This window comes from Gymnodinialimonas phycosphaerae, assembly GCF_019195455.1.
Classification (GTDB): Bacteria; Pseudomonadota; Alphaproteobacteria; order Rhodobacterales; family Rhodobacteraceae; genus Gymnodinialimonas; species Gymnodinialimonas phycosphaerae.
The window spans coordinates 2880001-3327190 of the sequence record NZ_JAIMBW010000001.1 but is presented as its reverse complement, the minus strand read 5'-3'; the positions used below and the strand labels follow the sequence as shown (position 1 = coordinate 3327190).

447 protein-coding genes, 4 tRNA genes and 4 pseudogenes (2 of these 455 running past the window's edge) are annotated in these 447190 nt (G+C 62.7%); 223 read left to right on the top strand and 232 right to left on the bottom strand.

From position 1 onward, the window contains the following. On the top strand, positions 1 to 167 hold the 3' end of the coding sequence (locus KUL25_RS16470) for a class II aldolase/adducin family protein (protein ID WP_257893913.1). It extends 574 nt beyond the left edge of the window; 167 of the gene's 741 nt are visible here — the last part of the coding sequence; its start codon lies off the left edge, out of view; the stop codon is at positions 165 to 167. A 23-nt stretch (positions 168 to 190) separates the two neighbouring features. On the opposite strand, the gene speB is transcribed toward KUL25_RS16470, so the two are convergent. Continuing rightward, positions 191 to 1141, bottom strand: a complete 951-nt coding sequence (gene speB / locus KUL25_RS16465; protein ID WP_257893912.1) for an agmatinase — start codon at positions 1139 to 1141, stop codon at positions 191 to 193. 116 nt (positions 1142 to 1257) lie between these two features. Here speB and mtgA point away from each other — a divergent pair, with 116 nt between their 5' ends. The 7 genes from mtgA to KUL25_RS16430 all read left to right on the top strand — a co-directional run bounded on the left by mtgA (position 1258) and on the right by KUL25_RS16430 (position 5982). Continuing rightward, positions 1258 to 1977, top strand: coding sequence for a monofunctional biosynthetic peptidoglycan transglycosylase (mtgA, locus tag KUL25_RS16460; protein WP_257894884.1), 720 nt, complete (start codon positions 1258 to 1260; stop codon positions 1975 to 1977). 52 nt (positions 1978 to 2029) lie between these two features. Next, positions 2030 to 2695 carry an FtsZ-binding protein FzlA gene (gene fzlA / locus KUL25_RS16455; protein WP_068355778.1) on the top strand — a complete coding sequence of 222 codons (666 nt, stop codon included), beginning with the start codon at positions 2030 to 2032 and terminating at the stop codon, positions 2693 to 2695. Positions 2696 to 2748: 53 nt separating this feature from the next. Then, positions 2749 to 3723, top strand: coding sequence for a tRNA epoxyqueuosine(34) reductase QueG (gene queG / locus KUL25_RS16450; RefSeq protein ID WP_427854487.1), 975 nt, complete (start codon positions 2749 to 2751; stop codon positions 3721 to 3723). After that, positions 3720 to 4598, top strand: coding sequence for an SDR family oxidoreductase (locus tag KUL25_RS16445; protein WP_257893910.1), 879 nt, complete (start codon positions 3720 to 3722; stop codon positions 4596 to 4598). The genes queG and KUL25_RS16445 overlap by 4 nt, the downstream gene beginning before the upstream one ends. Positions 4599 to 4628: 30 nt before the next feature. After that, positions 4629 to 5111, top strand: a complete 483-nt coding sequence (locus KUL25_RS16440; RefSeq protein WP_257893909.1) for a L,D-transpeptidase family protein — start codon at positions 4629 to 4631, stop codon at positions 5109 to 5111. A gap of 296 nt (positions 5112 to 5407) precedes the next feature. After that, positions 5408 to 5593, top strand: a complete 186-nt coding sequence (locus KUL25_RS16435) for a hypothetical protein (RefSeq protein WP_068355784.1) — start codon at positions 5408 to 5410, stop codon at positions 5591 to 5593. Positions 5594 to 5796: 203 nt separating this feature from the next. Continuing rightward, entirely contained in the window at positions 5797 to 5982 is a 186-nt protein-coding gene (locus KUL25_RS16430; protein ID WP_068355784.1) for a hypothetical protein, read from the top strand. 75 nt (positions 5983 to 6057) lie between these two features. Here the strand turns inward: KUL25_RS16430 and rlmN are convergent, their stop codons facing one another. The 3 genes from rlmN to KUL25_RS16415 form a co-directional block, all read right to left on the bottom strand. Continuing rightward, positions 6058 to 7236: a dual-specificity RNA methyltransferase RlmN gene (rlmN, locus tag KUL25_RS16425; RefSeq protein WP_257893908.1), complete on the bottom strand. Its 1179-nt coding sequence runs from the start codon at positions 7234 to 7236 to the stop codon at positions 6058 to 6060. Between the two features lie 61 nt (positions 7237 to 7297). Beyond that, the gene (locus KUL25_RS16420; protein WP_257893907.1) at positions 7298 to 7813 is read right to left on the bottom strand and encodes an invasion associated locus B family protein; all 516 of its coding nucleotides are present in this window, start codon (positions 7811 to 7813) and stop codon (positions 7298 to 7300) included. A 5-nt stretch (positions 7814 to 7818) separates the two neighbouring features. Continuing rightward, positions 7819 to 8346, bottom strand: a complete 528-nt coding sequence (locus tag KUL25_RS16415) for an invasion associated locus B family protein (RefSeq protein WP_068355792.1) — start codon at positions 8344 to 8346, stop codon at positions 7819 to 7821. A 167-nt stretch (positions 8347 to 8513) separates the two neighbouring features. Here KUL25_RS16415 and KUL25_RS16410 point away from each other — a divergent pair, with 167 nt between their 5' ends. Continuing rightward, on the top strand, positions 8514 to 9521 hold the full coding sequence (locus KUL25_RS16410) for an asparaginase (RefSeq protein WP_257893906.1): 1008 nt from the start codon (positions 8514 to 8516) through the stop codon (positions 9519 to 9521). Here the strand turns inward: KUL25_RS16410 and KUL25_RS16405 are convergent. Then, positions 9516 to 11645, bottom strand: a complete 2130-nt coding sequence (locus KUL25_RS16405) for an ATP-binding protein (protein WP_257893905.1) — start codon at positions 11643 to 11645, stop codon at positions 9516 to 9518. The genes KUL25_RS16410 and KUL25_RS16405 overlap by 6 nt on opposite strands. A 166-nt stretch (positions 11646 to 11811) precedes the next feature. Between KUL25_RS16405 and KUL25_RS16400 the strand changes: the two genes are divergently transcribed. Next, the gene (locus tag KUL25_RS16400) at positions 11812 to 17241 is read left to right on the top strand and encodes an alpha-2-macroglobulin family protein (RefSeq protein ID WP_257893904.1); all 5430 of its coding nucleotides are present in this window, start codon (positions 11812 to 11814) and stop codon (positions 17239 to 17241) included. After that, entirely contained in the window at positions 17238 to 19274 is a 2037-nt protein-coding gene (gene pbpC, locus KUL25_RS16395; protein ID WP_257893903.1) for a penicillin-binding protein 1C, read from the top strand. The genes KUL25_RS16400 and pbpC overlap by 4 nt, the downstream gene beginning before the upstream one ends. An 88-nt stretch (positions 19275 to 19362) precedes the next feature. Here pbpC and KUL25_RS16390 read toward each other — a convergent pair whose 3' ends face one another. From KUL25_RS16390 to KUL25_RS16380, 3 genes are all read right to left on the bottom strand, one after another. Then, positions 19363 to 20538: an acetyl-CoA C-acyltransferase family protein gene (locus tag KUL25_RS16390; RefSeq protein WP_257893902.1), complete on the bottom strand. Its 1176-nt coding sequence runs from the start codon at positions 20536 to 20538 to the stop codon at positions 19363 to 19365. A 62-nt stretch (positions 20539 to 20600) separates the two neighbouring features. Next, positions 20601 to 22196: a phosphoglycerate dehydrogenase gene (gene serA, locus KUL25_RS16385; RefSeq protein WP_257893901.1), complete on the bottom strand. Its 1596-nt coding sequence runs from the start codon at positions 22194 to 22196 to the stop codon at positions 20601 to 20603. Between the two features lie 89 nt (positions 22197 to 22285). Next, complete coding sequence (locus KUL25_RS16380; RefSeq protein ID WP_257893900.1) at positions 22286 to 23431, bottom strand: phosphoserine transaminase; 1146 nt, start codon at positions 23429 to 23431, stop codon at positions 22286 to 22288. A gap of 334 nt (positions 23432 to 23765) precedes the next feature. Here KUL25_RS16380 and KUL25_RS16375 point away from each other — a divergent pair, with 334 nt between their 5' ends. After that, positions 23766 to 24200: a MarR family winged helix-turn-helix transcriptional regulator gene (locus tag KUL25_RS16375; protein WP_257893899.1), complete on the top strand. Its 435-nt coding sequence runs from the start codon at positions 23766 to 23768 to the stop codon at positions 24198 to 24200. Here KUL25_RS16375 and KUL25_RS16370 read toward each other — a convergent pair. Further along, a complete protein-coding gene (locus KUL25_RS16370) occupies positions 24197 to 24967 on the bottom strand; it encodes an alpha/beta hydrolase (protein WP_257893898.1) in 771 nt (256 codons plus the stop codon). The genes KUL25_RS16375 and KUL25_RS16370 overlap by 4 nt on opposite strands. Before the next feature lie 75 nt (positions 24968 to 25042). Here KUL25_RS16370 and KUL25_RS16365 point away from each other — a divergent pair, with 75 nt between their 5' ends. The 3 genes from KUL25_RS16365 to KUL25_RS16355 are packed head-to-tail and all read left to right on the top strand — an operon-like array spanning position 25043 to position 29145. After that, the gene (locus KUL25_RS16365; protein ID WP_257893897.1) at positions 25043 to 25711 is read left to right on the top strand and encodes an ABC transporter ATP-binding protein; all 669 of its coding nucleotides are present in this window, start codon (positions 25043 to 25045) and stop codon (positions 25709 to 25711) included. Positions 25712 to 25714: 3 nt separating this feature from the next. Next, positions 25715 to 28096, top strand: a complete 2382-nt coding sequence (locus KUL25_RS16360) for an FtsX-like permease family protein (protein ID WP_257893896.1) — start codon at positions 25715 to 25717, stop codon at positions 28094 to 28096. Then, positions 28096 to 29145, top strand: a complete 1050-nt coding sequence (locus KUL25_RS16355) for a lipocalin-like domain-containing protein (RefSeq protein WP_257893895.1) — start codon at positions 28096 to 28098, stop codon at positions 29143 to 29145. Before KUL25_RS16360 ends, KUL25_RS16355 begins: the two co-directional genes overlap by 1 nt. Positions 29146 to 29218: 73 nt before the next feature. On the opposite strand, the gene KUL25_RS16350 is transcribed toward KUL25_RS16355, so the two are convergent. Continuing rightward, on the bottom strand, positions 29219 to 30688 hold the full coding sequence (locus KUL25_RS16350; protein ID WP_257893894.1) for an alpha/beta hydrolase: 1470 nt from the start codon (positions 30686 to 30688) through the stop codon (positions 29219 to 29221). A gap of 85 nt (positions 30689 to 30773) precedes the next feature. Between KUL25_RS16350 and serB the strand changes: the two genes are divergently transcribed. Next, entirely contained in the window at positions 30774 to 31649 is an 876-nt protein-coding gene (gene serB / locus KUL25_RS16345) for a phosphoserine phosphatase SerB (protein ID WP_257893893.1), read from the top strand. Between the two features lie 293 nt (positions 31650 to 31942). Here the strand turns inward: serB and gltB are convergent, their stop codons facing one another. From gltB to KUL25_RS16325, 4 genes are all read right to left on the bottom strand, one after another. Then, positions 31943 to 36481 (bottom strand): glutamate synthase large subunit, encoded by a 4539-nt coding sequence (gene gltB, locus KUL25_RS16340; RefSeq protein ID WP_257893892.1) that lies wholly within the window; start codon positions 36479 to 36481, stop codon positions 31943 to 31945. Then, complete coding sequence (locus tag KUL25_RS16335; RefSeq protein ID WP_257893891.1) at positions 36481 to 36939, bottom strand: GFA family protein; 459 nt, start codon at positions 36937 to 36939, stop codon at positions 36481 to 36483. Before KUL25_RS16335 ends, gltB begins: the two co-directional genes overlap by 1 nt. Next, positions 36936 to 37679 carry a hypothetical protein gene (locus KUL25_RS16330; protein ID WP_257893890.1) on the bottom strand — a complete coding sequence of 248 codons (744 nt, stop codon included), beginning with the start codon at positions 37677 to 37679 and terminating at the stop codon, positions 36936 to 36938. The genes KUL25_RS16335 and KUL25_RS16330 overlap by 4 nt, the downstream gene beginning before the upstream one ends. A gap of 149 nt (positions 37680 to 37828) precedes the next feature. Beyond that, complete coding sequence (locus tag KUL25_RS16325) at positions 37829 to 39265, bottom strand: NAD(P)-dependent oxidoreductase (protein ID WP_257893889.1); 1437 nt, start codon at positions 39263 to 39265, stop codon at positions 37829 to 37831. Positions 39266 to 39468: 203 nt separating this feature from the next. On the opposite strand from KUL25_RS16325, the gene KUL25_RS16320 reads away from it, so the two are divergent. Further along, positions 39469 to 40272: an undecaprenyl-diphosphate phosphatase gene (locus KUL25_RS16320; RefSeq protein ID WP_257893888.1), complete on the top strand. Its 804-nt coding sequence runs from the start codon at positions 39469 to 39471 to the stop codon at positions 40270 to 40272. Between the two features lie 6 nt (positions 40273 to 40278). Here KUL25_RS16320 and KUL25_RS16315 read toward each other — a convergent pair whose 3' ends face one another. Next, a complete protein-coding gene (locus KUL25_RS16315; RefSeq protein WP_257893887.1) occupies positions 40279 to 41262 on the bottom strand; it encodes a complex I NDUFA9 subunit family protein in 984 nt (327 codons plus the stop codon). A 149-nt stretch (positions 41263 to 41411) separates the two neighbouring features. Between KUL25_RS16315 and KUL25_RS16310 the strand changes: the two genes are divergently transcribed. The 9 genes from KUL25_RS16310 (at position 41412) to KUL25_RS16270 (ending at position 50913) form a co-directional block, all read left to right on the top strand. After that, on the top strand, positions 41412 to 43208 hold the full coding sequence (locus tag KUL25_RS16310; RefSeq protein WP_257893886.1) for an autotransporter assembly complex protein TamA: 1797 nt from the start codon (positions 41412 to 41414) through the stop codon (positions 43206 to 43208). Then, entirely contained in the window at positions 43205 to 46825 is a 3621-nt protein-coding gene (locus KUL25_RS16305; protein WP_257893885.1) for a translocation/assembly module TamB domain-containing protein, read from the top strand. The genes KUL25_RS16310 and KUL25_RS16305 overlap by 4 nt, the downstream gene beginning before the upstream one ends. Positions 46826 to 46866: 41 nt before the next feature. Continuing rightward, a tRNA-Leu gene (locus KUL25_RS16300) sits at positions 46867 to 46953 on the top strand. Positions 46954 to 47040: 87 nt separating this feature from the next. Continuing rightward, positions 47041 to 47652, top strand: a complete 612-nt coding sequence (locus KUL25_RS16295; RefSeq protein ID WP_068355851.1) for a ribonuclease D — start codon at positions 47041 to 47043, stop codon at positions 47650 to 47652. Positions 47653 to 47764: 112 nt separating this feature from the next. Then, positions 47765 to 48361 carry an LPS export ABC transporter periplasmic protein LptC gene (lptC, locus tag KUL25_RS16290; protein WP_257893884.1) on the top strand — a complete coding sequence of 199 codons (597 nt, stop codon included), beginning with the start codon at positions 47765 to 47767 and terminating at the stop codon, positions 48359 to 48361. Positions 48362 to 48371: 10 nt separating this feature from the next. Continuing rightward, on the top strand, positions 48372 to 48854 hold the full coding sequence (locus tag KUL25_RS16285; protein ID WP_257893883.1) for an LptA/OstA family protein: 483 nt from the start codon (positions 48372 to 48374) through the stop codon (positions 48852 to 48854). Beyond that, a complete protein-coding gene (lptB, locus tag KUL25_RS16280; protein ID WP_257893882.1) occupies positions 48854 to 49603 on the top strand; it encodes an LPS export ABC transporter ATP-binding protein in 750 nt (249 codons plus the stop codon). Before KUL25_RS16285 ends, lptB begins: the two co-directional genes overlap by 1 nt. A 195-nt stretch (positions 49604 to 49798) precedes the next feature. Beyond that, positions 49799 to 50374 (top strand): ribosome hibernation-promoting factor, HPF/YfiA family, encoded by a 576-nt coding sequence (hpf, locus tag KUL25_RS16275; RefSeq protein WP_257894883.1) that lies wholly within the window; start codon positions 49799 to 49801, stop codon positions 50372 to 50374. Between the two features lie 74 nt (positions 50375 to 50448). Further along, positions 50449 to 50913: a PTS sugar transporter subunit IIA gene (locus tag KUL25_RS16270; protein WP_257893881.1), complete on the top strand. Its 465-nt coding sequence runs from the start codon at positions 50449 to 50451 to the stop codon at positions 50911 to 50913. 10 nt (positions 50914 to 50923) lie between these two features. Here the strand turns inward: KUL25_RS16270 and KUL25_RS16265 are convergent, their stop codons facing one another. The 8 genes from KUL25_RS16265 to cysQ form a co-directional block, all read right to left on the bottom strand. Further along, positions 50924 to 52360, bottom strand: a complete 1437-nt coding sequence (locus KUL25_RS16265) for a sulfotransferase family 2 domain-containing protein (protein ID WP_257893880.1) — start codon at positions 52358 to 52360, stop codon at positions 50924 to 50926. A 3-nt stretch (positions 52361 to 52363) separates the two neighbouring features. Then, positions 52364 to 54064 carry a DUF5927 domain-containing protein gene (locus KUL25_RS16260; RefSeq protein ID WP_257893879.1) on the bottom strand — a complete coding sequence of 567 codons (1701 nt, stop codon included), beginning with the start codon at positions 54062 to 54064 and terminating at the stop codon, positions 52364 to 52366. Positions 54065 to 54071: 7 nt separating this feature from the next. Continuing rightward, on the bottom strand, positions 54072 to 55082 hold the full coding sequence (locus KUL25_RS16255) for a glycosyltransferase family 2 protein (protein ID WP_257893878.1): 1011 nt from the start codon (positions 55080 to 55082) through the stop codon (positions 54072 to 54074). Then, a complete protein-coding gene (locus KUL25_RS16250) occupies positions 55079 to 56311 on the bottom strand; it encodes a glycosyltransferase (RefSeq protein ID WP_257893877.1) in 1233 nt (410 codons plus the stop codon). The genes KUL25_RS16255 and KUL25_RS16250 overlap by 4 nt, the downstream gene beginning before the upstream one ends. A gap of 10 nt (positions 56312 to 56321) precedes the next feature. Next, positions 56322 to 57215: a UTP--glucose-1-phosphate uridylyltransferase GalU gene (galU, locus tag KUL25_RS16245; protein WP_257893876.1), complete on the bottom strand. Its 894-nt coding sequence runs from the start codon at positions 57213 to 57215 to the stop codon at positions 56322 to 56324. Between the two features lie 94 nt (positions 57216 to 57309). After that, positions 57310 to 58539, bottom strand: a complete 1230-nt coding sequence (locus KUL25_RS16240; protein WP_257893875.1) for a glycosyltransferase family 2 protein — start codon at positions 58537 to 58539, stop codon at positions 57310 to 57312. After that, the gene (locus tag KUL25_RS16235) at positions 58536 to 59348 is read right to left on the bottom strand and encodes a 3-deoxy-manno-octulosonate cytidylyltransferase (protein ID WP_257893874.1); all 813 of its coding nucleotides are present in this window, start codon (positions 59346 to 59348) and stop codon (positions 58536 to 58538) included. The genes KUL25_RS16240 and KUL25_RS16235 overlap by 4 nt, the downstream gene beginning before the upstream one ends. Beyond that, positions 59345 to 60142 carry a 3'(2'),5'-bisphosphate nucleotidase CysQ gene (gene cysQ, locus KUL25_RS16230; protein WP_257893873.1) on the bottom strand — a complete coding sequence of 266 codons (798 nt, stop codon included), beginning with the start codon at positions 60140 to 60142 and terminating at the stop codon, positions 59345 to 59347. The genes KUL25_RS16235 and cysQ overlap by 4 nt, the downstream gene beginning before the upstream one ends. Before the next feature lie 138 nt (positions 60143 to 60280). Here cysQ and KUL25_RS16225 point away from each other — a divergent pair, with 138 nt between their 5' ends. After that, positions 60281 to 61102, top strand: a complete 822-nt coding sequence (locus tag KUL25_RS16225; RefSeq protein WP_257893872.1) for an ABC transporter permease — start codon at positions 60281 to 60283, stop codon at positions 61100 to 61102. Between the two features lie 56 nt (positions 61103 to 61158). Here the strand turns inward: KUL25_RS16225 and KUL25_RS16220 are convergent, their stop codons facing one another. Continuing rightward, positions 61159 to 61758 carry an alpha-ketoglutarate-dependent dioxygenase AlkB family protein gene (locus KUL25_RS16220; protein ID WP_257893871.1) on the bottom strand — a complete coding sequence of 200 codons (600 nt, stop codon included), beginning with the start codon at positions 61756 to 61758 and terminating at the stop codon, positions 61159 to 61161. Positions 61759 to 61935: 177 nt separating this feature from the next. On the opposite strand from KUL25_RS16220, the gene dnaK reads away from it, so the two are divergent. Then, positions 61936 to 63858 (top strand): molecular chaperone DnaK, encoded by a 1923-nt coding sequence (gene dnaK, locus KUL25_RS16215; RefSeq protein WP_257893870.1) that lies wholly within the window; start codon positions 61936 to 61938, stop codon positions 63856 to 63858. 71 nt (positions 63859 to 63929) lie between these two features. Continuing rightward, on the top strand, positions 63930 to 65084 hold the full coding sequence (gene dnaJ / locus KUL25_RS16210) for a molecular chaperone DnaJ (protein WP_257893869.1): 1155 nt from the start codon (positions 63930 to 63932) through the stop codon (positions 65082 to 65084). Between the two features lie 133 nt (positions 65085 to 65217). Here the strand turns inward: dnaJ and KUL25_RS16205 are convergent, their stop codons facing one another. Further along, on the bottom strand, positions 65218 to 67482 hold the full coding sequence (locus KUL25_RS16205) for an NADP-dependent malic enzyme (RefSeq protein WP_257893868.1): 2265 nt from the start codon (positions 67480 to 67482) through the stop codon (positions 65218 to 65220). A 123-nt stretch (positions 67483 to 67605) separates the two neighbouring features. On the opposite strand from KUL25_RS16205, the gene mutS reads away from it, so the two are divergent. Next, on the top strand, positions 67606 to 70239 hold the full coding sequence (mutS, locus tag KUL25_RS16200) for a DNA mismatch repair protein MutS (protein ID WP_257894882.1): 2634 nt from the start codon (positions 67606 to 67608) through the stop codon (positions 70237 to 70239). An 18-nt stretch (positions 70240 to 70257) separates the two neighbouring features. Here the strand turns inward: mutS and KUL25_RS16195 are convergent, their stop codons facing one another. Together KUL25_RS16195 and hrcA are read right to left on the bottom strand one after the other, a co-directional pair. Then, positions 70258 to 70821 (bottom strand): nucleotide exchange factor GrpE, encoded by a 564-nt coding sequence (locus KUL25_RS16195; protein WP_257893867.1) that lies wholly within the window; start codon positions 70819 to 70821, stop codon positions 70258 to 70260. Positions 70822 to 70839: 18 nt separating this feature from the next. Next, the gene (hrcA, locus tag KUL25_RS16190) at positions 70840 to 71904 is read right to left on the bottom strand and encodes a heat-inducible transcriptional repressor HrcA (RefSeq protein WP_257893866.1); all 1065 of its coding nucleotides are present in this window, start codon (positions 71902 to 71904) and stop codon (positions 70840 to 70842) included. Between the two features lie 106 nt (positions 71905 to 72010). Between hrcA and rph the strand changes: the two genes are divergently transcribed. Genes rph through hemW form a run of 3 tightly spaced genes read left to right on the top strand, consistent with a single transcriptional unit; the run spans position 72011 to position 74494 of the window. Then, complete coding sequence (rph, locus tag KUL25_RS16185) at positions 72011 to 72724, top strand: ribonuclease PH (RefSeq protein WP_068355915.1); 714 nt, start codon at positions 72011 to 72013, stop codon at positions 72722 to 72724. Continuing rightward, on the top strand, positions 72721 to 73335 hold the full coding sequence (gene rdgB / locus KUL25_RS16180; protein ID WP_257893865.1) for an RdgB/HAM1 family non-canonical purine NTP pyrophosphatase: 615 nt from the start codon (positions 72721 to 72723) through the stop codon (positions 73333 to 73335). Before rph ends, rdgB begins: the two co-directional genes overlap by 4 nt. Next, complete coding sequence (gene hemW, locus KUL25_RS16175; protein ID WP_257893864.1) at positions 73322 to 74494, top strand: radical SAM family heme chaperone HemW; 1173 nt, start codon at positions 73322 to 73324, stop codon at positions 74492 to 74494. Before rdgB ends, hemW begins: the two co-directional genes overlap by 14 nt. Before the next feature lie 3 nt (positions 74495 to 74497). Here the strand turns inward: hemW and KUL25_RS16170 are convergent, their stop codons facing one another. The 6 genes from KUL25_RS16170 to rho are packed head-to-tail and all read right to left on the bottom strand — an operon-like array spanning position 74498 to position 81249. Then, on the bottom strand, positions 74498 to 75403 hold the full coding sequence (locus KUL25_RS16170) for a ParB/RepB/Spo0J family partition protein (protein ID WP_257893863.1): 906 nt from the start codon (positions 75401 to 75403) through the stop codon (positions 74498 to 74500). Further along, on the bottom strand, positions 75403 to 76182 hold the full coding sequence (locus tag KUL25_RS16165; RefSeq protein ID WP_068355930.1) for a ParA family protein: 780 nt from the start codon (positions 76180 to 76182) through the stop codon (positions 75403 to 75405). The genes KUL25_RS16170 and KUL25_RS16165 overlap by 1 nt, the downstream gene beginning before the upstream one ends. Before the next feature lies 1 nt (position 76183). Next, the gene (gene rsmG / locus KUL25_RS16160; protein ID WP_257893862.1) at positions 76184 to 76819 is read right to left on the bottom strand and encodes a 16S rRNA (guanine(527)-N(7))-methyltransferase RsmG; all 636 of its coding nucleotides are present in this window, start codon (positions 76817 to 76819) and stop codon (positions 76184 to 76186) included. Further along, a complete protein-coding gene (gene mnmG / locus KUL25_RS16155; protein WP_257893861.1) occupies positions 76816 to 78690 on the bottom strand; it encodes a tRNA uridine-5-carboxymethylaminomethyl(34) synthesis enzyme MnmG in 1875 nt (624 codons plus the stop codon). Before mnmG ends, rsmG begins: the two co-directional genes overlap by 4 nt. Positions 78691 to 78692: 2 nt before the next feature. Next, a complete protein-coding gene (mnmE, locus tag KUL25_RS16150) occupies positions 78693 to 79967 on the bottom strand; it encodes a tRNA uridine-5-carboxymethylaminomethyl(34) synthesis GTPase MnmE (protein ID WP_257893860.1) in 1275 nt (424 codons plus the stop codon). 10 nt (positions 79968 to 79977) lie between these two features. Continuing rightward, entirely contained in the window at positions 79978 to 81249 is a 1272-nt protein-coding gene (rho, locus tag KUL25_RS16145; RefSeq protein WP_257893859.1) for a transcription termination factor Rho, read from the bottom strand. Between the two features lie 539 nt (positions 81250 to 81788). Here rho and KUL25_RS16140 point away from each other — a divergent pair. From KUL25_RS16140 to dnaQ, 4 genes are read left to right on the top strand one after another with little or no spacing between them, the layout of a single operon-like run. Continuing rightward, on the top strand, positions 81789 to 82385 hold the full coding sequence (locus KUL25_RS16140; protein WP_257893858.1) for a Maf family protein: 597 nt from the start codon (positions 81789 to 81791) through the stop codon (positions 82383 to 82385). Continuing rightward, the gene (locus KUL25_RS16135) at positions 82382 to 83218 is read left to right on the top strand and encodes a shikimate dehydrogenase (RefSeq protein ID WP_257893857.1); all 837 of its coding nucleotides are present in this window, start codon (positions 82382 to 82384) and stop codon (positions 83216 to 83218) included. The genes KUL25_RS16140 and KUL25_RS16135 overlap by 4 nt, the downstream gene beginning before the upstream one ends. Beyond that, positions 83215 to 83799 (top strand): dephospho-CoA kinase, encoded by a 585-nt coding sequence (coaE, locus tag KUL25_RS16130; RefSeq protein WP_257893856.1) that lies wholly within the window; start codon positions 83215 to 83217, stop codon positions 83797 to 83799. The genes KUL25_RS16135 and coaE overlap by 4 nt, the downstream gene beginning before the upstream one ends. A 3-nt stretch (positions 83800 to 83802) precedes the next feature. Beyond that, a complete protein-coding gene (gene dnaQ, locus KUL25_RS16125; RefSeq protein WP_257893855.1) occupies positions 83803 to 84498 on the top strand; it encodes a DNA polymerase III subunit epsilon in 696 nt (231 codons plus the stop codon). A gap of 1 nt (position 84499) precedes the next feature. Here the strand turns inward: dnaQ and secB are convergent, their stop codons facing one another. Together secB and KUL25_RS16115 are read right to left on the bottom strand one after the other, a co-directional pair. Beyond that, complete coding sequence (secB, locus tag KUL25_RS16120; RefSeq protein ID WP_068355956.1) at positions 84500 to 85015, bottom strand: protein-export chaperone SecB; 516 nt, start codon at positions 85013 to 85015, stop codon at positions 84500 to 84502. A gap of 56 nt (positions 85016 to 85071) precedes the next feature. Next, a complete protein-coding gene (locus KUL25_RS16115; RefSeq protein WP_257893854.1) occupies positions 85072 to 85536 on the bottom strand; it encodes an FxsA family protein in 465 nt (154 codons plus the stop codon). A 153-nt stretch (positions 85537 to 85689) separates the two neighbouring features. Here KUL25_RS16115 and KUL25_RS16110 point away from each other — a divergent pair, with 153 nt between their 5' ends. Genes KUL25_RS16110 through KUL25_RS16100 form a run of 3 tightly spaced genes read left to right on the top strand, consistent with a single transcriptional unit; the run spans position 85690 to position 87981 of the window. Next, positions 85690 to 86349 (top strand): Tim44/TimA family putative adaptor protein, encoded by a 660-nt coding sequence (locus KUL25_RS16110; RefSeq protein WP_257893853.1) that lies wholly within the window; start codon positions 85690 to 85692, stop codon positions 86347 to 86349. A gap of 54 nt (positions 86350 to 86403) precedes the next feature. Continuing rightward, complete coding sequence (mltA, locus tag KUL25_RS16105; RefSeq protein ID WP_257893852.1) at positions 86404 to 87369, top strand: murein transglycosylase A; 966 nt, start codon at positions 86404 to 86406, stop codon at positions 87367 to 87369. 3 nt (positions 87370 to 87372) lie between these two features. Continuing rightward, positions 87373 to 87981, top strand: a complete 609-nt coding sequence (locus KUL25_RS16100; protein WP_257893851.1) for a Smr/MutS family protein — start codon at positions 87373 to 87375, stop codon at positions 87979 to 87981. Here KUL25_RS16100 and KUL25_RS16095 read toward each other — a convergent pair. From KUL25_RS16095 to crtD, 6 genes are read right to left on the bottom strand one after another with little or no spacing between them, the layout of a single operon-like run. Then, complete coding sequence (locus tag KUL25_RS16095; RefSeq protein ID WP_257893850.1) at positions 87978 to 89099, bottom strand: alpha/beta hydrolase; 1122 nt, start codon at positions 89097 to 89099, stop codon at positions 87978 to 87980. The genes KUL25_RS16100 and KUL25_RS16095 overlap by 4 nt on opposite strands. 22 nt (positions 89100 to 89121) lie before the next feature. Next, complete coding sequence (hslU, locus tag KUL25_RS16090) at positions 89122 to 90438, bottom strand: ATP-dependent protease ATPase subunit HslU (RefSeq protein WP_257893849.1); 1317 nt, start codon at positions 90436 to 90438, stop codon at positions 89122 to 89124. Continuing rightward, on the bottom strand, positions 90435 to 91511 hold the full coding sequence (locus KUL25_RS16085) for a hypothetical protein (protein ID WP_257893848.1): 1077 nt from the start codon (positions 91509 to 91511) through the stop codon (positions 90435 to 90437). The genes hslU and KUL25_RS16085 overlap by 4 nt, the downstream gene beginning before the upstream one ends. Beyond that, positions 91508 to 92077, bottom strand: coding sequence for an ATP-dependent protease subunit HslV (gene hslV / locus KUL25_RS16080; RefSeq protein ID WP_257893847.1), 570 nt, complete (start codon positions 92075 to 92077; stop codon positions 91508 to 91510). Before hslV ends, KUL25_RS16085 begins: the two co-directional genes overlap by 4 nt. Positions 92078 to 92131: 54 nt before the next feature. After that, positions 92132 to 93001 (bottom strand): carotenoid 1,2-hydratase, encoded by an 870-nt coding sequence (crtC, locus tag KUL25_RS16075; RefSeq protein WP_345791024.1) that lies wholly within the window; start codon positions 92999 to 93001, stop codon positions 92132 to 92134. Next, positions 92956 to 94536 (bottom strand): 1-hydroxycarotenoid 3,4-desaturase CrtD, encoded by a 1581-nt coding sequence (gene crtD / locus KUL25_RS16070; RefSeq protein ID WP_257893846.1) that lies wholly within the window; start codon positions 94534 to 94536, stop codon positions 92956 to 92958. Before crtD ends, crtC begins: the two co-directional genes overlap by 46 nt. Positions 94537 to 94635: 99 nt before the next feature. Here crtD and KUL25_RS16065 point away from each other — a divergent pair, with 99 nt between their 5' ends. From KUL25_RS16065 to dxs (KUL25_RS16005), 13 genes are all read left to right on the top strand, one after another. Next, entirely contained in the window at positions 94636 to 95508 is an 873-nt protein-coding gene (locus KUL25_RS16065) for a polyprenyl synthetase family protein (RefSeq protein WP_257893845.1), read from the top strand. Further along, positions 95509 to 96645 carry a methyltransferase gene (locus tag KUL25_RS16060; protein WP_257893844.1) on the top strand — a complete coding sequence of 379 codons (1137 nt, stop codon included), beginning with the start codon at positions 95509 to 95511 and terminating at the stop codon, positions 96643 to 96645. Positions 96646 to 96794: 149 nt separating this feature from the next. Then, on the top strand, positions 96795 to 97736 hold the full coding sequence (bchC, locus tag KUL25_RS16055; RefSeq protein WP_257893843.1) for a chlorophyll synthesis pathway protein BchC: 942 nt from the start codon (positions 96795 to 96797) through the stop codon (positions 97734 to 97736). Beyond that, positions 97733 to 98731: a chlorophyllide a reductase iron protein subunit X gene (locus KUL25_RS16050; protein WP_257893842.1), complete on the top strand. Its 999-nt coding sequence runs from the start codon at positions 97733 to 97735 to the stop codon at positions 98729 to 98731. The genes bchC and KUL25_RS16050 overlap by 4 nt, the downstream gene beginning before the upstream one ends. Continuing rightward, complete coding sequence (gene bchY / locus KUL25_RS16045; RefSeq protein ID WP_257893841.1) at positions 98731 to 100296, top strand: chlorophyllide a reductase subunit Y; 1566 nt, start codon at positions 98731 to 98733, stop codon at positions 100294 to 100296. The genes KUL25_RS16050 and bchY overlap by 1 nt, the downstream gene beginning before the upstream one ends. After that, on the top strand, positions 100297 to 101781 hold the full coding sequence (bchZ, locus tag KUL25_RS16040) for a chlorophyllide a reductase subunit Z (protein WP_257893840.1): 1485 nt from the start codon (positions 100297 to 100299) through the stop codon (positions 101779 to 101781). Beyond that, positions 101774 to 101995, top strand: coding sequence for a cytochrome PufQ (gene pufQ / locus KUL25_RS16035; protein WP_257893839.1), 222 nt, complete (start codon positions 101774 to 101776; stop codon positions 101993 to 101995). The genes bchZ and pufQ overlap by 8 nt, the downstream gene beginning before the upstream one ends. A 214-nt stretch (positions 101996 to 102209) precedes the next feature. Further along, positions 102210 to 102359: a light-harvesting antenna LH1, beta subunit gene (gene pufB, locus KUL25_RS16030; RefSeq protein WP_044006188.1), complete on the top strand. Its 150-nt coding sequence runs from the start codon at positions 102210 to 102212 to the stop codon at positions 102357 to 102359. Between the two features lie 14 nt (positions 102360 to 102373). After that, complete coding sequence (pufA, locus tag KUL25_RS16025; RefSeq protein WP_257893838.1) at positions 102374 to 102541, top strand: light-harvesting antenna LH1, alpha subunit; 168 nt, start codon at positions 102374 to 102376, stop codon at positions 102539 to 102541. A gap of 155 nt (positions 102542 to 102696) precedes the next feature. After that, positions 102697 to 103605, top strand: a complete 909-nt coding sequence (gene pufL, locus KUL25_RS16020; protein ID WP_068361693.1) for a photosynthetic reaction center subunit L — start codon at positions 102697 to 102699, stop codon at positions 103603 to 103605. Next, positions 103605 to 104603, top strand: a complete 999-nt coding sequence (pufM, locus tag KUL25_RS16015) for a photosynthetic reaction center subunit M (RefSeq protein WP_257893837.1) — start codon at positions 103605 to 103607, stop codon at positions 104601 to 104603. The genes pufL and pufM overlap by 1 nt, the downstream gene beginning before the upstream one ends. 3 nt (positions 104604 to 104606) lie before the next feature. Further along, a complete protein-coding gene (gene pufC / locus KUL25_RS16010; protein WP_257893836.1) occupies positions 104607 to 105752 on the top strand; it encodes a photosynthetic reaction center cytochrome PufC in 1146 nt (381 codons plus the stop codon). A gap of 130 nt (positions 105753 to 105882) precedes the next feature. Further along, complete coding sequence (gene dxs / locus KUL25_RS16005; protein ID WP_257893835.1) at positions 105883 to 107793, top strand: 1-deoxy-D-xylulose-5-phosphate synthase; 1911 nt, start codon at positions 105883 to 105885, stop codon at positions 107791 to 107793. Here the strand turns inward: dxs (KUL25_RS16005) and KUL25_RS16000 are convergent. From KUL25_RS16000 to KUL25_RS15970, 7 genes are all read right to left on the bottom strand, one after another. After that, positions 107790 to 108179 carry a hypothetical protein gene (locus KUL25_RS16000; RefSeq protein WP_068361705.1) on the bottom strand — a complete coding sequence of 130 codons (390 nt, stop codon included), beginning with the start codon at positions 108177 to 108179 and terminating at the stop codon, positions 107790 to 107792. The genes dxs (KUL25_RS16005) and KUL25_RS16000 overlap by 4 nt on opposite strands. Positions 108180 to 108246: 67 nt before the next feature. Further along, positions 108247 to 108768, bottom strand: coding sequence for an isopentenyl-diphosphate Delta-isomerase (idi, locus tag KUL25_RS15995; protein ID WP_257893834.1), 522 nt, complete (start codon positions 108766 to 108768; stop codon positions 108247 to 108249). A gap of 12 nt (positions 108769 to 108780) precedes the next feature. Further along, positions 108781 to 109962: a geranylgeranyl diphosphate reductase gene (locus KUL25_RS15990; RefSeq protein ID WP_257893833.1), complete on the bottom strand. Its 1182-nt coding sequence runs from the start codon at positions 109960 to 109962 to the stop codon at positions 108781 to 108783. 2 nt (positions 109963 to 109964) lie between these two features. Further along, complete coding sequence (locus tag KUL25_RS15985) at positions 109965 to 111230, bottom strand: BCD family MFS transporter (RefSeq protein ID WP_257893832.1); 1266 nt, start codon at positions 111228 to 111230, stop codon at positions 109965 to 109967. Continuing rightward, positions 111227 to 112156, bottom strand: a complete 930-nt coding sequence (gene chlG / locus KUL25_RS15980) for a chlorophyll synthase ChlG (protein WP_257893831.1) — start codon at positions 112154 to 112156, stop codon at positions 111227 to 111229. The genes KUL25_RS15985 and chlG overlap by 4 nt, the downstream gene beginning before the upstream one ends. A gap of 57 nt (positions 112157 to 112213) precedes the next feature. Beyond that, positions 112214 to 113656, bottom strand: a complete 1443-nt coding sequence (gene ppsR, locus KUL25_RS15975; RefSeq protein ID WP_257893830.1) for a transcriptional regulator PpsR — start codon at positions 113654 to 113656, stop codon at positions 112214 to 112216. Positions 113657 to 113692: 36 nt separating this feature from the next. Then, positions 113693 to 114541 (bottom strand): cobalamin B12-binding domain-containing protein, encoded by an 849-nt coding sequence (locus tag KUL25_RS15970; protein WP_257893829.1) that lies wholly within the window; start codon positions 114539 to 114541, stop codon positions 113693 to 113695. 311 nt (positions 114542 to 114852) lie between these two features. Here KUL25_RS15970 and bchF point away from each other — a divergent pair, with 311 nt between their 5' ends. The 15 genes and pseudogenes from bchF to KUL25_RS15895 all read left to right on the top strand — a co-directional run bounded on the left by bchF (position 114853) and on the right by KUL25_RS15895 (position 131040). Beyond that, a complete protein-coding gene (bchF, locus tag KUL25_RS15965; RefSeq protein ID WP_257893828.1) occupies positions 114853 to 115332 on the top strand; it encodes a 2-vinyl bacteriochlorophyllide hydratase in 480 nt (159 codons plus the stop codon). Beyond that, positions 115329 to 116612 carry a ferredoxin:protochlorophyllide reductase (ATP-dependent) subunit N gene (locus KUL25_RS15960; RefSeq protein WP_257893827.1) on the top strand — a complete coding sequence of 428 codons (1284 nt, stop codon included), beginning with the start codon at positions 115329 to 115331 and terminating at the stop codon, positions 116610 to 116612. The genes bchF and KUL25_RS15960 overlap by 4 nt, the downstream gene beginning before the upstream one ends. 91 nt (positions 116613 to 116703) lie before the next feature. Next, on the top strand, positions 116704 to 118326 hold the full coding sequence (gene bchB / locus KUL25_RS15955; RefSeq protein ID WP_257893826.1) for a ferredoxin:protochlorophyllide reductase (ATP-dependent) subunit B: 1623 nt from the start codon (positions 116704 to 116706) through the stop codon (positions 118324 to 118326). Beyond that, complete coding sequence (locus KUL25_RS15950; protein WP_257893825.1) at positions 118316 to 121879, top strand: magnesium chelatase subunit H; 3564 nt, start codon at positions 118316 to 118318, stop codon at positions 121877 to 121879. The genes bchB and KUL25_RS15950 overlap by 11 nt, the downstream gene beginning before the upstream one ends. 49 nt (positions 121880 to 121928) lie before the next feature. Beyond that, positions 121929 to 122849 carry a ferredoxin:protochlorophyllide reductase (ATP-dependent) iron-sulfur ATP-binding protein gene (gene bchL, locus KUL25_RS15945; RefSeq protein WP_257894880.1) on the top strand — a complete coding sequence of 307 codons (921 nt, stop codon included), beginning with the start codon at positions 121929 to 121931 and terminating at the stop codon, positions 122847 to 122849. Continuing rightward, complete coding sequence (gene bchM, locus KUL25_RS15940; RefSeq protein ID WP_257893824.1) at positions 122850 to 123539, top strand: magnesium protoporphyrin IX methyltransferase; 690 nt, start codon at positions 122850 to 122852, stop codon at positions 123537 to 123539. Beyond that, positions 123536 to 124975 (top strand): PucC family protein, encoded by a 1440-nt coding sequence (locus KUL25_RS15935; RefSeq protein ID WP_257893823.1) that lies wholly within the window; start codon positions 123536 to 123538, stop codon positions 124973 to 124975. Before bchM ends, KUL25_RS15935 begins: the two co-directional genes overlap by 4 nt. A gap of 13 nt (positions 124976 to 124988) precedes the next feature. Next, entirely contained in the window at positions 124989 to 125771 is a 783-nt protein-coding gene (puhA, locus tag KUL25_RS15930) for a photosynthetic reaction center subunit H (protein ID WP_257893822.1), read from the top strand. 58 nt (positions 125772 to 125829) lie between these two features. Continuing rightward, positions 125830 to 126480: a photosynthetic complex putative assembly protein PuhB gene (gene puhB / locus KUL25_RS15925; RefSeq protein ID WP_068361743.1), complete on the top strand. Its 651-nt coding sequence runs from the start codon at positions 125830 to 125832 to the stop codon at positions 126478 to 126480. 16 nt (positions 126481 to 126496) lie between these two features. Next, on the top strand, positions 126497 to 127003 hold the full coding sequence (gene puhC / locus KUL25_RS15920; protein WP_082916693.1) for a photosynthetic complex assembly protein PuhC: 507 nt from the start codon (positions 126497 to 126499) through the stop codon (positions 127001 to 127003). Positions 127004 to 127006: 3 nt separating this feature from the next. After that, positions 127007 to 127300: pseudogene (locus KUL25_RS15915) on the top strand (hypothetical protein); the annotation flags it as partial. A gap of 68 nt (positions 127301 to 127368) precedes the next feature. After that, positions 127369 to 128487, top strand: coding sequence for a magnesium-protoporphyrin IX monomethyl ester (oxidative) cyclase (acsF, locus tag KUL25_RS15910; protein WP_257893821.1), 1119 nt, complete (start codon positions 127369 to 127371; stop codon positions 128485 to 128487). Further along, complete coding sequence (puhE, locus tag KUL25_RS15905; protein WP_257893820.1) at positions 128487 to 129299, top strand: putative photosynthetic complex assembly protein PuhE; 813 nt, start codon at positions 128487 to 128489, stop codon at positions 129297 to 129299. The genes acsF and puhE overlap by 1 nt, the downstream gene beginning before the upstream one ends. Further along, entirely contained in the window at positions 129296 to 130510 is a 1215-nt protein-coding gene (gene hemA / locus KUL25_RS15900) for a 5-aminolevulinate synthase (protein ID WP_257893819.1), read from the top strand. Before puhE ends, hemA begins: the two co-directional genes overlap by 4 nt. Positions 130511 to 130593: 83 nt before the next feature. Further along, positions 130594 to 131040 carry a c-type cytochrome gene (locus tag KUL25_RS15895; RefSeq protein WP_257893818.1) on the top strand — a complete coding sequence of 149 codons (447 nt, stop codon included), beginning with the start codon at positions 130594 to 130596 and terminating at the stop codon, positions 131038 to 131040. A gap of 53 nt (positions 131041 to 131093) precedes the next feature. On the opposite strand, the gene bchO is transcribed toward KUL25_RS15895, so the two are convergent. The 4 genes from bchO to crtA are packed head-to-tail and all read right to left on the bottom strand — an operon-like array spanning position 131094 to position 135386. Next, positions 131094 to 131942 (bottom strand): alpha/beta fold hydrolase BchO, encoded by an 849-nt coding sequence (bchO, locus tag KUL25_RS15890; protein ID WP_257893817.1) that lies wholly within the window; start codon positions 131940 to 131942, stop codon positions 131094 to 131096. Continuing rightward, positions 131939 to 133630, bottom strand: coding sequence for a magnesium chelatase subunit D (locus tag KUL25_RS15885; protein ID WP_257893816.1), 1692 nt, complete (start codon positions 133628 to 133630; stop codon positions 131939 to 131941). Before KUL25_RS15885 ends, bchO begins: the two co-directional genes overlap by 4 nt. Next, positions 133627 to 134646 (bottom strand): magnesium chelatase ATPase subunit I, encoded by a 1020-nt coding sequence (gene bchI / locus KUL25_RS15880; protein WP_257893815.1) that lies wholly within the window; start codon positions 134644 to 134646, stop codon positions 133627 to 133629. Before bchI ends, KUL25_RS15885 begins: the two co-directional genes overlap by 4 nt. Beyond that, a complete protein-coding gene (gene crtA / locus KUL25_RS15875) occupies positions 134643 to 135386 on the bottom strand; it encodes a spheroidene monooxygenase (protein WP_257893814.1) in 744 nt (247 codons plus the stop codon). The genes bchI and crtA overlap by 4 nt, the downstream gene beginning before the upstream one ends. 136 nt (positions 135387 to 135522) lie before the next feature. On the opposite strand from crtA, the gene KUL25_RS15870 reads away from it, so the two are divergent. Further along, positions 135523 to 137061: a phytoene desaturase gene (locus tag KUL25_RS15870; RefSeq protein WP_257893813.1), complete on the top strand. Its 1539-nt coding sequence runs from the start codon at positions 135523 to 135525 to the stop codon at positions 137059 to 137061. Between the two features lie 2 nt (positions 137062 to 137063). Next, the gene (crtB, locus tag KUL25_RS15865; protein ID WP_257893812.1) at positions 137064 to 138077 is read left to right on the top strand and encodes a 15-cis-phytoene synthase; all 1014 of its coding nucleotides are present in this window, start codon (positions 137064 to 137066) and stop codon (positions 138075 to 138077) included. Here the strand turns inward: crtB and KUL25_RS15860 are convergent, their stop codons facing one another. Both KUL25_RS15860 and mnmC2 read right to left on the bottom strand, forming a co-directional pair. Further along, positions 138078 to 138947, bottom strand: coding sequence for a DMT family transporter (locus KUL25_RS15860; protein WP_255359628.1), 870 nt, complete (start codon positions 138945 to 138947; stop codon positions 138078 to 138080). After that, on the bottom strand, positions 138944 to 139600 hold the full coding sequence (gene mnmC2 / locus KUL25_RS15855; protein WP_257893811.1) for a tRNA (5-methylaminomethyl-2-thiouridine)(34)-methyltransferase MnmC2: 657 nt from the start codon (positions 139598 to 139600) through the stop codon (positions 138944 to 138946). Before mnmC2 ends, KUL25_RS15860 begins: the two co-directional genes overlap by 4 nt. A gap of 54 nt (positions 139601 to 139654) precedes the next feature. On the opposite strand from mnmC2, the gene KUL25_RS15850 reads away from it, so the two are divergent. After that, complete coding sequence (locus KUL25_RS15850) at positions 139655 to 140674, top strand: NAD(P)/FAD-dependent oxidoreductase (RefSeq protein WP_257893810.1); 1020 nt, start codon at positions 139655 to 139657, stop codon at positions 140672 to 140674. On the opposite strand, the gene KUL25_RS15845 is transcribed toward KUL25_RS15850, so the two are convergent. Then, positions 140671 to 141210 carry an NADPH-dependent FMN reductase gene (locus KUL25_RS15845; protein WP_257893809.1) on the bottom strand — a complete coding sequence of 180 codons (540 nt, stop codon included), beginning with the start codon at positions 141208 to 141210 and terminating at the stop codon, positions 140671 to 140673. The genes KUL25_RS15850 and KUL25_RS15845 overlap by 4 nt on opposite strands. A 52-nt stretch (positions 141211 to 141262) precedes the next feature. On the opposite strand from KUL25_RS15845, the gene KUL25_RS15840 reads away from it, so the two are divergent. Next, positions 141263 to 142879, top strand: coding sequence for a thiamine pyrophosphate-binding protein (locus KUL25_RS15840; RefSeq protein WP_257893808.1), 1617 nt, complete (start codon positions 141263 to 141265; stop codon positions 142877 to 142879). Here the strand turns inward: KUL25_RS15840 and KUL25_RS15835 are convergent. Next, positions 142876 to 144219, bottom strand: coding sequence for a mechanosensitive ion channel family protein (locus tag KUL25_RS15835; protein ID WP_257893807.1), 1344 nt, complete (start codon positions 144217 to 144219; stop codon positions 142876 to 142878). The genes KUL25_RS15840 and KUL25_RS15835 overlap by 4 nt on opposite strands. 243 nt (positions 144220 to 144462) lie before the next feature. Here KUL25_RS15835 and leuC point away from each other — a divergent pair, with 243 nt between their 5' ends. Next, positions 144463 to 145866 carry a 3-isopropylmalate dehydratase large subunit gene (leuC, locus tag KUL25_RS15830; protein WP_257893806.1) on the top strand — a complete coding sequence of 468 codons (1404 nt, stop codon included), beginning with the start codon at positions 144463 to 144465 and terminating at the stop codon, positions 145864 to 145866. A gap of 137 nt (positions 145867 to 146003) precedes the next feature. Here the strand turns inward: leuC and KUL25_RS15825 are convergent, their stop codons facing one another. Both KUL25_RS15825 and KUL25_RS15820 read right to left on the bottom strand, forming a co-directional pair. Next, the gene (locus KUL25_RS15825) at positions 146004 to 147680 is read right to left on the bottom strand and encodes an ABC transporter permease (RefSeq protein ID WP_257893805.1); all 1677 of its coding nucleotides are present in this window, start codon (positions 147678 to 147680) and stop codon (positions 146004 to 146006) included. Positions 147681 to 147772: 92 nt separating this feature from the next. Continuing rightward, the gene (locus tag KUL25_RS15820; protein WP_257893804.1) at positions 147773 to 148570 is read right to left on the bottom strand and encodes a phytanoyl-CoA dioxygenase family protein; all 798 of its coding nucleotides are present in this window, start codon (positions 148568 to 148570) and stop codon (positions 147773 to 147775) included. A 231-nt stretch (positions 148571 to 148801) separates the two neighbouring features. Here KUL25_RS15820 and KUL25_RS15815 point away from each other — a divergent pair, with 231 nt between their 5' ends. Beyond that, the gene (locus tag KUL25_RS15815; protein ID WP_257893803.1) at positions 148802 to 149698 is read left to right on the top strand and encodes a hypothetical protein; all 897 of its coding nucleotides are present in this window, start codon (positions 148802 to 148804) and stop codon (positions 149696 to 149698) included. An 11-nt stretch (positions 149699 to 149709) separates the two neighbouring features. Here KUL25_RS15815 and KUL25_RS15810 read toward each other — a convergent pair. From KUL25_RS15810 to KUL25_RS15790, 5 genes are all read right to left on the bottom strand, one after another. Next, a tRNA-Pro gene (locus KUL25_RS15810) sits at positions 149710 to 149786 on the bottom strand. A 46-nt stretch (positions 149787 to 149832) separates the two neighbouring features. Continuing rightward, positions 149833 to 150798, bottom strand: coding sequence for a DMT family transporter (locus KUL25_RS15805; protein ID WP_257893802.1), 966 nt, complete (start codon positions 150796 to 150798; stop codon positions 149833 to 149835). 22 nt (positions 150799 to 150820) lie between these two features. Next, positions 150821 to 151180: a hypothetical protein gene (locus KUL25_RS15800; protein WP_068361802.1), complete on the bottom strand. Its 360-nt coding sequence runs from the start codon at positions 151178 to 151180 to the stop codon at positions 150821 to 150823. 126 nt (positions 151181 to 151306) lie between these two features. After that, complete coding sequence (gene leuB, locus KUL25_RS15795; protein ID WP_257893801.1) at positions 151307 to 152407, bottom strand: 3-isopropylmalate dehydrogenase; 1101 nt, start codon at positions 152405 to 152407, stop codon at positions 151307 to 151309. 57 nt (positions 152408 to 152464) lie between these two features. Beyond that, entirely contained in the window at positions 152465 to 153346 is an 882-nt protein-coding gene (locus tag KUL25_RS15790) for a LysR family transcriptional regulator (protein WP_257893800.1), read from the bottom strand. Positions 153347 to 153439: 93 nt separating this feature from the next. Between KUL25_RS15790 and KUL25_RS15785 the strand changes: the two genes are divergently transcribed. Continuing rightward, positions 153440 to 154375, top strand: a complete 936-nt coding sequence (locus KUL25_RS15785; protein WP_257893799.1) for a Rossmann-fold NAD(P)-binding domain-containing protein — start codon at positions 153440 to 153442, stop codon at positions 154373 to 154375. On the opposite strand, the gene KUL25_RS15780 is transcribed toward KUL25_RS15785, so the two are convergent. From KUL25_RS15780 to KUL25_RS15765, 4 genes are all read right to left on the bottom strand, one after another. Then, on the bottom strand, positions 154300 to 155184 hold the full coding sequence (locus tag KUL25_RS15780; RefSeq protein WP_427854486.1) for an endonuclease/exonuclease/phosphatase family protein: 885 nt from the start codon (positions 155182 to 155184) through the stop codon (positions 154300 to 154302). The two genes, KUL25_RS15785 and KUL25_RS15780, sit on opposite strands and share 76 nt — an antisense overlap. 53 nt (positions 155185 to 155237) lie before the next feature. Then, positions 155238 to 156095 (bottom strand): hypothetical protein, encoded by an 858-nt coding sequence (locus KUL25_RS15775; protein WP_257893798.1) that lies wholly within the window; start codon positions 156093 to 156095, stop codon positions 155238 to 155240. 254 nt (positions 156096 to 156349) lie between these two features. After that, a complete protein-coding gene (leuD, locus tag KUL25_RS15770; protein WP_257893797.1) occupies positions 156350 to 156955 on the bottom strand; it encodes a 3-isopropylmalate dehydratase small subunit in 606 nt (201 codons plus the stop codon). Between the two features lie 115 nt (positions 156956 to 157070). Next, positions 157071 to 157877 (bottom strand): DUF4198 domain-containing protein, encoded by an 807-nt coding sequence (locus KUL25_RS15765; RefSeq protein ID WP_257893796.1) that lies wholly within the window; start codon positions 157875 to 157877, stop codon positions 157071 to 157073. A gap of 17 nt (positions 157878 to 157894) precedes the next feature. On the opposite strand from KUL25_RS15765, the gene KUL25_RS15760 reads away from it, so the two are divergent. Further along, positions 157895 to 158503 carry a hypothetical protein gene (locus KUL25_RS15760; RefSeq protein WP_257893795.1) on the top strand — a complete coding sequence of 203 codons (609 nt, stop codon included), beginning with the start codon at positions 157895 to 157897 and terminating at the stop codon, positions 158501 to 158503. Positions 158504 to 158579: 76 nt separating this feature from the next. Further along, on the top strand, positions 158580 to 159812 hold the full coding sequence (locus tag KUL25_RS15755; RefSeq protein ID WP_257893794.1) for an MFS transporter: 1233 nt from the start codon (positions 158580 to 158582) through the stop codon (positions 159810 to 159812). Positions 159813 to 159882: 70 nt separating this feature from the next. Here the strand turns inward: KUL25_RS15755 and KUL25_RS15750 are convergent, their stop codons facing one another. After that, a complete protein-coding gene (locus KUL25_RS15750) occupies positions 159883 to 160902 on the bottom strand; it encodes an extracellular solute-binding protein (RefSeq protein ID WP_257893793.1) in 1020 nt (339 codons plus the stop codon). Between the two features lie 212 nt (positions 160903 to 161114). On the opposite strand from KUL25_RS15750, the gene KUL25_RS15745 reads away from it, so the two are divergent. Then, the gene (locus tag KUL25_RS15745) at positions 161115 to 162287 is read left to right on the top strand and encodes an MFS transporter (RefSeq protein ID WP_257893792.1); all 1173 of its coding nucleotides are present in this window, start codon (positions 161115 to 161117) and stop codon (positions 162285 to 162287) included. Between the two features lie 25 nt (positions 162288 to 162312). On the opposite strand, the gene KUL25_RS15740 is transcribed toward KUL25_RS15745, so the two are convergent. Then, positions 162313 to 163620 (bottom strand): DEAD/DEAH box helicase, encoded by a 1308-nt coding sequence (locus tag KUL25_RS15740; RefSeq protein WP_257893791.1) that lies wholly within the window; start codon positions 163618 to 163620, stop codon positions 162313 to 162315. A 350-nt stretch (positions 163621 to 163970) separates the two neighbouring features. On the opposite strand from KUL25_RS15740, the gene KUL25_RS15735 reads away from it, so the two are divergent. Beyond that, positions 163971 to 164993, top strand: coding sequence for an aspartate-semialdehyde dehydrogenase (locus tag KUL25_RS15735; RefSeq protein WP_257893790.1), 1023 nt, complete (start codon positions 163971 to 163973; stop codon positions 164991 to 164993). Between the two features lie 299 nt (positions 164994 to 165292). After that, positions 165293 to 166990 (top strand): DUF4139 domain-containing protein, encoded by a 1698-nt coding sequence (locus tag KUL25_RS15730; RefSeq protein WP_257893789.1) that lies wholly within the window; start codon positions 165293 to 165295, stop codon positions 166988 to 166990. Here KUL25_RS15730 and KUL25_RS15725 read toward each other — a convergent pair whose 3' ends face one another. The 5 genes from KUL25_RS15725 to KUL25_RS15705 form a co-directional block, all read right to left on the bottom strand. Continuing rightward, entirely contained in the window at positions 166991 to 167467 is a 477-nt protein-coding gene (locus tag KUL25_RS15725; protein WP_257893788.1) for a hypothetical protein, read from the bottom strand. It abuts the gene before it with no gap. 80 nt (positions 167468 to 167547) lie between these two features. Further along, positions 167548 to 168078, bottom strand: a complete 531-nt coding sequence (locus KUL25_RS15720) for an SRPBCC family protein (protein WP_257893787.1) — start codon at positions 168076 to 168078, stop codon at positions 167548 to 167550. 72 nt (positions 168079 to 168150) lie between these two features. Then, on the bottom strand, positions 168151 to 168462 hold the full coding sequence (locus tag KUL25_RS15715) for a P-II family nitrogen regulator (protein WP_068364849.1): 312 nt from the start codon (positions 168460 to 168462) through the stop codon (positions 168151 to 168153). Between the two features lie 4 nt (positions 168463 to 168466). Further along, positions 168467 to 169447: a sodium-dependent bicarbonate transport family permease gene (locus tag KUL25_RS15710; protein WP_257893786.1), complete on the bottom strand. Its 981-nt coding sequence runs from the start codon at positions 169445 to 169447 to the stop codon at positions 168467 to 168469. A 63-nt stretch (positions 169448 to 169510) separates the two neighbouring features. Continuing rightward, entirely contained in the window at positions 169511 to 170161 is a 651-nt protein-coding gene (locus tag KUL25_RS15705; protein WP_257893785.1) for a carbonic anhydrase, read from the bottom strand. A gap of 170 nt (positions 170162 to 170331) precedes the next feature. On the opposite strand from KUL25_RS15705, the gene KUL25_RS15700 reads away from it, so the two are divergent. The 3 genes from KUL25_RS15700 to KUL25_RS15690 all read left to right on the top strand — a co-directional run bounded on the left by KUL25_RS15700 (position 170332) and on the right by KUL25_RS15690 (position 173027). Next, the gene (locus KUL25_RS15700; protein ID WP_257893784.1) at positions 170332 to 170736 is read left to right on the top strand and encodes a hypothetical protein; all 405 of its coding nucleotides are present in this window, start codon (positions 170332 to 170334) and stop codon (positions 170734 to 170736) included. Between the two features lie 75 nt (positions 170737 to 170811). Further along, a complete protein-coding gene (locus tag KUL25_RS15695) occupies positions 170812 to 172194 on the top strand; it encodes a leucyl aminopeptidase family protein (protein ID WP_257893783.1) in 1383 nt (460 codons plus the stop codon). Next, positions 172191 to 173027 carry a C40 family peptidase gene (locus KUL25_RS15690; protein ID WP_257893782.1) on the top strand — a complete coding sequence of 279 codons (837 nt, stop codon included), beginning with the start codon at positions 172191 to 172193 and terminating at the stop codon, positions 173025 to 173027. Before KUL25_RS15695 ends, KUL25_RS15690 begins: the two co-directional genes overlap by 4 nt. Before the next feature lie 80 nt (positions 173028 to 173107). On the opposite strand, the gene KUL25_RS15685 is transcribed toward KUL25_RS15690, so the two are convergent. The 3 genes from KUL25_RS15685 to KUL25_RS15675 all read right to left on the bottom strand — a co-directional run bounded on the left by KUL25_RS15685 (position 173108) and on the right by KUL25_RS15675 (position 174994). After that, positions 173108 to 173449 (bottom strand): DUF2794 domain-containing protein, encoded by a 342-nt coding sequence (locus KUL25_RS15685; RefSeq protein ID WP_257893781.1) that lies wholly within the window; start codon positions 173447 to 173449, stop codon positions 173108 to 173110. Positions 173450 to 173521: 72 nt separating this feature from the next. Beyond that, complete coding sequence (locus KUL25_RS15680; RefSeq protein ID WP_257893780.1) at positions 173522 to 173965, bottom strand: cupin domain-containing protein; 444 nt, start codon at positions 173963 to 173965, stop codon at positions 173522 to 173524. A 162-nt stretch (positions 173966 to 174127) separates the two neighbouring features. After that, positions 174128 to 174994 (bottom strand): branched-chain amino acid aminotransferase, encoded by an 867-nt coding sequence (locus KUL25_RS15675; RefSeq protein WP_257893779.1) that lies wholly within the window; start codon positions 174992 to 174994, stop codon positions 174128 to 174130. A 175-nt stretch (positions 174995 to 175169) separates the two neighbouring features. Here KUL25_RS15675 and KUL25_RS15670 point away from each other — a divergent pair, with 175 nt between their 5' ends. From KUL25_RS15670 to dxs (KUL25_RS15645), 6 genes are all read left to right on the top strand, one after another. After that, positions 175170 to 175679 carry a MarR family winged helix-turn-helix transcriptional regulator gene (locus KUL25_RS15670; protein ID WP_068364821.1) on the top strand — a complete coding sequence of 170 codons (510 nt, stop codon included), beginning with the start codon at positions 175170 to 175172 and terminating at the stop codon, positions 175677 to 175679. A 31-nt stretch (positions 175680 to 175710) separates the two neighbouring features. Continuing rightward, the gene (locus tag KUL25_RS15665) at positions 175711 to 176418 is read left to right on the top strand and encodes a response regulator (protein WP_427854442.1); all 708 of its coding nucleotides are present in this window, start codon (positions 175711 to 175713) and stop codon (positions 176416 to 176418) included. Between the two features lie 126 nt (positions 176419 to 176544). Next, positions 176545 to 177465: a histone deacetylase family protein gene (locus KUL25_RS15660; RefSeq protein ID WP_257893777.1), complete on the top strand. Its 921-nt coding sequence runs from the start codon at positions 176545 to 176547 to the stop codon at positions 177463 to 177465. Further along, complete coding sequence (locus tag KUL25_RS15655) at positions 177458 to 177712, top strand: exodeoxyribonuclease VII small subunit (protein ID WP_257893776.1); 255 nt, start codon at positions 177458 to 177460, stop codon at positions 177710 to 177712. The genes KUL25_RS15660 and KUL25_RS15655 overlap by 8 nt, the downstream gene beginning before the upstream one ends. A gap of 18 nt (positions 177713 to 177730) precedes the next feature. Continuing rightward, a complete protein-coding gene (locus tag KUL25_RS15650; protein WP_345791000.1) occupies positions 177731 to 178582 on the top strand; it encodes a polyprenyl synthetase family protein in 852 nt (283 codons plus the stop codon). 18 nt (positions 178583 to 178600) lie between these two features. Beyond that, a complete protein-coding gene (dxs, locus tag KUL25_RS15645; protein ID WP_257893775.1) occupies positions 178601 to 180520 on the top strand; it encodes a 1-deoxy-D-xylulose-5-phosphate synthase in 1920 nt (639 codons plus the stop codon). Between the two features lie 16 nt (positions 180521 to 180536). Here dxs (KUL25_RS15645) and KUL25_RS15640 read toward each other — a convergent pair whose 3' ends face one another. The 7 genes from KUL25_RS15640 to hslO are packed head-to-tail and all read right to left on the bottom strand — an operon-like array spanning position 180537 to position 189105. After that, entirely contained in the window at positions 180537 to 181313 is a 777-nt protein-coding gene (locus KUL25_RS15640; RefSeq protein ID WP_257893774.1) for an ion transporter, read from the bottom strand. Between the two features lie 16 nt (positions 181314 to 181329). Next, positions 181330 to 182577 carry a class I SAM-dependent RNA methyltransferase gene (locus KUL25_RS15635; RefSeq protein WP_257893773.1) on the bottom strand — a complete coding sequence of 416 codons (1248 nt, stop codon included), beginning with the start codon at positions 182575 to 182577 and terminating at the stop codon, positions 181330 to 181332. Positions 182578 to 182627: 50 nt separating this feature from the next. Beyond that, positions 182628 to 184487: an ABC transporter ATP-binding protein gene (locus KUL25_RS15630; RefSeq protein ID WP_427854441.1), complete on the bottom strand. Its 1860-nt coding sequence runs from the start codon at positions 184485 to 184487 to the stop codon at positions 182628 to 182630. Next, on the bottom strand, positions 184484 to 186328 hold the full coding sequence (locus KUL25_RS15625) for an ABC transporter ATP-binding protein (RefSeq protein WP_257893772.1): 1845 nt from the start codon (positions 186326 to 186328) through the stop codon (positions 184484 to 184486). Before KUL25_RS15625 ends, KUL25_RS15630 begins: the two co-directional genes overlap by 4 nt. Before the next feature lie 53 nt (positions 186329 to 186381). Beyond that, positions 186382 to 187521 (bottom strand): CCA tRNA nucleotidyltransferase, encoded by a 1140-nt coding sequence (locus KUL25_RS15620; RefSeq protein WP_257894876.1) that lies wholly within the window; start codon positions 187519 to 187521, stop codon positions 186382 to 186384. Positions 187522 to 187529: 8 nt separating this feature from the next. Further along, complete coding sequence (locus KUL25_RS15615) at positions 187530 to 188120, bottom strand: NUDIX hydrolase (RefSeq protein ID WP_257893771.1); 591 nt, start codon at positions 188118 to 188120, stop codon at positions 187530 to 187532. After that, the gene (gene hslO, locus KUL25_RS15610) at positions 188104 to 189105 is read right to left on the bottom strand and encodes an Hsp33 family molecular chaperone HslO (protein WP_257893770.1); all 1002 of its coding nucleotides are present in this window, start codon (positions 189103 to 189105) and stop codon (positions 188104 to 188106) included. The genes KUL25_RS15615 and hslO overlap by 17 nt, the downstream gene beginning before the upstream one ends. A 157-nt stretch (positions 189106 to 189262) precedes the next feature. On the opposite strand from hslO, the gene KUL25_RS15605 reads away from it, so the two are divergent. Next, entirely contained in the window at positions 189263 to 190519 is a 1257-nt protein-coding gene (locus KUL25_RS15605) for a glycosyltransferase family 4 protein (RefSeq protein WP_257893769.1), read from the top strand. Positions 190520 to 190653: 134 nt separating this feature from the next. On the opposite strand, the gene KUL25_RS15600 is transcribed toward KUL25_RS15605, so the two are convergent. Continuing rightward, positions 190654 to 191742: a polysaccharide biosynthesis/export family protein gene (locus tag KUL25_RS15600; RefSeq protein ID WP_257893768.1), complete on the bottom strand. Its 1089-nt coding sequence runs from the start codon at positions 191740 to 191742 to the stop codon at positions 190654 to 190656. Positions 191743 to 191989: 247 nt separating this feature from the next. Here KUL25_RS15600 and galE point away from each other — a divergent pair, with 247 nt between their 5' ends. The 4 genes from galE (at position 191990) to KUL25_RS15580 (ending at position 195856) form a co-directional block, all read left to right on the top strand. Next, positions 191990 to 193015, top strand: a complete 1026-nt coding sequence (galE, locus tag KUL25_RS15595; RefSeq protein WP_257893767.1) for a UDP-glucose 4-epimerase GalE — start codon at positions 191990 to 191992, stop codon at positions 193013 to 193015. Beyond that, positions 193012 to 194010 carry an SDR family NAD(P)-dependent oxidoreductase gene (locus tag KUL25_RS15590; RefSeq protein WP_257893766.1) on the top strand — a complete coding sequence of 333 codons (999 nt, stop codon included), beginning with the start codon at positions 193012 to 193014 and terminating at the stop codon, positions 194008 to 194010. Before galE ends, KUL25_RS15590 begins: the two co-directional genes overlap by 4 nt. Before the next feature lie 52 nt (positions 194011 to 194062). Further along, on the top strand, positions 194063 to 195367 hold the full coding sequence (locus tag KUL25_RS15585; RefSeq protein WP_257893765.1) for a UDP-glucose dehydrogenase family protein: 1305 nt from the start codon (positions 194063 to 194065) through the stop codon (positions 195365 to 195367). 174 nt (positions 195368 to 195541) lie between these two features. Next, positions 195542 to 195856, top strand: coding sequence for a hypothetical protein (locus KUL25_RS15580; protein WP_257893764.1), 315 nt, complete (start codon positions 195542 to 195544; stop codon positions 195854 to 195856). A gap of 176 nt (positions 195857 to 196032) precedes the next feature. Here KUL25_RS15580 and KUL25_RS15575 read toward each other — a convergent pair whose 3' ends face one another. Further along, positions 196033 to 196998 carry a KpsF/GutQ family sugar-phosphate isomerase gene (locus KUL25_RS15575; protein WP_257893763.1) on the bottom strand — a complete coding sequence of 322 codons (966 nt, stop codon included), beginning with the start codon at positions 196996 to 196998 and terminating at the stop codon, positions 196033 to 196035. A gap of 95 nt (positions 196999 to 197093) precedes the next feature. On the opposite strand from KUL25_RS15575, the gene KUL25_RS15570 reads away from it, so the two are divergent. After that, a complete protein-coding gene (locus KUL25_RS15570) occupies positions 197094 to 197537 on the top strand; it encodes an NUDIX hydrolase (protein WP_257893762.1) in 444 nt (147 codons plus the stop codon). Here the strand turns inward: KUL25_RS15570 and KUL25_RS15565 are convergent. Next, positions 197519 to 198796, bottom strand: a complete 1278-nt coding sequence (locus KUL25_RS15565) for a PP2C family protein-serine/threonine phosphatase (protein ID WP_257893761.1) — start codon at positions 198794 to 198796, stop codon at positions 197519 to 197521. The two genes, KUL25_RS15570 and KUL25_RS15565, sit on opposite strands and share 19 nt — an antisense overlap. 151 nt (positions 198797 to 198947) lie before the next feature. Between KUL25_RS15565 and KUL25_RS15560 the strand changes: the two genes are divergently transcribed. Beyond that, complete coding sequence (locus tag KUL25_RS15560) at positions 198948 to 199268, top strand: Hpt domain-containing protein (RefSeq protein WP_257893760.1); 321 nt, start codon at positions 198948 to 198950, stop codon at positions 199266 to 199268. Here KUL25_RS15560 and ilvA read toward each other — a convergent pair. Beyond that, positions 199265 to 200512 (bottom strand): threonine ammonia-lyase IlvA, encoded by a 1248-nt coding sequence (gene ilvA / locus KUL25_RS15555; RefSeq protein WP_257893759.1) that lies wholly within the window; start codon positions 200510 to 200512, stop codon positions 199265 to 199267. The two genes, KUL25_RS15560 and ilvA, sit on opposite strands and share 4 nt — an antisense overlap. Before the next feature lie 38 nt (positions 200513 to 200550). Continuing rightward, positions 200551 to 201366, bottom strand: coding sequence for a hypothetical protein (locus KUL25_RS15550; RefSeq protein WP_257893758.1), 816 nt, complete (start codon positions 201364 to 201366; stop codon positions 200551 to 200553). Positions 201367 to 201446: 80 nt separating this feature from the next. Between KUL25_RS15550 and KUL25_RS15545 the strand changes: the two genes are divergently transcribed. Further along, positions 201447 to 202667, top strand: coding sequence for an argininosuccinate synthase (locus KUL25_RS15545; protein WP_068364748.1), 1221 nt, complete (start codon positions 201447 to 201449; stop codon positions 202665 to 202667). 439 nt (positions 202668 to 203106) lie between these two features. Here KUL25_RS15545 and KUL25_RS15540 read toward each other — a convergent pair whose 3' ends face one another. The 4 genes from KUL25_RS15540 to ilvD all read right to left on the bottom strand — a co-directional run bounded on the left by KUL25_RS15540 (position 203107) and on the right by ilvD (position 206780). After that, positions 203107 to 203481, bottom strand: a complete 375-nt coding sequence (locus tag KUL25_RS15540) for a hypothetical protein (RefSeq protein WP_068364746.1) — start codon at positions 203479 to 203481, stop codon at positions 203107 to 203109. 7 nt (positions 203482 to 203488) lie between these two features. After that, positions 203489 to 204262, bottom strand: coding sequence for a DUF6478 family protein (locus KUL25_RS15535; RefSeq protein ID WP_257893757.1), 774 nt, complete (start codon positions 204260 to 204262; stop codon positions 203489 to 203491). 66 nt (positions 204263 to 204328) lie between these two features. Further along, the gene (locus KUL25_RS15530) at positions 204329 to 205030 is read right to left on the bottom strand and encodes a hypothetical protein (RefSeq protein WP_257893756.1); all 702 of its coding nucleotides are present in this window, start codon (positions 205028 to 205030) and stop codon (positions 204329 to 204331) included. After that, entirely contained in the window at positions 205017 to 206780 is a 1764-nt protein-coding gene (gene ilvD, locus KUL25_RS15525) for a dihydroxy-acid dehydratase (protein WP_257893755.1), read from the bottom strand. Before ilvD ends, KUL25_RS15530 begins: the two co-directional genes overlap by 14 nt. A 285-nt stretch (positions 206781 to 207065) precedes the next feature. Here ilvD and KUL25_RS15520 point away from each other — a divergent pair, with 285 nt between their 5' ends. From KUL25_RS15520 to KUL25_RS15500, 5 genes are all read left to right on the top strand, one after another. Continuing rightward, complete coding sequence (locus tag KUL25_RS15520; RefSeq protein ID WP_257893754.1) at positions 207066 to 207947, top strand: CPBP family intramembrane glutamic endopeptidase; 882 nt, start codon at positions 207066 to 207068, stop codon at positions 207945 to 207947. A gap of 72 nt (positions 207948 to 208019) precedes the next feature. Beyond that, positions 208020 to 208985 (top strand): acetyl-CoA carboxylase, carboxyltransferase subunit beta, encoded by a 966-nt coding sequence (gene accD, locus KUL25_RS15515; protein ID WP_257893753.1) that lies wholly within the window; start codon positions 208020 to 208022, stop codon positions 208983 to 208985. A gap of 129 nt (positions 208986 to 209114) precedes the next feature. Beyond that, positions 209115 to 210347, top strand: coding sequence for a bifunctional folylpolyglutamate synthase/dihydrofolate synthase (locus KUL25_RS15510; protein ID WP_257894875.1), 1233 nt, complete (start codon positions 209115 to 209117; stop codon positions 210345 to 210347). Between the two features lie 54 nt (positions 210348 to 210401). After that, positions 210402 to 210908, top strand: coding sequence for a hypothetical protein (locus KUL25_RS15505; protein WP_257893752.1), 507 nt, complete (start codon positions 210402 to 210404; stop codon positions 210906 to 210908). Continuing rightward, positions 210908 to 211531 carry a chloramphenicol acetyltransferase gene (locus KUL25_RS15500; protein WP_257893751.1) on the top strand — a complete coding sequence of 208 codons (624 nt, stop codon included), beginning with the start codon at positions 210908 to 210910 and terminating at the stop codon, positions 211529 to 211531. The genes KUL25_RS15505 and KUL25_RS15500 overlap by 1 nt, the downstream gene beginning before the upstream one ends. A gap of 76 nt (positions 211532 to 211607) precedes the next feature. Here KUL25_RS15500 and zapE read toward each other — a convergent pair whose 3' ends face one another. Next, complete coding sequence (gene zapE, locus KUL25_RS15495; RefSeq protein WP_257893750.1) at positions 211608 to 212684, bottom strand: cell division protein ZapE; 1077 nt, start codon at positions 212682 to 212684, stop codon at positions 211608 to 211610. 145 nt (positions 212685 to 212829) lie between these two features. Here zapE and KUL25_RS15490 point away from each other — a divergent pair, with 145 nt between their 5' ends. Continuing rightward, positions 212830 to 214077 (top strand): MFS transporter, encoded by a 1248-nt coding sequence (locus KUL25_RS15490; protein WP_257893749.1) that lies wholly within the window; start codon positions 212830 to 212832, stop codon positions 214075 to 214077. Between the two features lie 81 nt (positions 214078 to 214158). Here the strand turns inward: KUL25_RS15490 and KUL25_RS15485 are convergent, their stop codons facing one another. The 4 genes from KUL25_RS15485 to KUL25_RS15470 form a co-directional block, all read right to left on the bottom strand. Next, positions 214159 to 215067 (bottom strand): ornithine cyclodeaminase family protein, encoded by a 909-nt coding sequence (locus KUL25_RS15485; protein WP_257893748.1) that lies wholly within the window; start codon positions 215065 to 215067, stop codon positions 214159 to 214161. Continuing rightward, positions 215064 to 215687: an HAD family hydrolase gene (locus tag KUL25_RS15480; protein WP_257893747.1), complete on the bottom strand. Its 624-nt coding sequence runs from the start codon at positions 215685 to 215687 to the stop codon at positions 215064 to 215066. Before KUL25_RS15480 ends, KUL25_RS15485 begins: the two co-directional genes overlap by 4 nt. Beyond that, positions 215687 to 216520: an S-formylglutathione hydrolase gene (fghA, locus tag KUL25_RS15475; RefSeq protein WP_257893746.1), complete on the bottom strand. Its 834-nt coding sequence runs from the start codon at positions 216518 to 216520 to the stop codon at positions 215687 to 215689. Before fghA ends, KUL25_RS15480 begins: the two co-directional genes overlap by 1 nt. A gap of 86 nt (positions 216521 to 216606) precedes the next feature. Next, positions 216607 to 217545, bottom strand: coding sequence for an AEC family transporter (locus tag KUL25_RS15470; protein ID WP_257893745.1), 939 nt, complete (start codon positions 217543 to 217545; stop codon positions 216607 to 216609). A gap of 117 nt (positions 217546 to 217662) precedes the next feature. Here KUL25_RS15470 and KUL25_RS15465 point away from each other — a divergent pair, with 117 nt between their 5' ends. Further along, positions 217663 to 218283 carry a TetR/AcrR family transcriptional regulator gene (locus KUL25_RS15465; protein WP_257893744.1) on the top strand — a complete coding sequence of 207 codons (621 nt, stop codon included), beginning with the start codon at positions 217663 to 217665 and terminating at the stop codon, positions 218281 to 218283. A gap of 3 nt (positions 218284 to 218286) precedes the next feature. Here KUL25_RS15465 and KUL25_RS15460 read toward each other — a convergent pair whose 3' ends face one another. The 5 genes from KUL25_RS15460 to KUL25_RS15440 all read right to left on the bottom strand — a co-directional run bounded on the left by KUL25_RS15460 (position 218287) and on the right by KUL25_RS15440 (position 222323). After that, positions 218287 to 218733 carry a hypothetical protein gene (locus KUL25_RS15460; protein ID WP_257893743.1) on the bottom strand — a complete coding sequence of 149 codons (447 nt, stop codon included), beginning with the start codon at positions 218731 to 218733 and terminating at the stop codon, positions 218287 to 218289. Beyond that, positions 218733 to 219452, bottom strand: a complete 720-nt coding sequence (locus tag KUL25_RS15455; protein WP_068364901.1) for an NYN domain-containing protein — start codon at positions 219450 to 219452, stop codon at positions 218733 to 218735. The genes KUL25_RS15460 and KUL25_RS15455 overlap by 1 nt, the downstream gene beginning before the upstream one ends. Before the next feature lie 54 nt (positions 219453 to 219506). Further along, the gene (locus KUL25_RS15450) at positions 219507 to 220499 is read right to left on the bottom strand and encodes a SecDF P1 head subdomain-containing protein (protein ID WP_257893742.1); all 993 of its coding nucleotides are present in this window, start codon (positions 220497 to 220499) and stop codon (positions 219507 to 219509) included. A 242-nt stretch (positions 220500 to 220741) separates the two neighbouring features. Next, complete coding sequence (locus KUL25_RS15445; RefSeq protein WP_257893741.1) at positions 220742 to 221170, bottom strand: hypothetical protein; 429 nt, start codon at positions 221168 to 221170, stop codon at positions 220742 to 220744. Positions 221171 to 221210: 40 nt separating this feature from the next. Continuing rightward, the gene (locus KUL25_RS15440) at positions 221211 to 222323 is read right to left on the bottom strand and encodes an S-(hydroxymethyl)glutathione dehydrogenase/class III alcohol dehydrogenase (protein ID WP_257893740.1); all 1113 of its coding nucleotides are present in this window, start codon (positions 222321 to 222323) and stop codon (positions 221211 to 221213) included. A gap of 75 nt (positions 222324 to 222398) precedes the next feature. Between KUL25_RS15440 and KUL25_RS15435 the strand changes: the two genes are divergently transcribed. The 6 genes from KUL25_RS15435 (at position 222399) to infB (ending at position 228771) form a co-directional block, all read left to right on the top strand. Continuing rightward, the gene (locus KUL25_RS15435; protein ID WP_257893739.1) at positions 222399 to 222659 is read left to right on the top strand and encodes an I78 family peptidase inhibitor; all 261 of its coding nucleotides are present in this window, start codon (positions 222399 to 222401) and stop codon (positions 222657 to 222659) included. A 91-nt stretch (positions 222660 to 222750) separates the two neighbouring features. Continuing rightward, positions 222751 to 223125 (top strand): I78 family peptidase inhibitor, encoded by a 375-nt coding sequence (locus KUL25_RS15430; RefSeq protein WP_257893738.1) that lies wholly within the window; start codon positions 222751 to 222753, stop codon positions 223123 to 223125. Between the two features lie 145 nt (positions 223126 to 223270). Continuing rightward, on the top strand, positions 223271 to 223855 hold the full coding sequence (gene rimP, locus KUL25_RS15425; protein WP_068364689.1) for a ribosome maturation factor RimP: 585 nt from the start codon (positions 223271 to 223273) through the stop codon (positions 223853 to 223855). Positions 223856 to 223860: 5 nt separating this feature from the next. Then, on the top strand, positions 223861 to 225633 hold the full coding sequence (nusA, locus tag KUL25_RS15420) for a transcription termination factor NusA (RefSeq protein WP_257893737.1): 1773 nt from the start codon (positions 223861 to 223863) through the stop codon (positions 225631 to 225633). Positions 225634 to 225655: 22 nt separating this feature from the next. Beyond that, positions 225656 to 226288: an RNA-binding protein gene (locus tag KUL25_RS15415; protein WP_257893736.1), complete on the top strand. Its 633-nt coding sequence runs from the start codon at positions 225656 to 225658 to the stop codon at positions 226286 to 226288. After that, positions 226285 to 228771, top strand: a complete 2487-nt coding sequence (gene infB / locus KUL25_RS15410; protein ID WP_257893735.1) for a translation initiation factor IF-2 — start codon at positions 226285 to 226287, stop codon at positions 228769 to 228771. Before KUL25_RS15415 ends, infB begins: the two co-directional genes overlap by 4 nt. A gap of 130 nt (positions 228772 to 228901) precedes the next feature. On the opposite strand, the gene KUL25_RS15405 is transcribed toward infB, so the two are convergent. The 3 genes from KUL25_RS15405 to KUL25_RS15395 form a co-directional block, all read right to left on the bottom strand. Further along, positions 228902 to 229246, bottom strand: a complete 345-nt coding sequence (locus KUL25_RS15405) for a hypothetical protein (RefSeq protein WP_257893734.1) — start codon at positions 229244 to 229246, stop codon at positions 228902 to 228904. Between the two features lie 299 nt (positions 229247 to 229545). Further along, on the bottom strand, positions 229546 to 230013 hold the full coding sequence (gene tspO / locus KUL25_RS15400; protein ID WP_257893733.1) for a tryptophan-rich sensory protein TspO: 468 nt from the start codon (positions 230011 to 230013) through the stop codon (positions 229546 to 229548). A 106-nt stretch (positions 230014 to 230119) separates the two neighbouring features. After that, positions 230120 to 232063 carry a lytic transglycosylase domain-containing protein gene (locus tag KUL25_RS15395; protein WP_257894874.1) on the bottom strand — a complete coding sequence of 648 codons (1944 nt, stop codon included), beginning with the start codon at positions 232061 to 232063 and terminating at the stop codon, positions 230120 to 230122. A gap of 157 nt (positions 232064 to 232220) precedes the next feature. Here KUL25_RS15395 and dapA point away from each other — a divergent pair, with 157 nt between their 5' ends. The 11 genes from dapA to KUL25_RS15340 all read left to right on the top strand — a co-directional run bounded on the left by dapA (position 232221) and on the right by KUL25_RS15340 (position 240914). Beyond that, on the top strand, positions 232221 to 233093 hold the full coding sequence (gene dapA, locus KUL25_RS15390) for a 4-hydroxy-tetrahydrodipicolinate synthase (protein ID WP_257893732.1): 873 nt from the start codon (positions 232221 to 232223) through the stop codon (positions 233091 to 233093). Beyond that, positions 233090 to 234262 (top strand): MFS transporter, encoded by a 1173-nt coding sequence (locus KUL25_RS15385; RefSeq protein ID WP_257893731.1) that lies wholly within the window; start codon positions 233090 to 233092, stop codon positions 234260 to 234262. Before dapA ends, KUL25_RS15385 begins: the two co-directional genes overlap by 4 nt. 44 nt (positions 234263 to 234306) lie before the next feature. Then, on the top strand, positions 234307 to 234783 hold the full coding sequence (gene smpB, locus KUL25_RS15380; protein ID WP_068364666.1) for an SsrA-binding protein SmpB: 477 nt from the start codon (positions 234307 to 234309) through the stop codon (positions 234781 to 234783). 135 nt (positions 234784 to 234918) lie between these two features. Continuing rightward, positions 234919 to 235782, top strand: a complete 864-nt coding sequence (gene sseA, locus KUL25_RS15375; protein WP_257893730.1) for a 3-mercaptopyruvate sulfurtransferase — start codon at positions 234919 to 234921, stop codon at positions 235780 to 235782. Beyond that, positions 235779 to 236345: a GNAT family N-acetyltransferase gene (locus tag KUL25_RS15370; RefSeq protein ID WP_257893729.1), complete on the top strand. Its 567-nt coding sequence runs from the start codon at positions 235779 to 235781 to the stop codon at positions 236343 to 236345. Before sseA ends, KUL25_RS15370 begins: the two co-directional genes overlap by 4 nt. Before the next feature lie 17 nt (positions 236346 to 236362). Then, positions 236363 to 237544 (top strand): amino acid aminotransferase, encoded by a 1182-nt coding sequence (locus KUL25_RS15365; RefSeq protein ID WP_257893728.1) that lies wholly within the window; start codon positions 236363 to 236365, stop codon positions 237542 to 237544. A gap of 83 nt (positions 237545 to 237627) precedes the next feature. Continuing rightward, complete coding sequence (locus KUL25_RS15360) at positions 237628 to 238245, top strand: queuosine precursor transporter (RefSeq protein WP_068364893.1); 618 nt, start codon at positions 237628 to 237630, stop codon at positions 238243 to 238245. Positions 238246 to 238534: 289 nt separating this feature from the next. Further along, positions 238535 to 238957, top strand: coding sequence for an alternative ribosome rescue aminoacyl-tRNA hydrolase ArfB (gene arfB, locus KUL25_RS15355; RefSeq protein ID WP_257893727.1), 423 nt, complete (start codon positions 238535 to 238537; stop codon positions 238955 to 238957). A gap of 248 nt (positions 238958 to 239205) precedes the next feature. Beyond that, entirely contained in the window at positions 239206 to 239469 is a 264-nt protein-coding gene (locus tag KUL25_RS15350; RefSeq protein ID WP_257893726.1) for a type II toxin-antitoxin system ParD family antitoxin, read from the top strand. Beyond that, on the top strand, positions 239466 to 239753 hold the full coding sequence (locus tag KUL25_RS15345; RefSeq protein WP_257893725.1) for a type II toxin-antitoxin system RelE/ParE family toxin: 288 nt from the start codon (positions 239466 to 239468) through the stop codon (positions 239751 to 239753). Before KUL25_RS15350 ends, KUL25_RS15345 begins: the two co-directional genes overlap by 4 nt. Before the next feature lie 108 nt (positions 239754 to 239861). Continuing rightward, positions 239862 to 240914, top strand: coding sequence for a hypothetical protein (locus KUL25_RS15340; RefSeq protein ID WP_257893724.1), 1053 nt, complete (start codon positions 239862 to 239864; stop codon positions 240912 to 240914). Positions 240915 to 240925: 11 nt separating this feature from the next. Here the strand turns inward: KUL25_RS15340 and pncB are convergent, their stop codons facing one another. Beyond that, entirely contained in the window at positions 240926 to 242218 is a 1293-nt protein-coding gene (pncB, locus tag KUL25_RS15335; RefSeq protein WP_257893723.1) for a nicotinate phosphoribosyltransferase, read from the bottom strand. Between the two features lie 333 nt (positions 242219 to 242551). On the opposite strand from pncB, the gene KUL25_RS15330 reads away from it, so the two are divergent. Then, a complete protein-coding gene (locus KUL25_RS15330; RefSeq protein ID WP_257893722.1) occupies positions 242552 to 243376 on the top strand; it encodes a cobalamin B12-binding domain-containing protein in 825 nt (274 codons plus the stop codon). 67 nt (positions 243377 to 243443) lie between these two features. On the opposite strand, the gene arsH is transcribed toward KUL25_RS15330, so the two are convergent. Beyond that, positions 243444 to 244157 carry an arsenical resistance protein ArsH gene (gene arsH, locus KUL25_RS15325; RefSeq protein WP_257893721.1) on the bottom strand — a complete coding sequence of 238 codons (714 nt, stop codon included), beginning with the start codon at positions 244155 to 244157 and terminating at the stop codon, positions 243444 to 243446. Positions 244158 to 244261: 104 nt separating this feature from the next. On the opposite strand from arsH, the gene KUL25_RS15320 reads away from it, so the two are divergent. Continuing rightward, on the top strand, positions 244262 to 245365 hold the full coding sequence (locus KUL25_RS15320; protein ID WP_257893720.1) for a THUMP domain-containing class I SAM-dependent RNA methyltransferase: 1104 nt from the start codon (positions 244262 to 244264) through the stop codon (positions 245363 to 245365). Beyond that, a complete protein-coding gene (locus tag KUL25_RS15315) occupies positions 245365 to 246330 on the top strand; it encodes a zinc transporter ZntB (protein ID WP_257893719.1) in 966 nt (321 codons plus the stop codon). The genes KUL25_RS15320 and KUL25_RS15315 overlap by 1 nt, the downstream gene beginning before the upstream one ends. 4 nt (positions 246331 to 246334) lie before the next feature. On the opposite strand, the pseudogene KUL25_RS15310 reads toward KUL25_RS15315, so the two are convergent. From KUL25_RS15310 to KUL25_RS15270, 9 genes and pseudogenes are all read right to left on the bottom strand, one after another. Beyond that, positions 246335 to 246823, bottom strand: a pseudogene (locus tag KUL25_RS15310) (DUF2585 family protein). Between the two features lie 192 nt (positions 246824 to 247015). Next, positions 247016 to 247504, bottom strand: coding sequence for a DUF421 domain-containing protein (locus tag KUL25_RS15305; protein ID WP_257893718.1), 489 nt, complete (start codon positions 247502 to 247504; stop codon positions 247016 to 247018). Between the two features lie 44 nt (positions 247505 to 247548). Further along, positions 247549 to 247743, bottom strand: a pseudogene (locus tag KUL25_RS15300) (hypothetical protein); the annotation flags it as partial. Between the two features lie 17 nt (positions 247744 to 247760). Then, the gene (locus KUL25_RS15295) at positions 247761 to 248420 is read right to left on the bottom strand and encodes a hypothetical protein (RefSeq protein WP_257893717.1); all 660 of its coding nucleotides are present in this window, start codon (positions 248418 to 248420) and stop codon (positions 247761 to 247763) included. Between the two features lie 7 nt (positions 248421 to 248427). After that, on the bottom strand, positions 248428 to 248847 hold the full coding sequence (locus KUL25_RS15290; RefSeq protein WP_257893716.1) for a hypothetical protein: 420 nt from the start codon (positions 248845 to 248847) through the stop codon (positions 248428 to 248430). A gap of 156 nt (positions 248848 to 249003) precedes the next feature. After that, positions 249004 to 250113: a serine/threonine protein kinase gene (locus tag KUL25_RS15285; protein WP_257893715.1), complete on the bottom strand. Its 1110-nt coding sequence runs from the start codon at positions 250111 to 250113 to the stop codon at positions 249004 to 249006. A gap of 66 nt (positions 250114 to 250179) precedes the next feature. After that, positions 250180 to 250386, bottom strand: a complete 207-nt coding sequence (locus KUL25_RS15280; protein WP_257893714.1) for a globin family protein — start codon at positions 250384 to 250386, stop codon at positions 250180 to 250182. 75 nt (positions 250387 to 250461) lie between these two features. Then, complete coding sequence (locus KUL25_RS15275) at positions 250462 to 250602, bottom strand: globin family protein (RefSeq protein ID WP_257893713.1); 141 nt, start codon at positions 250600 to 250602, stop codon at positions 250462 to 250464. After that, entirely contained in the window at positions 250599 to 250751 is a 153-nt protein-coding gene (locus KUL25_RS15270) for a hypothetical protein (protein WP_257893712.1), read from the bottom strand. Before KUL25_RS15270 ends, KUL25_RS15275 begins: the two co-directional genes overlap by 4 nt. A gap of 80 nt (positions 250752 to 250831) precedes the next feature. Here KUL25_RS15270 and KUL25_RS15265 point away from each other — a divergent pair, with 80 nt between their 5' ends. Continuing rightward, positions 250832 to 251263 carry an RrF2 family transcriptional regulator gene (locus KUL25_RS15265; RefSeq protein WP_068364619.1) on the top strand — a complete coding sequence of 144 codons (432 nt, stop codon included), beginning with the start codon at positions 250832 to 250834 and terminating at the stop codon, positions 251261 to 251263. Here the strand turns inward: KUL25_RS15265 and pncA are convergent. Further along, positions 251260 to 251856 (bottom strand): bifunctional nicotinamidase/pyrazinamidase, encoded by a 597-nt coding sequence (pncA, locus tag KUL25_RS15260; protein ID WP_257893711.1) that lies wholly within the window; start codon positions 251854 to 251856, stop codon positions 251260 to 251262. The two genes, KUL25_RS15265 and pncA, sit on opposite strands and share 4 nt — an antisense overlap. Positions 251857 to 252032: 176 nt before the next feature. Between pncA and KUL25_RS15255 the strand changes: the two genes are divergently transcribed. Further along, on the top strand, positions 252033 to 252560 hold the full coding sequence (locus KUL25_RS15255; protein ID WP_257893710.1) for a flavodoxin domain-containing protein: 528 nt from the start codon (positions 252033 to 252035) through the stop codon (positions 252558 to 252560). A 19-nt stretch (positions 252561 to 252579) separates the two neighbouring features. Here the strand turns inward: KUL25_RS15255 and KUL25_RS15250 are convergent, their stop codons facing one another. After that, positions 252580 to 253224 (bottom strand): hypothetical protein, encoded by a 645-nt coding sequence (locus KUL25_RS15250; protein ID WP_257893709.1) that lies wholly within the window; start codon positions 253222 to 253224, stop codon positions 252580 to 252582. Positions 253225 to 253374: 150 nt separating this feature from the next. Between KUL25_RS15250 and trhO the strand changes: the two genes are divergently transcribed. Beyond that, positions 253375 to 254274: an oxygen-dependent tRNA uridine(34) hydroxylase TrhO gene (gene trhO, locus KUL25_RS15245; RefSeq protein WP_257893708.1), complete on the top strand. Its 900-nt coding sequence runs from the start codon at positions 253375 to 253377 to the stop codon at positions 254272 to 254274. 270 nt (positions 254275 to 254544) lie between these two features. Here trhO and KUL25_RS15240 read toward each other — a convergent pair whose 3' ends face one another. From KUL25_RS15240 to mutM, 12 genes are all read right to left on the bottom strand, one after another. Then, positions 254545 to 254910 carry a hypothetical protein gene (locus KUL25_RS15240; protein ID WP_257893707.1) on the bottom strand — a complete coding sequence of 122 codons (366 nt, stop codon included), beginning with the start codon at positions 254908 to 254910 and terminating at the stop codon, positions 254545 to 254547. A gap of 83 nt (positions 254911 to 254993) precedes the next feature. Next, complete coding sequence (csgH, locus tag KUL25_RS15235; protein WP_257893706.1) at positions 254994 to 255392, bottom strand: curli-like amyloid fiber formation chaperone CsgH; 399 nt, start codon at positions 255390 to 255392, stop codon at positions 254994 to 254996. A 164-nt stretch (positions 255393 to 255556) separates the two neighbouring features. Then, positions 255557 to 255991: a hypothetical protein gene (locus KUL25_RS15230; protein WP_257893705.1), complete on the bottom strand. Its 435-nt coding sequence runs from the start codon at positions 255989 to 255991 to the stop codon at positions 255557 to 255559. Between the two features lie 428 nt (positions 255992 to 256419). Then, positions 256420 to 257070 (bottom strand): DUF2461 domain-containing protein, encoded by a 651-nt coding sequence (locus tag KUL25_RS15225; RefSeq protein ID WP_257893704.1) that lies wholly within the window; start codon positions 257068 to 257070, stop codon positions 256420 to 256422. Between the two features lie 63 nt (positions 257071 to 257133). Next, positions 257134 to 259551, bottom strand: coding sequence for a DNA topoisomerase (ATP-hydrolyzing) subunit B (gene gyrB / locus KUL25_RS15220; RefSeq protein WP_257893703.1), 2418 nt, complete (start codon positions 259549 to 259551; stop codon positions 257134 to 257136). A 73-nt stretch (positions 259552 to 259624) separates the two neighbouring features. Continuing rightward, positions 259625 to 260140 carry a DUF1697 domain-containing protein gene (locus KUL25_RS15215; RefSeq protein WP_257893702.1) on the bottom strand — a complete coding sequence of 172 codons (516 nt, stop codon included), beginning with the start codon at positions 260138 to 260140 and terminating at the stop codon, positions 259625 to 259627. Continuing rightward, complete coding sequence (gene recF / locus KUL25_RS15210) at positions 260137 to 261225, bottom strand: DNA replication/repair protein RecF (RefSeq protein ID WP_257893701.1); 1089 nt, start codon at positions 261223 to 261225, stop codon at positions 260137 to 260139. Before recF ends, KUL25_RS15215 begins: the two co-directional genes overlap by 4 nt. Positions 261226 to 261289: 64 nt before the next feature. Continuing rightward, on the bottom strand, positions 261290 to 262408 hold the full coding sequence (dnaN, locus tag KUL25_RS15205) for a DNA polymerase III subunit beta (RefSeq protein ID WP_068364590.1): 1119 nt from the start codon (positions 262406 to 262408) through the stop codon (positions 261290 to 261292). 126 nt (positions 262409 to 262534) lie between these two features. Continuing rightward, positions 262535 to 263968, bottom strand: coding sequence for a chromosomal replication initiator protein DnaA (gene dnaA / locus KUL25_RS15200; RefSeq protein ID WP_257893700.1), 1434 nt, complete (start codon positions 263966 to 263968; stop codon positions 262535 to 262537). Between the two features lie 550 nt (positions 263969 to 264518). Continuing rightward, positions 264519 to 264785 (bottom strand): 30S ribosomal protein S20, encoded by a 267-nt coding sequence (gene rpsT / locus KUL25_RS15195; RefSeq protein ID WP_068364586.1) that lies wholly within the window; start codon positions 264783 to 264785, stop codon positions 264519 to 264521. Positions 264786 to 264943: 158 nt separating this feature from the next. Further along, complete coding sequence (locus KUL25_RS15190) at positions 264944 to 265720, bottom strand: enoyl-CoA hydratase (RefSeq protein WP_068364585.1); 777 nt, start codon at positions 265718 to 265720, stop codon at positions 264944 to 264946. Between the two features lie 63 nt (positions 265721 to 265783). Further along, on the bottom strand, positions 265784 to 266635 hold the full coding sequence (gene mutM, locus KUL25_RS15185) for a bifunctional DNA-formamidopyrimidine glycosylase/DNA-(apurinic or apyrimidinic site) lyase (RefSeq protein ID WP_257893699.1): 852 nt from the start codon (positions 266633 to 266635) through the stop codon (positions 265784 to 265786). A gap of 87 nt (positions 266636 to 266722) precedes the next feature. Between mutM and ubiE the strand changes: the two genes are divergently transcribed. Then, on the top strand, positions 266723 to 267499 hold the full coding sequence (gene ubiE, locus KUL25_RS15180) for a bifunctional demethylmenaquinone methyltransferase/2-methoxy-6-polyprenyl-1,4-benzoquinol methylase UbiE (protein WP_257893698.1): 777 nt from the start codon (positions 266723 to 266725) through the stop codon (positions 267497 to 267499). Next, positions 267500 to 269029: a 2-polyprenylphenol 6-hydroxylase gene (gene ubiB, locus KUL25_RS15175; RefSeq protein WP_257893697.1), complete on the top strand. Its 1530-nt coding sequence runs from the start codon at positions 267500 to 267502 to the stop codon at positions 269027 to 269029. A gap of 6 nt (positions 269030 to 269035) precedes the next feature. Here the strand turns inward: ubiB and KUL25_RS15170 are convergent, their stop codons facing one another. Continuing rightward, positions 269036 to 269701: a flagellar hook capping FlgD N-terminal domain-containing protein gene (locus KUL25_RS15170; protein WP_257893696.1), complete on the bottom strand. Its 666-nt coding sequence runs from the start codon at positions 269699 to 269701 to the stop codon at positions 269036 to 269038. A 10-nt stretch (positions 269702 to 269711) separates the two neighbouring features. Then, positions 269712 to 270590: a flagellar hook-length control protein FliK gene (locus tag KUL25_RS15165; protein ID WP_257893695.1), complete on the bottom strand. Its 879-nt coding sequence runs from the start codon at positions 270588 to 270590 to the stop codon at positions 269712 to 269714. Between the two features lie 1067 nt (positions 270591 to 271657). Here KUL25_RS15165 and KUL25_RS15160 point away from each other — a divergent pair. The 6 genes from KUL25_RS15160 to KUL25_RS15135 all read left to right on the top strand — a co-directional run bounded on the left by KUL25_RS15160 (position 271658) and on the right by KUL25_RS15135 (position 275884). After that, on the top strand, positions 271658 to 271960 hold the full coding sequence (locus KUL25_RS15160) for a rod-binding protein (protein WP_068364880.1): 303 nt from the start codon (positions 271658 to 271660) through the stop codon (positions 271958 to 271960). After that, entirely contained in the window at positions 271957 to 272301 is a 345-nt protein-coding gene (locus KUL25_RS15155; RefSeq protein ID WP_257893694.1) for a hypothetical protein, read from the top strand. Before KUL25_RS15160 ends, KUL25_RS15155 begins: the two co-directional genes overlap by 4 nt. Before the next feature lie 325 nt (positions 272302 to 272626). Then, a complete protein-coding gene (locus tag KUL25_RS15150) occupies positions 272627 to 274195 on the top strand; it encodes a flagellin N-terminal helical domain-containing protein (RefSeq protein ID WP_257893693.1) in 1569 nt (522 codons plus the stop codon). 77 nt (positions 274196 to 274272) lie between these two features. Then, entirely contained in the window at positions 274273 to 274689 is a 417-nt protein-coding gene (gene flaF / locus KUL25_RS15145) for a flagellar biosynthesis regulator FlaF (RefSeq protein ID WP_257893692.1), read from the top strand. Then, a complete protein-coding gene (flbT, locus tag KUL25_RS15140; protein ID WP_068364564.1) occupies positions 274686 to 275090 on the top strand; it encodes a flagellar biosynthesis repressor FlbT in 405 nt (134 codons plus the stop codon). The genes flaF and flbT overlap by 4 nt, the downstream gene beginning before the upstream one ends. Beyond that, positions 275087 to 275884, top strand: a complete 798-nt coding sequence (locus tag KUL25_RS15135; RefSeq protein WP_257893691.1) for a DUF1217 domain-containing protein — start codon at positions 275087 to 275089, stop codon at positions 275882 to 275884. Before flbT ends, KUL25_RS15135 begins: the two co-directional genes overlap by 4 nt. 36 nt (positions 275885 to 275920) lie before the next feature. Here the strand turns inward: KUL25_RS15135 and KUL25_RS15130 are convergent, their stop codons facing one another. Further along, positions 275921 to 277243 (bottom strand): FliI/YscN family ATPase, encoded by a 1323-nt coding sequence (locus tag KUL25_RS15130; protein ID WP_257893690.1) that lies wholly within the window; start codon positions 277241 to 277243, stop codon positions 275921 to 275923. Positions 277244 to 277347: 104 nt separating this feature from the next. Here KUL25_RS15130 and KUL25_RS15125 point away from each other — a divergent pair, with 104 nt between their 5' ends. Genes KUL25_RS15125 through KUL25_RS15085 form a run of 9 tightly spaced genes read left to right on the top strand, consistent with a single transcriptional unit; the run spans position 277348 to position 281958 of the window. Continuing rightward, positions 277348 to 277701 (top strand): FlgB family protein, encoded by a 354-nt coding sequence (locus KUL25_RS15125; protein WP_257893689.1) that lies wholly within the window; start codon positions 277348 to 277350, stop codon positions 277699 to 277701. A 2-nt stretch (positions 277702 to 277703) separates the two neighbouring features. Then, positions 277704 to 278096 (top strand): flagellar basal body rod protein FlgC, encoded by a 393-nt coding sequence (flgC, locus tag KUL25_RS15120; RefSeq protein ID WP_257893688.1) that lies wholly within the window; start codon positions 277704 to 277706, stop codon positions 278094 to 278096. 29 nt (positions 278097 to 278125) lie between these two features. Next, entirely contained in the window at positions 278126 to 278410 is a 285-nt protein-coding gene (gene fliE, locus KUL25_RS15115) for a flagellar hook-basal body complex protein FliE (protein ID WP_068364556.1), read from the top strand. 4 nt (positions 278411 to 278414) lie between these two features. After that, on the top strand, positions 278415 to 278681 hold the full coding sequence (locus tag KUL25_RS15110) for a flagellar biosynthetic protein FliQ (protein WP_068364554.1): 267 nt from the start codon (positions 278415 to 278417) through the stop codon (positions 278679 to 278681). A gap of 3 nt (positions 278682 to 278684) precedes the next feature. Next, positions 278685 to 279407: a flagellar hook-basal body complex protein gene (locus KUL25_RS15105; protein WP_257893687.1), complete on the top strand. Its 723-nt coding sequence runs from the start codon at positions 278685 to 278687 to the stop codon at positions 279405 to 279407. An 18-nt stretch (positions 279408 to 279425) separates the two neighbouring features. After that, entirely contained in the window at positions 279426 to 280211 is a 786-nt protein-coding gene (gene flgG / locus KUL25_RS15100; RefSeq protein ID WP_257893686.1) for a flagellar basal-body rod protein FlgG, read from the top strand. Continuing rightward, positions 280211 to 280633, top strand: coding sequence for a flagellar basal body P-ring formation chaperone FlgA (flgA, locus tag KUL25_RS15095; protein ID WP_257893685.1), 423 nt, complete (start codon positions 280211 to 280213; stop codon positions 280631 to 280633). Before flgG ends, flgA begins: the two co-directional genes overlap by 1 nt. After that, the gene (gene flgH, locus KUL25_RS15090) at positions 280630 to 281364 is read left to right on the top strand and encodes a flagellar basal body L-ring protein FlgH (RefSeq protein ID WP_257893684.1); all 735 of its coding nucleotides are present in this window, start codon (positions 280630 to 280632) and stop codon (positions 281362 to 281364) included. The genes flgA and flgH overlap by 4 nt, the downstream gene beginning before the upstream one ends. Before the next feature lie 18 nt (positions 281365 to 281382). After that, the gene (locus tag KUL25_RS15085) at positions 281383 to 281958 is read left to right on the top strand and encodes a flagellar basal body-associated FliL family protein (protein ID WP_257893683.1); all 576 of its coding nucleotides are present in this window, start codon (positions 281383 to 281385) and stop codon (positions 281956 to 281958) included. A 13-nt stretch (positions 281959 to 281971) separates the two neighbouring features. On the opposite strand, the gene KUL25_RS15080 is transcribed toward KUL25_RS15085, so the two are convergent. The 9 genes from KUL25_RS15080 to KUL25_RS15040 form a co-directional block, all read right to left on the bottom strand. Further along, positions 281972 to 282352 carry a hypothetical protein gene (locus tag KUL25_RS15080; protein WP_257893682.1) on the bottom strand — a complete coding sequence of 127 codons (381 nt, stop codon included), beginning with the start codon at positions 282350 to 282352 and terminating at the stop codon, positions 281972 to 281974. Then, positions 282349 to 283437 (bottom strand): flagellar type III secretion system protein FlhB, encoded by a 1089-nt coding sequence (gene flhB / locus KUL25_RS15075; protein ID WP_257893681.1) that lies wholly within the window; start codon positions 283435 to 283437, stop codon positions 282349 to 282351. Before flhB ends, KUL25_RS15080 begins: the two co-directional genes overlap by 4 nt. Continuing rightward, the gene (locus tag KUL25_RS15070) at positions 283437 to 284207 is read right to left on the bottom strand and encodes a flagellar biosynthetic protein FliR (protein WP_257893680.1); all 771 of its coding nucleotides are present in this window, start codon (positions 284205 to 284207) and stop codon (positions 283437 to 283439) included. The genes flhB and KUL25_RS15070 overlap by 1 nt, the downstream gene beginning before the upstream one ends. Next, entirely contained in the window at positions 284204 to 286285 is a 2082-nt protein-coding gene (gene flhA / locus KUL25_RS15065; RefSeq protein ID WP_257893679.1) for a flagellar biosynthesis protein FlhA, read from the bottom strand. Before flhA ends, KUL25_RS15070 begins: the two co-directional genes overlap by 4 nt. Positions 286286 to 286434: 149 nt before the next feature. Next, entirely contained in the window at positions 286435 to 288546 is a 2112-nt protein-coding gene (locus tag KUL25_RS15060; RefSeq protein WP_257893678.1) for a hypothetical protein, read from the bottom strand. 47 nt (positions 288547 to 288593) lie between these two features. Continuing rightward, positions 288594 to 289460, bottom strand: a complete 867-nt coding sequence (gene motA, locus KUL25_RS15055; RefSeq protein WP_068364515.1) for a flagellar motor stator protein MotA — start codon at positions 289458 to 289460, stop codon at positions 288594 to 288596. A gap of 42 nt (positions 289461 to 289502) precedes the next feature. Further along, on the bottom strand, positions 289503 to 290066 hold the full coding sequence (locus KUL25_RS15050) for a MotE family protein (protein WP_257893677.1): 564 nt from the start codon (positions 290064 to 290066) through the stop codon (positions 289503 to 289505). Positions 290067 to 290123: 57 nt separating this feature from the next. Beyond that, positions 290124 to 290627, bottom strand: a complete 504-nt coding sequence (locus KUL25_RS15045) for a DUF6468 domain-containing protein (protein ID WP_257893676.1) — start codon at positions 290625 to 290627, stop codon at positions 290124 to 290126. Continuing rightward, positions 290628 to 291146 carry a flagellar basal body-associated FliL family protein gene (locus KUL25_RS15040; RefSeq protein WP_257893675.1) on the bottom strand — a complete coding sequence of 173 codons (519 nt, stop codon included), beginning with the start codon at positions 291144 to 291146 and terminating at the stop codon, positions 290628 to 290630. It abuts the gene before it with no gap. A gap of 75 nt (positions 291147 to 291221) precedes the next feature. On the opposite strand from KUL25_RS15040, the gene fliF reads away from it, so the two are divergent. The 5 genes from fliF to KUL25_RS15015 all read left to right on the top strand — a co-directional run bounded on the left by fliF (position 291222) and on the right by KUL25_RS15015 (position 295121). Then, positions 291222 to 292973 carry a flagellar basal-body MS-ring/collar protein FliF gene (gene fliF, locus KUL25_RS15035; RefSeq protein ID WP_257893674.1) on the top strand — a complete coding sequence of 584 codons (1752 nt, stop codon included), beginning with the start codon at positions 291222 to 291224 and terminating at the stop codon, positions 292971 to 292973. Next, positions 292970 to 293605: a hypothetical protein gene (locus tag KUL25_RS15030; RefSeq protein ID WP_257893673.1), complete on the top strand. Its 636-nt coding sequence runs from the start codon at positions 292970 to 292972 to the stop codon at positions 293603 to 293605. Before fliF ends, KUL25_RS15030 begins: the two co-directional genes overlap by 4 nt. Beyond that, positions 293605 to 293889 (top strand): FliM/FliN family flagellar motor switch protein, encoded by a 285-nt coding sequence (locus KUL25_RS15025; protein WP_068364495.1) that lies wholly within the window; start codon positions 293605 to 293607, stop codon positions 293887 to 293889. The genes KUL25_RS15030 and KUL25_RS15025 overlap by 1 nt, the downstream gene beginning before the upstream one ends. After that, a complete protein-coding gene (gene fliP / locus KUL25_RS15020; RefSeq protein WP_257894873.1) occupies positions 293876 to 294604 on the top strand; it encodes a flagellar type III secretion system pore protein FliP in 729 nt (242 codons plus the stop codon). Before KUL25_RS15025 ends, fliP begins: the two co-directional genes overlap by 14 nt. 61 nt (positions 294605 to 294665) lie before the next feature. Continuing rightward, the gene (locus tag KUL25_RS15015) at positions 294666 to 295121 is read left to right on the top strand and encodes a hypothetical protein (protein ID WP_257893672.1); all 456 of its coding nucleotides are present in this window, start codon (positions 294666 to 294668) and stop codon (positions 295119 to 295121) included. Between the two features lie 84 nt (positions 295122 to 295205). On the opposite strand, the gene KUL25_RS15010 is transcribed toward KUL25_RS15015, so the two are convergent. From KUL25_RS15010 to pobA, 15 genes are all read right to left on the bottom strand, one after another. After that, positions 295206 to 296309, bottom strand: a complete 1104-nt coding sequence (locus KUL25_RS15010) for a flagellar basal body P-ring protein FlgI (RefSeq protein ID WP_257893671.1) — start codon at positions 296307 to 296309, stop codon at positions 295206 to 295208. Continuing rightward, positions 296306 to 297316, bottom strand: a complete 1011-nt coding sequence (locus tag KUL25_RS15005) for a flagellin (RefSeq protein ID WP_257893670.1) — start codon at positions 297314 to 297316, stop codon at positions 296306 to 296308. The genes KUL25_RS15010 and KUL25_RS15005 overlap by 4 nt, the downstream gene beginning before the upstream one ends. Beyond that, a complete protein-coding gene (gene flgK, locus KUL25_RS15000; RefSeq protein WP_257893669.1) occupies positions 297313 to 298776 on the bottom strand; it encodes a flagellar hook-associated protein FlgK in 1464 nt (487 codons plus the stop codon). The genes KUL25_RS15005 and flgK overlap by 4 nt, the downstream gene beginning before the upstream one ends. A gap of 30 nt (positions 298777 to 298806) precedes the next feature. After that, positions 298807 to 300126, bottom strand: a complete 1320-nt coding sequence (locus KUL25_RS14995) for a flagellar hook protein FlgE (RefSeq protein WP_068364482.1) — start codon at positions 300124 to 300126, stop codon at positions 298807 to 298809. Between the two features lie 118 nt (positions 300127 to 300244). Then, on the bottom strand, positions 300245 to 301078 hold the full coding sequence (locus tag KUL25_RS14990) for a flagellar motor protein MotB (protein WP_257893668.1): 834 nt from the start codon (positions 301076 to 301078) through the stop codon (positions 300245 to 300247). Positions 301079 to 301145: 67 nt separating this feature from the next. Next, a complete protein-coding gene (locus tag KUL25_RS14985) occupies positions 301146 to 302120 on the bottom strand; it encodes an N-acyl amino acid synthase FeeM domain-containing protein (RefSeq protein WP_257893667.1) in 975 nt (324 codons plus the stop codon). Then, entirely contained in the window at positions 302117 to 302887 is a 771-nt protein-coding gene (locus KUL25_RS14980; RefSeq protein WP_257893666.1) for a sterol desaturase family protein, read from the bottom strand. The genes KUL25_RS14985 and KUL25_RS14980 overlap by 4 nt, the downstream gene beginning before the upstream one ends. Positions 302888 to 302974: 87 nt before the next feature. After that, complete coding sequence (locus KUL25_RS14975; RefSeq protein ID WP_257893665.1) at positions 302975 to 305215, bottom strand: xanthine dehydrogenase family protein molybdopterin-binding subunit; 2241 nt, start codon at positions 305213 to 305215, stop codon at positions 302975 to 302977. 4 nt (positions 305216 to 305219) lie between these two features. Further along, positions 305220 to 305678 (bottom strand): (2Fe-2S)-binding protein, encoded by a 459-nt coding sequence (locus KUL25_RS14970; protein WP_257893664.1) that lies wholly within the window; start codon positions 305676 to 305678, stop codon positions 305220 to 305222. Between the two features lie 72 nt (positions 305679 to 305750). Further along, positions 305751 to 306320 carry a TetR/AcrR family transcriptional regulator gene (locus KUL25_RS14965; protein WP_257893663.1) on the bottom strand — a complete coding sequence of 190 codons (570 nt, stop codon included), beginning with the start codon at positions 306318 to 306320 and terminating at the stop codon, positions 305751 to 305753. Between the two features lie 36 nt (positions 306321 to 306356). Further along, on the bottom strand, positions 306357 to 307190 hold the full coding sequence (locus tag KUL25_RS14960; protein ID WP_257893662.1) for a 3-oxoadipate:acetyl-CoA acetyltransferase: 834 nt from the start codon (positions 307188 to 307190) through the stop codon (positions 306357 to 306359). After that, positions 307183 to 307755, bottom strand: coding sequence for a protocatechuate 3,4-dioxygenase subunit alpha (gene pcaG / locus KUL25_RS14955; RefSeq protein ID WP_257893661.1), 573 nt, complete (start codon positions 307753 to 307755; stop codon positions 307183 to 307185). Before pcaG ends, KUL25_RS14960 begins: the two co-directional genes overlap by 8 nt. After that, positions 307755 to 308471, bottom strand: a complete 717-nt coding sequence (pcaH, locus tag KUL25_RS14950) for a protocatechuate 3,4-dioxygenase subunit beta (RefSeq protein WP_257893660.1) — start codon at positions 308469 to 308471, stop codon at positions 307755 to 307757. Before pcaH ends, pcaG begins: the two co-directional genes overlap by 1 nt. Next, positions 308468 to 308848, bottom strand: a complete 381-nt coding sequence (gene pcaC, locus KUL25_RS14945) for a 4-carboxymuconolactone decarboxylase (RefSeq protein ID WP_257893659.1) — start codon at positions 308846 to 308848, stop codon at positions 308468 to 308470. The genes pcaH and pcaC overlap by 4 nt, the downstream gene beginning before the upstream one ends. 25 nt (positions 308849 to 308873) lie before the next feature. Further along, positions 308874 to 310043 (bottom strand): 4-hydroxybenzoate 3-monooxygenase, encoded by a 1170-nt coding sequence (pobA, locus tag KUL25_RS14940; protein ID WP_257893658.1) that lies wholly within the window; start codon positions 310041 to 310043, stop codon positions 308874 to 308876. Positions 310044 to 310131: 88 nt separating this feature from the next. Here pobA and pcaQ point away from each other — a divergent pair, with 88 nt between their 5' ends. Continuing rightward, entirely contained in the window at positions 310132 to 311025 is an 894-nt protein-coding gene (gene pcaQ, locus KUL25_RS14935) for a pca operon transcription factor PcaQ (protein WP_257893657.1), read from the top strand. On the opposite strand, the gene KUL25_RS14930 is transcribed toward pcaQ, so the two are convergent. Both KUL25_RS14930 and KUL25_RS14925 read right to left on the bottom strand, forming a co-directional pair. Beyond that, positions 311022 to 311369 carry a Lin0512 family protein gene (locus KUL25_RS14930; protein ID WP_257893656.1) on the bottom strand — a complete coding sequence of 116 codons (348 nt, stop codon included), beginning with the start codon at positions 311367 to 311369 and terminating at the stop codon, positions 311022 to 311024. The two genes, pcaQ and KUL25_RS14930, sit on opposite strands and share 4 nt — an antisense overlap. Next, the gene (locus tag KUL25_RS14925; RefSeq protein ID WP_257893655.1) at positions 311366 to 311746 is read right to left on the bottom strand and encodes a Lin0512 family protein; all 381 of its coding nucleotides are present in this window, start codon (positions 311744 to 311746) and stop codon (positions 311366 to 311368) included. Before KUL25_RS14925 ends, KUL25_RS14930 begins: the two co-directional genes overlap by 4 nt. A 120-nt stretch (positions 311747 to 311866) precedes the next feature. Here KUL25_RS14925 and KUL25_RS14920 point away from each other — a divergent pair, with 120 nt between their 5' ends. Both KUL25_RS14920 and KUL25_RS14915 read left to right on the top strand, forming a co-directional pair. Further along, the gene (locus tag KUL25_RS14920) at positions 311867 to 312514 is read left to right on the top strand and encodes a cupin domain-containing protein (RefSeq protein ID WP_257893654.1); all 648 of its coding nucleotides are present in this window, start codon (positions 311867 to 311869) and stop codon (positions 312512 to 312514) included. Further along, entirely contained in the window at positions 312511 to 313569 is a 1059-nt protein-coding gene (locus tag KUL25_RS14915) for a flavin monoamine oxidase family protein (RefSeq protein ID WP_257893653.1), read from the top strand. The genes KUL25_RS14920 and KUL25_RS14915 overlap by 4 nt, the downstream gene beginning before the upstream one ends. A gap of 177 nt (positions 313570 to 313746) precedes the next feature. Here KUL25_RS14915 and KUL25_RS14910 read toward each other — a convergent pair whose 3' ends face one another. From KUL25_RS14910 to KUL25_RS14900, 3 genes are all read right to left on the bottom strand, one after another. After that, positions 313747 to 314892: an amidohydrolase gene (locus KUL25_RS14910; protein ID WP_257893652.1), complete on the bottom strand. Its 1146-nt coding sequence runs from the start codon at positions 314890 to 314892 to the stop codon at positions 313747 to 313749. 152 nt (positions 314893 to 315044) lie between these two features. Continuing rightward, entirely contained in the window at positions 315045 to 315470 is a 426-nt protein-coding gene (locus KUL25_RS14905) for a hypothetical protein (RefSeq protein WP_257893651.1), read from the bottom strand. A 147-nt stretch (positions 315471 to 315617) separates the two neighbouring features. Then, a complete protein-coding gene (locus tag KUL25_RS14900) occupies positions 315618 to 316157 on the bottom strand; it encodes a response regulator transcription factor (protein WP_257893650.1) in 540 nt (179 codons plus the stop codon). 62 nt (positions 316158 to 316219) lie between these two features. Here KUL25_RS14900 and KUL25_RS14895 point away from each other — a divergent pair, with 62 nt between their 5' ends. The 8 genes from KUL25_RS14895 to KUL25_RS14860 all read left to right on the top strand — a co-directional run bounded on the left by KUL25_RS14895 (position 316220) and on the right by KUL25_RS14860 (position 322172). Beyond that, on the top strand, positions 316220 to 316534 hold the full coding sequence (locus KUL25_RS14895; RefSeq protein ID WP_257893649.1) for a hypothetical protein: 315 nt from the start codon (positions 316220 to 316222) through the stop codon (positions 316532 to 316534). A 24-nt stretch (positions 316535 to 316558) separates the two neighbouring features. Beyond that, positions 316559 to 317464: an ATP-binding protein gene (locus tag KUL25_RS14890; protein ID WP_257893648.1), complete on the top strand. Its 906-nt coding sequence runs from the start codon at positions 316559 to 316561 to the stop codon at positions 317462 to 317464. Between the two features lie 4 nt (positions 317465 to 317468). Continuing rightward, positions 317469 to 317750 carry an ATP-binding protein gene (locus KUL25_RS14885; RefSeq protein ID WP_257893647.1) on the top strand — a complete coding sequence of 94 codons (282 nt, stop codon included), beginning with the start codon at positions 317469 to 317471 and terminating at the stop codon, positions 317748 to 317750. Beyond that, positions 317747 to 318148 (top strand): DUF2147 domain-containing protein, encoded by a 402-nt coding sequence (locus tag KUL25_RS14880; protein WP_257893646.1) that lies wholly within the window; start codon positions 317747 to 317749, stop codon positions 318146 to 318148. Before KUL25_RS14885 ends, KUL25_RS14880 begins: the two co-directional genes overlap by 4 nt. A gap of 180 nt (positions 318149 to 318328) precedes the next feature. After that, positions 318329 to 318937 carry a paraquat-inducible protein A gene (locus tag KUL25_RS14875; RefSeq protein ID WP_257893645.1) on the top strand — a complete coding sequence of 203 codons (609 nt, stop codon included), beginning with the start codon at positions 318329 to 318331 and terminating at the stop codon, positions 318935 to 318937. Next, positions 318925 to 319548 (top strand): paraquat-inducible protein A, encoded by a 624-nt coding sequence (locus KUL25_RS14870; protein WP_257893644.1) that lies wholly within the window; start codon positions 318925 to 318927, stop codon positions 319546 to 319548. Before KUL25_RS14875 ends, KUL25_RS14870 begins: the two co-directional genes overlap by 13 nt. Continuing rightward, positions 319541 to 321616, top strand: coding sequence for a PqiB family protein (locus KUL25_RS14865; protein ID WP_257893643.1), 2076 nt, complete (start codon positions 319541 to 319543; stop codon positions 321614 to 321616). The genes KUL25_RS14870 and KUL25_RS14865 overlap by 8 nt, the downstream gene beginning before the upstream one ends. A 1-nt stretch (position 321617) precedes the next feature. Beyond that, entirely contained in the window at positions 321618 to 322172 is a 555-nt protein-coding gene (locus KUL25_RS14860) for a PqiC family protein (RefSeq protein WP_257893642.1), read from the top strand. 30 nt (positions 322173 to 322202) lie between these two features. Here KUL25_RS14860 and KUL25_RS14855 read toward each other — a convergent pair whose 3' ends face one another. From KUL25_RS14855 to KUL25_RS14845, 3 genes are read right to left on the bottom strand one after another with little or no spacing between them, the layout of a single operon-like run. Further along, positions 322203 to 322964: an enoyl-CoA hydratase/isomerase family protein gene (locus KUL25_RS14855; protein WP_257893641.1), complete on the bottom strand. Its 762-nt coding sequence runs from the start codon at positions 322962 to 322964 to the stop codon at positions 322203 to 322205. Beyond that, entirely contained in the window at positions 322961 to 324253 is a 1293-nt protein-coding gene (locus KUL25_RS14850; RefSeq protein WP_257893640.1) for a phenylacetate--CoA ligase family protein, read from the bottom strand. Before KUL25_RS14850 ends, KUL25_RS14855 begins: the two co-directional genes overlap by 4 nt. A gap of 52 nt (positions 324254 to 324305) precedes the next feature. Beyond that, on the bottom strand, positions 324306 to 324974 hold the full coding sequence (locus KUL25_RS14845; RefSeq protein WP_257893639.1) for a GntR family transcriptional regulator: 669 nt from the start codon (positions 324972 to 324974) through the stop codon (positions 324306 to 324308). A 123-nt stretch (positions 324975 to 325097) separates the two neighbouring features. On the opposite strand from KUL25_RS14845, the gene KUL25_RS14840 reads away from it, so the two are divergent. The 8 genes from KUL25_RS14840 (at position 325098) to KUL25_RS14805 (ending at position 332544) form a co-directional block, all read left to right on the top strand. Beyond that, on the top strand, positions 325098 to 326378 hold the full coding sequence (locus tag KUL25_RS14840; protein ID WP_257893638.1) for an ABC transporter substrate-binding protein: 1281 nt from the start codon (positions 325098 to 325100) through the stop codon (positions 326376 to 326378). 67 nt (positions 326379 to 326445) lie between these two features. Beyond that, the gene (locus KUL25_RS14835) at positions 326446 to 327330 is read left to right on the top strand and encodes a carbohydrate ABC transporter permease (protein WP_257893637.1); all 885 of its coding nucleotides are present in this window, start codon (positions 326446 to 326448) and stop codon (positions 327328 to 327330) included. Further along, a complete protein-coding gene (locus tag KUL25_RS14830; RefSeq protein ID WP_257893636.1) occupies positions 327327 to 328142 on the top strand; it encodes a carbohydrate ABC transporter permease in 816 nt (271 codons plus the stop codon). Before KUL25_RS14835 ends, KUL25_RS14830 begins: the two co-directional genes overlap by 4 nt. A gap of 11 nt (positions 328143 to 328153) precedes the next feature. After that, a complete protein-coding gene (locus KUL25_RS14825) occupies positions 328154 to 329209 on the top strand; it encodes an ABC transporter ATP-binding protein (protein WP_257893635.1) in 1056 nt (351 codons plus the stop codon). Positions 329210 to 329233: 24 nt separating this feature from the next. Then, on the top strand, positions 329234 to 330361 hold the full coding sequence (locus tag KUL25_RS14820; protein ID WP_257893634.1) for a cupin domain-containing protein: 1128 nt from the start codon (positions 329234 to 329236) through the stop codon (positions 330359 to 330361). Then, positions 330361 to 331158, top strand: coding sequence for an HpcH/HpaI aldolase family protein (locus tag KUL25_RS14815; protein ID WP_257893633.1), 798 nt, complete (start codon positions 330361 to 330363; stop codon positions 331156 to 331158). Before KUL25_RS14820 ends, KUL25_RS14815 begins: the two co-directional genes overlap by 1 nt. Then, positions 331148 to 331843, top strand: coding sequence for an alpha/beta fold hydrolase (locus tag KUL25_RS14810; RefSeq protein WP_257893632.1), 696 nt, complete (start codon positions 331148 to 331150; stop codon positions 331841 to 331843). Before KUL25_RS14815 ends, KUL25_RS14810 begins: the two co-directional genes overlap by 11 nt. Continuing rightward, on the top strand, positions 331840 to 332544 hold the full coding sequence (locus tag KUL25_RS14805; protein ID WP_257893631.1) for an RraA family protein: 705 nt from the start codon (positions 331840 to 331842) through the stop codon (positions 332542 to 332544). The genes KUL25_RS14810 and KUL25_RS14805 overlap by 4 nt, the downstream gene beginning before the upstream one ends. A 3-nt stretch (positions 332545 to 332547) precedes the next feature. Here KUL25_RS14805 and KUL25_RS14800 read toward each other — a convergent pair whose 3' ends face one another. From KUL25_RS14800 to KUL25_RS14770, 7 genes are all read right to left on the bottom strand, one after another. After that, the gene (locus tag KUL25_RS14800; RefSeq protein ID WP_257894872.1) at positions 332548 to 333312 is read right to left on the bottom strand and encodes a hydroxypyruvate isomerase family protein; all 765 of its coding nucleotides are present in this window, start codon (positions 333310 to 333312) and stop codon (positions 332548 to 332550) included. Continuing rightward, complete coding sequence (otnC, locus tag KUL25_RS14795; protein ID WP_257893630.1) at positions 333309 to 333956, bottom strand: 3-oxo-tetronate 4-phosphate decarboxylase; 648 nt, start codon at positions 333954 to 333956, stop codon at positions 333309 to 333311. The genes KUL25_RS14800 and otnC overlap by 4 nt, the downstream gene beginning before the upstream one ends. Further along, positions 333949 to 335190, bottom strand: a complete 1242-nt coding sequence (gene otnK / locus KUL25_RS14790; protein WP_257893629.1) for a 3-oxo-tetronate kinase — start codon at positions 335188 to 335190, stop codon at positions 333949 to 333951. The genes otnC and otnK overlap by 8 nt, the downstream gene beginning before the upstream one ends. A 355-nt stretch (positions 335191 to 335545) precedes the next feature. Beyond that, positions 335546 to 335621 (bottom strand) — tRNA-Thr (locus KUL25_RS14785). A 44-nt stretch (positions 335622 to 335665) separates the two neighbouring features. Continuing rightward, the gene (locus KUL25_RS14780) at positions 335666 to 337183 is read right to left on the bottom strand and encodes a heme biosynthesis protein HemY (protein ID WP_257893628.1); all 1518 of its coding nucleotides are present in this window, start codon (positions 337181 to 337183) and stop codon (positions 335666 to 335668) included. 34 nt (positions 337184 to 337217) lie between these two features. Further along, a complete protein-coding gene (locus KUL25_RS14775) occupies positions 337218 to 338609 on the bottom strand; it encodes a COG4223 family protein (protein WP_257893627.1) in 1392 nt (463 codons plus the stop codon). 102 nt (positions 338610 to 338711) lie between these two features. Further along, complete coding sequence (locus tag KUL25_RS14770; RefSeq protein ID WP_257893626.1) at positions 338712 to 339407, bottom strand: uroporphyrinogen-III synthase; 696 nt, start codon at positions 339405 to 339407, stop codon at positions 338712 to 338714. A gap of 130 nt (positions 339408 to 339537) precedes the next feature. Here KUL25_RS14770 and tsaD point away from each other — a divergent pair, with 130 nt between their 5' ends. From tsaD to KUL25_RS14750, 4 genes are read left to right on the top strand one after another with little or no spacing between them, the layout of a single operon-like run. After that, positions 339538 to 340602: a tRNA (adenosine(37)-N6)-threonylcarbamoyltransferase complex transferase subunit TsaD gene (tsaD, locus tag KUL25_RS14765; RefSeq protein WP_257893625.1), complete on the top strand. Its 1065-nt coding sequence runs from the start codon at positions 339538 to 339540 to the stop codon at positions 340600 to 340602. Then, positions 340599 to 341522: an NAD(P)H-dependent glycerol-3-phosphate dehydrogenase gene (locus KUL25_RS14760; protein ID WP_257893624.1), complete on the top strand. Its 924-nt coding sequence runs from the start codon at positions 340599 to 340601 to the stop codon at positions 341520 to 341522. Before tsaD ends, KUL25_RS14760 begins: the two co-directional genes overlap by 4 nt. A 4-nt stretch (positions 341523 to 341526) precedes the next feature. Next, positions 341527 to 341799 carry a YciI family protein gene (locus KUL25_RS14755; RefSeq protein ID WP_068356903.1) on the top strand — a complete coding sequence of 91 codons (273 nt, stop codon included), beginning with the start codon at positions 341527 to 341529 and terminating at the stop codon, positions 341797 to 341799. Continuing rightward, a complete protein-coding gene (locus KUL25_RS14750) occupies positions 341799 to 342212 on the top strand; it encodes an EVE domain-containing protein (protein WP_257893623.1) in 414 nt (137 codons plus the stop codon). Before KUL25_RS14755 ends, KUL25_RS14750 begins: the two co-directional genes overlap by 1 nt. A gap of 392 nt (positions 342213 to 342604) precedes the next feature. On the opposite strand, the gene KUL25_RS14745 is transcribed toward KUL25_RS14750, so the two are convergent. From KUL25_RS14745 to ahcY, 4 genes are all read right to left on the bottom strand, one after another. Further along, entirely contained in the window at positions 342605 to 342946 is a 342-nt protein-coding gene (locus tag KUL25_RS14745) for a DUF2853 family protein (protein WP_257893622.1), read from the bottom strand. Positions 342947 to 343084: 138 nt separating this feature from the next. Beyond that, on the bottom strand, positions 343085 to 343684 hold the full coding sequence (locus tag KUL25_RS14740; RefSeq protein WP_257893621.1) for an HD domain-containing protein: 600 nt from the start codon (positions 343682 to 343684) through the stop codon (positions 343085 to 343087). Between the two features lie 407 nt (positions 343685 to 344091). Next, on the bottom strand, positions 344092 to 344694 hold the full coding sequence (locus KUL25_RS14735) for a VPLPA-CTERM sorting domain-containing protein (RefSeq protein WP_257893620.1): 603 nt from the start codon (positions 344692 to 344694) through the stop codon (positions 344092 to 344094). A 180-nt stretch (positions 344695 to 344874) separates the two neighbouring features. Beyond that, a complete protein-coding gene (gene ahcY / locus KUL25_RS14730) occupies positions 344875 to 346263 on the bottom strand; it encodes an adenosylhomocysteinase (RefSeq protein WP_257893619.1) in 1389 nt (462 codons plus the stop codon). Between the two features lie 247 nt (positions 346264 to 346510). Here ahcY and KUL25_RS14725 point away from each other — a divergent pair, with 247 nt between their 5' ends. The 3 genes from KUL25_RS14725 (at position 346511) to KUL25_RS14715 (ending at position 348497) form a co-directional block, all read left to right on the top strand. Beyond that, the gene (locus KUL25_RS14725) at positions 346511 to 347158 is read left to right on the top strand and encodes a VPLPA-CTERM sorting domain-containing protein (RefSeq protein WP_257893618.1); all 648 of its coding nucleotides are present in this window, start codon (positions 346511 to 346513) and stop codon (positions 347156 to 347158) included. Positions 347159 to 347421: 263 nt separating this feature from the next. Then, positions 347422 to 348018, top strand: coding sequence for an HD domain-containing protein (locus KUL25_RS14720; RefSeq protein ID WP_068360804.1), 597 nt, complete (start codon positions 347422 to 347424; stop codon positions 348016 to 348018). Continuing rightward, entirely contained in the window at positions 348015 to 348497 is a 483-nt protein-coding gene (locus KUL25_RS14715) for a GNAT family N-acetyltransferase (RefSeq protein WP_257893617.1), read from the top strand. Before KUL25_RS14720 ends, KUL25_RS14715 begins: the two co-directional genes overlap by 4 nt. Positions 348498 to 348550: 53 nt before the next feature. Here the strand turns inward: KUL25_RS14715 and KUL25_RS14710 are convergent, their stop codons facing one another. Next, positions 348551 to 348712, bottom strand: a complete 162-nt coding sequence (locus tag KUL25_RS14710; RefSeq protein ID WP_257893616.1) for a hypothetical protein — start codon at positions 348710 to 348712, stop codon at positions 348551 to 348553. Between the two features lie 94 nt (positions 348713 to 348806). On the opposite strand from KUL25_RS14710, the gene KUL25_RS14705 reads away from it, so the two are divergent. Next, positions 348807 to 349709 carry a LysR family transcriptional regulator gene (locus tag KUL25_RS14705; RefSeq protein ID WP_257893615.1) on the top strand — a complete coding sequence of 301 codons (903 nt, stop codon included), beginning with the start codon at positions 348807 to 348809 and terminating at the stop codon, positions 349707 to 349709. An 11-nt stretch (positions 349710 to 349720) separates the two neighbouring features. Next, positions 349721 to 350107, top strand: a complete 387-nt coding sequence (locus KUL25_RS14700; protein WP_257893614.1) for a hypothetical protein — start codon at positions 349721 to 349723, stop codon at positions 350105 to 350107. On the opposite strand, the gene KUL25_RS14695 is transcribed toward KUL25_RS14700, so the two are convergent. The 10 genes from KUL25_RS14695 to regB form a co-directional block, all read right to left on the bottom strand. Next, positions 350104 to 350466: a hypothetical protein gene (locus KUL25_RS14695; RefSeq protein WP_257893613.1), complete on the bottom strand. Its 363-nt coding sequence runs from the start codon at positions 350464 to 350466 to the stop codon at positions 350104 to 350106. The two genes, KUL25_RS14700 and KUL25_RS14695, sit on opposite strands and share 4 nt — an antisense overlap. Next, a complete protein-coding gene (locus KUL25_RS14690; protein ID WP_257893612.1) occupies positions 350463 to 351023 on the bottom strand; it encodes an ActR/PrrA/RegA family redox response regulator transcription factor in 561 nt (186 codons plus the stop codon). Before KUL25_RS14690 ends, KUL25_RS14695 begins: the two co-directional genes overlap by 4 nt. 142 nt (positions 351024 to 351165) lie before the next feature. Further along, positions 351166 to 351486, bottom strand: a complete 321-nt coding sequence (trxA, locus tag KUL25_RS14685) for a thioredoxin (RefSeq protein ID WP_068360828.1) — start codon at positions 351484 to 351486, stop codon at positions 351166 to 351168. A gap of 63 nt (positions 351487 to 351549) precedes the next feature. Beyond that, on the bottom strand, positions 351550 to 354918 hold the full coding sequence (gene addA / locus KUL25_RS14680) for a double-strand break repair helicase AddA (RefSeq protein WP_257893611.1): 3369 nt from the start codon (positions 354916 to 354918) through the stop codon (positions 351550 to 351552). Further along, positions 354911 to 357889: a double-strand break repair protein AddB gene (addB, locus tag KUL25_RS14675; RefSeq protein WP_257893610.1), complete on the bottom strand. Its 2979-nt coding sequence runs from the start codon at positions 357887 to 357889 to the stop codon at positions 354911 to 354913. The genes addA and addB overlap by 8 nt, the downstream gene beginning before the upstream one ends. Further along, the gene (locus KUL25_RS14670; protein ID WP_257893609.1) at positions 357879 to 358559 is read right to left on the bottom strand and encodes a nucleotidyltransferase family protein; all 681 of its coding nucleotides are present in this window, start codon (positions 358557 to 358559) and stop codon (positions 357879 to 357881) included. Before KUL25_RS14670 ends, addB begins: the two co-directional genes overlap by 11 nt. Then, positions 358556 to 359482 carry an aminoglycoside phosphotransferase family protein gene (locus KUL25_RS14665; protein WP_257893608.1) on the bottom strand — a complete coding sequence of 309 codons (927 nt, stop codon included), beginning with the start codon at positions 359480 to 359482 and terminating at the stop codon, positions 358556 to 358558. Before KUL25_RS14665 ends, KUL25_RS14670 begins: the two co-directional genes overlap by 4 nt. Next, positions 359479 to 360021 carry a tRNA (adenosine(37)-N6)-threonylcarbamoyltransferase complex ATPase subunit type 1 TsaE gene (gene tsaE / locus KUL25_RS14660; RefSeq protein WP_257893607.1) on the bottom strand — a complete coding sequence of 181 codons (543 nt, stop codon included), beginning with the start codon at positions 360019 to 360021 and terminating at the stop codon, positions 359479 to 359481. Before tsaE ends, KUL25_RS14665 begins: the two co-directional genes overlap by 4 nt. A gap of 67 nt (positions 360022 to 360088) precedes the next feature. Continuing rightward, a complete protein-coding gene (locus KUL25_RS14655; RefSeq protein WP_257893606.1) occupies positions 360089 to 361768 on the bottom strand; it encodes a PAS domain-containing protein in 1680 nt (559 codons plus the stop codon). Between the two features lie 94 nt (positions 361769 to 361862). Then, on the bottom strand, positions 361863 to 363287 hold the full coding sequence (regB, locus tag KUL25_RS14650) for a sensor histidine kinase RegB (RefSeq protein ID WP_257893605.1): 1425 nt from the start codon (positions 363285 to 363287) through the stop codon (positions 361863 to 361865). Between the two features lie 102 nt (positions 363288 to 363389). Between regB and KUL25_RS14645 the strand changes: the two genes are divergently transcribed. Further along, the gene (locus tag KUL25_RS14645) at positions 363390 to 364022 is read left to right on the top strand and encodes an SCO family protein (RefSeq protein WP_257893604.1); all 633 of its coding nucleotides are present in this window, start codon (positions 363390 to 363392) and stop codon (positions 364020 to 364022) included. A gap of 92 nt (positions 364023 to 364114) precedes the next feature. Here KUL25_RS14645 and KUL25_RS14640 read toward each other — a convergent pair whose 3' ends face one another. The 3 genes from KUL25_RS14640 to KUL25_RS14630 all read right to left on the bottom strand — a co-directional run bounded on the left by KUL25_RS14640 (position 364115) and on the right by KUL25_RS14630 (position 366430). Beyond that, the gene (locus KUL25_RS14640) at positions 364115 to 364531 is read right to left on the bottom strand and encodes a hypothetical protein (RefSeq protein ID WP_257893603.1); all 417 of its coding nucleotides are present in this window, start codon (positions 364529 to 364531) and stop codon (positions 364115 to 364117) included. Between the two features lie 213 nt (positions 364532 to 364744). Then, entirely contained in the window at positions 364745 to 366064 is a 1320-nt protein-coding gene (locus KUL25_RS14635) for an ammonium transporter (protein WP_257893602.1), read from the bottom strand. A 27-nt stretch (positions 366065 to 366091) separates the two neighbouring features. Beyond that, positions 366092 to 366430: a P-II family nitrogen regulator gene (locus tag KUL25_RS14630; RefSeq protein WP_068360859.1), complete on the bottom strand. Its 339-nt coding sequence runs from the start codon at positions 366428 to 366430 to the stop codon at positions 366092 to 366094. A 308-nt stretch (positions 366431 to 366738) separates the two neighbouring features. Here KUL25_RS14630 and KUL25_RS14625 point away from each other — a divergent pair, with 308 nt between their 5' ends. Then, the gene (locus KUL25_RS14625) at positions 366739 to 369024 is read left to right on the top strand and encodes a transglycosylase domain-containing protein (RefSeq protein WP_257893601.1); all 2286 of its coding nucleotides are present in this window, start codon (positions 366739 to 366741) and stop codon (positions 369022 to 369024) included. A 40-nt stretch (positions 369025 to 369064) separates the two neighbouring features. Here KUL25_RS14625 and KUL25_RS14620 read toward each other — a convergent pair whose 3' ends face one another. From KUL25_RS14620 to KUL25_RS14610, 3 genes are all read right to left on the bottom strand, one after another. Further along, a complete protein-coding gene (locus tag KUL25_RS14620; protein WP_257893600.1) occupies positions 369065 to 370633 on the bottom strand; it encodes a gamma-glutamyltransferase family protein in 1569 nt (522 codons plus the stop codon). Positions 370634 to 371069: 436 nt separating this feature from the next. Further along, the gene (locus tag KUL25_RS14615; protein ID WP_257893599.1) at positions 371070 to 371516 is read right to left on the bottom strand and encodes an ATP-binding protein; all 447 of its coding nucleotides are present in this window, start codon (positions 371514 to 371516) and stop codon (positions 371070 to 371072) included. Positions 371517 to 371583: 67 nt separating this feature from the next. Further along, positions 371584 to 371931, bottom strand: coding sequence for an STAS domain-containing protein (locus tag KUL25_RS14610; protein WP_257893598.1), 348 nt, complete (start codon positions 371929 to 371931; stop codon positions 371584 to 371586). Between the two features lie 88 nt (positions 371932 to 372019). Between KUL25_RS14610 and KUL25_RS14605 the strand changes: the two genes are divergently transcribed. Together KUL25_RS14605 and KUL25_RS14600 are read left to right on the top strand one after the other, a co-directional pair. Continuing rightward, positions 372020 to 373183 (top strand): thiolase family protein, encoded by a 1164-nt coding sequence (locus KUL25_RS14605; protein WP_257893597.1) that lies wholly within the window; start codon positions 372020 to 372022, stop codon positions 373181 to 373183. 35 nt (positions 373184 to 373218) lie between these two features. Next, on the top strand, positions 373219 to 373671 hold the full coding sequence (locus KUL25_RS14600) for a GAF domain-containing protein (protein ID WP_257893596.1): 453 nt from the start codon (positions 373219 to 373221) through the stop codon (positions 373669 to 373671). 80 nt (positions 373672 to 373751) lie between these two features. Here the strand turns inward: KUL25_RS14600 and KUL25_RS14595 are convergent, their stop codons facing one another. The 9 genes from KUL25_RS14595 to KUL25_RS14555 all read right to left on the bottom strand — a co-directional run bounded on the left by KUL25_RS14595 (position 373752) and on the right by KUL25_RS14555 (position 385465). Beyond that, complete coding sequence (locus KUL25_RS14595; protein WP_257893595.1) at positions 373752 to 374915, bottom strand: DNA recombination protein RmuC; 1164 nt, start codon at positions 374913 to 374915, stop codon at positions 373752 to 373754. Continuing rightward, positions 374912 to 376744, bottom strand: a complete 1833-nt coding sequence (gene mutL / locus KUL25_RS14590) for a DNA mismatch repair endonuclease MutL (RefSeq protein ID WP_257893594.1) — start codon at positions 376742 to 376744, stop codon at positions 374912 to 374914. Before mutL ends, KUL25_RS14595 begins: the two co-directional genes overlap by 4 nt. A 119-nt stretch (positions 376745 to 376863) precedes the next feature. Beyond that, entirely contained in the window at positions 376864 to 378198 is a 1335-nt protein-coding gene (locus tag KUL25_RS14585; protein ID WP_257893593.1) for a M16 family metallopeptidase, read from the bottom strand. Beyond that, positions 378195 to 379568: a M16 family metallopeptidase gene (locus KUL25_RS14580; RefSeq protein ID WP_257893592.1), complete on the bottom strand. Its 1374-nt coding sequence runs from the start codon at positions 379566 to 379568 to the stop codon at positions 378195 to 378197. The genes KUL25_RS14585 and KUL25_RS14580 overlap by 4 nt, the downstream gene beginning before the upstream one ends. Positions 379569 to 379739: 171 nt before the next feature. Further along, the gene (locus KUL25_RS14575; RefSeq protein WP_257893591.1) at positions 379740 to 380246 is read right to left on the bottom strand and encodes a DUF3035 domain-containing protein; all 507 of its coding nucleotides are present in this window, start codon (positions 380244 to 380246) and stop codon (positions 379740 to 379742) included. 59 nt (positions 380247 to 380305) lie between these two features. Then, positions 380306 to 380779 carry a signal peptidase II gene (lspA, locus tag KUL25_RS14570; protein ID WP_257893590.1) on the bottom strand — a complete coding sequence of 158 codons (474 nt, stop codon included), beginning with the start codon at positions 380777 to 380779 and terminating at the stop codon, positions 380306 to 380308. A 15-nt stretch (positions 380780 to 380794) separates the two neighbouring features. Next, positions 380795 to 382396: a bifunctional phosphoribosylaminoimidazolecarboxamide formyltransferase/IMP cyclohydrolase gene (gene purH, locus KUL25_RS14565; protein ID WP_257893589.1), complete on the bottom strand. Its 1602-nt coding sequence runs from the start codon at positions 382394 to 382396 to the stop codon at positions 380795 to 380797. Between the two features lie 30 nt (positions 382397 to 382426). After that, positions 382427 to 384070 carry a heparinase II/III family protein gene (locus KUL25_RS14560; RefSeq protein WP_257893588.1) on the bottom strand — a complete coding sequence of 548 codons (1644 nt, stop codon included), beginning with the start codon at positions 384068 to 384070 and terminating at the stop codon, positions 382427 to 382429. 147 nt (positions 384071 to 384217) lie between these two features. Further along, positions 384218 to 385465: an RsmB/NOP family class I SAM-dependent RNA methyltransferase gene (locus tag KUL25_RS14555; RefSeq protein WP_257893587.1), complete on the bottom strand. Its 1248-nt coding sequence runs from the start codon at positions 385463 to 385465 to the stop codon at positions 384218 to 384220. Positions 385466 to 385539: 74 nt separating this feature from the next. Here KUL25_RS14555 and KUL25_RS14550 point away from each other — a divergent pair, with 74 nt between their 5' ends. Beyond that, a complete protein-coding gene (locus tag KUL25_RS14550; protein ID WP_257893586.1) occupies positions 385540 to 385713 on the top strand; it encodes a DUF1674 domain-containing protein in 174 nt (57 codons plus the stop codon). Positions 385714 to 385825: 112 nt separating this feature from the next. Here KUL25_RS14550 and KUL25_RS14545 read toward each other — a convergent pair whose 3' ends face one another. Beyond that, entirely contained in the window at positions 385826 to 386191 is a 366-nt protein-coding gene (locus tag KUL25_RS14545) for a dihydrodipicolinate reductase (RefSeq protein WP_257893585.1), read from the bottom strand. Positions 386192 to 386244: 53 nt separating this feature from the next. Next, positions 386245 to 387054 carry a 4-hydroxy-tetrahydrodipicolinate reductase gene (gene dapB / locus KUL25_RS14540; protein WP_257893584.1) on the bottom strand — a complete coding sequence of 270 codons (810 nt, stop codon included), beginning with the start codon at positions 387052 to 387054 and terminating at the stop codon, positions 386245 to 386247. A 114-nt stretch (positions 387055 to 387168) separates the two neighbouring features. Here dapB and rbfA point away from each other — a divergent pair, with 114 nt between their 5' ends. The 5 genes from rbfA (at position 387169) to KUL25_RS14515 (ending at position 390849) form a co-directional block, all read left to right on the top strand. Continuing rightward, positions 387169 to 387606: a 30S ribosome-binding factor RbfA gene (gene rbfA / locus KUL25_RS14535; RefSeq protein WP_257893583.1), complete on the top strand. Its 438-nt coding sequence runs from the start codon at positions 387169 to 387171 to the stop codon at positions 387604 to 387606. Further along, a complete protein-coding gene (locus tag KUL25_RS14530; RefSeq protein ID WP_257893582.1) occupies positions 387603 to 388382 on the top strand; it encodes a phosphodiester glycosidase family protein in 780 nt (259 codons plus the stop codon). The genes rbfA and KUL25_RS14530 overlap by 4 nt, the downstream gene beginning before the upstream one ends. Positions 388383 to 388416: 34 nt before the next feature. Continuing rightward, positions 388417 to 389322 (top strand): tRNA pseudouridine(55) synthase TruB, encoded by a 906-nt coding sequence (gene truB, locus KUL25_RS14525; protein WP_257893581.1) that lies wholly within the window; start codon positions 388417 to 388419, stop codon positions 389320 to 389322. Positions 389323 to 389454: 132 nt separating this feature from the next. Continuing rightward, positions 389455 to 389964, top strand: a complete 510-nt coding sequence (locus tag KUL25_RS14520; RefSeq protein ID WP_257893580.1) for a DUF1643 domain-containing protein — start codon at positions 389455 to 389457, stop codon at positions 389962 to 389964. Positions 389965 to 389967: 3 nt separating this feature from the next. Next, positions 389968 to 390849, top strand: coding sequence for an alpha/beta fold hydrolase (locus KUL25_RS14515; RefSeq protein WP_257893579.1), 882 nt, complete (start codon positions 389968 to 389970; stop codon positions 390847 to 390849). Positions 390850 to 390861: 12 nt separating this feature from the next. Here the strand turns inward: KUL25_RS14515 and KUL25_RS14510 are convergent, their stop codons facing one another. Continuing rightward, on the bottom strand, positions 390862 to 392478 hold the full coding sequence (locus KUL25_RS14510; RefSeq protein ID WP_257893578.1) for a calcium-binding protein: 1617 nt from the start codon (positions 392476 to 392478) through the stop codon (positions 390862 to 390864). Positions 392479 to 392965: 487 nt separating this feature from the next. Between KUL25_RS14510 and rpsO the strand changes: the two genes are divergently transcribed. Further along, positions 392966 to 393235: a 30S ribosomal protein S15 gene (gene rpsO, locus KUL25_RS14505; RefSeq protein WP_068360923.1), complete on the top strand. Its 270-nt coding sequence runs from the start codon at positions 392966 to 392968 to the stop codon at positions 393233 to 393235. Positions 393236 to 393320: 85 nt separating this feature from the next. On the opposite strand, the gene KUL25_RS14500 is transcribed toward rpsO, so the two are convergent. Both KUL25_RS14500 and KUL25_RS14495 read right to left on the bottom strand, forming a co-directional pair. Continuing rightward, a complete protein-coding gene (locus tag KUL25_RS14500; RefSeq protein WP_257893577.1) occupies positions 393321 to 393638 on the bottom strand; it encodes a DUF3240 family protein in 318 nt (105 codons plus the stop codon). A gap of 13 nt (positions 393639 to 393651) precedes the next feature. Next, positions 393652 to 394761: a sodium-dependent bicarbonate transport family permease gene (locus KUL25_RS14495; RefSeq protein WP_257893576.1), complete on the bottom strand. Its 1110-nt coding sequence runs from the start codon at positions 394759 to 394761 to the stop codon at positions 393652 to 393654. Positions 394762 to 394803: 42 nt separating this feature from the next. On the opposite strand from KUL25_RS14495, the gene KUL25_RS14490 reads away from it, so the two are divergent. From KUL25_RS14490 to KUL25_RS14475, 4 genes are all read left to right on the top strand, one after another. Continuing rightward, on the top strand, positions 394804 to 395664 hold the full coding sequence (locus tag KUL25_RS14490; protein WP_257893575.1) for a LysR family transcriptional regulator: 861 nt from the start codon (positions 394804 to 394806) through the stop codon (positions 395662 to 395664). 438 nt (positions 395665 to 396102) lie between these two features. Further along, on the top strand, positions 396103 to 396651 hold the full coding sequence (locus KUL25_RS14485; RefSeq protein ID WP_257893574.1) for a VPLPA-CTERM sorting domain-containing protein: 549 nt from the start codon (positions 396103 to 396105) through the stop codon (positions 396649 to 396651). A 358-nt stretch (positions 396652 to 397009) separates the two neighbouring features. Next, positions 397010 to 399133, top strand: a complete 2124-nt coding sequence (pnp, locus tag KUL25_RS14480) for a polyribonucleotide nucleotidyltransferase (protein ID WP_257893573.1) — start codon at positions 397010 to 397012, stop codon at positions 399131 to 399133. Positions 399134 to 399195: 62 nt separating this feature from the next. Further along, positions 399196 to 399906 (top strand): hypothetical protein, encoded by a 711-nt coding sequence (locus KUL25_RS14475; RefSeq protein WP_257893572.1) that lies wholly within the window; start codon positions 399196 to 399198, stop codon positions 399904 to 399906. Positions 399907 to 399914: 8 nt separating this feature from the next. On the opposite strand, the gene KUL25_RS14470 is transcribed toward KUL25_RS14475, so the two are convergent. Continuing rightward, positions 399915 to 401132: a cation:proton antiporter gene (locus tag KUL25_RS14470; protein ID WP_257893571.1), complete on the bottom strand. Its 1218-nt coding sequence runs from the start codon at positions 401130 to 401132 to the stop codon at positions 399915 to 399917. Between the two features lie 260 nt (positions 401133 to 401392). Between KUL25_RS14470 and KUL25_RS14465 the strand changes: the two genes are divergently transcribed. Next, positions 401393 to 402010 (top strand): L,D-transpeptidase, encoded by a 618-nt coding sequence (locus KUL25_RS14465; protein ID WP_257893570.1) that lies wholly within the window; start codon positions 401393 to 401395, stop codon positions 402008 to 402010. Positions 402011 to 402082: 72 nt separating this feature from the next. Here the strand turns inward: KUL25_RS14465 and KUL25_RS14460 are convergent, their stop codons facing one another. Then, positions 402083 to 402736 (bottom strand): peroxiredoxin, encoded by a 654-nt coding sequence (locus tag KUL25_RS14460; protein WP_068360981.1) that lies wholly within the window; start codon positions 402734 to 402736, stop codon positions 402083 to 402085. Positions 402737 to 402953: 217 nt separating this feature from the next. Between KUL25_RS14460 and KUL25_RS14455 the strand changes: the two genes are divergently transcribed. Beyond that, positions 402954 to 404387 (top strand): aldehyde dehydrogenase family protein, encoded by a 1434-nt coding sequence (locus tag KUL25_RS14455; protein ID WP_257893569.1) that lies wholly within the window; start codon positions 402954 to 402956, stop codon positions 404385 to 404387. Positions 404388 to 404930: 543 nt separating this feature from the next. Continuing rightward, positions 404931 to 405062, top strand: coding sequence for a hypothetical protein (locus tag KUL25_RS14450; RefSeq protein WP_257893568.1), 132 nt, complete (start codon positions 404931 to 404933; stop codon positions 405060 to 405062). A 127-nt stretch (positions 405063 to 405189) separates the two neighbouring features. Here KUL25_RS14450 and KUL25_RS14445 read toward each other — a convergent pair whose 3' ends face one another. The 6 genes from KUL25_RS14445 to KUL25_RS14420 all read right to left on the bottom strand — a co-directional run bounded on the left by KUL25_RS14445 (position 405190) and on the right by KUL25_RS14420 (position 408337). Continuing rightward, the gene (locus tag KUL25_RS14445; RefSeq protein ID WP_257893567.1) at positions 405190 to 405852 is read right to left on the bottom strand and encodes an RluA family pseudouridine synthase; all 663 of its coding nucleotides are present in this window, start codon (positions 405850 to 405852) and stop codon (positions 405190 to 405192) included. A gap of 26 nt (positions 405853 to 405878) precedes the next feature. Further along, complete coding sequence (locus tag KUL25_RS14440; protein WP_257893566.1) at positions 405879 to 406121, bottom strand: hypothetical protein; 243 nt, start codon at positions 406119 to 406121, stop codon at positions 405879 to 405881. Further along, positions 406118 to 406321 (bottom strand): hypothetical protein, encoded by a 204-nt coding sequence (locus tag KUL25_RS14435; protein ID WP_257893565.1) that lies wholly within the window; start codon positions 406319 to 406321, stop codon positions 406118 to 406120. The genes KUL25_RS14440 and KUL25_RS14435 overlap by 4 nt, the downstream gene beginning before the upstream one ends. Continuing rightward, positions 406318 to 407034 carry a class I SAM-dependent methyltransferase gene (locus KUL25_RS14430; RefSeq protein ID WP_257893564.1) on the bottom strand — a complete coding sequence of 239 codons (717 nt, stop codon included), beginning with the start codon at positions 407032 to 407034 and terminating at the stop codon, positions 406318 to 406320. The genes KUL25_RS14435 and KUL25_RS14430 overlap by 4 nt, the downstream gene beginning before the upstream one ends. 129 nt (positions 407035 to 407163) lie before the next feature. Then, a complete protein-coding gene (locus KUL25_RS14425; RefSeq protein WP_257893563.1) occupies positions 407164 to 407805 on the bottom strand; it encodes a ChrR family anti-sigma-E factor in 642 nt (213 codons plus the stop codon). Positions 407806 to 407830: 25 nt separating this feature from the next. Further along, positions 407831 to 408337, bottom strand: coding sequence for a sigma-70 family RNA polymerase sigma factor (locus tag KUL25_RS14420; RefSeq protein ID WP_257893562.1), 507 nt, complete (start codon positions 408335 to 408337; stop codon positions 407831 to 407833). Between the two features lie 300 nt (positions 408338 to 408637). On the opposite strand from KUL25_RS14420, the gene KUL25_RS14415 reads away from it, so the two are divergent. The 5 genes from KUL25_RS14415 (at position 408638) to KUL25_RS14395 (ending at position 413038) form a co-directional block, all read left to right on the top strand. After that, the gene (locus KUL25_RS14415; RefSeq protein WP_257893561.1) at positions 408638 to 409930 is read left to right on the top strand and encodes an NAD(P)/FAD-dependent oxidoreductase; all 1293 of its coding nucleotides are present in this window, start codon (positions 408638 to 408640) and stop codon (positions 409928 to 409930) included. Further along, positions 409927 to 410691 carry a DUF1365 domain-containing protein gene (locus KUL25_RS14410; RefSeq protein ID WP_257893560.1) on the top strand — a complete coding sequence of 255 codons (765 nt, stop codon included), beginning with the start codon at positions 409927 to 409929 and terminating at the stop codon, positions 410689 to 410691. The genes KUL25_RS14415 and KUL25_RS14410 overlap by 4 nt, the downstream gene beginning before the upstream one ends. Then, positions 410688 to 411914, top strand: coding sequence for an MFS transporter (locus tag KUL25_RS14405; RefSeq protein ID WP_257893559.1), 1227 nt, complete (start codon positions 410688 to 410690; stop codon positions 411912 to 411914). Before KUL25_RS14410 ends, KUL25_RS14405 begins: the two co-directional genes overlap by 4 nt. After that, positions 411914 to 412651, top strand: a complete 738-nt coding sequence (locus tag KUL25_RS14400) for an SDR family NAD(P)-dependent oxidoreductase (RefSeq protein ID WP_257893558.1) — start codon at positions 411914 to 411916, stop codon at positions 412649 to 412651. Before KUL25_RS14405 ends, KUL25_RS14400 begins: the two co-directional genes overlap by 1 nt. Positions 412652 to 412723: 72 nt before the next feature. After that, on the top strand, positions 412724 to 413038 hold the full coding sequence (locus KUL25_RS14395) for a DUF3775 domain-containing protein (RefSeq protein ID WP_068358664.1): 315 nt from the start codon (positions 412724 to 412726) through the stop codon (positions 413036 to 413038). Between the two features lie 64 nt (positions 413039 to 413102). Here KUL25_RS14395 and KUL25_RS14390 read toward each other — a convergent pair whose 3' ends face one another. From KUL25_RS14390 to KUL25_RS14380, 3 genes are read right to left on the bottom strand one after another with little or no spacing between them, the layout of a single operon-like run. Then, positions 413103 to 414155, bottom strand: a complete 1053-nt coding sequence (locus KUL25_RS14390; protein WP_257893557.1) for a saccharopine dehydrogenase — start codon at positions 414153 to 414155, stop codon at positions 413103 to 413105. Between the two features lie 58 nt (positions 414156 to 414213). Then, positions 414214 to 414915, bottom strand: coding sequence for a response regulator transcription factor (locus tag KUL25_RS14385; RefSeq protein ID WP_257894871.1), 702 nt, complete (start codon positions 414913 to 414915; stop codon positions 414214 to 414216). Beyond that, complete coding sequence (locus KUL25_RS14380; protein WP_257893556.1) at positions 414915 to 416822, bottom strand: PAS-domain containing protein; 1908 nt, start codon at positions 416820 to 416822, stop codon at positions 414915 to 414917. The genes KUL25_RS14385 and KUL25_RS14380 overlap by 1 nt, the downstream gene beginning before the upstream one ends. A gap of 198 nt (positions 416823 to 417020) precedes the next feature. On the opposite strand from KUL25_RS14380, the gene KUL25_RS14375 reads away from it, so the two are divergent. From KUL25_RS14375 to KUL25_RS14330, 10 genes are all read left to right on the top strand, one after another. After that, the gene (locus KUL25_RS14375; protein WP_257893555.1) at positions 417021 to 418994 is read left to right on the top strand and encodes an AMP-binding protein; all 1974 of its coding nucleotides are present in this window, start codon (positions 417021 to 417023) and stop codon (positions 418992 to 418994) included. Between the two features lie 78 nt (positions 418995 to 419072). Next, positions 419073 to 419891 (top strand): ABC transporter ATP-binding protein, encoded by an 819-nt coding sequence (locus KUL25_RS14370; RefSeq protein WP_257893554.1) that lies wholly within the window; start codon positions 419073 to 419075, stop codon positions 419889 to 419891. Further along, positions 419884 to 420384, top strand: coding sequence for a hypothetical protein (locus KUL25_RS14365; RefSeq protein WP_257893553.1), 501 nt, complete (start codon positions 419884 to 419886; stop codon positions 420382 to 420384). Before KUL25_RS14370 ends, KUL25_RS14365 begins: the two co-directional genes overlap by 8 nt. A gap of 3 nt (positions 420385 to 420387) precedes the next feature. Beyond that, positions 420388 to 421374 (top strand): branched-chain amino acid ABC transporter permease, encoded by a 987-nt coding sequence (locus KUL25_RS14360; protein WP_068358644.1) that lies wholly within the window; start codon positions 420388 to 420390, stop codon positions 421372 to 421374. A 3-nt stretch (positions 421375 to 421377) separates the two neighbouring features. Further along, positions 421378 to 421644 (top strand): hypothetical protein, encoded by a 267-nt coding sequence (locus tag KUL25_RS14355; protein ID WP_257893552.1) that lies wholly within the window; start codon positions 421378 to 421380, stop codon positions 421642 to 421644. Continuing rightward, positions 421644 to 422729, top strand: coding sequence for a branched-chain amino acid ABC transporter permease (locus KUL25_RS14350; RefSeq protein ID WP_257893551.1), 1086 nt, complete (start codon positions 421644 to 421646; stop codon positions 422727 to 422729). The genes KUL25_RS14355 and KUL25_RS14350 overlap by 1 nt, the downstream gene beginning before the upstream one ends. A 110-nt stretch (positions 422730 to 422839) precedes the next feature. Further along, a complete protein-coding gene (locus tag KUL25_RS14345) occupies positions 422840 to 424117 on the top strand; it encodes an ABC transporter substrate-binding protein (RefSeq protein ID WP_257893550.1) in 1278 nt (425 codons plus the stop codon). A 152-nt stretch (positions 424118 to 424269) separates the two neighbouring features. Further along, a complete protein-coding gene (locus KUL25_RS14340; protein WP_257893549.1) occupies positions 424270 to 425106 on the top strand; it encodes an ABC transporter ATP-binding protein in 837 nt (278 codons plus the stop codon). Further along, positions 425103 to 425708 (top strand): hypothetical protein, encoded by a 606-nt coding sequence (locus KUL25_RS14335; protein ID WP_257893548.1) that lies wholly within the window; start codon positions 425103 to 425105, stop codon positions 425706 to 425708. Before KUL25_RS14340 ends, KUL25_RS14335 begins: the two co-directional genes overlap by 4 nt. Before the next feature lie 11 nt (positions 425709 to 425719). Beyond that, positions 425720 to 426928, top strand: a complete 1209-nt coding sequence (locus tag KUL25_RS14330; protein ID WP_257893547.1) for a phenylacetate--CoA ligase family protein — start codon at positions 425720 to 425722, stop codon at positions 426926 to 426928. A gap of 10 nt (positions 426929 to 426938) precedes the next feature. Here KUL25_RS14330 and KUL25_RS14325 read toward each other — a convergent pair whose 3' ends face one another. Further along, complete coding sequence (locus KUL25_RS14325; protein ID WP_257893546.1) at positions 426939 to 427247, bottom strand: EF-hand domain-containing protein; 309 nt, start codon at positions 427245 to 427247, stop codon at positions 426939 to 426941. 247 nt (positions 427248 to 427494) lie between these two features. Between KUL25_RS14325 and KUL25_RS14320 the strand changes: the two genes are divergently transcribed. Together KUL25_RS14320 and KUL25_RS14315 are read left to right on the top strand one after the other, a co-directional pair. Beyond that, on the top strand, positions 427495 to 429183 hold the full coding sequence (locus KUL25_RS14320) for a peptidoglycan-binding domain-containing protein (protein ID WP_257893545.1): 1689 nt from the start codon (positions 427495 to 427497) through the stop codon (positions 429181 to 429183). A gap of 32 nt (positions 429184 to 429215) precedes the next feature. Further along, complete coding sequence (locus KUL25_RS14315; RefSeq protein WP_257894870.1) at positions 429216 to 429752, top strand: DUF4329 domain-containing protein; 537 nt, start codon at positions 429216 to 429218, stop codon at positions 429750 to 429752. A gap of 82 nt (positions 429753 to 429834) precedes the next feature. Here KUL25_RS14315 and ykgO read toward each other — a convergent pair whose 3' ends face one another. After that, on the bottom strand, positions 429835 to 429960 hold the full coding sequence (ykgO, locus tag KUL25_RS14310; protein ID WP_008562923.1) for a type B 50S ribosomal protein L36: 126 nt from the start codon (positions 429958 to 429960) through the stop codon (positions 429835 to 429837). Positions 429961 to 430123: 163 nt separating this feature from the next. Continuing rightward, positions 430124 to 430198: transfer RNA gene (locus KUL25_RS14305), tRNA-Val, on the bottom strand. 170 nt (positions 430199 to 430368) lie between these two features. Between KUL25_RS14305 and KUL25_RS14300 the strand changes: the two genes are divergently transcribed. Beyond that, positions 430369 to 431226 carry an N-formylglutamate amidohydrolase gene (locus KUL25_RS14300; RefSeq protein ID WP_257893544.1) on the top strand — a complete coding sequence of 286 codons (858 nt, stop codon included), beginning with the start codon at positions 430369 to 430371 and terminating at the stop codon, positions 431224 to 431226. 125 nt (positions 431227 to 431351) lie between these two features. Here the strand turns inward: KUL25_RS14300 and KUL25_RS14295 are convergent, their stop codons facing one another. Then, on the bottom strand, positions 431352 to 432656 hold the full coding sequence (locus KUL25_RS14295; RefSeq protein ID WP_257893543.1) for a DNA polymerase IV: 1305 nt from the start codon (positions 432654 to 432656) through the stop codon (positions 431352 to 431354). Positions 432657 to 432705: 49 nt separating this feature from the next. On the opposite strand from KUL25_RS14295, the gene KUL25_RS14290 reads away from it, so the two are divergent. Continuing rightward, positions 432706 to 433014 carry a DUF6958 family protein gene (locus KUL25_RS14290; protein ID WP_257893542.1) on the top strand — a complete coding sequence of 103 codons (309 nt, stop codon included), beginning with the start codon at positions 432706 to 432708 and terminating at the stop codon, positions 433012 to 433014. Here KUL25_RS14290 and KUL25_RS14285 read toward each other — a convergent pair. Then, positions 433011 to 433496, bottom strand: a complete 486-nt coding sequence (locus tag KUL25_RS14285) for a GNAT family N-acetyltransferase (RefSeq protein ID WP_257893541.1) — start codon at positions 433494 to 433496, stop codon at positions 433011 to 433013. The two genes, KUL25_RS14290 and KUL25_RS14285, sit on opposite strands and share 4 nt — an antisense overlap. 123 nt (positions 433497 to 433619) lie before the next feature. On the opposite strand from KUL25_RS14285, the gene KUL25_RS14280 reads away from it, so the two are divergent. From KUL25_RS14280 to KUL25_RS14270, 3 genes are read left to right on the top strand one after another with little or no spacing between them, the layout of a single operon-like run. Continuing rightward, complete coding sequence (locus KUL25_RS14280; RefSeq protein ID WP_257893540.1) at positions 433620 to 434510, top strand: SPFH domain-containing protein; 891 nt, start codon at positions 433620 to 433622, stop codon at positions 434508 to 434510. Then, positions 434510 to 434788 (top strand): hypothetical protein, encoded by a 279-nt coding sequence (locus KUL25_RS14275; protein WP_068358600.1) that lies wholly within the window; start codon positions 434510 to 434512, stop codon positions 434786 to 434788. Before KUL25_RS14280 ends, KUL25_RS14275 begins: the two co-directional genes overlap by 1 nt. Next, positions 434772 to 435569, top strand: a complete 798-nt coding sequence (locus KUL25_RS14270) for a hypothetical protein (protein ID WP_257893539.1) — start codon at positions 434772 to 434774, stop codon at positions 435567 to 435569. The genes KUL25_RS14275 and KUL25_RS14270 overlap by 17 nt, the downstream gene beginning before the upstream one ends. On the opposite strand, the gene pyrF is transcribed toward KUL25_RS14270, so the two are convergent. The 3 genes from pyrF to KUL25_RS14255 all read right to left on the bottom strand — a co-directional run bounded on the left by pyrF (position 435566) and on the right by KUL25_RS14255 (position 436941). Continuing rightward, positions 435566 to 436255, bottom strand: coding sequence for an orotidine-5'-phosphate decarboxylase (pyrF, locus tag KUL25_RS14265; protein ID WP_068358595.1), 690 nt, complete (start codon positions 436253 to 436255; stop codon positions 435566 to 435568). The two genes, KUL25_RS14270 and pyrF, sit on opposite strands and share 4 nt — an antisense overlap. Before the next feature lie 52 nt (positions 436256 to 436307). Continuing rightward, positions 436308 to 436664 carry a hypothetical protein gene (locus KUL25_RS14260; RefSeq protein ID WP_257893538.1) on the bottom strand — a complete coding sequence of 119 codons (357 nt, stop codon included), beginning with the start codon at positions 436662 to 436664 and terminating at the stop codon, positions 436308 to 436310. A 79-nt stretch (positions 436665 to 436743) separates the two neighbouring features. Next, positions 436744 to 436941 (bottom strand): hypothetical protein, encoded by a 198-nt coding sequence (locus KUL25_RS14255; RefSeq protein WP_257893537.1) that lies wholly within the window; start codon positions 436939 to 436941, stop codon positions 436744 to 436746. 393 nt (positions 436942 to 437334) lie between these two features. Between KUL25_RS14255 and KUL25_RS14250 the strand changes: the two genes are divergently transcribed. Together KUL25_RS14250 and clpB are read left to right on the top strand one after the other, a co-directional pair. Further along, positions 437335 to 437838: a hypothetical protein gene (locus KUL25_RS14250; RefSeq protein ID WP_257893536.1), complete on the top strand. Its 504-nt coding sequence runs from the start codon at positions 437335 to 437337 to the stop codon at positions 437836 to 437838. A 106-nt stretch (positions 437839 to 437944) separates the two neighbouring features. After that, positions 437945 to 440560 carry an ATP-dependent chaperone ClpB gene (gene clpB, locus KUL25_RS14245; protein ID WP_257893535.1) on the top strand — a complete coding sequence of 872 codons (2616 nt, stop codon included), beginning with the start codon at positions 437945 to 437947 and terminating at the stop codon, positions 440558 to 440560. Between the two features lie 81 nt (positions 440561 to 440641). On the opposite strand, the gene KUL25_RS14240 is transcribed toward clpB, so the two are convergent. The 3 genes from KUL25_RS14240 to KUL25_RS14230 all read right to left on the bottom strand — a co-directional run bounded on the left by KUL25_RS14240 (position 440642) and on the right by KUL25_RS14230 (position 442276). Then, positions 440642 to 440836, bottom strand: a complete 195-nt coding sequence (locus tag KUL25_RS14240) for a VOC family protein (protein WP_257893534.1) — start codon at positions 440834 to 440836, stop codon at positions 440642 to 440644. A 376-nt stretch (positions 440837 to 441212) separates the two neighbouring features. Next, positions 441213 to 441731 (bottom strand): fasciclin domain-containing protein, encoded by a 519-nt coding sequence (locus tag KUL25_RS14235; RefSeq protein WP_257893533.1) that lies wholly within the window; start codon positions 441729 to 441731, stop codon positions 441213 to 441215. 71 nt (positions 441732 to 441802) lie between these two features. After that, on the bottom strand, positions 441803 to 442276 hold the full coding sequence (locus KUL25_RS14230; protein ID WP_257893532.1) for a fasciclin domain-containing protein: 474 nt from the start codon (positions 442274 to 442276) through the stop codon (positions 441803 to 441805). 316 nt (positions 442277 to 442592) lie between these two features. Here KUL25_RS14230 and KUL25_RS14225 point away from each other — a divergent pair. Beyond that, a pseudogene (locus tag KUL25_RS14225) lies at positions 442593 to 444067 on the top strand (FMN-binding glutamate synthase family protein). Here the strand turns inward: KUL25_RS14225 and KUL25_RS14220 are convergent. Together KUL25_RS14220 and KUL25_RS14215 are read right to left on the bottom strand one after the other, a co-directional pair. Next, the gene (locus tag KUL25_RS14220; RefSeq protein WP_257893531.1) at positions 444064 to 444642 is read right to left on the bottom strand and encodes a hypothetical protein; all 579 of its coding nucleotides are present in this window, start codon (positions 444640 to 444642) and stop codon (positions 444064 to 444066) included. The pseudogene KUL25_RS14225 and the gene KUL25_RS14220 sit on opposite strands and share 4 nt — an antisense overlap. 17 nt (positions 444643 to 444659) lie before the next feature. After that, on the bottom strand, positions 444660 to 445277 hold the full coding sequence (locus tag KUL25_RS14215; RefSeq protein ID WP_257893530.1) for a 2OG-Fe(II) oxygenase: 618 nt from the start codon (positions 445275 to 445277) through the stop codon (positions 444660 to 444662). Between the two features lie 169 nt (positions 445278 to 445446). On the opposite strand from KUL25_RS14215, the gene msrP reads away from it, so the two are divergent. The 3 genes in view from msrP to msrQ are tightly spaced (at most 10 nt apart) and all read left to right on the top strand, a layout consistent with a single transcriptional unit that may run on beyond the window. Then, entirely contained in the window at positions 445447 to 446364 is a 918-nt protein-coding gene (gene msrP / locus KUL25_RS14210; protein WP_257894869.1) for a protein-methionine-sulfoxide reductase catalytic subunit MsrP, read from the top strand. Then, positions 446364 to 446768, top strand: a complete 405-nt coding sequence (locus tag KUL25_RS14205) for a hypothetical protein (protein ID WP_257893529.1) — start codon at positions 446364 to 446366, stop codon at positions 446766 to 446768. Before msrP ends, KUL25_RS14205 begins: the two co-directional genes overlap by 1 nt. A gap of 10 nt (positions 446769 to 446778) precedes the next feature. After that, on the top strand, positions 446779 to 447190 hold the 5' portion of the coding sequence (msrQ, locus tag KUL25_RS14200; RefSeq protein ID WP_257894868.1) for a protein-methionine-sulfoxide reductase heme-binding subunit MsrQ. Its footprint extends 191 nt past the window's final position; only the first 412 of its 603 coding nucleotides appear in the window; it begins with the start codon at positions 446779 to 446781; its stop codon lies beyond the right edge, outside the window.

Here is a 447190-nt window from a genome sequence, read left to right as displayed (position 1 = left end):
GGAACTACATTATTGCGCTGTCCACGGGGCGCACCTTGCGAGAGCTGCCCGAGGAGGTGGCCGAACTGACCGCGCGCCAGATGGAGGCCGATGTGGGCGCGGATCAAGACGTGCTGGACGGCATGCGCGCCGTGCTGGACGCCGAGGGACTGGACTACGCCGCATAAGGGGACCCGGGCCAAGGCCCGGTCTACGATTTGGCGTGGAGGATGCGCCCGATGAGGTTCAGGAGGATCTGTGCGGCCAGGATCGCCGTGGTGCCGTCACGGTCATAATCCGGGGCGACCTCCACCAGATCGACGCCGACAATACAGTTGCGCTTGGCCAGAATGGCGAGGAACTCCAACACTTCATAGTAAAGGAACCCGCCGTGGGACGGTGTCCCGGTGCCCGGCGCAATCGACGGGTCGAAGCCGTCGATGTCGATGGTGATGTAGAGGTTCACACCTTTGGGCACGCGGGCGGCGGCGGCCTCGGCGCCCATGGCGCGAATCTGGCGGACAGACTGGATGTCTGACCCGAAGCTGCGCGCGTCATCATAGCCTTCCTTGGCGGTACTGCTGACGTTGCGGATACCGAACTGGCTGAGGCCGGTCACATGATCCCGCTCTGCCGCGCGGCGCATCGGGTTTCCATGACCATGGCGGACGCCGTGGCGTTCATCGACGAAATCCAGATGCGCATCGATCTGCACGATGTGGATCGGCGCTTGATCGCTGAAGGCGCGAATGCAGGGGATGTTGATGGAATGATCGCCCCCAAGCGTGACCGGGATGGCACCAGCAGCCAGCGCGGCGCGGACGCCCTTTTCGATATTGGCGTGGGACGCTTCGGTTTGGGTATGGATGATGTCGGCGTCGCCCATGTCGATGATCTTTGTGCCCGGCCCAAGGTAGGTCACATCATCCTCATGGTCATAGGCACCCGCGTGCCCGAAAGCGAACAGCGTCGAGGCCTCACGGATCGCGCGGGGACCAAAGCGCGCGCCGGGGCGCCATTGGGTGCCCCCGTCGAATGGCGCGCCAAGCACGGCGACATCCGCGTCGATCCCGCTCCAATCCTGAACGTACGCATATTTCCCAAAGGTGGAGATCCCGACGAAGGGCAGGTTCAAGCGGCCACTGTCATATGTATTGGTCATGGGAAGAGGGTGCGGCGGATGGGCGGCACCTTCAAGGGGATGTTGTCGGTGGGGCTGGTGTTGGAGCCTCCGGCGGGCATATTCATGGAACAAAGTTGAGCAGGGAGCGCGCCGAATTGGCGAAGCGCACACGGAAATCGACCTCGAGCAAGTCGCGCGCACGGCGGTGGGCGCAGACGTTCCGGCGCTGGCTGTTGCGTGGCGCCTTTGGCATGGTTGCGCTGATGCTTCTTTGGATCGTGGCCTATGCGTTCGTGCCGGTGCCCACCACCGTCTACATCCAACAAGAGCGCGCGCGTCTGGGCGGGGTAGAGCGCGACTGGGTGCCGATGGAAGAGATCGCGCCGGTGCTGGCTCGGTCCGTGGTGGCCGCCGAAGACGCGAATTTCTGTCTGCACTGGGGGTTCGATATGTCCGCGATCCGCGATGCGATCGCCGATGGCGCGGCGCGGGGCGGCTCTACCATCAGCCAGCAGACTGTGAAGAACGCGTTTTTGTGGCATGGACGATCCTGGGTCCGCAAAGCGTTGGAGGCCGCGATCACCCCGGTGATGGAGCTGATCTGGCCCAAACGCCGCGTGCTGGAGGTCTACCTGAATGTGGCCGAGTTCGCGCCCGGCGTCTTCGGTGCCGAAGCAGGCGCGCAACATCACTTTGGCGTCTCGGCTGCCGATCTGACGGCCCAGCAGGCGTCCCTTATGGCCGCCGTTCTGCCTAACCCGCAACAGCGCAACGCCAGCGCGCCGTCAGACTTCGTCACCCGCCGCGCCCGCGCGATCCGGGACGGGGCGGCTACAATCCGCGCCGATGGGCGGGCTGATTGCTTTGCGAATTGATTTTTCCCTGGCCAGCTTGCAAAGACGTCCCAGCACATAACCGAGCAGCTCCATGAACCGCCTCTACCATTTCCCTCTGTCGCCGTACTGCCGAAAGGTCCGGCTGATCCTTGCCGAGAAGAAGATCGAGGTGGAGCTGGTGGAAGAGAAGTATTGGGAGCCTTCCACCGAATTCCTGCGCCGCAATCCAGCGGGCAAGGTGCCAGTCCTAAAGATCGACGGCATGCTGCTGAGCGATAGCACGGCCATTTGCGAGTACATCGAAGAGACGGTGCCCGAGCCGCCGTTGATGCCACGCGACCCGGCCGCGCGTGCCGAAGTACGCCGCCTGATGGCGTGGTTTGATGACAAGTTCTACAGCGACGTCACCTGCAATCTGGTCCACGAACGGGTGCACAAGAAGCTGATGCGGGGCGGCTACCCGGACGGGCGCGCCGTGAAGACGGGCGCGCAGAACATCAAGTTCCACATCCACTACATGGATTGGCTGCTGGATCATCGGCGCTGGCTGGCGGGCGACAAGATGACGATGGCAGATTTCACTGCCGCCGCGCACCTCAGCTGCCTTGATTACATCTCGGATGTGGATTGGTCGCTGAGTGCGCCGGTCAAGGACTGGTACGCCACGATCAAGTCGCGGCCCGCGTTCCGGTCCGTGCTGGCGGACCAGATCTTCGGCTTCCCGCAACCGCCCCACTACGCGAACCTGGACTTTTGACGGCGTTGAAGGACGCCCTTCTGGCAGAGGCCCGCGCGGCGGGCTTCGCCAAGATGGGTGTCTGCAGACCCGATGCCGTGCCCGAGACAGCGGCGCGCCTGAAAGCCTTTGTCGACGCTGGACATCATGGGCAGATGGGCTGGATGGCCGAGCGGATGCACTGGCGCGGCGATGCCTCGGCGCTGTGGCCGGAGGCCCGATCGGTGGTGATGCTGGCCGAGCCCTATACCCCCACCGTTGACCCGTTGGACGCCTTGGAGGCGCGCGATCGCGCCACGATCAGCGTCTACGCGCAGGGGCGCGATTACCATGATCTGGTGAAAAAGCGCCTGAAACGCGTCGGGCGGTGGTTGCTAGAGCAAGCGCCCGAAGAACAGATCAAGGTCTTCGTGGACACTGCCCCGGTGATGGAAAAGCCCTTGGCGCAGGCGGCGGGGCTGGGATGGCAGGGAAAGCATACAAATCTGCTGGCGCGGGATCTGGGGAATTGGTTTTTTCTGGGCGCGATCTTCACGACGGTTGAATTGCCGGCGGATGAAGCAGGAAAGGAGAATTGCGGGTCTTGCACCGCCTGCCTCGACATCTGCCCGACCGATGCCTTTCCGGCGCCGTTCCAGCTCGATGCCCGCAAGTGCATTTCCTACCTGACGATCGAGCATAAGGGGCCGGTGGACGTGGCCCTGCGCGCCAAGATGGGCAACCGGATCTATGGCTGCGATGATTGCCTTGCCGTCTGCCCATGGAACAAGTTCGCGCAGGCGGCACGCGACATCCGCTACGCCCCTCGCGAAGAGTTGCAATCGCCGCAGCTTGCGGATTTGGTGAGACTGGATGATGCCGGGTTTCGGGCGCTGTTCTCGGGCTCACCGATCAAGCGAATCGGGCGGGATCGCTTTGTGCGTAACGTGTTGTACGCGATCGGGAATTCCGGCGAACCCGCGCTGGCAGAGGCCGCAAAGCCCCTGACCGATGATCCGGATCCAGCCATCGCCGATGCCGCGCGGTGGGCAGTGGAGAGGTTACAATGAAGCTTCTGATTTTCGGGTATGGGTTTACGTCCAAGGCGTTGGCGCACGCCCTGCCTGACACTTGGCAGATCACCGCCACGACCCGCACGCCTGAAAAGGCGGCCCTTATGCAAGGTGCCAAGCCGCGACTCTTTCCCGGTGATGACCTGAGCCGCGATATCGCAGAGGCCACGCATATCCTGATCTCTGCCGGGCCGGACGCCGCCGGTGACCCGGTGCTGGCCGCCTATCGCGATGCTTTCGTGTCGGCCAAGCCCGATTGGGTTGGCTACCTGTCGACGACGGGCGTCTACGGTGACCATCAAGGGGGATGGGTGACGGAAGAGACGCCGCTGGTCCCATCCACCAAACGCGGCGAAGCGCGGGTCGCGGCCGAGGGCGCTTGGATGGACCTGCACCGCAATCACGGGCTGCCGGTGCATATTTTTCGCCTCGCGGGGATCTATGGGCCGGGGCGCGGGCCCTTCTCCAAGGTGCGCAACGGCACAGCGCGGCGGATCATCAAGGAGGGGCAGGTTTTCAGCCGCACCCATGTCGATGATATCGCGCAGGTATTGATGGCCTCCATCGCCCGGCCCAACCCCGGCGCCGCCTACAACGTCTGCGATGATGACCCCGCACCGCCACAGGACGTCATCGCCCATGCAGCCAAGCTTCTTGACCTACCGATCCCCGAGGCGATCCCCTTCAAGGACGCCGACATGACCCCCATGGGGCGCAGTTTCTACGCCGAATCCAAACGCGTGGATAATACCCGCATCAAGGAGGAGTTGGGGGTGAACCTGCTCTACCCTGATTACCGCTCCGGACTTGCGGCGCTTCTTTCCGCCGAGCACGACGTGTATCGCTCGCGTTGCCCAGACACTTCGGTATAACAGGGATAATACATGATGTACGGACGGGCCATGCGGTTCCTTTTCATTGCGCTTCTTACCCTTGCTGCCCTTACCGGGTGTTCTCGGTTCATCGATTACGATGGGCCCGAGGTGACGCGGGTCGTTGTTCACAAGAACGACCGGATCATGCTGCTGATGCACAATGATGAAGTGCTGGAAAGCTACGAGGTCGAGCTTGGCTTCGCCCCCGAAGGCCACAAGCTGGAAGAAGGCGATGGTCGCACGCCCGAAGGCGAGTACATCATCGATCGGCGCAACCCCAACAGCCAATGGTATCTGTCCATTGGCATCAGCTACCCCAATGCAGAAGACGTCGCCCAAGCCCGCGCGCGAGGCGTCAGTCCGGGTGGCGATATTTTCATCCACGGCACCCCTCGCCCACTCCGGCGGGGCGACGACTGGACGGTGGGCTGCATCGCCGTGTCCAACGCCGAGATGCGTCAGATCTATGCGATGGTCAACAACGGCACACCGATCACGATCTATCCGTAATCCTTCCCGAGAATCACAGCGCAACGCCTTGATTCGCAGGTATTCTAAAGGTTCCCATCAGCACCAAAAAGAAACACGCATCGGGCGAATCATACCAATTCGCGCCTGTGAACAAAGGCCTCCCGGAAGAAGTGTTGCTTATTTGACGACACCCGTGGTTTCCTATGCCAGAGGCAATTTCCACGCCATTGCAATCGTTGGGGGTTGCTGGTTAAAGAAACGCACGAGGTACAGTCTTGGGTGCCCCAACCTGCGCATAGTGCGTAAAAGGGGCGTATCTTATAAGGATATTTACTATGAAGAAACTCGCTCTCGCTGCCGCTCTGTCTGTTGTCGCCACTGGCGCATTTGCAGGCGGTTATGTTGCCCCCACGCACATCGAGCCCGTTGTCATCGTTGAAGACACCGGTTCCTCCGCTGGCGGCATCCTGGTGCCCGCAATCGCAGTTCTGCTGCTGGTTCTGGCTCTGCACCACAACTGATCCTCGGATCAGATTGCGCGACATTGGATTGGCGCTGCCTTTGGGCGGCGCCTTTTCTTTTGTGCAACACCTTTGATTTCAGTTATTGAGAATTCACATCTGCCCATTGCGCCCTTGGAGGGTCTGCGGCTAGGACTTTAGGCAAGGTAAGTTAAATAAGCCCAACCGACGCGCTGTGCGTAAACCGGGCTAAGGAGAACACTATGAAGAAACTCGCTCTCGCAGCTGCACTTTCCGTTGTCGCAACCGGTGCATTCGCTGGCGGCTACGTTGCCCCCACCCACATCGAGCCAGTCGTCATCGTTGAAGACACCGGTTCCTCCGCTGGCGGCATCCTGGTCCCCGCGATCGCAGTTCTGCTGCTGGTGCTGGCTCTGCACCACAACTAAGCCGTCAGGCTTCAGTTACACGAATTTGGAATGGCGCTATCCCAACGGGTGGCGCCTTTTCTTTTGCGCACAGGCCTACAGCCCCGCGTCGGCCTCGATCTGCTTGCGGGATTTGCGCGCGCGCTCGGTCGCGGATTTCAGCTGACCACAAGCAGCCATGATGTCCTCGCCCCGCGGGGTACGGATCGGCGAGGCATAGCCCGCCTTGTAGACGATATCGGCAAACGCCTCGATCCGGGCCCAATCGCTACGCTCGTAGGGCGTGCCGGGCCATTCGTTGAACGGAATCAGGTTGATCTTGGCGGGAATGCCTTTGATCAACTGCACCAGACGTCGTGCGTCTTCATCCGTATCGTTCACGCCTTTCAGCATCACATATTCAAACGTGATCCGTTCCGAGTTGCTGGCCTTGGGATAGGCGCGCAGGGCATCCAACAGGTCTGCGATCGGCCACTTCTTGTTGATCGGCACCAGCTTGTCGCGCACCTCATCGGTGGTGGCGTGAAAACTGACCGCCAGCATGCAGCCGATTTCCTCGGCCGTTTTGGCGATCTCGGGCACAACGCCCGAGGTGGAAAGCGTGATGCGACGGCGCGACAGGCTGATCCCCTCGGGGTCCATCGCGATCTTCATCGCGTCGCGCACGTTGTCGAAATTGTACAGCGGTTCACCCATACCCATCAGCACGATGTTGGACACCAGGCGCGGCTTGGCATCGCTGCCCTCGCCCGCGGCGGTCCATTCATCCAGATCGTCGCGGGCCAGCATGACCTGGCCGATGATCTCTCCGGCGGTCAGGTTGCGCACCAGCTTCTGCGTACCGGTATGGCAGAACGAGCATGTGAGCGTGCACCCGACCTGAGAGGAAATGCACAGCGTTCCGCGATCCACCTCGGGGATGTAGACAACCTCGACCTCATGGCCACCGGCGATGCGGACAAGGTACTTGCGCGTGCCATCGGCGCTGACCTGTTTGGATACGACCTCGGGCACATCGGCCACGAACGTCTCGGCCAGCATGGCGCGATAATCCTTGGACAGGTTCGTCATCGCCGCGAAATCGCGCACACCCTTCTGATACAGCCACTGCCAAATCTGCCCGGTCCGCATCTTTGCCTGTTTCTCAGGGGTACCCGCCTCGATCAAGGCGGCGCGCAGACCGTCACGGGTCAGCCCGATCAGGTTGATCGGCCCGTCGGGCAGTTTGCGTGGGAACGTAAGGACGTCCTGCGTGATTGGCGCGGTGGCGGTCATGGAACTACTCATCCTAGGATTTGCTTCCCATATAGGAGGCATCGCCCCCACGCAAACCCCGTCACTCGGCGCAGCGCACCTGCGCGTCATTCATCGCCAGCGCGAAACCCTGCAAGTTGAACGTGTCGATCACCTCGGTTCCCCGGGTCGAGGTCGCGGTCACGACCGCCTCTACCCCGTCCCGCATCGCGGCGATGATGCCTGCATCGTCCTGGGGCGAGCCGGCCCAGGACATCGGACCTTCGGTGAACATCTCGTAAGTGGCGTCGCCCACTTCGATCGTCACCGTACTACCGGCCGCAAACTGGTATCCGCCAGTATAGCTGACCTCCCCTGCGCGACCGTCTTCGGGCCAGAACGACACGAACAGCAGCGCGACATCACGGCTGATGTTGCCCGTCACGTCCTGCCCATTGCGCGAGGCGGTGGTGCCGGACGGCTCTGCCGTGATCCAGCAGCGCGTGGGGTTGTCCTGCACGTAGACCGGCCATGGCGCCGGAAGCGTCTGTGCCACTGCGGGCGTTGCCACGCACATGCACAGCGCCAGCGCGTGCAGGCTACGGGATACGGGGACCATGATGATCAGTTCCCGCAGCGGGTCTCTGCGTCTTCAACGGCAGCGGTGAAGCCCAGCAGGCTGAAGGTGTCCTGCGTCTGGGTGCCGCGCGACGACCGTGCCGTCAGCACCGCCTCAGCGCCGCGCTTCATCGCGGTGATGATGCGATCATCGTCCTGCGGCGAGGCGGCCCAAGCCATTTCGCCATCGGTAAACAGCTCGAACGACGTGGTGCCGATCTGCATTGTCACGGTAGAGCCATCGGCGAAGGGATAGCCGCCGGTGAAGCTGACCTCTCCCAAGCGTTCCTGGCCGGGCCAGAAGGACACGAACATCAGGATTTCGCCCCGGCGCACCGATACGACACGCCCGTCACGGGTGTTGACCGTTTCAGACGGAGTGGAAACCACCCAGCACTGCGTCGGATCGTCTTCGACGAACACGGACCAATCGGTCTCGGCGTTCACTCGGTTGGTCGATTCGTCCTGTGCAAGCGCCATCGTGGCCGAAAAAGCCAACGCGCCCGCCAGAATACCAGCAAGATATGTCTTCATAAATAAGAGCCTCCAGCCCCTTCGCTGCCTCTGGTCGGCGACCGTTTTTTGGATCATCGTAAAGATGGAGCGTCCAACCATAATTGGGCCGTAACGTAGACGAAAGAAAGCGTTGAAAAAAGCCCCGTGTGCGGAATTTCGCCGGGTTGTGAAGGGATTGGGACGGAATGAACACGACTGAGGTCTTGGTAGAGGTCCATCGCGGGCCGATTCTGGAGTGTACGCATCGCGGCAGTGTCGCGGTCTGGCGCCATGGAGAGGGGCTGATCGGCGGCATCGGCGACACCGAAGCGCGGATCTTGCCGCGCTCGTCGTCGAAAATGATCCAGGCGCTGCCATTGGTGGAATCGGGCGCGGCGGATGCCTTTGGCCTGACGCCCGAACATCTGGCGCTGTCCTGCGCGTCCCATCAGGGGGCGGCAATCCATACGGATCGCGTGACAGCGTGGCTGGACACACTGGGGCTAAGCGAACCTGATTTCCGCTGTGGCGTCCAATGGCCCAATGACGTGCCCGCCCGCGACGCGCTGATCTGTGCGCACTGCGGCCCCGATCAACGTCACAACAATTGCTCGGGCAAGCACACCGGGTTTCTGACCTATGGCAAGCATACGGGCGCGGGGCCGGAATACATCGACCCGGCCCACCCGCTTCAGGCCGCTATCAGCGAAGCATGGGATGATGTGACCGACGAGCCGAACCCCGACTTCGCCATCGACGGCTGTTCCGCTCCCAACTTCGCCACCCGCCTCTCGGGCCTCGCCCGCGCCATGGCTGCCTATGCGGCGGCGACGCCCGAAGGCGGCACGCGCCAGGCCGCCATGGTGCGTCTGCGGGAAGCGATGATGCTGCACCCCGATCTGGTCGCCGGAGAAGGAAAGGCCTGCACCCGCCTGATGCGCGCCATGGGCCAACGCGCCGCGATCAAGACCGGGGCCGAAGGCGTCTTCATCGCCATCATCCCGGACCTGAAGATCGGCGTTGCCCTGAAAATCGCCGACGGTGCCACGCGGGGGGCCGAGGCCGCAATCGCCCATCTTCTGGGGCGGCTGGGCGTGTTGGACCCGATGCACCCCGAGGCACGGGCCTTCGCCCACGGCCCGATCCGCAACTGGAACGGCATCGAAACCGGGCATTACCGCATCGCGGATGCGCTGTCCGGCCTGTCGCTATAGATCAAGTGCGCCCGCGATCTTTTCGTGGATCAGGGCCTTTTTCAGCGGTTTCGTGACGTAATCGTCAAGGCCGGCGGCAAGAATACGCTCTCGGTCGCCCTCCACCGCGTGGGCGGTCATGGCGATAATCGTGACCGGGGTCAGACCCTGTTCCGCCTCATAGGCTCTGATTGCGGCGGCGGCCTCCAGCCCGTCCATCTCGGGCATGGAGATATCGGTCATGACCAGATCCGGCTGTTCCCTCTTGTAGGCCTCCACCAACTCAAGGCCGTTGTTGGCAAGCTCAAGGTTCAGATCGATCCCTTTGATCATCGCTTTAAACACCAGTTGATTGGTCTTGTTGTCCTCCGCCGCCAAAAGGCGCGGCTTTGTTTCGGGAACGGCATCAGGCTCAATCGGCGGCGGTGGGACGAGCGCCTCCGATGGCGCAGACAGAAGTTGGGCGCGCAACGCCACAAGGCCTTGGTCAAAGGCGCAAACCGCGAAGCCCCCCGGCAGTTCCTCCGGGCCAAGACTGCTGAGCCGCGCACCGGTGAAGCCCGCAGTATCCAGCACCGCCGCGATCTGGGCGACATCCATAGAAAGATCGCACAAGACGACGGCCGTTACCTCTTCCAGGTCGCGGGCTTTTGGGACGCGACGGATCTGCGTGGTATCCGCATGCAGCCGCCCGAGCGCGTCAAACAACTGCTCTTCCCGGCCAGCCCCATGGCCGATCACCAACACCCGCGACTTGTCCGCAGGCAGTCCAGCCACCGGGATGGAGCCCACCTCCGGATCAAGCTTCATGGGGATCTTGAACCCAAAGGCGGAGCCCCGGCCCACCTTTGATTCAAGCCACATCTCGCCTTTCATCATACCGATCAGCCGCTTGGTGATCGCCAGCCCCAGCCCGGTCCCGTCGTGGTGGCGGTTGGCTTCGTCCTCCACCTGGTTGAATTCCCCGAAGACGTGATCGTGCTTTTCCGGCGCGATGCCGACACCGGTGTCTTCGACAATGATCGAGACGGCAACATCTTCGCTGCCATCCTGGGTGGGGCTTGCCAGCACGTGAACCGTCACATGGCCCGCTTCGGTGAACTTCACGGCGTTACCGATCAGGTTCGTCAGGATCTGCCTGATCCGCCCGCGATCCCCGATCACACGCGGGGGCAGGAAGATGTCGTAATCCAACCGAAGCTCCAGATCCTTGGACGCGATGCCGGGCTGCAACAGGCGGAAGATCTCTCGGACCGTCGCATTCAGGTCGAAGGATTCCTCGTGCAGCTCCAACTTGCCGGCCTCGATCTTCGAGAAGTCGAGCACGTCGTTGATGATCACCAACAGCGCCTCACCCGAATTGCGGATCGTATCGGCGTACATCTGTTGTTCTTCGTCCAGGACCGTGTCGCGCAACAACTCGGCCATGGAAACGACGCCGTTCATCGGTGTCCTGATCTCATGGCTCATGTTGGCAAGGAAGGCGGACTTCGCGCGGCTGGCGGACAGGGCTTCATCGCGCGCCTCCGAAAGCTCTCTCTCGCGGCGGATGTTGGGGGTGATATCGACCCCAAGAGAGACAAAATCGCCCTGCGGGGTCTGTTTGTCATTCAGCCGGATATAGGCGCCGTTCCACAACTTGATATCGACGTTGGGGATTGGGTCCAACTCCCAGCGGGCGATCATCTGATCGACCCAATCCTCCGGGTCCTGGCCTTGCAGGTCCACGATACCTTCCTCGACACAGACGCGCAGAATCGACTCGTAGGTCGCGCCTTCGGTCACGTCGGCTACCCCGTCGAAAATACGGAAATATGCGGGATTCGCGGCGACCAGCCGCCAATCGCGGTCGAAGATGGAGAAGCCGTCTTCCGTGGCAGTCAGCGCGTCCCAAAGCCGCCGCTGCGCCGTGACCGCGCGTTCTGTTGCGACTTCCAACTGCGCTTCCGTCTTGTCGGTGCGCCCTTTGAGAAGTTCATTTTCCTCCCTTTGTTCAATGACTTGGGTGGAAAGCGCCGTCGCATGTTCTGCCAATTTCCGGTTGGCGGAATACAAATCCTCGGACCGCAGGGCAAGCAGCTGCTCCGCCTGAAGGCGGGCCCGCCGCTCCTGCGCCAACCGGTCGTTGATGTTTATCGCTGCCATGGGGCGCGGCCTTGAAGAATTGATCGGGGTCAACATGGCCTCAACTCGCTGAATATAGCGTTAATCCTCCATTGCATGGCCGTTCATGCGGAGGAATCATCGACAGCCCAAACGGCACATGGCACGTTTCGGGCAATGATTTTTTGAAGAGATTTATGAGGGTCCCATGACGCGCACGTTGGCGGTTGCTGTCTGCTTTTTCGTTTTCCTCGGGCTGCCCCTGCACGCGCAGGATCTGCTGCCCGAACGGACGACCCTCATCATCCGCGACACCGATCTTCCCGGCAACGATCTGCGTCCGATCTTCGATACCACGCTGGCCGATTGCAACGCCGCCTGCCGCGTCGATCCCGACTGTACGGCTTTTACCTTCAACAGCGTCAACAACAGCTGTTTCCCCAAGACCGCCGCCGCAGATGGCATCGCCTACAGCGGCGCGCTATCGGGGATCTTGCGTGACACGCCGGACGCCGCCCATGCGCTGGCAGCCCGGCGTTACGGGGACCTGGGGTTCTTGCAGGCGTCCGATTTCTCCAGCGCCCTGGCCCAGGCCAACACCTTGGGCCTTACCCACTACGCGGGCCTCTTTGACCCCGATGATTGGCGCCGCAGCGCCCGCAGCGCGTTTGCGGACGGCAATATCCTTGGCGCCATGCGTCGGATGGGCGCCGCCATCACGGTCGAGGATCGGGGCACCGATTGGACCGCCTACGCGACCTATCTTCTGGCGATCGAGCCCGAGAACCGCTCGGAGGGACAACGTTTCGAAAGCCGCGCCTTGCTCGCCGCCGTGAACGCCACCCTGCGAACCGAGGGGGAAGAGCTGGCCAATGCGCTGGATGTTCTGGCTGAAGCGTTGGAGAGGCGCGGGCGCGGACGGGACACGATCCCCGCGTTGCGTCTTGCCTTGACCCAGGCCGCCACCCCAGACCGGGAAGAGGCGCTTGACCGGGTCCTTGGCCTTTACGGATTCCGCGTCACCGACACCCGTGTAGATGTGGAAGCCGATTTTCCGCGCATCTGCGCCATTTTCTCGGAACCTCTCGCGGCAGGTGGCGTGATCTATGACGACTTCCTGCAAACGACCTTGTCCGATGTGGCGGTGGAGGCCGATGGCCGCCAGCTTTGCCTTTCCGGGGTCCGCCATGGTCAACGCTATGAATTCACCCTGCGCGCTGGCCTTCCCGCTGCCTCGGGCGAGGTGCTGCACGCCCCCGTGACCTTGCGCCAATACGTCCGCGACCGCGCGCCCTCGGTCCGGTTTGCCGGGCGCGCTTATATCCTTCCGGCGTCCGCAGGCGGCACTATTCCGCTGGTTGGGGTCAATACGGACCTTGTGGATCTTCGCCTCTTCCATGTTGCCGACCGCAACATCCTGCGCACCTTGCAAGAGCAATACTTCGGCAGGCCCTTGGCCGAATGGCAGGTGGATCAATTCGCCGAGGAAATCGGCGAAGCCGTCTGGCAAGGAGAGGCCGAGGTCGCGTCCGAGGTCAACCGGGGCATCACCACCCGTGTCCCGATTGGCGAGGTTCTGCAAGACCGCGCGCCCGGTCTTTATGCGCTGGAGGCCCGCGTTGGCGGCGCTGGCACGTCTGAAGGCGGCGCAACGCAGTGGTTCCTTGTCAGTGATCTGGGCCTCACGTCGATCAGCGGTGCAGATGGCGTCCATGTGCTGGTGCGGTCCTTGGCCACGACAGAGGCACACGCAGGCGTCACCGTTGACCTGATCTCTGAATCCAATCACGTTCTGGCCACGTCAGAGACGGACTCCGATGGCTACGCATATTTCCCCGCCGCGATCGCGGCGGGCGAACAGGGGGCCGCCCCCGCCCTTCTGACCGCGCGCAGGGGCGACACGGATCTGGCCTTTCTGTCCCTGCGCGATGCGGAATTCGACCTGTCTGACAGGGGGGTCGAGGGCCGCGCGCCAGCCGGCCCCATCGACGTCTTCCTTACCACCGACCGGGGCATCTACCGCGCGGGCGACACGATCCACATGACGGCGCTGGCCCGTGATCCCCAAGTGCAAGCGATCTCTGATCTGCCCCTGACCGCCATCCTGACCCGCCCCGATGGCGTCGAATTCACCCGGCATTTGCTGGACGAAGCAGGCGCAGGCGGCTTCGTCGCGTCCCTCCCCCTGACCGCCGATGTCCCGCGTGGCACATGGCGGCTGGCGATCCACGCCGACCCGGACGCCCGCCCCCTGCGCGAGGTGCGATTGCTGGTCGAGGACTTCCTGCCGGAGCGTCTGGACCTTACCATCGATCTGCCCGCCGACACCTTCGGCAGCGGCGCCAGCCCCATCACCGATTTCCGCGCCGATTACCTCTTCGGTGCCCCCGCATCCGGCTTGAACATCACCGGTCGCATGGCGCTTACCCCGATCCGCACGTTGCCGGATCATCCCGGCTACCAATTCGGTCGCTACGATGCCCTGCCCGACCCCCAATTCGCCAGCTTCGGTCCGATTGAGACCGATGCGCAGGGCCATGCCGCGCTGACGCTGGAGTTTCCCCAATTCGAGGGCGTCGATCATCCCGGCCAACTTGCCCTCACCGCCGAGATCACCGAAGGCTCGGGCCGCCCGGTGGAGCGACGTGAAACCGTCACCATTGTTCCCTTCAGCGCCGTCATCGGTATCCGTCCGCTGTTCGATAGCACCCTGCCTGAGGGCGTCGAAGCACCCTTCCACCTGATCACCACAGGCGCGGAGCCGATGCCCGTGCGCTGGACCCTGAACCGGGTTGAGCAGCGCTACCAATGGTATCGCCAGAACGGCAACTGGACGTGGGAACCGGTAACAACCCGCCAGCAGATCGCGCTTGGCGAGACTGTCCTGACGACTGACCCGACCGAATTGGACCTGCCCGTCGAATGGGGCAGCTTTGAGCTACGCGTCGAAAGCGACTCGGGCGGCTTTGCGGTCTCTTCCGTTGGCTTCAGCGCTGGCTGGTATGGCGCGGAAGACGGAACCGATACGCCAGATGCGTTGGAGGTCTCTCTCGATGCAGAGGCCTACCGCCCCGGCGACACAGCCACCCTGCGGATCGTACCCCGCACCGGCGGCCTTGCGCTGGTGCAGGTCGTCACCGACCGGCTGATCGATCAGCAGATCGTGCAGCTTGGCGACGACCCCACCGATATCACCCTGCCCGTCACCGGCGAATGGGGCGCGGGCGCTTACGTCACCGCGACCCTGATCCGCCCGTTAGACACTGAGTCCAGCCCCGTGCCGACCCGCGCCATCGGCATAGCCCATGCCGCTGTCGATCCCGGTGACCGTGCCCTGCAAGCCACCCTTGAGGTGGCCGAGACGATGCGTCCCCGTGGCCCGATGGACGTCGCCCTGCGCGTTGACGGCGCGCTTCCCGGCGAGGTGGTCCATGCCACCATCGCCGCCGTTGACCTCGGCATCCTCAACCTCACCAGTTTCGACAGCCCTGACCCGCAAGGCCACTACTTCGGTCAGCGCAGACTCGGCATGGCGTTCCGCGATATCTATGGCCGCCTGATCGACAGCCGAGACGGTGCCGAAGGCCGCATCCGCCAGGGCGGCGACGCGGGCGCGGGGCTGCGAATGCAGGCAGATCCCACGTCCGAGGATCTTGTCGCGCTCTTCTCTGGGCCGCTGACGGTGGGCGACGATGGCACGGCCCGCGCTACCTTCGACATGCCCGCGTTCAACGGCACGATCCGTGTCATGGCCACCGCCTGGTCTGATACCGGTGTCGGCCAGGCCGAGGCCGATGTGATCGTCCGCGACCCGGTCGTCATCACTGCCAGCGCGCCCCGTTTCCTTGCCCCCAGCGATGCGGCCTCCCTGCTGCTGGAGATCACGCACACCGAAGGCCCCACCGGAGAGATGCCCCTGGCGATCTCTGCCACGCCAGAAATCCAGATCTTTGGTCAGATCATCCCTGCAATCACTCTGGCAGAGGGAGAGGCCACCCGTGTCACGATCCCCTTCATTGCGGCAGATCGCACGGGCACGGCGGAACTTTCTGTCACCCTGACAACGCCCGACGGCACCGACATCCTCCAGACCCTCACCGTGCCTGTTCAAGCCAATGACCCCGAGGTGACAGAGACCACGCGCCTCACCCTCGCGCCTGGCGAAAGCTTCACCGTCGACAGCGCGGTTTTCACCGGCTTCCACCCGGAAGGTGTGCGCGCGATCCTGTCTGCCGGGCCATTGGCGCGCTACGATGTGGCGGGGCTGCTACAGCGGCTGGACCGCTACCCCTATGGCTGTTCCGAGCAGACGGCGAGCCGTGCGATGCCGCTGCTGTACCTTTCCTCCGTCGCGCAAGCGCTGGACCTCGGCACCGCCGATGACCTCAATACCCGTATCGAAGGGGCCATCGCCTCGGTCCTGACAAATCAGGCCGCGAATGGGGGCTTTGGCCTCTGGCAGGCGTCGTCAGGCGACCTGTGGCTCGATGCTTACGTGACCGATTTCCTCTCCCGCGCGCGGGCAGAGGGGCATTCCGTGCCCGACATCCCGTTCCAGAGCGCGCTGGACAACCTCGCCAATGCCGTCGCGTCCCATCCCGATTTCGAGAACGGCGGCGAAGGCCTCGCCTATGCGCTGATGGTTCTGGCCCGCGAAGGGCAGGCCAGCATGGGCGATTTGCGCTACTACGCCGACGTCAAGGTGACGGATTTCGCAACACCCTTGGCGCTTGGGCAATTGGGCGCTGCCTTGGCGATGTATGGCGACCAGCCCCGCGCCGACGCGATGTTCATCGCGGGCTTCGCGCGCCTGACCCTGCCGGGCCTGTCCGAGGATACCCGCAGCTGGCGCGTCGACTACGGTAGCCGACAGCGCGACGCGGCGGGGTTGATCGCCTTGGCGACCAATGCCGGGTCCCTTGCGGTCAACATGCCCGCCTCCGTCGTGGACATAGCGCCCTCGGTCGCGGATGCCTCTACCCAAGAAGCCGTCTGGGCGCTGCTCGCGGCCCACGCCCTTATCGACAACCCATCGGCCGAGGGGTTGTTGCTGGATGGCGCGCCGATTGTCGGGCCGATGGTTCAGGTGCTCGACGATGCGCCGACCCAGACCCGCGTGATCGAGAATACCGGCACGCGCGATGAGGTTGTCACCCTCACCCGTTTTGGCCGCCCCGATGGTCCGACAGAAGCCTACGGCAACGGCTACCGGATCGAGCGGGAATACCTGACGCTGGACGGCGCGCCCGTCGATCCGGCGCAGGTCACCCAGGGCACTCGGCTGGTCACGATCCTCACGGTCATCAACACCGGCGCGCCGGACGGACGGCTGATGGTGAACGACCCGCTTCCTGCGGGCTTCGAGATCGACAACCCCAACCTGCTGCAATCGGGCGATGTCCGTGCCTTCGACGGGGTGGACGTGGGCGCCTCCCCCGTGATGTCCGAGTTCCGGGCCGAACGGTTCCTTTCTGCCGTCGACATGCGCTACGGCGTGGATCGTGTCCGTCTAGGCTACATCGTGCGGGCCGTATCACCGGGTGAATTCCACCACCCCGCCGCGTCGGTCGAAGATATGTACCGCCCCACCTATCGCGCGCAGACTGCCTCTGGCCGGATAAGCGTTTTGGAAGAATGAAGGCGATTGCGACAACGCTCGGCCTCCTTCTCGCGGCGCTTCTCGTTGGGGCGCTTCTGTGGCTGGACCAATGGATCAACGAGACAGAGATCCCGCCCCTCACGCTGGAAACCGGCGTTGAAGTGCTGGACCGTGACGGCGACCTGCTGCGCGCCTACACGGTCGAGAACGGACGCTGGCGTTTACCCGTATCCTACGACGCCGTTGATCCCGGCTATGTCGAGATGCTTATCGCCTATGAGGATCGCCGTTTCTGGACCCACCCGGGTGTGGACCTGCGGGCTTTTGCCCGCGCCGCCTGGCAGAGGGTGACAACCGGGCGGGTCGTCTCGGGCGGGTCGACCCTGACGATGCAGGTGGCGCGGCTGCTGGAGGAATCCGGCACGGGGGCCTGGGGCGGCAAGATCCGGCAGATCCGGCTGGCGCTGGCGTTGGAAAGGCAACTGTCGAAGCAGGAAATTCTGACGCTCTACCTCCACCTTGCGCCCTTTGGCGGCAATATCGAGGGCGTGCGCGCCGCGACGCTCACATGGTTCGGCACAGAACCGCGCCGCCTCACCGCCGCGCAGTCCGCCCTGCTTGTGGCCCTGCCACAGGCCCCCAACTCGCGCCGTCCCGACCGCTTTCCAGAGGCCGCCGAGATCGCCCGCAACCGCGTGCTGTCGCGCGCCGTCACCTTTACCGACCTAACCGAGGCGCAGATCGCCTGGGCCCGTGACGAACCGATCCCGACCGTCCGCCGCAACTTCCCTACCCTCGCCGCCCACCTCGCCGATCGCGCCGTGGCCGACCGCCCCACCCAAGGCACCCATCACCTGACCGTCGACGCCGATCTGCAAAGGCAAATGGAACGCCTTGCCACCCGCGCAATCACTGACCTCGGCCCGCAAATGTCCGCGGCGATCATGGTGATGGACCATGAAACAGGCGCGCTTCTGGCCGCCGTCGGGTCGCCCGACTACACCGATCTGACGCGTGAGGGCTTCGTAGATATGACCCAGGCCATCCGCTCGCCCGGATCAACCTTGAAACCACTGATCTACGGTCTCGCCTTCGACAGCGGTCTGCTGCATCCGCAGACCTTGATCCAGGATCGCCCGATTTCCATCGCAGGCTACGCGCCGCTGAATTTCGACTCGGTCTTTCGAGGGGAAGTCTCGGCGGCGCAGGCGCTGCAAATGTCACTGAACATCCCCGCCGTGACGCTTCTCCATGAGATCGGCCCGCACCACATGCTTGCGGCCATGGGCCGCGCCGGGATGGATGTGAGCCTGCCGGAAGGTGAAGAGCCCGGCCTTGCGATTGCGCTGGGGGGACTGGGGACGACGATGGAGGACCTGATGGCGCTCTATGCGGGAATTGCACGCGGTGGCATCGCCGCACCGCTGCACTGGCGCGACGGCGACGGGCAGGAGGGGCAGCGCATCCTGTCGAACACCGCCGCGTGGTATCTGGGGGACATCCTGGGGGACGTCGTGCCCCCACCCAATGCCCCCCGCATCGGGCTCAGCTACAAGACCGGCACCAGCTACGGGCACCGCGACGCGTGGGCATTCGGGTTTGACGGGCAGCATGTCGTCGGCATCTGGATGGGCCGTGCCGATGGCGCGGCGGTACCGGGTGCCTTCGGGGCAGCGCTTTCGGCCCCGCTGCTGTTCGAGGCGTTCTCTCGCATCGATGAGCACACCACACCCCGCCGCCCGCCGCCGCCCGGCGCGCTGACCCTGTCGAACACGCAGCTGCCCGACACTCTACGCCGGTTCGATCCGGGCGCGGATATCGCCGAGGCAAATGGCCCTGTGATCACCTTCCCGCCGGAAGGGGCCGTGCTGGCCTATCAACCGGGCTTGCCGCTGCTGGCCCGCATAGCGGAGGGAACGCCGCCCTTCACGTGGCTCTGGAACGAAGCGCCCGTCGCGACCGGATGGCACGACCGCGAAATCGCGCTGGAGACCGAGGTGGGATTCGGAGAGCTGACAGTGATCGACGCGACGGGCCTGGCCCAACGCCGCACCGTCGAGGTTGCGGACTGACGCCGGCCCAAGCGCCCCAGTCTTTTGCAAAAGACTGGTCAGAGCCTTGCAAGGCTCTGGTAAGATTTTTGCAAAAATCTTCTTCCGCCTAGATCCGCTCGATCGCCAAGGCGATGCCTTGGCCTCCGCCAATACACATGGTGATCAGCGCCCGTTTTCCGCCAATGCGCTCCAACTCGTACAGCGCCTTCACGGTGATGATCGCGCCAGTGGCGCCCACCGGATGCCCCAGGGCAATCGCGCCGCCGTTGGGGTTCACCTTTTCGGCGTCGAGCCCAAGGCCCTTGTTCACCGCCAACGCCTGGGACGCGAACGCCTCATTCGATTCGATCACGTCAAAATATCTGATGGATAGGCCCGTTTTCGACAGCAAATTTTCTACAGCCGGAATGGGTCCGATCCCCATCACCTCGGGCCGCACCCCGGCATGGGCATAGCCCAACACACGGGCCCGTGGCGTCAGGCCGGCCGCCTCGGCCGCGTCCGCACGCGCCAGCACCAGCGCTGCCGCGCCGTCATTGATGCCCGACGCGTTGCCCGCCGTCACGCGGCCATCCTTTCGAAACACCGCGCGCAACCCGCCCAGCGCTTCCAGCGAGGTTGCCTTGGGATGCTCATCCACCTCGAACGGCACCATGTCGCGCTTCACACGCACCTCGACGGGCACGATCTGGTCCTTGAAATAGCCCTTCGCGATCGCATTCGCCGCCCGCTCTTGCGAAGCCATAGCGAAAGCGTCCATGTCGGCGCGGGTCACGTCATGTTCATCGGCCACATTCTCAGCCGTGACGCCCATATGCCCAGTGCCAAACGGGCAGTTCAGCGCCCCCAGCATCATATCGAGCGCTGGCGCGTCCCCCATCTTCTGGCCAAAGCGGGCGGCAGGCATGATGTAGGGCGCGCGCGACATGCTTTCGGCCCCGCCCGCAAGACCGAACGTCGCGTCCCCCATGGCAAGGGATTGGATCACCGACACGATGGCTTGTGCCCCGGACCCACACAGCCGGTTCACATTCATCGCGGGCACCGTCTCGGGCACGCCCGCCTGCATCGCCGCCACGCGGGACAAGTACATATCGCGCGGCTCTGTATTGATGACGTTACCGAAGACCACGTGGCCGACCTGGCCCGCTTCGACGCCAGCGCGCGCTAGTGCGGCTTTTGCGACAACCGTGGCCGTGTCGATCGGCGTCGTGCCCGCGAGGCTCCCGCCAAATGTACCGATTGCCGTACGTGCGCCCGACAGAATGACGATATCGTCCATGAAAAAACCCTCCGCGATGTGTCACGGAGGGTTAGAGCATTTTTCAGGCGTCCTCGCCAACCTTACACGGCGTCAAACCGCAACGGCATCACCGATTGGAACAGGCCCGTGTCCATCAACTTCTTGAGCACCGACGCAGGCGGCTGCTCGTCCAGGTACAAAAGCGCAATCGCTTCGCCGTCGCGGGCCGAGCGGCCAAGGGTGAAATTGGCGATGTTGACGCCGTTTTCACCCATCGTCTGCCCCAGCGCGCCGATAATGCCCGGCACGTCGTTGTTGGTGGTGTAAAGCATATGCGCCCCGATCTCGGCATCGATGTTGATGCCCTTGATCTGGATGAAACGCGGCTTGCCGTCGCTGAACACCGTGCCCGCAATCGAGCGGGTGCGCTTGTCGGTCTTCACCACCATGCGAATATAGCCATCAAACACGCCGGTCTTGTCCTGCGTGGTCTGGGACAATTCAATGCCACGTTCCTTGGCGATCACCGGGGCAGAAACCATGTTCACGTCGGGGTTCGACGCCTTCATGACGCCCGCAATCGCCGCGCAATCGAGCGCCTTGAGGTTCATGCCCGTAACGACACCGTTATAGACAACCTCGATGCTATTGATCGGCTCATCGGTCAGCTGGCCGACAAAGGCGCCCAGATGCTCGGCCAGTTTCACCCATGGACCCATGATCGCGGCTTCCTCGGCGGTAACGGACGGCATGTTGAGCGCGTTGGAAACAGCACCCGACAGCAGGTAATCCGACATCTGCTCGGCCACTTGCAGGGCGACGTTTTCCTGGGCCTCGGTGGTCGCGGCACCCAGGTGCGGCGTGACGACGACGTTGGGCAGGTGGAACAGCGGGTTTTCCGTGGCCGGTTCCTGCGCGAAGACATCAAACGCCGCGCCTGCGACGTGGCCGGATTTCAGCAATTCCGCCAGCGCCGCTTCATCCACCAGACCGCCACGGGCGCAGTTGATGATCCGCACGCCCTTCTTGGTCTTGGCGAGATTCTCAGCCGACAGGATATTCGCCGTCTTCTCGGTAAAGGGGACGTGCATGGTGATGAAATCGGCGCGCGCCAAAAGCTCGTCCAGTTCAACCTTCTGGCAGCCGATCTCGCGGGCGCGTTCCTCGGACAGGAAGGGGTCATAGGCGATGACCTTCATCTTCAGGCCCAAGGCGCGTGAAATGACGATGGACCCGATGTTGCCCGCGCCGATGACGCCAAGGGTCTTGGCCGTCAGCTCCACGCCCATGAACTTGGACTTCTCCCACTTGCCGTCATGGGTAGAGGCAGAGGCCTCAGGGATTTGACGGGCCACGGCAAACATCATCGCGATAGCGTGCTCGGCCGTCGTGATGGAGTTTCCGAAGGGCGTGTTCATCACGATGATGCCCTTCTTGGAGGCGGCGGGGATATCCACGTTGTCTACACCGATACCGGCACGCCCGATGACCTTGAGGTTGGTGGCGGCGGCGATGATCTTCTCCGTCGCCTTGGTGGCAGAGCGGATGGCGAGACCGTCGTATTGATCGATCACGGACAGGAGCTTGTCCTTATCCTTGCCGATGGAGGGATCGAATGTGACGTCGATGCCGCGATCACGGAAGATCTGGACGGCGGTTTCCGAGAGTTTGTCAGAGACGAGAACTTTGGGGGCCATGATGTGGCGCTCCTGTAGCTGACGGCGGCGCTTGGGGCCGGCCGTGGGATTGAGTTGTATTTGGCAAGATGAAGGGGGGAGCCTTTGACCTAGGCCTGCGCGTCGATTTCCGTATTGAACGCCCAGTCGAGCCAGGGGAGCATCGCCTCGATATCCGAGGTCTCGACCGTGGCGCCGCACCAGATGCGAAGGCCAGCGGGCGCATCGCGGTAGGCGCCGATATCCAACGCGATGCCCTCATCGGCGAGGCGCTTGGCGACGGCTTTCGCAAAGGCCGCGCCGTCGGTGATGCGCGCATCGGTGAACTTCAGACAGACGGAAGTGTTGGAGCGCGTCGCCGGGTCCTTGGCAAGGTTGGCAATCCAGTCACGCGTGTCGCAGAAGGCGTGGATGGCGTTTGCATTGGCGTCCGCGCGGGCGTGCAGTGCGGGCAAGCCGCCAAGGCTGTCGGCCCAGTTCAACGCAAAGAGGTAATCTTCGACGCAGAGCATGGAGGGCGTGTTGATCGTGGCACCGGTGAAAATGCCGTCGATCAACTTGCCGCCCTTGGTGAGGCGGAAGATCTTCGGCAGGGGCCAAGCGGGGGTGTAAGATTCGAGCCGTTCCACCGCGCGGGGCGACAATACGATCATCCCGTGGGCCGCTTCGCCGCCCATGACCTTCTGCCAGGAGAAGGTGGTGACATCGAGTTTGTCCCACGGCAGGTCCTGCGCAAAGGCGGCGGAGGTGGCATCGCAGATTGTAAGGCCTTCACGATCCGCCGGGATCACGTCGCCGTTCGGCACGCGCACGCCGGAGGTGGTGCCGTTCCACGTGAAGACCACATCGGTGTTCCAATCGACAGCGGCCAGATCGGGCAGATCGCCATAGTCGGCGGTCGTCACGGTCGCGTCCAACTTCAGCTGTTTCACCGCATCGGTCACCCAACCGGCACCGAAACTTTCCCACGCCAGCATGGTGCAGGGCCGCGCGCCCAACAGGGACCACATCGCCATTTCCACGGCGCCGGTGTCCGATGCGGGGACGATGCCAACCTTATAGCCTTCGGGCACGCCGAGGATCTCGGCGGTCTTGTCGATGGCAAGCTTCAGCTTCGCCTTGCCTTCCGCCGCGCGGTGCGAGCGGCCAAGCGGGGCATCGGCCAAGGCCTCAGGTGTCCATGTGGGGGGTTTGGCACAGGGGCCGGACGAAAAACGCGGATTAGTCGGGCGCGTGCCCGGTATTTCAGTAACCATCACTGGTATCCTCACAGATATGCGCCCCTCGTTGGGGAGGGGTGTCCCACCGGCGGGAATACGGGCGTGCCCGCGCCATCACAAGACGGAAAAGTGCTTCAATGGGTCGGAATCATGCGATTTCTGAAAGCCCTGTTCCCTATCGGAAACTTCCTAGCCCTCCGCTGGCCCCTCCAATACCTGTGGGTCAATGGGGGTGGCATTTTCGATAGGAAAGACCCCTGACATGCACATAAATGTAAACCTAGCCTTACATTTATTCTTGGCGAATTCCGGCCAGGTCGCTATTCCTTAGGTTGTATTTGACTCCGACTGCATGAAAGCGAGGTCCCCCGTGAAAGACCAAGCACACTCTTTTACCTTCGACCTGTCTGAGTATCTGCCCTTCCAGATGTCGGTCATCTCGGCCCAGATGTTCACAAATGTGATCGAGGACGCCGGCCTCCAGATGCCTGAATGGCGCATCATGATGGCGCTGCCGTCAAATCAGCCATGCTCAAGCCATGATCTTTGCATCTTGACGGCCATGGATGCCGCACGGGTCAGCCGGGCGCAGCGGCGGCTGGAAGACCTCGACATGATCTCGGTCATTCGGGACAAGGCAGACCGGCGCAGGCTTGTTGTGCGCCTGTCTGAAAAGGGCGCGGTGGAACTGTCGCGTCTGAAATCCGCAGCGCAGGCAGCGGAAAGCAAAATGCTGGACGCCCTTGGCCCCGAGGATCGAGCACAGCTGAAAACGGCTATCGGCTGCCTGTTTGAACGGCTCTAACCCAGCAGTAGTTTCGTAAGCGCGCCGTCGGGGGCCTCCAACCCCGCGATGATGGTGAAATGATTCACTCCTGGAAGTTCCACGGCCGTGGTCTCTGCCCCCAGCCCATGCCAGATGTTTGCCAGCAGCGCGTTCTGACGCCGGAATTCGGGCCGTTCTTGCGCGCCGACCACACAGGTCAAACGTGTATCTGGCCGGGGCGTCTGCAAAGCCGGGCTTTCCAGAACGGCCTCTGATCGCGTCAGTCGCAGCGTCTCGTTCATCGTTGTGCGCAGCAAGGGCCGCAGGTCGTGCACACCCGAGATCGAGACGACATGGACGATCCGGGCGGCGACATCCTCGGGCAGAACCCCCTCGCAGACCATCCGCGTGACAAGATGCCCTCCGGCGGAATGGCCCGTCAGGCGGATCGGACCGTCGACGCTCTGGGCAGCAAGACAAACAGCGCGGGCGACCTCTTTGGTGATCTCGGCTATGCGCGCGTGGGGGGCCAGCGTGTAGCTCACCATCGCCACCGCTTGGCCCGCGGCGCGCGGGCCCGCCGCCAGATGCGCGAACTCCCGGCCCGAGAAGGCCATCCAATAGCCGCCATGGACCACCACCGTCAGTCCCTGCAACGCCCCGTCGGGAAGATACAGATCCACGCCGGGCAGCACCTTATCGGGCACCATTCCAGCGGCCCGTTCCGTCCATCCCGCCAAGATGACATCCGCGCCGTCGATATAGGCGCCGTTAGAATAGGCGTCGTCCCAATCCGTGATCCGCATGCGGTTCTCCTCTCTCGACACTCTATTCTCACGGTCGGGGGTGTTCCAAGTCCTGCCTCCTGCTACATCCCCCCTATGACAACGCCACTCCTCGACCTTCGCGATATCCGCAAAACTTATCCATCTGAAAGCGGGCCACTGGCCGTGCTCGACGGCGTATCCGTCACGCTGCAAGCGGGCGAGACCTTGGCTCTGACCGGTGAAAGCGGCTCCGGCAAGTCGACGCTGCTGCATCTGTCCGGCGGGCTGGACCGGCCCGATAGCGGAGAGGTCGTGTTGGAAGGCCAAGACATTGGCCAATTGGACGACGCCGCGCGCGCGCGCGTCCGGCGGATGCGAATCGGGCTGATCTTCCAGCAGTTCAACCTTGTGCCGTCACTTTCAGTAGCGGCAAACATCGCGCTTCAGGCGCGGTTGGCAGGGAAGCATGACCCGGCGTTTGCAGCCGATCTGGCCGCGCGGTTGGGGTTGGGCGACCTGTTGGCGCGCTACCCCGAGCAGCTTTCCGGCGGTCAGCAACAGCGTGTGGCCATCGCCCGCGCGCTGGCGTCGCGGCCCGCGTTGATCCTTGCCGATGAACCGACGGGCAACCTTGATGAAGAGACAGGCGATAGCGTGCTGACCCTGCTGCTTGACCTGGTGGCCGAGACCGGCGCGGGCCTTCTGATGGTCACCCACTCCCCCCGTCTGGCAGAGCGTCTGGGGCGGCGGGTGCATCTGTCTCGTGGGCGGCTGGGGGGCTAGATCATGCTCTATACGGCCTTTTTGAGCCTATTTTCCTATTGGAAACGCCATCCTGGCCAATTCGCGATGCTGGCCCTTGGGCTTGCCTTGGCGACGGCTCTCTGGTCCGGCGTTCAAGCTATCAACGCCGAGGCGCGCGCCGCCTATGACCGTGCCGCCGCGACCCTTGGGCAGGATCAACTGGCGCGGCTGGAGCGGGCCGATGGACGGCCCATGGAGATCGCGGAATACCTAGCCCTACGCGCGGCGGGCTACCTGGTGTCGCCGGTCATCTCCGGCGAAGTACGGGACGCGAATGGCCGGCTTCGGATCCTTGGAATCGACCCGCTGACCACCCCTGCCGAGGCTCAGGGCCCAGCGTTGGACGGCGCGGTTGACCTCGCGGCTTTCTTTACCGCGCCCGGCCTGTTGTTGATGTCCGAGGCCACGGCAAACGGCGCGCTTCCTGCCGATTTGCCGCCGATTTCAGTGTCCGAAAACGTGCCGCCCGCCGCCGCAATCACCGATATCTCCACCGCCGCGCGGCTCTTGGGGCAGAACGAACCGTCCTACCTTCTGGTTGCCACGGCGCAGCCTATGGGACTGCCCCCGATTACCGACGTGACAGAGCTTTCACTCCGCGCGCCCGACAACGCCGGGGACATCGCGCGGCTGACCGATAGTTTTCACCTCAACCTTACGGCTTTCGGCCTGCTGTCGTTCGGCGTCGGTCTGTTTATCGTCCACGCTGCGATCGGCCTAGCGTTCGAACAGCGTCGCGCCATCGTGCGGACCCTGCGCGCCCTTGGTACGCCGTTGCGCACGATCCTTCTGGCCCTCTCGCTAGAGCTGGCCGCCGTGGCCCTGCTCGCCGGGGCGATCGGGGTTGGGATGGGCTATGTCATTGCCGCAAGCCTGATGCCCGGCGTCGCGGGCACCCTGCGGGGGCTTTATGGGGCAGAGATCGAAGGTGTGCTCCAGTTCAGTCCCTATTGGGCTGTTTCGGGTCTGTTGATTACCTTCGTCGGCACCGCAGCCGCCGCAATTCAGGCGATGATCCGTACCGCACGCATGCCGCTTCTTGCGCCGGCGATGCCGCGGGCCTGGGCGCAGGCCTCGGGCCGGATGATCCGCCTGCAAGCCCTCGCGGCGCTCGGGCTGTTCACGGCCTCCGGCCTGCTAGCCCTGTTGGGTCAGGGACTCATCGCAGCCTTCGGCTGTTTGGCGTGCTTGCTGATTGGCGCGGCGCTTGCCTTGCCAGTGGTGATGAGCGGCGCGTTATCGCTGGTGCGACCCAAAAGCGCCTTTGCCGAGTGGGTCGTAGCCGACACCCGCCAGCAGATCCCCGGTCTGTCGCTGGCACTCATGGCGCTGTTGTTGGCTCTGTCCGCGAACATCGGCGTCTCCACGATGGTCGGGTCTTTCCGCACGACTTTCCTTGGATGGCTCGACCAACGGCTCGCGTCTGAACTCTACGTCACCGCCGCCACGCCCGACGAGGCCGCGCTTTTGATGGAGGCGCTGGCCCCCGACGTCGACGCGATCCTGCCCATCGTCTCGACCGAAATCCGCCTGTTCGGCCAGCCTGCCGACTTGTTCGGCGTGGTCGACCACGCGACCTATCGCGATGCGTGGCCCTTCCTGTCCGAGGCCCCGGACCCGTGGGGCCAGATCGCAACCGGAGACGCGATCCTGATCAACGAGCAATTGGCCCGGCGCGAGAATCTGACCATCGGAGACCTCGCCAACGGCCTGCCGATCGTCGGGATCTACTCAGACTACGGCAACCCTCAGGGCCAAGCGATTGTGTCCCTATCTCACCTGTCAGAGACGTATCCAGACCTCCGCCCGCGCCGCTTTGCGATCCGCATCGCGCCTTCGGACGCGCCTGCCCTGGCCACCCGCCTGCGCGACGATTTTGGTCTGCCGGCAGATGCCGTCACCAATCAGGCGCAGGTCAAAGCCTTCTCCATCGAGGTTTTCGATCAGACCTTCCGCGTCACCGGTGCGCTCAACGTTCTTACCCTCGGCGTTGCGGGCATCGCGCTGCTGACCAGCCTGTTGACCCTTGCCAACCTGCGCTTGCCGCAGCTGGCCCCGATCTGGGCGATCGGCGCCTCACGGGCACGGCTGGCGTGGGTGGAAATGGCGCGCAGCCTTATCCTCGCGGCGATCACCTTCCTCGCGGCGCTGCCTGTCGGCCTTTTGCTGGCGTGGATCCTGCTCGCCCTCGTCAATGTGGAGGCCTTCGGCTGGCGTCTGCCAATGCAGCTTTTCCCTGGCGATTGGCTGCGCCTCGGCCTCCTCGCGCTCCTCGCGGCGGGCCTCGCAGCCCTCGGCCCAACCCTACGCCTCGCCCGCATGCCCCCGGCACGCCTCACCCAAGTCTTTGCACAGGAACGCTGATGATCCGCTTCCTCCTTGCCCTCCTTCTCGCGACACCGCTCCACGCGCAGGGTTTCGCAGGCCTCGGCACTACCGCCGACGGGTTCGCCGTGCCCGAGCCTGACCCGATCTTCGCCTTCCCCCAGGACCACGGCCCGCACCCCGACTACCGCATCGAATGGTGGTATCTGACCGCCACCCTGCAAAGCGCCGACGGCACCGACTATGGGATCCAGTGGACACTATTCCGCAGCGCGCTGGCGCCGCAAACCTCCGCAGATTGGACATCCCCGCAGATCTTCATGGGTCACGCGGGCCTCACCACGGCGGATGCCCATTTCAGCGCCGAGCGTCTGGGACGCGGCGGTATCGGACAGGCTGGCGTGACGGCAGACCCGTTCCGCGCCTACATCGATGATTGGGAAATGGTCTCGACCGCGCAGGATGGTAACGCATATGACGCCCTCAGCCTCACGGCGCGCGGCGCTGCATTCGCCTACGACTTGGCGTTGCAAGCGACAGGTCCGCTGATTTTTCACGGCGACGCAGGCTACTCGGTAAAAAGCGCGCAGGGGCAGGCCAGCTACTACTACTCGCAACCGTTCTACAGTGTCAGCGGCACGCTCACCCTGCCATCAGGCCCGGTCGAGGTCACCGGCAACGCATGGCTCGACCGAGAGTGGTCGTCGCAACCCCTGTCCGAAACGCAGAACGGCTGGGATTGGTTCTCACTCCAACTACCCGACGGCGCGCGCCTCATGGCCTTCGCGCTGCGCGATACCACCGATATGCCCTTCACCTCCGCCACCTACATCGCCCCCGACGGCACGACACAAGCCTATGGGGATGGCGCGATTACCCTGACGCCTCTCTCCACCACCGATGTGGGCGGGCGCGAAATTCCTACCGAGTGGCGCGTCGAATTCCCCGATCGGGGCATCGACATCACCACCAGCCCCCTGAACCCGCAAAGCTGGATGGACACGTCTTTCCCCTATTGGGAGGGCCCGATCACTTTCACCGGAACCCACGCAGGGCGCGGCTACCTCGAAATGACCGGGTACGAATAAAGCGCCCTCTTCCTCATTCCCCGTTCCTCAAATATCCCGGGGAGTGTGAGGGGCTGGCCCCTCACTCCATCCCTCAGCCTCCCGCCACATACATCGGAAACGACACGCCCAGCGCCCAGCCCAACAGCACACCCAACCCGATCCCAACCGCCAAGGACGACCCCGTTCGCCGCCCGACCCAGCGGCCCATCATGCCGAAGGTGCCATAGAACAGCAGGATGACCGGGAAGATCAGCAACAGGAAGAACAACCGTTCAAAATCCAGCGCCACCGCAATACCAAGCGAGCCCATGAATCCTCCCCGCACGATAGCCCTCTGCCACAGAGTCGCTCGCGTCGCCTGCGTCAGCGCCGCGTCTGCCCACATCGCCAGGACCGCGCCAGGCACGATTGCCGCGATGATTAGCAGGCGGCCCGCGTGAGGCACGAAGGAGGCCGCATAGCGATCCAGCAACATCCCGAACACCCCAATCCCGAACGCGGCCAACGCCAGCCCCCACATCCAGCCCCGCGCCTGAGGCCGCCACCCGGCCACCAGCGCGCCGCCCAACACCAGCAGCCCGTACAAGCCCAGATGTACCGCCAGGTAATCCGCCACCAGCACCGGCAACGCGCCCGCCTCGATCCTGACCGCAACAAGCGGCACCACCAGCGCAGGGAGCAGCGCCAACACCCAGAACACCCGCTGCGGTAACGCCTCTGGCGCATCGCCTTGGGGCAAAAGTCCCGCCAGGGGCCGCGCCAACATCACCGCACCGGCCAACAGCAGCATCAGCGCCCAGCCAAGCCTCGGCACCTCGCCCGAGCCGCGGCCAAACGTTGCCCCCAGCCAGTCTACCGCTTCCCGCAACCCGCCAACGGCAAACAGAATGCTCACGTGTTCCGCGAAAGGCACCGCCACGGCGCGGCGTGCGAAACCCTCTACGGGGGTGCCGACCGTCTCGCCCTCGACCGCGTCCACCTCCGCCATCACGCGCTGCGCTTCCGCGCGCAACGCGCCCTCCCAGGCGCCATTCAGGATCAACAGGTTCGTGGGCACGTCCGCCGTCACTGCGCCCGAGAATACCGACAGTCCCACAATGGCCTCCACCCGCGGGTCCGCGATCCCCGCGCGCACCACCAGATCCGACGACATGGAATGCCCCACCAGCGCCACGCGCCCATCCACGCCGGGCAAGGCCACCGCCCAATCGACGACCCGCGCGATCTCTTCCAGCAAGATCCGCGTGGTCCCTTCCAGCGATGTCACGTCCCCTGACATCGGCACCGGGTTGCGCCCGTGCCCCTCCAGGTCCATCGCCACGGCGACGTAGCCGGCCCGCGCAAAGGTAAGCGACCATGCGCTCATCATCTGACGGGAGCCCGCAAAGCCGTGGACGATCACCACCACCGGGCCCTCCGCGCCCGCCTGCTGCGTCACAGTCACCGGTGTTGTGCCCACCCTGTCGTACCGCACCTCCACGCCCGCCCGCGCGCGCTCTTGCAACGCGATACCGACCCCAAGGGCCAGCACGGCAACGACTGCGAAAATCCACTTTCCCATGCAGCGGCACATAGCCCGCGTGAACCCACTGGTCCAGCGCCAGCACCCCGCCTATGTTCCTCGAATCACGCCGGAGGCCTCGCCCATGTTCACGATCACCCTGATGACCAATCACGCCATGTATCTGGACAGCAGCCTGGTGACGAACCTGCGCAACGCCATGGGCGGCGGGGAGGCGGTCTGGCTCGATCCCAACCACTGCGCCGAATTCGACGCCCCCAAGATCCCGCGCAACATCCAGACGGTCTGGGAAAGCCTCAGCGCCGAGGGCGTGGACCTGGTCTGGCAGAAGGCTGGCGATCGAAAGCGGCGGATGCTGCTGGCCGACATGGACAGCACGATGATCCAGCAGGAATGCATCGATGAATTGGCGGCCGAGGCTGGCGTGGGCGACCGCGTGGCCAAGATCACCGCGCGTGCCATGAATGGTGAGCTGGATTTCGAAGGGGCCCTGCTTGAGCGCGTCGGCCTTCTCAAAGGCCTGCCGGAGGCGACGATTGCCACCGTTCTGGAAAACCGCATCACGTGCATGCCCGGCGGCGCGACGCTCCTTGCCACGATGAAAGCCAACGGCGCCCATTGCGCCCTCGTCTCCGGCGGCTTCACCGCGTTTACGCAGGCCATCGCCGACCGTCTGGGGTTTGATGAGCATCACGCCAACACGCTGCTGGCCAAGGACGGCGCGCTAACGGGCGACGTCACCCGCCCGATCCTCGGCCGTGAGGCCAAGGTCGATGCGCTCAATCGGATCACCAAAACCCTGGGTATCACGCCCGCCGACGTGCTGGCCGTGGGTGACGGGGCCAATGATCTCAGCATGCTGCAACTGGCAGGCACCGGTGTGGCGCTTCACGCCAAACCGATGGTGCAGGAACAGGCGAAACATCGGGTGAACCACGGCGATCTCACGGCACTTTTGTTCATCCAGGGCTACGCGAAAGCCGATTTCGTCACCGCGTGAGTCGGGGGTCGGGCCAAGGATCGGCGCAGCCGACGGCCCTTGGGCCGCGCGTCCTTGACGCGGCGCGCGACTCGCACCCCACCCTTGCAAAGGCCTGTTTGTGGCAAATCTGCCCGCAAACGGCCTCTCAGCAAATGGCCAACCTCCAAAACAGGCCCGAACCTGCGGATTAGAGCGCGTCCGCGCGGACGTGCGAGCCGTCAGGCTCGCGCCCCGCGCGCCACGCCCAACCCTGTCTATGTGCCCAAGGGCACATAGACTTGGGCGGGAGAGCCACCGTTGCGCGGCCGAGTTTACTCCGCCGGAACCGCCTGATCCTCCATCCCCAAACCAACGGGGATCTTGTTGAGCATCTCTTTCGGACAGACCTGCACGAAGTTCCCACGCTCGATCTCCCAATGTTGCAGGATATCGCGTGCTTTCATGCTGCCCGTCTCTTCCGCATGACGCTCGATCAGGCCGCGCAGTTGCGTTTCCCAATGATTGACCGTCACCGGGCAGGTCACCAACGTTTCCATGTTCATGTTCGGCTGCGCCTCACCGTCCGGGTCGTAGAGATACGCCATCCCTCCGGTCATGCCCGCGCCGAAGTTGGCGCCGATGCTACCCAGGATCACCGAAATGCCGCCCGTCATGTATTCACATCCGTTGGATCCGCAGCCCTCGACCACCACTTTCGCGCCCGAGTTACGCACCGCGAACCGCTCTCCGGCACGACCAGCGGCAAAGAGGTAGCCATCGGTCGCCCCGTACAAAACGGTATTGCCGATGATCACGTTCTCCGACGCTTTCAGCGGCGACGCCATAGGCGGACGCACCACGATGGTGCCCCCCGACAATCCCTTGCCGACGTAGTCGTTGCTATCGCCGGACACCTCCAGCTTCAGCCCCGGCGCCGCGAAAGCCCCAAGTGACTGCCCGGCGCTGCCCTTCAGCTTCACCGTCAGGTGATCGGGTTGCAGGTCGTTGCTCATCCCGAACCGCTTCACGATGTGGCTCGAGGTTCGCGTCCCGATGGTCCGCAGCGTGTTCTGCACTGCATAGGACAGCTGCATCTTCTCGCCGTCCTCCAGGAAGCGGCGCGCATCCTGGACGATCTGGGCGTCCAGCGTATCAGGCACCTCGTTCCGGGGCTTGTTCCGGTCATAGGTGATCCGATCCGCGCCATCGACGGTGATCAGCATCGGGTTCAGGTCCAGGTCATCCAGATGCGCCGCCCCCCGGCTGACCTGCGTCAGCAGATCGGCCCGGCCAATCACCTCATCCAGGGACCGTGCGCCCAGTTCGGCAAGGATTTCCCGCACCTCTTCCGCATAGAAGGTGATCAGGTTCACTACCTTGTCGGCATTGCCGGTGAATTTGGCGCGAAGCTCTTCATCCTGCGTACACACGCCCACGGGGCAGGTGTTGGACTGGCACTGGCGCACCATGATGCAGCCCATCGCGATCAGGGCTGCGGTGCCGATGCCGTATTCCTCGGCCCCCATCATTGCGGCCATGACGATGTCACGGCCCGTGCGCAGGCCCCCGTCGGTGCGCAACGTCACGCGCTCGCGCAGGTTGTTCATCGCCAAAACCTGATGCGCTTCCGTTAGGCCCATTTCCCACGGCAGACCCGCGTATTTGATCGACGTCGCGGGCGAAGCACCAGTGCCGCCGTTATGACCCGAGATCAGGATCACATCCGCCTTGGCCTTGGCCACGCCCGCCGCAATCGTGCCAACGCCGGACGACGCCACAAGCTTCACCGTCACCTTGCAGCGCGGGTTGATCTGCTTGAGGTCATAGATCAGCTGCGCCAGATCCTCGATCGAATAGATATCGTGGTGCGGCGGTGGGCTGATCAACATCACGCCGGGTGTGGAATGCCGCAGCCGCGCGATCAGGTCCGTCACCTTCATGCCGGGCAACTGCCCGCCTTCGCCGGGCTTGGCACCTTGGGCGACCTTGATCTCCAGCTCTTCACATTGGTTCAGGTATTCCGCCGTGACGCCGAAACGCCCCGATGCCACCTGTTTGATCTTCGCGCTGGGGTTGTCGCCATTGGGCTCTGGCGTGAAATGCGCCGGATCTTCGCCGCCCTCGCCCGAGTCACTGCGCGCCCCGATCCGGTTCATCGCCACGTTCAACGTCTTATGCGCCTCGGGCGACAGCGCGCCCAGCGACATGCCCGGCGTCACGAACCGCTTGCGGATCGCCGTGACGCTTTCCACCTCATCGATCGGCACAGGATTACCCATGGGCTTGATGTCCATCAGGTCGCGAATATGAATCGGCGGATTCTGCCGCATTTTCGCGGAATATTGCTTCCACAACCCATAGCTGGCGCGATTGCAGGCCTCTTGCATCATGTGCATCGTCGTGGCCTGCCAGGCGTGGGTCTCGCCGGACCGGCGCGCCTTGTAGAAGCCGCCGATGGGCAGCACAGACTCGCCGCGCAGCCAGCCCTTGGCGTGGACCTCTTCCACCTTCACCTGCAAGCCGCTGACCCCGATGCCGCTGATCCGCGACAGCATGCCGGGGAAATATTCCGCCACCATGGCGCGCGATAGGCCCACGGCCTCGAAGTTCAGACCCCCGCGATAGGACGAGATCACCGAAATCCCCATCTTCGCCATGATCTTCAGCAGGCCGGCATCGATAGCAGCCCGATAGCGCGCCATTGCCTCTGTCAGGGTGCCCTCGATCAGGCCCCGGTCGATCCGGTCGGCAATGGAATCCTGCGCAAGGTACGCGTTCACCGTGGTCGCGCCGCAGCCCACCAGAACCGCGAAATAATGCGGGTCGATACACTCGGCCGAGCGCACGTTAAGCGAGCAGAACGTCCGCAGCCCTTTCTTCGTCAGGCCCGAATGCACCGCGCTGGTGGCCAGGATCATCGGCATCGGAACCCGACCCTCACCCTGGCCTTGATCGGTCAGCACCAAATGCCCCGCGCCCGAGCGCACGGCATCCTCGGCTTCCGCGCGAATACGCTCTAACCCGCGGCGCAGAGACCCACTTTCGCCCCCCGCCTCAAATGTGCAGTCGATCTGCACGACGGAATCCTCGAAGTACGACACCATTTTGTCGAACTGCGCATTGGCAATGAACGGGCTGTCGAGCACGAGGATTTCGGTCTGCGACGAATCCTCATCCAGCACGTTCTTCAAGTTCCCGAAGCGCGTCTTCAGGGACATCACCCGGTATTCGCGCAAGCTGTCGATCGGCGGGTTCGTCACCTGGCTGAAGTTCTGCCGGAAGTAATGCGACAGGGGCCGATATTGCGATGACAAAACAGCGCTTGGCGTGTCGTCGCCCATGCTTGCCAGGGCCTCTTTCGCGTCCTCGGCCATGGGGGCCAGGATCTGCTCCAGCTCTTCAATGGAATAGCCCGCCGCGACCTGCCGCTTGCGCAAATCTGCGCCGCTGAACAAAGCCTGTTCCGTCATCCCACGCGTCTCGACCTCAAGATCGGTGATCTTGCCGACCCACGCGCCGAAATCGCGCGACGCGGCCAGCGCGTCCTTGATCTCTGCGTCGTGGAACAGAGCCTGTTCCTTCATATCCACAGCAATCATCTGGCCGGGGCCCAGCGCGCCCTTCTCGACAACGCTCGCCTCATCCACGGGCACCATCCCGGTTTCCGAGCCTGCAATCAGCAAGCCTTCACCGGTCACGACATAGCGCATCGGCCGCAGACCCGAGCGGTCAAGGCCCGCGCAGACCCAGCGCCCATCGGTCATCGCCAAAGCGGCGGGGCCGTCCCAAGGCTCCATGACCGAGTTGCAGTAGGAATACATATCAAGCCACGGCTTCGGCAATTCCGTCGCGGTCTGCGACCACGCCTCGGGCACCAGCATGGTCTTGGCCATCGGCGCGGACCGTCCGGCGCGAACCAGCACCTCGAACACGGAATCCAGCGCGGCACTGTCCGATGACCCCTGCGCTACGATCGGCTTGATATCCTCCGCCATGTCGCCGAAGAACCCGCTCGCCATGCGGATTTCATGCGACTTCATCCAGTTCAGGTTGCCCTTCAGCGTGTTGATTTCCCCGTTGTGGGCCAACATGCGGAACGGCTGCGCCAACCACCACTGCGGGAAGGTGTTGGTGGAATAGCGCTGGTGGTAAATGGCAAAGGCGCTCTCGAACCGCTCATCCTGGAGGTCCGGGTAGAACTCCGCCACCTGCTCGGCCAGCATCATGCCCTTGTAGATGATCGACCGGCACGACAGCGAACACAGGTACAACTCCCGCACGCCGGCGGCGGCCGCGGCCTTCTCGATCCGGCGACGGATCACGTACAACTCGCGCTCGAATGTTTCCTCATCGACGCCCTTGGCGTTCGAGATGATAATCTGCTCGATCTCGGGCCGGGTCGCGTTGGCCTTTTCGCCCAGACACGTCACATCCACCGGCACATGGCGCCATCCGTAGATGTAGTAGCCCATGCGCAGAACCTCCGACTCTACGATGGTCCGGCAGGTTTCCTGGGCGGCAAAGTTGTTGCGCGGCAGAAAAACCTGCCCCACGGCCATCAACTCATCCATGCGCGGCTCGTGGCCCGTGCGCCGCACCTGGTCATAGAAGAACATCCCCGGGATCTGCACGTGAATACCCGCGCCATCGCCGGTCTTGCCATCGGCATCCACGGCCCCTCGGTGCCAGATCGCCTTGAGCGCGGTAATCCCCGCCTCCACCACCGAGCGCTGAGGTTTCCCGTCCACAGCCACCACAAGCCCAACGCCACAGGACGAATGCTCGTCCTCTTCGCGGAACATGCCGTTGGCTTCCATCCACTCGCGCTTCGCCTGCTCGGCGGCGGCCCAGGCTTGGTCATATTGGGTCATCAGATATCTCCCTCGATATGGGGGTTCTTGGATTCGTATTCAGAGCGGGTCGCGCGCCGATGGTCGCCGGATAGCGTCACATAGGCCGGCGCGCGGTCGGTGTAGATTTCCGAGATCAGCGGGAACGTGGCGGCCTCGGGGAACAACGCGGGCATCAATTCAAAGACAGCGTTCTTGTCGCCGGTATCGCGCAGCCACAGGTTGCTGCCGCACGTCGGGCAGAAGGTGCGCTCCGCGAACGGGGTCGAGGCAAAAGTCGCCACATCGCCTGTCCATGTCACGGCATCGGCATTGGCCTGAAACGCCGCCCAGAACACACCGTTTGACTTCTGGCAAATGCCGCAATGGCACCCACCCACGGCGGCGATATAGTCACCATTCACTGTGATAGAGACGTTTTTGCACAGGCATTGGCCGTGCAACACGCCCGTGGTGCGATAGGGGTCCGCAATGCTCATCCGCGTGCCTCCGGCCGAGGTAGAAGCCCGCTCATTATGTCGCCGCAATCGTATTGCGGCTCGGTGGACAGGAACCCCGGTTCGCCGGGTTCTGCGAATTCCATCGGGCTGTAGTTGCCTTCAAGCACGTCGCCCGATGGGGTCGTGATGGTTTCCAGCCCGCCGAAGAACAGGCCCAGGCGCGGTGATATGAACTGGCTGCCCTCGGTCACACGGGGGCCTGCTTCCGTCTGCCATTGATAGGCGAATTCCGTCACCAACAGCTCTTCCCCGTCGACCATGACAGAGGCCCCGGTCAGCGCATCAAAGCCCGTGTAGTCGCGCCGAAACACGCCTTCCGCGCGGTCTTCGCGGATCGAGAACACCATCGTGTCCCGGCCCGTTTCCAACAGCTCAGACATCGAGGCCGGGTCCTCTTCCGGCTCGATCAGCGTATCCTGCGATCCATTGCGCAGGTTGAACGACCGCAGCCAGCGGAATTCCGCATCGGTGAAATTAAGATAGAACGCCCCCTCATCATCCAACGTCGCCCGCCAATGAGTCCCCTCCGGGTCGGCATCGCAGCGCCAGAGGTGCGAGATCAGGCAGGACCGGGATTGCACCGTCAGAAACGCCGTGCAGCCCTCGGGCACCGGGAAAACCGAGTTACCGCCCTGGGCCATCGCCGGACCCGTCAATACCGTTGCGCAGATCGCGAAGATGCGCGCGGCGGTAAAGGGTTGGTAACGAATGGACGGCATCAGGTCAGTCTTCCTGTCTTTTAACGTTTGAGCCTGCCATGTCGTTCAGGCCATATCGGGCATGTGTAGTTACAGAAAACTACAGGATAATTACGGATTCTTGCTGTCCCCGCTTCGGGCAAAGAGGGGACAGTGGGCGTGTTAACCCTTCATTCGGCGGCCACGGTATTCGTCGCCAAAGCCCGCTCCAGGATCGCCTCCGCCGCCTCACGGCCATCGCGGATCGCCCAGACTACAAGGCTCGCGCCGCGCACGATATCGCCGACCGCGAAGACGTTTTCCAACGCGGTCTCGTGGGTCCGGTTGGCCTTCACAGTGCCCCAACGCGTCACCTCCAACTCGGGCGTGTCCCACAGTGTCGGCAGATCCTCGGGCGAGAACCCAAGCGCCTTGATCACCATATCCGCGTCTTCGACGTAGTCCGCGTTTTCAATGACTTCCGGGCTTTGACGTCCCGTCGCATCGGGTGCACCCAATCGCATTTTCTGCACCATGACGCCCCCAACGGCACCCTTGTGATCGCTGAAGCCCTTGGGCGCCGAAAGCCAAACGAAATCAACGCCTTCTTCCTTGGCGTTCTGCACTTCGCGCATCGAACCGGGCATGTTCACCTCGTCCCGACGGTAAAGACATTTGACGCTGGTCGCGCCCTGCCGCGTGGCCGTGCGCACGCAGTCCATCGCCGTATCGCCGCCGCCGATCACCACAACGCGCTTGCCTTCGGCGCTGAGTTCTCCGCTATCGAATTCAGGCACGTCATCGCCAAAAGACTTGCGATTTGAAGCGGTTAGGTAGTCGATCGCACGGATGATCCCGTTCGCGCCCGAGCCGGGGCCGTCCAATTCGCGGGACTTGTAGACACCTGTCGCGATAACGACAAAGTCGTGCTTCTCGCGGATTTCCGCGAAGCTGATGTCTTCTCCGACATTGCAGTTCAGCACGAATTTCACGCCGCCGTCTTCCAGCTGCTTGTTGCGCCGCACCACGACGTCTTTCTCCAGCTTGAAGCCGGGGATGCCGTACATCATCAACCCGCCCGACCGGTCGTAACGATCATAAACGGTCACCTGCAATCCCGCGCGCCGCAGCATGTCCGCCGCGGCCAAGCCGCCGGGCCCTGCGCCGATAATTCCAACCGATTCAGGACGTTCGACGGCGGGTGCAATGGGCATGACCCACCCGTTATCCCACGCCGTGTCGGTGATATACTTCTCGACCGAGCCGATGGTGACCGTCCCGTGACCCGATTGCTCGATCACGCAATTGCCTTCGCACAGCCGATCCTGGGGGCAGATCCGCCCACAGATCTCGGGGAAGGTATTGGTCGCCTGCGACAGGTCATAGGCTTCACGCAGCCGGCCTTCTGCGGTAAGTTTTAGCCAATCGGGGATATTGTTGTGCAACGGGCAATGGCTCTGGCAATAGGGCACGCCACACTGGCTGCACCGCCCGGCCTGCTCCGCCGCTTTTTCCGCCGCATACTCGCCGTAGATCTCGGCGAAATCTTCTTTACGCTGGTCCGCTTCCCGCTTTTCAGGCATCTCTTTGCCAACGGTCACGAACTTCAACATGGGTTGCTTAGCCACACCACATCTCCCATCCATTTGCGGCCCGTATAACGGGCCTGTGAAAGGATAAAAAGACAGTAATACTGACCTATAATCAAGTATTGCGCGTTTGAAGGCTTCACAGAACGCCTTCGGGGCCGCCAATAGGGCAGAATAGGTTACCTATAGGAATTTATAGTGTTTTTAATCAGCCCATTACAAACACCACACGGAGAGGTTGCATGAGCCTGTTCACCCTCTTCCTGCTTGCCCTGATCCAGGGCATCACCGAATTCTTGCCAATTTCCTCCTCCGGTCACCTGATTCTCCTTCCGAATCTTATGGGAGGTGAAGACCAGGGACAGGCCATCGATGTAGCGGTTCATGTCGGCACTTTAGGGGCGGTAATCCTGTATTTCTGGCGCGATGTCCGCGCCGCCGTCGCCGGCACCCCGCGCCTTCTGACAGGGCGCATCGACACACCCGGCGCGAAGCTTGCGTTCCTTCTGGTGATCGCGACCATTCCCGTGATCCTCTTCGGCCTGTTTCTGGAGATCACCGGCATCTACGATCACTTGCGGTCCATTGCGGTGATCGGTTGGACGATGTTGATCTTTGGTCTTGTCCTTTATTGGGCGGATCAGACCGGGAAACACGAAAAACGAAGCAAAAACTGGGACTTCCGAGATGCCGTGATCATGGGGATCTGGCAGGCCATCGCGCTGATTCCCGGCACCTCGCGGTCCGGCATCACCATCACGGCAGCGCGGTATCTGGGATATGACCGCGAAAGCGCGGCGCGGGTGGCAATGCTCATGTCGATCCCCACGATCATCGCATCCGGCGTCTTCGCAGGGGCCGAGGTGATCGCCACAGCCGACGCGCAAACCGCCCGCGACGGCGCCATCGCGGCGGCGCTGTCTTTTATCGCCGCACTCGGCGCGCTTGTCCTGATGTTCAAGCTGCTGCAAAGCGTCAGCTTCACGCCCTACGTGATTTACCGCGTGATATTGGGCGTGGTGCTGCTGGTTATCGCCTATACCTGAAAAGGCTTAGCTTTCCCGCAGGTTCTTGGCGCTTTCCGTGATGTTGGAGAACTGGCCCGAGGGGCGATAGGGCCAAAGGTAATCCTCCAGCACCGCGTCCATCGCCGTGGCCTGAATGCCCAGATCGCTCAGGGTTTTCGCGTCGTCAGCCACGACATTATCGACCCGTAGGCTGCGCACCTGATCCCGCGTCAGGATCGCGTTTCGGAACAATCCACCCGTCAACGTGGACAGCAGATCAAAGCTTGCGCCCATGATGTTCGCCACGAAAAACGGGATGTTGGCGATCAGCCTGCGGCGGCGAACGACATCCAACATGCGCTGCATCAGTTCGCGGAACGTAGCGACATCGGGGCCGCCAAGCTCATAGGTGCCGTGGGCCTCGCCCTTGACCCCCAGAACGGCGGCGGCGGCGACGTCATCAACATAGACGGGCTGAAATCGCGTTTCCGCCCCGGCCACCGGCAGCACAGGCGTGTTGCGGGACATCCCGGCGAAGCGGTTGAAGAAGTTGTCCTCAGGCCCGAAAATGACCGAGGGGCGCAGGATCATGGCATTGGGGAACGCTTCCAGCACGGCGGCCTCTCCCTGGCCTTTGGACTGCGCGTAAAGGCTGGGACCATCGACATCAGCACCAATGGCCGAGATATGCACGAACGAGGTCACGCCCTCTTCCGCGGCGATCCGGGCGATCCGGGCCGCGCCCTCATTCTGCACCGCCTGGAAATTGTTCTTGCCGCCCGCGTCAAAGGTCCCCACGCAGTTCACCACCGCGTCCGAGGCATGGATCGCCGCACGCACGCTGGCGTCGTCGCGGATATTCGCGAGGATCGGCTCGACCTGGCCGACAACCCCGTAAGGCTTGACGAACAGCGCTTCATTCGGTCGGCGCACCGCAACCCGCACGCGCCAACCATCCTTGGCCATGCGGCGGGCGATATACCGACCCACAAAACCGGATCCACCGAAGATTGTGACGAGTTTGGCCATGGTGAGGCTCCTTTAGGCGCGACTTGGGTGCGGTGATACGTGCCCGCCCAAGGTGCGGCAAGGCGCAAAAGGTCTCAACTTTCCGCGAACGGCAGGGAACAAAGGGGATACCGCTGGCGTTTGCTATCGAAGGGATTTACCAGATTCGCATGGGCAGATACGTTTCAACAGCACTAGCACTTGTGGTTTGCGCCTTCGCAGGCACAGCACAGGCGCAAGACATCCAGTTAAACGCCCCCGGCGTGGACGAGGATTTGACCGATCGCCTGCGGGCGTCATCCCTGCTTTTGCAGGAAACGGAAGACGTGCGTACTGCCCAGGATCTCGTCGCTGCCGCGCGAGCGGATTACGGGCGTTTGGTGGCTGCGCTCTATGATGCGGGTCATTTCTCTCCGGTTGTGCGGATCGATGTGGATGGGCGCGAGGCCGCGCGCATCTCACCCTTCGGCGCGCCAAGTGCCATCAACCAGATCATCATTCGCGTCGATCCCGGCCCGGTGTTCCAGCTTGGCACCGCCGAGATTTCGCCCCTCGCGCGCGACACTGAATTACCCGGAGAGTTCCGCCCCGGCGGCGCTGTCACCACAGGCCTGTTGCGCGATACTGCCGGTGCCGCGATCACCGCGTGGCGTGAGTTCGGCTATGCTACCGCCGCTGTGAGCGATCAGCAGATCACCGCGCGGGGCCAAGAGGCGGTACTTGATGTCCGTGTGCGGATCGAGCCCGGGCAGATTGTTCAATTTGGCACGCTTGTGCCACGCGGCCAGGAACGGATGCGCGTTGACCGCATCCTCGCCATCGCGGGCCTGCCGGAGGGGGATACCTTCTCGCCCGAAACGCTCAGCCGCGTGGAAGGCCGTCTTCAGGATACCGGGGTCTTTTCGGCCATCGCCTTGCAAGAAGGCGAGGTCGGCCCCGACGGCGTAATGAATATTGAGGCGACCTTGGTCGAGAATGAGCCGCGCCGTTTCGGCTTCGGGGCCGAGCTGTCCACCGATGACGGTGCCGCGCTGAGCGCCTATTGGCTGCACCGCAACCTTTTCGGCGGCGCCGAGAGGCTTCGAATCGAGGGTGAGATCAGCGGCATCGGGTCGGAGGGAATTTCGACCGAGGATGTGGAGGGCATCGATGCCTCCGTTGGCCTGCGCTACTCGCGCCCCGCGACCTTCACGCCAGACACCACAGCATACGTGGCGTTGGGCGCCGAATATCTGGACGAGCCCGCCTATGCGTTGACCACGATCGGGGCCGAGATCGGGGCCGAGCATCACTTCAATCGCCGCCTGATCGGATCGCTGGGTTTTGCCCTGGATTACTACGATATCGAGGATGAATTCGGTGACCGTCAGGTCACGGTCCTGTCCGCGCCCGTCGGGCTGACATGGGACCGCCGCGATGACCCTCTGGACGCGCGCGATCTGTTCTACCTGGACGGCAGCGCGACCCCCTTCATCATCAATGAAGGCTCCGGTGGCGCGCGGGTCTATCTGGATGGTCGTGTCTACCTGGGCTTCGGCGACAACGATGCCAGTCGTATCGCGGTTCGGGCACAACTGGGCAGTGTCCTGGGCGGCGACATTACCGATATCCCACCGAATTTTCTGTTCTACTCTGGCGGTGCCGGCACCGTGCGCGGGCAAGAATTTCAATCGCTTGGCGCGCTCCAGAATGGGGTCGAGTCCGGCGGACGCAGTTTTGCGGGCCTCTCTACAGAGTTCCGCCAAGACCTCGGCGAGACCGACTTCGGCCTCGTCGCCTTTGCCGACGCGGGTTTCATCGGGGCCGATGCCATGGGCGGTGACGGTGATTGGCATGCGGGGGCGGGCGTCGGCGTGCGGTATGACACGCCCTTCGGGCCGATCCGCGTCGATCTGGCCACCCCGGTACGCGGGTCGGGCGTCGGGGAAGATCTGTTCATCTACATCGGCATTGGGCACGCGTTTTGATCCGCTTTCTCCTGATCATGATGTTGGCGCTATGCCCGCTTGCAGCCGCTGCCCAGGACGACGGCACCGTCCTGTCGCGGTTTCTTGAGGACCAATTGTCCGACGGTGATGACCGTCAGGTCACGATCACCGGGTTCCGGGGTGCGCTGTCCTCGGAAGCGACGTTGGAGCGGATGGAGATTTCAGACGCCGACGGCGTTTGGCTGGTTCTGGAAGACGCGGTGCTGGATTGGACCCGCTCCGCGCTTTTGACCGGAGAGCTTCAGATCAACGCCCTGACGGCGGCCCGGCTAGAGGTCCTTCGCCCCCCGCTTCCCGCCGATGGCGTCGATCTTTCAGATACCGAAGCGCAGCCGTTTTCCTTGCCTGACCTGCCTGTCAGGGTCGATATCGGCACCATCTCGGTCGCCGAGGTCGTTTTGGGCGCGCCCCTCATCGGCCTGCCTGCAACGCTGTCTGTCGATGGCAGGCTCTTGCTGGCAAATGGCACTGGTGAGGCGGACATCACGCTTGACCGTCTAGATGGGCCGACCGGGCAATTCACGTTGGATGCCGCCTACGACAATGCCACCCGCCAGCTGGACCTTGCGCTTCTGCTGCAAGAGGCCGAGGGCGGGCTTGCTGCCGAATTGCTTGGCCTGCCCGGACGGCCGGACGTACGGCTGGCAATTGAAGGCAGTGGCCCGATTGACGGCTTCACAGCCGACATTGCGTTGGCGACCGGGGGTCAGGACCGCATTCTGGGACAGGTCATCTCTTCGGTGGGCGATACCGGCGACCAATTGGTGACCGTGGACATCGGTGGCGATGTCTCTCCGTTGCTGCTCCCCGATTACCGCGCGTTCTTTGGCGACGATGTGCAGCTGCAAGCGCAGGTCCGGCAATCCGCGGAAGGCGGCACCGAGTTGGAAGCGCTTCGCCTGACCTCTACCGCGCTGACGTTGGAGGGCAATCTTGCCCTCGCCCCGAATGGACTGCCAAGCCAGGTCTCGCTCGTCGGGCAGATCACGCCGCCTGAAGGTGACACGGTGCGTCTGCCAGCGGGCGGCGTGAACGCGCAGATCGCGCGGGCCGGTCTGGCGATCATCTATGACCGCGACGAGGGCGATGCCTACCGCCTGCGGCTGGATCTGGACCAGCTGTCAGTGGACGACTTGACCATCACCGACACCGCCCTTGACCTGCAAGGCGCGCTGGCGATCACCGACACCGGGATCGAGGCTGCGACGGCTGACCTGACCGGCGCCTTGACGGGCGTCAGCCACCGCGATCCGGCGTTTGCGCAGGCCCTTGGCACACAGATCGACCTCAGCGCGATGATGTCTTGGGTCAACGGCGCGCCGATGATCCTGTCGGATCTGACCCTGGCGACTGGCGAAGTCGCCCTGACCGGCGGCGCCTCGGCCCAGACCGGAGAGGGGCGTTTGGACGTCGTTCTGGAACTCGCCGCGCAGGCTGGGGACCTTGGCCGCTTCGGCCTCCTTGCGGGCCAACCTCTCGATGGTGCCGTTGATCTGTCCCTGACAGGCACCGCAGAGCCGCTTTCAGGCGCTTTTGATCTGGCCATCAGCGGCCAGGGTCGTGACCTTCGACTGGCCGACGCCGTGCCCGCAGAACTTTTCGCCGGGGAAACGCTTCTTTCAGCGCAGGTGACCCGCGACGAGACGGGCCTGACCTTGCAAGATCTCAGCCTTGAAAACGCGGAACTGAGCCTTGCCGCCGACGCATCGCTCAGTTCCGGCGATACCTCTGCGACCACCCGGTTTCAGCTCCAGAATGTGGGCCTGTTCACCGACCTGCTGTCCGGCCCCGTTACCATCGCAGCCGATGTCACGCGTACCGGCACCGCGCCGTCCGACGTCGTCGCGAACCTTACCGGCCCCAATGCCATTCGCGCGGATATCGACGGCGTTTTCGACGCCGAGACCACTGATTTCACCCTTGCGCTGGACGCTTCGGCCCAGGGACTGAACCTTGGCAACGGTATTCCGCCGCAGCTTCTGGCCGGGCGCACGACGCTTTCGGCCATCGCTGTGCGTGAGGGAGAGGTTCTGACCCTCTCGGACCTGTCGGTCGCCAATCCAGAGCTGACCGTGACGGGCGATGTCAGCATCGGACCCCAGGCCAGCCGCGCCGACATCGCCGCGCGCCTGACGAATGTCGGCCTGTTCACCGATGCTCTCACCGGGCCTGTGCGCGCCGACGGGACGATCACCCGCAACGGGGACGATCCCTGGCAGATCAGTGCTGACCTTGGTGGACCGGGCGGCATGGGCGCCGCTGTCAATGGCCGCGTCGGCCTGCCCGACGGCAGTGTCGATCTGACGGCCACAGGCAGCGCGCCCCTTGCACTGGCAAATCGCTACATCGCCCCCCGGTCGATCCGTGGGACGGCGAATTTCAATCTTGCGATGCAGGGGCAGCCCGGGCTTGCGGCGCTGTCGGGCACGCTCAATACCACGAATACCCGCGTTTCGGTGCCGACCTATGCCTTGGCGGTGGAGAATGTCGGCGTGAATGGCCAGCTTTCAGGCGGGCGCCTGTCGATCAATGCGAATGGCCGTATCTCCAGTGGCGGTGGCATCAGCGCTAATGGGTCGATCAACCTCGCCAATCCGGGCCTCGATGCGCAACTCGCCATCGGCCTGCGGGATGCACGCCTTGTGGATCCCACGCTTTACGAGGCGCGGATCAGCAGCGCGGATCTGACGATTTCCGGCCCCCTCGCACGCGGTCCCCAAGTCAGTGGTACCGTCAACCTTGGCGAATCCGAGATCCGGGTCCCCGAGGCCAGCCTATATGGCAGCGCCGCCATCCCCGAGATCCGCTACGTCGGAGAAACCCGAGAGCAGCGCCTGACGCGGCAGTTCGCGGGGCTTCTGGCCACCGGGTCCAACGGGGGTGCCAGCGGCAGTGCGACCACCGGCCTCGACATCACGATCAATGCGCCGGGGCGGATTTTCCTGCGCGGGCGTGGGATTGATGCGGAATTCGGCGGCACCCTCCGCCTGTTCGGCACTACCGCCAACATGATCCCCACGGGACAGTTCAACCTGTTGCGCGGCAGGCTGTCGATCCTTGGCACCCGGCTGGACTTCACCGAAGGGTCCGCGACCCTGCAAGGCAGTTTCGACCCTTTCCTGCGCCTTGCCGCCACCTCCCGCGCCAGCGGGTACGAGATTACGATCGGTGTCGTCGGCGCGGCCTCCAGCCCGGAAATCACCTTCTCCTCAAGCCCCGCCCTGCCCGAGGATGAGGTTCTGGCGCAGCTTCTGTTCGGTCGCTCTGTCTCGGGGCTGTCGCCATTGCAGCTTTTGCAAATGGCCGATGCAGCCACGTCGCTGGCGGGCGGTTCTACCAATTCCGGCTTCATCGCGGGGCTGCGCGATGGCCTTGGCCTCGACGATCTGGACCTGTCCACCGACGACGAAGGCAACGCCGCCGTGACCGCCGGACGCTACCTGTCCGACAACATCTACACTGACGTCACCATCAACGCCGAGGGCGACGCGGACCTGTCCCTGAACATCGATCTGACTCCGAATATCACTGCGCGTGGGTCCGTTGGATCAGACGGAGGCAGCTCTATCGGAATCTTCTTCGAGCAGGACTATTGACGGCGCGCGGGCGCGGTTATATCAGCCCCCTCACGACACCTGCCCAGGTGGCGGAATTGGTAGACGCGCTAGCTTCAGGTGCTAGTATTGGCAACGATGTGGAGGTTCGAGTCCTCTCCTGGGCACCAAGTCTTTCCTTGCGCTACCGGCCTGTGGCCTACCTGAGCGCGAGGGGCATTCCCCCGCAAATCTGAACTGAACGTGCGGAACGCCCGATGACCAACACCTTGTACCAAAATGACCTTCCCGATGGGCTGCACCTCGGACCCATCGTCGCGATCGATTGCGAAACCATGGGCCTGCATCCGCACCGCGACCGCCTGTGTGTAATCCAACTGTCCGACGGGGACGGCAACGCGCATCTGGTGCAAGTGGCCAAGGGTCAGACAGAGGCGCCGAATCTCTGCGCACTTCTGGAAGACCCCGATACACTCAAGCTGTTCCATTTCGGGCGTTTCGATATCGCCGCCATGTATAACGCCTTCGGCGCGCTGACCGCGCCGGTCTATTGCACCAAGATCGCGTCGAAACTGGTGCGCACCTATACGGACCGCCACGGCCTCAAGAACCTGTTGCAGGAACTGCTTGGCACCGACATCTCCAAGCAGCAGCAAAGCTCGGACTGGGGGGCTGATACGCTAACGCCGGCGCAGATCGAATACGCTGCCTCTGATGTGCTTTATCTGCACGACGTGAAAGACAAACTGGACGCGATGCTGGCCCGCGAAGGCCGGACCGAGATGGCGCAGGCCTGTTTCGATTTCTTGCCGATGCGCGCGAAGCTTGACTTGGCCGGTTGGCCCGAGATGGATATTTTCAGCCACTAAGGCACTTCTCGGACGACCTGGGGCACCCTATATTCAAGGCGTTGAAATCTTGGATTTCAGGCCGCGTTCGTTGGTTCATGGCTTTTCGATAGTGTAATGAGGACGCCCCACCGTGGCACGCGACAACCTCTATTCCAAAGCCGTGGTCTGGGTGAAAATTACCCTGCCCCTCGTGGCGATTGGCCTGTTGTCGTCCCTTTTCCTGCTGTCCGGCGCCCCGGATCCAGACGCCGCTTTGCCCTATGCCGAGGTCAATATTGACCAGATCGCCCGCGAACAGCGCGTGACAGAGCCGCGCTTTGCCGGCGTATTGGGCGACGGTCAGGAAATCATCCTGACCGCCAACGCCGTTTCAGCCGAAGCGTCTCGAACGGAACGGATCCAGGCGCAATCCATCAATGGCCGCATGGACCTGAGCCGGACGGACTTCCTGACCATTCAGGCGGATTTCGGTGATATCGACATGGCCGCCCAGATGGCGACCTTGACCGAGGATGTCGTGCTGCAATCCTCCATGGGATATCGCGTTGAAAGCGAAACGATGGTGATGGCGCTGGACGTGATCAACATGCGGTCGCCCACGCCGATCCATGTCACCGGCCCCGGTTTGGACGTCACCGCCGATACGATGGAAATCACCGGTCCGGACGGAGAGGCAATCCTTCGTTTCAACGGCTCCGTTCGGGTGCTATACGAGCCACAAAGCTGAAGGGCCTTCCATGCACCGTATTCTTGCCCTCTTGGGGTTTGTCCTCCTCCTCACCCAGCCCGCAGCGGCGCAGGTAGATATCGGCTTCGGCGGCGTTGCCTTCGATGACCGCCAACCTGTCGAGGTGACAGCCGATGGCCTGACCCTGGATCAAACCACCGGAGAAGCCATTTTCACCGGCAACGTTATCGTCGTCCAGGGCGACCTTCGCATGGCCGCCGGTGCCGTGCGGATCGTCTACGGCACACAAGGCAACCAGGACGTGAGCGAGGTCATCGCCACCGGCGGCGTCCTCGTGACCCGGGGCGCGGACGCGGCGGAAGGCGGCAGCGCGCGCTACGATGTGGCCTCGGCGCTGCTGACCCTGTCGGGCAACGTGCTTGTGACGCAGGGACCTACCGCGATTTCGGGCGACAGCATGGTCGTGAACATGCGCGCCGGGAACGGATCCGTCGATGGACGTGTGCGCACGGTGCTTGGCGGCACAGACTGATGGCGCTTGAGGTCACAGAAGGCTCTGCCGGGCTTCGGGTTCACAAGCTCCGCAAAAGCTACCGCAAGCGTCCGGTGATCCGCGATGTCACGCTGGAGCTGAACCGGGGCGAGGTTGTCGCGCTTCTGGGCCCCAACGGATCTGGCAAGACGACCAGCTTCTATTGCATCGCGGGGCTGATCACCCCCGATGGCGGACGCGTCACCATCGATGGCCAAGACGTGACGCTGTTTCCGATGTACCGCCGCGCCCGTGCGGGCGTGGGCTATCTGCCGCAAGAGATGTCGATCTTCCGGGGCCTGTCTGTCGAAGACAACATCATGGCGATCCTCGAAATCGTGGAACCCAAGCGCAAGAAGCGCCGTGATCGGCTGGAAGAGTTGCTATCGGAATTCTCGATTGAACATCTGCGCCGCGCCCCCGCGCTTTCGTTGTCCGGCGGTGAGCGACGTCGCGCCGAAATTGCGCGGTGTCTGGCCTCCAACCCGCGCTACGTTTTGCTGGACGAGCCGTTTGCAGGTGTCGATCCCATCGCCGTGGGCGACATTCGCGCGCTGGTGGCCGAGTTGAAGACCCGTGGTATTGGCGTGCTGATCACCGACCACAACGCGCAGGAAACCCTCGCCATCGTGGACCGCGCCTACATCCTTCATGACGGGGTGATCATCATGTCCGGCACCGCCGATGAGGTCGTGAAGGATGAGAACGTGCGCCGTGTTTACCTGGGCCAATCCTTTAAGATCACTTGAACCAATTCCATTGACAGACGGGGCCGTTTGGCCGTCTGATAGACGTGATGGTTGCACTGGCTTCATCTCTTTCCAAGCCCGACGCCTTTTGGCGCGCTCAGAACTTTAACTTTTTGAAAAGTGTTAATATTCAATGGTTTGAAAGGATGCTCAAACTTGAGCAGCCTCAAGATTCCCACCAAAACCGGAGGTTACATGCGGTATCAGATCAGCGGAAAACAGATCGAAATCGGCCAGGCGCTGCAAACACACGTGCAAGACAACCTGGGCGCAATAGCCCAGAAATACGCCGAGCGTCCGACCGATGCGAATGTGATCTTTTCCAAGTCCGGGCCAGAATTTGCCTGTGAAACCACCGTTCATCTGTCCACTGGCTTGACCGCCTCTGCCAAGGCCCACGCCCATGAGATCTACGCCGCGTTCGAAGCGACGGCCGACAAGCTGGAAAAGCAACTCAGACGCTACAAGCGACGCCTGAAAGATCACCACAAAGACCGGACGACGCCCATTGATGTCTTCGGCGGCGCCTCTTATATCCTCGCATCATCGGACGACGCGTCTGAGGACGCCGAGCCCGACACGTTGCAGCCGATCATCGTGGCCGAGATGGAAACCAGTATCCCATCGCTTTCGGTCGGAGAGGCCGTGATGCAAATGGAGATCGCGGGCGCGCCGCTTTTGGTGTTCCGCGAGCAAGGGAACGACCGGGTCAATGTGGTCTATCGCCGGGATGACGGCAACGTGGGCTGGATCGATCCCAAGACCAGTTAATGGATCTGGCCCGGGCTTGGCGTACAGCCCCCGGGCCTACACGTTGCGGCCAAGACCGCACGAGGGGCATGGGAATGGATCTTTCGACTCTTTTGACGCCGGACGCGGTCAAGGTGATGACCGATGTCAGCAGCAAAAAGCGGCTGATACAGTCTATCGCCGAGATTGCCGAAACGCTGATCGATGTGCCCGCCGCGCGCATCTTCGAGGCCCTGCAAGTGCGCGAAGGCCTTGGGCCAACGTCCGTAGGCAATGGCATTGCCCTTCCCCATGCGCGGCTTTCTGAAATCGACCGCGTCGTTGGCGCGTTCATCCGGCTGGAGCGTCCTATCGATTTCGGCGCCGCCGACCGTCAGCCGGTGGACTTGGTCTTTGTTCTGCTAGCCCCTGAGGACTCTGGCGTGGACCACCTCAAGGCCTTGGCCCTGGTGTCCCGGACCCTGCGCGACACGGCGCTTTGCGCGAAGCTGCGGGCCAATAACGACCCCGCAACGCTTTATACCCTGCTGACCGAAGTCGAGGTGACACAGGCCGCCTAGTCCGATCCGTCTAGCGCTTGTTCCACCGCGGAAATCCGAACCCGATGTAATCGCGTCGATAGGTGTCGATCAGCGCCTGCTCGATCTTGCCGTCATAAACGGATTTCAACGGGTAAAGCCCCGGCATCGCCTCTCCGACAACCTCGGGGATGTCTTCAGCCCCGACCGCCTGAGCCAACGCAGGCAGCGCCTCTTTCATCTGTTCTTCATGGATCACCGCTTGCGGCACCATCACCGTGGAAATCCCTTGAAGGATCGCGGTTTGCGTCGCCCATGCCTGATCGACCCGAACGCTGGTTTGCCCCGCGAGATTGCCCTTGAGGAACCCGATAAACCCCTGGAACGCGGCTTTCTGCTCTTCCTCAGTCCAACCGTCGCCCGGTGTTTTTCCCGGCAGGGGCACCTTGTAGCGCTGCCGCAGCGTCTTGCGGGCGGTCTCGTAGGCGGGGCGGTCATCGGGTAGGATAAAGCGATTGAAGACGGTGTAGGCGCGGGCGACGGGATGGCGAAGCACCGTGAAGCTGCGGAACCCGGGATTGTCCTTCATCCACTGGCGCAGCTGCTTCTGGCTCATCTTGCGGATCAGGGCATCCTTGCCGACATCGCCCAACGCCGCCATCCAGGTCAGCACCGAGTTTTCGGGCGCACCCTTGATCGGGCAGAACAGCAACCCAAGCGTCGGATGGGCCACGAAATTCGGCACCTGGGCGGCGCGTTCGGGCTCTAACTCAGGCGATTTCTCTAGGCCGAAACGGTCAAGGTCACTCAGTGCGGCGACCATCTCGTCATAATTCTCGACCTTGTCGCGCAGCGGCGCGGGGTTCTGCTTCTTCAGCTTCTTCGACGTCGCCTCCACCCGCTCGTCCGAGCCGAGGAACGCGGCGAGGCCGTTCAGCATTTCGGGATCGTTGATATCCTCATAGCGGACCTGAAATGCCACCTGGCCCGTCTTCTGTAACCCTTGCCGCAGGTGTTCCTGGAACGGCAGCAGCTTGTCCAACAGCTCTCCGAATTCCGCCGTGTCGAACCGGATTTTCGCCGTTTTTGCATGCTTCATATCGGTCAAACGCCACTGCCCCGTGGCGCTGGCAATCTTGCGGCTGACGTAGCTATCCAGCGGATTGCGCGTCAGGATCACCTTGGCGATGCGTGGATCGGGCAACACGCGGTCCACCACGCGGTCGTCGTGGTCATGGAACAGACGGAACCCCGGCAGGCCGTCGCCGCCATTCTCGATGATCGACTCCAGCAGACCGAGGGGGTCCTGCTCGCGTCGGTCCATGTCATAGCCATACATCTCGAACGTGTTGTGATGGCCAAGGAACGTGGGGTTATAAACCTCCCCCAGACAGTTGATGTCCGGGAAATTGTTGAGGCTGTCTTCCAGATAATTGGAACCCGTCCGCATCTCGGCAAACAATACGAAAGCATCAAAGCGACGGGTCATGGATCACCTCACCAAATAGGGGCGGTTGTCAGCACCGGACGGCGGCAAGGCCACGCCTTCTTGCGGGAAATCACCCACAGCAAAAGGGTTCATGCCCTGGTTCTTCAGATTCTGGAGGAACTTCGGCAAGCCGTCCAGATTGGCCATCTTCGGCGCTTCCGTCAGACGGCTGGCTTGCGCCCCCTCCATGGAATCGAGGATGCGTTGCAGGTTTTCCATCGGCTCTTCCAAAAACTCGGCCAGCGACCAGATGCGGATTTCGGCGCGCGATCGCACGTGCCGCAGCGTGTTCACGAAATCCACCTCGCGCCGTTGCAGACGCGCGGCCTCGGTGCGGATATCGCCGAAATTGCGGTTCGCGGTGAACAGGCGCACCGCCCAACCACCGGTGATCACGCTGATCTGCGCGTTGCTATCGGCGGCCATGAACGCGCCGGGGCGTTGGTTGTCCTGGGGGCCGAACATGAACACCTGCCGTTCGCCGCGCGTGTTCCAGATCAGGTTCGTCAGGAAGCGTTCGGGATTGTAGTCCCGCAGATCGGGCGCGGACGAAAGACAGCCTGCGTATGTTTCCGCATCGCCCGCAAAGCGGACGCGCTTTGGGTCGAAGATATTACCATGGACCGAGGTGCCAAGCCGCCGCGATAACCACGGCTCGAAATCAAGGAACAGGTCGTTGAACCCGTGCAACACCGAATACGGGGCGGCGGATTTGCCATTTTCCCAATCGTTGTTGGGATAGCGCGACTGCATGTAGAGGCCGGGACGCCCCCGCGTCCGACGCTCCAACGCCTTGGCGAATACGCGGTCGATCTTGCCGGGTGTCGGCTCGGCCCGCCGGGCGTTTGCGGCCTCATCGTTCAGGAAGGTGCGGTAGAGCCTTTCGGCCCGGGGCCAGATCTTACGCGCCACGAAGCAGTCCGAGCGGCGCAGCAGATGCAGGTGATCGTCATAGAAGACGTGCGGTTTGCCCTGGAAGTCGAACTTCGACAGGGTCAGCGACCGGCTTTCGATGTTGCGCGAATAGTTGCGCACCAGCGTCTGGTAATAGCTTTCGTCCGGAATCCAGACGAGCTTGAAGTAGCGATCAAACTCACGCCGTTTCGGGTCCTGGATGATCGCCGACAAGGTTTGCCGCGACAGGCACCACCATTGGCTTCCCAAATGCGGCAACAGCCCCCCGGGCATCTTGCGCTTGAAGCCGACTTTGCGTTGCAATTCCACGTAGCGGTCAAACAGGAAACGGTGACGTTTCCACGAAAACGGAAATCGGAGTTGGAATCGTTCGGTGTTGAGGCCATCGATGGTCCAATCAACATCGCGGATCGTGACGGATTCGATGAAATCCGTCATCGGTCGTGCAGCCAGATAGGCGCGCAATTCATCCACCGGGCGCAGAGGCAGGCAGGACCCTGAGGCCAGGTACACGTGTCGGACGCCGGGAAACTCTTCCAGCATCATCTCGGCGCCGGTCTGGCTTGCCTGCACCAGGCTCCACGTGCCCCATTCGCACTTGCGACGCTTGCAGAACTTGACGTTGTCCAGGTCGGAAAGCTCTCGCTTCAGCCACGCGTTCTTGTCCTTCGCCACCCGTTTGTCGAGGTGGATGACAACGGGGCAATCCCGCTCGGCCCAGTGGCGTGCAACCTCAGCCGCGCGGTTCAGCGCAGTATGACACATCATCACGAAGCCCAGTGTACTCATGGCGTATTCATGCCCAGTTGCCTTTGGACATAAGACCCAAGATCTCTAGCTGGCGCCAATTGATGTATTTCTCGGACCATTTGCTCCAGAAATCTGGGTTTTCCTTCAACCCGTCCGCATAAGCCTTATACTCGGCGGAGGCGGCATAATGCTCTCGCCGGTCCAACTCTTCCTTGGCCTTGGCGCTGAACGTGTCGAGAAACTTCGCGTGCAGCAGCACGCCCGAGGCCTTCTCTCCCCCCCATTCGTCGTAGACGCGATTAAGCCCCCTCGGCAGCAACATGTGTGTCGAGGACGCATAGGCATGGTGCTTTTGCCAATTCACCAAAGGCGTTTTGTTCAACGCCGGCGCGCGTTCGGGGTTGTCGCTAAAAAAGGCACGCGCTCGCGGGCCGCCCTGAATCCAGAGGTTCCCATACTCCCAATTCCGGGTGACGGAATAGTTCCCGGCATCGAACCAACAGGCAATGTCGAAAGGGTTTTGCCCCTCATGGTAGGGCTGCGCATCGATGGGGCCCTTTGGGTACATATCCAGCAGCATCGCGCCAAACGACTTGATCGAAGACGCATCCAGCCAATCCGTCAAAGCCGGAATTGGGCGGGTATCACTGAACGGGTAGACCAGGAATTCATCGGGATCGACCGTAAGGCACCAATGCTTGTGCCCATAAAGGCGCAACAGGCGATTCATCCAATCTATCCCGAACCGAGACCGCTTGTACGATTCGTCCGTCCACCAAACGCTGCAATCGGGCTGCTCGGCCAGGTATTCGCGGGTGCCATCGCCGCTATCATTGTCCACGAACAGGAAATGGTTCACGCCGCGGTCACGATAGTAATTCAGGAAGTACTTGAGGCGCACCCGCTCATTGCGGAGCGTGCAGAAAAGAAGAACGTCACCGTCTCGGATCGCGTCCGTCCGCTGCGCCACGACCTCCAGCCCGCGGGATTTGCGCCACGCGCGCACAAGGAACCGCTTGCGTTCAAGGCGCAAACCGTAACGCTTGATCGCTTTCATGGGCGGCCTTTCTCGGCTGACGGTTGGATGGCTTCTGCCACCTTAATAAAGTGCTCTGCCCAAGTGGCGACCTTCAACGTGGTCAACTCCGGCTTAACGGCAATACCGCAAAAGTGTTGTCTAATCGTTTCCGCCCAAGAGTACGCGTCGTTACTGTCCACGTAAACGGCACAATCGCCCAGAGTTTCCCGGAAAACCGGTAAGTTAGAACAGATTGGCGTGGCGCCTGCCAATGCGGCCTCCAGAGGCGGGTAGCCGTAGCCCTCAGCGAGAGAGGGGAACAGCAGCGCATTCGCGCGCGCAAGGTGCCCTTGAACCTCCGTATCAGACAGCGGCCCATGCATGAAAATGGACTGCCCCAAAAGGGGGTGCGCTTTGATCCGGGCAATCAGATCGTCGACCTTCCAACCGGTCGCCCCGATGATGTGAAGCTCTGGCATCTGCGGCAAGGACATGACCGCAAGGGCTTCCCAAGCGTCGATCATCAGCGCGTGGTTCTTGCGGACCTCTACCGTGCCAAGCATCACGAAATGGCCCGGCTCTCGATCCTGAGGGTCGGGCATCTGCCACGGCGTGACGCCCAGATGCGCCACGATCTGACGCATCGGCACACTTTGCCCTGCCCAATGGGCTTCCAGATCTGCCTGCGTTGCAGCCGAATTGCTGATGACCAGATCCGCGTACTGGCGGACCCGGTCGATCCGGCCAGCAAAGGGTTCTGGCAAGCCGTCGGCCACGTAATTTGGGTGGGTCAGCGGGATAAGGTCGTGGATCATCACGGCGCAGGTGCCGGGATGGGCGGACATGGCCGACAAGGTCGCCTCGGACAGATTGGAATGGCCCACGTTCAGATAGATGCAGCCGCGCGGGGCGTGATCCCGCAGCAGTTTCGGCAGACCGGGCGGACGGCACCGGGCGACGGCAAGCCGCCGCAAAGCCGCCTCCGCCCTGTGGCGCGGTTTGTTTCCCCGTCCCGTCAGGCGCGAGATCCAATCGGCGCGACCCAGATCAATCCCATTGATCATGTCCAGAAGGGCCTGCGCGCCGCGACGATCCAGAAGCAGATACCCCCGCGTGGTGCGGCACAGGTAACTGGCATCACCCGTAAGCGCCTCAACCAGATAGGCCATTTCGACACGATCGATCCCGGTCAACGCGCCGCGCCCGACACGGGTCAGAAGCCGTGTGACATCCAGCCAGAGACACGGAATATCACGCAACCCTGGCATGGCAGCGCCGCTACTGCGCGGCGTTGCGAACCGACATCATGTCGGCAAGGTAATCCTGGAATTCATCGCGCAGATCATCCCGCGCAAGGCCAAAGGCGACGGTGGCTTGAAGGAAACCTGCCTTGGAGCCACAGTCGAACCGCTGCCCCTTGAAGCGATAGCCATAGACGTTGTCGGCGCTGGAAATTTCCTGCGCGATGGCGTCGGTCAACTGGATCTCGCCCCCCGCGCCGGATTTGATCTTGTTAAGATGGCCCATGACGTCAGGCGACAGAATGTAGCGCCCGATCACGGCAAGATTTGACGGCGCCTTGCCCTGATCCGGCTTCTCGACCATGCCCTTCACCGACACGACTGAGCCCATGTCTTCCTTGATATCCAGGATGCCATAGGACGAGGTCTTGTTATCCGGCACTTCCATCGCAGCGACCATGTTGCCGCCGATATCTGCGTGGGCCTCGACCATTTGCTGCAAGCAGGGCGTCTCTGCTGCGATCACGTCATCGGGCAGGATCACGGCAAACGGCTCATTGCCCAACAGACGGCGGGCGCACCAGACGGCGTGACCCAGACCCAACGCCTTGTGCTGACGCATGTAGGCAATCGCGCCACTGTCCATGTTGGTGCTTTTCAGCATCTCCAACATCTCGGTTTTACCCTTTTTGCGCAGGGTGCTTTCAAGTTCCGGACAATGGTCGAAGTAGTCTTCCAACGCGGACTTCCCGCGGCTGGTCACAAAAATGAATTCCTTGATGCCAGCAGCACGGGCCTCATCGATCGCGTATTGGATAAGCGGACGGTCGACCAACGTCATGATCTCTTTCGGGATCGATTTGGTAGCCGGAAGGAAACGGGTGCCGAGACCCGCGACTGGAAAGATCGCCTTGGTAACTCTTTTTTTCATGCCTTGCCCCTAGAACGCAGTGCCGCTTTTGCGCGGTATTCTGCTGTATTATTTTAACTGGCACGTTAACAAAGCAAAGCGAACGTGGAAACGATCAATTTGAATCCCTGTCAGGAGCAATGCCGCGCGTGGCAGAAATACGACGGGTTTCGGCAGCAATCCGCGCGCGAAATGACGTGAATTGAAACCTTGAACCAGCGCGATCCGAGGGACCAAAAAGACCGCCCGTCTGTTCCCACCAACCACCATCCGTGAAGCGCACCCGGTGCTTGCGCGGCGTCGGCTCGAACGCGAAAAGGCTGACGGGGTGCCCCTTGATGACCAGCTCGGCCGCCTCCGCGCGCAGTCGGTTAAGCTGGAACGACCGCCCCGACAAGACGCGATGCGGTGGTGGGTTGGTCGATTGGAACGGGTCGAAATCGCCTGTGTCAGAGCCGATCTTCGGCTCATGGCTCACGCGCGCTTGGCCCGCCTTAAAACCCTCGCGAAGGGTCTCCATCAACTCTCGCATCTTGGCCGCATTCAGCTTTCGGGCTCTGGCCAGACGCAACAGCCGCGTGCTTTGCGCGGCCTCCAATGCGCGCAGCGCGTTCTCTCGCTGATCCTCGGGCGCGTGCTTGCGCAGATAGACAGCCGTCGATGCGCCGATATCGAACAGACTAAGGGGCACGCGCGCCTGGGTCCGGCGGGTGCTCGCCTCAAACCCATGATGGACAACCGCGCGCGGCGCCCAAGCCGTGGCCAGCCCCGCACGACCAACCCGGAACGAGATATCCGTGTCATCAAGGTAGAAATGCAGCGCTTTGTCGAAGCCGCCCATCTGCACCAGCGCTTCGCGCCGAAACGCCATGTTGGTGCCTTGCAGTTTACGCGCGAAACCGTCTCTGATCGGCGTATCAGGCTCTACCTGGATGTCGTGAGCGACCCCGTTCACCGCAAGGGGCCCCCATTGGAGAGAGATCCCGTTGCGCCCCAGGACCGGGCCGGTGATCGCGGCAAGATCGGGCACGGCGAAGGCGTCGAGGACGGCCTGAGACCAGGTAGGCTCGGCCACGGCATCGTCATCGATGAAGGCAATGATATCGCCTGCGGCGGCACCGATCCCGGCATTGCGCGCGGCAGAGATATTGGGCTGGCGTTGCGGCAGCAGCTTCAAGGCACCAACTACGGGCAACGTCCGCACGGCGGCTTGCCCCCCTGCATCCGCGACAACGATCACCTCGCACCCGGCGGTGGCCTGTTGTGACAGGCTGAGAAGACAGCGCCGAAGGGCATCGGGTCGTCCGGCGCTGACGACAACAACGCTCAGGCGCGATTGGGTCAAGGGGCGCCCATCTCTTGCAACATCGCCTCGATCCTCGGGATATCCTCGGGGTTGTTCAATTCCCAGAACTTGGCGCCTCTGGCTTCCACTTCGACGCATAAAACCGGGTGGCCAGCCTCAAGGAAACGCAGCTGTTCAAGGCCTTCAAGGGTCTCTAACGGGCCGACAGACCAATGCGGATAGGCCCGCAGCGCCCAAGGGCGGTAGGCGTAAACGCCGACGTGGTGGAACACCGGCGTGGCGGCGTCGGGGGCGTAGGCCTCGGACGTGAACGGCACGACTTCCTTGGAAAAGTAGAGCGCCCGCATCTTGCTATCGGCCACCGCTGTCGTGCCTCCCACGCGCCCCGCCGCGCGATCTGCCTTCAGCGCCGCCAGCGTTTCGCCATCACAGCGCAGGATCGGCGTGGCGATCGCGGCTTGCGCATCGCCGCGCAAGCCCGCCACTAGTTTTTCCAGGAACCATGGCGGCGTCAGGGGTGCGTCGCCTTGCAGGTTCACGATAATCTCGACGTCGCCCCCCTCTTGAGATGAAAGAATCTCCAGCGCCTCGGCACAGCGTTCCGTCCCGTTGCGCGCCTCCGATGAGGTCATCAGAACCTCTGCCCCGAACGCCCGCGCGGCATCGGCGATGCGGTCATCGTCGGTGGCGACGTAGACACTATCAAGGCCAGAAACCCCCTGCGCCGCGCGCCAGGATCTCTCGATCAACGACACCGATTCCCCCGTGGCCCCGGTGAGCATCGCCAAGGGTTTGCCCGGATAGCGGGTCGAGGCGTAGCGGGCCGGTATTACACAGGCAACCGTCATGGCTGCTTCAACTCCACGCCCGGCGCGTAGGCGATGAAGAACCCGTTGGCGAAGCCGTCCTTGCCGTAGTCGAAGGCTGCGTGATCTTCAAACCGGACCATCTTGCCGCCAGCCCCGCGCAGGACCGCGTCGCCCGCCGCCGTGTCCCATTCCATGGTGCGGCCCAGGCGGGGGTAAATGTCGGCCTCTCCCGTCGCGACAAGGCAGAACTTCAAAGACGAGCCCGCGCTTTTCATGTCCGTATGGGCGTATTTGTTGATGTAATCATCCGTTGCCTGATCGCGGTGCGATTTGCTTGCCACGACGCGCAGCGCGGCGTTATCAGGCTTCGACACGCCAATCTGATCAAGCCTACCGGGCGCATCAGGGTCAAACGGGCCCGCTTCCTCAACACTCACACCATCAGCCGTCGTGTAGAACAACCGCCCCTTGGCGGGCGCATAGACGATGCCGCGCACGGGCACGCCACCCTCGACCAGCGCGATGTTAACGGTGAAATCTCCGCGGCGCTTGATGAATTCTTTCGTGCCATCCAGCGGGTCGACGATCAGGAACTGATCGGCGCTCAACCCGTGGCTATCGGCCTGCTCTTCGGTCACCAGCGTCACCTCGGGGAAGGCTGCGCGCAGATGCCGCGAGATGATCGCATCCGCGGCCTCATCGGCCTCTGTCACGGGGCTGTCGTCGGATTTGACCTTCACGTCGAAATCCTCTGCGCCGTAAACCTCCATGATCGCATCGCCCGCTTCCAAGGCAGCAGCGCGCATGACGGCAACAAGTTTTTCGTGATCCATACGTTCACCTGACGTTGAATTGAAAATTAATACCTAAGGCGTTATCAACTGCGCGTGTAGGAACGGCAAGCAAAGCCTATGGGCGTTGCGCGAACAACAAGCTGAACCACACGGGGCGGCAGGCAAGGATTAGGCGATATGTTTGAAACCCGGACGTCCACGTCCACGCTGGGGCTGATCTTCAATTTCATGGAGGTCACGTTCCACGCGGCTGCGCGTAAGGTCCGCAAAAACCACGGCAATGCGATCCTGGCCATTGCCCTGTCGATCATACAAAGCGTCATGTTCATTGCCGCCTTCTACTTCATGTTCAGCTTCCTCGGGGGCCGTACCGCCGCCCTGCGCGGGAACTTCATGGTCTACCTGATGTCGGGGATCTTCCTGTACCTGACCCACATTCAGACCGTTCGCGCCGTGATGGGCGCCGACGGGCCGACCAGTGCGATGATGCAGCACGCGCCGATGAACACGCTTGTTTCCATCTGTTCCGAGGCGTTGGCCGTGCTTTACACGCAGACCATTGCCGTCATGTGCATTCTGCTGCTGATCCATACCGTGGTTGCGCCAGTGCACATCAATGATTGGCCCGGCGCCATGCGGATGTTCCTTCTGGCGTGGGGTGTGGGCGTGGCCTTGGGGATCATTCTGATGGCCTGGAAGCCGTGGATGCCGGATCTCGTGCAGATCCTGTCCATGGTCTACATCCGCGCGAATATGATCTTTTCGGGCAAGATGTTCCTTGCCAACATGATGCCCGCGATGATGCTGCCCGCGTTCCAGTGGAACCCCCTGTTCCACATCATCGATCAGACGCGAGGCTATGTGTTCGTGAATTACTTCCCGCACAACACCAACGTCGCCTATCCCTTCTACTTCATGCTGGGGGCGCTTCTGTTCGGGATGATGCTAGAGGCGTATACCCGCAAACATGCCTCCTCCAGTTGGGAAGCAAAACGCTAGGCGCAATCCACAAAGTGAAAACCGGTTTTCGGATCAAATTGCGCGAGAACTGAGCCCTATTCCACGACCCGCATCGTCAGGTTGATCCGCCCCCCTTTCGGCAGGAGGGCGGACGAGCCCGCTCTGATCCGGTCAATCCCGTGGAAGTTCAGCCGGGCAGTCCCGCCCATCACCGCCACATCCCCTGATTTCAGCCAGATCGATTGCGTCTTGCCGCCGCGTTCCGGGCCGCCGACCCGAAACAGTGCCTCATCCCCCAACGACACAGAGACGACAGGCATGTCGAAATCCCCTTCATCCCGGTCCTGATGCATCCCCATTCTGGCGTCGGCGTCATAATAGTTGATCAGGCAGCTCTGCGGATCACGGGCCACGCCGGACACGGCGCGCCAGATGTCCAGGGCCCCCGGCGGGATCGGCGGCCATTCCATGCCGTCCGGGTGCTTGCGGTCATAGCGATAGCCCCTGCGATCACTGATCCACCCGAATGTCCCGGCCGAGGTCATCCGAACCGACATCGCCCTGCCCGTCCGCGTCTCGGGCCGATACAGCGGCGCGGACCGCACCACCCGGCGCACCTGTTCCACCAAATCGGCCTGATCCGCCGCATTCAGGTGTTCCTGATGCACAACAATTCCACCGACTTGGACATTCATCGCAGATTCCTCGGATTCCGTGGGACGCGGACGCTTGCAGCCCTAAATCACGGTTCTTATATACCGTCCGAACTCGGGTGGGCACTTCTGGTGCCGCCTAAAGTCAATGGTAAGGCGGCGCGGGGGCTGCAGCATCAAGCCCCGTTCCCGCCTGTTCGCTTAAGAAAGGGACAACACATGGCTAAAGTCATTGGTATCGACCTCGGTACAACCAACTCCTGCGTGGCTATCATGGATGGCTCGCAACCCCGCGTGATCGAAAACGCAGAAGGCGCGCGCACGACGCCGTCCATCGTCGCCTTCACGGACGACGAACGCCTCGCTGGCCAATCCGCCAAGCGTCAGGCGGTTACGAACCCGGAAAACACGATCTTCGGCGTCAAACGCCTGATCGGCCGTCGCATCAACGACGAGCATCTGGAGAAGGACAAGAAGAACCTTCCGTTCAAGATCGTCGACGGCGGCAACGGCGACGCTTGGGTCGAAGCAAAGGGCGAGAAGTATTCCCCCTCGCAGATCTCGGCGTTCATCCTGCAAAAGATGAAAGAAACGGCTGAGTCGTATCTCGGCGAAGACGTGACGCAGGCGGTCATCACCGTGCCTGCCTATTTCAACGACGCACAGCGCCAAGCCACGAAGGACGCGGGCAAGATCGCGGGCCTCGAAGTGTTGCGCATCATCAACGAGCCGACGGCAGCCGCCCTCGCCTATGGCCTCGACAAGAAAGAGACGCGCACCATCGCCGTCTATGACCTTGGCGGCGGTACGTTTGACGTAACCATTCTGGAAATCGACGACGGCCTGTTCGAAGTGAAATCCACCAACGGCGACACGTTCCTGGGTGGTGAAGACTTCGACATGCGGATCGTGAACTACCTCGCGGAGGAGTTCAAAAAGGAAAACCAGGTCGACCTGACCGCTGACAAGATGGCGCTTCAGCGTCTGAAAGAAGCGGCCGAGAAGGCGAAGATCGAACTTTCCTCTGCCTCGCAGACCGAGATCAACCAACCGTTCATCTCCATGGGCTCCAACGGCCAGCCGCTGCACATGGTCATGAAACTGACCCGTGCGAAGCTGGAAAGCCTCGTGAGCGATCTGATCAAGGCCTCCATCAAGCCCTGTGCCGCTGCGTTGAAAGACGCGGGCCTCAGCAAGTCCGAGATCGACGAAGTCGTTCTGGTCGGCGGTATGACCCGGATGCCCAAGGTGATCGAGGAAGTGACCAAGTTCTTCGGGAAAGAGCCCCACAAAGGCGTGAACCCTGATGAGGTCGTGGCCCTTGGTGCCGCCATTCAAGCCGGTGTTCTGCAAGGCGACGTGAAAGACGTGGTCCTGCTGGACGTGACGCCTCTGTCGATGGGTATTGAAACCCTCGGCGGTGTGTTCACGCGCCTGATCGACCGCAACACCACGATCCCGACGAAGAAATCGCAGATCTTCTCGACGGCGGACGACAACCAAAGCGCCGTGACCCTGCGTGTGTTCCAGGGCGAACGTGAGATGGCCGCTGACAACAAGATCCTTGGCCAGTTCAACCTTGAAGGCATCCCACCCGCTCCGCGCGGCGTGCCGCAGATCGAAGTGACCTTCGACATCGATGCCAACGGCATCGTGTCCGTGGGCGCCAAGGACAAGGGCACCGGCAAGGAACAGCAGATCACGATTCAGGCGTCGGGCGGTCTGTCCGACGAGGACATCGAAAAGATGGTCCGCGAAGCCGAAGAGAATGCGGAAGCCGACAAGGACAAGAAGGACCTTGTCGAAACCCGCAACCAGGCCGAAAGCCTTGTGCATTCGACCGAGAAGTCGCTGGAAGAGCATGGCGAAAAGGTCGACGCCTCTACCGTCGAGGCGATCGAGCTGGCCTTGAACGCGCTGAAGGAAACGCTGGAAACCGACGACACCGCCAAGATCAAGGGCGGCATCCAGAACGTGACCGAAGCAGCGATGCGTCTGGGTGAAGCGATCTACAAGGCCGAGGCTGAGAAAGCCGAAGCCGCAGAAGGTGGCGACGCCCCCGAGGAAGAAGAACGCGGTGTGGACGAAGACATCGTCGATGCCGATTTCGAAGACCTCGACGACGACCGCAAGCGCGGCTGATCTCCTGTAACCCCGTTCGCCCGGCCGGATAGATTTCCGGCCGGGCGTTCGCGTTACCGAAAGAAAAAACCATGGCAAAACGCGATTATTACGAGGTGCTTGGCGTCTCTAAAGGCGCGAGCGCTGATGAGATCAAGAAGGGCTATCGCAAGAAGGCGAAAGAACTTCACCCCGACCGCAACTCCGACAATCCGGAAGCCGAATCTCAGTTCAAAGAAGCGAATGAGGCCTACGACGTCCTGAAAGACGCCGACAAGAAGGCGGCTTACGATCGGTTCGGTCATTCGGCCTTTGATGGCGGCATGGCGGGCGGCCCCCGGGGCGGCGGCCAGGGTCAGGGCGATTTCGCAAGCGCTTTCTCTGACGTCTTCGAAGACCTCTTTGGTGATTTCATGGGCGGCCAGCGCGGGCGGCCCGGCGGCGCGCGCACGCAAGCCACTCGCGGCTCGGACCTGCGCTATAATCTCTCGATCACCTTGGAAGATGCCTATAACGGCCTCACCAAGCAGATCACCGTGCCGTCGTCAGTGGCGTGTAGCGCCTGTGATGGCACAGGGTCCGAAGCGGGCGCAGAACCGACCGGCTGTCCCACCTGTTCCGGCATGGGCAAGGTCCGTGCCCAGCAGGGCTTTTTCACCGTTGAACGCACCTGCCCGACTTGTTCCGGCATGGGTCAGATCGTCAAAAACCCCTGCCGCTCCTGTGGCGGTGCCGGGCGTCAGGAAAAAGATCGCGCGCTTAGCGTGAATATCCCCGCCGGTGTCGAAACCGGAACCCGCATTCGCCTGTCCGGCGAGGGCGAGGCAGGATTGCGCGGCGGGCCGACCGGCGATCTTTACATTTTCGTCGATGTTCAGGACCACCCGCTGTTCCAGCGCGATGGCATGGACCTGTTCTGCCGCGTTCCAGTCTCGATGGTGTCCGCCGCATTGGGCGGTGAAATCGAGGTTCCGACGATCGATGGTGGCCGGTCCCGTGTGCGCGTGCCCGAGGGCTCTCAATCCGGGCGGCAAATGCGCCTGCGCGGCAAAGGCATGCCCGCCCTACGGGGGCCCGGTATGGGCGAGATGTATATCGAACTGATGGTCGAAACCCCGGTGAACCTGACCGGTGATCAAGAAGACCTGCTGCGTCAGTTCGAGGAGCTGTGCAAGAAGAACAACAACCCGAACGCCTCGGGGTTCTTCGACAAGGTCAAAAGCTTTTGGGACAAGGTCCGCGACTGACCACGTTCCACATCTTGGACCCCTCAGCAAAGGCCCGCGGTTTTCCCCCGCGGGCCTTTTCTTCGCAGCGGTTCTGGCAAGATCGATGTAGTTACGAAAAGACTACAAGTTCTTTACACCGTCTTTTGGCCCCTCAGGTCCGCCCAATTTCACAGGCCGCCATCACCGCCATGTTCAGAATGTCGTTCGAGGTACTGACCGTAGAGGCGATCTGAACCGGGCGATCCAGACCCGTCAGGATCGGACCGATCACGGTCGCGCCGGCCATCTCCTGCATCAGCTTCACGCTGATCGAAGCGGAATGTCGGGCCGGCACGACCAGCACATTCGCGGGTCCGCTTAGGCGCTGAAACGGATACTGCGCCATGACTGCGGGGTTCAGGGCAACATCGACGGTCATCTCTCCCTCATACTCGAAATCAACACCCTTCGCGTCCAGCAATTCCGGCGCGCGGTGCATCTTTTCTGCCCTCTCCGACACCGGGTAACCAAACGTCGAGAAGCTGACAAACGCGACCCGAGGCTCCAGCCCCAAACCGCGCGCGACCTGGGCACCACGCTCTGCAATCAAAGCCATATCGGTGTCCGAGGGCCACTCGTGCACCAGCGTGTCCCCGATCAGAACGATCTTGCCCTTATGCAGCAACGCCGTCACGCCCACGGCCCCGTCTTCCGCGCGCGCGTCAAAGACTTTTCCTACCATTTCAAGAACTTGCGCTGACTTGCGCGTTGCCCCTGTCAGCATCCCGTCACCATGACCATGGGCCAGCATAAGCGAGGCGAACACATGCCGGTCGCGCGCGGCAAGGCGGTGTATATCGGTTCTGTCAAAACCTTTCCGTTGCAAACGATTATAGAGGAAGTCTTTGTACATCTCTAAGTGCCGGGTGTTGGCGGCATTCACGATCTCCAACTCTCGGGCGGCATCGCCAAGACCCACGGCCTCCAGCTTCTCCTTCACGTCACTGTCACGTCCCACCACAAGCGCACGCCCCAGTCCCTGCCGCTGATACGCCACGGCGGCACGCAGCACGCGCGGGTCATCGCCTTCGGCAAATATCATCCGCGCCTGTGCGTTCCGCGCCCGCGCATATACCCCTTGCAGGATCGAAGAGGTCGGATCCATCCGCGCCTTCAAATCGGTCGCATACCCCTCCAGATCGATGATCGGCCGACGAGCAGCGCCCGTATCCATGCCCGCTTGCGCAACAGCCGGTGGGATCATGTAAATTAGCCGCGGATCGAAGGGCGTCGGGATTATGTAATCACGCCCAAAGCTGAGCTTGCGCCCATAGGCCATCGCGACTTCATCGGGCACATCTTCGCGCGCCAGGTCGGCGAGGGCGTTGGCGCATGCGATCTTCATCTCGTCGTTGATCGCGCGGGCATGGACATCCAGCGCCCCTCGGAAGAGGTAGGGGAAACCGAGTACGTTGTTGACTTGATTGGGATAATCCGACCGCCCCGTCGCGACGATCGCATCGGCTCGCACGGCGTGGGCTTCTTCCGGGGTGATCTCGGGATCGGGGTTGGCCATGGCGAAAATCACCGGGTTGTCGTTCATCGCCTTCAACATCTCGGGCGTCACGGCACCTTTGACAGAGACGCCAAGGAAAACATCCGCGCCCTCCATCGCCTCTTCCAGCGTGCGCAGCTTGGTGGTGACGGCATGGGCCGACTTCCACTGGTTCATCCCCTCGGTACGGCCTTGATAAATAACACCTTTTGTGTCGCAAACGATGCAGTTCTCATGCCGTGCGCCCATGCTTTTGAGCAGTTCGATACAGGCGATTCCAGCCGCCCCGGCACCGTTCAGGACGATGCGGCAGTCCTCGATCTTCTTGCCGCTGATATGCAGCGCGTTAATCAATCCGGCGGCACAAATCACGGCGGTGCCATGCTGGTCGTCGTGGAATACGGGGATATCCATCAACTCCTTCAGGCGACTCTCGATCATGAAGCATTCAGGCGCCTTGATATCCTCAAGGTTGATGCCGCCAAACGACGGTCCCATCAGCTTCACGGCGTTCACGAACTCGTCGACGTCCTCGGTATCCAGCTCGATATCGATGGAGTTCACGTCGGCGAAGCGTTTGAACAGAACCGCCTTCCCCTCCATCACCGGCTTGGAGGCCAGCGCGCCCAGGTTCCCCAACCCCAAAACCGCCGTCCCGTTGGAGATCACGGCAACCATGTTGCCCTTGGTCGTGTAATCATAGGCCGTTTCTGGGTTTTCGGCGATCACCTCACAGGGGACCGCCACACCGGGCGAATAGGCCAGCGACAGGTCGCGCTGCGTCGCCATCGCCGTCGACGCGTTGATGTCAATCTTTCCCGGGCGTGGTTCCAGATGGTAGGCCAGCGCCTCTTCTCGGGTGACTTTCTGTTTGTCGGCCATGCGTTCCTCCCTAAGTCCGCCGACTTAACCGCGCCGTGCGCGTGGGGGCAACCGCCCGAGCTACCGATTGCGCTTCAAACCGGGGCTTTGGTTCGTATAGATTCAGCCGTGGGGGAATTGGATATGAACGCGCAAGTGACGCCGATGATGGCGCAATATCTGGAGATCAAGGCACAGCATCCCGATGCGTTGCTGTTCTACCGGATGGGCGACTTCTACGAGATGTTCTTTGACGACGCCGTCGCCGCCGCCGAGGCGCTGGACATCGCCCTGACCAAACGCGGCAAGCACAATGGCGAAGATATCGCCATGTGCGGTGTGCCGGCGCATTCGTCCGAATCGTACCTGCTGACCCTGATCCGCAAAGGTTTTCGCGTCGGTATTTGCGAGCAGATGGAAGACCCCGCGACCGCCAAAAAGCGCGGCGGCTCAAAAGCTGTCGTGCGGCGCGAGGTCGTGCGCCTGGTCACGCCTGGCACGTTGACCGAGGATACGTTGCTGGAAGCGCGGCGGCACAATTATCTTGCCGCCTACGCCGACGTGCGTGGCGAGGGGGCATTGGCGTGGTGCGATATCTCGACCGGTGATTTCCGCGTGATGCGCTGCCCCGCCGTTCGGTTGGGGCCAGAATTGGCCCGGCTTTCGCCGAAAGAGGTGTTGGTGTCCGACGGGTTGGACATCGCCCGTCAGGATTCTATCGCAGAACTGGGGGCTGCGGTGACACCTTTGTCGCCGGGCTCTTTCGATAGCGCCTCGGCCACGAAGCGGCTGACGGAGTTGTTCGGCGTTTCAACGTTGGAGGGATTCGGCAGCTTTGCACGGGCCGAAATCTCGGCCATGGGCGCGTTGATCGACTATCTGGAGCTGACCCAGAAAGGCGCGTTGCCCCTGTTGCGCGCCCCGCGTCAGCAATCGGCAGAACGGCTGTTGCAGTTGGATACCGCCACTCGCCGCAACCTGGAGCTGACCCATGCCCTGTCCGGTGGACGGGCCAATTCGCTGCTGTCGGTACTGGATCGCACTCAAACCGCAGGCGGTGCGCGGCTACTGGAACGGCGGCTGACGGGTCCCTCCACCGACTTGGAGGTCATTCGCGCGCGGCATGAAGCCGTTGGGTTTTTTGTCTCTGACACGCAGATTAGAGACGATCTTGAAAGTGAGTTGCGGCGCATACCCGACCTTGACCGCGCGCTGTCACGCCTTGCGTTGGATCGCGGCGCTCCTCGGGATCTGACGGCAATTCGCGACGGGCTGTCCGGTGCTGCTCGGCTCTCCGACCGGTTGCAAGACGTGGACCTGCCGCCACTGCTGCGGGATGCCGTCGCGCATCTTGAAGGGCATGACCAGCTTTCGGAACTGCTGGACGCCGCCCTGGTTGCTGAACCTCCCGTACAGCTGCGCGATGGCGGGTTGATCGCGGCGGGCTATCACGAAGAACTGGATGAGGCGCGGACACTGCGGGACGAAGGACGCGGCGTAATTGCCTCGATGCAGGCGGAATACGTGCAGGCAACGGGCGTGAACGCCCTGAAGATCAAACACAACAACGTTCTGGGATACTTCATCGAGACCACGGCAACCCACGCCGAAAAGATGCTGAACCCACCGCTGTCGGAACGGTTCATTCATCGCCAGACCACGGCCAACCAAGTTCGCTTCACCACTGTAGAACTGTCCGAGTTGGAGACCAAGATCCTCAACGCTGGCAATCGGGCGCTGGAGATTGAGAAGACCCTTTTCCAGTCTCTGCAAGTTGCCATTCTGGAACAACAGGATCAGATCGGACAGACCGCGCGGGGATTGGCGGAGTTGGACCTTGCAGCCGCCCTCGCCCGCAGGGCGCGGGAAGGCGATTGGACACAGCCGGAAATGACAGAAGATCGAACCTTCGTCATCGAAGGCGGTCGCCACCCTGTGGTGGAGGCTGCTTTGGCAAAGGAAGGCGCGCCGTTTGTGGCGAACGATTGCGACCTTTCCGCCGAGGACGGCGCCGCGATCACCTTGCTGACCGGTCCCAACATGGCAGGTAAATCAACGTACCTGCGCCAGAATGCATTACTGGCAATTATGGCACAAATCGGCAGTTTCGTGCCTGCCCGGCATGCGAGGATCGGCCTGGTAAGTCAGGTTTTCAGCCGGGTCGGTGCCTCGGACGATTTGGCGCGCGGGCGCTCGACTTTCATGGTCGAGATGGTGGAAACCGCGACGATTCTGAACCAGGCGGACGACCGCGCCTTGGTGATCCTGGACGAGATCGGGCGCGGCACGGCCACCTATGATGGATTGTCGATCGCTTGGGCCACGCTGGAACACCTGCATGAAACCAACCAATGCCGGGCGCTTTTCGCAACCCACTACCACGAGATGACATCGCTTGCGTCGAAACTGGACGGGCTGACCAACGCCACGGTAGCCGTGAAGGAATGGGAGGGAGAGGTGATCTTCCTTCACGAGGTCAAGGAAGGCGCGGCGGACAGATCCTACGGGGTGCAGGTCGCCAAGCTGGCGGGTCTGCCAGACGCGGTGATCACGCGGGCGCAGATCGTATTGGATGCTTTGGAGAAAGGCGAACGCGAGGGCGGGCAGCGCAAAGCGGTCATCGATGATTTGCCGCTATTTGCCATGACCCCTGCCCCTGCACCAAAGCTCACCAAGCCAAGCCAGGTGGAAGAAAAACTACGCGCCGTGCATCCCGATGAGATGACGGCGCGTGAGGCGTTGAATTTGCTCTATGAGCTGAAGGCCGAGCTTGGCTAGCTCCACCACCTCCAGGTGTCAGCTAGCGGGCGTCGAAGACACGCCAACCTGCGCAGGGCGCAACAGACGGTCGTGCAGCAGGAATCCTTCAGACATCACTTGGATAATGTCGCCGGCCTTGGTGCCGGGAACGGGTGCTTCAAACATCGCCTCGTGTTCCTGCGCATTGAAACGGTCGCCGATTTCCGGGACGATGGGCACGATGCCATGCTTGCCGAAAATGCTGATCAACTCACGCATCGTCAGCTCGACGCCTTCCACAAGACCACCAGCGGCTTCGCGGGTGCTGTCGTCAGCCGCGTCCAGCGCGCGGCGCATGTTATCGTAAACCGGCAGGAGGTCGCGCGACAGCTTGGAGCCGCCATATTGCTCGGCCTCTCGGCGATCCCGATCGGCGCGCTTGCGCATGTTCTCAGCCTCGGCCATGGCACGCAACATACGGTCGCGCAGCTCGTCCCGCTCAGCCTCAAGCGCCGCAATCACCGCGTCCGTGCCCGAGGTATCCTCTTGCGCCAGTGACACTTCGGGGGCCTCGTCTTCCGCGTGCTGATCTTCAAAAAAATCTTCGTCTCTCTCGCCCATAGTACCCTCTTTGGCCTCTCAGGACCGGTCGGAAATCAGCCGTCCAACCAGCTGTGCCGTGTAATCCACAATCGGAACGATGCGCCCGTAATTCAAACGGGTGGGGCCGATGACCCCGACTGCTCCGACGATCTTTCGATCAGAGTTCATATAGGGAGACACCACCAGAGAGGAACCCGAAAGTGAGAACAACTTGTTCTCTGAGCCGATGAAAATGCGCACACCGTCGCCATCCTCGGTCAATTCAAGGAATTCGGTGATGTCACGCTTGCGCTCAAGGTCATCAAAAAGCTGGCGAATACGGTCCAGGTTTTCTGATTCCTGCGTATCAGACAAGAGATTCGAGCGGCCCCTAACGATCAACCGCGCGGAATTGTCACCCGCCCCATCCCACACCGCGAGGCCAGAATCGATGAGGCCAGAGGCAAGGACATCGATCTCGCGCCGCCGCGTCTCGATATCTGCTTCGATCTGCGCACGGATGGAGCTGACGGTTTGCCCTTCGATGCGGGCATTCAGGAAATTCGCCGCCTCGCGCATCGCGCTTTGAGTCATACCTGCGGGCGGCGTGAACAGGCGATTTTCAACGTGCCCATCCGAGAACACAAGAACCACAAGCGACTGGGTGGCAGAGAGCGTCACGAATTCAATGTGTTGAATGGGCGCTTCGCGCTTGGGCGTCAGTACAAGGCTGGCCCCATGGGTGGCAGACGACAGCGCGGAACCGACCCTATCCAGCAGGCCAGAGACGTCCGAGGCATTGGTGCCAAGTGTATCGTCGAGCGCTTGCTTGTCGTCATGCGAAAGATCACCGACCTCCAGAAATCCATCTACGAACATGCGCAATCCAAGCTGCGTTGGCATGCGCCCCGCCGACGAATGGGGGCTGTCCAGAAGCCCCAGATACTCCAGATCCTGCATCGTATTGCGTACTGTGGCGGCGGAAACCTTCTCGGACAGTGTCCGCGTCAAGGTACGAGAGCCAACGGGCGTGCCCGTTTCCAGATACCCTTCAACCACGCGGCGAAAGACTTCGCGCGAACGGTCGTTCAGGTCTTCGAGGATTTTTCCTTGATCCGTCATGTCGTTCAGCATTCCGGTTTGTGAGGCCTTCGGGGTTGCAGGATGACACTGCACCGGACTATCCCGACTGCAACATCACCCGTCCCGTGTGTAACAGGAGATATCTATGCGTCCTTCCGGCCGAAACCTAGACGAAATGCGCGCCATTTCCATTGAGACAGACGTGACACGCCATGCGGAAGGGTCCTGCATGATCCGTTGCGGCGATACGCATGTGCTGTGTACCGCAACTTTGGAAGCGCGGGTGCCGCCGTTTCTGAAGAATTCGGGTCTGGGTTGGGTGACGGCGGAATACGGCATGCTGCCCCGCGCGACCCACACACGGATGCGGCGCGAAGCGGCGGCGGGCAAGCAATCCGGTCGGACGCAAGAAATCCAGCGGCTTATCGGGCGGTCCTTGCGCGCTGGCATCGACCGCTCGGCCTTGGGTGAACGTCAGATCACCGTGGATTGCGATGTGATCCAAGCCGACGGCGGGACTCGATGCGCCGCGATCACGGGCGGATGGGTTGCCTTGCGGTTGGCGGTGAACAAGCTTCTGAAATCCGGCGAGATTGTCACCGATCCGATCGTCGATCACATTGCCGCCGTGTCCTGCGGGATCTATGCGGGACAGCCGATTTTGGACCTCGATTACCCGGAAGATTCTGAAGCTGGAACCGACGGCAACTTCATCATGACCGGCGCAGGCCAGGTGGTTGAATTGCAAGCCAGCGCAGAGGGCGCCACGTTCTCGCGGGATGAATTCAACGAGCTTTATGGTCTGGCGGAAAAGGGCATCGCAGAACTTGTGAAAGCCCAGGCTGCGGCGACCTCGTGACACGGCGTTTCACCGGCGATCAGCTGCTGATCGCGACTCATAACCAAGGCAAGCTCGACGAGATGCGGCACCTGTTGGAGCCGTTTGGCATCAGCGTCAGTGGGGCCGCCGACCACGATCTGCCGGAACCCGACGAGACTGAGACAACCTTTGTCGGAAACGCCCGGATCAAGGCTCATGCGGCAGCGCAGGCGACTGGCCTGCCTGCCCTGAGCGATGACAGCGGGATCGAGATCGACGCTCTGAACGGCGCGCCCGGTGTGTATACCGCCGATTGGGCGGAAACAGCCAGCGGGCGTGATTTCGTCATGGCGATGGAGCGGACACATCGAGAGTTGGAGGCCATTGGCGCCGCGCACCCCAGAACCGCTCGGTTCTGTTGTACGCTTGTGCTGGCTTGGCCCGATGGTCATGACGAGGTGTTCCCCGGCGTGATGGAAGGCCAGGTCGTCTGGCCAATGCGCGGGGCGGAGGGTCACGGCTATGATCCGATCTTTCAACCCGATGGATACACGATCACCTTCGGTGAGATGGATCGCTGGGAGAAGAACAAGATCAGCCACCGCGCGAAAGCCGTGGCGCAGCTGGTGAAAATCTTTGGCGACGAGTGAGCCCACGGCAGATTGGCAGGCGGGGGGCTTCGGCCTCTACATCCATTGGCCGTTTTGTGAGGCCAAGTGCCCCTACTGCGACTTCAATAGCCACGTCTCGGCCCAGATCGATCAAGGTGCCTGGTTGCGGGCCTATTTGAGCGAGATCGACAGGATTGCCGCAGAACTTCCTGGGCGCACGTTGGGGAGTGTGTTCTTCGGCGGCGGCACACCCTCGCTCATGGAACCGTCCAGTGTTGCTGCCATTCTAGAGGCTATTCGGCGGCTTTGGCCCGTTTCCAACGATTTGGAGGTCACGCTTGAAGCGAATCCCTCATCGGTCGAGGCGGGCAGGTTCGCCGGGTATCGTGATGCGGGGGTGAACCGCGTCTCCATGGGTGTGCAGGCATTGAATGATGCTGATTTGAAGCGTTTGGGCCGTCTACATTCGGTGCGGGAAGCTTACGCGGCGATTGATGTTGCAAAGGCCGCGTTTGAACGGGTGAGTTTCGACCTGATCTATGCGCGGCAAGATCAAGGCCTTGCAGATTGGCGGGCTGAATTGACCCAGGCGCTGGATTTGGCCGCAGATCACCTGTCGCTCTATCAGTTGACGATCGAGCCGGGCACAGCCTTCGGAGCACGCCACGCGCGCGGTGGGTTGAAGGGGCTTCCGGGCGAAGATCTGAGCGCTGACATGTATGACCTGACTCAGGATTTATGCGGCGCTGCGGGTTTGCCAGCCTACGAGATTTCGAACCACGCGTCGGACTTCGGGCAATCCCGGCACAATTTGGTGTACTGGCGTTCCGGGGATTACGCAGGTGTCGGGCCCGGTGCCCATGGGCGGGTCTCATTGAACGGCCGCAGGTTTGCGACGGAGACGTTCTTGCAACCCCAGACGTGGCTTGATGCGGTGTCCAACACAGGGTCTGGAGCGAGCCAGCGAACGGAAATCACCCCGAGCGAACAAGCGGAAGAATACCTGATGATGTCCCTGCGCCTTGCAGAAGGGTCTGATTTGAATAGGTTTTCTCTCCTTCGCGGAGAGTCTGTGGATGCAAGCAAAGTCGCAGAACTATCGGATCTTGGGCTGATCGAACAACATGGCTCCCACTTGAGGGCCACAGCCAAAGGGCGGCCCGTGCTGAACGGCATATTGCGAGAGCTGCTGGCCTAGCGGCTACCTGGTATTCAACAGCCTAAGCAGATCGTCCAGCTGTGATAAGTCTTTGTATTTAATAGATAGTTTTCCACCGCCGGCGTTTGCGTCGTGATCGATCACGACACCCATCCCTAGTATGCGAGACAAGTCACTTTCAAGGATGCGGGTATCTGCGTCCTTTTCTGATGCCGCGTGGCGTGGTTTCTTCTTGCGGAGCTCACCAAGAGATTTCGCAGCCTTCTCGACCTCACGAACGGACATGCCATCCTTGACGGCGCGGCGCGCCAGGGCGATTGGATCGTCTGCCGTGATCAACGCACGGGCGTGGCCAGCGGACAGATGGCCTTCCTGCAGAAGTGTCTGAATCTCTTCTGGCAGTTGCAACAGGCGCATAGTGTTTGCCAGATGGCTGCGGCTCTTCCCCATGGCCGTCGCGAGTTGATCCTGTGTATGGCCAAACTTTTCCATCAACTGGCGATAACCCTGCGCTTCTTCGACGGCATTGAGGTCTGCGCGCTGAATGTTCTCGATGATGGCGACTTCAAGAACCTCGGTATCATCGAAGTCCCGCACAATGGCGGGCAATTCATGCAGCTGCGCGATTTGAGCGGCTCGCCAGCGGCGTTCACCGGCGACAATCTGATATCGCGTTTGATCCGCAGGGTCGGGGCGCAAGATAAGCGGCTGAATGATGCCTTTCTCGCGGACCGATGCCGCAAGCTCTTCCATAGCAGCTTGAGAGAAATACCGGCGCGGCTGATCTGGATTCGGACTGATCTGTTCAACTGGAACCAGTCGACCGCCCTTGGAGGGCGCGGCAGCGGAACCACCTGCGACGTCCACGGACGATGCAGTGGGTTCGATATCCGCCATCAGGGCGGACAAGCCTCGACCGAGACCTCGTTTCTCTGTGCCTCTGGCCATTATGACATCTCCATGGTCTGAACTTCGCGATCAATCAGCTCTTGCGCTAGATCCAGATAGGCCTGGCTGCCTTTTGACATGGGATCATATGCAATAGCAGGCATGGCAAAAGATGGTGCCTCGCTCAGGCGCACGTTGCGGGGAATCATCGTTTTGAACACGAGGTCCCCAAGGTTGGCGCGGGCGTCATCCTCGACCTGTCGGCTAAGACGATTTCGCGCGTCATGCATCGTTAGAACGACACCCTCAATACGGAGCGAAGGGTTCGCGGTTTCGCGGACTTCCCTGACGGTCAGCATAAGCTGTGACAGGCCTTCAAGCGCAAAGAATTCTGCCTGAAGCGGCACTAGAATGGAGTCCGAGGCAACCAAGGCGTTGAGCGTTAGAAGGCTGAGCGACGGCGGGCAATCGATAAGTACGTAGTCATAGGTCTTGCTCGACTGTTTGAGGGCATCTTTCAGCAAAAAAACGCGATTGTCGCGTTGTCCAAGCTCTACATCCGTAGAGCTGAGGTCCGTTGTTGCAGGTGCGATCGAAAGATTCTCCACCTCGGTTGCAATCGCGACATCTTCCAGCGCGGCGCCGTCAATCAGAAGATCATAGGTTGTACGTCCACGTGCGCCTGCATCAATGCCTAAGCCAGTGGATGCATTTCCCTGTGGATCAAGGTCGGCAATAAGCACCGATTTTCCCCGGGCCGCCAGAGCAGCCCCGAGATTGATTGCCGTGGTCGTTTTGCCCACGCCGCCTTTTTGATTAGTGATCGACACAACCCGCATTTTAGCACTCTTTCCGAGTATTTACGCCTTGAAAGCGGAGTACGACTGCATCCGGATCCGTCAAGCTGGCAATGGTTTCACCCTTGATTTGCCAGTCATCGGACAAGGTTTCAAGCTCTGCCTTGTAGGAGCTTCCCTTTGGAAACAGAAGACAGGTGTTTTGCGTCATATGCGGCTTTGCGTGATCGATAAGGTTTGAAAGACTGCTCAGCGCTCGGGCAGAAATCACGTCGGCTGCTTGAGGTGGAATGTCTGCAATACGCCGTGTCAGAATCTTGACGGGAACATCCATCTTTCTTGCGGCTTCTCGCATGAAGCCGCATTTTCGAATGTCGCTTTCCACCAAAGTGACCGAGAGGTCTGGCCGTGTTTCCCGTGCGAGGGTTGCCACGACAAGCCCCGGGAATCCGCCGCCGGATCCGAGATCCAACCATCGAGTCGCGTCCTGCGGAGCAAGATCATAAATTTGTGCTGAATCAAGAAAATGGCGACTCCACGCTGCATCAAGCGTTGATGGTGCGACAAGATTGATTGTCTTCTGCCAATGATGGAGAAGCGTGAGGAAAAGCTCCAATCGCTCCATTGTTTCACGTGAAACACGTGCAGCGATCCAAGCTTTTGCGTGGTCGGCATTCATGCCGAAAGCCGTTGAAGCTGCCGCAGTTTCGTAAGGATCAAAGCGAGAGCCGCCGGCGTCATGCCGTCAATACGCCCCGCCTGCCCGAGAGAAGTCGGGCGAACCCGAGAAAGCTTGGACCGGAGTTCATTGGACAGGCCGACAACCGAATCATACGGGAAATCAGCTGGAATTGGCTTCGCCTCATCTCTTTTCAACGCGACTGCATCTCTATTCTGGCGTTCAATGTACACGGCATAAGTTGCCTCAATCTTCAGCTGTTTCGCCGTTGCGTCATCAATGTCTCCAAGCGACGGCTCTAGCGAAACCAGATCACTCAGCGCAACCGATGGAAACGCGAGCAGCTCTGACCCTGAGCGCTTCTTTCCGTCCGGATTGACCCCCATACCAGCGGATGTCGCTTGCTTCGGCGTGACACGCATTTCGTCTAGAATAGCCTGACCAGATGCCAGCCGTGCCATTTTTTCGTCGAAAGCTGCCAATCGCTCGTCTGAAAGAAGATCAAGATTCGCCGCCAAGGGTGAGAGCCTTTGGTCCGCGTTATCTGCGCGAAGGGACAAGCGATACTCAGCGCGGGATGTGAACATGCGGTACGGCTCTGACACACCGCGGGTGACAAGATCATCAATCAAAACACCAATGTAGGAATCCCGCCGACTGAAGGTGATACCCTCCTTGTCGAGCGCCCTGAACGCCGCGTTGAGGCCCGCCACCAGACCTTGCGCCGCGGCTTCTTCATATCCGGTCGTCCCATTGATCTGCCCGGCGAGAAAGAGGCCAGGGTAATCCTGTAGCCCCAGACGATCATTCAAGCACGTTGGGTCGATATAGTCATACTCAATCGCGTAACCGGGCTGAAGGATCTCTGCGTGCTCCAAGCCCTTGATGGAATGCACATAATCCAGCTGCACATCCATTGGTAGAGACGTCGAAATACCATTCGGATAAATCACGTCCGACGATAGCCCTTCCGGCTCAAGAAAGATTTGATGCGAAGATTTATCAGCGAATCTGACGATCTTGTCTTCAATTGAAGGACAGTAGCGCGGACCAACGCCCTCGATATGACCACCGTACATCGCCGAGCGAGCCAGGTTTTTCTCAATGATATCATGGGTCACCGGGTTCGTGTGCGTAATCCCGCACGCGACTTGCCGAGCCTGCGTGCGCGTTGTCAAAAAGGAAAAGAATACCGGGTCTGCATCGGCAGGTTGCGTCTCCAGGCAATCCCAATTGATCGTTCTTCCCGCTAACCTCGGCGGGGTGCCGGTCTTTAGACGCCCAAGTGGCAGATCCAACTCTCCCAGACGCTCTGCCAGCTTTACCGCGGGATTGGCACCGAAGCGCCCGCCGGATAGGGACTTGTCGCCAATGTGGATGACGCCACGCAAGAACGTGCCGGTTGTCAAGACAACAGCCCGCGCAGCTATCTCTTGTCCGTCTGACAACACCACTCCTGCCACCGCGCCTGATGTCATGACAAGATCAGAAACCTCACCCCCAACAACGCTTAAAGATTCAATTCTACCTACGTGGCTTTGGATGGCGGCTTTGTACAACTCTCTGTCAGATTGCGTTCGCGGCCCCTGGACGGCGGCGCCCTTCTTGCGGTTCAACAGCCGATATTGAATACCCGACGCATCCGCTGCCAAACCCATGACGCCGCCAAGCGCGTCGATCTCGCGCACCAAGTGGCCTTTACCAAGCCCGCCAATCGCGGGGTTGCACGACATTACACCCAGATCGTCCTTGCGCAGTGTGACCAAAGCAGTCCGTGCCCCAGCACGACACGCAGCATCCGCAGCCTCAACGCCCGCATGTCCGCCGCCAACTATGATCACATCGTAATCTGGATGTTTCACGTGAAACACTCCTACTTCCCGATACAGAAACGGGAGAAGATTTCGCCCAAGACGTTTTCTACATCCACGCGCCCGATCACCGAGTCAAGCGAGCGCTGCGCATCACGGACATGTTCCGCCGCCAATTCCAACTCTCCGCTAGAACACAAAACCCCTAGCGCCATTTCAAGAGCGTGTCGCGCGCGCTCCATCCCCTCCCGCTGACGTTCCGTAACTGTCGAGCGCACCATCGCCATCCGCTCTACAAGACTTTGCTCGACGTCGGTAATCAAAACATCAATGCCGACGCCCGTAAGGCCGGAGACACCGCCTCCCTGATCAGATTTCGCCCGATATCGAAAATCGATCTTCCCTGCTAACGCAGCTGGTTCCAGCCAATCGTCTGTCTCCAAAAGGATTCTCAGATCCGCACCCAAAGCCCGCCCGACAGCACGATCCACACCTATCTTCTCCACAACGTCATCGGTGTCGCGCAAGCCGGCCGTATCAAGGAAAGTCACTGGCAAACCAGAAACATCCAACCGGGCTTCGATCACATCCCGCGTTGTTCCTGCGATCTCAGACGTTATGGCGATATCGCGGCCGGCCAAGGCATTCAGCAACGTCGATTTTCCAGCATTTGGCGCGCCAATAATGGCAACTTCGAACCCAGCACCCAGACGTTCAGCCACGACCGCTCCCAAGGCCTCTTGCTGGAACTGTGATCGCAACCCTTCCAGAAGTGCCAGAACCTCCGGTATCACATCGACCGGAACATCCTCATCCACAAAATCGATCGAGGCCTCCAACAACGCCGCAGCGCGGATCAAAGACGCCCGCCATGCTTCCGCTTCTTTGGACAAGCCTCCGTCAAAACTCGCCTGAGCCAACTTGCGTTGCGCTTCTGTTTCGGCGTCAATGAGCCTTCCCAAGCCTTCTACCTGGGTCAGATCCAGCATGTCGTTGAGAAGGGCGCGCTGCGTAAACTCTCCCGGTTCGGCCATGCGCGCCAAACCCGTCGCGCGGATCGCATCCTCTACGGCACGAACAACTGCGACACTCCCATGCAATTGCAGTTCGACCACATCCTCTCCGGTAAAACTTCCAGGCGCCCTAAAGGCCAACACCAAGCCGCGGTCCACCACTTCACCGGTGGCCGATAAGACATCGCGTAGCCGAAACTGGCCTGGCCTCGGCAAGGACACCACAAGACGGCGCCCCACGTCGAAGGCGTCAGGCCCCGATATCCGAATTACCGCAACACCCGCTTTCCCCCGGGCCGTTGCCAGAGCGAAAATCGTCTGCACGGCGCACCCCTCAGGTGTTCATGGAATCGAAGAATTCCGCGTTCGTCTTGGTCTGTTTCAACTTCGAAATCAGAAATTCGATCGCATCCGTCGTCCCCATCGGGTTCAGGATCCGCCGCAACACAAATGTCTTCTGCAAATCACCCTTGTCGACCAACAGATCTTCTTTCCGAGTACCAGACTTAAGGATATCCATCGCCGGATACACGCGCTTGTCTGCAATCTTGCGATCAAGAACGATCTCGCTGTTGCCGGTGCCCTTGAATTCTTCGAAGATCACTTCGTCCATCCGGCTACCGGTATCAATCAAAGCCGTCGCGATGATCGTGAGCGAGCCACCTTCTTCGATATTCCGCGCCGCACCAAAGAAACGCTTCGGCCGTTGCAGGGCGTTCGCATCCACACCACCGGTCAAAACCTTGCCGGACGACGGCACCACGGTGTTGAACGCGCGGCCTAAACGCGTGATCGAATCAAGCAAGATCACAACATCCCGCTTATGTTCCACCAATCGCTTGGCTTTCTCGATCACCATTTCAGACACCGCCACGTGACGCGTCGCAGGCTCGTCAAACGTCGAGGAAATCACCTCGCCCTTAACGGATCTCTGCATGTCCGTCACCTCTTCCGGGCGCTCGTCGATCAGAAGAACGATCAGGAAACACTCGGGGTGATTGGTCTCGATAGAATGGGCGATATTTTGCAGCAGCACTGTCTTACCTGTGCGCGGCGGCGCCACAATCAAGCTCCGCTGGCCCTTGCCGATCGGAGACACCAGGTCAATGATCCGTGCCGAGCGATCCTTGATCGTCGGATCTTCGATCTCCATGGTCATCCGCTCATCGGGATAGAGCGGCGTCAGGTTTTCAAACGCTACCTTGTGCTTTGCCTGCGCCGGATCGCCAAAGTTGATCTGCGTGACATTGACCAGGCAAAAATACCGCTCATTCTCTTTGGGCGCTGACATCACGCCCTCGACCGTATCGCCTGTACGCAAGGAATGCTGGCGGATCATTTCAGGCGATACGTAAATATCATCTGGACCCGCCAGGTAGTTCGCTTCCGGGCTTCTCAGAAAACCGAAGCCATCCTGCAAAACCTCCAACACGCCATCGCCGGAAATCTCCCAACCTTCCTCGGCCCGCTCTCGGAGGATCTCGAACATCATGTCTCCCTTCCGCATGGTGGAGGCGTTCTCGATCTCAAGCTCTTCTGCCATCGGCAAAAGGTCTTTGGCGGTTTTCGCTTTCAAGTCTGCAAGACGAAGCGTTTCTACTGTCATGGAAATATCCAACGTGCACGTCCGCTTAGCGCCATGGCGCAAGCTTCATGTGTCTTCTATGTATGATGCCGTAGCTCCGAATGGAGTACAAGAATGCAGATATGACCTGGGCTGCGTCCTGTCAACTCGGCCCGTTCGGGTCCTCTATCTATATTAAAATAAGAAAAGGAAGTTTTCTTGTTGTTGGTAGTAGGACCTTGGATTTCTCGTCAAAGTCAGTTTCTGACGAGTTACCCCCAACATTTGGGCGTCGCCTTGGTAACTCAGACCAATCCTGTTAACAACTGGAGTACCATATTAAATGTTTAAAAACAAAAACTTACTAATATTCATGGACAGAAGAACCAGCTGAAAACCTGTGGACAAAAGTGAGTAACTCCACTTTCCAACGCAGTCGCACAGACAAAACTTCCCCGGGCAAAACCCTTTGGCCATCTCCAGAGAACTCTGGCAGATTGGTCAAAACCGTCAAAACTCGGCGGCTTGTGAACACGCCTCCCCTGCTCCGTCCAGAACAATCCCACAGACTTATCCCAAACATGTCTCACCTCATTCTTGCCTCATCCTCGCCAATACGGCGCGTCATGCTCCAAAATGCGGGCATTCGGTTCGAATCATCGCCCGTTCGAATCGATGAGGATGCCATCCGCCAATCTCTTGTGGCAGATCAGGCCTCGCCCCGTGACATCGCCGATGCCTTGGCTGAGTTCAAAGCCCGAAAAGCCGCCGAGAAGTGGCCGACGTCTCTTACGCTTGGCTCGGACCAGATCCTTGCGTTGAGAGGTGAAGTCTTCGCCAAGCCCAACGATAGAGAGGACGCGGCAAAGCATCTTCGTCGCCTCTCTGGTCAGACCCATCACCTCTATTCAGCAGCCGTGATCTATGAGGATGCCAAACCCGTTTGGCGCACTGTGGGCTCAGCACGGCTGTCCATGCATACGCTGACCGATAGCGAAATCGACGTCTACCTTGACCAGGCCTGGCCCGAGGTTTCGGGCTGTGTCGGCGCGTATCAAGCCGAAGCCCTTGGTGCGCAGCTCTTCTCTCGTATCGATGGGGATTGGTTTTCCGTTCTTGGCCTGCCTTTGTTACAGGTCTTGTCCTATCTTCGAATGCGCGGGATGCTGGTACCATGACCAAAGACACGATCCCCCTCGCTGGCGTTATCGGTGATCCGATTTCCCACTCTCTGTCGCCGCGCCTCCATGGCCACTGGCTGAAGCGCTATGGATTGCGGGGCCATTACGTCCCGCTCCACATCAATCACGCGGACCTGCCGGAAGCGCTTCGGGTGCTGCCACGCATCGGTTTCGTGGGCGTCAATGTGACCCTTCCCCATAAAGAGCTGGTCCTTTCCCTAGCGGATTCCGTGACGGACCGCGCAGCCCTGATCGGGGCGGCGAATACGCTGACATTTACCGCAAAGGGGCAGATCCAAGCCGACAATACCGATGGCATGGGGTTCCTTTCAAACATTCGCCAAACGCTGCCGGGCTGGTCCGCAACAGCGGGGCCCGCGCTCGTCCTGGGCTCGGGCGGGGCGGCCAAGGCAATTGTCTCGGCGCTGGTCTCTGATGGGGCACCTGTTGTGTATGTGGCCAATCGTACCCGCGCCCGTGCAGATGGCCTGAAGGATCAGTTCGGTGCCCGCGTTTCCCCAACAGATTGGACCCATATCCCTGATCTTATCGCCGATGCAGCTTTGATCGTGAATACGACGTCGCTTGGTATGACGGGCCAAAGCCCCCTCTCCATCGACCTTTCACGCCTGTCGCCACCCACGGTTGTCACCGATATCGTTTATTCCCCGCTGGAGACGGACCTTTTGAAAGAGGCCGCGGCCCGAGGGTGCGAGACGGTCGACGGCCTCGGCATGTTGCTCCACCAAGCCGTTCCGGGGTTCGAGCGTTGGTTCAACTATACGCCGATGGTTGATGATGACCTGCGCACGGCTGTTTTATCGGGATGAGCGTCGTTCTTGGCCTGACCGGCTCCATCGGCATGGGAAAAAGCACGACGGCGGCAATGTTTCGGGATCTGGGCGTCCCGGTATGGGACGCCGACGCCACGGTGCACAAGCTCTATGCTGCGGGTGGCGCCGCGGTCGCACCGATTGCCGCCCTGATCCCGGATGCCATCCGGAATGGTGCCGTCGATCGTACCGTTTTGCGCGCCGCCATTGCCCAGGATCCAAGCCTTTTGAAGCAGATCGAAGCCCGTGTGCACCCGCTTGTCGCCGATGACCGTGCCGCGTTCCGCGCCGCCCATGCAAACGCCCCGCTTATCGCCCTTGATATCCCTCTTCTGTTTGAGACGGGCGGTGATGCCGCCTGCGATGCGACGCTGGTCGTAACCACTTCGCCCGAGGAGCAACGCCGTCGCGTCCTTGTGCGCGGCACGTCGGCAGATACCCTTGATGATCTTCTCTCGCGCCAAATGCCCGACGCCGAAAAACGCGCCCGCGCCACCTATGTTATCAAGACGGACACACTGGACGGCACCCGTAAAGCCGTGGCACATCTGGTGTCTGAACTGACCAGGAACACATGATAGATGCGTGAAATCGTCCTCGACACGGAAACCACGGGCCTTAACCCCTATGACAATCCGCGCCACCGAATTGTCGAGATCGGTGCTGTTGAGGTGTTCAACCAGGTCCCGACCGGCAAGACCTATCATCAATATATCCAACCCGAGCGGAACATGCCGACAGAAGCATTCGAGGTGCACGGTATCGGCGAGGATTTTCTTGCCGACAAACCGGTTTTCGCAGCAATCGCCGAGGACTTCCTGGCTTTCGTAGGGGACGCCAAACTGGTGATCCACAACGCCGAATTCGACATGCGCTTTTTGAACGCAGAGCTTGAATGGGCCGGAAAGTGCACTCTGCCCCTTGAGCAGGCGCTTGATACCCTCAAGATCGCACGCCGCAAATTCCCCGGATCTCCTGCATCCCTCGATGCCCTATGCCGCCGCTTCGGGATCGATAACTCCGCCCGCGAAAAGCACGGTGCATTGCTTGATTCCGAGATCCTTGCCGAAGTTTACCTTGAGCTGACGGGTGGCAAGCAGCCGGATTTCGCCCTGTCGCAGAACAAATCCAGCGTCACCCAACAGCAGGATGACAATTGGCGTCCCCGTCCCCGCCCCAATCCGCTTCCATCCCGTCTGACGGACATGGAAAAGGCCGCTCACGCGGCCTTTGTCGATGCTTTGGGGGATGAAACCGTCTGGTCCAAACTGCGCTAGGTCACGCAGTGCCTTGCGGCTGCTGCGCCTGACGCGCGGCGATCTGTTGACGATACAGCGCCACGAAATCGATCTGATCGAGGTTCAGCGGCGGATAACCGCCATCCCGCGTCACGTCCGAGATGATGCGGCGCACATAGGGAAACAGCATCCGGGGGCATTCGATCATCAGGAACGGATGCAGCTGCTGCTCCTGAATATTCTCGATCAGGAAGACGCCGCCATATTCAAGCTCGATCAGGAAGATGGATTTCGGCTCTTCATCCTTGGTCTTGCTGTCAACCTTCAGCTTCATGATCACGTCGTACTGGTTTTCCGTCGTGCGCTTGCGCGCATCGAGTGCGACCTGAACCTGAATGTCGGGCTGGCCTTGAGCCACGACACCGTTTTGCACGGCGGCGTTTTCAAACGACATATCGCGAATGAATTGGCCCAGGATCTGCATCTTGGGAAGTTGCGGCGCAGCTTCCGGTGCGGCGCCTTGTGGTGCGTCGCCGTTTGCAGAGGCGTCGGACATGGGGTGTTCTCCTTAAATCGAGGTCGGAGGTGCTTTAACAGGCCCTTGATCCAGCCTCAATCCCTGCGCCAGCCTGAGGGGCCGGATGGCTGGTCATTCTCGTCAGATACGTAGGTGCCCTCGATGATTGTCTCATCTTGCGGCTGCCATCCGCGATCCGTGCGGACGGTCTGCACGGTGACCCGCTCCTTGATCTTTTTCAGAACAAACCGACGCACTGCCGGCACCAGAAGCGCAAAACCGACGAAATCAGTGAAAAACCCGGGCGTTAGCAGAAGCGCGCCGGAAAAAAGGATCATCGCGCCGTGGGCCAAAGGCTCGGTCGGGTCACGCAAATCGTCGAAACTGTTCTTCAGTTGCGCCAAGGCTTGCGCGCCCTGGCTTTTTACCAGGGCCGTTCCTGCAATCGCGGTTACAACCACAATCAACAACGTCGGCCAAAGGCCCAACCAGCCGCCCACCTGAATGAACAAGCCAATCTCGATCAGCGGGATCGCGATGAACACAAAGAACAGCCACATGATTTAACGCCTTTTCATCCCTTGGGCGGCCCCTTCACCGCATTTCACGTATTCCAGCCCTTCGCGCGCAGGCGCAATGGACTTGATACCACCCCTGCCCTACATATGTGCCTGACACACGGAATTTTAACCCATACGCCCAATCGAGGTGCCATGAACTCCTCCCTTTTGTCCTTGCTGGTGCTGGCTGGCATCGCGATCTTCCTGATTTTGCGCCTGCGCTCAGTGCTCGGTACACGGGATGGCTTTGAAAAGCCCCCTGTTACCTCCGGCAGTGGGCGCTCTGATGTGCGCCGAGATTTCGAGGTGATCGAAGGCGGTCCCGACGATGATATCATCGACCATGTCGATGATGGCTCGGACAGCGCCAAGGCGCTTGCTGCCATGAAGATGGCGGAACCCGGCTTTCGCGTTGGCGAATTCCTGGGCGGTGCCCGTCAAGCCTATGAAATGATCCTGATGGCGTTCGAGCGCGGGGATAAAGAGGGCCTTCGCCCGTTCCTGGCCCCTGATGTGCTTGAAACCTTCGAGACGGTCATCGACCAACGACACGAGCAAGGCCTTACGATTGAGGCCGAGTTCATTGGCGTGCGAGAGATTTCGCTGCAAGAGGCCACGTTTGACCGCGCCACTGGCGTTGGGGAAGTCACCGTCCGCTTCGTGGGTGAGTTGACCAGTGTCGTGCGTAACGCTGACGGTGAGATCATCGAAGGTGATAGGACCGAGATCAAGCGCCAGCGCGATGTCTGGACCTTTGCGCGCACCATGGGTTCCGACGATCCGAACTGGGCCTTGGTGGCCACCGACGGATGATCCATGCGGCGGCTCGCGGTTGCCCTTGCCTTGGTCCTTACGACCACCTTGGCCATGGCGGATGAACCCGTGCAGCTTCTGGACTTTGACGATCTGGATGGATGGGCCGTGGATGATCATTCCGCGGCCCTCTCCGTATTTCGCAACACGTGCAGGGACTTGGACGGCTCTGATTGGCAGGCGCTGTGTCGCGTTGCCGAAACCGCCCCCGATGCGCGCACCTTTTTTGAATTGTTTTTCCGACCCGTTCTGATCGGCGGCGAAGACCCCGCGCTGTTCACCGGCTATTTTGAACCCGAACTCAGCGGATCGCGCACCCGCACCAGCCGCTACCGTTTCCCAGTCTATCGCATGCCGCCCGAAGCCTCGGGCCGCTGGTTGTCGCGTGAACAAATCGAAGAGTCCCGCGTCTTGGAAGGCCGGGGCTTGGAAATCGCTTGGGTCGACGATGCGGTAGAATTGTTTTTCCTGCAAATTCAAGGATCTGGCCGCATCAGCCTTGCGGGCGGTGGGGTGATCCGCGTGGGCTATGCCGGGCGAAATGGCCACGAATACCGCTCTGTCGGGCAGGAACTCGTGCGCCGGGGCGTTTACCAGGCGCACCAGGTCTCGGCTCAAATCATTCAGGCTTGGGTGCGTCGTAATCCTACCGCCGGGCGGGATCTGCTGCATCATAACCCCAGCTATGTGTTCTTTCGGGAGGTCGATATCACCGACCCTGCGCTTGGCCCCCTTGGCGCGATGAACCGTAACATCACCCCGCACCGCACGATTGCAGTGGATCCGGACTACACCCCCCTGGGCGCACCTGTCTGGATCGAGAAGGGCGGCGATGGCCCGATCCATCGCCTGATGATTGCCCAAGACACCGGCGGCGCGATTCAGGGTCCGCAGCGGGCGGATATCTTCTTTGGATACGGGGACGAGGCGGGTGAAGCCGCCGGCGTGATCCGCGACCCGGGTCGGATGGTCGTGCTTCTGCCGATCGAGCGCGCCTACCAGTTGATCCCGGACGCCTGACCGATGGCGCGGCGCGGAAAACGTGGCCTGTCGGATGACGACAAGGCCCTGTGGAACCGAGTTGCCGCGACGGCGACCCCGATGGACCGCAGCGGCGCGCCAAAGATTACCGAAGACACCCCATCAAAGAAGCCAACGCTAGGTCCCAAACCCACCACGACCGCAAACCGCCTGCCCGCGTTTCGCGTCGGTGAGAAGGCTTCCTTCAACCAAGGCCCCGTCAACCACGCCCCAAGTCTTTCCGTACAGCTTGCCCACGCCCCCGTGCGCATGGATCATGGCACCCACAAACGGATGACGCGGGGCAAGTTGAAGCCCGAGGGGCGCATCGACCTTCACGGCATGACCTTGTCCGAGGCCCATCCCGCCCTGATCAGTTTCATCTTCCATTCCCATGAAATGGAGCGCCGTCTGGTGCTGGTCATTACCGGCAAGGGCAAGGATCGCGATAGCGGCGGTCCGATCCCGATCCGTCGGGGGATCCTGAAACATCAGATTCCGAACTGGCTGACGTCCCCTCCTTTGGGCGCGATGATCCTCGATATCCGCGAGGCGCATCAGCGCCATGGGGGCGCCGGGGCCTATTACGTCTACCTCAAGCGGAAGCGCTAGCGCAGGTTCACGGGGCTCAACAGAATTTGCGTCGCGTTCTGGATCGTCAGGATCGTGCCCGGCAACAGGCCCGTTTGCTGTGTTATATCCCGCTCAAAGGCGTTGTTGACCTGCGCGACCTCTCGCAAAATCTGGACGACTGCGGGTGACGTGGCCCCAGCGAAATGGTTCAGCGGGTCACGAACGCCGCCCTCGAAGGCGGATACGTCAATTAACGTCACCTCGAAATCGGCCACCTGATCGGGGACCGACAAGTTGCCGACCCTTTCTCGCAACCCGGTGATGCGCGCCGAAATTCTCAGCGCGCGGTCCCGTTGGGACGTGAAGATCACGAAGGGTTGCGGCAGGTGCCCGACCCGTGCGGCCTGGGCCCGAAACACATCCACATCGATATCCGGCGAGAACAGGATGACCCCATTGATCCGGTTCATGACGGCATCGCGCCCGCCGATCCGCAGTTGGCGCAGCACCTCCATGACAACCCCGGATCCAAGGGAATGTGCCATCAACACGATATCTAGGCCTGCGGCGACGACTTCGGTCAACAAAGCCTCCAACCCGTCCCGTGCAAACAGAGCCGAATCGCGGTCGTAGGCATATCCCAAGGGGTGTCCGGCGCTGGGCCAGGCATAGTGCAAAGCGACGCCGGGGATCTCGAAATCATGGCGGATCTGCGCGGTTCGATATAGGCCGGTCCCCACGGTGCTGTTGAACCCGTGGACGAAAACCATGACCTCCCGCGTGCCTTTACGCTGGGCTTCTGCCCTCAATGCCGCGCGAAAGGTCGTGGCATTGCCAAGGTGATCGCCTGAACTGGCCACGAAATCGGTGCGAAGATCAGGCCCGCCGCGCCGAACGCGGCCGGGCTCGACCGCGCCCGAGTCACGATCCGGCGGCACGGAGATCGCGAATTGAGTGAAGGATAGGCTCTCTTGCCGCTCATCCTGAAACCGCCCACCGGCAAAGATCCGGTTGGTGGCCATGAAAACGGTCTCATTTGTGCCGACGCTGGCCGCTTCGGGCACAATCAGGACGTCCGGTACCGTCAGGCACCCCGCCAAAGGTAGGGCGGCGACGCCACAAAGAAGCGACCGGCGGGTGAGGGGCGCATGTGTCATGGCCCCTTTTACCAGCACCGGCTCACAAAACGTAGCGGCTAAGATCTGCGCTGCGCGTCAATTCGCCGAGGTTCTCTTCAACGAACGCCGCGTCAACCTGAACGGCATCGCCCGCACGGTCAGGCGCGGTGAAGCTCAGTTCTTCGAAGACCCTTTCCAACACGGTGTATAGCCTGCGCGCGCCGATATTCTCGATGCTCTCGTTCACCTCAGCCGCGATATGCGCAAGGGCCTTGATCCCGTCGTCGGTGAATTCAACCGTGACCTCTTCGGTCGCCATCAGGGCGGTGTATTGTCGGGTCAGGGCGTTATCGGTTTCGGTCAGGATGCGGACGAAATCATCCTCTGTCAGGGGTCGCAGGTTCACACGGATCGGAAGGCGACCCTGCAATTCCGGTAACAAGTCAGACGGCTTGGCGATGTGAAACGCGCCGCTGGCAATGAACAGGATATGGTCGGTCTTCACCGGCCCATGCTTGGTCGAGACCGTCGTCCCTTCGATCAGTGGAAGCAGATCACGCTGGACTCCCTCGCGAGAGACATCGCCACCGCGCGCGTCTGACCGTGCGCAGACCTTGTCGATCTCATCCAGGAACACGATGCCGCTCTGCTCTACAGCGCGCAGGGCTTCTTTGGTCAAGGTTTCTGCATCCAGTAGTTTGTCGGCCTCTTCCTCGATCAGCAGATCATAGCTGGCGGCAACGCTCAGGCGCTTTTTCACCGTGCGCCCGCCCATGCCTTTGAACAGATCGCCGAGGTTCATCATGCCTGCACCCATGCCCCCCATGCCGCCGGGCTGACCGGGGATTTCGAACCCGCCAAGGGGGTTCGAGGTGTCAGCGACCTCCAGTTCGATCACCGTGTCGTCCAACTCTCCGGCGCGGAGCTTCTTGCGGAACATCTCGCGGGTCTGCTCGCGGGCGTCCTTCCCGGCCAGCGCTTCAATCACCCGCTCCTCCGCCATGTCGTGGGCTTTGGCCTTCACTTCTTCGCGCATATTCTCGCGGATCATCACCTGCGCGGCGTCCACCAGATCGCGAATGATCTGCTCCACATCGCGGCCAACATAGCCGACCTCTGTAAATTTCGTGGCCTCCACCTTGATGAAGGGCGCTTTCGCCAGTTTTGCCAGGCGGCGGGAAATCTCGGTCTTGCCGACACCCGTGGGCCCGATCATCAGGATGTTTTTTGGATAAACCTCATCGCGCAGGTCATCGCCCAACTGCTTGCGCCGCCAGCGGTTGCGCAGGGCCACGGCGACGGCCCGCTTGGCGTCCTTTTGACCGATGATGAAGCGGTCCAGTTCGGACACGATTTCGCGGGGGGTAAGATCGCTCATGCGAGGGCCTCCTTTGTTGCCCAGGGGGGCAAGCGGTTTTTTCCGGGAAAGGGGGGAAGCACGCACATGATCGCGCTGCGCATCCGTTCCCACTGGGCACCAAGCAAGACCATGCCCGCGCCCAAAAGAAGGATGCCGAAGAACGCGCCTTCGCCCTCCACGACCGAGATTGACAGCGCCACGACGTAGCCGACGCCGGATACAAGGAATGAGCGGCGATCAATGATGATCGCAAACAACGCCATGACGGCGATGAACGCGACCAGCGCCAGCTGTGCCCCGGCATCGGGGTTCTGGAACAGGGTCAACGCCACGGTATTCACGATGGCGGGCGCGGCCATGACGTGCAGCCAAAAGCCCGACGCCGCGCGGCGCGTTACCCGGTGCGGGTCGCTCATGTCGAAGGCCATCGCAATAGCAAGACCAATGAAGCCGAGAACAATGGTGATGATCGCGAAAGGCCCATCGGCGGACAGCAGGAAGATGTCCTGCACTTCCTCTGGGACCGTTCCGCCCATCGTTACAAGGCCGAAGGTGAGTACCACGACCGAGGCGGCGATCAAGGCGACTGTGAACGGCACGCGGAACAATAGGTAGTATAGGCATAGCAGAACGCCGGAAAACCCGGCGGCCACGGTCCAGCTTGCCAGGAATAGCTGATCCATCATGGCCGCGAACGAAAGGCCGAATTGCAGCGCGGACAGCCCGAACATCACCGCCAGCGCGATGGACGGCGCGACCATGCGGCGGGTGATCGTGAAGTACCGCGCCAGCAGGATCACCACCCCCATCGCCACCAGTGAGAATAGCATTCCAAGGATGTAGCCGCTGGTCGCCGTAAAGACTGACAGCCCCGTCGCCCCCATCCATCCGGCGAACAGGATCGACAGGCCGACGACGATGAACACCTCGTTGAAGCCCTTGAACAGCTCAAACGGCTCGTCAAGGCCCGAGCGTCTGGCCCGCACGCCCTCACGTTCCTCCGCCAGCGCAATGAGAGAGGCCGCTTGCGCCTCGGTCATCGCCCCTGCGCCGACGGCCGCGCGTAGATCATCGCGGGTGATGTCGGTCATGCGCTGCCTTTTGCATCGATCGTTTCAACGGTGAGGTTGCCATTGGTGTAGACGCAAATATCCGAGGCAATCGCCATGGCATCGCGGGCAATCGCCTCGGCGTCCTTGTCGCTATCCAGCATCCCGCGGGCGGCGGCGAGCGCGTAGTTTCCACCGGATCCAATCGCCGCAATGCCGTGTTCCGGCTCCAGCACGTCACCGGCGCCGGTGATGATGTAAAGCTCGGCGCCATCGGTGACGATCAGCATCGCCTCCAGCTTTTGCAGGTATTTGTCCGTGCGCCAGTCCTTGGCCAGCTCAACCGACGCGCGCTGCAATTGCCCTGGCGTTGCTTCCAGCTTGGTCTCCAGGCGTTCCAGTAGGGTGAAGGCATCGGCGGTGGAGCCTGCGAAACCGCAGACCACGTCGTAGCCGCCGGGTGACAAACGCCGCACTTTTCGGGCGCTGCCCTTGATCACGGTCTGCCCAAGGCTGACCTGTCCGTCACCGGCCACCACGACCTTGCCGCCCTTGCGGACACCAATGATCGTCGTGCCGTGCCAACCGGGGAATTCATCTTTCGCCATAGGGGCCTCCATCCATTGAGGCTCTATATGGACAGCACAGGCGGTGACGACAAGTTACGAGCGGGGCCAACCCTTGCGACGGGGCACGCGAACCGCAAGCATCGGCATCAGCCAGGGCCCGCGAAACCGGTCAAGATCCAGCGCTTCATAGACGCCTGTCGTCTCTTCGCCATTGATCTTCGTCCGAATGGCCGAGCGGTTGTAGAACGGCGCATCCAGCATCGGTTTCACCTGGTGTGGCCTGAAGTCCGCGTCTGACCGCGTATCGCGCCTTACCATCCAAAGTGGGCGCTTTAGTCTCTGTTTTGGGGGCAGGGGGATCGCATGGGGTGTTCCATCGGCAGCGAATCCGACACCGGCTGCAAGGCTGGTCCCATCGCGCCGGTCCAGATCATAGAAACAGGCGGACCCGTCCCGCAAAGGGAACCGCCCCCACGTCCAATAGTTGAAATCCGCCTCCAACGCCCGTGTCCCGAAATTCGCGTCGAAATAGCCATGGCCGGACCACGTCCAGCCGGGGCGGTTCAGCGCCACTTCGATTCGGGCCGTCGGGGCGAACGGGCGCCAAACATGTGCCCCGTCATCGCTCAACAGCATCTCGCGGTCTGTCACGGCACTGGGGTGGATCGTCACCGTTCCCTTCACCCGCTGGGCGTGGGGCGTGCTGACTTCGTTGATCTGCACCTCAAGGCGGTCACCCTTCCAGACCATGGCGCTTGGCCCGATCTGAAGCGCATCGCGCGACAGGCCCAACGCTTCTTCCCCCCGGTCCGTCATCGTCCACCTTCCACCGCGCCCATAGGTCGCCACGTTCAAGCAGCAGTGGTTTGCAGGGTTCTCACGCCCGCTCCAGCGATACCAAGGGGAGAAGACCGATCCTATGAAGCCGATGATGGAGATGGCTTGGTCGCCATCGTCGCTGATCCCGTCGACATACCACCAGGCGTAGCCATCTTTTGGGACGTCGACGTCAAAGCAAGGTCGCTCCAGATCGCCTCGGCCGCGTGCTTCCCTGAGAGGCAGGCCATCGGCACTCCCGCCCCCGGATGTGCCCCGCCCCCCGCCAGGTAGAGGCCCTTCAGCGCCGTCCGTGCCGTGGGCCGTTGGAACGTCGCCATCATCCCGTGCGGGCTCCGCCCGTAAAGGGAACCGTCCGACCCGGGAAACGCTTGATTGAAGTCGCGCGGTGTCGTCAAGGCGCTGGTCTGGGGACGCGGGCTGAACGCCAATCCCATTTGCGCCAAAGTCTCGAACGTGCGTGTTAGGCATGTTTTTCTTGCCTCCTCGGTCGTGTTGTGGCCGGGGGGGCCGTTCATGATGATCTCAAAACGCTCGGGTCGCTCGGGGGTCACGATGCCCCGATCCTGAGCGCAGACATAAAGCGTCGCGTCGCGGGGCATGTCACCCTTGGCGATATCGCCGAATTCAACCTTCGGGTCAGCGCAGAAGAAAACGTTGTGATGCGCCAGTTCAACGCCTTGGGGCTCTGCGGCGAAACCCCAGACAAACGCCGACAGGCTGCGCGGTTCGGTCCCCGTTTTCGGTACGGCAGCGCGGGCGGGCGGCCCAAGCAGTCCGTTGGACAAAGCGCGTGGGTCACCGTTGAACACCACCGTGTCCGCCGCGATCGCTGTGCCGTCGGCAAGATGTACCGCCGACACCGCACGACCCTGTTGCGCGATCCGCTCAGCGACCTGGCCGAACACGAACGTCACGCCTCTTGCCACCGCCAGATCATGCAGCGCGCGGGCCAGCACATGCATGCCACCCTCCACAGACCACACACCCTGCGCTTCGGAATGCCAAATCAACCCAAGAACCGCAGGGCTTTGGTAGGGTGAGCCGCCCACATAGGTCGCATACCGTCCGAACAATTGTTGCAATCGCGGGTCGTCGAAAGACATCTGCAACCGCCGCGCAAGGCTCAGGCCCGGCATCATTGCCGGGATCAGACGGGGGTTGCGCAAGACATGGGCGGTTAGCGGCCCAAGGGCGGGGGCGGCGGATTGCATGATTGGTCCGTCGAAGGCGTCATAGAGCGTCTTGGCAGAGGCCGCGAACCGCGCGAATTGCGATGCGGCCCTGTTGCCGGCGAAGACCCGCACGGCCTCGACGCTCGCGTCGGGGTCATCGAACAGGTCCAACGTCGATCCGTCGCGCCAAAAATGACGCGCCAGCAAGGGGTCACGGTGGAGGGTCACATGATCCTCCAGACGCTCCCCTACATCGGCAAACAGGCTTTCGAACACGGGCCGCATGGTCAGCACTGTGGGCCCGATGTCCACCGGGCCTGCATGTGACGGCACCGTGCGCATCTTGCCGCCCGGGCCGTCGGCGGCTTCCACCACCGTCACGCGCAGGCCTTTCGCGGCCAGCCGCAAGGCAGCCGAAAGCCCGCCGATCCCGGCGCCAATCACGACAGCGCTGTGCGCAGACTCGGTCAGCCGTTCATCCTCCAAGTGTAAGCCTATGTTGACACCTATCCATAATATGTCCAGTCTGATTTACATATCGGGTCCAAGATCCGTCACCGAATCCCCCTTGAGGAGGCGCGAACCATGCCCTTGAAACCCCGGATCGAGCGCGCGATCTCTGCTGCTATCACCCACGCTCAAGGCAATATCGCGCCGCCGAAACTCGCTTCGGCTCTGGCCTATTCCGTCACCCCAGGCGGCGCGCGCATTCGCCCAACGATTTGCCTTTCCGTCGCGATGGCCTGTGGCGATCCGCAGCCCGAGATGTCTGACGCAGCCGCCACGGCGATCGAGTTGATCCACTGTGCCAGCCTTGTCCACGACGACATGCCCTGTTTTGACGACGCCGACATCCGGCGCGGCAAGCCGTCCGTCCACAAAGCCTATTCCGAGCCGTTGGCGCTTCTGGCCGGTGACAGCCTCATCATCGCCTCGTTCGAGGTGCTTACCCGCGTGGCCCACCATGATCCCATGCGTGCGATCGAGTTGATGAAAATTCTCGGCGAATCCACCGGCATGCCCGGCGGCATTTGCGCAGGGCAGGGGTGGGAGAGTGAAGAGAAGATCGACCTTTCCGCCTATCACCGCGCCAAAACCGGGGCGCTTTTCACTGCCGCGACCCGCATGGGTGCCGCAAGCGCTGGTGAAGATCCGGAACCATGGACCGAGCTTGGCGCGCGTATCGGTGAGGCCTTCCAGGTCGCCGATGATCTGCGTGATGCGCTTTATGACGAGTCGACCCTGGGCAAGCCCGCCCATCAGGATGAAATACACGACCGTCCCAATGCCGTTACCGAATATGGCGTGCGCGGTGCGATCAAGCGGTTAGAGGATATCCTGTCTGGTGCGATCTCTTCGATCCCGTCCTGCCCCGGTGAGGCGATGCTGGCCGAGATGGTCCGCAAGACGGCCGAGCGGCTGACGCCCGTGATGCCCCCGGTTCAGGCTGCTGAATAAATGGCGTTGGCGGACCCGCAGGGCACGCGCAAGTCGCTGAAAGACCGCTTTTATGCGTGGCGCACCGCGTTGGTCGGCTCCCGCGCGTTCCAGCAGAAGGCCGCGCGGCTTCCGATCGCCGCAAGCATCGCCCGCAAGGACGGTGAGGCGCTGTTCGATCTGGTCGCGGGGTTCGCCCATAGCCAGATCCTCATGGCGTTCGTTGAGTTCGACTTGCCAGATCATCTGCGCGTGCAGCCGCGCACACTGGCGGATCTTGCGTCCCGCACCGGCGTGCCGGAACCGCGGATGAAAGTCCTTGCCCAAGGCGCTGCAGCACTTGGGTTGATGACCCGGCAAAGCGATGGACGCTATGCGCTGGGTCGCCTTGGCGCTGCGCTTCCGGGCATTCCCGGCCTCTCGCAGATGATTCGTCACCACGATGTTCTGTACCGCGACCTTTCGGACCCCGTCGCCTTCTTCCGTGACGGCTCCGATACTGAACTTGCGGGTTTTTGGCCCTATGTCTTCGGCGCCTCCGGTGACGTCGATCAGGATGTCGCCGCCACCTATTCCGAGCTGATGGCCGACAGTCAAACCCTTGTGGCGGAAGAGGCGCTTGCGCACCTTGACCTGTCCGACACCCGCACCTTGCTGGATGTCGGCGGCGGCACCGGCGTGTTCCTGGCCGCCGCAGGCCAGGCCTATCCGCACCTGAACCTCCACCTCTTCGACCTGCCTGCCGTCATAGCGCCCGCCGCCGCGCGGTTCGAGCGGGAGGGGCTGTCAGACCGAGCTGACACTACGGGCGGGTCTTTCCGTACCGACGCACTGCCGATTTGTGCAGACACGATCAGTTTGGTGCGGGTGCTCTATGACCACGCCGATGAAACGGTAGCCATGCTGCTGACCAAGGCCCATGCCGCGCTGCCGTCTGGTGGGCGGATCATCGTGGCCGAGCCGATGTCGGGCGGTGGCACCCCCACACGACCCGGTGATGCCTACTTTGGCCCTTATTGTATGGCGATGCGCACCGGAAAGGCCCGTAGCGCCAATGAGATTTCCGGGCTTCTGGCTCAGGCCGGGTTCCGCGATGTGAAAACCGTCAAAACCGGTCGCCCCTTTGTCACCGGAATGGTCTGCGCTTGCAAAGCGTAAACTCTGGCGAACACTTTCAAACGATATGTCTATTCGCGTTGACATAAAAAAGTGTCAGGTTAAACTGACACCACAGAATGTCGCACCAAGAGGATTCTCATCCCCGCTGATGCGCGCCGAAAAACCGCCACCGACCTGAGGACGCCCACTTGCATACCACCGCCGTCATTTTGGAAGGACCCAAGGCCCTCGGCCTGGGACAGGTGAACCTCACCGCCCCTTCCGCTGGCGATCTGGTGATCGACGTGGCGCATTCCGGCATCTCTACAGGGACCGAGAAACTGTTCTGGTCCGGGCAGATGCCGCCTTTCCCTGGCATGGGCTACCCACTGGTGCCCGGTTATGAGGCTGCCGGAGAGGTCGTGGAAGCCGCCCCCGGCACCGGCTTCAAGCCCGGTGATCGCGTGTTTGTGCCCGGGGCCAATTGTTATGGCGATGTGAAGGGCCTTTTCGGCGGCGCGTCGTCTCGTCTTGTTTCCGCCGCCGACCGTGTCGTGCGCATCGATCCTGCCCTGAAAGCCGAAGGTGCGCTTCTGGCGCTTGCCGCAACGGCCCGCCACGCGATGGCCGGGATGGACAAGACGCTGCCTGAACTTATCGTCGGTCACGGCGTTTTTGGCCGCCTCCTGGCGCGCCTGACGATTGCCGCTGGCGGAAAGCCGCCCACCGTGTGGGAAATCGACACCGACCGCGCCAAGGGGGCCACCGGATACCAGGTGCTGCACCCCGATGCCGATGAGCGTCGTGATTACAAGTGCATCTACGACGCTTCCGGCCAGTCCGACCTGCTCAACACCTTGATCGGCCGTCTCGCCAAGCAAGGCGAAATTGTTCTCGCGGGCTTCTACCCCAAGCCGCTTTCCTTCGCCTTCCCCCCGGCCTTCATGCGCGAGGCGCGCCTGCGCATCGCCGCCGAATGGACCCGCGATGATCTGACCGCCACGCGCGATTTGATCGACCACGGCGCGCTTAGCCTCGATGGGCTCATCACACACACACGACCTTCCAGCCAGGCAGCCGAAGCGTATCAGATCGCCTTCGAAGACGCCGCTTGTCTGAAGATGATTTTGAATTGGGAGAACGCCGCATGAAGGATATTCCGAACCTCAAGGACTACGACGCGAACTTGCGCGACGAAGCCAACGAACCCTCGCTGGAAGTTCCCCAAGGGGAGCCGACCAAAAAGACGCAGATCATTGCGATCTACGGCAAGGGCGGCATCGGCAAGTCCTTCACCCTCGCCAACCTCAGCCACATGATGGCCGAGCAGGGCAAGCGCGTGCTTCTCATTGGCTGTGACCCGAAATCCGACACGACGTCGCTTTTGTTCGGCGGCAAAGCCTGCCCCACGATCATCGAGACGTCTTCGGCCAAGAAATTGGCCGGTGAGGAAGTGAAGATCGGTGACGTTTGTTTCAAGCGCGGCGGCGTGTTCGCGATGGAGCTTGGCGGGCCAGAGGTCGGTCGCGGTTGCGGCGGGCGCGGCATCATCCACGGGTTTGAGCTGCTGGAAAAACTCGGCTTCCACGATTGGGATTTCGACTACGTCCTGCTCGACTTCCTGGGCGACGTGGTGTGCGGTGGCTTCGGCCTGCCGATCGCCCGTGACATGGCGCAGAAGGTGATCCTGGTTGCCTCCAACGACCTCCAGTCGCTCTACGTGGCCAATAACGTCTGCTCCGCCGTGGAATACTTCCGCAAGATGGGCGGAAATGTCGGCGTCGCGGGCCTTGTGATCAACAAGGACGACGGCAGCGGAGAGGCGCAGGCCTTTGCCGAAGCGGTTGATATCCCGGTCCTCGCGTCGATCCCGCAGAACGATGACCTGCGCAAGAAATCCGCGAATTATCAGATCGTCGGCACCGCAGAATCCGAGTGGGGCGACCTGTTCGCAGCCCTTGGTGACAACGTCGCCGTTGCCCCGCCAATGCGCCCCACGGCGCTGAACCAGGATGGCCTTCTGGCCTTGTTCGACGGGTCCGACACGGGTGCTGGCGTAGTGCTGGAACCGGCCACGGATCAAGACATGCGCGGCAAGAATGCCATCGTCAAAGAGTCTCTCGAAGTTGTGTACGACGACGCATGATGGACCAGGAAATCACATACGACACCACCGCACAGGTTGACGTGATCGAGGGCGAAGCGGTCGAAGGCCGCGATGCTCCCATGATGACCGATGGCATGGGCTGTCACGCCGGTGCCGCCACGATGGAGGATGCTGCACGCAAGGCGGGCAAGTCCGACATCCTCGATCAGTTCAAGAAAGATTACCCCACAGGCCCTCACGACAAACCACAGTCCATGTGCCCCGCCTTCGGATCGCTCCGCGTGGGTCTTCGGATGCGCCGTGTGGCGACCGTTCTTTCCGGCTCGGCATGCTGCGTTTACGGGCTGACTTTCGTGTCCCACTTCTATGGCGCGCGCCGGTCCGTGGGATACGTCCCGTTCAATTCTGAGTCGCTTGTCACCGGCAAGCTGTTCGAAGACATCCGGGAGGCCGTCCATGATATGGCGGACCCGGAAAGATACGATGCCATCGTGGTTACGAACCTCTGTGTTCCCACGGCATCTGGCGTTCCGTTGCGGCTTTTGCCCGACGAAATCAATGGGGTCCGGATCGTCGGTATAGACGTTCCTGGCTTCGGAGTCCCGACCCACGCCGAGGCAAAAGACGTCCTCGCAGGGTCGATGCTCAACTATGCCCGTCAGGAAGTGGAGGCCGGCCCAGTTCAGGCTCCTGTCTCGGGTATTTCAGACCGTCCGACAGTGACCCTGTTGGGCGAAATGTTCCCTGCGGACCCCTTGGGGATCGCCGGGATGCTCGCGCCACTCGGTCTGGCGGCAGGTCCGGTCGTTCCCTGTCGTGAGTGGCGTGAGCTCTATTCCGCGTTGGACAGCAGCGTCGTCGCTGCGATCCATCCGTTCTACACCGCCGCCATTCGTGAGTTTCAGGCCGCGGGCCGCACCATCGTGGGCTCTGCCCCCGTGGGTCACGACGGCACCGCCGCGTGGCTGGAGGCGATCGGCAAGGCGTACAACGTCGATGCCGACAAGATCGCAGCGGCGCAAAACGCCTTCCTTCCCGCGATCAAGTCCGCCCTAGCCGCGACGCCGATTGACGGCACGATCACCCTTTCGGGCTATGAGGGCAGCGAATTGCTTGTCGCCCGCCTGTTGATCGAATCCGGCGCCAACATCCCCTACGTCGGCACCGCTTGCGGCAAGTCGCAGTGGTCCGCGCCGGACGTCGAATGGCTGGAAGCGCGCGGCGTGAAGGTCAAGTTCCGCGCGTCGCTGGAAGACGATTGCGCCGCCATGGAAGCAGTGCGGCCCGACCTTGCGATTGGGACGACCCCGGTCGTCCAAAAGGGCAAGGAACTGGGCATTCCGTCGCTTTACTTCACTAACCTCATTTCCGCCCGGCCCCTGATGGGTCCGATGGGCGCAGGCAGCCTGCAACAGGTCGTCAACGCCGCCATGGGCAACAAGGATCGCATGTCCCACATGAAGGCGTTCTTCGCCGGAGTGGGGGAGGGCGATAACGCTGGCATCTGGGAAAAATCCCCGAACCTTCGCCCTGATTTCCGGGCCGCGCACCAGAAGAAGTTGGACAAACAGGCTCGTGCCGCAAAAGCGCAGGAGATGATCTAGATGCTTATCCAAGATCATGATCGTGCGGGCGGTTACTGGGGAAGCGTTTACGCGTTCACTGCCGTCAAAGGCCTGCAAGTCATTATCGATGGTCCGGTGGGTTGTGAAAACCTGCCCGTGACCTCCGTGCTCCATTACACCGACGGCCTTCCCCCCCACGAATTGCCCATTGTCACGACGGGTCTGGGTGAGGAAGAGCTTGGCCGCGACGGCACCGAGGGCGCGATGAAGCGCGCTTGGGAAACGCTTGATCCGGCGCTGCCCTCCGTTGTTGTGACGGGTTCGATTGCCGAGATGATCGGCGGCGGCGTCACGCCCATGGGCACCAACATCCAGCGGTTCCTGCCGCGCACGATTGACGAAGACCAATGGGAAAGCGCCGACCGGGCGATGACCTGGATCTTCACCGAATTCGGCATGACCAAGGGCCGTATGCCGCGCGAGAAGAAGCGTGAGGAGGGGGCCGCCCCCCGCGTCAATATCCTCGGGCCGATGTATGGCACGTTCAACATGCCATCTGACCTGGCCGAAATTCGCCGTCTGGTGGAAGGCATTGGCTGCGAAGTGAACATGGTGATGCCGCTGGGCTCCCACGTCGCGGAAATGCGCGATCTGGTGAATGCCGATGTGAACATCTGCATGTATCGGGAGTTCGGCCGTGGCCTCTGTGAGGTCCTTGCCAAGCCCTACTTGCAAGCGCCTATCGGGGTGGAATCCACCACCAAGTTCCTGCGTAAGCTGGCAGAGTTGACCGGCCTCGATGCCGAGCCGTTCATCGAGCAGGAAAAGCATTCCACCATCAAACCGGTCTGGGACCTCTGGCGCTCGGTCACGCAGGACTTCTTCGCCACCGCCTCCTTCGGGATTGTCGCGAATGAGACCTACGCGCGTGGCGTCCGCAAGTATCTTGAGGATGACCTTGGCCTGCCTTGTGCCTTCGCCGTTGCCCGTGTGGCCGGCAAGAAGACCGACAATGACGCCGTCCGCGCGATGGTGTCCGAGAAACGCCCGTTGGTCCTGATGGGCTCGATCAACGAAAAGATGTACCTGGCCGAAATGGCCGCCGGTTTTGGGCCAAAGCCCACTTTCATTGCCGCCAGTTTCCCCGGCGCCGCGATCCGTCGCGCCACGGGCACGCCCTTCATGGGTTACGCCGGTGCCACCTACATGCTGCAAGAGGTCTGCAATGGCCTTTTCGACGCGCTTTTCCACATCCTGCCTTTGGGCAGTGAGATGGACAGCGCTGAAGCAACCCCCACGACACTCCGCCGCGATTTCCCTTGGGAGCCAGAGGCCCAACGCCTTCTGGACCGCATCGTGGCCGAGCACCCGATCCTTACCCGCATTTCCGCCGCCAAGACACTTCGTGACGCCGCCGAAAAGGCAGCCCTCGAAGATGGTGCGGAAAGGGTGATGGAAGACACCGTCAAGGGCCTTGCCCCTGCCGGTTTTGATTTCGATGAGGAGGAGAAATCAAATGAGTGACATGACCACGAACAGCCAGGTCCAGCACGCGCGCAAGCCGGAAAAGACCGAGTTCATTATCTACTTTGCGATCATCTTTCTGGCGACTCTGCCTTTGGCCACGATCACGTGGGCCATCGCGGCAGTCCGCTCGGGCAGCATGACAGACAAAGGCCCGATCCGTCGGGCCTACCGCCAGGCGGGCATCATTACACCGATGATCTTCGCGGCCTAAAATACGGCCCTAACCTGCATGTCAGAGCCTGACTAGACCCGGGCGAGTGCAGACGAAGGCCACGACATTCTCGGCGTGACGACCGGAGCCGAACACTGGGTTCATCCCTGCATCACCTTGGTGGTGCGCGGGTGGAATGCCGGCAGGGTAATGACGCCTTGTCGGGGCCTGGCCGCAGGGTTTGCGGCGTCAGTCTGACGTTCCGGAGGAAAATATGGCTGATAATTCCGATCTGTCTTTTACAGGTCTCACCGACGAGCAGGCGCAAGAATTGCACGCGGTGTATATGAGCGGGCTCTGGCTGTTTTCGGCCGTCGCCCTCGTTGCTCATATCGCCACGTACTTTTGGGCGCCTTGGTTCTGAAGAGGGAATAGAGAATGGCTAAGTTCTACAAAGTCTGGCTTATTTTTGACCCCCGCCGCGTGTTCGTGGCGCAGGGTGTCTTCCTCTTCTTGCTGGCAGCGATGATCCACCTGGTGGTTTTGTCGTCCGGCATGAACTGGTTCGAGTCCGCCGCAATGAACATGGGGTTTGGTGGCGAGTAAGCCCCTGAACACCGTGTCTTGACGGCACCGATAACAGCTGCGGGCGGGGGGCTTCCCCTCTCGCCCGCAGCAAACACCAAGACGATTTGCCAAGACGAAATAAACGACGGCTGACCACCAACCAAGGGGCACGCCGCCAAACGCGGAGAGAGCGCATGGCTTTGCTAAGCTTCGAGAAAAAGTATCGCGTCCGTGGGGGGACGTTGGTCGGCGGTGATCTGTTCGACTTCTGGGTTGGCCCGTTCTACGTGGGCTTTTTCGGGGTCACGACTGCATTTTTCGCCTTGTTAGGGACGATCCTCATTTTCTGGGGCGCGGCCATGGAAGGCAACTTCAACCCCTGGACGATCAACATCGCCCCGCCGGACCTGTCCTACGGTCTTGGCTTTGCGCCGCTCCTGGAGGGCGGCCTTTGGCAAATCATCACATTCTGTGCGACTGGCGCGTTCATCTCGTGGGCGCTGCGCGAGGTCGAGATCTGCCGCAAGTTGGGCATGGGCTATCACGTGCCTTTCGCCTTCAGCTTCGCGATCCTTGCCTATGTCACACTGGTCATCATCCGCCCGCTTCTGATGGGCGCATGGGGCCATGGCTTCCCCTACGGGATCTTCAGCCACCTCGATTGGGTGTCGAACGTCGGGTATTCGTACCTGCACTTCCACTACAATCCGGCGCACATGATCGCCGTGTCGCTGTTCTTCGCCACGACCTTCGCCTTGGCGCTGCACGGCGGCCTGATCCTGTCGGCGGCGAACCCTGAAAAGGGCACGCTGATGAAGACACCGGATCACGAAGACAGCTTCTTTCGCGATTTCATCGGCTATTCCATCGGCACGTTGGGCATCCACCGCGTCGGCATGTTGCTGGCCATCGCCGCCGTGTTCTGGAGCGCGGTCTGCATCGTGATCTCTGGCCCCGTCTGGACCTCGGGTTGGCCCGAGTGGTGGAACTGGTGGCTCGACCTGCCGATCTGGCCGGATCAAGGCGTGGCGTATGACACCACGGGAATGGCCACGTACGGGACCGAGGCAGGCTATGCCGACGTCACGGGAGGGACTGAATAATGGCCTACTTCGAATATCAAAACATCTTCACGCAGGTCCAGGTCCAAGGTGAGCCCGAGATGGGCATGGACGATCAAGGCACCTTGATGAAGGAACGGACAGGGGCACGTTTCTCGACCCTGATCGGCTGGTTAGGTAACGCACAACTTGGCCCAATCTACCTTGGCTATGCCGGACTGATCAGCCTTGCCACCGGCGCGGCGTGGTTCATGATCGTGGGCTTCAACATGCTGTCCCACGTCGACTGGTCGATCCCCGAGTTCATCCGTCAGCTGTTCTGGCTGTCGTTGGAGCCGCCCGGCCCGGAATGGGGCCTGCGGATGCCGCCGCTGAATGATGGCGGCTGGTACATCATCTCCAGCTTCTTCCTGCTGATCTCGGTGATGTTCTGGTGGCTGCGGACCTACATGCTGGCCGTGGAACACCAGATGGGCAAACACATCGCTTGGGCGTTCCTTGCCGCGATCTGGTTGTTCCTTGTGCTTGGCCTGTTCCGCCCGATCCTGATGGGCTCGTGGAGTGAAGCCGTTCCCTACGGCATCTTCCCGCACCTGGATTGGACCACGGCGTTCTCCATCCGCTACGGAAACCTCTACTACAACCCGTTCCACTGCCTGAGCATCGTGTTCCTCTATGGCTCTGTGCTGCTGTTCGCGATGCACGGCGCGACGATCCTGGCCGTGTCCCGTTACGGCGGCGACCGAGAGTTGGAGCAGATCATCGACCGCGGCACGGCTTCCGAGCGCGCGGGCCTGTTCTGGCGCTGGACCATGGGCTTCAACGCCACGATGGAAGGCATTCACAGGTGGGCCTGGTGGTTCGCCGTGCTCACGCCCATCACCGGAGGTATCGGTATCCTTCTGACCGGCACGGTCGTGGATAACTGGTTCATCTGGGCCCAGGAACACAACTTCGCCCCCGACTATCTGGGCGCCTATGGCTACGAGGCCTACGGCACCTACGAGGACTTCGGCGGCGTAACCCGAGGGGAGGAGTGATCAATGTTTCCCAAGTGGTTTGACAAGTGGAATAACGACAACCCCACCAACATCTTCGGCCCGGCGATTGCCGTCGGTGCCGTGGGCGGGGCGGTCTTTGTTGCCGCGATGATCGTGGGCTTCGGCCAACCCTATGCAACGGCCTCGCAGCAGACGGGCCCGCGCGGCACCGGCATGCATGTGCCCGAGTTCGAGCGTAGCCTTGCAGCGGGCGATCCCACGGTCGCGGATTTCTACACCGATGAGCCGTGGGTCCCGGAAGAGGGCGAAGAGCTTGCCGGTGACATCTACGAGAACGTCCAGGTTCTGGGCGATCTGACCGACCTCAACTTCAACCGCCTGATGAACGCGATGACCCAATGGGTCGCGCCGGAAGAAGGGTGTGCCTATTGCCATGCGGGCGCGGATGAGGGTGATTATGCCTCTGACGATCTTTATACCAAGGTCGTCGCGCGCTCGATGTTGGTGATGACGCGGACGATCAACGTGGAATGGGATGCGCATGTGAATGCCAACTACGAAGTTGGTGTCACCTGCTACACCTGCCACCGAGGCCAGCCGGTGCCGAACAACGTGTGGTTCCGCATCAGCCCGGTGAACGCGAATGCCGAGGGGTGGAGCGCGAACCAGAACCGCGCGACAATGGCGTCCAACTTCACCTCCCTGCCCTCGGATTATCTGGAGCACTACCTGATCGAGAATGACGAAGGGTTCTACAACCAGATCGCCGTTCACGACCTTGCTTCCCGTGTGCAGCAACAGCCCGGCGATCCGCTGATCCAGCAGACCGAGCGGACCTATGCGTTCATGAACTACATCTCGAACTCGCTGGGGGTGAACTGTGTGTTCTGCCACAACTCTCGTGCGTTCTACGATGGCGGGCAGAACACGCCGCAATGGGGCACGGCTTCCCTCGGTATCCTGATGGTGCAGGAGATGATCGCCAACCACCTGCAACCCTTGCAGGACGTGTATCCCGAAAACCGGCTTGGCCCGGTCTATGGCGACGCGCCCCTGGCGGCCTGCCGCACCTGTCACCAGGGCTATCAGCAGCCAATGCAGGGCCTGAACGTGATCGCCAATTGGCCCGAGCTGAACGTGCTGGAGGGTCCGCCGGACTACTCTGCATGGGAAGCAGCAGCCGAATAACACCGCTGGCGGCGAGGGGCACCCCTTCGCCGCCGCTTTCTTTTTCCGGGGGCTTCAGACCCCTCCGGCACTGCCATGAACACCGCTTTCATAGTCTATCGTGCGTGTTCGAGCCAAAAGGAACGCCCCAATGGACCGCCCGCACACCCCCATTCTCGATCAAGTGACCTATCCCTCCGACCTGCGCCGCATGTCCGACGCGGATCTGGCGCAATGCGCCGATGAGCTGCGCGCCGAGGTGATTTCCGCCGTGTCGGAAACCGGCGGCCACCTTGGATCCTCGCTGGGGGTGGTAGAGCTGTCCGTCGCGATCCACGCGGTCTTCAACACGCCCTATGACAAGCTGGTCTGGGATGTCGGCCACCAGTGTTACCCCCACAAGGTCCTGACCGGGCGCCGCGATCGCATCCGGACCCTGCGCCAGAAAGACGGCCTAAGCGGGTTCACCAAACGCGCCGAGTCCGAGTACGATCCCTTCGGCGCGGCGCATTCCTCTACCTCCATCTCGGCCGCCCTCGGCTTTGCCGCCGCCCGTGATCTGGGCGAGGCGACGGGGGATGGCATCGCGGTGATCGGTGACGGCTCCATCAGCGCTGGCATGGCCTATGAGGCGCTCAACAACGCGGGTGATTTAGGCGCGCGGCTTTTTGTGATCCTCAACGATAACGAGATGTCCATCGCGCCCCCGGTCGGTGCCATGTCGACGTATCTGTCGAACCTGTCGTCCAAATCCCCCCTCGCGACCCTCAAGGAGATCGCCGATGGTGTCGCCTCTCACCTGCCCGAACCGCTTCGCCACGGGGCCGATCGTGCGCGGGAACTTGTGACAGGCCACCAACCCTCTGCCACCTTGTTCGAGCATTTGGGCTTCACCTATATCGGCCCGATCGACGGCCATAACATGGACGAGCTGCTGACCACCCTGCGCGCGGCCAAGGCCCGCGCGACGGGTCCCGTTCTGATCCACGCCGTGACCGTGAAGGGGAAGGGCTACAGCCCGGCGGAACTGTCGGATGATTGCTATCACGGCGTCGCCAAGTTTGACGTCGCAACCGGCGTCCAAGCCAAGTCCGCCCCCAACGCGCCAAGCTATACGGGTGTGTTTGGAAAGACCCTACTTAGCATGGCAGAGCAGGATAACCGCATCGTCGGCGTCACCGCTGCGATGCCCGGCGGCACCGGCATTGCGACGCTGCAAAAGGCCATGCCCAAGCGCGTCTTCGACGTCGGCATCGCCGAACAGCACGCCGTGACGTTCAGCGCCGGGATGGCGGCGGGGGGTCTGAAACCGTTCTGCGCGATCTACTCCAGCTTCCTGCAACGGGGCTATGATCAGATCGTCCACGATGTCGCCCTGCAAAATCTGCCCGTCCGCTTCATGATCGATCGCGCGGGCCTTGTGGGGGCTGATGGCCCGACCCACGCGGGCGCGTTTGACGTCAGCTATCTTTGCGGGCTGCCGAACATGACCGTCATGGCCTGCGCTGATGAGGCCGAGCTTGTGCACATGATGGCCACCGCCGCCGCCCATGACAGCGGCCCAATCGCCCTGCGCTATCCGCGCGGCGAAGGCACGGGCGTGGAGATGCCTGAAAGCGGGGAGGTGCTGGAGATCGGCAAAGGCCGGATCATTCAAGAGGGGCGCGAAGTGGCCCTTCTGTCCTTCGGCGCGCATCTGGAAGAAGCGAAAGACGCCGCGACCGCGTTGGAGGCCCGCGGCCTTTCTGTCACCGTGGCCGACGCTCGCTTTGCCAAACCGCTGGATACCGCGCTGATTGATCGGTTGATAAACGATCACTCCGTCCTGATTACGGTAGAACAAGGCGCGATGCTTGGCTTCGGGGGCATGGTTCTGCACCACCTGGCGGCTTCGGGCCAGTTGGATGGCCGCTGCGCCGTGCGGTGCCTTCATCTGCCGGATCGGTTCATCGACCAGGCAAGCCCCGCCGACATGTACGCCGATGCGGGCCTGACCGCCCAGGACATCGCGCATCAGGCGCTGGAGGCCCTGGGCGTTGAGGTTCTGACTGCGCGGGCCTAACCCGCGCCTTCGGAAACGAAAATCCGTGTGGGGATGCCGCCCGTGCCGAAGACCTCGACCCGCAGGTATTGCTCGTGCCCGGACAAGACGCGGTTGACCACGTATTCTGACCCCGGGCGCACCTGCCAGATCGTCGGAATGCGCGACCGCGCCGACAGGGTGCCGAAGAAAGGGTCGGCGGAGTCAAACTGATCCCTGATCCCGAACCGGTGAAAATTGGCCCGATCCTGCTGCAGGATGGCCCCGAAATCCCCAAGCCTCACGCCCTGGCTATTCCAGTGATCCGATGGCCCGATATAGGCATAGTATTCACCCATATAGTTTTGCGCCTGTGCGACCGGGGTGAACAGGCCGAGCATCAACAACACGGCGGCAAGAATGCGCATGACTAGCTTCCTCCTCCAAAGACCAACTTCATTCTAGGTGATGGGAGGTTGCAGCAATTGACCGAGATCAGACGCTTTCGAAAATCGCTGCGGCGTGGTCGTGAAGGTAGATCTGAAGCCATGGCGTGAAGGTGTTGGGCGCGCGCAGAACCTCTTCCGCCAGCCCCTCAAGAGGCCGCCAGATTGTGTCCATGACCTCCTCCGGGTTCAGCACCGGCTCAACCCCGGCGGGCATTTCGCCCACAAAGATATCCACAACTTCATGTTCGATCAGGCCGCCGCCCACATCGGCGCGGTATTCCACGGTATCGCGATACGTCAGGGGCACGTCCGTGATCCCCAGTTCCTCATCCAGCCTGCGCACGGCGCAATCGATGCCCGCTTCATTCCATTGAGGATGCGTGCAGCAAGTGTTCGCCCACAAACCGGGGGTATGATATTTTTCCAAGGCCCGCCGTTGCAGCAGCACATCGCCGTCGCGCAGGATGAACACAGAGATCGCCTTGTGGCGAAGGCCGCGCTGATGCGCCTCCAGCTTCTCCACAGGTTGCAGGGTCCCGTCGACCCAGGTGGGAATGTGAATGATCATACGCCAAATTCTCTATACGCGTGTCGGTTGCACCAGGCCCAGAAGGTGCGAGACGTTCTTGATTCCGATCTTGATGTGCGCCATCGGGCGCGCCTTGACCAGTGACTTGTTCATATAAGCCTCGAACGTCAACTTTTGCACGTCGATGTCGTGGCACAAGCTGACAAACCGCTCGCGTCGCTCGTCGCTGCGATAATAAGCGTTCTGCATCGCGCCCAGGACCTTGAAGACCGATTTGTGCTCTTTCATGAACAGTTTGCGGGCCAGTTGCAGGTCCTTGATCATGCCCGATTGCAGCTTCGCCGCCGCCGCCGTGGCGGCCACGCGGCCGCCGACCATGGCGTAGTAAATCCCCTCACCGGAAGACGGCGCAACCACGCCAGCGGCATCACCGGCCAGCACCACATCGCGGCCGTTATCCCACTGATCCAAAGGCTTGAGCGGAATGGGCGCGCCTTCCTTGCGGATCGTCTTGCAGTCAGTCAGACCAGAGGCCGCGCGCAGGGCGGCGGTTGCCTCTTTCAGGTCCACATCCTTGATCATGCTGCCCATGCCGACACTGGCAGATTTCCCATGGGGGAAGACCCAGCCATAGAAATCGGGGCTGATCTTGCCGTCATAGATCACGTCGCAGCGCATGGGGTCGTAGGTTTCCGTCGCGGCAGGGCTCTCGATGATCTCATGGTAGGCGATCACATAGGGCACCTTGTCGCCGTTCTTGATCTCTTGCTTGGCGACGTTGGACCGCGCGCCATCGGCGCCGATCACCATCTTGGTGTCCAGCACGACAGCGTCCCCAGTGGTCTTGTCGCGGTAGTGGACATGGGTGCCGTCGCGGTCGCGGGTGATTTTCGTGTAGGTCCCGGTATGCCGCTCGGCCCCGGCCTCACAGGCGCGCACACGCAGGAACTCATCGAAATGCTCGCGGTCGACCATGCCGACGAAGCCGTTCTCGATCGGGATATCCACCTTGCGCTGGGTGGGGGAAATCATCCGCGCTGTAGTAATCTTGGCGACGATCTGACTATCGGGGATGTTGAAATCCGCAATCAGGCGCGGCGGGATCGCGCCGCCGCAGGGCTTGATACGGCCCGCCCGGTCGATCAGCGCGACTTTGTGGCCGGATCGCGCCAGATCCTCGGCAGCGGTGGCGCCAGAGGGGCCGCCGCCCACAACAACAACATCATATTTCATGGTCATTCTCCCGGTTGCAGTGTGGGTTGGCTAGCCCGCGTGTGAAGAAGCCGCCCGGCGACAAGCGCGGCGGCGACGAACAGGATCGCCTCAAGCCCGAAGACGGTGCCGTAAGCGGCCTCCATCGGCAGGGCGAGGCGGGCGATATCAAGGATGCCGGTGGCGATCAGGCCGGCAAGGCCCGCAGCGATGGCCTGTGCCGCGCCGAAGACGCCCATCCGGGTGCCGGCAGCGCCTTTGTCAGCGGCAGCAAGGCGCATCATCGATCCGATGGCGCCCACGACGAACAATCCGTTGCCGACGCCAAGCACGACGGTGAAGGGGATCAGGGCAAGCCCCATGCCAAGGCCCACAAGGCCCGCAGCAGAGATCAGGCAGCCGATCACGGCCCAGGCGCGCAGCGATCCGATGCGCAGGGTCGACAGCGCACCAGCGGCAAGCATGCCAACCAACGAGGCGCCGTCCTTGGCGCCGGAAAGCTTGGTGGAATCCTCGGGGGGCAGGCCGTGGACGTGGCCCGCGAAGGGCTCCAACACCAATTCAGACAGGTAGAACGCAAGGATGGAGAGGAACACGAAGCCGGTAAACGCCCGCGCGGCGGGGTCGGCCCAGGTCGCGGCAAGCGCGGGGCCAAGGGCGTGTTGCGACGGGGCAGGGACCGCGCCAAGGCGCGCTTCGACGCGCCAGGTGCCGAGGGCCGCGATCAGGAAGGTGATGATGGCGACGGCGGCCACAACCGGCAGCAGACGGCCCGGTGAATAGGGCTCCAGCGCGATGCCGGTCCCGACGGAGGCGGCGATGGCCCCGATGATCAGCGCCAACCACGCGATGGTGGCCGCAGCGCCCTTACGCTCATCCGATGCGGCGGTCGCCAGAAGCGCAAGGAACGACGTGCCCGCCGCGCCTATCCCAAGGCCGATCGCGGCATAGGACACGATCCAGATCGCCAGCGCGGCAGTGCTGTTGTCCACATAGGCGATCCCGTAAGCCACACCGATCAGCCCGGCGCCCACAACGGCAACTCCGCCTAGAATGAACGGCGTGCGCCCGCCTTTCGCATCCGAGCGGTGGCCCCAGTAAGGCCGCGTCATCTGCACCCCATAATGCAGCGCGACCAGCAGGCCGGGCAGGATAGCGGGCCAGGCAAGTTCCACGGTCATGAGGCGGTTGAACAGGTTCACAGGCAGCGCGGCGAGGCCGCCGATGGCCATGTTGGCGAGGCAAAGCCGAACGATGCCGCCCCATCCAAGGTGCGTTGCGGGGGTCATGTCAGCCCCCGGATGGCGACGGCCGTGACCATCATGCCAAGCACATACAGCATGACGCCTGTGCCGTTATACCAAGGCGCTTTCGCCTTGGGGTCGCGCAGCATCACGCGCATCGCGGCCAGTTGCAGCGCAAGGCTGACCCCGATGGCCAGAGCGTAGAAGGGGACGTTCCAGTAGACTAGAAGGCCAATGACAACGATCTGCGGTACAACCATGACAATGCAGGCCAGCTTCGCCGCACGTTCAGGACCGAGCGTAACGGGGAGGGAGTTAACGCCCATCTGGCGATCTCCCTCCAATGCTTTAAAATCATTGAGCGTCATGATCCCATGGGCACCGATGCCATAAAGCAGCGCGACGATGACCACGGGCCAGGACGGCGCGCCTGCCGTGAGGACGGCGGCACCGGTGAACCAAGGCAGGCTTTCATACGACAGCCCCACCAGACCCGGCCCCCACCAGCCCGAGCGTTTCATGCGGATCGGCTCAACCGAATAGGCCCAGGCCGCTGCAATCGCGACCAGCGTTGCGCCAAAGCCCCAGGGGCCAAGCGCCAGGCCAACCATCGCGGCGAAGACCGACATCGCAAGGGCGATCCACAGGCCCCAACGGCCCGGAATGCGGCCCGAGGGAATGGGGCGGTCGGGCTCGTTGATCGCGTCCACGTGGCGGTCGCACCAATCGTTGGCCGCCTGGCTCATGCCGCAGACGATGGGACCCGCAAGGATCACACCCAAAACCAGCAAGACCCAATTGCCCGACAAGGACACGCCAGCCGAGACGACGCCGCAGGCATAGGCCCACATCGGCGGAAACCAGGTGATCGGCTTCAGCAGCGTCAGGACGGCACGCGGCTCCGGCAACCGGCGCAGGGGGCTTGCCCGAGACTCAGGTTCAGAATGTGTGAGGTCGGTCGTTACACTCATGGTGTCAGCTTAGGCTGACACTTCGCGAGTCGGCAAGTGTAAACTCAAGTTGACGCTTTAGTTGGGTGTCGTGGGGTCGTTCTTCGCCAGCAATCCGTATTTGCGCAACTTCACGTACAGCGACTGGCGCGAAAGGCCCAGCATCTCGGCGGCGGCGACACGGTTGTTGTCTGTCAGCTCCACGGCGGTCTCGATGCACATCTTCTCCACCACATCCGTTGTGGCCGAAACGATGTCCTTCAGTGGCGCCGAGCCGACAAGATCCATCACATCGCGCATCGCATCATCGGACATGGCCGAAGGCGTGGCAGTTGTTGGCTCGCGCACCACCTCGATGCGGCTGGTGTCGCGCACGATAAAGGCGAACCCCGTCGTGTCGCCGGTGCTAAGGTGCGTTGCCGACATCTCGACCGAAAGCTCTGACCCAAACGCGCCTTCAAGGCGGGTCGAATAAAGGCGCATCTTCTTATTGCGCGTGGCGCTATCGATCATGACCTTCAAGTCTACCGAGCCGCGCGACAGGAATTCGCCAAGCGACTTGCCCCGAATATCCGTCAACTGCCCCGCATCACAAAGGCTGAGAAACGCATCATTGGCGGAACGGATGACACCGGCCATGTCGGTGAACACAATCGCGTCGGCCCCGTCGCGGTAGAGGGCGGACAGAACCTGGGTCAGCTCGACCGCGACGGTTTCTGTGGTTCCGGCGGTCTCGATCCGGCACAAGAGCGTGCGATCTCCGGCGGCGCGGAACACCACCGGATACAGCACGACGTCCGTTTTCGTGCGGCGCGACGTGACGGACACGACCCGCGAGGCGCCATCGGCGGCAGCGGCCACAAGACCTTCGATGAACTCGCCCCGGCGGCGGCTTTCGAATTCCTGCGTGAACGCCGAGCCGGTCAGCGCATCGGCGCTGGCCCCCAGGATCTTTGCGCCAAGCCCGTTGATATCGACGATCCGCCCCGAGGCCACGTCCACCAGCACAAAGGCATCGCGGGCGGCCTCCATGATGACGCGATAACGCGTCTCATAATCTCGGTGGGATTCGTAGTCTTTCTCCAGCGCCAGCTGCGCCTTCACAAGGCGATGCTGCAATTCCGCAATCGGGCGCAGATCGCGGCCAAGCATCAGGATGATGTTGTCGTCGCCCGTCTTGTGCAGCGTGTAGCGGATCGGGAATTCCCAATCGGAATTGTCCGAATGATTGACCTCGATCGCGTCTGCCTTTGTTTGCTGCCCATCGCGATAAGCCGACAACTGCGCATCAATCTTGGGCTGACTTTCGACCGTCAGAAATTCGCGAATGTCGTGGTCTTTCCAATGGTCAAGCTGCCCCAGGGTGGGGTTGAGTGGGTTGGTTACCACTGAATGCACCGTGCCGGACGTATCCAGCACAATCGCCAGATCCGCAGCCGTGGTCACAATCTCGTTGAAGTGCTCGGGCCCAATCGGGGAGGCCGAGGGCGTATCCCAAAAACCTGTTCCGCGCGTGTTCATAAGAACATGTTCTCCGTCACAGATCGTTCAATAATTTCATAAGTGGTCTGCCACCGACTTTGAAGGAGGGTCTAACTCCACAATGCTCAAACCACATATCTCTAACGCGTCCCGTACCGTTCTTGCCACGTGATCGACGCCCGTTGCCATTTTCAAGTCCTGGTCTGTGTCCAACAAGGAACCGCCAAGAACGATTGGCGTGACGCGGGTCACGGTAGCGCGAATTATGTCCACCAATTCTCTTGATGATGCAAGTGTTCTCCGGCCTGCAATCGATATTCCAATCATGCTGTATCGCCGATCCCGCAGGGTCACCGCGACTTCTTTCGGGTGCTGGTCCACGGCGATGTCGACCGCATAGCCGAAGCGCCGAAACTGATCTGCGGCCACGAAAGCACCCAACGTGTGATGCTCGGGCCGCGGGATCACCAGTAGTACCCGTGGCGTATGGACCCGATCAGGGCCCGCAGAGTTCTTAACGTTATCTAAGTACGTTCCCGTCGAAGACAACCCGTGGGCGATCAGGGCGCGTACCGCTTCCTGCAAGCGCGCCGTGCCAATCGTGACATCGACGAAGCTTATTGCGTTGTCCGTCCAGCGCTGGCCCAACACCGCGGCAGCGGCGGGGATGACGTGATCGATGATCTCGACTGTGCTGATCCCATCCGCACGCATCTGGTGGATGATCTGGTGCCGATCTTCATTGCGATCCGACAAGTAGGCATCGCACAGGTCATCCAACCGTTCGGCAAGCCCCTTTGACTTAACCGGTCGTGCCCCGCCGGGACGCGCCAAGCGCTGAAGCGCCAGCTTGGCAAGCTCAGTCACGTCGTGATCGGCCAAAATGGTCCGATCTTGCGCGAAAGTTCTGCTGTCGTCGGCCATCGTGCTGCCAATACCCTTACCTTTGCTTGCGGTGCGCGGCGTCTACGCAATGAAAGCTGTGGTGATGTCTATATCTCGCTGAGTCTCACTGCAAATGTCAAAGAAATTAGACACTTTCGACAATCTCAACCTCTGCTAGTACCTGTTGCATATCATTAGATAAGCAAAAACCCAAGTAAACAAAGAGAAAAGTGATGTCCGAAGGGTTAAGCGTCGATGCGGGTTCACCTGGAAGAATGTGTAAGTTTAGATTGACACTCTGACCAAAGGAGACCTAATTTCGAGGGAGGGCCTGGAGGAATCGATATCCCATGACGACCGACACCATGACCGTGCTGGACAGCTCGCAGCTCTATACACCAGAAGAACGCGCTCGGCGTGATGCGACGGTCTGGACCTTGGTTCAAGGCGTCCTTGCCCCGGTTCAGTTCCTGGTATTTCTGGTCTCTCTGGCGCTGGTGATCCGCTATCTTGTGTCGGGCCTGGGGTATGAGGCCGCGACGGTTTCGATCATCCTGAAGACCGCCATTCTGCTGACGATCATGGTGACCGGGGCGATCTGGGAAAAGGTTGTGTTCGGCCAATGGCTGTTCGCCCCTGCCTTCTTCTGGGAAGATGTCGTGTCCTTCCTCGTGATCGCTCTGCATCTCACCTACGTCTGGGCGCTGCTCAACGGTTGGCCCACGGCGACACAAATGTCGATCGCCCTGGCGGCCTATGCCGCCTACGTCATCAACGCAGCGCAGTTCCTGTGGAAGCTGCGCCAGGCAAGACTGGGGGCCACGGCATGAACACCCCCGCCGGCATCCCCTCGGGCACCTGCCGCGACACCCCCGTTCTGAAAGAGCGTGGCCAGCGAGAGGTTTTCTGCGGCCTCACCGGCATCATCTGGTTGCATCGTAAGATGCAGGACGCCTTCTTCCTTGTGATTGGCTCGCGCACCTGCGCCCACCTTCTGCAATCGGCCGCCGGCGTGATGATCTTTGCCGAACCGCGCTTCGGCACTGCGATCCTTGAGGAAACCGATCTTGCCGGCATGGCTGACGCCCATGAAGAGCTGGACCGCGAAGTCGCCCGTCTTCTGTCGCGTCGACCCGACATCAAGCAGCTGTTTCTCGTCGGGTCCTGCCCGTCCGAGGTTATCAAGCTGGATCTCACCCGCGCCGCCGAACGCCTCACCGTTGAACATGCCCCCCACGTCCGGGTGCTGAACTACTCCGGCTCCGGCATCGAGACGACGTTCACCCAAGGCGAAGACGCATGCCTGGCCTCCATGGTCCCCGTCCTGCCTTCCATCGATCAGCGCGAGTTGATGCTTGTAGGTGCACTGCCGGATGTGGTGGAGGATCAGGCCGTTTCCCTGTTGACGCAAATGGGCATCGGCCCGATCCGCGTCCTGCCTGCGCCGCGCGCGTCGGACACCCCCGGCGTCGGCCCCAACACCGTCTTTGCCTGCCTCCAGCCGTTCCTTGGTGACACCGCCGCCGCCCTGACGCGGCGCGGCGCCACGATGATCAGCGCGCCTTTCCCCTTTGGCGAAGAAGGCACGACCCTTTGGCTGCGCGCCATCGCTGATGAATTTGGCGTCGATGATGAGACGTTTGACCGCGTCACCGCAGCCCCCCGCGCCCGGGCCCGCAAGGCCATCGCCAATGCCTCCGCCGCGCTGCAAGGCAAGACGATCTTCTTCATGCCCGACAGTCAGCTGGAAATTCCCCTGGCTCGCTTCCTCACCCGTGAATGTGGCATGGAAGCGATCGAGGTGGGCCAGCCCTTCATCCACAAGGGCCTCGTCGGTCCCGACCTCGACCTTATGCCTGCAGGCCCCACGATCTCCGAAGGCCAGGACGTCGACAAGCAACTCGACCGCGTCCGTGCCGCGCGCCCGGACCTCACCGTTTGCGGCCTCGGCCTCGCTAACCCGCTGGAGGCAGAAGGCCTCACCACGAAATGGGCCATCGAACTGGTCTTCACGCCGGTGCATTTCTACGAGCAGGCAGGCGACCTCGCAGGTCTCTTCTCCCGCCCCATCCGCCGCCGTGCCCTCCTGAAGCTGGAGGCCGCCGAATGAAGTTGCACCCGGAATGGCCAATGGGCGCGAACGCGCGTTTCTGCGAAACACGCTGCCTCGCGCGCGGCATCTTCCTTCGGAAGAGCCGTTCATGAAGCTCACCGTCTGGACATATGAGGGCCCGCCCCACGTCGGCGCCATGCGCGTCGCGACCGCTATGCGCGGCCTGCACTACGTCCTGCACGCCCCCCAGGGCGACACCTATGCGGACCTGCTGTTCACCATGATCGAGCGGCGCGACCACCGCCCCCCCGTCACCTACACGACCTTCGAAGGCCGTGACCTGGGTGAGGATACCGCCGGCATCTTCAAGCAAACCTGCCAGGACGCCTATGACCGCTTCAAGCCGCAAGCGATCATCGTCGGCGCGTCCTGCACCGCCGAGCTGATCCAGGACGACCCCGGGGGCCTGGCCGAGACGATGGACATCCCCGTCCCGGTCATCCCGCTGGAACTGCCCTCTTACCAGCGTAAGGAAAACTTCGGCTCGGACGAGACGTTCTACCAGATAGTAAAAGCCCTCGCCCGCCCGATGGACCGTACGCCCGAGGTCACGGTCAATATCCTCGGCCCCCTCGCCCTGGGCTTCCGCCACCGCGACGACATCGAAGAAATCAAAGGCCTCCTCTACGAGATGGGGATCGGCGTGAACGTCGTGGCGCCCTTCGACGCCACACCCATGGACATCACGCAGCTGGGCGCCGCCCACGCCAATATCCTGATGTACCCCGAACATGCAGAAACCGCCGCCCGCCACCTGGAACGCACCTGTGGCCAGCCCTACACCAAGACCGTACCCATCGGCGTCGCCGCCACGCACGAATTCATCGCGGAAGTGGCTCAAATCTGTGGTGTAGAGCCTCGCAAAGACCTCTCCCGCCTGCGCCAGCCTTGGTGGTCCAAGTCCGTCGATAGCACCTATTTGACCGGCAAGCGCGTGTTCCTGTTTGGTGACGCGACGCACGTGAAGGCCGCCGCCCGCATCGCCCGCGATGAGATGGGGTTCGAGGTCGTGGGGCTGGGTTGCTACAATCGCGAATTCGCCCGCTCCATCCGGGATCTTGCGAAAGATTTTGGCGTCACCCCTCTGATCACCGACGACTATCTGGAGGTCGAAAAGGCCATCGAGGATGCCTCGCCCGAGATGATCCTCGGCACCCAGATGGAACGTCACATCGGCAAGCGCCTTGGCATCCCCTGCGCCGTGATCTCTGCGCCGGTCCACGTGCAGGATTTTCCGGCGCGCTACTCCCCCCAGATGGGCTGGGAAGGCGCGAACGTCATTTTCGATACCTGGATCCACCCGCTGGTGATGGGACTTGAAGAGCACCTGCTGGCGATGTTTCGGGAGGATTTCGAGTTTCATGATGAGGCCGGGCCAAGCCACCACGGCGGGCACGCGCCGAAACCCTCGGAAAATGGGGGGCCAGCCCCCCAGACCGCGGTTACACATGGGGGGCCAGCCCCCCAGACCCCCCGGGATATTTCCGGAACGGGGAACGAGGAGGTCGCGTCTCAGGCTCAGACGGAGGCTCAATCCTCAGGCTCGGATGTCATGGTCTGGCTCGCCGATGCAGAGCGGGAGTTGAAGAAGATTCCGTTCTTCGTGCGCGGCAAGGCGCGGCGGAATACCGAGAAGTTCGCGACGGAGCAGGGCCTGCAAGAGATCTCGCTTGATACCCTTTATGAGGCCAAGGCCCATTATGCGCGGTGATGGTGATCATATCCCGGGCTACCGGTTCGTCATCATCACGATGGACAACCACGTCGCGGGCCCCGCTGCCCGTGTGTCTGAACGACTGACGAGGGAATTCCCCGGCCTCAACATCTCCATCCACGCCGCCGCCGAATGGGGCGAGAACGCGCAAGCGCTGGAAGAGGCGAAGCTGGCCGTAAAGCACGGCGATATCATCGTCTCGAACCTGTTGTTTATTGACGAGCACATCACCGCTATCCGCCCCGCGCTGGAGGCCCGCCGCGAGGGCTGTGACGCGATGGTCAACATTATCTCGGCCAAGGAGGTCGTCGCCCTTACCAAGATGGGTGACCTGGATATGTCCAAGCCCACCTCGGGCGCGATGAAGCTGATGAAGAAGCTGCGCGGCTCCAAGGAGCCGTCGGTCAATTCCGGCGAAAAGCAGATGAAGATGCTGCGCCGCTTGCCGAAGATCCTGAAGTTCCTTCCCGGCAAGGCCCAGGACCTGCGCGCCTGGTTCCTGACGATGCAATACTGGCTGGGTGGCTCCGACGATAACGTGGAGCAGATGATCCGTTTCCTCATCGGCACCTACGCCCACGATGCCGCCCTCAAGGGCGCCAAAGCCGCCGCACCCATCGATTACCCGGAAGTCGGTCTTTATCACCCCGATCTACCCGGACACCACATCACCACCGATGTCGCGGATCTGCCAAACCCAACCAATCCGGTTGCGACGGTCGGCCTTTTGATGATGCGCTCTTACGTGCTGGCCTCTGACGCCGCGCATTATGATGGCGTCATCCGCGCCATGCAGGCGCGTAACATCGCCGTCATTCCCGCCTTTGCCGGCGGCCTCGATGGCCGTCCTGCGATAAGTGCCTACTTCACCGACGACCGCATCGACGCGCTGGTCTCTCTGACCGGTTTCAGCCTGGTCGGCGGCCCCGCCTATAACGATAGTGAGGCGGCGGTGACGACGCTGATGGACCTCGACGTGCCCTATATCGCGGCCCACCCGATCGAGTTTCAGACCCTCGGCCAATGGGCCGAAAGTGCCGGAGGGCTCGGCCCGGTCGAAACCACGATCCTTGTGGCCCTGCCCGAGATCGACGGTGCCACCAACCCCACCGTTTTTGGCGGTCGTCACGGCCCCGACGGGTGCCACGGCTGTTCGCTGAATTGCCGCCGCTCCTCGGACACAAAGGCCATGGCACCTTGCCTTGAGCGGATCGAAAGCCTGACCGAGAAGACGCTGCGCATGGCCACCCTGCGGCGCAAGGCCAATGCGGACAAGAAGGTATCGGTGGTGCTTTTCGGCTTCCCGCCCAATGCGGGCGCCGTCGGCACGGCAGCTTACCTCAGTGTCTTCGAGAGCCTGCACAACACGCTGCACAAGATGAAAGAGGACGGCTACGATATCACGCCGCCCGCCACCGTCGACGACCTGCGCCACGCGATCCTGCACGGCAACGCCAAGCAATACGGTCAGCAAGCCAACGTCGCGGCCCACGTCGATGCCGACACCATCGTGCGCAACACGCCCCAGTTGGCCGCGATCGAGGCCGTCTGGGGCCCCGCGCCCGGAAAGATCCAATCCGACGGCAACGGCGTCTTCATCTTGGGCGCGCAGTTCGGCAACGTCTTCGTCGGCGTGCAGCCCACCTTCGGCTATGAAGGCGACCCGATGCGCCTTCTCTTCGAGCATGGCTTCGCCCCGACCCATGCCTTCGTGCAGTTCTACATGTGGCTGCGCAACACGTTCCAATCCGATGTCATCCTGCATTTCGGCATGCATGGCGCGTTGGAGTTCATGCCCGGCAAGCAAAGCGGCATGGGCGCACACGACTGGCCCGACCGCCTGATCGGTGAGGTGCCGAACGTCTACCTCTATGCCTCCAACAACCCGTCCGAGGCGACGCTGGCCAAACGCCGCTCTGGCGCCGTGACGATCACCCACCTGACCCCGCCGCTGGCGGCAAGCGGCCTCTACAAAGGCCTGTCGGACCTGAAGGACAGCCTCACCCGCTGGCGCGCCATGGCCCCCGATGCCCATGAGCGGGCCGAGATGGCCGCGCTGATCACCACCCAGGCCGAGGCCGTGGATCTCACCGATACGGACCCAGACACCCTTTGGTTGACGCTTCTTGAAACCGAAGATGCGCTGATCCCCGATGGCCTCCACGTCGTCGGGCGCGGCATGTCCGAATCCGAACTCCAGGAACACATGCGCGTCATCGACGTGACAGACACCGAGAAGCGCGCCGAGATCGAATACCTCCTGCGTCAGCAGACCGAACTGACCGGCTTGATGCGCGCGCTTTCCGCCCATTACATCGAACCCGTGCCCGGTGGCGACCTTATCCGGTCCCCCGAAGTCCTGCCGACGGGCCGCAATATCCATGCCTTTGACCCCTACCGCATGCCCACTGCCTTTGCCCTGCAAGACGGCGCGCGCCAGGCCGACAAGCTGATCGAGGCGGCCGAGGGCTTCCCCCACTCCATAGCCCTGGTGCTTTGGGGCTCGGACAACATCAAATCCGACGGCGGGCCGATTTCCCAAGCCCTCGCGCTGATGGGCGCAAAACCCCGGTTTGACAGCTATGGCCGCCTCTGCGGTGCGGAACTGATCCCGCTGGAAACGCTGGGGCGGCCGCGCATCGACGTGGTGATGACGCTCTCGGGTATCTTCCGCGATCTCCTGCCGCTGCAAACCCGGATGCTGGCCGAGGCCGCGTATAAGGCCGCCACTGCCGACGAGCCGTCCGAGCATAACTTCGTCCGGGCCCACGCCCTCGATTATGCCGAGAAGATGGGCGTTCCGATGGAAGAAGCTGCCCTGCGCGTCTTCTCCAATGCCGAAGGGGCCTATGGGTCCAACGTCAACGCGCTGGTCGATAGCGGCGCCTGGGATGATGAGGATGAGCTGGCAGACGCCTACCAGGCGCGCAAATCCTTCGCCTATGGGGTGGACGGTAAGGCGCACAAGAACGCGGGCATGCTGCAAAGCGCCCTGAAGGACGTGGATCTGGCCTACCAGAACCTTGAATCGGTCGAACTGGGCGTCACGACTGTCGACCACTACTTCGACACGTTGGGCGGTATTTCCCGCGCCGTGAAGCGCGCCAAGGGCGGCGTTGAGACGCCCGTGTTCATCGGCGACCAGACCCGTGGCGATGGCAAGGTGCGCACCCTGCAAGATCAGGTCGCGCTGGAAACACGCTCCCGCTCGCTCAATCCCAAGTGGTTCGAAGGGCTGCTCAAGCACGGCCACGAGGGCGTGCGTCAGATCGAGGCGCAAGTGACCAACACGCTGGGGTGGTCCGCCACCACGGGCCAGGTCGACCCTTGGGTCTATCAGCGCCTGTCTGAAACTTTCGTGCTTGATGACGACATGCGCCGCCGCTTGGCGGAACTGAACCCCCAAGCTTCTGCACGGATGGCGAACCGTCTGCTGGAAGCGCACGAACGGAATTACTGGCACCCCGATGAGGCTACGCTCGCCGCACTTCAGGCCGGTGCAGATGAACTCGAGGATACCCTCGAGGGCCTCAACGTGGCTGCGGAATAGGAGAACGACGATGCTGGATGACAAGAACCCCCCCGCCGCGCGCGCCGCGATGCGCGAAGCCGCAGGGCTGGAGGCGCGCGGCCTCAAATCCCCGCCGATCCTGCGCGGTCAGGACGGCGAAGGATCGTTGCAGGTGCATCAGTCCGACGACATGAAGATTGAAGGCGCGAAGGTGTTCGCCGTCTACGGCAAGGGCGGGATCGGCAAATCGACGACCTCGTCGAACCTCTCCGCCGCGTTCTCCAAGCTTGGCAAGAAGGTCCTGCAAATCGGCTGTGATCCCAAGCACGACAGCACCTTCACGCTGACGGGCATGCTCCAGCCCACGGTGATCGACATCCTCAAGAGCGTTGATTTCCACGCCGAGGAACTGCGGCCCGAGGATTTCGTCACACAAGGCTACAACGGCGTGCAGTGCATCGAGGCCGGTGGCCCGCCCGCTGGCACCGGCTGCGGCGGCTATGTGGTCGGCCAAACGGTCAAACTGCTGAAACAGCACCACCTTCTGGAAGACACAGATGTCGTTCTCTTCGACGTGCTGGGCGATGTCGTCTGCGGTGGCTTTGCCGCGCCGCTGCAACACGCCGACCGCGCGCTGATCGTAACGGCCAATGACTTCGACAGCATCTACGCGATGAACCGCATCATCGCCGCCGTGCAAGCCAAGTCCAAGAACTACAACGTGCGCCTCGCCGGTTGCGTCGCCAACCGCTCCAAGGACACGGACGAGGTGGACCGCTACTGCGACGTGGTGGGCTTCAAGCGCATCGGCCATATGCCCGACGTGGACGCCATCCGCCGCTCGCGCCTCAAGAAGAAGACGCTCTTCGAAATGCCCGATGAAGAAGACATCGTGCAGTGCCGCGCCGAATATATCCGCCTGGCCGAAACGCTCTATGCGGGCACCGACCCGCTGGCCCCCGCGCCGCTCGAAGACCGCGATATCTTTGAATTGCTGGGGTTCGATTGAATGGTGGGCACCCCCACATATGACGCCACCCGCAACCGGGTAGAGGCCTATTTCGACCGCACCGCGACCAAGACGTGGGAGCGGTTGACCTCCGACGCGCCGGTATCAAGCGTGCGCGCGACCGTGCGCGCGGGCCGCGACCGGATGCGCGACGTGATGTTGGGGGCCCTGCCCGATGATCTGACGGGTCGCCGCGTGCTGGATGCCGGCTGCGGCACCGGAGCGATGAGTGAGATCCTCGCCGCACGGGGCGCAGAGGTCGTGGCCATCGACATCTCGCCTCAGTTGATCGACATCGCGCGCAAGCGGATGCCCGAGGATTTGGCGCACCGTGTGACGTTCCTGTCGGGCGATATGCTGGCCGATGATCTGGGCCAATTCGATCACGTCATGGCGATGGATTCGATGATCTACTACACCGCGCCCGATCTGGGCCGCGCGCTGGCGGGCCTGTCGGGGCGTTGCCCCCACATCGTCTTCACCGTCGCCCCCCGCACGCCCTTCCTGATGGCGTTCTTTACCTTGGGCAAATTGTTCCCCCGCAGCGACCGCTCGCCGGTGATGATCCCCCATGCGCAAAAACGTATTTCTGAGGAAATAAATAAAAATCAATGTCTTAGTACCCTGCTCAAGCTTGAGCAGGTCACATCGGGCTTCTATATCTCCGCTTGTATGGAGGTGCGCGCGTGAGCCTTCTCAAGCGCATATCCATCCGCTATCTGCCCTTCGCAGATGCAGCCAGCCCGGATCTCCCCCTCGGCCAACTGCTGCGCCTGTCCCTCTTCCAGGTCTCCGTCGGCATGGCCGCCGTCCTGCTTCTGGGCACCCTGAACCGCGTGATGATCGTGGAGCTTCAGGTCCCCGCGTTTCTCGTGGCCTGCATGGTCGCGCTGCCCGTCCTGATCGCGCCGTTCCGGGCGCTTCTGGGCTTCAAGTCCGACACCTACAAATCCGCAATCGGCTGGAAGCGTATCCCCTACCTGTGGTTCGGCACCCTCTGGCAATTCGGCGGCCTCGCCATCATGCCCGCCTGCCTTCTGGTCCTGGGCGGGGAAGTCACGCAGGTCCGCTACGACATTCCTTTCGCCGGTGAGATCCTGGCCGCGCTGGCCTTCGTGATGACCGGTGTCGGCATGCACATGACCCAGACCGCAGGCCTCGCGCTGGCCGCCGACCGCGCCACCGATGAAACACGCCCCCGCGTCGTGGCGCTTCTTTACGTCATGTTCCTTGTCGGCATGGGCGTCAGCGCCGTTGTGATTGGCTGGTTCCTGTACGAGTTCACCCCGCTGGAGCTGATCCAGGTCATCCAGACCTGCGCCGTGCTGACCGTTGTGCTGAACGTGACCGCGCTTTGGAAGCAGGAACGCATCAAGCCAATGACCAAGCAACAGCGCGCGGAAGCCAGCCCGACCTTCAAAGAGGCCTGGGTCGACTACGCAAGCGGTGGCACCGCGGGCCGCCTGCTGGTTGTCGTCTTCCTGGGCACCATGGCGTTCAACATGCAAGACGTCCTGCTAGAGCCCTATGGCGGCGAAATCCTCGGGCTGTCCGTTTCTGCCACCACGCTGCTGACGGCGACGTGGGCGGCAGGCGCGCTGGTGGGGTTTGCGATGGCCGCCAAGTGGCTGGCGGGCGGGATGGACCCGATGCGCATGGGCGCGCGGGGCCTTCTGGCGGGCGTCATCGCATTTTGCGCCGTGATCTTCTCGAACCCGCTTGGATCAAGCGAGCTGTTCTTCGTCGGCGCTTGCCTGATCGGTTTCGGTGGCGGGCTTTTCTCGATCTCGACCCTCACGGCAGCCATGACCATGCCGACCAGCAACAAGGCAGGCCGCGGGCTTGCCCTGGGCGCTTGGGGTGCCGCGCAAGCGACGGCGGCCGGCCTTTCCATCGCGATCGGCGGTGCTGTCCGCGATGGCGTCAATCACCTCGCCACGTCTGGACAACTTGGCGATGCTTTGGGGAACGCGGCGACGGGGTATTCCGTCGTCTATCACCTCGAAGTCTTTCTGATCTTCGCGACGCTTGTGGCCCTTGGGCCGCTGGTGCGCACACCAACACGGATGACCACCACCACTTCGGATGGGGGGGCGAAGCTCGGCCTCGCCGACCTCCCTACCTAAAAGGACCCAAAAGATGGAAAATGCATTCTTCGGGAATTTCGACCTCGCCAGCTTGTCGATCTGGCTGTTCTGGATCTTCTTCGCGCTGCTGATCTATTATCTGCAAACCGAGAACATGCGCGAAGGCTATCCGCTGGAGAACGACGACGGCACCGCCGCGCCGAACCAGGGCCCGTTCCCGGTGCCTGATCCCAAGACCTTCCTGATGCCCCATGGTCGCGCCGATGTGACCGTGCCCTCCGCCGAAAACGAAGAGGCGCACTATCGCCACGATCTGGATGACGTGATGGAGGCGGGTGCCGTCTCTCATGGCTTTCCCTACGATCCCAAGGGTGACCCGATGCTGGCTGGCATCGGCTCTGGTGCCTGGACCCCGCGCCGGGATGAGCCCGAGCTTGATGGCCACGGCCACGTGAAGATCGAGCCGATGAAGAAGCGCGAAGACATGCACGTCAGCGCGGGCAAGAACCCCCTTGGCATGACCGTGGTGGCGGGCGATGGCGAGGAAGTCGGCACCATTTCCGACATGTGGATCGACGTGCCCGAGCAGCTGGTCCGCTACCTTGAGATCACGCTCGACGCAGACCACGGCGGCGGCACGCGGCTGGTGCCGATCCACTTCTGCCAGATCTGGCGGCGCGTCACGATCAACGCGATCCACGGCAAGCATTTTGCGGGCGTTCCCACGACCAAGTCCGACGCGCAGATCACCAAGCTCGAGGAAGAGAAGATCTCGGCCTACTACGGCGCAGGCATTCTTTATGCCGACGACAAGCGCGCCGAGCCGCTGCTTTAAGACCAAACACCTGCCCCTAGACCAGGCAGGCGACGCACTTTGAGAGGAGAAACGACCGATGTCGCATGACCACGACGACTTCCAGACCGAGCCGGTCCGTGGGCTGCCCGCGCACCTGCCGGAGGGTGAAGAAATCCTTTGGCAGGGGCAGCCTTCCTGGTGGGCCCTGGCGCAGGAATCCCTCTCGCTGTGGTGGGTCGCGGGGTACTTCGTGTTCCTCTTCGCCTGGCGCACCATCGGCGGCGCCGCCACGGAAACGTGGCTGGCCTCGGCCACAACGGCGTCGTTCTTCCTCGTCCTTGGCCTGATCGTCTGCGCCTTGCTGGTTTTGGTATCCCTGATCCAGGCAAAGGCGACGGTCTACACGATCACCAACAGGCGTGTCGCCATGCGCATTGGCGCCGCGCTGACCATGACCCTGAACCTGCCCTTCAAGCAGGTTCTCAACGCAGAGCTTTCCCTGCGCAAGTCCGGCCACGGAAACATCTCGCTAGAGATGAACCCCGAGGGCGGCATGGGCTTCAGCTATGTCCTGACCTGGCCCCATGTGCGCCCGTGGAAGCTGAAGCACCCGCAACCTGCCCTGCGCTGCATCCCCGATGCCAAGGCGGTTGCAGCAATCCTGGCCGACGCAGCCCAGACCGCTGTGTCCCAGCCTGACATCCAGATCACCCGCGCGCCTGGAATGGCCGCACAACCCGCGGAATGAAGGAGGAGAACGACCAATGACCCTCACCCCCGCCAAGGCTCGCATCTACAACCGCACCCCTGCGGAAGAGAAGCTGGTTGAACGAGACAAGGAGATGGTGCCCGTCGTCCTGGTGCGCGCCATGTTCATCCTGTGCGTTTGCGTGCTGATCATCGTCAGCTACGCGCGCCTCACAGACCGTCCCCTCAGCGCGACGGCCCCTACCGTTGAAGAGGTGCCAATCGTCACCGAACGCCTCGTGCGCATCTACGGAGAGCTCAACGGCTCTGCCCGCGTGCTGGATGTTGATGGCAACGTCATCGCCACCTTCGCCCAGGATGAGGGCGGCTTTATCGCCGGCGTCTCCCGTGTGTTGGAGCGCGAGCGTGGCGCCGTCGGTGCGATGGCCTCAGACCCCATCCGCGTCGTCCGATTTGCCGATGGCCGCATCGGCCTGCGCGATGATCTTACCGATTTCCGGGCCGAACTTGTGGGCTTTGGCGCAGACAATGAAGCGGCGTTCGCACGCCTGCTGGAGGAATAAACCATGGGACTTTTGACACGCGATTTCGAAATGGCGCCTTGCGAGGTTGAGGTCAGCCACTGCTTCGACAGCCTGCACGCCCACGTAAAGTTTTTGAACGGTGCAACCATCAACCCCGGCGACGAGGTGCAAGTGCAGGGCGAGCCGGTGATGGCCCCCTACGGTGAGGTCGTGCGCGAAGAACGCATGGCCCGCATCACTCGTGCGTCGAAGCTGGAGCAACTCTGGACCCGGATGACGGGTGATTTCGAGTTCATGGAGCTGTGCGAATTCTCGTTCTCGGACGAGGTGGCAGTGACCGAGGAAACAGCGCTGGGAACGCCTCAAGTAGCTCCCCTCGCGGTAGGCAATAAGGAGATTTCGGCATGAAAGATACGAACCTGAGCCATTCCGCCGATGCCTCCACCGTGGAAGAGGCGCTGGCCGCCGACAACCAGGGTGTCGTTGACAGTGAATCCGCAACCGCCGTGGCCCTTCAGAACACGCTTCTGACACCGCGTTTTTACACCACCGATTTCGACGCGATGGACTCGATCAACGTCGATGGAATCCGCGAGGAATGGGATACGCTCATCAACCAGATGAAGGCCGACCCCAACAAGGGTCACTTCAAGAAGAACGAGGATTGGGACCACGTCGATTGGGACGGAATGGAGCCCAAGCTGCGGGCCGAATTCATCGATTTCCTGATCTCGTCGTGCACCGCCGAATTCTCGGGCTGCGTGCTCTACAAGGAGATGAAGCGCCGCGGCAACAACAAGGACATCGTGGAGCTGTTCCAGCTGATGGCCCGCGATGAGGCGCGTCATGCGGGGTTCATCAATGATGCCCTGCGCGAGGCAGGCATTGCCGTGAACCTTGGTTTCCTGACCCAGAACAAGAAGTACACCTACTTCCGGCCCAAGTTCATCTACTATGCGACGTATCTGAGTGAGAAGATCGGCTACGCCCGCTACATCACCATCTATCGCCATCTTGAAGCGAACCCGGAATACCGCTTCCACCCGATCTTCAAGTGGTTCCGGGAATGGTGCAACGATGAGTTCAGCCACGGCGAAGCCTTCGCGCTTCTGATGAAGACCGATCCGAAGCTGACCAGCACGTGGTACAACAAGCTGTGGATCAAGTTCTTCCTCACGGCCTTCTGCGCCACGATGTACATTCGTGACCACCAGCGGCCCGCCTTCCACGCGGCCTTGGGCATTGATCCCGATGAATACGCCCATGAGGTGTTCCGCAAGACGTTCGAGATCTCCAAGCAGGTCTACCCGCTGATGCTCGATATCGATCATCCGCGCTGGCAGCACACGCTTGAGGCCTTGCAGCGCGCCAATCTGGACCTGGCGGAGGCGGAAGCCAACGGCAAGTTCTTCAAGAAGATCGGCGCGAAAGCGCGGGCGGGCATGGCGTTCGCCAGCCTCTACCTGATCCCGGCCAAAACGCATGAAGTGAACCGCGTCACCCGTCTGGAGCCCGCCTACTGATGCTCAGTTCACCCTGGATCGCGGCCCTTGTGGCCCTGTTTGTCTGGTGGTCCTCCACCGGGGCGATCCTGTTTGCTGTGCGCCGGGCGGATCAAGGCGGCGCACATGCCCGCCTTTGGGCCTGCCTCATGACCCTGCCGTTCCTTGTTTTGGGCGCGGCGGGGTTTGTCGATACCCTTGGTACGTCGACAATCGCAGGCATCTACGTCGCGTTTCTTTCGGCCCTTGCCCTTTGGGGGTGGATCGAGCTGACGTTCCTGACCGGCACCATCACCGGGCCCGTTACCTCGCATTCCGTTCCCAACGTTTCGGAAGGGGAGCGCTTTATTCGCGCCTGGGGCACTGTCGCCTACCACGAGATGCTTTTGGCCGCCGTCATGGTCGCCATGGTGATCCTATCGTGGGGCGCGGCCAACCAATTCGGAATGTGGACCTTTGCGATCCTTCTGGTCGCCCGCGTCAGTGCCAAGCTGAACCTCTACCTCGGTGTGCGAAAGGTGAATGTCGAATTCATCCCCGAACCGCTGTCCCATCTTCCCAGCCACTTCCGCACCGCGCGGATGAATTGGCTGTTTCCGTTGTCGATCACCGGTCTTTCGTTCGCCAGTGCCTGCTGGCTGGAACGTCTTTGGACCGCTGACACCCAAGCCGACATGGTCGGCTTTGCCCTGCTTAGCGCCTTTACGGCGCTCGCCCTGTTGGAGCACTGGTTCATGGTGCTCCCTCTGCCCGATGAAAAACTATGGCGTTGGATGCTGCCAGAGCGGCCCCAACCGACCCAAGCGACAAGACTAAGCGAGGAAGTCCAATGAACTTTGACCAGATGTTCCAAACCCAGCTCGATGCACTGAAGGAAGAGGGCAACTACCGTGTCTTCGCAGAGCTGGAGCGCGCCTGCGGTGACTTCCCCCGCGTGAAAAGCCATAGCAACGGCAGCCCCGATGAAGTGACGGTCTGGTGTTCCAACGACTACCTTGGCATGGGCAACAACCCTACCGTTATGAAGGCGATGATGGACACGGTCGCGGCCTGCGGCACCGGCGCGGGGGGCACGCGCAACATCTCGGGCAATGCGCATCATCACAAGCTATTAGAGGCGGAACTCGCTGACCTTCACGGCAAGGATGCGGCGCTTTTGTTCACCTCGGGCTATGTGTCGAACTGGGCGTCGCTGTCCACGCTTGGATCCCGTCTGCCCAATGCGGTTATCCTGTCCGACAGCCTGAACCACGCGTCGATGATCGAAGGCATTCGCCACGCGAAGTGCGCCAAGGTGATCTGGAAGCACAACGATCCCGACGACCTCGACCGCAAACTGGCCGCCCTACCCGCCAATGCGACCCCCATCGTGGCGTTTGAATCCGTCTATTCGATGGATGGTGACATCGCCCCTATCGCCGAAATCCTCGACGTCTGCGAAAAGCACGGCGCCATGAGCTACATCGACGAGGTCCACGCCGTTGGCATGTACGGCCCGCGCGGCGGTGGCGTGGCCGAGCGCGAAGGCCTGATGGACCGCATCACGTTGATCGAAGGCACGCTTGGCAAGGCCTATGGCTGCGTCGGCGGCTATATCACCGGTTCCCACGCGCTGATCGACTTCATCCGGTCCTTCGCGTCTGGCTTCATCTTCACCACGGCATTGCCGCCTGCTGTTGCCGCTGCGGCCACCGCCTCGGTCAAGCATCTGAAAGAATCGCAGTGGGAGCGCGCGATGCAAAAGCGCCAGGTTGCCCGCCTGCGTGCCCGCCTCGATGCCGAGGGCATCCCCCACGAACACAATGCGTCCCACATCATCCCCGTGATGGTGAAAGACCCGGTGAAGTGCAAAATGCTGTCGGATATCCTGATGGATCAGTTCGGCATCTACGTGCAGCCGATCAATTACCCCACCGTGCCGAAGGGAACCGAGCGTCTGCGCTTCACCCCCGGCCCACTGCATAGTGATGAGGATATCGAATATCTCGTCATGGCTCTGAAAACCCTATGGAAGCAGTGCGCAATTGCGCATGCTGTCGCCTAAGGCCTGAAAAACTCGCAAAAAGGTGTGGACGAACCCACTGAAATATTAGGTATACATGGGTGAGCAATTTTGAGGAGACTACTATGCAGCGACTAACTGTTCTCGCCACGGCGGCAACACTCCTTGCGACCCCGGTTCTGGCTGACGGCCATATCACCGGCGACGCAGAAGCCGGCGAGCGTGCGTTTCGCCAGTGTATTTCCTGCCACGTGGTTGTGGACGCCGAGGGTGAGACCCTTGCCGGTCGTAACGCGCGCACGGGCCCCAACCTTTGGGGTATTGACGGGCGCATGATCGGTTCCGTCGAGGATTTCCGTTACTCTCCCGGCCTGACGGCCTTGATGGAAGCTGAAATGGTCTGGGACGAAGCGTCCTTCGCCGACTATGTCCAGGACCCAACCGGCTATATTCGGGAAGCAGCTGAAGACGACAGCCTGCGCGGCGCGATGAGTTTCCGCGTGCGCTCGGAAGAGGATGCGCTGAACCTTTATGCCTACCTTGCGTCCCTGGGCGGCCCCGAAGCAGAGTAATCGGCGGCTTCACGGCAAGAATTTGCGGGCGGTCCTTCGCGAGGCCGCCCGTTTTACGTCTGCGTGAAGGCCTTGATGTGGTCGGCCACTGTTTCGGGCGCTTCTTCGTGGGCCAAATGCCCAACATCGTCCATGACGACCAGTCGCGCATTCGGCATCGCGCGTGCGGCACGTTCCGCAACCGAGACATCCACGGCGCTGTCCTTTGCCCCGTGGACGAACAACGTCGGCGTCGCGATTTCAGGCAAGGCGCGGGTCAGATCGGCCAGGGACCACTGTGCCATCATCCCCAGCGTCCCATCGACGTGGGGCTTCCGGCCGATCAATTGCGCATAGGGGGTCAGCAACGTTTCTGGCAGCTCACTTCCCGTGGATTTGATGACGGCGCGGGCCTGCGATAGCGACTGTGGTCCAGACGACAGGAACATCCCCGTTAGCGGGTTGAGTACGAGGATCTTGGCGATCACCGGAAAGATCACGCCCGCCGCGCCTTTGAAGTCCTCCAACGCACCGTTGAGGATCACGATCCGATCCGGCGTGATCAAGCCGCGCCGGGTCATTTCCAAGGCAATCGCGCCGCCTGCGGAATGGGCGATTACGACCTTTGGAGAGATACCTTGATCGTTCAGAAGGGCAGAGAGGTCCTGTGCCATATCCGGCAACCGCGCCCGGCCCTTGGGGCTTTGAGTGAACCCAAGGCCGGGAAGATCAGGGACAAACAGGCGATACAGAGACTGTAATTGCGGCGCAATCGGCGCCCATGAATGTGCAGATGCCCCCGCCCCGTGAAGGAGCAAGACGTCAGGCCCCTCGCCCATCTGCTGCACATGCCACCGGTGCGGCATGACCTGCACCACGCGGCTTGCGTCGCGGTTCGGCCAGTCTTTCGGCGGCAGGCTCACGGTGTCAACGCCGCGTCCACGGCGCGTGAGAGGTTGCGGCTGTCGGCGCGGGGCAAGGGCAGATACGGCGCCCCCATCTCACGCGCCAGCGCATCAAGGCCCCGTGTCGGGCGTTGGCCTGTGTCGATGACGAGGGCGGGATACCCCTCGGCCCGGATCGCACGGGCCATCAAAGTCGAATCTGCCGCCGCCGTTGTGCGGTTCGCCGCGCCAGAAAGGTCTACATTCGCGCGCCCGTCGGTCAGCAAGGCGACAGAGGGCGTCATGCCTTTGCCCTTGGCGATTTCTGCCAGATGCAACGCTGCTTTCAGGCCCGCTGCCAACGGTGATCCGCCGCCGCCGGGCAAGCTTGAAAGCCGCCGTTTTGTCTGCACCAAGGATCGTGTCGGCGGCAATAGAACGTCCGCGCCGTCGCCCCGAAACGCCACCAACGCAACGTGGTCGCGCCGGGCGTAGGCTTCGGCCAATAGCAATTCCACCGCGCCCTTCGCCTCGGCCAAGCGCGCCATCGCGCTGGAGCCAGAGGCATCCACGACGAAGATGATCGCCCTGTCCGAGGTTTCCTTGAAGCGGCGAATGCGGATGTCGGACATTCGCACATGCACGCGATCCGTGACGCCGGTGATATCGCGGCGGATCTTCTGCCAGGGCGCGGCGGCGCGCAGCGTAGCGACCAGATCGACACGCGCATTGCCGCCCATCCGGCCCGCACGCGGAGGCAGCGGCCGCCCCCGCCGATTGCCGGTCTTCGTCGCACCCGAGCCGCTTGCCTGCGCAGACCGCGCGGCCTTGCCAGCGGCCAATCGTGCCAGAAGATCCGGCGGCAGCATCGCGCGCGCGGCCTCCAACAGGATCTCGGCGGGGGGCAGGTCCAGCTGTTCTTCAGTGTCACCTTCGGGCGCATCCAGGGTGTCGTCGTCAGGCGGGGGTGGGGGGTCGTCCTGCATATCCTCTGGCGTTTCCGGCATGCGCGTTGCTCGAGGGGCGAGGACGAGTTCCACGGCGGTCAAAAGATCGGGCTCTTCGATCGTGTCAGCACCAGAGAGTGCGGCGGAAGCGCGGGCAACGGCCAGCGCCTGCAACGGCGCGCGCAGTGACAGGATACCCAGACGCGCGGCCACCTCGGCCAGTTCACGGATGGCGCTGTCGGGCGTCTCGATCAGAGGCAGGCGCTGCCTCGCTTCGTCCAAAGCGTCTAGGTCAATGGCCAGGTCTGGCGCATCGGACAGGGCGTGGCAGGTCAGGTCGACATGGATAGCAAGGCGGTCCAGAAGTGCGTCGGGCGCCCGTTCGCCTGGCTCTGCGCCCTCATCAAGCGCGATGATCGACAGGCCCCGCCCGGTATCCAGCGCGCCGGCCAAACGACCAGCAAGGCCGGACTCCACCCGTTCCGCCATTGGCAGAAACAGCACGCCGGCATCGGTCAAGAGCCCCTTGGTTTGGGTCAATACGCCCGTATCAAGGGTTGCAGCCAGATCAATGCCGCCAAAAAGCGCCTCATCGGGCATCGTTGGCGCGATGCGCCGCACCGAAAGACCCTGTAAAGCGGTTTTGAGACCCTTTTCCAGCCGATCGCGCACCGGCCCCACTCGGGCTCGAATCCAGAAGCCACCCATGGCAGCAGGGTCTAGCGCCAGACACGCGACCGCAAGGTTGATCCCTTGCCAGCGTGCCTCTGCGTCGCTCATCCCAGAACTTCTTCCACGACCCGCTCCACCCGTGTGGTGGAACCCGCGTCGTCCAGCGGATCACGCCGCAGTCGGTGGCGCAACGCGCTTGGCGCGACGGCTTTCAGATGCGCGCGCATGACGGAGGGCTCACTCTCGAACGCGGCCAAAGCGCGGGCGGCGCGCAGCAGCGTTAACTCACCGCGCAATCCGTCAGAACCCAAGGCGACGCACAACGCAGCGCAATCGCGCAGGATCTCGTCGCTGGCCTCAACCGTTGCCAGACGCGCCCGCGCATCCACGATCTGCGCGCGCAGATCAGCGTCGGAACTGGCCCAAGACGCGCCGAAGGCCACCGGGTCGCGGTCATAGGCGTCGCGACGGCGGATCACATCGATGCGCACGTCGATATCCGTAGGGCTGGAAACCTCGACCGACAGGCCGAAACGATCCAGCAACTGCGGCCGCAATTCCCCCTCTTCGGGATTGCCAGAGCCGACCAGAACGAACTTCGCCGAATGTCGGATCGACAGCCCCTCTCGTTCCACCACGTTCTTGCCCGATTGCGCTACGTCCAACAAAAGGTCCACCAGGTGATCGTCCAGCAGGTTCACCTCGTCGATATAAAGATATCCCCGGTTGGCGCGCGCCAGTAGCCCCGGTTCAAACGCCTTTTCGCCCTTGGTCAGGGCCTTCTCGATATCCAATGCGCCGACAACGCGATCCTCGGTTGCGCCAAGCGGCAAGTCGATCACTGGCGTGGGCTTCATCGCCAACACATCGTCCTTCAAAACGACCCAATCCGGCACATCAGATACGTATCTGGAATTCACCGGGCAGCCAGAGACAGCCTCGATTGGGGGTAACAATGCCGCCAACCCGCGCACGGCGGTCGACTTGCCGGTGCCACGGTCGCCAAAGACCAGAACACCGCCGATGCCCCCATCGATCGCGGTCATGATCATGGCGCGCTTCATCTCTTCCTGGCCGACAATGGCTGAAAACGGGAAAGGGCCTGGTTCCATGACATCTTTCATTCTGCTGCTATCCCTATTTTTTCTTGGGGCCTTTTGTCGTCAGCGGGCGGCGCGGCGAAATCCGGTGTCGCGCCCTCCCACCTGCCTTCAACCGCATCAACGTTGAAGCGGGCGTAAAGCTCTTCCCGGAACCACCCTTCCTCCCGCACAGCGCGAATCGCCTGTGCGTGGGGGCCATTCTTGCGCGCGAAATGCGCCATGGAGGCCGCATCGGGCCAGATCGAAAAGGTGACCTGATGCAAAAGCGGAACCTCACCGATGCCGATCTTGAACATCACGTTGGGATCTTCACCGACCACGGCGGAAATTCCCGGAACCCGGCCCCAGAACCGCGCTGCGACGCGCGGCTTCACGGTTGCGCGTGTGAGCGCCGCAATCGGACCGTGACCTTCGCTGCCCACCTCAAATGGTTGCTCTCCGGCCCACGTGCCACGGGCTGTCGTGGGCGTGAGGAACAGCGTCATACGCTCGGATGATATCGCGGCATAGCGCCGGAAAACGCCTGCGCCAAACAGGGCGCGGCGCGCGGTGTCGTGGTCTGGCCAAGTCGCGAGGATCGCATAGACGGCCGTGTTGGGTAGGGGGGTAAACCCTTCTCCGGTGCCAGATCCGCACAGCTTCCAGGTGCCGATGTCACGGACATCGTGCATCGCCCACCGGGCCAGGCCCATCTGTGCGAACGCCCAAAGGCGCGCAGGTATGGAGCCGAAACGATAAAGGCTCAAAGTCGTCGATTGCATGGTGTGGTCGCTCCATGTGTCAACTTATTCTGACACAATGGTCGCACTTAGGGAAGTCAAATCACCTTTGCAAAAATAAGCAATTCGCCATACTGTCAACTTTAATAGACAGATCTAGCCCGGAGTGGCGATTGATATGAAGAATTCCAACCCCTCAAGGGCGATTGTGATTGGGGCAGGCCTTGGCGGTCTTTCTGCGGCCATGCGCCTTGGGGCGAAGGGCTATCGTGTGACGGTGCTGGACCGTCTTGACCGTGCCGGGGGGCGGGGCTCTTCGATCACGCAAAACGGCCACCGATTCGATTTGGGGCCGACGATTGTCACCGTTCCGCAGGTGTTCGAACAGCTTTGGGCCGATTGCGGCCGCGATTTCCGCGCCGAGGTCGATCTGTGGCCTGTCGACCCGTATTATGAGATCAGGTGGCGCGACGGATCCACCTTCCGGGTGAACGGTGACGATACCGCGATGGAGGCAGAGGTGGCCAGGCTGTCGCCTGCCGACGTGCCCGGTTACCGCAAGTTTCTTCGCGATAGTGAAACCCGCTATCAGTTCGGGTTCGAGGGCCTTGGCCGGCGCCCGATGAACAAGCTGATGGATCTGGTGAAGGAGCTTCCGGGCTTCGTGAAACTGCGCGCGGACAAGTCCGTCTACGCCCACGCGGCATCGCGGGTGAAGGACGAACGCCTGCGCATGGCTCTTTCGTTTCATCCGCTGTTCATCGGTGGTGATCCGACACGTGTGACGTCGATGTATATCCTTGTCTCGCACCTCGAAAAAGAATTCGGCGTCCATTATGCGATGGGCGGTGTGCAGGCGATGGCCGACGCCATGGTCCGCGTGATCGAAGATCAGGGTGGGGAGGTTCGACTGAACGAAGATGTGGCCGAAATCACCGTTAAACAGGGTCGAACTACCGGTGTTGTAACTGAAGAAGGCGAGGCGTTGACCTCGGATATCGTCGTCTCCAACGCCGATCCGGGCACGACCTACGAGCACCTTCTGTCGAAACAGACCAAGAAGCGGTGGACCCCGAAGCGGCTGAACAAGTCGCGTTGGTCCATGGGGCTTTTTGTTTGGTACTTCGGCACCAAGGGCACGCGGGATCAATGGGCCGATGTGGGTCACCACACGATCCTGAACGGCCCGCGCTACAACGGCCTGCTGGATGATATCTTCATTCGCCGCAAGTTAGCGGACGATATGTCGATCTACCTGCACCGTCCCTCTGTCACCGATCCCACCGCAGCGCCCGAGGGCGACGACACCTTTTATGCCCTGTCGCCTGTGCCCAACCTTCACGGAAAAAGCGTGGACTGGGCCGAAATGACAGAGACATATCGCGCCAACATGGCGAAGGTCTTGAATGATCAGATGTTGCCGGGGTTCGAAGATCACCTCTCTGCCTCCCACATTTTCACGCCGCAGACCTTCGTGGATCGCTACCGCTCTCCATTCGGGGCCGGTTTCTCGTTGGAGCCGAGGATTTTTCAATCCGCCTGGTTCCGCCCCCACAATGTCTCGGAGGAAATCGCAGGCCTCTATCTGGTTGGCGCGGGCACCCATCCGGGCGCGGGCATCCCCTCGGTCGTGACCTCGTCGGAGGTGCTTAACAAGCTGGTGCCTGAAGCCAGAAACCCGGTGATACCCCCGGTTCAACGGCTTGCGGCGGAATGACCATGATCGACCCGAAAGATCTGGAACACTGTCGTGACGCGATCCGCGAGGGGTCTTATTCCTTCCATGCGGCGTCCAAGCTGCTGCCGTCGAAGGTCCGCGACCCCGCCCTTGCGCTTTATGCGTTCTGTCGCCTGGCCGATGATGAGGTGGATTTCGGGCACGACAAGCCTGCTGCCGTTCTGGCACTATCTGAACGGCTCGAACATGCCTATCAGGGTCGTCCCAGAAATCATCCGACAGACCGTGCGTTCACCGCGATGATCGAAGAATTCGACATGCCGCGCGCCTTGCCCGAAGCCCTTCTTGAAGGTCTTGCCTGGGACGGGATGGAACGGCGTTATGCAACCCTTTCGGATCTGCGCGGCTATTCCGCCCGTGTCGCTTCTGCCGTTGGTGCGATGATGTGCGTCTTGATGCGGGTGCGGGATGAGCAGGCCTTGGCCCGCGCCTGTGACCTTGGCGTTGCCATGCAGCTGACCAATATCGCCCGAGATGTCGGCGAGGATGCACGCGAGCGACGCCTCTATCTGCCAACTGATTGGTTGGAGGAAGAGGGGATCGATATCGACCGCCTTTTTGCCGCCCCCACAGCCTCTCCGCGCCTCAAGAAATTGACCAAGCGACTGCTGGCCGAGGCCAACAAGCTGTATCTGAAGTCCGAGCCCGGCATCAGTCGGCTTCCCGTGTCAGCGCGCCCCGGCATCTTCGCCGCGCGGCATTGCTACGACGCTATCGGCCGAAACCTTGCACGCAATGGTTTCGACAATATCAATCACCGTGCGACCACGACGGGCGGCCATAAGATGCGAATTCTGGGCCTGTCGATAGTCCGTGCGGGCCTTGCCAGCGTGCTGCCCGAAAGCCCGGTGATCTTTGCGCGTCCCCTGCCTGAAACGGCGTTTCTGGTGAAGGCCGCCGCCCATCCCGCGCCCAACAAGGACGCCTGGAGTGACCCTTTGCTTTCCGTCCTCAGCCAGTTGAAGGCGCAAGATCATCCGCAACCGGCAGAGTAATCAACTCTCTGCCACCACACGGGCCCGCCACAGCGTGAACAACCCCGCGCAAATCACGATGCCCGCGCCGATGATGACGTTTGGTGCCAGTGTTTCGCCAAACACCACCAACCCCAGAGACGACGCGAAGACCAGTTGCAGGTAGGCGAAGGGCTGCACCGCCGAGGCTTCGGCCACCTCGTAGGTCTTGATCAGCAGGTAATGCCCCGTCGCGCCGGTCACGCAAAGCGTGGCCATCCACGCCCAATCGGTGCTGCTCATCGGCTCCCAGAACCAGATGCCAATGCAGGTGGTCACGACCGCGCCCACCGTGCCGGTCCAAAAGAAGCTGGTTGCGGCGCGGTCTTTTGCGGCGACGTAGCGGGTCAGCAGATTGTAAAGCGCGAACATGAAGGCCGAGGCCAGCGGTACAAGCGCGTAGACCGAAAAGACGCCGATCCCAGGTTGCAGGATTACCAGCACGCCGACGAAGCCGATGCCGATCGCCGTCCATCGCCGCCAGCCGACTTTTTCGCCCAGGACCGGCCCGGAAAGGGCGGCGACCAGAAGAGGGTAACAGGTGAAGATTGCATGCGCCTCGACCAGCCCCAAAAGGACGAATGCGCCGACCATGACGCATATTTCGGCGGCCAGAAGTGCGCCTCGGAAGGCTTGCACGACGGGCTGCTCCGTTTTCGCTGCCGCCCGGATGCCGCCAGCCTGGCGCGCGGCGATGGTGATGACGAAGGCCGCGAAGAACCAGTAGCGGATCATTACGACCATGAAGACGTTGTATTCCCCGGCCAGATGGCGGCTGATCCCGTCCTGCATGGCAAAGACGAATGTGGTGGCGATCATCAGGTAAATGCCAAGGCGGGGATTGCTGTTCATGGCATCCGCCCCCGCGTCATATGGGGTTTGGCGTTGAAGCCCTTCGTGCGCTCCACATCGAAGCCGGCGGCGGCCAAGGTTCGCCTGATCCTTCCCACGGCGGTGTAGGTGGCAAAGGTGCCGCCGGGCGCGGTGTGAAGGGCGACGGCGTGAAGCAGGTCATCTTCCCAAAGCTCGGGATTAAGGGCCGGCGCGAAGCCATCAAGAAACCAGGCATCGGCTCTAACGCGCAAGTTAGGCACTGTTGCTCGGGCATCGCCGTATATGACTTCAAGCGTGAAATCAGATCCGCTGACAGGTTGGCTCAGGTCGTGATCCAACAAAGCTTCCACCGGCAAATCGGGGAAGGAAGCCAAAGCGCGGGCGCGATCTTTTGGTGTCATCGGGTGCTCTTCGAATGAAGTGAAGTGCAGCTTGCCAACCACGCCCGCCGCGCGAAACGCCTGAAGGGTAGCAAGGAAATTAAGCCCCGTCCCGAACCCCAGTTCGACCACGTGAAACCCGTCCCGAAATCGCGCAGGCAGGTCGTTTCCATCCAGAAACACGTACCGCGTTTCCGCCAGACCATCCTTGAGAGAGTAAAACGGGTCGCCAAACTGCACCGAAATCGGGACATCGCCGCGCCATTCGATCTTATGCTGGTCCTTGCCCATCTTGCGCCCTATCCCATGATGCGCGGACGTTCTGCCAAGACCTGTGGAGTTGCAATGACTGATATCACGATCCGAGGCGCCGGGATTATCGGCCTGATGTGCGCCTGGATGCTGGTGACGCGCGGCGCGAAGGTGCGGGTGATCGACCCGAAGGGTGTGGGCGCAGGGGCGTCTGGTGGGATCGTTGGCGCCTTGGCACCCCATGTGCCAGAGAATTGGAATGCGAAGAAAGCGATGCAGTTCAAGGCCCTGCACGAGGCGGAGGCGCTTTGGATGGACGTGGCGAAGATCGGCGGCAAAAACCCCGGCTACGCCCGCACCGGACGCGTTCAACCCCTCACCGATGAGGCCGCCGTGGCTTTGGCCCATCAGCGTTCTGAGACGGCCAAAGACCTTTGGGAGGGGCGCTATACGTGGCAGGTAATATCAAAGACGGACATCCCGTCGCCCACGGGCATTGTGATCCATGATACTCTCACAGCGCGCATTCATCCGCGCCAAGCCTGCGTTGCCTTGGCTGCGGCGTTGGTTTCATCAGGGGTGCAGATCCTTCCGACGGGCGCGAAAAGCGGGATTGAGGTTTGGGCGACAGGCGCCGACGACCTGATGCGCATTTCCGATGCACGAGGCAAGTTGGTGGGGGCGCCGATCAAGGGGCAGGCGGCGCTGTTGCGGGCGGACCTGCGCGATGCGTCGCAAGTGTTTGTCGATGGCCTCCACATTGTGCCGCATGGTGATGGAACGGTGGCGATTGGCTCCACCACAGAGCGGGAATTCGACGATCCGACCGCCACCGACGGACAACTTGATCTGCTGATCGAGAAGGCGCGCGCTGCGGTGCCGTTCCTGCGGGACGCGCCGGTGATCGAACGGTGGGCGGGGCTGCGGCCGCGGGCGAAAAGCCGCGCGCCGATGGTCGGGCCGCATCCGCTGCACCAAGGGGCCTATATCGCCAATGGGGGCTTCAAGATCGGCCTCGCCATGGCACCGGTGATGGCGCAGATGTTGGCGGATCTGATCGTTGATGGGACCGACACGATTCCCGATGATTTCCGCCCGGAGGCAAGCTTCTAGAGGCCTGCCGCCGACCGAAGCTCGGCCATCAGCCCTTCAATCGCCTTGCGGTTGATCTCGTTCGACACCTTGCCATCCTCAAACGACTGGCTTGCGCTGCCGACCAGGACGGCGGGACCCAGAACCATGTGCGGGCGGAAGCCTGCCATGCACTCTCGCATGCTTGATTGCGTCCGCTCCCCGCCGGACCGACCGGCTGTTGCAGACAGGATCGCTGTGGGTTTGTGCAGCCACGGGTTGCCCTCTGTGCGGCTGATCCAATCCAAAGCGTTCTTCAACACGCCGGAAATGGCCTTGTTGTATTCTGGCCCCACGATCAACACGGCGTCTGCCGCGTCGATTTGATCCGCCAGTGTTTGGACGGCGGCGGGAATACCCTCGGCCTCTTCCAGGTCCCCGTCATAGAGGGGGAAGCGGATATCCCCTTCAATGAACGTCTGGGCGTCAAAGGTCGTTGCCGCCTCACGCATCAACATCGCGTTGAACGACGCCGCCCTGAGCGAGCCGCATATTCCCAATAGTCTTCCGCTGGACATCGCAGCCACTCCTGTTCACACATTCTTCAAGACGATAACTCCGGAGCGCTCCATGACAAACCAACACGGCGGAAAAATTCTTGCGGATCGGTTGGCGATGCATGGCGTGGGGCGGGTGTTCTCGGTCCCCGGAGAGAGTTTTCTGGCCGCGCTGGACGGACTTTACGACCACGACATTCCCAACATCGTCTGCCGTCAGGAAGGCGGCGCAGCCATGATGGCGGAAGCCCATGGCAAGATGACCGGCACGCCGGGGGTGCTGTTTGTGACGCGTGGGCCGGGGGCGACAAATGCCTCCGCCGGGCTGCATATCGCGATGCATGACGCGACGCCCCTGGTGTGTTTCGTGGGGCAGGTGCCCCTGAAGCACCGGGATCGCGGTGTGTTTCAAGAGGTTGATTACAGGGCATTCTTCGGGCCGTTGGTAAAGTGGGTGGCCGAGGTGGAGCGCACCGACCGTTTGGCCGAATATATCGATCGCGCCTTTGCCGTGGCGATGGCCGGACGCCCCGGTCCGGTTGTTCTGGCGCTGCCCGAAGATATCCTTTCCGCCATGGCGGAGCCGCCGAAACAGCGCCCCGGCGCGCGGGCGATGGCCAGCGTTCACGGCGATGACATCACGCCGATGGTGGAAGCGTTGAAGCTGGCGGAGCGGCCCTTGATCCTGTGTGGTGGCCCGCATTGGAGCGAGACCGACAAGAAAAGTGCCCAAGCGCTGGCTGAAAAGACAGGCGCACCGATTGCCGTCACCTTCCGACGGCAAGACTACATCGACAACGACCACCCGAATTACGCCGGAGACCTTGGGGTCGGCGCGAACCCCGCGCTGCAAAAGCGCCTGAGCGCGGCGGATTGCATCTTGCTGCTGGGGGCCGAGCTGAACGACATCACGACCGCTGATTTCACCCTGATCGATCCCGCCGATCCGCCGCCGATCCTTCAGGTCAACGCGGCGCCGGAGGCCGCAAGCAGGACCTACCCCGCGACCTTCGCTGTGACGGGCACACCTATATCAATGGTATATCAATTGCTCGAGCAGGTCCGGCAAAGCCCGGACCGAGGGGCGGCGCAGGCCCGCGCCGAATACGAGGCGTGGCAAATCCCGCAGCCCACCCCCGGCAAAGTGCAGATGGAGCAGGTGATCTGCTGGCTGCGTGACAACGCGAGCCCGGACACGATCATCACCAACGGCGCGGGAAACTACGCGGCGTTCCTGCATCGCTACTACCGGTTCCGGAAGTTCGGGACGCAGATCGCGCCGACCTCGGGCTCCATGGGGTATGGCTTGCCTGCCGCCGTCTCGGCCAAGCTGCAAAACCCCGGTCAGCCCGTGATCTGCCTCGCCGGGGACGGCTGCCTGCAGATGACGATCCAAGAGCTGTCCACCGCGCGGCAGCATGGCGCGGATATCATCGTGATCGTCGCCAACAACGGGCGGTATGGTACCATTCGGATGCATCAGGAAAAGAATTATCCGGGGCGGGTGTCCGGCACGGATTTGTTCAATCCCGACTACGCGGCCTTGGCGGGGGCCTATGGTGGAACCGGGCATCTGGTGACCGAGAATGCGCAATTCGCACAGGCTTACACCGAGGCGCTGAAAGGCGGCTTGCACATCATCGAACTGGCGTTGGACCCCAGAATGCTGGCCACCACGAAAAGTCTCTAACCCGCCTTGTCGTCCAGCATTCTGACTTCGCGCTGCGGGAAAGGTATCGAGATATTGTGGTCGTGAAACGTGTCCCATAGGGCCAGGTAGACGTTGCCACGGATATTGGTCAGGCCGCCCGTCGGGTCCTTGATCCAGAAGCGCAGGATGTAATCTACAGAGGAATCCCCGAACCCCACGATATGGCAGACGGGTGCGCGGTGGGTCAGGACACGCTCCACGCCTTTTGCGGCCTCAGTCGCCAGTTTTCGCACGATGTGGGGATCGTCGCCGTAAGAAGTGCCGAAATAGATATCCAGGCGGACGAACTCGTTGGAATGAGACCAGTTGACCACTTGGTTGGTGATCAGGTCCTCGTTCGGAATCAGGTATTCCTTGCCGTCCCGCGTGACCACGCTGACGTACCGCGCGCCAAGCGAATTGATCCAGCCGAAGGTTTCCCCCAGTGAAATCACGTCACCGGGTTTGATCGACTTGTCTAGCAGGATGATGATGCCGGAAACGAGGTTCGACACCACTTTTTGAAGGCCGAAGCCAAGGCCCACACCGATGGCACCGGACAGCACCGCCAGGCCGGTCAGGTCGATCCCAGTCAGGCGTAGGCCCATGTAGATGGCGACGCCGTAGAAGACCACTTGCAGAAACTTCACCGCCAGCACCTGCATGGAGGGCGAGATTTCCTCGTTCTTCTGAATGCGGCCGGTGGCGGTACTGGTCAGGAAACGCGCAATCACAACGAGGGTGGTGACGACCAGGATCCCCTGGACCAGCGTCAACAGCGACAGGCGGGCATCGCCCAGGTTGAAGCCCACGGAATCCAGAAGCGTTGCGGCCTCATCCGTCAGATTCAGGATCGCCAGCGTCACGAAGGTCCATGCGCCATAGCGCACGATGCCGCGCAGAAAGGCCGAGCGGATCAGGCGGGTGGCGAAGACCACAAACAGCCAGGCTGAGGAAAGCTCGGCCACGATGGTGAGAAGAAAGGACCGTGAAGGCCACGTGACCTCGCGCATCAAAAGGACGGTGATCCAGATCAGGATCACGAAAAAGATGATGAACAAGCGTCGATGAACGATGGCAAGGATGCGCATCCGCCACGTGGGCCAGCCCTCGCGGGAGGCCATCCAGGACCGGATGCGCGGGCCCAAGACCCGTTTCATCAGCCACGCGACAGCCAGAAGGGCGATGATTATGCCGACCTGATAGGCATTCCAGGGACGCAGGAGCGAGGTCAAGAATGTCTCTACTTGGCCGATCAGACCCGATATCTCACCAATAGCCGCGTCCAACGCCTCGGCTTCGGTGTCGGGAATCTCTGCTGGGATGTCTTCAGGGTCCATTCGGGTCCTCGGCTGCCTATTGTCAGCCTAGCCGCGCAGACGGGAGGGGAGCAAGCGCTGCCACTTGGCAAGACCTGCGCACGCGTGTAATTCCAGCGCAATGATCCGCTTTTTCGATATCGGCGACTGTGCGCGCCTGCCTTGGCGCTTTTTCGGCGCGCAGACGCTTTGCCTTGGTGGGCTATGAGCGCGCGCCTGACGATATCGACCAGAACTATTCCCATTTGCTGACAGGACACAGCCATGACTGGCAAAACACTCTACGATAAAATCTGGGACGCACATTTGGCCCACGAGGCCGAGGACGGCACCTGCCTTCTGTATATCGACCGCCACCTGGTCCACGAAGTGACCAGCCCGCAGGCGTTCGAGGGGCTGCGCATGGCGGGCCGCAAGGTCCACGCGCCCGACAAGACCATCGCCGTGCCGGACCACAACGTTCCCACCACGGAAGGCCGCGACGATCCCAAGAACATGACCGAGGACAGCGCCATTCAGGTCGCGGCATTGGACAAGAACGCCAAGGATTTCGGGATTCACTACTACCCTGTGTCCGACGTGCGCCAAGGCATCGTGCACATCGTCGGGCCCGAGCAGGGCTGGACCCTGCCCGGCATGACCGTGGTCTGTGGCGACAGCCACACCGCCACCCATGGCGCGTTCGGGGCCCTGGCCCACGGGATTGGCACCAGTGAGGTGGAACACGTTCTGGCGACGCAGACGCTGATCCAGAAGAAGTCCAAGAACATGAAGGTGGAGATCACGGGCAAGCTTGCCCCCGGTGTGACCGCCAAGGACATCACCCTTACCGTCATTGGTGAGACCGGGACGGCGGGCGGCACTGGCTACGTCATCGAATACTGCGGTGAGGCGATCCGCGATCTGTCCATGGAAGGGCGCATGACCGTCTGCAACATGGCGATCGAAGGTGGCGCGCGCGCAGGCATCATCGCGCCGGACGAGAAGACGTTCGAGTATTGCATGGGCCGCCCCCACGCGCCCAAGGGCGCCCAGTGGGAGGCCGCGCTGGCGTGGTGGAAGACGCTCTACAGCGATGATGACGCCCATTGGGACAAGGTCATCACGATCCGGGGCGAGGATATCGCGCCGGTGGTGACGTGGGGGACGTCGCCCGAGGATGTGCTGCCGATTACGGCTGTGGTCCCCGCAGCCGACAGCTTCGAGGGCGGAAAAGTCGGGGCGGCGCAGCGGTCGTTGGACTACATGGGCCTGACCGCTGGCACGCCGCTGAATGAGATCGAGATCGACACGGTCTTCATCGGCTCCTGCACCAACGGGCGGATCGAGGACCTGCGTGCCGCCGCAGAGATCCTGAAGGGCAAGAAAGTTGCCGTGAAGCGCGCGATGATCGTGCCGGGCTCGGGCCTCGTGCGGGCGCAGGCGGAAGAGGAAGGCCTGGCCGATATCTTCAAGGAGGCGGGCTTTGAATGGCGCCTTGCGGGGTGTTCCATGTGCCTGGCGATGAACCCGGACCAATTGGCACCGGGTGAGCGCTGCGCGGCGACGTCCAACCGTAACTTCGAGGGCCGCCAAGGCCGCGGCGGTCGCACCCACTTGATGTCGCCTGCCATGGCGGCGGCAGCGGCAATCACGGGCCGTCTGACCGACGTGCGAGACCTGATGTAGAACCGCGCGGCCGCCACGCGCAGCCAAACTCTTGCAAGAGTTTGTGCAGAGCCTTGCAAGGCTCTGTCTGCGGAGTGTGGGGTCGGGCGGGACGCAATCCCTTGCAAGGGATTGCACAGAGCCTTGCAAGGCTCTGGTTACGCCTCGAGCGGTTCGGGCACGAACCGGCGGGCGGTGCGGTCTCGGCCGAGGCTGAGGCAGAGAAGCACGACGGGCAAAAGCCCGACGCCCGCGATCAGGAGGGAGGGGCCGGCGGCTTCTCCCAGTCTTTCGTCCGCCGCAAGGCGGTGGGCTTGCACGGCCAGCGTGTCGAAGTTGAACGGGCGCATGATCAGCGTCGCGGGAAGCTCTTTCATCACATCGACGAAGACAATCAGAAGACCTGTCAGGATCGACGGCCGCAGGATCGGCAGATGCACGCCGGACAACATCCGGCGCGGATTGCGGCCAAGGGTGCGGGCGACGGCGTCGACGTTGGGGTTGATCGTGCTGAGGCCCGCATCATAGGCACTCAGGGCGGCGGCCATGAAGCGGACGCCGTAAGCGGCGATCAGCAGCCATATGGAACCGGTGATCAGAAGGCCGGTATCGAGGCCGAAGCGCGCCTCCATGAAGGCATCCAGCGCATTGTCGAACGCCGCGAACGGCACGATGAGACCAACGGCAATGACGCCGCCCGGAACCGCGTAGCCAAGGCCCGCAACGCGGATCGCGGCTTTCGCGGCACGGGTCGGATGCAGGCGTGCATTGAAGCCAAGCACCACGGCTGCGGCGACGGTGACAACGGCGGCGATTGAGGCGAGGATCAGCGAGTTGCGCAGGAAACGCAGGTAGCGGTCGGTGAGCATGTTGTCGAAGCTGTCCCAGCCAAGGGAAAGCAAAAGACCAACCGGAAGGGCGAATCCTAGAACGACGGGCAGCGCGCAGAAGGCAACCGCCCCGGTCGCGCGCCAGCCTTTGAGGGTGATCGCTTGCATCGCCTCGAACCGTCGACCCGCGCCGTGTTGGCGCTGATCGCGGCGCTGGCGACGCTCCAGCGCTGCGATGACAAGGGCGACGATCAGAAGGCAAAGGGCGAGTTGCGCCGCGCCGCCCCGGTCGAAGAAGGAATACCAGGCCTGGTAGATGCCCGTCGCAAAGGTCTGCACGCCGAAATACGACACGGTGCCGAAATCCGCGAGTGTCTCCATCAGGGCAAGAAGCACACCGCCCGCGATGGCGGGCCGCGCGATGGGGAGGGACACGCGAAAAAACGCGGCTGTCGGGCCCGCGCCGAGTGTGCGGGCCGCGATATAGGCGGTGGCGCTTTGTTGCAGGAACGCGGCGCGGGTCAGCAGGTAGACGTAGGGATATAGCACCAGCGTCAGCATGAGGGCCGCGCCGCCAATCGACCGGATCTCGGGGAACCAATAGTCGCGCGGGCCCCAGCCTGTGAAGTCGCGCAGGCTGGTTTGCACCCAGCCCGGGTGATCGAGGAAATCGGTATAGGCATAGGCAAGGACGTATGCCGGGAAGGCCAGCGGCAGGGCGAGGGCGATCTCGAGGATACGGCGGCCCGGGAAGCGAGTGGCGGTGACCAGCCATGCGCTTCCCGTGCCGATGATCGCTGTACCGGTGCCCACAAGAACGATGAGGAGGGCAGTGGTGCCGGCGTAGCGCGGCAAGACGGTGGCGGCGAGGCGCGAGAACGTCTCGGTGCCGCCGGTCAGCGCCGCGATGGCGACGGCGGCCATGGGCAGGAGGCATGTCGCGGCGGCCAGCCACGCGAGCGTGCCAAGCCGAATGGGAGAGGGGATGCGAAAACGCTGCGCCATAGTCTGGGTGTTTTTGTCGGGATTGGCGCGGATTGCAAGCGCCGCATGCACGGGGGGGTCCTTCCGCGCCCTCCCGTGCGCTGCCAACAGCTTTACGGACGGGTGAAGATCGTGGGGAACCAGTCTTCGCGGAGCTTGTCGCCTGCGGTCATCCCGTGGCCGGGGAATGGGGGTGACGTGGGGCCGGGCCGCGTGACGTAACGGGCGTCATCTCCGAGGAAACGGACGGAAAACGCCCGCCTGCGTTCTGCGGCCTCGTTGCCGCGCGCGCCGTGCAGGATCCAGTAGTTGAAGGCAACGGCATCGCCCGGCTCCAGCGGCCATTCGACCACTTCCATGCCCTCTGCGTCTGGGTCGGGAACCGGGATGTAGGCGTCACTGTCGGGGTAGAAATTATCCTCGTTCAGCCAGCGGGTCGGCACGACGGGCTTCTCCCACAAATGAGACCCTGCAACGCAGCGTAGCGACGCATTTGTGACTGGATCAACGGGCGCCCAGAAGCTGACGTTCTGCTGGCCGCCGACGAAGTAATACGGGCCGTCCTGATGCCATGGCGTGGGCTTGGAGGTGCCGGGTTCCTTGACCAGCACGTGGTCATGGAACAACTGTGTGGTACGCGACCCCATGAGGTCGGCGGCAACCTCGGCGGCGGGTGAATGGCGAATGACATCCTCGAATTCCGGGATGCGCTGCCAATTGCAGTAATCATCGAAAAAGCGGCCGGTGTCGCCTTCCTTCAGGTTCTCGGCGGCATAGGGGCCGGGGTGTTCCATGTTGTGCGCGATGCCCGCGCGGAGTGCGTCGACGTGGCCTGCGAAGAGGCCACGGATCACAGTGACGCCTTTGGTCTGGAACTCGGTGATGGTGTCGGCAGTCAAGAGGGGATGCATGGTTAACTCCGGTTGCGCAGAATGTGAACGTCGAGCGCATCGTCCCCATCGTCAAGGCCCCAGCGCCCAAAGACCAGGCGCAATTCGGGGAGGCAGAGCATCAGCGTCCTTCACGCGGTGATCTGCCCTGACTAGACAGAGACGCCGCCGATGAGACGCCGCAGGACGCTTGATCGGTCAGAGGATCGCGGCCACGGTAGAGGCCATCTATTTCAACGAAAGAGATTTGCCATGTCCACGACCGCCCCGACGCCGCAACCCGGCGCGCAGCAGAACCCGATGTTGAGCCTTAGCATGTTGGACCGTGACGTAACGGTCACCGGATGGCCGCTTCTTCCCGCAAAGGAGGCGCAGAACTTCATCGCGAATGCGCAAGCCTACGTCCTGCCCAAGGGTGAAACGCTTTACCGGGTCTATGGCGGCACGGCGGGGGACAAGGGGGCCTATTGGTCGCCAGCGCCCCCGGCCCCCGGTTCGACCGAGGCAGAGTGGCGCCGCACCAACGCCATCGAATACAGCTGGAACACCGGCGAATTCGTCGTGTCCTATACGGCGGAAGCGGACATTCCCTTGTGGAAGGGCGGTGTCGAATCGAAGCCTGCCCAGGACATGCAAAAACAGATGCTGCCGGATTACTGGCTTGTGGGCGGGGGGACGCAGTTCTTCTTTGCCAATTGGCTGATCCCCGGTTTCAAGCCTGTGCCCGAAGGCAAGACGCCCTGGGCAGGTACGACGCAAGCGGGGGCCGTCGCACCCGAGCCGCTGGCCGCCACACCCACCGATTTCGATCCGTCCGATGCGCTTGCCGCGCAGGCGTTCCGGCTCTCGGCGCTGGCCGACGCGTTGCGCGCATCCGCCGAGGCCTTGCGTGCCACTCCGACAGGGTCCGAGGCCGACGCGGCGGCATTGGAGGGGGCGTCGGCGAACTTGATCAGTTCAGCCAATACGATCCTCAACAACATCGGCAAAGACCCGAAGATGGTCAGCGCGGCGGTGCAGTCGCAACTGGGATTGGCACGGAATGTCGGCCTTGGTGCGGGCATCGGCGCCAGTGAGACGGTCGATCGGCAAGTCACCGAGATCGTCCGGGGCGCCGCCGTGCTGAGCGGGCGGGCCAAAGGCTCGTGATCAGGAAAAACTGGTCGGGCTGAGAGGATTCGAACCTCCGACCCCCTGCTCCCGAAGCAGGTGCGCTACCAGGCTGCGCCACAGCCCGACCGTGAGGGCGGGATAGCTGGGGCGGGCAGGCTTGGCAAGTGGGATCAGCCCGGAGGCTTCGGGCCACGGCGGTCGGACGACAGGAACGGAGCGATCCGCAGGCCGCTGGGGGTGCCGACACGGGTGCGGGTGCGCAGGACCGGCGTGGTGGAGGACCGGCCGCCGCGATCTTCGCGCAGGACGATGTAGATGCCCGACGCGATGATGATGGCCGAGCCGATGATGGTCGGCATCTCCAGCCCCTCATCGAACAGCAGGACACCGTAGACCGTGGCCCACAGGATCTGGCTGTATTGCATCGGTGCGACCATGATCGCGGGCGCGGTCCGGTAGGCGACGATCAGAAGCGCGCTGGCGGCCAGTGCCATGGCCGCGACGACGGCCAGCGCGCCAAGGTCCTGGCCCGGCATCGGCACATAGACGAAGGGCATCGCCAGCCCCATGACGATGAAATTGGCCACCATTGGATAGAGCAGCATCACCACCGAGCGTTCCGCGCGCCCGACCTTTCGCACGATCAGGGACGCCAACGCCCCGCTGAACGCGGCCGTCAGGGCCGCGGCGTGGCCCAACGACAGGTCGGTTCGGCCCGGTTGCAGCACGAACAGCACACCGCAGAGGCCCACGACGACCGCCAGCCCCCGGCGCCAGCCCACGGTTTCTCCCAGCATCGGAATCGCCAGAACGGTGATCAGAAGCGGGGCGGCGAAGAGGATCGCGTATGTCTGCGCCAAGGGCAGCACGGTGAAGGCGTAGAAGGCACAAAAGCCGGTGATGACCGAGGCCGCCGTGCGCGCCGCGATCCACCAGGGGTGGTTGGGCCGCAGGTTCGCCTCCTTCGCATCGCGCAGCAGCAGGAACGACACGATGGGAAAGCCGAACAGGACCGAGAAGAACACGATCTGGAACGGCGCATAGGTGCCGCCGAGGTATTTGACGATCACATCGTGGGTGGCGAAGATCCCGAAGGCCAGGAGGCCTGCGAGCGCGCCGCGCAGGTTCGAGGTCACGAGGGGCGTTCCTTCCTGTCACTCAGGGGCAGAGGTTCGTTTGCCAGGTGACGGTGTTATTGCCGCGCCGACACCGGTAATCCGTACGCTGGTAGATCAGCACCCAGACGCCGTCCTGCTGTTCCAGCACATATTGATTGCGCTCCCCTGCCACGGAATCGTCTGGCAGGCCAGAGTTGGCGACAAGGATGGTGAGTTTTCCGAAGAAATCCAGACTGACGTCGACTTCGATCCGGGGGCGGCCCTCTTCGTCCATGGGAAAGAAGGCGACGGCTTCCTGGGCGATCTGCATGGGGTCTTCGAACGTGTCGCCGACTGCGTAGCCGTTGGCATGGGCGGTGCCGGTCAGAAGGGCGAGAATAAGGGTCAAACGGGCGAGCATGGCAATCTCCTTTGGGGCAATGGAAAGGAAGATGCCACGGGTTTCGCGGAAAGGCGAGGACCCGAGCCTTGGCCCGGGTCCCCGATGTTGCCGTCCCGGACCAAGGCCCGGTTTGCGACGTGTTTCTCAGGCCGCCAGTTTGGCCACGATGGCGTCGCCCATTTCCGTCGTGCTCATCGGCGTGCCGCCCTCGGGGCCCATCAGGTCGGCGGTGCGGGCACCGTCCGCCAGCACGCTTTCGACGGCGCGCTCCAGAAGCGTCGCCTCGTCGCCCAGATCGAAGGAATAGCGCAACGCCATGGCGAAGCTGAGGATACAGGCGATGGGGTTGGCGAGGCCTTTGCCCGTGATGTCGGGGGCCGAGCCGTGGACGGGCTCGTACATCGCCTTGGGGCGGCCATTTTCCATCGGCGCACCGAGGGAGGCAGAGGGCAGCATCCCGAGGGACCCGGTCAGCATCGCAGCGCAATCGGACAGGATATCGCCAAAGAGGTTATCGGTCAGGATCACGTCAAACTGCTTGGGCGCGCGGACCAGCTGCATCGCGCCGTTGTCGGCATACATGTGGGACAGTTCCACATCGCCGTATTCCGCGGCGTGGATTTCGTTGACGACATCGCGCCAGAGGATGCCGGACTCCATCACGTTGGCCTTCTCCATCGAGCAGACCTTGTTGTTGCGGCGGCGGGCCAGTTCAAAGGCCGACCGCGCGGCGCGGGCGATCTCGCCTTCGGTGTAGCGCTGGGTGTTGATGCCGACGCGCTCGTTACCTTCCATGTGGATCCCGCGCGGCTCGCCAAAATAGACGCCAGACGTCAGCTCCCGCAGGATCATGATGTCGAGGCCCGAGACGATCTCGCGCTTGAGGGACGAGAAATCCGCCAGCGCGTCAAAGCACTGCGCCGGGCGCAGGTTGGCGTAAAGGTCCATCTCCTTGCGCAGGCGCAAAAGGCCGCGTTCGGGCTTCACGGAGAAATCCAGATCGTCATAGGCGGGGCCGCCGACGGCGCCCAGAAGAACGGCATCGACGCTTTGCGCCTTTTCCATCGTTTCATCGGTCAGCGGTGTACCATGGGCGTCGTATGCCGCGCCGCCCACTAGATCCTCGGACACTTCAAAGGTGATGCCCCGCGCCGTGCCGAACCAATTGATGACCTTACGCACCTCGGCCATCACCTCGGGGCCGATCCCGTCGCCGGGAAGGATAAGCAAAGAGCGGTCGGTCATGGGTCTGTTCCTTGTGAGAATTTGTTGTGCCTGCGGTAGCGCGGCCTTTTGGGGCCGTCAAGAAAGCAGCGGAGAAATTGCCTGATCCAGCGCGGTCCAGACGGCGGCCACGCGCGGTTGATGGCGCAGGGACGGATGCGCCGTCAGCCAGACGGGCAGCGGGGGGATCGTAAGGTCGGACAGGATGCGCCGCACGCCGGGGGTCCGTTCGGCGACCACCGTTTGCCCGATGCCGATGCCACAGCCCGCCGCGACGAATTTCCAATAGGCGACCTGATCGTCGGTGCAGACGGTGAACCAATCGCGCGTCACCTCCATCCCCATCGCGCGCATCCCGCGCAGGATCAAATCGCTGCGGTCATAGCCGACCATCTGGTGCGCGTGCAGGTCGTCCATGTCCCGTAGCAGGCCATGGCGCGCGATATAGCGCTCGGACGCATAGAGCCCCAGCGACAAGTCGCCCAGATGCTTGGTGATCATGTCGAGTTGCGTGGGCCGATACATGCGCAGGGCGATGTCGGCCTCGTGAAACAGCAGGTTCTCGGTCGCATCAGACGCCACAACATCGAGGGCGATGTTCGGATGATCCTCACGGATGGTGGCAAGGATGTCGGGCAGGACGTGGCTGGTCACGAAGACCGAGGCTGTCAGCCGCACCCGCCCGGAGGTGTCCGGCGATTGCCCGGCGGCAAGGACCGAAACGGCCTGCGCCGCGTCGCGCATCCGTCTGGCAGCGGGAAGCAGGCTGTCGCAGAACGGCGTGGGCGTCAGGCCGCGGGCGTGGCGGGTGAACAGTGGCTGCCCCAACGCCTGCTCTGCTGCCTTGATCTGTCGCCCAAGCGTGGGTTGCGTCAGCGACAGCTCTGTCGCCGCGCCCGAGAGCGATCCCGTTTCCGCCACGGCAAGCACGGCACGCAGAAGGGTCCAATCAAGATCCATGCGTTTTTGTATGTCACAGGTACGAACTTTGGCAATATGAATACGCTGACGCATGGGTGAAGCTTTGGGCAGGATAACAAAGGAGACTCCGCCATGACCCGCACTGCCCTGATCCTCGGCGCTAATGGCCGCTTTGGCCGCAACATTGCCGAGGCGCTTGCCCGCCACGGCTGGAACATCCGCCGCTTTGACCGTAGCAAGGACCGCCTGACCGAGGCGGCGATGGGCGCGGAGGTGATCGTGAACGCGTGGAACCCCGCCTATCCCGATTGGGCGGCGCAGGTGCCCGTCCTGACACGGCAGGTCATCGCCGCTGCCAAAGCCTCAAGCGCCGCAGTGCTGATCCCCGGCAACATCTATGTTTATGGAGAGGACCTGCCGCCGGTTCTGTCCCCTGACACGCCCCACAAGGCCACGCATCCCCTGGGGTTGATCCGCCGCCGGATGGAGGCCGCGTACCGGGATGCGGGCGTGAAGACGATCATTCTGCGCTCTGGCGACTATCTGGATACCGAGGCCTCTGGCAATTGGTTCGACAAGATCATCGCGGCCAAGATCGGGAAAGGGCGGCTCAGCTATCCCGGACCGCTGGATCACGAGCACGCCTGGGCGTTCCTGCCGGACGTGGCAGAGGCCGGAGCGCAGCTGTTGGACGATCTCGTGGATCTGCCTCCGTTTTCCGAGTTCACGTTCGAGGGCTACACTCTGACCGGCGCAGAGATGGGTCAGGCGTTGGAGGCTGCCTTGGGCAGGCCTGTGCGCGCGGCAGAGATGAGCTGGCTGCCCCTCTACCTTGCGCGGCCTTTATGGAAACTGGCGAAGCCGCTGATCGAAATGCGGTATCTTTGGCAACGGCCCCACCGTGTTGACGGCAAGGCGCTGGCGGCGCGCGTGCCGGGGTTTACGGCGACGCCCTTGCATGACGCATTGCGTCAAGCGACGGGCCCGCTGTGTCAGAACCGGACGTCGACCCAAACCAGCCGATGGTCGGAGGCTTCCTCGACCGCGTCCAGCAGCGGGCCGTCCTGAGGCCATAAAACGCCTGCATCCTCTACGGTCAGGCTCCGCGAAGGCAGAAGGTAGTCGACGCGTAAATCGCCGGGCGTGGGGTCATCCCAGTCAGCGGTAGGGCCGTCCGGCACGGGGTCCTGTACGGCAGGATGAGAGAGGAGGTCGATCAGCGGCCCCCGAAGGCCTTCGCCGCGCTGGGGATCCACATTGAGTGTCCCCATATAGACGAAAGATTCTGGCGCGGTATCGGTTATGTACTGGTGCCAGAACCGTATCTCATCGGCGTTGCGCAGGCCGTTGCGATCCTCGGGGCCGTCGAAGACGGGCGTGGTGGCGTGGGACATGAGGATGTGGAGGGGACCGCTTGGCGTCAGCACCTCAACATCCCATGCGCCGACGGTGTGCAGGCGCAGGACAGGCAAAGCCTCGGTCGCCGTAACCTCGGCGGCGGCGTTCTCGGGCAGGTCCTGCCACAGCATGGCCGAGAAATCCTGCACCGCGCCCAAGGGATAGTGCGACAGTAGCGCCATGCCGCCCTGACCGTTGAAGCGCCCATAGCCATGGGCGTCACGGGGGCCGTCCGTGCGCCCGTCCCCATCCAGATCGAACCCGGTGAGACGCCCGGTATTGGGACGCAGGGCAAGGTAATGGGCAAAGCCTAGCGCTTCGGCCAGCGCAGCAATGGCAAGCTGGTTGCCGTCATAGTCCATGTCTTGCAGGGCAAGGATATCGGGATTGGCGGCCTCGATGACGGCAATCGTGGCGGCGACTTCATCCTCCTGACGCAGGATATCGCGCAGGATCAGGCCGGGGCCACGGCCCGACAGGCCGGTGTGATAGGTGGCAAGGCGAAGGGTGGCTGCTTGCGCGCCGCTTGTAATCAGGCAGCCGAGGACGACAGCGCCGTACGGGGTCCATCGACCTCGATCCCGGCGACAAGGCGCGCGCGACGGGCGCGGATCATCCGCGCGATCCGCAGCATGGCCTGACCCCGCATGATCAGGCTGAGGGGAAGGAGCATCCATATCGTCACCGCCCATACCATTGTCTGCGGTGACCCAAGCACGGGCACCTGCAATTGATTGGCGCTCATGACAGACACCACCGGGATCACAAATGGCGCAAAAATTCCAAAGATAACGTTAACGCGGCCGTCGCGGTTTAACCTTTTCACAACATCTCCGCCCGCGGTGGGGTCAAAAGTGGGCAGGTTGATCCAGACGTTGAAGGCGGAGCCTCGGTGGGGCCAATGCTCTAGCCGGACCAAGGCGGCGAAAAGGAACAGCGACAGCAGCGTGATCAGCACGCTAAGGCCAGCCATCGCCTGAATTTGCGCAGCTGTAGTCGCGTCAACACCTTCGGGCAGATGATCCAGGATCAAACGCAGGGGGCTGTACGGGAAATCCAGAGCGTGGCCCACAAGGAACCCAAGCGCAAAGATCACCACGGTCAGGGTGGAGCCATCTTGATCACTGACGCTGATCACGCTGAGCCCGAACAGCATCAGGAACAGCGAAATGATCCGGATGCGGTTGAAGGGCGGGGCATCTCGAAACTCGATCAGGCCGGGGAATTTGGCGCCATATTCGAACATGACAACCATCGCGAAGGCCAAGGCCACCAGCGTCAGCATCTTTGCGCCTTCCGCGCCGGTCCCTGGAATCAACAGGGATGGCGTCAAAATGACGACGACGATCATTATCGCCCGCACAAGCGCGCCGACCAATCTGGTGAACACTACAATCTACCTCAAAATGGTGTCAGTTCGTGCCAACACCTTTATTTTGCCTTCTGTCCCGCTTCGTGACGTGAATGGTCCAATTTCGTGTGAATTGGATCAATCGCCCCCATTGCGAGCACTATTTTGACACATTTGTGCCCAATTTGGCCGAGGGGGGCAACGAAAAACGGCGCCCTCGTAGATGAAGGACGCCGTTTAAGGGGCTGACATGTCACAGTTTTGCATCACAGCATCTGAGGTCAAACCCCCTGCTAGACCCAGGGGCGCGCCTGTGCGGCTTCGGCCTCAAACGCCTTGATCGACGGGGCCTTTTCCATCGTCAGGCCGATGTCGTCGAGGCCATTCATCAGGCAATGCTTGCGGAAAGCGTCGACTTCAAAGCTGATCGAACCGCCATCGGGGCCCGTGATCGTCTGACTCTCCAGGTCGACGGTGACAACGGCATTGGCGCCGCGCTCGGCGTCGTCCATCAGCATATCGACCTGCTCTTGCGGCAGAACGATGGGCAGGATGCCGTTCTTGAAGCAGTTGTTGTAGAAAATATCCGCAAACGACGGTGCGATCACACAGCGGATGCCGAAATCCAACAGCGCCCACGGGGCGTGCTCGCGCGACGAGCCACATCCGAAGTTGTCACCCGCGACAAGGATCTGAGCGTCACGGTAGGCGGGCTTGTTGAGAACGAAATCGGGGATCTCGTCTCCATTGTCGTCGAAGCGCATTTCGTCGAACAGATTCACGCCAAGCCCAGAGCGTTTGATCGTCTTGAGGAACTGCTTTGGAATGATCATGTCGGTGTCGACGTTGATCAGGGGCATCGGCGCGGCGATACCGGTCAGAGTGGTGAACTTGTCCATGGGCGCTCTCCCTTGAATGGATACGGGCGTGTTCGCGCAGGGAGTAGCGCCAAAGGGATGGAACGTCCAGTTACTCCGCCGCCAATCGCGCCGCCCCCAGCTATTCCACCCCCAGCTACTCTGCGGTCGAGAACGTCATGTTCGCCCAATGCGTCACCCAGATCGCGTCGCCCTCTGACGCGGGCTCTACCGCCTCAAGGAAAACTGCGTCGGCCATGTAGGTCATGCCGGGCACGACGGGCAGCAGCACGACACCTTCGGAATCCGTGCGGTGGTAGGTGATTGTCACCTCCCCCTCTGCATCTTCGGCAAACAACTCTACCTGGTAGTCGGGCTGAAGGGCGTTGTCGTACCAAAGCTGCATCGGGATGCCGCCTTCGGTGACATCGGTGTAGGGATTCGACAGCGCCACCAGTTCGGCGCGCAGCCCCACGCGGACGTCATCGCCTGCGCCGTCGCCCACGGCGACAAGGGATTTGGCATAGCGGATGTAATCCTCGGTCACGTCCTCCTGGCTGAGGTTGCGGGCTTCGTGCATTGCGGTGACGTCGCCCAGGTCCTTGTGGATGGCGAAGTTGAGGAAACGCTCCCACTCGGACCAGGTAAGCTGATTGGCGGTGGTCTGATGCACGATGACCGCAAGGCCATCGTTCAGGCCGCCCATGTTCAATGCCGGGATATCGCCAAAACGGCCCTCAACCGCGATCACGGCGCCGCCGTTTATCACGGTGAAGGTGTCGAAGTTACGGGGCAGATAGCTCATCGCGGCGCCTGAAAACTCTTGCCCGACGCGCAGATCGGCAAGAAGTGCGTCACCCACTTCAACGGTGAAATCCTGCGGGTCGATCCAGAATTCATGGGCGGTGGCCTTGTCAGTCACAGCCAGAGCCGCGATTACTAGCGCCAGATACACGGATTTCATCAGAGGGGTCCTTTTCAATGGTTGTCCTAACCATGCTGCGGCGCTTGGCACTGTCAATGGCGCTGGTCTTCACGGTTCTGCCAGCTTGGGCCCATGAAGTGCGCCCCACGATCGCCGATGTCGAGGTTGGGCAAGACCAAGTCACCCTGTCGATGCGGGCGACGCTGGAGGCGCTGATCTCTGGCATTGATCTGAGTGCTGTAAACAACACCAACGACGCGCCCGAGTCCGTCATCTATGACCGTTTGCGCGCGATGCAGCCCGCCGAGCTGGAGGCCGAGTTGCGCGCCGCCTGGAGCCGTATCGCGCGCGGCGTCATCATCGAGGTGGACGGAGAGCGACTGACGCCCGAGATCATCTCGGTCCAGATCCCCGGTGTGGGCGACCCCGAGTTGCCACGCGATTCCCTGCTGACCGTCGGCGCGACCCTGCCCGAGGGGGACGCAGGCGTGCAGGTGGGCCTGTCCGCGCAATTCGGGACATTTGTCCCCCGTCAGATCGGGGCCGGCGACGAGGCTTACGAAGGCTTCCTGAACGGAGGCCAACTGACGCCGGTGCTCCCCCGTGCACAACCCGAGGGCCTGTTTCAGCGGCTTCTGGGCGCCATCGGTCTGGGCGGCGAGTGAAGTCACCTGGGGATCTTGCTGTGGTCGGTCAATCGGGCGGCCGATCAGGTGGTCAATCGGGCGGCATGTCAAACCCATGAGCGGCGTGTCCTTCCTTCGCGAAAACGCACGCTGGCTTGCCACCGGGCTTCTGCTTGGGCTTGGCTCCTCTTTCGGGCAAACCTATTTCATCGCGCTCTTCGCCGGTGAAATCCGCGAGGCTTACGGACTGACGGATGGCCAATGGGGCGGGATCTACACAATCGCCACCGTCTCTTCGGCGTGCCTTCTGATTCTGTTCGGCGGGCGCGCGGACACCGTGCCCCTGTCGCGCCTTGCTGTCATCGTCACCGGCGTCTTCGCACTCGCCTGTGTGCTGATGGCAGTCAGCTCGTCGATCTGGGTGTTGCTGGTGTCTGTGTTCCTGCTGCGATTCTGTGGGCAGGGCATGATGACCCACATGAAAGCCACCGCCATGGCCCGCTGGTTTGTGGCGACGCGGGGCCGCGCCATGGCGATCACCAACCTCGGCTACCCGGTGGGCGAGGCGCTTTTGCCGCTTGTCACCATCCTGATCATCGCCACCGTGGGGTGGCGGGCCACATGGGGCGTCGCGGCGGCGGTCATCGCCTTTGTCCTGATCCCCCTGCTGATATGGTTGCTCGCCCAGGACCGATCGCCCAAGGGATCGAACGGTGGCCAAGGCGCGCCGGGCCTTTTTGGGAAACACTGGACGCGGGGCGAAGTCCTGGCCCACCCGCTGTTTTACGCCTTCGTGCCGTTGCTGCTGACGCCGGGTTTCATCGGCACTGTGGTCTTCTTCCACGCCGTCCACGTGGCAGAGGTGAAGGGCTGGACCCTGACCGCGATGGCCCCCAGCTACATGACCTATGCGACGGCCAGCGTGACCATGGGCCTCGTCGCCGGGTGGGCCGCGGACCGCTTTGGCCCGGCCCGCTTGATGCCCTTCGTATTGATCCCCATGGGCCTTGGCATGTTCCTGATCGGCCCTGCCGAGACGCCCTTGGGATGGGCTGTGGCGCTGACTTTGGTGGGGGTGACGCAAGGCATGGCGGCGGCGCTGGCGGGAACGCTCTTGCCGACGCTGTTCGGGACCAACCATCTGGGCTCTGTCCGGTCGATTGCCACCGCGATCATGGTGTTCGCCACGGCCATCGGACCGGGGATCACCGGGTGGTTCATCGACCAAGGCGTCACCTACCCCGATCAAGGGGTGGCGCAGGGGATCTGGTGTATCGCGCTGTCCCTGGCGCTGCTTCCAGTGATGTTTTGGACCGTACGCCTTCAAACGCAAAAGGCGCCCGGTTAGGGGCGCCTTTTCGGGATGATTATCCTGTAGTTATTCCGTCACTACCAAGGCCACGATAAAGCCGCTGGGATTATTCCCACCCGACGTCGTTGAAGATCTGCTGCGCCAGCGGAAGGTTCGCTGCCACAGCGGCCAGGCTGACATCGTCGGCCTCGAATTCGCCCAACTCCATCGCGGAGGGCGCAATCGCCACGCCTTCGACGACGGGGTATTCATCGTTGCCCGCGCTGAAGTATTCCTGCGCCTGCTCCGAGGCGAGGTACTCCATGAAGGCCACCGCCGCTTCCATGTTCGGCGCATGGGCCGCGATGCCGCCGCCCGACAAGTTCACGTGGGCGCCGTTGCCGCCCTGGTCCGGGAACACCCAGCCGATGGTAGCGCGGTCCTCGGCGCTCAACGCTTCCACGTCGCGACGGATCGCGCGGGCCATGTAATAGGTGTTGGAGACCGAGATATCGCATTCGCCCGAGACCAGCCCGCGCAGCTGGTCGGTGTCACCGCCCTGGGGATCACGCGCCATGTTGGCGACGATGCCAGCGGCCCATTCGCGCGCGGCTTCCTCACCGTGGTTCTCGATCATCGCAGCCAGCAGTGTCTGGTTGTAGGTGTTGGTGGAGGACCGGATGCAGATCATGCCTTCATAGGCCGGGTCGGCAAGCTCCAGGTAGGTTTGAGGTGGGTTTGCCACACGCTCGGTGTCGTAGAAAATGATCCGTGCGCGCTGTGAGAAGCCGAACCACATGCCATCGTCATCGCGCAGGTTGGCGGGGATACGCTCTTCCAGTAGCGCGTTCTCCAGTGGTTGCAGCACGCCCATGTCAGCGGCGCGTTGCAGGCGCGAGGTATCGACGGTCAGGAACACATCGGCAGGCGAATTCGCGCCCTCGGCACCCATCCGCGCGATCAGCTCATCGGCGTTGCCCTCGATCCGGTTGATGGTGATGCCAGTCAGATCGGTGAAATCCGAGTACAGACGCTCATCCGTCTCGTAGTGGCGCGAGGAATACAGGTTCAGTTCCTGCGCCTGTGCCGCGGTGGCGGCGGAAAGGGCCACCGTCGTGCCCAGAAGCAGAGAGATCGTGCGGGTCATGGAAAGCTCCGTTTTGTTCCTGACTAAAATACTCAGGCGATCTTTGACTGCAACCTCCGGGCTTCGTCAAGACTATTCCGACAAAAACACTCTGATAAAAGATGTCGCACCAGACAAGCAGGCCTTCATCGTCGCTACAGAACTTCGCGGTTGTCCCTGCGAGGAGGGAGCTTAGGCTCCCGAGGAGGGGCTGTTTGAAACGGAGGGCCACCATGCGAATCGGCCTGACCTTCCTGATCGCGGCCTACTGCCTAAGCCAGTTCTTCCGCGCGTTCCTCGCGGTGCTGGCCCCGGTCCTGACAACGGACCTTGGCGCTACCACCATAGACCTTGCCACCGCGTCGGGCCTTTGGTTCGCCACCTTCGCCTTGATGCAGCTGCCCGTTGGGTGGGCGCTCGACACGCTTGGCCCGCGCCGCACGGCATCGGCGCTGTTCATCCTTGGCGCGGTTGGCGGCTGCGCGACCTTCGCCCTGGCGCAGGGTCCGGGCGGCATTATCCTTGCCATGGCGTTGATCGGCATCGGGTGCTCTCCGATCCTGATGGCGACCTACTACATCTTCGCGCGGACGTTCTCGGCGGCGGTCTTCGGAACCCTCGCGGGCGTCACCGTTGGGGTCAGCTCGCTGGGGAATATCCTGTCCGCCGCGCCGCTGGCGTGGGTGGTGGATAGTTTCGGCTGGCGCGAAACCCTGTGGGCCACGACCGGCTTCACGCTGGTTGTCGCCCTCGGCATCCTTCTTTTCCTGCGGGACCCCCCAAAGCCAGAGGGCGAGGCGCGCGGCAGCTTTGTGGAGCTACTGCGCATCAGGGCGCTTTGGCCGATCTACGTCGGCATGTTCATCTGTTACGCCCCCACGGCGGGAATTCGGGGCCTTTGGATCAGCCCCTATGTCAGTGAGGTCTTTGACGCGACCCTGCAACAGGTGGGTTTCGCAACCCTTGCGATGGGCCTGGCCATGGTCGCGGGCAACTTCCTTTACGGCGTGGCCGACAGGTTCGGCAGCCGCAAGGGGGGCATACTACTGGGCAACGCCCTTGTTGCGGTTCTTTGCCTGGCGTTCTTCGTCGTGCCGCCTGCGACCTTCGGGATTGCCGTTGCGATGTTCGTCGCGATCGGGACGTTCGGCGCGTCCTACCCGGCTGTCATGGCCCATGGGCGCGGCTTCTTGCCGTCGCATCTGACGGGGCGCGGGGTGAGCCTGATGAACCTGTTCGGAATGGGCGGCGCGGGGGTGATGCAGTTTGCCTCGGGGCCCACCCACGGCGCGTTAAGCGGGTCCTTGGGCCCGATCGCCGCCTATGGCGCGCTTTTCGCGATCTTTGGCGTGGCGATCCTTTTGGGGCTTGCCGTCTATGCAATGGCAAAAGAGCGGCCCGCTTGAGGCCGCCCTTTCATTGTATGTTGAGTCAGGCCGCTTTGCTACGACGCGGACGGCGCGGTTTGCGCGCCTTGCCACCTGGGCCATTGGCGCCTTGAGGCTTGCGCCCGGCCCCACCGCCACCGCCGCCACCGGGGCGACCACCGCCCCCGCCGCCACGACGACGCCCGCCGCCCCCGCGCTGGGGCTTGTCAGCCTTCACCGCCTCGGGCCGTGTGCCAGAGCCCACGGGGATGGACATCTTCATGACCTTCTCGATCTGAACCAACAGATCCACTTCCTCGGCAGAGCAAAAGGCAATCGCCTCCCCCTCACGACCGGCGCGCGCGGTCCGGCCGATGCGGTGCACGTAGTTGTCGGGCGTGTCGGGCAATTCATAGTTGATGACATAAGCCACGCCTGGAATGTCGATACCGCGCGCGGCGACGTCGGTCGCCACGAGGATCTTCACTTGCCCGTCACGGAACGCCTTGATCGCGCGGTCGCGCTGACCCTGCGATTTGTTGCCGTGGATGGAGGCCGCGTTGAACCCATCGGCCACAAGGCCCTTCATCAGCTTTTCACAGCCATGCTTCGTGCGCCCGAACACCAGCGCCAGCGCCTCTGGGTCGGTGCTAAGGACTTTGCGCAGCGCGGCCGGTTTCGCGGGCTTGGGCATGAAATGCACCTCCTGCGTGACCTTGTCGGCGGCTTTTCCGGGGGGCGAGACCTGCACCTTCTTGGGGTTGGTCAGGTAGGCCCCTGCCAGTTCTTCCATCTGCTTCGGCATCGTGGCCGAGAACAGCATCGTCTGGCGCGGCGTCCCCAGTGCGGGCGCAATTTTGCGCAGGGCATGGATGAAGCCCATGTCGAGCATTTGGTCGGCTTCATCCAGCACAAGGTGCTTCACGGTCGACAGGTCAATCGCGCGCCGGTCCATCAAGTCCATCAGGCGGCCCGGCGTCGCAACAAGGATATCGGTGCCCCGCGACAGGACGCTGATCTGACGGCCAATGCTTTGGCCGCCGACAACGGTGGTGATCTTCACCGGCGTGGAATTGGAGAATACCCGCAGGTTATCGGCGATCTGGTTCACCAGCTCACGCGTAGGGGCAAGGATCAGGGCGCGGGCGGTCTTCGGCTCGGGCTTGCCATGGAGCGATAGCAGATGCTCCATCAGTGGCAGACCAAAGGCCAGCGTCTTGCCGGTGCCGGTCTGGGCCAGACCCATGATGTCGTGGCCGTCGAGTGCGAGGGGAATCGCCTGATTCTGGATCGGGGTGGGTTCAGTGAACCCGGCTTCTTTCAGGGTCTTGGCAAGAATCGGCTTCAGGCCGAGCATATCGAAATCGAACAAATCGTATCCTTTACGACGCACGCCAAAAGGCGCACGGGACCGCACGGGTTGTGCGGTTTGGCTAGGGTGCGACCGGGCGGCTCATCCGCCGATCGTCAGAGCCCTGCGTGATGGGGGTCTTGGGAATATCTTATCGCGCTGTGGGCCAGACCCGTCAGGGGCAAAAGGCGACTGCTCACGCGGCAGTGCAGCATCGATAGGGGTCAGATGGGGCAACGGGCCACACAAGTCAAGCGTTGTGGCGATCAGCGGCCCTTATGGCACCGTTCAGAAAACTTCACGCATCGGCCTCTTTCCTTGGCCTAGCCCTTCCATTATGTGCCGCAACATCCAACCAAAGGATTAACGCTATGGGTTATAAAGTCGTCGTCGTCGGCGCCACCGGGAACGTGGGCCGCGAAATGTTGAACATTCTGGACGAGCGCCAGTTTCCGATCGATGCAATCGAGGCGCTGGCCTCGCGCAAGTCGCTGGGGACCGAGTGCAGCTTCGGCGACAAGACCCTGAAGACGAAAGACCTGGATACGTTCGATTTCACGGGCTGGGATATCGCCCTGTTTGCCGTCGGCTCGGAGGCGACGAAGAAATACGCCCCGCAAGCCGCGAAGGCGGGCTGCATCGTGATCGATAACTCGTCGCTTTATCGCTACGATCCCGACGTGCCGCTGATCGTTCCGGAAGTGAACCCCGAGGCGATCCACGGCTACGCGAAGAAGAACATCATCGCGAACCCCAACTGTTCGACCGCGCAGATGGTTGTGGCGCTCAAGCCGCTGCATGACCGCGCGAAGATCAAGCGTGTTGTCGTGTCGACCTACCAGTCCGTGTCCGGCGCCGGCAAAGAGGGCATGGACGAGCTGTGGAACCAGACCAAGTCGATCTACAATCCGACCGACGACAAGCCTGCCAACAAGTTCACCAAGCAGATCGCGTTCAACGTGATCCCGCATATCGATGTGTTCATGGACAGCGGCGACACCAAGGAAGAGTGGAAGATGGTGGCCGAGACGAAGAAGATCGTCGATCCCGCCATCAAGGTCACGGCGACCTGCGTGCGGGTGCCCGTGTTCGTGGGCCACTCGGAATCGATCAACATCGAGTTCGAGGACTTTCTGGATGAGGACGAAGCCCGCGATATCCTGCGCGAGGCGCCAGGCCTGATGGTTGTCGATAAGCGCGAGGACGGGGGCTACATCACGCCCGTGGAATGCGCCGGAGACTTCGCCACGTTCGTCAGCCGCATCCGTCAGGATGTTACGATCGAGAACGGGCTGAACATGTGGGTTGTCTCGGACAACCTGCGCAAGGGCGCGGCGCTGAATGCGGTGCAGATTGCCGAAACTCTTGGCAACCGGGTCCTGAAAAAGGGCTGAAGCAATTGTTGGGCAGGGGCGCAATGGCGTCTCTGCCCCAGCGGCGCACGGCGCGCGCGCCCGTCCCCCGGCGGTGGCACGATCCCAACGGACCGTGCGGTCGGCACATTACCGTAACTATTTCGCAAAGGTGGCCAAGGATCGCGCAGGCGCGTGCGTCCTATGATGTAGAGTTGACCGGATCCGGTCGGGATATCCGCCCTTGGCAGGCGGCATGTCCGGGCAGAGACTGGCGGCAATCCACGTTGATCAGGACGTTTTCCATGTCCTATCGCTTCGCTACATGAGGACTTATTTCGATGAAACGTTTTCTTTTGACCACGGCGCTTTGTGCCAGCTTTCCAGTCGCCGCCCAGGCCGATGATTTTCTGATCCGCGCAGATCTGGCCGAGGCCTTGGTTTTCGCCAATGGGGCCGAGATGACGCGCGCGGGTTCTGTTGAATTGCCCACCGGGTGGCACCGTCTGATCGTCGCCATGCCGGATCTTTACGACGCGCGGCTGCCACAGATGACCGGGCCGGACGGGACCCGTCTGGGTGTCCCGCAGGATTTGGTGAACCATCCAATTGCGGAAGGCGCGCTGGATACGCCCGCTCAGGCAGAGGCGCGCGCGGCTGTTGAGGCCGCAGAAGACGCCCTGTTGTCCGCGCAAGACGCGCTGACAGAGGCCGACGCGACAATCCGGTCCATCGAGACACAGCAAACCTACGTTGCCGCCATTCTGCGGGGGGGTGAGAATGGCGTCGCGATGCCCGGCGACCCGACACTGGTGCCACAGTTCCTAGCAACTCTGGGGGCCGAGACCGCGCGATTGGCGCAGGAACGCCAGGCCGCTTTGGTGGCCCGCCGCGATCAGGCAGAGGCTGTGACCGAGGCGCAGACCGATTTGACGCTGGCCACGCAAGCGCTGCGCGAGTTGCGCCCCCTGGGCACGCAGATCACCGCCTATGCCGTTAATGTCGAGGTGGCCGAGGCCGGAGTGTTGGCGTTTGAACTGGAATACCTCACCCATGCCGCCGGGTGGTCCCCGGCCTATGAGTTGGAGTTGGACTCGGACACTGGCGTCCTGGAGATGGAACGCTTCGTGGTGATGCGCACGGGTGGAGAGGCGGTGTGGAACGATGTGTCCGTCACCTTCTCCACCGCGACGCCGGATCGCGAGCGGCGGCCATCTGAATTGGCCTCGATCCCCGCGCGGATCATGGACCCGGCCGAGGCGGTTCCAGGCGGCGGTTCTGGCCTAATGCCCATGGGCGATACAGAAAGCCGGATCGGCGTTGTCCCGCAGTCGCTGATCGCGGGGGCTGCTATGGCACCGATGGTGGAGCCCGTCGTTGTCGTGGAAGACACCGGGTCGCTTGGGGCAGAATTTGCAGGGCTTTCGATCACCTATCCCTACGGTGAGCGGATCAGCGTGGGCCCGTCTGGCGAGGTGATCCTGCCGTTCGACACGGTTGAGCTGGAAACGGAAATGGAGAACCGTGCGGTGCCCCGCCATGACGCCACCGCGTTCCTGGTCGCGCAGGTGGAGAACACCCTGGGCGAGCCGATCCTGCCCGGTGAGGCGGTGTTCTTTCGCGATGGCGCGCTGATGGGCGACGGCTACCTGCCCTTGATCGCGGCCGGTGCCGATGTGGAAATGGGCTTTGGTCCGCTGGATCATCTGCAACTGCGCTGGATCGACAGGTCGCTGGCGGAGGGCGACCGGGGGTTGTTCACGACGTCGACCACGCAAGTACGCGCCTTGGCCTTCGGGGTGACGAACTCCGGGACGGAGGCCGCAGAGGTGCGTGTCCTTTACGCGACGCCCTTTGCCGAGCAGGAGGATCTGGAGTTGGACCTGACGCTTAGCCCGCGCCCGTCCGAGGAAGACGTGGACGAAGCGCGCGGCGTCCATGCTTGGAACCTGGAGGTCGATCCCGGCGAGGAGCAGATCATCGAAATGACGGTCGAGTTCGAGTTCCCCGAAGGCCAGGTGCTGGATTGGCGGCCCTGATCATTCATCTTCGAACAGGATGATGTCTTCGTCCTCCATGTCGGGAAACAAGCTGGGGTGTGTCCCGGGATCGGCCCGTCGCACCATGCGGCGGGCCAGATCCAACTGCGCATGGCCCGGGAACGGGGCGCCGAAGCGGCGCATCAGATCCGCATAGGACCACCCCAGGTCCGAGGCTTTGCAAGTGCGCGCCGCCGTGGCGGTGCAATAAAGCGCCAACCCGCCGCCGCGTTCGCGGAACGTGTAGCCATGGGCCGCCAGTCGTTCCTGCAAATCGGTCCAGCCATGGGCCACAGATAGGTCAACTGCGAGGAGGGCCCGAAGGCGCCCGAGGAGGGGAGCCTGCCCCCCCTCATCCGCCCTGGCGGGCGTCTTCGCAGCCGTTCCGCCCGCGCCCAAGGCCTGCAAAAGCAGCAAATGTGCCAGGGTTGCGGGTGACATGCCTTTGGCCTGGGCCTGTTTGCGCAGGGTGGCCATGGCGCCTGGTGGCAAATTGATGAAAACGGGGGCCGACATATCCATGCCCACCACCCAACGCGATTCTGGTTAAGGGTCCGTTACCCTTCGACGATGGCTTGCAACCGTCCCAGTCCGCGCTCGTAATCCGCGCCCACCCAGCCGTCCATCATCAAGCCGAACCAGCGCCCCACCGGGCCGCTTCCCATGTCGGCCGTCAGGCCCCAGACAACGCGGGTGCCGTCGCCCTCGGGTGTCAAGCGCCACCAGGCTTCTGCCGTGCCCATATCCCCGAAATCCAGCGCGGTTCGCACGCTCTCATTCTCCACCGCCTCAAGGATTTCCTGCCGACCGTTGCCGACATTCGGGTGCTCGGACGTCCATTCCATCACATTGCCGACGCCCTCCTCGGGACCGGAATAGGTTACCGCCATATCGGGATCGAGGTCGCCCCAGGGCGACCATTCCGAGAACGCCTGCAGGGAGGCGACATGGGGAAAGACCGCTTCGGGCGCCGCATCGATCACAACGTCCCGCTCGACCGAGACATAGCGGGGCAAAAACATGCCGACGAGGGCGGCCACGGCCACAAGGGCCACAAGGCCAATCAGGATATTTCGGATCTGTCGCATGATGCCCCCCAAAGATTGATTGGAAGACATCCTACCATGAATTGCGCTGCAAACGGTGGAAAAGACGCTTTCTCAGAAGCGCTCGGCCCGCAGAACCTCGCAATCGGTGATGGAGACCACGCCGATATGACGCTCTACCACGGCAAAGGCGGCATCCAGCAAATCGTCCAGCTTCTCCTCGCGGATGATGCAGACGACGCAGACCATGCCGCCCGCGCGGCTCACCTGCCCCTCCCGGCTCCACTGGCCCGACCGGCCCGAGCCACCAAGGACGGGCAGCACCGTGAACCCGGTCACGCCTGCCCCGATCAGCGCTTTGGTCAGGCGGCCTTCCATGACCGACTCGATGGTAATCTCTACGCGTTTGGCTTGGTGGGTTTGCATGGGTCTAGCCTCCGGTCACGAGGGTGGCGATCGCCAGGTAAAGCGGGATGCCGACGGTCAGGTTGAAGGGAAACGTCACCCCAAGCGACAGGGTGAGGTAGATGGAGGGGTTCGCCTCGGGCAGGGCCACGCGCATCGCGGCGGGCACGGCGATATAGGAGGCCGACGCTGACAGCGTCATGAACAACACCACGCCGCCGGGGCTGAGGCCCAGAAGCACGCCCGTCGCCAGGCCGAACATGCTGCCAACCAACGGCATCACCATGCCGAAAAGGAACAGGCCCGGTTTCAGCACGCCGCGCGCCTCGCGCAGGCCCCGGCCTGCCACTAGCCCCATGTCCAGAAGGAACAGGCACAAAACCCCCTGGAACGGGGTCACGATGAAGGGCGCAATCAGGTCCAGGCCTTCTGTTCCGGTGATCACGCCAATGATGAAGGAGCCCACCAGCAACACGATGGAGCCGTTCAGCAGGATTTCCCGCATCAGACCCGCCTCCATCTCGGCCGCGCCTTTGTCATAACGCGCGATCAGCCACAGGGCCGACAGGATCGCGGGAGCCTCCATCACGGCGGCCACGGCGACCATGTAGCCTTCCGAGTCGAGCCCGCTTGAGGTGATCACCGAGGTTGCCGCGACGAAGGTCACGATGGAGATGGAGCCATAGTGCCCCGCCACCGCCGCCGCGTCCGTGACGGACAGCCCGGTCATCACCCGCAACAGCGCGAAAGCCACCATCGGGATCAGGAAAGACAGCACCACACCGGCAATCAGCGAGGCGATCAGGGTGCCGTCGATGCCGTTATCGGCCACCGCCGCGCCGCCTTTGAAACCGATGGCGAACAGCAGATAGATCGACATGCCCTTGGCAATCGCTTCGGGGATCGACAGATCAGACCGGGCGAAGGCCGCCAACAACCCCAAGGCGAAGAACAGAATGATCGGGGACAACAGATTGTCCGCGGCCAGCGCCAGCATTCCGTCCATGGTCTTCCCCTGCGTAACTGCCGTTTGGCGTGCGTGTATGAGGGCGGCCCGCCCCGCGCAAGTTCAAGTGGGCGCAAAATGCCGGATGCGCCCGTCGAAGGTCTCCAGATCCATGTCGGCGATGTCCGCCCACAGACCGTGGAGGCTAAGCGTTTCGGCATCGACAGCAGCCTTCACGAAGGGATAGCCCAGAAGATTCTCCAGGCTCACGTGAATACCCTCTTTCTCCAGGGCGGTCTGACGGTCCTGCGGGTTTTTGATATCCGCCACGGTCGCAAATCCTGGGCGCAGCACGTCAAGCCAACGGCCAATCAGGCTTTCGTCTTCGTCAAACTCGGGGGCGTGGCCTTCGCACATCGAAATGCACCCCGCCACTCCACCGCAGTTGGAATGGCCCATCACCAAAATATGCTCAACTTTCAGATGTTTGACCGCAAATTCCACCGCTGCACCCGTGCCGTGGTGATTGCCGTCTGGCGTATAGGGGGGCACCAGATTGGCGATGTTGCGATGCACGAAAAGCTCGCCGGTGCGCTGCCCGAAGACCGAGTTGATCGCCACACGGCTGTCGCAACAGGCAATCACCATTGCCCTTGGGTGCTGCCCTTCATCGGCCAGCTTGCGGAACCAGTCACGGTTTTCGGGGAAGGTGGAGTCCTTCCAGTCCTTGTAGCGCTCCAGAAGGTAGCTTGGCAGAGAGTTTACGCGGTGCATGGGTCCACTTTCGTCGGGTCGTCTGCCCTTGTCATAACCTGCATTCGTCGCGAATTGGAGGTGCTTTCGCCCCTGCGATAAATCTCTTCTTCAGGACCTGCGCGCATACCCAAGGCCTAAATCCCAGTCTTGGGCGTCCTGTGGTGGGGGCGTATGAAGTGGAGTGAGACATGCTGCTGACAGCAAGGGCTGATCTGTGCCCATCGATAACACAGCTCGCACTCGATGAACCCGCGCGGTTCAATCCGGAGTGCTTGGAAGAACTGTGCGTGAAAATCGGAGAGGTCAGGGCCGAGGCTGAAGTCGCCCTTGCCCTGCACCGCTTAACTGAGCTTCTGCCAAAGCTGGAAGCGATGTTGCGCGATGACGGCGCAGGCTTCGCCGTCGCGGTGGAGCAGGTTTGCAGGGACGCCGACCTGATCGGCATGGCGACCCTGGCGCGCGTGGCGCAAAGCGTTCTGGACAGCTATGCCACGGGCAACCATGTGGCCCTGGCGGCAACACTGGCGCGTATGAACCGGGTGGGCGAACGATCCATCCATGCGGTCTGGGATCTGGAGGATCTTTCCGGCTAGGATTTCCATCGGATCAAGCCTTGCAGAGCAGGCACGGAACGCTAGGCTAGCGCCGATTAACAGCGGTGCACCCCCATGTCGATGACGTTTGCCCAGGCCAGCTCGGTCGCCCTTCCCATTGTCCTTGTCAGTCCCGAAGCCTGCAAGGACACATTGGCCACTTTATCAGAAACGCAGGCCCAATGGGCCGCGTTTCATGGATTCGACGGATCGTTGGGTCAGACGTTGGTGTTGCCCGGGGACGGGCTGGCTGGCGTGCTGATCGGCACCGGTACGGCCTCGGAAAGGGCGCGGAAAAGGTTTGCCATTGGCGCGGCCATCGCGGCGCTGCCGGACGCCACCTATGCGATCGATGCGCTTCCGCAAGGGCAGGAAGAGGAGATCGGTCTTGGCTACCTCCTGTCGCTCTATCGCTTTGATCGCTATCGCACGCAATCTGCCGCCAAGGCGCGGCTGGTCGCGCCAGAGGGCATTGACGCGCAACGTTTGGAGCGGATCGCCGCGGCCGAGGCGCTGGCCCGCGATTTGATCAACACGCCTGCTGAAGACATGGGTCCCGACGCGCTGGAGGCCGCCGTGCGCAGCCTTGCCGGCGAATTCCGCGCACAGGTCATGGTTGTCGAAGGCGCGGACCTGCTGGCCCAGAACTTCCCCCTGATCCACACCGTTGGCCGCGCAAGCGCCAAGGCGCCCCGCCTGATCGAGATGATCTGGGGCGAAAGCGGCCCAAGCCTGACACTTGTGGGCAAGGGCGTGTGTTTCGACACCGGGGGCCTGAACCTGAAGCCCGGCGCGTCGATGGGGATCATGAAGAAAGACATGGGCGGGGCGGCCAATGTTCTGGGCCTTGCCCGGATGATCATGGCCAGTGGCATGGACGTGCAATTGCGCGTCCTGATCCCCGCCGTGGAGAACAACGTCGCGGGCAATTCCTTCCGTCCCGGCGATATCTTCACGGCCCGAAGTGGCCTGACGGTCGAGATCAACAACACCGACGCCGAAGGGCGGCTGGTCTTGGCCGATGCCCTCGCGCTGGCCTCGGAAACCCCACCGGATCTGTTGATCTGCATGGCGACGCTGACAGGTGCCGCCCGCGTCGCCGTCGGGCCTGATATCGCGCCGTTCTTCACTGATGATGAGGCGCTGGCGCAGGCGCTGGGACGTTCGGCCAATGAGGTCGCGGACCCGGTCTGGCGTCTGCCGTTCCACGACGCCTACGAGCCGATGATCGAGCCCGGTATCGCTGACCTCGACAACGCCCCTTCGGGCGGCATGGCCGGGTCGATCACCGCCGCGCTCTTCCTGCGACGCTTCGCGCTCGTGCCCCGGTTCGCGCATTTTGACATCTACGGATGGCAGCGTACCAATGCGCCGGCGCGTCCCAAGGGCGGTGTCGGCCAAGGCATCCGTGCGCTGTTCAACGCATTGCCCGAGGTGCTGACCAAATGCCAGAAATGAACGACCCCCGCACGACAGCCTCCAACGGGCGCGTCGCCCATGCCTCCCTCAACGGCGTGGTAGAGGCCGAGCGCTACACCGAGGGGCGTTGGATGATGGTGCAACAGCCCATCGCCAACCTGACAGACAAACCGCGTGGCGCCCGCACATCGCAGCTGATGTTCGGAGAGCGGTTCCTTGTGCTTGATACCGAAGACGGTTTCGCGTTTGGGCAGGCCGAGCGGGACGGCTATGTCGGCTACATCCTGTCGGGCGCCCTGACCGGGGCGGAACCGGCGACCCATTGGGTCATCTCGCCCGCGACGCACCTCTACCCGAAGGCTGATCTGAAGGTGTCACCCGATGTGTGCCTATACTTCGGCAGCCAGGTGAAGGTGACGGGCGAAAGCGGTGACTACAAACGCATCCACACCGGCCACTTCATGCCCACGCAGCACCTGATGCCGATGAAGGCACGCTTCTCTGACCCCGTTGGGATCGCGGACCTGTTCCTTGGCACGCCGTATCTGTGGGGGGGCACCAGCCGTTGGGGCATTGATTGCAGCGGTTTGGTGCAGGCCTGCCTGATCGCCTGCGGTATCGACTGCCCGCGCGACAGTGACCAGCAAGAGGCCGAGGTGGGAGAGAAAATTGGATCGGATGAGGCGCTCAAGCGCGGCGACCTGATCTTCTGGAAAGGCCACGTTGGGCTGATGGCCAGTGACCGGATGCTGCTGCACGCGAACGCGCATCACATGTCGACGGCCTATGAGCCCCTGAAAGACGCCGCCGCGCGGATCGAGGCGAAGGAGTATGGCCCGATCACGTCACGCAAGCGGATTGCTCTGGGGTAGCCGCGTCGTTTCTGGCGGCCTCGCGTGAGGCGGCGTTAGGATTGAGTTGTATTTGGCAAGATGAAGGGGGGAGCGGCGCGCTAGTCGACGACCCGGATCATCTTGCGTTCAAGGACGCGGAGGACGGTTTTCAGGTCATGGCCGCGCTTCAGAATGCGCCCGTCCATGCCGATCACCGCGTATTGCCCCTGCTTGTCGCGCAGTTTTGGGCGTTTCTCGATCCGATAAATCGGATTCTCGGCGGTGCGCTTGAAGATGGAGAAAACGGCGACGTCGCTCAGATGGCTGATGCCGTAGTCGCGCCATTCCCCCGCCGCAACCATGCGCCCGTAGAGGCCGAGTATCGGCCCGAGTTCCGTGCGGTGGAACGCGACTTGGGTATGGGTGGTAATGCCCCCGGTGGGCTGGAACTGGATTGCCATGGGGGGATGGTGGGGTTTGGGGATGCGGGGGTCAAGCCGTAACGCGCCCGTGAAGAGTTGCGTGGCGCGGGCCTATTGCTGCGTCGCGGGTTCCGAAAGGACGGCGTCGACGGCACCGATGAAGATCGCCAGCAGGACCACAGGCTCTGTCCCGGCATTATGGCCGTTGTGGGGCCAGTTCTCCGCCTCCAGCATCACATCACCAGCGTTATATGTCCGCAACCCACGCGAGCCGTAATCCACTGTCAGCGTTCCGCTTTCGATGCGCGCAAAGAGCGGGACGGTATGCATATGCCAGCCGGTCTCTGCGCCGGGATCGACCACAATGCGCTCTACCGTAATTTCTGGCGTGCCGTCGGGGTAAGACAGAAGCTGGCCCGTAACGTCTTGCGTGCTGCGAAGAAGCGTGTCCGCATGGATTGCGGGTGCTGTGTCGGGGACGACGGCGAGGGCCTGCGCGTTTACGCCAGTTGCCAGGATGGACAGGGCGGCGGCGGCGAGAAGAGGGCGAAACATCATTTACCTTCCGAGTTGCTGTTGTGCCTCCCCCGGGCATTATTCGGGGATGGTCTGCTCATTGCGACATGCCGCGAGAAATCATGCGATCTGTCAATGCAAAAGGGCGCCCACCGACAAGCTGGACGCCCTGTTGTGTCATTGGAGACTCGGTCCTTGGGCCTACGCCCGCACCAAAGCCTCATAGCTTTCCGCGATATCCCGCGTCAGCGCGCCGACCTCGAAGTTATAGTCAGCGATCTGACCCACGGGCGTGACCTCGGCCGCCGTGCCGGTCAGCCAGCACTGCTCGAAGCTTTCCAGCTCCTCCGGCATGATGTGGCGCTCATGGACCTTCACTTGCTTCTCTTTCAGCATCCCGATGACCGTCTGGCGGGTGATGCCGTTCAGGAAGACGTCGGCTGTTGGCGTATGCACCTCTCCGTCCTTGACGAAGAAGATGTTGGCACCCGTCGCCTCAGCCACGTAGTTACGGTAGTCCATGAACAGCGCGTCCGAGCAGCCCTTGGCCTCTGCCGCGTGCTTCGATGTCGTGCAGATCATGTAGAGGCCAGCGGCCTTGGCGTGGACCGGGATCGTCTCGGGCGAGGGGCGCTTCCACTTGGAGACGTCCAGCTTCGCGCCCTTCATTTTGGCGTCGCCATAGTAGCTGCCCCATTCCCACGCCGCGATGGCCAGGCGGACGGGGTTGCGCGCCGAGCTGACGCCCATGTCCTCGCCCGCGCCGCGCCAGGCGACCGCGCGGATGTAGGCGTCGGTCAAGCCATTGGCCTTCATCACCTCGTATTTCGCGGCCTCGATCTCATCTACCGTGAAGGGGATCTCGAAGTCGATGCAAGAGGCGGAGTAGTGCAACCGCTCGGAATGGCGGCGGCTCTCGAAGATCTTGCCGTTGTAGGCGCGCTCCCCCTCGAACACCGAAGAGGCGTAGTGCATTGCGTGCGACAGAATGTGGACGTTGGCCGCGCGCCAGTCGACGAGCTTGCCGTCCATCCAGATCATGCCGTCCCTGTCATCGTATCCTGCCATTGTCGTCATCCTCGTCCAAAGCTCCGCTTCCACACGGGCAGTGATTTTTCCAAAAGTTGCGCAAGATACGTCCGCTTCGGACATAATATTACGCAAAGCGCCCATTCAGCTAGCAATTGATTCTTGGAAAGTCAACAAGGCTGACATAAACTGACCCAAACGGGAGGGACACCAGATGGCAGAACGCGCCGCAGCAATGGGCCGGGGGGATACGTTGCTTTTCCTGACGGATGAGCAATTGCGCCGCGGGATTGAGGCGATGTTTTTCGCCTACCGCGGCTTCACCGCTGACCCTGATTTGATCCTGGCGGAACGTGGCTATGGCCGGGCCCACCACCGCGCCGTGCACTTCATCAGCCGCACGCCGGGGACGACGGTCAACAACCTTCTGTCGATCCTTGGGGTGACGAAGCAATCGCTGAACCGCGTGCTGCGGACTTTGGTGGAGGACGGTCTTGTCGAAGCCCGTGTTGGCACCCGTGACAAGCGCGAGCGGCATCTGCACCTGACCCATGACGGCGAGGTGCTGGAGCGCGCCCTGAGTGAGGCACAGCGCAACCGTATGCGCACCGCGTTCCGTAACGCAGGCCCTGAGGCGGTGTCAGGTTTTCGCGCCGTGCTGGAAGAGATGATGGACCCGGATATGCGCCGTCACTACCTTGAAGGTGTGGAGCGCGAGCAATGAACTTGGACATCGATCCAGAGGGGCGTTTTTGATGGACATCGGTGCCCATCTATTGATCGTCGATGACGATGAACGCATTCGCACCCTTCTTCAGAAGTTTCTGATGCGGAACGGTTTCATGGCGACGGGCGCGCGGGACGCGGCCCATGCGCGGGTGCTGCTGGACGGACTCAGCTTCGATATGATCGTGCTTGACGTGATGATGCCCGGCGAGGATGGCCTGAGCCTGTGCCGTGACATCCGCAAAACCGCCACCACGCCGATCCTGCTGCTGACGGCCAAGGGCGAGGCCGATGATCGGATCGAGGGGTTGGAGGCCGGTGCCGATGACTACCTCTCCAAACCGTTCGAGCCGAAGGAACTGCTGTTGCGGATCAACGCCATCCTGCGCCGCATGCCCGCGCCGCCCGAGGATGCGACGGTGCCGCAAGTCCTTCACCTTGGTCCCGTGCGCTACGACATCGAACGCGGAGAGATGTGGCAAGGCCAGGACCCCGTGCGCCTGACCGCGACAGAGGCCGCGTTGATGCGGATCTTCGCGCACCAGCCCGCCGAGGCCCTGTCGCGGGGGGAGCTTGTCAGCCTTCTCAATCGCGACAAGGTGGGGGGCGAGCCAGTGCAGGAGCGGGCCGTGGACGTGCAGATCACGCGGCTCAGACGGAAGATCGAGATGAACCCGAAACAGCCCCGCTACCTTCAGACTGTGCGCGGGGCGGGGTATATGCTGGCCCCGGATTAAGGGGGTGCTCAAGCTTGAGCATTTCTGTAACCAATTGAAACGCAGAGACAATCCAAATCTGTTAACTTTTCGTTCACCACCCTTTCCGCCCTGCGGACTGTCTTACTTCCACCGGAGCCTCGCCCCATGCTGATCATCAACAACCCCAGTGGCCTGCGGCATGAAATGCCCGAAGGCCACCCCGAACGCATCGCCCGGCTGGAAACGGTCTTTGCCGTGCTCGCAGATGTGGACGCCGAGCGGACAGAGGCCCCTCTGGCCACCGAGGCGGACGTCGCCCTGTGCCATCCGCAGGGCTACATCGACGCGATGCGCGCGGCGCAGCCGACCGAAGGGCTGGTGCAGATCGATGCCGATACGAGCGCTTCGCCGGGGACGTGGGAGGCCGCGATGCGCGGCGTTGGCGGGTGTCTTCTGGGTGTGGACCGTGTGCTTTCCGGTGCCCACAAACGCGCCTTTGTCGCCACACGCCCCCCCGGCCATCACGCCGAGAAAACCCGTGCGATGGGCTTCTGCCTGTTCGGCTCTATCGCCATCGCCGCCCGTCATGCCTTGGAACGCCATGGCCTGTCCCGTGTCGCCGTTGTCGATTTCGACGTCCACCACGGCAACGGCACGCAAGACCTGCTGTGGGATGAGCCGCGCGCGCTTTTCGTCTCCAGCCACCAAATGCCCCTCTACCCCGGTTCTGGCGCGGTCCATGAACGCGGCGGGTCCGACAATGTCCTGAACCTGCCCCTGCCGCCCGGATCCGATGGGCAGGCGATGCGGTCGCGCTATACCTCCCACGTTTTTCCGCGCCTTCGTGACTGGAAGCCGGACCTGATCCTGATCTCTGCCGGGTTCGATGCCCATACCCGTGACCCCCTGGCCAATCTGCTTTGGGAGGCCGAGGATTTTGCCTGGGTCACGCGCGGGCTGGTGGCGGTCGCCGAAGAGGTCTGCGAGGGGCGCATCGTCTCGACTCTTGAGGGCGGGTATGATCTTCAGGGGCTCGGCGATGGCGTGCTGGCCCATGTGACGGAACTGGAGGATCGAGATGCCTGACTCGAAAAATGACAAGCCCTTGGACGAGATGAGCTTCGAGGACGCGATCCGCGAACTGGAGCAGGTCGTCACCCAGTTGGACCGCGGCGACGTGGCGCTGGAAGACTCGATCAAGCTTTATGAACGCGGGGCGGCCCTGAAGGCGCGCTGTGAAGCGAAGCTGAAAGAGGCCGAGGAAAAAGTGGCTCAGATCACCTTGGACGCGGGCGGCAACGCGACGGGCGCAACCCCGGTCGAAGGCCTGTAAGACGTGTTCAAGACGGCGATGACCGATGCGCAAGCGCAGATCGGTGACTTTCTTTCCCGACAGATGGCGCAATTCGGCGACGATACGATCGCCGCTGGCATGCGCTACGCGACCCAGGGCGGCAAACGTTTGCGCGGGTTTCTGGCCCTGGAAAGCGCCGCGCTGTTTGACGTTCCCCGCGACCGGGCGCTTTACGCGGCGGGGGCGGTTGAATGCCTGCACGCCTATTCCCTTGTCCATGATGATCTGCCCTGCATGGACGACGACGATCTGCGCCGCGGCCAGCCCACGGTGCACGTCAAATGGGACGAGGCGACTGCCGTTCTGGTGGGCGACGCCTTGCAGACCTTCGCGTTCGAATTGTTAAGCTGCGAGGACGCAGGCACTGCGGAGGAGGGGTTGGCCCTGGTCGCGAGCCTTGCGAAAGCGAGCGGCGCGCAGGGCATGGTTCTGGGCCAGGCCCAGGATATCGCGGCCGAGACGGCAGGCCGCCCGCTGACGCTGGATGAAATCACCGATCTGCAAGCCAACAAGACCGGGCGTCTTATCGAATGGCCGGCCCAAGCGGGCGCCATTCTGGGTGGTGCGGATCCCGCGCCGTTGAGGGCCTATGCGAAAGCCATCGGCCTCGCCTTCCAGATCGCCGATGACATCCTGGATGTGGAGGGTGATGCGGCCACCGCAGGCAAGGCGCTGCGCAAGGATGCCGACGCCGGGAAGGCGACCTTCGTGTCCCTCCTCGGTTTGCCTGCCGCGAAATCGCGTGCGGCAAACCTCCTCGCAGAGGCCACTGAGGCACTTCAGCCCTATGGCGATAGGGCGCAGACGCTTCGCGATCTGGCGCACTATATAGTGCACCGTGACAAGTAACTGAAAAGGCTAGCCCCTATGAGCGAGCGCCCGACGACACCGCTGTTGGACAAGGTCCACTCCCCCAACGATCTCAAGGGGTTGAGCGACTTTGACCTGAAGCGCCTGGCCGACGAATTGCGGGCCGAGATGATCTGGACGGTCAGTCAGACCGGCGGCCACTTCGGCGCAGGTCTGGGGGTGGTGGAACTTACGGTCGCCTTGCATTCCGTCTTCGACACCCCGCGCGACAAGCTGGTTTGGGACGTCTCGCACCAGTGCTACCCCCACAAGATCCTGACCGGACGGCGCGAGCAGATGTTGACGATCCGTCAGAAAGACGGGCTGTCGGGCTTCACCAAACGCAGCGAGTCGCCCTACGACCCGTTTGGCGCGGCGCATTCGTCGACCTCCATTTCCGCGGCCCTTGGCTTTGCCGTCGCGCGGGATCTGAACGGCGACAGTGACACCGGCCACGGGGATGCGATCGCGGTGATCGGGGATGGGGCCATGTCCGGCGGCATGGCGTTCGAGGCGATGAACAACGCGGGCCACATGGGCAAGCGGTTGATTGTGATCCTGAATGATAACGAGATGTCGATTGCGCCACCCACCGGTGCCATGTCCTCTTACTTATCAAGGCTTTACGCGGGCGCTCCGTTTCAGGAATTCAAGGCCGCAGCCAAAGGCGCGGTGTCGCTGTTGCCGCCCCCGTTCCAGGAAGGCGCCCGTCGCGCGAAAGAGTTGCTGAAGTCTGCCACCGTGGGCGGCACCCTGTTTGAAGAGCTGGGGTTTTCCTACGTTGGGCCGATTGATGGGCATGATATGGAAAGTCTCCTGTCCGTCCTGCGTACCGTGAAAGCGCGTGCCGACGGCCCGATCCTGATTCACGCGATCACTCAGAAGGGCAAGGGATACTCGGAACATCGCGCCGACCGGGGCCATGCGACGGCCAAGTTCAACATCGCCACAGGCGAGCAGGTGAAGGCGCCGTCCAACGCGCCAAGCTACACCAAGGTCTTCGCACAATCCCTGATTGCCGAGGCCGAGGATGATCCCAAAGTGGTCGCCGTTACGGCGGCGATGCCAGATGGGACCGGCCTTGACCTGTTCGCGGAGCGCTTCCCAAGCCGTTGTTTTGATGTCGGAATTGCCGAACAACACGGCGTCACCTTCGCCGCTGGCATGGCGGCCGGGGGCTTGAAGCCGTTCTGCGCGATTTATTCGACGTTTCTGCAACGGGGCTATGATCAGATCGTCCACGACGTTGCCATCCAGCGCCTGCCCGTACGCTTCGCCATTGACCGCGCGGGGCTTGTCGGCGCGGACGGTTGCACGCACGCGGGCAGCTACGACATCAGCTATATGACCAACCTGCCCGGCATGGTCGTGATGGCCGCCGCCGACGAGGCCGAGCTGCGCCATATGGTGCGCACCGCGCTGGAAATCGATGACCGGCCCTCCGCCTTCCGCTTCCCGCGCGGTGAGGGTGTGGGCGTGGAGCTGCCCGAGCGCGGGAAAGCGCTGGAGATTGGGAAAGGCCGCATGATTTCGGAAGGGAACCGCGTGGCGATCCTCAACTTCGGCACCCGGCTGAAAGAGGTACAGGAAGCGGCGGAAACCCTGACCGCCCGAGGCATCACGCCCACCATCGCCGATGCCCGTTTCGCCAAACCGCTGGATGAAGACCTGATCCTGCAACTCGCCCGCCACCATGAGGCGCTGATTACCGTGGAGGAAGGCGCCGTGGGGGGCTTTGGGTCCCACGTGGCGCATCTGCTGGCGGAAAAAGGGGTGTTCGACACCGGGATCAAATACCGGTCGATGGTGCTGCCGGATATCTTCATCGACCAGGCCAGCCCGCGTGACATGTACGCCGTGGCCGGGATGAACGCCGAGGATATCGTGGCGAAAGTGCTGACGACCTTGGGCGTTGAAGTGCTGACCAAGCGCGCTTGACGCCTGCGCGGGTATATCAACCGCGTTTGTCGAGCCGTTCTTCAATGGCCTGCAACTTCTCCAGCACTTCATCGCGGTAGGCATCCGTGGCGGCGTTGCTTTCCTCGGCGTGGGCGTCTTGCATGGAGTTCACCACGAGACCGACGATCAGGTTCACGACCGCAAACGTCGTCACCATGATGAAGGGTACGAAGAACATCCAGGCGTAGGGGAAGACCTCCAGGACCGGGCGGACGATGCCCATGGACCACGACTCGAGCGTCATGATCTGGAACAGCGTGTAAAGCGACAGGCCGATGGTGCCGAACCAGTCGGGGAAGGCATCCCCAAACAGCTTCGTGGCCATGACTGCGCCGATGTAGAAGATGATCGACATCAGCAGGAACACAGAGCCCATGCCGGGCAGGGCCGTCAAAAGCCCTTCGACCACGCGGCGGAGCGACGGGACGGCAGAGACCACGCGCAACACCCGGAGGATCCGCAGCGCCCGCAACACGCTGAGCCCTTGCGCCGCAGGGACCAGGGCGATGCCGACGATCACGAAATCAAACAGGTTCCAGCCGCTGCGGAAAAAGCGCAGACCATGGGCCACCAGCTTCAGCATGATTTCCACCACGAAAATCGCGAGGCAAAGGGTGTCCAGCATCAGGATCAGCGGACCGAAGGACGCCATGATCCTGTCCGAGGTCTCGAGCCCCAGGATCACAGCGTTGAAGACAATCACGCCGACAATGAAATTTCCGACGATGGGGCGCGCCAGCCACTCGGCAAGGCGCGTGCGAAAGTCACTCATGGGGCTCTCCTGCGGATCAGCCGTTGATATGGGCAAGCGAGAAGCGTGCCGCAAGTTCCACATGGGGCGACCAGCGAAATTGATCGACAGGCTGCACCCAATCCAGCGTATATCCGGCATTTGTCAGGACGGCGGCATCGCGCGCGAAGGTCACGGGGTTGCAGGAGACGGCAGCAATGACGGGCACCTGCGCCTTTGCAAGCTCGATGGTTTGGGCCTCTGCGCCCGCGCGGGGTGGGTCGATGACCACGGCGTCGAATTTCGAAAGCTCGTCCGGCAAAAGGGGGCGGCGGAACAGATCGCGCTTTTCCATGGTGATCGGCTTGAGGCCGGTGGCAAAGCGCGTCGCGTGGTCGAGCGCGTCGATCATGTCTGGCGCGGCTTCGACCGCGTGGACCGGGGTCGTTTGCGCCAGAGGCAGGGCGAAGGTGCCGATGCCGCAGAAGAGATCCGCGATATGCTTTGCGCCTTGGGTCGCCTCGGCCACGGCGGCCTGCAAGGCGGCTTCGCCGTCGCGGGTGGCTTGCAGGAACGTCCCCGGCGGCGGCACGACACGGGCGGTGCCAAGGGTCAGACGCGGCGGCGTTTCGGTATAGACCGGTTCATCCCCCTCCGAATTGGACCAGGTGAGGCGCGAGAAACTGCCCTGGACCTGCGGCAAGGCAGCCCGAAGCGGCCCGTCGAGGGGTTTTGCGCCGGTCACATGCAGGTCGATGCCCGTCTCTGTCAGGGTCACTGAAAGGCCCAAAGTAGCCGAGCGCGAGGCGCCGATTTTCACGATCTGCTCCAACGCGGGGATCGTGTCCAACAGGGCCGGTTCCAGAAGAAAACAGTCTCTGATCGGCACGATAGTGCCTGACTTGCGGGCGTGAAAGCCGATCATCGCGCCCTTCTTGGTGCGGGTACCGGCCAGCGTGGCCCGGCGACGGGACCGGGGCGCAGACGTCACGATCGGGCGCAGGGGCGTGGGCAGGTCGTGGGCCTGCAAGGCTGTTGTGATCACACTTGTCTTCCACGCCGCCACGAAATCGTCGGAGGCGTGCATCAGGCTGCACCCGCCGCAGGATTTATAATGCGGGCAGGGCGCTTTCACCCGGTTGGGCGAGGGTGTGATCACGGAAGGTGCGGCGATGCGGTCGCCGTCGACCTCGCCGGAAATGACCTCTCCGGGGAGGGTGCGGGGGACGAAGATCGGGCGGCCAGTGGTGTCCGATGCGATGCCGTCGCCGTGGTGGCCGAGGCGGGTGATGGTGAGTTGGGTCATGGGATGTCTTTGCGGCAAATTTGGCCCCGGGCCAAGGCCCGGTCTACGGGTTATTCCGCCGCTGCCGCCTCGTCCAACCCGATGAAGCCGCCCGATTGGCGGTTCCAGTAGCGGGCGTAGAGGCCGTCTTGCGCCAGCAGTTCGGCATGGGTGCCGTCTTCGGCGATCTTGCCGTCATCGAGCACAATGATCCGGTCCATCTCGCTGAGCGTGGACAAGCGGTGGGCGATGGCGATGACGGTCTTGCCCTCCATCACCGAATGGAGGGTGTCCTGGATTGCTGCCTCGACCTCGGAATCGAGGGCGCTTGTCGCCTCGTCCAGCACCAACACCGGCGCGTCCTTCAGGAAGGCGCGGGCGAGGGCGACGCGCTGGCGCTGGCCGCCGGAAAGCTTCACGCCCCTCTCACCCAGAAACGCGTCATAGCCCGCGTTGTCGCGGTGGTCGCGCAGGCCGAGGATGAAATCATGGGCCTCGGCGCGCTTGGCGGCCTCGATCACCTCGGCCTCGGAGGCATCGGGGCGGCCATAAAGGATGTTGTCGCGGGCCGTCCGGTTGAACATCGCGGTGTCCTGCGTGACCATGGCGATCTGCTGGCGCAGGCTGTCCTGCGTCACGCCGCGCACGTCGATGCCGTCCACCAGAATACGACCCTGTTCGGCATCATAGAGCCGCATCAGAAGCGCCACGAGGGTGGATTTCCCGGCCCCGGAGGCGCCCACGACACCCAGTTTCTCGCCGGGGGCAACGATAAGGTCGATGGCGTCGATCCCGCCCGTCCGCTGACCGTAAGCGAAGGAGACGGAGTCAAAGGTGATCTCGCCCCGCACACGGGGCAGGGGCCGCGCGCCATCTGTATCGGTCAGCCCATGGGGTGGGGTGAGGGTGCGCATGCCGTCCTCAAGCTCGCCAAGGTTGGCGTAGATGCCCATCAGCGTGAACGACACCCAGCCGGTCATCTGGGAAATCCGCATGGAGATCGCCCCGATCGCGGCGATGTCGCCCGGCGTGGCCTGGCCGTTCTGCCACAGCACAATGCCGCTGAGAACAAGAACCACGGGCAGCAGTCCGGCGGTGGTCATAAGGGCGAACCGGAAGCCCGTCGACAGCGTGCCGAACCGCAAGGCGGCGGTGCGGTAGTCGTCCATGGCGTCGGTCGCGGCGGCATCCTCGTGATCGGTGTGGCCAAATAGCTTCACCGTCTTGATGTTGGTGATCGTATCGACGACCTGCCCCGTGACGTTGGCCCGTGTCGCCGCCCGCGCCTTGGAGCGGGCGCGGATACGCGGCAGGTACCAGCGGATCATCACCGTATAAAGCCCGCACCACACCACCAGCGCCAGGGCAATACGCCAGTCGATGGCCACCAGCAGGACGATGGTCCCGATCAACGTGATGATCGCATAGGCGGCGGCGTTGATGACCTCGGTCACGATGTTCACCATCGCGGTGGCGGCCTGCATCTGCTTCTGCGCGATGCGGCCCGCGAAATCGTTGTCGAAGAAGCTGATGTCGTGGCCAAGCGTCCAGCGGTGCAGGCGGGACTGTACCAGCGGCGCAATGTTGGGCGGCAAGACGATGCCGGTGAACGCGGCGGAGGCGCCGAAGAACAGCGGGCGGATCATCAGGTAGAAGGCGACGTAGGCCACGATCAGAAACGCGTTCTCCGCCAGATAGCCCGCGTTGGACCCGGTCGTCGTGTCGATAAGCGCCCCAAGGAACCAAGCGGCCGCAACCTCCATTAGGCCCGCGAGGCCTGACATCATGGCCGCGATGATCATGATCGGCCAAGCGCCCGACAAGCACCAGCGCATGAACGGCCATAGCGTGCGCGGCGGCGGGCCGTCAGCGGCCGCGAAAGCCGGAACCAGCCCTGCGAGCCAGTCCACGATGCGCATCACTGTTGTCATTCCGCGCCCTCATCCAATCCGATGAACCCGCCCGATTGACGCGCCCAGAAGCCTGCATATAGGCCGCCCTTTGCCAAAAGCGCGTCGTGGGTGCCGTCTTCGACGATATGACCGTCGTCCAGCACGATGATCCGGTCCATCCGCGCAATCGTGGACAGGCGGTGGGCGATGGCGATGACGGTTTTACCCTCCATCACGCCATAGAGCGTTTCCTGGATCTGCGCCTCGACCTCGCTGTCGAGGGCGGAAGTCGCCTCATCCAGCACCAGGATGGGCGCGTTCTTCAGGATGGCACGGGCCAGCGTGACCCGCTGCCGTTGGCCACCAGAAAGCTTCACCCCCCGTTCGCCGACATGGGCGTCATAGCCGCGCCGCCCTTGGGGGTCTTGCAGATCAAGGATGAACTCATGCGCTTCGGCGCGTTTGGCGGCTTCGATCATCGCCGCGTCCGAGGCATCGGGCGCCCCGTAAAGGATATTGTCCCGCACCGAGCGGTGCAGCAGAGACGAGTCCTGTTGCACCATGCCGATCACACGCCGCAAGCTATCTTGCTGCACCAGCGCAATATCCTGCCCGTCGATCAGAATGCGACCCTGTTCCGCATCGTAGAACCGTAACAACAGCTTCACGAGAGACGATTTCCCGGCCCCAGACCGCCCCACAAGGCCGATCTTTTCGCCCGGCTTGATGGTCAGCGAAATGTTGTCCAAGCCGCCTGCGCCGCGCCCGTAGTGATGGCTGAGGTTCTCCAGAACGACTTCGCCCTCCGTCAGGCGCAGGGGCTTGGCGTCGGCGGCATCGACCAGGTCAATCGGCTCGGTGATGGTCTCCATCCCCTCGGCCACCACGCCCAGGGCGCGAAAGAAGGTGGAGACGGCCCACATGATCCAGCCGGTCATGGCCGACAGGCGCAGGGCCAGCGCGGTGGCGGCGGCGACAACGCCCACAGACGCCGCGCCCTGGGACCACAGCAAGATCCCCCAGCCCACGACCGCCACGATCAGGAAGCCGTTCAACGTCACCAGCATCACGTCCATGGTGGTGAAAATCCGCATCTCTTTCGCGAAGGTCTGGCGGGTGAATTCGATCGCCTCCTTGGCGTAGGCAAGCTCTGTATCGTTATGGGCGAACAGCTTCACCGCATGGATGTTGGTGTAGCTGTCCACCACGCGCCCCGTCGTCATCGACCGCGCGTCGGACGCCGCCTTGGAGGCAGGTCCCACCCGCCGCATCGTCCAGCGGAGCAAAAGCGCGTAAAGCGTGAACCACACGACCAGCGGCAGCGCCAGCCGAGGGTCTGATCCCATCAGCAGAATCACCGCGCCCACCAGATAGGCCAGCGAGAAGGTGATCGCGTCGAACACCTGGAAGATCGCGTCCCCGGCACTGCCGGGCGTCTGCATGATCCGGTTGGCGATGCGACCCGCGAAGTCGTTTTCGAAGAAGCCCACGGATTGGCGCAGCACCTGTTTGTGGGCGCGCCAACGCACCAAAGCGCCGAACTGCGGCAGGATCGCGTTGTTCAAAAGCGCCACGTCGAGGCCTTGCAGAAGCGGCCGGATTGTGAGGATGAACACGGCGGCCAGCGTCAGCTCCAACCCGTAATCCGCCAGCACGGTCGCCGGATCGCCCGAGGACATCAGGTCAACGACCCGGCCCATGTACCAGATCAGCCCGATCTCGATCGCCGCCACGACCACCGACATGAAGGCGGTCAGCGCAAAGAGCCCTTTGAAGGGCTGCGAATAGTCCCAAAGGAACGGCCATAGACGGCGAGGGGGGCGATCCTGTTCGGCATGGGCCACATAGGGATCGACCAGATTTTCGAATTTTTTGAACATGACAACACCCCGTGTCAGGCGCGAGATATAGCGCGCCCGTGGGAGAATGACCATTACTGGCTGAGAAGCTGGTCCTTCGTCAGTGAGAAGCTGCTATTGATCCACGCGGTTTCCAACGCCTTGAGGCGATCCCCAAGCGCTTTGCCCTGCACCTGGGGCAGATCAGCGGCCTTCACTGGAAACACCGCGCGCGCGCCGTCTTCCACCGCACGCAACGCGTCTTCGCCCGAAGGCCGCTCAATCAGCGCGGCGCGCAGCGCCAGCACATCGCGGGCCGCATCCCGCCCGTGGCGATAGCCGAGGGCACCCGGAGGGCTCATGCCCGCCATCTCTTCGCGGTATAGCGCCAGGCGTCTGGCATCGGCTTTCGACAACCGCAGCCTTTCCGCCACATCCTCCCCCCCAAGGGCCGCGAGGCGGCGCACGGCATCAAGCGCAAGGCCATCCTCCAGCCCCGTCAGAACCGTCAACGCCCGCGACGAGGCCCCCGGCAAGACCGCCGCAAGGACGCCCGTCTGTTCCATCGCCGCGACAGCGGGCGCGGGATCGGGCGCGGAGAGGAGTTTGCAGATCTCGGCCCCCACCCGCTCGCGCGACAGGGATGCAAGTGCGTCGACACCCGCCGCGCAGGCGGCCAGCGCTTCGGCGTCCATGCCGCCAGCAGGGTCGGCGTACCACGCATGAAACCGGAAGAACCGCAGAATGCGCAGGTAGTCTTCCGCGATCCGTGCATCCGCATCGCCAATGAAGCGCACCCGCCGCGCTTCCAGGTCTGCCAAACCCTCTCCATTGGGGTCCAGAACCGCGCCATCACGGGTCGCATAGAGCGCGTTCATGGTGAAGTCGCGCCGCGCAGCATCTTCGGCCAGTTCACCGGTGAAGGCCACCGACGCGCGCCGACCATCCGTCTCTATATCGCGGCGTAGGGTCGTGATTTCATGGGGTCTGCCGTCGGCCACGAGCGTTACGGTTCCGTGGTCGATGCCCGTCGGCACGGCCCTCAGCCCCGCGACTGCGGCCAGTTCCATCACCTTCTCGGGCCGCACCTCGGTGCAGATATCGATATCCGCCACCTCCAGGCCCAACAGCCCGTTGCGCACGCAACCGCCCACGAACCAGGCGCCGTGCCCGGCCAGCGCATCAAAGACCGCTGTGGTGCCCGCATCCGTCAGCCATTCCGCCTGCAACCGCATCCCGCCACTCATGACGCAATCCTGTCCGCGAGCGATTTCAGCATCCGCGCCGTCGCGCCCCAGATGTAATAGGGCCCGTAGGGCACCACGAAGTATTCTCGCCGTATCCCGCGCCAGCGGCGGCCTTCGACGACGTAATTTGCGGGGTCCATCAGGAACGTCAGCGGTACGCGGAACACTTCTGCCACTTCACCGGGCTCCGGTGTGGCGGTGAACTCCATCTCGATCCGCGCAAGGAATGGCGTGACCGCGTAGCTTGTCACCGTCTCATGGGGGGGCAGTTCGGCCAGGATCGTGACGTTGGAGGGGTCGAGGCCGATTTCTTCACGCGCCTCCCGCAGGGCCGCTTCGGCCAGTGTCTCACCCGCATCCATCTTTCCGCCGGGAAAGGCGATCTGGCCGGGGTGGTGTTTCAGGGTCGAGGCGCGTTTGGTCAGGATCACGTCATCCCCCAAAACGCCAATCAGCACGGCAGCGGGGCGCAGCACGCGCCCTTCGGGCTGCACAACACCGGGGTTGAGGTCGTAATCCGAAGAAGGCCGCGCCGGAACGACATCCAGCGCGGCCTTCAAGGTTTGCAAATCAAACAGGCGACCCATCGGGGGCCTTTTCTGCCTCGAACCCCAACGTCAGCGGGTCGAAGTCATAGTGTTTGCCGCAGAACTGGCAATCTGCCGTCACGCGGCCCGCGTCCGTGGTCATATGCGCGATGTCCTTGGCCGAGTAGATCGACAAGGACTGGCGCACGCGATCCTCGGAACAGGTGCAGCCGAAGCCCACGGGTTGGGCATCGAAGACGCGGGGCTGTTCCTCGTGAAACAGGCGCACCAACAGTTCCGTCGGGGCGACATGGGGTCCGATCAGTTCCAACGCATCGGCCGTTTGCAGCAGAATGTTGGCGCGGTTCCAATCCTCGGCCTTGTCAGGCTCGATCAGATCCTCGGCCGACAGCAACCCATCCTCACCGGAGGGCGCGCCCTGTGCTTCCAGCGACGCCTCGGGCATGACCTGAAGCATCACGCCGCCCGCGCGCCAGCTTTCGGTCTGGCCGGGCTCTTGCGCGCGACCGTAGGAAAGCTTGAACGAGGTTGGCAACTGCTCGGACTGGGCAAAATATGCCTCTGCACAGGTGGACAGAGACCCACCTGCAATCGGTGTGATGCCCTGATAGGGTGTCATATCCGTCCCCTGATCGATCAGGATCGCGAAGTAACCCGCCCCGATCTGCTCAAACGCAGGTGCGGACGCCTCCAGCCGCTCGGCGTCATAGGACGCATAAGCGCGGATCTGCGCAGGTTCGCCCGGCGCTTTGGGTGCCACGAAATCCGTCGCGATCAGCCGGATCGGCCCATCGCCGCGCACCTGCAACGACAGTTTCCAGCGCAGCTTGATCGTTTGCCCGATCAGCGCCGTCAGCAGCGCCATCTCGGCCACCAGCGCCTCTACGGGAGCCGGATAATCGTGCTGCGACAGGATCCGGTCCAAAGCCGTATCCAGACGCGCCACGCGGCCGCGGATGTCCGAGCGGTCGAGTTGGAACGGCAATACCGTGTCGTCCCACGCAAGTTTTGTGGTCAAAGTCATGGGGTCATCCCCCCCTTTACCGAATTATTGGAAGTTCTGGTCCCATATAGGAGCGGTGTGGGCAACACCAAACCCCTCTCTTGCCGCAGTTCTGCCTTGCACCTGCCGCATGGGATTGGGACACCCGCCGTCAAACAAAGCCGAGTGTAGCGTTCCGATGAAAATTCTTTTCGTGCATCAAAACTTCCCCGGTCAGTACCGAGAGCTGTTCTCGTGGCTGCGCGCGCAGGGGGGCCATGAATTGGTGTTCCTGACTCAGCGCAAGGACGTGCCGGTCATGGAAGGCGCACGCATCGTGACCTATGCGACCCATCACAAGCCCGCCAAGGATGCCTACGCCCTGACCCAATACTGGGAGGAATGCGCCGGCAACGGCTTTGGCTGCGCGCAGGCCGCCGGCAAGCTGCGCAAGGACGGGTTCACGCCCGATATCATCCTGGGCCATGTGGGGTGGGGAGAGTTGACGTTCCTGAAAGAGATTTGGCCCGATGTCCCGATCATCGGCTACTTCGAGTATTATTTCCTCGCCAAGGGCGGCAGCGTCGGTTTCGACCCGGAATTTCCCGCCAGCCCCCATGCGCCCTTCACCATGCACGCGCGCAACGCGGTGAACTTCGCCAATATCCAGACGGTCGACAAGGGCCATTCTCCCACCCAATGGCAGTGCGACACCTTCCCGGCTGCCTTCAAGGAGAAGATCTACGTCAAGCACGACGGCATCCGCACCGACAAGCTGAAGCCCGACCCGGACGCGCAGGTTGCGCTTGGCCGTCTTGGGCGTCCCGTCACCAAGGATGATGAGATCTTCACCTACATGGCCCGCAACATGGAACCGACGCGCGGCTTCCATTCGTTCATGCGCGCGCTGCCCCATATCCTGGACGCGCGCCCCAATGCGCGGGCGCTGATCATTGGCGGGTCTGAGGTGAGTTACGGCAAGAAGTCAGGCTCGGAAGGGGGGTACAGAGCCGAAATGGAGAAGGAAGTCGGCGATGCCGTCGATTGGTCCCGGGTCCATTTCCTGGGGCGGGTGCCCTATGAGGATTACCAGAAGATCATCCAGGTCAGCCGCTGCCACATCTACCTGACGGTACCTTTCGTGCTGTCGTGGTCGTGTCTGGAGGCCATGTCGATGGGCGCCACGATCGTCGCGTCCGACGTGGCCCCGGTGCGCGAGGCGATCGAGCATGGCAAGACCGGGCTGCTGGTGGATTTCTTCGACCCCAAGGACATCGCCCGCAAGGTGGTGGATGTGCTGGAACGCCCCGGCACCTATGCTCATCTGGGACCGGCGGCGCGCAAGCATGTGGTGGCGCACTATGATTTCATGAAGGTGTGCCTGCCCGAGCACTTGCGCCAGATGAACGCGCTGGTTCCCAAGGCGAAACGGATCGAGGTTCCCGGGCTCAAGTAGGCTGCGTGGGGGTAGTGCAGTTTCCTGCGCTCAAGTAGCCCTAAGGGCGGTAGCGCATTTTCCCGCGCTCAAGTAGCCCGCAGGGCGGTAGCGCATTTTCCCGCGCTCAAGTAGCCCGCAGGGCGGTAGCGCAATTAAAGATTATTCGCTGCCCCAACCAGTCCGAAGGCAGACCCGATCAGGCCGAAGATCGTCTGCACACCAGTCACAGGGCTTTCCGTGACCAGCACCAGATCGCCGGGATAGATGCGGAAGTTGCGGGCCGAGAACAGGCCGTCCGCATTCGTCATATCCAGAGAAAACACCACGCGCGATTGAGTGGGGCCGCGCGTATCGGTGCGCACGGCTGACGTTGGATACTCGCGCAGGATCAGGATACCACCCGGATCACCCCGACGGCTTTCAACGCCGCCGATGATCGCCAGCGCATCCAGCGCGGTCACATGGTCCTGTGGGAACCCATGCTGGTTCTGTTGCCCTGCCGCGCCGAGCGACAGGAAATAGCGGCGATCGTCTTCTACAATGACCCGGTCCCCGCCGCGCAGCAGCGTATCAAGGCCCGGCTCTGCAAACAGGCGATCGATCGAGGTGCCGTAGATCGACCCTGCGCGGATCAGCCGGATCTGCGGGTTCTCCATCCCCGCCCTGACGCCGCCCGCATCCGCGATGGCGTTCAAGACGGTGTAGTTCCGATCCGGCATCGGAAGACGCCCGGGCGCGCCGACACCGCCGACCAGATCGATGGAGTTTGTGCGACCCTCTACCAGTTCCAGCTGGACCTGCGCAGAGGGCGCGATGATGTCGATCTCTTCCTGCAACCGCTCACGGGCCAGCTGCGTGGACATGCCCGACAGGCGGACATTGCCAACGTAGGGCACGAAGATCGTGCCATCGGGGCCCACGGTCAGGGCCTCGATCACGGCAGAGGCCTCACCATTGGTCAGCAGGCTGTCATCGGCGCTGTCCCAGACCGTCAATCGCAACTGGTCGCCCGAGGCGATGACCTGCGTGCGCGCCCCGCCCGAGGTGGGGATCCAGGTCAGGTGACGCTCTCCGGTGGCGGGCCATTCGGCAAGGATGCCAAGGAAATCACGGGTCACGGGGTAGACGGCGAAATCGGCAACCTCGCCGCTGGCAGCCTCGGTCACCTCACGCTCGACCGGTGCGCCACGGGGCAGCGCATCGCAAGCCACAAGGACCAGCGACATCATGGCGAACGCCATAACCGAAGAAAACCGCAATCGGGCCATGGGCGTCAGAGATCCCCCCAAATTAGGTGACAAACCTTTGATTAGAGATGACGTTTACAGGGCCGCCGCGTGCCGTCAACGGCGCGACGCGCATTCCGGTGGGGGCGATGCATAATTATCCTAGACGATGAAACATGCCCTAGGCCTTTGACGGCAGGGGCTGTTCCGTGGCAATCGGGTCGCAACACGAAGACGGCAGGTCGGGCAAGGCACACCGCGGATGGCAGAACATATTCTTTTGACGGGTGGTGCCGGGTACATCGGCTCTCATACCTATGTGGCCTTGATCGAGGCCGGGTATGAGGTGACGATTCTCGACAATTTCCAGAACGCCAACAGGTCCGTCGTGGAGAGGCTGGAGGCCTTGACGGGCAAGCCGGTGAACGTGGCCGAAGCCGATGTGCGCGACGCCACGACGCTGGGTGGGCTGTTCTCGGAACACCAATTCGACGCGGTGGTGCATTTCGCGGCCCTGAAGGCGGTCAGTGAGTCCGTCGACAGGCCGTTGGACTACTTCGACGTCAACATCAGCGGTTTGATCAACCTGCTGCGGGTGATGGATGCGGCGGGGTGCCGGAAGATCGTGTTCTCGTCGTCCGCCACCGTCTACGGCGTCCCCGACGAGACGCCGACGCCGGAAACCGCCGAGTTTCGCGCGATGAACCCCTACGGCCAGACCAAGATTTCCGGCGAACAGATCCTGGGCCAACTGGCCGCCGCTGATGACCGCTGGAACATCGGTATCCTGCGCTACTTCAACCCCGCCGGAGCCCATTCCAGTCATATGATCGGCGAGGACCCGCGCGACATTCCCAACAACCTGATGCCCTATATCGCCAAGGTCGCCGCTGGCGAATTGGATGAGCTTCAGGTTTTTGGCGATGACTACGACACTCCCGACGGCACCGGCGTGCGGGATTATATCCACGTCGAAGACCTTGCGCGCGGGCACGTCCTTTCACTTGCCGCCCTCTTGGGGGACAGTAAAAACCACCTCGTGAACCTTGGCACCGGGATCGGCAATTCGGTGATGGAAGTTGTGGCCGCCTACAAGCGCGCCTCCAATCGTGACATCCCCAGCCGCATCGTCGAGCGTCGCGCAGGCGACGTGCCGATCTATGTGGCGAAGGCCGACAAGGCAGAGGAAGTTCTGGGCTTCCGTACGGAAAAGAGCCTTGATGAAATGTGCGCTTCCAGTTGGGCGTGGATCGTCGGGCCCCACAGCCAGGAGGAGCCCGAGCAATGAGAACGGCCCTTGTCACAGGTTCCGCCGGGTTCATCGGCTACCACCTTTGTGCGCGACTTCTGGCCGACGGCTGGAAGGTCGTCGGCATCGACGCGATGACCGATTATTACGAGGTTGCGCTGAAGGATGCGCGACTTGCGATGCTGATGGAGAGCGAGGCTTTCACGCCCGTTCAAGCCCGGATCGAGACGCCCGGCGTCCTGCATGATCTGTTCAAGGCGCATCGCCCGGAGGCGGTGATCCACCTCGCCGCGCAAGCGGGCGTGCGCTATTCGATCGAAAACCCCGAAAGCTACGTGGAAGCCAACCTGATCGGCACCTTCCGCCTGCTGGAGGCGATGCGCGCCTTCCCGCCCGCCCATTCGCTGCTGGCCAGCACCTCATCCGCCTACGGGGCGAACACTGAAATGCCCTACGTCGAGACGATGAAGACCGATCACCAGGTCTCGTTCTACGCGGCGACCAAGAAGGCCAACGAGTCGATGGCCCACAGCTACGCGCACCTTTATGACCTGCCCACGACGATGTTCCGCTTCTTCACCGTCTATGGCCCATGGGGCCGCCCCGACATGGCGCCGCACAAGTTCACCAAGGCGATCCTGGAAGGCCGCCCCATCGACGTCTACAACCACGGCGAGATGTCGCGCGACTTCACCTATGTGACCGATTTGGTCGACGGTATCGTGCGCTTGATCGAAGCGGTTCCCGGTGATGATCCGGTGGAGGGCGACAGCCTGAGCCCGGTCGCGCCCTACCGCGTGGTGAACATCGGCAATTCGGAATCCGTCCCGTTGATGGATTTCATCGGCGCAATCGAGACCGCCACCGGGATCACCGCCGAGAAGAACATGATGGAGATGCAACCCGGCGACGTTCATGCCACCTGGGCCGACGCCAGCCTGTTGCAGCACCTGACGCAATACAAACCCCGGACCCAAGTGCCCGAGGGTGTCGCCCATTTCGTCGCGTGGTATCGCGACTACTATATAATCTGAAGTCGCCCTCAAGTAGCGCGCAGCGCGGTAGGGCTAGAAAGGAATTCACCTTATGCGTATCACGATGATTGGTACTGGCTATGTTGGCCTTGTCTCTGGCGTCTGTTTCTCGGACTTTGGCCATGACGTGATCTGCGTCGACAAGGACCCCCGCAAGATCGAGATGCTGAACGCGGGCGACGTGCCGATCTACGAGCCCGGCCTTGATGCGCTGATGGCCAAGAACGTCGACGGGGGGCGGCTTTCCTTTACCACTGACCTGGCCTCTGCCGTGGACGGCGCCGATGCGGTGTTCATCGCGGTCGGCACGCCGACGCGCCGCGGCGATGGCCATGCGGACCTGACCTACGTGATGGCCGCGGCCGAGGAAGTCGCCCATGCGATGACCGGCTACGCCGTGATCGTCACCAAATCCACCGTTCCCGTCGGCACCAACCGCAAGGTCAAGCAGGTCGTCGCCAAGGCGCGCCCGGATCTGGAATTCGACGTCGCCTCCAACCCCGAATTCCTGCGTGAAGGTGCCGCGATTGATGATTTCATGCGGCCCGACCGGGTCGTCGTGGGCGTGCAGACCCCGCGCGCGTCCGAGGTAATGGACGAGATCTACCGCCCCCTGTTCCTGCGCGACTTCCCCGTCGTGACCACGGATCTGGAGTCCGCGGAGATGATCAAATACGCCGCCAACGCGTTCCTCGCCACGAAGATCACTTTCATCAACGAGATCGCAGCGCTCTGTGAAAAGGTCGGCGCGGATGTGAAGGAAGTCTCCAAGGGCATCGGCATGGACGGGCGCATCGGCAACAAGTTCCTGCACGCGGGCCCCGGCTATGGCGGCTCGTGCTTCCCGAAGGACACGTCAGCTTTGGCGCGGATCGGTCAGGATCACGCCGTGCCGCAAAGCATCGTGGAGACGGTCATCCGCGTGAACGACAGCGTGAAGCTGCGGATGATCGAGAAGCTGCGTGACCTCTGCGACGGGTCGTTCAACGGCAAGGTGATTTCTGTGCTGGGGGTGACCTTCAAGCCCAACACCGACGACATGCGCGACGCGCCGTCGCTGACCATCGTGCCCGCGCTGGTGGGCGGCGGGGCCAAGGTGCGTGTCGTGGACCCGCAGGGCTTCCGCGAGGGCGAGGCGCTTCTGCCCGGCGTGAATTGGGTGGAGGATCCCTACAAGTCGGCCCAGAATGCGGACCTTGTGGTGGTCCTGACGGAATGGAACGAGTTCCGGGCGCTGGACCTGAAGAAGTTGGCGAAAAAGATGGCGACCCCGCGCATGGCCGACCTGCGCAACGTCTACTCCGCCCACGACGCCAAACGCGCAGGCTTCGAGGCCTACGCAGGCGTCGGCCGGTAGGACGGGAGCCTGAATCGCGAAAAATTCTTGCGTTTTGCGGGCCCGATTTTTTCAATGGAATAAGGCGGTTCCAGAACTTTTCAGGGAACGTCCCTGATTTTATTGTTCTTTTTCGTGCAACCTTTTGGGGGGGCGGCGTGTTGTTCAACCAATGCAACACGAAAGGAAATTAACATGACCCGCTTTGCTCTTATCGCCGCCGCCACCGCTATCATGTCCGCCCCTACCTTCGCCCAAACGACGAACGAGACGGCCGAAGAAATCCTGAACGCCGATGCCGACACGCCGTCGGAAGTCCGCGAAGGCACCGTCATCTCGGGTGAGGAGGAATGTATGAACCCCACCGTCGAGATGGAGAACGAAAGCGAAGATATGGTTCTTGCGCGCGTAGACTGTGTGACCGGCGTGGACGGTGAGCCCGAGTTCGCCGGCGAGATCTTCGAAGAGCTGGAAGAAGCTGACGACGAAGGTGTCGGCTCCGACAGCTAACTGATCGACAAGTGACATCTGACTTTGACCCCCGGTGCGCACCCGCGTGCCGGGGGTCTTTGTTGGGCCGAGGCTGTTTGCCCTAATGCCCGAGGGATATTCACGGCGGTGTCACGCGGCAGGTGGATCTTTGACATCGCCGGATGAAATCAACGATTTTGGGGCCGTTTTCGACCCTATGCCAGGCCCGCGCGCAGAAGGTCGTGCAGGTGAATGATCCCAATGGGCCGTGCGTCCTTGTCCACCACGAACAATGCGGTGATCTTGTGGGCGGCCATCATACCCATCGCTTCGGCCGCGAGCGTTTCCGGCGCGATGGTGCGCGGTTGCTTCGTCGCGACCTCACCCGCCGTGTGGTCCGTCAAATGGGCGATGTTGCGCCGCAGATCGCCGTCCGAGATCACGCCGGTCAGCACGCCACGTTCCAGCACGCCTGCGATGCCGAAGCTCTTCGCGCTCATCACCACCAGCGTTTCCGCCATCGGCGTTGCGGCATCCACCAGCGGCAGGGCGTTGGATCCGTGCATCAGCTGCGCAACGGTGGATAGCTGCGCCCCCAGTTTGCCGCCGGGATGGAAGGTGCGGAACTGCTCGGGCAGGAAGCCACGGCTCTCCATCACCGCGACGGCCAGCGCGTCGCCAAGTGCCAGCGCGAGGGTGGTGGAGGTGGTGGGCGCCATACCCAATGCGCAGGCCTCCTCCGCCGCTGGCAGGGTCAGGCGGTAATCGGCCGCGCGCATCAGCGTGCTGTCCGGCATCTTCGAGATCGCGATCAACGGGATCGAGAAGCGGGCGACGTGGGCGATGATGTCGCCCAATTCCGTCGTCTCGCCGGAGTTCGAGATTGCGATCACCAGATCGCCCGGCATCACCATGCCCAAATCGCCATGGCTGGCCTCGGCTGCATGAACAAAGGCCGAGGGCGTCCCGGTGGAGGCGAAGGTGGCGCTGATCTTGCGGCTGATATGGCCTGATTTGCCGATGCCGCACAGGATCACACGACCCTTGGTTGCCAGGATTGCCTCGGCCGCCGGGGCGAAATCATCGGGCAGGGCGTCGGCCAGCGCGCCGACGGCGCGGGCCTCGGTGTGCAATACGCGCGCCCCGGTGTCGCGCAGGGATTGGGGGGTATGACTGGACATATCCGCCCTTTAGCGGAGCCGCGCGCGCTTGGCGAGAGGCCCCTGACGAGAGGATTGCCTTTTCGCCCGTGCCTGCCCGTGCCAGAACATGCCCCATGAACAGACGTTTTGGACAATGGCCCGAACCGGGTCGCAAGTACCCCCCACGCCCCGGTGTCTACGCGATCATCCACGCGGGCGATGGTCTTCTGGCCAGCTTCCAGGAGGCGCCTTACCCGGAACTGCAACTGCCCGGCGGCGGCATCGACCCCGGAGAGCAGCCCCTTGCCGCGCTTCATCGCGAGGTGATGGAGGAAACCGGCCACCGCATCCATTCGCTGCGTCGGCTTGGCATGTGCCATCGCTATACCTTCATGCCCGATTATGGCCGCTACGCGCACAAGCAATGCCACATCTATGCGGCACGCCTTGGACGACGCTGGTCTGCCCCGACCGAGCCCGGGCACACGGCGGTGTTCCTGCCGTGGGACGTGGCGTTGGAAAAGCTTGCTGTTGCAGGCGACCGTCACTTTGTCGCGCGCTACCTGGCGGGTGCCTGACCGCGTCCATCGAAGCTGAGCAGCAGGGCCGAAAGGTCATCGGGGAATTCTTCGTGACCGGCGAAATCCACCAACCCGTTGCGCAGGGCCGTCAGGAAGGCGGGTCCATCCGTGTCGCGGTGCTGCCCCATCAAGGCGATCAACCCGTCGTCGTCCAGCATCTCCCCCGAGGGGTCCGGGCATTCGGTCAACCCGTCGGAATAAAGCAGCAGACGATCCCCGGGATGCAATTGCACCTCGAACGAGGTGAAAGGCATTTCAGGCAGCAGGCCCACGGGCGGGCCGCCATCGCCGATCATGTCCACGTGGCCGTCGGTGCGCAGGATCATGGGGTGCGGGTGCCCCGCCTGTACCATACGTACAACCCCAGTTTGCAGGTTCGCGAAAGCGATGCAGATGGTGAAATAACGATCGGTCTGTACCTCTTTCAACATCAGTTCATTCATCCGACCCGCCGCCACATCAGGCGGCAAATCGCAGAGCGTCCCGTCTATCGTCCGTATCAGCGAGATGTTCTGATCCGGCGACGCCTCTGACAGCATTCCGGCAATTCGCGCGGCCAGCATGGCCGAGGCCACCCCGTGCCCGGACACATCGATGCTGAACAGCCCGATGACATCCTGAGTCACGTTGAAATAGCCCACCATGTCGCCGCCAACATGGCCGCTTGCCTCCAGAAGCAAAGACACCCGCGCGCCGTTGAAGGGGCGATGGGCATCTTGCAACAGCGCCATTTGCAGGCGCCGCGCCTCGTCCAGATCGCGGTCGATCGCAGTGTAGAGCAGTTGCAGTTCGTCCAGCGTTGTTTCCAGTAGCCCGTTCTTCTTGCGCAACTCCTGTTGCATGGCGACGATCCGGGCGCCGGCGTTCATGCGCGCTTGCAGTTCGGGCGGGCGCACGGGTTTGTTGAGGAAATCATCTGCCCCCGCCGCAAGCCCTTCGGCCACGGCGCTGCGTTCGTTGTTGGAGGTCAGCAGCATGACATAGGGGTAGGTTTCGGTCACTTCCGCGCGCAGGCAACGGCAAAATTCGGGCCCTGTCATCTCGGGCATCATCCAGTCACACAGAATCAGCGATATCGCAGGGTCACGCGCAAGTGTCAGCGCCTTCACCGGGTCGCCGGTAGAGATCGCCGTGTGCCCCCAACGCCGCAGCAGTGCGCAGACCATGTTGCGTTGCGCCGGGCTGTCATCCAGCACAAGGACCGTCAGGGCATCGGGATGTGGATCCGTGGTCTCGATGGGAAATGCTGCCCCCATGGTTTTCCTCAGTCTGATTCGTCGTCACCATGGGCCTTTCTCTTTAACGGGCCGTGAATGGAACAATTAGAACGGACTTCCCGACGCACCCCACCGAATTGTTAAGAATTGCAGAGCTACCTTTGGCGGGATGGATAAACGGAGGTTAAGCATGGATCACGTGGATTGGGATCGCTTGAACGAATTGCGGACGGACATCGGCGAAGAGGATTTCGCCGACGTGGCGATGCTGTTCGTGGCCGAACTTCAGGAAACGCTGGAGAAACTTTCTCCGGACACGGCGACCTCGGCGGATTTCCATTTCCTGCGCGGTTCTGCGGCCAACCTTGGCTTCGTGACACTGGTTGCGGCCTGCGCCACTGCGGAAGAGGCATGCAATGCCAGCAACGTCCCCGATGTCGCCGCGGTCAGCGCCGCTTTCATGGCCGCCCTGGATGAGGTTGCGCCCCGTGTGCCGGAACTGGCGGCCTAGATCAGGAAATCGGCCAAAATCTGATCATCAGTGATATCGCGGAAGCCAAAGCCGCGTGACGCGACACGTTCTTCCAACTGCGGAAAGTTGTCTGCCCGGTGCGATTCGATCCCGATCAGCACCGACCCGAAGTTGCGCGAATTCTTCTTGAGGTATTCGAACCGGGTGATGTTATCGTCTTCGCCCAACAGATCGAGGAAATCACGCAGCGCGCCGGGGCGTTGGGGCAGGCGGAGGATGAAGTACTTCTTCAACCCTTGCCACTTCTGGGCCCTTTCCTTCACCTCAGGCAGACGTTCGAAGTCGAAGTTCCCGCCCGATGTCACGCAGACCACGGTCTTGCCCGCGATCTGATCGCGAATGTCATCCAGCGCAGTGATCGACAGCGCCCCCGCAGGCTCCAATACGATCCCTTCAAGGTTCAGCATCTCCTGGATTGTCACGCAAATGCGGTTCTCGGGGATGATCCGCACGTCACGCGCGCTGACGTTGCGCAGAATCTCGAAGTTGCGGTCGCCGATGCGGGCGACAGCCGCGCCATCCACGAAGGTATCGGTAATCTCGATCGTCTGCGGCGCGCCGATCTTCAACGACGCGGTCAGGCTGGGGCCGCCCGCAGGTTCCACCAGCGTCACGTGGGTGGTGGCGCCGACCTCTCGCAGATACGAGAGCATGCCGGATGACAACCCGCCGCCGCCCACCGGCAGCACCAGATGATCCGGCGCCCGGCCAAGCTGGTCCAGCATCTCCACCGCGACGGAAGCTTGCCCCTCGATCACGTCGGGATCATCGAATGGCGACAGGAAATGCGCGCCGACCTCAGCACAATAGGCCTTTGCAGCGGCTTGCGTTTCATCAAAGAAGTCGCCTTCCAGCACGATCTCGACCGCGTCTCCACCAAAGGTCCGCGTCTTCAGGATCTTCTGATCGGGCGTCGTCACCGGCATGTAGATGCGCCCGCGCACGCCGAAATGGGCACAGACGAAGGCCACGCCCTGGGCGTGATTGCCGGCCGATGCGCAGACGAAATCCATCTGATCGGGCTTCTCTGCGCGGACCTTGCGCATGGCGTTGAACGCGCCGCGCAGCTTGTACGAGCGAACCGGCGACAGATCTTCCCGCTTGAGCCAGATATCGGCCCCGAAACGCTCGCTCAGGTAAGCGTTCTTGAGCAGCGGCGTCGCGGGAAACAGGTCGCGCAGGGCGGCGGTCGTGGCACGGGCGGCGGTGGCAAAATCAGTCATGGCACTGGATTGGCCGCTTGTGGCCCCTGAGTCCAGCCTCAGTTCAACTGACGTCCTTCAATCAGGTTGCCGTATAGCGTGGTCATCAACGCGAGGTTTACCAGCATCTGCACCCAACCCACGGCGATGCTAAGCACCACGCCCACCATCGACAGCGTCACCTGTTGCTGTGTCCCGAACGGAGTCTCGATCGGGATCGCCGTGCCAAACGCGGCGATGATGCCTTGGTTCAGAATGGTCGAGGCCAGGGCAATGACGATGATCGGCAGGACGATCTGCCCCGACACGGGTGCCGTGGCCCGCCAGCTTTCGCCGATGCCCAAGGTCTCGCCGATCGCCGCCGCGGGAAGGATCAAGCCAATCCGCGTGGCGATCCAGGAGAGGCCGAAGATCAGGCCGACGCCTAGGGCGATGGCCACCGCCGGACTTTGAAGTACCGCCACGATGATCCCGATCACGATCGCAATGCCGAAGCCCGCGCCGGACATGATCAAACCGATCAGGATCGCATTGCCGAAGTAGTTGGCGATGTTGGACCCGCGCCAGTTCGGAAACAGGCCAGAGGGGTATTCCTCCAGCAGTACGAACCGATGCCAAGCGACCGCCGCCCATAACCAACACACGAGGCCCGCAATCAGCCCAAGGACAAGCCCCCAGACCCCAAGGACCGAAAAGCTTGCCTGACCCGTTTCCGCGTCAATCAGGAAGGAGTCGCCCGTCAGCAAGCCGGGGTTTGTGACCAGTACGATCACCAGCGGCACCGCCAATAGCACCAGCGTAATGCGGGCTGCCGGGCCCAGATTGCCGAAGACCTGTATGACCACGTGTCTGAGCAGTTGGTATCCGTAGTCCATGGGCCGCTCCACTTGCTTGCTAGCCCCTTGAAAACCCGGTATCGCGGCGGCGGTCAACCACTCACCACGGAGTTTCCCCCATGTCTGCCCCAAAGAAGGTTGTGCTCGCGTATTCCGGCGGCCTCGATACCTCGATCATCCTGAAATGGCTGCAGACGGAGTACGGCTGCGAGGTTGTGACCTTCACCGCCGATCTGGGCCAGGGGGAAGAGCTGGAGCCAGCGCGCAAGAAGGCCGAGATGATGGGTGCTTCAGACATCTACATCGAGGACCTGCGCGAGGAATTCGTGCGTGACTTTGTTTTCCCGATGTTCCGCGCCAATGCGCTTTACGAGGGGCTGTACCTTCTGGGCACCTCGATTGCGCGGCCCCTGATCTCCAAGCGTCTGGTGGAGATTGCCGAGGAAACCGGCGCCGATGCCGTGTCACACGGCGCGACGGGCAAGGGCAACGATCAGGTCCGGTTCGAGTTGTGCGCCTATTCCCTGAACCCCGAGATCAAGGTGATCGCTCCGTGGCGGGAATGGGATCTGGGATCGCGCACCAAGCTGATCGAATTTGCCGAGATGCATCAGATCCCGATCGCCAAGGACAAGCGCGGTGAAGCGCCGTTCAGTGTTGACGCGAACCTTTTGCACACCTCTTCCGAGGGCAAGATGCTGGAGGATCCGGCCGAGGAAGCGCCCGATCACATCCTGCAACGCATCACCCGGCCGGAAGACGCGCCCGATACGCCCGAGATGGTGGAAATCACCTTCGAGAAGGGCGACGCGGTGGCGATCAACGGCGAAGCGATGAGCCCCGCCACGATCCTGACCGAGTTGAACCGTTTGGGCGGCAAGCACGGCATTGGCATCCTTGACCTGGTGGAGAACCGGTTTGTCGGCATGAAGTCCCGCGGCATCTACGAGACACCCGGCGGCACGATCCTTCTGGAGGCGCACCGCGGGATCGAGCAGATCACGCTGGACGGGGCGTCCGGCCACCTGAAAGACAGCATCATGCCGCGCTATGCAGAGCTGATCTACAACGGCTTCTGGTTCTCGCCCGAGCGCGAGATGATGCAAGCGTTGATTGACAAGAGCCAGGAACATGTGACGGGAACGGTGCGCCTGAAACTCTACAAGGGTGCCGCCCGCACGGTGGCCCGCTGGTCCGATCACTCGCTCTATTCCGAGGCGCATGTGACGTTCGAGGAAGACATGGGCGCCTACGATCAGACCGACGCCCAGGGTTTCATTCAATTGAATGCCCTGCGCCTGAAGCTGCTGGCCGCCCGCAACCGCAAGTTCAAGGCCTGACTTCTGCGATCTGATGTAAAGGAGCGCCCAAGGGCGCATTCTTTTCTTCTCACCTCCCCCTTATGGGGGAGGCTCGTGCGGGTGCCCGTGGCGGGCGTAGGGGATGCTTTTCGGATGCTTGGGCAGTGTGTTGGGCGCGGGTTTGCATTTTCAGGGAACAAAGATGCCCTTCACCTGCCATTAACCAAACAGAGTTAGGCTCGTCATGCGGAACAGCTAGGCATGGCGATGACCGTGAACGAAGATGGCGCATCCTCTGCTCGCGAAGCCCTATGGGATAGGAGCGGAGGATGACCCTCGCGCGGCTCCGACGGCATCTTTGTTCCAAGAACATGCCAGGGAAGAGCGCCTTCTGTGGAGGCGCCGACGTGGTTGGCCCTCTCGCATATGAAGACAGGAACGCGCCAACGGCGCTCCTTCGGAACAGAAATCCAGGGCGTCAGTCTTCGCCGGTATCGGCACAATGGCGGCGGAAAGCGCGTTTGAGCATCTCCAGCTCTTCCCGCAACAGCGTCAACTCGCCCCGGATGTCCTCATCCAGAGCGGTGCCCGCCATCAGTGTGACGCGGTCCAGAACGTCGCCCGTCGCAGTGGACCGCAGCCCGACCACTTGAACCCCATCGCTCAAGACATCGGCGGGCAAATCCAGCGTCACATTCATCGCACCGGGTTCATCGGGATGTTTCGTGACCTGCGCCACGCCGACGATGCGTCCTTTGTGCAGCGCCTCGATCTCGGTCTGTCCGGCCCCTGTCAGCACGCCTTCATAGCGGCCTGCCTGAAGTGTCGTGCGCACCAATGCTTCTGCCATCATCTATCCTTCAAAAATCCGCCCGGGGCGCACGGAGCACAACCATGTCCCAGAGCGCGATCCGGGTCATTTTCGGGCCTTCCAGAATCAGGTCCAGCCAAGCCTTTTCCAGCCGTTTTTCATTGATCTTGGTATAGGCGAGGTCGAATTCCGCTTGCCCCTTGGTGCCTTCAAAATCTACCTGCCGCACCATCTGTTCGACGTTGGGACCATGCTGGATGTTAAGTCGGGCATAGATTTCTACAGGTTGCTCGCGGTCCGCCACGAGGTTCACGGTGATGAAATGGTTGCGGGTCAGGCCCGCCAGCGCTTCGGGCGCAAGGTCCTGGACGAAGGATACGAAGGACCCGTCTGAGCGGTACACTTCAAGCACCAGCCCAAACTGTGCCCCTTGCACCCAGTGCGGCGCGGTTTCCTGGCGCAGGCTCATCTCGGTGTGATTGGCGTCGTGGAAAACAGTGGCACCGCCGGGCAGCGGTTGTGGAGAACTCAATCCCACCATACCACGTGGGCGCATCTCTTCGCGCCACGGGGCGGGGCGGGTGGCCCAATCGCATTGGTCAGGGCGGTCGATCCCATCGGACCCGGCCGAGCGCGCCAATAGGGCGGAACGCGATTGCGCAGCCATCGTATCCAGCCGGTCGCGCATGCTGCGGATGTCGCCGTTGATGCGTTTCAGGTCAGCCGAGGACAGGACTTCCGGGGCCCGCAACGCCCGTTGCCAGCGCTTCAGGGTCTGCCCGAGGCCAAACCCACCGAATATCCCAGGAAATTCCTGACCCATAATTGATGCCCTTCGCACTCGAACCGCGCCTTGGCACCCTTATAGCAGATGTCTCCTGGCAATCGGTTACTGGAATATCCGCTGAAACAGTCCGCCACGGAAGGGGGGTGTTAACGCTTCGTTAACGCCCTGTGGCAGGTCTGCCGCGCCTATGGCGGGATTGGCGCCCTGCACGGCGTTGGCAAACTGCGTCAGCGTGGCAAGTGCCGCTGCGTCACTGACCTGCGCGTCTTCCAGCGCCAGAACCGACAGGGTGGCCAGCCGCTGTCCGATATCCATGTAGGCACGCCAATAGTCACTGGCGACGCCGACCACCTCTCTGGCGCTGGTGTCGCGGGCGTGCAGCAGGAACATGCCCGATTGCGTGCGGGTATCGAGGATCTGGACGGACCCCGCATCGCCAGAGCGGCTTAACAGCGCGCGTCCGTTCTCGGACCGGAAGAAAGCGTCGAGGGCGTCGAGGTTTTCGGTCAGTCTCGCGCCCGCCGATGGCGCAGAGACCGCTGCCGTCAGCACCGCAGGCACATCGGGCTGCCCGGCCCGCGCCCGGCCCGAGATCGCGGCGCAGTTGCCAAGAAGCACGAAGCCCGTATCGTCCGAATTCCGGGTTGCCGTCGGGTCCACGCAGAACCCGGACGGCCCGGTGATCGTCACGGCGTCAGACGTCACCTGCACGCGGCGGGGCGCGTCGTCGCCGCCGCTCAACCCTCCGACACAGCCCGCCAGCGCCAATGCGACCAGCGGGCTGAGCAGCCTAGAGATCCGCATAGACGTGCTTTTCCTTCGCCGCACCCGGATGTGTCACTGCGCCATAGCGGGCATCGCCCACCAGTTGCGCGTATTTCCACAGCGCGCCCGAGGCGTAGATCGTCTCACGCGGGCCTTTCCAGTTGGCGCGGCGTGCCTCCAGTTCCTCGTCCGTCAAGGCGACGGACAGCTCTCCGGTAATCGCGTTGATGGTGATCATGTCGCCGTTCTCCAGCAGGCCGATCGGCCCGCCAACGGCCGCCTCTGGCCCCACGTGTCCCACGCAGAAGCCCCGTGTCGCGCCCGAGAAGCGGCCATCGGTGATCAGTGCCACTTTCTTGCCCATGCCCTGGCCGGACAGGGCGGCGGTTGTCGCCAGCATCTCGCGCATGCCGGGGCCGCCCTTGGGCCCTTCGTTGCGGATCACGATCACTTCGCCTTCCTCGTAGCCGCGCGCTTTGACGGCGGCAAAGGCGTCTTCTTCGCATTCGAACACGCGGGCGGGGCCGGTGAAGACCTGTTGCTCTGCGCTCATGCCTGCGACCTTCACGATGGCGCCCTCCACGGCGAGGTTGCCCTTCAGGCCCACGACGCCCCCGGTCTTGGTGATCGGGTTCTGGACAGTGTGGATCACGCGGCCATCGGGTTCGCCCTGGATCTTGTCGAGCGCTTCTTCCATCGTCTCACCGGAAGCGGTCAGCGCGTCGCCATGCAACAGGCCTTCTTTCAGAAGCTCCTTCATCACCACGGGCACACCACCGGCCTCATAGAGGTCCTTGGCCACGTACTGCCCGCCGGGCTTCATGTCGACGAAGTAGGGCGTGTCCTTGAAGATATCGCAGACGTCAAAGAGGTCGAAGTCGATCCCCGCCTCGTGCGCGATTGCGGGCAGGTGCAGGCCCGCGTTGGTCGACCCGCCGGTGCAGGCCACGACGCGCGCAGCGTTTTCCAGCGCCTTGCGGGTCACGACGTCACGCGCGCGGATGTTGTTGTTGAGCAGGTTCATCACGGCGTGGCCCGAGGCTTCCCCAAAGGCCTTGCGCCCCTCATAGGGTGCAGGCATGCCGGAGGAATTGAGCAGTGCCAGACCAATCGCCTCACTGACGCAGGCCATGGTGTTGGCGGTGAACTGGCCGCCGCAAGCCCCGGCGCTGGGGCAGGCGACGCGCTCAAGAATGGCCAAGGCCTCTTCGCTCAACTGGCCGGATTGGAACTTGCCGACGGCCTCGAACATGTCCTGCACGGTCAGATCGCGGTTGGCGAACTCGGCGGGAACATCCGCGCCTTCGGGGGCTTTGCCGGGCAGGATCGTGCCGCCATAAATGAAGACGGACGGCACGTTCAGGCGCACCATGGCCATCATCATGCCAGGCAGCGACTTGTCGCACCCCGCAAGGCCGACCAACGCGTCGTAACAGTGACCGCGCATCGTCAGTTCGACCGTGTCGGTGATCGCGTCGCGTGACGCGAGGCTGGACCGCATCCCCTCATGGCCCATCGCGATCCCGTCTGTCACGGTGATCGTCGTGAACTCGCGCGGGGTACCTGCGGCCTCTTTCACGCCGGTTTTCACCGACTGTGCCTGCCAGTTCAGGGCGATGTTACAGGGGGCTGCCTCGTTCCAGCAGGTGGCGACGCCCACGAAGGGTTGGTCGATTTGTTCCTGCGTCAGATCCATGGCGTAGAAATACGACCGGTGCGGCGCGCGCTCGGGCCCTTCGGTCACGTGACGGCTTGGCAATCTGGATTTGTCTGGACGGTTGGCGGTCATGGCGCGGCTCTCCCTGAAACGTATGTTGCGTTCGGGATAGTGCGCCCCGCCAAAAGGAGCAAGAGAGGCCGACACCGTAGCCCGGCGCGCCCCCCCGGATTACGCGACGGGCGCGCCGTCCGAGCCGAGGAAAGCAGGCGGCTACGGTGCGAACGGCGGCGGGCCGGGTCAATGTGGGGATCCCATAGGGTGTGGACACCCAACCCTTGGGCTGACACATGCGATTGAACGATCCAGTATACCACAGTAGGCTCGTGGAAATCGCCGAACGAACAAGGCACGCCGATGCAGTATTCCGCCCACGTCGAATTCGTGGCTCCCGCCCGTGCTCGCCCGCAGATCTGGCGCCTTTTAGTGGGGCTCATCGTGGCGATGCTGATCTATGCCTTCGGCATTGGTTTCGTCTTTGGCGGCATCTACCTGGTCGCGGGCTACGAGGGCATGCAGACGTGGGCGACCGAGATGGTCGAGGCCACAGGCCCGACAGGCACGCTTCTGATCCTTGCGACGTTCTTCGGCATGGCGCTTGGCCCGATGCTTGCGGTCGTCCTGCTGCATCGCCGCAGCGTAGGAAGTCTTTTCGGACCGTTCCCACGCATGGTCCGGCACTTTCTGGTGGCGATGGGCGTTTGCGTGTTGGCCTATGGCGTGTCGTTCCTTCTGCCCAGTGATCTGCGCATCGAACCCGCGATGGAACGGGCGCTTTGGCTGTCGTTCCTGCCCATGGCGCTGGTGGGGATCCTTTTGCAGACGGGCGCCGAGGAGGTCCTCTTTCGCGGCTATCTTCAGCAACAACTGGCGGCACGCTTCGCGTCACCGTTGATCTGGATGGTGCTGCCGTCGGCTCTGTTCGCCTCGCTGCATTACCAGCCCGAGCTGATGGGCGACAACGCGCTCTATGTCGTTGCGGCGACAGGACTTTTCGGCCTGCTGGCGGCAGATCTGACCGCCAGGACGGGCTCCATCGGGGCGGCTTGGGGCTTCCACTTCGCCAATAACGTTGTCGCGATCCTGATCGTGGCGCTGGATGGCCCGCTGTCAGGCTTGGCGCTTTACACCGCGCCCCTTTCCGCCGCGTCCGAGGAAATCCGCCCCCTGATCCTGCTCGATATGGGCACAACAGTGGTGACATGGGTGCTGATCCGCCTGGCGGTGACACGGGCTTAGGCCATCTGCGTTTGCAATTCCGGGTCGCGCACAATATCTGGGCGTTAGGCCAACAGACCGGATATCGCGCCCATGAACTGGATCTCCAACTACGTCCGTCCGCGGATCAACTCCATTTTCTCCCGTCGAGAGACGCCCGAGAACCTGTGGTCCAAGTGTCCTGAGTGCGGCACCATGCTGTTCCACCGGGAATTGACCGACAATCTCAACGTCTGCACCAACTGCGACCACCACATGGCCTTGACGCCCCGTGATCGCTTTGCCGCGCTGTTCGATAACGGGGTCTTCACCGAGATCAAGGTGCCCGAACCGCTGGCCGATCCGCTCAAGTTCCGCGACCAGAAGAAATATCCTGACCGCATGAAGGCCGCCCGCACCACGACGTCCGAGCACGAGGCCATGCTGGTCGCCGAAGGCGATATGGGCCGAACCCCCGTCATCGCGGCGGCACAGGACTTTTCCTTCATGGGCGGCTCCATGGGGATGTTCGTGGGCAACGCGATCATCGCCGCGGCCGAGCGGGCCGTGGCCACCGGCCGTCCGCTTATCCTGTTTTCCGCCGCCGGTGGTGCGCGGATGCAGGAAGGCATCCTGTCGCTGATGCAAATGCCCCGCACCACCGTTGCGATCCAGATGCTCAAGGAAGCGAACCTGCCTTATATCGTCGTGCTCACCCACCCCACGACGGGCGGCGTCACCGCCTCCTATGCCATGCTTGGCGACGTCCACATCGCGGAACCCAATGCGCTGATCTGTTTTGCCGGCCCGCGTGTGATCGAACAAACCATTCGCGAAAAACTTCCCGAAGGTTTCCAACGCGCCGAATACCTGCTGGACCACGGCATGCTGGACCGAGTCACCCACCGGGCGCAGCTGCGTGATGAGTTGATCACCATCACCCGCATGCTCATGGGCCAGCCGCCTGCCGTGGCGGGCGATCTGCCCGCGCCCGACCCGGTGGAAGAGGCGCCGGAGCCCCAGGCCTCCGAAGGGCCCCCCGTACCCGCGCCAGACAGCGATACCCCCGCCCAGAACTGACCGCGCCCAACCCTTCTTTGTTCCCCGTAAATGCCCGCCGGAGGCGTCCCACCCCCTCCGCGCGCGGCGTCGCTTGATGCAAAGGCACCGCCCGTGACGACAGCCCGCTCTGACGCCCTCCTCGACCGCATGATGGCGCTTCACCCCAAGATCATCGACCTGACGCTGGACCGCATGTTGCGGATCCTCGCGGCGCTCGATCACCCTGAAACCAAGATCCCCCCGGTCATCCATATCGCGGGCACCAATGGCAAAGGCTCCACCCAAGCGATGATCCGCGCGGGTCTGGAGGGCGCGGGCCTGACCACCCACGCCTATACCTCTCCCCACCTCGCGCGGTTTCATGAGCGGATCAGACTGCGGGGGGATTTGATCGACGAGGGGCTGCTTGGTGACATCCTTGATACGTGCCTTACCGCCAACGGTCCCGATCCGATTACCTACTTCGAGATCACTACCGTTGCCGCGCTTCTGGCATTCTCGCAAACGCCTGCCGACTATACCTTGTTGGAGGTCGGCCTTGGCGGTCGGCTTGACGCCACCAACGTCATAGACACGCCCGCGTTGACGATCATCACGCCGGTGGATCTGGACCACCAGCAGTACCTGGGCGGCACGCTTGCTGCCATTGCGGGCGAAAAGGCGGGCATCGTGAAGCGTGGCGTTCCGGTCATCGTCGGCCCGCAGCAAGATGAGGCGCTTGAGGTCATCGAGGCAAAAGCCGCCCGCCTTGGGGCGCCGGTCATTGCCCATGGTCAACACTGGCATGTCACGACCGAGCGGGAGCGCCTGATCTTTCAGGACGAAACCGGCTTGCTTGACCTGCCGCTTCCCGCGTTGGCGGGCCCGCACCAGATCCAGAACGCGGGGATCGCGCTGGCGGCTCTTCGGGCCCTTGGCAAGGGTGATGCCGATTCCGCCATGACCAACGTTACCTGGCCCGCGCGCATGCAACGTCTGCGCCACGGGCCTCTGACCGACGCCGCGCCGCAAGCCGAGCTATGGCTTGACGGGGGCCACAACCCCCATGCGGCCCGCGCCATCGCGGCGACGCTCGAAACCTTGCCCAAGCGCCCCACCTACCTGATCTGCGGTATGCTCAACACCAAGGACGTCACCGGCTACATGGCGCCGCTTGCCCCTTGGGCGAATAGCCTCACCGCCGTCTCCATTCCGGGTCAGGCGGCAACGCTCAGCGCCGGGGAAACGGCGAAGGCTGCCCAAGCCGCCGGGATCGAAGCGCGGATTGCACCGTCCGTGCAGGAGGCGCTGGCCACGATCACCGCTGCCGACCCCATAGCCCGCGTCCTCATCTGCGGCTCGCTCTATCTTGCGGGCGAGGTCCTCAAGTCCAACGGCTAGCGTGGCGGACTTCTCCCCGTTGACGCGCGGTGGCACAAGCCCCACCTTCGTCATATGAAATACGCTGTCGCCGCCCTTCTTCTGGTCACCCCTCCGGCTCAGGCCGCCCAGTTCCAATTCTGCTGGGTCGGCGCCAATGGCTACACGATGGAGGGACAAATCGGCTTTCCCGATGCGTTCCTCAACACCGGGATCATCACCGAAACCGACGTGATCAGTTTCCAGATCATCGGGCTGATCGACGGCGTGGCCATTGGCTCGTGGAACATGGCCGACGCCACACCTCAAACGTCATGGCTTCTGCGGTTCGACACCGACACCCTGCGCTTTCCCACAGGCGGCATCCGGTCCCAGAACTCGTACCAGGAATGGAATGCCAACGGGCAGGTCAACAACTGCGGCGCGGAAGACGGCTTCGGCTGGAACGGCGGCAATTACGCGCAGGATGTCTGCATCAACAATGTCTGGATCGAGGACAGTTCGATCGACCCCAACACGCCGCTTTTCGCACAGCCCATGGATGTGATGCTGAGCTGTGAAACGACCATCCCGGTCAGCTGATGGAGCATCTCGTCGACCTTGCCGCCTGGCCCCGCACGGCGCAGTTCCGCTTCTTCCGGACCTACCAACGCCCCCATTTCGCCGTCACCTCTCGCGTGGACGTGACCGACCTGATGACCCGCCTCAAGCCTTTGGGTACGTCTCCTTATCGCGCCAGCCTTTATGCCATTGGCGCAGGCATTCACGCGGTGCCTGAGCTTTGCATGCGATTTCGCGGCAATGAGGTGATCCGCCACGACGCGGTCGAGCTATCGATGACCGTCCCCAACAAAGCGGGCAGTTTTTCTTATGCCTACGTCCCCTACCACCCGGATTTCGCTACCTTTGATGCCACGGCCAAGACGCGGATCGCGGCAGCTGCCGACGGCGATCTGGCACCGAACGCGGGCGAGCGGGATGACCTCGCCTATCTTTCCTGCATGCCGTGGCTGGACTACACCGCGCTGACCAACGCCATGCCCGGCCCAGACGACTGCATCCCCCGCGTCGGCTGGGGCAAGATCACCGAAGCGGGGGACCGCTTCTCCATGCCGATGACTTTGGAGGTTCACCACGCATTGGCCGACGGCGCGCACGTCGGCGCCTACTTTACCGCGGCTCAGGAAGCGTTGAATAACCTATAGTGATAGCTGGAACGCGTTAGTCATTGGAAAAAGGCGGTTTTTTGCCCAATCAGTACAGATTTTCTTAACCAATCAATTACGCGCTACCCCAGTCTGCACCTCGCATTTCGCGCAAGCGGCTTGCGGTCCTCTCGAACTCGAACGCGCCGGCCCCTTCGACGTATAGCGCCTCTGGCTCCGCCTCGGCGCTGGCGATCAGGCGGACGTGGCCTTCATACAGCGTATCGACCAACGTGACGAAACGCTTCGCCTCATTGGCGTTGGCGGGCCCCATCTTGGGGATATCTTCCAGCACCAGAACGTTCGCCGCGCCCACCAGCGCCAGGTAATCCGCAGGCCCCAACGCGGTGCCGCAGAGCTGCGCGAATGAGGCGCGGGCCTGCCCCGCCCAGAACCGCGGAATAACGACGTTGCGGCCTTTCACCTCCAGCGTCATCGGCTCATCGCGGCCCCCCGTCAGGTCGCGCCAGATCAGGTCGATGGCACGCTTGGCATTGGCATCCGTGGGGCTGAACCAGACTTGCTCTCCGGCGAGGCGATCCTGCCTGTAGTCGGTCATTGCGTCCAGTTCATCCACCTCCATCCGCTCTTCCAGAAGATCGATAAAAGGCAGGAACAATGCGCGGTTGAGACCGTCCTTGTAGAGGTCCTTCGGGGGCCTGTTGGAGGTAGTGATGATCACGACGCCGGCCGCGAACAGCCGCTCGAACAGGCGGCCCACGATCATCGCATCGGCGATATCGGTGATCTGCATTTCGTCGAAACACAGCAGTTTCAGGTCGCGCGCGATATCTTCGGCCACGGGTTTGATCGCATCGTCGACCCCGGTTTTGCGAACCTCGTGGAGGGCAGCCTGCACTTCCTGCATGAACGCGTGGAAATGCACGCGCCGTTTTCCGGCAATGCCTGCGTGCTGGAAGAACATGTCCATCAGCATCGACTTGCCACGCCCGACGCCGCCCCAAAGGTAGAGCCCCTGCTTGGCCGTGGGTTCCGCCTTGCGAAACCGCGACAGAAAGCCCTTGGGTTGCGGGGTATCAAGGCTCTCGCGTACGGCCTCCAGCCGCTCCATCACGGCGCGCTGCGCCGGGTCGGGACGCAATAGCCCTTCCGAGACGCGGGTATCATAAAGCGAGGTCAGGCGTTGCGGCATAATCGGCTTTCTAACGGAAATCGCGTCCCTTTGCCCATGGAAATCAGCACGTTCACAGAAATTCACCACACTCGTCACAAGGACTGAATTGACGGCGTCGCGCAGAGGCGACACAGTCGCGCGACCGCCACCCGAAGGACATTCCGTGGACCGCAAAGACACCCTCATCACCCCCGTCCTGATCGGCGGCTGCGCGATTATCCTGATCAGCTTTTCGGTCCGCGCCAGCTTCGGCTTGTTCCAGATCCCCATTGCCGAGGAATTCGGCTGGCTGCGCGCTGAATTCAGCCTCGCCATCGCAATCCAGAACCTTGCATGGGGCATCGGCCAGCCGATCTTCGGGGCCTTGGCCGAGCGCTTCGGCGACCGCAAGGCGATCATGTTGGGCGTGGCGCTTTATATCATCGGGCTGGTCTTCTCGGCCTATGCGATTACGCCGGGCCAACATCAATTGCTTGAGGTTCTCGTCGGATTCGGCGTGGCGGGCACCGGGTTTGGCGTTGTCCTTGCGATGGTCGCCCGTGCCGCCTCGGATGAGAACCGGTCGATGACGCTTGGCATCGTGACGGCCATGGGTTCGGCTGGCCAGGTCGTGGGCCCGCCCCTGGCCGAGGCGTTGCTGGCCAACTTCCCCTGGCAGACCGTGTTCCTGATCTTCGCAGGCATCGTCTTCGCCTCGCTCCTGTTCCTGCCGCTCCTGCGTGCGCCCGAGCGTTCTTCCACGCCGCAGTTGGAAGAGACGATGTCCCAGATTGTCGGCAAAGCCCTCCGCGACCCGTCGTTCACCCTGATCTTCATCGGCTTCTTCTCTTGCGGCTACCAACTGGGCTTCATCACCGCCCACTTCCCGGCCTTCATAACCGAGTTCTGCGGCCCCATCGCGCCGGGTGGCGTTCTGCATTCCATGGGAGTGACCACAACCTCGGCCCTGGGCGCTGTGGCGATTTCGGTCATTGGCGCGGCCAATATCGGCGGTACGCTTTTCGCGGCGTATCTGGGCAAGACCTATTCCAAAAAGAACCTTCTGGCGGCGATCTACACTGGCCGCACCATCGCGGCGGCGGCCTTCATCTTGCTGCCGGTCACGCCCACGTCCGTGATCGTGTTCTCTGCCGTCATGGGGTCGCTCTGGCTTGCCACCGTTCCGCTGACCAGCGGGCTCGTCGGCTACATCTACGGATTGCGCTACATGGGCACGCTCTACGGGATCGTCTTCTTCAGCCACCAGTTGGGCAGCTTCATCGGCGTCTGGCTTGGCGGTGCGCTTTTTGATGCCACTGGCGACTACAATGCCGTCTGGTGGGTCGGCGTCGGGGTCGGCGCGCTCAGTGCGATCATCCACCTGCCGATCAAGGAAATCCCCTTGGGCAAGCGCACCCCATTGGCGGCCTGAGCCTCCTTCATCTTGCCCATACAACTCCGGGGGTCCGGGGGCAGCGCCCCCGGTTGGTCGCCCGTCAGGGCGAAATACCGGTCAGCCGACCCGTACTGCATCCAGAATGTAGCGCGCGACCATCAGGTCCAGATGTGCCCCACCACCGTTCTTGCACAGGGTGATCTCGGTCTCTGACGTCCGCCTCACCAGGTCCATGTCGTAGAAATCGGCCACCACATCGGATTCGAAGAACACCCCAGCCTCCAGCGGGATCTTCAGCTCTCCGATATGCGCTAGCGTCGTGGCCCGGCTGTCCACGAACACCCGTGACCTGCGCAACGTGTCGTCGTCCACCTCCCTCATGTCGGGCCGATAGGCGCCGATCAGGTCCAGGTGCGTGCCCGGTTGCAGCCATTTGCCCGCCAGGATCGGTTCCGTCGTCATGGTGCCGGTGCCAATGATGTCGGCCTCTCCCACGGCCGCCTCCAGATCGCGGGCGATCTGCATGCCGGGATAACGCGCCGCAAAGGCCGCCGCCTTGGCAAGGCTGCGACCCCAGATCGTGAACGTGGCGTCGGGAAAGGCCGCGGAATAGGCCTCGAAGAGGGAGCGCGCGACATTGCCCGAGCCGACAAGCAGGATGCGTTTCGCATCGGGACGCGCCAGTTTGCGCGCCGCCAGAAGGCTGTCGCCGGCGGTCTTCCACTTGGTCAGCAGGTGGAAATCGATGATCGCCTCCAACGTGCCGTCCCTGTCCGAGAACAGACAGACGCCGCCGTTGATCGCAGGCTTGCCCAGTGCCTTGTTGCCTGGAAAGATCGTGGCGGTCTTCACCAACTGCCCCAACCCGTCGATCCAGGCCGCGCGGCTCAGTAGCGTGTCGTCGCCGCGATAAAGGAACGTATCGCCAATCTCGGCGCGGGGCAGGCGGTGGCCTGCCTCGATCGCGTCGCTCAGCGCGATCCAGTCCAGTTTCTCTTCGGCCTCCGGGCCAATTATCACCGTCACAGCCCCGCCTCCTTTTCATCAAGCAGCCCCTCGGCCACCAGCTTTTCGGCCCATCCCCGCGGGCCTTCGAACAGGTGCGTCTGCCAGCCCCGGGCAGCCGCTGCGACGATATTATCAACGCGGTCATCGGTGAACAGCAGCCTCTCGGGCGCTAGGCCACAATCCGCTTCAACCCGCGCATAGATCTCGGCATCGGGTTTGATCACGCCCATATGCCCCGAGATATACGCGCGGTCGAACTCCGTCAGAAACGGATACTCCGGCTTGGCGATATCAAATGTCTCGATCCCGAAATTCGACAGGGCAAACACAGGGACGCTGCGACGACGCAAATGGCGGAGGAGGGACACGGAATGGGGAATGACGGGCGACGCCATGTGCAGCCAATCGTCGTGCCACAGCATGATGTCGGCGCGGAACGTGGGGTTCGCCTCGGCGCATTCGACAACCATGTCGCGGAAATTTTCACCCCGATCCACACGGTCATTCATAGCATGCAGATCGACGGCGGCGAACATCGCGCGCCGCCGGTCCTCACCGATCACCCGGTCATAGTGCCGCTCGGGCTGCCATTCGATCAGAACGTTGCCGATATCGAAGATGACGGCATCAACAGCCATCAGGCAGAGTAAAGCGCTTCGGCATGGAAGGTTACGTGGTCTTCCATGAAGCTGGATACGAAGAAATAGGAGTGGTCATAGCCGGGCTGCATCCGCAGTTGAAGTTCTTGCCGACGCAACGTCGCCGCATGGGCCAGCGCCTCGGTCTTCAACAAGTCTCCGAACTGGTCGTTGGTGCCGGTGTCGATCAGCATCGGCCCGTCAAAGCCCGCCGCGTGCATCAGCAGCGTGGCATCGTGGGGCGCCCAGTCCTCTTCATCTTCACCTAGATAAGCAGTCAGCTGTGTGCGGCCCCACTCGCTGTTGGTCGGGTTGCAGATCGGCGCGAAAGCCGAGACGGAAGTGAAACGATCCGGATGCCGCATCGCGATGGTCAACGCCCCATGCCCGCCCATCGAGTGCCCCATGATCGCCTGACGATCCTGATCCAGGGCGAAATTCTTGAACACCAGCGCGGGCAGGTCATCGACCACGTAATCCCACATGTTGAAATGCGGCGCCCAGGGGCTTTGCGTCGCGTTGACGTAGAAGCCCGCGCCCTGACCCATGTCATAGGCGGGATCATCGGCCACGCCTTCGCCGCGCGGCGAGGTGTCGGGGAAAATCACCGCGATGCCCTGCTCGGCGGCCCAGCCCTGGGCACCCGCCTTGCTCATCGCGTTCTCATGGGTGCAGGTCAGGCCCGACAGATACCACAAGATGGGCACCGGGCCATGAACGGCTTCGCCCGGCATGAACACACCGAATGTCATGTCACAGCCCGTGGCGTCGGACCTGTGCGTGTAGACGCCCTGTGTGCCGCCGAAGGCCTTGTTCTCGGAAATGGTTTCCATTGGCTCGATGCTCCCCAACCTGTTTTGTCATGGAGTAACGCGGCGCCGGGCCAGGGTGCAACGTTTACGTTCCCTTTGGGCAACGTTTACGCGCCAGATAGCGGCGCCAACCACGCAATCACGGCTGAAACCGTCAGGATCGACACAGCGGTCGAGATCAGGATCGCCGCCGAAACCCGCTGCGGTGCCACGCCGTAGTGTTGCGCCAGAATGTAGACATTGCCCGCCACCGGAAGGGAGGCCGCCGCGATCATGACCGCCGCGTCGTAGGAGGGCACATCGAAGATCAAAAGCGCCGCCACGGCCACCGCCGCCGGATGCAGGACCAGTTTGCAGAAGGTGAGCCAACCCGCCACGGACATCCGCTCGGCTGATTTTCCTGCCAGCGATGCGCCAATGGCGAAAAGCGCGCCGGGCGTGGCCGCCGCCCCCAGGATCGCGAGGAACTCGTTCACCGGGCCCGGCACGGCTAGGCCGGTGGTGGACCAGGCAAGGCCCAAGGTGATCGAGACGATCATCGGGTTCTTCAGCAACCCGATCCCGACCGTGCGCAACACTCCGAAAGACATCCGCCCATCGCGCGATCCTGTTACGATGATTACGATCAGGCTGGAGAACACGATCAAGTCCAGCGACAGCACCAACAGGATGGGGCCTGCGGCGGCCTCGCCCAGAAGCACCACAAGCATCGGAACGCCCAGAAAGCCCACGTTGCCGATCACGGCGCATTGGGCCTCGAACGCGGCTTCATCGACGGGGCGCTTGCGGATCATCGCGACGGCGGTGGCGATGAAATAGACGACGAAACACGCCGACAGATACGCCCCCACGAACTGCCAATCGAAGATCTCGGACAGCGACAGGTTCGCCGCAAAGCGGAACAGCATGGCCGACAGCGCGAAGTAGAAGACGAACTTAGTCAGGTAGGCCGCCGCCTCGGACGTGAAAAAGCCCGTGCGACAGGCTTGGAACCCCAGCGCGATCAAGGCGAAAAAAGGCAGCGTCTTCAGGAAGATTTCCAGCATGCTCCAGCGCTATGCCAAGCGCCCGCCGCTGTCCAGCAAGCGTGTTGCCCAAACGACCATCTTGCCGGAACTGAACTAAGTAGTTTACAATAGTCGTCAGGAGAGAGACGCCACTTCATGAACGCAGAGTTACAGATCAAGAAAGGTCGCAAATACGACCAGGTCATCGCCGGCGCGCGTGCTGTTTTCATGCGCGAAGGCTTTGAGGGCGCGTCAGTAGACGAGATCGCCCGCGATGCGGGTGTGTCGAAGGCAACGCTTTACAGCTACTTCCCCGACAAACAGCACCTGTTCCTTGAAGTGCTCAAGACCGAATGCGCCGCGCAGTCCGAGGTCGACGTGCTGTTCGAGCAGAAGGGCCTGAGCGTCGAGGAAAAGCTCGCCGTGATCTGCAAAAAGCTGATCACCTTCCTGCTCAGCGATTTCGGGCAGGACATGTTCCGTGTCTGCGTCGCGGAATCCAAGCGTTTCCCGGATCTGGGGACAGCTTTCTACGCCAGCGGCCCAAAGCACTGGGGCGAAAAGATCAGCAGTTTCCTGTGTAGTGACAAGGCCCGTGCCGTTCTGGATGTGGAAGACCCGGACCTTGCCGCGGATCAACTGGCGCAACTGTGCCGCACCGATCTGATGCTGAAAGTCATGTTCGGAATCGAGCAAGATCCCAAGGAAGAGGAAATCGACCGCATCGTCGATGAGGCCGTGCGCACGTTCCTTGCCCGCTATGTTCGCGCGGCCTAGGCTCTAGTGCGCCGTGAACCGATAATCGCGGGCGATGTCATCTTCCTTCATACGCAGATCTTGAACAGCCGCTTTGCGTAACGCCTTGGGCCAGAACGCAAGCCCCGCCCCATTCGACATCAGAACCGAGACCTCCCACCGCCCGGGGTGCCGCGCGAACAGCAACGGCAGGATCGCGACGCCAAGGCCTTGCTGCCTGTGGACGGGATCAACGCAGAACTCGGCCATCTCGAAGTCGAGGTCCGGCTCTTGCGGGATACGGACGAACGCAAAGCCTTGGGGCGCATCGTTTCCGAAGCGGTAAGGAAATCGCGCAGACGGCTCCTGCCAGTACCGCTCGAAGTAGGGATCGTCGGTGGTGGCGTCGCCGGGGCACAACTCGGCCATGTAGGCTGCATAGGAACGGGCAAGGGTTGGTTTCTCGGCCGCCTCTGCCAGCCAAAGTCGCATCAGTCCAGGCGCCGCACCAGCAGTTGGTTGCCCTGACCGCGCTTCACTTCCAGCATTTTCAGGCTTTCGACCAGATCGCTCAACTTGCGTTTGCCATAGGTCCGCGTGTCGAAATCGGGATTGGCGGCGGTCATGTATTGGCCAAGCTGCCCCAGTGAATACCAATCGTCGTCCTGTTCGATCGCCTCCATGGCGCGGAAGATCAGGTCGCGCGCCTCGTTCAGGGGGGCGGCTTCCGGTTTCGGGTCACGCTTGGCGGCGGGGGTGCCTTTGGGCTGATCCGGCAGAATGTTTTCAATGAAGATGAACCGCTTGCAGGCCTTCCGGAAGGCCTCGGGCGTTTTCTGTTGGCCGATGCCGTAAACGTCCAGGCCCTGTTCGCGGATGCGGCTGGCGAGCCGGGTGAAGTCGCTGTCGGAAGAGACCAGCACAAAGCCGTCGAACCGGCCCGAATGCAGGATGTCCATCGCATCGATCACCAGCGCGATATCGCTCGCGTTCTTGCCTACGGTGTTGGCGGGCTGGTGATGGGGTACGATGCCGTATTCCGCCTGCACCCCAGACCAGCCCTTCATGTGGGTCGAGCTGAAATCCCCGTAAATCCGCCGCACGGATGCCTCCCCAAACCGCGCGATCTCTTCAAAGATCGCCTGGGCGTGCTTGTGAGACGTGTTGTCGGCGTCGATCAGTACGGCAAGCAGCGGAGTATCATTGGCCATGAGTAGTTCCCCTTTTTGCCCTGTGTTGCACATCGCGAGGGCAAGGGAAACGCGCTACCCGCCGCAGGGAATGTCACCCCGGATGCGCGCGGCGATGTTTTCGGCCTCGGCCTTTTGAAAGCTGCCACTGATCTGTAGCTCTACGCCCGTTATGGCTTCCTGCACCGTCGGGTCTGTGATGACCTCGCCGCAGACAGAAAGCGCGATGCGCTCGCCCAGATGTTCCCCGGTCTCCGCGCCGAACCACAGGGCAAGCCCGGGCCCGAAGGTCAGGTTGATGACGTGTCCGCCGGTAAAGGGGGACACCGCGACGCGGGCTTCGATGATTTCTTCGGTCATCGCCTCGTAGGTGTCGGATGGGCTGGATATCGTCAGCCCGGATATGGGCGCTAGCGTCGCAGAGGGCGTTGGCAGCAAGTCCTCGATCGTGATGTCGTCGCCCGCGACCGCAAAGGTATCGCAGGTTGCGATTCCGGCCATGACATCCGCCGCGCGACGGGCCGTTTCCGCATCCCCCAAGGGGATGACCATCATGCCCGATCCCAGGTTTTCCAACGGCCTGAACGGCGCAAATACCTGGCCGCAAATCGAGATGCTGATGCCTTCCGACGGCGCGACGGCCGCGTATTCCATGACGACCGGCAGAAACTCTTGGTGTGCGAAAAGGACCAGGTTCTCTCCGTCGGTGTCCACGATCGTGAACGCGGATGGTTGGGCGAGGACGATGTCGCCGGGCACCCCAAGTTCCAGCGGAGCGCCAGCGCGTGGGTCAGCAACCGGCGCCACAACCGGCAAAGGGGCGCCAGCAGGGGCGGCAGCGCGCTCTGCAAGAAAATCCTCACACTCGATCTCGCCGCTCATCAGTTGCACGGCGGAATTGGCAAGTTCGGGACTGCCAAGGGGAATGATAACCTCACCTTGGGCCATGGTGGGATTGGGTTGGAACGGGGCAAACGCCAACCCGCAGAAGGCGACATTGATCCCGTCGGGCGTCCCTCTGGTCGCGTAGTCACGGGCAAAGTGGTGCCAGTCTTCAAGTACGGTCATGACGAAATTGCCGCCCTCAGCCTGCACCGAACTGTACGCCCAGGGTGCCCATTCCGAAAAGTCGCCCTGAAGGCCGAGTTCGAAACGGGGCAGGTCTTCATAGTCGATGCTTTGGGCGGTCGCGTGGGACGAGAGTGCCGCAAAAATCGCGGGGAGGAGGCAGAAAGAACGCAAAACTATATTCCCAAAGAAACCTTGGGCCGCCCCATTGCGGCGCGGCCCAAGGTGTAAGTATTGCGAGCTTACTTCGTGCCGCCGGGCGCAGGCACCGGCGTGGGCGCTGTGCCGCCGGGCACGCCGTTTCCGTCCACGACCTCATCCCAGATATCGCCAAGGCGATCGGCGATCGTCTCGCGGGCATCGCTGTCGTCGTCGACGTTGTAGACCACGAGGAACGGCGCCACGAGGCCGCTTTCGTCAGCGCAGATGAACAACCCATCCACCACTTCGCCACGCAGGTCATAGCCGCCGATGGTCCAGTTCGAGCGCCCGGTAAATCCGTCGCCGCCGAACCGCTGGCGGTAGGTATTGAACGTTGTTTCCGCGTAATTCATGCAGGTATCGCGGTCGGGTAGTGACGAAAAGTCCGTCACCGTCCAGCCCTCGGCCTGGGCGGCTCCGGAGGCGGCAAGGGACAAGGCGGCGGCAGTCAGAATACGTGTTGGTTTCATTTGGGGACCTTTCACAAAGTTCTCATGGGTAAATCTCGGGTCAGTAGACGACAACGGAGCGGATGGACTCGCCGCGGTGCATCAGGTCGAAACCTTCGTTGATGTTGTCGAGCGTCAGGGTGTGGGTGATCATCGGGTCGATCTCGATTTTCCCGTCCATGTACCAATCCACGATTTGCGGCACGTCGGTGCGCCCGCGCGCGCCGCCAAAGGCCGTGCCGCGCCAGCTGCGGCCGGTGACCAGTTGGAACGGGCGGGTGCTGATTTCGGCACCGGCCGGGGCCACGCCGATGATGATGCTCTCGCCCCAGCCCTTGTGGCAGGCCTCCAGCGCGGTGCGCATCACGTCCACGTTGCCGGTGGCATCGAACGTATAATCGGCCCCGCCACCCGTCAGTTCAACAAGGTGGCCCACCAGATCACCGGAGACCTCCTTGGGGTTCACAAAATCGGTCATGCCGAAGCGCTTGGCCATCTCGACCTTGCCGGGGTTGATGTCGACGCCCACGATCTGATCCGCGCCCGCAAGGCGCAGGCCCTGGATCACGTTGAGGCCGATACCGCCCAAGCCGAAGACAATCGCACGGCTGCCGATCTCCACCTTGGCCGTGTAGATCACCGCGCCGATGCCGGTGGTCACGCCGCAGCCGATGTAGCAGATCTTGTCGAACGGCGCGTCCTTGCGGACTTTCGCCAACGACACCTCGGGCACCACGGTGTGGTTCGCGAAGGTAGAACATCCCATGTAGTGCAGGATCGGCGTCCCATCGAGCATGGAGAATCGCGAAGATCCATCGGGCATCAGGCCCTGCCCCTGGGTCGCCCGCACCTTCTGGCAGAGGTTGGTCTTGGGGTTGAGGCAGTATTCACACTCCCGACACTCCGCCGTGTAAAGTGGGATCACGTGGTCTCCGGGCTGCAACGACGTCACGCCGGGGCCGACCTCCAGCACCACGCCGGCGCCTTCATGGCCAAGAATGGCAGGGAAAAGCCCCTCAGGGTCCGCGCCGGAGAGGGTGAATTCGTCCGTATGGCAAATGCCAGTGGCCTTGATTTCGACCAGCACCTCACCGGCGCGCGGGCCGTCAAGGTTCACTTCCATCACTTCCAATGGTTTGCCGGCCTCTAGGGCAACGGCGGCTCTCGTACGCATTTTTGCGTGTCCTCCCGTAGACTTGTGTTTGTGCAAGACTGTGACAATCTCGGATACAAAGCAACGGAGGATACCATGACCCGTTTCCCCTTGATCGTCGCCTTGATGATGGCTCCGGTGATGACCATGGCGCAAACGGCGGGGTCCGACCTCTGCGGCGCGGCGGGGTTGCAGGGGCTTGTGGGCCAACGTGCCGAGATTGCCGAGATGCTGGAGCTGGACCACCCCAAGCGCGTGATCAGGCCGGGCACCATCGTGACGCGGGACTACCGGGTTGAGAGGATCAACTTCGACGTGAACGACACCGACCGCATCACGCGGGTCTACTGCGGTTAACCTTACTAAGGGTTCCCTTAGGTGAAGAAGGCGGTCCGGTCTGGTAGGTAGGGCCCATATTCAACACCCTTCACCCTTCGGAGTTTTTCCAATGACTATTTCTACAAAAGCAATTTTCGCCGCTCTTGTTGTGGCACTAACCCCTGCTGTGGCTTCAGCCCAAAGCCATTCTGGCGTCATCTTCAGCCCCCTTCCGATTGCGGGCGGTGTCGCGCAAAACCCAACAGGCGGTACGCAGTGGAACCCGCAACCCTTGCCCGGCGGCCACACGGTGCCCGTGCAAGGTCATGATTGTGGGGCCGCCCATGCGTACTACTGGATCGGCCAAAACATCACCCATGCCCCAGTGCCCGCAAACGTGCGCGTGATCTGGCCTCATACCGTAGTGACGTACGACTATCGCCCGTATCGCCTCAATCTTGCGACGGACGATCGTGGCACCGTTCTGCGCGCCTATTGCGGCTAATCGCCTAGTGGGGAGGGCGGCCTTGCGCCGCCCCCTGATTCCCCCTATATCGACTTCAACAGCGGCGCCGACACTTCGGCACCACCGACACTTGCAGCGGGCCGCACGGCCCGCTTTTTCGTTTCTAGGACCCCTTAAGACCACAATGTCTGATCTGATCGCCAAGACCTCCATGGACCGCCGGATGGCGGAAATCGTCACGCCCTCGATCGAGGCGCTGGGGTTCGAGGTCGTGCGCATCCGCGTCATGGGCGGCAAGACCAACACGCTACAGATCATGGCCGAACGTCCCGAGGGCGGCATCGACGTGGATGAATGCGCCCAGATCTCCAATGCGATCTCCGTCCTGTTGGACGTGGAAGATCCGCTGGAAGACGCCTACGCGCTGGAGGTCTCCAGCCCCGGTATCGACCGGCCGCTTACGCGCCTGAAGGATTTCGAGACGTTCGAGGGCTATGAAGCAAAACTGGAAACCACCGAGATGATCGGCGGGCAGCGGCGCTTCAAGGGTATCCTTGCGGGAGTGGAAGACGGTGAAGTTCTGGTCAATCTGGATCAGGGCAATGAGACGGTCACCGTCGGCCTCAACTTCGAATGGCTCAGCGATGCAAAGCTGGTGCTGACCGAAGAGTTGATCAAGGAAATGCTGAAACAGCGCAAAGATGCGGGCCTCATCAACGAGGCCGATTTTGACGATATTGAAGAAGAGCCCACCGAGGCGGAGGACTAACGCACATGGCCATTACATCAGCCAACCAGCTGGAACTGCTGCAAACCGCCGAGGCGGTCGCCCGTGAAAAGATGATCGACCCCAATCTGGTGGTCGAGGCGATGGAAGAATCCCTCGCCCGTGCCGCCAAGTCCCGTTACGGCAGCGAGTTGGACATCCGCGTTGCCATCGACCGCAAGACGGGTCGCGCCACCTTCACCCGTGTGCGCACCGTGGCCGATGAGGACACGTTGGAAAACGACAAGGCCGAGATCCTGTTGAAAGACGGGATCGACACCGTGAAACACGCGCGCCCGAATGTGGTGGTCTTCAATGCCAAGTCCCACGTTTACGACGAAGAAGGCGAGGTCGTGGAAACCCGCGACGTGAAGCGCTTCGTGCTGCGCGCGCCGACGGAAAACGACAAGCTGCTGACCGAGGGTGTGGACCAGTCCGCCGACCCCGTCGTTGGTGACATGATCGCCGACGAAGTGCCGCCCGTGGAAATGGGCCGGATCGCCGCGCAGTCGGCCAAGCAGGTGATCCTGCAAAAAGTTCGCGAAGCCGAGCGTGACCGTCAGTACGAAGAGTTCAAGGACCGCGTGGGCGAGATCATCAACGGCGTCGTCAAGCGCGAGGAATACGGCAACGTCATCGTGGACGTGGGCTCGGGCGAAGCGCAGTTGCGCCGCAATGAAAAGATTGGCCGCGAAGCCTACCGCAACGGCGACCGCATCCGCTGCTACATCAAGGATGTGCGCCGCGAGAACCGGGGCCACCAGATCTTCCTGTCGCGCACCGCGCCCGAATTCATGCGTGAGTTGTTCAAGATGGAGGTGCCCGAGATTTATGACGGCATCATCGAGATCAAGGCCGTGGCCCGTGACCCCGGTTCCCGCGCCAAGATCGCCGTCATCTCCTACGACAACGGCATCGACCCCGTGGGTGCCTGCGTGGGTATGCGCGGTTCTCGCGTGCAGGCCGTCGTGAACGAGTTGCAGGGCGAAAAGATCGACATTATCCCGTGGAACGAAGACGCGCCCACGTTCCTGGTGAACGCGCTCCAGCCCGCCGAGGTCTCCAAGGTGGTTCTTGATGAGGACGCCGGCAAGATCGAAGTCGTGGTCCCCGATGAGCAACTGTCGCTGGCCATTGGCCGTCGTGGCCAAAACGTGCGGCTTGCGTCGCAGCTGACCGGCCTGGACATCGATATTCTGACGGAAGAGGAAGAATCCAAGCGCCGTCAGGCCGAGTTCGAAGAGCGCACGAAGCTGTTCATGGACAGCCTCGACCTGGACGAGTTCTTTGCGCAGCTTCTGGTTTCCGAAGGGTTCACCGCCCTGGAAGAAGTCGCCTACGTGGAAGCGGATGAACTGCTGGTCATCGACGGCGTCGATGAAGACACGGCCAAGGAATTGCAGGCCCGCGCCCGCGATTACCTGGAAGAGCAGAACAGACTGGCGCTGGAGAAGGCAAAAGAACTGGGCGTCGAAGACAGCCTTGTTGCATTCGAAGGCCTCACGCCCCAAATGTTGGTGGCACTTGGTGAAGATGGCGTGAAAACGCTGGAAGACTTCGCCACCTGCGCCGATTGGGAACTGGCCGGTGGCTGGACGACCGACGGCGGCGAGCGCATCAAGGACGATGGCTTGCTGGAACCCTTCGAAGTCTCTTTGGAAGAAGCACAGAACATGGTGATGACCGCACGCCTGCAATTGGGTTGGGTGACGATCGAGGAATTGGAAGCCGATGCGGCCGCCGAATCCGAGGCTAACGCACAGGAGTTGGCAGAGGGCTAACGCCCTTTGCCAGTACCCGCGAATGACGCGTGGTGGCCAACATAAGGACCGAAGTGACGGTCCCGAGCGGAAGTGCATTGCAACCGGAGAGATCGCGCCAAAGCGCGGTTTCATCCGGTTCGTTGTTGGTCCCGATGGGCAGGTTGTTGCCGACACGCTGGAGAAACTGCCCGGTCGTGGCATGTGGGTCAGCGCGGATCGTGCGGCGCTTGAGCTGGCGGTGAAGAAGAACCTTTTCTCACGCGCGGCGAAACAACAGGTGAGCGTGCCCGACGATCTGGTGGACCGGGTGGAAACCCAACTGGTGCGCCGGGTGACGGATCTGATCGCCCTGTGCCGCAAGGGCGGCAAGGCGGTCGCGGGCTTTGAGAAGGTGAAAGACTGGCTGGCGAATGAAAACGTCGGCGTGCTGCTACAGGCCTCTGACGGGTCGGAACGCGGCAAATCGAAACTATGGACCCCGCAAGGGGCAAGATACTTCGGCATCCTGACCGCCCAGGAATTGGGTTTGGCTTTCGGACGCCAAAGTGTGATACATGGCGCGCTTGCCGCTGGTGGACTCAGCCCTCGTGTTATAGAGGACGCCGTGAGACTCCAGGGACTGCGTGTAGCAGACGGTGGCCAGACCACCGAGAAGGACAGACAGAACGCATGAGCGATCAAGACGGAAAAAAACCACTTGGCCTATCTGGTGGCGCGCGGTCAGGCCGCGTGAACCAAAGCTTTTCTCGCGGGCGCACCAAATCTGTGGTGGTCGAGACGAAGCGCAAGCGCGTGATGGTGCCCAAACCCGGTGCACCCTCTGCTGCCATGCAAAATGCCGAAGGCGGCAAGCGCGACAAGTCGGTCCCCGACGCCGAGATGGAGCGGCGCCTGAAGGCGTTGCAGGCCGCCAAGGCCCGCGAAAGCCAGGAAGCCGAAGAGCGCGTGCGCGCAGAGCAAGAGCGTGAAGAAGAACGCAACCGCCGCCGCGCCGATGCCGAAGCCAAAGAGCGTGAAGAGCGCGAGCGCGAAGAGGCGCTGAAGGCCAAGGCCGAAGAAGACGAACGTCGCAAGGCCGAGGAAGAAGCGCGCCGCAACGCGCCCGCCGAAGCCGCGACCCCGGCCGCTGCCCCTGCCGATCCAACCGCCGCCCCATCCGGGTCGCGCGGTGGTGGCAAGGCTGTGCCCGCCCGCCGCGAACCCGAGCGTGACAACAAGCGCGAGAACCGGGGCCGTGGTAACGACGACGGGGGGCGCCGTTCCGGCAAGTTGACCGTCAACCAGGCGATGACCGGTGGCGAAGGTGGCCGTCAACGCTCCATGGCGGCGATGAAGCGCAAGCAGGAACGTCAGCGCCAAAAGGCGATGGGCGGCTCCGTTGATCGCGAAAAGGTCATTCGTGACGTGCAGATCCCCGAGACGATCATAGTCTCGGAACTGGCAAACCGTATGTCCGAGCGTGTTGCAGACGTCGTCAAGGCGCTGATGAACAATGGCATGATGATCACGCAGAACCAGCCGATTGATGCGGATACGGCGGAACTGATCGTCGAGGAATTCGGCCACCGCGTACAGCGTGTCTCGGATGCAGACGTCGAACAGGTGATCGATACGGTCGAGGATGATGAAGGCAAGATGCAGCCGCGTCCGCCGGTCATCACGATCATGGGCCACGTCGACCACGGCAAAACCTCGCTTCTCGACCGCATCCGTCAGGCCAATGTGGTCTCTGGCGAAGCGGGCGGGATTACCCAGCACATCGGTGCTTACCAGGTCACAACCGAATCCGGCGCTGTTCTGTCGTTCCTCGACACTCCCGGCCACGCGGCGTTCACGTCGATGCGGGCGCGCGGTGCTCAGGTCACGGACATCGTGGTTCTGGTGGTTGCAGCCGATGACGCCGTGATGCCGCAGACGATCGAGGCGATTGCCCACGCGAAAGCGGCCAACGTGCCGATGATCGTGGCGATCAACAAGATCGACCGACCCGCAGCCGACCCGCAAAAGGTCCGCACGGATCTGTTGCAGCACGAAGTGATCGTGGAAGCGATGTCCGGCGATGTGCAGGACGTCGAGGTTTCGGCCATGACCGGCCAAGGCCTGCCGGAACTGCTGGAAGCCATCGCGCTTCAGGCGGAACTGCTGGAACTGAAAGCCAACCCCGACCGCGCCGCGCAAGGTGCCGTGATCGAGGCACAGCTTGATGTGGGCCGTGGTCCTGTCGCCACCGTTCTCGTGGAAAAAGGCACGCTGCGCCAAGGCGATATCTTCGTCGTGGGTGAGCAGTGGGGCAAGGTCCGCGCACTGGTCAACGACCAGGGTGAGCGGGTGAAGGAAGCTGGCCCCTCGGTTCCGGTTGAGGTGCTCGGTTTGAACGGTACGCCCGAAGCGGGCGACGTGTTGAACGTTGTCGACACCGAAGCTCAAGCCCGTGAGATCGCAGAATACCGCGAGCAGGCCGCCAAGGATAAGCGCGCTGCTGCCGGTGCCGCCACAACCCTCGATCAGCTGCTGGCAAACGCCAAAGCTGACGAGAACGTGCGCGAGTTGCAGGTGGTGATGAAGGCCGACGTGCAGGGCTCTGCCGAGGCGATCGTTCAGGCGCTGGAAAAGATCGGCAACGACGAAGTTCGCGTCCGCGTGCTGCACTACGGTGTCGGGGCGATCACGGAATCGGACATCGGCTTGGCCGAAGCCTCCGGTACGCCGGTTATCGGCTTCAACGTCCGGGCGAACGCGCCGGCGCGCCAGGCCGCGAACCAGAAGGGTGTGGAAATCCGCTACTACTCGGTGATCTACGACCTCGTGGACGACGTGAAAGCGGCCGCCTCCGGCCTTCTGGGTGCAGAAATCCGCGAAAACTTCATCGGCTACGCCAACATCAAAGAGGTCTTCAAGGTCTCTGGCGTGGGTAACGTGGCGGGTTGCCTGGTCACAGAAGGCGTCGCACGACGCTCGGCCGGTGTGCGCCTGCTGCGCGACGATGTGGTGATCCACGAAGGCACGTTGAAAACGCTGAAGCGCTTCAAGGACGAGGTCAAAGAGGTCCAGTCCGGCCAAGAATGCGGTATGGCGTTCGAGAACTACGAAGACATCCGCCCCGGCGACGTCATCGAGATCTTCGAGCGGGAAGAGGTTGAGCGATCGCTCACCTGATCCGGCTTACAGCTAGATACAAAAGGGCGCCCGATGTGGCGCCCTTTTTTGTGTTCGCCCCGTACAAAAGAAAGCCCCCCGCCATGGTGGCGAGGGGCTGACCCGGGGGAGGAGGTCCCGTGATCTGTTCTTAGTTGTTCTCACGATCAGCGGCGCGCAGGCGCTCGAAGATGTCGGCGCCGTAAGCGGGCGTGCCGTTCACGACGGTTGCGCCGTTCAGGCCGCGCAGGTCGCCGGTGCCGTCAGCGTATTCGTTGAACAGGGCGAAGGCTTCAGCCAGGGGCGTCATGCCGCGGGTAGAGACCTGCGTGGTGTTCTCGCCATTGGGCAGGGCCACGACGTCCGAGGCGCTATCGGCCGACTGGTTGAAATGCGCGATGGCGAAGGCGGTGGAGGCCGATTGCGCGAAAGCCGGAGCAGCGAGGGAAGCGGCCATGGACAGGGTGGTGGCGGCGATGATTGCGATCTTTTTCATGACGTTAGTCCTTTTTCTTTTCTGAGTGGGCGGCGGTTGTCGCGGCCCCTGGTTTGGGTTGTCTTGGGGAAGCGCGGCGTCTTGCTGCGTTCCGATGAGATGAATATGCGCCTTGTGTTGTCGTGATTCCACACACGTAACCGAGAGAATTGCGCGATATAGGTGCGCATATGCACAGAGGGCACCCCGCCCTGCACCAACCACACAGGCCCGTGAAAGCCCGTCTCGCCGCCGTGAGGACGGCGCGGGTTTTTGCAACAATTCTGGAAAGAGGGTGGCGACTCAGGCCTGCAAGGGACTCAGCCCAATGCGGCCTTCTCGGGGTTCAGGCGCCAAACCGACAGGTTCAAGGCACCCGCAATCGTCACCCAGACTAGGTAAGGCACGATCAGCAAGCCCGCTAAAGTATCAGCCATGAAGAACGTCACCATGCATCCCGCGACAGAAATCCACAGGAACGACAGGACAAGCGCCCCGGCGCGGATCCGCTCCAACCCGAAGAAAACAGGGGTCCACAGGGTGTTCAGCGCGATCTGGAATGCCCAAAAGCCCATGGCGTGGGCTGAATCGCCCAAGACAGCCACCCGCGTCGCCGCGATTGCCGAGCAGATATAGAGGACAGTCCAGGCAAGGGGGAACAGCCAATCCGGCGGTGTCCAGATTGGTTTGGACAGGTCGCGATACCATTGACCCGGCGAAAACATTGCGCCCGTCGCAGCTGCCGCGCCGCACGCACCAAGAAACAAGGGGAACACTGACCAATCCATAGTTCACACCTATCCTATTCTTCGGCTCGGTCCAGCACCGTCTGCAAGCGCGCGCAACATTTGCGGAGGCCCCCACAGAAGTGCGCTGGACCAAGCGGTGCTGGTTCTATTGCACCAACCGCTCGCTAAGGCCCAACGTCGGCAACTCTCCGGTCAATTGCGCCTCGTAGATGGGCAAGCTTTCGATCACACGCATGATGTAGTTGCGGGTTTCGGTGAAGGGGATGTCTTCGATCCAGTCGATGACGTCATCTACGTCACGGGGATCGCCGAAGCGCTCCAGCCATTGCCGGACTCGTCCCGGCCCGGCGTTATACCCCACCGAGACCAGCACCGGGTTGCCGTCATAGGCTTCCAACAGCCCCGCGATGTAGTTGGACCCCAGAAGCACGTTGTACGCCGGATCACTGCGCAGGCGGCTTTCCGAGAAGGCGATCCCCAGCTCTCCGGCTGAATCGCGGCCGGTCCCGGGCATCACCTGCATCAGCCCCATCGCGCCCGCGCCGGACACGACGAACGGGTCGAACTCGCTTTCCCTGCGCGCAATCGCAAGGGCAAAGGCGCGGGGAATCGGCAGGTCCACGTCTTCAAGATCAGCCAGCGGGTAGTAGGCGGAAAAAAGCTCGTGCCCCGATTGCGCCGCCCGTTTGGCGACCAGAAGCGCGTAATGCGGCTCGCCCAACTCCAGCATCAGGCTTCCCATCATGCCGGCCTCCGTCTCATCGAGGCGTTCGGTGATATGGGTAAAGAAGCGCTCGGCCAGATTAACCTGGCCCGCCTCGTACAGCAGCATCGCGGCGTGAAAGACATCAAGATCCGCGAAGCTGGACGTTCGCCAATCGCCGTAATCCCGGGTCCCGAGAAATTCGGGATCCACCGGTAAGCCGCCGCGTTCCTGTGCAAGCTGTCCGTAAAAACTGGATTGATACTGGGCCCCCAGGGCATAGGCCTCTGCCGCCGCCTCGGCGTTGCCTGCCGCCTCATGGGCACGGCCAAGCCAATAGCCCGCACGCCCGACCGAGATCGGAGAGAACACAACCTCGCGGAACGCCTCGAAATGGCCAACGGCGACCTCAGGCCGGTCCAGTTGCAAGGCGCAGTAGCCCGCGATCCATTCCAGATCCGCAAAGCGGATATAATCGTCGGTGGGCTCGATCCGGTGGTTCGCGGCATACTCGTAACACAGTTCGTGTTCGCCCTCACGCATCACATCGCGGGCCAGGTCCGCACGTCGGCGGCCCCATTCAGCGGGACGCCCCAGGCTGGCGGCCGAGACCGAGCGTTCGGCCATCAACTCGCCCGCGCTTTCCCAAAGGCCTTCGCGAATGCGCCAGATGAACCGCTCGTAGGCCAAGCCGGGGTCGTTCTGTAGCGACGCCGGGATCGCATCGATCAGGGCGTTCACGCCGGGGGCACGGTCGCGCAGCGCCAGCCGCGCGGTCGCCAGGGGCACGTATTCCTCGGGCACGAGGGAAAACATCGCCCGCGCGCGTTCTTCTGCGTTTTCCCACAACAGATGGTCGAGCCGCGCGATGTGATGATCTTGCGTCAGCAAGTTGCCGAATGCGCGATTGAGGGCCTGCGCGTTCATGCCGGTCATCACCAGCGACGTCCAGGCACGGACGACGATAGCCTCTGCCACAACTGGGTTGCCCGTATCTGCCAGCGCCTGGGCAAGGGCAAGGGACCCGGCCCCGGTTTCGGGCAGGACGTCGGCAAAGTAGTCCATGATTTCCGCCGCGTCGCCGCCTTCGGGGATCGAAGGCTCACCCTGGCGGCGCAGGTAGTCCAGACCGGGCCAATCCGGGTTGCGGTCAAGGAACGAGATGTATTCGGCAAAATCACCCTCGCCACGCCGCAGTCGCGTCCAGGCAAGAAGGTCCAACGCGACAGGATCGGTCAGGGATTGCGCTGCGGCGGATCCTCCGGCCAGATCCCCTTGGTTGTAGGCCGCCAGCGCCAGGGCCAAAGCCTCGGAGTCCGATTGCGCGAACGTGGGGGTCGCTCCGGCGAAAGAGCAAAGGACAAGGGCCGTCATCAGGCGTCGCATGGTCACGCGGCGTCTCCTAGTTGTGTTGTCCCTAGAAACTCCAAGATAATGCACAAGCGCTCAGACGCAACTCACGAACTTGGCAATCCCGCGCCCGCCTTGTATTGGGGCAGGAAATTGCCGCTAACCCCCCCCTCCTGATTGAAGGACGCGAATGATGTTCCAAGGTTCAATGCCCGCTCTGGTCACGCCGATGACAAAAGGTGCTGTGGACTTTGACGTGCTGAAACGTCTGGTGGAGTGGCATATCGCGGAAGGCTCTAACGGGTTGGTTCCTGTCGGCACGACTGGCGAAAGCCCCACGTTAAGCCATGAAGAGCATGAGGAGGTGATTGAGACGGTGGTGAAGGCCGCGAACGGTCGCGTGCCGGTGATCGCGGGGGCCGGGTCCAACAACACTGCAGAGGCATTGCACCACGTGCAGCACGCCAAGGCCGTAGGGGCGGACGCCACCCTTGTGGTGACGCCCTACTACAACAAGCCCACTCAGCGCGGGCTGATCGCCCACTACGAGGCGCTGGCCGAGGTTGGCATCCCGATCTTCATCTACAACATCCCCGGACGGTCCGTCGTGGACATGTCGCCCGAAACTATGGGCCATTTGGCCAAGCACCCGATGATCATCGGCGTGAAAGACGCAACCGCCGACATGGCCCGCGTGTCCCAGCAACGGGCCGCATGTGGCGCGGATTTCGTGCAGATGTCTGCCGAGGATGCCAGCGCGCTTGGCTTCAACGCCCATGGCGGTGTCGGCTGTATCAGCGTCACGGCCAACGTTGCGCCGAAGCTGTGCGCCGAGTTCCAGGCCACCATGCGCGCAGGTGATTTTGCCACGGCGCTAAGCTACCAGGATCGTCTGATGCCGCTGCATGAGGCGATCTTTACGGAGCCGGGCCTGTGCGGCGTGAAATACGCGATGTCCGTCCTTGGCCTTTGCTCGGACGAAGTGCGCTTGCCTTTGGTGGGGGTGGAGGCCGCGACGAAGGTCAAGATTGAAGCCGCCCTGCGCCACGCGGGCCTTCTCAATTGAACACCCCCTCGGACGGCGACATAACGTCCGAGCGCAGCTTGATCGCCATCATGTCGGCCACGAATTTCGTGATCGGCATGGGCGCGTTCATGGTCATCGGGATGCTGCCGCCCCTTGCGGCGGACCTTGGGTTATCCGTGTCCCTGGCGGGGTGGGTCATGACGATCTACGCGATCGCCTACGCCGTGACGTCGCCGCTTCTGGTCTCGGCCACGGGCCGAGTAGGGCGCCGCAAGGTTCTGTTCGCGGGCCTTTCGATCTTTGCGATGGCCAATTTGCTTGCGGCTCTTGCGCCCAATGAAGGGGTGCTTTTCATCGCCCGCGCGCTGGCGGCGGTGGGGGCCGGGATCACCACACCTGTCACCGCCGCCGTCGTCGCGGGCGTCGTGGCGCCGCAACAGCGGGCGCGGTCGCTTGCATCGGTGATGTTCGGCCTGACGTTGGCGCAGGTGATCGGCGTTCCTGCGGGGGGCTTTGTCGCTTTCACCTTCGGCTGGCGGTTTGCCTTCCTGATCGTTGCCATCATCGCGTTGCCGTGCCTGTTTCTGATCTGGACCCGTGTGCCGCGCGGCCTTCACTTCCAGCCCGTGGGACTGAGGGACCTTGGCGCGGTCATCGCGGATGGCCCCATCATGTTGGCCATTCTTGTGACCGCAACTTTCCTTGGCGCGATCTATGTGCCGTTGACCTTCCTTGCATCGCTGCTGGAAGAGGTCATGGGATATGGTCGCAACGGGATCAGTGGCATTTTGCTGTGCCTTGGGCTTGCGGCGGTATTCGGCAACCTGTTGGGCGGATGGATGGCGGACCGCTTCGGTCCGACCCGCACGCTGCTGTTCCTGGCCCTGACCCAAATTGTCGCCATGCCCCTGTTCTCCACGCTGCCCATGGCGGGGTGGCTCTTGTTCACACTGGTCTTCGTTTGGTCCACCTTCGGCTGGTCCATCACCGCACCGCAACAGGCCCGTATCATAAGCCTGCGTCCCGAACGCGCGCCCGTGGTTCTGTCCCTGAATGCGGCGGCCATCTACATCGGCGCGGCGCTGGGATCGGCCATCGGCGGGGCGGTCATCGCAGGCCACGGGCTGATCGCCCTGGGCATCGCAGGGGGACTGGGCGCAGCAATCGCGTTGGCCAATATCATCCTTTCGGCACGGATCAGCGGCTGACTCCGGTGGACTTGCACCGACAGGGTCCCTAGATAACCCTGACCATGGCCAAGAAACCCGAGAATCCAAACTACAAAGTCATCGCCGAGAACCGGCGTGCCCGCTTCGATTATGCAATCGAAAGCGATCTTGAGGTTGGGATCATCCTTGAAGGGTCCGAGGTCAAGAGCCTGCGCCAGGGGCAGAGCAACATCGCCGAGAGCTATGCCGAGGTGAAGGACGGTGAGCTGTGGCTCGTGAACTCCTACATTGCGCCTTATGTTCAGGCGAAGACCTTCGGCCATGAGGAAAAGCGGCGACGCAAGCTGTTGGCGTCGAAGAAAGAGCTGTCGAAGCTCTGGAACGCCACCCAGCGCGAAGGCATGACGCTGGTGCCGATCGTGATGTACTTCAACCACAAGGGTCTGGTGAAGCTGAAGATCGGCATCGCCAAGGGCAAGAAGGCTCAGGACAAGCGCGAGACGTCGGCCAAGCGCGATTGGGATCGGCAAAAGGCGCGGCTGTTGAAGCAAAACGGCTGACGCTGGGGCCTTTGGCACGCGTCGGATTGAGTTGTATTTGGCAAGATGAAGCGGGGAGCGGCAATGCGCTGCCCTTGCGTGGGCGCGGGTGGCGGCGTAGGCATTTCCGGAACAATTGTGACGGGAGACTGTGCCATGGCCGGGGTGATTGTAGGCGACGACCCGAAGACGTTGGTCTCGACCGAGTGGTTGGCGGCGCATCTGGACGATCCCGATCTGCGGATCATCGATGCCTCTTACTATCTGGCCGATATGGGCCGCGATGCCCGTGCCGAATATGCTGCGGGCCACATCCCCGGCGCCCGGTTCTTCGATATCGACGAGATCGCCGATGGGCGCTCGACATTGCCGCATATGGTGGCGCCGGTGGAGAAGTTCATGTCCCGGATGCGGGCGATGGGCGTGGGCGATGGGCATCAGGTGGTGGTCTATGATGGCATGGGAATGTTCTCGGCCCCGCGGGTCTGGTGGAACTTCCGTTTGATGGGAAAGACAGATGTCGCGGTTCTGGACGGCGGTTTGCCCAAGTGGCTGGACGAAGGGCGCGCCATGGAGGACATGCCCCCGATCGTGCGCGACCGCCACATGACGGTGCAACGCCAGGCCCATTTGGTGAAGGATGTCACGCAGGTCGCGTCTGCAAGCAAACTCGGGGATTGGCAGATCGTTGACGCCCGGTCGCCCGCCCGGTTCAGGGGCGAAGAGCCCGAGGCGCGCCCCGAGTTGCGTTCCGGGCGTATCCCGAATTCCAAGAACGTCCATTATGCGACGCTGTTCAACGCGGACGGTACGATGAAAGAGGGCGCCGCCCTGCGCGCCGCGTTCGAGGCGGGAGGCGTGGATATGGACAAGCGGATCATCACCACCTGTGGGTCCGGTGTGACGGCGGCGATCCTGATGTTGGGGCTGACGCGGCTGGGGCACATGGATGTTTCACTGTACGACGGCTCGTGGTCCGAGTGGGGGCAGTTCGAGCAGTTGAAGGTCGAAACGGGATGAGCGTTCTCCCTGCGGGGACGGAAGTGCCCTTCACGATCACCTACCTGGAAATGCCCGAGCGACCCCCGTACGGCCCGGCACAATTGCCCGGCGACGTCCGCCTGGACCGGGCGATCGACCCGCCCGTGTGGTATTTCCTGTCGCTCTATGACGCCGTGGGGCGCGAGTACGAGTGGCAGGACCGTTTCGATCAGGCCGAGGAAGACCCCGCCGCCCTGCAAGCCTTTGTGCGCAGCCCGGATGTGGTGATCTGGACGGCAATCAAGAACGGCTGGCCCGCCGGGTTCTTCATGCTTGATTGGCGGGTGCCCGGCGAATGCGACCTCGCGTATTTCGGGCTGGTGCCCCAAGCGGTCGGCACGGGTCTTGGGCCGCTTCTGGTGCAGACGGCGATTGCGACCGGTTGGGCGCGCGACGGGGTGGAAAAGATGACGGTGAACACCTGCACCCTGGATCACCCCGCTGCCCTACGCCTCTATCAGAAGATGGGTTTCGTGCCCGTCAGCCGTGAGGAGCGGATGCGAGTGCTGGCCTACGACCGCGATCCCGCTCGATTTCCCTGACCCCCTGAGGCTTGCCGATGTTCGAAACCCTCACCGCCCCCGCGCCGGACAAGATTTTCCAACTGACGGGCCAATTCGCGGCGGATCCGCGGCCCGGCAAGGTTGACCTTCTGGTCGGCCTCTACCGTAACGCGGATGGCGTGACCCCTGTCATGGGCGCGGTGAAAGAGGCAGAGCGCCGGATCCTGGAGGCGCAGACCACGAAGGCCTACCTGGGCTTTGCCGGCGACGCGGCGTTCATTTCTGGCATGCGCGATCTGCTTCTGGCCGATGCTGTGCCAGAGGCGCGCATTGCGGGCATTGCTACCGTGGGGGGCACCAGCGCCATGCGCCAGATCCTGGAGCTGGTGCGAACGTTGACCCCGGATGCGCAGGTCTGGGTTTCCGACCCAAGCTGGCCGATCCATGCGGGGATGACGGACCATCTTGGGCTGGCGCGCCGCAGCTATCGCTACCTTGACCGAAACACCAACGGCCTGGATCGCGATGGGATGATGGACGATCTACGCAACGCCCGCGCGGGCGACGTGATCGTCCTGCACGGGTGTTGTCACAACCCGACCGGAGCGGATTTGACCCTTGCCGATTGGGAGGAAGTCGCAGCGATTTGCCTGAAGACAGGTGCCATTCCCCTCGTGGACATGGCCTATCAGGGATTCGGCGCCGGGCTGGTCGAGGACGCCGCCGGAACGCGGTTGCTGGCGCAAAAGGTGCCGACACTGTTCCTCGCCGCCAGCTGCTCTAAGAATTTCGGCCTCTACCGAGAGCGCGCGGGGGTCGCCCTGATCGCGACAAGTGAGGGCGCGCGCGCCGCGGCGCAGGGGCATCTGACCGCGATGAACCGCAACAATTTCTCATTTCCGCCGGACCACGGGGCGCGGTGTGTGGATCTGATCCTGCACGACGCTGACCTGCGGCAGATGTGGGACGCGGAACTGACCGCCATGCGCGACAGCATGACCCGGAATCGCCGAGCGCTTGCGGATGCGCTGCGGGCCGAGACGGGATCGGACCGCTTTGGGTTCTTCGCGGCGCATCAGGGCATGTTCTCCTTGATCGGGGCTTCGCCCGCTCAGGTGGCGGCCCTGCGCGAGGATCACGGCATATATGTCGTGGGGGACGGGCGGATGAATGTGGCGGGGCTGACGGTGGATAATATCCCCAAGGTGGCCCGTGGTTTGGCGGCCGTGCTGGGTTGACGGACGACCAGAAGGAGCGTAGCCAGCGCCTGCTCATTCTGGGCCAAGTCTCCGACTACCTTGAAAAAACGGAAACCATATCAATGACCAGACTCCTGCCCGGCGTCCTCGCCATGGCGGCCATCGTGGTGGCCTCGAACATCCTTGTGCAATTCCTGTTCGGCCAATGGCTGACGTGGGGTGCCTTCACCTATCCGCTCGCCTTCCTCGTCACCGATGTGATGAACCGTGTCTATGGCGCGTCGGTTGCTCGCAAAGTTGTGTTCGCGGGCTTCATCGTGGGCGTCATCTGCTCGCTCATCGGGACGCAGATCATGGGCGAATTTGGCCCGCTGGTGACGCTGCGCATCGCGCTTGGCAGTGGCATTGCGTTCCTGACCGCGCAGCTGCTGGACGTGGCGATCTTTGATCGCCTGCGCAATGGGGGGTGGTGGCAAGCACCTGTAATCTCTAGCATAATCGGATCGTCCGTCGATACGGCGCTGTTCTTCTTCATCGCCTTTTCGGGTGCACTTACCGGCGTCCTGCCCGGCGATGTGGCCTGGGCGAACGAGGTGCTTCCGGTCCTTGGCATGGGCCCCGAGGCCCCGCTTTGGGTGTCGTTGGCCCTTGCTGATTGGGGTGTCAAACTTGCCCTTGCCTTGATCGCACTGGTGCCGTTCCGCCTGCTCACACGGAAAATTCTGGCACATCCTGCGTAAAAAGTTTTGACATCCACCAAATGTGTGCCAACCTAACGATAGTTGAAACAAAATCGGAAGGAGGTGATCCAGTGTCTAGAGAGGTATTGGAGAATGGTGTCGGGACAACTTGGGGGGTACGCCTTTAGGCAACCCTAGGGCCAACAGCCCAACCCAGGTGAGCCGCTGGTTCTGACCGCGCCCACCTCCTGATTTCTCGAAAGGGCTGCTCACCTTGGGCAGCCCTTTTTGGTTGGGATTTCGCTATAATGAACCTGTAGAGATCCCTTACTTACATTTGTATGGCGCCATGACCCTTCGCATCACCGACAAAATCAGCATCGAGGATTGGGAAGTCACCGAAAGCTTCGTGCGCGCGGGGGGGCCGGGCGGGCAGAACGTGAACAAGGTGAGCACGGCGGTGGAGCTGCGGTTCGAGGCGGAGCGGTCGCCGAACCTGCCCGGCCCGGTGAAGACGCGGCTGAGGCGGCTGGCGGGACGGCGCTGGACGAAAGAGGGCGCGCTGGTGCTGTTCGTGGCGGAGGAGCGGTCCCAGGCCCGGAACAGGGAGATCGCGCGGCAGCGGCTGGCGGAGCTGGTGAAGGCGGCGACGGTGGTGCCGAAACGGCGGGTCAAGACTCGGGTGAGTTTGAACCAGAAGCGGAAGCGGGTGGCGGAGAAGAAAAAGCGCGGAGAGGTGAAGGCGCTGCGGGGGTCTGTGGGGGAGGAGTGAAGGGGGCTGCTCAAGCTTGAGCAGAGGGTTAAGCGTTTGTTTTGTTTGTAAAATCTGTTTTGTTTACGTTTGATTAACCGTGTTTTGAGTGGGTTTTCAGCTATGACACCGATGTTGCGACGGTGCGCGTGTCGTTGCAGATGAAGCGCAAGCGGGTGAGGGCAAAGAAGAAGCGGGGGCTGTGGGAGAGGGTTGATTTTCTCTGTAGAGTACCAATTATTGGTATAGCGAAAATTGGAGGCTTCAACATGGCTCGCAATACATCCGTCTCCTTGGGGGATCACTTCGGAGAGTTCATCGACGAGAAGGTGAAAGAAGGCCGCTACGGCTCGGCTAGTGACGTGATCCGGGCGGGGTTGCGGTTGCTGGAGGAGGAAGAGGCGAAGCTGGAACGCCTTCGCGCAGAGATTGCGAAGGGGGATGCAAGTGGGATTGCGACTGAGTGGAACTGGGACGAGTTCCGGGAGAGCAGACGTGCGGAATACGAAGCCAAGTTGAAAGCCGCCGAGTGAAACGCATTGACTACGCTGCCGATGCCACGGCGGACATCGCAGACATCTGGGATTACACCGAAGAGCGATGGGGATACGACCAAGCGGTCAAATACGATGCGAAGATCGAGGATCGGATTGTCGGTGTTGCAAGTGGACGGGTGGCCTCCCGCTCGGCGGACGAGATCGCGCCAGAGCTGCGGCGGGCACTGGCGGGAAGCCACGTGGTGTTCTTCCGCGAGGATGAGGTGGCCGTGACAGTGGTGCGGGTACTGCATCAGCGGATGGATGTGGGGTGGGTTTAGAAGCTGAAATATCGAGAGGTGACTGTCTACTTCAAGAAACGCGCTTGCGGGCAAAGGACTTGCTCAATGAGGAAAACAAGATAGGCTCCAGAATTAAGGAGAAAATCTATGCAGATTGCTTCGTTTGACAGCGCTGGTCGCCCGGTAATTTTATTTCCCATTTTTTATGATGTGCCGCAGCACGCTATCGCTATCGAAACCTTTGTTACGAGTGCGTTAGAATTTTCGAAAATAGTTGAGTCCTTCAACCAAGACCTATTTGAAGGGCAGCTGCAGTACCGAATCTATGTTCTGCCTCCCGAAGCAGGGTCGTTTGCGCAACGCTTAGGTGTAGTTGTAATTACTGGAGCAGTGTTCGTCGGTGGGTCAATTTTCGGTGCATCGATTGGTGATTTAGGAAAGGGTTTCGTCGAAGGAGTCGTTGGACAACCACTTCAACAGTGGGGTCAAGAACTTGGCCACAATGCGCGCTCTGCCGTAGAAGACTGGTTCGAGAATACCCCCGAAAAAATCACAACCACAGAAGATGCTAGTGAATTTGAGTCGCAGATCGTTGCGGGGGGCGCTTTGACGTCCTTGAGCCGAAATTTCTTATCGCAACCAACTAGAAGCCTTCGAGAAACCGGTATCGAGATCGACGATTTCCCAGATTTGTTTGAAGCAAAGAACCGATTTTTTGAAAGTATAGAGCTAAACGCTCAAGTATCAGGGATTGGTTTCGAGGATGTTCCAGAGTTTCCGATCCGCAGGGATGAATTTCAGCGGAGAGTGACTCCAGTAAGGCGAGAGGAGGAGGAGAAGTGGACGTTTGAAGCAGTAAGACTTTTTGTAACTTCGCCGAATTGGGATCGAGCAGATCGTCAGCGGGGTTGGAAAGGTAGAGATGGCTGTGGACTTATTTCATATTTTCACATTTACGATCCTTTGTTTTGGCGGCGTTTCGATGATGGGAGAATTAATTCTCAAAATATTGATGAGATCATCGGACAAGCTGCCTACAGAATGCAAAATGGTCGCAGGAAGAACTGCGTGATCCTCAATGTGATCAGCTACAATGATGAAAATTATGCGCCAGAGATCAATAATAAAGAACTCAAGCAGCGATTAGAAGATCACTTGAATAGGTCGATATTTGACACACGCCAGGATGGCCTATTCTAGTTTAAAAATAACTAAACCACCACCTCCACCCGTTCCTGCTCCCCAACCCCAAACACCCGCTTATACCGCTCGATCTCGGCTTCAGGCCCCATGGCCTTCTCGGGGTTGTCGCTCAGTTTGACCGTTGGGTGTCCGTTCGCTGAAACAGCTTTGCACACCAAGCTGAACGGGGCGAGGGCGTCGTTGTCTACGAGGCCTCGGAAATCGTTGGTCAGCAGGGTGCCCCAGCCGAAGGACACGCGGACGCGGCCTGCAAACTGGGCCTGTAGGGTCTCGATCTTGTCGACGTCCAGACCGTCGCTGAAAATCACCAGCTTCTCGCGGGGGTCTTCGCCGCGGCTTTTCCACCAGGCAATCGCGATTTCGGCGGCGGTGGCGGGGTCGCCGCTGTCGATGCGGATGCCTGTCCAACCGGCGAGCCAGTCCGGCGCGTTGTCGAGGAAGCCTTGGGTGCCGTAGGTGTCGGGCAGGATGATGCGCAGGTTGCCGGAGTGCTCATCATGCCAGTCGGACAGCACGTCGTAGGGGGCCTGGAAAAGCGCCTCGTCATCCTCAGCCAAGGCGGCGTAGACCATGGGGAGTTCGTGGGCGTTGGTGCCGATGGCCTCCAGATCGCGGTTCTTGGCGATGAGGCAGTTGGAGGTGCCCGCGAAGCTGTCGCCCAAGCCTTCCTGCATCGCGCGGACGGCCCAATCCTGCCAGAGGAAGGAGTGACGGCGCCGCGTGCCGAAATCGGCGACGCGCAGGTCGGGGATCGCGCGGAGGCGTTCGATCTTCTCCCACAGTTTGGTCATGGCGCGGGCGTAGAGGACTTGCAGTTCAAACCGGCCCATGGTGGCGAGGACGGCGCGACCGCGCAGTTCCATCAGGACGGACAGCGCGGGAATTTCCCAGAGCATGACCTCGGGCCAGGCGCCTTCGAAGGTGAGTTCATACTGATCGCCGACGCGTTCCAGATGGTAGGGGGGGAGTTGCAGGGCCTCGAACCAATCCATGAATTCGGGGGAGAACATCTGGCGTTTGCCATAGAAGGTGTTGCCGCGCATCCAGGTGGACTCGCCGCGCGTCAGGCGGAGGGTGCGGATATGGTCAAGCTGTTCGCGCAGCTCGCCCTCGTCGATCAGGTTGGCGAGCGGAATGCGCGTGGTGCGGTTGATCAGCGAAAAGCGGACCTGGGTGTCGGGCTTGTTGCGGAACACCGACTGGCACATCAGGAGTTTGTAGAAATCGGTATCGATCAGGGAGCGGACGATCGGGTCGATCTTCCATTTGTGGTTCCAGACGCGGGTGGCGATATCGACCATGGCTGTAGCTCCGTTGTGCGGGACGGTTAGAGCAAGCCCACGCGAGGGTGGCAAGGTGCTGATGGCGGTCGACGGGGCCGAGGCGGGCCCTTGCCGCGTGATTTCCGAGGTGCGAGAGCGCGGGCGCGCCGCGCGATGGTACGGCAAGAGGGGCGGGATCTGGGGGCCGTGGCGATGCACCTTCCCACGCCCGTTTTTTTGGTATGTTGAAGGCTCAGGGATAAGAATCGCCCGTCAATCTTGAATGGCAGGGGCGGCGCACTAGAACTAGGTTTTGCGTCGGTGGCTGAACAGGCGCCTCGGCCACGCGCTGATGGCTTGGGAGGGCTGTCCATGCAAGACTATGACGAGATCGATGGTCGCTTTGATTCCGGTCAATATTTGCAATCACAGTTGGGCTTGCGCACCCTCAAGGCGCGGTTGCCTGAAAGCTCGGTCGAGATCCTGGCGCGCGAGGTCATTCGACGGATGGCCGCCCACGTCCCCGACCTGCCCGCCGAAAGCGCCGATGACGAGGATCTGGAAGCCTTGTGCAACGCGTTGTTGTCTGAGGATGATCACGCCGGTGCGCGCTTCATTCAGGATCTGCGCACAGACGGGACCTCTGTCCAAGAGGTCTATCTGTTGTATCTGGCGCGGTCCGCGCGGATGTTGGGCGATTGGTGGAACGATAGCCGCATCTCCTTCACCGACGTGGCCCTTGGCACCTCGCGGATGTACGCGATCATGCGGGCGTTGCGGTACCAGTTTAACGGGCCGCAAACGGAGTCCAAACGCTGTGCCGTCTTCGCCTCGGTCCCCGGGGAAACCCATGTTCTGGGGGTGCGGATGGCCGCGGATCTGTTCCGCAAGAAAGGCTGGGAGATCGACCTGAAGATCGACAAATCCCACGACCAATTGGTGGACGAGCTTAGCCAATCCGACGCAACTGTCGTGGGCCTTTCGGCGGGCGGCGAAAAGTCGATCGAACCGCTGTCAAAGCTGATCATCGCCCTGCGGATCAGCAACCCGAAGCTGTTCATTTTCGTCAGCGGCAACATCGTGGACGAAGCGCGCGACGCGGTGGACCTGATGGACGCCGACGGTGTCATGACAGACGTCGAAGAGGCGATGCGGATCATGTCCTCGGTCTGGGATGGTGCGATTCCTCCTCCCTAAAGGGGGCGCGCGCGGTCGCGGTTGCCGCTGAAACGCCGTGCTTTGAGCACGAGGCTTGCAAGCCGGGTCAGTCCGCCTTCGATGTATTCACGCGCTTGCTGAGCGCTGCGCGGGTTTCAACCCGCTCGGAATAGCGGTCCAGCAGGTAGCTGCGGTTGTCGCGCGTCAGGTGGGTGAATTTCACCAACTCCTCCATCACATCAACGACGCGATTATACAGCGGAGAGGGCTTCATGCGCCCGTCCTTGAACTGGTCCCACGCCATCGGGACCGAAGATTGGTTGGGGATCGTCAGAAGCCGCATCCAGCGCCCGAGGATGCGCAACTGGTTCACGGTATTGAAGCTTTGCGACCCGCCGTTGACTTGCAGGACCGCCAGCGTCTTGCCCTGCGTCGGGCGGACACCGCCCAGCGACAGGGGGATCCAGTCGATCTGGCTTTTCATGATGCCGGTCATGGCCCCGTGTCGTTCAGGAGAGACCCAGACGAAACCGTCACACCAGCTTGCGGCGTCGCGCAGCTCGGCCACCTTGGGGTGGGCGTCGGGTTCGCCGTCGGGCTGCGGCAGGCCCTTGGGGTTGTAGACCACCGTCTCGGCCCCCAGCCGCCGCAGGAGCCGGTCGCATTCCTGCGCCAGCGCACGGGAATAGGACACATCCCGTAGGGACCCATAGAGGATCAGGATGCGGATCGGATCACCGGCCCGATCCGGGAAAAGGCGGGCGGTGTCGAGGTCGTGCAGTTGGTCTGCGTCGAGGGCGGGAAAGGTATCATCACTCATGCGTAAAGTGATGCGCCGGGCATGCGGGGTAGGCAAGCTCCCCGAGGGACGCGTCATCGAGGATTGTCTTACCGAAGCGCGCAATGCGGTGTAGGACGCTTTCCATGGATGATCTTGGACTTTTTCTGGTGGCGGTGCCGGGGCTGGAGGCCCCGCTGGAGGCCGAGGCGCGGGCGCTGGGCCTGAGCGGCGTGCGGCGCGTGCCCGGCGGCATCGAAGCGGACGGCGGATTGGCGGAGGCGGCGCGGGTGAACATCCACAGCCGTTGCGCGGTGCGGGTGTTGCTGCGCGTGGCGGAATTTCGGGCGATGCATCTGGCGCAGTTGGATAAGCGATCCAGGAAGGTGCCTTGGGCGACGTGGTTGGTGCCGGGCGTGCCGGTGCGGGTGGAGGCGGTGTGCCGGCGCTCGAAGATCTACGTGACCAAGGCGGCGGTTCAGCGGGTCAGCGGCGGGTTGGAGGCGGCGGGCATTCCCGTGGCCAAAGACGCCCCGATCTCGGTGAAGGTGCGCATCGACGACGATCTGTGCACGATCTCGGTGGATACCACCGGAGAGGCCTTGCACCGGCGCGGCCACAAGGAATTTGTCGGGAAGGCCCCGATGCGTGAGACGATGGCGGCGGGTTTCCTGCACGAGATGGGGTTCGACGGGTCACAAGCCGTGGTGGACCCGATGTGCGGCTCGGGGACCTTTGTGCTGGAGGCGGCCGACATGGCATTGGGGCTGGTGCCGGGCCGGTCAAGATCCTTTGTGTTCGAGCAGATGGCGGGTGGCGGGACGCTCCGCGGGGAGTTTTTTGGGCAAGATGAAACGGAGGGTCGCGCGCATGAGGGCGTGCGGTTCTTTGGGTTTGACCGCAATGATGGGGCGATCCGGGGCGCGGTTGCGAATGCGGCGCGCGCCGGGGTTGAGGGTGTTGTCGCGTTCGAGCGACAGGCGATTTCCGATCTGGAGCCGCCCGAGGGTGGGACGCCGGGCATCGTGATCGTCAACCCGCCCTATGGCGGGCGGATCGGCGAGCGGAAGCTGTTGTTCGGGCTTTATGGCGCGCTGGGTGCGACGCTGGCCGAGCGGTTCAAGGGTTGGCACGTGGGGATCGTGACCAGCGACGGGGGCTTGGCGAAGGCCACCGGGTTGGCGTTGGAGCCCTTCGGGCCGGTGGACCATTCAGGGACAAAGATCAATCTGTGGAAAGGCCATCTGTGATGTTGGACGATGCGATCGGCTTCGTATTCGACGGGACAGGCGCGGCGACGGCGATTGCGCCGGATGCAGAAAGTGGCCCGTTGGACGGCCCGCCCTTTGAATGGCGGCATTTCCGGCGCGATGCCCCGGAAACCATGGATCGCCTGACCGCCTGCGGCCTTGATCCCTATGTAATCGAGGCACTTACCGCGGAAGAGACGCGACCGCGCTGTTCGGTCCACGGCAACGGTGTCGTGCTGAACCTGCGGGGTGTGAACCTGAACCCCGGGGCGGAGCCCGATGACATGGTTTCGGTCCGGATGTGGCTGGAGAAGGACCGGATCATCGGCGTGTGGGTGCGCCCGCTTCATGCCGTGAGCGACCTTGTGGCGGCCATCGACCGCGGTGCGGCGGCGGTGTCGGTCGGCGATTTCGTGGCGCGGCTGGCCTTGCGGCTGGCGGATTCGGCGGAGCCCTACATTGCCACGCTCAACGAGCGGATCGACGATTCCGAGGAATCCGTGCTGGAGCCCGGCGCAGAGGTCTCGCGTGCGGATCTGGCGGGGCTGCGGCGGAGCGCCATCGTTCTGCGGCGCTATCTGTTGCCGCAACGCGACGCGCTTGCGACCTTCGAGATCGAGGATCTGGGCTGGTTGAGCACCCATGACAGGATGCGCCTGCGCGAAGCGGTGGAGCGGGTGGTGCGTTTGGGCGAAGACCTTGACGCGATCCGAGACCGCGCGCAGATCGTCCATGACCAGATCATGGACCAGCGCGCCGAGCGGATGAATCGGCAGTCGCTTCTGCTGTCCGTGGTCGCGGCGATTTTCCTGCCGTTGGGCCTGTTGACCGGGCTGTTGGGGATCAACGTGGGCGGTATCCCCGGCGCGGACAATCCCTGGGCATTTGCCATCGTGACGCTGGCGCTTCTGGTGATCGGCGCGGGTCTTTTCGCGTGGGTCCGGGCGTTGGGCTTCTTCAAATAGGGCGTCAGGGGGTGTTGGGATTGAGTTCCTGCTGCCACTCCGCGACGGCGTCGACGGGATGGATCAGCATCAACGTGGTGAGCGTCAGGGAGTCGCGGCCGATCAGGGCGGCGGAAAGCTCCAGCACGGCGACCAGTGCCAGCGTCACGGGCACCCGCAGGTGCCAGGCGGCGAAGAAGCCCCCCATCATCCAGATATAATCGGCCACGGCGTTCAGGACCGAGTCGCCGGTGTAGCCCTGGTTCACCGTCGTGGCGCGAAACTGGCCGAGGACCCAGTTGGTATGTTCGATGATCTCCTACCCGATGCCGGTGAGAATGGCGATGGCGAAGAGCACGTTGAAGCCCAGTTTCGGCAGCGCAAGGCGACCGATCAGGGCGATAAGGACGCCGTGCAGGATATGCGACAGCGTGCACCAATCGGCAATGTGTTGCGAATTGCCGCTGTGCCAGATCGACCCCACCCAAAGCCGGATCGCGCCGCAGGTGCAGATCCACGGCTGGCCTCAGGCCCAGAGGACGCCCGCGATAAGTGGCACGCCCGCGAGGGCGGCGATGATGAGGGTGGTGCGGGTCATGATCCTCTGCCCTGTTTCGCAGGGATTGAGCGGACGGGGCGGGAGGTTGTAAAGATGCGATGACCGTTAGGTGGCGGACCTGTTGCCCCCGCGCAGCCCCTCGATCAGCTAGGGCTCAAGCGTATCGCCATGCAGGACCGAGATATCGCCCGTCGTCTCCAGCACCACGGCGCGCACCGTTGACGCGCGCAGCACATTGGCTTCGCGCAGCTTGGCAATCAGATCACCTCGGGACACGCGCGTGCGCGTCAGGGCATCTTCACCGATCACGCCGTCGCGCATCAGGACGATGGGCGTGTTTTGCAAGAATGCGAGCGATGTGTGGGAGGCTCGTCGAAGATAGGCGACGACGAATTGCACGCCCAGAATAACGAGGATCGAAAGGTTCGCCTGAAAGAATGTGGGCCACGTGCTGGCCTGAGCCGCACCAGCCAGGAGCGAGCCCGTGGCGACTGTTGCGACAAAGTCGAACGCCGTCATCTTGGAGAACGTGCGCAGCCCGATCAGGCGGACGACGACGATGACCCAGACAAGGCCAGATGCGCCGAGGATCAGGGCGCGCGCGATGATTTCTGGCACGATTGCGTCGAAGAACAAGGGGTTGGCCTTTTCTCTGTGGCGGACAGCGATGCGACGCTGGATCAATAGACCAACCCGGACGCCTGCGATCCGGTTCCGCCTTGCAATTGCCTCACAGGAAAACAATCCGCCCACACGCCGTCGCGATACACATCCGCAGTGCAGCAATGCAGGTCGCGGCCAAAGGTGTAGGCATCGCGGAAATCGATGGGGAGCAGCACGTTCATGCTGGGCCAGGTGGAGGAATAGCACAGGGGTGTGAGGGCGGGCCGATTCAGAGGCGCAGGCCAAGAAATATAACCGCCAAGGGCACCGGCGAAACCGCCAGCGCCACTGTCAGAAAGGTTGTGAGCGGTGAGAAGATGCCGCTGAGGCCTGCCATCATCATGATGCCACCACCGCCGCCGATGATCGAATTGCCGGGCGTGTTGACCGCAAGCGCGAGGGCCACGTAGCGATAACGCAGGCCAAGCCTGCGTGCGGCGCCGGGTTGCTCGCCCTGGAACAGGGCGAGGCGGTCTTCCGGGGGCAGCTCTGCCGCGCGCGCCACCAGATCCGCAGCCCGCCGCATCCGTAGAAACGAAAGCAGCCGCGCCAGCGTTTCGGGCGGCAGATATCGACCGATGCAGAAGGCCAGCATCATCGCCGCCACGGTGCAGATATAGACCAGCGGCGCGATGGCCGGGCCGAAGGCGGTCAGCATCGCAACGCCGATCTCTGCCCCTGGCACGAAGGGGATCGCCAGCAGGACGACATAGGCACCAGCCGCCAGCATGACGAAGCGATGCACCTGTTGTTCATTGTCGGGGCGGATCTGGAGGTTCAGCGCGTCACGGATCAGGTGCGCACCCCAAGTGGCCAGCGCGATCACGCCAATCAGGACGATGAAGCGCAGGATGAGTTTTGCCGGAAAGCGTTTGATGCGGGCGGTCAACTGGGGCTTAATCGGAAATGGTTGGTGTTTCGGGCGAAACGGCGGTGCCGGTGGCCGTGATCTCGATCTGGTTGGTCCAGTACCAGCGCCGGGTGGTCCACGTACCGTCGACGACGATATCCGTGCCGTCGACACGGCCATAGAAGACGACCGTATGGGGGGCGTCGGGGCAGAGGGTTGTGGCGGTGAAGTGGATGACGCTGTCGATCTCTTTGGTCAGGTAGTCGGACCAGCCGAAATCGCAGTAATTCTGACAATCGACAGACATGAACGTGCCGTCGCGGAAAACCAGTTCATCTTCCAGAACGGCACCGCTGGCCAGATCGGTGCCGAGGATGTCGAAGGTCATCCCGTCCAGCGCGCGGCCTGCGATCCAGTCGCCCTCGGGCACCTGGAAATCGGGAATATCCTCGTTCATCACTGTCATGGTGGCGGCACCTGTCCCGAGAGTGATGGCGGCAATGCCGAGGACTTGGACGATTTACACCATTGGTCCTTCCCTCGAATATGACAGATCGCGCGACTATGCGGTGGTGCCTGGATCCAAGCAAGACACGATTGGTGCGGGTTGGGCCCTGCGGGATCACTGCACCGGGAAGTAATCCTCGCACGTCCCTTCGCGGTACACATCGGCCGTGCAGCAATGAAGCCCGCCGCCAAAGGCGTAGGCGTCGCGGAGGTCAACGGGGATGACGTTCATCCCCAGCTTGTCCATTTGTTCCATCTGGTAGTGTTCAGACGCCTCGACACAGACGGTTTTGGGGTCGAGGACGAGGACATTCATGCTGAGCCAGGTAGAGGAATAGCACAGCGGCGGGGGCGCGTTGTGGGCCGGTTGGGCGGCGTCGACGATTTCCCAGCCGTTCTTCTCATACATCGCGCGTTGATCTGCGGGCAGGCGGCGTTGCGGGTTGTTGAGGATCAGGCCGGGGCGGAGCGGCGTGAAGGTGGCGTCGATGTGGATCGGGTAGGGATCGCCGGGAAAGTTCACGGTGTGCACGCGGTGATCGGGGAAGTGGCGGCGCAGCCATTCGATCCCCTTGAGGTTGGTGGTGAAGCCGTGCTGCACCACGAGGTCGCGGCCAAACCGGAGGACGTCGGCGGCATCGAACAGGGGTTCTTCCTCGGTGGTGACGAAGTGCTTTTCCTCGGCCCATTTCAGGCGCTGGGCATCGCCGATTTTCTCGTTCAGATAATCGGGGTGGTAATCGGCGTCAGTCAAGCGTGGCTTGGGCGCGGCCTCGTGCCGGAAGTTGGGGTCTTCCTCCCAGTATTTTTGCAGCAGGGGGCGGTAGTTAAGGTATTCGAACCAGCGGCAGCGATAGGACATCGTCGCCTCAAGAATTTCTGAACCGACGGTCAGCAGCACGTCACGGGGCGGCATGCAGCCGAACTGGCTGTCGGTGTGAAAATCGGGGGTGGTGGCGGGCTTCGAATGGTCGATGGAGGTGGGCCGGTCCACGCGGATGCCCCGGGCTTCCAGCTGACGCGCGAAGGTGTCCAGCAACTCATTCGCGCGGTCGATGGTGTCTTGCGGGCGCTTGCCCCATTGGCCGCGCATGTCGCTATCTTCCGGCACCTTGGCGTCCAACGCAGGCTCTGCCGGAGGGATGTGGCAATCATCCGCGCGGCCCACGATGACATGGCGCAGCGGGTCCCATTCGTTCCAGCTGTTGACGATTGTATTGGTCATGTGAGGTCCCCTTCCGAGCCGTGTGATAGGATCGTTTAGGGGCGTGTTTTGCCCATGGCAAGCGCGCTAAAGGTGCAGATCGGGGACGCCACCCATCCGCACGCGGGTGGCAGCAAGGCCAAGGGACAGCCCGCGCCAGATGCGATGGGCCGTGCGTGACCACGCGGCGGCGGTATCCGGTGGCAAGACGTCCAGAAGCACCTGGTCAAAAATGCCAAGCCAGATGGCAAAATGTTCCGGCGTTATCGCGGAAATGGCGGAATGGGCGTGCATCGGATTGCCGGAATAGACCGGCTCACGCAGCAGGGCGTTGCGCCAGAAGCGGGTGATTTTCGCGATATGGGAGTCTCAGACCGCAGCATCATGGCCGATGGTGTCATGGAAGATCGGCGACAGGTCGGGATCGGCCCGCACGCGGACGTAGAATTGATCGGCCACCGCCCTGATCTGAGCGTCCGTCACATCAATTCGGGGCAGGGCAGTGGTCACATGAACATCCAGAGCACGACAAGCATCACGGTGAGATAGACGAGCATGTTAAACATGGACCGGATCAGCCCCATGTCCTTTTCAGAATCGACGCCGAACATCCGGCAGATCGCCGTGCCGGGCCAGAGCATGATATCAACTATCGACATCGATTGATTCCTTAATAAGTATTTTGGATGCGTATTATATGCCATTGCTTAAGGCGCATTGTAAATGCTAAATATAGCCCATGCAGTTGGGAAAGTTCACAGACTACGGGTTGCGGGTGCTGATCCATCTGAGCGCCAGCGCGCCGAACAAGGTGCCGGTCACGCAGATCGCCGCAACATTCGACTTGTCGGAACACCATCTGGCGAAGGTATGTTCACGTCTGGTGAAGGGTGGGTTTCTGGTCTCTGAGAGAGGCCGGGCAGGCGGATTGAGATTGGCCCGCGATGCCGCCGAGATCCGCCTTGGCGCCGCCGTGCGGTGCCTGTCAGAGGATACCAAACTGGTGGAGTGCTTTGGGCAAGGTCCGTGCAGTTGCCGCCTGTTGCCGATGTGCGGCGTGAAGCAGCCGTTGGCCGAGGCGATGGCCGCGTTCTACGCCACGCTGGACGGCTACACGCTTGCAGATGTCAGCCGGAACCGGACCGCGTTGAAGGCATTGCTGGGGGTTTAGGTCAGCGTGACGCCTGCGTCCCGCATGCCTTGGCGCGCCGCCGCGAGCGAGCCGTCGAAATCAATCGCCCGGCAGAGGTCTTCGCGGACGGTCACGGCAAACCCCAGCTTGGCCGCGTCCACGGCAGAGTAATTCACGCAGAAATCCGTGGCGAGGCCCACAAGCGTCAGATCGGTGATGCCGCGTGTGCGCAGATATCCCTCCAACCCCGTGGGGGTCTTATGGTCATTCTCGAAAAACGCAGAGTAGCTGTCGATGGCGGGGTTGAAGCCCTTGCGAATGATCAGGTCCGCACGGTCGATTGTGAGGTTGGGGTGAAACTGCCCCCCCAAGCTGCCCTGGATGCAATGATCGGGCCACAGGACCTGCGGCCCGTAAGGCATATCGATGAGGTCCATGCCGGATCTGCCGGGATGGCTGGACGCGAAAGAGGAATGGCCCGCCGGGTGCCAATCCTGCGTCAGGATCACGGCGGGAAAGTCCGCCATCAGCGCGTTGATACCGGGGACAATCGCGTCCCCGTCGGTCACGGCCAAGGCGCCGCCGGGGCAGAAATCATTCTGGACGTCGATGACGAGGAGGGCGTGGGTCATGGTGCGGTTCCCTTGGCTAAGCGGTGACAGGTTACGCAGACCCGCCGGGATTGAAAACCCGCCTGCGCTTTTGTCGGGCCGTGGCCGGGCGTTGACGAGGATCAACGCGGCGTGCGGCGGAAATGGTAGAAACCCACGGTCGCATGAACGCACAACACCGCTGGAAGGGGGATCAGATGAAGGTTTTCGTAGGCTATGCATCGACACAGGGCCAATCGAGCAAGATTGCCCGGTGGATCACCGATGGCCTGGTGGCAAAGGGCCACGGGGTGGAGCTTTTGTCGCTGGACGACAGCGATGATCTGGCGCTGGATCGGTTTGACCGCGCCGTTATCGTAGGCTCGATCCACGTGGGCCACTACAAGCCGTCGCTGGTCCAGTTCATGACGGATCATCAGCGGTGGCTTGACCATCATCCGGTGCTGTTTGCCTCGGTCTCTTTGGCGGCGGCGGGCCATGACGCAGAGGATTGGCGCGCCATTGACCGGATCATCGAGGATCTGAGGGAGGTGACAGGTTGGGAAACGGGGCAAGTGGCCCAGATCGCGGGGGCATACAAGCCATCGGAATACGACATCTTCACCCGCTTCATCATGCGCCGGATCGAGGCGAAGAAAGACCCGGAGGCCGATCTGAACGCTGACAGGGAATATACTGACTGGACCGCGTTGGAGGCTTTGGTGACGGGCTGGATGGGCACCTGACGCCGTGGCGAAAGCCTGATCAGCCCCGTACCCGGCGCCGCAACATCAGGACCCCGCCCAGAAGAAGAAGCCCGCCCGCGGGAAGGGGGACGGTCGCGGGTGTTGTGACATCCGGCACGGTTAGGAAGATCTGTGCCGCTGGAAAGCCTGCCCCGGCATCGAACCAGTTGCCGCTTCCGAACCGGCCCCAGTTTTCGCCCCCGAAGTCATTGCCGCTGCGCAACCACTGGTATTCGCCGCCATCGTCAAATGCCTCGATGAGGAACACGTAGGTTTCGCCTTGGGTGACAAGGAAGGTATCGCCGTAGAAAAAGCTCAGGATCGATACGCCATTGGGTGGCGTGGTGGCGGTCAAGGTTTGTGTATCGCTGATGATCTGTGGGCCTGGTGCGGTGTCGTCGACATAGGTGTGAAGCGAGCCGCGCACCTCTCCGGCTACGTTGACGAGAAACGGAACGTTCACCTGGGACAAGGTGCCGATGTAATCCGACACGAAACTGAACGCGCGTGTCGTGACGGAGTTGTTCCCCATGGTGTAGCTGATGCCGGTGGTTTGGAAATCCCAGCTGTTGGTTGCAAGTTCAAGGGTCGTGGCTGACGCCAACCCGACGTGCGACAGAAAACAGAACACGGCTGCGGTCACGTGCTGAAGGGCGCGGTTCATGAGAAACCTCAAAAAAGTGCCAAGATGCCTAAAAAATGTGCACGTAGGATGTTTGGATTTGGACCATCCTGTCAAGTTTGGCGCAGGGAGGGAGCCTGTTGCGGCGCGAAAGGCTTGAGCGCTGCTGTCCATCGGTCTAAGGGCTCGCCCATGTATACCGTCGCCGCGCTTTATCATTTCGCCCCCGTGCCTGATCCCGCCGCCGTGCAGAAACCCTTGGCGGCGCTGGCCTGTGGCTTGGGGGTCAAAGGCTCGCTCTTGATTGCGCCGGAAGGGATCAACGGCACGATTGCAGGGTCGCAAGCGGGGATCCGTGCCGTGCTGGCGCATATCCGGGGCCTGCCCGGATTTGCCGGTCTGGAATGGAAGCTGTCGACGGCGAGTGAACCGCCGTTCGGGCGGCTCAAGGTACGGCTGAAGAAAGAGATCGTGTCCATGGGCGCGCCGGGGCTGAACCCGGCCTCGGTCGGGACCCATGTGACGCCCGCCGACTGGAACGCGCTGATCCAGGCGCCCGATGTGGCCGTCATCGACACCCGCAACGCCTATGAAGTGGAAATCGGCACCTTCGAGGGCGCGATTGATCCAGGCACCGAGACGTTCCGCGATTTCCCCGCCTGGTGGGAGGCCAACCGCGACCGCTTCCACAACAAGCGCATCGCGATGTTCTGCACCGGCGGCATCCGGTGTGAGAAGTCCACCGCCTACCTGAAAGCGCAGGGGGTGGAGGACGTGTTCCACCTGAAAGGCGGCATCCTGCAATACCTTGAAGATGTGCCCGAGCAAGACAGCCTTTGGCAGGGCGGCTGTTTCGTCTTCGACGAACGCGTCGCCGTGGGCCATGACCTCAAGGAACTTCCGTTCAAGCTGTGCCGCGCCTGCCGACATCCGATCACCTGCGAGGAGAAGGCGGATCCCGCCTTCGAGGAGGGGGTCTCCTGCCCGCGCTGCATCGATGTGCACTCCGACGCCGACCGCGAACGTTTCCGCGAGCGGCAAAAGCAGATCGCCTTGGCGAAAGCCCGCGGAGAGGCGCATTTGGGCGGCTAGGCCGCGCGCGCCGCACCGCCCTGCCAAACGAAAAAGCCCCCGACGTCCGATTGAAAGAAAACCGGAAGCCGGGGGAGGTGGGACACGCCTGAGTGAGGGTGCGTGGGGGACGTGAGAGGAAGAGCCGGGCACCCAACCCGTCAGGGGAAACGGGGTTAGGGGAGGGGTTGAGTGCCCGGGGTTTCGGCCAGCGAACCGGCCGATCCTTGGAGGCTGGTGATCGCGGGTTTCCCGCGAAGGCTTACCAGCCGAATGCGAAGGCTCCTCGGCTTACCAACCAAATACGAAGACCAAGTCGCCCTGGTTGCCGTTCTGGGCGAGGTGGGCGTCGGTGTTTTCACCGAACTGGAAAACACCCCCGGCGTTGCCGCCGCCACCCTGGGCGAGCGAGCCGTTGTGGCCGTTGCCCTCTTGGTGGATGACGCCGACGGAACCGCCCTGCGACACCTGGGTCAGGACCTCGACCGGGTCACCACCGTTGGCGATTTGGTAGAGGACAAGCGCGCCGGCGATGGCGTCACGCTCTTGCTGGTTGCCGGCGGTGATGCCGAAGCTGATCTGTTGGGCGGCAACCGGAACGGCGGTTGCGGCGGTGGCGAGTACGAGGGCGGCGGCGGTAAAGGTTTTCTTAAACATGGCAGTGTTCCTTGGATGAAAGGGGTTGTGAAAAAGGGTCGGATAAAAGGAATCTTGAAAAAGGTCTTGGTCTTGGAAGAGTCTTAAAGTGTTGTGGGGCAGCGGTAGGTTTGCCCGTCGATGGTAAGCGTCATCTCGGCATCGAGGCTGGACGCGGAACCGCTGGTCATCATGCGACCAAGCTCCAGCGTCTGACCGGCGCGGACCGAAAAGGGACCGCCCTGGTTCATGCGAGTGCCGGGGCCCTCGACGCGCAGCTGGTAGATGCCGGAAACTGCGGTGGTGGCTTGGATCACCGGCTCGATCTGCAAGAGACCATTGGCGGTGCCGATGGCGAGGTTGCAGGAAATCGGCGCAGCGGTTTGGGCGTGGGCTTCGCGGGTGACGTCTGCAGTTTCGGCAGAGATCGCGGTGCAGCCCAGGACGGCCGTAGCGACGGCGGCGATGCTGAGGGCCGTGGGGGATTTGATGAACTTGGTCATTGGCCTGTCCTTTGTGAAAATGGGGGTCGAAGTGAAATTCTGAAATCGGGTCTTGAAAAAAAGGGTCTTGGGTCTTGGTACTCCGGGGGCGGGGCGAAGGGGAGAAGGGGAATCCCGCCCCCGGAGGTCTCCGGGCCAGAGAGGTTGGCCCGGAATGTCTGGGCTTAGTTGGCCTGGATGATCAGCGCCGTGTTGCCCGTACCGGTCTGGTTCAGAGCACCGGTGTTGCCCACGCCGGACTGGATCACAGCGCCGGTCTGGAAGTTGCCGTTCTGCACGACTTCACCGTAGTTCAGGGCGCCGGACTGCTGGACGGCGCCAGCGTTGAAGGAGCCGTTCTGGCCAACAACACCAGTGTTGAACGCGCCGTCCTGACCGATCACAACCGTGTTCCAGTTACCGTTGGAGATGCCAGCGGCGGTGTTGTTCCAGCCGGTCTGACCGATTGCGGTGTTGTTGCAGTTGCCGAACTGCTGGACGCCAGCGGAGTTGTCCCAGCCGAACTGAGTGGCCGTGGCGAGGTTGCAAGCGCTGGCTGCACCAACAGTTGCGATCAGAGCGATGGAGACGGCGGCGGTTTTGATGAGTGCGAGTTTCATGGTGTGAATTCCTATAAATATAAAGATTTGGTTTAGGTGTGTGGTTTCAGGTTCGTGTTGTGCAGCTCGTATTTGGGTAATGCCCGGTGAGCCGATGAACCAAACATGGCCCCAACACCCGCTGTCAGACAATTTCCGCGAAAGGAAAGGTCATAACAGGGCCATGTTATCGAATGTCATTGGTATAACTATCTGAAATAAATATATTTTAACTGGAGGCATTCATGCGTGACGCCACGTCGGGAATTTGCCCGATAGCGTGCTGTCATGGCCCTGTCAGGCCCGTGTTATCGGGTGTCAACGCGGCAGGTAAGGTTTCCCCGCAATGCCTGAAACGGGGGCTCAAGACGGAATTCGACGAAAGCTCTGCTTAAGGTAAGGCTACCCTTACCCATTGGGCGCGTTTCGAATCATTTTGGGAAAGGGCCTTAGCCCGGAAACGTGTGATCCAGGATTTTCCACACCGGAAGAATCGCGGGAATCATCCTGTTGAGCGTTTTGAGAAGACCTTTGTCCTGCCATCCCTCGGGCAGATCGGCGGTTAGGGCAAAGGATTTGCGTTTCAAAAGGTCCGCGTGGGGGTGGTCCTGGTCAAAGGGCTTGGGCACACGCTTCAGCGGGGCGGGCCCCCAGTCCGAAAGCTGCGCCCCGGAGGCCGCCATTGCATCGGTCAGGTCGTCGCCGTCGCGGTCGACCATGTTGCGGTACGTGGTCAGGCTGTCTTTTTCCAACCCCATGATGCCCATCCCAAGGATCAGATACTCGGGCGAGGCGCCGAAGAACCACGCAGGCCCAAGGGAGGGCCGCTGCCACATCAGATGCAAATGGGTGTTGTAGGGCGTCTTGTCCTTGGAGAACCGCACATCACGGTGGATGCGGAAGACCTTGGGCTTGTGCGCTTTGCCGGTGGCCTTCGCGAGGTCTTCGGCCATGAGGTCCGCAAGCAATTCGGCAGGCTTCTTGATCTCGGCATTATACAGGGCCTTGTGGCCCTCGTAGAACGCTTTGGTGTTGTCGGCGCGGAGGTCCGTGAAGAACGCGTTGGCACGGGTGATGAGGGTATCGAAACCGTCGGACATGGGCTCTCTTTCATCTTGCCCGAAAACTCCGGGGGTCCGGGGGCTGGCCCCCGGTTGGTCCCTTCAGAAATCCAGGTTCTCCACCGACAGCGCGTTGTTCTGGATGAACTCACGCCGGGGCTCCACCACGTCGCCCATCAGCTTGGTGAAGATGTCATCGGCATCCGCCAGATCGGCGACCTTCACCTGCAACAGCGTGCGCGCGTCCGGGTCCAATGTGGTTTCCCACAACTGATCGGGGTTCATTTCCCCCAGACCCTTGTAGCGTTGCATCTGCTGGCCGCGTGCGCCTTCCTCCAGAATGGCGTCGAGAAGCTCTGTCGGGCCATGGATCAGTTGCTGACGGTCCTTGCGGGTCAGATTGGCCGGGTCGCGATAGATCGTGCGGCTGTCTTGCGACACCTCGGCCAATTTGCGGGCCTCGCCCGAGCGCAAAACGGCCCCGTCGAGGGTGCGGATTTCTTCCACACCGCGCAACACGCGGCTGAGGCGGATGCCGTGATCCTGGGTGATACGGCCGTTCCAGCCACGCTCATATTCCACGGCAACCATGTCGAGGCGCTTGGCCACGTCGTCGGCCACCCCTTGCAGGTCGGCGTCGGCTTTGCCGGCGTCAAACGCGCCCGCAAGTGCTGCCTGTTCGACGATACGGCGCGGGTAATGGGTGGGGAAGGCATCGAGGATGCGCTTGAATTGCCGCGCGCCGGTGACGACGCGGGCCAGGTCCTGGCCTGCGATTTCCTCGCCCGTGGGCAGGCGCAGGGACGCGCCTTCGATGCCCTGGGCGACAAGGTAATCCTCAAACGCGGCTTCGTCCTTCAGGTAAACCTCGGACTTGCCACGGCTCACCTTATAAAGCGGCGGCTGCGCGATGTAGAGGTAGCCGCCGTCGATCAACTCCGGCATCTGGCGGAAGAAGAACGTCAGCAGCAGCGTGCGGATGTGCGCGCCGTCGACGTCGGCGTCCGTCATGATCACGATCTTGTGGTAACGCAGCTTGTTGATGTTGAACTCATCCCGGCCAATGCCGGTGCCAAGCGCGGTGATCAGCGTGCCGATTTCCTGGCTGCCCAACATCCGATCAAACCGGGCACGTTCGACGTTCAGGATCTTGCCTTTCAGGGGCAAGATCGCCTGGTTATGGCGCGACCGGCCCTGCTTGGCGGAACCCCCGGCAGAGTCACCCTCCACCAGGAACAGCTCAGACTTGGCTGGATCTTTCTCCTGGCAATCGGCCAGCTTGCCGGGCAGCGAGGCGATATCCATCGCAGTCTTGCGCCGCGTCAACTCCCGCGCCTTGCGCGCGGCCTCGCGGGCCAAAGCGGCTTCCACGATCTTGGAAACGATCACGCGGGCCTCTTGCGGGTGTTCTTCGAACCATTCCTGCAGCTTCTCGTTCACCAGGCCTTCCACGGCGGGGCGCACCTCGGAGGACACCAGCTTGTCCTTCGTCTGAGAGCTGAACTTCGGGTCCGGCACCTTAACCGACAGCACACAGGTCAGGCCTTCGCGCGCATCATCGCCGGTGAAGCTGATCTTCTCTTTCTTCGCGATCCCGCTGGATTGCGCATAGAGGTTGATGGTCCGCGTCAACGCACCCCGGAAGCCCGCCAGGTGGGTGCCGCCATCCCGCTGGGGGATGTTGTTGGTGAAGGGCAGCACGTTTTCATGGTAGCTGTCGTTCCACCACATCGCGACCTCGATGCCGATGTCGTCCTTTTCGCCGGAAATGAAGATCGGCTCATCCAGCGCCGAGGATTTGGAGCGGTCGAGGTAGCGAACGAATTCCTTCACGCCGCCTTCATAGAACAGGTCGGATTCCAGCGCATCGGCGGGGCGTTCATCGCGCAGGATGATACGCACGCCCGAGTTCAGGAACGCCAGTTCGCGCAGCCGGTTTTCCAGCGTAGTGAACACGTAATCGAGGTTGGAGAAGGTTTCCGTGGACGCCATGAAGCGAACCTCGGTGCCGGTGCGGTCGCCGCACTCGCCCACGACCTCCAGCGATTTCACGGTGAAGCCGCCTTCGAAGCGCGCGACATGTTCCTTGCCATCGCGCCAGATCCGCAGCTCCAGCCAATCGGACAGGGCGTTGACAACGGAAACGCCCACCCCGTGCAGACCGCCCGAAACCTTGTAGGAGTTGCTGTCGAATTTTCCGCCAGCATGAAGCTGGGTCATGATGACCTCGGCTGCCGACACGCCCTCTTCCTCGTGGATGCCCACGGGAATGCCGCGCCCGTTGTCGGACACGGACACGCTTGAATCGGCGTGGATCGTGACCGTCACGGCGTCCGCGTGGCCGGCCAAAGCCTCGTCAATGCCGTTGTCCACGACCTCGTAGACCATGTGGTGCAAGCCGCTGCCGTCATCGGTATCGCCGATGTACATGCCGGGGCGCTTGCGCACGGCCTCCAAGCCCTTGAGAACCTTGATAGAATCGGCGCCATAGTCTTCGCCGTTGGCGGGTGTGTCGCTCATGTGGTTTTTGTCCCGTTCTGTTGCCCAACATATACGCATTTGGGCAGGCAATGTCACGGGACGAACACAAGATTTAGGGGGTTTGGAGGGCGGCAACCATCCCAGAGATTGCAGCCACGGTATTCCAGTTCCGCGCCGTCACCGGATGGCCTGCCAAACGCTCCAGCCGGGTCGCGATCCTGGAACGCCCGAGGCCCTCGGGCGTGTGCAGCCACAAAACACCTTGGGCGGCATGGACCCGCTCGGAGGAAGAGAGGTGCGCCAGCATTGGTGCCGTGTCGAGGGGGGGGCCGCCATGGAAGAACCCGTGCAAGGCTTTGGGCACGTCGGTCGGCAAAGGGGGCGTCGCGGCGCGGGCGGGCCAATCATCGATCGCCATGATCGTGGGTCGAAAGCCGTGGGCCGCGTCGATCTGGTCGGCCAATGTGGCGGCGTCGACAGGCTGCGGGCAAACCGCATTGCCCGATTGCAGATGGGTTTGCGCGCCGCCCGCGCCGAGATCATCGAGAAGCCCGCGCAGCGCCGCCATGGGCAACTTGCCATGCCCCCCGACATCGATCCCCCGCAGCAGCAGGACTTGCCCGGTCATGTCAGGGCACTTTCGCCGCCATCTTCCGTGACGTGGAAATGTTGTGCCCTTTCACCCAACTCCTCGAACAATTCTGGCCCCGTGCCCGTCATCCACGCCTGCGCCTCCAACGCGCAAATCTCGTCGAACAGCGCGGCGCGTCTGCCGGCATCCAGATGCGCGGCCACTTCATCCAACAACACCAAGGGCGCGTTGCCGGTCTCGGCCTTGAGCGCGCGCGCGTTGGACAGGATCAAGGAGATCAACAGCGCCTTCTGCTCTCCGGTCGAGCATTGCTTCGCGGGGACACCTTTGTCGCGGTAGATCGCGGTCATATCAGCGCGATGTGGCCCCACCAGCGTGCGCCCGGCGGCAAGGTCGCGGGGGCGGCTGTCGGCGAAGGCTTGGGCAAAATCGTCAGCAGTCACGGCCTCATCCCCGTCGATCCCCAGATCAGCCACCGGAAACGCCGTCGCGGCGCCGTCCTGCGCGGCGCTGATCCGGCCAAGCGCGTCGGCACGCCTCGCCACGATGCGCGCGGCGGCCTCGGCCATCTGCGCCTCCAATGCGCGATACCACGCGGGGTCACGGGCATCATCGCGCAGCAGGCGGTTGCGCTCGCGCATCGCCTTCTCATAGCTCAACACGGCCTCGGCGTGGTCGGGCAGAAAGCTCAGCGTGATGCGGTCTAGAAACCGCCGCCGCCCCTCGGCCCCCTCACTCCAGAGCCTGTCCTGCGACGGCACCAGCCACACAATGCGCAACAGCTTTGCCAGTGCCACCTGCGGCGCGGTCTTCCCATCCACTTGCGTGGCCCGCGCCTGTCCGGGCTCTGCCGTCAGAACGATGTCGTGCCCCACACCGGGGCCTGCGACCTCGGCCGAGACTTTCCAGCCAATCGCCTCGGGCCGCCGAATGATCTCTTCGGCCTGCGCCCGGCGCAACCCGCGCCCGGGCGATAGCAACGACACAGCTTCCATCAGGTTGGTTTTGCCCGCGCCATTGGGCCCGAACAACGCAACAGGCCGCCCGTCCAAAGCCAAAGCGGCGCGGCGGTGCGACCGGAAATGCGACAACGTCAGTCGCGAGACGAACACTTTGCCCATCCCGCTCCCCTCGTTCATCTTGCCAAATACAACTCAATCCCGACCTCGGCCACACGCGGCCCGGTCAGACCCTCATCGGCATGACGACGTAAATCGCACTGTCGTCATTGCCTTCGCGCATCAGCGTCGGCTCGGCAGGGCTGGAGAACATGAACACCGCGTTTTCGCGGTCCACCTGGCTGGCAATCTCCAGCAAGTATTTGGCGTTGAAGCCAATTTCCAGCTTTTCGTCGGCATAGGCCACGACCAGTTCGGCCTCTGCGTTGCCCGAATCCGGCGCGTTTACCGACAGCACCAAGCGGTCCTCATCCAGCGACATCTTCACGGCGCGCGAGCGCTCCGAGCTGACGGTGGCCACCAGGTCCACGGCCTTGGCGAAATCGCCCGCGTCCACTTCCATGCGCCGGGTGTTTCCGGAGGGGATCACACGCGTGTAGTCGGGGAAGGTGCCGTCGATGACCTTCGAGGTCAGCGTGATCTCGGGCGTGGCGAAGCGGATCTTCGTCTCGGACACCGACACCGCGATCTGGGCGTCGTCATCATCCAGCAGCTTGCGCAACTCACCCACGGTCTTGCGGGGCACGATCACGCCGGGCATGTCCTGGGCCCCATCGGGCAGGGCGCTGTCGATGCGCGCCAGGCGGTGGCCGTCCGTGGCAACGGCCCGAAGAACCTTGCCGTTGTCGCCCTCTGCGATGTGGAAATAGACGCCGTTCAGGTAGTAGCGCGTCTCTTCCGTCGAGATTGCGAATTTGGACTTGTCGAACAGCCGCCGCAACTCTGGCGCTTTGGCGCTGAAGTTCGCGGCGTAATCGGTGGAGGCCATCACCGGGAAATCTTCCCGGGGCAGCGTCGCAAGTTGGAAGGATGAGCGTCCCGCCTCGATCGTCAGCCGCGCGGCGGTGCTATCTTCGGTCAGCGACACCAGCGCGCCGTCGGGCAACTTGCGCACAATCTCATGCAGCGTCACCGCCGACACGGTGGTCGCGCCCGCGCGTTCAACCTGGGCCGGGGCCTTGTCGACGACCTCGATATCCAGGTCCGTGGCGCGGAAGCTGACCGTATCGCCCTCGGCCTCGATCAGCACGTTGGCGAGGATCGGGATCGTGTTGCGACGCTCCACCACGGATTGCGCCTGAGAGACAGCGCGCAACAGCGTGGCGCGTTCGATGGAGAGTTTCATGGCTATCGCTCCGACAAAGTTTGGGGCCACGAGACTACTCGGACCCCAGTTATTCACAAGTTGAATAAGATACTGCGCGCGCGCGTGCCAGCGTCAAGTGGCATGCGCGCGACGGAATCTGGAAGCCTAGGCTTCCAGCATGCGGCGCAGAAGCTCTGCGTCCTCGGCGATTTGGCTGTCAGCCTGCATCAATTCCTCGATCTTGCGCACGCCGTAAAGGATCGTGGTGTGGTCGCGGCCGCCGAACTTCTTGCCGATTTCAGGCAAGGAGCGTGTCGTCAGTCTTTTGCAAAGGTACATCGCCATTTGGCGCGGCCTGGCAATCACCCGTTGGCGGTTCTGGCTGATCATGTCGACTTGGCGAATCTTGTAGTATTCGCAGGTCTTCTTGAGGATCTCGTCCATCGTGACCTTCTTGTCGGTCGCGCGAAGAACGTCGGTCAGGCATTCCTTGGCCAGATCCACGGTCACCTCACGGCGCACCAGATCGGCGAAGGCGAACAGCCGCGTTAGCGCGCCTTCGAGCACGCGGACGTTTGTCGAAATCTTTTGGGCCAGGTATTCAAGCACGCCGTCCGCAAACTTGATGTGCGGATATTTGGCGCCCAGAATCTCGGCCTTGTGCTGAAGCACGCCAAGGCGCAGCTCGTAATCGGTGGGGTGGATGTCGACGACAAGGCCGCATTGCAGGCGAGACGCGATGCGATTGTCGAGTTCTTCCATATCGACGGGCGCGCGATCGCCGGAAATGACGATCTGTTTGCCCATCTCCACCAGCGCGTTGAATGTGTGGAAGAATTCCTGCTGGGTCGAGGTCTTTCCGGCGATGAACTGGACGTCATCGACCATCAGGATATCGACCGAACGGAAGGTTTCCTTGAAATTGAAGGTGTCCTGTTCGCGAAGCGCTCGCACGAAACGGTGCATGAACTGCTCGGCCGAGAGGTACAGGATCTTGGCGTCGGGGAAACGATCCTGAAGGTCCCACGCGATCGCGTGCATCAGGTGAGTCTTGCCGAGGCCAACGCCGCCGTAAAGGAACAGCGGGTTGAAAGTGACGTCCAGTGTCTCGGCGACGCGACGGGCGGCGGCATGGGCCAGCTCGTTCGGTTTGCCGACGACGAAATTGGCGAAGGTGAAATTCGGGTTCAGCTTGGCACCCGGAAGCTCACGGGGGTGCTGGGGTTGCGGCGCGGCAACCGGCGCGGGCTGTTGGACGGGCGCAGGCGCGGACGCGGCGGCGGGCTGGGGTGTGGCGGCTTGCGGGGTGGATGCCGCAGGGGCCATGGTATTGGCCGGTACGTCAGCAACGTTGCCACGGGGCGCGACGGTGAACTTCACCCGATCCGCCCCGGCGCCGTGCGCCGACAGTTGACGCAGAATCAGATCGCCGAAGTTGTTGGTGACCCAGGACCCGATGAAATTCGTGGGCACATGAAAGTGGGCGGTGCGTTCATCGACACGATCAAATGCGATCGGTTCAATCCATGCGGAGAAGTTGTTCTTACCGACAGCTTTCAACAGCTCCTGGCGCACCTCGTCCCAAGTCTCATTCGTCATGCCTTCGTCCCGTCCTTTTTTACCCGGCGTGTTTTTTACCACCGGCTTCTCACCAGAATCTGCCATGCGCGCCAAAAGATGCCCGGACTAGGCCGGTCGGACCCTCGGACCGCCCTGATGCCCGTTGGTTTGCCAACGGTGCCTTCGGATGGTCCGCGATGTTCGATCACGTCGGCAATATGGTACACCTTAAAGGACCGAACGCAGAGCCATTGGCCCGCAGTTCATCCCTCACATCGTCGATCCAACAGATTTTGACATTGCTGCCAACACGACCGGGATAGTGTCCCCATCCGGCCGGATCGTCTGTCACATCGAAACGCGGTGTTCCCAAATCGCCCCCCAGGCGCTCTGACTCGCAAGTGCAAGTTATCGGGAGTCGCATTCGTGTCGCAACAGGTCTTCGCGCTTGACTCCCAACCTTCTTGAAATCGAATCTCATGGCCGCAATTATGGCCTTGAGACCGTTAACTTTTTAACAAAGAAAAAAGGCGCCCCAATGACGGAGCGCCTTCTATGCAAGGGTCATTGTGCGACCATGGTGTGGCGGTTAGGCGCCAAGCGCCTTCACACGGGCGGCCAGACGCGACATTTTCCGCGACGCCGTGTTCTTGTGCATAACGCCCTTGGTGACGCCTCGCATCAGCTCGGGCTGGGCCTTCTTCAGGGCTTCCGTTGCGGCAGCCTGATCGCCGGAGGCGATAGCCTCTTCGACGAAGCGCAGGTGCGTGCGGATGCGCGAGCGGCGGGCCTTGTTGATGGCGAAGCGACGCTCGTTCTGACGGGCGCGTTTCTTGGCTTGAGGCGAATTGGCCATGGTGTCGATCCTTTCCGGGGCCCATCTTCGGGCATGTTCAATATCTGAGCGTGCGGGGGTCCCGTCTGTCCGGGTTCAGTACCGAACGAATCTGGCCAAAGCGGGCCTCACACGCATGTCTGCGGGTCGTTTAGGCAAAACATCCCGGAAAGGGAAGCCTATTTGTCCCTGAATTGCGGCTCGCGCTTCTCGACGAAGGCTGTCATGCCTTCGGACTGATCCTCGGTCGCGAAAAGGGAATGGAAAACGCGCCGCTCGAACAGCAGGCCTTCGGACAGATGCGTTTGCTCGGCCCGGTTCACGGCCTCCTTGGCGGCCATCGTGGCAATCGCCGATTTCTCGGCGATCTTGGCGGCGGCGCCCATGGCTTCTTCCATCAGCTTTTTCGCCGGCACGACACGTGACACGAGGCCCGAACGCTCGGCCTCTTCGGCGGTCATGAAGCGGCCCGTCAGGTGCATGTCCATGGCCTTGGATTTGCCCACCAGCTTGGTCAGGCGCTGGGTGCCACCCATCCCGGCAATGACGCCCAGGTTGATTTCGGGCTGGCCGAACTTGGCGTTGTCCGCGGCGATGATGAAATCGCAGATCATGGCCAGTTCACAGCCCCCACCCAACGCATAGCCCGCAACGGCGGCGATGATCGGCTTGCGCACGGCGGTGATGGTGCGTTCATCCTTGGCGAACATGTCCTCGGACACGACATCGGCGAAACTTTTTTCGGCCATCTCGGTCACGTCGGCACCTGCCGCAAAGGCCTTGTCCGAGCCGGTCAACACGATGCAGCGCACCTTGTCGTTGGTTTCGGCGGCTTTCAGCGCCTTGCCCAGTTCCTCTAGCAATTGCGCATTCAGCGCGTTCAGCGCGTCGGGGCGGTTCAGTTTGATGAGGCAGATATGATCTTCAATGTCGACGATCAGGGTCTCGTAGGCCATGGAAAGCGCTCGTTCGCTGTTAACTCAAGCCATGAGGGTTAGCACCGCTGGAGAGGGTTTCAACTAACTTTGACATACCGGGCAGTAGAAGCTGGAGCGACCAGATTGCACCTTGCGTTTGATTTTTGCTGCGCAGTCTGGGGTTTGGCAGGCCTTACCTTCCTGCCCATACACCCGAAAGGTGTGTTGAAAATATCCCAGTTCTCCGGTTGCTTGCCGATGGTCGCGCAGGGAAGAGCCTCCGGCTGCGATGGCTTCCCCTAGGACATCCCGGATGATGGGCACCAGAGACGCGACTCGGGGGGCGGCGATGCGGCCCGCGTGGCGCAGCGGGCTGATCCCGGCGCGCCACAACGCCTCGCACACATATATATTGCCAAGGCCCGACACGATGCGCTGATCCAGCAGCGCCGTTTTCACCGGGCTGCGTTTGCCTTTGAACGCCGCGATCAAATGCGCCTCGTTGAATTCGTTGCCAAGCGGTTCGGGCCCGAGGTCACGGATCAACCAATGCTGATCCTGCGTGGCAGTGTCCATCAGGTCCATCGCGCCGAAGCGGCGCGCGTCATTGAAGGTGATGCGGGCGCCCGCGTCGGTGTCCAGCACGACATGGTCGTGCTTTTGCGCGGCGGGGTGGTGATGATGGAAACTGCCCACGACATCGCCGGAAATCTGCATCCGTCCCGACATGCCCAAATGGATTAAAAGCGTCTCGCCGGTATCAAGATCGGCGAGGATGTATTTCGACCGCCGCCGCAGCGCGGTGACCGTCGCGCCCGTCAGGCGCGCGGCCATATTCCTGGGGAACGGCCAGCGCAGGTCGGGCCGGTTCACGGACGCCTTGGCGATGCGCGCGCCCTCCAACACCGGGGCAAGGCCGCGACGCACTGTCTCTACCTCTGGAAGTTCGGGCAAATCGGGCTTTCCTATTCGTCACGGGTCCGTTGCGGCCCCTTGGCTCCGCCCTATAAGAGGGGGCGAGACGGATAAAGGACAAGTCCCATGGCTGATGATCGTACAACAAATTCTGGCGCGCAGTCAGGGGCGACGACTCACTTCGGATTTCAGGACGTGGCCGAAGATCAGAAGGCCGGGATGGTTCATGGGGTCTTCACCAATGTCGCCTCCAAGTACGATGTGATGAACGACGTGATGAGCGTCGGCATCCACCGGGTCTGGAAAGACGCGATGATGGATTGGCTGGCGCCCCGCGATGGCCAGAAGCTGCTGGATGTGGCGGGGGGCACTGGCGATATCTCTTTCCGGTTCCTCAAGCGCGCGCCCGGCGCCCATGCGACCGTGTTCGACATGACGCAATCGATGCTGGATGAAGGCGAGAAACGCGCCGAGGCCGAGGCGATGGCAGACAAGCTGGATTGGGTCTGCGGCGACGCTATGGCACTGCCGTTCGCGGACAACAGCTTTGACGTCTACACCATCAGCTTCGGCATCCGGAACGTGACCCGCATCAACGAGGCCCTGTCCGAGGCCTACCGCGTGCTGCGCCCCGGCGGGCGGCTGATGGTGCTGGAGTTCAGCCAACTGCCCAACGATGGGATGCAGAAGCTTTACGACCTCTATTCCTTCAACGTGATCCCCCGCATGGGCCAGCTGATCGCAGGCGATCGGGACAGCTACCAGTACCTCGTCGAATCGATCCGCAAATTCCCCGACCAAGACACCTTCGCGGGCATGATCCGCGACGCCGAGTTCGAACAGGTGAAATACCGCAACCTGTCGATGGGCATTGCGGCGCTGCATTCGGGCTGGAAACTGTAGGTGCGCGGTCCCCACAACATCTGGCGGCTGGTGCGCACCGGCGCGACCTTCGAGAGAACCGGCGCGATGGGCGCGGTGCTGGAGGCATTGGACGCGCCCGCGCCGATCCGTCTGGCGGCGCGCGTCTTGGGCTGGCCGTTCAAGTGGTTGGGCCTGAAGGGCGACCCAAACGTGCCGCCCGTGCCCCGTGCACTGACGGCCCTTGGACCCGCCTACATCAAGTTCGGGCAAATCCTCTCCACCCGTCCAGACGTCGTCGGCCCCGATATGGCGCTGGAATTGCAGGTCTTGCAGGACAAGTTGCCGCCGTTCCCGGTGGCCGAGGCGCGCCGGGTGGTGGCAGAGGAACTTGGCGGTCCGCTGGAAGAGACGTTCAGCGCGTTTTCCGACCCCATCGCCGCCGCCTCCATCGCGCAGGTTCACCGCGCGACTTTGGCGGGCTCGGGGCGCGACGTCGCCGTCAAGCTTCTGCGTCCGGGGATCGAGCGGGCGTTCAAGAAGGACGTTGACGCCTTTCACCTGATCGCGACCCTGGTCGAGACGCTGTCGCCTTCATCGCGGCGCTTGCGCCCGCGCGATGTGATCGACCACTTCGAAGGCGTCGTGATGCAAGAGCTGGACCTGCGGATCGAAGCCTCTGCCGCCGGAGAGTTCGCGGCAAATACCGCCGATGACGCGTGCTTCGTGGTGCCAGCGGTCGAATGGAACATGTCGACGCGCCGGATGATGGTCCTGGGCTGGGCCGAAGGTCTGCCGCTGTCCGATCTGGCCGCGATCGACGCCGCCGGTCACAACCGGGCCAAGCTGGGCGCGACCGTGCTGCAGATGTTCCTGCGCCACGCCCTGCGCGACGGGTATTTCCACGCTGATATGCATCAGGGCAACCTGAAGGTGGCGCCGAACGGCGACGTGGTAGCGCTCGATTTCGGGATCATGGGGCGGATCGATGAATACACCCGCCGCGTCTATGCCGAGATCCTGATGGGCTTCATCCGCAAGGATTATCGCCGGGTGGCGGAGGTGCATTTCGAAGCGGGCTATGTGCCCGCTGACCGCGACGTGGGGGAATTTGCGCAAGCATTGCGCAGCGTGGGTGAGCCGATCTTCGGTATGGAAGCCTCGAAGATATCGATGGGGCGGTTGCTGGCCTATCTGTTCGAAGTGACTGAACGCTTTGGGATGGAAACCCGGACTGAGCTGATTCTTCTGCAACGCACCATGGTTGTGGTGGAGGGCGTGGGCCGGTCCCTTGATCCCGATCTGAACATCTGGGCCGTCGCCCAACCCGAGGTTGAGACGTATATCGCCAATGCCATCGGCCCCAAAGCCATCGCGCGTGATCTGTTCCGCACAGCCTCTGTGCTGTCGCGCTTCGGGCCGCGCTTGCCGCAACTGGCCGAGGCCGCGCTGATCGCACAGGCCCATCCGGTGAAACCGATCCCCCCCAGCCGTTGGCCGGAACGGCTGGCGATTGGCTTCGGCGGTCTGGCCGTCGGTCTTGGGGCAGCGCTGATCTGGGCGCTGTTCTAGGCCGCGCTACGACGCCCGCCGCAGGCCTTGCACGGCATCCGCGGGCACGGTCACGCCATTTTCCATGGTGACAAAGACCTCTCCCGAGAGGGTCTGCGCCTCGGATATCTCGCCGAACACGAAGGCGGCACGTTCTTCCAGCACATCTTCACCGCGCCAGCTTTGGGCGGATAGCGTGTAGGTGTCATGGGGCAAGGGGTAGCCGTCATCGCCGGTGCCATCCCAGGAGAACGGCTCATCCCCAAGCACGGCGGGGGTGGAGGCCACGACATCTCCGGCGCGGTTGCGCACGACCAGTTCCACCCGGTCCGCAAGGGTGTTTGGGGCGATTTGCACTGTCGTGGCTTGCCCGGTGAAGTTCACCGGCATCTCGGCCCGCGCCTCCATCCCGATCCAGCCCGACAGTTGCCCCATGTTCATGGACGCGAAACTGGCTTGCAGGCCCCGCAACAGATCGTTGGTCTCCACCTGCTGCTCCACCGCTGAAAACGTCGCTAGCTGCGCCGTGTATTCGGTGGAATCGGCGGGGTTGAGGGGGTCTTGGTTCTGCATTTGCGTGGTGAGAAGCCGCAGAAACATGTCGAAATCCGTCGTGATCGAGGCGGCGGTCGTGTTGTCCTGTGCGGCGGTGGCCGTGCTGGTATTGGTCTGAAGGGCGGAAAGGATTTCCATGGGGTCGCTCCTATAATCTGAGGTCGAGGCCGCCAGCGGCGGTGCGTTGCGGCAGAGGGTGCGTGCCCTCGATGTCGGGGTCGACGACCCGATTGGATGGCCCGTCGTGGGCGTCGCGGTGGGCTGTGCCGCTGTTGTGGTTATCACCCTCTTGGCGGATCTGGACGGACGGGGCGTCCAGCCCGGCCTGCGCGAATTCCTGGGCCAACAACTCCAGATGGCGCCGCATCAGGTCAGCCGTTTCTGGCCGTTCGGCCTGGATCACCAACGTCATGGCACCCGCGACGTCCGTGATCTGCATACGCACGCGCCCAAGTTCGGGCGGGTCGAGCGCCAGTTCCAATGGCGCGTCTGTATTATCGGAAGCCCGGTTGGTGAGGGCCGCCGCGATCTGCTGTGCAATCGTTTGAGCGGTTGCCGAGGGTGCATGGCTCAGCACTGAGGTCGAGGGGGTCAAGGCTGTCGTCGATAGAACGGATGACGGGGTTTGCAGCGCGAAGTCGAGGTCCGGCAATGTGTCGTTGATGGCGTCCAGGCCGTTGGTGATGGTGGTGGCCAGCGGTGGCGCGGTGGTGGGGGGCGGCGCCGCGATCACAGGCGCGGGTTGGCTGGCCGGGGCGATCGTCCAACCGCCGATTCGGACCGGCTGTCCTTCACGGGGGGAAGGCGCGTCTTGCGCGGCATCCCTTGTGTGGCGGGGCGATGGGGCGGGCTCCGGTGATTGGGGCGTCATCGCGGTGCCCGGCGCGCGCATATCCGGCACTTGGGTTTGGGGGCGGAAGGGCGGTACGTCCGATTGCTCCGCACCCGCCTTCGGATGCGCGTCCAAAAGGGTTTGGCCACGGGCCCCCGGCGGGTTCGCGGGTGAAGCGGTCGACTGCAGTGGCATGGGTCCACCTGCGTCTGATCGCCCCGAGGCCGTCGCCGTTGGAAGGGTAAGGGGCTGATCCGGCTGGCTGGTCCGAGGGCTTGGCGGAATCGTTTGCGGCAACAAGTCCACGCCAGCGGGATCCTTTGGCGCGACGGGACTTGTCTGCGGCTGAACCTGAGGTCCCCGCGGATCCGAAGGCGGGATCGTCAGGGGCTGAGAGAGCACGCCTGTGCGGTCCTTTGGAAGGCCAGCGCGGTCACTCGGAGGGATCGTAAGTGGCCCGGACTGATCCGCGCGGGGCACAGCCGCGCCACTACGACCAGGAAGGGTTTGAGGCAACGGTACCTCTTCCCCGGAGGTGCCGAGTGCTGCACTGGATGCGGGTTGCGCCTGCCCTGAAATGGCCCCCCCTGCGCCAAGCATATTGCCGACCGAAACGGGCGTTGGGTTCGACATGATAGAAGCGGTGCCCCCGATTTGAACAGGACGCGCATAGCTTCCCGGACGCGGCGGTGTGGGCCCCGGTTGATCCGGGTCCTGCGTGCCGATTGGCGATGTGGGGGGCCCGACCTCTGGCGAGGGGCGCCCCTGTGCGGGTACCCGTGCACCGGGCCGTACATCGGCAAATTGGGCATTGATCGCGATGTGGGTGGGCGTAGGAGGCTCTGGCCTTTGCGCGCCGCCTGCACCGGGAAGAACCGCAAGCGGGGCGTCGACGTCGACCTCATTGATGGGGCTTGTCGGGGGCGCCTCAGGCACGGGGAGGCGCGTGGCATCCTCACCGGGCATTGCGGTGGAAGCGGCCCCGTCCGAGTCGGTGTTGGCGGCACCCTCCGCCCTGTCACCAGCGCCCATTTCATCGAACGTGGCCCCAAAGGCCGCGCCCTGAAGGGCCGTTGAAGCGCCGTCGGGGCGACCCTGTGAGCGTGTGCCTTGCCCGATAGAAGCGAGGCTGTGTAACAGATCATCCATTCTGGCTGTCCGATTTTGTTATCAATGTCCCCTCTGTAACCTCCAATCTCCTTACGATTTGTTTACACGCGTCTGCGAAGGTCGAAGAAATCCCTCGAATGCGAGAGACTTTGATGACGACACCGATTCTATCTGCAACGCTCCGGCCCGATGGTCCGCTGCCCTCCCACGACCGCCACGCGCAGATGCGCGAGGTAGCTGAGGACTTGGAAGCCGCGTTTCTGGCGGAGATGTTGAAACATGCAGGTTTTGGCGAGGCGCGCGATCACGAAAGCTTCGGCGGCGGCATAGGGGAGGAACAATTCAGCTCCATGTTGCGTGATGAACATTCCCGCGCGCTTTCGGCGATCGGTGGCATCGGCCTCGCCGAGTCGATCTTCGACTCTCTCGTGCGACGGGCGGAGGCGGGCCAATGATGGGTTTGCGAAAACCGGCATCCAAATACGTGACTGAGTTGCTGGAGGCGCAACACAACGCCCTTCTGCGGGGTGATCTGGACGTTTTGGGACGCATGGCGCCTGAATTGGAGCGGGCCTTCACCCGGTTGGGCCAGGAACGCGGCGCAAGAGACACCATGGAACAGATAAAGCGCGCCGCCGCGCGCAATGCGCGCCTGCTGAAGGCGGCGCAAGCCGGCGTGTCCTCGGCGCGGGCGCGTCTGACCGCGTCGCGCTCGCCCGAGTTAACGACGTACGGCGCCGACGGCCAAAGCAAAACGGGCGCCCCAGCGACGGGCCGCACCTTCGCACGCCGCTAGAGGATTGCGCCAACTCCAAGGTGACGTGGCCCTGTGTCGGGGTGCCAGGCCTGCCGTTCGGCGGGCCTACGCATATGCCGTACCCCGCCTTTCCCAATCCCATTTATCCCGAAGTCGGTTCAAATCCTCCGTATTTACGGAGCTGCCCTTAGCGACTTGTTTAGGCTTTCCCCTCAAACAGAAATTCGCATCCAAAGGGATGGCGTGGCCCCAACACATCGGGCTGCAACCGTCAGAAAGACGTTTAATCGGCGCCCCAGAACCGGTCGCCGGACCTTGAACAGCGTGGAAAGCACACGCTAGCAAACCAGTGGAAAGGGACGTTATGTCCAGCATTCTGACGAATAACAGCGCGATGGTCGCGCTTCAGACCCTTAAGTCGGTCAACTCCAACCTTCAACAAACCCAATCCGAAATCTCGACAGGCAAGTCGATTGCTTCGGCCAAGGACAACTCTGCCGTCTGGGCGATCTCGAAGGTCATGGAATCGGACGTGAAGGGTTTCAAGGGCATTCAGGAATCGCTCAGCCTTGGTGAATCCACCGTTGCTGTTGCGCGTAACGCATCCGAGACGGTGACTGACCTTCTGACCGATATCAAAGGAAAGATCGTCGCCGCCCAGGAAGAGAATGTGGACCGCGCGAAGATCCAGACGGACATCGAAGCGTTGACCGACCAGATCAAATCGGTTGTCGGTGCGGCGCAGTTCAATGGTTTGAACCTTGTGTCCGGCACGGAAGACGTCAACATCCTGTCCTCGCTGGACCGTTCCGGTTCCGGCGATGTGTCGGCTGCCAACATCACAATCGCACGGCAGGATCTAGGCACGGGCAAGGGCACCTACGGACCGGATGCCGTGACGGGTGGCGACCTGACGGCGCTGGGCTCACTCAATGGTGCAGCCTCCGCCACCAGTGGCGCGCAGGCGGGTCTGAGCGCGCAGATCCAGATCACGGAAGGCACCACGACTGGATTTGCCGCCGATGACACCTTCAGCGTGACCGTTGGGGGATCGTCGTTCACCGTGACACTGGACGGAACAGAGGATGCCACCGGTGTGGCAACGCTGATCCAGGGTGAGATCAACTCTCGGGATATCAAAGGCATCACGGCAGCGGCCGGGGCAAACCCGGGTGAGTTGGTGATTTCCAACACCAATGCCTTCTCGGATGTGGATGTCGAGGTCAGTGAAACCCTGGCCGATACAAGCGGAACGGCCGGTGCGAACATTGAAGAGTTGAACGGAGATACCGGTCTGACCCAGACCAGCGGCACAATCGCACAGCGGGCTGAGGCGATTGACTTCAGTGCTGCAGCCAACGTGGCCGAGGGCGATGGGTTCGAGGTGACGGTTGCCGGTGCCGCGTTCCGTTATATCGCCGGTGCTGGTGAGACGATGGAGGATGTCGCCCGTGGCCTGAAAACGGCCATCGATTCGAACCCGCCCGATGGCGTGACGACCAAGGTTCAGCAGGACGATACCACCGGTGCCTATTCCTTGGCGATCGATTACGACAACGCATCGACCACGACGATCGCGCTTGCGGCGTCCACCGGTGGTGAAGCGTCGGGCGGATTGTTCGGGCTCGATAACATCGATGTGGAGACCAACACCGGTGCGGACTCGGCGCTCGACAACATCGAGGGTCTGATCCAGAATTCCATCGACGCAGCGGCGTCTTTCGGTACGGCAGAGGGCCGGATCGAAACGCAGTCCGATTTCGTGGGAAAGCTGATGGATTCGCTGAAGTCCGGGATCGGTACGCTGGTGGATGCGGATCTGGAAGAGACGTCTGCGCGTTTGCAGGCCTTGCAGGTGCAACAGCAGCTGGCCACCCAGTCCCTGTCCATCGCCAACCAGGCACCGCAGAACATTCTTTCGCTGTTCCGGTAAACCAGCCGGCCACCGGGGCGCGATAACCGCGCCTCGGTGGTTTCTATCCCGAATATCCTCGCGATTGATCAAAGATCATGATCGCGCCCGGCCCAGAAGCCAGCTCAAGGAGCACTCTCGTGATTTCCACCTCGCTTGCCCAAACCGCTTACGCCGCCTCCGCAACACCCGTGCGGACAGAGCGGGGCACCGAATACGCCGCTTTCCAAACCGTGACGGCGCGTCTCAACAAAGCCCGACGCGATGGCGCGTCGATGTCCGAACGTACGGCGGCGCTGCACGATAACCGCAAATTGTGGACCATTCTCGCCTCGGATCTTGCCGATAGTGACAATGGCTTGCCACAGTCCCTGCGCGCGCAGCTGTTCTACCTGGCTGAATTCTCTCTCCTGCAGTCTCGCAAGGCGCTCCATGAGGCTGACGCCTTGGGCGGATTGGTCGAGATCAACACGGCAGTGATGCGGGGATTGAGCGGACAGGAGGCAGCGGCATGAGCGGCCTTGTCCTGAAGCTCGGGCCCAAGGAACGGGTCCTCGTCAATGGCGCGGTGATCGAGAACGGCGACCGGCGCACGCGCTTGTCGATTGTGACACCCGGCGCGAACATTCTGCGGCTGCGCGATGCGATTCACCCCGAAGAGGTGAACACACCGGTGCGCAGGGTCTGCTACATCGCACAGCTTGTGCTGTCGGGTGATGCAGATTTCGACGACGCCAAAGCGCAGCTTTTGCGCGGGATGGAGCAGTTGAGCCAGGTGTTCACCGACTCAGACAGCCGCTCTCTGTTGTCCCAGGCAACCGATAATCTTGTCGATGGCCAAGTCTACCAGACTCTCAAATCGCTTCGGGGGCTCTTGGCCCGGGAAGAGCGGATGATGGCGGCTGGCCGCGCATGACCTTCGCGCCGGTCCTTCCCTTGGGTGGCTATGCGGGCTGGAAAGTGTTGCAGGCCACCCTTGACACACAGCAGGAGCGGTTCGCCGAGGACCCCGCCCAAAGTCGGGACCGTGCGTACTTCAAGGAGAACATCGGCGCCATCACCTCGGCAGAGGAATTGGTGAGCGACTACCGCCTCCTGCGCGTGGCCCTTGGCGCCTTTGGTTTGGACGATGACCTGCCCAACCGGGCCTTTGTGGAAAAGGTACTGTCCGACGGGGTCACCGATGACGATGCCCTGTCGAACAAGCTGGCGGACAAGACCTATCGCAAGTTCTCGGAGGCCTTCGGGTTCGGCAGCATCCTTCCGCCCCTGACCCAAGGGCCGGGCTTCGCGGACAAGATCCTGGCGCGGTTCGATCAGCAGGCTTTTGAAGTCGCGGTGGGCGAACAAGACACGGATATGCGCTTGGCGCTGGAGGCCACGCGTGAGCTTCCAGAGATTGCGGCAGCCGACACAAGCGACGCGACCGCATGGTTGACCGTGCTGGGTGATACGGCCTTGCGTCAGGTGTTCGAGACCGCCTTTTCCTTGCCAAGTACCATCGGGTCCGTGGATCTGGACCAACAGCTGGAAGCGTTTCGGAAAGGCGCCGAACGCGTCCTGGGTACGTCCGAATTCAGTGTCCTTCAGGATCCCGCCGCTGTGGAGGATTTGGTGCATGCCTTCACCTTGAAATCCCAACTCGCGGCGGGACCTTCGGCTTTCACCCGTGGGGCAAGCGCCGTAACGCTCTTGCAGAACCTGGTCTAGCTTACAGAACCTTGTCTGGTGCTTCAGGTCCTTCCGCTATTTTCCAATGGGAACATCGGCGGCTGACAGGATCTTTCGCAATTCATTGAACGTCTGCCCGATGTCCACGGAGGCAGGGTTTCCGATGAAAGCATCCAGATCGCCCCAAACCTTGACCGCGCCGTCCGTGATGGGATCGGCACCGGGCGAATAGAGCCCGGCTTGCAGCATCATCTCGGCGCGATCATAGGCCCCAAGCAATTGCCGGGCGCGCAGAATCATCTTGTTCTCCTCGGCAGAGGCGGCGTTCGGCAGGGACCGGCTGACGGATCGCAGCAGGTCGATAGCGGGGTAGCGACCCCTTTCCGCGATCCCTCGCGATAGGACAATGTGGCCATCCAGGGTGCCGCGCATGACGTCGGCCACCGGCCCTTCCATATCGGAGCCCGCCACAAGGACCGAGAATATGGCCGTGATGTCGCCTTGTGTTCCGGCCCCGGGCCCGGCGCGTTCTGCCAAAGCCATGATCGTTTGCGCCATGGAAGCAGGAAAACCGCTGGGGCCAAAGGGTTCCCCGGCGGCGGCGGCAACATCGCGCTGCGCCTCTGCGAACCGGGTGATGGAATCGGCCAGAACCAGCACATTGCGCCCTTGATCGCGGAAATATTCCGCAACGGCCATCATCGCATGGGCGGCCCTTGCACGGGTAAGGGCCGGGCGATCAGAGGTGGCAGCCACGACAACGGCGCGGGCCAATCCTTCGGGCCCCAGGGTTTCACTGACAAAATCCCGAACCTCGCGCCCCCTCTCCCCAATCAACCCGATGACCACGACGTCAGCGGTCATCCCTTCGGCCAGCGCAGCGGTGAGGTGCGATTTCCCAACGCCCGATCCCGCAAACAGCCCTACGCGTTGGCCTTGAACGATCGGCAAAAGCGTATCGAACACGGCAAACCCGGTTTGCAACCGCGCCCCCAATCCACGGCGTGCGGCGGGCGAGGGGGGCGGTGTCACCAAAGGGTAGGCGATGGGGCCGGGCAGGATCGCGCGACCATCCATGGGCTGTCCGTCCGGGTCGATCACGCGGCCAAGCCAACTGTCGTGGGGCGCAATCGTGGCTGGTCCAAGGTGCGCTACGGCGGCCCCTAGACGAAACCCGTCGGCAGGGCCTTCCGGCATCACGCGGGCGCGCCCGGCCTCCATCCCGACGATTTCGCCGCTGACCTCGGGGCTGAAACGAACGCGGTCGCCCAAGGCGGCGACCCGGTCGAGGCCCGAGACGATCACGCAATCGCGCCCCATCGAGGAAATCTTGCCAACGGCCTGCGCCGTTTTGATGCCGCGCAGCTGCGCGCGCAGAAGATCGAATGCGTCGGTCATGGCGGGTTCTCCGGGCCAATCGGCACGCGGGCCGCGCGCCTTCATTACGGAATGTAAAGGAATCAGTCTTAAGCATTGGTGTAGCCGAGATGGGAGAAGCCCAGATGTTTGAAGGCCTAGAGATTTTTCAACTTGCCCGCGGGCTCGCCCGCCACTCCGCGTCCCGTCAGGCCGTGGTCGCGCAGAATATCGCGAATGCCGATACGCCCGGTTATCGCGCCCGCGATGTTGCGGATTTTGACCAAACCTGGCGCAATATGACGGCCGAGGCCCGGATGGGTCGGGCCGAAATGCCGATGCGTGTCATCGACGCGGGCACACCGGCATCGCCCAATGGCAACTCCGTTTCGCTGGAGTTTGAGATGCTTCGCGGGATCGAAGCCCAACGCGCCCACAGCCGGGCGCTGCGGGTCTACGGATCGGCCATGACAATCCTACGCACAAGTATCGGGCGCTAATCATGACAGATTTTTCAAATGCCTTGTCGGTTGCTGCCTCTGGCATGCGTGCGCAAGCACAACGCCTGACCCATGTGTCCGAGAATATCGCAAACGCCGATACCCCCGGATACCACCGAAAGATCACCAGTTTCGAGGCCGAGCGGGGCGTTGGCGCCACCGAAGGTGCTGTACGCACCGGGCCCGTGCGCCTCGATCAAACGGCGCTTCCGGTGATTTTCGATCCCTCCCACCCGATGGCCGATGACGGTGGAAGCTATGAAGGCTCCAACGTTGATCTGGTGATCGAACTGGCCGATGCGCGTGAAGCGCAGCGGTCCTACGAGGCCAACCTGCGGATCTTCGACCAGATCCGGCAGATGTCCACTTCCCTGAACGATTTGCTACGTCGCTAAACCCACCCCGCATCTGAGGAGAAACCCGGATGGATATCAGTCAAGCCCTTGCCGCCCGCGCCTATGGGCAGCCGCGCCCGACCCCGCAACCCGAGCAATCGCAGGAGGCGGGCGCCTTCACGCAAGCCGTGTCCAGCTTCGCGGAAACCGTTGCCAATGGTGAAGCCCAGGCCCGCGCCGCGATGACGACGGGCGCCGATCCCCATTCCCTGGTCACGGCGCTTGCGCAGACGGAACTGGCGGTGGAGACCGCCGTTACCATCCGTGACCGCGTCGTCGAAGCCTACCAGGAAATTCTTCGGATGCCGGTCTGAACCCATGGATGAAATGATCTTCTTCGACACCCTGCGCCAAGGGCTTTGGATATCAGTTATCACTGCGACCCCGATCCTGGCGGCAGCCCTGATCTCGGGCGTTCTGGTGGGCCTGTTCCAGGCGCTTACCAGCGTGCAGGAAATGACGCTGACCTTCGTCCCGAAACTCGCGGCGATCGTTGTCGTCTTCTGGGTGTCCATGGGGTTCATGTCCCAAACCCTCGTCTCGTATTTTACCGACACGCTCGTGCCGATCATAGCGGGGATGTAACCCATGGATAACGCAGGATATACGTCCCTCACGCGGTTGTCTGGCCTGATGCGAGAAATGTCCGTCGTCGCCAACAATATCGCCAATATCTCAACCACTGGATTTCGGTCCGAAGGGTTGATTTTTGCCGAACATATTGCTGTTACCGGCCCTCGGGACCCGTCGCTTAGCATGGGCACCGCGATCGCCCATTCCATCAGCGCCCAACAAGGTGCGTTGGAACAAACGGGCAGTGAGTTTGACCTTGCCATCGAGGGCGAGGGGTTCTTCCTGATCGACACCCCAGACGGTGAAGCGCTGTCGCGTGCCGGTGCCTTCATCCGCAACGATGCCGGAGAGTTGGTGACGCCTGATGGCAACTACCTGCTCGACGCGGGCGGCGCGCCGGTTTTCGTTCCGCCGCAGGCCAGCGCGGTGGCGGTCGCACCCGACGGGACCATCTCTGCCGATGGGCAACCGCTGACGGTCGTGGGCCTCTACATGCCCAATGATCCGTTGGAATTGACCCGTCGCGCGGGCACGACCTTTACCGTCGAATCGGGTGTTCGGCCCGCCGAAAACGCCCGTGTCCTGCAAGGGTTTCTAGAGCAATCGAACGTAGATCCGATGATGCAAGTCGCCCGCATGATCGAGGTCCAGCGCGCCTATGAGCTGGGGCAAAGCTTCATGGATGCGGAAGATAACCGCATCCGAGACTTCCTCCGCACCGCCGGCCAACGCAGTTAATCCAGAAAGGATAACCCCATGAGAGCCTTGGATATCGCCGCCACGGGCATGAGCGCGCAGCAACTGCGCGTGGACGTGATTTCGAACAATATCGCGAACATGTCGACGACGGGCTACAGTCCACGCCGCGCCGATTTCGCGGACCTGCACTATCAGCAACTTGTGCGGGCTGGCGCGATCAACGCCTCTGACGGAACGGTTGTTCCTGCGGGCGTGCAAGTAGGCCTTGGCGTGCGACCCGCCGCCGTGACCGTCACGTGGGAACAAGGGTCCCTTGGCGCCACGGGCGGCCAGTTGGACGTCGCGATCGAAGGGCGCGGTTACCTTGAAGTCACGCTTCCAAGCGGCGAAAGCGCCTATACCCGCGACGGCGCGTTGCAGCGCACCGGGGATGGATTGATCGTGACAAACGACGGCTTCGAAGTGAACCCCGGCATCACCATTCCCGACGACGCCCGCGACATCACGATCAACGCGAATGGAGAGATCTACGCCTCTTTCCTCGATCATGTTCAGCCGCAACTACTGGGGCAGCTGAACATGGTGCGGTTCTCCAACGACAATGGTCTGGAGGCGATTGGCTCCAACCTGTTCCTTGAAACGGGTGCCTCCGGCACGCCTTTGGCCGGTGCCCCCGGGCAAGACGGGCTTGGGACGTTTCGGCAGGGCTATGTGGAGCAATCCTCGGTGGATGCCGTGCGCGAAATCAGTGACCTGATCGAGGCGCAGCGGGGCTACGAATTGAACGCCAAGGTCCTGACCGCCGCCGACCAGATCCTCGGCGCAACGACGCAGGTGCGCTGATGCGGTGGTTTCTTCTGATGCTGGCCCTCGCCAGTCCCGCCACGGCCCAGGAAACCGTGATTGCCGCAGGCACCATTCGGGGTTCTGCCCTGATTGGTCCCGCCGACGTCGCAGTGATTGAGGGCGCCACCCCCGGTGCGCTGTCGGACATGTCCCATGCCATCGGCATGGAGGCGCGCGTGAATCTGTATCCGGGCCGCCCGATCCGCCCCGGCGATCTGCGCCCCCCCGCCATCGTGGAGCGCAATGAGATCGTCTCGCTTCGCTACAATTATGGCGGACTTCTCGTGATGACCGAAGGGCGTGCGCTTGATCGCGCAGCCGAGGGGGAGGCGCTTCGCGTCATCAACCTCGCCTCCCGTCAAACCGTTACCGCCACGGCCACTGGGCCTGGCCTTGTCACCGTTGGACCCAATCGATGAATACTCGTGCCTATGTTTTTCTAATCCTCGCTGCGATCAGCCTTTCGGGCTGTGGCCGTTTGTCAGAGATCGGGCAGACCCCGGATCTGACCTCTCCCGCCGATGGGAATGAGGTTTTCGCCATGAATGTGAGACCCATTCCCGACGCGCGTGATGTGCCGGACCGGGCCGAGGGGGCCTCTCTTTGGACATCGGGGCGGGCCTCGCTTCTGGGCGACCGCCGCGCCAGCGCGCGTGGGGACATCCTGACCGTCGTGATCGAAATCGATGACAGCGCCGAGTTCTCCAATTCGTCCGAGCGCGAGCGCTCCGGGTCCGAGCAGATGGGCATCCCCAATCTCTTTGGCCTGCCGCAACGGGTGGACGGATTGCTGACCCAAGGCGGATCGCTTGGCGAAGCGGTCGAGTTTGACAGCGCCAGCAGCTCATCCGGCGAAGGTGCCACGCGACGCAATGAACAGCTTACCCTACGGGTCGCGGCGACGATTACCGAGGTGCTTCAGAATGGCGTTCTGCGCATCGAGGGCAGTCAAGAGGTTCGGGTGAACAACGAGGTACGAGAGCTTCTGGTAACAGGCTACGTGCGGCCCGAGGACATCTCGCGCCAGAACGCCATCGAGTATGATCGAATCGCCGCTGCCCGAATCTCTTACGGGGGACGCGGGTTGATCACGGACGTTCAGCGGCCGCGCTACGGCCAGGAAATCGCCGACACCATTCTGCCATTCTGACCCTGAAGGACTTCCAACATGAAACGATTGCTTTTGCCGATCATCTTGCTGTTCGTCGGCGTTGGCGGCGGCGTTGGTGCCGGGTTGATGCTCGGCGGCGACGACGCCCCGGCGTCTGAGGCGGACGATGCCCAAGGGGCGGAAGATGAGCATGCTGAAGAGGATGACGGCCATGGAGAAGATGACGCCGATGATCACGCGGGCGATGATGGCCACGGGGAAGATGAGGATCACGGTGAGCCGGCGCGTGTAGAACCGGCCGGCGAAGGGACGGAGTACGTTCGCATCAACAATCAGTTCGTCGTGCCCATCGTGCGCAACGGGGCTGTACGGTCTCTTGTCGTCCTGTCGCTGTCCCTAGAGGTCGACACGGGCGGCAGCAGCGCGGTTTTCAACTATGAGCCACGATTGAGAGACAGCTTTCTCAGGGTCATGTTCGCCCATGCCAACGCTGGCGGCTTTGACGGACGCTTCACCGAGGCAGAAGCCCTGGCCCCGCTCAGATCGGCACTGCGTGAAGCGGCGCAAAGCGTGCTTGGGCGCGGCTCGACCTACGATGTCTTGATTACGGACATTACGCGGCAGGACGCCTGATCCAGGAATCAGGCTATCGCAACAACCGGCGGCGCGCCTCTAGTTTGGCGGCCGCTTTTCGCTTTTCTACCATCTCGCCAAGGGCTTGATCCCGGCCAACCGCCTTGGCCGCCGCCCGACGCGCCTTTTCCAAAGCGACACGGGCGGCGGCAAGTTCGGTCATGGCGGCCGCCTGTTTCACCCGCAACCGCTCTGCCTGGCCAAGCATCGTCCCTGCGATCGAAGGATCGCCAGTGCTGGCCGTCAACTGGGCGCGATGGTGCGCGATCTCGGCAATTCGGTCTTCAATGCGCTGGACTGCTGCCGATGCCGCCACGACGGGTTGCAATGCCCGGTCCGCCAAGGCCCCCGCGATGTCTTGAAGGCGTGCCAGCTGTTTGTCAGAGCCGCTCATGGGCGTGCCTTCGCTTTCGACCGCATGAGATCAGCAAAGCGGATGGCGGCGGCGACGGCGCGGTATTGGTCGGGTTCAATGGGGGCACCGATATCGATGCTGGCGTGCAAGGCGCGTGCTGTTGGCGGATCCGAGAAGATCGGAACGGCAGCCTCGGACGCGGCCTCGCGGATGCGCCGCGCCACCTCATCGACGCCCTTGGCGACGCACACCGGCACGCCGCCCCCAGTGCGATCCCATTTCAGGGCGACGGCGTAATGGGTCGGGTTCACGACAACAACATCAGCGCCAGCCACGTCGCCGATCATCTGGTTCATGGCGATTTCCTGCCCCCGCATCCGGCGCTGCTGTTTCATGTGGGGGTCGCCCTCGGCGCTTTTTGATTCGTCCATCAGTTCCTGCCGGGTCATGCGATTGCGCAGCTGCAATTGGCTCCATTCCCAGAACCAGTCGACGACGCCGATAACGGCCGTCATTCCCGCCACGGCCATCAGGAAATCAAGCGAGAGGCGGCCCAATTGTTCAAGAAGCTGACCGGCCGTCCCATAGAGCGCGGCCAGAATAGTCTCTGCGCGCGCCCATAGGAAGAGCGCCAGAAACAGCGACACGAGCGCCAGTTTCGCCGCCGATTTGGCGAACTGGAACAGACCTTGGGGACCGTATTTCTGCTTGGCATTTCCGAGGGGAGACAGTCGGTTGAGCTTCGGGGCCAGCTTGGAGGGTGTAAACAACAAGGCCCGTTGCGCAAGCAAGGCCACCAGCAGAAGTCCGGCCGGAATCATGACGATTGCGCCGGTGGCCAGAAGGCTACTCGACAGCAGCCCAACAGCGGGCCCGTCGCCGCCGGGGCCAAGCATCAGGGGGGCGATGACCTCGGCCTGGCCCAAGGTCGTTTGAACCAATTGCCCCAGGTTCTGGACCAGCCACGGGGCAAGGATAGAGCCGGACAACAGGAAACCGCCGTAGATCACGGCGGTGTTCAGGTCTTGCGAGCGAACGATCTCACCCTTGTTGCGGGCATCCTCCAGCTTTTTCGGGGAGGCATCATATGGCTTGTCGCTTGGACTGGTGTCGTCGTCGCTCATCACCGCCCCCCGAGGGGAGAGGCCAGCGCCCCTTCGAAGGCGTGCAGCCACACAGGGAGGATGAAGGGCGTTGTCACCAACAGCAGAACCAAGCCGCCCCATGTGATCGCCGGGGCGCCCACGAAGGCGACCATCAACTGCGGCATGGCCTTGTTGATCACGCCAAGCGCCACGTTGTAGATGAGCGACGCGATCAGGAAGGGGGCGGCGAGGGAAACGGCGAGCGAAAAGCTGGCGCTGACCTCTCTTACACCCCAACCGGCCAAATCTCGCGGACCGGGGAGATCGCCGAAAGGCAGCACATTGTAGGACCGCAGGAAGGTTTCCACCAAGTGGACGTGCAGGCCCGACAAGACCGCAAGGGTCAGGCCGCCCAGCATGAGGATCGCACCCATGGCGGGCAAGGGATCCGGCGTGGCACCGCCCATGATCTGGCTGAGGGACGTCGATTGCGCAGCGATTGTGCCCGCGATCTGAAGCGCATGGACCAGAAACCGCAGCGCCATGCCGATGATCAAGCCGGCCATTATCTCGGAGAAGAAGGCCGTGACCGGGGGAAGGACTTGACCAGTTGCAAGGTCCGGCAGCAGGGCAGGCGTGAGAAAAACGGTAAACGCAAGCGCTGCGCCTAGGCGCACTCTGACGGGGATCATCTGATCCCCCAGCCCAGGCAGCACCAGAAAACAAGCGCCGACCCGAAGAAAGACGGCGACGGCTGTGGCAAGCCAGAGTTGCGACAATTCAAGAGCCTGGGCCAGCAGATCGATCATGGCGCGGCCAACCCCACAAGCGCTGGTTTCGCTTCCAACCCGATTTCCTCGAACGAAAAAACGGGGTTGGTGATGCCGCGAGCCGACAATACGGTGCGCAGGAAGCGGCGGCGCATGGAAGAGGTCACAACAGCCGGAAATGTGCCCTTCTCGCTGGCGGTTGCGACTTTCTCGGCCACAGATTTCGCCAAGGCGTTGAATTCATCGGGCGGCAGCGCGATCTCAGGCAGGCCGCCATCACCACCGATCTGGAAGCGCATGAAGATATCTTCCCAATCGCTCGACAGTTGAATCAGGGGCAAGGTGCCATCACTGCGCTTCATTTCGGCGATCAACTGGAAGCCGAGGCGTTGGCGAACGTGCTCGCAGATCATCTCGGGCTGGGTCGTGGTCCCTCGGGATTCGGCAATCGCTTCCAGTATCAGGGGCAGGTTGCGGATCGAGACCTGTTCGGACAGCAACAGGCGCAGGATCGAATGTAGGAGGTCGAGAGGCACCTTGTCGGGCACCAATTCATTGAGAAGGCGGCGGTTTTCCTCGGACCGCGTGCCGTCGCTCAGCGTGATGAACGCATCGAGTTGCCGCTGCAGTGTCTTGAACGTCATCAACCGCGAGAGATTGCGTTTCAAAACTTCTAGAAGATGCGTTGCCAGAACCTCGGATGGGGTGACGACGGTCATCCCGGCAAGGCCCGCGCGTTCGCGATCACGCGGATCAATCCAGCGTGCGGGCGCGCCGTAGACGGGCTCGGACGTTTCTTCGCCATCGGGCAGATCGACGGTGCCGTCCTGGGTCAACATCAAGACGCGCGCCGGATTTAGATGGGCTGTCGCATGTTCGACCCCGAGGAGTTTGATCGAATAAGTTCCGGGAGGCAGATCGCCCCGGTCGGTCAGCCGCATCTCCGGGAGCAGGACGCCGAACGAGCGCGCCACATGTTCGCGCATGTTCTTGATGCGCGCATCAAGACCGGTGGCCGGGTCCAGGGCAAGGCTGACCAGATCGGGCGAAAACTCGACATGTATGTCATCAACGTCCAACAAATCACCGCTGGTTTCCTTGGGGGCCTCTAGGGCTTCCGGGCTGGGGGCGGCATCCGATGCGGCCTCTGCCTCCAAGGATTGCGTACGTCGCCAAGCGGCATAGCCAAGTGCTGCGGAGCCCAGAAGAAAAGGCGCCATGGGGAGGCCGGGCACCAACCCGAATATCGCCATCAAAACAGCGACAGCGACGAGGGCGGACGGGTGGCGGCCAAGTTGAGCAAAAAGCGCGATGTCCGTCGCCCCGCTAGCGCCGCCGCGTGCCAACAGAAGGGCCGATGCAATGGCGATGATGACCGATGGAATTTGGCTGACCAACCCGTCGCCCACGGTCAAAATGGTATAAGTTTCGAAGGCTTGGCCGATTGGCATGCCATGAATGGTCGTGCCGATGATAAGGCCGACGACAAGGTTCAACATCGTGATCAGAAGGCCTGCAATCGCATCCCCCTTCACAAATTTCGACGCCCCGTCGAGGGAGCCGAAGAAGGTCGTCTCCGCCTGCTCCCTCTCACGCCGGGCCTTGGCTTCATTGTGATCGATGGCGCCCGCGGCCATATCGCTGTCGATGGCAAGCTGTTTGCCGGGCATCCCGTCGAGCGCAAAGCGCGCACCGACCTCGGCCATACGTGCGGCGCCTTTGTTGATCACGATGAAATTCACGATCAGCAGCACGCAGAAAATGACAAGGCCCATGACGACCGAGCCGTCGATCACGAACATCGCGAACCCTTCGATCACGCTTCCCGCCGCGTCGGTGCCGGTGTGTCCCTGGCCGATGATCAGTTTCGTCGAGGACACGTTGAGCGAGAGTCTGAGCATCAAGGATGCCAGCAGGACCGTTGGAAACGCCGAAAAATCAAGAGGGCGTTCGATGAACAGGGTCACCGTGAAGATGAGGATCGCGAGCCCGAACGAAGTGGCCAGTCCGATGTCGAGAATGAACGAAGGCACAGGCAGGATCATCATGATGATCACAGCCATGAGCGCGAGGGCGAACAGTATCGTTGGTTGAAAAAGCGCTTTCGCCGCGATCATGATGGCACCGCTTGGGGGCGATTTCGGCGTGTCTTAGCCGGAAAAAGACCTTCCGACCGGGTGGATGTGGAACCAAGCCTGCTGGCGATGGGTCCTTGGGAATTATCTCGGCGTCGCATTCTGCAGAGTCCGATCATTGGATGGGGTTGTTATGGAAGAGAGGGTTGGGCCAAAAGCTCTGCGATCTCTGATCGCATCGCGCGGCTGTCTTCGAGAGTTGTGCTTAGAGATTGCAAGTCGGGGGCCCCGTCAGGGGTTGGCGCGACGGGATCGTCGGTGTTCAGCTGCGTGAGCCGCGCGGCGATCGTGGCATGGGCACCGGCATCCGTTTCGGCCAGCCGCGCCCAGTCGCTTTCTTGCCAGGCAAGGGTGGCGTCATCCGTGACCTCCTCCACGGGGATGTCGGAGGCTGGCAAGATAAGGGCGCGACGCACGTCGCGCAGGATCTGGGCGGCTTCGAAAAGCCCCTCTTCGCGCAATGCTGCAATCGCGCTGACCTGGATCCGCCCGGCGGCCGATCCTTCAGGCCGCCAATCGCGACCATAGGTATGGGCAAGGACGACCAAGGCAGCCGTGTCGCCGACGCCAACGCGTTCGGCGATCAGGTCGGTCAAAGCCTCGGCGCGGGCGTCCGCACTGCGCGAAGTATCGCCCAAGCGGCTGATCGCTTCGTCGATTTGACCCAGCGCCGCGTGTCCAAGCAGGGCTTCACGCCATAAATCGTCCGTTTCCTGGCCCCCGCCACTCTCGCGGATCAGGGCGTCAGCGGTTGTCAGACGAGCGGGCGTGGGCAAAGTCCCGACACTGCGGTCAAAGGCCAGCGCATGGGTCAGGACCGAGATCGGATCGCCGCCGTCATCGCGCAAGGCCTCTGCCAATTCCTGCTGTATTTCGGCAGGTGCGGTATCGAGCGAAATGCCCATATCCAGATCCAACATGCGCAGGGCCACCGCATCGATGCGGCCGCCCCGGTGGAGTATGTCGCGGATGTTGCGTGCGGTACCGGCATATCCATCTTCGACCAGGCGCATGGCAAGGCGCGGACCCATGTGATCGCGCAGACCCGGAGGCAGATTGCTAAACGCCCGCTGAATGGCGGAGGTGTCATCGGTGGTGAGCGGAACCGTTACGGCGCCGGCCATGTAACGCCAGAGAAGCTCTCCCTGGGTGCAATCATCGGTGGATTCTACTGGAATGAACGGTGCGGTTTCGGCCCCATCCAACAGAGCTGCGACATGCAGCAACGCGACCGGCGGATCCTCCAATTGATCCAACCAGAAAAGGGCCTCCGCGCCGAACCCGTAGTAAAGATAATGCTGAGCGAGTTCGATTGCGCCATCAGTCGTGAGGACATCACGCTCATCATAGAGGTCGCGCCGAAGCGCTCCGAGATTCTGGTGGAGGCTGTTGCCGTCAGACCAATCCGCAACGACAAACGGCACATTGGCGCAAGAGACCTCGGCGCTTGGCGGGGCGAGTGGTAGTTCCAATGGCAGGACCGTATCAAAGGCTGTTTCAGCGCGGATCGGAAGGGGCCCGTTAGGCGGTTCGACAAGAGCGGCATGAGGATCCGGCGTTGGCGCGACGTGCGTTTCAGCGGCCTCGGCATGTTCGAGAACGGCTGGAGGCGCGGGGATGTCGCGCCGATCATCGCTGGGATCGCCGATGTTCATTGCCTCGTTCGGAGCGATGTCCAAAAGTCCGGATGCGGCTGCCCGGGCCAACTGCTCTGCCATGATCTGGGCGGCCTCGGCCAACCTTGGATTGGCGGCGGCGGGTTCGGTGGCTTCAACCGGGTCCGGGGGGCCGTCGTTGCCACGCGGCGGGGCCACGTTCGGCAAGCCTTCGGGTGATCCCAGAAGAGTCGCAAGGTTCGGCAGAGCCTCGGCGGCGGCGGCCCGTTCGGTCGCGGCGGGGTCAATGACCTCCGGGGCGGGCGCGTTTGGGTCTGGGTCCGTGATGTCGATGACCAAAAAACGGGTGTCATACCGGAACGTCCTCACGTCACAGGCACAGGCCAGTTGCAGCGACAAAAGCTGAGTGGCGCTCAAATCGGACAAGCGGGTGCGTTGGATCAGGTTGAAAGCCGTAGAGGTGTCGAAGCCATCGACGGCGGGGGTCAGCGTCAGGTCCCACTGATCGTCCAATGTCTGTTCAAGGTCCCACTCCCGATCAGGCCCGATGGCCAGGACAAGACGCGTGAAACCCGGATGATCGCCCGATTGAACGCGGATTGTTTGGGCTTGGGCTGGGCTCGACAAAACGATCGTTGCGCCCGCGAGTAAGAAAAGGAGTCGCAAGAGAGCACTCATGCGGCTTGCTTCAGGCCGCGCAATGCCTCTTCCAGTTCATTGAAATCCGGACGCATGTGGTGCGGCGCGTTTTGGCGACCGACCTCGATACAGATGTTGGTTGCGTGACTGTGGAGGTTTGCAATCAGCACTTCCCGGATCATTAAATAGAACTGATGGTCCTCTTCGATCATGGTCTTCATTTTTGCCGCAAATGGACCCACGAAGCCGTATGCCAGAAACACGCCGAGGAAGGTGCCGACAAGTGCGCCGCCGATCAGTCCGCCCAGAACTTCTGGCGGTTGGTCGATGGAGGCCATCGTCTTGATAACTCCCAGAACAGCCGCAACGATCCCAAGGGCGGGCAAACCATCGGCGACCGTTTGCATCGCGTGACTGCCGTGCATCTGATGATGGACATTCTGGTCCAGACGTTTGTCCAAAACCTCTTCCACCTGGTGGGGATCGTTGTAGTTCATCGCCGCGGACCGCATCGTGTCGCAGATCAGCTCTATCGCTTCATGATCTTTCAGGATCTTTGGGTATCTCCCGAAAATCTCGGAGCCTTCCGGGTTTTCGATGTGCTCTTCGACCGCGACGGCGTTCTGGCGCTGCAATCGGATCAGTTCGAACAGCAAACAAAGCAAGTCCTGGTAGTCCGAATTTTTCCATGTCGGGCCTTTGAACACTTTCACAAGGGCGCTGAGCGTCGCCTTGATGGCCCCTTTGTCGTTAGAAATCAGGAAGGCGCCCACGGCAGCGCCAATGATCATCATCGACTCGAACGGGAGTGACTTCAGGATGATCCCGAACTTGCCTCCGGCCAGTTTATAGCCGCCAAAGACCATGACGAAGACGACGACGATTCCAACAATTCCAAGCATGGCGGGTTCTCCTGCGCTGTGTTGAGGCTTGGCAGCAAAGATTTAAGATTCGGTGTCTGGATCGGGTGCCGCATCAGGTTCGTGCAGCGTCGGCGCCCCGGCGTTGCGGGTCGCGATCACGACCGAGATTGCGTAGGCGATCGCCGGGTCCAGTTCTGCCATGATCGCACCACTTGCGGCGGGGGTCATGCGGGTCAGGAAACCGGCGGCGAAATTGGGATCCATCTGCGCGAACAGGGCGGCGGTTTGGTCCGCTTCCATGGTTTGGTACACTTCCGTCAACCGCGCGAGGTCGGCTTCGGCGGCGGAATCTGACGTCTGAATGAGCGCCTGCAGGCGCAATTCCGCAGCCTCCAAGACGGCCAAACGCTCTTCAATCAACAGTTGCGCTGCTTCAATGGCACGCTCCCGGTCTTCAACGGCGGCTTCACGCTCAGCCAAACGGTCCCGCAAGGCGGTCACTTCGTCCAAGGCGGCGCGGATCGGGGCTGTTGGGCCTACGGCCGATGCGTGCGGCTCTGGATCTGACGCCTCTGCGGTCGACACAAGGCTGAGATCCAGTGTTCCAAGGCGCAAGACGATGGAAGCGGCGAAAAGAAGCCCCAAGGAAACAAGCAGTCCGCTACGCTTGAGCCGACGTATTTTTCGGGCTTTTGACATGGCTCAGCCCAGCGCCGATTTGCGACGCCCAAACAGCGGCTCTGGTGCCGGGGCTGTACCCTGGTCCTTTTCGGCGGCGGCGCGACGAGATCCGAATATCGGTGTGACGCTGTCGTCCTGCGAATCTTCCGGTTTGATTTCCAGCTCGGTCGTCTCTGCGGGTGGGTCCTCGGGGGTTACTGTGACGGGCGCCTGAACCGAGATCGCCTCTTCTGCGAAGTCGTGGCAGGCTGCGATCATCATCTCCAGTTCGGACGAAATCTCTCGGGCTTGATGAACCAGATCATTAAGCTGGTTGCCCGCGCCATCGGATCCCGACTTGGCTTCTTTCAGGGCCGCTTTCATCTCATCGACCTGGCTGGACATCACCGCGATCGCGCCACCAAGGCCCTTGTCGAAACTGGTCAGCCGTGACAGGCGGCGCGAGAGAACCATGCAATAGGCCATCGCGCCAAGGCTTGCGAGGATGACGAGGATATCGGCGCCGAAACTCATTAGAATAGTCATTCAGTTCACCAGAAATTGTGTGACGAGAAGGTCGCGAACACGGCCGGTACCGGTCACCACCTGGATGCGGCGCAACATTTGCGATCGCAAACGCGCGAGGCTCGTGGGCTCGCTCAATTCCGAAATCGCGATCACGCGCAGGTAAGAGTTCAAGACGTCCAGGACCCGAGGGATCAGTTCGGTCACTTCTTCCAAATGCTCGGGCCGGACTTCGAGGGCCGCAGAAAAGATCAGGTTCCTGTTTGACTCTTCCGCGCCAAGCGAAATCACCATCGTTTCCAGTTCAAGGAATGCGACATCCGTCGGACCCAGATCGGGTCCATGATCTTCGTCTTCCCCATGGCTTCCCTCATCGTCTCCAGCGTGTTCATCACCGCCCGTCGCCGATGCCAAAGGCCCCTGTGTGACGGCCCAAAAGCCGCCCCCACCGCCCGCTGCAGCCAGAATCACCCCCAGCAAGAGCGGTACAAGTAAGCCCTTCTTCGTCTTGAGCTCTTCTATTTCTTCGTCTTCTGCCATGGGACACACGATCTTGTTTCGTTCTCATTCGTTTTAACCCCAATGCACTAACCGATTGTTAATCGTGTGGCGGCTATGTCTGAGGGCAACGGGCCAGAACGGCTCGGCGTGAAAGGGAACGTGTTGAACGCGCTGCTGGAAATGTGGAACGGATTGGATGGGCGCCGTCGGGGGCTGTTGATTGGTGGTATCGCCGCGCTTGCCGTCGTGCTGGTTATTCTGACGCGGATTGCGTCTCAGCCTTCTTACCAGATTCTGTACAGTGGTCTGGATCCCGCCGCTGCCGGTGAAGTCTTGGATGCCTTGGCCGCACGGGGCGTTGCCCATAGAATTGACGGCGATCAGATCTTTGTTGACGCGACACAGCGCGATGAACTTCGGATGGCGTTGGCGGGCGAAGGTCTGCCCGCAAACGGACCCCAAGGCTATGAGTTGCTTGATTCGCTGTCGGGCTTCGGGACGACATCGCAAATGTTTGACGCGGCCTACTGGCGCGCCAAGGAAGGGGAGCTGTCTCGGACAATTCTTGCCTCTCCGGCGATCAGGGCCGCGCGGGTCCATATCGCCAACCCCTCGTCCGACCCATTCCAGCCGACCAATGAGGTAACCGCTTCGGTCGCGATTCGCCCCTCATCCGGCGGGCTCGCGCCGGGTCATGCCCAGGCGCTTCGGTATCTGGTTGCTTCGTCAGTCCCCGGTCTGCGGCCGGAGAACGTCACGGTGATCGATGCCGATTCGGGACAGGTCCTCGGCGGACAGGGGCAGATGACCCCGGCCGCCGATGCGGCAGGCCGTGCCGTGCAATTGCAGCAGAATATCGAGCGGTTGCTGGCGGCCCGTGTGGGGCCAGGTAACGCTGTCGTCCAGGTCTCGGTTGAATTGGAAACGGCCCGTGAGACGATTCTGGAGCGTGTGATCGATCCGGAAAGCCGGGTGATCATCGCCACCGACACGGAGGAATTGGACAACGCGACGACGGACGGCGCCGCTGCCGGTGTCACGGTGGCGTCGAACCTGCCGGACGGGGATGGGGCCGCTGGTGAAGGTTCGTCCGCGCAAACGACCGAATCGCGCGAGCGGGTCACCTTCGACATGTCCGAATTGCAGCGAGAGATCGAGCGGGAGCCGGGCGACATTCGCCGCATCACCGTCGCGGTCCTGCTCAACGGGGTCGAAGAGGTCAACAACAACGGAACCGTGGAAACGATACCGCGCCCCGCCGCCGAAGTGGAGGCGCTGACAGAGCTTGTCCGTTCTGCCATGGGCTACGACGAAGCGCGGGGTGATTTGGTCACGATTCAATCGATGGCCTTCGACGCGGCGGCCATCACGGATCTGACCGAGGCGAGTTTCGCCGATCGCCTGAACCTCGATCTCGGTCAGATTATTCAAACCTTGGTGCTTGCTCTCGTGGCGCTGGCAATCGCGTTCGGCTTGCTCCGCCCGCTGATCTCGCGGGCCACGCCCAATGGCTTGAACACGCTGCCCCCGCTCGATCCGGCCGGCAGCCTCCCGGCGCCCCAAGTGGAGGCGGCGTTCGATCCGGCGGCCTTGCCCATGGCCACTGCCACAGATCTGCCGGAACTGCCCGGCGCCGCGTCGTCGGCCGAGCCACTGCCACCGCTATCGCAATTGTCGCAGATGGGCGTCGCCTTTGACGATGCACTGCCGATGATGATGTCAGGCGCCCTGACCGAAGAGGTTGAACAGAACCTAGAGGACATGGATCCCGTGGATCGCCTTCGCCTGTTGATTCAGGAACGTGAGGAAGAAACCGTTCAGATCTTGCGCAGTTGGATGAACGAAGATGAGGAGACCGCAGGATGACCCGAAGCCTTATCCTGAAAGACTTCGCATCGGGACAACCAGATCCAAACGTGGGTTCCATGGCGGCAGAGCCATTGTCAACGCCCCAACCCGCCGATGAGGTAGACGCATTGGAATCCTATGATGCCGGTTACAAGTGCGGATGGGCCGATTGCGCCGCCGCCGAAGCTGATGAACGAACCACCATTGGGGCCGATCTGGCGAAGAACCTTTCGGAAGCGACGCTGACGTACGAGACTGCGCGTCGCGATGTTATCGCGGCCCTCGGCCCGTTTTTTACCGATGTCGCGGCGACTCTCTTGCCGGAAATGGCCGCAGCGGCGCTGGCCCCAACAGTCTTGGCCGAACTTGGCGCGTTGGCGGAGGGGCAGACCGAGCCTCGGATCGAGATTCGGGCCGCGCCGACGGCATGCGCCTCGTTGGAGCGGCTGGCAGAAGACAAAAATCTTTCGGATCTCACAGTAAGACCCGAGCCCGCCTTCGCGGAGGGGCAGGTCTCCATCCGCGTCGGCACAGAGCAACGGGATCTCGACATGGCAGGCGCCGCGACCCGGATCGCGGAGGCGATCGCCGCCTTCAGTGCCCATCCACCCCACGCCGATGCCCAAGTCACCTCTCAAGGAGCCGCCTGATGTCAGAGCCCAAATCACCTAATGCCCGCGCCGCAGCCCTGCATTCCGTCCCGATCGAAATCAGGGTCTGCGTGGGGAAAGCGCGCCCTCGCCTATCCGACATGCTGTCGATGGATCCGGAAACCATTCTACCCCTCGACAGCCGCATCGACGACAAGGTGAGCCTCTGGGTCGGCGACAAGATGATCGCCGAAGGTGAATTGGTGGAACTCGATGGCGACCGCGCGGGGCAATTGGCTGTGCGCATCGTCGACCTTGTGGATCACGGCGATGCTGCGGCTTGAGCCAGTCCTTTTCCTGGCGTTGGTCGCCCTCGGAATCGTGCTGCCAGGGGTGGCATCGGCGCAAGAGATCACACTCGATCTGGGCGACAGCAGCAGCCTGACGGCACGGTCGTTCCAGTTGATTGCCCTCATCACGGTGTTGAGCCTGGCCCCCGGTCTTGCCGTCATGGTCACCTGTTTTCCCTTCGTGGTGACAGTCTTGTCGATCTTGCGGCAGGCGATTGGCCTTCAGCAGTCCCCCCCAAATATGCTGATCGTCAGCCTCGCACTATTCCTGACCTATTTCGTCATGGCCCCGGTGTTTGAACAAGCCTACGCCGCCGGCATCGCGCCGCTGATCGCGGGCGATTTGACGCCCGAGACAGCAATGCCCCTGATCTACGAACCCTTCCGCGCCTTCATGCTCAATCGCGTCGACATGTCGACGTTGGCCAGCCTGGCCGAGCTCCGCCCCGGTGCAGACGCCGTTAACCCCGAAGCCTCCGTCCTGATTCCTTCGTTCATGTTGAGTGAGGTCGAACGGGCCTTCCAAATCGGTTTTCTGGTCTTTCTCCCATTCCTCGTCATTGACCTGGTCGTTGCGGCAATTCTCATGTCGATGGGCATGATGATGGTGCCGCCCGCAATTGTATCGCTCCCCTTCAAGTTGGCATTCTTCGTGGTTGCCGATGGGTGGGCGCTCATCACCGGGGCATTGGTCCGAAGCTACTTCTGACCTCCCCAACCCGAAGGAGAGATCCATGCCAACGCCATCCAAAACGGCCGCTCAAGGTCCAATGTCGCGTGCCGAGAAGCTGAGCATCCTGTCCGCCATGCTGGGCCCTGACGCCATAGCCCGCCTGCGCGATGGACAGAATGAAGCGCCTGCAGAGTTCAGCAACGCCCCGGTCGAGGTCGACGCAGAGCGCGCCGCCTGGCAGCGCAACAGGTTGTTGGAACGCTTGCGCCAACAGGGCAGAGCAACGCCCCCGAAACCGGCGCAAGCAGCTTCAGCGCCCGAAAAAGAGGGTGTGCCTCCCCGTGAAGGCGCACGGGGTCAGCGGCAATGGGGGCCGGAAAATGCGCACCTCGACGCGCGATTGGCAAGCATTTCCGACTTTTCGACGTTGGGCCAGGAACACCCGGCGATCATCGCCCGCCTTGTGAAAGCGCTGCCCCGGGAAGAACGGGTCGAAGCCTTGAAATCGCTTCCGGGCCCGATGGCCCGCTCGATCGTGAGGCGCCTTCGCTAGCGCCACGCTGTCCAATAGTTGCCGCATGAAAAAGCCCCGGCCGAAAGGTCGGGGTTTCATTCTTTCAGGTTGGCTGACCGCGATCTACCGCACGATGAACTCTGCGTGGAGGGCACCCGCAGCCTCGATGCTGGACAGGATATCGATCATGTCCCGCGGCGAGACGCCCAAGGCATTCAAGGCGCCGACAACTTCGGACAGTGATGTGCCGCCCGGGATCTCGGCCAAACCGGTGCCGGCTTCTTCGATAAGTTCGGCATCCGTGCGGGGGAGAACTACGGTCTCCCCTTCGGCAAAAGGATTGGGTTGAACAACGATCGGTTCTTCCTGAATCCTCAGGGTCAGGTTCCCTTGTGCCACGGCCACACGACTGATCCGTACGTCCTCTCCCATGACAATCGTTCCCGAGCGTTGATCCACGACGACCCTGGCGCGCGCCTCGGGCTCGACCCGGATGTTCTCGACCCGCGTGATGGCATGGGCTGGCGAGGGCGCGCGGGTGGCGTTGATGTCCAGCAGGACAGTGCCGGCATCCAGCATCGCGGCCACTCCTCGTCCAAATTCGGTATTGATCGCTACTTCGATCCTCGCGGCAGTTGTGAAGTCGGGGGACCGCAGGGCGAGCCTGATCTGGGACATGCCAGTAAAGTCGAAATCGACCTCTCGCTCTACCCGCGCACCCGCCGGAATGACCCCTGCCGTTGGAACGCCTTGGACGACCTCGGCCCCGTCGCCGCCTGCAGAGGCGCCGCCCGCGATGACCGCGCCTTGGGCAACGGCGTAGATCTCGCCATCTGCGGCGGTCAGCGGTGTCATCACAAGCGTGCCGCCAAGCAGGCTATCCGCGTCGCCAATGGCCGAGACGGTAATGTCGATCTGGCCACCTTGCCGCGAGAACGGCGGCAAGGTGGCCGTGACGATCACTGCCGCGACATTCTGGGGGCGAAACTGCTCGCCAGTGACGTTGACACCCAAACGCTCCAGCACGTTTACCATAATTTCTTCTGTAAAAGGCGCATTTCGCAGCCCGTCGCCAGTTCCGTTCAGACCGACAATCAAGCCGTAGCCGACAAGATCGTTGCCACGGACACCGTCGAATTCCACAAGATCCTTAATCCGGATCGGCGTCGCAAACGCGCTGGTTGCAAGCGTTGCGACCAGCAGGAAGAGAGTAATAAATCGGGTCACCTCAGGTACTCCGTAAGGCTCAGGCGCGACATGCGCGCGGTCAGGATGTAGAGACTCTCAAGTTGAAGTGAGACGGCCTCCAATTCGGTTGCCGTGTCATAGGGGTCCGCTTCGACCAGCCGCCCATATTCGATTTGCAGACTGCTGCGCGTGGATTCGGCGGTCACCTTTGCCTCTTCGATGCGCGCTTCTTCCGTCCCCAGACGCGCGCGCAGTCCGATCAAACCATCCTCGGCGTTCAACATCTGGTGCGCAGCGGCGGTGATGAACGCGCGTTGTTCATCTTCGGAGAAGGCCGGGGTCTGTTCTGACGCAAGCGCTGCCAACGCAAGCCCGGCAAGCGTTTCTCGAATGGCCGGGTCCAGCGCCGTCACGCCGGTTTCCGCCGTTTGCCCCTCGCCGATAAGGACCGAGGGCGCATCGCCCGCCCCTCCTTGCCAGGCCAGCGTTTCATACCCGCCGCCGGTGTCCATGAACCAGGCGGTGACATCGGCCGCTGCTGTTGTGGCATCCACAGCACCGCTGACCAGCGCCCTCAACTCGACCATCATATCTTCGGCGGCGATCAAGGGTGTCGCATCAGGGGCGTCGGCGGAAAACAGGCTGCGCCCGGCGAACCGTGTGTTCAGGACGTCAACCGCCTGATCAAACCTGTCGGTGCCGTCGGCCAGCTTCAATTGGAGGTCCGACAGGCTGCCACTCCCCGTGACCGCCAACAGAGATGGCGCGAAACCATCAAGTTCGGCAGACATGCGTCCAAGGGCATTTTGGCGACCTTCCGCGGCGATCGCGGCCTCCGTCACAGACGTGGCGAAGGTGGTGTTCAACCGCATACCGCGTGTGATGTCGGCCAGCGCCGAGTAGTCCCCCCCCAATGCCTTTCCAAGATCTGCGACCCGGCCTGTCGAAAGCTCGGACGTAAGCCGCGTGAGATCTGCTTTTTGTTGTGCCGAAGCGCGGCGGAGGAGCGAGAATTGGGCAGCGTCACCGTAGGTCGTAATGCTCATCCCGCGATCCTCATCAATTCATCCATCAATTGTTCTGCCACACTGACCACGCGGGCATTCGCGGCATACATCTGTTCAATCCGCAGGAGCTGCTGCAATTCCGCGTCGGAATCGACACCCCCCGCAAGTTCTGCTGCCTCCAGCGCGGCATGCTGAGCGGAGGATCGACCAAGAGACATGTCAGCCGTCGAGCGCGCCAAACCCGCAATCGACAGGTTTTCAGAGATCAACCCGGCCATGGTGCGCTGCGTGCTGGAGAACGCGGCAGAGCCCGTGATGCGCGACGTCGCCAAGGCATCGATCTGCGCGGTCAGGAACGTGGCGTTTCCCGTTGGACCTTCAGAGGTCGCCCCCATGCCGTCCCGCAGGCGCCAGACGGCACCGCCTTCGTCCGGGACCACGGCGGCATTGACGCGCAACCGTGATGCGAGGCCAAGCTCGTTCATGGTGTCGGCAAGATTGCCGGCATCGGTGAAAAGACCCGGCGCACCGGCGGTCAGGGTCGCATCCAGACCGGAAGTGTCAAAGCGTTCCGCAAGGTCCATCGCGATGCCGTCAAGACGGGCTTGGGCTTCGGGCGCCAACGTGTCGCGGACGTCGAAAAGGGCCCGCAACTGGCCGCCGTCAAAGGCCGGGTCGGGCCCATCCATGCGCATGTCTCTGCCGTTTATCGTCAGCCCGGACAGGGTGGCATTGTCGAGGGACAGGTAGGGATCCATGCCCGGCGCTTTATCGAACCCGAGGGTGGCCGCGCGATGGCTGAGCAGCACATGCCCGTCGTCGCTGTAGATGTTGAGTTTGCCGTTGTTGTCCCGGCGCGTTTGCAAGGGGATCAGCGGAGAAATCTGGTCTACCAACTGGCTTTGTGCGTCCATCAAGGACGCGACTTCGCCGCCGCTGGCGCTTACCGAGAGGATGCGTGAATTCAGCTCTTCCAGGCCCTGGAGTGAAGCGTTGATCTGATCCACCGCGAGCCCGATGTTCGTGTCCGCACGGCCACGCTCGGCCTGAACGTCATCGCTGAGCGAATTGAGCGCCTCGGCAAAAGCCTGTGCGCCTTGAACAGCGCCACTGAGGTGGGTCGCATTCCACGGCGCGTTTGCGGCCGAGATGAGTTTGCCTTCGAAGTCTGCCAGTCGCGCCGACAGGCTGCCGGGGTCGTCCGGCGCGCCGATCAGTGATTCAAGACGTGCCATGAAATCGGCGGCGGTCTGGCTTGCGCCGAGGTCGGCGCCCGCCGAGCGGCGCTGCCCGATCAGGACCGTATCTTCCTGCCGGGTAATCCCGACGATGCGCACGCCGGAGCCGTCGTTGCCGATCTGCCGGGAGGCTAGATCGAGGCGGCGTACGCCGTAGCCGTCTGTCATCGCATTTGCGATGTTGGACGAGACAACGTCCGCCGCCCGCGACGAGGCGGTCAGGCCGCTTAGCGCGCTGGAGAGTGTTGAAGAAATGCTCATGGGAATTCAGCCCCGAATACCAACGCGATTTTAGCGGATGATATTCGTGGTCTCCTGTAGCATCTCATCCACGGTCTGGATGATCTTCGCGTTCGACGAATACGCCCGTTGCGTTTGGATCAACTGCGTCAGTTCCGCTGCAACGTCGGTGGTGGATTCCTCCAACGCGTAGGCGACAATGTCGCCGGTTGGGCCGTCACCGGCATCCCACAAGAAGAAGCTGCCGCTTTCTGCAGAGGTCGAATACAGCTGATTATCGTGAGACATCAGGCCATTGGGGTTGGGCAGGTCGATCAGAGGGATCTGGTAGACGGTTCGGGTGATGCCCACGTCGAAGTTGGCGTGCACGAACCCATTTGCGTCGACTTCAACCGAGACGAGGTTGCCCACCGGGGAGCCATCCTTCGAAATGGCCGTCGGCGCGAAGCTATCGGACAATTGAGTCAATCCAGCCCCGGATCCTTGTGCACCGATATTGAATTCGATCGGGCCGCCAAGCACGTCAACGGTGAAGGCACCGGTGGTCGAGTTCCAGGTGCCTCCAACCGGCGGGACACCTTGTGAGACACTTTGAATCGTACCGCCGGCCGTGCGGCTGTCTTCGAAGACGACCGTATATTCGCCGATGATGGCGTCGTTGGAGGCGCTGTCGCGCAGCACCATCGTCCATGTGTTGGAGGCCGGGTCACCGGACGCCGGAACGGTTGGTGTGAAATACGCGTCGATGGACTGGGACGTGCCGAGGTTATCGAAGTATTCGACGGACAGCTGGCGCGTGTCGCCAGCGGAGCCAGCAGTGGTGTCGGTGCCCGGCAGGTTGACCCCCAACGAGATCCTGGTCGTTGGCTCGGACGTGAATTGGTTCACGTTCACCTGAACAGGTTCCAGCCCAACGCTTGTGTCGCGAGGGAAACTGGGGATGGAGCCGTCTGCTTCCGCAGGCCACCCCATGAGGGTCACACCCGACGGGGTCACCAAATAGCCATCGGCATCGGTCCGGAAGGATCCTGTCGTGGCCAAATACAGCGGAAGGTCGGTGCCGTCGGCGGCGTTGACGGCAGAGTTCGTGGTGACCGGCAGGAAGCCGCGCCCACGAACGGCGAGGTCTGTCGCGTTATTGGTGGTGCCAAGGGCGCCCGATTCGTCGATCAGACGTTGCGTCGTGACGCGAACGCCACCGGCGGAATAGATCCCGCTGCCCTGATCAATCACCATGGAGGAAAAGTCGGCTACGGCCTTCTTGTACCCATGGGTTCCCGAGTTTGCGATGTTGTCGGCAATCGTGGCCAAACGGCTGGCATTGACCGAGAGGCCCGCCACACCCGCGTTGAGCGAGGAAGAAATTGTCATCACATGCGCCTTTCTGCTGCATCTGGAATTGGGTCTACTGTGCGGTCCGAAGGCTTAAGGGCGTCCTAACGAATAAAATGTGATGCATTTTCCGCCCGATTTTGCGTTTGGTCGCGCCCTAGTACCGGGCGCGCAGAAGGATGACTTCGATCCGGTCGTTGCGCGGCGAAATCGGCGGATCAATCAAGGGCTCACGGTCAGAATGCCCTGTTACCCGCGCGATGCGCTGTGCATCCAAGCCGCCGCCTTCAAGCAGAGCGCGGATCAGTTGCGCGCGTTCGGTCGTGCGTTGCCAGCCGCTTTCCGTGGCACGCACCAAGGGCTCTGCCGCGATGTGGGCTTCGACCGCAACACCGTTGGTGACGGTGCCGAACAGATTCGCCATGGAAACGGCCAAGTCCGCCAACCACGGCTGGGGCATGCCGGTATCAGAATCAAAAATCGGCTGGCCCGGGCGCGAATAGATCTCGATCACCAGGCCTTCGTCGGTCAGCCGCGTCTCGATATGGGGGCGGGCAAGGTCGCTAAGGATGCTGTCGCCGCCATCGCCGGTCAGCGATCCCTCGATCTCGGCCAGGTTTGCCGCGTCTTCCTCTGCGTCATGTTCGCTGCCCTCAAGCCCAAGGGCCTGTCGCCCCTCTGTCGGGCGCAGGCTGGTGGCACCAGTGCCGTCCTGGGACAACACTTCTTCCGAGAAGGGGCTGTCGCCGCCGAAGGCACCGTCGCCGCCGCCGGAAATCCGGGCGACCGGGATCGTTGGGCTGAAGTAGTCGGCCAACCCCTTGCGTTGGCTTTCGGTCGTGGCATTCAACAGCCACATCAGCATGAAGAACGCCATCATGGCGGTCACGAAATCCGCATAGGCCACTTTCCATGCGCCGCCATGGTGGCCGCCGCCTGCGATCACCTTCTTTTTCTTGATGATGATTGGACGAAGGTCATTATCGGCCATGGGGCGCTCTTTCGCGGACTACTCGTTCCGCAAACCTAGCCGTTGGTCGTGAAGGAACGTTTAACGCTCAGAAAGGACGGTTGCGGCGCAGGCGCTCTTCAAGGGGCATCCGTTCGAAAAAGGCATTCAGATCCAGCACCATGGGCACCGACAGGCCATTCTCATAGTGTATGAAATCATCGCCCGTCCTTTCGAACCCGACACTGCCGTAGAATCGGGCAAGCTTCGGCACACAGTCGATGAAGATCGCATCGACCCGAGAGGCATGGACATAGGTGCCGATGGCACTGAACAGGCGCAGGTAGGTGAAGCCGCCACGATGACTGTCACGAACCGCGTATTTCGTGATGATGGCGCTGTTCTCCAACTCAAAGGGCGATGCCTCGATGCCGTAAAGGTCCGGCAGGACCCCAAGCGCGCCGTCACGGCCAAGGTTCACCCGCGCGGTGCCGATGACAAGGCCTGTCTCCAGCGCGATGAAGGACGTGCCATGTTCATCGAGGTCGTCGACGAGGATGCCCTCGTCAGCATCCGCGAAGGGAGAGCTTCGCCCCAACTCGACACAGTAGACATCGTAGCGCAGACGCTGTGCTGCGCGCAGTTGGTCGAGGGTCGAGCAGCGGATGATCTCGAAGTCCGACCGTTTGCCCGGATCGCTGTCGGCCAGCAGATCCTCGTTCTGCTCTTGGCGCTCAGACATCAGCCGTGCGAGGTGGCGCAGTACCTGGGCGGCAATGGAGGGCATGTCCCTTTGCAGTCGCTGCAACGCAGCAGCATCCAGAGACAGGGCCTCAACCGGACCAAGCGCACGCAAGGTCGCCGTCGCGCCCTTGCCTGTCAGAAACCCGATTTCGCCGACGATGGTATCGGGGCCGACGGTCAGGTGAATGGCGTCGGATGCGGACAGGATGCAATCGACTTTTCCTTGCGTGATTAGCAGCATATCGGGGGCGAAAGCGTCCTTGTGACGCAGGATTTCTCCGTCGGTGAAGGTCACTTTCTGCCCGGTCTCTTGCAGGGCGGCGCGCATGTCAGGCGTCATGATTGCACCTCCGTGCTGTCCACGGTTTCGCGCAAGGCATGAAGCGGTTCCTTGTGCACGACGACCTTGTCGAAGACCGCCGCCGCGTCGGGCCATTCTGTCTCGAACAGGCGGTCCAACACACGGGTTCCCAGCCCATAATTGCCTGTGTACCGGCTGTGATGCAGCGCGTGATAGACGGTGGAGGTCAGCACGGTGCCCTTGAGGGCCATGAAACTTTCGCCTCGAATCTCATAATTGGCATGACCGTAGGAATTGATGATCAGGTAGCCCACGAACCACGTCGCGATGCCGTAGAAATTCAGCTCGATGAACAACCCTAAAAGGGCCATGCCACCCACGATGCCAAGGTCGAAGATCAGCTTCTCGGTGAAGGAAAAGGACAGCGCGGTGAACGGGCTGGAGAGGCGGCTTTTGTGATGCTCGGCATGGATCCAATGCAGTGACTTGAGATGAAACGCCCGATGCGAGGCATAATGCCAGACCTCAGTCCAGAGCGCCGTCAGCACAAGCGTCCACAGAAAAGTGCCCAAGCCGCGCGCCTCGAACAGGCCGACAAGCAGCGCCAGCAAAAGGATCACGGCATGCATCGGCGTGTGCAGCGAGTTCTTCAATTCTCGGCGCACCTGCGCGTCCTTGATCGGCAAATCATAGATGCGGTCGCGGGACAGATCGATCTCGTAATCCTCCACGCACAACCAGAACAGCGCCATGAGGTGGCCGATGACGGCCACGACACATAGAATTGCGGCCTCACCCGCTGTCATTTCCTGTCCCCTCCTGGCTCAGGGGACAGCTTTGCAGACAAGTCGATTCGCGCAAAGGCCTGGCGCCGTCAGGGGTGAGGCACCGCGTTACACGAAATCAATGTGGTTCCAGAACGGCATCTCTCTCAGGCGTTGGCCCGTGGCGGCGAAGATTGCATTGGCCAGGGCGGGGGCGGCGGGCGGCACGGGGGGTTCCCCAATTCCGCGCACGGGGCCATTTTCCAACCCGCGCACGAAGATTTCGGGCGTCTGGTGCATGCGCATCCCGTCGTGGACGTGGAAATTGGTCTGATCCGCGATGCCATCGGTGTAGGTGAGTTCCGCATTGATCGCGTGGCCGAGGCCCCAGATCACGCCGCCCTTGACGTTGTTTTCGAAGTTGACCGGGTCGACGATCCGGCCAACGTCGGCGGCGACCCAGACGCGGTCGAGGCGGATGCCATTGTCGGTATTCGTGACTTCTACCACCTCGGCACACGGCACGCCGAAGGCGTGGACAAGGGCCACGCCCCGTCCCGTGCCCTCGGGCAGGACCTCACCCCAATTGGACATGTCCCCGACGGCTTCCAGCACGCGGGCACTGACGTCATCAAGGGTGCATAGGCGGATGCGTTCTTCCAGCGGGTCGGCGCCAGCGGCATGGATCAACTCGTCGAGGAAGCCCTCCCCCACAAACCCGTTTGCCGAGGCCCCGACCGAGCGCCACGAAGATACCGGCGACAGCCCCTCCACCGCGTAGGCGCGCATGCGGGCGTTCTCGAACCCATAGGGCTGCTGCCAGATGCCGGCGGCGATCTGACTGTCGGGGCCGGGCAGGGACTGTCCGAGCCGACCGATCTGGGACCGCATCACCGAAGGGGCGGCGATCTGCGTGTCATAGCTGATGACCCGGCCGCCGCGCACTGCGCCGCGTCCGCGACCCATGGTGATCTGACGGGGGAAATCCTGGGCGAAATCCTCTTCCCGGCTGTAGGTCATTTTCACCGGCGTACCGCGCAGCTGCACTGCGATTTCGGTTGTCTGTTTGACCTGCTCGAACTCCAGCCGATGCCCAAAGGATCCGCCCGCGTATTGGTTGTGCAGCGTCACCTGATCGGCATCATGGCCGGTGATCGCGGCCACTTGCTGCTGCAGGAAGCGTGGCATTTGGTGGCTGGTCCACACCTGCACGCCGCCGTCTTCCACAAGCACAATGGCGTTGAGCGGTTCCAGCGGTTGGTGCGCGACGTAGGGCACGCGGTACTCGGCCTCCAGCACCTCGGCGTCAGGCATGTCGGCCTCTACGTCGCCGACGTTCAACCATTCGCTATCGAGGTTTGCGTCGGTGAAACCGGCCTCCAGTGCCGCCCAATGATCCGCTTGCTCGGGGGCGTAGGGGGCAGGGCCCCAGTCATACTCGATCGCATCGAGCGCTTGCATCGCGTACCAGGTGTTGGTGGCGATAACGGCAACGCCGCCGGGGATCTCTAGAATGCGCTCAACTCCCGGCATTCCTTCCGCGCCGCTTGCGTCAAAGCCGTTCAGCACTCCGCCTTTGCGCGGGTTCATCCGCACACTCGCCCGCGCCATGTCGGCGAGTTCCAGGTCAATCCCGAAGATCGGCGCGCCAGTAGATTTCGCCATGATATCAAGGCGGGGCATGTCTTTGCCGATCAAGCGCCACGTTGCGGGATCGCGCAGGGGCGTATCTTGGACGGGCTCTAGCTGCGCGGCCTCGGCTGCCAGATCCGCGTAGGGGATCACCGTGCCATCGGGCAGATGCACCGCGCCTGCCTCGGTGCGCAGGTCCGCGACCGCAACGCCTGTGCGTTGTGAGGCGGCCAGCTTCAACGTCTCGCGGGCCATGGCGCCCGCCTCTCGCAGTTTCACGAAACTGTCGGGGGTGGAGGTCGAGCCACCCGTCCCCTGCATCCCGATCACCTTCATCAGGCTGTCCATCGAGCCGCGCATGGCGCGGGCGCCAAAACCGTCATCCCAAGGCAACAATGGCGCCCCTTCGCTGCCCATCGCAGTGTTCCAGTAGGCAGGGGCGGGACGGCCAAAATCGATGTCGAAATCCGCCCATTCAAGGTCCATCTCTTCCGCGATCAGCGCCGCCTGCATCGAGGCCGCGCCCTGACCGATATCGGTATGGGGCGTGATCAGCGTGACACCGCTGGCATCAACGCGGACCCATGGGTTGAACGAGGCCGCGCCTTCGGCAAGGCCTTCCAAATTCGGGTTTTCCGGGTCGCGCACCACCAGATACGCGCCGAAGGCCACGCCGCCCGCGACGGCAGCAGAGCCTACAAGAAACGCGCGGCGGGTGAAGGTTTTCAACTTGCCCATGCCCTCAGCCCTCCATCGCGCGTGCGGCGGCGTGGATGGCGGCGCGGATACGGGGGTAGGTGCCGCAGCGGCACAGGTTGCCGGACATCTCGAAATCAATGTCCTCGTCGGTGGGGCTGGGATTGGCCGCCAGAAGGGCCGCCGCCTGCATGATCTGACCGCTCTGACAGTAACCGCATTGGGCCACTTGGTGATCCACCCATGCCCGTTGCACCGCGTGCAGGGCGTCGGGCTGGCCAAGCCCCTCAACCGTCGTGATCTGCGTGCCCTCCAGATCACCCACGCGGGCCTGACAGGAGCGTTCCGCGCGCCCGTCGATATGAACCGTGCAGGCCCCGCATTGCGCGACGCCGCAGCCATAACGCGTGCCGGGCAGGTTCAGTTCTTCGCGCAGGACCCACAGAAGGGGCATGTCGGGGGCGACGTCGACTTCTCGGTCCTCACCATTCACGTTCAGTCGCATCTTGGCTCCCTCGCTTTTGCCACGCCAAGATCGCCGATTTTGGACATATAGTCAATATGTGTCCAAATGAGATCAAGAGGTCGTCGTCAGCAAGATCATCGCCTTCAAGGTTGCTAGATGTCGGACCAGCGTCGCACGATCATCGACGCCGTACTTCAATCCCATCAGGGCTGCGTTCACGAAGGAAGCGAAGTCCGGCAGAGTATGTCCGTTGCGCTCGATCGCGTCCGTATCGGGCGTGAAGAGCTGGCAGATCATGGCCTCCAACTCTTCCCCTGCAAGGCACATCGCACGTTGCACGGCGGCGTGCCCCCCGGATTCCAGATCTGCGGCATCAGGCGTGGCTCGCACGGCATCCCACGAAGCAAGGATATAATGCTCGAACAACAGATCGAGCTTCGTAGGCAGATCCTCGGCCTCTTTCCATGCATCCTGTGTCTTTTGCCGAAGGGTATCGGTATACAAAAGCAGCGTGCCGTTAATGACCTCATCTTTGTTGGCGAAGACATTATAGAGGGTCTGACGCACGACGCCCGCCTCCTCGGCGATGTCGTTCATCGTGGCGCGCTTCAGCCCGTAGCGCGAGAAGACGCGCAGGGCGGCGGCTGCGATCTGACGCTCTTTCTCGGATTGCGGGGCCATGGGCGACATATTCACGCCGCGTGTCGTCGTGTCAACTTACGCCCGCAGCCCCAGGATTTTCCGCGCCTGCGCCGTCGTGGCGACAGGGCGGGCGTTCTTCTCGCAGATCTCGACCGTGCGTTTGACAAGCGCAGCATTGGACGGCGCGAGGGTCTGCTTGTCCCAACGCACGTTATCCTCCAGCCCCGTTCGGGCATGACCGCCTGCTGCGATGGCCCATTCGTTCAGGACGATCTGGTTCGGCCCGACACCCGCTGTACACCATTCGGATTCTGGCAACAGCCGCTTCATCGTCGCGACATAAAAATCAAATGTTTCTCGGTCTGCAGGCATGGCGTTCTTCACGCCCATCACGAATTGCACGTAGGGATGATCGGCCAACTGCCCGCGTCTGTGCATGAGGGCCGCATGGTGGATATGGCTGAGGTCAAACGCCTCGATCTCGGGCTTCACGTCGTATTCCAGCATCTGCGCCGCCAGCCAATCCACCAGATCAGGCGGGTTCTCGTAGACGCGGGTGGGGAAGTTGTTCGACCCCACCGACAGCGACGCCATGTCGGGGCGCAGCGGCAGCATCCCGCCCCGCTCCTGCCCCGCGCCGGAACGTCCCCCGGTGGACAGTTGCACGATCATGCCGGGGCAGTGTTTTTCTACACCCTCTTTGAGGCGGGCGAATTTTTCGGGATCCGAGGACGGCGTTTCGTCATCGTTGCGCACATGGGCATGGCAGATGGCGGCCCCGGCCTCGAACGCCTCATGGGTGGACTCCACCTGTTCGGCCACCGTGATCGGCACCGCTGGGTTCGCCGCCTTGGTGGGGACAGAGCCCGTGATAGCCACGCAGATGATGCAAGGTTTTGGATCAGACATCGAAGAACACCGTTTCATTGTCGCCCTGCACCCGTATGTCGAAGCGATAGGCGTTACCGTTTCGCGTGGCAATCAACGTTGGACGGCGGGCGGGGTCAAGCGCGTTGAGCACGGGATCAGTGGCGTTCGCGTCCGGTTCATCATCGAAATACATCCGCGTGTGCAGGCCTAGGTTGATGCCGCGTGCGACCAGCCACAGGTGCAGGCACGGCGCGCCATCCGTGGCACCGGGCTTGATGGTATCGAAGGCGAATTGCCCGGTCTCGAAATCAGGCACCGCGCGGCCAAATCCGGTGAAGCCGGTGTTGTTCCCCGTGTCATCTTGGGTATCGCTATATCGGCCCTGCGCGTCGGCTTGCCAGATCTCCAGCAGCGCGTCGGTCATGGGTGCCCCTTCGCCGTCAAGGATGACACCCTCGACACGGATCTGCTCGCCCGCCGCATCCGGCCCGGCGATGTTTGCGCCGTATGGCGCAAACGCGCTGAAGCCCGCCGCCTCGGTCGCGAGGCCGATGTGCACGTAGGGGCCCGCCGTTTGCGACGGGGTTTCTTTCAGATCAGCCATCAGTTCCCCTCCTTCCGGTTTTCAAACGGTGTCGACCGCGCGCCCCGCAGTACGATGTCAAAGCGGTAGGCCACGCTGTCAAAGGGCACCGTAGTCTCCATGTCCAACTTGGCGACAAGCATGTCGATATCACTTGGGTGCGGCACGGTCTGAAGGATGTCGCAAAGCGGGATCAGGGGATCGCCCTCAAAATAGAGCTGCGTGATCAGGCGCTGGCAGAAGGCCGCGCCGAAAATGCTGAAGTGAATATGGGCGGGTCGCCAGTTGTTGCCGCCGTTCGGCCACGGATAGGCGCCCGGTTTGATGGTGTCGAAACGGTAGTAGCCGTCTTCGTCCGTCAAGGTCCGCCCACAGCCGCCGAAGTTGGGGTCCATCGAACCCATGTAGGTGTCCTTCTTGTGCCGATACCGGCCCGAGGCATTGGCCTGCCACACCTCTACCAGTGTGTTGGGCACGGGCCGTGCGGCTTCGTCCAACACGCGTCCATGGACGATGACCCGCTCACCCACCGGCGCGCCGCCGTGGGTGTAGTTCTGGATCAGGTCGTGGTCCAATGCGCCAATGCTGCCGTGGCCGAAGGTTGGGCCATGGCGGTCTGCCGGGCCGTCGGGCAACCGGATCAGCGCCTGCGTTGGAGACCGCAGGATCGAACTGCGGTAGCGCGGCGTCAGTGCGGCCGGGTGGCGCGAGAGGTCGCGGGCGGCGTGGGTACTCATGGGGTGGCCTCCATCTCGGCGTAGGTCTGTTTCGCCAGTTTGATCGCATGGTTGGCTTTCGGCACGCCTGCGTAAACAGCAACATGCAGGAAGGCCTGCATGACATCGTCTTGTGTCGCGCCGGTGTTGGCGGTGGCGCGAATGTGCATCGGGATCTCTTCGAAGTTCCCTGTCGCCGCCAGAAGCGCCAAGGTCAGCATCGATCGGTCGCGGTGCGTGATCGTATCGTCGGCCCACAAGGTGCCCCAGGCCCCCTCGGTTATCATTTGCTGGAACGGCGCGTCGAAGGGTGTTTCCCGGGCCTGAGCGCTGTCCACATGGGCGTCGCCCAGTACGGCGCGTCTTGTCTCCATGCCGGTTTCAAATCGATCAGTCATTCGACATCTCCTTCAATAGGATCGCTCAATAGGGCAGCCCCACGTAATTCTCGGCCATGGCCTTTTGGGCGCTCGTACTGCCGCGCAGGAACTCCAGATCGGCAATCTGCATCTTCAGGTCAAACGCGGTCTGGTCGGGGAAACGGTGCATCATCGAAGTGAACCACCACGAAAAGCGCTCTGCCTTCCACACACGGGCCAAGGCCTTTTCGGAATAGACGTCAATCCCATCCTTCGTACCATTTTTGTAGAAGATTTTCAGACCCTCGAACAGATAATGCACGTCTGACGCGGCGGTGTTCAGCCCCTTTGCGCCAGTGGGCGGCACGATATGGGCTGCGTCACCGCATAGGAACAGCCGCCCCCAGCGCATCGGCTCGGTTACGAAGGACCGCAGCGGCGCGATGGATTTCTCGATGCTGGGGCCGGTCACAAGGGCCTCGGCCTGTTCAGGCGGGATGCGACGTTTGAGTTCCTCCCAGAACGCATCGTCACTCCAGTTGTCGGGGTGATCGTCCAGCGAGCACTGGATGTAGTAGCGGCTTAGCTGCGCGTTGCGCATCGAGCAGAGCGCAAAACCGCGGGGATGATTGGCGTAGATCAGCTCGTGATTGACGGGGGGCGTTTCTGACAGGATACCGAGCCATCCGAAGGGGTAGATCTTCTCATATTCCTGCCGCGCGTCCTCGGGGATGGTCTTGCGGCTGACACCGTGGAAACCGTCGCACCCGGCCACGAAATCGCAATCGATCCGCAGGCTTTCGCCCTCCACCGCGAAGCTCACGTAAGGCGCGTCGGTCTTGGCATCGTGGATCACGACGTCGTCGACGTTATAGATGATCTGCCCGCCTGCTGCCTCGCGCGCGGCGTAGAGGTCACGGGTCACTTCCGTTTGGCCGTAGACCACGACGGGCTTGTCTACATGCGCGGTGAAATCGACGCGGAACATCTGGTCGCCGTAGGCGATCAGCGTGCCATCGTGGGTGAAGCCTTCGGCATGCAAACGATCCGCGCAACCTGCCTGTTCCAGCAATCCGACGAGACCTTGTTCCAACACGCCAGCGCGAATGCGGCCCAAGACATACTCCTTGGTCTTACGCTCCAGCACGATGCTGTCGATGCCCTGCGTGTGCAGCAATTGGGCCAGCAATAGCCCCGACGGACCGCCGCCGATGATCGCAACCTGGGTTTTCATGGTTCCTCCCGTTTGCCCCCTTTTGGCCTACTGGAATGGCAATTAAAAATGAAGTATTACGTATTTTGGATGTCAATATGGACAAGTAATGGACCGCCGGATCAAGTTTCGCCATCTGGATGCCTTCAGCGCCATCGCGCGGGCGGGCAGCCTTAAGCGCGCAGCCGAGCAGTTGAACCTGACCCAGCCCGCGATCTCCAAGACCCTGCGGGAGTTGGAGGACATCGCGGGTGCGCGCCTGATGGAACGCAGCCGTGCTGGCGTGCGCCTGACCCCCGCCGGGGACGTCTTCCTGCAATTCGCCGAACAAAGCACAACCGCCCTGCGCCATGGCCTGCGATCTGTGCGCGGCGGCGGCGAGATGTCCGGCCACTTGCGCATCGGCGCGCTGCCAAGCGTTGCGGGCACGTTGGTGCCGCGTGCCGTCCGGCGGTTCACCGCCAGCGCGCCGGATACCCTGGTGGAGGTGCAGGAAGGCCAGCACCACGACCTTACGGCACTGTTGCGCAGCGGTACTTTGGATCTGGTGGTCGGGCGGTTGGGCCGCCCGGACAGCATGGTAGGGCTGACATTCCGGCAACTTTATACGGAGCCGGTCATCGTCGTCACCGCGCCGGGGAGCGCTGCCGTGAGTGTCGCGTCCCTGGACGAACTAGCCGGATGCCGTGTGCTTTACCCGCCGCAGCAATCGGCCATTCGCCCCCTCGTGGCGCGGGCGATGATCGCGGCGGGCCAGCCGTTGTATGAGACGCGGATCGAGACGACCTCTGCCGCGGTCGCGCGCGCGATCCTGGCCGAAGACCCCACCACCGTCTGGTTTATCAGCCAAGGCGTTGTGCAACCGGATCTGGACGCGGGAAGGCTGGTGGCTCTGGACGTGCCGCTTGCGCAAACCGCAGGCGCGGTGGGCGTGATGCGCCGCGCGGACGACATGGCCACCAGTTCCGCGCGGACCTTCATTCAGGTTTTGGCCGAGGATTAACCCGGCTGGCGCGGCAAGAAGGCCTCGACCGCTGCCGAGGCGATCACCAACGTCTTGCCCGTGTCGGGGTTGATGACGTCGAGGCCGCCGAACACGGCCGTCACCTTGGCCCGCCCCCGAGGCAGTTTCCCAGCCAGCGCCGCGCAATCCACCCGGTCCGGGTGCTGCACGCCAATGGTGACCTGTACCCGCATCTGCTCATGGGTCAGGCCCGTGACCTCGAACATCGGGATCGCCGAGTGGCGTATCGCGTCCTCGATCGCGCGGGCGGCGGCCTTGGTGTAATCTTGGCCGTATTGGTCATTGCCCATGCCCATTTCGATGATGAACCGCTGATCGTTCATTGGTTATTCTCCAATTCCGTGGCACTTGGCAAAGGGGCCTCCAGATCAAGCGCGACTGAAATCGCGACGTTCGCAATTACCGTTGGATTGCCACCATCGTTGCGCGGCACATCAAGCCCGCCCTTGCGCGGCGCGACCTTGACCTGTCCGTAGGGGAAAATCGCCGCGATCTTGGCGACGTCCAGCGCGTCGGGGTTCTGCACGCCCACCTCGACCGTGATCTGCATCTCGGCCTTATCCTTGCCGAAAAGTTCTGCCAGATTGATGGAGTTGTGCCAAAGCGCGTCTTTCACGGCGCGCGTTGCGGCTTCGGTGTAATCCTGGCGGCGCAGGGAACTGCCCATGCCGAACTCTGTCAGCAATCGTTTGACGGCCATGTCGGGTCCTTTCACGGAAGTGACCGGGATTGTTTGCGCCAAAGCGCTGCGCCGCGCAACGTGACTTGTGGCATTTGGGGGGCCTCTGCTAGGCGAAGGACAGACCCGGAAGGAAACGCCATGGACCTGAACGCAGATTTCTCGCAGCGCGTCGTCGTGCACTCTGATCAGCTGGACTGGGTCGCGTCGCCGATGCCCGGCGTCGACCGCCGGATGCTGGACCGCATCGGGGGTGAGGTTGCGCGCGCGACTTCCATCGTGCGCTATGCGCCGGGCTCCCAATTCTCGGCCCATACCCATACCGGCGGGGAAGAATTCATCGTGCTGGAAGGCGTGTTTCAGGATGAGCATGGCGACTATCCGGCGGGTACTTACGTGCGCAACCCGCCGACCACGTCCCACACGCCCGGATCGGCCGAGGGGTGCACGATCTTCGTGAAGCTTTGGCAGTTCGACATGGACGACCGCACGCAGTTTCGCCTCGACATGGCAGCGCAGGGGGACCGCGCGGTGCTTCACCGCGACGCGTTTGAAGAGGTGACGTACCACCGCCTCGCGCCGGGCGCGGTCTTGGCTGATGAGGCCATCGGCGGGGCCGAGTTGTTGGTGCTGGAGGGCAGCGTGACCGAGGCGGGCGATACGCTTGCACAGGGCGGCTGGCTGCGGGTGCCGGACGGCGGACAGGTGAAAGCCGTGGCCGGGCCTGAGGGCGCAGTGGTCTGGATGAAAACCGGCCATGTGATCCACGCCAAACCGCCTGCCCCATGACCGATACGGTCATTGTTGGCGCCGGTTTGTGCGGGCTGGCTGTGGCGGAGATGCTGGAGGCGCGCGGCGCGGATTACCTTCTGGTGGAGGCCCGCGATCGGACGGGCGGGCGGATCTTGTCGGTGCCCCATGGAGGCAGCGCCGTGGACATGGGGCCTGCGTGGTTCTGGCCCGGACAACCCCGCATCGCGGCGCTGACAAAGCGCCTTGGCCTGCGGCGGTTCGATCAGTTCTCCGAAGGCGCGCTGAGTTTTGAGGATGAGACCGGCGCCGTGCAACGTGGGCGGGGCTATGCCTCGATGGCGGGGTCCTGGCGGCTGGAGGGGGGATTGGCCGCCCTGACAGATGCCTTGACGGCGGGCGTGCCAACGGCGCGCTTGCGCAAGGGCACCGCCGTGACCGCATTGGAGCGGGATGCCGAGGGCGTAATCCTAAGGACGCGCGGGCGGGATGTCTTGCGCGCGCGGCGTGTCGTTCTTGCGTTGCCGCCGCGCTTGGTGGCGGAGATGGTTTTTGACCCGATGCCCTTGGGCTCGGTTGTTGCCGCATGGGAACAGGTGCCGACGTGGATGGCAGGGCAAGCCAAGGCCGTCGCGATTTACCCTACACCTTTCTGGCGCGACATGGGCCTGTCGGGTGACGCCATGAGTCGCCATGGCCCGATGGTGGAAATCCACGATGCCTCGCCAGATGACGCCAGCTTCGGTGCGCTTTTCGGGTTCATTGGTGTGCCGCCCTCCGGGCGGGTGGACGACGCGGCATTGCGCGCCGCCGTTATGGCACAATTCGGGCGACTCTTCGGGGGCGAGGCCCCCTTATCGCTGCTGATCCATGACTGGGCTGCCAGCCCGTTCACCGCCACGGCGGCTGATGCCGCCCCGTTGACTGCTCATCCGACCTACGGGCTTCCAAAAGAGGCGCAACACCTTTGGGATGGCCGTGTGATCCTGTCGGGTACGGAAACCGCGCGGGGCTTCGGCGGCTATCTGGAAGGGGCACTGGAGGCGGCTGAGGCCGCGCTGGTGCAGTTGGAAGAAGGGCCCCTCGGCGCCTGACGACAGGTCAGTGACCATCCAAGCCATGGTGGTGGTCAAACCGCGGACCATCTGTCGGGCGGCATCATCGGATCGGTCATGGCTTCGCTCGAAGTCAATTCTTATACAATAAGTCAGGATCGTGCGCGCTGTTCTGAAACCTACCGCCGCAAACGGGGGCGGGCTGCACGCGCGCCCCTATCGCACGTTACCCGTGACAGGCAGGCGGTCGCGCACCAGCTGTGCCCAGAAATCGCGACCAAGGGGCAGGAGGGCGTCATTGAAATCATAATCCGACGCATGAAGCGGCTGCCCATGGGCCCCGCTTTCGCCATTGCCCAGAAGCAGAAAACACCCCGGGACGGCGGCGGTGAAATGGGCGAAATCCTCGGAGAAGCTCATCGGTTCGCGATTACCCAAGGTCTCTAGCCCCTGCGCGTGGGCGGCATCCACGACCGCTTGGGTGGGGCCGGGGGCGTTGATCGTCTCGATGAATTCGGTGGTGAAAGAAGTCGTGGCACTCACGCCATGGGCGGCACCGATGCCGTCCGCAATCTGGCGCATCAGGCGGGCGACGGCTTCGCGGTCCGCAGGCATCCGCGTCCGCACGTCGCCTTTCAGGACCGCCCGCCCCGGCAGGACATTGCGCTGCCCGTCTGTCAGGAACTCGGTTACCGACACGACCGCGCCTGCCCCGGGGGCCAGCTTGCGGGCGACGATGGTCTGCAAGGCCTGCACGATCTCGGCCCCCACGGTGATCGCATCGCGTCCGACCTGGGGCATGGAGGCATGACCGCCCTGGCCGTTGATCTCGATCTCAAACAGGCTTTCGCTGGCGCAGATCTGCCCCGCGCGGGTCGAGATCTGTCCCAAGGGCGCGCCGGGCAGGTTGTGAATGGCGTAGACCTCTTCCATCGCGAAACGCTCCAACAACCCTTCGTCGATCATCGCCTGCGCCCCCCGCCCGTGCTCTTCATTGGGTTGGAAAATGAACACGACGGTGCCGTCGAAATCGGCCTCCTGCGCCAATTTGGCGGCGGCTCCCAGAAGCATCGTCATATGCCCATCATGGCCGCAGGCGTGCATCACGCCGGGGGTTTGAGAGGGGTAGCCGTGGGAACTCGTCTCATGGATCGGCAGCGCATCCATGTCGGCGCGCAGGCCGATGGCGCGGTTGCCGGTGCCGCGTTTGAGCAGGCCGACAACGCCCACGCCTTCATGAACCTCAAGCCCAAGCGCCCGCAGAAGACCTGCCACCTTGGCCTTGGTCTCGTGCTCGGCAAACCCAAGCTCGGGGCTTTGGTGGAAAGTGCGGCGCAGCGCGATCAGGTCTTGGTCGGTCAAATGCCTCTCCCCCAAAGTTGCACCAGACAATCACAGGACGGCGCGCCTGCGCAACGCATCGCCCCCCGGCAGCGCATCTTTCGTGTCTGTCGGGGGGGGCGGTTTGGCTTGCTTGGGGCCTGCGTGGTGCAAGGCAGAGGGAGCCCGGGGGCTTACTGCCAGATGAAGCTGACCGTTCCGCCTGCGAAGGCACTGAGGTTCATCACCATCGCGCGGTTGGCCTGGGCGGGCTCCAGCCCGTCGAACATCCCGAAAGCAACCCGGCAGTTGGACGAGAAGTTGGCGCAGCTTTGGCTGCCGGGTTGCGCCACGAGCGGGTTGATACCGCGCACCGTGTGGGTAAAGGCACACCCCACGTTGCCATAGTTGGCGATGCAGACACGGGTGATCGCCGGGTTGCTGCCGCCGGTGCCTGCATTGAAGATCTGGTGCATCTGGCTGGCGCCCCGGGTGGAGGTCACATCCAGCGTCTGGATGTATCCGGCGTCAAACGTCTGCGCATTGGCGGACAAGGTTGCAGCGGCCAGAACAGCGGCGGCGGTGGCAAGGCGAAGGGCTTTGGTGATCGAAGAGGTCATTGGAAATATCCTTTGGTGTTTAGGTCCTTGGTTTGTTTCTGGCCCCCTCATGGGGCCGATGAAACAGACCTACCAACACCCCGCCACTTTCAATATGGGGGTGAATCCCCATACGGTCGCGCCTGCTCTTTTCCTAAGTTGGGATCATCAATTGATGGAGATCCCCATCAGCGCGGCCACTTCCGCGTTGGTCCGCCCGGCCAGCACCATGTTGAGGGTTTGACGCTCGCGCGCTCTCAGCGGCGCTGGCGTCCCGGCGCCCCGCACGATATCCAGGATCGCGGCGTCGATCTTCCGCCCGCCGCGCAGGATCAAGGGCACGGCGGCCAACATATCCGACGCGTCCGATCCCTTTGCAAACAAGCCGTGCACGCCCGCCTCGATCAGATGCGCCAGCAGGCCCGGCGAGGTCACGCCGCTGTAGACGACGATTTTCGTATCAGGGCTCCAGCGCTGCACGTCCACGACGATCTCGGCCCCCGAGGCTATGGGCATGGAGACGTCAAGGATCAGCAGATCCGGACGGTGCGCCTTGACCCCTTCGATGGTTTGCAGGCCGTCCTCGGCCTCGACGACGATCTGCACTTGGGTATCCTGCATCGCGCGATCATGTTCCAAGGCGGACTTCAGACCCATGCGAACGATCTTGTGATCATCGGCGAGCATGCCGGTGTATCGTTTCGTCATTGTTCTATCCATGCGTCCGCGATCACTCTTGCGCTTGGGAAAACCTATCCGACGAGGGGCCTATGACAAAGCCGTTAATCCATATCGCAGTGATCTCTGCCGCGTCGACGACACTGTGGACGGGGGCAAGTCATGCAGTGTCCTTCGATGTCCCTGCGCAACCGCTGGGGGACGTGGCCGAAGGGGCCATTGCGGCGGCTGCTTTCTTTCTGGGCAATTTCTCGGTCATCGCCGTCTTGATCGTCATTGCCCTTTCCCTGCGCTACTGGATCTGGGCGCTCTATACCCTTCTGGTCCCGCTGGGGTTGATCTACATCGCCCTGTTCGAGCAGAACATCAGCGGTATTGTCTGGTCCGGCATCGATGTCAGCGCCTAAGGCCTGATCGCGGGCGGCTATGGGATGCTGACGATCAACTACCTGGTGGCGGCGCATACACTGCCCGCTGACCACAAGTGGGCCTGGCTCAAAACCCCGTTCCGGGTCATCGCTGTAGGGGTCTGGGCCATCTGGGCGTTGGGTCGCCTGGCCCCGATCGAGGTTGGCTACCTGTTGTTCAGCATCACCGGCTGTACCGTCGCAGTCGCCCATTTCTTCCCGGTCTCGACCTTCTCGAAACTGCGGGGCGGCTATGACACGATGATCCGCAACCTGATCTGGGTCCTTTTGACCTGTGTGCTGATCGGCGGCACCGTCGTGATCGCGGGCGGATTTGATGGGCAAACCCTGACCGTCGTCATCAACCGGGTCCTTATTGCCGCCATAACCATCGGTTTCGGCGCGCTCTTCATCCGTAACATCTTCGTGCTGAAATCAGACCGCGAAATCGCGGTCCAGGAGGCGCTGGATCACGCCATCGCACAGGCCCGCCTCAGTGAGGAACTTCTGGCCGCGCAAGAGGGCTACACCGCCGCGGTGGAAGTCGCCCAAGCGCGCACGCTACGGCTGGCGACGGCCTCCCACGACATCCGGCAACCGTTGTCCTCCCTGCGCACCTCCTTCGCGGCCCTATCGCGCGATATGCCCGAGGTGACCCGCAGCCATCTACAGCAATCACTGGACTATCTGGACGAATTGGCCTCCAGCTACGTGAGCGAGGCGCGCACGTTTGAGGGGGCCAGCCACGGCCACCCTGAAGACGCCCCCGCCCCCGAAACGGACGCGCAGGTCCGCGCCGAACAAATCGGCGCCACCCTGCATCGCATGTTCGAGACCGACGCCGCCGAGCGGGGTCTGACCCTGAACGTCGATGTCGCCCCCGCGCTGCTTGATAACCCAGCCGCTCGCGTTGATGCGGGTGTTGTGTAACCTCATGTCGAATGCGATCGCCCATGGCGCGCCGGGGGCGCTGCAACTGGACGGCCACGCGGGGCAGGGGGGCTATACGTTCTCCATCAGCAACCCCGGCGCGGCGGCGCTGGACTTCGGCGCATGGAACAAGCGCAAGACCTCCGAGGGCAGTGGTCTTGGCCTCGCCATCGTTCAGGAACAGGCGGCGCGGGCCGGGTTGATCCTTGCTGTGCCGGAAGGCGGAGCGGATCGCACCTGCGTCAGCGTAACCATCCCGCAACCGGAAACGGAGACCGCACCATGATCCGATCGCGTCTTATCCTCATCCTGTGCCTAGCGCTTCCGTCGATGGCGTTCAGCCAGACTGCCGGACCGCCCAATGCCCTTGACGGGGTTTGGCAAACCGGGACGCGGAATGGATCGTGGGGATACGTCCGCTTTGCGCCTTGCGAGGCCGCGTATTGCGGGATCTTGGTCGACGGCGGTGGGCGCAACGTGAACCCACAATACTTCGGGACCGTGCTGGTGACCGGTATGCAATGGACAGGGTCCGAGTTTTCCGGCGGCAGCCTGCTGGATGTAGAGACTGGGCGCGTCTACCTGTCCCGCATGCGGTTTCGCGATGCCAATCGCCTGCAGATTTCGGGCTGTGTCCTGGGCGGCCTGGTCTGCGGTGGCCAAACATGGACCCGACTTCCGTAAGGGCGCACGACCCGTAACCGCTTGGCGTCTGTCGCTGGCATCAGGGGGTGCGGCACCCTAGCTTTAGCAAGGAAAATCCAGCTTGCACGCAACCGCACGCAAGCCCATCCTGATCGCTTCTCTGCTTTGAGGCCTGCACAAGTGTCTTCTGCCAATGCGCGAAATGTCGATATCTCAACCGTGTCCACGGATACGGTGGGCTGCGTCGTATGCGATGCGATTTACAGTCTTCGACCCGAACTGGCGGATCAGGCCACGCAGTGTGCGAGGTGTGGCCACAGGATCACCTACGGGAAACGCGCGACACTGGCATGGTTGGTCAGCCTGTCGGCGACGAATGTCGCACTTCTGGCAATGGTCGTGTTCCTGCCGTTTCTCGAACTGCATTCCGGGCAATTCGAAAATGCGGCTTCCGTCATCGATGTGGTGCTTGGCTTCAGTTCAGGCATCATGGTGCCGCTGGCCTTGGCCGTTCTGGCGTTCATTCTAATGCTCCCCCTCAGCCGCTTTCTGCTGTTGATCTATGCGCTTGGGCCCATTGCCGTGGGCCGACGCAACTTGCCCTATGCCGCGCGGGCTCTTCGGGGCGTGTTTTTGCTCAAGCCCTGGGCAATGGCCGAGATCTTCATGGTCGGCGTCGCGGTTGCCCTTGTGAAGCTGGCGGATCTGGCGACGATCTCGATCGGGCCCGCGTTCTGGATATTTGCCGGGGTCGTGATCTTGAATGCCTACCAGGACACGCTGATGTGTCGGCACACGCTATGGACGGCGTTGATATGCAACGAGTGATCACTGCCCGCGAAACCGGCCGCGTCGTTTGCCGAAGTTGCAGCCTTGTGGCCCCGGCAAAGCAGATGCGGTGCGCCCGATGCAACGAATGGCTGCAAAGCCGGGATGCGTTGAGCCAGCAAAAGGTCTGGGCTTGGCTGATCGTGGGGCTGATCGCCTACATTCCCGCAAATCTCTACGCGATGCTGCGCACGACGCAGAGTTTCCGTACCACCGAAAGCACCATCGTCGGCGGGGTCGTCGACCTGGTTCACCACGGTGCCTATGCGGTCGCGATCATCGTGTTCGTGGCCAGTATCGTGATCCCGGTGGGCAAGTTCATCGTCATCGCCTATCTCGCCATTCTTACAACGCGCCGCCATCGCACTGACCCGCACAGGCTCTTGCTACTGCACGAAGTGGTGGAGTTCATCGGGCGCTGGTCAATGATCGATGTCTTTGTCGTTGCCATTCTCACGGCATTGGTGCAATTCGACGTTCTTGCCACAATTAACCCCGGCATTGCCGCTGTTTGTTTCGCCCTGTCCGTGGTGTTCACCATGCTTGCGGCCCAAAGCTTTGACTCGAGGCAGATTTGGGATCGTCTGGAGGGAAAATCCAACCATGAATGACGAAGATCTGCCCGAACCCGAGATCACGCAGCGCCGGGGGCGCGGTGCCTCGTGGGTATGGCTGATGCCCTTGCTCGCCTTGGCGATCTCGATCTTTGTTGTCGTGCAATCCTATCGCGGCCAGGGCCCCGTCATCGTGGTGTCCTTGCCGTCTGCCTCCGGCATCGAAGCCGGTGAAACGCCCCTGCGATTTCGAGATGTGGAGGTCGGCATTGTCGAGGATCTGGATTTCTCCGAAGGGTTCCAGGCCGTTGAGGCGCATATCCGTATCGACAGCGAAATCGCCCAATACGTCGATGCCGAAGCCGAGTTCTGGCTGGTCGAACCGCAGGTCTCGGCCCGTGGTGTGACGGGGTTGTCGACGGTTCTGTCCGGTGTCTACATCGAAGGCACCTGGGACGGCGAAATCGGCGCCTTTCAGGACCGGTTCAACGCCCTTGAAAACACGCCTTTATCGCGTCCCGGCGAAGCAGGCACGCGGGTCGTGTTGCGGTCGCGCGACGGGGGCCAACTGTCCGCTGGCGCGCCCGTCCTGTTCAACGGCATCGAAGTTGGCCGCCTGGGCGAGCCCGAGCTTAGCGAGAACGGCACCGTCATCACGATGGATGCCTTCATCGAAGCCCCCCATGATGCACGGCTGTCGACCAATACGCGCTTTTGGGACATCTCGGGCATTTCGGTAGACCTCAACACCTCGGGCCTGTCGGTCAACTTCGAAAGCCTTGCCTCGCTGGTCGAAGGCGGCGTGGCTTTTCAGGCCCTGGTGACGGGCGGCGAACCGATCCAGCCGGGTCAGATCTTCGACGTCTATTCCAGCCGTCAGGATGCGCAACGCAGCGTGTTCGAGGCCCCGGTTGATCAAGCCCTGTCGCTTGGTGTCATCATGCCCGCCGAGGACGTGCGCCTCGTGCTGGGGGCGCTGGTGCGCTATGGCGGCATCCGGGTCGGCGAAGTTACCGACATCATCGGGTATACGGACCCCCGCGCGCCCGAGGACGGCGTGCAAATCCTCATCACCTTCTCGATCTCGCCGTCGCGCATCGGGCTGCCGGACGTGGCGACCGTCGATGACCTGTTGGAGGTGTTGGCCCAACGGGTAGAGGACGGCCTGCGGGTTCGCGTGTCCAGCGAAGGATTGCTTGGCACGTCCCTGATCCTGGAGATGTTCGAGGATGAAGACCCCGATGGCCAAACCCTTGAGACCGGCTTGATTGACGTTCCGATCATCGCCGCCGCACCGCCCAACGTGACGGAAGCCTCCGCCGATCTGGATGCGATCGTCGCGCGCGTCGCGGCCCTGCCGATCGAGGATGTAATGAACGCCGCCATAGATGCGTTGGACGGCATCACGATGCTGTCCACCGGCGAGGATATCCGCGCGTTGCCCACCAACCTCAACGCGCTGGTGGCCGAGGCACGCGCCGTCGTCGCGGCCGAGGAGATCGGGACGACCCTCACCAACCTGTCGAACGCCGCCGAGGGCCTGCAAGGGCTCGTGGCGCGCATCACGGACAGCGAGGGGGTCGCCACCACCCTGACCGCCCTTGAGGCGAGCGACGTCATCGTGGCCGACTTGCAGACCTTCACGGAAGGCCTGCCAGACGTGTTGACGGGGATCGAGACCCTTGTTGCCCAACTTGACACGGCCCCTGTCACCGCTGCCGCAAATTCTGCTGATCGCGTGTTGCAGCGCATCGAGACGATCCTTGCGGCGGAAGAGATCGAGAATTTGCCCGCCTCGCTCAACACGACGCTCGCGGAATTGTCGGCGATCCTTTCGGCCCTGAGCGAGGGGGGCGTGGCGGAAAACCTCAGCAGCACGCTGGCTTCGGCGGACACGGCCTTCGCATCCATCCAATCGGCAGCGGAACAGGTCCCGGCCATCGTCACGCGGCTCGACTCGCTGGTTGCATCTTTGCAGGGGTTGGCCGGAGACTACGACGACGATTCTACCGTCTACCGGGACCTGCGCGCGGCGATTGCGGATATCTCGCAAGCGGCTGACGCCTTCCGCTCACTTGCCCGCGCCATTGAACGCAACCCGGATTCGTTGATCAGAGGACGATAAGATGAACCTAGCTAGGATCACCATTGCGCTCGTCGTGTGCCTCGCTGGATGTGGCGGCGACGCTGCGCGCCTGTCGGTCAGCCCGGCGGTGTCTGAAATGCAGACGCGCGTTTCCGTGCGATCCGTTGCGGTGGCAGACATCTCACTGCCGGAATACGCCAGCGCCTCCGAGGTCGTGCGCGAAACAGAAGGCGGTCTGATCGAAGTGGTGCCGGACCTGATCTGGGCCGACGTGCCCGAAGACGCGATGGCCAATGCGGTCGTGCGGCACCTGTCGCAGATCACCAGCGTGCCCGTTGCCCGCACGCCTTGGCCGCTTAGCTCCTACCCCGATGCAGAGCTGACGATCAGGGCTGAACGGATGCTGCTGGGGGCGAATGGTCAACTGCACCTGAGCGGCCAATTCGCGATCCGGCGCGATGATGGCGCGTGGGCCGAACGCATCCGCAGCTTCGACATCGCGGTGCCGGTGCGTGGTGAAGACCTGCCCGCCCTCGCCGATGCCCATGGCGAGGCATGGCGCGCCCTTTCCGAGCAGATCGCCGGGCAGCTTTGAGGCGACGCGGGGTGAGGCCCGCCCGCATCTTCAGAACGCGTTCAGGCGACGTGTCGTCTCGGGGTCCATGAACCCTGCAACGGTGGCATCGGTTTCCAACTGCATCGCGCGGTGAATGTCTGGGACGGAGGCGAAGGTCAGCACGCGCTTCATCGCCCGGACCGAAAGCGGCGGCAGTTCCGCCAGCTTGCGCGCCGTCTCATGCGCTGCGCCGATCAGGTCCGCATCGGGGACGACTTTCCATGCGACCCCAAGGTCACCCAAGGTCGTCGCGTCATAATGCTCGCCGAAAAACAGCATTTCGCGCGCTTTGTGGAGGCCGACCATGCCCGGCAACAAGGCGGTCACGGCGCCGGTGACGAACAGGTTCAGCGAGACCTCGGGGAAAAAGCCCTTGGCGCTGTCGGCCCAGATCGGGAAGTCGCAGTTGATCGCCCATTCAAAGCCGCCGCCCACGGCCCATCCGTTGATCGCGCCCACGACGGGTTTGGGGCCAAGCACGATCGCGTTGGTGCAGCGCTGGATCGCCTCGACCAGCGCGCGCGCCTGCTCTTCCGTTTCGGGGTGCGTATGTTCGCGCCGGTCATCGCCCGCGCAGAAGGCCTTGCCAGCCCCGGTCAGGATCATGGCGCGGGTGCCGGGGTCCGCGTTGGCATCGTCAAAGGCGCGCCCGACGTCCGCGACAAGCTGCGGGTTCATCGCGTTCAGACACTCAGGCCGGTTCAGGGTTATGGTGCGAACGCCGTGTTCGTCCAACGCGCTCAACACGGTGTCATAGGTGAAATCTGTCATTGGTACCCTCGGATCACGCGTTTCGTTTTGCCTTCGGTCAGGGGAAATGTGCCGTGGGGCACCAGCGTCACCTGCGCCGTCGCACCCAAGCGTTGCTTGATACGCGCGGCCACCTGATCCGCCAGATCATGCGCCGCTTCCTGGCCCTCTGCCACTTCGGCGATCACCGGCAAACGGTCATGGGGCGGCGGGGCGTCCAGCGATATCCGGTAATCGCCCGAAAGCGCGCGGAACTCGTTCAGGACCGCCGCCACCATCGAGGGGAACATGTTCAGCCCTCGCACCACCACCATGTCGTCGGATCGCCCGACCACGCGAAAACGAAACCCGGTGCGCCCGCAGCGGCATGGCCCGGTCTCATCGATGGCGATGATATCGCCGGTCCGAAACCGCACCAACGGTTGGCAGTCACGTAGCAGATGGGTCAGCACCAACTCCCCCTTCTGGCCGGGCGCAATTTGAATGGGGGTGCCATACTCGGGGTCGATCAGCTCGGGGAAAAGCACATCGCTGGCCATGAAATGCAGCCGCGTGTCATGGGCGCACTCCGCCGCGAAATTCGAGAAGACATCCGACACGCCGTAATTCGCATTGCGCGCCTCCATCCCCCAGACGTCCCTTAATCGCGCCCGGAAAGCCGGGTCATCCAGCCCCGGCTCTCCGCCGAAGAGCCCCAGCTTCAGACCCAGGTCGCGGGGCGCGAGGCCGGGGAAGGCCTCGGCCAGCACGCGTTCCAACACGGTGGGGTAAGAGGGTGTGCAGGAAATGGCATCGATGCCGACCTCCTGAATGGTGCGCACCAGCAATTCGGTCGACCCTACGCCAAAAGGGATGACCAGCGCGCCGGTGGCCTGCAAGGTCATGTGATCGGTCAGCCCGCCCATCCACATCTGGTAGTTCAGGCAATGCACCACGCGGTGGGCAGGCGTCAGCCCGGCCGAGGATTGGCACCGCCCGCCGACTTCTTCCGTGATCGCGCAATCGCGGGCGGAAAGGGCAAGGTTCATGGCTTGGCCCGTGGTGCCAGACGTGCGGTGCAGGCGCACGGGGGCGTCATCCGCTGCGGCGAGGTAGTCCCCGAAAGGGGGGTGCGCGGCCTGTGATGCACGCAGCATCGCTTTGTCGGACAGCGGAAGCTCTGCCAGATCACGCAGGTCACGCGGCGGCGGGGAACCTTTCCAAAGCTGTTGGTAAAAGGAGGACTGCGCCACGACATACGCCCCTTGCTCCCGCCAGCGATCTTGCTGCAAGGCCTGCAAATTCGCCATCGGGGCACACTCTGGTGTCATGGCTCTTTCCCACATCGATCGATCTTGCCAGCCCAACAGCCCGAGTTGGATGTCAGCTGGATGCACGCCGACGCTGATACCGCCGTTCATACAGCATGCGATAGGCCGTAGCCGAGGCTGGCAGATGCTCTTTCGTGGCCTGAACATAGGTCTCACGCGCGTCACCCCGCATGGCTTCGATGATCGCGTAGTGTTGACGGATGACGTTCTGCATATGGGCTTCGTCGTCGTATTTGACGACGCGAATCGGCTGCGCCATGCGGGCGTGTTGCGCGATCAGCGCGGTCAGCCGGGGGTTGTCGCAGCAGGCGAACTGCACTTCATGGAACTCCTGATTCAACCAGAACACGGCGCGGAAATCGCCGGTCTCGAACGCCTCCGTGTGGCGTTTGGCGATGTCTTCGAGGCGATCCACGATCTGCGGGTCCACGGGAAGTTTCGTGCGCGCGGCGGCGGCGGTCTCCAACACGATGCGCACATCATAAAGCGCGTCGACCTCATCGGGGGTCAGTTCCACGACTTCGACACCGCGATGGGGCCAGCGCACCAGAAGGCCTTGGGTTTCCAATAGCGCAAAGGCGCTGCGGACGGCGTGGCGCTTGGCATTGTATTGCGCCATGACGCTGTCTTCCGTGATGCGGCTGCCGGGGGGATAGATCCCGAAGATGATGTCGTTTTCCAAGTCTTTTTCGAGTTCGGTCGCCATGGTCTTCTCGTTCATCCGGGTCTTTCAATCTTACTCATACTACGAGCTCTCACACCATCAACAAAATTATCAATAATAATATTGACGAAAACAGAGGTGGCCCTTAACCATTGAGCGATCATTGTCAGGGAGGATATGATGAAAGTATTGACCAGCACGCTTGCCATCGCGGCAGCCCTTGCCGCCGGGCACGCCAGCGCGTGGGAGGCCACCGAAGGCCAGCCCTTCGCCGGAGAGACCGTTCGCATCCTGGCGGTGACATCCAGCCAGTTCCAGGCCCATGAGGCCCGCGTCGCCGCGTTCGAGGAAGCGACAGGCATCGATGTGGAAGTTGATTACGTGCCGTTCCCCAACATGCGCGAGGCGCTGACCGCCGAGATGATCGGCGGCGGTGGCGATTACGATGTCGTATCGATCATGGACCAGTGGGTGCCGTCCCTCACCAACCTGATCCAGCCCATCGGTGACGGGATCGCCGCGCAAGGCACGGATCTGTCCGATTTTCCTGCCGCCCACATGCGTCATGGCATGATCGGAGATGAACTTTACGGCCTGCCCGTGCGCGGCCACGTACAATTGATGTTCTACCGTACCGACCTGTTCGAAGAGGCAGGCGTCGAGGTGCCCCAGACCTGGGAAGAGGTCGTGACCGCCGCTCAAGCGATCCAGGAGGCAACCGATGCTTCTGGCATCGCACTGCCTTACGGGCGTCTGAACGGCCAGAACCTGATGGTCTGGATGAACCTGCTGTGGGGGCACGGCGGGGATCTGTTCGATGATGCAGGCCAGCCGATCTTCAACTCGGATGCTGGCGTGATGGCGACCGAGCAGTACATCAATTTCCTGACGGTGGATGAAATCGCCCCGGCTGGATCGGCAGTCTTTGTCGAGCAGGACGCGGTGAACAGCTTCAAGCAGGGCAACTCTGCCATGCTGCCGGTCTGGTGGTGGGTCTCCTCGCAGCTGACCGACCCCGAGCAGTCGACGATCACGGCAGATCAACTGGGCTTCGCGGCGATGCCCACGGTCGGTGACGGGGATCGGACCACGTTCACCAATACCTGGATTTTCGGCGTGACCGCAGAATCCGACAACCGCGACGCTGCGATCGAGTATCTTGGGTGGCTGACGGACCCGGCGCTGGAACGTGATGTCTTGCTGGATCCCGAGTTGAGTGAGTTGGTCGCCGTCCACCTCTCGAACATGCGGGACGATGAGGTCAACGCGCGCTGGGGCGGCATCCACGCCGCGGCGGCGGATGCGCTGGAAACAGCGGATGGCATCGAGTTCGGTGATGACTGGCTGCGCATCGTCGAAGTGCTGGAAACCGCCATCTCCAGCCTGGCCTCCGGCGAGCAGGACGATGTCCGCGCAGCCCTGGACGCCGCGGCCGAGGAAATCGCGGAAATCCGCGGCTGATCGTGCAACCCGCTGCGGCTGCCCTGGTGGTGGCCGCAGCACCATTCCCCAAGGGACGAGACCCGCAATGCGCGACAGATCACTCCAATACTACTTGCTGGTCCCGGGCTTTCTGATCGTCCTTGCGACGACGTTTTACCCCTTGGCTTATTCGCTGACGACGGCGTTCCGCGATTGGGATCTGACCCGGTCCCGCCGCCCCGAAGAGTGGGTGGGTTTCGACAATTTCATCCGCGCCGCCGGTGAATCGCACTTCCTTAATTCCCTTTGGGTCACGACGATTTTCGTCGTCTCCAGCGTGATCCTGACCCTGATCATCGCGATGTCGCTGGCGCTTCTGCTGCGCCGCAAGGGTCGCATGCACACGTTCACGCGGATCATCCTTATCCTGCCTTTCGCCATGAGCCCGGCGCTGATCGGCGTCAGCTTTCGGTTCATGTTCAACCCGGAATTCGGCGTGCTGTCCAACGGCCTTGCCGCGATTTTCCCCGCCCTTGAAGGGACGCCGTGGTTGGCCAGCCCCGATCTTGCGATGGCGATCCTCGTGGTCACGGACGTCTGGCACTGGGCGCCTTACATGACGTTCATGTGCCTCGGCGGCCTAGCCTCTATCCCCCGCGAAACGGAAGAGGCCGCCCGCATCGATGGCGCGTCCAACCTGCGCATCATCTTCGGCATCATCCTGCCGCAAATGAAGGGCGTGCTGCTGGTCACTGCGATCCTCAAGACGATCTTCGCACTGAAGATGTTTGATCAGGTCGTCACGCTGACCGGTGGCGGCCCTGGCACCTCAACGGAAACACTGGCCTACTTCATCTTCAACGTGGGCTTTGAATGGTACGACATGGGCTATGCCTCGGCGCTGGCGTGGATCCTGACGGCAATCATGATGACAATCTCGATCTGGTATGTCCGCATGCTCTTGAGCGAGAGAAAGATGGCAACGGCATGATGCGTATCCTTTCATGGTGGGCCGAACGGGCTCTGCTGCTTTTCATCTGCATCGTGGTCCTGTTCCCGATCGCCTGGATGTTCCTGACGGCGTTCAAACGCCCGATCGACGCCTATTCCCTGTCGCTGAATTTCACGCCAACGTTCGACAATTTCGTCACCGTTTTCTCAGACCCGTGGAACCTGGGGGATATGGTGATGAACTCTGTCGTCGTGGCCTCTGTCACTGTGCTGATCGCGGTGCCCTGCGCGTCGCTGGCGGCTTATTCCTTCTCCCGTTTCCGGGTGAAGGGGCGCAAGTTCCTGTTCTTCCTGATCCTGTCGACGCAGTTCATCCCGGCGGTCGTGATCGTGTTGCCGTTCTTCCTGATGTTCCGGCAGCTGGACCTGCTGGACACGCGCATCGCGCTGATCATCGTGAACCTCGCCATCGTGACACCCTTCGTGATCTGGATGATCAAAGGCTACATCGATGCGATCCCAACAGACAGCGAAGAGGCCGCAATGATCGACGGCGCATCCCGCTTGCGGGTGATCAAGGACATCGTCCTGCCGATGGCCGCGCCCGGCATCCTGACGTCATCCATCTTTTGCTTCATCCTGACGTGGAACGAATTCCTTTTCTCCCTGATCCTGACGCGCCGCGACGCGGTGACATTGCCCGTGGGCCTTGTCAGCTTCCGCACCGAGCGTGGTGATCTATGGGAGTTGATGTCTGCCGCCGGTGTCATGATCACCGTTCCAATCTTCATCATGGCACTTCTTATACAAAAACACTTCACGCGCGGCATGACAGCCGGCGCGGTCAAATAGGGGGGCGGGGTATGGCTGAAGTTCGACTCGTCGATATCGAGAAACGCTACGGTGCGTTCCATGCGGTCAAGAAGCAGAACCTGACGATTGAGGAGGGGGAGTTTTTGGTGCTGCTCGGCCCATCGGGCTGCGGCAAGACCACGACGATGCGGATGATCGCGGGGCTGGAGGATATCACCTCGGGCGATCTTATGATCGCGGGCCAGCGGGTCAACGACAAGCCGCCCAAGGACCGCGACATCGCGATGGTGTTCCAGAACTACGGCCTTTATCCGCACATGTCAGTGGAACAGAACATCGGCTATCCGCTGAAACTGCGCGGGGTGGACAAGGCCACCCGTACCAAACAAGTGCGGGAAACGGCCGAAAAGGTAGAGCTTGAGGCCTTGCTCAAACGTCGCCCGTCCGAACTGTCGGGCGGTCAACGCCAGCGCGTGGCGCTTGCCCGCGCCATCGTGCGCACCCCGAAAATCTTCCTGATGGATGAGCCGCTATCCAACCTCGACGCCAAGCTGCGCGTGTCGATGCGGGCCGAGTTGAAGCACCTGCACCACGAGCTTGGCGTCACGACGGTCTTCGTGACCCACGACCAAATGGAAGCGATGACGCTGGCCACCCGCGTGGCCGTCATGCGCGACGGTCAGATCGTGCAGTTGGACACGCCCAAGAAGATCTATTCCGAGCCGGTCAACCTCTTTGTGGCGGGCTTCATCGGCTCGCCCTCCATGAACCTGATCGAGGGCGCCATCGCGGGCGGACAGTTCACTGCCCCCGGCGTGCAAATGCCTGTTGATGCGCCGGACCGCGCGGACGTGGTGCTGGGGATCCGTCCCGAAGATCTGGAGCTGACCCAAAGCACCGACGCGCCGATCTCGGGCGCGCTCTATGCGTTGGAGTTGACCGGGGATTCCACCCTCGTGACCCTGCGCGAAAAGGGCACCTCCATCTGTGCCCGCGGTCCCGCCGAATTCGAGGCCGCCATCAACACGCGCTGTATGCTGGCCCCCAAACCCGGCGGGCGCGTCCATCTGTTCGACAAGACCTCTGGCGAGCGTCTGGATTTCTGAACCCCAATCAAGGTGACACCTCCCATGCCCTCTCTCTCGCAACAAGAAGCAGACGCCCGCCGGGTCAAACGGTCCGATTACACGTCCTGCACCGTCGCTTTCATCGATTGCAAAAAGCCCGGTTCGCACCTGAAAGAGAACTATTCCATCATCGGCCCCGGTGTGACCTCGTCCGCAGATCAGGTGGTGAACCTGCCGGAACCGCACGGCTTCAATATCGGGGCGGCGGCGATGCCCAACGGCATCACCAATAACCTGCACATCCATTTCACCGCCGAAGTGTTCATCGTCCAGAAGGGGGAATGGACCTTCCGCTGGGGATCGAACGGCGAGAACGAATTCACAGGCCGCGAAGGTGATATCCTGTCGGTGCCGACGTGGATCTTCCGGGGCTTCACAAATGCGGGCCCGGATGATGGCTGGCTCTTCACGATCCTCGGCGGTGACAATACCGGCGGCGTGATCTTCCACCCGGACATCATTCGTGAGGCGGCGGAATACGGGCTCTATATCTCCAACGAGAATACGCTGATCGACACGTCTCGTGGCGATGCGGTGCCCGATGCGGATGCCTGCATCCCCCCCATGCCCGACACCGAGGTCGCAGCGCTGCGCGAGGTCACGCCGAGGGAGATGCGAAGCCGCGTCGTCACCGCCGCCGACCGTGATTTCCGCCCCGCGTTTATCGACGCGAACCTTCCCGGTTGCGGCGCGGAGCTTGCGCCCGTCATCGGCTACGGCCTCACCCAGAACCGAGATCACGCCGCCCCCATCACCAACCCCCACGGTTTCTCGACCGAGTGGTTGCGCATGGCCCCCTGCACCCACGTCAGCCCCTTCGCGCTGCCCGACAAGATGGTCATCATCCTGCACAAGGGCCAGCTGCGGATCACCTTCCACGACGGCACGGATGTTACCGTCGATCTGGAGGCCTGGGACACCTACTCGATCCCCGCAGGAACCGTGCGGTCGCTTGAGGCATTGGGCGATGAGACGGTCGAAGCGCTTGTCACCGTGTCGGGTGATCACCGCAAACGGCCCGTGTTTGCCGACGATGTCATCGCGGCGGCCGAGGCCCGCGGCACCGGTCTGGACGCGGGCGGCTTCATGGCCAAGGCGGCGCTGCTCCCGCTTTACCGGAGGGCTGGTTGATGCGTCCGAACCACGTCAAGACACGCCTTGCCGCTGGCGATCCCGTGATCAATGCGTGGCTGTCGATCGGGGCGAGTTATTCGGCGGAGGGCGTTGGACACACCGGCGTGCATTCTGTGACGGTCGACTTGCAGCACGGCATGTTCGGCTTCTCCGAGGCGCTGCACATGTTGCAAGCGATCTCTGCCACGCCCGCGATCCCGATGGTGCGCGTGCCGCATCTGGACCCGGCACAGATCATGCAACTGCTGGATGCGGGCGCTTATGGGATCATCTGCCCGATGATCTCCACCCCCGAACAGGCGGCGGAACTGGTTGCGGCCTGCCGCTACCCGCCCCATGGTAACCGCAGCTTCGGACCCTCGCGGGGGTTGCTCTATGGCGGGTCCGATTATGTGGCGATGGCGAACGAGACGGTGATGGCGATTCCGATGATCGAAACGGCAGAGGCAGTGGACCGCATCGACGAAATCCTCGCCGTGGACGGCATCGATATGCTGTATCTGGGCCCCAACGACATGGCCTTTGCGCTGGACGGTCATGTTCGCTTTCCGCGTCCCGCGTCCGAACAAGCCATGGGGACCGTCCTGTCGCGTGCGACCCAGAAGGGCGTGCCCGTCGGCATTTTCTGCGCCGACGCGTCCGAGGCCCGCTTGCGGATGGACGAAGGCTATGGGCTGGTCACGCCGGGCAACGACTTCGCCCATCTGACACGCAGTGTCTCGGGCGCGGTGAAGAATCTGCTGGATACAGAAAAGCCGAACCTTGCAACCGCGACTGGAAATCATGGCTATTGATCCAGCGGACGGTCGGCCTTGGGCCTTGCTGCCGGGCACCTTGTGCACAGGGGAAGTCTTCGATGGCTTCCTTGACGCGCTTGGCGTGGCGCGCCGCGCCCGCACCGTGATCGAGCTGTCTGACCCGCAAATAGAGGACTACGCCGATGCCCTGACCGCTATTGCGCCAGGGGCCATTATTTGCGGCTTCTCCCTTGGGGCCATCGTGACGGCCCATCTGGCAGATCGGCTGGACGCCGCACAATTTGTTTTCTTCGGTCTCAATCCCCACGCCGATGACCCCGCCAAGCGGGACGGGCGCCTCGCCCTTGCCCGCGATGTCACCCGTCGTGGTGGGGCGGCGGCCTTGGCAGAGCGCTTGCCGCCCTTGGCCGGGCCTGACCCGGAACGTGCCCTGTCGCAAATCCTGTCGATGGCCAATCAGACGCAGCACCTGATCGATGCCCATACCGCGATTGCCCTTTCCCGCCCGGGCGCGTTGGGGGCCCTGTCACGCGTCCCTTGCCCGGTCACCCTGTTGACCGGCACGGACGACCAGATGGCCCCCTTTGCGCTCGCGCAGGATGCCGCGCAGGCGGCCCCGCAGGGCCGGGCAGTGGCCCTTGAGGGGCTGGGGCACTATGCCTTGGTCGAAGACCCCGCCGCCTGCGCCCGGGCCCTGTCTGATGCCTGGAATGCCCCATGATGCTTTCTCAAGATCTGGCTGCCCGGCTTCGGGCCTGTGACACACCAACGGTGTGCAACGCGATTGAGGTGGCCCAAGGTCGCCGGGGCTTCGCAGGCTTCACCCGCGCCACGATGCACTGGTCCGGTGATCGGCACACGCGCATCCTGGGCTTCGCTCGGACCGCTCACATCGCGGGCCGCGAGGCCCCGTCTGAGCCGCCTGACGTCTTGCGCGCCCGGCGGATGGCGTACTTTCGCGCCATGGCCGAAGGCCCTCGGCCCGGCGTGGCAGTGGTCGAGGATATGGACGGAGACGCCGCCCTCGGCGCTTGGTGGGGGGAGGTTCACGCCGCCGTTCACGGCAGTGTCTTTGGCCTGTCGGGGGCGGTGACCAACGGCTTGATGCGCGACCTTGGCGACCTGCCCGCGTCGTTCCCGGTGCTGGCCGGCGGCATCGGTCCCAGCCACGGGTTCGTCCACGTGCACCAGATCGGCGAGCCGGTGGAGATTTTCGGTCTGCGCGTGGCACAGGGCGATCTGATCCATGCCGATTGCCACGGTGCGCTTGTCATCCCGCCCGAGGTTTTGCCGGATCTGGGCGCGGCACTGGACAAGCTCGAACAAAGCGAAGGCTTGGTGTTAGGGCCGATCAAGGACGGCCCCGTCAGCTTCGAGGCGTTCGAAGCCCATTGGGCCGCATTCGAGAAGGCCCGAACCTGAGGCCTACCCAAGCGTGCGCATCCACCCAAGCGTATCCTCCGTCGGGCCGCCGGGCTTGTATTCCGCCCCAAGGGGCTGGCTCCAGCCCAGGGCGGCGATCTCGGCGAAAACCCCGGCATAACCGAGGTCCCCATGGTCGGGCGCGCCGCGATCCGGGACAGAGGCGAACTGGATGTGCCCGATCAGCGGGTAGAGCGCGCGCAAGCGTCCGATCACATCGCCCTCGGTTCGGCCCACGTGGTAACAATCGAACATCAGCCGCAGGTTGGGGGCGGCGACCTCTGCGATGATCTCGGCGGCGAGATCTGTCGTGCCAAGGAAATATCCCGGCGCATCGAACCGGTTCAGGGGCTCGATCAGGATCACCAGATCGCGCTTGGCCGCCCCCTCGCAGGCATGATGCAAAGCCTTGATGAAGGTGTCTCGCGCCTCGTGCCCCTCGGCAAATCCTGCCATGACATGGACCGCCCCCGCGCCGATCCGTGTGGCATAGTCCAGCGCTTCATCGATGGCCGCGCGGGCCTCGTCCTCGCGGCCGGGCAGGGCGGCAAGGCCGTTCTCGCCCCCCGCCACATCACCGCGCCGTGTGTTAAGACCCAACATCGGCAGCCCGGTCTCTTGCAGGGCGGCGGCCACGTCTGCCGGGTCCACGTCAAACGGCCAATGGCATTCGACCGCGTCGAACCCCGCGGCCTTCGCCGCATGGATGGCATCGGGCAACAGGCGGTCGGTCCACAGGAATCCAAGGTTGGCCGAAAACGCTGTCATCCGTCCCATTCCACATCGAATTGCGTCACGACGGCCCGCACCTGTGCGTCCGTCAGGCCGCGCGCCTGCACGCCGCGCATCATCATTGCCAGCCGCGCGCTGTCTTCCAGCTCTTCCACCGCGTTGCACGCGGCCTCGATATCCTTGCCCGCCACCACAGGTCCGTGATTGGCCAGCATCACGGCGCTGCGTTTGCCCGCCAGCCCGCGCACGGCGTCCCCCATGGCGGGATCACCCGGCAAAAAGAACGGCAACAACTTCACGCGCCCTAGTTTCATGATCGCATAGGGCGTCAGGTGCGGCAGGAAATCGTCTTCATTCACGTCCGGCATCATCGACCACGCGACCGAGTGACACGAATGCAGGTGCACGACCGCGCCCGCTGTGCTGCGGGTGTCGTAGAACGCCGTGTGTAGCGGCATTTCCTTGGTCGGCTTGTCGCCCGACACCAGCGTGCCCGCCGCGTCGAAGCGGCTGAGCCGTCCGGGATCAAGCCTTCCGAAACTTGTGCCCGTCGGCGAGACAAGCAGCCCGCCGTCTTCCGTGCGGGCCGAGATATTGCCGGTGCTGCCGTGGGTCAGTCCGCGCGCGAACAAGGAGGCGGCCAGCAGGCAAATCTGCTCGCGCAGTTGGGTCTCAGACATGGGGTCTTGCCAATATGTGATCTGCTTTCGTGAAGAAATCCTCTGCCCCGAAGTTACCAGACTTGAGCGCAACGACCAGATCAGGGCGCGCCCGCAGGGCCGGGACGCCGGGGTCGATCTCGGGGCCGATCTCCAGCGCGTCAAGGTCCAGCCCCTCGACTATGGCGCCAGAGGTCTCGCCACCGGCCGTGATAACGCGGGTGACACCCCTTTCGACGCACAGGCGGGCGACCTCGGCGAAGAAGTGCTCCAACGCCTCAGACGCGGCTTGCCGGCCAAATTGGGCCTGCACCTTTGCCACGGCCGCCGGATCGGCAGAGCTGTAGGCCAGCGGCAGGCCCTCTGCCTCCAACAGCCATATGGCGACCTCTGCAGGCAAAAGGCGCGCGTCGATCACATCGGCAGCGGTGATCTCCTTGGTGGGGTTGGTTTGCGCGTGGCGCACGATCTGCGCCCGCGTGGCCTTCGAGCATGACCCCGACAGCGCAATCGCTTTGCCCGGCTGCCCCGTCCACGGCACGGGGGCCGGCACGCAGCCGAAGTTCGCAGGCAGCCCCAGCGCCACGCCCGAGCCCCCGGTGATCAGGGGCAAGCCCTTGGCGGCCTTGCCGATCTCCAGCAGGTCCGCGTCGCGGATCGCATCCACCACGATCAAACGGTGCCCGGCCTGGTTTTGTTCCTCCAGACGATCCGCAATCCTTGCAGCCCCGCCAAAGACATCGGCAGCGGGGACATGGCCAACTGTATGGGCGCTCTGGGGTGCCAACCACCGGCGGATATCAGGGTCTGTCATCGGGGTCAGCGGATGATCTTGCAGACCGCTTTCATTCAACAACACGTCATTGACGAAAAGGTGCCCCTGATAAAGCGACCGCCCCGCACCCGGAAAGGCCGGACAGACGATCACCTTGTGGGCCGTTAGCGCCTCCGCCAGGGCATCGGCCACGGGGCCGATGTTGCCCTCCGCCGTGGAATCGAAGGTCGAGCAATACTTGAAGAAAATCTGCTCGCAGCCTTGGTCCAGAAGCCAATCGAGCGCCGCGCGCGATTGCGCCACGGCCTCTGCCACCGCGATCGACCGAGATTTCAGGGCGACCACGCCCGCCTGCACCTCTGGCACAGCGGCAGCATTCGGCACGCCGGTATACTGAACCGTGCGCATACCTTGCTTGGCCAAGGTATTTGCCAGGTCGCTAGACCCCGTGAAATCGTCCCCGATACACCCAAGCAACATTGCAAACCTCCAAAGGGCGCGTGGATTTCCAGGAAGGGGTGTACCCAGACGATAGAATTCACGCTGCTAAATATTATCAATAATAATATCGATATAACCCACCGGCCCGGGGGTCAACCACGCTGCAACAGCCTTCAGCCGACCGAAGCGGGTATGACTACGGTCGCCCGACCGCCCGACCTGCGCACCAGGTGTCGTCCCAAGGGAGCATCGTGATTACGGATTTTGCGCGATGCCCCCAAAAGCGCCCTCAATGTGGGGCATTTCGTGGGATGTGGCCGGACAATCACTCACCGCGAGACCGTTAAAATTCGGGGCCCTATCGGATGTCTCTAACCATGTTCGGATTGGAAAGTGGTGCCGCTGAAGGGACTCGAACCCCCGACCCCATCATTACGAATGACGTGCTCTACCATCTGAGCTACAGCGGCGTACCGGGCGCGCTGATAGCAAGGCGCGCCAAGTTTGGATAGACCTAATTTCGCGAAACCTGCGCCTCGGTTTCCGCGTCCTCAGTGACTTCAGCGTCTTCCGGTTCGGCGGGCGTGATATTCTCGGCTTCGGGAATGTCTTCCGCGACGACCTCGGCCTCATCCGCGTCACTCTGGTCCTCCAAGGCGCCCACGATCAGGGGCAGCATCTGGGTGGGGCCGACGAGGGAGGCCTGGGACTGGCGTGCCTCGGCCCATTCCAGCGTATCGAAGCTTTCGCAGTTGGCGCAGACGGGGGTCCAGTCTTCGTGCACATGGCCGCAGCTCGAGCACATCCACTGGTTCCCGCGTGGGGCGGTGACGGCGCGGGCAAGCCAGCCGCGCACAACGCGATCCGGCGAGCCTTCGCCGCGCTCGACCGCTGCCATGATCGTAAGCGAGCGTGCCGTGGGTGCGGTTTCGGCCAGATCACCCAGCGCCTTGCGGGCCGCGGGGAAATCCTCGTTGGCGATATGCAACTCGGCCTCCAGCATCCGCACCTCGGGGTGGCCGGGGTGCTTGCCCAGAAGCGGGCGGAAGCGGCGCAGGCGCAGGGCCGGGGTTTCATCGGGCTCGATCAGCGCGAAGGCGGCGGCAAGGTCCGGGTGCGGGGCCTGATCCCAGGCCTTGCGGATCACCTTCACCGCATGGCGTTTGCGCCCGGCCTCAACGTCGATGCGGGCCGCCATCACGGCGGCGGGCACAAGGCCGGGGGCCAGTCGGTTGGCCTCGGCCACATCGCGCGTGGCGGTGACGACCTGACCTTCGGCCATGGCGTCGCGGGCATGTGCCAGCGCCAGCACCGCGTCGCGGCGGCGGTGCAGGTCGCGGGGCACATTGCCCGCTTTCAGGGCGGCGGCAAGCGTGCCGCGTGCGCCTGCCCAATCCTCATTGCGTGATTGCAGGGAGATCAGCGTCGTCTGCACATCCGCGTTCTTCGGACGCAGCGCCAGCGCCTTCTCGGCCAGCTTCAGGGCCGTGTCGGTGTCGCCCGCGTCCAGCTTCTGCTGCATCAACCCGCGCACACCGACAAAGCGGGTGCGGTCATCGGCGACCATGGCCTTGAACGTTTCGGTCGCCAGTGCATCGTCGCCAACCATCTGCGCGCCCTGTGCCACCACCAAGTTCGTTAACTCGGGCCGGCCCAGGTACTTGCCCGCCCGCTCCGCCTTGCGGATCGCCAACCGGCCTTCGCCCGCCGCCAGCGCCATCATGCCTTCGCCCAACGCCTCATAGCCCTTCCGCTCGGACCGGCGGTCGAAGTAGCGGCTGACCGCCGTTTCGTCGCCGTTCAGAAACCGCAGCGTGGCTACCAGAAGGCCGACGACCTTGAACAGGATCCAGACCGCCAGCAGCAGGACCAACGCGCCGACCACCGCGAGGAACGGCGTGATCACGAACTCTCGCCCCGTGATGATCAACAGGCCGAGGTTGTCCATCCCGGTCAGGTAATCGATCCCAAAGACGACCCCCACGACGATGGCGATGAAGATCATGATTTTTAGCAGCGACCAGAGGAGCATGCGGCGCGATCCTTCGTTTGACCCAGCGGGGTCTTTAGTTTTCAAGCGTGGCGGAAAGCTCCGCCAGCGCAGCATCAGCAGCGACCCGGGTTTCCACCTGATCGACCCAATCATCCAGCATTGCCTGTGCGCCCTCGGGCAGGGCGGCGATTTCACTCAGCGCAGTGTCCAGGTCCCCGGCGGCGACGGCGGCCTCGGCACGGCTGAGCACGGCGTCGGGGTCAGTACCCTCGCGCGGCTCGACCGAACGGCCCCCGATCTGGCCCAGAAGAAACGCGGCGGCACGGTCCGTGGCGCTGTCACCCGCCGTTTCGCGTAGCGCGATGGGCAGGGCGGCGCGGGCGGCGCCGGGGAAAGCGGCCGCGAGGTCTTCCAGCGTCGGCACACCGGTTTCGGCGGCGGCCGCAAGCGCGGCGGGCGCCTCTCCGGGCAGTTCGGCCAGCGCATCTGCAAAGGGCCCACCGGCGGCCATGGCGGCCCGCACACGGCTTAGCGCGGCTTCCGTCTGGGCGGCGGCGGCCTCTGCCGCGGCTTGCGCTTCTGCCTCTGCAATGGCGGCTTCGGCGGCCTCTGCCGCAGCTTGTGCTTCTGCGGCGGCTTCGGCTTGCGCGGCTGCGGCTTGTGCAACGGCCTCTGCGGCGGCGGCTTGCTCGGCCGCCATGCGGGCTTCCAGCGCTTGGACGGCTTCCGTCATCGCGGCGGTATCAGCCGAGACTTCGCCGGTGAAGATCGGGCGTTCTTCCAAAGCGACGATCCGGCCTGTGAGGGCCTCGATCGTGGTGCCGACGCCTGCCACATCGTTGGCCACGCCCGCAATTGCGCCTTCAACGCCAGAAAGGTCCACTTCGGGGATGACCGGCGGTTCCACCGACGCAAGGGCGGCCACCTCGGCCTGCAACGCCGCAATCGTGCTTTGCTGTGCTTCAATCGAGGCCGTGGCTTCGGCCAGGGCCGTATCGGTGGCAGAGGTGTCATTGCTGCCCACTAGGCCGAAATAGGCCGCGCCGTACCCAAGGGCAGCCGCCACGACGCCCCCCAGCAACAGCGCGCCGAAACCGGGGCCGCGTTTCTCGATGATGGGCGCAGGCGTGGGGGCAGGCACAGGCGCGGGCTCTTCGGCCCGGGTATCTTCGGGGGCCTCTTCGACCGTTTCTCCGTCGACAATCTCTGTCTGCGCCGGGTCTTGGGCAGGGTCTTCGACGTCCGCTTCGGCGGCGGTCGTGTCGCCGGGCTCGATCGTCACGCGATCGCTTGCCTCGGGCTCCGCCGCGACGGCATCTTCGCCCAGGGTATCATCGCCCAGAACGACGGTATCGCCGCCCATATCGCCTGAACCGCCCACAGTTTCCGCCGTCACGCTTTCGGGCGCCACGCTGTCGTCTTGGGATTTCTGACGTCCCGAACGGGTCGACGATTTTTTCGCCATGGGTAGCGGCCCCCTGCTGAATGTGTGTTCTCGCACGCCAACTTAGCGCGGTGGAAGGGCAGAGTCAGCCCGCTGCAAACTGTCATGACGCCGCGCTGGCTTCTAGGGGGAATTCCGTTTCACACCCAAGGACGCCATCATCTCGCCCATGGCGTCGCCCGTGGGTGCGGGCGCGATCATTGCATGCGCCCCCATGGCGTGCGGCAGCGCGTCCGCCACGGCCTGGCTGAGTGCGATGATTTTCGTGTCCGCGCGCAGGCCTTGCGCGGCGTGGGCGAACAGCTTGGCACTGCGTGGCGAGAACAGCGGCACGATCAGGTCGGGACGGGTCAGGGCATCATGGAAGGCGGGGCCGGGGGCGAGCTCGCGCTGGTCATAGACGGCAAGGCCCGTGGCGTGCAGGCCAAGATCGCACAGCCGCCCCACGATATCGCCCCGCGTATGGGTGCCGTGAAGATGCAGCAGGCGTCCGTCGGGGCGACGATCCGCCAGCGTTTGGATAAGCCCCTCGGCGTCCGCGCCTGCGACCTCCGCCTGTAGCCCCACCGCGCGGGCGGCGGCGGCGGTCCGGGGACCGACGCAAAACGCGGGCAGGGTGGTAGGCGGCAGGAAAGGCACCACGGCCTCGGACGTCAGGATCAGCCCCGCCACGCCCCCCAGCGTGATCTCGGCGCCCGTGCCGACGATCTCCATCAGGGGGGCGATCACCACATTTGCGCCGTCCAAGCCCTTGGCAAACCTCTCGGATGCCGGGCGCGGGCGGGTCAGCAGAAGCGTGGGGGTTTGGTGGACTTGCATGGGCGGCAGTGTTACCTCGCAGGCGATAACCACACAATGCGGCCCCGCGCTCAAGCAGCGAAGCGATAGCGCACAGACAAATCCCCGCGCTCAGGCAGCGAAGCGATAGCGCACAGACAAGGACCCGCTCATGTCCCTGACCATCCTCGGTATCGAAAGCAGTTGCGACGACACCGCCGCCGCCGTCTTGCGGGGCACGGGCGGCGACGTGGCGATCCTGTCCAACGTGGTGTCTTCGCAAACCGACCTGCACGCGGCTTTCGGTGGCGTCGTGCCCGAGATCGCCGCCCGTGCCCATGCCGAAACGGTGGACCTTGTGGTGGAGGAAGCGATTGCAGCAGCGGGCGTGTCGTTGCGCGATCTGGATGCGATTGCCGTGACCGCCGGGCCAGGCCTGATCGGTGGCGTTTTGTCCGGTGTCATGGCAGCGAAGGGACTGGCCTTGGGCTTGGGCAAGCCGTTGATCGGCGTAAACCACCTGGCGGGCCATGCCCTGACCCCGCGCCTGACCGACGGGCTGGCGTTCCCCTATCTTTTGCTGCTGGTGTCGGGCGGGCATTGCCAGTTCTTGCGGGTCGAAGGACCCGAGGCTTTCGTAAGGCTCGGCGGGACCATCGATGATGCGCCGGGAGAGGCCTTCGACAAGGTTGCGCGGCTCTTGGGCTTGCCGCAACCCGGCGGCCCTTCAGTAGAAAAAGCCGCCCGTGACGGCGATGCCGCGCGGTTCAAACTGCCGCGCCCGCTGATGGACCGCCCCGGATGCGACCTCAGCTTTTCGGGGCTGAAGACGGCGGTGTTGCGGGTCCGCGACGGGCTGGTCGAGACGAACGGAGGACTGACGGAACAGGACCGCGCCGACATCTGCGCATCGTTTCAGGCCACCGTGGCCTCCGTGCTGGCCGAGAAGTCGCGCCGGGCACTGGCCTTGGGCGAAGTCACGGCCTTTGCCGTTGCGGGCGGGGTAGCCGCGAACCAGACCCTGCGTCTGGCGCTGGAAACGGTCACGGACCTGCCCTTCGCCGCGCCGCCCCTGGCGCTTTGCACCGACAACGCCGCGATGATCGCCTACGCGGGATTGCTGGCGTTCGAGGGCGGGCGCGTGGATGGTATGGATCTTGTGGCACGGCCCCGCTGGCCGCTGGACACGACCGCGGCCCCGATGATCGGGTCGGGCAAGAAGGGGGCCAAGGCATGAAACTGGACGTGATCGGTGCCGGGGCCTTCGGCACCGGGCTGGCGATTGCCTATGAAAGGGCGGGGCTTGATGTGACGCTTTGGGCGCGGGATGCGGAAGCGTTGCGGGGCGGTCAGAGCCCACGATTGCCGGGGCATCCGCTGCCTGCGGGCGTGCGCGTAACCGGCGATCTGCGCGACTGCACGGCAGAGGTCGCGCTGATCGCGATCCCGACCCAGAGCCTCGCGGGCTTCGTGGCGTCCGGTGGGTTGACGGCCCGCGTGGCCGTTTCGTGTGCCAAGGGAATTGACCGCGCCTCGGGCCGTGGACCCACGGCGCTGCTCGCCGGTGCCGCGCCTGTTGTGGCGCAGCTTACGGGGCCCAGTTTCGCGGCGGACATCGCGCGCGGCTTGCCCACGGCCCTGACGATTGCCTGCGCCGACGCACCCGAGGGAAGGGCGTTGCAGGACGCGTTGAGCACGCCCACCCTGCGGCTCTACCGTACCGAGGACGTGATCGGGGCAGAGCTTGGCGGGGCGCTGAAAAACGTCATCGCCATCGCAGCGGGAGCGGTGATCGGAAAAGGGCTTGGCGACAGTGCCCGTGCTGCCTTGGTCGCCCGCGGATTTGCCGAGATGACGCGCTACGCCACGGCGAAGGGGGCCTTGGCGGAAACGCTCACCGGGCTGTCCGGCCTTGGGGACCTGGTGTTGACCTGCGGCTCGACCCAATCGCGCAACTTCCGCTTTGGGCAGGCGCTGGCCACCGGCGAAACCCTGCCCGAAGGCACCACGGTTGAGGGCCTGCACACCGCGCGGCAACTGGCCGCCTCCCCCGAAGACACCCCCATCGCCGACACGGTCGCGGCGCTTGCCGATGGCACCCTCGACATCGACGGCGCGCTCAGCCACCTTTTGTCCCGACCCCTCAAACCGGAGTAACCCGATGCTTTGCGCTCTGATCGCCACCGATAAACCCGGCCACCTGCAAACCCGCCTCGATAACCGCGACGCGCACCTGGCCTATGCCCGGGACAGCGGCAAGCTGGTGATGGCGGGGCCGTTCATCGATGCCGATGGCCAGATGTCCGGGACGCTGCTGGTGATCGAGGTCGAGACGATGCAGGACGCCTATGACTTTGCCGATAACGACCCCTATGCCAAGGCTGGCCTGTTCGAGAAAGTCCGGATCGAGCAATGGAATAAGGTGATCGGCTGATGGCTTACTGGCTTTTCAAATCAGAACCCTCTGTCTGGGGCTGGGACGATCAGGTCGCCAAGGGCGACGCGGGCGAGGAATGGGACGGGGTGCGCAACTATCAGGCGCGCAACTTCATGCGTGACATGGCGGTGGGCGACCGGGGGTTCTTCTATCACTCTCAGTCAGAGAAGGCAGTGGTCGGGATCGTGGAAGTGATCGCCGAGGCGCACCCCGACAGCACCACCGACGACGAGCGCTGGGAGTGCGTGGACATCAAGGCGGTGAAAGCGCTGCCCACGCCGGTGACATTGGACCAGATCAAATCGTGCGAGGATCTGGCGGATATGGTGCTTGTGAAGAATTCGCGCCTGTCTGTGCAGCCCGTCTCGGACGTCGAATGGCAGATCGTCTGTGAGATGGGCGGACTGTAACCACCGCGCGCCAAAGGCTTTTCCAAAAGCCTTATCAGGCCCTTGCAAGGGCCTGTCCAAAACTCTTGAAAGAGTTTTTTGCGCCCGTGGCGGCCGGGTGTCTGCTGTTCGATAGGGCACAGAGGTGCGCATCGACTTGAGAAATGCGCATAAAAATGGGAGGTCCCGACCCCTCAGGACCCCCCATTCACCCACGCGTGGCCTCGCTCCACTCGTGTATCTGAATTTGGGTCCGCCATGCTGGCCGGACGGGTGATGTGTAGCTCGAAACGCGTCGGGCGCGCAAAGGAAATACCCGTCGCATTTGACTCGAAACAGCCCCTCCACGAAAAAGGCCCGCCCAATCCGGGCGGACCCCTACTGTCAGATATGGGTCGGCTCAGCCATTGGCCCTAGCCGTAGATGCTCTCTTTGCCGAAATGCTTGGTCAGCATGTAGTAGACAACGGCGCGGTATTTGTTGCGCTCGGATTTGCCGTAGGTCTCGATGACCGAATGGATGGCTTCCATCAGATTCGGCCCATCGGGCAAGCCCAGTTTCTTCATCAGGAAGTTCTTCTTCACCGTCTCCAGCTCGGAGGGCTGGCTGCCTGCCACGGTCGAGGCGTCGGCATCGTAAATCGCAGGGCCGCAGCCCTTGGTCACTTTTTCCAGCAGCGCCATATCCGGCTCCATCCCGCACTTGTTGCGCAGGTCGTCGGCATATTGTACGATCAGATCGTCACGTTTTCCCATTGGATTTTCGTCCCCCGTAGATGGTTTATGTCTTGCAGCTGACCGCTTGGGCCAAGTGGCCCAAACGTTAACCGCAGGGCATGGGCGCTTGAAAGGAAAACTTGCGGGGACAGTGAACCCGGCGCTCCCCTGCGTTTGTTAAGCAACTAATGGCGAGATAACGCCGTCGCGCAGGACATCCGCGCCATGGGCCTTGCGTCCGAAGACCTCTCGCACCATCGGCTCGAAGTGCTCCAACGGCTCGCTATCGTAGTCCGGGTCGAAACTGGCCTGATCCCACCGCTCGCAGAAGGTCGCGCAGCTGTCGAAACAGGGGTGGTCGCGGTAGTGGTCGCGGGCGTTGCGGTCCCAGTTGTAGTGATGCGCATAATAGAGCATCTGGAAGATGCCGTGATGCTCGACCACCCAGGCGACATCCCAGCGCACGAAGGGGCGGATCACCTCTGCCGACAGCCGATCGTGGTTTTGGGGCGCCAGCCCGTCGCCGATATCGTGCAGCAACGCGCCGACAATCCAGTCGAGGTCCGCTCCGTCGCGCTCGGCCCGTGTGGCCGATTGTACGGCGTGTTCCAGCCGGGTGATGCGGTAGCCCTCAAGCGTCACATGTTCTTGCCGCCGCAACTCGTCCAACACACGATCCGCAGTCAGCGCCAGGAACGGTTTCTCCAGCCGCTCCAACAATTCGTACTCGGCCTTGGTGCCGTCTTTCATCTGGGTGAAATTGACTGTCTCGGCCATGGGCAATCTCCTGCGGCGATGAATATCCCACTTTTTCCGCATATCGTTAACCCTTTCGCAACCCCGCCAGAGGACACCTATGGGCGGTTAACCCATGCCGCGTGCCCAAAAGGCCGTTGCATGCCCACGACGATGGTCACTTGCTGGATACCTAAGACCACCCCCACCCCCTGACGGGCCGAACGGGTGCAGGATGTCTGGCATCGGATCGCGCATCATTATCCGGGCGTTCGGGGCTTACATCCCGGGCGTCAGCGACTGCCGCATGACGCGGCGCCGCGTTCCTCTACTTGTCCTGTGTTGTACGACAGCACGACCCGATCCTGAGCGTCACAAACCAAAAAAGCCGACCCCATCGGGCCGGCCTTTGGTTTCTTTTCTTCGCGGCACAAAAGTGCCCGCGCGGGTTACGCCTGTGCGCGGCCCTTGCGGCGGGCGACAAACCCGGCCGCACCAAGGGCCCCCAACAACAGCGGCAAACCTGCCGGAAGCGGAATGGGCGACGTGTCAAAGCTGGCGACCTGGTTCGCGAAAGCGCGAATCGTCGAGGTGTTGCCGACCAAATGGCTGAAGCGCAGCGTGCCGCTGGTATATGCGTAGGACGACACACCACTGAACGCGACCGAGAAGCCGACAGCGTCAGGCACCAGTTGCAACCCCGAGACCGAGCCGTCTACGAAACCCAGTGTCGGCCCGTTGGACCCTCCACCGCTTGACGTCGCAAGTGCGCCTGTCGGAATCGACGTGAAAAAGCCAGGACCCTCCGTAAAGGTTGCCGGGCCGGAGGAGCTGACATCACCGATGATGAACCAGTCAAATCCCTGACCCAGGGTCCAGCTGTTGTCGTTGTTATCCAACGTCAGCAGGAAATCGTACTGGTGGCTGCCGGTGCCCAGATCCGTCTGAATATAGTCCAGCCGCCAAGGCGTTGCAGACGCCATCCCGGTGGCGAATGCCAACGCCACAAGGGCACCGCCAGCGGCTTTGATAAGTGTTTTCGTAAGTGACATGTTGTGTTCCCAGGTTTAGTCCAATTGAATTTTCGTAGAATTGTAGTCAATTCCGCCGCACTTCCATCGCTTCGGATTGTGTCATGACTAGGCCTGCATTGCGGCCCAAAGCGCCTTCTTCCCATGAAAAGAGCCGTCCCTGCGCTGGGACGGCTCTTTTCGTTTGCTCTCGGATCTCGCTTAGTAGCGGTAATGCTCTGGCTTGAAGGGGCCGTCCTGGGGCACGCCGATGTAATCGGCTTGCTCCTTGTCCAGCTGCGTCAGCTTCACGCCGATCTTCGCCAGATGCAGACGCGCGACCTTCTCATCCAGCTTCTTGGGCAGGATGTAGACCTGATTGTCATACTCGTTGCCGCGCAGCCACAGCTCCATCTGCGCCAGCACCTGGTTGGTGAACGACGCGGACATCACGAACGACGGGTGGCCCGTGGCGTTGCCGAGGTTCAGCAAGCGCCCCTCCGACAACAGGATCAAGCGGTGCCCGTTGGGCATCTCGATCATGTCCACCTGCTCCTTGATGTTGGTCCACTTGTGGTTCTTCAGCGCGGCGACCTGGATCTCGTTGTCGAAGTGGCCGATGTTGCCGACGATCGCCATGTCCTTCATCTCGCGCATATGCTCGATGCGGATGACGTCCTTGTTGCCCGTGGTGGTGATGAAGATATCGGCGTCGGACACGACATCTTCCAGCAGCACGACCTCGAAGCCGTCCATGGCGGCCTGCAAGGCACAAATCGGATCGGCTTCCGTCACCTTCACGCGCGCGCCCGCGCCGGACAGCGACGCCGCCGAGCCCTTGCCCACATCGCCGTAGCCCAAAACGACGGCAACCTTGCCGGCCATCATCGTGTCCGTTGCGCGGCGAATGCCGTCGACCAGCGATTCCTTGCAGCCGTACTTGTTGTCGAACTTCGACTTGGTGACGCTGTCGTTCACATTGATCGCGGGGAACGGCAATTGCCCGTTCTTCTGCAGATCATAGAGGCGATGCACCCCGGTCGTCGTTTCCTCGGACACGCCCTTGATCTGGTCACGCATCTTGGTGAACCAACCGGGGCTGGCCTCCATGCGCTTCTTGATCTGCGCCTTGATCGCGACTTCTTCCTCGGATCCGGGGACCGGAATGATCTCTTCCCCCGCCTCGGCGCGCGCTCCCAGCAGGATATACAGCGTTGCATCGCCGCCATCGTCCAGGATCAGGTTCGGGCCGTCCTCGAACAGGAAAGAGCGGTCCAGGTAATCCCAATGCTCTTCAAGGCTTTGGCCTTTGATCGCGAAGACCGGCACGCCCGACGCGGCAATCGCCGCCGCCGCATGGTCCTGGGTCGAGAAGATGTTGCACGAGGCCCACCGCACGTCCGCGCCGAGGTCAACCAGCGTTTCGATCAGAACTGCCGTCTGGATCGTCATGTGAAGCGAGCCGACGATGCGCGCGCCCTTCAGGGGCTTTTCCGCGCCGTATTCCTCGCGCAGCGCCATCAGGCCCGGCATTTCCGTTTCAGCGATGTCCAGTTCCTTGCGGCCGAACTCGGCCAGCGCAATATCCTTGACGATATAATCGTTGCTCATCTGAGTATTTCCTCTGCTCTGAAGCTTGGTCAGCCCCTACCAGCGGACACCGTCAAAAACAATCTGGCACATGCAACTCTTCTCAGGTGCCATGGCAACTGTTTCCGAATTTGAAACAACGCGATTTCGGGCAGGGTTTGCGTCGGCGATATCTTGCTCAGAGGTTAACCTAACGTTAACATGAGCCGTCTGTTGGAGGCACTCATAGCGATAATCGACCATTTTGCTTACCACCTGGGGAATAGTAATGACATTTTTAACGACACTTAGAGCCATCGTCGGCGCAGCCGCATTGTCCTTGATCGCAGGCGCCGCCAGCGCGTCGACCATGACATTTGCGGACTTGAGCTTGTCCGGCGATTTCACGCACACTGATGAGGTTACAGTTTGCCCATTTGGTTGCTTCACGATCCCGATCCCATCAATCGGCACGGCTAACGGGTCTATTTCTGGCAATCTCTACGGCAACACGTCAATTGTTCGGGCTTACACCCTGACGTACGATCTGTCCGCGACATGGAATGGCTCGACCGAAAGCGCGAGCGGCGCCATCGACATTCCCTTGGCCTTTTCGATCGATGACGTCCTTGCGTCTTTCGGCGCCTTGGTCGGGTCGACTGGCCCAGTGTCTGCCGTGACTCCCATCGGGGCTTTTGCGTCCAGCGGTCTCACGATCACGCCGACCTCCATCAACGGTGACTTCGGGTTTATTCTTGGCGGTCCGATTTTCGAGGACTTTGCTGACTTCGTTGGCCTGTCCGGCAACCAGTCCGGTTCGGTCCAGGCAAACTTCGCCCTTGTCGCAGCTATCCCATTGCCCGCATCATCGGTGCTGCTGGTCTTTGGCCTCGGCGGCATGGTCGTAGTCGGCCGACGCCGCCGCATGGCAGCCTAGCCTGGTAAGCTTTCGCGCGATGGGACACGCAAGATGGCGACATCTTTTGTCTCAATCGCGGTGAAAGCGGCAAAAGTTACGCAAACGCGTCAGGGCCGTTCCCAAGAAAGGGGCGGCCTTTATTATTTGGGGGGACGCCAGCGGCGATGTCCTGGCGCTTTGCGGGCCTTCCTACTTGGTGAGACAGGGGGGGGCGGGGCCTTGGGGGCTGGCGCCCCGGGGCGGCTTTGCTACAAACACTCTGACCCGAACGGAGCGAGCCGATGCCAAAACCCCAACCCCGCGCGTGGCAACGCATGTTGTCGGGCCGCAGGCTTGACCTGCTGGACCCCACGCCGATGGATATCGAGATCGAGGATATCGCCCACGGCCTTGCCTTCGTGGCGCGTTGGAACGGCCAGACCCACGGCGATTTCGCGTATTCCGTGGCCGAGCATTCGATCCTCGTGGCCGACATCCACGCCCGCTTGGCGCCCGGTGGCCCGGTGAAATGGCAATTGGCGGCCCTGCTGCACGATGCGCCGGAATATGTCATCGGGGACATGATCTCGCCGGTGAAGGCCGCTGTCGGCCCCGGCTACGGCGCGTTGGATGATCGGCTGACAGCGGCCATCCACCTGCGCTTCGGCCTACCCGCCGTGCTGCCGAAATCGGTGAAGATGCTGATCAAACGGGCCGACAAGATCTCGGCCTGGCTGGAGGCGACGCAATTGGCCGGGTTCGACGCAAAGGAGGCCGACAAGTTCTTCGGCCACCCTGATCAGGGCGTCATCGACGGCTTGACCCTGCACCTTCGCCCCCCTGCACAGGTTCGCGCCGATTTCACGAAACGCCACAAATCGCTGTTGGAGGCCCTATGATCATCCGCCCCGCCCACGACCTTGATGCCGGGGAAATGGCCGCGCTGTTGCGGGAGATCATCGCCATCGGCGGCACCACCGCCCTTACCGGAGAGGTCAGCCGCGACGACATTCTTGGATGGATGAGCACCCCGCGTGACGGGGCCGCCTGGCACGTCGCCGAAACCGAGGAAGGCGAGATTCTCGGCTTCCAATACATCCGGCCCAACGCGGACCTGCCGCCCGAGGCGGTCAATATCGCGACATTTGCCAAGCCCGGCCGGCAGGGCCTTGGCATCGGCTCTAGACTGTTCGAGGCCACGCGCAAGGTCGCGAAGGACCTGGGCTACACGTGGATCAACGCCGATATCCGGGCCGACAACGAAAGCGGGCTGGCCTACTACCAGTCCCGCGGGTTCGAGGATTATGGCCGGATCGAGGGCTATCGGATGGCCGACGGGAGAGTGGTCGACAAGATCCTCAAGCGCCTCGACCTGTGAGGGCAGCCGATCCGGGGTCGGCTGCACATCAAACTTACAAGACGCCTGCAAGCCTACAGGATGCCGGTCTGGCGCAGCCACCGGCGTTGATCCTGCAAGTCGCGCCTCTTTTCGTCGAAAGTGCGGTGATCGTGGTCCGTCCAATGGGACGGCGCATCCCAGCCCTTATCAGTGCGGGTTGCGATATTGAGGCTATGGGCAAGAATTCCAAACATGGCGTGTTCCTTTCGAACTGATGCCTCCTTGGTACGGGGTTGCGCTTCAATTACCGAATCCGCAATACTGACGATATGTTAGATCATGTGACATATGGATTGGCGTGACATCCCCTCCCTCTCGGCGCTGCGCGCGTTCGAAGCGGCCGCGCGCCTGGGGTCACTCTCGGAGGCGGCGCGGGCGCTGAACGTGACCCACGCGGCCATCGCCGCCCATGTGCGTGCGCTGGAAGCTGAATTCGGCCAGCCCCTGCTGCGCCGATCCGGGCGGGGCATGGTGCCCACGCAGGCGGGCACGGAACTGGCCCGTGACCTTGGCAACGGCTTCGCCGAGATTGCCGCCGGGGTGCGCGCCCTCAGACAAGGGCGCGAGGATCGCCCCGTGATCCTGACCACCACGCCCAGTTTTGCCGAAAACTGGCTGATGCCCTGCCTTGCGGCGTTCTGGTCCGCGCATCCTGACGTCCCCCTGACGGTGCAAACCAGCCAGAAGATCGTGGACCTGCGGCGCGACGGCGTGGACCTTGCGATCCGTCACGGCAAAGGGCCGTGGCCGGGCGTGGACGGGGTCGTGCTGACCCACGCCAAGATGGTGGTGGTGGGCAAGCCCGGCCGGTACGGGCCCTTGCCCGAGGACCCGACCAGCGCCGCCGCTTGGGAATGGGTCAAGGGGCTGCCGTGGCTGCTGGACCTGTCGCACGTCGAATTCAATCAGCGCCTTGAACGGCTGGGGGTAGAGCCTGCCGGGCTGACCGCCACGGCCCTGCAATCCAACGCCCTGGTGTTACCCGCCTGCCGGGGCGGTGTAGGAGTGTCGGCGCAACCTTTCGCGTTGGTAGAGGCCGATATCATCGATGGCCGCCTTGAAGTGCTGGCGGAAGAAATCGACAGCGACTACGCCTATCACCTGTTGCACCTGCCCGGGCCGCTCAGCCGCAGGGCGCAAACCTTCGTCACATGGATGCGCCGCGATGCCCGATGCATCGTGGGCAACTGACAGGAACCGAAATGTCCCGCTACACAGGATTCACCCGCGTTGCCGCAAGCTTCGACACGATGGAGATTCGCATGGCCGTCGCGGCGCTGGAGGGGGCGGATTTCACCGTGATCGCACCGGGCATGCAGATGACCGATACGCTGCCGATGAACGCGCTGGCGTTCGGCCCGATGGAGATCTACGTGATCGACCCTGAAGCCGACGAGGCGGCCGCGTTATTGCAAGCGATCGCCAGCGGCACCGTGATCCCCCACGATCAGCGTGACCTGGTTGAAGACGCCGACGATAACCGCAAGGCGCGCCGCAAAAGCTGGATATCCAACCTGTTCGGTTTCTTGCTGGCCGGGGTGTCCGCGCCGCTGAAAGGCCTGTCGGTGGACCGCAAGCGCCGCGACTAACCCAGCGGCACGCAGGTCTGCCCGAAGCGGGTGTCGCCATTGGCCGATTGCGCCGGGTCCGGCGTGCTCCACCCCGCGAAGGCGCCGTTGCGAAACACCAGAAGTGGCCCGTCCTGCCAGCGATAGGCGCTGTTGGCGGCGGCGTCACAGGGAAGCTCGGTCGGGGTGCGGCCTTGCAGGCGCGTCATCGTTTCTATCACCCCGGCGCGGTCGCGCCCGAAGTCGATCCGTTGGCCGGTGCCGACCGCCTCGATCCCACCGGAGTCAAAACGGATCGGAACGACGGGGCCTTGTGCCACGGGCGGCGCGCCGGTGCTGACACAGGCGGTCAGCAGCAGGGGCAGCGCCAGTGCCTTCATCGCGGAGAGCGTTTGGCGAGGATGCGCTGCAACGTCCGGCGATGCATGTTCAGCCGCCGCGCCGTCTCGGACACGTTGCGGTCACACAATTCGTAAACGCGCTGGATATGTTCCCAACGCACACGATCCGCCGACATCGGATTTTCCGGGGGCGGGGGCATTTCCTCTTCCTCGGCCAGCAGGGCGGAGGTGATGTCGTTGGCGTCAGCGGGCTTGGACAGGTAATCCGTCGCGCCCATCTTCACGGCGGCCACCGCCGTGGCGATCGCGCCATAACCCGTCAGCACAACGATCCGCGTGTCGGGGCGCTTTTCGCGCAGGGTTTCCACCACGTCCAATCCGTTGCCGTCCTCCAGCCGCAGGTCGATCACGGCATAGGCCGGCGGGCGCGCGGTGGCGATGGCGGTGCCAGCGGCGACAGACCCGGCGGCTTCAACCTCAAACCCGCGCTTTTCCATGGCCCGTTCCAGACGGCGCAGGAACGGTTCATCGTCATCGATGAGCAGCAGCGACTTGTCCGGCCCGATGTCTCGGAGATTGCGGTCGTTCGATGCCATGGTGATCACTCCTGAGGGATTTACCTCAAGTTATAGGAATAAAAGGGATATGGTCAAACCGTCGCAGGTGAAACAATCGGCATTTTGCAGCAAAAAAGGGCACCGAACGGGCGCCCTTTTCGATCATCCGCGATGACAGGCCTCAGACGGCGTCGTCGATCCACTTTTGCAGCGCCGCCTTGGGGGCCGCGCCGACCTTGTTCGAGACGACCTCGCCGCCATTGAACATGAACAGCGCCGGGATGCCGCGCACGCCCAGTTGCATCGGCGTCGCGCCGTTTTCATCCACGTTCAGCTTCACGATTTTCACGCGGCCGGCATATTCGTCCGACAGCTCTTCCAGGGCCGGGCCGATCTGCTTGCAGGGGCCGCACCATTCGGCCCAGAAATCAACGACAACGGGGATGTCGGACTGGATCACTTCGGTTTCAAAAGTCGCGTCGGTTACAGCGGTGGTCGCCATGGGTCAGGCCCTCCAGGGTGGGGTGATGTCGGGGTCGGAACGTATGGACGCGGGCTGGGGGCGTCAAGCACAGCTTGCGCGTTTGAGCGCGGCAGACACGATATCGTGTGGCAAAGCCATCAAATGGGCGGTGCGTGACCAAAGAATTGCGGTGCAGATATCGCGATCGGGATAGATCGCGGCCAGGATCTCGGCATAGGCACCCATCTGGCGCAGGACGCCTTCGGGCGTGTCCTGCGGTGTGGCGGGCACCGTTGCGTTGGTCTTGAAATCCACTGCGGTGACACGCGTGGGCGTCACGATCAGCCGGTCGATGATGCCGATCACGTCGGCTTGCAGCGTTTGGGAATAGCCTGTGATCTCCACCTCGGCCAGCGAGGCATCGGTGAACAGGTCTGCAAGGTCGGGCGCGGTCAACACGCGCGTCGCCTCCTCCAGCATGGGGGCAAGGGCGTCGGGCGGCAGATCAGGGGCCTCCAACGCGGCGATGCCGGGGGCGGCAGCGGGCCAGGCGGCGGGGGGCAGGTGCGGCAGATGTTCCAGCAAAAGGTGGGTAATCGTGCCGCGCTGCATCGCGGTGTCGGTTTCGTCGCCCACGCCGGGCAAGGCCTTGGCCCCGCCAAGGTCCGACGGATTGCGCGCCGGTTTGTCCTTCACCGGTGCGGGCGCAGGCGTGGTCGCATAGGCGGGAAGGGCGGCGCGCGTGCTGTCAGAGCTTGCGGGCTTTGTGCCCTTGGGCCAGTCGCCGGTTTGCAGCCGCAGCCCAGGTTCCGGCAGCCCGCCGACAGTCAGGGGCATGGCCCCCATCGCGTCCATCGCGTCGGCAACGATCTTGTACCACGAGGCATCGTCCGCCTGGCCCAACCCGCCGGACGCCGCAACGATCAGCCATGTTTCCGCCCGTGTCAGGGCCACGTAAAGCAGGCGGTTCGCCTCTTCCGCATCGCGTTGTTTCCTTGCCTCGGCGGCCGCCAAAACGGCGTCGGTCTCGTCGCCTTTTCCGGGGGACCAGACCAGCGGGCCATCGTCTGGCTGCAACAGCGTCACCGTGCCGGAACGACTGGAATGTTGCGCGCAATCGGGCAGGATCACCACCGGGGCCTCCAGCCCCTTGGCGCCGTGAACCGTCATCACGCGGATCTGGCCGGTGGCCTGGGACAGGTCCCGCTTCACCTGCACGTCACCGGAATCGAGCCAACCGACAAAGCCCGTCAGCGACGGCACCTCTGTCGCTTCATAGGCCAGCGCCTGGGCCAGCATCGCGTCCACGGCGTCCTCGGCCTCGGGTCCCAGCCGCGCGATCATCCGCCGCCGCCCGTCGTGGCGGATCAAGGCGCGTTCCAGCAGGTCGTAGGGCTTGTCGAAGTCCGTCCGATCTCGCAGGTCGCTGAGCATTCCGTGGGCCTCGGGGAAGTCATCGGCGCGGTCGCGCATCGCAGACCAAAGGAATCCGGGGCGGCCATGGGCAAGGTCGTAAAGCTGCGCTTCCGACACTCCGCACAGGGGCGACCGCAGCACGCAGGCCAAGGACAAATCATCCTCGGGCGTGGCGAGGAACCGACACAGCGCCATCAGGTCCTTCACCGCCAAAGGCGAGGTCAATTGCGAGCGGTCGACTCCCGCCACGGGCAAATGCGCGCGCTTCAATTCAGCGATGATCTTGTGAAACAGCGGAGAGCGGGAGCGCACGAGGATCAGGATATCGCCCGCCGTCAGCGCGCGCGTCTTGCCGTCCACCTCGATCATTGGCGGGGCCTCGATCATCGCGCCGATCTGCTCGGCCAGGGTCTTGGCCAGCACCGAGGAATGGTGATCCTCGCTTACCAGGTCCTGCGGATCGTCCCACGCGGGCTTTGTCGTGGTCTCCCCCTTGGGGATATGCGGCCACAAATCCACGCGCCCCGGCTTGGCGTCGAAGAACGCCCTATGCGTGATCTCGTCCCCCAGGCCGGGCGCGCCAAGGCCTTCGGCAACGCGGTCCACCAGCGCCAGGATCGGCGCGGCAGAGCGGAACGAATGGATCAGGGCGGCGTCCTGAAACGGGGCGTTGATTTCCTCCAGGCGGGCTTTGAAATGCGCCCGCATGCGGTCGAATTCCGACGGGTCGGCCCCTTGGAACGAGTAGATCGATTGTTTCTTGTCGCCGACCACGAAGATCGTGCGCTGCACGTCCGCCCGCGCACCTTGCCCGGCGGCGAAATCCTCGGCCAGGCGCTGCACGATGTCCCATTGGCGCGGCGCGGTGTCTTGCGCCTCATCGACCAGAATATGGTCGATGCCGCCATCCAGCCGGAACAGCACCCATTGTGCCACCTTGCTGACGGACAAAAGCGCGCGGGTCTTGTCGATCAGGTCGTCGAAGTCGAGCCAGCCGCGCGCCTCTTTCGCGCGGGCATAGGCGGGCAGGAAGCGGGCGGCGAACTGGTGCAGCGCGTGGGTTTTCCGCGCCGTCTCAAGGCCCGTGCGCAGGGGGCGGGCCTCGGCGATGCGTTCTGCAAGATCGTTGAGCGCCTCTGCCGCGGCGCCCATCGCCTTGCGCACCTTGGCGTTGGCAATGCCGTCGATCCGGGGCTGACCCTGTTTCGCCCCGGATTGGAACACGAAAATGCGCTCCAACTCCTTGAGCGTCTCAACCGTCGGCGGGTCCAGATCCAACGCCGCCAGATCGTCGCCCAGTTTCACATGGGTCTTCGTCTTGGGGTCGAGGTGCGTGCGCAGGACGTGGAACAAATCCGCCTCGTCGCCGGTAAGGGCCGTGGCGAAGATGTCTTCCTCGGTCAGCCCCACATCGATGCCCGCGAAGTGGCAGATCGCGTCCCAGTCGGCGGGCGTACTCAGCGCCTCGGCATGGCCTGCCACGTTCTTGGCCAACGCGATGATGCCATCGTCGCCCGACAGATACGGCGCGACGAAATCAAGCGCCTCGCGGCCTGCCTCCGTCTCGGCCATGTCGTCCAGCAGATCGGCCAGAAGCCGCGCCTGCACGCGCTCGTCGATCTCGGTGAAGGCGGGGCTGACGCGGGCCTCCAGCGGGAAGCGCCGCAGGACCGAGGCGCAGAACGAATGGATGGTCTGGATCTTCAGCCCGCCCGGCGCCTCGATCGCGCGGGCAAACAGCGTGCGGGCGCGGTCCAGCAGGTCCGGGTCCAGCCGCGCCGTGGGCACGCCGATGGCGGTCAGCGTGTCGTGCAAGGCACCGTCGTCCTTCATTGCCCAGGCACCGAGGCGCGAGAACAGGCGGTTCTGCATCTCCATCGCGGCGGCCTTGGTGTAGGTCAGGCACAGGATACGCTCGGGCGGGACACCATCCAGCAACAGCCGCGCCACGCGGTCTGTCAGAACGCGGGTCTTGCCCGAGCCCGCATTCGCCCCCAGCCAGGTCGAGGTGGCGGGATCAGCGGCAATGGTCTGGGCGCGGGTGGCGTCATCCATGGGTTTTCTCCCCAACCGCGATCACCGACGCGTCCATCGTCTCATCCCATTCCCCCAACCGCGCAAGGTGATCGTAGTCCCCCGCATAGGTTGTTTTCTTCGGGGATCGGCGTGACGTGAACCCCACAAGCGGCTGTCGGTAGTGGGTGATCAACTCCCTCAAACCGGCAAGCGTTTCTTCCAGAAGGCCCGCGTCAAAGTCCTGCACCCGGACCTCGGGCCTGGTGCCAAGCCCCACATAGGCCAGCCGCGCCACGTCCAGCGGGCGGTCCGCAAAGGCCCCGCCGCGCCCCATCAGCGCCAGCAGGAGCAACTGCTTGTTATAGGCGATTTCCACCTTGTCCGTGGGCAGGTTGCCGGTTTTGTAGTCATAGATCGCCACCGCCCCGTCGGGCAGGCGGTCGATCCGGTCGGCGATCCCGGAAAGCGTCAGCCCAAGGCCCGGCACGTCCCATGTCTTGCGTTCTTCCAGCACCCATGGCTCGGCGAGCGCCCGGAATCCCGCCTCTTGCACCAGGTACCAGGGCAGGAGCCGCTGCAAGCGGTCGCGCCACAAATGCCGGGCGGCGGGCCAAGGGGCCTCGTCCTCTAGGACCGCCTCGGCGATTGCCATGAATTGCCCGCCCGCATCGGGGGGGAGGTCCGTGGGCGTGGCGACAATGAACTGCTCCAGGATCTTGTGGATGACGTTGCCGCGCAGGCGCGCGTCGGGGCTGGCGCGCAGGGGATCGAGGGGGCGCAGGCCCAACATGCGCGCGGCATAAATGGCGTAGGGGTCGCGGATCAAACGCTCGATATCGGTGACGGACAACCGGGTGAGCCGCGCGGTGTTCTGCGGCGCGGGGGCGGGGCGCGGGGCGGGGGCGACAGAGGTGTCGGGCGTGGTGGTGTCGGGCGTGGTGAGGGTTTCGGCCAGCGCCAGCCAATCTTCGCCGCGCCTGCGCATGTCCTTCAGCGCCTGCGCTGCCTCATCGCTGGCGCCCCCCAGCAGGTTCACAAGGCGGTTGAGCCAACGGGCCGGGACGGTATCTGTTTCATCATCGCGCCGGGCGCGGGACAGCCAGACCTCGTGGCCCGCGATGCCTTGCTGGAAATCATGGGCGGACAGGCCGATCACGCGGTCCGGCAGGCGCAGGCCGGCCGTGGCCCGCAGGGGCCGGTTCAACCAGGGGTCCGCGCTGGCGGCTTGTGGCCAGGTCCCTTCGTTCAACCCTGCAAGGATCGTCACATCGGCCCCCTGCACGCGGGCTTCTTGCGTGCCCCAGATCAGCACATCGGCATGGGGGCGCAAAGCGAAGCGGACCTCGCGGTCATGGGCCAGCGCGGTGAAGAAGTCTGCATAGTCCCGCGCCGACATGGCCCCGCCGGACGGCGCGTCGGCGGTCAGATCGCGCAACAGTTTGACCGCCGCAGCCCCCGGTTCCTTGTCGTAGAGTTCGCCCGCGTCAGGCTGTCCCGCGCCCGCCGCCAAGGCATCTGCGCGGGTCTTGTGCAGGGCAAGGCGGTTTTCCAGCGGCATCGGCGCGCGGTCCACGGGGGCCAGCAGAGTGTCGGACAGCCACGTGACCCAGGCGATGGCCCCCTCGTCGTCTTTGCGCGCCTCGGCCCATGTCATCAACGCGGCACGCGTTGGAAAGGCGAGGCCCTTGCGCAGGACCTGAAGTTCCAGATCCTGGGTCCGAAGCTGGTGTTCGCCCCGATCCGCGCCGGAATGGCAGAGGGGATGTTTCAGCAAGGCCACCATCGCTTCGGACGTGACCGGAGCGGTCATCGCATCGGCCACCTGTCGCAGGAAACGGCCTGGTGCTGTCTGGGCCAACACGTCCCCCGCGCTGTCGTCGGGCTTGATCCGCCAGCGGTCGAGCTGTGCGGTAACCTTGCGCGCCAGCCGCCTGTCGGGTGTCACCAGCGCGACCCGCTGGCCGTCTTCGATCGCGCGGCGCATCCGCAAGGCGATGGTGGTGGCCTCGATCTGGGGGGAGGGGGCTTCCAGCAGGGTCACCCCCGCCATGGCACCCTTGACGTCGGCAAGCCTCGGCCCCTCCGTCCGCCATTGATTGGTCACGGGCGCAGGGCGCAGGGCCAGCGACACCACCGCGTTGCGCGCGGGGACTGCGGGCGCGGCGCTGCCCCAAAGCGCGACCTGCGCCGGGTCGAGGTCCATCGCGTCGAGCAATTTCGCCAATCGAAATTGCGGGTGGTCTTCCCCCGCCAAGCCGCTGCGCCGTCCATCAAGCAACCCGCGCCAGATCGCGCTTGGCATGTCCCGGTCGATACCGGGCAGGATCACGGCGCCCTGGGGCAGCTTTGCCACCGCCTCCATCAGCCGGAACGTCGCCCGCCGCGACCCGGTAGAGCCCGCGACGATCACCGGATGGCTTGGCGGGCTCAACTTCCATTGGGCGACCAACCGTTCCACCACCTGCGCCTGCCGTGCCTCTGGCGTGGGCTTGTCGCCCGCCGCGATGACCTGCTGCGCGATGCCAAGGAAATCGCGGGCGCGGGCCCAATGCTCGGAATGCTCGCCCATGTCGAGGGACGCGATATCGGCCGGGGTGACGCCTTCCTCCACCATCTCGCCCATGAAATCCGCAAGGCTGTCGGCAAGGTCATAAAGAGCTGCGCGCGGGGCCAGATCGGGGTTGGCGTCGATCAGCTTGGCGATCAGTTGCGCCAGTTCCAGCCGCAGGGCCAGCGGCGACATGGCGGGGGCCAGCCCCTCCAGATCCGCCGTTTCGGCCAGGGACAGGACAGGCCGAATGCGCGGCAGCAGGCCGGGACCGCGCTGGGCGTAAAGCGCTTGCAGGCGGCGCTGCATCCGGCCGTTGGCGACGTGGATCTCGACCCGCGCGAGGGCCTCGGGCCCCTGCCCGTCCAGCGCCATGTCGAGGCCGTCGATCAGTGCGGTGCAGAAGTCCACGCCAAGGGGCGTGGCGAAGACGCGCGGGCGGGGGGAGGGGTCAAAAAACATGCAACATCTCCTCGGCGATCCTGATGCCGTCGGGGTGGCCCACGTCGGCCCACTGACCCTTGTGAACAAGCCCGAAGAGGCGCCCTTGGGCGGCGTAGGCCTGCCAGATATCGCGCAGCGAAAAGACGTCGCGCGGGTCACTCAGGCACGGCGCGGGGTCAAGGATCTGCGCACCGGTGTAGACGTAGGTATCGGGCGATTTGTCGAAGCTCAGCCGTCCGTCAGCGCCCATCGCGAAATCGCCGCCACCAAGGCGCCCGATGGCCTGCGCACGGGGCACCAGCAGCAGAAGCGCGCCCATCCTGGCGGGATCGAACGCCGCGCGCAGCAGTGGGATCGGCGCCGTGCCGGTCCACACGTTATCGGCGTTGAGCGTGGCCATGGGGCCTTTGGGCATGCTTTGGGCGGCCCGTTTCACGGCTCCGCCAGAGTCCAGAATATCGGGCTGTTCGTGCTGCACCATGATGCCGCGCCCATGAAGATGCTGCACGATCTGGTCGGCGTTGAAGTGGGCGTTGACGGTGATCGGCGCGGCACCCTCGGCGGCCTCCAGCGCATGGTCCAGCAGCGTGCGGCCGGCGACTTGGATCAGCGGCTTCGGGCGGTCCGCCGTCAGCGCCCCCATGCGGGTGCCAAACCCGGCAGCGAGGATCAGGCACGGCAAACTCATGGCGCGCCCCAATGGTTGGTGCGGTCCAACAATTCGGCTACCGGCGCTTGCAGGGTGGGAATCGCTTCCGCGGCGCGGGCGATCAGGGTGCGGGTGCGCGGCAGGAACGCCGCGTAGGCGGGTTTGCCGAAGTCCGTCGACAGGCGGCGGAAGATGCCAAGGATGCGCAGATTGCGTTGCAGCGACAGGGTCGCGATGCGGGAAGGAGTGCTGTGGGCGGCGATCAGATCAGCGCGCCAGGCCTCGGGCACCTCGCGGCGCGGGTCGTCCAGCAGCGAGGCCAGATCGTAGCCGTCGGGCATCAGCAGCGCATCCTGGAAATCAAGCAATCCAACGCGGGCGTGGCCTTCGCGATTCGGAAGCCAGATCAGGTTTTCGGCATGAACATCGCGCAGCGACAGGACAGGCGCGCCGGGTGCCTCGGTGACAAGCGCGTCCGTCAGCGCTGCCATCAGCGCGTCGCGCAGGGCGTCGCTGTCGGGCAGGAAATCGAAGGTCAGGCGTGTCATTTCCGCCATCTCTGCGGCATCAGGGGCAGAAAGGCCCTCGGGCGGATGCGACTTGAGCCGTGACAGCAAGTGGGCCGTGGCGGCGTAGGCCGTGCGTGCCGTGTCGGGGTTGTTCTCCAGCAGGCGTGCGAGTGTCAGGTCGCCCAGATCTTCCATCAAGATCAGACCCTTGGCGCGGTCGGCGGCATATTCCTCGGGTGCGGAGAGGCCCAGGCCGCTCAGGTGCGTAGCCACGACACGGAAGGCATCAAAGCTGGTTTCGTCGGCAGGGCGTTCCATCGGTGCATCCATCACGATCGCGGTGCGGGCACCTTGGGTCAGGCGTGTGTAGAGCCGCTTGGAGGCGTCGCCCGCCAGGGGCGTGGCGGCGGCCTCTGCCCACCCGGCGGCCTTCAGAAATGTGCCGTGGCTCATGGGTGCAGCACCTGCGCGAGACGGGCCGCGAGGGGCGTATCGGGGGCAGCATGGAGGGTGACGCCGCGGGTGTCGTCGGACTGACGCGAGAGGTGCAAAAGCGCGGCGCCTTCGGGCCAATCGGGGGCCAGCCGATCGGGCCATTCGATAAGACAAATCGCGTCATCCAGCGCCCCGTTCATGGCGTCGTCGAGGCCCAACTCGAACACGTCTTCCGGCGCGCCAAGACGGTAGAGATCCGCGTGCCAAAGGGTGCCCGCGTTGCCCTCATAAGTCTGCACAAGGGTGAAGGTCGGGCTGGGAACGGGCTCGTTCGGGTTGCCAAGGCAGGCGCGGATCAAGGCGCGGGCAAGGTGGGTCTTTCCGGCACCCAGCGCGCCCGAAAGCAGCAGCGTATCACCTGCCTCGACCACCCGCGCGATCCGCGCGGCAAGGGCATCGGTGGCCTCGGGCGAGGGCAAGACGACGGTGTCCACCGGCGGCCAATCGGGCAGGCGGGGGGCGTCGGTCTGGGGCAAGGGGATCATCGGCTGCGTCATCGTGGGCGCAGCCTAAACGGGATCTTCGGGGAATTGAATCGAAACCAGCCGCCAATCAGGCGTGGGATCAAGCGCGGCGTTGCGCGCTGCGTTCCGTTTGCGCCCGTGCGGCATCCAGAAGGGGCGTTGCTGAGGCGGGGGTCAATTCCGCCAGCGGGTCAGACTGGCTGACATCCAAGGGCAGGAACTGGACCACCGTGGCGCGCCCGCGCGTCGGCGCCATGCGCACCGCAAGGCGCACGCCATCCAGTGTTTCGACCGCTTCCACCCATGGCCCACGCTCGACCTCGTGACCGACGAATTGGCGGATCTCGCCCCAGACGCGGCTGGGTTTGCAGCGCGCCGACCATTCGACACAGGCCTGGTTCAGGTGTGGCATCTGCGCCAGGACCTGCGGATCCTGCCCCCAAAGCCGCCCATAGCCCTCATTCGCGCCGACCATCGCGCCATCGGCCTGGAACACGGCAATTGCGACGGGGACGGCATCGAGCACCGCCTGGAACATCTCCAGATCGGCGCGGAACTGGCGGGTGAGCGAAACCTCGGCGCTGATGTCTTCGAGCATGAAGGCAATGGCACCGTCGGGATGCGGGCGACCCATGACGCGGAATGTCTTGCCCTCGGGCAACTCCCACAACTGATGGTAGGTGCCGTTTTCGGCCCCCTCTTCCAGTTGCGCGATCTCATCGCGCCAAGAGCGGTAATCGCGCGGCTCGGGCATGCGCTTCTTCTCTCGCAACTGGTCCAGAAACGATTTCAGGTCGGGGCGGGTCGTCAAGAACTCGGCCCCCGCTTGGGTCAAGGCCACGAGGGCGGGGTTGAACGTCACCAACTGCCGCTTGCGATCGAACACGGCAAGGCCCACCGGCAGGGCGGCGAAGGTCTTGGTGGTGGTCTGAAGAAACTCGCGCAGGCTGGTCTCGGCGCGCACCAGACGGTCGGCGGGCTGTGCGGTGAACAGGGCGGTGCCGCCGGGCAGCGGATCGCGGCTGACCTCGTACCACGTCGGTTCATCCCGGTCGGGCATGGCGATCTTGCAGCGCCGAAACGTGCCGTCCGAGGGCGCATGTTCCAGCTCGGACGCGAAGATCCGGGGCAGGGGCCAACCGGGCGCTTCGCCGCCGCGCAAACGTTCCACCAGGTCGAAATAGGCGGCGTTGGCCCATGTCACACGGGCGCTTTCATCCTCGCGCCACATCGGCGCGACGCCGGTATCCATGGTTGCCCGAAGGTCCGAAAGCTCGGTCTGGAGCGCGTCAAGGGTTGCGGTTTCCACGGCCTGCCGACCTTCGCCATCGCCCGCCGGGCCGACAGAGAGGGTCAGGACATCTTCATCCTCGATCCGGCCAGCGATAAACACGGCATCGGATCCAATGCGTCCGTCGATCAGAAAGGCATCACCGCGGTCTTGCAGCGCGTCAACGTTCGCCTGAAATTCGGGGCTGAGGGGGGTCAGCGATGACACCAGACGCCGAAAGGCCATGGTGCGGTCGACGCCGCAATCCAGAAAAGCATCATCGGGCGCAACATCCGAAAGCATATAGCCCTCTCGGAACTGGTAACGTCGCAAGACGTCAGTGCCGCTGGTCTGCGCCGAGTTGGCCGCGCCGGCGTAGGGCGAGGAGGATCGACTGGCCAGCAGCCGCGTCGTGAGAACGACGGCAATGGCCGCCGTCGTGAAGGTAATCGCAATGAAGATCAGCGTTGCGGCGTTGTCCAACACCCGTACCCCGTTTTTCTGCCCCATCTGAAAACATGGGGTAAAACAGTTAACGGCAGGTTAATGCAGGCGCTGCGCCGCTGGGGCGATGGTTTCCGTTTTGGAAGCAATCTCAAGCATATCAGTCCATTATCGGCATGTTGGGCCCCAATGCGCCGCTCGACTGAGCGTCGGGAGATTGGATCGAGGCTTCTGGCCAGATCACCTTGACCCGCGCGCCCAGGCGGCCGTGGGTGTCATCCTCGGTCAGGAAGGGGTCGGCGACGTTGATGAATTGCACCTTCGCGCCGGACCTCTCCAACAGGGTCTTGGCGATGAACAGGCCCAGACCCATCCCCTGGTAGCCCGGCCGCAGATCCTGATCGACCCGGTTGCGCCGCCGCAGGAATGGATCGCCCAAGCGGCCCAACAGATCCTGCGGAAAGCCGGGGCCATCATCGGTGATGGTCAGGCGAATGAAGCCGTCGCCCCACTCGGCATCGATCCAGACCCGCGCCTCGGCGAAATCGACCGCGTTCTGGATGAAGTTGCGCAATCCGTGGATCACCTCGGGTTTGCGCCAGACATAGGGCTGCTGCGAGGGGTCCAGATCGGCGATGCCGTCGACAGGATGAAAATCGTAGTGCAACTCGATCCCACGATCGGCATGGGGGTCTGCCGCCTCCTGGATTACGGCCCCCAAAGGGGCGCGGCGCAGGTGAAGGTCGTCCTTCCCCGCCCGCCCCATGGAGCGCAGGATATCGCGGCAACGATCCGCCTGGTCGCGGATCAGTGTCACGTCTTCGGCTAACGTGGGTTGGTCCGAGAGGTCATCCAGAAGCTCGGTCGCGACCAGCTTGATGGTCGCCAAAGGCGTGCCCAATTCATGCGCTGCTGCCGCGATCACGCCGCCCAGATCGGTCAACTTCTGCTCGCGCGCGAGGGCCATTTGCGTGGCCAGAAGGGCTTGGCTCATGCGGTGAGTTTCAGAGGCCACGCGGCGGGCATAGGCGGACAGGAACACGATGCCGATGACAAGCGACACCCAGAAGCCGAGAATGAACAGGCCGGGCAGCGCGAGAACCTCGCCGCTGAGCGTGGTAAGGGGCAGATGCCACATGCTGAGGCACGTGATCATGAAGATCGCCAAAACCCCCAGGATCACGGTGGACCGCATCGTCAGCGCCGTGGCCGAAATGGTGACGGGGGCCAGGATCAGCAGCGAGAACGGGTTGTTGAGGCCCCCGGTCAGGAACAGAAGAAACGACAACTGCGCCAGATCGAACAGCAGGGTCAGCATCGCGTCGCGGTCGCTGAGGCGCTGGTTTTCAGGGAAAATCGTCAGCGCCACGAGGTTCGACACAACCGAGGCCCCGATCGCCAGGAAGCACAGGCCGATCTCGACCCGCAATCCGATATAGAACGCCGCCGTGACCACGGCGATGGTCTGGCCCAGGATCGCCAGCCACCGCAGGACCAGAAGCGTGCGCAGGCGCACCCAATCCACACGACTGTCCTGCTGCACCAGCATCAGGGCGGGGTCGTTTGCCGGATCTATGATAGCCATGGGGCGGGGCATCCTGTCACATCAAAGGGGTCATGAATTGTTAGGCGGGTGCAACTAGGTAATCAACGCGGTGACTTATCCACCTTGAGGGGATCTTGAGACATGACACGGACCTACGCATATGCCTCTGTCGCGCTGATCGGCACGCTGTTGGTTGGAACCGGGGTGGCCATCTACCTCGCGAATTCGGGCAGTGATGACCAATTTGCCGAATGCCGCCAAGGGGTTGTGGCCGGTGGCGCAGGCACCATCGGTGGCGCGTTCGAGCTGGTCTCGGAAACCGGCGAAACCGTCACCGACGCGGATGTCATCACCGAACCGACGCTGATGTACTTCGGCTATACCTTTTGCCCCGATGTCTGCCCGCTTGACACCGTGCGCAATGCGGAGGCCGTCGATATCCTTGAGGGCAATGGCTACAGCGTCCTGCCGACGTTTGTTACGGTGGACCCCAACCGCGACACGCCCGAGGTCGTCGCCGCCTTCACCGACAACGTGCATCCCCGCATGTTGGGCCTGACCGGGACCACGGAACAGACCCACGCCGCCGCCAGCGCCTACCGGGTCTATTACCAGAACCATGACGACGGGACGGACCCGTATTACCTGGTGGACCACACGGCCTTCACCTACCTGGTTTTGCCCGAGATCGGCTTCGTGGAGTTCTTCAACCGCGACACGAGCCCCGTCGATATGGCCGAACGGACGGCGTGCTTCATCGAGGCGGCGCGCTGAACGCGATCTGTCGAAGGGCGCGCCATTGGGAACCTGCGCGGGGCAAGGTGAGCCGAAAGCACGATTGGCTTAGCCGTCATTGGGCTGAGCGGTCAAAAGCAGCCTGAAAAATCCTCGCCCCATCCGACGAGATAAATCAGGGATGGGGTCGCGCCATAGCCGCACACAAAGACGCCCACGCCGAAAGGCTGGCCGTTTTGTGCCATCTGCGCAAGGCTGCCGCGTGCATTGTCGCCTGCGGCGACCAACTCGGAGATGCGCGCGCGCAGCCCTCGGTCATTGAACAGCGGATCGCCTTCGTCTTGCGCGTGCCGGATGCCGAAGCGATGATAATTGGCGCGGTCCTGTTGGATCACCCCGCCAAGGGTGCGGACCGGTTGCCCGCTTGAATTGCGCATATCTTCGGGCCCGATATAGGCAACGTAATACGCCAGTTGGTTCCATTGTTGAGCGGCGACGGGCACCGCAAGGGCGGACAGAAGCAAGGCAAGGGAAAAGCAGAGGCGCATGTGGATCACTTTTTGAAGGGAAATGACGTTCAGAGGCAAAGATCGGGCAATAGATCCCTTGAATATCCGGGGCGTCGCGATTCGCTTCAATGCAATTCTGCACGTGCAGGATGGTCCTGACGTTGTGAAGCCGGGCGGTGGCCCCGCGCCAAAGCGGAAACGGAAAAAGGGGCGCCCGGTTGGGGGCGCCCCTTTCGCGTTGGTGTGGGGTGTTCAGCCCTTAGAGAACTCGGGGTAGGCTTCCATCCCCAGCTCTGCCACGTCGAGGCCGTTGATCTCTTCCTCTTCGCCGACGCGGATGCCCACGACTGCATTGAGGATGAACCAGACGATCAGCGAGGTGACGAAGACAAAGATGCCGATGGCCGCGATGCCCATGATCTGAGCGCCCCAGTTTCCGGTGTAGAAAGCCACGGCCAGCGTGCCCCAGACCCCGGCGATCAGGTGGACCGGGATGGCGCCGACGACGTCGTCGATCTTCAGTTTGTCGAGGATCGGCACCGTGAAGACCACGATCACACCACCGACCGCACCGGTCAGAAGCGCGCCGAAAAGCGACGGTGCCAGAGGCTCGGCGGTGATGGACACGAGGCCCGCCAGTGCGCCGTTCAGGACCATCGTCAGGTCGACCTTGCCATACACGACCTGCGTCAGGATCAGCGCGGCAACCGCACCGGCAGCAGCGGCCATGTTGGTGTTGGCAAAGATGCGCGACACGTCAGCCACGTCACCAATGGTGCCCATCGCCAGTTGCGAGCCGCCGTTGAAGCCGAACCAACCCAGCCACAGGATGAACGTACCCAAGGTGGCGAGGGCCAGGTTGGAGCCGGGCATCGGGTTGACGCGACCGTCCTTGTACTTGCCCAGACGCGGACCCAGCACGATGGCACCGGCCAGCGCCGCGAAACCACCTGCTGCGTGCACCAGGGTGGAGCCTGCGAAGTCAGAGAAGCCCGCTTCAGACAACCAGCCACCGCCCCACTGCCAGGATGCCTCGATCGGGTAGATGAAGCCCGTCAGCACAACGACGAAGATCAGGAAGGGCCACAGCTTGATGCGCTCGGCCAAGGTGCCGGACACGATGGAAGCCGTGGTGGCACAGAACATCAGCTGAAAGAAGAAGTCCGAGCCGACGGAGGCATAGTCCAGGGAGGTGCCGGTGAAATCATCGGACAGCGCAAGGCCGACAGGCTCCAGCGAGGTGATGGCGAAGAACGGACCCAGCCAGCCTTCGATCAGCCACTCGGCCGGGTACATGATGCCGAAGCCCACCAGCCAATACATGATGGCCGCGATGGAAAAGAGCGCGATGTTCTTGGTCAACTGCATCGCGACGTTCTTGGAGCGGACAAGGCCCGCCTCCAACATCGCGAAGCCGGCCGCCATCCAGAACACCAGGAAGCCGCCGACAAGAAACAGCAACGTGGTGAGGATGTAGGAGGTGTGCAGCGCGGCCTCGTCCTGGGCCAGCGCCATGCTCGGGAGGGCGATCAACGCCGCCGCCGAGACTGGAATGAGATACTTGGTATTCATGAGTTTTTTTCCCTTACCCATCGCCGATTACAGCGCGTCGTCGTTGGTTTCGCCGGTGCGCACCCGCACGGCGCTTTGCACGTCGAGGACGAAAATCTTGCCGTCGCCGATCTTGTCGGTCTTGGCGGTGGTCTGGATCGTCTCGACGACCTGATCGGCCATGGAGGCGGCGACCACGATCTCCAGCTTCACCTTCGGCACGAAGTTCACGGCGTATTCTGCGCCGCGGTAGATCTCGGTGTGACCGGACTGCGAGCCGAAGCCCTTGATCTCGGTCACCATCATGCCGCGCACGCCGATAGAGGTGAGCGCTTCGCGGACCTCTTCCAGCTTGAACGGTTTGATTGCTGCAATGATGAGTTTCACTGTTTGTCACCCTTTTGCGGTTGTTGACTTGTCCCTCACGCCCCGAACTTGGGCCGCGTATGACGGGTAAGACAGGGCGGTTGACCCATGAGAGCAACGAAGGGAGGTCGTTTTGGAGGCTGCTTTTGATGTCATTTGCAAATTTTTTGCGCAAAAAGGTGAAGATGATGCTTTTTTGTGCGCTATCGAAATGGGCGACGGTTCGCTGTCCCCTTCGCATTCGACTCGAAATTCGGTAAGACTGCTCCCAAATGAGGTAGGTCACGGCGAAAGCTGCAAGCGGACCCCCGACACGAGGCGAGAGTGAAATGAGCCCTTCCGGCAATGGCAGACGGCGTCTGGTCGCCGAGCGACGTGGGACGTCGCAACCCAAGCACGCAAGCGGCAGTGGGTCTGGTGGTGGTGGCCGCAAGCCGCGCAAACGCAAACCTGCCCGGCGCAAGCAGCCACAACGCGGCGGGATCCTGGGCTTCTTTTCCCGGATAATCCGCTTCGTCTTCCGCCTGATCTGGGGCGTGATGTGGCGCAGCACCGCCGTCTTGGTGGTGATCGTAGGTCTTGCGACGGGCTATTATTACGCGCAGTTGCCAGAGGTAGATGCGCTTCTGGATGCGCGGGAGCGCGGCTCTGTCACCATGTTGGACCGCTACGGCGAGGTGTTCGCCTGGCGGGGAGAGCAGTTTGGTGGCGCGATTGATCCGTCCACCACATCGCCCCATCTCGTCAATGCGATCCTGGCCACCGAGGATCGGCGCTTCTATCGGCACCTGGGGGTGTCCCCTCGGGGGATCGCCTCGGCCATGTACATTAACGTCAGCGAAGGGCGCCATCCGCTGCGCGGCCATGGCGGATCGACACTGACCCAGCAGACCGCGAAGCTGTTGTGCCTTGGCGTGGAGTTTGACGCTGACACGTGGGATAGCGAGGCGGCCTATGAGGCCGATTGCCGTGAAACGACCCTGTGGCGCAAGATGCAGGAGATGGTTTTCGCTTTCGCGATGGAGCTGCGCTATTCCAAATCCGAGATCCTGTCGATTTACCTCAACCGCGCCTATCTGGGGGCCGGGACGCGGGGATTCGAAGCCGCGTCGCAACGCTATTTCTCGATCCCGTCCACCGAATTGAACCCGCAGCAGGCCGCGATGCTGGCGGGTCTTCTGGTGGCCCCCACACGCTATGCCCCCACCAACAACCTTGAACGCAGTCAGGCGCGGGCCAACCTGGTCATGAACTTGATGGAGCGAGAGAACTACCTGACCGCAGCCGAAGCCGACCAGGCCCGCGCCAACCCCGCGACCCTGTCACCGGCCGCGCGTCAGGACACTGGCGGCTATTTCGCCGATTGGATCATGTCGGTCGGCCCGGATTTTCTGACCGGGGACACGACGGAAGACGTGATCATCCGCACCACCTTCGATCCCGATATCCAGGCAGCGGCCGAGGCCTCGATCCGCAACGTCTTTGCCAATCAGGTCCGCGAAGGGTCCGAGGCCGAGGCCGCGATCATCGTGATGAGCGCCGATGGCGCTGTGCGTGCCATGGTGGGCGGGCGCGACCTGTCAGGCGGCGGTACGTTCAACCGCGCCGTGCAGGCCGTGCGGCAACCGGGCAGCGCATTCAAACCCTTCGTTTATGCCACGGCGCTGGACCTGGGTTGGCGGTTCGACGACATGATCCTGGACGGCCCCCTGACGATCAACGTGCCGGGATCAGGGCCCTACAGCCCCGAAAACTACACCCGAAATTTCTATGGCATGGTGACCCTGACCGAGGCGTTGACGCGGTCGCTGAACACCGCCGCTGTGCGCATTTCCGAGGAAGTGGGCCGCGATCTGGTGCGGCAGGTGGCGTCCGATTTCGGCATTGAATCCGATCTTGCCGCCGGGCCTGCCTTGGCGCTGGGCGCATCGGAATCCACGCTCATCGAGATGACGGGCGCTTATGCGGGCATCCTCAACGGCGGCTCTGCCGTGCGGCCTTATGGCATGACGGAACTGCGGCTGTTGGGCGAACCCGACCCGATGTTCGAGCAAGAGACGGGCATCCGCGAGCGGGTGATCAGCGAGTTTTCGGCACGGCAACTGACCTACATGATGAGCCGGGTCGTGGCCGAAGGATCGGGCCAGCGCGCGGCGCTGCCGGATCGACCCGTGGCGGGCAAAACGGGCACCACCAACAGTGCGCGGGATGCGTGGTTTGTTGGCTTCACGGCGGATTACGTTGCGGGCGTCTGGATGGGCTACGACGACAACCGCCCCTTGTCGGGTGTCACCGGCGGCGGCCTGCCCTCCGAGATTTGGCGGCAGGCGATGGAAGAGATCCACCGCGATCTGCCGCCGCGCCCCCTGCCGATGATCGACCCGATCGCCGAGGCGCGTCCGGGGCCGGATGATTTCTTCCTGGATGCCAACGGTCAGCCCGTACCGATCAACCCCAACACGGGGGAGGTGCTGTCCACCGACGCCGATGGTGTGCTTCGGGGCCCGATTACACCGCAGGGCACGCGGGTGCCCATCGGCAACCCGCAAGGGCAGGGCAATATCGGCGATGCGGTCAACAACGTGCTGAACCGATTGTTCGGACCGCGTCAGTAGGGGGGCCTGCGCGCCCGCCCTTTGGGCGACTTGAGCGTGGTCAGTACCCCAGCGCGATGCCGTCCTTGCGGGGGTCCGAGCCGCCCTCCAGCAGGCCGTCAGGTCGGATGCGGATGGCCTGAGCTCCGCCGATCGGGGCGACCGGTGTGGTCATCGCATGACCCATCTTGCCCAAAGCAAGACGCGTGTCCGCGCCGTAGCCACGCTCGATCTTGAGGGCGCCGGCCTCGGCGAAGGCGCGCGGCGCGTCGATGGCGGCTTGCGGATCCATGCCGTAATCTACCACGTTGGACACAAACCGCGCATGACCCGTGGACTGGTACGCCCCGCCCATGACGCCGAAGGGCATCAAGGACCCATCGGCCAGCTTCAACATGCCCGGAATGATCGTGTGCATCGGGCGTTTGCCCGGCCCGGCTTCATTCGGATGACCCTTCTCCAACGTGAAGCCGCCCCCCCGGTTCTGGAACAAGACGCCAAACTTTTCGGACGCAACACCCGAGCCGAAGGAATGAAAGATCGAATAGATCAGGCTGACGGCGCGGCGGTCCTTGTCCACGACCGTGATATAGACCGTGTCCTTGTGGATGTTGTCCGAGGCGGCGCGCGGATCAGGCATCGCCCGGTTCGGATCGATCAGCCCTGCCAGCTGCGCGGCGGTGTCCTTGGACAGCATGTGGGACAGCTTCGTGACGTGATCGGGATCGGCGAGGAAACGATCGCGGGCATCATAGCCGAGTTTGGTCGCCTCGGCCTCCAGATGGGTGCGTTGGGCACCGAATGGATCGTCTTGCGGGTCCATGGTTTCCAACATGTTGAGGATCAACATGGCGGTCGCGCCCTGCCCGTTGGGGGGCAGCTCGATCAGTTCCGCATCGCGGTAGCTGGAGCGGAGCGGCGTGACGTAATCGCAGGCGGTGTTGGCGAAATCCTCGGCCGTGTGGGCGCCGCCAAGGGCGGTGAGGGCGGCCAACATGTCGTCGCGCACCTCGCCTTCGTAAAAGCCCGCGCGCCCCTCGGCCGCAATGCGCCGCAGGACCTCGGCCTGGCCGGGGGCCTTGAAGCGAGCGCCGACTTCCATGGCCTTGTCGTCGTGCAGAAAGTGACGGCGCGCGGCCCCTTGCAGGACGCCCGACGACTCGGCGTAGTCCAATGCCACGCGGGGCGCGATGGGAATGCCCGCCTCCGCGTAGGAGATCGCCGGGACGAGGACGTCCTGGAGGGGCAAGTGCCCGTGGTCGCCGTGCAAGCGGCAAAAGCCATCCACCGCGCCTGGCACGGTGATCGCACTGATGTCATAAAGCGGCATCTTTTGGTGATTGGCGCGGATCGCGTCGGCATTCAGCCCGGCGGGCGCGCGCCCCGAGGCGTTGAGGCCCAGGATCTCACCGTCTGGCTGCGCGATAAGGGCGAACATGTCGCCACCGATTCCGGTGCTCTGCGGCTCACACAGGCCCAGAAGGATCGCGGCGCCAATGGCCGCGTCGACGGCGTTGCCGCCTTGCTGCAAGATCGAGATCGCGGTCTGCGCGGCCAAGGGGTGCGACGTGGCGCACATGCCATGATCCGCGTAGACGGTTGACCGCCCGGGTTGGTGAAAATCGCGCATTATGTCCCTCCGTCACTTGCGTGGCAGGACCCTAGTCAGCTTGGCGTCGGGGGCAAGAGGCCGTTGTTGCGGAGGGGGAAAGGCGTGGCCGCAGAGGACCTCGGCATCGCGCACTGGGTGGGGGCTTTGATACGCGGTGCCGAGGGAAGCCTCTGCAGCTACAAGCCGTGTATGACGATTCATCGGGGCGGTGGTTGGGAGAAAATGAGGCGCTTGTGTGGCACGGTTCTGCGGGGTGCTGACAAGGGCGGAAAGCCATGTTTTTATGGGGTATCTGCTGGTCGAGCGGGGCGGTTTTTCGCGATACGTGCCTGTGGAATGGCCGCTTTCAAAGCGAATCGTGACGGCAAAGCGCCCGGTTGCCTGCGCGGACGGACCTGAGGCAGGTGAACGGGCCCACGACAGGTGTAACGCGCATCACAAGGGCGCGCGTCCGTCAGGGATGAGAGGCGGAGATCAGAAACGCCAGGTCATTGCAGCCGTCGACCCGGAGATACTGAAGGTCTTGCGTCAACGCGTGCACCATGGCCCACCCAAAGCCTCCCTCAGGCAGGCCGTCCCTATCCGAAGCGTCGATGCATGCCCCACGGCCTTCGGGGGGGACGCCGCCGGGCATCGGCGCGCCTTGGTCATGGACGTTGCACCAAAGGCCCGTGTCATCAAACCAGATCGACAGCTCGATCGGGTGGCCTTCTTCACAGCGGTAGGCATGTTCGACGACGTTGTTCAAAACCTCGCCCAGAATGATCTGGGAGGTGTCGCAGGTCGCGTCGTCGATCCGAGCCGCCTGAAGGGCGACCCGCGCCTGGTCAAGGGTGCAGCGCACTTGCGTGGTCCCCGAGGTGAACCGATGAAAGAAGTCCGGCGCAGTCGTAGGTGGCATGCTGCCCTCCTTCGGAGGTGCCTCTGGATCGGTTCCGGCGCCAAACGCGTTGTGAGCCGGGGTCAAACTACTCTGCCGCTGTGGGAGCCGCTGCGGCAAGTCCGGCTTCTAACGAGGGGAAGATCGCGAAAACGGCGTTCATGCGGGTCAGCGTCATCACCTTTTCAACCGGTGGTTGCAGCCCGGCCAGTGCCATGTGCCGCCCGGTCCCCAAGGCCTTGTAGACCGCCACGATCGCGCCGAGGCCGCTGGAGTCGAGGAACTCGACATCGCTGAGGTCCAGAATCACGTCACCGCCGTCGGCGGTCAGCGTGCGAAAGGTTTCCTTGAACTGGATCGCAATGCTGGCGTCCAGCCGCTGGTCCGCGATGTGAACGACGCCAACGGTGTCGTGTTGGGTGTAGGTCAGATTCATCGCATGTTCCTCGTGCTCTGCGTTTGCTAGGACCGTAGACAGCAAAGGTTACCATTTCGTATTCGGAACCACGCCAATTGGAGGATCGATGGAACAAATCGTCATTACAGGTGCCGCACGGACCCCCATGGGCGGATTTCAGGGCGCCCTGTCGCCGCTGACAGCGGCCGAACTGGGCGGCGCGGCGATCAAGGCCGCACTGGGCGGCGCAAAGGTGGATGAATTGTTGATGGGCTGCGTTCTGCCTGCGGGCCAGGGTCAAGCGCCAGCACGACAAGCGGGTTTCCACGCGGGCCTGGGCGAGACCGTGCCCGCCACGACCCTGAACAAGATGTGCGGGTCCGGCATGAAGGCCGCCATGATGGCCTATGATGCCCTCGCCCTGGGCCAAGCCGATGTGATCGTCGCCGGCGGCATGGAATCGATGACCAGCGCGCCGTATCTGCTGCCTGCCATGCGCGCAGGCGCGCGGATCGGGCACCAGAAGACGCTGGATCACATGTTCCTCGACGGGTTGGAGGATGCCTACGACAAGGGCAGGCTCATGGGCACCTTCGCCGAAGATTGCGCCGAGGCGTTCCAATTCACCCGCGAGGCGCAAGACGCTTACGCGTTGGGCTCGTTGGAGAACGCGCTGAATGCGATCAACTCCGGGGCCTTCAGCGACGAAGTCACGCCCCTGACGATCAAGACCCGAAAGGACAGCAGCGAAATCACCACGGACGAGCAACCGGGCAATGCCCGCCCCGACAAGATCCCGCTTCTCAAGCCCGCCTTCCGCGAGGGGGGCACGGTGACGGCGGCCAACTCCTCCTCCATCTCGGACGGAGCTGCTGCCCTGACCCTCGCGCGCGCTTCTGCGGCCGAGGCGCAAGGCCTACCCATCCGCGCGCGAATTCTCGGCCACGCCTCCCACGCCCATGCGCCCGCGCTGTTCCCCACCGCACCCGTTCCCGCTGCCCGGAAACTGCTGGACCGCCTCGGCTGGACCATCGATGACGTAGACCTGTGGGAAGTGAACGAGGCCTTCGCGGTCGTCCCGATGGCCTTCATGCACGAGATGAACATCTCCCGCGAAAAAATGAACGTGAATGGCGGCGCCTGTGCCTTGGGCCATCCCATCGGCGCGTCCGGCGCCCGGATCATCGTGACGCTCCTTCACGCCCTCGAGGCGCGCGACCTCAAACGCGGCGTCGCCGCAATCTGCATCGGCGGCGGCGAAGGCACTGCCATCGCGATCGAGCGCGCCTGACCCCATCTTTGTTCCAAAAATATGCGAAATCCTCCATGGCCGACTACGCAACGCTGACCAAGACAATCGCCTCGCTTACCGAAGGCGAGACCGACACCGTGGCCCTCATGGCCACCGTCGCCTGTGAGCTGCACCACGCAGACGCGCGCTTCGACTGGACCGGCTTCTACCGTGTGACCGAGCCGGGCCTGTTGAAGATCGGCCCCTACCAGGGGGGCCACGGCTGCCTGCAAATTCCCTTCTCAAAAGGCGTTTGCGGCGCGGCTGCCCGGACCGGCGAAACGCAACTGGTGGCGGATGTCGATGCCTTTCCGGGCCACATCGCCTGTGCGTCCTCCACCCGGTCTGAGATCGTCCTGCCCGTCCACAACGCCGCGGGCGAGATCATCGCGGTCCTCGACATCGACAGCGACCAGCCTGATGCCTTCACGCACGAGGACGCCGCCGCGTTGGAGGCGATCCTGTCTGCCGTCTTCTCTCGCGCCTAGGCCCACGCGCCCCAAATTCCTTGCAAGGAATTTCCCAAAACTCTTCAAAGAGTTTTTCCAGAGTTTTGCAAAACTCTGGCTCACCCCCGGGGCAACGGCACGACCTCCGCCCTATCGGGCACGCTTTCGTCGAAGTCGAAATTGTCTAACCGCTCCGCCCGCTTCCCCGCCCGGGCCGAGGCGGTCAGAATGCCCGCCACATCTTCACCCGCCTGCCGGAGATGGATCTCCAGCTTGCCAGCACGTTCTCCCACGATCCCCACATCCCGGTGCAACTGTTTCAGCGCCTTGCGGATCTCTCCAGCCTGTTCGCGCATCCGCGCATCCTTCATCACCGCGCGCATCGTGTTGAGCGTCGCCATGCAGGTGGTGGGGGACACGATCCAGACCCTTGCGTCGAAGCCTGTCCGCACGACCTCCGGCAACCGCGCGTGCAGTTCTGCGTAGACCGCCTCGGACGGCAGGAACATCAACGCCCCATCTGCGGTTTCGCCCTCGATGATGTATTTCTCCGAGATCGCCTTGATGTGCACTCGAACCGCGGCCCCCAGCTCGCGCATCGCGCGGGCTTGCGCCTCGGCGTCGGGCGCGCGCATCAGCGCCTCGTAGGCCTCCAGCGGGAATTTGGCATCGATGACGATGGGGCCGGGCGGGTTCGGCAGGCGCACCAGAACGTCGGCCCGCTTCCCGTTTGAAAGCGTCGCCTGAAGGGCATAGGCGTCGGGGGGCAGGGCGCCCGAGACGATATCATTCAGCTGAATCTCCCCGAACATGCCCCGCCGCTGCTTGTTCGACAGAATGTCCTGCAACCCCAGGACATCGCCCGACAGCTTCTCGATCTTCGCCTGCGCGCGGTCGATCTGCTCCAGCTTCTGCTGCAATTCCCCAAGGCTCCGGGCCGTTCGCGTTGACGTGCCATGAAGCGTCTCAGACATGCCCTTTTGCACCTCTTCCAACCGCCGTTCCATCGCCTCCTGCATCGAGGCCTGCGCGCGCGCCTGATGGTCGGACACGGAGGCGAGCCCGCCGGCCAGCCGCTCCTGTCCCTGACCCAAGGCCTGCACCGTCTGTCCCAACGCCGCCATGTGATGCGCCAGGGGCTCTACCGCGTGGGCGGAGCGTTTCGCGGCACGCAAAGCGCTCAGGATAAGAAGCAACAGAACGATCAACAGCGCTACGCTGCCCAATGCGGCCAGGACCCAGGGATCGCTCAGATCCACCGCTGTCTCACCAATCGTGATCACGTGCGCCCAAAGAGCCGCTCGATGTCGGCCAGCTTCAATTCCACATAGGTCGGCCGCCCGTGGTTGCACTGGCCCGACAGGGGCGTTGCTTCCATCTCGCGCAACAGCGCGTTCATCTCATCGGCGCGCATCTGTCGGCCCGAGCGGATCGAGCCATGGCAGGCCACCCGGCTTAATACTGCTTCAACGCGGGCCTGCAACGTCTGGCTGTCGCCCAGATCGGCCAATTCATCAAGCACGTCACGCAACAGCGCCTCGGCGTTGATCTCGCCCAGGATCGCCGGGGTCTCGCGCACAGCAATGGTGCCGGGGCCGAAAGCCTCGATCACCAGACCGAACCGCTCCAACTCCGCCGCGTGATCCAGCAAGCAGTCCGCATCGGCACCAAGCGTGATGATCTCGGGGATCAGCAGCGCTTGCCGGGCCACACCGCGCTCGGACATCTGCGCTTTCAACCGCTCATAGACCAACCGCTCATGGGCGGCGTGTTGGTCGACCAGCACGATGCCACTCGGCGTCTGGGCAATGATGTAGTTCTCATGAACTTGCGCCCGTGCGGCACCCAAGGGCCCGTCACTTTCGATCACCGCCTCATCCACCCGCGCCGAAGGTGCGCTCCAGTCCTGCGTCCGCTCGGCGAAGCCCGACGAAAACCCCCTCGGCTGACCCACCCGGTCCATCTGGTACACACGGGGCGGCTGCGAGGACAGCGCGTGCGAAGCGCGCTCTGGAGGAGGGGGCTGCATCGCCGACAGAGTCGCGTCAGCGACGGTGGAGGACGCCCGGTGCCCGGCTTCGGTCATCGCATGGCGCAGGCCGCTGACGATCAAGGCGCGCGCCAGCGCGGGCTCCCGAAACCGCACTTCGGATTTGGCGGGATGCACGTTCACGTCCACCCGTTCGGACGGGCAGCCGATGAACAGCACCGCCGCCGGGTGCCGATCACGGCTGAGCACATCCATATAGGCCGCACGCAGCGCACCAATCAGTAGCTTGTCGCGCACGGGACGCCCGTTCACGAACAGGAACTGCGCCACGGCGGAGCCGCGCGAATACGTCGGCAGGGCGGCGTAGCCCGTCAGCCGCAGCCCCTCGCGCTCAGCATCAATCGCCAAAGCGTTGTCGGTGAATTCCCGGCCCATGATCGCCGTGAGACGCCCCCGCAGTGCATCGAACAGATCGCCACTCTCGGCATCGACACGGAACGTCACCCGCTCACCGTCCGTCACGTCCTTCAGGGTAAAGCCTATGGACGGCTCGGCCATCGCCAGGCGCTTCACCACGTCGGAAATCGCCTGCATCTCGGCGCGGTCCGTGCGCAGGAACTTGAGACGGGCGGGGGTGGCGAAGAACAGATCGCGCAACTCAACCACCGTGCCCCGGTTCAGCGCGGCGGGTTTGACCGCCTCGCGGGCACCGCCGGTCACACGGATCATGTGGCCCGCGTTGCTGGCCCGTGACGTGATGGAAAGCCGCCCGACCGAGCCGAGCGACGGCAATGCCTCGCCCCGGAACCCGAAGGAATGGATGTTCAGCAGATCGGTGCCGTCGATCTTGGACGTCGCATGGCGCGACAGCGCCAGGGGCAGGTCAGCGGCTTCCATGCCGCAGCCGTCATCGGTAACGCGGATCAGGGTTTTTCCGCCGTGGGCCACCTCGATCACGATGCGGCGGGCATCGGCGTCGATGGCGTTTTCCACCAGCTCCTTCACCGCCGAGGCCGGACGCTCCACCACTTCGCCCGCCGCAATGCGGTTGATCGCGGCCTCGTCCAATTGACGGATCACGGGGCGGGTATCTGTGGATATGTTGGGGTCTGCAAAGGCCATGACGCTACCTGTAGCATGACCAGGGGTCTTGGGGGAACCGATTCTGTGGCCGTGGAAAGAGCCCCGGGCCAAGGCCCGGTCTACGATTGGGGCGGCGATCTTGCCGCCCCATCGCGTCCTCAGTTCGAGGGCTCCAAGCCCTCGGGCTGGCCCACGACCACGAAGCGCAGGGCATCGCTGTCGATCAACTCGGCCGCGACGCGCTGGACGTCCTCGACCGTCACCGCCAGCACATTGTCATTGCGGGTGGCAATGTAGTCGATGGCCATGTTGTCGGCCTGCATTGCGGCCAGGATGCCCGCAATCGTGCCGTTGCCATCGAAGCGCAATGGATATGATCCGGTCATGTAGCGCTGCGCGGCCTCCAGTTCGGCCTCGGTCACGCCGTTCTCGGCCATGTCTGCCCATTCTGCCTGCACCACCGCGATCGCCTCGGCCACCAAGCCATTGGACGACGAGAACCCGCCCTGCATCATCGGAGCCGATTTGCTGAGGCTCAGCCACGTGCTGATCCCATAGGTCAGCCCGCGCTGTTCGCGGACCTCTTCCATCAGCCGCGAGCGGTAGCCGCCCGCACCAAGGATCTGGTTGGCCACGAAGGCAGCGAAGAAATCCGGGTCGTCACGGGCAATGCCGGCGTGGCCGAAGTAGACCGATGATTGCGGTGTCGCGAAATCGATCACGGTGATGCCGCCTTCGTCCGAGACCTCTGCCATTCCGAGCAGCGGCACATCGGAGTCAGGCAGATCGCCCAGTAGTGTATCGAGGATCGGGCCGAGGTCTTCGGCCGTCATGTCGCCCGCCACGCCGACAGATACACGATCGCGGACAATGGCGCTGCGGTGGGCGGCCAGCAGGTCGTCGCGCGTCAGTGCCGCGACGCTGTCCAGCGTGCCTTCCAGACGGCTGGCATAGGGATGGTCGCCGAAGGTGAGTGCGTTGAACGCGGCCCCTGCGATGGTGTCAGGGTCGTTGGCGTCCCCTTCCAGGATCGACAGGACCTGGCCCCGCACCCGTTCCACAGCGTCCGCGTCAAAGCGCGGTGCCATCAGCACATCACGCAGAAGCGCCAGCACCTCGTCGCGGTTCTGGGACAGCATCTGGACCGAAATCACCAACTCGTCCCGGTAGACGTCGAAGCTGAACGACGCCGCCAACCCTTCAAGCCGTTCCGCAAACGTGGTGGCGTCCAGATCGCCCGCACCTTCCTCCAGCAGGGCCGCCATCAGGTGCACGGCCCCGCGCGCGTCCGCTGCGTCGATGGAGCCGCCGCCCTCGAACCAGAAGTCCATGGCCACGAAAGGAATGGAGGTGTCTTCGACCAGCCATGCGTCGATCCCGCCCTGGGACGTGACGGGCTGGATGTCGATGATGTTGGCGTGAACAGGCGCGGCCAAGGCCATGATCGCTAAGAAGGGCGCTGCCACAAGGGGCGTGAAGAAACGGGCAATCATTGGGACACCTCTGCGGTCTCTTCTGCGGGGGGTTGCATCAGGTAGCCCGTTGTCGTGGCCCCCTGGCTGAAGATCGTGCGGGCGGCTTCCATGACGTCTTCGACGGTCGTGGCGGCCAGTAGGTCGGGCCATGCCTGCACGTCGGCAACGGTCAGGCCCGAGGCCAGCGCGCGGCCATAGATGTTGGCCAGACCGGCGACATCGTCTTCGTCGTAAATCCGTGCGGCTTCGATCTGGAAACGGATGCGGTCCAACTGAGCCGGATCGATGCCTTCCTCCAGGAATTCGTCAATCTCGGCCAGAATATCGGCCTCGGCCTGTTCCAGCGAGGTGCCGGGCAGGGGCATGTTGATCAGGGTGAAGGTGGTCTCATCCAGACTGGTGCCACCGTAATAGGCGCCCACAAACAAAGAGCGTTCATCCTCTAGCTGCATTTCGCGCGGCAGCACGGCAGTGAAGCCGGACCCTGCAAGGATTTCAGCCAGAAGCGTCAGCGCGGCGGCCTCTTCCTGATCCCCGGCGTTACGTTCGGGCGCAAGGTAGTTGATCGAGACATAGGGATTGGCGACGCGGGCGTCCTCGTAGATCACCCGGCGCTCTGCGATATGCGGCGGCTCGTAGGGGCGCTCACGGGATTCAGTTGCCTCGATATCGGGGTTCGCGGGGATCGGGCCGTAGTGTTCCTCGGCCAGCGCGCGAACTTCGTCCGGCGTCGCATCACCGGCCACGATCAGGATCGCGTTGTTGGGGTGGTAGTGGGTCTCGTACCAATCGCGGGCGTCTTGCAGGCTGAGCTCTTCCATCTCGTGACGCCAGCCGATGATCGGGCGACCGTAGGGGTGGTTGAGGTAGGTCGCCGCCGCGAGTTGTTCGTTGAAAAGCCCCCCCGGCGAGGTGTCAGTGCGTTGGGCGCGCTCTTCCAGGATCACCTGGCGTTCGGTCGTGACCTCTGCTTCATCAAGGATCAGATCGCGCATCCGGTCTGCTTCCATCATCATCATCAGGCCAAGACGGTCCGATGCGACGCGTTGGTGGTAAGCGGTGTAATCCCAAGAGGTGAAAGCGTTGTCGGAACCGCCGTTTTCCTCGACGATGCGAGAGAACTCCCGGCTTTCCAAATCGTCCGTCGCCTTGAACATCAAGTGTTCCAGGAAATGCGCGATGCCGGATTGCCCGGGCATCTCATCGGCCGAGCCTGCGCGATACCAGACCATGTGGGTCACGGCGGCACTGCGGTGATCTTCGATCACGACGACCTGCATGCCGTTATCTAAGGTGAATTCAGTGACTTCACCGGCGGCCTGGACCGCGAAAGGCAAGGCGGTCAGGCCGAGGGCAAGGCTGGCGCCTGCCAGGTTGGGACGGATCATGGATGGCATCTCCGGGGGCGATTATACTTTGAGGACAAATGTATTGGGTTTCACGGGCGCATCAACAGCTCTGACGCATACGTGAGCCAGACGACAGGCAGGAAAGCCTTAGGTTGGGGGTCCTTGGGACCATGTGCGATGGGCAGCCCATCGCGAAAGGGGGCAGTGTGATCAGAGGCCCGGAGGCGGCGCAGATGGCGTCTGCACACCTGCTCGGCGCAGACGCTCCAACTCGGCATAGCGATCAAGGGACTGCTGTCGGTAGGCGCGGAAGTAGACGTTTGTGCCGAACAGACGCTCTAGCAGGCGGCCGTCATTTGCGCCCCGGAACGCAAGGTCTTCCGCCGCCAACGTGCTGCGGATGTCCGGTGCGACGCCAAAGCGCGAGGCGTGGCCCACCAGGCCACCGGCATTCCGGTTGGCCCGCTCGATATTGCCGCCAAGGGCCGCGATGGCGTCCGCCTCGGGGTTGGGATCGGCGCGGTTGGGGCCGCCCCGCGTGGGCACAGGCAGGGTCGATCGGTCTGCCGGCAGTTCCAGTTCATTCGTGGGAACAATGGCGAATTCATCGGGGCCGGATTCGGTATTGCGCAGGTTCATCAGCGTCGGCGTCCCTTGGGAACACGCGGTCAGCCCAAGGGTCGTGATCATAACCAGAAGTGTTGCGCGAATGGCCATCGAATTCTCCTTGCTCCGTGGTCTAACGCATCTTCAAACGCCCGTCACGGGGTATATCATCAGGGCGCGGTCTTCCCGGACTCGGCGAAGACGATCAGCCCCACGGCACCCGCGACGACGCCCACATCGGCAATATTGAACGTGTAGGGATTTTGGAACCCACAGCACGACATGTTGAGGAAGTCGATCACCGCCCCGTGGATCACCCGATCCAGCGCATTCCCCAGCGCCCCGCCGATCACCGCGCCCGCGCTGATCAGCGCCACGGGCCGGGTGAGGCCGGTCTTGGCCCAATAAAAGAGCCAGCCGCAAATCAGCAGCGCCAGCACGATGAGGCCATAGCGCGTCACCTCGGGCCCGCCCGCCATCAGTCCGAAGTTGATGCCGGTGTTCCAGCCAAGGTGGAACACGAGGAAGGGCGGCAGAACCTCGATGTGAATGCGTTCGATCAGGTTGAGACCGTAGAGCACGCCGTATTTCGACCCCTGATCGATCAGGAACCAGAAGACCGCACTGAGATAGACAAGCCGCATGGGACGTCTCCGGGATCAGTGGCGGAAATGGCGCATGCCGGTGAAGACCATCGCAAGCCCTGCCTCATCCGCAGCCGCGATCACGTCGGCGTCGCGCATGGAGCCGCCGGGCTGGATCACCGCCGTCGCCCCCGCTTCGGCCGCCGCCAGCAATCCGTCGGCGAAGGGGAAGAACGCATCGGACGCGACCACGGATCCCTTCGCGGGTGTCTCGGCCATACCGCATTCGGTGCCCATCCGCGCCGCCTTCAGCGCCGCGATGGTGGAGCTGTCCACCCGGCTCATCTGTCCCGCGCCGATGCCCACGGTCGCGCCGCCCTTGGCGTAGATGATCGCGTTTGACTTGGTGTGTTTCGCCACGGTCCAGGCGAAGCGCAGATCGGCCAGTTCCTGGGCAGACGGCGCGCGTTTGGTGACGACCTCCAACAGGTCAGCATCCACCTGGCCGGTGTCCTTGTCCTGCACCAGAAGCCCGCCAGCCACTTGTTTGTAAGCCACCATCGGCGCGCGCGGGTCGGGCAGGCCGCCGGTCGTCAGCAGGCGCAGGTTCTTCTTGGCGGCGAAGATCGCTTTCGCCTCGTCATCTGCCTCCGGCGCGATCACCACCTCGGTGAAGATCTGCACGATCTCTTCCGCAGTGGTCGCATCCAGCCGCTGGTTCAGCGCCACGATGCCGCCGAAGGCGGACGTCCGGTCACAGTCGAAGGCGGCGCGGTAGGCGTCGACCAATGTCGCCCCGCGCGCCACGCCCGAAGGGTTGGCGTGCTTGATGATCGCGACCGCCGGGCCGTCCTCTGGCGCGAATTCCGCGACCAGCTCGAACGCCGCGTCGGTGTCGTTGATGTTGTTGTAGCTCAGCGCCTTGCCCTGATGCTGCTGCGCGGTCGCAACGCCGGGCCGCGAGGAGCCGTCGCGGTAAAACGCCGCTTTCTGGTGCGGGTTTTCGCCGTAGCGCATTTCCTGCGCCAAAGCGCCTGCGAAGGCGCGGTGCGGAGGTGTTTGAATCTCTGCCGCGCCCGCCATCCACGACGACACCGCCGCGTCATAGGCCGCCGTGCGGGCATAGGCGGCTTGCGCCATGCGCTGGCGGAAGGCGAAGGAGGTGCCCCCCCCGCGTTGAACTGCATGGGCGTCCAGTTCTTCCAGCAAACCGGCGTACTGCGACGGGTCGGTCAGCACCGAGACCGCCCCGTGGTTCTTGGCCGCCGCGCGGATCATCGCCGGGCCGCCGATATCGATATTCTCGATGCAGGTGTCATAATCCGCTCCCGCCGCCACCGTCGCCTCGAACGGATACAGGTTCACCACCAGCAGGTCGATCGCCTCGATGCCGTGTTCCTTCATCGCCGCCACGTGGGCGTCGTTGTCGCGCAGGGCCAGCAGGCCGCCATGAATCATCGGGTGCAGCGTTTTCACGCGCCCGTCCATCATTTCCGGAAAGCCCGTCACCTCGGACACATCACGCACCGCCAGCCCGGCGTCCCGCAGGGCCTTCGCGGTGCCCCCGGTGGACAGCAGGTCGACGCCGCGCGCGGCCAGATCGGTGGCAAATTCGATCAATCCGGTCTTGTCCGAAACGGACAGAAGGGCGCGGGTAAGGGGGGCGGTATCGGTCATGGAACTTCCTTCAGGTGCGTCCCCGGTGGCTTACAAGGACAGATCGGGCGCGGGCAACAGCGCAGAGGGGCGCGCGATGGACCAGCTGACAGCCGCTCCATACCCCCTGACGCGAGACGTTAAAACGATCTGTTTTGTCGCGCGGGGCTTCAGGCGGGTGGCGTCGAAATAAACCGAGGGCATGACCTCCAGCGTCGCTTCGCCGCCGTGGCGGAAGACCCAGACTTCCTCGGTCGGCAACGTCAGCGAAATCGCGGCGCCGCCCATGTCGACCTCCACCACCACATCGGGGTGCAGGTGGAACCGCGCCGCAAAGCGCAGCCCGACGTCCGAGGGGAGGTTGCGGTTGACCCGGGTAAAGCGGTCCCGGTCGTTGCCATCCAGCGCCGCAAGACCATCTTCACCGCGCAAAAGGTTGCCGTTGTCCTCCAACGTAAGCGATCGCAGGTGCACAAGGCCATGGGTGCGCCGCCAGCCGTCGTGGGACAGGATCAGCCCTTCGCCGCCGGTGATTTCCGAGACTTGAACCGACACGTCGCTGGGGCCTTCGTCAAACCCCTGCCGCTCCGGCGGCACGTCGGCGCCTTTCTGGGCGAAACGGGATGAGGAATACCCCTCCAGCGAAACGGTGGAATGGCTGACCGTCGCGCGCCCGGCCCTGCGCCACGCGGGGCCAAACGCGGCGCCAGATCCCGCGTTGACGATCAGCGGGTGATTGGCCGAGGCCATCTCGAACGACAGCGTCCCCGCATGGGCATTCGTCGATCCCGGCCCGATCATCGGTGGCGCGGCGTCGGTGATCACCGTCACGCGCCCCGAGGCCATGCGCGCATAGCCCATCGCCAGCCCCTTGATCCGCGAGGGCCGCACCCCCGATTGCACCAATGCCCCGATCAAACGCCCCGGCGCGCTGCGTCCGCCGCCATGGGCACGCACAAGGCTGCCATCGGCGTGGCGGAGCGCCCGCAGGGTCGGGGCGATGCGCAGGATCGCGGTGTCCACGGCCGGGTCGGCCTGCTTGCCCGTCTCGGCCATGATCTGAGCGATCCAGGTGAGCAGCACGAAGACCTCCAGCAGTTCCTCGGGGTTTCGGGTCACGATGCCGCCTTGGGCATCGATCTGCGTGGCGCATTCCTGCGCGAGGCCTTTGAGCGCCGGATCCAGCCTCGCCTCCATCCCGATGAGGGCACAGGTCGCATAGATCAAGCCGGTCAGGGCCTCGAACCGAGGCAGGCCGGGCGTGGCGCGCCGCCAGCGTTTGACCAGGAAATTGGTCTGCCGTGACAGGGCATGGTGGAACAGTCTGGTTTCAGGCGGGCGTTGGCCGTTGATCAGGAACAGCGCATGGGTGATCCAGCGGATTTGTCGGCGCCCGGTCAGATCCGCGCTCCAGCCCGGCCCCATGCCTTTGCCATAGCGGGCGACCCACTGGGCCAGCCACAGCTGCGCCGTGGCGCGGCCCTCGCCGTTCGGAAGGGCGGCCAGATCGTCGAGCCACGCGAAGCCGTGCAAGGCGGCTTCGAAGTCGTCATTGGGCGGCGTGATATCCCAGGGGCTGAGGCCCTCGGCCTCGACCAACGTGCCGCCAAGGCGAAAGTTGCCGGCCATCAACTGCCGTCCGCGCACGGCTGATCCGGGAAAGCGGGGTTCGGGCTGCCACAGGAAGCCTTGCATTCGGGGGCCCCACCCGGCAAGCCACGCGGCCCATCGGCGGCTTAACCGGGCACGCGCGCGGGTGCGCGGGCGCGGCCTTGCGGGGGACGGGGGAATCGGCTCGGACATGGGGTGCGGCTGCTTCTTGGCGGGGTCAGCGGGGGGATATCACGCGCGGCGCAGAGCGGCCATATAGAAGCCGTCCATCCCGCCGACATCCGCCCAGGTAGATGGCCAAAGGCGCAAGCCGCCCTCGGGGCTGGCCCAGTCGGTGTCCCCGCCGAGGGCTGTGGGGTCGGTTGCGATGACGCTGAGGCCGTCATGCCGTTTGAGCGCGGCAGTGACCTGGAACTCGCCCTCCACAGGCAGCAGCGAACAGGTGCAATAGACCAGCGTCCCGCCGGGCTTGAGCAGCGTCAGCGCGTGGTCGATCAGCTGCATTTGCAGCTTGGTCAGCGGCTCGACCTCCGAACCGTCCTTGACGAAAGGCAAATCTGGGTGGCGGCGGATGGTTCCGGTGGCCGAACAGGGCGCGTCCAGCAGGATGGCGTCGTAAGGGCCCACGTCTTCAGGGCCTGTGTGCTGGAAGGCATCCCCGGTCACAAGGGTCGCTGTCAGGCCAGTGCGCGCGAGGTTCTCGCTGACGCGGCGCAGGCGCGGGCCGGAAATATCCAGCGCGGTGACATCGGCCCCGGCGGCGGCCAGTTGCATCGTCTTGCCGCCGGGCGCCGCGCAGAGGTCCAGCACACGTTTGCCACGCACATCGCCCAGAAGCTTTACCGGCAAGGCGGCAGCGGCGTCCTGAACCCAGAACTTACCCTCGGCAAAGCCGGGCAGGGCGCTGATCTGCGGGTGGTTGCGCAGGCGCAGCGACCCGGTGGGCAGCACGTCCGCGCCCTCCAGCGTGAAATCCGCATCACGCGGGGTCAGGTCGATCGGTGGGGCCTTCGACTGAGCAAGCTCGATCGCCTTGATCCCCTCGGCCCCGATCCGTTTGCGCAGGGCCTTGTCCAGCCAGGGCGGCAGACGCTGCGGCGGGGCCTTGGCGAAGGCCTCCGCCCCCTCCACGGCAATCTTGCGCAGGATCGCATTCACCATGCCAGATGCCTTGCGGGTGTGGGGCTGGGTCTTGGCGATACCCACAATGTCACTGACGACGCCATGGGCGTCCTGGCCGTTCACCAGCAACTCTACCGTGCCAAGGCGCAGAAGGTTGTGCACCCCGATCTGGGGTTTGCGGGTCGTGTAGGGTTTGATCACCGCGTCCACGGCGCCCAGGTTGCGCAGCACGGTCAGCGCCAAGCGGTTGGCGCGGGCGGCCTCGGCCCCTTCGGCAGGCAAATCGACCTGACCCAGGATCTGACGCTCCCGCAGGACCGCGTTGAGCAGGATAAGGGCGGCGGGGCGCGCTTTCATGGGGCAAGATCCTTGTTCCGAGAGCTTCGGCGCGTATATCAGGTGGGCGTGACACACAAGCCGGAGGCCGTCCCATGAGCACCCCCAAAGACCTGCCCCCAGAGGCCGAGCGCGCCTTGGCCGAGGCGGAAGAGCGCCGTAAGAAGGCGAAAGCGGCCCCTATGCCGACCGAGTTGGGGGGGCGTGACGGCCCCGAACCGGTGCGATATGGCGATTGGGAACGCAAGGGCATCGCCGTCGATTTCTAGGTGCTGCCGGTGACGCCGGGCCAGATCCTTGCAAGGATCTGATCACTCCCTTGCAAGGGAGTGGGGAAAAACTCTTGCAAGAGTTTTGGGCGCCCGGATCCAGCGCCTCGGGTCAGCGGATACGGAAATCCGCGATGTCGCCGGTGCCCTGATCGGCGTGGAAACGGATGCTGTTGCCATCGACACTGACCACCTGGCAATTGCGGGCAAACAGACGATCGCCCGCGTCAAGCGTGCGGCAGAACATGCCGCCTTCCCACGTCCACGTTCCCGTGACGTCGCGCCCCAAAGCGCGGCCGGTGATCGACCCGTCGAGGGCGACGCGCAGGCTGACACCAAGGCGGCTGAGTTCGCGGCCCTGGACAAGGCCGGCGAAAGCGGCCCGATCGGTGATCCGGGCAAGGTCCGCAAAAGCGGGAGCCGCTGCGAGGAGCGACGCGAGGAGGGGCGCGGAGAAAGACGCGATGCGAAGGGGCATGATCAGCTTTCCTGTTCAGGGACGCAAAAAGGTTAGCCCACTGGTTCCCGCGATCAAGCCAGCCCCAGGACCGACATCATCGAGTAGTGCCCCGGCGCCCGGCCTTGACCCCAAAGCGCGGCCTTCAGCGCGCCGCGTGAAAAAATCGCCCTGTCTGTCGCAAGGTGCCGCAGGACGATCCGCTCGCCATCGGCGGCGAAGATCACGTCGTGCTCTCCCACAACGTCTCCGCCCCGGATCGCCGAAAAGCCGATGTCGCCGCGGCGACGCTCCCCCGTTATCCCGTCGCGGCCGCTGTCTTTCACATCAGCCAACGCCACGCCGCGCCCATGGGCGGCAGCTTCCCCCAGCATGAGGGCCGTCCCGGACGGCGCATCGACCTTGTGGCGATGGTGCGCTTCCACCACCTCGATATCGAAATCTTCGTCCAGCGCGGCGGCGACCTGTTGCGTCAGCCGCACCAGCAAATTCACGCCGAGGCTCATGTTGCCCGCCCTTACGATGCAGGCGTGCCGGGCGCAGGCATCCAGCGCCGCGATGTCCGCGTCACTCATGCCGGTCGTGCCGATCACATGAACCGCGCGGGCCTGCGCAGTCAATTTCGCGTGAGCGACCGTGGCCTCGGGCGAGGTGAAATCGATCACCGCTTGCGCCTTCACGATCGCCTCCAGCGGGTCATCCACCACGGGCACGCCGGATGCCGCGCCGCCGAGGGCTTCGCCAAGGTCAGACCCTACCCAATCGTGACCGGGGCGTTCCGTGACAGCCACCAGATGCGCACGGTCCGATGCGTTTACCGTCTCGATCAACATCCGGCCCATGCGGCCCGACGCCCCCATCACAGCTATGCCTATCGTGTCCATTTTCGCCTCCATCAACGTCACAAACGGTCGTAACGGAACCTTGCGAGACAAGAAAGCGCCAGCTTGCAGGAAGTGCCCTCATGGCCTACCTCTGGGGTAAGGGGAATTCGAGCCATGGCACGCAGTAAGAACCAGAACGGTCCAAGCAAGTCGCAGCGACAGCTTCGGGTCGGCGAATTGATCCGTCGCACGTTGTCGACGGTATTGGCGCGGGGCGAGGTCCATGACCCGGTCCTGAATGCGATGTCGATCACGGTAGGCGAGGTGCGCACCTCATCGGATCTGAAGATCGCAACGGTCTACGTGATGCCCCTGGGCGGCGCGGGCAAGGAAGAGGCGATCGAAGCGCTCAAGCGCAACAAGTTCGAGCTGCGTCGGCTTCTGGGCAAGGACCTGACGCTGAAATACCTGCCGGATTTGCGCTTCGTGATCGACCAGACGTTTGACCAGATGGATGCCACCCGCGAGATGCTGTCGCGCGCCGAAGTGCGCCGCGACGTGGAACTTGTCCGCGACGAAGACGAGACTGGGGATGAGGAGGGCTCTGCATGATCCGCGCGATCGCCCTGTTGACCTTCCTCTTCGCCCCGACCATCAGCGGCGCCCAGTGTGAAACGGTGCTGTTTGACGGCGCCGAGTTCACCGCCTGCGAAGTCGAGATGGCAGAGGCCGATGTCCGCCTTTTCCTGCGCGATGAGGCCGGAACCGTTCTGGGCACCTTCGGCCGTGTGGATAGCGTGTTGCCCGAGGGCGCGCGCCTCGCCATCGCGATGAATGCGGGCATGTTTCACGAAGACCGCTCTCCGGTGGGGCTCTACGTCGAGGACGGAGAGCAGGAGATGCGGATCATCACCTCGGATGGGCCGGGCAATTTCGGCCTGCTGCCCAATGGCGTGCTGTGCCTGGACGAGGGCGCGGCGTCGGTGATCGAAAGCCGCACGTTCGAAGAAAGCCCGCCGTCCTGCCGCCATGCCACGCAGTCGGGGCCGATGCTGGTGATCGACGGCGCATTGCACCCCCGCTTCCTGCCCGACAGCGACAGCTACAACATCCGCAACGGAGTTGGCGTGAACGCGTCAGGCGACCGGATGTGGATGGTGATCTCGGACCAGGCGGTCAACTTCCACCATTTCGCGCGGTTCTTCCGTGATTACCTGCAAACGCCCAACGCGTTGTACTTCGATGGCCGTGTCTCGCGTCTGCATGCGCCTGAAATCGGCCGCTCGGACCTTGGGTTTCCCATCGGGCCAATTCTGGGTGTCGTCGTTGATGACCTGGTTGACCGGACCGTTGACGAGACGGTTGACGGGGGTCAAGGCGACGGGTAGCTCCGCCGGTCTGATTTGAGACGGGGGACCAGGGATGGCACGTAGAAAAAAAGGCCGCGACATTTCGGGCTGGGTGCTGGTGGACAAGCCCGCCGGGCTGACCTCCACCGCTGTGGTCAACAAGGTGCGCTGGTGCTTTGATGCCAAAAAAGCGGGCCATGCAGGCACACTGGACCCGGACGCCACGGGGATGTTGCCCATCGCCTTGGGCGAGGCCACGAAGACGATCGCTTATATGGGCGACGACCTGAAGGCCTATGAGTTCCGAGTGCGGCTGGGGATTTCCACGAAAACGGATGATGCGGAGGGGGAGGTGATCGCAACCTCGGACCTGCGCCCTTCCGATGCGGAGATCAAGGCCGCCTTGCCCGCCTTCGTGGGCGATATCCAGCAGGTGCCCCCTCAGTTTTCGGCGGTGAAGGTGGACGGTGAACGTGCCTATGACATCGCGCGCGGCGGCGGAGAGATGGAATTGGCGGCCCGGGATTTGTACGTGGAAAGCCTGTCACTGATCGGCCGCCCCGATGCGGATCATGTCGATCTGGAGTTCGTCTGCGGATCGGGTGGGTATGTACGGTCGATCGCGCGGGACCTGGGGGAGGCCTTGGGCTGCCTGGGCCATGTGCTGTGGCTGCGACGGACCTGGGTCGGGCCGTTCGATATCGAGGACTACGTCCGGTTGGACCGCGTGGAAGAGTTGGCGCGAACGGAAGAGTTGGACGCGCTGTTGCAACCTGTCGGCATGGCGCTGCACGCGCTGCCCGAGTTGCGCGCAACCGACGCAGGGGCTGCGCGGTTGCGAAACGGAAACCCCGGGGGCGTGCTGCCGGGAGAGGTGGAATACGGCGATTTGGCCTGGGCGTCCCTGAACGGGATGCCGGTGGCCGTAGGGCGGTATCGCGCCGGTGAGCTGCATCCGGAGCGTGTGTTCAATTTGTGAGGGCGGGACGGGCCGTCACACGCCGCCCGCCCGCCCACCCCGTCGTGTGACGGCCCGGCGCCCAATTGGCACTGTTTGCGGCGGTGGCAGCATTGGGTTTGCATATTTGAAGAACAAAGATGGGAGGGCGCCATGATCGAGCGGGAGCATTTGAAGGGGGATGCGGCGTCTGTGGCGGTGTATTCTGATTGTGAGCGGTATCGCTATGCGTTGACCCGGGTCTGGGATACCGGCGGAGACAGGGCGCTATTCATCATGCTGAACCCCTCGACCGCGACCGAGGTCCAGAATGACCCCACGGTAGAGCGCTGCGAGAGGCGCGCACGCGCGCTGGGGTTTGGCGCGTTTCGGGTGCTCAACATCTTTGCCTACCGCGCGACCGATCCGCGCGACATGCGGCGGGCGGAGGACCCGGTGGGGCCCGGCAATGACGCCGCGATATTGGACGGGTTGGCGTGGGGTGATCGAGTTATTTGCGCCTGGGGCACCCATGGGGAGCATCTGGGCCGGGGGCCTGCGGTGGAGGCCTTGTTGCGCGGCACCGGGCGGGAATTACTGCATTTGGGGCTATCGAAGGCGGGGCATCCGAAGCATCCATTGTACATCGGTTATGCGGTGCAGCCGCAAGTTTGGGAGGCATAGGCCATGGCGATCGAGGGGTTTGAGGCGTCGCGCATCGCGACCAACGGGATCGAATTGAGCGTGCACCGCGCCGGCGCGGGCGAGCCGCTTGTTCTACTGCATGGGTTTCCGCAGAATCACCGGTGTTGGGAGAAGATCGCGCCGCGTCTGGCCGAGCGGTTTGACGTGATCGTGCCGGATCTTCGGGGCTATGGCGACAGTGACGCGCCCGAGGGGGTTGCGGCTTACGCCAAGCGTGAGATGGCGCTTGATATCGTCGGGGTGCTGGACGCGCTGGGGCTGACGCGCGCCCATGTGCTGGGGCACGACCGGGGTGCCAGAGTGGCCTATCGTTTGGCACTGGATCACCCGGACCGCGTGAAGCGGTTGGGGATCATCGAGATTGTACCGACTGGGGATTTCTGGGCTGCATGGGACGCGGAACTTGCCCTTGCGGCATATCATTGGACCTTCCTTGCGCAGCCTGCGCCCTTGCCAGAGCGGATGATCCTGGCAGATGGCCCGGGGTATATCGATTGGACACTGGAGGCCTGGTCGAAGGCTCCGGGCCTCGGCGCCTTTGGCGCGGCGGCGTTGGAGAGCTACCGGGCCCAGGGCGCGGACCCTTTGCGTGTCGCGGCCATGTGCAACGACTATCGGGCCGGCGCCACCATTGACCGTCGCATCGACGCGGAAAGCCGCGCGGCGGGGCTGAAGATCGACGCACCGCTGCTGTTTCTCTGGGCCGCCGGTGGTTTCCCAGCGCGCACCGGAGATCCACTGGGGGTCTGGCGTGACTGGACCGCGATGGTGACAGGACAGGAAATCGACGGCTCGGGCCACTTCATGATGGAAGAGGTGCCCGAACCGGTACTGGTGGCCGTGCTGGCGCATTTCGCGGCCTGAAGTGCGGGGCGCTCAGGCCATGGCGCGCAGGTCGATCATGTTCGGGTCGAGGCCCTGCGCCCCGGCGACGCTGAGGATCACCTCGCCGTTCAGGATGATGTCGGCGCCGCTGCCATCGGCAAAGTCGAGCACTTCCAGCGTGGGATCGGGGCTTTCCTGGGGATCGAAGATGACCTCGATGCGATCCTCGGTCGGGTTGAAGTCCGTCACGTGGCCTGCGACCTCGGCGTTCTCGACGTAGGACCCGGTGATGAAGGTATCCGCGCCCGCGCCGCCATGGGCGGTGTCGCCTTGCCCGATGATCAGATGATCATCGCCGTCGCCCCCCCAGAGCACATCAGCATCATCCATGTCGGTCGCCCCATCGCCAAAGACGCCGTCCAGTGTGTCATCGCCAGAGCCGCCGTTGAGCATGTCCGCGCCCATGCCGCCTTGCAGGAAGTCATCGGCCGCGCCGCCGTAGAGCACATCATCGCCATCGCCGCCGAACAGCAGGTCACGATCACCGCCGCCGTCAAGGGTGTCATGCCCCTCGCCACCATCGAGGAAGTCAACGCCCGCGTTGCCCTGCAGGTCGTCATTACCGGTATCGCCATGCATTTCGTCATTGCCGGCGCCTGCCATCAGCGTGTCATCGCCTTCATCCCCGAAGAGGGCATCCTGACCGTCCCCGCCGGTGATCATCTCGTCGTTGAGCGACCCGGTCAGCGCATCATCGCCGCCGGTGCCGAAGGCATCATCGATGCCCGCGCGGGCATCCAGCATTTCCTCGGCACCGCCAATATCGGTGAGCGTGCCTGTCACCTGATCCAACAGCGCGTCGATGGTAATATCATCGGGCAGCAGGGGCGTCAGGTTGGTGATCTGCGTGAGGGGTTCGGATGTGTTGGCATCGTGCGCATCGGTCGGCGTGTTAGAGGTGGGGGACGTCGCAGGCCCCTCGGCATCGGCGGCCTCTGCTTCCTGCGCAAGGGTCTGGGTCAGCGGCCCGGTCAGGTCGCCCCCGCGTTCCAGGTCGGCCGTCTTGGCGGCATCCGGTTGCTCCTGCGGCTCCAGATCGCTTTCATTGCCGCCCATGACAATGCGGACGTGGTCTGGGGTCATGCCCTCGGCCCCTTCCACCATTGTGACGGGCAGGCCATTGGCGAAGACGATGTTGGCGTCTTCTGCGGGGTCGTATTCGACAGCGATTTCGGGGCTGTCGGCGTCCACGCCATCGAATTCCAGAACGAGGGTATCGGTGGCCGGATCGAAGCCATCGACATAGGCGACGTCCTCGCCGCTTTCGACCGTCGTGAAGGTGTTGATTTCAAGGAAATCGACGGGGGAGGCAGCGGCTTCGGCATCTTCCCAAGCGCTGTCGGCCCCGGTTTCTTCGGCGTCCTCGCCTTCGATGTCGAGCGCTTCCAGGTACAACGGATCGTCATCGGGATCGATCGCGTCGAGGGGCGTGTACGAAAGCGCCGGGTCAGAGGCATCAGCAGGTGGATCATTGGCCGACAGAAGATCTATCAGTCCATCGCCGTCACCGGATTCGTCCGACATGTCGCCGTCGTTCCCGATATCGGGCGAGGTGTCATCGGCTTCTTCATCGGCTGGGTTCACAAACCCATCGACAGCCAACCCCATCAGGAGCAGAGCAAGTACACTTCCGGCGACGATCATGGCGGATCCCTCGGGTTTTCCGGTCTACAAGTTGACAGCGGGCAATTGAGTTGCGGGCATTCGACGTACAGGCGGCCGCAACACTGCAGCGAGCCTGGCCCATGCCTTCTGGCAACAACCGGATGATCTTGCGGAAGGTCGCTTGAAGTTGCGGCCTTGCGCAGGGGAGATCACCTGATGATCCTTTTCTACGGACAAGGCCTTATCGAAAGCTAAAGCCCCGCCCCCTTGCTACCAAAGATTTCAACCAAATTCGTAATAAATCTTCATGAATGGTTAACGTATCCCGAGGGGCACAGGGCGCCCCTGACTGCGGGGGGTTCCCTCACGGCGCGATTCGGTGTAGCTGCCCGCATCTGCATCAGGCGCAAGCCTGTGCGGACCCTCCATGGGCCTTGCTGGACGACATCCCGGCCTGCGCCATAACCCTTTAATCCGCAAGGAGACCCCGATGTCGATTACGCCAGAAGAAAAAGCACGTCTGATGAAGGAATTCGCCACCAAAGAAGGCGATACCGGCTCCCCTGAAGTTCAGGTTGCCATTCTCACCAGCCGCATCTCGACCCTGACCGAGCACTTCAAGAGCCACAAGAAAGACAACCACTCCCGTCGTGGTTTGTTGATGATGGTTGCGCAGCGCCGGAAACTTCTCGACTACACCCGCGCCAAGGATGAGGCCCGCTACCAGGACCTGATCAAGCGTCTGGGCATTCGCCGCTAAACGCCGCGAACTTCCAATACGTCAGAGCGCCCGTGCAGAGATGCCGGGCGCTCTTTCTGTTTTTGGGACCCGAGGGCGGAAGGCGCTATACCGCGAACTTGTGCGGGCGCAGGATTTCCACCGGTTCGATATAGGCGATGCCCGAGTAATGGGCGAAGTAGCGATCGGCGACGGCGGTGATGATCGCTTCGGCCTGCGCCCGGTCGCTGACGATGGCCTCGATCTTGACGTTAGACATCACGCCGCCGATGCCGGGCCGGTTCGCACTGCGCTTGCCACGGCTGCCTTTGCCGCCTGCGTCGGTGTGGGTGAAGCCGGTGGCGCCGCCCGCTTCGATCAGCGCGGTGACGCCGTCCAGGATGCTGCGTTCGGTGATCAGGACCAGTTTGGTTGCATCATACATGGGTGCGCCTCCTTCAAGAGCCGATGAATGTGTTGGCCAGCACGATCCACAGCGGGATCGACAGGATTGCCACGGGGGTGCCCAGGCCGGTGGACGCCCCGAGATAGGCCGAGGGGTTCGCCTCGGGCAGCGCACCGCGCATGGTGGGTGGCCCTGAGATGTCGGAACTGGACGCCGCCATGACTGATAGTAGCACCACGCCGCCCGCAGAGAATCCCGTGGTTGCATGGATCACAAGCCCGACCCCGAAGCCTAGGGCCCCGTGCACCAGCGGTGCCGTCAAGCCATAGAGGATATAGGCGTGGGCCACTTTCCTGAGTTCCGAAAGCCGCGACCACGCTTCCATCCCCATCACCAGCATCAGGATCGACAGCAGCCCGCGAAACAGCGGCTCGTAGAAGCTTTCGAAAACGCTTTCGGGCCGGGTGAAGATGCCAAGGGCAAGGCCAAGCACCAGCGCCGAGATGGCGGGGCTGCGGAAGGTGTCCACCAGAATGGTCTTGACCATCTGGCCGTCGAAGCCGGGTCCACTGCCGCCGCCGCCCATGGTGGCTGTGCCACCCGCGTTGACCGTCGCGGCAAGTTTGCGGTCAGCGGCCAGCCGCGCCAGAACAATGGCGGTCACAAGGGCGGCGATGTCCATGAAGGGATAAAGCGCGCCGATGAACCCCTCGTAGGCCATGCCTTCCTCGTCCAGCATCGCCATGCCCGCCGCGAGGGTGGAGGCCGAAACCGCGCCGAACAGACCTGCCGTGGCCATCCCGTCCATATGCGAGACACCGCGCAGCTTCGCGATGGTCCGCGACCCCAGCAGGACGATGGCAATCCCCAGAAACGCGGCACCAAGGGCGGGCACGGCCAGTTCGATCAAATTGGCCTCGCGTACGGAAATCCCGGCGCTAAGGCCCACCTTCAGCAGCAGAAGGACAACAATGAACTTGTAGACCGGATCGGGGATTTCGAATTTCGAGTTGAAGGCCGCCAGGACCATACCGCCGATCAGGAACGCGAGGGTCGGCTTTTGGATCTGTTCGATCATGGTCATGAGAATGTCGACGGCAAGGTCCATCACGTGTCCTTCCAGGGCTGTTGCGGACCCATGTAGCGAGGCGGCATTGCTCATAAAAATATATCTTTTGCATGGAGGTGTTCTATTAATAAGAACATGATGCATCTGAACTATCACCACCTGCGGCATTTCCGAGAGGTCGCCCACGAGGGCAACCTGACCCGCGCCGCCGAGAAGCTGAACGTGGCGCAATCTGCACTGTCTGTGCAGATCCGTGCGTTGGAAGACCGCCTTGGCCATCCGTTGTTCGAGCGGATCGGGCGTCGGTTGGAGTTGACCGAGGTGGGGCGCATCGCGCTGGATCACGCGGACCGGATCTTTGAGACGGGGCAAGAGCTTCTGACGACGCTTAGCGGGGCGGGCAGCGTTGTCCCGCCGTTTCGGGTGGGCGCGGCCTCGACCCTGTCGCGCAACTTCCAGTTGCAGTTCTTGCGGCCGGCCTTGCAGGCGGCGGCTCCGATCGTGCTGAGTTCCGGCCCCGACGCGGTGCTGCTGGATAGCCTCAAGGCGATGTCGCTGGATGTCGTGCTGTCCACGGAACCCCCAAGGCAGGCCGTGGGGGCCGACTTGATCGCCCATCGCCTCGATGCGCAAGCCGTTGGCCTGCATGGCACCCCCGAACGGCTGACCCACGCGACACTGCAACAGCTTTTGGCGGCAGAGCCGTTCATCATCCCGACGGACCCCACCATTCGCGCCGGGTTCACCGCCCTTTCGGCGCAATATGGGGTGATGCCCACGATCATCGCGGATGTCGATGACATGGCGATGGTGCGTCTTCTGGCCCGCGAAGGGGTGGGTGTGGCCGTCGCCCCTGCGGTGGTGTTGCGCGATGAACTTTCATCGGGCTTGCTGGCGACCGCGCCCTTCACGCTCGACATTCAGGAAAGCTTCTTCGCGATCACCCTGCGGCGCAGCTTCCCGCACCCGCTTTTGGCGGGGCTTCTATCCGCCTGATGCCCGCGCCGATGATGGGGCCGATATCCGGACGTGATCAACTGCCTGGAAATCGGTGTCAATCTGGACTGGAAGGGGGTTGCCTTGGAGCCGCCCTTTATTGTTAGCGCTCAGGGCTGCTCAAGCTTGAGCAGGTGGGTTAAGCTGCTGATGAATAATGATTATGGGGATTTTCTTAATCTTTTGTAAAGGTGAGCATCGGCCGTTGTGCCGTTGTGACGTCGAGGGTTTGGGCGCAGTTTTCTGGCATGCGCCTGGGCAAAAACCGCCAACCGCTCTTTTGCGATTGGACCGGAAGAAATCAGCCGAGAAATCCAAATTCGTTTTGCAGAGGCGACAAACTGCAATGAATTAGGCTAAAGTCCCCGTCATTGATCAAATGTCATCATTTTCGGGCGTTGCCACCAGGTCGCCTTTTTTCACGGGGAACTGAGCACCATGAAACTCAAATATTTATTCACCGCCCTTATCCTGTCCTGCGGACTATCAACCGGAGCGATGGCGACAACATTCAACTTTTCGACAACAGTGGCGACGTGGCCCGACGCAACTAACCCGAGTGCTGATCTTGAAGACCTCACGATTGCATTTGCGGCAACGCCCGATGCGTCAAGCGATGCGACGGTCAGTCTTACCGTTGTTGGGGATTTCAACGGCTCGAATGAGTTTTTGGATGTATTTGCCGACGGGTTCAATCTGGGCCGGTTCTTCGAAACGCCGACCGGCTCGATCCTCGTGGCACCTGGGGTCACAGAGACAGCCACGATTGCGTTGGCCGACCTCTTGCCGCTGATCAGTGACGGGTTACTCTCTTTCCTGTTTTCTCCAACGCAAGCACAGCAGGCGCCCCAAGGTGTGAACGCGTCATTAGAGTTCAGTATTTCCTATGATATTGCTGTCATTCCCCTGCCCGCCGGCGGTCTGCTTCTTGTCGCGGGTCTTGGTGGCCTTGCCGCACTTGGACGTCGGAAAAGGCGCGCAGCCTAGCGTCGTCTCGTTCAATCCATCCTGAGACTGCATCCCCCTACACAGGGGATGCGGCACAAGGGGCGTTGGTCAATCCGATGTCCCTTGAGGTTTCCATGGGCGACTTCGCATTGATGCACAGGCGACAACGGCGGCGGTGGGCAGCATAGGGCTGCACAGCACGTGCCTTCCGGCCAGGTCATTTCGTCCCCAACCTCCCGGCTTCCCAAACCTGCAAAACTCCTGTATGGCCCGCACATCTGAGACGTGACGCCCTGACCCCGGCGCATGGAATGATAGGGGGGTCGGCGGCAATGGGGCCGCCATATGGATGAGGGACGCGGCAGGGGCCGCGAGAGCCCTCGAATAGGAAACGTAGATGTTCAACATTGTTAAGAAAGAGATCCAGTGGGGCGAAGAGACGCTGACACTGGAAACGGGCCGTGTGGCTCGTCAGGCCGATGGGTCTGTTATTGCGACGCTTGGCGAAACCAGCGTCATGGCGAATGTGACGTTCGCGAAAGCTCCGAAACCGGGAATGGATTTCTTCCCGCTGACGGTGCACTACCAGGAAAAGTATTACGCGGCCGGTAAAGTCCCCGGTGGTTTCTTCAAGCGTGAGGCCCGCCCCACCGAGAAAGAAACCCTGACCGCGCGTCTGATCGACCGTCCGATCCGCCCGCTGTTCGTCCCCGGTTTCAAGAACGAAACCCTGGTGATGTGCACCGTGCTGTCGCACGATCTGGTCAACGATCCCGACATGGTCGCGATGATCGCCGCTTCCGCCGCGCTGACGATTTCCGGCGCGCCGTTCCGTGGCCCGATCGCGGGCTGCCGCGTGGGTTTTGAGGATGGCGAATACATCCTGAACCCCGAGATCGACGACATGCACGATCTGCGCAATAACCCCGATCAGCGCCTTGATCTGGTTGTGGCTGGCACCAAAGACGCCGTCATGATGGTGGAATCGGAAGCCTATGAGCTGTCCGAGTCTGAGATGCTGGGTGCGGTGAAATTCGCCCACGACAGCATTCAGCCCGTCATTGACCTGATCATCGATCTGGCCGAAGACGCCGCGAAAGAGCCGTTCCACTTCGAGGCCCCCGATTATTCGGAGCTGTTTGAAGTGATCCGCGCCGCTGGCGAAGCGAAGATGCGCGAAGCCTATGCGATTTCCGACAAGCTGGAGCGTCAGGCGGCCGTGTCTGCCGTGAAGGAAGGCGTGAAGGAAGGCCTGAGCGAAGAGCAGTTGGAAGATCCCAACCTTTCCGCTGCGCTGAAGAAGCTGGAATCCACGGTTCTGCGGTCTGATGTCGTGAAGAACGGCCGTCGTATCGACGGGCGTGCGCTGGACGAGATCCGCGATATCGTCTCAGAAACCAAGGTTCTGCCGCGTACGCACGGTTCTGCCCTGTTCACCCGTGGTGAAACCCAGGCGCTTTGCGTGACCACACTGGGCACCGGCGACGATGAGCAGTTCATCGACGCGCTGCACGGCAACTTCAAATCCAACTTCCTGCTGCACTACAACTTCCCCCCCTACTCGGTGGGTGAAGCCGGTCGCGTGGGCCCTCCGGGTCGTCGCGAAATCGGGCACGGTAAGCTGGCTTGGCGTGCGTTGCAGGCGGTTCTGCCTGCGGCAACCGACTTCCCCTACACCGTGCGTGTGGTCTCGGAAATTACCGAATCCAACGGCTCGTCCTCCATGGCGTCCGTTTGCGGTGGCTCCCTGTCGATGATGGACGCGGGCGTTCCGCTGAAAGCGGCTGTCGCTGGCGTTGCCATGGGTCTGGTGCTGGAAGAAGACGGCTCTTACGGGATCCTGTCGGACATTCTGGGTGACGAAGATCACCTGGGCGACATGGACTTCAAGGTGGCCGGTACGGAAGCGGGGATCACCTCCTTGCAGATGGACATCAAGGTCGCCGGCATCACGCAGGAGATCATGGAGAAAGCATTGGAGCAGGCGAAAGCCGGCCGTTTGCATATCCTCGGTGAGATGGCCAAAGCGGCCACCGAAGCCGGTGAATTCTCTGAGCATGCGCCGCGTATCGAGACGATGCAGATCCCGACCGACAAGATCCGTGAAGTGATCGGGTCCGGTGGTAAGGTCATCCGCGAGATCGTGGAAGTCTCTGGCGCCAAGGTCGACATCAACGACGAAGGCATCATCAAGATCGCCAGCCCCAACGGGGAAGCTATCCAGAAGGCCTATGACATGATCCATTCGATCGTGGCAGAGCCCGAGGAAGGCAAGATCTACAAGGGCAAGGTCGTGAAGATCGTCGATTTCGGCGCCTTCGTGAACTTCTTCGGCAAGCGCGACGGCCTGGTGCACGTGTCCCAGATCAAGAACGAGCGGCTGAACCACCCCTCTGACGTCCTCTCCGAGGGGCAAGAGGTTTGGGTCAAGCTGCTTGGGTTTGACGATCGCGGCAAGGTTCGCCTGGCCATGAAGATGGTTGACCAGGAAACCGGCCAAGAAGCGGCCGCAGCCGAGTAATGACAGGACGTCTGCCCGGAACCCGCTTCCAGGATAAGTGGACGGCCTGACAACTCAAGGCGATGGCGAGGTATCACCTCGGCATCGCCAAACACCCATTCATCCACATTCCCAAGAATGGCGGCATGACGATCCGGAACTCGGCCGTGCTGCGCAAACGGTTGGTGTTTGCAGACCCTTATTTCCATATCTCACCCGCCTACACCCGTGAACTGGCCGAAGTCATGGCCGCAGGCGGCTACCATCACGGCAACCAGCACGCGCGGCTGATCGACATTCACCCGACTGTGCGCGCAAGGCTGCAACCGGTGGCGATTGTCTGCAATCCTTGGAAACGCACGTTCTCTCGATTCACGTATCTGATGAAGGCTCACAAGGAAGCGGGCGAGCCTGTGGACTATTCGCCCGAAAGCTTTGAGCGGTTTCTGGAGCAGCGCCACGACTTCGGCGGGCGCAAGTTCTACTGGCACCGTGCGATTGCGGGCTGGTATCCGCAGGTGGATTACGTTCAGGACGAAACCGGCACCGTCGCCTGCGATATCCTGCGGCTAGAGGCACTGGATGCCGACGTCGCGGCCTATTTCGGGGTCACGAACCTGCGTCGCAAGAACGATTCTGGCACCGCAGCCACCTCGTATACCGAGGTTTATACGGATCGCACGATTCAGATCGTGGCCGACTGGTACGCCCGGGACATCGACACCTTCGGATTCGATTTCATCGGCGGCGCGAAACGAAATACCCTGTTCGGGACGCAGACGCACGGCGCGTGAGTGCCGCGTCAGGGCTTGGTGCGGCGCGCGATGCGCTTGGCCAGCGGGGTGGCGCTGATCCCGTGAAGCAGGACCGACAGCGCGACGGTCAGCGAGACGCAGGCCAGAAGCTCTCCTTCCGCAGGCAATTCGAATTCATCCATCATGATGAGGGTGAACAGGATCGACGCGAGGCCACGCGGGCCGAACCAGCCCAGGAAAAGTTTCTCCCGCACCGCCAAGCCCGTGCCTGTCAGCGACAAAAAGATCGGCAAAACGCGCACCAGGGTCAGGAACGACAGGGCTATGAGGCAGGTGGACCACGTGAAGTGGGACAGGCCATCGGGCAGCATCAGGGCGCCGAACATGAGGAATGCCGCCATGGTCAGAAGCTGTCCCGCGCCCTCCATGAATTCGCTGATGAAGTGGATGTCGTGGCGGTAGGTGTTGCCGAAGACCGCGCCCGCGACGAAGGCGGCGATGAAGCCGTTTCCGTTGATCAGCTCTGCCGCGAGGAAACAGATCAGGGCCGTGCACAGGAAGACGATGCCCTCGGCGCTTTCGACGATCCAGTCGCGCCGCTGCGCGACGTCCAGCGCCCGGGCTGCGCCCCATCCCACCGCGATGCCCACCAGCGGCCCAAGTACAAGCTGTGTGGCGGCCTGAAGGGCCAACCCGTCGGTGCTTTGCATTGCGCTGGAGGCCAGGACCGCGCCCAACAGGACAAAGGGCAGCGCGAGGCCGTCGTTCAGCCCGCTTTCGACGTTGATCGATTGGCTCAGGATCTCGGGCACATCGGGGCTGGAAACCACACTTTGGCCAAGCGCGGCATCGGTGGGGGTCAGCAGGGCTGCCGTCAGAAAGGCCAAGGCCAAACCACCCTCGGGGAAAATGACGAACACCACGAGCGTGCCCAGGGCGATGGTGGCGGGCATTCCCAGGATCAGCATCCGTAGGGGAATCGTGAAACTGGTCTTCAACTGCGCAAACCGGACATGACTGGCATCGGCAAAGAGGACCAGGACCAGCGTCACCTCGGCCAGAAGGCGCACCGAGCCTCGCAACTCGACCGGGGTGCCGAAGACTTGGGTTGCAGGCGCGAAAAGGTAGCCGATGGCCACGAAAAGCAGGGGCAACGTCAGAATCGTCCTGGAGATCGCCTTGCTGAGCAGTGAATAGGCCATCGCGCACAGCAAGACGCCCAGAATGACAGATTCGAGGGAAGAGGGGGCGTGATCCATGGCCATTTCTGTTGGCGGACCCCGAAAAGCGCAAGGCTTCAACGCGATTTGCCGCCTGCGGCCGGTATGGGGGCCTTGGCCTTCGGGGCGACTAGTGTGTCGAAATTACCCGGTTCAGGCGAAGAATCGCACCCAGAGGCAAAGGATAGAGGATTTCCTTACGCAGATGTGACCAGAAGCGTACCCTTGGGGACTTGTCCACAGGTGCCTGGGTTGAAACATTAGCCTTAGTGATTCCATACAAAGACCGTTTAGGACCGAATATAATGCTGACCCGCCGCCATTTCATCATTACGACAACGACGCTGTTTTCAGGCGCGCTTGCTGCGCCTGCTTTCGCGCAGGATGCCGTGGGGATCGAGATTGACGAGCCGGCGGACACCGTTTTGGCGGGACCCAACCCCTGGGGCCTGCATGAGCGTTTCATGCCCACACGCGTGGCAGCCAACGGCGGATTGAACGTTGGCGACATTCACGTCGATCCAACGGCGCGGTTCCTGTACCACATCGAAGCGGGCGGCACGGCCATGCGCTATGGCGTGGCCGTGGGCCGCGCGGGCCTGTACCAGCCCGGCAACTTCCGCATCCAGCGGGTGGTCGAATGGCCGTCCTGGACGCCCACCGCCAACATGATCGCGCGCGAGCCCGAGGTTTATGCCCAATACGCGGGCGGCGTGCCCGGCGGCCCCGATAACCCCTTGGGTGCCCGCGCGCTGTACCTCTATGCCGGGGGACGCGATACATATCTGCGCATCCACGGCACACCGCAGCCGTGGTCGATCGGCACCTCTGCCTCGTCGGGCTGTGTGCGTCTGGTCAACGACCATGTGATCCAACTGGCCGAGAACGTGCGCACCGGCAGCCGCGCGGTTCTGCACAGCTAAGCCGCAACGATCTGCGACACGAAAAAGCCCCGACCGATTGGCCGGGGCTTTTGTTTGTCTGTGGTGTCGGCGTCAGCCCGGAAGCTTCGCCATCCTCAGGTAGGGCAGCTTGGTGTCGATGGCGCCGTACTTTGCGATTGCGTCCTCGTCAGAGACACCCATGGGCACGACGACGTCCTGGCCGGGAGTCCAGTTGGCAGGCGTTGCCACGTTTTCCTTGGCCGCCGTCTGCAAGCCATCCAGCGCGCGCAACACCTCGGCGAAGTTGCGGCCGACGTTCATCGGGTAGGTCATCGACAGTTTCAGCTGCTTGTCCGGCCCGATGATGAACACGGCGCGCACGGTGGCGGTGTCGGCAGGGGTGCGGCCGTCGGGCAGATAGGCCTCGGCAGGAAGCATGTCGAAGGCCTTGGACAGCGCCAGATCGGTGTCGGCGACAATCGGGAACGTCGCCTTGGCGCCACCAACGGCTTCGATGTCCGTCTTCCACTTCTTGTGCTCTTCCACACCGTCCACGGAGATGCCCATCACCTTGGTGTTGCGCTTGGCCCATTCATCGGCCAGTTGCGCCACGGCGCCGAACTCGGTCGTGCAGACGGGGGTAAAATCCTTGGGGTGTGAGAACAGGATCGCCCACTGGTCGCCCACGAAGTCGTGGAGCGTGGTGGTGCCCTGATCGGTTTCGACCGTGATGTTCGGAATTTCGTCGTTGATGCGCAGGCCCATGGGGTGCTCTCCTTCTGCCGTCAGATGTGTTTCATCGCGGAACCTAAGCATTCTGCGCCGGGATAACAGTGACAGTGTCACACAAAAGTGGTGAAATTCGCGTGCAGGGACGTGGGGCGGACGCGTGTTCTGCCGATCGCGGGCCCTTGGTCCAGGGGGTCTTGCGCCGCACCGCGTCCGCTGTCACGGTCCCGCGCGAAACAGACCGGAGGCTTCCATGAGCAACGCAAAGAACTTCTACATCGACGGCAAGTGGGTGGCGCCTGCGAAGGCCCGTGATCTGGCCGTGATCGATCCTTCGACCGAAGAGGTCTGCGAGACGATATCGCTAGGGGACCAGGCCGACACGGATGCGGCGGTCGCCGCCGCGCGCCGGGCCTTCACCACCTGGGGCGTCACGGACCCGGCCGAGCGTATCGCCGTCGCCGAGAAGCTGCTGTCGGTCTATAACGCCCGCGCCGAGGAAATGGCGCAGGCGATCTCCAGAGAGATGGGCGCCCCGCAGGATCTGGCGCGCGCGCAGCAGGTCGGGGCAGGATCGTGGCACCTGGAGGGGTTCATCCGTGCCGCGAAGGACTTCGTTTGGGATCATCCCTTGGGCGATTGGGCACCGACAGAGCGTACGATCTATGAGCCGATTGGCGTCTGCGCGCTGATCACGCCATGGAACTGGCCGATGAACCAGATCGTGCTGAAGGTCGTGCCGGCGCTTCTGACGGGCTGCACGATGGTGCTGAAGCCGTCGGAGATTGCACCGCTGTCGGGCATTCTGTTCAGCGAGATGATGGACGAAGCAGGTGTACCGGCGGGCGTCTACAATATGGTGAACGGCGATGGGCCGGGGGTGGGTAGCCAGCTGTCGGCGCACCCTGACGTGGATATGGTTTCGTTTACCGGGTCCACCCGCGCGGGGCGTCTGATCTCGAAGGCCGGGGCCGAGACGATCAAGCGGATCAGCCTGGAGTTGGGCGGCAAGGGCGCGAACATCATTTTCGCGGACGCCGACGAGAAAGCCGTGAAGCAGGGCGTCATCCGCTGCTTCCGCAACACCGGCCAATCGTGCAACGCGCCGACGCGGATGCTGGTGGAGCGGTCTCGCTATGACGAGGCGGTCGAGCAGGCGGCGGAAGCGGCGGCCAAGGTGACCGTGGGGCCTGCATCCGAGGAAGGGCGCCACATCGGCCCGGCGGTATCCGAGTTGCAGTTCAACAAGATCCAGGACCTGATCCAGGTGGGGATCGATGAGGGCGCAAAGCTGATTGCAGGTGGCACCGGGCGACCGGGGCACCTGAACCGGGGCTACTACATCCGCCCGACCGTCTTTGCCGACGTGACGCCCGACATGACGATCTACCGCGAAGAGATCTTCGGGCCGGTGCTGTCGATCATGCCGTTCGACAGCGAGGACGAGGCCGTCGCGATTGCCAACGATACGGACTACGGCCTGACGAATTATGTGCAGACCGGCGACGTCGAGAAGTTCCGCCGCGTGGCGCGGCAGTTGCGCTCAGGCATGGTCGAGGGCAACGGGCAGGGATTTGCGCAGGGGTCTCCGTTTGGGGGCTACAAGCAATCGGGCAACGGGCGCGAGGGCGGGCGGTTTGGCCTGCACGAGTTCCTGGAGACGAAAGCGGTCTCTGGCTGGGGGTGATCAAGCTTGAGCATCTGCGTAAGCCATTGAAAACGTGCGTTTTCGAAGAAAGCGTTAACCTTTTGGCAAGGTGAGCGCAGGCGATGGAAGGAGGGGCTGCGGGAGCGGCCCCTTTTTTGTTGCGGTGTCTTGAGGCGGGCGGGGAGACGCTGGTCTGCGGCTTTTTGCAGGGCAAAAAGCGCAAACGCCGCCCCTCCCGCCCTCCCGCAGGGTGCGATACTTCGGGAGACGGCGCGGGTCGTGATGCCGGGCGCCTTCGGCGAGAGTTCTTCCAGCAAGATGAAAGGGGCCGCGCGTCTGAGGTAGTGTTCCCTGCCACGCGCTTGGGCTGTATTTGTCAGTGGTGCAGCCTTTTGAGGGGGAGCTTGGAGCGCCCTGATCGAGGCGGCGCGGGATCGTGGATCGTCTGGCCGTCATGTCCAAACCGGGAGCAAAAGAATGGACTATGAGGTTTGATGTTTCAAATGCCGCTGGCCGGAGAACCCTGTGGCGAGCGATGTGCCATCATTGCTTTGTTACGAAGTCATTGAAGCGACAGACGTGGTGACGCGCACTGTTGACCGGTATTCAGATGGGACCGCGATCCGTGACAGCATTGAACTGGCAGAGCGCGAGGGGCCCGACGAAAGAGCGCGCGAGTTCAGATCGCTCGTCCACGGGCCGTTCCTTGGGTAGTCTCGGGAAGGTCTGATTCCCGCCACCAAGTGTTAATTTCTTGCTGCGTGGGACGATGCGCGCGCCAATTTCTTGGTCATCTGAAAGCCCGGAGCGTATTTGAGCGGCGCTTCAAGACGGCTCTGTTTCAGAATGGAACTTTTGCGCGGAAGGTCATGCCGATGCCGCCGTCGGGGTGGCGGAGTTTCAGGCTTTCGGCGTGTAGCATCAGGCGCGGGAAGTCGCGGGCGGGGCCTGTGGCGTAGAAGGGATCGCCCAGGATCGGGTGGCCAATCTCCCGCATATGCACGCGAAGTTGGTGCGAGCGGCCGGTTTTGGGGAAGAGGCGCATGCGTGTCGTCCCATCCTCCACCCGCAGTCTGCGCCAATCGGTTTGGGCGGGTTTGCCCGTTTCATGGTTCACATGTTGCAGAGGGCGATTGGGCCAGTCGACGATCAGGGGCAGGTCGATGTGGCCCGACGCCTCGGCCACCTCGCCCCAGACGCGGGCGACATAGGCCTTTTTGGTATGGCGTTTCTCGAATTGCAGGCCGAGGTGGCGTTGGGCGTGGGGTGTGCGGGCGAAGACCATGACGCCCGAGGTGTCCATGTCCAGGCGATGGACCAGAAGAACCTCGGGGAAGGCGGCTTGCAGGCGGGCGATCAGGCAATCGGCCAGATGTTCGCCCTTGCCCGGCACCGACAGCAAGCCCGCAGGCTTGTTGACCAGCAGAAGCTCGTGATCCTCGTGGAGGATGTCGAGGGGCGTGTCGGGCGGCGCGTAGGTGAAGGACGTATTGGGCGGGGTCACTGGCGGCGGGGTCACTGGAGGCGCGGTCACTGGGGCAACAGAACATTCGTGGCGATCATCGCCGCCAGCACAAGGCTGAGCCAGACGAAGGTGTTGCGGTCCTGCTTGTCGTCCGGGGAGGTGAACCACGCGCGGATCTGCGCGGTCAGGGTGTCGCCCTTTGCGGCGGCCCGCTGTTGCGCGGTCGTAACCATACGGTACGTCATGTACGCCCAAGCCGCGAACACGAGGACTTCGAGGACGACGCGGATGATTTGACCGGTGCTCATTCAGGGGGGCCCTTTCGCAATTGCCAGGCAGACCACAGGGCCGAGCCGCCAAAGAACGCCCCGCCGATGATCGCGATTTCCAGCGAGGCGATACCAGAGATCCCGCGGCTCGCATAGGCCGCGATCAATAGCGCAAGGCCACCGAGGCTGATGGCGAGGCGCAGTTTCAGCTCGCCCCGGGTGGGGCCGAAGCGGTTCATGGCGCGGCCTTTCGGGCAGTGATGTACCAGCCGGGGGCCGAGGACCAGACGGTTTCGCCCCGGCGGCCGGCGTAGGTGGCCTGGCCGCCGAAACGGGCGCGGGCCTCCAGGATATCGAAAAGTGCGGCCTGGGTTTCCACGATCCCCCGGATCGCCCTGTCGCCGCGTCCCTTGATCATCAGGGCCGAGGTGCGCCGCCCGAACACCAGCGGCAAGAGCTTTGCATCCGGGTAGCCAAGGTCGGCCAGCGTTGCGCCCCACCAACTGGGGGTGTGGCGGTTGAAATCATCGGGATGGCCGTGGACGGGATACATCCACGGTACGATGATATGCAGGGTGCCGCCGGGCTTGAGGGTGCGCGTGACCTCGCGCAGGGAGGCGACATCGTCGTGGATGTGTTCCAGCACGTTGAAGGTGATGACGGCATCGAAATGCGCGTCGGCAAAAGGGATTGGGTCCCCCACCTTCACCAGGTCTGTGGGCTTGAATTCATCGGAGATGTTGACCGAGCGGTAGGTCGCGCCCTTGGACAGGAACGGTGCGTAGTTGGTGGTCGTGCCGCCGCCGAAGTCCAGCACATCCCCTGCAAGATCGAGAGAGCCGATCAGATCCAACTCCATCCGGCGCAGCATGGTTTCCTTTGCGCCATAGGCACGCAGGGCCCGGAACCGGGCAAGGCTGGGGAGGGGAGGATCTTGCAGAGTGAAGGTCATGGGGCGCACACCGCTTGAGGCAACTCCCCCTCGGTCGCGCATATCCTGCGCGCTGGCAAGGGGGCGGGGCCCAGAACGCGAAACGCCGCCCCAGCGGAGCGGCGATCAGGGCGTATGGCCAAGGCGGGCTTAGATGCCCACGAACGGCTGCGCGATGCGGGGCAGCAGGCCCTGAAACTTCAACTTGGCGTTGGTGGCGACAAGACAGATGCAGTCTTCGCCGGGCTCGGCAATGGGTTGGTGGTTGGTCTCGGAATCCGCGACCTCCAGATCACCGCGGGCAAAAACGCCGTCTTCATCGCGGAAGGCACCCTTCAGGACCAAGGTCATCTCGGTGCCATGGTGGCTATGCTGGGGCATGGCCTTGCCTGCGGGGATCAGCAGCAATCGCGCGGTGCCTTGATCATCCGAATGCAGGACACATTGCTTCACACCGCCGCCGATGGACCGCCAGCGCACGGCTTCTTCATCGCCGCCCACAAAAGCTTGCAGCGGCACGGGGAAGGTGCCGGTCGAAGGCGTCGGCCGCTCGATCGGGGCAGCGCCTCGGATCTTGGCCATGGTCTGTTCCAGACTGTCGTCGGCCACCTCGACAGCTTCCATGTCGCACAGGACAGCGCCGCCGAGCGCTTCGAACGTCTCAAGCCGGGCGCGGGCGTCATCGGAAAGCGACACATGGGTCGCCAGAACAAGATCGAAGGCCTTTGCCAGCGATCCGGAGGCATAGCCCATCAACATGTCGTCGGGTACGGAGTGATGTGTGTCAGTCATGTAATTCTGTCGTTCTTCAGGTGTTTCAATTCATCGAATGTCTAAGCCGATCAAGAGCTAACCTAATCCGCGACTTGATCGTGCCAAGGGGCAACCCTGTTTCAAGCGCAATCTCGGAATGGGTAAGATCTCCGAAGTAGGCATGTTTTATCAGCTCCCGCTGCTTTTCAGGCAGGCCGGCAAGGGCATCTGCCAGGCGGGTCGTGTCTTGTTGCAGGGCGAGGACGTCGGCCTGATCGGGCGCCTGTTCGGGGCCCCAGGGCAGTTCCTCCGGCTCGGGGCGGGCATAGCGGCGCAGCAGATCGATTTTGCGATTGCGGGCAATCGTGAAGATCCACGTCGCCACCGAGGCGCGTGCCGGATCATACATATGTGCTTTGCGCCAAAGTGTGGCCATGACATCCTGCATACAATCTTCAGCGAGGCTGGCATCAGCCCCGGATTTCATCAAGAACGCCTTCACCCGTGGGGCAAAGTGCCGAAAGACCTCGGCGAAGGCGGACTGATCCTGGTCCTGCGCTATGGCTGCCATGCAGGCGACCCATTGCGCTTCTGTGTGTTCGTTTGCGGTCACGGTCTTTCCACGCAGCGGCTAAGGCTTACAGGTAGCCCGCTATGGGGGTACTCTCCACCCGAGCCACTGTCAAAAGTGCGTGGTCGTTCCCGATCAGCTTATTCATGTTACGCCGCATCTCCTAGGTTGGATCACTCTTACCTTCGCAGTGAAATGGTTTTACCTGAAATGATTAATCCCGCGGGGGTTTTTCTTTGATCCTCTTCCGGTTGCACTGCGTATACCCTTCAACGAACAACGACAGAGCCAGGGGATACCATGCCGTTTGAAACGCCCGTTCAGGGATCCAAGAAGATTGCCGTTATCGGGGCCGGGATTTCAGGGATGGCGGCAGCCTATCATCTGGCCACTGACCACCACGTCACATTGATCGAGGCCGAGGGCCGCCTGGGCGGCCACGCGCGCACCGTGGTGGCGGGCAAGAACGGTGATCAGCCTGTCGATACCGGCTTTATCGTGTTCAACCACGTGAACTACCCCAACCTTGTGCGGCTGTTCGAGGAACTGGACGTGCCGACGACCCTGTCGGACATGTCATTTGCGGCCTCTATCGATGGCGGGCGGATCGAGTACGGGTTGCGCAGCCTGCGCGCGCTTCTGGCACAACCGGCCAATCTGCTGCGTCCGGGCTTCGTGCGGATGGTCCGTGACCTGATGCGCTTCAACGCCGAGGCGTCAAGCGTCGCCACCGACAGCACGATCACGCTGGGGCAGTTGATGGACCAGATGAACATGGGGCCGTGGTTCCGCGAATATTACCTGGCGCCGGTTTCGGGCGCGATCTGGTCGACGCCGAAAGAGGAAATCATGGATTTCCCGGCGCAAGCGCTGGTGCGCTTTTTCCGCAACCACCATTTGTTGGCCGCCACCGGGCAACACCAGTGGTACACGGTGCAGGGCGGGTCCATCGAGTATGTCACAAGGCTGGAAGCGGCGATGCGTTCGCGCGGCGTGGACATCCGCCTTGGTCGTGGGGTCGAGGCCGTCAAACGTGACGCCACCGGGGTGCACGTCCAACAACAGGGCCATTGGGAGGCGTTCGACGAGGTCGTCTTCGCCACCCATTCCGACGATACCCTGGCGATGCTGGCCGATCCGTCGACAACGGAAATAGCGGCGCTGGGGGCCGTGCGCTATCAATCGAACCAGATGGTTTTGCATGCTGATGCTCGCTCCATGCCCAAGCGCCGGGCCACATGGTCCAGCTGGAACTATACCGAGCGTCCGGGCTTCACCGGCGGTCCGATCGATCTGACCTATTGGATGAATTGCCTCCAGCCGATCCCCGAAAGCGACCCGATGTTCGTGACGCTCAACTCGCGCGCGCCCATCGACGACAAGCTGATCTACGACACCGCCACCTTCCGCCACCCGGTCTATGACCTGCCTGCCTTGGCGGCGCAGAAAACCATCGCGCAGATGAACGGCGAGAACGCCACATGGTTCTGCGGTGCCTGGATGAAGAACGGCTTCCACGAAGATGGCTACGCCTCGGCGATGGATGTCGTGGAAAGCCTGAAATCCCGCCACGCCAGCGCGTTGGTCGCATGAACGGCGCCGTCGATCATGTTCAGGGGCAGACGTTCCATGGCCGACGGGGTGCGGTGGAGAATGCCTTCACCTACGGCATCGATTACGTGATGCTGGACGCCGAGGCCCCCGCGCGAGGGCCCGCGTTCTTCGGGCGTAACCGGGGCGGGGTGTTTTCGCTGCACGACAGCGACCATGGCGGCGCGCCGAAGGCCGGTGTTGGCGCACCCTGGGCGCGCGAGGTGCTGGAGGCCCACGGGCTGGCTGGCGTGACCGATGGCAAGCTGATGCTGTTGGCGCAACCGCGTGTCTTGGGGCATGTCTTCAACCCGGTGTCCTTCTGGCTGGCCTATGACCGCCAGAACCGTCTGCGGGCGGTGATTGCGGAAGTGTCCAACACCTTTGGCGATCGCCATTCATACCTCTGCGCGCATCACGATCAGCGCCCCATCAGCCGGGAAGACACGCTGACCGCCACGAAGATTTTCCACGTTTCGCCCTTCCAGCCGATCGACGGGGGCTATGCCTTCCGGTTCGATATTCGCCCGGATCGCGTTGGCGTCTGGATCGAGTTCACGACCGGCAACGAGGGGGTTCTGGCCACCCTGACCGGCGCGAGAAAGCAGTTGACCAACGGATCCATCCTGCGCGCGGCACTGCGGCGGCCCTTCGGGTCGCGTCGGGTGCTGACGTTGATCCACTGGCAGGCGTTGAAGCTGTGGTGGAAAGGCGCGTCCTACCGTGACCGCCCCGAGCCGCCGGTGGAGGAGGTCTCTCGTTGAGGGACACGCCCGCGCCGTCGCTGCCCGGATACGCCGTCTTTGCCGCCATGCTCGCCAGCGCGGGTTTGCCGATCTACATCCATGCGCCGAAGTTCTACGTCGACACCTACGGCGTCAGCCTGACGGCGCTGGCCGCGGTGCTGTTCGGGTTGCGCTTGTTTGACGTGGTGCAGGACCCGGTCCTGGGCTGGTTGGTGGGCCGCCTGCGCGGTGCCCGCCGTATGGCCGTGATGGTGGGCGCGGGCGTCATCGCGGCCTCGATGCTTGGCCTCTTCGCCATCGCGCCGCCCTTGCCGCCGCTGGTGTGGTTCACGCTGACGATGGTGGGCCTGTTCTCATCCTTCTCGTTCCTGACCATCGCGATGTATTCCGAGGGCGTGACCGCTGCTGCGCGGGTGCGGGGCGGCCACCTCAAGCTGGCGGCATGGCGGGAAACCGGCGCGCTTCTGGGCGTTTGCGTGGCATCGATTGCGCCGTTCGTCCTGGGCTTCACCGGGTTTGCCGTGTCGTTTGTGGTGCTTGCGGCACTGGCCGTCTGGTTGATGCGACACGACTGGGGTGGAGGTTCTGCGCCGTCCTCCGGCGGTTTCGGGCCGGTCCTGCGGGACCCGTTGGCGCGCCGACTTCTGGTGATTGCCCTTCTGAACGCCGCGCCGGTGGCGGTCTCCTCAACCCTGTTCCTGTTTTACGTCGAAAGCGTGTTGCAGGCGGGCGCTTGGGCGGGTGCCTACCTGATCTTGTTCTTCATCATGGCCGCCGCCTCTGCCCCCGTCTGGAGCGCTCTGGCCACCCGCTATGGCAGCCGCCCCATGTTGTTGAGCGCCATGACCCTTGCCATTGCAGGCTTCGCGGGCGCTCTGGCCCTTGGCCCCGGCGACACCTTGGCCTTCGCGGCCGTCTGTGTCGTCACGGGCTTCGCCCTTGGCGCGGATTTCGCGTTGCTGCCCGCAGCCTTTGCCGCAAGAATGGAACGCGTCGCCCCCGATGCGGGCGAAGCCTTCGGTTTGTGGAACTTTGTGTCCAAAGCCACGTTGGCCATAGCCGCGATCACGCTACTTCCAGCCCTGGAGGCGGCGGGGTTTCGCGCAGGTGAGACCTCACCCGAGGGGGCGATTGTGCTTCTGGCCTATTTATACGCAGGGGTGCCTTGCGTGCTGAAATTGGGCGCGATGGCGCTGTTATTGATAACGCCCCTTCCAGCGGGCGAGAGAGAGGATTTTTAATGCAGGATTGGACGGGAAAGCGGTATTGGTTGATCGGCGCCTCTGACGGGTTGGGGCGCGAACTGGCTGGCCTGATGAGCCGATCCGGCATCGAGGTCGTGCTGTCCGCCCGATCCGAGGACAAGCTGACCGCCGTGGCAGACAGCCTGCCGGGCGCCGCGACCGTCGTGCCGATGGACGTGTCGGACCGCGCCTCGGTCGAGGCGGCGGCAGAGGCGGTGGGCCAGGTCGACGGGATCGTGTTCCTTGCCGGGCTTGGCACCTTGATCAAGGCCACGGAATGGGATGCCGACAAGGTCGAACAGTTGTTTGACGTCAACCTGCTGGGGGCCGCGCGCGTCATTGGCCAGGTGATCGGCCCCATGGTCGAACGCAATGCGGGCCACATCGTGCTGATCGGATCCCTTTCGGCTTACCGGGGCCTGCCGGGCTCCATCGGTTACTCGGCATCCAAGGCGGGCCTTATGGCGCTGGCGGAATCGATGCATGGGGATCTGAAGGACACGGGCATCCTCGTGCAACTGGCCAACCCCGGTTACATCGAGACCCAGATGCAGGACGACAATCCGCATTCCAAACCCTTCATGATGACGCCAGAAGCCGCCGCGCGCGAAGTGTTCGAGCAGATGAACACAAGCTCGTTCCACAAGGCGTTCCCCATGGGCTTCAGCCTTCTGTTCCGCCTGTCACGGTTCCTGCCGACATCAATCTACGAGTGGATCTTCTTCCGCCGCTGAGACTTGTTCTGAGTCAAAGCGCCCGGGCCCTGCTTCTGATTGTGTAGGAACAGAAACCGGAAGGAGCGGGATATGGAAATCTCAACGCGGGCCGTGGCCCAAGTGATTTTGATGGGCCGGGAGATGGGACGCGCGGAAGGCGAATTGCGCAGCTTCATCGAACGGTTGCCAGAGGAAGAACAGGTCGAGCTGGTCGCGATCTTCTGGATCGGACGCGGCAGCTACGAGGCGGAGGAGCTTGAAGAGGCCATCACCATGGCGCGCCAGGAGGCGTCGGTCCCCACGGCGGATTACCTGTTCGGGAGCCCCCATTTCGCGGATCATCTGGAGGCGGGCGCAGAGGCGCTGAACCTGGATGTGGCCGGGCAGGAAGAAGATCTGTTGTAGGGTTTGCGCCGCCTTCGGCGTCGCGGGGGAGCCTCGCGCCCTGCGGGCGCGTTTGAAAAAGGTGTCAGAGAGCGTTCAGGGCGCTTTGGAACGTTGCATGGGCCCGGCCCCAGACACCTTGATAGATTTGCGGCAGGGCAAGCAGATGCGGGAACAGCTGCTCGGCGAAATCCTCGGAACTTTCCAGTGGCAACAGCGACGGCAGATTGTCGATCGCCATAACGTCGAGCGGCGGCTTGTCCGCAACGCGAAGCGTGGGATCTGCCCAGGTTGTCACGCGGTCATAGACCTTGATCGGAGAGAAATCCGAACTTGGATCGCACGCGATATCGCCGATGACGCGCAGGGCGCGCGGCGCGCTTTTGGCGGTTGCAGCAACAAAGACGGGGACACCGTCCATCGCGAGGATGCAATTGAGGAAGATCGTGTGGGCCAGAACCTCGGGGAACGGGCCACCATGGGCCGTCTCTGCCATGTCCCAAGCGGTCGGCGTGACACCCAGGGTCTTGAGAAATGCCGACGCCCCAGTGCCCGTGCGCCCCAGGGCGCCGATGATCAAAGCCGTGGGCAAGGGGGCTTCGGCGTCAGCAAGGCGCGCTTTGATATCGGCGATGAGCGCGTCTTGATCCGGCCAGCTGCTGACCGCGCCCATCGGGTCCTTGCCATGTTGCGCGGCCCATGACCCCACGCTAAGCGCGGCGCCCACGAACCCGGCCCAGTAGCCGAAGGCCGCAACGCGGCGGCCGGCGTCATCCACCAGGTATTCCAGATCGTAAAGGGTGCCTCCGCCTTCCTTGAAGCGCTGCAACAGGTGCGGCCCGTCGGCCTGGCCCTTGAAGGCGTGGCCGAAAAGGATGTGACGGTGGCGCAGGGGGCCGGTGTCTTCGGGCAGTTCCTTCAATCCGAAGATGACGGCATCCTCGGGCGCTTCGCGCCACGTTCCGGCCGGGGCGATCCGGGCGCCGGACTGTCGGTAGCCATCGATGGGGAGGATCCGCGAGGGGCTGTCTTCGACTGTCACGTCAAGCCCGTCGGCCAATAGCCGCGCCACGCCTACGGGGGTGATGCCCACGCGCCGCTCATTGGCGCGTTCTTCCGCTCGGACCCAGAGATGCATCGGGAGGCTCCTTCATGGCACCAGTCACGGCAAGGCTATCAGCGGACCGGCGGGGCCGCTAGGACCAGGTGACATCCCCCAGAAAGATATAGCCCGCGCCATAGATCGTCTTGATCAGGCGTGGATTCTTGGGATCCTCGCCCAGTTTCGTGCGCAGCCGCGAGATGCGGACATCCATGGCGCGATCAAAGCTGTCACCCGCCGCGCCGCCCAGGCTTTCTTGCATGTGCTGCCTTGAAATCAAGCGCTTGGGTGCATTGAGAAAAAGGCGCAGGACCTCGCCTTCGGCATGGGAAAACGGGGTCTCGACGCCACTGGCGTCGGTCAGGATGTAACTGTCGAACTGCGCCGTCCAGCCGTTGAAACGTGCGGTGTTCTGGGCGCGGTCCGGGGCCTTGGGGCTGCGCAGGCGGGCGCGGACGCGGGCGATGACCTCGGTCGGATCGAAGGGCTTGATGATGTAGTCGTCGGCCCCCAGCTCCAGCCCCGTGACGCGGTCCTGCACCTGGGCGCGGCCCGAGATGATGATGATCGCCGCCCCGGATTCCAGCGCCAGGCGGTGAACGACCGCAAGGCCATCGCGGTCCGGCAGGCCAAGGTCCACAAGGCAGACATCGGGGGTGGTGTGGCGCAGGGCGGCCTCGAATTCGGTCGCGCGGGCGAAGGTTGCGGTGCGAAAGCCTGCGTCTTGCAGGGCCTCGGAGAGCATGGCGCGGATCTGCGGTTCATCATCGAGTATGGTCACGAGGGGGGCGTCGATCATGGTGTCACCTTGGTGGTCAGAAGCCCCGCCAGGACGCTGCCGTCCAGGGTTTTGCGCAAGACGGGCCAGCGGGCGGCACCCGATGCGAACAGGGGATCGTCGGGCGGCAAGGATGTCATCAAGGCCAGCCGCAGGGCCGGATGCCTTTGCGCGATATCCCTCAGCAAGGCGACGCCGTCTGTCCCGCCCAGATGGATGTCGGACAACACCCAGTCCAGGCCGGGCAGGTCGGCCAGCGTCTGTGCCTCTTCCGCCGTGGCGGCCTCGATCACCTGATGGCCGAGATCGGTCAACAGATCGCGGACGTGGGCGCGAATTTCAGAGATATCATCGACCAGAAGGATCAGGCGGGGGCGGGCCTCGGCCTCGGCCGGGCGCAGCGGCAGGCGCAGGGTGACGCGCGCGCCCTGGGCGGTGTTGGAAAGGGCCATCGTGCCCCCCGCAAGTTTCACCAGATCATAGACCATCGTCAGGCCAAGGCCCGATCCTTCATCGCCCTTGGTGGTGAAAAACGGGTTCAGGGCCTGCCTCAGGGCGGTTTCCGAGAACCCGCGCCCGGTGTCGTCCACTGTGATCTCCAGCCAGGTATCCTGCACGTCGCGCAGGGCCAGGGTGATCTCTCCGGCGTCGCCGATCCCATCGCGGGCGTTCAGCACAAGGTTCAACAGCCCGTCTTGCAAGGACCCCGCGTCCAGCATCAAGGCGGGGTGGGGAATGTTGCAGGTCACGGCAAGCGTGACCCCGTCGGGCAAGGTCGCCTCGGCCAAGGGCGTGAAACCGGCGAGGAAATCCTGCACCACGACGGGCGCGGGGCTGATCTCACGCGCGCCGGTCATATTGGCGATCTTGTCAAGCAGTAGTCCGCCCCGCCGAACGGCCATACGGGTGGCACCCGTCAACTCGTGGGCGCCGTGGGGCAGGGGCAGCTTTTCCAACCGCGCTTGCAGGCCAAGGATGATGGTCAGCAGATTGGCGAAATCATGGGCAAGGCCCGAGGTCAGTTGCGCCGCCAGTTCGCGCTTGTGGGTCTGCTCCAGCGCGGTGCGGGCCTGCGCTTCTTCGGTGACATCGGTGGACAGAAGGTAGACGCCGCCATCGGCGTGTTCATCGGGGGTGAAAGCGGTTCGGATGCGGCGCCCGGAGGCGGGTTCCGTGAATTCCAGAACCGCAGGCTCACCGGCGCTGGCCCGCGCCAGCGTGGGGCGCAGGATTGCGGCGGTTTCATCCCCCAAGGCCTCTTCGAAGGTGCGCCCGATGATGTCGCTGGCACGGCCCGGCAGCAGCGAAGACAGGCGTCGGTTGGTAAAGGTGTAGATGCCGCGCGCATCGATGTGACCGATGTGGGCGGGCGTCATCTCGGTAACCAGCCGGGTGCGGGCCTCCATCTCGGTCAGGGCGGCTTTGGCCTCCTGCAACTGGATGATCGTGGCCTCAAGGCGGCGGTTGGACAGGGCGAGTTCTTCGGTGTGGGTGAGGACCTGATCGGACAGCTCTTCGGACCGGGCGCGCAGAAGCGCCTCTTGCCGTTTGACTGCCGTGATATCGGTATAGACCGTGACCCAGCCCCCATCGGGCAGAGGCGAGCCTTCGACGCTGATTGCCCGCCCGTTGGCGCGCACCCGTTCCAGGTAATGGGGCAGGAAGGCCAGGGCCTGATCGACGCGCGTCTGCACGAAGGCGTCGACATCGTCGACCTCGCCGTATTCGCCATGGGTCACGAGAAACCGAAGCGTCTCGTCAAACCGGGCGCCGGGCGTGACGAGGTGTTCGGGCAGGCCGAACATTTCCTGAAACGGCCGATTGGACACGGCCAGCCGCAGGTCCGCGTCATAGATCGACAAGGCCTGTTGAATCAGGTTGAGACCTGCGCGGGTGAAGGATTCCGTGGTGGGATCGCGTGCCATGACCCATGGCTAGCGACCTGCACCGCATTCGCCAAGGCCGCCCGCCATGCTGTTACAATTCGTAAGGTTTGGGAAAAAGTCAGGTAACGCTTGACGGACACTGCTTGTATGGCACGGTGGGCGAACTGAAGAGCGCCTCGGACAAGAGGGTGCCTGCGGTGCACGCCAACCGGGAGGGTTGGCGATAGGGAGGATAGATTGGCCGATATCTCACCGCCTGCGGGCGCGCCTCAATCCATACCGGCGCTGTTGCGCCGCAATGCGGCCCTGTTCGGGTCACGCGATGCGTACCGTGAAAAGGAATACGGGATCTGGCAAAGCTGGACCTGGGCCGAGACGCTGGACGAGATCGAGGCGCTGGCGCTGGGGCTTCTGGCGCTGGGGCTGGAACGGGGCGATTACGTTGCCATCATCGGGCGCAACAGGCCTGCCTTGTATTGGTCGATGGTGGCCGTGGAAATGGCGGGCGCCGTGCCGGTGCCGCTGTACCAGGATGCCGTCAGCGAAGAGATGACTTATGTGCTGGAGCACTGCGGCGCGCGCTTCGTGATCGCAGGCGATCAGGAGCAGGTCGACAAGGTGCTGGAGGCGCAGGAGACGCTGCACGGCATCGAACACATCGTCTACGTGGATCGGCGCGGGATGCGCAAATACGACCACTCGAAAATGAACGCGCTGGACGATGTGCAGGCGGAAGGCCGCGCCGCGCACCAACGCCTGCTGCCCGAATTACACGCCCGTGAGGCGGAACTGACCTACGACAGCACCTGCGTGATGTTGTATACGTCCGGCACGACGGGCAAGCCCAAGGGCGTTGTTCTGTCGAACCGCAATATCATCGAGACATCCAAATCGTCGTGTGAATTCGACGGTTTGCGGGCGGAGGATGAGGTGCTGGCCTATCTGCCCATGGCGTGGGTGGGCGATTTCATCTTCTCCATCGGGCAAGCCTACTGGTCAGGGTTCTGCGTCAATTGCCCTGAGTCGGCCGACACCATGATGACCGACCTGCGTGAGATCGGGCCGACGTATTTCTTCGCCCCGCCGCGGGTGTTCGAGACGTTGCTGACCTCGGTGATGATCCGCATGGAGGACGCGGGCCGGTTCAAGAAGCGCCTCTTTGATCGGGCCATGGCGCGCGCCAAGGAGATTGGGCCCAAGATCCTGGATGGCAAACCGGTCAGTACGGGCGAGAAGCTTGCCTATGCGCTGGACAATCTGCTGGTGATCGGGCCGCTGAAGAACACGTTGGGCATGAGCCGCGTGCGCGTGGGCTACACGGCTGGTGAGGCGATCGGGCCCGAGATCTTCGATTTCTACCGGGCGCTGGGGATCAACCTGAAACAGCTTTACGGTCAGACGGAGGCGAGCGTTTTCATCACGCAACAGCCAGACAGCGAAGTGCGACCCGATACCGTGGGCGTGCCGTCACCGGGGGTGGAGCTGAAGATCGGGGAGAACGGAGAGGTCTTCTACCGCTCGCCGGGCACTTTCGTGGAGTATTTCAAGAACGCGGAATCCACGGCCTCCACCAAGGATGCCGAGGGCTGGGTCGCCACGGGCGACGCGGGGTTCATCGAGGAAGGCACGGGCCATTTGCGAATTCTGGACCGCGCCAAGGACGTCGGAAAAATGGCCCACGGCGGGCTGTTCGCGCCGAAGTTCGTGGAGAACAAGCTGAAGTTCTATCCCGACATTCTGGAAGCGGTGGTTTTCGGGAACGAGAAAGACTACTGCACCGCCTTTATCAACATCGACCTGAGCGCTGTGGGAAACTGGGCGGAACGCAACAACATCGCCTATGCGTCCTATCAGGAACTGGCCGGGCATCCGCAGGTGCTGGCCTCTCTCAAAGGTCATGTGGAGGCGGTGAACAGATCCGTTGCGGAAGACCCGATGCTGGCCCACTGCCAGGTTGCGCGGTTCCTTGTGCTGCACAAGGAGTTGGACGCGGACGACGGGGAAATGACCCGGACGCGCAAGGTGCGGCGGCGGATCGTGGAGGAGAAATTCGCGGATCTGCTGGAGGCTTTGTACGGCGGCAAGTCTGAGCAATATACCGAGACGGAAGTGACCTACGAGGATGGTCGGAAGGGCAAGATCACGGCCACGTTGCAGATCATCGATGCGGCGACCGTGGACGTAAGCTCTGGTCAGATGGCGGCGGAATGATGGGCGGGTTTGCTTCGCAAATACGCTCGGCTTGCGCCATCGCCCCACCCACCATCCCGCGCGAAAGGGGGGTGAAAGATGCTTGATGCGGCAGAAGGCCATGTGACAGCTGACGGGCGCCAGATCGGCCCCGTGGTCATGGAGATGCGCAATATTACCCTTAGATTTGGGGGGGTTGAAGCGATCAAGAACATCTCGTTCGATGTGCGCGAGGGCGAGATCCGCGCGATCATCGGGCCCAATGGGGCGGGCAAATCCTCCATGCTGAACGTGATTTCCGGGTTCTATCATCCGCAGGAAGGGGAGGTGCTCTATCGTGGGGCCAAGCGGCCCTCGATGAAGCCCTTTCAGGTCGCGCGCCAGGGCATTGCGCGGACGTTCCAGAACATCGCCTTGTTCGAGGGGATGAGCGTGTTGGACAACGTGATGACCGGGCGGCTCAACCATATGAAGACGGGTCTGTTCGGGCAGGCGTTCTGGTGGGGCCGCGCCGAGGCGGAAGAAGTTGCCAACCGCCAGAAGGCTGAGGAAATCATTGATTTTCTTGAGATTCAGGCGATCCGCAAAACGCCCGTGGGGCGGTTGCCCTATGGCCTGAAGAAGCGGGTGGAACTGGCGCGGGCCCTGGCGGCCGAGCCGCAGATCCTGCTCTTGGATGAGCCGATGGCGGGGATGAACGTGGAGGAGAAGGAAGACATGTCGCGCTTCATCCTCGACGTGAATGACGAGTTCGGGACGACCATCGTGCTTATCGAACACGATATGGGTGTTGTGATGGACCTGTCCGACCGCGTCGTGGTGATGGATTACGGCAAGAAGATCGGCGACGGCACGCCGGATGAGGTGCGCAACAACCAGGAAGTGATCGACGCCTACCTGGGGGTCGCCCATGACTGAAATGGCCCGGAATTCAGGGTGCAAGACCCTGATTGGCCCCTGTAGTTTTTCTGTGGCTACGGCTGTCGGTATGATGCTGGCGACGATGGGCGCCGTCGCGCCTGCCTTGGCGCAGGTGGAAGATACGTTTGCACAGTTTGAGGCCCGCTGCCTGACGCCTATGGTGGAGGTGCGCGACAGCGATACCCTTGGCCTTACCCTGATGGCCGCGGACGCGGTGCAAGAGACGTGGATGGAGGAGCTCCGGGAATGGCAACTGGTCCGCTCGACCCCGGAGGCGGTCGTGCAATTCTGCGCGGTGTTTGGCCCCTTCGGTGCAGAGGTGGACGCGTGGGCTGAAGCCGCACGCGCATCGGGGGACTGGATCCGCATCGACCGGACGCCAGAGACGCTGCAATCCACCTTCCTGAGGGAACCTCGGATCGAGGTGGAGATCGACCGGACCGCAATGCCCACGAGCCTGACCGTCATTGAGACGAATTTGGAGAGCTGAGACATGCCCGAACAACTGATCTTTGCGATGGAAGTCACGCTCAACGGTCTGATGACCGGGGTGATGTATGCGCTGGTGGCCCTTGGCTTCGTGCTGATCTTCAAGGCGTCCGGCATCTTCAACTACGCCCAGGGCGTCATGGCGCTGTTTGCGGCGATGACCTTGGTGGGCATCCAGGACGGGCGCGTGCCCTTTGCGCATCTGATCAACGAGATTTTCGGCACCGACATCCACTATTTCGGCTGGGAGGTTCCGGCCCTTGGGGCGATCTTGCTGACTGTCGTGGTGATGATCGGCTTTGCCTATCTTGTGCAGCGGTTCGTGTTCAAACACCTGGTGGGGCAAGAGCCGATAATCCTGTTCATGGCCACGATTGGCCTCGCCTATTTCCTTGAAGGCATCAGCGACCTGATGTGGGGGAGCGAGATCCGCAACCTCGACGTGGGCCTGCCGCAGGGGATCAATGATTGGATCGATGTGACTACGTTCGAGGCGCTGGGCTACGGGTTTTTCATCGACAACCTTGATATCTCGGCCACGCTGATTGCGGCGATCCTTGTGATGGGGCTGATCGCATATTCGCAATACACCAAGAACGGGCGCGCGATGCGGGCCGTGGCCGATGACCACCAGGCGGCGTTGAGCGTTGGCATCTCGCTGAACTACGTCTGGGTGCTGGTCTGGTCGCTGGCGGGGATCGTGGCGCTGGTGGCGGGGATCATGTGGGGCAGCAAGTCTGGCGTGCAGTTCTCGCTGTCGCTGATCGCGCTCAAGGCGTTGCCGGTGCTGATGCTGGGCGGCTTCACGTCGATCCCCGGCGCCATCGTGGGCGGGCTCATCATCGGCGTCGGAGAGGCGCTGTTCGAGTTCTCCATCGGCCCGATGATCGGCGGCGCGACGGAAAACTGGTTCGCCTATGTGCTGGCGCTGCTGTTCCTTGTCTTCCGGCCCCAGGGCCTGTTCGGCGAAAAAATCATCGAGAGGGTCTGAGCCATGGATAAACAACTGACACCGCCCAACCCCTTCGCCAACCAGGGACGCCCGGCCTTCGAGGATGGGGGCAACCGCCCGAAGAAGATCTGGGCCATCGTGACCACGGTCGGTTTCGGCATCTTCTGGGTGTCGCTGCTGTATCTAATCGCCGAACTTGTCGGGCCGCTCGATATCGTGATCTGGCCGATGATCCTGACGCCCGTGGGCCTTGCCGTCGGCATCTTCGGTCGGGTGATGATGTCTCGCAAGGTCGAGGAGGCACGCTGATGTTTTACCGTGAGGCAGGTGATTTCAAGACGTCCTACGCCGAGGACAACCAGACATTCCCGATCCTGTTCGACAGGTATCGCTACTACTTCGTGCTGATCGTGGGCGCGCTGGTGATCCCGTTCATCATCAATGATTACTGGGCGAACTCCATCCTGATCCCGTTCCTGATCTACGCGATCGCGGCGATCGGGCTGAACATTCTGACGGGCTATTGCGGTCAGGTCAGCCTTGGCACCGGCGGGTTCATGGCGGTGGGCGCGTACACGTCCTACAAGCTGATGACGGCGTTCCCGGGGCTGGACATGATTTCGGTCACGTTGTTGTCGGGCGTGATGACTGCAATGGTGGGCGTGGCATTTGGCTTGCCGAGCCTGAGGATCAAGGGGTTCTATCTGGCGGTGGCGACGCTGGCGGCGCAGTTCTTCCTGGTGTGGCTGTTCAACAAGGTGCCGTGGTTCTACAACTACTCGGCCTCGGGGCAGATCTCGGCGCCTGAGCGGGATTTCTTCTACTTCACCAACATGGCTGTGACCGGCCCGAATGCGGAGTCGTGGGCGAAATACCTGTTCTGCTTCTTCTTCGCCTTCGTGCTGGCCTGGGTGGCCCGCAACCTGACGCGCGGCAGCGTTGGGCGGCAGTGGATGGCGATCCGCGACATGGATATCGCCGCCGAAATCATCGGGGTGAACCCGCTGAAGGCCAAGTTGACGGCTTTTGCCGTGTCGTCGTTCTACGTCGGCATCGCGGGGGCGCTGTTGTTCACCGTCTATCTGGGCGCGGCAGAGGTGGGGGAGGCCTTTGGCATCACCAAGTCCTTCCTCGTGCTGTTCATGATCATCATCGGCGGTCTGGGCTCTATCTTCGGCAGCTTCGCGGGTGCGGCGTTCATGGTGATCCTGCCGGTCGTTCTGCGGAACTTCCTGACCGGCACATTGAACTGGGAAAGCGCCTTGGCGACCCATTTCGAGTTCGTCATCGTGGGGGGGCTGATCATGTTTTTCCTGATCGTCGAGCCCCACGGGCTTGCGCGCCTATGGGCGTTGGCGAAAGAGAAACTGAGATTGTGGCCGTTCCCGCATTGAGGCCCGCCCCGGAGGGCGGCTTTCAAAGGAACGACCACGGAAGATCCCCGGTGCTGGGAGGCGCAGGGTTTGAGCGAAATCGGAAGCGATCCATGGGAGGACATGAACCGATGAAGACTTTGACAATGATGGCTGTCGCAGGTGCGATGGCGGCGGGGCCTGCAATGGCGGACCTTGTGTTCCCGGACCTCAGCTATCGGACCGGGCCTTACGCGGCGGGGGGGATCCCGTTCTCGGACGGGTATCAGGACTACATGACCCTGCTGAACGTGCGCGATGGCGGCATCGGGGGGGTGATGACCTCGGTCCCGGAATGCGAAACGGCCTACAACACCGAGCGCGGCGTGGAATGCTACGAGAGCACGCGCGGCATGGGGGCGCTGGTCTATCAGCCGCTGTCCACGGGCATCACCTACCAGTTGATCCCGCGCACCACGGCGGACGGCATTCCGCTTCACACGATGGGCTATGGCCGGACATCGGCTGCCAATGGCGACGTGTTCAGCCATGTGTTCAACTATCCCGCCAACTATTGGGACGCGGCCTCGGTGATCGTGAACCAGTTGCTGGAAGAGAATGACGGCGACCTGAGCGGTCAGACCATCGCGCTGCTTTATCACAACTCGGCCTATGGTCGGGAGCCGATCCGCACACTGGAGACGCTGTCGGAAATGCATGGCTTCGAGTTGAGCCAGCTTGCCGTTGACCACCCCGGTCAGGAGCAGGGCAACCAGTGGCTGCAAATCCGCCGCGAGCGTCCCGATTACGTCGTGATGTGGGGCTGGGGTGTGATGAACCAGGTCGCCATTCAAGAGGCGATCAACACGCGCTACCCGATGGAGAACTTCATCGGCAACTGGTGGGCCGGTGCCGACCATGACGTTGAATCGGCGGGTGCCGATGCGGCGGGCTACCGGTCGTTGAACATGAACCGTTTGGGCGACATGCCGGTCTTCAGTGAGATCCAGGAGTTGGTGATCGACGCGGGCCTGGGCGCTGGCGATGGCAGCAACCTGGGCAACGTGCTGTACACGCGCGGCATGTATGCGGCGATGCTGGCGGCCGAGGCTGCTGCGACGGCGCAGGAGATCCACGGCGTGGCGCAGATCGATGCCTCGATGATGCGGGATGGCATGGAAGCGTTGGAGATCACCAACGCGCGTATGGAAGAGCTTGGCATGCCGGGCATCGGGCCGGAATTCGCGGTGACCTGCGAAGATCACGGCGGCACGGGCATGGCGATCATGCAGCAGTGGGACGGTGAGAGCTGGGTCACGCTGACCGATTTCATCGCCCCTGACGACAGTGTGACGCAGCCTTTGGTCATGGAAGACTCGGCGCAATATGCCGAGGAGAACGGGATCGGGCCGCAGTGCGGCGAGTCCTGAGCATGGCGTCCCTTTGGGGCGACAGCTGATCTGACATCTCCGGCGGCAGCGCGGTGTGTTGCCGCCGGATCGAGTTGTATTTGGCAAGATGAAGCGGGGGAGCGGTGCTAGGCCCCTCGCGCGCGCATTAACCTTAATTGGGGATGGACGAGATGTTGGATCAAACGACACATGTGGACGCCGAGGCGGAGACGCTTTTGGAGGTCAACAATATCGAAGTGATCTACAACCACGTGATCCTTGTGTTGAAGGGCGTGTCGCTGAAGGTGCCCAAGGGCGGCATCACCGCATTGCTGGGGGGCAATGGTGCGGGCAAGACGACGACGTTGAAGGCGATTTCCAACCTGTTGCATTCCGAGCGCGGGGAGGTCACGAAGGGCGCGATTTCCTATCGCGGCGAGCGGGTGCAGGACCTCAACCCCTCGGATCTGGTGGAGCGCGGCGTGATCCAGGTCATGGAAGGCCGCCATTGTTTCGAGCACCTGACCGTGGAGGAAAACCTGCTGACGGGCAGCTACACCCGCAAGGACGGGCGCGGGGCCATCGCGGCGGATCTGGATCTTGTATATGAATATTTCCCACGGCTGAAAGAGCGGCGGACCTCGCTGGCGGGGTATACCAGCGGCGGGGAACAACAGATGTGCGCGATTGGCCGCGCGCTGATGTCGAAGCCCGAGACCATTTTACTCGATGAGCCCTCCATGGGCCTTGCGCCGCAATTGGTGGAGCAGATCTTCACCATCGTGAAGCGCCTGAACGAAGAGCAGGGCGTGACGTTCCTGCTGGCTGAGCAGAACACAAACGTGGCCCTGCGGTTCGCCCACTATGGCTATATTCTGGAATCCGGCCGCGTCGTTATGGACGGCCCGGCGGCGGAGTTGCGAGAGAACCCGGACGTGAAGGAGTTCTACCTTGGCATGAGCGACGAGGGGCGCAAGAGCTTCCGCGACGTGCGCTCGTACCGCCGTCGCAAGCGCTGGTTGTCATGAGCACGAGTTACGGGATTTTCGGCTACCCCGATGTGCCCCGTGCGCAGGCGGCGGAGACGTTGCTTGCCTGTGAGGCCGCGCTGAGAGGGCAGGGCTGGATCGCGGGCGAGGCCGATGAAACAGCCGCCTACGCGCCGAGGGGCCCCACGTTTCGACCGGGGCCTGCCGCCGGGATCGAGACGACGGAGCATATCTTGCCCGATGGCACCGTTCTGAAATCGATCAACGGGGTGGTTTTCGCCGGACCGAAATACATCAACCACGGGCCCTTCGTGATTACGCCGAACTTCCGATGCCCCGCGTGCGGCACGGTTATGGATGGCGAGGGCGAAAGCGATCAGGCCCGCGCGCAGCAAGAGCGGTGCTTTGAGCTGTTCAACGTCTATTCCGACGGAGAGGACCCCTCGCGCGAGGTGGCCTGTGTGGCCTGCGAGGCTTCGGTCGACATCAACGCCCTGGTGGATGATGGCGCGCCAACGTTCATCCTGAGCGATGTGGCGGTGGAGTTTTGGCAGTGGCCGCCGGACAAGCTGGACACGGTGGCGGCGGTATTGGACGCGGCGCTGGGGCGGACGCATCTGCAAGGTTGGATCAAGGTATAGGGGGGCGGGTCATGCTCGACCAGAAAGACGGTTTCTTCGACGCGCTTGAGGTCCGCAGTGCGGATGCGCGCGAGGCGGCGCAACTTGACGCGCTGAACGTGCAACTGGCGCGCGTGCGCGCGGCAGAGGATTCGTGCCTGCCGGAGGGGGGCGCGTTGGGATCGTTGGACGACCTGGCCTCTCTGCCGGTGTTGCGCAAGTCGCAGTTGGTGGAATGGCAGGCGGCGAAGCCGCCCTTCGGGGGCATGACCGTGGCGAACATGGCCCATGTCTTCCAATCCCCCGGCCCGATCTACGAGCCCGGCGGGATCAGCCACGACTGGTGGCGGATGGGGCGGTTCCTGCACGCGGTGGGCATCGGCAAGGGCGATATCGTGCAGAATTGTTTCGGCTATCACCTGACGCCTGCGGGTATGATTTTTGAATCCGGCGCCCGCGCCGTGGGGGCCGCCGTGCTGCCTGCGGGCACAGGCCAGACCGAGCTTCAGGTGCGCGCGGCCCGCGACATTGGCTGCACGGCCTACGCGGGCACGCCGGATTACCTGAAAGTGATCCTCGACAAGGCCGACGAGATGGGCGAGGCGCTGGCGTTCACCCGCGCGGCTGTGGGGGGCGGCGCGCTTTTCCCCAGCTTGCGCGCGGAATATGCGGATCGCGGGATCACCTGTTTGCAGTGCTACGCCACGGCAGACCTGGGCAATATCGCCTACGAATCACCGGCGATGGAGGGGATGATCCTAGACGAGGGGGTGATCGTCGAAATCGTGCGGCCGGGCACCGGCGATCCTGTGGCCGAGGGCGAAGTGGGAGAGGTCGTCGTGACGTCCCTGAACCCCGACTACCCGCTGATCCGTTTCGCCACCGGCGATCTCAGCGCGATCCTGCCGGGCCAAAGCCCCTGCGGGCGGACAAACAGGCGCATCAAGGGATGGATGGGCCGGGCCGATCAGACCACCAAGATCAAAGGCATGTTCGTGCGCCCCGAGCAGGTCGCCGACCTTGTCGCGAAGACCGGCGTTGCCAAGGCGCGGGTCACGGCCAGCCGCGCTGGTGAAAGCGACGTGATGACCGTACAGATCGAGAGTGACGGCGCCGACGTGACCGCGCTGTCCGAAGTGGTCAAAGCCACGCTGAAACTCAGTGGCAAGGTGGAGATCGTGGCACTGGGCAGTTTGCCCAACGACGGCAAGGTGATCGACGACCAGCGCAGCTACGACTGATTGCCCGCCTCTAGTTCCCGGCCTCGGCGGCATAAAGTTCGTCCGGCGAGGCCCGGCCATCGCCGTTGGTGTCCACCTGTCCAAAGGCGATCCGGTAGGCGGCAAGCCGATTGATGCGTCGGGACATCGGCGCGCCTGCTGCGGCCATGTATTGGATGAAGGTACGAAACTCCGTCAGGGTCAGGAACTCATCGCCGTCGGTATCCGACGCCAGGAAGAACTGCACGCTTTGGGTCTCGAACTGGGCGGCGGCCTGGGTCGCTGGCACCAGGGACCCAAGGGTCAGCGCCATAAAAGCAGCGAGGGAGAATCGGGGCATTTGGTGTCTCCTACGGTAGGGGGGAACGCACGGACTTACCCGGCATCAGATGGGGGTGTCGTACCGGCGGTTCCAGGCGCAATCGCGTGAGCACAGCGTGATCGGCAAAGCCGCGCCGGTCGCGGCACCCGGTGACATCCGATGACAGGCCACCGCCCGGGCCGCCCCGCGTTTCGTTATCCGTTAACCGCGCAGTCCCGTGCTAAGCCTTGGGACAATGAACGATTCTGTTTCGGAGATTTTCAGTATGTCCTTCCGTCCCCTTGCCATGGCCGCCGCCCTTTTCAGCGGCCTTGCGGCCCAAGCCGCGCAAGCCGATACGGCCTTGCTTATGGTCAACGACCGCTATCCGCACGCCCAGAACCTGCGCGACGCCCGCCCGGTAGAGGAGTTGCGCGCGCGCCTGCTGGATGCCGGGTTCAACGTGGTCGTCGTGTCCAACGGTAACGGCGCGGATCTGCGGGAGGGGCTTTCGCGTCTGCTGCAAGCCGATGAGGAAGAGCGGATCCTGATTGCGGCCGTCGGCCATTTTGCGCGCTCCAACACCGATAGCTGGCTGTTGGGTACGCAAGCCAACGAGCCGTCGTTGGCGACAGTCGGGGGCGATGGCATCAGCATCTCGGTCCTGATGGAGGTCGCGGCCAGCGCGCCGGGGCGCTCGATCGTCATGTTTGGGCTGGAGCGGCGCCGCATCGATCTTGGCGCAAACCTCAGCGCCGGGGTCGGGCGCATTGATGCGCCGCAGGGCGTTACCGTGCTGGCCGGAGCGCCGGATGACCTTGCGGATTTCACGACCAATGCCATCTTGATCCCCGGCACCGATCTGCGGCAGGCGGTGGAAGAGGCGGGCAACCTGCGCGCCTTCGGCTTCTTGTCCTCTGCCGTGCCCTTTGTGCCGGAAGCCGTGGCGGCCCCCGGCGCGCAACAGCCGCCCGTTCAGCCCCCCAGCCCCTCGCAACCCGGCGCAGATGAGACCGCGCTGTGGAATGCGGCGCTGGAACTGGACACCGTGGGCGCCTACCGGGCCTACCTTGCGCGCTATCCCAACGGGTTCTTCGCGGTCGATGCGCAGGCCCGCGTGAATGCGTTCGAAAATGACCCGACAGCTATCGCGCGCGCTGCGGAAGAGGCCTTGGGCCTCAACAGCACCCAGCGCCAGCAAATCCAGCGCAGCTTGTCGATTCTGGAATATGACACCCGCGGCATTGACGGCATCTTCGGCACCGGCACGCGCAATGCGATCCGCGGCTGGCAGACGTCACGCGGGTTCACCGTCACCGGCTACCTGGACGGCCCGCAAGTGAACGCGCTGGGACAGCAGGCCGCCGTCCGCGCGGCCGAGCTGGAAGAGGCCGCCCGGCAGGCCCAGGAGGCGCGGGACCGCGCGGATCGGGCCTATTGGCAGGTCACGGGGCAGGGCGCCTCGGAAAGCGGTCTGCGTGCCTATCTGGAGCGTTACCCCGACGGTCTGTTCGCAGAGCAGGCCGAAGCGCGCATCGACGAGATCGAGCGCGCCGCCCGCGCCGAGGCCGAAGCCCGCGACCGCGCCGCCTGGGATGTGGCGCGCACCACGGATACGGTCCCGGCCCTGCGCGCCTACCTCAACGATTTTCCCGACGGCGCGTTCCAGCAACAGGCCCAGGCTCGCATCGATCAACTGACGGGCAGTGGCGGCGGCTTCACGGCACAACAGATCGCGCAGTTCGAGGCCCGTGAAGCGGCGCTGAACCTGCCCCCGGTCACGCGGTCCCTGATCGAGCAGCGCCTGGCGGTGCTGGGTCTTGAGCCCGGCCGTGTCGATGGCCGCTTCGACGACCGCACGCGCCGTGCGATCCGCCGCTACCAACAGGCACGGGGGCTGGACGTCACGGGCTATCTCAACCAGACGGCTGTGGTGCGGTTGCTGGCGGAAACGGTCGGCGGCATTCTTCAGTAAATCGAATTGGAAATAATCGGACTGGTTGAGTGATGCGTTCTTTCGTGACGGCCGCCTTCGCGGCGGCCCTGATTCCCGTGACCGCTGGCGTGTCGGCGGCGCAAGACGCCGCCGAACTGGCCGTAGCCCGGGGCGTGCTTTTGCAACTGCAAGCGCGCAGTTTTGCGGAAAACCTGGAGTATTGTGGCTATATCGGGCGCTTGCCCGATGGCCGCCTGACGGCAACCGAGGTCAGCCGGGGCGATACCTGGGGTTGCCTCAGTCGCGGCGATGAAAGCCGGTTCGTGGAAATCGTGGCAAGCTTCCACACCCACGCGGGCTTTGACCGCGCCGCCGACAGCGAGGTCCCCAGCACCGACGATCTGCGCGGCGATGTTGCCGAGCGGGTCAACGGCTACGTCGCCACCCCCGGCGGCCGGTTGTGGTACATTGATTATCGCCGCGCCGTGGCCACGCAGGTCTGTGGGTTGGGGTGCATGGGACAGGACCCGGATTTCATTCCCGGCGACGCAGGCCCGATCGCGCAAAGCTACACGCTACAGCAATTGCAGGTGCGCGAGGGCCATTAGGGCGGGCTTGAACAGGGCGCGGATCATGAAAAAAGCCGCCCCGGTGAGGGCGGCTTTTTCAATTCGGGTCGCTCAGATGACCTTAGCCCTGGCGGGCTTTGAACCGGCGCTGCGTCTTGTTGATGACGTAGACGCGGCCCTTACGGCGCACAACGCGGCAATCGCGGTGGCGGTTCTTGAGCGAGCGGAGTGAGTTCTTGACCTTCATGGGTCTCTCCTTCGTCGCGGCGCGTCAGCTGCGCCTGGTTTCGGTCTGGGCGCCGTGGGGGCGCCCGGTGAATATCGTGGCCCGGAGGCCTTTTGGCTCTCGGAACCGCTGCGTTCGCAGCGACCCTGTCGCCTGCACAGATTTTTCTTCGAAAAATCGTGCTTGGTGGGCGATACTGGGATCGAACCAGTGACCCCTTCGATGTCAACGAAGTGCTCTACCGCTGAGCTAATCGCCCTTCACCCCGTTGGATCGCATCCCTATGGCCAGCCAATTGGCGTAACCTCAGGCGCGGGGACCGCGTGGGTGAGTGGGCGTATAAAAGGTTGCCCCCCCACGCGCAAGGGCTTTTGGACCCGCAAAAAAACAAGCTATAACCAAAGGTGTCCATTTGTGCCCGGAGCCCGCATGCACCCCGCTTTTTGTCTTGAGCAACCGCGCGAAACCACCAGCGCCGTCGTTGTCGCCTCGCCCCATTCGGGCCGGTATTACGCGCCGTCTTTCCTGGCCGCGTCGGTGCTGGATGAGCGGGTGATCCGCTCGTCCGAGGATGCCTTCATGGACAGGCTGGTGATGGCGGCTCCGTCGTTGGGCGCGCCGCTTCTGGCCGCCGAATGGCCCCGCGCCTACCTTGACCTGAACCGCGGCGCCGACGAGTTGGATCCCAGCGTGATCGAAGGCGTGGCGCGCGGCGCGCAGACGCCCCGGATCAATTCGGGCCTCGGCGTCGTGCCGCGCGTGGTGGCCAATGGGCGCGCGATCTACCGGGGCAAGCTGACGCGGGCCGAGGCCGACGCGCGGATCGAACAGATCTGGCGCCCCTACCATGCCGAGTTGGCCCGTTTGATGGATGTCGCGAAGGCCGACTTCGGGCAGGCGGTGCTGCTTGACTTCCACTCCATGCCCCACGAGGCTCTGGACGTCGTGGCCCGCCCTGGCGCGGCGCGCCCGCAAATCGTGCTGGGGGACCGCTTCGGGGCCTCTGCCGACAGCGAGGTCGTCGACGTGCTGGAGCAGGGCTTCCTTGACGCAGGCCTGATCGTCAGCCGCAACGCGCCCTTTGCCGGGGCCTATGTCACCCACCGTTACGGGCGCCCCTCAAAGGGGCACCACGCCATTCAGGTCGAGATCGATCGCAGGCTGTACATGAATGAGCGGATGATCAGACCCAACGCGAATTTCGACGCGATGAAACAGATCGTCACGCAGGTCCTCTCCAGGGTGATCGGCGCCTTGCCCGGGCGTGTCCCCTTGGCGGCAGAGTAGCGCGTTTTTTTCAAATTGCCCGCCTGAAGGCGGATTTTCTTTAAGGGGGAGGGGCTCTGCCCCTTATGCTGCTTTTCCAGGGAAAAGCAGCATACCCCGGAGTTTTTCGGGCAAGATGAAGCGGATCAGCGCAACGCCCGCCCCTTGAGAATCGCATCGGCGCCAAACCGGTCACGGATCGCGTCCGTGGCGCGTTCGGCCTTGATGCGCGCGGCCTCTTGCGGGTCCAGCAGATTGCCTTCGCGGTCGGCCTGATCCTCGGGCATCAGGTCGGCGACGCCGACGCCAAGCAGGCGGTAGGGGCCCACGCCGGGACGGTGTAAATCAGGGTGCGGATGGTCCATCCTGTCGAACAGCGCGCGGGCGGTGGCGTAAATGCGGTCGGCGGTCTGGGTCGCATCAGGCAGCGTTGTCCGGCGCGTGATCAATTTGAAATCCGCGCGTTTCAACTTCAGCGTTACCGTGCGCCCGGCGATTCCCTTGGCCTTCAACCGATCCGAGACCTTTTCGGCCATGCGCCAGATATGGCCGTCCAGAAGGTCCACGTCCGAGATGTCGTCGTTGAACGTCGTCTCGTTCGACACGCCCTTGACCGCACGGTCGCGTTTGACGGGGCGGTGATCTTCGCCGCGCGCCAGATGCCAAAGGCGTTCGCCCATCGACCCGAACCTCTCGTGCAGGCCCTGCCGTTCCCAGCGTTGCAGGTCACTGAACGTGTGAATGCCCGCCTTGTTGAGCGAGGCCTGACCGACGGCGCCAATCCCCCAGATCATCTGCACCGGCTTGTCGTGGAGGAAGTCCCGCGTCTCGGCCTTGCCGATGACCGAGAACCCACGTGGCTTGTCCAGATCGGACGCGATCTTGGCTAGGAACTTGTTGTGCGACAACCCGATGGACCCGGTGATCCCGATCTCGTCGCGCATCCGTTTCACCAGCCGCGCCAACATCGCGGCGGGGGGGCGGCCATGGACGCGGGCGGTGCCGGTGAGGTCCATGAACGCCTCATCCAGCGACAGGGGTTCGATGGCGGGGGTGAGTTCTTCCATGAGTTGGCGAATCTGTTTGGAGACCTCCACATAGGTATCCATGCGCCCGCGCACGACGACCGCCTCGGGGCACAGCTTCAACGCCTGAAACATCGGCATCGCAGACCGCACGCCCTTGATCCGCGCGATGTAACACGCCGTCGACACCACGCCCCGCCTGCCACCGCCGATGATCACGGGCTTGTCGCGCAGCTCTGGATTGTCGCGTTTTTCGACGCTGGCATAGAACGCATCGCAATCCATATGGGCGATGGAGAGGTCGAACAGTTCCGGGTGCGCCGTCACACGCGGCGACCGGCACGCCGGGCAGCGTCGTGCCTTTTGGCGCGCATGGGGGGGCGCGTCCTCAAAGGTTTCCAGACAATCGCGGCATAGGGCGGACATGGAAGCCATGATACGCTTGTTTGCAGACGGTCGAAAGGAGGGGGCTGACATGAGTGAGCAGAGGATTGCCTGCCGTACGCCCACCGAGGGCAGCAAGGGCACGACCAACATCCCGGAGTGGAAGTTCGACCTGCTGCGCGCGGCGATCCTGGAGGTCGTGGGCGCAGCAGGGCCGGAGGGGATGTTCAACAAGGACCTGCGCGACGCCGTGGGGGCGAAGCTGAGCGCCGAGGATCTGGAGCGTCTGGGCAAGTTGGGATGGCACGTCGTGACGGTGAAGTTGGAGCTGGAAGTGCGCGGAGAAATCGCGCGGATGGACGTAAAAGGCCCGATGCGGATCGCGCGGGTCTTGGGCTAGGGTCGCTTGGGGCGTGGTCGACCCGGCCATGGCTTTACAGCTTTCTCCATATAGACGCGGTCCAGACCCTTCTCTGTTACCCGGTGGGTCATGGTATAGCCATGGCGCTCATACATGGCGATGTTGCTCTTCATTTTCTCGTGCGTGTAGAGGCGGATGCGTGAAAAACCGGCCTCGCTGGCAATCGTGTCCGCGCTTTCCAGCAAGCGCCGCCCCCAGCCCTTTCCTTGCATGTCGGGACGCACGGCCATGTTGTCGAGAAGCAGCGTATCGCCTTGATCGAGCAGCACCATGACCGTGAAGATACCATTGTCGTCCTCGCTCACTCCGACCCATTTTTCCGCGACCAGCTTGGCGTAGTCGTCCAGCATGGGGCCCGGTGTCGCGCCGATTTCGTCGATCCACGGAGTATAGGCGGCGCGTACCAAAGCGGTGATCACCTTGGCATCCTCGGGACGTGCTTTGCGTATCGGGATCGTCATGGTTGGCCCTTTCGTTCGCAAGTGGCGGGAAACTTGCCCAAAATTAGGGCTGGTCGTGCGGGCCGATACAATCCATATCCTGTGCATATGAAGCCGGAAGATCAGATTAGAGGGTTTTTGACCATGCTGGAAGACATTCTAGGCGGGCTTGGTGGGGGTGGCGTGCTCACACTCGCGATCGCACTTTTCATCATTCTTTGCGTCTACCTGGGCATTCGGATCGTGCCTCAGTCCGAGAAATACGTGGTGGAGCGCTTCGGGCGCCTCAAATCCGTGCTTGGGCCGGGCATCAACATCATCGTGCCGTTCCTGGACCGCGTGGCCCACAAGATTTCGGTGTTGGAGCGTCAGTTGCCCAACGCCGAACAGGACGCGATCACCAAGGACAACGTGCTGGTGAAGATCGACACCTCGGTGTTCTATCGCATCATCGAGCCGGAAAAGACCGTCTACCGGATCCGCGACGTGGACGGTGCCATTGCCACCACTGTCGCCGGTATCGTCCGGGCCGAGATGGGCAAGATGGACCTTGACGAGGTACAATCGAACCGTTCCGCCCTGATCACGTCGATCAAGGAACAGGTCGAGCAGGCGGTGGAAGACTGGGGGATCGAGGTGACGCGCGCTGAAATCCTTGACGTCGATCTGGATCAGGCCACCCGCGACGCGATGCTGCAACAGCTCAACGCCGAACGCGAACGCCGCGCCGCCGTGACCCGGGCCGAAGGCCAGCGCCGCGCGGTGGAGCTGAACGCCGACGCGCAGCTTTACGAGGCCAAGCAAGTGGCCGAGGCCCGCCGGATCACCGCCGACGCCGAGGCCTACGCCACGGGCGTTGTGGCCGAGGCCATCGCCAAGGGCGGGCTTGAAGCCGTGCAATACAACATCGCGCTGGAGCAGGTGAAAGCCATCGGCACCATGGCATCGGGGGCGGGCAGCAACACGATCGTGGTACCTGCCGATGCCGTGGATGCCTTCGGCAAGGCGTTCCAGATGTTGAAGGGCCGTAGCTGATGGATCTGCTGTGGGCACAATGGTGGGTCTGGGGCGTCGCGGCCGTGGCACTTGCGGTGGGAGAGGTGCTTTTGCCCTCCTACGTGCTTCTGGGCTTCGGGATCGGCGCGGGCGTCGTGGCGCTGCTGTTGCTGGTCGGCGTCTCGTTCGGCGGTTCTTTGCCAGCGCTGTTGCTGGCCTTTGCGCTTATGTCCCTGATCGCATGGCTTGGGTTGCGGCGCTGGTTGGGCGTGATGCATGGCCAGGTGAAAACCTTCGACCATGACATCAACGACTGACCTGAATGTCTACGCCTCGCTGTCTGACAGGGCGGCGGCGCTCAGCGCCGATGACGACCTGATCTTCACATCGGCCGACTTCCCCAAGACGTTGCCAGATCACACCGTCTTCGACGGCTTTGCCATCGACACCGGCTTCAGGCGGTCGATGGGCTGGGCGGGCGAGGGCGACATGCCCTTCGAGATCGTCGACCAGAGCCCCGGTTTCAACGCCGTCGCCGACCCCGAGGGGTATCGCCGCATCGGCCTGTGGCTGATGCATCTGCTGCTGTCGGATCGCGACTGGGCGGGGCTGACACTGACCCATCAAGAAAGCCATGTGCAGGTCTTCTATGCCCGCATTGCACGGCCCGCCCTGCGCGACCACAAGCTGGTGCAAACCGCGCCGATCACCTTCGCCAGTTATGAATACTGGCCACAGGAAGTCTGGCGGCATCCCTTCGCGGACGCGGCGATGGCGCCGGTACACCGGGTTGCGGAACAAGACCGCCCATTCTTCGCCTTTGGCTGGAGCGATCACGCGGACCGGATGCGGTTCGACCCCGCAAAGGCGGATCAACTAATCCTGGAAGCCACGCCCGAGGGGATCGCCGCCATGGCCTGCGTGCTGATGGATATGGCGCATGAGACCTTGGGCCGGGAAGAGATCAACATGGAGCCGCCCCTGATCGGCTTCGCGAGTACCCAGCCCCGCAGCCTGGAGGCGCGTTTCTGGCTTTCTGATGCAATCTGCTTTGCCGCCCCGGACGTGGCGAGCGTCAGGATACCGCAGCGCGGCTAGGGCAGTTCGGACAGCACCATCTGCGCCGCCGCGCGGGGGTCTTGGTGCTGCCAGATCGGGCGTCCGACGACGATATGGTCGGCCCCGTCAGTGATCGCCTGGCGCGGCGTGGCGATGCGTTTCTGGTCGCCCGAGGCAGCACCGGTGGGGCGCACGCCGGGCGTCACGATCAGGCGGCCCTCGGCCTGGGGCAGGGCGCGGATCATCGCGGCCTCTTGCGGGGAAGAAATGACGCCATCGGCCCCCGCCTCCAACGCGCGGGCGGCACGCTCGACTACCAGATCAGGGATCGCCCCATCGCGGATCAGGCAATCATCAAGATCGCTTCGGTCCAGCGAGGTCAGGATCGTCACGGCAAGGATCTTCGTATCACTGCCCGCCGCGCCTTCTTTCGCGGCGCGGACAACGTGAGGGTCGCCATGGACGGTCAGGAAATCGAGGTTGAACTGCGCAAGGCCGCGCACGGCGGCCTCGACCGTGGCAGAGATATCGAACAGTTTCATATCCAGGAAGATGCGCTTGCCGTGGTCCTGCTTCAGCTCATTGGCCAAGGCCAGCCCGCCGCCGGTCAGCATCCCCAACCCGATTTTGTAGAAAGACACGGCATCGCCCAGTCTTTCGGCAAGGGCCAAGCCTTGCACGACATTGGGCACGTCGAGGGCTACGATCAGACGGTCATCGGCCATGGGGGCGCTCCTTTGGGATGGTGCATCCGTGTAGGCGGGCGCGGGCAAGGGGTCAACCGAAGGGCAGGCAGTCCGGCTCGGTCATCGCATTGATCGCGCCGATGAACTGAGAGCCAACCGGCGAGGCCAAACCGTTGAATTGCTGCCCCGGAAGGACCGCAACAGTGCCGCCCGGTCCCGTGTATTCAGCGATGTCTTCGGAGGGGTCGCGGAACCCGTCGCGGGCATTGGTGCGGATCAGAACCTCCAGCGTGGAGAAGAGCGCGGGCGCGCGACCCTCCCGGATAACATGGTCAGGGGCGCCGGAGCCGAAGACGTCGGGGGACTGCATCACGCAGCGGTAGGTTCCATCGGGCGTGATCGACAGGGTGCCGACCTGGTCCACGGCGGCGCCGTCATTACCGGTCATCTGAACGAAAAGCGCGGCTCGGGCGTTGAGGTTGAGGGCGTGCACCCCAGCAGCAGAAGAAGGGGAAGCGCGCGCCAGATCATCCGGGCGTGGCACCGGAAAGCGCCGCGTCGCGCAGGCCGCCTGCGATGCGGGCGAATTCGGCGGTGAACGGCCCGTGCCATTCCACGGGGCGGCGCTGAATGCCGGCGGCATTGACGTATTGCGCCTCGGCACGAAAGGCGGCGGCGGCCGTGTCGTAGGCGACGCGATGAAGGCTCAGGCAGTTTGCAGACATGGTCATATCTCCAAATGAGGGGTCCTGGGGACGCCAACTGTGAGGGTTATGTGGGAACATAACGCATCATGTCGAGATCAGGTTCCCCTTACCCTATGGGCCCCTTTGTGGCCCAAGTCCCTTTAACCGGCAGTAAACGACCCGGGCCGCCGAACACCAAGACAGCGACCCGGGTCTGCACGCAGGGCATAGTGCCCGCATGCTTGAGGGAAGGCGGTGCCCGTATGGGGAGGGCAGGCACCGCCCGAGACGGAAGGGGGGTCCGAAGCAAATCGGGACTTCGTCTCTTGCACTTGATATGGGAAGCCTCCGCTGCGCGTTCGCGGGGAAAAACCGGTGCGCGGTTCCCCTGGAGGGCTTGGCAGCCCTGTCTCCGCGCGGCATCCTTGCGGTGTGCAGGACCCCGATGACATCCACGCCGCCCTTGCGGCCTTCGACGGCACCGATGTCGCGCCGCTGAAGGCGGTGGCGCGAGACGGCCTGACGCCGGACGCCCTGGCTACCCTGATCGCCGCCATTCCCGGCCCGGACGAGGTGGCAACGACCTGGCTGTTGAAGGCTCTGGTCGAGCGGGGGCAGATTGGCGCGGGCGCGCTTGCCGACGTGTTCGACCGCCTGCCGCAGATCACCGCGCCGGACGCCGCGCTGCACATCCTGCAATGCGCGCAATACGCCCCCGATGCGGCCCCGGTCCTGCGCCCGCACCTGGCGCCCTTCCATGGAAGCAAGAAGATCTTCCTGCGGGTCTGGGCGTTTGACGCCTATTGCAGGGCGGCTGACCCGGCCGAGGATCTGTCCGAGCGGATCCTGCAAGGCCTGACGGACCGCTCTGCCGCCATGCGTGCAAGGTCGCGGGCACTGGCGCGGGATTTCGGAATTGATCTTGGTCAAGCGTGATCTTGAGAACCGATTATAGGCTTCCCATCTTATGGGGTGAGGCCCCATTTCGGTATGCCGCTTAAGCGGGTGCCAGCCACGGGGCGCTTTATTTGAGGAGAATACCATGAACTTAGAGAAGTTCACCGACCGCGCGCGCGGCTTCTTTCAGGCCGCTCAAACCATTGCGCAACGCGAGGACCACCAGAAACTGGTGCCCGAGCATCTTTTGAAGGCCCTACTCGATGATGATCAGGGGCTTGCGAGCAACCTGATCGGCCGCGCCGGCGGATCGCCCGAGCGTGTGATCGAGGCGTTGGATGCGGCGATGGCCAAGCTGCCTGTCGTCACCGGCGACGGCGCGCAGGTCTATATGGACAAGCAGTTGGGCAAGGTTCTGGACGAGGCCGAGAAGGTCGCGACCAAGGCGGGCGACAGTTTTGTGCCGGTCGAGCGTATCCTGACCGCCCTGGCGATGGTGAAATCCGGCGCGAAGGACGCACTGGATGCAGGCGCGGTGAACGCGCAGGCCCTGAACGCCGCGATCAATGATCTGCGCAAGGGCAAGACGGCCGACAGCGCAAGCGCCGAAGACAACTACGATGCGCTCAACAAATACGCCCGCGACCTGACCGAGGCCGCGCGCGAGGGCAAGATCGACCCGATCATCGGACGCGACGAAGAAATCCGCCGCGCCATGCAGGTGTTGTCACGTCGGACCAAGAACAACCCCGTTCTGATCGGAGAGCCGGGCGTTGGTAAAACCGCGATTGCGGAAGGTCTTGCGTTGCGCATCATCAACGGGGACGTGCCTGAAAGCCTGAAGAACAAGACGCTGATGTCGCTGGACATGGGAGCGCTGATTGCTGGCGCGAAGTATCGCGGTGAGTTCGAGGAGCGGCTGAAAGCTGTCCTGGGCGAAATCGCGAATGCGGCCGGCGAAATCATCCTGTTCATCGACGAGATGCACACCCTTGTGGGGGCGGGCAAATCTGAGGGTGCGATGGATGCGGCGAACCTGATCAAGCCTGCGCTTGCGCGCGGCGAGTTGCACTGCATCGGCGCCACGACGCTTAATGAATACCGCAAGTACGTGGAGAAAGACGCAGCCCTTGCGCGGCGGTTCCAGCCGCTTGTGGTGGAAGAGCCGACGGTGGAAGACACCGTCTCGATCCTGCGCGGCATCAAGGAAAAGTACGAGCTGCACCACGGTGTGCGGATCAGCGACTCGGCCCTTGTTGCTGCGGCGACCCTGTCGCATCGCTACATCACCGACCGCTTCCTGCCCGACAAGGCCATCGACCTGATGGACGAAGCGGCGTCGCGTCTGCGGATGGAAGTGGACAGCAAGCCCGAGGAACTCGATGCGCTTGACCGTCAGATCCTGCAATTGCAGATCGAGGCGGAGGCGTTGAAGCAGGAATCCGACACGGCCTCCAAGGATCGGTTGGAAACGCTGGAAAAGGACCTGTCCGGCTTGCAGGAGCAATCCGCCGAAATGACCGCCAAGTGGCAGTCAGAGCGGGACAAACTGGAATCCGCACGGGGCCTCAAGGAACGCTTGGACCATGCCCGGGCCGAGTTGGATCAAGCCAAGCGCAACGGCGATCTGGCCAAGGCCGGAGAGCTGTCCTACGGCGTGATCCCGCAGTTGGAAAAGGAACTGGAAGCCGCCGAAGCGCAGCCCGACGATGTGCTGGTCGAAGAAGCCGTCTTGCCTGAACAGATTGCCGAAGTGGTCGCGCGCTGGACGGGTATTCCGGTCGCCAAGATGCTGGAGGGTGAGCGCGAGAAACTGCTGCGCATGGAAGATGAGCTTGGCAAACGCGTGATTGGCCAGTCCCAAGCGGTCAGCGCCGTGTCGCGTGCCGTGCGCCGGGCCCGCGCGGGCTTGCAGGACGAGGGGCGGCCCTTGGGCAGCTTCCTGTTCCTCGGGCCGACTGGCGTGGGTAAAACGGAACTTACCAAGGCCCTGGCCGAGTACCTGTTTGATGATGACCAGGCGATGGTCCGCATCGACATGTCAGAGTTCATGGAAAAGCACGCGGTGGCCCGGCTGATCGGCGCCCCTCCGGGCTATGTCGGCTATGACGAGGGTGGCGTTCTGACCGAAGCGGTGCGGCGCAGACCCTACCAGGTGATCCTGTTCGACGAGGTCGAAAAGGCCCACCCAGAGGTGTTCAACGTGTTGCTGCAAGTGCTTGACGACGGCATCCTGACCGATGGTCAGGGGCGTCAGGTGGACTTCAAGCAGACGCTGATCGTGCTGACTTCGAACCTCGGATCCCAGGCGCTGAGCCATCTGCCAGAGGATGCTGACGCAAGCCAGGCACAGCGGGATGTGATGGACGCGGTGCGCGCCCATTTCCGCCCCGAGTTCCTGAACCGTCTGGACGACATGATCGTCTTCGATCGCCTCACGCGGGACGATATGGACGGGATCGTGAAGATCCAGTTGGGTCGTCTGGAACGGCGTCTGGCGGCGCGGAAAATCCAGCTTACGCTGGACGACGCGGCGATGACCTGGCTGGCCGACGAAGGCTATGATCCGGTCTTCGGGGCGCGTCCGTTGAAGCGGGTGATCCAGCGGTCGTTGCAGGACCAACTGGCCGAGATGATCCTTGCCGGTGACATCAACGACGGCTCGGAACTTGCGGTAAGCGCCGGGCCCGATGGGCTGATCGTGGGCGACCGCGTGGCGCCGTCGAACCGGCCAAAGCCGGATGATGCGGTGGTCCACTAACGTTCCACCCGGCGCCTGACGCGGTCGACATGGACCTATAAGCTGATTGAGCGGCCCCCATCGCGGGGGCCGTTCACGTTTCTAAAGCGCGCGGGCAACTTCCGCGTAATCGTAGGTCGTCACCTCGAACCGGTTGCCGTCGGGATCACGGAAATAGATCGACCACGACGGATCGTGATCGACCACGTCGGCGGATGTCACGGCCGCACCCTTTGCGTTTATCAGATCGAATTGACCCAGCCGCGCGCGAAATTCCAGAAAATCGGGGCCAGACACACGGAACGCGATGGTCGCGTCACGGGACGGGGCGGCGCACCCCCGCGCAAAAAGCGACAGGGTCGGCGTGCCATCGCCCCCCTACAGGATCAGCGGCCCCATCGGGTCGTCCGCCCAGGCCGCTAGCGGCGCGTGACGGCGTAGGCCCAGTATGCGGGCGTACCACTCGGCGGCGACCTCTCGATCGCGGACTTCACATGGACGTGGTCGATCTTCAAGACATGCATGGGAACAGGGAACCTGACACGGCGGCAGGAAACAAGCCCCTGGGTCGGGGTTCATGCCAAGGGGTGCCGATTTGGTGAAAGCTGAAAAATGAATGAAATCAATAATATAATGAGGGTGTGCAACCCTGCACACCCCCTCGGTCAGTCTCTCAGTGAGGCAAAAGGACCGCGTCGATGATGTGAACGACACCGTTGGAGGCGAAGACATCCGCCGTCGTCACGCGCGTGTTGCCGTTCAACATGACAAAGCCATGGCGCCCGTCCACGCGGATCGGCTGGCCCTGCACCGTGCGATGCACCGCACCGACCTGACCCACGAATTGGGAGGCGGGGTAATAGTCGGGCGAGACGTGATAGGTCAGCACATTGGTCAGCGCCGGAATGTCGGCCAGAAGCGCGTCGAGCGTGCCGGCGGGCAGATGCGCGAAGGCGCGGTTGGTGGGCGCGAACACCGTGAAGTTGCCGCGGCCCGACAGCGTATCCACAAGGCCCGCCGCCTGAACGGCGGTCACAAGCGTGGAAAGGTCGGGCGTGGCCACGGCCAGTTCCACGATGTTGGAGCTGCCGGTGACAGCCAGCGCAGGCGCGGCGAGGCCCGCGAAAGGTGCGGCGGCGGCAAGGCCAGCGGTGCGGGTGATGAAGCTACGGCGGTTCAGAGTGCGGTCCATGATGGTCCCCTTTTTGGTTGGTGTTCTTGAAACGGAATGCGGAGCGACCAAGGCCGCCCCGCGCCTGTGGCTTACATTGCCGGGATCAGAACGCTGTCGATGACGTGGATGACGCCATTGGAAGCCTCGATATCCGCAGCGACGACCGTGGCGTCGTTGATCATCACGGCATCACCCAAGGTCACGGTGATGTCCGCGCCGTTCACGGTGGTGGCGGTCATGCCGTCGGACAGATCGCCCGACATCACGGCACCGGCAACAACGTGGTAGGTCAGGATGGCGGTCAGCGCTTCGGTGTCGGCCAGAAGCCCTTCCACGGTGCCCTCGGGCAGGGCGGCGAAGGCGTCATCGGTCGGTGCGAACACGGTCAGGGGGCCTTCGCCGGACAATGTCTCCACCAGGCCAGCGGCTTCGGCGGCGGCGAGCAGCGTGGTGAACGTGCCGGCATCGGCGGCTGTCTCAACGATGTTCATCCCGTGGCCGTCAGCGAAAACGGGGGAGGTGAGGGCGGTGGAGGCCGCGAGGGCAAGGAGGGCTTTACGCATGGTATTGGTCTCTCTCTCTCTGTTGTCTGGGTGTGGGCATCACGCCCACAGTCAACGGCTTCTGCCTGCTGACGATTGATCATCTGCACCGAGAAAAAGCCTTTTCAACGGAAGCGAATTTCCGCTGGGGGGATTGATCCGAAAAGCGGCTGGACTAAGCCGCGCCCCGCGCGTGTTTCCAGTCACACTTCGGTGAGATCATGTGACCGGCCGTTATGAGATGTTTCGATTTCTCTCACGTATGCTTGCGATCTGACCTGTCGACTGACCATGATGGCGCAGTCCAAAACGGAGCGCGCTGATGGAAATGCCAACGATGGAAAGGGTCTCCGTCTTCCTGGATGCCATGGCGGTCGTGTTCTGGCTGGTGATCGGCTTGGCCGCGCTGGCGGCGGTGGTGCTGTTCGTGCTTGATCGGTTCCAGACCAGCGATGCGATCCGGCACAATTACCCGGTACTGGGCCGCTTCCGGGGCTTGTTCAGCAGCCTCGGCGAATTCTTCCGACAGTATTTTTCGCCATGGACCGAGAGGAATTGCCGTTCAACCGTGCGCAGCGTGAATGGGTGAAGCACGCGGGCGAGGGGAAATCTTCGACCCTGCCGTTCGGCTCCACACGCAATATCAGCGTTGTTGGCACTCCGCTGTTCGTGCCCTCGACGTTTCCCCCGCTTGATGACCAATTCGCCAGCAGTGAGCCGCTTGTAATTGGCCCCCATTGCGAGATGCCCTATGCGGCGGGCAGTTTCTTCAACCTGTCGGGCATGTCCTACGGGGCGATTTCCAAACCTGCGGTGCGGGCCCTGTCGCGGGGCTGCAAGGAGGCAGGGTGTTGGATGAACACTGGCGAAGGGGGCTTGTCACCCTACCACCTGGAGGGTGGGTGCGACATCGTCTTTCAGATCGGCACCGCCAAGTTCGGCGTGCGCGACGCGGCGGGCGGGCTGGATGAGGGCAAACTGGCGGAAATCGCCGCCAAGCCCGAGGTCAAGATGTTCGAATTGAAGCTTGCCCAAGGGGCCAAGCCCGGCAAGGGCGGTATCCTTCCCGCCGCCAAGATCACCGAAGAGATTGCAGAGATCCGGGGCCTGCCAAGGGGGGTGGACGGGATCAGCCCGAACCGCCACCGGGAAGCGGGCAATGTGGAAGAACTGTTGGACCTGATCGCCCGCATTCGCCGCGTCACCGGCAAGCCGGTGGGGATCAAGACGGTGATGGGCGATCCGCAGGTCTTCGATGACCTTTTTGTTGCGGTCATGGCGCGCGGCGAGGAAAGCGCGCCGGATTTCATCACCCTTGACGGGGGCGAAGGCGGCACGGGGGCGGCGCCGATGCCATTGATGGACCTTGTCGGCATGTCAATCCGGGAGGCCTTGCCGATCCTTGCCGATGCCCGCGCCCGCGCGGGGCTGAAAGAGCGGGTGCGGATCGTCGCGTCGGGCAAGTTGGTGAACCCGGGCGACGTGGCCTGGGCCTTGGCAGCGGGCGCGGATTTCGTGACATCGGCGCGCGGGTTCATGTTCTCGCTGGGCTGCATCCAGGCGCTGAAGTGTCACAAGAACACCTGCCCCACGGGCATCACGACCCATAACCCGCGGTTCCAGGAGGGCCTTGACGTGAGTGACAAGAAGGTGCGGGTGGCCAACTACGCAAGGAACATCGTGAAAGAGGTCGAGGTGATCGCCCATTCCGTCGGCGTGAGTGAGCCAAGGTTGATGCGGCGCGAACACGTGCGGTTGGTGCAGCCCGACGGCAGCAGCCTGCCGATGGATCGGTTGTTCCCGACGGTCTAGGCGGCCCCGTTTGTGGCCCCGTACTTGGCGGTGTCAATTGCCCCGTCGATCGCGTCATCCTTGTGGTCCGCATAGGGGCCGTCTTGGTCGACGTAGTGCAAAAAGGCCTGCACCTGTTCATCACCGGTGTAGGCTTCGCGCCAATGCAGCACCTCACATCCTTTATAAAGCATCGCATCGCCGGGGCTGAGGTGGACCGGCACCTCGTGGCCACGGCTTTTCACGAAGATCGGCCAGTCGACGTCACTAGCCCCGCCGAGGTTGAGCGTGATCGAATACTCGCACGCCGGGCGGTCGCGGTGTTTGTGCAACGTGTTGCCGCGCTGATAGATGCGATAATAGACGTAGGTGCGAAACAGGCGCTTGCCGGTAATCTCTTCCAACCGGGGGCGGAGCATTTCTTGCAGGCGCTGGAGCATGCCGTTGTCGCGCCCGGCGGGCGCGCCGGGCACCGTGGTATCGGCCTGCAACCGGCCCGCTGCGGCATCGAATTTGATGACCTGCTGACAGAATGCTACCTGCTTGGGGTCCACAAACTGCGGCAGCACCTGATAACTGTCGTGTGCGAAAGACATGAAACGCCCCTTGATGCTCAGGCGCCGGGGCGCGGGATGCGGACCCAGCAGTTGATGCTGAAGCGCCCATCCTCGGCCCGTCCCGAGGGCACGGAAATCGGCAGCACTTCGTGCGGGGCGAAAGAGGGGAAGACCATCAGCGCGTTGTTCGTGGCCTCGAAGTCCTGGTAGCCGCCGCCGATCAGCGAATGGAGGCGAAACTGCCCGCCGGTGAACCGCTGCGGCATCCGGCACATATAGTAGACGGCGCTGATGTAGCGGTCGGTTTCATCCGGCATCTTGGTGCGGGTGTCGATATGACGTTTGAAGAAGCCGCCGTCCTGATGCAGTGCGGCGCCGATCTCGAACGAGAAGTCGTCGCGCATGGCCAAGCCGATCTGCGGCACCACCTCGGGCAGGATGGCCCGGATCGCGCCCTTGAACTGTTTGCGGATCTCGGGCTGCAAGGTCGCCGTCTTGGCGACGCGGTTGTCAGACAGGACATGGCCGCCGCCGCCATGATCGTGTGAGAACACGGTCGCATCCTCGAACGCCGAGATGCCTTCTGACAAACTGTCGAGGATCGCCCGGTTGAACGCGGGCGGTAAAAAGTCCTGCGTATAGTAGTGCTTCGAAAGGTACTGGGCCTCGGACATGATCAGCCTTTCAGATGCGTTTGGGCGCCATAACAGGGCAAGGCCCCGGGGCTGTCAATGCAAGGGCAGGGGAGCGATTATTACAGGTCGCCAACCGTTTCGTGAGGTTAATTGTTTTTGCACGGCGGCGAGGGTCGCCTAGATGAGTGTCAAACGTATTGGAGGAACCATGGCTTACCGCTGGAAAAACGACCTGACCTGGGACGACGTCACGCCCGAGGCGCAGTTTATCAACCGCCGCCAGATCATGGCGGGCGCAGGCGGCCTGCTTGGCGCCGGCCTGATCGGCGGCGCGGCGCGGGCGCAGGACGATCCGCGTCTGGCGCTGGAGCCCAATAGCTGGGAAGAGATCACGACCTACAATAACTACTATGAGTTCGGCACCGGCAAGAGCGACCCCGCCAACAACGCCCACACCCTGACCACAAGCCCCTGGGCGATCGAGGTCGACGGGCTGGTCGACAACCCTGGCACATATTCGCTTGAGGATATTCTGAGCGAGGTGGAGATCGAAGAGCGGATTTACCGTCTGCGCTGTGTCGAGCAATGGTCAATGGTGATCCCCTGGAACGGGTTCGAACTGGCCGATCTTCTGAACCGTGTGGGTGTGCAGGACGGTGCCCGCTACGTCGCCTTCGAAACGGCGATGCGCCCCGAAGAGATGCCGGGCCTGCGCGTGCCGGTGCTGGACTGGCCCTACAAGGAGGGTCTGCGTCTGGACGAGGCGATGCATCCCCTGACCATCATGGCGACGGGCATTTATGGCCGCGACATCCCGAACCAGAATGGCGCGCCGATCCGCTTGGTGGTGCCGTGGAAGTATGGCTACAAGTCGATCAAGTCGATTGTGCGGATTTCACTGGTCGAAGATCAGCCGACAACAAGTTGGAGTGAATATTCGGATCGCGAGTATGGTTTCTACAGCAACGTGAATCCGAACGTGGATCATCCGCGCTGGTCCCAGGCCGACGAGCGACGCATCGGCGGGGGCTTGTTCGCGAACCGCCTGCCGACGTTGATGTTCAACGGGTACGAAGATGACGTGGCCAGCTTGTACGAAGGCATGGACCTGGAAGTGTACCACTGATGCGGCATTTGCTTGCCATGGCCGCAGTGCTTTGCGCTGTCACCGTTCCGCCGGCGGCGTCGGCGCAGACCGGCCCGATGCCTGTGACCGAGGTCACGCCGGATGCCTGGCTGGAAGCTTTGGATGGCGCGCGCATCCGCACGCTTTACGATAACGTCGGTCAGCCGTTCCTGTTCGAGTTACAGGATCGTGACGTGGCGAACCTGTTCTCTTACGGCTACAACTACACGGACCTCAACGCCCCCGATGGGCGCGTCATCCGTCTATATACCTTCGTGCGGTTTATCGGCGGCGAGGAACAGGACGAACGCTGCATGGCACGGCTTGTGATTGACGACACTTATCGGGGCGGCGTCGTCGGCGGCAGCTTCGACTCGGTCGTGTGCAGCGCAGAGATCGATTGATCCCATGACAATGATGCAAACCCTCAACACCGCCGTGCGGCGCGTGCCGGGATGGGTCCTCTATATACTAGGGGGCGCATACGGCGGGTGGCTGTTCTACCTGGGCCTGACCGGAGGCCTTGGCGTGGAACCGATCGAAGCGCTGGAGCATGCCTATGGGGATGTCGCGCTGAAGCTGATCATTGCGGGGCTGGCCGTCACGCCGCTGCGCCAGCGGGTCGGGGTGAACTTCTTGTCCTGGCGCCGCGCGATTGGGGTGCTCGCCTTCTTCTTCGTGTTGGCGCACTTTCTTGTCTGGGCGGTGCTGGACGTGCAGCGGCTTTCAGCGATTTGGGCAGACATTATAGAGAGGCCCTATGTGACCATCGGCATGGCCGGGTTTCTGGCGCTGATCCCGCTGGCGCTGACATCGAACAACTTCA

Excerpts from the sequence above, each read along its gene's own strand:
- speB (WP_257893912.1), bottom strand. The coding sequence starts at position 1,141 with ATGACCAATACATATGACAGTGGCCGCTTGAACCTGCCCTTCGTCGGG.
- fzlA (WP_068355778.1), top strand. The coding sequence starts at position 2,030 with ATGAACCGCCTCTACCATTTCCCTCTGTCGCCGTACTGCCGAAAGGTC.
- queG (WP_427854487.1), top strand. The coding sequence starts at position 2,749 with ATGGGTGTCTGCAGACCCGATGCCGTGCCCGAGACAGCGGCGCGCCTG.
- KUL25_RS16445 (WP_257893910.1), top strand. The coding sequence starts at position 3,720 with ATGAAGCTTCTGATTTTCGGGTATGGGTTTACGTCCAAGGCGTTGGCG.
- KUL25_RS16440 (WP_257893909.1), top strand. The coding sequence starts at position 4,629 with ATGCGGTTCCTTTTCATTGCGCTTCTTACCCTTGCTGCCCTTACCGGG.
- KUL25_RS16435 (WP_068355784.1), top strand. The coding sequence starts at position 5,408 with ATGAAGAAACTCGCTCTCGCTGCCGCTCTGTCTGTTGTCGCCACTGGC.
- KUL25_RS16430 (WP_068355784.1), top strand. The coding sequence starts at position 5,797 with ATGAAGAAACTCGCTCTCGCAGCTGCACTTTCCGTTGTCGCAACCGGT.
- rlmN (WP_257893908.1), bottom strand. The coding sequence starts at position 7,236 with ATGACCGCCACCGCGCCAATCACGCAGGACGTCCTTACGTTCCCACGC.
- KUL25_RS16420 (WP_257893907.1), bottom strand. The coding sequence starts at position 7,813 with ATGGTCCCCGTATCCCGTAGCCTGCACGCGCTGGCGCTGTGCATGTGC.
- KUL25_RS16415 (WP_068355792.1), bottom strand. The coding sequence starts at position 8,346 with ATGAAGACATATCTTGCTGGTATTCTGGCGGGCGCGTTGGCTTTTTCG.
- KUL25_RS16410 (WP_257893906.1), top strand. The coding sequence starts at position 8,514 with ATGAACACGACTGAGGTCTTGGTAGAGGTCCATCGCGGGCCGATTCTG.
- KUL25_RS16405 (WP_257893905.1), bottom strand. The coding sequence starts at position 11,645 with ATGGCAGCGATAAACATCAACGACCGGTTGGCGCAGGAGCGGCGGGCC.
- KUL25_RS16400 (WP_257893904.1), top strand. The coding sequence starts at position 11,812 with ATGACGCGCACGTTGGCGGTTGCTGTCTGCTTTTTCGTTTTCCTCGGG.
- pbpC (WP_257893903.1), top strand. The coding sequence starts at position 17,238 with ATGAAGGCGATTGCGACAACGCTCGGCCTCCTTCTCGCGGCGCTTCTC.
- KUL25_RS16390 (WP_257893902.1), bottom strand. The coding sequence starts at position 20,538 with ATGGACGATATCGTCATTCTGTCGGGCGCACGTACGGCAATCGGTACA.
- serA (WP_257893901.1), bottom strand. The coding sequence starts at position 22,196 with ATGGCCCCCAAAGTTCTCGTCTCTGACAAACTCTCGGAAACCGCCGTC.
- KUL25_RS16380 (WP_257893900.1), bottom strand. The coding sequence starts at position 23,431 with ATGGTTACTGAAATACCGGGCACGCGCCCGACTAATCCGCGTTTTTCG.
- KUL25_RS16370 (WP_257893898.1), bottom strand. The coding sequence starts at position 24,967 with ATGCGGATCACGGATTGGGACGACGCCTATTCTAACGGCGCCTATATC.
- KUL25_RS16365 (WP_257893897.1), top strand. The coding sequence starts at position 25,043 with ATGACAACGCCACTCCTCGACCTTCGCGATATCCGCAAAACTTATCCA.
- KUL25_RS16360 (WP_257893896.1), top strand. The coding sequence starts at position 25,715 with ATGCTCTATACGGCCTTTTTGAGCCTATTTTCCTATTGGAAACGCCAT.
- KUL25_RS16355 (WP_257893895.1), top strand. The coding sequence starts at position 28,096 with ATGATCCGCTTCCTCCTTGCCCTCCTTCTCGCGACACCGCTCCACGCG.
- KUL25_RS16350 (WP_257893894.1), bottom strand. The coding sequence starts at position 30,688 with ATGGGAAAGTGGATTTTCGCAGTCGTTGCCGTGCTGGCCCTTGGGGTC.
- serB (WP_257893893.1), top strand. The coding sequence starts at position 30,774 with ATGTTCACGATCACCCTGATGACCAATCACGCCATGTATCTGGACAGC.
- gltB (WP_257893892.1), bottom strand. The coding sequence starts at position 36,481 with ATGACCCAATATGACCAAGCCTGGGCCGCCGCCGAGCAGGCGAAGCGC.
- KUL25_RS16335 (WP_257893891.1), bottom strand. The coding sequence starts at position 36,939 with ATGAGCATTGCGGACCCCTATCGCACCACGGGCGTGTTGCACGGCCAA.
- KUL25_RS16330 (WP_257893890.1), bottom strand. The coding sequence starts at position 37,679 with ATGCCGTCCATTCGTTACCAACCCTTTACCGCCGCGCGCATCTTCGCG.
- KUL25_RS16320 (WP_257893888.1), top strand. The coding sequence starts at position 39,469 with ATGAGCCTGTTCACCCTCTTCCTGCTTGCCCTGATCCAGGGCATCACC.
- KUL25_RS16315 (WP_257893887.1), bottom strand. The coding sequence starts at position 41,262 with ATGGCCAAACTCGTCACAATCTTCGGTGGATCCGGTTTTGTGGGTCGG.
- KUL25_RS16310 (WP_257893886.1), top strand. The coding sequence starts at position 41,412 with ATGGGCAGATACGTTTCAACAGCACTAGCACTTGTGGTTTGCGCCTTC.
- KUL25_RS16295 (WP_068355851.1), top strand. The coding sequence starts at position 47,041 with ATGACCAACACCTTGTACCAAAATGACCTTCCCGATGGGCTGCACCTC.
- KUL25_RS16285 (WP_257893883.1), top strand. The coding sequence starts at position 48,372 with ATGCACCGTATTCTTGCCCTCTTGGGGTTTGTCCTCCTCCTCACCCAG.
- lptB (WP_257893882.1), top strand. The coding sequence starts at position 48,854 with ATGGCGCTTGAGGTCACAGAAGGCTCTGCCGGGCTTCGGGTTCACAAG.
- hpf (WP_257894883.1), top strand. The coding sequence starts at position 49,799 with ATGCGGTATCAGATCAGCGGAAAACAGATCGAAATCGGCCAGGCGCTG.
- KUL25_RS16270 (WP_257893881.1), top strand. The coding sequence starts at position 50,449 with ATGGATCTTTCGACTCTTTTGACGCCGGACGCGGTCAAGGTGATGACC.
- KUL25_RS16265 (WP_257893880.1), bottom strand. The coding sequence starts at position 52,360 with ATGACCCGTCGCTTTGATGCTTTCGTATTGTTTGCCGAGATGCGGACG.
- KUL25_RS16260 (WP_257893879.1), bottom strand. The coding sequence starts at position 54,064 with ATGAGTACACTGGGCTTCGTGATGATGTGTCATACTGCGCTGAACCGC.
- KUL25_RS16255 (WP_257893878.1), bottom strand. The coding sequence starts at position 55,082 with ATGAAAGCGATCAAGCGTTACGGTTTGCGCCTTGAACGCAAGCGGTTC.
- KUL25_RS16250 (WP_257893877.1), bottom strand. The coding sequence starts at position 56,311 with ATGCCAGGGTTGCGTGATATTCCGTGTCTCTGGCTGGATGTCACACGG.
- galU (WP_257893876.1), bottom strand. The coding sequence starts at position 57,215 with ATGAAAAAAAGAGTTACCAAGGCGATCTTTCCAGTCGCGGGTCTCGGC.
- KUL25_RS16235 (WP_257893874.1), bottom strand. The coding sequence starts at position 59,348 with ATGACGGTTGCCTGTGTAATACCGGCCCGCTACGCCTCGACCCGCTAT.
- cysQ (WP_257893873.1), bottom strand. The coding sequence starts at position 60,142 with ATGGATCACGAAAAACTTGTTGCCGTCATGCGCGCTGCTGCCTTGGAA.
- KUL25_RS16225 (WP_257893872.1), top strand. The coding sequence starts at position 60,281 with ATGTTTGAAACCCGGACGTCCACGTCCACGCTGGGGCTGATCTTCAAT.
- KUL25_RS16220 (WP_257893871.1), bottom strand. The coding sequence starts at position 61,758 with ATGAATGTCCAAGTCGGTGGAATTGTTGTGCATCAGGAACACCTGAAT.
- dnaK (WP_257893870.1), top strand. The coding sequence starts at position 61,936 with ATGGCTAAAGTCATTGGTATCGACCTCGGTACAACCAACTCCTGCGTG.
- dnaJ (WP_257893869.1), top strand. The coding sequence starts at position 63,930 with ATGGCAAAACGCGATTATTACGAGGTGCTTGGCGTCTCTAAAGGCGCG.
- KUL25_RS16205 (WP_257893868.1), bottom strand. The coding sequence starts at position 67,482 with ATGGCCGACAAACAGAAAGTCACCCGAGAAGAGGCGCTGGCCTACCAT.
- mutS (WP_257894882.1), top strand. The coding sequence starts at position 67,606 with ATGAACGCGCAAGTGACGCCGATGATGGCGCAATATCTGGAGATCAAG.
- KUL25_RS16195 (WP_257893867.1), bottom strand. The coding sequence starts at position 70,821 with ATGGGCGAGAGAGACGAAGATTTTTTTGAAGATCAGCACGCGGAAGAC.
- hrcA (WP_257893866.1), bottom strand. The coding sequence starts at position 71,904 with ATGACGGATCAAGGAAAAATCCTCGAAGACCTGAACGACCGTTCGCGC.
- rph (WP_068355915.1), top strand. The coding sequence starts at position 72,011 with ATGCGTCCTTCCGGCCGAAACCTAGACGAAATGCGCGCCATTTCCATT.
- KUL25_RS16170 (WP_257893863.1), bottom strand. The coding sequence starts at position 75,403 with ATGGCCAGAGGCACAGAGAAACGAGGTCTCGGTCGAGGCTTGTCCGCC.
- KUL25_RS16165 (WP_068355930.1), bottom strand. The coding sequence starts at position 76,182 with ATGCGGGTTGTGTCGATCACTAATCAAAAAGGCGGCGTGGGCAAAACG.
- rsmG (WP_257893862.1), bottom strand. The coding sequence starts at position 76,819 with ATGAATGCCGACCACGCAAAAGCTTGGATCGCTGCACGTGTTTCACGT.
- rho (WP_257893859.1), bottom strand. The coding sequence starts at position 81,249 with ATGACAGTAGAAACGCTTCGTCTTGCAGACTTGAAAGCGAAAACCGCC.
- KUL25_RS16140 (WP_257893858.1), top strand. The coding sequence starts at position 81,789 with ATGTCTCACCTCATTCTTGCCTCATCCTCGCCAATACGGCGCGTCATG.
- KUL25_RS16135 (WP_257893857.1), top strand. The coding sequence starts at position 82,382 with ATGACCAAAGACACGATCCCCCTCGCTGGCGTTATCGGTGATCCGATT.
- coaE (WP_257893856.1), top strand. The coding sequence starts at position 83,215 with ATGAGCGTCGTTCTTGGCCTGACCGGCTCCATCGGCATGGGAAAAAGC.
- dnaQ (WP_257893855.1), top strand. The coding sequence starts at position 83,803 with ATGCGTGAAATCGTCCTCGACACGGAAACCACGGGCCTTAACCCCTAT.
- secB (WP_068355956.1), bottom strand. The coding sequence starts at position 85,015 with ATGTCCGACGCCTCTGCAAACGGCGACGCACCACAAGGCGCCGCACCG.
- KUL25_RS16115 (WP_257893854.1), bottom strand. The coding sequence starts at position 85,536 with ATGTGGCTGTTCTTTGTGTTCATCGCGATCCCGCTGATCGAGATTGGC.
- KUL25_RS16110 (WP_257893853.1), top strand. The coding sequence starts at position 85,690 with ATGAACTCCTCCCTTTTGTCCTTGCTGGTGCTGGCTGGCATCGCGATC.
- mltA (WP_257893852.1), top strand. The coding sequence starts at position 86,404 with ATGGCGGATGAACCCGTGCAGCTTCTGGACTTTGACGATCTGGATGGA.
- KUL25_RS16100 (WP_257893851.1), top strand. The coding sequence starts at position 87,373 with ATGGCGCGGCGCGGAAAACGTGGCCTGTCGGATGACGACAAGGCCCTG.
- KUL25_RS16095 (WP_257893850.1), bottom strand. The coding sequence starts at position 89,099 with ATGACACATGCGCCCCTCACCCGCCGGTCGCTTCTTTGTGGCGTCGCC.
- hslU (WP_257893849.1), bottom strand. The coding sequence starts at position 90,438 with ATGAGCGATCTTACCCCCCGCGAAATCGTGTCCGAACTGGACCGCTTC.
- KUL25_RS16085 (WP_257893848.1), bottom strand. The coding sequence starts at position 91,511 with ATGACCGACATCACCCGCGATGATCTACGCGCGGCCGTCGGCGCAGGG.
- hslV (WP_257893847.1), bottom strand. The coding sequence starts at position 92,077 with ATGGCGAAAGATGAATTCCCCGGTTGGCACGGCACGACGATCATTGGT.
- KUL25_RS16065 (WP_257893845.1), top strand. The coding sequence starts at position 94,636 with ATGCCCTTGAAACCCCGGATCGAGCGCGCGATCTCTGCTGCTATCACC.
- KUL25_RS16060 (WP_257893844.1), top strand. The coding sequence starts at position 95,509 with ATGGCGTTGGCGGACCCGCAGGGCACGCGCAAGTCGCTGAAAGACCGC.
- KUL25_RS16050 (WP_257893842.1), top strand. The coding sequence starts at position 97,733 with ATGAAGGATATTCCGAACCTCAAGGACTACGACGCGAACTTGCGCGAC.
- bchY (WP_257893841.1), top strand. The coding sequence starts at position 98,731 with ATGGACCAGGAAATCACATACGACACCACCGCACAGGTTGACGTGATC.
- bchZ (WP_257893840.1), top strand. The coding sequence starts at position 100,297 with ATGCTTATCCAAGATCATGATCGTGCGGGCGGTTACTGGGGAAGCGTT.
- pufQ (WP_257893839.1), top strand. The coding sequence starts at position 101,774 with ATGAGTGACATGACCACGAACAGCCAGGTCCAGCACGCGCGCAAGCCG.
- pufB (WP_044006188.1), top strand. The coding sequence starts at position 102,210 with ATGGCTGATAATTCCGATCTGTCTTTTACAGGTCTCACCGACGAGCAG.
- pufA (WP_257893838.1), top strand. The coding sequence starts at position 102,374 with ATGGCTAAGTTCTACAAAGTCTGGCTTATTTTTGACCCCCGCCGCGTG.
- pufL (WP_068361693.1), top strand. The coding sequence starts at position 102,697 with ATGGCTTTGCTAAGCTTCGAGAAAAAGTATCGCGTCCGTGGGGGGACG.
- pufM (WP_257893837.1), top strand. The coding sequence starts at position 103,605 with ATGGCCTACTTCGAATATCAAAACATCTTCACGCAGGTCCAGGTCCAA.
- pufC (WP_257893836.1), top strand. The coding sequence starts at position 104,607 with ATGTTTCCCAAGTGGTTTGACAAGTGGAATAACGACAACCCCACCAAC.
- dxs (WP_257893835.1), top strand. The coding sequence starts at position 105,883 with ATGGACCGCCCGCACACCCCCATTCTCGATCAAGTGACCTATCCCTCC.
- KUL25_RS16000 (WP_068361705.1), bottom strand. The coding sequence starts at position 108,179 with ATGCGCATTCTTGCCGCCGTGTTGTTGATGCTCGGCCTGTTCACCCCG.
- idi (WP_257893834.1), bottom strand. The coding sequence starts at position 108,768 with ATGATCATTCACATTCCCACCTGGGTCGACGGGACCCTGCAACCTGTG.
- KUL25_RS15990 (WP_257893833.1), bottom strand. The coding sequence starts at position 109,962 with ATGAAATATGATGTTGTTGTTGTGGGCGGCGGCCCCTCTGGCGCCACC.
- KUL25_RS15985 (WP_257893832.1), bottom strand. The coding sequence starts at position 111,230 with ATGACCCCCGCAACGCACCTTGGATGGGGCGGCATCGTTCGGCTTTGC.
- chlG (WP_257893831.1), bottom strand. The coding sequence starts at position 112,156 with ATGAGTGTAACGACCGACCTCACACATTCTGAACCTGAGTCTCGGGCA.
- ppsR (WP_257893830.1), bottom strand. The coding sequence starts at position 113,656 with ATGAACACGCGCGGAACAGGTTTTTGGGATACGCCCTCGGCCTCCCCG.
- KUL25_RS15970 (WP_257893829.1), bottom strand. The coding sequence starts at position 114,541 with ATGGCCGACGACAGCAGAACTTTCGCGCAAGATCGGACCATTTTGGCC.
- bchF (WP_257893828.1), top strand. The coding sequence starts at position 114,853 with ATGACGACCGACACCATGACCGTGCTGGACAGCTCGCAGCTCTATACA.
- KUL25_RS15960 (WP_257893827.1), top strand. The coding sequence starts at position 115,329 with ATGAACACCCCCGCCGGCATCCCCTCGGGCACCTGCCGCGACACCCCC.
- bchB (WP_257893826.1), top strand. The coding sequence starts at position 116,704 with ATGAAGCTCACCGTCTGGACATATGAGGGCCCGCCCCACGTCGGCGCC.
- KUL25_RS15950 (WP_257893825.1), top strand. The coding sequence starts at position 118,316 with ATGCGCGGTGATGGTGATCATATCCCGGGCTACCGGTTCGTCATCATC.
- bchL (WP_257894880.1), top strand. The coding sequence starts at position 121,929 with ATGCGCGAAGCCGCAGGGCTGGAGGCGCGCGGCCTCAAATCCCCGCCG.
- bchM (WP_257893824.1), top strand. The coding sequence starts at position 122,850 with ATGGTGGGCACCCCCACATATGACGCCACCCGCAACCGGGTAGAGGCC.
- puhA (WP_257893822.1), top strand. The coding sequence starts at position 124,989 with ATGGAAAATGCATTCTTCGGGAATTTCGACCTCGCCAGCTTGTCGATC.
- puhB (WP_068361743.1), top strand. The coding sequence starts at position 125,830 with ATGTCGCATGACCACGACGACTTCCAGACCGAGCCGGTCCGTGGGCTG.
- puhC (WP_082916693.1), top strand. The coding sequence starts at position 126,497 with ATGACCCTCACCCCCGCCAAGGCTCGCATCTACAACCGCACCCCTGCG.
- acsF (WP_257893821.1), top strand. The coding sequence starts at position 127,369 with ATGAAAGATACGAACCTGAGCCATTCCGCCGATGCCTCCACCGTGGAA.
- puhE (WP_257893820.1), top strand. The coding sequence starts at position 128,487 with ATGCTCAGTTCACCCTGGATCGCGGCCCTTGTGGCCCTGTTTGTCTGG.
- hemA (WP_257893819.1), top strand. The coding sequence starts at position 129,296 with ATGAACTTTGACCAGATGTTCCAAACCCAGCTCGATGCACTGAAGGAA.
- KUL25_RS15895 (WP_257893818.1), top strand. The coding sequence starts at position 130,594 with ATGCAGCGACTAACTGTTCTCGCCACGGCGGCAACACTCCTTGCGACC.
- KUL25_RS15885 (WP_257893816.1), bottom strand. The coding sequence starts at position 133,630 with ATGAGCGACGCAGAGGCACGCTGGCAAGGGATCAACCTTGCGGTCGCG.
- bchI (WP_257893815.1), bottom strand. The coding sequence starts at position 134,646 with ATGAAAGATGTCATGGAACCAGGCCCTTTCCCGTTTTCAGCCATTGTC.
- crtA (WP_257893814.1), bottom strand. The coding sequence starts at position 135,386 with ATGCAATCGACGACTTTGAGCCTTTATCGTTTCGGCTCCATACCTGCG.
- KUL25_RS15870 (WP_257893813.1), top strand. The coding sequence starts at position 135,523 with ATGAAGAATTCCAACCCCTCAAGGGCGATTGTGATTGGGGCAGGCCTT.
- crtB (WP_257893812.1), top strand. The coding sequence starts at position 137,064 with ATGATCGACCCGAAAGATCTGGAACACTGTCGTGACGCGATCCGCGAG.
- KUL25_RS15860 (WP_255359628.1), bottom strand. The coding sequence starts at position 138,947 with ATGAACAGCAATCCCCGCCTTGGCATTTACCTGATGATCGCCACCACA.
- mnmC2 (WP_257893811.1), bottom strand. The coding sequence starts at position 139,600 with ATGGGCAAGGACCAGCATAAGATCGAATGGCGCGGCGATGTCCCGATT.
- KUL25_RS15850 (WP_257893810.1), top strand. The coding sequence starts at position 139,655 with ATGACTGATATCACGATCCGAGGCGCCGGGATTATCGGCCTGATGTGC.
- KUL25_RS15845 (WP_257893809.1), bottom strand. The coding sequence starts at position 141,210 with ATGTCCAGCGGAAGACTATTGGGAATATGCGGCTCGCTCAGGGCGGCG.
- KUL25_RS15840 (WP_257893808.1), top strand. The coding sequence starts at position 141,263 with ATGACAAACCAACACGGCGGAAAAATTCTTGCGGATCGGTTGGCGATG.
- KUL25_RS15835 (WP_257893807.1), bottom strand. The coding sequence starts at position 144,219 with ATGGACCCTGAAGACATCCCAGCAGAGATTCCCGACACCGAAGCCGAG.
- leuC (WP_257893806.1), top strand. The coding sequence starts at position 144,463 with ATGACTGGCAAAACACTCTACGATAAAATCTGGGACGCACATTTGGCC.
- KUL25_RS15825 (WP_257893805.1), bottom strand. The coding sequence starts at position 147,680 with ATGGCGCAGCGTTTTCGCATCCCCTCTCCCATTCGGCTTGGCACGCTC.
- KUL25_RS15820 (WP_257893804.1), bottom strand. The coding sequence starts at position 148,570 with ATGCATCCCCTCTTGACTGCCGACACCATCACCGAGTTCCAGACCAAA.
- KUL25_RS15815 (WP_257893803.1), top strand. The coding sequence starts at position 148,802 with ATGTCCACGACCGCCCCGACGCCGCAACCCGGCGCGCAGCAGAACCCG.
- KUL25_RS15800 (WP_068361802.1), bottom strand. The coding sequence starts at position 151,180 with ATGCTCGCCCGTTTGACCCTTATTCTCGCCCTTCTGACCGGCACCGCC.
- leuB (WP_257893801.1), bottom strand. The coding sequence starts at position 152,407 with ATGACCGACCGCTCTTTGCTTATCCTTCCCGGCGACGGGATCGGCCCC.
- KUL25_RS15790 (WP_257893800.1), bottom strand. The coding sequence starts at position 153,346 with ATGGATCTTGATTGGACCCTTCTGCGTGCCGTGCTTGCCGTGGCGGAA.
- KUL25_RS15785 (WP_257893799.1), top strand. The coding sequence starts at position 153,440 with ATGACCCGCACTGCCCTGATCCTCGGCGCTAATGGCCGCTTTGGCCGC.
- leuD (WP_257893797.1), bottom strand. The coding sequence starts at position 156,955 with ATGGACAAGTTCACCACTCTGACCGGTATCGCCGCGCCGATGCCCCTG.
- KUL25_RS15765 (WP_257893796.1), bottom strand. The coding sequence starts at position 157,877 with ATGAAATCCGTGTATCTGGCGCTAGTAATCGCGGCTCTGGCTGTGACT.
- KUL25_RS15760 (WP_257893795.1), top strand. The coding sequence starts at position 157,895 with ATGGTTGTCCTAACCATGCTGCGGCGCTTGGCACTGTCAATGGCGCTG.
- KUL25_RS15755 (WP_257893794.1), top strand. The coding sequence starts at position 158,580 with ATGAGCGGCGTGTCCTTCCTTCGCGAAAACGCACGCTGGCTTGCCACC.
- KUL25_RS15750 (WP_257893793.1), bottom strand. The coding sequence starts at position 160,902 with ATGACCCGCACGATCTCTCTGCTTCTGGGCACGACGGTGGCCCTTTCC.
- KUL25_RS15745 (WP_257893792.1), top strand. The coding sequence starts at position 161,115 with ATGCGAATCGGCCTGACCTTCCTGATCGCGGCCTACTGCCTAAGCCAG.
- KUL25_RS15735 (WP_257893790.1), top strand. The coding sequence starts at position 163,971 with ATGGGTTATAAAGTCGTCGTCGTCGGCGCCACCGGGAACGTGGGCCGC.
- KUL25_RS15730 (WP_257893789.1), top strand. The coding sequence starts at position 165,293 with ATGAAACGTTTTCTTTTGACCACGGCGCTTTGTGCCAGCTTTCCAGTC.
- KUL25_RS15725 (WP_257893788.1), bottom strand. The coding sequence starts at position 167,467 with ATGGCCACCCTGCGCAAACAGGCCCAGGCCAAAGGCATGTCACCCGCA.
- KUL25_RS15720 (WP_257893787.1), bottom strand. The coding sequence starts at position 168,078 with ATGCGACAGATCCGAAATATCCTGATTGGCCTTGTGGCCCTTGTGGCC.
- KUL25_RS15715 (WP_068364849.1), bottom strand. The coding sequence starts at position 168,462 with ATGCAAACCCACCAAGCCAAACGCGTAGAGATTACCATCGAGTCGGTC.
- KUL25_RS15710 (WP_257893786.1), bottom strand. The coding sequence starts at position 169,447 with ATGGACGGAATGCTGGCGCTGGCCGCGGACAATCTGTTGTCCCCGATC.
- KUL25_RS15705 (WP_257893785.1), bottom strand. The coding sequence starts at position 170,161 with ATGCACCGCGTAAACTCTCTGCCAAGCTACCTTCTGGAGCGCTACAAG.
- KUL25_RS15700 (WP_257893784.1), top strand. The coding sequence starts at position 170,332 with ATGCTGCTGACAGCAAGGGCTGATCTGTGCCCATCGATAACACAGCTC.
- KUL25_RS15695 (WP_257893783.1), top strand. The coding sequence starts at position 170,812 with ATGTCGATGACGTTTGCCCAGGCCAGCTCGGTCGCCCTTCCCATTGTC.
- KUL25_RS15690 (WP_257893782.1), top strand. The coding sequence starts at position 172,191 with ATGAACGACCCCCGCACGACAGCCTCCAACGGGCGCGTCGCCCATGCC.
- KUL25_RS15685 (WP_257893781.1), bottom strand. The coding sequence starts at position 173,449 with ATGGCAATCCAGTTCCAGCCCACCGGGGGCATTACCACCCATACCCAA.
- KUL25_RS15680 (WP_257893780.1), bottom strand. The coding sequence starts at position 173,965 with ATGTTTCGCCCTCTTCTCGCCGCCGCCGCCCTGTCCATCCTGGCAACT.
- KUL25_RS15675 (WP_257893779.1), bottom strand. The coding sequence starts at position 174,994 with ATGGCAGGATACGATGACAGGGACGGCATGATCTGGATGGACGGCAAG.
- KUL25_RS15670 (WP_068364821.1), top strand. The coding sequence starts at position 175,170 with ATGGCAGAACGCGCCGCAGCAATGGGCCGGGGGGATACGTTGCTTTTC.
- KUL25_RS15665 (WP_427854442.1), top strand. The coding sequence starts at position 175,711 with ATGGACATCGGTGCCCATCTATTGATCGTCGATGACGATGAACGCATT.
- KUL25_RS15660 (WP_257893777.1), top strand. The coding sequence starts at position 176,545 with ATGCTGATCATCAACAACCCCAGTGGCCTGCGGCATGAAATGCCCGAA.
- KUL25_RS15655 (WP_257893776.1), top strand. The coding sequence starts at position 177,458 with ATGCCTGACTCGAAAAATGACAAGCCCTTGGACGAGATGAGCTTCGAG.
- KUL25_RS15650 (WP_345791000.1), top strand. The coding sequence starts at position 177,731 with ATGACCGATGCGCAAGCGCAGATCGGTGACTTTCTTTCCCGACAGATG.
- dxs (WP_257893775.1), top strand. The coding sequence starts at position 178,601 with ATGAGCGAGCGCCCGACGACACCGCTGTTGGACAAGGTCCACTCCCCC.
- KUL25_RS15640 (WP_257893774.1), bottom strand. The coding sequence starts at position 181,313 with ATGAGTGACTTTCGCACGCGCCTTGCCGAGTGGCTGGCGCGCCCCATC.
- KUL25_RS15635 (WP_257893773.1), bottom strand. The coding sequence starts at position 182,577 with ATGACCCAACTCACCATCACCCGCCTCGGCCACCACGGCGACGGCATC.
- KUL25_RS15630 (WP_427854441.1), bottom strand. The coding sequence starts at position 184,487 with ATGACAACAGTGATGCGCATCGTGGACTGGCTCGCAGGGCTGGTTCCG.
- KUL25_RS15625 (WP_257893772.1), bottom strand. The coding sequence starts at position 186,328 with ATGTTCAAAAAATTCGAAAATCTGGTCGATCCCTATGTGGCCCATGCC.
- KUL25_RS15620 (WP_257894876.1), bottom strand. The coding sequence starts at position 187,521 with ATGCGGTTGCAGGCGGAATGGCTGACGGATGCGGGCACCACAGCGGTC.
- KUL25_RS15615 (WP_257893771.1), bottom strand. The coding sequence starts at position 188,120 with ATGGGTCGCCTGTTTGATTTGCAAACCTTGAAGGCCGCGCTGGATGTC.
- hslO (WP_257893770.1), bottom strand. The coding sequence starts at position 189,105 with ATGACTTTGACCACAAAACTTGCGTGGGACGACACGGTATTGCCGTTC.
- KUL25_RS15605 (WP_257893769.1), top strand. The coding sequence starts at position 189,263 with ATGAAAATTCTTTTCGTGCATCAAAACTTCCCCGGTCAGTACCGAGAG.
- KUL25_RS15600 (WP_257893768.1), bottom strand. The coding sequence starts at position 191,742 with ATGGCGTTCGCCATGATGTCGCTGGTCCTTGTGGCTTGCGATGCGCTG.
- galE (WP_257893767.1), top strand. The coding sequence starts at position 191,990 with ATGGCAGAACATATTCTTTTGACGGGTGGTGCCGGGTACATCGGCTCT.
- KUL25_RS15590 (WP_257893766.1), top strand. The coding sequence starts at position 193,012 with ATGAGAACGGCCCTTGTCACAGGTTCCGCCGGGTTCATCGGCTACCAC.
- KUL25_RS15585 (WP_257893765.1), top strand. The coding sequence starts at position 194,063 with ATGCGTATCACGATGATTGGTACTGGCTATGTTGGCCTTGTCTCTGGC.
- KUL25_RS15580 (WP_257893764.1), top strand. The coding sequence starts at position 195,542 with ATGACCCGCTTTGCTCTTATCGCCGCCGCCACCGCTATCATGTCCGCC.
- KUL25_RS15575 (WP_257893763.1), bottom strand. The coding sequence starts at position 196,998 with ATGTCCAGTCATACCCCCCAATCCCTGCGCGACACCGGGGCGCGCGTA.
- KUL25_RS15570 (WP_257893762.1), top strand. The coding sequence starts at position 197,094 with ATGAACAGACGTTTTGGACAATGGCCCGAACCGGGTCGCAAGTACCCC.
- KUL25_RS15565 (WP_257893761.1), bottom strand. The coding sequence starts at position 198,796 with ATGGGGGCAGCATTTCCCATCGAGACCACGGATCCACATCCCGATGCC.
- KUL25_RS15560 (WP_257893760.1), top strand. The coding sequence starts at position 198,948 with ATGGATCACGTGGATTGGGATCGCTTGAACGAATTGCGGACGGACATC.
- ilvA (WP_257893759.1), bottom strand. The coding sequence starts at position 200,512 with ATGACTGATTTTGCCACCGCCGCCCGTGCCACGACCGCCGCCCTGCGC.
- KUL25_RS15550 (WP_257893758.1), bottom strand. The coding sequence starts at position 201,366 with ATGGACTACGGATACCAACTGCTCAGACACGTGGTCATACAGGTCTTC.
- KUL25_RS15545 (WP_068364748.1), top strand. The coding sequence starts at position 201,447 with ATGTCTGCCCCAAAGAAGGTTGTGCTCGCGTATTCCGGCGGCCTCGAT.
- KUL25_RS15540 (WP_068364746.1), bottom strand. The coding sequence starts at position 203,481 with ATGATGGCAGAAGCATTGGTGCGCACGACACTTCAGGCAGGCCGCTAT.
- KUL25_RS15535 (WP_257893757.1), bottom strand. The coding sequence starts at position 204,262 with ATGGGTCAGGAATTTCCTGGGATATTCGGTGGGTTTGGCCTCGGGCAG.
- KUL25_RS15530 (WP_257893756.1), bottom strand. The coding sequence starts at position 205,030 with ATGCGGATCTCTAGGCTGCTCAGCCCGCTGGTCGCATTGGCGCTGGCG.
- ilvD (WP_257893755.1), bottom strand. The coding sequence starts at position 206,780 with ATGACCGCCAACCGTCCAGACAAATCCAGATTGCCAAGCCGTCACGTG.
- KUL25_RS15520 (WP_257893754.1), top strand. The coding sequence starts at position 207,066 with ATGCAGTATTCCGCCCACGTCGAATTCGTGGCTCCCGCCCGTGCTCGC.
- accD (WP_257893753.1), top strand. The coding sequence starts at position 208,020 with ATGAACTGGATCTCCAACTACGTCCGTCCGCGGATCAACTCCATTTTC.
- KUL25_RS15510 (WP_257894875.1), top strand. The coding sequence starts at position 209,115 with ATGATGGCGCTTCACCCCAAGATCATCGACCTGACGCTGGACCGCATG.
- KUL25_RS15505 (WP_257893752.1), top strand. The coding sequence starts at position 210,402 with ATGAAATACGCTGTCGCCGCCCTTCTTCTGGTCACCCCTCCGGCTCAG.
- KUL25_RS15500 (WP_257893751.1), top strand. The coding sequence starts at position 210,908 with ATGGAGCATCTCGTCGACCTTGCCGCCTGGCCCCGCACGGCGCAGTTC.
- zapE (WP_257893750.1), bottom strand. The coding sequence starts at position 212,684 with ATGCCGCAACGCCTGACCTCGCTTTATGATACCCGCGTCTCGGAAGGG.
- KUL25_RS15480 (WP_257893747.1), bottom strand. The coding sequence starts at position 215,687 with ATGGCTGTTGATGCCGTCATCTTCGATATCGGCAACGTTCTGATCGAA.
- fghA (WP_257893746.1), bottom strand. The coding sequence starts at position 216,520 with ATGGAAACCATTTCCGAGAACAAGGCCTTCGGCGGCACACAGGGCGTC.
- KUL25_RS15470 (WP_257893745.1), bottom strand. The coding sequence starts at position 217,545 with ATGCTGGAAATCTTCCTGAAGACGCTGCCTTTTTTCGCCTTGATCGCG.
- KUL25_RS15465 (WP_257893744.1), top strand. The coding sequence starts at position 217,663 with ATGAACGCAGAGTTACAGATCAAGAAAGGTCGCAAATACGACCAGGTC.
- KUL25_RS15460 (WP_257893743.1), bottom strand. The coding sequence starts at position 218,733 with ATGCGACTTTGGCTGGCAGAGGCGGCCGAGAAACCAACCCTTGCCCGT.
- KUL25_RS15455 (WP_068364901.1), bottom strand. The coding sequence starts at position 219,452 with ATGGCCAATGATACTCCGCTGCTTGCCGTACTGATCGACGCCGACAAC.
- KUL25_RS15450 (WP_257893742.1), bottom strand. The coding sequence starts at position 220,499 with ATGACCGTACTTGAAGACTGGCACCACTTTGCCCGTGACTACGCGACC.
- KUL25_RS15445 (WP_257893741.1), bottom strand. The coding sequence starts at position 221,170 with ATGAAACCAACACGTATTCTGACTGCCGCCGCCTTGTCCCTTGCCGCC.
- KUL25_RS15440 (WP_257893740.1), bottom strand. The coding sequence starts at position 222,323 with ATGCGTACGAGAGCCGCCGTTGCCCTAGAGGCCGGCAAACCATTGGAA.
- KUL25_RS15435 (WP_257893739.1), top strand. The coding sequence starts at position 222,399 with ATGACCCGTTTCCCCTTGATCGTCGCCTTGATGATGGCTCCGGTGATG.
- KUL25_RS15430 (WP_257893738.1), top strand. The coding sequence starts at position 222,751 with ATGACTATTTCTACAAAAGCAATTTTCGCCGCTCTTGTTGTGGCACTA.
- rimP (WP_068364689.1), top strand. The coding sequence starts at position 223,271 with ATGTCTGATCTGATCGCCAAGACCTCCATGGACCGCCGGATGGCGGAA.
- nusA (WP_257893737.1), top strand. The coding sequence starts at position 223,861 with ATGGCCATTACATCAGCCAACCAGCTGGAACTGCTGCAAACCGCCGAG.
- KUL25_RS15415 (WP_257893736.1), top strand. The coding sequence starts at position 225,656 with ATGACGCGTGGTGGCCAACATAAGGACCGAAGTGACGGTCCCGAGCGG.
- infB (WP_257893735.1), top strand. The coding sequence starts at position 226,285 with ATGAGCGATCAAGACGGAAAAAAACCACTTGGCCTATCTGGTGGCGCG.
- KUL25_RS15405 (WP_257893734.1), bottom strand. The coding sequence starts at position 229,246 with ATGAAAAAGATCGCAATCATCGCCGCCACCACCCTGTCCATGGCCGCT.
- tspO (WP_257893733.1), bottom strand. The coding sequence starts at position 230,013 with ATGGATTGGTCAGTGTTCCCCTTGTTTCTTGGTGCGTGCGGCGCGGCA.
- KUL25_RS15395 (WP_257894874.1), bottom strand. The coding sequence starts at position 232,063 with ATGCGACGCCTGATGACGGCCCTTGTCCTTTGCTCTTTCGCCGGAGCG.
- dapA (WP_257893732.1), top strand. The coding sequence starts at position 232,221 with ATGTTCCAAGGTTCAATGCCCGCTCTGGTCACGCCGATGACAAAAGGT.
- smpB (WP_068364666.1), top strand. The coding sequence starts at position 234,307 with ATGGCCAAGAAACCCGAGAATCCAAACTACAAAGTCATCGCCGAGAAC.
- sseA (WP_257893730.1), top strand. The coding sequence starts at position 234,919 with ATGGCCGGGGTGATTGTAGGCGACGACCCGAAGACGTTGGTCTCGACC.
- KUL25_RS15370 (WP_257893729.1), top strand. The coding sequence starts at position 235,779 with ATGAGCGTTCTCCCTGCGGGGACGGAAGTGCCCTTCACGATCACCTAC.
- KUL25_RS15365 (WP_257893728.1), top strand. The coding sequence starts at position 236,363 with ATGTTCGAAACCCTCACCGCCCCCGCGCCGGACAAGATTTTCCAACTG.
- KUL25_RS15360 (WP_068364893.1), top strand. The coding sequence starts at position 237,628 with ATGACCAGACTCCTGCCCGGCGTCCTCGCCATGGCGGCCATCGTGGTG.
- arfB (WP_257893727.1), top strand. The coding sequence starts at position 238,535 with ATGACCCTTCGCATCACCGACAAAATCAGCATCGAGGATTGGGAAGTC.
- KUL25_RS15350 (WP_257893726.1), top strand. The coding sequence starts at position 239,206 with ATGGCTCGCAATACATCCGTCTCCTTGGGGGATCACTTCGGAGAGTTC.
- KUL25_RS15340 (WP_257893724.1), top strand. The coding sequence starts at position 239,862 with ATGCAGATTGCTTCGTTTGACAGCGCTGGTCGCCCGGTAATTTTATTT.
- pncB (WP_257893723.1), bottom strand. The coding sequence starts at position 242,218 with ATGGTCGATATCGCCACCCGCGTCTGGAACCACAAATGGAAGATCGAC.
- KUL25_RS15330 (WP_257893722.1), top strand. The coding sequence starts at position 242,552 with ATGCAAGACTATGACGAGATCGATGGTCGCTTTGATTCCGGTCAATAT.
- arsH (WP_257893721.1), bottom strand. The coding sequence starts at position 244,157 with ATGAGTGATGATACCTTTCCCGCCCTCGACGCAGACCAACTGCACGAC.
- KUL25_RS15320 (WP_257893720.1), top strand. The coding sequence starts at position 244,262 with ATGGATGATCTTGGACTTTTTCTGGTGGCGGTGCCGGGGCTGGAGGCC.
- KUL25_RS15315 (WP_257893719.1), top strand. The coding sequence starts at position 245,365 with ATGTTGGACGATGCGATCGGCTTCGTATTCGACGGGACAGGCGCGGCG.
- KUL25_RS15290 (WP_257893716.1), bottom strand. The coding sequence starts at position 248,847 with ATGACAGTGATGAACGAGGATATTCCCGATTTCCAGGTGCCCGAGGGC.
- KUL25_RS15285 (WP_257893715.1), bottom strand. The coding sequence starts at position 250,113 with ATGACCAATACAATCGTCAACAGCTGGAACGAATGGGACCCGCTGCGC.
- KUL25_RS15280 (WP_257893714.1), bottom strand. The coding sequence starts at position 250,386 with ATGCACGCCCATTCCGCCATTTCCGCGATAACGCCGGAACATTTTGCC.
- KUL25_RS15270 (WP_257893712.1), bottom strand. The coding sequence starts at position 250,751 with ATGTCGATAGTTGATATCATGCTCTGGCCCGGCACGGCGATCTGCCGG.
- KUL25_RS15265 (WP_068364619.1), top strand. The coding sequence starts at position 250,832 with ATGCAGTTGGGAAAGTTCACAGACTACGGGTTGCGGGTGCTGATCCAT.
- pncA (WP_257893711.1), bottom strand. The coding sequence starts at position 251,856 with ATGACCCACGCCCTCCTCGTCATCGACGTCCAGAATGATTTCTGCCCC.
- KUL25_RS15255 (WP_257893710.1), top strand. The coding sequence starts at position 252,033 with ATGAAGGTTTTCGTAGGCTATGCATCGACACAGGGCCAATCGAGCAAG.
- KUL25_RS15250 (WP_257893709.1), bottom strand. The coding sequence starts at position 253,224 with ATGAACCGCGCCCTTCAGCACGTGACCGCAGCCGTGTTCTGTTTTCTG.
- trhO (WP_257893708.1), top strand. The coding sequence starts at position 253,375 with ATGTATACCGTCGCCGCGCTTTATCATTTCGCCCCCGTGCCTGATCCC.
- KUL25_RS15240 (WP_257893707.1), bottom strand. The coding sequence starts at position 254,910 with ATGTTTAAGAAAACCTTTACCGCCGCCGCCCTCGTACTCGCCACCGCC.
- csgH (WP_257893706.1), bottom strand. The coding sequence starts at position 255,392 with ATGACCAAGTTCATCAAATCCCCCACGGCCCTCAGCATCGCCGCCGTC.
- KUL25_RS15230 (WP_257893705.1), bottom strand. The coding sequence starts at position 255,991 with ATGAAACTCGCACTCATCAAAACCGCCGCCGTCTCCATCGCTCTGATC.
- KUL25_RS15225 (WP_257893704.1), bottom strand. The coding sequence starts at position 257,070 with ATGTCCGACGGTTTCGATACCCTCATCACCCGTGCCAACGCGTTCTTC.
- gyrB (WP_257893703.1), bottom strand. The coding sequence starts at position 259,551 with ATGAGCGACACACCCGCCAACGGCGAAGACTATGGCGCCGATTCTATC.
- KUL25_RS15215 (WP_257893702.1), bottom strand. The coding sequence starts at position 260,140 with ATGACCGGGCAAGTCCTGCTGCTGCGGGGGATCGATGTCGGGGGGCAT.
- recF (WP_257893701.1), bottom strand. The coding sequence starts at position 261,225 with ATGGGCAAAGTGTTCGTCTCGCGACTGACGTTGTCGCATTTCCGGTCG.
- dnaN (WP_068364590.1), bottom strand. The coding sequence starts at position 262,408 with ATGAAACTCTCCATCGAACGCGCCACGCTGTTGCGCGCTGTCTCTCAG.
- dnaA (WP_257893700.1), bottom strand. The coding sequence starts at position 263,968 with ATGACGAATGAGACTTGGGACGAGGTGCGCCAGGAGCTGTTGAAAGCT.
- rpsT (WP_068364586.1), bottom strand. The coding sequence starts at position 264,785 with ATGGCCAATTCGCCTCAAGCCAAGAAACGCGCCCGTCAGAACGAGCGT.
- KUL25_RS15190 (WP_068364585.1), bottom strand. The coding sequence starts at position 265,720 with ATGGCCTACGAGACCCTGATCGTCGACATTGAAGATCATATCTGCCTC.
- ubiE (WP_257893698.1), top strand. The coding sequence starts at position 266,723 with ATGGCTGATGATCGTACAACAAATTCTGGCGCGCAGTCAGGGGCGACG.
- KUL25_RS15170 (WP_257893696.1), bottom strand. The coding sequence starts at position 269,701 with ATGGAAATCCTTTCCGCCCTTCAGACCAATACCAGCACGGCCACCGCC.
- KUL25_RS15165 (WP_257893695.1), bottom strand. The coding sequence starts at position 270,590 with ATGCCACTGCAGTCGACCGCTTCACCCGCGAACCCGCCGGGGGCCCGT.
- KUL25_RS15160 (WP_068364880.1), top strand. The coding sequence starts at position 271,658 with ATGACGACACCGATTCTATCTGCAACGCTCCGGCCCGATGGTCCGCTG.
- KUL25_RS15155 (WP_257893694.1), top strand. The coding sequence starts at position 271,957 with ATGATGGGTTTGCGAAAACCGGCATCCAAATACGTGACTGAGTTGCTG.
- KUL25_RS15150 (WP_257893693.1), top strand. The coding sequence starts at position 272,627 with ATGTCCAGCATTCTGACGAATAACAGCGCGATGGTCGCGCTTCAGACC.
- flaF (WP_257893692.1), top strand. The coding sequence starts at position 274,273 with ATGATCGCGCCCGGCCCAGAAGCCAGCTCAAGGAGCACTCTCGTGATT.
- flbT (WP_068364564.1), top strand. The coding sequence starts at position 274,686 with ATGAGCGGCCTTGTCCTGAAGCTCGGGCCCAAGGAACGGGTCCTCGTC.
- KUL25_RS15135 (WP_257893691.1), top strand. The coding sequence starts at position 275,087 with ATGACCTTCGCGCCGGTCCTTCCCTTGGGTGGCTATGCGGGCTGGAAA.
- KUL25_RS15130 (WP_257893690.1), bottom strand. The coding sequence starts at position 277,243 with ATGACCGACGCATTCGATCTTCTGCGCGCGCAGCTGCGCGGCATCAAA.
- KUL25_RS15125 (WP_257893689.1), top strand. The coding sequence starts at position 277,348 with ATGTTTGAAGGCCTAGAGATTTTTCAACTTGCCCGCGGGCTCGCCCGC.
- flgC (WP_257893688.1), top strand. The coding sequence starts at position 277,704 with ATGACAGATTTTTCAAATGCCTTGTCGGTTGCTGCCTCTGGCATGCGT.
- fliE (WP_068364556.1), top strand. The coding sequence starts at position 278,126 with ATGGATATCAGTCAAGCCCTTGCCGCCCGCGCCTATGGGCAGCCGCGC.
- KUL25_RS15110 (WP_068364554.1), top strand. The coding sequence starts at position 278,415 with ATGGATGAAATGATCTTCTTCGACACCCTGCGCCAAGGGCTTTGGATA.
- KUL25_RS15105 (WP_257893687.1), top strand. The coding sequence starts at position 278,685 with ATGGATAACGCAGGATATACGTCCCTCACGCGGTTGTCTGGCCTGATG.
- flgG (WP_257893686.1), top strand. The coding sequence starts at position 279,426 with ATGAGAGCCTTGGATATCGCCGCCACGGGCATGAGCGCGCAGCAACTG.
- flgA (WP_257893685.1), top strand. The coding sequence starts at position 280,211 with ATGCGGTGGTTTCTTCTGATGCTGGCCCTCGCCAGTCCCGCCACGGCC.
- flgH (WP_257893684.1), top strand. The coding sequence starts at position 280,630 with ATGAATACTCGTGCCTATGTTTTTCTAATCCTCGCTGCGATCAGCCTT.
- KUL25_RS15085 (WP_257893683.1), top strand. The coding sequence starts at position 281,383 with ATGAAACGATTGCTTTTGCCGATCATCTTGCTGTTCGTCGGCGTTGGC.
- KUL25_RS15080 (WP_257893682.1), bottom strand. The coding sequence starts at position 282,352 with ATGAGCGGCTCTGACAAACAGCTGGCACGCCTTCAAGACATCGCGGGG.
- flhB (WP_257893681.1), bottom strand. The coding sequence starts at position 283,437 with ATGAGCGACGACGACACCAGTCCAAGCGACAAGCCATATGATGCCTCC.
- KUL25_RS15070 (WP_257893680.1), bottom strand. The coding sequence starts at position 284,207 with ATGATCGATCTGCTGGCCCAGGCTCTTGAATTGTCGCAACTCTGGCTT.
- flhA (WP_257893679.1), bottom strand. The coding sequence starts at position 286,285 with ATGATCGCGGCGAAAGCGCTTTTTCAACCAACGATACTGTTCGCCCTC.
- motA (WP_068364515.1), bottom strand. The coding sequence starts at position 289,460 with ATGCTTGGAATTGTTGGAATCGTCGTCGTCTTCGTCATGGTCTTTGGC.
- KUL25_RS15045 (WP_257893676.1), bottom strand. The coding sequence starts at position 290,627 with ATGACTATTCTAATGAGTTTCGGCGCCGATATCCTCGTCATCCTCGCA.
- KUL25_RS15040 (WP_257893675.1), bottom strand. The coding sequence starts at position 291,146 with ATGGCAGAAGACGAAGAAATAGAAGAGCTCAAGACGAAGAAGGGCTTA.
- fliF (WP_257893674.1), top strand. The coding sequence starts at position 291,222 with ATGTCTGAGGGCAACGGGCCAGAACGGCTCGGCGTGAAAGGGAACGTG.
- KUL25_RS15030 (WP_257893673.1), top strand. The coding sequence starts at position 292,970 with ATGACCCGAAGCCTTATCCTGAAAGACTTCGCATCGGGACAACCAGAT.
- KUL25_RS15025 (WP_068364495.1), top strand. The coding sequence starts at position 293,605 with ATGTCAGAGCCCAAATCACCTAATGCCCGCGCCGCAGCCCTGCATTCC.
- fliP (WP_257894873.1), top strand. The coding sequence starts at position 293,876 with ATGCTGCGGCTTGAGCCAGTCCTTTTCCTGGCGTTGGTCGCCCTCGGA.
- KUL25_RS15015 (WP_257893672.1), top strand. The coding sequence starts at position 294,666 with ATGTCGCGTGCCGAGAAGCTGAGCATCCTGTCCGCCATGCTGGGCCCT.
- KUL25_RS15005 (WP_257893670.1), bottom strand. The coding sequence starts at position 297,316 with ATGAGCATTACGACCTACGGTGACGCTGCCCAATTCTCGCTCCTCCGC.
- flgK (WP_257893669.1), bottom strand. The coding sequence starts at position 298,776 with ATGAGCATTTCTTCAACACTCTCCAGCGCGCTAAGCGGCCTGACCGCC.
- KUL25_RS14995 (WP_068364482.1), bottom strand. The coding sequence starts at position 300,126 with ATGACAATTTCTTCCTCGCTCAACGCGGGTGTGGCGGGCCTCTCGGTC.
- KUL25_RS14990 (WP_257893668.1), bottom strand. The coding sequence starts at position 301,078 with ATGGCCGATAATGACCTTCGTCCAATCATCATCAAGAAAAAGAAGGTG.
- KUL25_RS14985 (WP_257893667.1), bottom strand. The coding sequence starts at position 302,120 with ATGACGCCTGACATGCGCGCCGCCCTGCAAGAGACCGGGCAGAAAGTG.
- KUL25_RS14980 (WP_257893666.1), bottom strand. The coding sequence starts at position 302,887 with ATGACAGCGGGTGAGGCCGCAATTCTATGTGTCGTGGCCGTCATCGGC.
- KUL25_RS14975 (WP_257893665.1), bottom strand. The coding sequence starts at position 305,215 with ATGGGCAAGTTGAAAACCTTCACCCGCCGCGCGTTTCTTGTAGGCTCT.
- KUL25_RS14970 (WP_257893664.1), bottom strand. The coding sequence starts at position 305,678 with ATGCGACTGAACGTGAATGGTGAGGACCGAGAAGTCGACGTCGCCCCC.
- KUL25_RS14965 (WP_257893663.1), bottom strand. The coding sequence starts at position 306,320 with ATGGCCCCGCAATCCGAGAAAGAGCGTCAGATCGCAGCCGCCGCCCTG.
- KUL25_RS14960 (WP_257893662.1), bottom strand. The coding sequence starts at position 307,190 with ATGTCTGATCCAAAACCTTGCATCATCTGCGTGGCTATCACGGGCTCT.
- pcaG (WP_257893661.1), bottom strand. The coding sequence starts at position 307,755 with ATGGCTGATCTGAAAGAAACCCCGTCGCAAACGGCGGGCCCCTACGTG.
- pcaH (WP_257893660.1), bottom strand. The coding sequence starts at position 308,471 with ATGAGTACCCACGCCGCCCGCGACCTCTCGCGCCACCCGGCCGCACTG.
- pcaC (WP_257893659.1), bottom strand. The coding sequence starts at position 308,848 with ATGACTGATCGATTTGAAACCGGCATGGAGACAAGACGCGCCGTACTG.
- pobA (WP_257893658.1), bottom strand. The coding sequence starts at position 310,043 with ATGAAAACCCAGGTTGCGATCATCGGCGGCGGTCCGTCGGGGCTATTG.
- pcaQ (WP_257893657.1), top strand. The coding sequence starts at position 310,132 with ATGGACCGCCGGATCAAGTTTCGCCATCTGGATGCCTTCAGCGCCATC.
- KUL25_RS14930 (WP_257893656.1), bottom strand. The coding sequence starts at position 311,369 with ATGAACGATCAGCGGTTCATCATCGAAATGGGCATGGGCAATGACCAA.
- KUL25_RS14925 (WP_257893655.1), bottom strand. The coding sequence starts at position 311,746 with ATGGCCGTCAAACGATTGCTGACAGAGTTCGGCATGGGCAGTTCCCTG.
- KUL25_RS14920 (WP_257893654.1), top strand. The coding sequence starts at position 311,867 with ATGGACCTGAACGCAGATTTCTCGCAGCGCGTCGTCGTGCACTCTGAT.
- KUL25_RS14915 (WP_257893653.1), top strand. The coding sequence starts at position 312,511 with ATGACCGATACGGTCATTGTTGGCGCCGGTTTGTGCGGGCTGGCTGTG.
- KUL25_RS14905 (WP_257893651.1), bottom strand. The coding sequence starts at position 315,470 with ATGACCTCTTCGATCACCAAAGCCCTTCGCCTTGCCACCGCCGCCGCT.
- KUL25_RS14900 (WP_257893650.1), bottom strand. The coding sequence starts at position 316,157 with ATGACGAAACGATACACCGGCATGCTCGCCGATGATCACAAGATCGTT.
- KUL25_RS14895 (WP_257893649.1), top strand. The coding sequence starts at position 316,220 with ATGACAAAGCCGTTAATCCATATCGCAGTGATCTCTGCCGCGTCGACG.
- KUL25_RS14890 (WP_257893648.1), top strand. The coding sequence starts at position 316,559 with ATGCTGACGATCAACTACCTGGTGGCGGCGCATACACTGCCCGCTGAC.
- KUL25_RS14885 (WP_257893647.1), top strand. The coding sequence starts at position 317,469 with ATGTCGAATGCGATCGCCCATGGCGCGCCGGGGGCGCTGCAACTGGAC.
- KUL25_RS14880 (WP_257893646.1), top strand. The coding sequence starts at position 317,747 with ATGATCCGATCGCGTCTTATCCTCATCCTGTGCCTAGCGCTTCCGTCG.
- KUL25_RS14870 (WP_257893644.1), top strand. The coding sequence starts at position 318,925 with ATGCAACGAGTGATCACTGCCCGCGAAACCGGCCGCGTCGTTTGCCGA.
- KUL25_RS14865 (WP_257893643.1), top strand. The coding sequence starts at position 319,541 with ATGAATGACGAAGATCTGCCCGAACCCGAGATCACGCAGCGCCGGGGG.
- KUL25_RS14860 (WP_257893642.1), top strand. The coding sequence starts at position 321,618 with ATGAACCTAGCTAGGATCACCATTGCGCTCGTCGTGTGCCTCGCTGGA.
- KUL25_RS14855 (WP_257893641.1), bottom strand. The coding sequence starts at position 322,964 with ATGACAGATTTCACCTATGACACCGTGTTGAGCGCGTTGGACGAACAC.
- KUL25_RS14850 (WP_257893640.1), bottom strand. The coding sequence starts at position 324,253 with ATGACACCAGAGTGTGCCCCGATGGCGAATTTGCAGGCCTTGCAGCAA.
- KUL25_RS14845 (WP_257893639.1), bottom strand. The coding sequence starts at position 324,974 with ATGAACGAGAAGACCATGGCGACCGAACTCGAAAAAGACTTGGAAAAC.
- KUL25_RS14840 (WP_257893638.1), top strand. The coding sequence starts at position 325,098 with ATGAAAGTATTGACCAGCACGCTTGCCATCGCGGCAGCCCTTGCCGCC.
- KUL25_RS14835 (WP_257893637.1), top strand. The coding sequence starts at position 326,446 with ATGCGCGACAGATCACTCCAATACTACTTGCTGGTCCCGGGCTTTCTG.
- KUL25_RS14830 (WP_257893636.1), top strand. The coding sequence starts at position 327,327 with ATGATGCGTATCCTTTCATGGTGGGCCGAACGGGCTCTGCTGCTTTTC.
- KUL25_RS14825 (WP_257893635.1), top strand. The coding sequence starts at position 328,154 with ATGGCTGAAGTTCGACTCGTCGATATCGAGAAACGCTACGGTGCGTTC.
- KUL25_RS14820 (WP_257893634.1), top strand. The coding sequence starts at position 329,234 with ATGCCCTCTCTCTCGCAACAAGAAGCAGACGCCCGCCGGGTCAAACGG.
- KUL25_RS14815 (WP_257893633.1), top strand. The coding sequence starts at position 330,361 with ATGCGTCCGAACCACGTCAAGACACGCCTTGCCGCTGGCGATCCCGTG.
- KUL25_RS14810 (WP_257893632.1), top strand. The coding sequence starts at position 331,148 with ATGGCTATTGATCCAGCGGACGGTCGGCCTTGGGCCTTGCTGCCGGGC.
- KUL25_RS14805 (WP_257893631.1), top strand. The coding sequence starts at position 331,840 with ATGATGCTTTCTCAAGATCTGGCTGCCCGGCTTCGGGCCTGTGACACA.
- KUL25_RS14800 (WP_257894872.1), bottom strand. The coding sequence starts at position 333,312 with ATGACAGCGTTTTCGGCCAACCTTGGATTCCTGTGGACCGACCGCCTG.
- otnC (WP_257893630.1), bottom strand. The coding sequence starts at position 333,956 with ATGTCTGAGACCCAACTGCGCGAGCAGATTTGCCTGCTGGCCGCCTCC.
- otnK (WP_257893629.1), bottom strand. The coding sequence starts at position 335,190 with ATGTTGCTTGGGTGTATCGGGGACGATTTCACGGGGTCTAGCGACCTG.
- KUL25_RS14780 (WP_257893628.1), bottom strand. The coding sequence starts at position 337,183 with ATGCTCCTCTGGTCGCTGCTAAAAATCATGATCTTCATCGCCATCGTC.
- KUL25_RS14775 (WP_257893627.1), bottom strand. The coding sequence starts at position 338,609 with ATGGCGAAAAAATCGTCGACCCGTTCGGGACGTCAGAAATCCCAAGAC.
- KUL25_RS14770 (WP_257893626.1), bottom strand. The coding sequence starts at position 339,407 with ATGCAAGTCCACCAAACCCCCACGCTTCTGCTGACCCGCCCGCGCCCG.
- tsaD (WP_257893625.1), top strand. The coding sequence starts at position 339,538 with ATGTCCCTGACCATCCTCGGTATCGAAAGCAGTTGCGACGACACCGCC.
- KUL25_RS14760 (WP_257893624.1), top strand. The coding sequence starts at position 340,599 with ATGAAACTGGACGTGATCGGTGCCGGGGCCTTCGGCACCGGGCTGGCG.
- KUL25_RS14755 (WP_068356903.1), top strand. The coding sequence starts at position 341,527 with ATGCTTTGCGCTCTGATCGCCACCGATAAACCCGGCCACCTGCAAACC.
- KUL25_RS14750 (WP_257893623.1), top strand. The coding sequence starts at position 341,799 with ATGGCTTACTGGCTTTTCAAATCAGAACCCTCTGTCTGGGGCTGGGAC.
- KUL25_RS14745 (WP_257893622.1), bottom strand. The coding sequence starts at position 342,946 with ATGGGAAAACGTGACGATCTGATCGTACAATATGCCGACGACCTGCGC.
- KUL25_RS14740 (WP_257893621.1), bottom strand. The coding sequence starts at position 343,684 with ATGGCCGAGACAGTCAATTTCACCCAGATGAAAGACGGCACCAAGGCC.
- KUL25_RS14735 (WP_257893620.1), bottom strand. The coding sequence starts at position 344,694 with ATGTCACTTACGAAAACACTTATCAAAGCCGCTGGCGGTGCCCTTGTG.
- ahcY (WP_257893619.1), bottom strand. The coding sequence starts at position 346,263 with ATGAGCAACGATTATATCGTCAAGGATATTGCGCTGGCCGAGTTCGGC.
- KUL25_RS14725 (WP_257893618.1), top strand. The coding sequence starts at position 346,511 with ATGACATTTTTAACGACACTTAGAGCCATCGTCGGCGCAGCCGCATTG.
- KUL25_RS14720 (WP_068360804.1), top strand. The coding sequence starts at position 347,422 with ATGCCAAAACCCCAACCCCGCGCGTGGCAACGCATGTTGTCGGGCCGC.
- KUL25_RS14715 (WP_257893617.1), top strand. The coding sequence starts at position 348,015 with ATGATCATCCGCCCCGCCCACGACCTTGATGCCGGGGAAATGGCCGCG.
- KUL25_RS14710 (WP_257893616.1), bottom strand. The coding sequence starts at position 348,712 with ATGTTTGGAATTCTTGCCCATAGCCTCAATATCGCAACCCGCACTGAT.
- KUL25_RS14705 (WP_257893615.1), top strand. The coding sequence starts at position 348,807 with ATGGATTGGCGTGACATCCCCTCCCTCTCGGCGCTGCGCGCGTTCGAA.
- KUL25_RS14700 (WP_257893614.1), top strand. The coding sequence starts at position 349,721 with ATGTCCCGCTACACAGGATTCACCCGCGTTGCCGCAAGCTTCGACACG.
- KUL25_RS14695 (WP_257893613.1), bottom strand. The coding sequence starts at position 350,466 with ATGAAGGCACTGGCGCTGCCCCTGCTGCTGACCGCCTGTGTCAGCACC.
- KUL25_RS14690 (WP_257893612.1), bottom strand. The coding sequence starts at position 351,023 with ATGGCATCGAACGACCGCAATCTCCGAGACATCGGGCCGGACAAGTCG.
- trxA (WP_068360828.1), bottom strand. The coding sequence starts at position 351,486 with ATGGCGACCACCGCTGTAACCGACGCGACTTTTGAAACCGAAGTGATC.
- addA (WP_257893611.1), bottom strand. The coding sequence starts at position 354,918 with ATGGATGACGCCACCCGCGCCCAGACCATTGCCGCTGATCCCGCCACC.
- addB (WP_257893610.1), bottom strand. The coding sequence starts at position 357,889 with ATGTTTTTTGACCCCTCCCCCCGCCCGCGCGTCTTCGCCACGCCCCTT.
- KUL25_RS14670 (WP_257893609.1), bottom strand. The coding sequence starts at position 358,559 with ATGAGTTTGCCGTGCCTGATCCTCGCTGCCGGGTTTGGCACCCGCATG.
- KUL25_RS14665 (WP_257893608.1), bottom strand. The coding sequence starts at position 359,482 with ATGAGCCACGGCACATTTCTGAAGGCCGCCGGGTGGGCAGAGGCCGCC.
- tsaE (WP_257893607.1), bottom strand. The coding sequence starts at position 360,021 with ATGACGCAGCCGATGATCCCCTTGCCCCAGACCGACGCCCCCCGCCTG.
- KUL25_RS14655 (WP_257893606.1), bottom strand. The coding sequence starts at position 361,768 with ATGGGGCAGAAAAACGGGGTACGGGTGTTGGACAACGCCGCAACGCTG.
- regB (WP_257893605.1), bottom strand. The coding sequence starts at position 363,287 with ATGGCTATCATAGATCCGGCAAACGACCCCGCCCTGATGCTGGTGCAG.
- KUL25_RS14645 (WP_257893604.1), top strand. The coding sequence starts at position 363,390 with ATGACACGGACCTACGCATATGCCTCTGTCGCGCTGATCGGCACGCTG.
- KUL25_RS14640 (WP_257893603.1), bottom strand. The coding sequence starts at position 364,531 with ATGCGCCTCTGCTTTTCCCTTGCCTTGCTTCTGTCCGCCCTTGCGGTG.
- KUL25_RS14635 (WP_257893602.1), bottom strand. The coding sequence starts at position 366,064 with ATGAATACCAAGTATCTCATTCCAGTCTCGGCGGCGGCGTTGATCGCC.
- KUL25_RS14625 (WP_257893601.1), top strand. The coding sequence starts at position 366,739 with ATGAGCCCTTCCGGCAATGGCAGACGGCGTCTGGTCGCCGAGCGACGT.
- KUL25_RS14620 (WP_257893600.1), bottom strand. The coding sequence starts at position 370,633 with ATGCGCGATTTTCACCAACCCGGGCGGTCAACCGTCTACGCGGATCAT.
- KUL25_RS14615 (WP_257893599.1), bottom strand. The coding sequence starts at position 371,516 with ATGCCACCTACGACTGCGCCGGACTTCTTTCATCGGTTCACCTCGGGG.
- KUL25_RS14610 (WP_257893598.1), bottom strand. The coding sequence starts at position 371,931 with ATGAATCTGACCTACACCCAACACGACACCGTTGGCGTCGTTCACATC.
- KUL25_RS14605 (WP_257893597.1), top strand. The coding sequence starts at position 372,020 with ATGGAACAAATCGTCATTACAGGTGCCGCACGGACCCCCATGGGCGGA.
- KUL25_RS14600 (WP_257893596.1), top strand. The coding sequence starts at position 373,219 with ATGGCCGACTACGCAACGCTGACCAAGACAATCGCCTCGCTTACCGAA.
- mutL (WP_257893594.1), bottom strand. The coding sequence starts at position 376,744 with ATGGCCTTTGCAGACCCCAACATATCCACAGATACCCGCCCCGTGATC.
- KUL25_RS14585 (WP_257893593.1), bottom strand. The coding sequence starts at position 378,198 with ATGATTGCCCGTTTCTTCACGCCCCTTGTGGCAGCGCCCTTCTTAGCG.
- KUL25_RS14580 (WP_257893592.1), bottom strand. The coding sequence starts at position 379,568 with ATGATCCGTCCCAACCTGGCAGGCGCCAGCCTTGCCCTCGGCCTGACC.
- KUL25_RS14575 (WP_257893591.1), bottom strand. The coding sequence starts at position 380,246 with ATGGCCATTCGCGCAACACTTCTGGTTATGATCACGACCCTTGGGCTG.
- lspA (WP_257893590.1), bottom strand. The coding sequence starts at position 380,779 with ATGCGGCTTGTCTATCTCAGTGCGGTCTTCTGGTTCCTGATCGATCAG.
- purH (WP_257893589.1), bottom strand. The coding sequence starts at position 382,396 with ATGACCGATACCGCCCCCCTTACCCGCGCCCTTCTGTCCGTTTCGGAC.
- KUL25_RS14560 (WP_257893588.1), bottom strand. The coding sequence starts at position 384,070 with ATGCAAGGCTTCCTGTGGCAGCCCGAACCCCGCTTTCCCGGATCAGCC.
- KUL25_RS14555 (WP_257893587.1), bottom strand. The coding sequence starts at position 385,465 with ATGAAAGCGCGCCCCGCCGCCCTTATCCTGCTCAACGCGGTCCTGCGG.
- KUL25_RS14550 (WP_257893586.1), top strand. The coding sequence starts at position 385,540 with ATGAGCACCCCCAAAGACCTGCCCCCAGAGGCCGAGCGCGCCTTGGCC.
- KUL25_RS14545 (WP_257893585.1), bottom strand. The coding sequence starts at position 386,191 with ATGCCCCTTCGCATCGCGTCTTTCTCCGCGCCCCTCCTCGCGTCGCTC.
- dapB (WP_257893584.1), bottom strand. The coding sequence starts at position 387,054 with ATGGACACGATAGGCATAGCTGTGATGGGGGCGTCGGGCCGCATGGGC.
- rbfA (WP_257893583.1), top strand. The coding sequence starts at position 387,169 with ATGGCACGCAGTAAGAACCAGAACGGTCCAAGCAAGTCGCAGCGACAG.
- KUL25_RS14530 (WP_257893582.1), top strand. The coding sequence starts at position 387,603 with ATGATCCGCGCGATCGCCCTGTTGACCTTCCTCTTCGCCCCGACCATC.
- truB (WP_257893581.1), top strand. The coding sequence starts at position 388,417 with ATGGCACGTAGAAAAAAAGGCCGCGACATTTCGGGCTGGGTGCTGGTG.
- KUL25_RS14520 (WP_257893580.1), top strand. The coding sequence starts at position 389,455 with ATGATCGAGCGGGAGCATTTGAAGGGGGATGCGGCGTCTGTGGCGGTG.
- KUL25_RS14515 (WP_257893579.1), top strand. The coding sequence starts at position 389,968 with ATGGCGATCGAGGGGTTTGAGGCGTCGCGCATCGCGACCAACGGGATC.
- KUL25_RS14510 (WP_257893578.1), bottom strand. The coding sequence starts at position 392,478 with ATGGGGTTGGCTGTCGATGGGTTTGTGAACCCAGCCGATGAAGAAGCC.
- rpsO (WP_068360923.1), top strand. The coding sequence starts at position 392,966 with ATGTCGATTACGCCAGAAGAAAAAGCACGTCTGATGAAGGAATTCGCC.
- KUL25_RS14500 (WP_257893577.1), bottom strand. The coding sequence starts at position 393,638 with ATGTATGATGCAACCAAACTGGTCCTGATCACCGAACGCAGCATCCTG.
- KUL25_RS14495 (WP_257893576.1), bottom strand. The coding sequence starts at position 394,761 with ATGAGCAATGCCGCCTCGCTACATGGGTCCGCAACAGCCCTGGAAGGA.
- KUL25_RS14490 (WP_257893575.1), top strand. The coding sequence starts at position 394,804 with ATGATGCATCTGAACTATCACCACCTGCGGCATTTCCGAGAGGTCGCC.
- KUL25_RS14485 (WP_257893574.1), top strand. The coding sequence starts at position 396,103 with ATGAAACTCAAATATTTATTCACCGCCCTTATCCTGTCCTGCGGACTA.
- pnp (WP_257893573.1), top strand. The coding sequence starts at position 397,010 with ATGTTCAACATTGTTAAGAAAGAGATCCAGTGGGGCGAAGAGACGCTG.
- KUL25_RS14475 (WP_257893572.1), top strand. The coding sequence starts at position 399,196 with ATGGCGAGGTATCACCTCGGCATCGCCAAACACCCATTCATCCACATT.
- KUL25_RS14470 (WP_257893571.1), bottom strand. The coding sequence starts at position 401,132 with ATGGCCATGGATCACGCCCCCTCTTCCCTCGAATCTGTCATTCTGGGC.
- KUL25_RS14465 (WP_257893570.1), top strand. The coding sequence starts at position 401,393 with ATGCTGACCCGCCGCCATTTCATCATTACGACAACGACGCTGTTTTCA.
- KUL25_RS14460 (WP_068360981.1), bottom strand. The coding sequence starts at position 402,736 with ATGGGCCTGCGCATCAACGACGAAATTCCGAACATCACGGTCGAAACC.
- KUL25_RS14455 (WP_257893569.1), top strand. The coding sequence starts at position 402,954 with ATGAGCAACGCAAAGAACTTCTACATCGACGGCAAGTGGGTGGCGCCT.
- KUL25_RS14440 (WP_257893566.1), bottom strand. The coding sequence starts at position 406,121 with ATGAGCACCGGTCAAATCATCCGCGTCGTCCTCGAAGTCCTCGTGTTC.
- KUL25_RS14435 (WP_257893565.1), bottom strand. The coding sequence starts at position 406,321 with ATGAACCGCTTCGGCCCCACCCGGGGCGAGCTGAAACTGCGCCTCGCC.
- KUL25_RS14430 (WP_257893564.1), bottom strand. The coding sequence starts at position 407,034 with ATGACCTTCACTCTGCAAGATCCTCCCCTCCCCAGCCTTGCCCGGTTC.
- KUL25_RS14425 (WP_257893563.1), bottom strand. The coding sequence starts at position 407,805 with ATGACTGACACACATCACTCCGTACCCGACGACATGTTGATGGGCTAT.
- KUL25_RS14420 (WP_257893562.1), bottom strand. The coding sequence starts at position 408,337 with ATGGCAGCCATAGCGCAGGACCAGGATCAGTCCGCCTTCGCCGAGGTC.
- KUL25_RS14415 (WP_257893561.1), top strand. The coding sequence starts at position 408,638 with ATGCCGTTTGAAACGCCCGTTCAGGGATCCAAGAAGATTGCCGTTATC.
- KUL25_RS14410 (WP_257893560.1), top strand. The coding sequence starts at position 409,927 with ATGAACGGCGCCGTCGATCATGTTCAGGGGCAGACGTTCCATGGCCGA.
- KUL25_RS14400 (WP_257893558.1), top strand. The coding sequence starts at position 411,914 with ATGCAGGATTGGACGGGAAAGCGGTATTGGTTGATCGGCGCCTCTGAC.
- KUL25_RS14395 (WP_068358664.1), top strand. The coding sequence starts at position 412,724 with ATGGAAATCTCAACGCGGGCCGTGGCCCAAGTGATTTTGATGGGCCGG.
- KUL25_RS14390 (WP_257893557.1), bottom strand. The coding sequence starts at position 414,155 with ATGCATCTCTGGGTCCGAGCGGAAGAACGCGCCAATGAGCGGCGCGTG.
- KUL25_RS14380 (WP_257893556.1), bottom strand. The coding sequence starts at position 416,822 with ATGGCACGCGATCCCACCACGGAATCCTTCACCCGCGCAGGTCTCAAC.
- KUL25_RS14370 (WP_257893554.1), top strand. The coding sequence starts at position 419,073 with ATGCTTGATGCGGCAGAAGGCCATGTGACAGCTGACGGGCGCCAGATC.
- KUL25_RS14365 (WP_257893553.1), top strand. The coding sequence starts at position 419,884 with ATGACTGAAATGGCCCGGAATTCAGGGTGCAAGACCCTGATTGGCCCC.
- KUL25_RS14360 (WP_068358644.1), top strand. The coding sequence starts at position 420,388 with ATGCCCGAACAACTGATCTTTGCGATGGAAGTCACGCTCAACGGTCTG.
- KUL25_RS14355 (WP_257893552.1), top strand. The coding sequence starts at position 421,378 with ATGGATAAACAACTGACACCGCCCAACCCCTTCGCCAACCAGGGACGC.
- KUL25_RS14350 (WP_257893551.1), top strand. The coding sequence starts at position 421,644 with ATGTTTTACCGTGAGGCAGGTGATTTCAAGACGTCCTACGCCGAGGAC.
- KUL25_RS14345 (WP_257893550.1), top strand. The coding sequence starts at position 422,840 with ATGAAGACTTTGACAATGATGGCTGTCGCAGGTGCGATGGCGGCGGGG.
- KUL25_RS14340 (WP_257893549.1), top strand. The coding sequence starts at position 424,270 with ATGTTGGATCAAACGACACATGTGGACGCCGAGGCGGAGACGCTTTTG.
- KUL25_RS14335 (WP_257893548.1), top strand. The coding sequence starts at position 425,103 with ATGAGCACGAGTTACGGGATTTTCGGCTACCCCGATGTGCCCCGTGCG.
- KUL25_RS14330 (WP_257893547.1), top strand. The coding sequence starts at position 425,720 with ATGCTCGACCAGAAAGACGGTTTCTTCGACGCGCTTGAGGTCCGCAGT.
- KUL25_RS14325 (WP_257893546.1), bottom strand. The coding sequence starts at position 427,247 with ATGCCCCGATTCTCCCTCGCTGCTTTTATGGCGCTGACCCTTGGGTCC.
- KUL25_RS14320 (WP_257893545.1), top strand. The coding sequence starts at position 427,495 with ATGTCCTTCCGTCCCCTTGCCATGGCCGCCGCCCTTTTCAGCGGCCTT.
- KUL25_RS14315 (WP_257894870.1), top strand. The coding sequence starts at position 429,216 with ATGCGTTCTTTCGTGACGGCCGCCTTCGCGGCGGCCCTGATTCCCGTG.
- ykgO (WP_008562923.1), bottom strand. The coding sequence starts at position 429,960 with ATGAAGGTCAAGAACTCACTCCGCTCGCTCAAGAACCGCCACCGCGAT.
- KUL25_RS14300 (WP_257893544.1), top strand. The coding sequence starts at position 430,369 with ATGCACCCCGCTTTTTGTCTTGAGCAACCGCGCGAAACCACCAGCGCC.
- KUL25_RS14295 (WP_257893543.1), bottom strand. The coding sequence starts at position 432,656 with ATGTCCGCCCTATGCCGCGATTGTCTGGAAACCTTTGAGGACGCGCCC.
- KUL25_RS14290 (WP_257893542.1), top strand. The coding sequence starts at position 432,706 with ATGAGTGAGCAGAGGATTGCCTGCCGTACGCCCACCGAGGGCAGCAAG.
- KUL25_RS14285 (WP_257893541.1), bottom strand. The coding sequence starts at position 433,496 with ATGACGATCCCGATACGCAAAGCACGTCCCGAGGATGCCAAGGTGATC.
- KUL25_RS14280 (WP_257893540.1), top strand. The coding sequence starts at position 433,620 with ATGCTGGAAGACATTCTAGGCGGGCTTGGTGGGGGTGGCGTGCTCACA.
- KUL25_RS14275 (WP_068358600.1), top strand. The coding sequence starts at position 434,510 with ATGGATCTGCTGTGGGCACAATGGTGGGTCTGGGGCGTCGCGGCCGTG.
- KUL25_RS14270 (WP_257893539.1), top strand. The coding sequence starts at position 434,772 with ATGACATCAACGACTGACCTGAATGTCTACGCCTCGCTGTCTGACAGG.
- pyrF (WP_068358595.1), bottom strand. The coding sequence starts at position 436,255 with ATGGCCGATGACCGTCTGATCGTAGCCCTCGACGTGCCCAATGTCGTG.
- KUL25_RS14260 (WP_257893538.1), bottom strand. The coding sequence starts at position 436,664 with ATGACCGGTAATGACGGCGCCGCCGTGGACCAGGTCGGCACCCTGTCG.
- KUL25_RS14255 (WP_257893537.1), bottom strand. The coding sequence starts at position 436,941 with ATGTCTGCAAACTGCCTGAGCCTTCATCGCGTCGCCTACGACACGGCC.
- clpB (WP_257893535.1), top strand. The coding sequence starts at position 437,945 with ATGAACTTAGAGAAGTTCACCGACCGCGCGCGCGGCTTCTTTCAGGCC.
- KUL25_RS14235 (WP_257893533.1), bottom strand. The coding sequence starts at position 441,731 with ATGGACCGCACTCTGAACCGCCGTAGCTTCATCACCCGCACCGCTGGC.
- KUL25_RS14230 (WP_257893532.1), bottom strand. The coding sequence starts at position 442,276 with ATGCGTAAAGCCCTCCTTGCCCTCGCGGCCTCCACCGCCCTCACCTCC.
- KUL25_RS14220 (WP_257893531.1), bottom strand. The coding sequence starts at position 444,642 with ATGTCTTTCGCACACGACAGTTATCAGGTGCTGCCGCAGTTTGTGGAC.
- KUL25_RS14215 (WP_257893530.1), bottom strand. The coding sequence starts at position 445,277 with ATGTCCGAGGCCCAGTACCTTTCGAAGCACTACTATACGCAGGACTTT.
- msrP (WP_257894869.1), top strand. The coding sequence starts at position 445,447 with ATGGCTTACCGCTGGAAAAACGACCTGACCTGGGACGACGTCACGCCC.
- KUL25_RS14205 (WP_257893529.1), top strand. The coding sequence starts at position 446,364 with ATGCGGCATTTGCTTGCCATGGCCGCAGTGCTTTGCGCTGTCACCGTT.